Annotated in this window: 422 protein-coding genes, 7 tRNA genes, 1 other RNA gene and 5 pseudogenes (2 of these 435 running past the window's edge); 296 read left to right on the forward strand and 139 right to left on the reverse strand. The window is 60.3% G+C overall.

The window, feature by feature from the left end:
- From Tel_03440 to Tel_03585, 30 genes and pseudogenes are all read left to right on the forward strand, one after another.
- Positions 1-1547, forward strand: the 3' portion of a protein-coding gene (locus Tel_03440) for a copper resistance protein CopA (protein ALP52272.1). Its footprint begins 151 nt before the window's first position; only the last 1547 of its 1698 coding nucleotides appear in the window; its start codon lies beyond the left edge, outside the window; it ends in the stop codon at positions 1545-1547.
- Between the two features lie 20 nt (positions 1548-1567).
- A complete protein-coding gene (locus Tel_03445; GenBank protein ID ALP52273.1) occupies positions 1568-2359 on the forward strand; it encodes a hypothetical protein in 792 nt (263 codons plus the stop codon).
- A 349-nt stretch (positions 2360-2708) separates the two neighbouring features.
- The gene (locus Tel_03450; GenBank protein ALP52274.1) at positions 2709-3761 is read left to right on the forward strand and encodes a hypothetical protein; all 1053 of its coding nucleotides are present in this window, start codon (positions 2709-2711) and stop codon (positions 3759-3761) included.
- A gap of 11 nt (positions 3762-3772) precedes the next feature.
- The gene (locus tag Tel_03455) at positions 3773-4219 is read left to right on the forward strand and encodes a MerR family transcriptional regulator (GenBank protein ID ALP54722.1); all 447 of its coding nucleotides are present in this window, start codon (positions 3773-3775) and stop codon (positions 4217-4219) included.
- 72 nt (positions 4220-4291) lie between these two features.
- On the forward strand, positions 4292-5056 hold the full coding sequence (locus Tel_03460) for a hypothetical protein (GenBank protein ALP52275.1): 765 nt from the start codon (positions 4292-4294) through the stop codon (positions 5054-5056).
- A 48-nt stretch (positions 5057-5104) separates the two neighbouring features.
- The gene (locus tag Tel_03465; protein ID ALP52276.1) at positions 5105-5584 is read left to right on the forward strand and encodes a hypothetical protein; all 480 of its coding nucleotides are present in this window, start codon (positions 5105-5107) and stop codon (positions 5582-5584) included.
- Between the two features lie 2 nt (positions 5585-5586).
- On the forward strand, positions 5587-5790 hold the full coding sequence (locus tag Tel_03470; GenBank protein ALP52277.1) for a hypothetical protein: 204 nt from the start codon (positions 5587-5589) through the stop codon (positions 5788-5790).
- Positions 5783-6436 carry an isoprenylcysteine carboxyl methyltransferase gene (locus tag Tel_03475; GenBank protein ID ALP52278.1) on the forward strand — a complete coding sequence of 218 codons (654 nt, stop codon included), beginning with the start codon at positions 5783-5785 and terminating at the stop codon, positions 6434-6436. Before Tel_03470 ends, Tel_03475 begins: the two co-directional genes overlap by 8 nt.
- A gap of 458 nt (positions 6437-6894) precedes the next feature.
- Complete coding sequence (locus tag Tel_03480) at positions 6895-8382, forward strand: hypothetical protein (GenBank protein ID ALP52279.1); 1488 nt, start codon at positions 6895-6897, stop codon at positions 8380-8382.
- A gap of 306 nt (positions 8383-8688) precedes the next feature.
- Positions 8689-9318, forward strand: coding sequence for a hypothetical protein (locus Tel_03485; GenBank protein ALP52280.1), 630 nt, complete (start codon positions 8689-8691; stop codon positions 9316-9318).
- Positions 9319-9486: 168 nt separating this feature from the next.
- Positions 9487-9927 carry a hypothetical protein gene (locus Tel_03490; GenBank protein ALP52281.1) on the forward strand — a complete coding sequence of 147 codons (441 nt, stop codon included), beginning with the start codon at positions 9487-9489 and terminating at the stop codon, positions 9925-9927.
- Between the two features lie 263 nt (positions 9928-10190).
- Positions 10191-11519 (forward strand): annotated as a pseudogene (locus Tel_03495) (nucleoside-diphosphate sugar epimerase).
- 234 nt (positions 11520-11753) lie between these two features.
- Entirely contained in the window at positions 11754-13172 is a 1419-nt protein-coding gene (locus Tel_03500; GenBank protein ALP54723.1) for a dTDP-glucose 4,6-dehydratase, read from the forward strand.
- Positions 13173-13230: 58 nt separating this feature from the next.
- A complete protein-coding gene (locus Tel_03505; GenBank protein ALP52282.1) occupies positions 13231-14640 on the forward strand; it encodes a glucose-6-phosphate dehydrogenase in 1410 nt (469 codons plus the stop codon).
- Between the two features lie 61 nt (positions 14641-14701).
- Complete coding sequence (locus Tel_03510; protein ALP52283.1) at positions 14702-14932, forward strand: hypothetical protein; 231 nt, start codon at positions 14702-14704, stop codon at positions 14930-14932.
- A gap of 55 nt (positions 14933-14987) precedes the next feature.
- Positions 14988-16079: a transaldolase gene (locus Tel_03515; protein ALP52284.1), complete on the forward strand. Its 1092-nt coding sequence runs from the start codon at positions 14988-14990 to the stop codon at positions 16077-16079.
- A 122-nt stretch (positions 16080-16201) separates the two neighbouring features.
- A complete protein-coding gene (locus Tel_03520; GenBank protein ALP52285.1) occupies positions 16202-16459 on the forward strand; it encodes a hypothetical protein in 258 nt (85 codons plus the stop codon).
- Positions 16460-16522: 63 nt separating this feature from the next.
- Positions 16523-18589 carry a transketolase gene (locus tag Tel_03525; protein ALP52286.1) on the forward strand — a complete coding sequence of 689 codons (2067 nt, stop codon included), beginning with the start codon at positions 16523-16525 and terminating at the stop codon, positions 18587-18589.
- Complete coding sequence (locus Tel_03530; protein ID ALP52287.1) at positions 18586-21132, forward strand: alpha-glucan phosphorylase; 2547 nt, start codon at positions 18586-18588, stop codon at positions 21130-21132. The genes Tel_03525 and Tel_03530 overlap by 4 nt, the downstream gene beginning before the upstream one ends.
- A 37-nt stretch (positions 21133-21169) precedes the next feature.
- Positions 21170-21373, forward strand: coding sequence for a hypothetical protein (locus tag Tel_03535; GenBank protein ID ALP52288.1), 204 nt, complete (start codon positions 21170-21172; stop codon positions 21371-21373).
- A 74-nt stretch (positions 21374-21447) separates the two neighbouring features.
- Positions 21448-22128, forward strand: a complete 681-nt coding sequence (locus Tel_03540) for an isoprenylcysteine carboxyl methyltransferase (GenBank protein ID ALP52289.1) — start codon at positions 21448-21450, stop codon at positions 22126-22128.
- 87 nt (positions 22129-22215) lie between these two features.
- Positions 22216-22971, forward strand: coding sequence for a hypothetical protein (locus tag Tel_03545; GenBank protein ALP52290.1), 756 nt, complete (start codon positions 22216-22218; stop codon positions 22969-22971).
- Positions 22972-23525: 554 nt separating this feature from the next.
- Positions 23526-24197, forward strand: a pseudogene (locus Tel_03550) (sodium:proton antiporter).
- Between the two features lie 110 nt (positions 24198-24307).
- Positions 24308-25537: a hypothetical protein gene (locus Tel_03555; protein ALP52291.1), complete on the forward strand. Its 1230-nt coding sequence runs from the start codon at positions 24308-24310 to the stop codon at positions 25535-25537.
- A gap of 15 nt (positions 25538-25552) precedes the next feature.
- Positions 25553-26890, forward strand: coding sequence for an amino acid permease (locus Tel_03560; GenBank protein ALP52292.1), 1338 nt, complete (start codon positions 25553-25555; stop codon positions 26888-26890).
- 70 nt (positions 26891-26960) lie between these two features.
- Positions 26961-28145 (forward strand): hypothetical protein, encoded by a 1185-nt coding sequence (locus Tel_03565; protein ALP52293.1) that lies wholly within the window; start codon positions 26961-26963, stop codon positions 28143-28145.
- 81 nt (positions 28146-28226) lie between these two features.
- Positions 28227-28694: a hypothetical protein gene (locus tag Tel_03570; protein ALP54724.1), complete on the forward strand. Its 468-nt coding sequence runs from the start codon at positions 28227-28229 to the stop codon at positions 28692-28694.
- A 91-nt stretch (positions 28695-28785) separates the two neighbouring features.
- Positions 28786-29652: a hypothetical protein gene (locus tag Tel_03575; GenBank protein ALP52294.1), complete on the forward strand. Its 867-nt coding sequence runs from the start codon at positions 28786-28788 to the stop codon at positions 29650-29652.
- 21 nt (positions 29653-29673) lie between these two features.
- Entirely contained in the window at positions 29674-30348 is a 675-nt protein-coding gene (locus tag Tel_03580) for a hypothetical protein (GenBank protein ID ALP52295.1), read from the forward strand.
- Between the two features lie 34 nt (positions 30349-30382).
- Positions 30383-31582, forward strand: a complete 1200-nt coding sequence (locus tag Tel_03585) for a hypothetical protein (protein ALP52296.1) — start codon at positions 30383-30385, stop codon at positions 31580-31582.
- Between the two features lie 84 nt (positions 31583-31666).
- Here the strand turns inward: Tel_03585 and Tel_03590 are convergent, their stop codons facing one another.
- Complete coding sequence (locus Tel_03590; GenBank protein ALP52297.1) at positions 31667-31867, reverse strand: hypothetical protein; 201 nt, start codon at positions 31865-31867, stop codon at positions 31667-31669.
- On the opposite strand from Tel_03590, the gene Tel_03595 reads away from it, so the two are divergent.
- The 16 genes from Tel_03595 to Tel_03670 all read left to right on the forward strand — a co-directional run bounded on the left by Tel_03595 (position 31866) and on the right by Tel_03670 (position 48466).
- Positions 31866-33458: a hypothetical protein gene (locus tag Tel_03595; protein ID ALP52298.1), complete on the forward strand. Its 1593-nt coding sequence runs from the start codon at positions 31866-31868 to the stop codon at positions 33456-33458. The two genes, Tel_03590 and Tel_03595, sit on opposite strands and share 2 nt — an antisense overlap.
- Positions 33459-33468: 10 nt before the next feature.
- Positions 33469-33960, forward strand: a complete 492-nt coding sequence (locus tag Tel_03600) for a hypothetical protein (GenBank protein ID ALP52299.1) — start codon at positions 33469-33471, stop codon at positions 33958-33960.
- A gap of 223 nt (positions 33961-34183) precedes the next feature.
- Positions 34184-35443, forward strand: a complete 1260-nt coding sequence (locus tag Tel_03605) for a glycogen debranching protein (GenBank protein ID ALP52300.1) — start codon at positions 34184-34186, stop codon at positions 35441-35443.
- A gap of 130 nt (positions 35444-35573) precedes the next feature.
- Positions 35574-36890: an amino acid permease gene (locus Tel_03610; GenBank protein ID ALP52301.1), complete on the forward strand. Its 1317-nt coding sequence runs from the start codon at positions 35574-35576 to the stop codon at positions 36888-36890.
- Positions 36891-36985: 95 nt separating this feature from the next.
- Positions 36986-39034, forward strand: coding sequence for an ATPase (locus tag Tel_03615; GenBank protein ID ALP52302.1), 2049 nt, complete (start codon positions 36986-36988; stop codon positions 39032-39034).
- A 26-nt stretch (positions 39035-39060) separates the two neighbouring features.
- Positions 39061-40191, forward strand: coding sequence for a hypothetical protein (locus Tel_03620; protein ALP52303.1), 1131 nt, complete (start codon positions 39061-39063; stop codon positions 40189-40191).
- A 1-nt stretch (position 40192) separates the two neighbouring features.
- Positions 40193-41302: a hypothetical protein gene (locus Tel_03625; GenBank protein ID ALP52304.1), complete on the forward strand. Its 1110-nt coding sequence runs from the start codon at positions 40193-40195 to the stop codon at positions 41300-41302.
- Between the two features lie 8 nt (positions 41303-41310).
- Positions 41311-42159: a hypothetical protein gene (locus Tel_03630; protein ID ALP52305.1), complete on the forward strand. Its 849-nt coding sequence runs from the start codon at positions 41311-41313 to the stop codon at positions 42157-42159.
- A gap of 84 nt (positions 42160-42243) precedes the next feature.
- Complete coding sequence (locus Tel_03635; protein ID ALP52306.1) at positions 42244-42690, forward strand: hypothetical protein; 447 nt, start codon at positions 42244-42246, stop codon at positions 42688-42690.
- Between the two features lie 153 nt (positions 42691-42843).
- Positions 42844-43239 (forward strand): hypothetical protein, encoded by a 396-nt coding sequence (locus tag Tel_03640; protein ALP52307.1) that lies wholly within the window; start codon positions 42844-42846, stop codon positions 43237-43239.
- 227 nt (positions 43240-43466) lie between these two features.
- Complete coding sequence (copA, locus tag Tel_03645) at positions 43467-45704, forward strand: copper-transporting ATPase (protein ID ALP52308.1); 2238 nt, start codon at positions 43467-43469, stop codon at positions 45702-45704.
- Positions 45701-46057, forward strand: a complete 357-nt coding sequence (locus tag Tel_03650; GenBank protein ID ALP52309.1) for a plastocyanin — start codon at positions 45701-45703, stop codon at positions 46055-46057. Before copA ends, Tel_03650 begins: the two co-directional genes overlap by 4 nt.
- A 160-nt stretch (positions 46058-46217) precedes the next feature.
- Complete coding sequence (locus Tel_03655; protein ID ALP52310.1) at positions 46218-46844, forward strand: stringent starvation protein A; 627 nt, start codon at positions 46218-46220, stop codon at positions 46842-46844.
- 38 nt (positions 46845-46882) lie between these two features.
- On the forward strand, positions 46883-47290 hold the full coding sequence (locus Tel_03660; GenBank protein ID ALP52311.1) for a peptidase: 408 nt from the start codon (positions 46883-46885) through the stop codon (positions 47288-47290).
- A 246-nt stretch (positions 47291-47536) separates the two neighbouring features.
- Positions 47537-47914 (forward strand): hypothetical protein, encoded by a 378-nt coding sequence (locus Tel_03665; GenBank protein ID ALP52312.1) that lies wholly within the window; start codon positions 47537-47539, stop codon positions 47912-47914.
- Positions 47915-47971: 57 nt separating this feature from the next.
- Complete coding sequence (locus tag Tel_03670) at positions 47972-48466, forward strand: RNase III inhibitor (protein ALP52313.1); 495 nt, start codon at positions 47972-47974, stop codon at positions 48464-48466.
- A gap of 15 nt (positions 48467-48481) precedes the next feature.
- Here the strand turns inward: Tel_03670 and Tel_03675 are convergent, their stop codons facing one another.
- The 7 genes from Tel_03675 to Tel_03705 form a co-directional block, all read right to left on the reverse strand.
- Positions 48482-48865 (reverse strand): hypothetical protein, encoded by a 384-nt coding sequence (locus Tel_03675; protein ALP52314.1) that lies wholly within the window; start codon positions 48863-48865, stop codon positions 48482-48484.
- Between the two features lie 87 nt (positions 48866-48952).
- Positions 48953-49324 carry a hypothetical protein gene (locus Tel_03680; protein ALP52315.1) on the reverse strand — a complete coding sequence of 124 codons (372 nt, stop codon included), beginning with the start codon at positions 49322-49324 and terminating at the stop codon, positions 48953-48955.
- A 5-nt stretch (positions 49325-49329) separates the two neighbouring features.
- Positions 49330-50721 carry a dimethylmenaquinone methyltransferase gene (locus Tel_03685; GenBank protein ID ALP52316.1) on the reverse strand — a complete coding sequence of 464 codons (1392 nt, stop codon included), beginning with the start codon at positions 50719-50721 and terminating at the stop codon, positions 49330-49332.
- Complete coding sequence (locus tag Tel_03690) at positions 50718-51308, reverse strand: hypothetical protein (GenBank protein ALP52317.1); 591 nt, start codon at positions 51306-51308, stop codon at positions 50718-50720. The genes Tel_03685 and Tel_03690 overlap by 4 nt, the downstream gene beginning before the upstream one ends.
- Before the next feature lie 6 nt (positions 51309-51314).
- On the reverse strand, positions 51315-51908 hold the full coding sequence (locus Tel_03695; GenBank protein ID ALP52318.1) for a phosphoheptose isomerase: 594 nt from the start codon (positions 51906-51908) through the stop codon (positions 51315-51317).
- A gap of 88 nt (positions 51909-51996) precedes the next feature.
- Positions 51997-52368 carry a hypothetical protein gene (locus tag Tel_03700; GenBank protein ALP52319.1) on the reverse strand — a complete coding sequence of 124 codons (372 nt, stop codon included), beginning with the start codon at positions 52366-52368 and terminating at the stop codon, positions 51997-51999.
- Positions 52365-54359: a hypothetical protein gene (locus Tel_03705; GenBank protein ID ALP52320.1), complete on the reverse strand. Its 1995-nt coding sequence runs from the start codon at positions 54357-54359 to the stop codon at positions 52365-52367. The genes Tel_03700 and Tel_03705 overlap by 4 nt, the downstream gene beginning before the upstream one ends.
- Positions 54360-54480: 121 nt before the next feature.
- On the opposite strand from Tel_03705, the gene Tel_03710 reads away from it, so the two are divergent.
- Positions 54481-55329, forward strand: a complete 849-nt coding sequence (locus Tel_03710; protein ALP52321.1) for a methyltransferase — start codon at positions 54481-54483, stop codon at positions 55327-55329.
- Positions 55330-55333: 4 nt separating this feature from the next.
- On the opposite strand, the gene Tel_03715 is transcribed toward Tel_03710, so the two are convergent.
- Positions 55334-58591 carry a hypothetical protein gene (locus Tel_03715; GenBank protein ID ALP52322.1) on the reverse strand — a complete coding sequence of 1086 codons (3258 nt, stop codon included), beginning with the start codon at positions 58589-58591 and terminating at the stop codon, positions 55334-55336.
- 176 nt (positions 58592-58767) lie between these two features.
- Between Tel_03715 and Tel_16775 the strand changes: the two genes are divergently transcribed.
- The 18 genes from Tel_16775 to Tel_03800 all read left to right on the forward strand — a co-directional run bounded on the left by Tel_16775 (position 58768) and on the right by Tel_03800 (position 78063).
- Positions 58768-59126, forward strand: an RNA gene (locus Tel_16775) — bacterial RNase P.
- A gap of 317 nt (positions 59127-59443) precedes the next feature.
- Positions 59444-59899: a division/cell wall cluster transcriptional repressor MraZ gene (locus tag Tel_03720; protein ID ALP52323.1), complete on the forward strand. Its 456-nt coding sequence runs from the start codon at positions 59444-59446 to the stop codon at positions 59897-59899.
- 5 nt (positions 59900-59904) lie between these two features.
- Positions 59905-60840, forward strand: a complete 936-nt coding sequence (locus Tel_03725; protein ID ALP54725.1) for a ribosomal RNA small subunit methyltransferase H — start codon at positions 59905-59907, stop codon at positions 60838-60840.
- A gap of 71 nt (positions 60841-60911) precedes the next feature.
- Entirely contained in the window at positions 60912-61154 is a 243-nt protein-coding gene (locus Tel_03730) for a cell division protein FtsL (protein ALP54726.1), read from the forward strand.
- Complete coding sequence (locus Tel_03735) at positions 61151-62890, forward strand: cell division protein (protein ALP52324.1); 1740 nt, start codon at positions 61151-61153, stop codon at positions 62888-62890. The genes Tel_03730 and Tel_03735 overlap by 4 nt, the downstream gene beginning before the upstream one ends.
- Positions 62891-62919: 29 nt before the next feature.
- Complete coding sequence (locus Tel_03740; GenBank protein ALP52325.1) at positions 62920-64389, forward strand: hypothetical protein; 1470 nt, start codon at positions 62920-62922, stop codon at positions 64387-64389.
- Positions 64386-65774 carry a hypothetical protein gene (locus Tel_03745; protein ALP52326.1) on the forward strand — a complete coding sequence of 463 codons (1389 nt, stop codon included), beginning with the start codon at positions 64386-64388 and terminating at the stop codon, positions 65772-65774. Before Tel_03740 ends, Tel_03745 begins: the two co-directional genes overlap by 4 nt.
- Positions 65774-66856, forward strand: a complete 1083-nt coding sequence (locus tag Tel_03750; GenBank protein ALP52327.1) for a phospho-N-acetylmuramoyl-pentapeptide-transferase — start codon at positions 65774-65776, stop codon at positions 66854-66856. The genes Tel_03745 and Tel_03750 overlap by 1 nt, the downstream gene beginning before the upstream one ends.
- A 2-nt stretch (positions 66857-66858) precedes the next feature.
- Positions 66859-68211, forward strand: coding sequence for a UDP-N-acetylmuramoylalanine--D-glutamate ligase (gene murD, locus Tel_03755; GenBank protein ID ALP52328.1), 1353 nt, complete (start codon positions 66859-66861; stop codon positions 68209-68211).
- Entirely contained in the window at positions 68208-69425 is a 1218-nt protein-coding gene (locus tag Tel_03760) for a cell division protein FtsW (protein ID ALP52329.1), read from the forward strand. The genes murD and Tel_03760 overlap by 4 nt, the downstream gene beginning before the upstream one ends.
- Positions 69422-70516 (forward strand): UDP-N-acetylglucosamine--N-acetylmuramyl-(pentapeptide) pyrophosphoryl-undecaprenol N-acetylglucosamine transferase, encoded by a 1095-nt coding sequence (gene murG / locus Tel_03765; GenBank protein ID ALP52330.1) that lies wholly within the window; start codon positions 69422-69424, stop codon positions 70514-70516. The genes Tel_03760 and murG overlap by 4 nt, the downstream gene beginning before the upstream one ends.
- Entirely contained in the window at positions 70467-71930 is a 1464-nt protein-coding gene (gene murC / locus Tel_03770; GenBank protein ALP52331.1) for a UDP-N-acetylmuramate--alanine ligase, read from the forward strand. The genes murG and murC overlap by 50 nt, the downstream gene beginning before the upstream one ends.
- On the forward strand, positions 71927-72826 hold the full coding sequence (locus tag Tel_03775; protein ID ALP52332.1) for a UDP-N-acetylenolpyruvoylglucosamine reductase: 900 nt from the start codon (positions 71927-71929) through the stop codon (positions 72824-72826). The genes murC and Tel_03775 overlap by 4 nt, the downstream gene beginning before the upstream one ends.
- Positions 72823-73773, forward strand: coding sequence for a D-alanine--D-alanine ligase (locus Tel_03780; protein ALP52333.1), 951 nt, complete (start codon positions 72823-72825; stop codon positions 73771-73773). Before Tel_03775 ends, Tel_03780 begins: the two co-directional genes overlap by 4 nt.
- Positions 73770-74534, forward strand: a complete 765-nt coding sequence (locus tag Tel_03785) for a hypothetical protein (GenBank protein ALP52334.1) — start codon at positions 73770-73772, stop codon at positions 74532-74534. Before Tel_03780 ends, Tel_03785 begins: the two co-directional genes overlap by 4 nt.
- 41 nt (positions 74535-74575) lie before the next feature.
- Complete coding sequence (locus tag Tel_03790) at positions 74576-75811, forward strand: cell division protein FtsA (protein ALP52335.1); 1236 nt, start codon at positions 74576-74578, stop codon at positions 75809-75811.
- A 32-nt stretch (positions 75812-75843) separates the two neighbouring features.
- The gene (locus Tel_03795) at positions 75844-77007 is read left to right on the forward strand and encodes a cell division protein FtsZ (protein ALP52336.1); all 1164 of its coding nucleotides are present in this window, start codon (positions 75844-75846) and stop codon (positions 77005-77007) included.
- Between the two features lie 144 nt (positions 77008-77151).
- Positions 77152-78063: a UDP-3-O-[3-hydroxymyristoyl] N-acetylglucosamine deacetylase gene (locus Tel_03800; GenBank protein ID ALP52337.1), complete on the forward strand. Its 912-nt coding sequence runs from the start codon at positions 77152-77154 to the stop codon at positions 78061-78063.
- An 88-nt stretch (positions 78064-78151) separates the two neighbouring features.
- Here the strand turns inward: Tel_03800 and Tel_03805 are convergent, their stop codons facing one another.
- The gene (locus Tel_03805) at positions 78152-78601 is read right to left on the reverse strand and encodes a hypothetical protein (protein ID ALP52338.1); all 450 of its coding nucleotides are present in this window, start codon (positions 78599-78601) and stop codon (positions 78152-78154) included.
- A 52-nt stretch (positions 78602-78653) separates the two neighbouring features.
- Here Tel_03805 and Tel_03810 point away from each other — a divergent pair, with 52 nt between their 5' ends.
- From Tel_03810 to argJ, 3 genes are all read left to right on the forward strand, one after another.
- On the forward strand, positions 78654-79583 hold the full coding sequence (locus Tel_03810) for a hypothetical protein (protein ID ALP52339.1): 930 nt from the start codon (positions 78654-78656) through the stop codon (positions 79581-79583).
- Between the two features lie 125 nt (positions 79584-79708).
- A complete protein-coding gene (gene secA, locus Tel_03815) occupies positions 79709-82411 on the forward strand; it encodes a preprotein translocase subunit SecA (GenBank protein ID ALP52340.1) in 2703 nt (900 codons plus the stop codon).
- 5 nt (positions 82412-82416) lie between these two features.
- Positions 82417-83634, forward strand: coding sequence for an ornithine acetyltransferase (gene argJ / locus Tel_03820; GenBank protein ID ALP52341.1), 1218 nt, complete (start codon positions 82417-82419; stop codon positions 83632-83634).
- A 142-nt stretch (positions 83635-83776) separates the two neighbouring features.
- On the opposite strand, the gene rpmG is transcribed toward argJ, so the two are convergent.
- The 3 genes from rpmG to Tel_03835 all read right to left on the reverse strand — a co-directional run bounded on the left by rpmG (position 83777) and on the right by Tel_03835 (position 85043).
- The gene (rpmG, locus tag Tel_03825; GenBank protein ID ALP52342.1) at positions 83777-83944 is read right to left on the reverse strand and encodes a 50S ribosomal protein L33; all 168 of its coding nucleotides are present in this window, start codon (positions 83942-83944) and stop codon (positions 83777-83779) included.
- Positions 83945-83956: 12 nt separating this feature from the next.
- A complete protein-coding gene (gene rpmB / locus Tel_03830; protein ALP52343.1) occupies positions 83957-84193 on the reverse strand; it encodes a 50S ribosomal protein L28 in 237 nt (78 codons plus the stop codon).
- Positions 84194-84368: 175 nt separating this feature from the next.
- The gene (locus Tel_03835; protein ID ALP52344.1) at positions 84369-85043 is read right to left on the reverse strand and encodes a hypothetical protein; all 675 of its coding nucleotides are present in this window, start codon (positions 85041-85043) and stop codon (positions 84369-84371) included.
- Positions 85044-85161: 118 nt separating this feature from the next.
- On the opposite strand from Tel_03835, the gene Tel_03840 reads away from it, so the two are divergent.
- The 4 genes from Tel_03840 (at position 85162) to Tel_03855 (ending at position 90345) form a co-directional block, all read left to right on the forward strand.
- On the forward strand, positions 85162-86367 hold the full coding sequence (locus Tel_03840) for a phosphopantothenoylcysteine decarboxylase (GenBank protein ALP54727.1): 1206 nt from the start codon (positions 85162-85164) through the stop codon (positions 86365-86367).
- Entirely contained in the window at positions 86339-86794 is a 456-nt protein-coding gene (locus Tel_03845) for a deoxyuridine 5'-triphosphate nucleotidohydrolase (GenBank protein ID ALP52345.1), read from the forward strand. The genes Tel_03840 and Tel_03845 overlap by 29 nt, the downstream gene beginning before the upstream one ends.
- A 1230-nt stretch (positions 86795-88024) precedes the next feature.
- Positions 88025-89425: a phosphoglucomutase gene (locus tag Tel_03850; GenBank protein ID ALP54728.1), complete on the forward strand. Its 1401-nt coding sequence runs from the start codon at positions 88025-88027 to the stop codon at positions 89423-89425.
- A gap of 26 nt (positions 89426-89451) precedes the next feature.
- The gene (locus Tel_03855) at positions 89452-90345 is read left to right on the forward strand and encodes an acetylglutamate kinase (GenBank protein ALP52346.1); all 894 of its coding nucleotides are present in this window, start codon (positions 89452-89454) and stop codon (positions 90343-90345) included.
- Here the strand turns inward: Tel_03855 and Tel_03860 are convergent, their stop codons facing one another.
- Positions 90346-90966: a hypothetical protein gene (locus tag Tel_03860; GenBank protein ID ALP52347.1), complete on the reverse strand. Its 621-nt coding sequence runs from the start codon at positions 90964-90966 to the stop codon at positions 90346-90348.
- A 40-nt stretch (positions 90967-91006) separates the two neighbouring features.
- Between Tel_03860 and Tel_03865 the strand changes: the two genes are divergently transcribed.
- Complete coding sequence (locus tag Tel_03865; protein ALP52348.1) at positions 91007-91762, forward strand: permease; 756 nt, start codon at positions 91007-91009, stop codon at positions 91760-91762.
- Here Tel_03865 and pyrE read toward each other — a convergent pair.
- The gene (pyrE, locus tag Tel_03870; protein ALP52349.1) at positions 91759-92406 is read right to left on the reverse strand and encodes an orotate phosphoribosyltransferase; all 648 of its coding nucleotides are present in this window, start codon (positions 92404-92406) and stop codon (positions 91759-91761) included. The genes Tel_03865 and pyrE overlap by 4 nt on opposite strands.
- A 91-nt stretch (positions 92407-92497) precedes the next feature.
- On the opposite strand from pyrE, the gene Tel_03875 reads away from it, so the two are divergent.
- A complete protein-coding gene (locus Tel_03875; GenBank protein ALP54729.1) occupies positions 92498-93265 on the forward strand; it encodes a DNA-(apurinic or apyrimidinic site) lyase in 768 nt (255 codons plus the stop codon).
- 46 nt (positions 93266-93311) lie between these two features.
- Here Tel_03875 and Tel_03880 read toward each other — a convergent pair whose 3' ends face one another.
- The 4 genes from Tel_03880 to Tel_03895 all read right to left on the reverse strand — a co-directional run bounded on the left by Tel_03880 (position 93312) and on the right by Tel_03895 (position 97702).
- Positions 93312-95288 carry a hypothetical protein gene (locus Tel_03880; protein ALP52350.1) on the reverse strand — a complete coding sequence of 659 codons (1977 nt, stop codon included), beginning with the start codon at positions 95286-95288 and terminating at the stop codon, positions 93312-93314.
- A 235-nt stretch (positions 95289-95523) separates the two neighbouring features.
- Complete coding sequence (locus Tel_03885) at positions 95524-96096, reverse strand: hypothetical protein (protein ALP52351.1); 573 nt, start codon at positions 96094-96096, stop codon at positions 95524-95526.
- Positions 96093-96926, reverse strand: coding sequence for a pyrroline-5-carboxylate reductase (locus tag Tel_03890; protein ALP52352.1), 834 nt, complete (start codon positions 96924-96926; stop codon positions 96093-96095). Before Tel_03890 ends, Tel_03885 begins: the two co-directional genes overlap by 4 nt.
- 71 nt (positions 96927-96997) lie before the next feature.
- Complete coding sequence (locus tag Tel_03895; GenBank protein ID ALP52353.1) at positions 96998-97702, reverse strand: hypothetical protein; 705 nt, start codon at positions 97700-97702, stop codon at positions 96998-97000.
- Positions 97703-97974: 272 nt separating this feature from the next.
- Here Tel_03895 and Tel_03900 point away from each other — a divergent pair, with 272 nt between their 5' ends.
- Entirely contained in the window at positions 97975-99012 is a 1038-nt protein-coding gene (locus Tel_03900; protein ID ALP52354.1) for a type IV pili twitching motility protein PilT, read from the forward strand.
- An 81-nt stretch (positions 99013-99093) separates the two neighbouring features.
- Here the strand turns inward: Tel_03900 and Tel_03905 are convergent, their stop codons facing one another.
- From Tel_03905 to Tel_03915, 3 genes are read right to left on the reverse strand one after another with little or no spacing between them, the layout of a single operon-like run.
- Entirely contained in the window at positions 99094-99861 is a 768-nt protein-coding gene (locus Tel_03905) for an ABC transporter (GenBank protein ALP52355.1), read from the reverse strand.
- A complete protein-coding gene (locus Tel_03910) occupies positions 99858-100835 on the reverse strand; it encodes an ABC transporter permease (GenBank protein ALP54730.1) in 978 nt (325 codons plus the stop codon). Before Tel_03910 ends, Tel_03905 begins: the two co-directional genes overlap by 4 nt.
- 8 nt (positions 100836-100843) lie before the next feature.
- A complete protein-coding gene (locus Tel_03915; protein ID ALP54731.1) occupies positions 100844-101503 on the reverse strand; it encodes a phosphoserine phosphatase in 660 nt (219 codons plus the stop codon).
- Positions 101504-101659: 156 nt separating this feature from the next.
- Between Tel_03915 and Tel_03920 the strand changes: the two genes are divergently transcribed.
- Positions 101660-102175, forward strand: a complete 516-nt coding sequence (locus tag Tel_03920) for an RNA pyrophosphohydrolase (protein ALP52356.1) — start codon at positions 101660-101662, stop codon at positions 102173-102175.
- 7 nt (positions 102176-102182) lie between these two features.
- Complete coding sequence (locus Tel_03925; GenBank protein ALP52357.1) at positions 102183-104447, forward strand: phosphoenolpyruvate-protein phosphotransferase; 2265 nt, start codon at positions 102183-102185, stop codon at positions 104445-104447.
- A 12-nt stretch (positions 104448-104459) separates the two neighbouring features.
- Here Tel_03925 and Tel_03930 read toward each other — a convergent pair whose 3' ends face one another.
- On the reverse strand, positions 104460-105791 hold the full coding sequence (locus Tel_03930; protein ALP52358.1) for an N-acetylglutamate synthase: 1332 nt from the start codon (positions 105789-105791) through the stop codon (positions 104460-104462).
- 651 nt (positions 105792-106442) lie between these two features.
- On the reverse strand, positions 106443-107276 hold the full coding sequence (locus Tel_03935; GenBank protein ID ALP52359.1) for a tRNA 2-thiocytidine biosynthesis protein TtcA: 834 nt from the start codon (positions 107274-107276) through the stop codon (positions 106443-106445).
- Between the two features lie 342 nt (positions 107277-107618).
- Here Tel_03935 and Tel_03940 point away from each other — a divergent pair, with 342 nt between their 5' ends.
- Entirely contained in the window at positions 107619-109478 is a 1860-nt protein-coding gene (locus tag Tel_03940) for a dihydroxy-acid dehydratase (protein ALP52360.1), read from the forward strand.
- Between the two features lie 29 nt (positions 109479-109507).
- Here Tel_03940 and Tel_03945 read toward each other — a convergent pair whose 3' ends face one another.
- Together Tel_03945 and Tel_03950 are read right to left on the reverse strand one after the other, a co-directional pair.
- Positions 109508-110176, reverse strand: a complete 669-nt coding sequence (locus Tel_03945; GenBank protein ALP52361.1) for a hypothetical protein — start codon at positions 110174-110176, stop codon at positions 109508-109510.
- 46 nt (positions 110177-110222) lie between these two features.
- Positions 110223-111224 carry a UDP-glucose 4-epimerase gene (locus Tel_03950; protein ALP52362.1) on the reverse strand — a complete coding sequence of 334 codons (1002 nt, stop codon included), beginning with the start codon at positions 111222-111224 and terminating at the stop codon, positions 110223-110225.
- A 174-nt stretch (positions 111225-111398) separates the two neighbouring features.
- On the opposite strand from Tel_03950, the gene Tel_03955 reads away from it, so the two are divergent.
- From Tel_03955 to Tel_04015, 13 genes are all read left to right on the forward strand, one after another.
- Positions 111399-111483, forward strand: a tRNA-Tyr gene (locus Tel_03955).
- Between the two features lie 73 nt (positions 111484-111556).
- Positions 111557-111630 (forward strand) — tRNA-Gly (locus Tel_03960).
- Positions 111631-111685: 55 nt separating this feature from the next.
- Positions 111686-111760, forward strand: a tRNA-Thr gene (locus tag Tel_03965).
- Between the two features lie 56 nt (positions 111761-111816).
- Positions 111817-113007 (forward strand): elongation factor Tu, encoded by a 1191-nt coding sequence (gene tuf / locus Tel_03970; protein ALP52363.1) that lies wholly within the window; start codon positions 111817-111819, stop codon positions 113005-113007.
- 76 nt (positions 113008-113083) lie between these two features.
- Positions 113084-113159, forward strand: a tRNA-Trp gene (locus tag Tel_03975).
- A 31-nt stretch (positions 113160-113190) separates the two neighbouring features.
- Positions 113191-113535, forward strand: a complete 345-nt coding sequence (locus tag Tel_03980) for a preprotein translocase subunit SecE (protein ALP52364.1) — start codon at positions 113191-113193, stop codon at positions 113533-113535.
- A gap of 4 nt (positions 113536-113539) precedes the next feature.
- Positions 113540-114073, forward strand: a complete 534-nt coding sequence (locus Tel_03985; GenBank protein ID ALP52365.1) for a hypothetical protein — start codon at positions 113540-113542, stop codon at positions 114071-114073.
- 125 nt (positions 114074-114198) lie between these two features.
- Complete coding sequence (locus Tel_03990) at positions 114199-114630, forward strand: 50S ribosomal protein L11 (protein ALP52366.1); 432 nt, start codon at positions 114199-114201, stop codon at positions 114628-114630.
- Between the two features lie 2 nt (positions 114631-114632).
- Positions 114633-115328 (forward strand): 50S ribosomal protein L1, encoded by a 696-nt coding sequence (locus Tel_03995; protein ID ALP52367.1) that lies wholly within the window; start codon positions 114633-114635, stop codon positions 115326-115328.
- Positions 115329-115573: 245 nt separating this feature from the next.
- The gene (locus tag Tel_04000) at positions 115574-116104 is read left to right on the forward strand and encodes a 50S ribosomal protein L10 (GenBank protein ID ALP52368.1); all 531 of its coding nucleotides are present in this window, start codon (positions 115574-115576) and stop codon (positions 116102-116104) included.
- Between the two features lie 72 nt (positions 116105-116176).
- Positions 116177-116560, forward strand: a complete 384-nt coding sequence (gene rplL / locus Tel_04005) for a 50S ribosomal protein L7/L12 (GenBank protein ID ALP52369.1) — start codon at positions 116177-116179, stop codon at positions 116558-116560.
- Positions 116561-116746: 186 nt separating this feature from the next.
- On the forward strand, positions 116747-120826 hold the full coding sequence (rpoB, locus tag Tel_04010) for a DNA-directed RNA polymerase subunit beta (protein ID ALP52370.1): 4080 nt from the start codon (positions 116747-116749) through the stop codon (positions 120824-120826).
- Positions 120827-120882: 56 nt separating this feature from the next.
- Positions 120883-125079 carry a DNA-directed RNA polymerase subunit beta' gene (locus Tel_04015; protein ID ALP52371.1) on the forward strand — a complete coding sequence of 1399 codons (4197 nt, stop codon included), beginning with the start codon at positions 120883-120885 and terminating at the stop codon, positions 125077-125079.
- Between the two features lie 39 nt (positions 125080-125118).
- On the opposite strand, the gene Tel_04020 is transcribed toward Tel_04015, so the two are convergent.
- A complete protein-coding gene (locus tag Tel_04020) occupies positions 125119-125337 on the reverse strand; it encodes a hypothetical protein (GenBank protein ALP52372.1) in 219 nt (72 codons plus the stop codon).
- A gap of 30 nt (positions 125338-125367) precedes the next feature.
- On the opposite strand from Tel_04020, the gene Tel_04025 reads away from it, so the two are divergent.
- From Tel_04025 to Tel_04175, 31 genes are all read left to right on the forward strand, one after another.
- Positions 125368-125742 carry a 30S ribosomal protein S12 gene (locus Tel_04025; protein ID ALP52373.1) on the forward strand — a complete coding sequence of 125 codons (375 nt, stop codon included), beginning with the start codon at positions 125368-125370 and terminating at the stop codon, positions 125740-125742.
- Positions 125743-125778: 36 nt separating this feature from the next.
- Positions 125779-126249 (forward strand): 30S ribosomal protein S7, encoded by a 471-nt coding sequence (locus Tel_04030; protein ID ALP52374.1) that lies wholly within the window; start codon positions 125779-125781, stop codon positions 126247-126249.
- 62 nt (positions 126250-126311) lie between these two features.
- Positions 126312-128405 (forward strand): elongation factor G, encoded by a 2094-nt coding sequence (fusA, locus tag Tel_04035; GenBank protein ALP52375.1) that lies wholly within the window; start codon positions 126312-126314, stop codon positions 128403-128405.
- Positions 128406-128447: 42 nt separating this feature from the next.
- The gene (gene tuf / locus Tel_04040; GenBank protein ALP52376.1) at positions 128448-129638 is read left to right on the forward strand and encodes an elongation factor Tu; all 1191 of its coding nucleotides are present in this window, start codon (positions 128448-128450) and stop codon (positions 129636-129638) included.
- Positions 129639-129644: 6 nt separating this feature from the next.
- Positions 129645-129959, forward strand: a complete 315-nt coding sequence (gene rpsJ, locus Tel_04045) for a 30S ribosomal protein S10 (protein ALP52377.1) — start codon at positions 129645-129647, stop codon at positions 129957-129959.
- 60 nt (positions 129960-130019) lie between these two features.
- Positions 130020-130664: a 50S ribosomal protein L3 gene (locus Tel_04050; GenBank protein ALP52378.1), complete on the forward strand. Its 645-nt coding sequence runs from the start codon at positions 130020-130022 to the stop codon at positions 130662-130664.
- Between the two features lie 12 nt (positions 130665-130676).
- Complete coding sequence (gene rplD, locus Tel_04055; protein ID ALP52379.1) at positions 130677-131300, forward strand: 50S ribosomal protein L4; 624 nt, start codon at positions 130677-130679, stop codon at positions 131298-131300.
- Positions 131297-131593: a 50S ribosomal protein L23 gene (gene rplW, locus Tel_04060; GenBank protein ID ALP52380.1), complete on the forward strand. Its 297-nt coding sequence runs from the start codon at positions 131297-131299 to the stop codon at positions 131591-131593. The genes rplD and rplW overlap by 4 nt, the downstream gene beginning before the upstream one ends.
- Positions 131594-131627: 34 nt before the next feature.
- On the forward strand, positions 131628-132452 hold the full coding sequence (locus tag Tel_04065; GenBank protein ALP52381.1) for a 50S ribosomal protein L2: 825 nt from the start codon (positions 131628-131630) through the stop codon (positions 132450-132452).
- Positions 132453-132762: 310 nt separating this feature from the next.
- Complete coding sequence (locus tag Tel_04070) at positions 132763-133095, forward strand: 50S ribosomal protein L22 (protein ID ALP52382.1); 333 nt, start codon at positions 132763-132765, stop codon at positions 133093-133095.
- Between the two features lie 11 nt (positions 133096-133106).
- Positions 133107-133787, forward strand: a complete 681-nt coding sequence (locus tag Tel_04075; protein ID ALP52383.1) for a 30S ribosomal protein S3 — start codon at positions 133107-133109, stop codon at positions 133785-133787.
- Positions 133788-133801: 14 nt separating this feature from the next.
- Positions 133802-134215 (forward strand): 50S ribosomal protein L16, encoded by a 414-nt coding sequence (locus Tel_04080; GenBank protein ID ALP52384.1) that lies wholly within the window; start codon positions 133802-133804, stop codon positions 134213-134215.
- Positions 134215-134406 carry a 50S ribosomal protein L29 gene (locus Tel_04085; protein ALP52385.1) on the forward strand — a complete coding sequence of 64 codons (192 nt, stop codon included), beginning with the start codon at positions 134215-134217 and terminating at the stop codon, positions 134404-134406. The genes Tel_04080 and Tel_04085 overlap by 1 nt, the downstream gene beginning before the upstream one ends.
- A gap of 2 nt (positions 134407-134408) precedes the next feature.
- Positions 134409-134678 carry a 30S ribosomal protein S17 gene (locus Tel_04090; GenBank protein ID ALP52386.1) on the forward strand — a complete coding sequence of 90 codons (270 nt, stop codon included), beginning with the start codon at positions 134409-134411 and terminating at the stop codon, positions 134676-134678.
- Positions 134679-134721: 43 nt separating this feature from the next.
- Positions 134722-135090, forward strand: coding sequence for a 50S ribosomal protein L14 (locus tag Tel_04095; GenBank protein ID ALP52387.1), 369 nt, complete (start codon positions 134722-134724; stop codon positions 135088-135090).
- Positions 135091-135126: 36 nt separating this feature from the next.
- Positions 135127-135444, forward strand: a complete 318-nt coding sequence (gene rplX, locus Tel_04100) for a 50S ribosomal protein L24 (protein ALP52388.1) — start codon at positions 135127-135129, stop codon at positions 135442-135444.
- Positions 135445-135461: 17 nt separating this feature from the next.
- Positions 135462-136001, forward strand: coding sequence for a 50S ribosomal protein L5 (locus Tel_04105; GenBank protein ID ALP52389.1), 540 nt, complete (start codon positions 135462-135464; stop codon positions 135999-136001).
- Positions 136002-136006: 5 nt separating this feature from the next.
- Complete coding sequence (locus tag Tel_04110; GenBank protein ALP52390.1) at positions 136007-136312, forward strand: 30S ribosomal protein S14; 306 nt, start codon at positions 136007-136009, stop codon at positions 136310-136312.
- Between the two features lie 70 nt (positions 136313-136382).
- Positions 136383-136778, forward strand: a complete 396-nt coding sequence (locus Tel_04115) for a 30S ribosomal protein S8 (GenBank protein ALP52391.1) — start codon at positions 136383-136385, stop codon at positions 136776-136778.
- Positions 136779-136791: 13 nt separating this feature from the next.
- Positions 136792-137328, forward strand: a complete 537-nt coding sequence (locus Tel_04120) for a 50S ribosomal protein L6 (protein ALP52392.1) — start codon at positions 136792-136794, stop codon at positions 137326-137328.
- A gap of 9 nt (positions 137329-137337) precedes the next feature.
- Positions 137338-137697 (forward strand): 50S ribosomal protein L18, encoded by a 360-nt coding sequence (locus tag Tel_04125; protein ID ALP52393.1) that lies wholly within the window; start codon positions 137338-137340, stop codon positions 137695-137697.
- Positions 137698-137709: 12 nt separating this feature from the next.
- The gene (locus tag Tel_04130) at positions 137710-138213 is read left to right on the forward strand and encodes a 30S ribosomal protein S5 (GenBank protein ID ALP52394.1); all 504 of its coding nucleotides are present in this window, start codon (positions 137710-137712) and stop codon (positions 138211-138213) included.
- Between the two features lie 191 nt (positions 138214-138404).
- Positions 138405-138839: a 50S ribosomal protein L15 gene (locus Tel_04135; GenBank protein ID ALP54732.1), complete on the forward strand. Its 435-nt coding sequence runs from the start codon at positions 138405-138407 to the stop codon at positions 138837-138839.
- A complete protein-coding gene (gene secY, locus Tel_04140) occupies positions 138840-140198 on the forward strand; it encodes a preprotein translocase subunit SecY (protein ALP52395.1) in 1359 nt (452 codons plus the stop codon).
- A gap of 339 nt (positions 140199-140537) precedes the next feature.
- Entirely contained in the window at positions 140538-140894 is a 357-nt protein-coding gene (locus tag Tel_04145; protein ID ALP52396.1) for a 30S ribosomal protein S13, read from the forward strand.
- 18 nt (positions 140895-140912) lie between these two features.
- The gene (locus tag Tel_04150; protein ALP52397.1) at positions 140913-141302 is read left to right on the forward strand and encodes a 30S ribosomal protein S11; all 390 of its coding nucleotides are present in this window, start codon (positions 140913-140915) and stop codon (positions 141300-141302) included.
- 14 nt (positions 141303-141316) lie between these two features.
- Positions 141317-141943, forward strand: a complete 627-nt coding sequence (locus tag Tel_04155) for a 30S ribosomal protein S4 (GenBank protein ID ALP52398.1) — start codon at positions 141317-141319, stop codon at positions 141941-141943.
- Positions 141944-141996: 53 nt separating this feature from the next.
- Entirely contained in the window at positions 141997-142995 is a 999-nt protein-coding gene (locus tag Tel_04160; protein ID ALP52399.1) for a DNA-directed RNA polymerase subunit alpha, read from the forward strand.
- A gap of 51 nt (positions 142996-143046) precedes the next feature.
- Positions 143047-143424, forward strand: a complete 378-nt coding sequence (rplQ, locus tag Tel_04165; GenBank protein ID ALP52400.1) for a 50S ribosomal protein L17 — start codon at positions 143047-143049, stop codon at positions 143422-143424.
- 93 nt (positions 143425-143517) lie between these two features.
- Positions 143518-144252 (forward strand): hypothetical protein, encoded by a 735-nt coding sequence (locus Tel_04170; protein ID ALP54733.1) that lies wholly within the window; start codon positions 143518-143520, stop codon positions 144250-144252.
- Between the two features lie 65 nt (positions 144253-144317).
- Positions 144318-145394, forward strand: coding sequence for a permease (locus tag Tel_04175; GenBank protein ID ALP52401.1), 1077 nt, complete (start codon positions 144318-144320; stop codon positions 145392-145394).
- A 16-nt stretch (positions 145395-145410) separates the two neighbouring features.
- On the opposite strand, the gene Tel_04180 is transcribed toward Tel_04175, so the two are convergent.
- Genes Tel_04180 through Tel_04190 form a run of 3 tightly spaced genes read right to left on the reverse strand, consistent with a single transcriptional unit; the run spans position 145411 to position 147879 of the window.
- Complete coding sequence (locus tag Tel_04180; GenBank protein ID ALP52402.1) at positions 145411-146820, reverse strand: phosphate starvation-inducible protein PhoH; 1410 nt, start codon at positions 146818-146820, stop codon at positions 145411-145413.
- Between the two features lie 27 nt (positions 146821-146847).
- Positions 146848-147321: a peroxiredoxin gene (locus tag Tel_04185; GenBank protein ALP52403.1), complete on the reverse strand. Its 474-nt coding sequence runs from the start codon at positions 147319-147321 to the stop codon at positions 146848-146850.
- Positions 147322-147348: 27 nt separating this feature from the next.
- Entirely contained in the window at positions 147349-147879 is a 531-nt protein-coding gene (locus Tel_04190; GenBank protein ALP52404.1) for a glycine cleavage system protein R, read from the reverse strand.
- A gap of 138 nt (positions 147880-148017) precedes the next feature.
- Between Tel_04190 and Tel_04195 the strand changes: the two genes are divergently transcribed.
- From Tel_04195 to Tel_04210, 4 genes are read left to right on the forward strand one after another with little or no spacing between them, the layout of a single operon-like run.
- Positions 148018-148893, forward strand: coding sequence for a 4-hydroxy-tetrahydrodipicolinate synthase (locus tag Tel_04195; GenBank protein ID ALP52405.1), 876 nt, complete (start codon positions 148018-148020; stop codon positions 148891-148893).
- Between the two features lie 37 nt (positions 148894-148930).
- Positions 148931-149206, forward strand: a complete 276-nt coding sequence (locus Tel_04200; protein ID ALP52406.1) for a hypothetical protein — start codon at positions 148931-148933, stop codon at positions 149204-149206.
- Position 149207: 1 nt separating this feature from the next.
- Positions 149208-149969, forward strand: a complete 762-nt coding sequence (locus Tel_04205) for an MBL fold metallo-hydrolase (GenBank protein ALP52407.1) — start codon at positions 149208-149210, stop codon at positions 149967-149969.
- Positions 149970-150000: 31 nt separating this feature from the next.
- Positions 150001-150717 (forward strand): phosphoribosylaminoimidazole-succinocarboxamide synthase, encoded by a 717-nt coding sequence (locus Tel_04210; GenBank protein ID ALP52408.1) that lies wholly within the window; start codon positions 150001-150003, stop codon positions 150715-150717.
- Positions 150718-150810: 93 nt separating this feature from the next.
- Here the strand turns inward: Tel_04210 and Tel_04215 are convergent, their stop codons facing one another.
- Both Tel_04215 and Tel_04220 read right to left on the reverse strand, forming a co-directional pair.
- Complete coding sequence (locus Tel_04215; GenBank protein ALP52409.1) at positions 150811-153633, reverse strand: hypothetical protein; 2823 nt, start codon at positions 153631-153633, stop codon at positions 150811-150813.
- A gap of 405 nt (positions 153634-154038) precedes the next feature.
- Positions 154039-154995 (reverse strand): endonuclease, encoded by a 957-nt coding sequence (locus tag Tel_04220; protein ID ALP52410.1) that lies wholly within the window; start codon positions 154993-154995, stop codon positions 154039-154041.
- A gap of 227 nt (positions 154996-155222) precedes the next feature.
- Between Tel_04220 and Tel_04225 the strand changes: the two genes are divergently transcribed.
- The 6 genes from Tel_04225 (at position 155223) to Tel_04250 (ending at position 164667) form a co-directional block, all read left to right on the forward strand.
- Entirely contained in the window at positions 155223-155990 is a 768-nt protein-coding gene (locus Tel_04225; GenBank protein ALP52411.1) for a hypothetical protein, read from the forward strand.
- Positions 155991-156070: 80 nt separating this feature from the next.
- A complete protein-coding gene (locus Tel_04230) occupies positions 156071-157729 on the forward strand; it encodes a hypothetical protein (GenBank protein ALP52412.1) in 1659 nt (552 codons plus the stop codon).
- Positions 157730-157962: 233 nt separating this feature from the next.
- Entirely contained in the window at positions 157963-158583 is a 621-nt protein-coding gene (locus tag Tel_04235; GenBank protein ALP52413.1) for a hypothetical protein, read from the forward strand.
- A 588-nt stretch (positions 158584-159171) separates the two neighbouring features.
- Positions 159172-159396, forward strand: a complete 225-nt coding sequence (locus Tel_04240; protein ID ALP52414.1) for a hypothetical protein — start codon at positions 159172-159174, stop codon at positions 159394-159396.
- Positions 159397-159804: 408 nt separating this feature from the next.
- Positions 159805-163704: a phosphoribosylformylglycinamidine synthase gene (locus tag Tel_04245; GenBank protein ID ALP52415.1), complete on the forward strand. Its 3900-nt coding sequence runs from the start codon at positions 159805-159807 to the stop codon at positions 163702-163704.
- Between the two features lie 21 nt (positions 163705-163725).
- On the forward strand, positions 163726-164667 hold the full coding sequence (locus Tel_04250) for a hypothetical protein (GenBank protein ID ALP52416.1): 942 nt from the start codon (positions 163726-163728) through the stop codon (positions 164665-164667).
- Here Tel_04250 and Tel_04255 read toward each other — a convergent pair.
- From Tel_04255 to Tel_04270, 4 genes are all read right to left on the reverse strand, one after another.
- Complete coding sequence (locus Tel_04255; protein ID ALP52417.1) at positions 164630-165676, reverse strand: hypothetical protein; 1047 nt, start codon at positions 165674-165676, stop codon at positions 164630-164632. The genes Tel_04250 and Tel_04255 overlap by 38 nt on opposite strands.
- Before the next feature lie 110 nt (positions 165677-165786).
- A complete protein-coding gene (locus tag Tel_04260; protein ALP52418.1) occupies positions 165787-168222 on the reverse strand; it encodes a hypothetical protein in 2436 nt (811 codons plus the stop codon).
- 157 nt (positions 168223-168379) lie between these two features.
- Positions 168380-169360 (reverse strand): oxygenase, encoded by a 981-nt coding sequence (locus tag Tel_04265; GenBank protein ALP52419.1) that lies wholly within the window; start codon positions 169358-169360, stop codon positions 168380-168382.
- A gap of 18 nt (positions 169361-169378) precedes the next feature.
- The gene (locus Tel_04270) at positions 169379-169747 is read right to left on the reverse strand and encodes a globin (GenBank protein ALP52420.1); all 369 of its coding nucleotides are present in this window, start codon (positions 169745-169747) and stop codon (positions 169379-169381) included.
- Between the two features lie 233 nt (positions 169748-169980).
- On the opposite strand from Tel_04270, the gene prfC reads away from it, so the two are divergent.
- Positions 169981-171561, forward strand: coding sequence for a peptide chain release factor 3 (gene prfC / locus Tel_04275; GenBank protein ALP52421.1), 1581 nt, complete (start codon positions 169981-169983; stop codon positions 171559-171561).
- Positions 171562-171716: 155 nt separating this feature from the next.
- Here prfC and Tel_04280 read toward each other — a convergent pair whose 3' ends face one another.
- Complete coding sequence (locus tag Tel_04280; GenBank protein ID ALP52422.1) at positions 171717-171899, reverse strand: hypothetical protein; 183 nt, start codon at positions 171897-171899, stop codon at positions 171717-171719.
- Positions 171900-172277: 378 nt separating this feature from the next.
- Between Tel_04280 and Tel_04285 the strand changes: the two genes are divergently transcribed.
- From Tel_04285 to Tel_04315, 7 genes are all read left to right on the forward strand, one after another.
- Positions 172278-172934, forward strand: a complete 657-nt coding sequence (locus Tel_04285) for a hypothetical protein (protein ALP52423.1) — start codon at positions 172278-172280, stop codon at positions 172932-172934.
- A gap of 259 nt (positions 172935-173193) precedes the next feature.
- Positions 173194-173634 carry a hypothetical protein gene (locus Tel_04290; protein ALP52424.1) on the forward strand — a complete coding sequence of 147 codons (441 nt, stop codon included), beginning with the start codon at positions 173194-173196 and terminating at the stop codon, positions 173632-173634.
- A 49-nt stretch (positions 173635-173683) separates the two neighbouring features.
- Entirely contained in the window at positions 173684-174400 is a 717-nt protein-coding gene (locus Tel_04295) for a hypothetical protein (protein ALP52425.1), read from the forward strand.
- Between the two features lie 793 nt (positions 174401-175193).
- A complete protein-coding gene (locus Tel_04300; GenBank protein ALP52426.1) occupies positions 175194-175793 on the forward strand; it encodes an alkaline phosphatase in 600 nt (199 codons plus the stop codon).
- A gap of 10 nt (positions 175794-175803) precedes the next feature.
- Positions 175804-177405, forward strand: a complete 1602-nt coding sequence (locus tag Tel_04305; protein ALP52427.1) for a hypothetical protein — start codon at positions 175804-175806, stop codon at positions 177403-177405.
- A 303-nt stretch (positions 177406-177708) separates the two neighbouring features.
- Complete coding sequence (locus tag Tel_04310; protein ALP52428.1) at positions 177709-177888, forward strand: hypothetical protein; 180 nt, start codon at positions 177709-177711, stop codon at positions 177886-177888.
- A 304-nt stretch (positions 177889-178192) separates the two neighbouring features.
- Positions 178193-178405 carry a hypothetical protein gene (locus Tel_04315; GenBank protein ALP52429.1) on the forward strand — a complete coding sequence of 71 codons (213 nt, stop codon included), beginning with the start codon at positions 178193-178195 and terminating at the stop codon, positions 178403-178405.
- Between the two features lie 572 nt (positions 178406-178977).
- On the opposite strand, the gene Tel_04320 is transcribed toward Tel_04315, so the two are convergent.
- The 3 genes from Tel_04320 to Tel_04330 form a co-directional block, all read right to left on the reverse strand.
- A complete protein-coding gene (locus Tel_04320) occupies positions 178978-180036 on the reverse strand; it encodes a hypothetical protein (GenBank protein ALP52430.1) in 1059 nt (352 codons plus the stop codon).
- A gap of 11 nt (positions 180037-180047) precedes the next feature.
- Positions 180048-180506 carry a hypothetical protein gene (locus tag Tel_04325; protein ALP52431.1) on the reverse strand — a complete coding sequence of 153 codons (459 nt, stop codon included), beginning with the start codon at positions 180504-180506 and terminating at the stop codon, positions 180048-180050.
- Positions 180507-180595: 89 nt separating this feature from the next.
- Positions 180596-180892: a hypothetical protein gene (locus tag Tel_04330; protein ALP52432.1), complete on the reverse strand. Its 297-nt coding sequence runs from the start codon at positions 180890-180892 to the stop codon at positions 180596-180598.
- Between the two features lie 103 nt (positions 180893-180995).
- Here Tel_04330 and Tel_04335 point away from each other — a divergent pair, with 103 nt between their 5' ends.
- Positions 180996-182522: a transposase gene (locus tag Tel_04335; GenBank protein ID ALP52433.1), complete on the forward strand. Its 1527-nt coding sequence runs from the start codon at positions 180996-180998 to the stop codon at positions 182520-182522.
- Positions 182523-182896: 374 nt separating this feature from the next.
- Here Tel_04335 and Tel_04340 read toward each other — a convergent pair whose 3' ends face one another.
- From Tel_04340 to Tel_04360, 5 genes are all read right to left on the reverse strand, one after another.
- Positions 182897-184621, reverse strand: a complete 1725-nt coding sequence (locus tag Tel_04340; GenBank protein ALP52434.1) for a hypothetical protein — start codon at positions 184619-184621, stop codon at positions 182897-182899.
- A gap of 501 nt (positions 184622-185122) precedes the next feature.
- Positions 185123-185578, reverse strand: coding sequence for a hypothetical protein (locus Tel_04345; protein ALP52435.1), 456 nt, complete (start codon positions 185576-185578; stop codon positions 185123-185125).
- Positions 185579-185666: 88 nt separating this feature from the next.
- Positions 185667-188489: a valine--tRNA ligase gene (locus Tel_04350; protein ALP54734.1), complete on the reverse strand. Its 2823-nt coding sequence runs from the start codon at positions 188487-188489 to the stop codon at positions 185667-185669.
- 404 nt (positions 188490-188893) lie between these two features.
- The gene (locus Tel_04355) at positions 188894-189334 is read right to left on the reverse strand and encodes a hypothetical protein (protein ID ALP52436.1); all 441 of its coding nucleotides are present in this window, start codon (positions 189332-189334) and stop codon (positions 188894-188896) included.
- 21 nt (positions 189335-189355) lie between these two features.
- The gene (locus tag Tel_04360) at positions 189356-190849 is read right to left on the reverse strand and encodes an aminopeptidase (protein ALP52437.1); all 1494 of its coding nucleotides are present in this window, start codon (positions 190847-190849) and stop codon (positions 189356-189358) included.
- Positions 190850-191072: 223 nt separating this feature from the next.
- Here Tel_04360 and Tel_04365 point away from each other — a divergent pair, with 223 nt between their 5' ends.
- The 4 genes from Tel_04365 (at position 191073) to Tel_04380 (ending at position 195467) form a co-directional block, all read left to right on the forward strand.
- Complete coding sequence (locus Tel_04365; protein ALP52438.1) at positions 191073-192173, forward strand: hypothetical protein; 1101 nt, start codon at positions 191073-191075, stop codon at positions 192171-192173.
- Positions 192170-193234 (forward strand): hypothetical protein, encoded by a 1065-nt coding sequence (locus tag Tel_04370; protein ALP52439.1) that lies wholly within the window; start codon positions 192170-192172, stop codon positions 193232-193234. The genes Tel_04365 and Tel_04370 overlap by 4 nt, the downstream gene beginning before the upstream one ends.
- Before the next feature lie 82 nt (positions 193235-193316).
- A complete protein-coding gene (locus tag Tel_04375) occupies positions 193317-194873 on the forward strand; it encodes a hypothetical protein (protein ID ALP52440.1) in 1557 nt (518 codons plus the stop codon).
- Between the two features lie 24 nt (positions 194874-194897).
- Entirely contained in the window at positions 194898-195467 is a 570-nt protein-coding gene (locus Tel_04380; protein ALP52441.1) for a hypothetical protein, read from the forward strand.
- A gap of 21 nt (positions 195468-195488) precedes the next feature.
- Here the strand turns inward: Tel_04380 and Tel_04385 are convergent, their stop codons facing one another.
- The 3 genes from Tel_04385 to Tel_04395 form a co-directional block, all read right to left on the reverse strand.
- Positions 195489-196148, reverse strand: coding sequence for a hypothetical protein (locus Tel_04385; GenBank protein ID ALP52442.1), 660 nt, complete (start codon positions 196146-196148; stop codon positions 195489-195491).
- Positions 196149-196164: 16 nt separating this feature from the next.
- Entirely contained in the window at positions 196165-196422 is a 258-nt protein-coding gene (locus Tel_04390) for a hypothetical protein (GenBank protein ID ALP52443.1), read from the reverse strand.
- Positions 196423-196567: 145 nt separating this feature from the next.
- Positions 196568-197524 carry a hypothetical protein gene (locus Tel_04395; protein ALP52444.1) on the reverse strand — a complete coding sequence of 319 codons (957 nt, stop codon included), beginning with the start codon at positions 197522-197524 and terminating at the stop codon, positions 196568-196570.
- Positions 197525-197844: 320 nt separating this feature from the next.
- Between Tel_04395 and Tel_04400 the strand changes: the two genes are divergently transcribed.
- The 6 genes from Tel_04400 (at position 197845) to Tel_04425 (ending at position 202600) form a co-directional block, all read left to right on the forward strand.
- On the forward strand, positions 197845-199059 hold the full coding sequence (locus Tel_04400) for a poly(A) polymerase (GenBank protein ALP52445.1): 1215 nt from the start codon (positions 197845-197847) through the stop codon (positions 199057-199059).
- A 3-nt stretch (positions 199060-199062) separates the two neighbouring features.
- The gene (locus tag Tel_04405; GenBank protein ALP52446.1) at positions 199063-199572 is read left to right on the forward strand and encodes a 2-amino-4-hydroxy-6-hydroxymethyldihydropteridine pyrophosphokinase; all 510 of its coding nucleotides are present in this window, start codon (positions 199063-199065) and stop codon (positions 199570-199572) included.
- A gap of 157 nt (positions 199573-199729) precedes the next feature.
- Positions 199730-200386 carry a deoxyadenosine kinase gene (locus tag Tel_04410; protein ALP52447.1) on the forward strand — a complete coding sequence of 219 codons (657 nt, stop codon included), beginning with the start codon at positions 199730-199732 and terminating at the stop codon, positions 200384-200386.
- Between the two features lie 53 nt (positions 200387-200439).
- Positions 200440-201246, forward strand: a complete 807-nt coding sequence (gene panB, locus Tel_04415) for a 3-methyl-2-oxobutanoate hydroxymethyltransferase (protein ID ALP52448.1) — start codon at positions 200440-200442, stop codon at positions 201244-201246.
- Entirely contained in the window at positions 201246-202100 is an 855-nt protein-coding gene (locus Tel_04420; GenBank protein ALP52449.1) for a pantoate--beta-alanine ligase, read from the forward strand. Before panB ends, Tel_04420 begins: the two co-directional genes overlap by 1 nt.
- A gap of 116 nt (positions 202101-202216) precedes the next feature.
- Positions 202217-202600 carry an aspartate decarboxylase gene (locus Tel_04425; protein ALP52450.1) on the forward strand — a complete coding sequence of 128 codons (384 nt, stop codon included), beginning with the start codon at positions 202217-202219 and terminating at the stop codon, positions 202598-202600.
- A 94-nt stretch (positions 202601-202694) separates the two neighbouring features.
- Here Tel_04425 and Tel_04430 read toward each other — a convergent pair whose 3' ends face one another.
- The 3 genes from Tel_04430 to Tel_04440 form a co-directional block, all read right to left on the reverse strand.
- Positions 202695-202931, reverse strand: coding sequence for a hypothetical protein (locus tag Tel_04430; protein ALP52451.1), 237 nt, complete (start codon positions 202929-202931; stop codon positions 202695-202697).
- Between the two features lie 50 nt (positions 202932-202981).
- Positions 202982-205765, reverse strand: a complete 2784-nt coding sequence (locus Tel_04435) for a phosphoenolpyruvate carboxylase (protein ID ALP52452.1) — start codon at positions 205763-205765, stop codon at positions 202982-202984.
- 138 nt (positions 205766-205903) lie between these two features.
- Complete coding sequence (locus Tel_04440) at positions 205904-207370, reverse strand: glycogen synthase (GenBank protein ID ALP52453.1); 1467 nt, start codon at positions 207368-207370, stop codon at positions 205904-205906.
- A 174-nt stretch (positions 207371-207544) separates the two neighbouring features.
- On the opposite strand from Tel_04440, the gene Tel_04445 reads away from it, so the two are divergent.
- From Tel_04445 to Tel_04490, 10 genes are all read left to right on the forward strand, one after another.
- Positions 207545-208831: a hypothetical protein gene (locus tag Tel_04445; GenBank protein ID ALP52454.1), complete on the forward strand. Its 1287-nt coding sequence runs from the start codon at positions 207545-207547 to the stop codon at positions 208829-208831.
- Positions 208824-209369 carry a two-component system response regulator gene (locus Tel_04450; GenBank protein ID ALP52455.1) on the forward strand — a complete coding sequence of 182 codons (546 nt, stop codon included), beginning with the start codon at positions 208824-208826 and terminating at the stop codon, positions 209367-209369. The genes Tel_04445 and Tel_04450 overlap by 8 nt, the downstream gene beginning before the upstream one ends.
- A 152-nt stretch (positions 209370-209521) precedes the next feature.
- The gene (locus tag Tel_04455; GenBank protein ALP52456.1) at positions 209522-210436 is read left to right on the forward strand and encodes a 6-phosphogluconate dehydrogenase; all 915 of its coding nucleotides are present in this window, start codon (positions 209522-209524) and stop codon (positions 210434-210436) included.
- Positions 210436-211950 (forward strand): glucose-6-phosphate dehydrogenase, encoded by a 1515-nt coding sequence (locus Tel_04460; protein ALP52457.1) that lies wholly within the window; start codon positions 210436-210438, stop codon positions 211948-211950. Before Tel_04455 ends, Tel_04460 begins: the two co-directional genes overlap by 1 nt.
- A gap of 37 nt (positions 211951-211987) precedes the next feature.
- The gene (gene pgi / locus Tel_04465; protein ID ALP52458.1) at positions 211988-213622 is read left to right on the forward strand and encodes a glucose-6-phosphate isomerase; all 1635 of its coding nucleotides are present in this window, start codon (positions 211988-211990) and stop codon (positions 213620-213622) included.
- 359 nt (positions 213623-213981) lie between these two features.
- Positions 213982-216645 carry a pyruvate dehydrogenase gene (gene aceE / locus Tel_04470; GenBank protein ID ALP52459.1) on the forward strand — a complete coding sequence of 888 codons (2664 nt, stop codon included), beginning with the start codon at positions 213982-213984 and terminating at the stop codon, positions 216643-216645.
- A 29-nt stretch (positions 216646-216674) separates the two neighbouring features.
- Entirely contained in the window at positions 216675-217982 is a 1308-nt protein-coding gene (locus Tel_04475; protein ID ALP52460.1) for a branched-chain alpha-keto acid dehydrogenase subunit E2, read from the forward strand.
- A gap of 322 nt (positions 217983-218304) precedes the next feature.
- Positions 218305-220059 (forward strand): dihydrolipoamide dehydrogenase, encoded by a 1755-nt coding sequence (locus tag Tel_04480; GenBank protein ALP52461.1) that lies wholly within the window; start codon positions 218305-218307, stop codon positions 220057-220059.
- Between the two features lie 224 nt (positions 220060-220283).
- The gene (locus Tel_04485; GenBank protein ALP52462.1) at positions 220284-222857 is read left to right on the forward strand and encodes a hypothetical protein; all 2574 of its coding nucleotides are present in this window, start codon (positions 220284-220286) and stop codon (positions 222855-222857) included.
- A gap of 152 nt (positions 222858-223009) precedes the next feature.
- Positions 223010-223864, forward strand: coding sequence for a hypothetical protein (locus tag Tel_04490; GenBank protein ID ALP52463.1), 855 nt, complete (start codon positions 223010-223012; stop codon positions 223862-223864).
- 46 nt (positions 223865-223910) lie between these two features.
- On the opposite strand, the gene Tel_04495 is transcribed toward Tel_04490, so the two are convergent.
- A complete protein-coding gene (locus tag Tel_04495) occupies positions 223911-224375 on the reverse strand; it encodes an alkyl hydroperoxide reductase (GenBank protein ALP52464.1) in 465 nt (154 codons plus the stop codon).
- Positions 224376-224495: 120 nt separating this feature from the next.
- Between Tel_04495 and Tel_04500 the strand changes: the two genes are divergently transcribed.
- The 7 genes from Tel_04500 to Tel_04530 all read left to right on the forward strand — a co-directional run bounded on the left by Tel_04500 (position 224496) and on the right by Tel_04530 (position 231245).
- Positions 224496-226088, forward strand: coding sequence for an ABC transporter ATP-binding protein (locus Tel_04500; protein ID ALP52465.1), 1593 nt, complete (start codon positions 224496-224498; stop codon positions 226086-226088).
- An 8-nt stretch (positions 226089-226096) separates the two neighbouring features.
- Entirely contained in the window at positions 226097-226552 is a 456-nt protein-coding gene (locus Tel_04505) for a hypothetical protein (GenBank protein ALP52466.1), read from the forward strand.
- Positions 226542-227108, forward strand: a complete 567-nt coding sequence (locus Tel_04510) for a hypothetical protein (GenBank protein ALP52467.1) — start codon at positions 226542-226544, stop codon at positions 227106-227108. The genes Tel_04505 and Tel_04510 overlap by 11 nt, the downstream gene beginning before the upstream one ends.
- A gap of 78 nt (positions 227109-227186) precedes the next feature.
- Entirely contained in the window at positions 227187-227648 is a 462-nt protein-coding gene (locus Tel_04515) for a hypothetical protein (GenBank protein ID ALP52468.1), read from the forward strand.
- A 131-nt stretch (positions 227649-227779) separates the two neighbouring features.
- Positions 227780-229255, forward strand: a complete 1476-nt coding sequence (locus Tel_04520; protein ID ALP52469.1) for an anion transporter — start codon at positions 227780-227782, stop codon at positions 229253-229255.
- Positions 229255-230424, forward strand: a complete 1170-nt coding sequence (locus Tel_04525; GenBank protein ALP52470.1) for a hypothetical protein — start codon at positions 229255-229257, stop codon at positions 230422-230424. The genes Tel_04520 and Tel_04525 overlap by 1 nt, the downstream gene beginning before the upstream one ends.
- Positions 230425-230507: 83 nt before the next feature.
- The gene (locus Tel_04530) at positions 230508-231245 is read left to right on the forward strand and encodes a hypothetical protein (protein ALP52471.1); all 738 of its coding nucleotides are present in this window, start codon (positions 230508-230510) and stop codon (positions 231243-231245) included.
- A gap of 70 nt (positions 231246-231315) precedes the next feature.
- Here the strand turns inward: Tel_04530 and Tel_04535 are convergent, their stop codons facing one another.
- The 8 genes from Tel_04535 to Tel_04570 all read right to left on the reverse strand — a co-directional run bounded on the left by Tel_04535 (position 231316) and on the right by Tel_04570 (position 238371).
- Positions 231316-231711: a hypothetical protein gene (locus Tel_04535; GenBank protein ID ALP52472.1), complete on the reverse strand. Its 396-nt coding sequence runs from the start codon at positions 231709-231711 to the stop codon at positions 231316-231318.
- Positions 231712-231847: 136 nt separating this feature from the next.
- On the reverse strand, positions 231848-232492 hold the full coding sequence (locus tag Tel_04540) for a hypothetical protein (protein ID ALP52473.1): 645 nt from the start codon (positions 232490-232492) through the stop codon (positions 231848-231850).
- Positions 232493-232513: 21 nt separating this feature from the next.
- On the reverse strand, positions 232514-233317 hold the full coding sequence (locus Tel_04545; GenBank protein ID ALP52474.1) for a short-chain dehydrogenase: 804 nt from the start codon (positions 233315-233317) through the stop codon (positions 232514-232516).
- An 11-nt stretch (positions 233318-233328) separates the two neighbouring features.
- A complete protein-coding gene (locus Tel_04550; protein ID ALP52475.1) occupies positions 233329-233976 on the reverse strand; it encodes a long-chain fatty acid--CoA ligase in 648 nt (215 codons plus the stop codon).
- A complete protein-coding gene (locus tag Tel_04555; GenBank protein ALP52476.1) occupies positions 233955-235478 on the reverse strand; it encodes a hypothetical protein in 1524 nt (507 codons plus the stop codon). The genes Tel_04550 and Tel_04555 overlap by 22 nt, the downstream gene beginning before the upstream one ends.
- 10 nt (positions 235479-235488) lie before the next feature.
- Positions 235489-236268, reverse strand: a complete 780-nt coding sequence (locus Tel_04560) for a hypothetical protein (GenBank protein ALP52477.1) — start codon at positions 236266-236268, stop codon at positions 235489-235491.
- A gap of 146 nt (positions 236269-236414) precedes the next feature.
- A complete protein-coding gene (locus tag Tel_04565; GenBank protein ID ALP52478.1) occupies positions 236415-237689 on the reverse strand; it encodes a hypothetical protein in 1275 nt (424 codons plus the stop codon).
- Positions 237676-238371, reverse strand: a complete 696-nt coding sequence (locus Tel_04570; protein ALP52479.1) for an XRE family transcriptional regulator — start codon at positions 238369-238371, stop codon at positions 237676-237678. The genes Tel_04565 and Tel_04570 overlap by 14 nt, the downstream gene beginning before the upstream one ends.
- A 449-nt stretch (positions 238372-238820) precedes the next feature.
- Between Tel_04570 and Tel_04575 the strand changes: the two genes are divergently transcribed.
- From Tel_04575 to Tel_04615, 9 genes are all read left to right on the forward strand, one after another.
- The gene (locus tag Tel_04575) at positions 238821-240248 is read left to right on the forward strand and encodes a Fis family transcriptional regulator (GenBank protein ID ALP54735.1); all 1428 of its coding nucleotides are present in this window, start codon (positions 238821-238823) and stop codon (positions 240246-240248) included.
- A 284-nt stretch (positions 240249-240532) separates the two neighbouring features.
- Positions 240533-240955, forward strand: coding sequence for a hypothetical protein (locus Tel_04580; protein ID ALP52480.1), 423 nt, complete (start codon positions 240533-240535; stop codon positions 240953-240955).
- Positions 240956-240976: 21 nt separating this feature from the next.
- On the forward strand, positions 240977-241960 hold the full coding sequence (locus Tel_04585) for a hypothetical protein (GenBank protein ALP52481.1): 984 nt from the start codon (positions 240977-240979) through the stop codon (positions 241958-241960).
- On the forward strand, positions 241957-242742 hold the full coding sequence (locus Tel_04590; GenBank protein ID ALP52482.1) for a hypothetical protein: 786 nt from the start codon (positions 241957-241959) through the stop codon (positions 242740-242742). Before Tel_04585 ends, Tel_04590 begins: the two co-directional genes overlap by 4 nt.
- 24 nt (positions 242743-242766) lie before the next feature.
- Positions 242767-243174 (forward strand): hypothetical protein, encoded by a 408-nt coding sequence (locus Tel_04595; protein ID ALP52483.1) that lies wholly within the window; start codon positions 242767-242769, stop codon positions 243172-243174.
- Between the two features lie 78 nt (positions 243175-243252).
- A complete protein-coding gene (locus tag Tel_04600) occupies positions 243253-244479 on the forward strand; it encodes an argininosuccinate synthase (protein ID ALP52484.1) in 1227 nt (408 codons plus the stop codon).
- Positions 244479-244796 carry a hypothetical protein gene (locus Tel_04605; protein ID ALP52485.1) on the forward strand — a complete coding sequence of 106 codons (318 nt, stop codon included), beginning with the start codon at positions 244479-244481 and terminating at the stop codon, positions 244794-244796. Before Tel_04600 ends, Tel_04605 begins: the two co-directional genes overlap by 1 nt.
- Before the next feature lie 33 nt (positions 244797-244829).
- Positions 244830-245213, forward strand: coding sequence for a glyoxalase I (locus tag Tel_04610; GenBank protein ALP52486.1), 384 nt, complete (start codon positions 244830-244832; stop codon positions 245211-245213).
- Entirely contained in the window at positions 245213-245587 is a 375-nt protein-coding gene (locus Tel_04615) for a CoA-binding protein (protein ID ALP52487.1), read from the forward strand. Before Tel_04610 ends, Tel_04615 begins: the two co-directional genes overlap by 1 nt.
- 58 nt (positions 245588-245645) lie before the next feature.
- Here Tel_04615 and Tel_04620 read toward each other — a convergent pair whose 3' ends face one another.
- Positions 245646-246977, reverse strand: coding sequence for a hypothetical protein (locus Tel_04620; protein ALP52488.1), 1332 nt, complete (start codon positions 246975-246977; stop codon positions 245646-245648).
- Between the two features lie 295 nt (positions 246978-247272).
- On the opposite strand from Tel_04620, the gene Tel_04625 reads away from it, so the two are divergent.
- From Tel_04625 to Tel_04640, 4 genes are all read left to right on the forward strand, one after another.
- Positions 247273-251745, forward strand: coding sequence for a hypothetical protein (locus Tel_04625; GenBank protein ID ALP52489.1), 4473 nt, complete (start codon positions 247273-247275; stop codon positions 251743-251745).
- 63 nt (positions 251746-251808) lie between these two features.
- Positions 251809-252867: a histidinol-phosphate aminotransferase gene (locus Tel_04630; protein ID ALP52490.1), complete on the forward strand. Its 1059-nt coding sequence runs from the start codon at positions 251809-251811 to the stop codon at positions 252865-252867.
- Between the two features lie 169 nt (positions 252868-253036).
- Positions 253037-253561 carry a hypothetical protein gene (locus tag Tel_04635; protein ALP52491.1) on the forward strand — a complete coding sequence of 175 codons (525 nt, stop codon included), beginning with the start codon at positions 253037-253039 and terminating at the stop codon, positions 253559-253561.
- Positions 253558-254007: a hypothetical protein gene (locus tag Tel_04640; protein ALP52492.1), complete on the forward strand. Its 450-nt coding sequence runs from the start codon at positions 253558-253560 to the stop codon at positions 254005-254007. Before Tel_04635 ends, Tel_04640 begins: the two co-directional genes overlap by 4 nt.
- Here Tel_04640 and Tel_04645 read toward each other — a convergent pair whose 3' ends face one another.
- From Tel_04645 to Tel_04690, 10 genes and pseudogenes are all read right to left on the reverse strand, one after another.
- Positions 254008-254439 carry a hypothetical protein gene (locus Tel_04645; protein ID ALP52493.1) on the reverse strand — a complete coding sequence of 144 codons (432 nt, stop codon included), beginning with the start codon at positions 254437-254439 and terminating at the stop codon, positions 254008-254010. It lies immediately after the preceding gene.
- Positions 254439-255074, reverse strand: a complete 636-nt coding sequence (locus Tel_04650; GenBank protein ID ALP52494.1) for an endonuclease III — start codon at positions 255072-255074, stop codon at positions 254439-254441. Before Tel_04650 ends, Tel_04645 begins: the two co-directional genes overlap by 1 nt.
- Positions 255075-255097: 23 nt before the next feature.
- Complete coding sequence (locus Tel_04655; protein ID ALP52495.1) at positions 255098-255799, reverse strand: electron transport complex RsxE subunit; 702 nt, start codon at positions 255797-255799, stop codon at positions 255098-255100.
- Entirely contained in the window at positions 255792-256445 is a 654-nt protein-coding gene (locus Tel_04660; protein ID ALP54736.1) for a hypothetical protein, read from the reverse strand. The genes Tel_04655 and Tel_04660 overlap by 8 nt, the downstream gene beginning before the upstream one ends.
- A 17-nt stretch (positions 256446-256462) precedes the next feature.
- Complete coding sequence (locus tag Tel_04665; protein ALP52496.1) at positions 256463-257497, reverse strand: electron transporter RnfD; 1035 nt, start codon at positions 257495-257497, stop codon at positions 256463-256465.
- 114 nt (positions 257498-257611) lie between these two features.
- Positions 257612-259135: pseudogene (locus Tel_04670) on the reverse strand (electron transporter RnfC).
- A complete protein-coding gene (locus tag Tel_04675; protein ALP52497.1) occupies positions 259132-259698 on the reverse strand; it encodes an electron transporter RnfB in 567 nt (188 codons plus the stop codon). Before Tel_04675 ends, Tel_04670 begins: the two are co-directional and overlap by 4 nt.
- A gap of 3 nt (positions 259699-259701) precedes the next feature.
- Positions 259702-260283: an electron transporter RsxA gene (locus Tel_04680; GenBank protein ALP52498.1), complete on the reverse strand. Its 582-nt coding sequence runs from the start codon at positions 260281-260283 to the stop codon at positions 259702-259704.
- Between the two features lie 164 nt (positions 260284-260447).
- A complete protein-coding gene (locus tag Tel_04685; GenBank protein ID ALP52499.1) occupies positions 260448-262523 on the reverse strand; it encodes a methionine--tRNA ligase in 2076 nt (691 codons plus the stop codon).
- 173 nt (positions 262524-262696) lie between these two features.
- On the reverse strand, positions 262697-263707 hold the full coding sequence (locus Tel_04690) for a hypothetical protein (protein ID ALP52500.1): 1011 nt from the start codon (positions 263705-263707) through the stop codon (positions 262697-262699).
- Positions 263708-264063: 356 nt separating this feature from the next.
- Here Tel_04690 and Tel_04695 point away from each other — a divergent pair, with 356 nt between their 5' ends.
- Together Tel_04695 and dcd are read left to right on the forward strand one after the other, a co-directional pair.
- Positions 264064-265155 carry an ATPase gene (locus Tel_04695; GenBank protein ALP52501.1) on the forward strand — a complete coding sequence of 364 codons (1092 nt, stop codon included), beginning with the start codon at positions 264064-264066 and terminating at the stop codon, positions 265153-265155.
- 69 nt (positions 265156-265224) lie between these two features.
- The gene (gene dcd, locus Tel_04700) at positions 265225-265791 is read left to right on the forward strand and encodes a deoxycytidine triphosphate deaminase (GenBank protein ALP52502.1); all 567 of its coding nucleotides are present in this window, start codon (positions 265225-265227) and stop codon (positions 265789-265791) included.
- A 5-nt stretch (positions 265792-265796) separates the two neighbouring features.
- On the opposite strand, the gene Tel_04705 is transcribed toward dcd, so the two are convergent.
- The 3 genes from Tel_04705 to Tel_04715 are packed head-to-tail and all read right to left on the reverse strand — an operon-like array spanning position 265797 to position 268278.
- On the reverse strand, positions 265797-266528 hold the full coding sequence (locus Tel_04705; GenBank protein ALP52503.1) for a hypothetical protein: 732 nt from the start codon (positions 266526-266528) through the stop codon (positions 265797-265799).
- Positions 266529-266560: 32 nt separating this feature from the next.
- Positions 266561-267220 (reverse strand): phosphoribosylglycinamide formyltransferase, encoded by a 660-nt coding sequence (locus Tel_04710; protein ID ALP52504.1) that lies wholly within the window; start codon positions 267218-267220, stop codon positions 266561-266563.
- Complete coding sequence (locus Tel_04715) at positions 267220-268278, reverse strand: hypothetical protein (GenBank protein ID ALP52505.1); 1059 nt, start codon at positions 268276-268278, stop codon at positions 267220-267222. Before Tel_04715 ends, Tel_04710 begins: the two co-directional genes overlap by 1 nt.
- A 149-nt stretch (positions 268279-268427) precedes the next feature.
- Between Tel_04715 and Tel_04720 the strand changes: the two genes are divergently transcribed.
- Genes Tel_04720 through Tel_04740 form a run of 5 tightly spaced genes read left to right on the forward strand, consistent with a single transcriptional unit; the run spans position 268428 to position 272769 of the window.
- Complete coding sequence (locus Tel_04720) at positions 268428-269549, forward strand: hypothetical protein (GenBank protein ID ALP52506.1); 1122 nt, start codon at positions 268428-268430, stop codon at positions 269547-269549.
- Entirely contained in the window at positions 269546-270112 is a 567-nt protein-coding gene (locus tag Tel_04725; GenBank protein ID ALP52507.1) for a CDP-alcohol phosphatidyltransferase, read from the forward strand. Before Tel_04720 ends, Tel_04725 begins: the two co-directional genes overlap by 4 nt.
- A 3-nt stretch (positions 270113-270115) precedes the next feature.
- Positions 270116-271198 carry a hypothetical protein gene (locus Tel_04730; protein ID ALP52508.1) on the forward strand — a complete coding sequence of 361 codons (1083 nt, stop codon included), beginning with the start codon at positions 270116-270118 and terminating at the stop codon, positions 271196-271198.
- Between the two features lie 16 nt (positions 271199-271214).
- Entirely contained in the window at positions 271215-271934 is a 720-nt protein-coding gene (locus Tel_04735) for a hypothetical protein (protein ID ALP52509.1), read from the forward strand.
- Between the two features lie 7 nt (positions 271935-271941).
- Entirely contained in the window at positions 271942-272769 is an 828-nt protein-coding gene (locus tag Tel_04740; GenBank protein ALP52510.1) for a nicotinate-nucleotide pyrophosphorylase, read from the forward strand.
- Positions 272770-273611: 842 nt separating this feature from the next.
- On the opposite strand, the gene Tel_04745 is transcribed toward Tel_04740, so the two are convergent.
- On the reverse strand, positions 273612-274298 hold the full coding sequence (locus tag Tel_04745) for a hypothetical protein (protein ALP52511.1): 687 nt from the start codon (positions 274296-274298) through the stop codon (positions 273612-273614).
- A 130-nt stretch (positions 274299-274428) separates the two neighbouring features.
- Between Tel_04745 and Tel_04750 the strand changes: the two genes are divergently transcribed.
- The 3 genes from Tel_04750 to Tel_04760 all read left to right on the forward strand — a co-directional run bounded on the left by Tel_04750 (position 274429) and on the right by Tel_04760 (position 277277).
- Positions 274429-276138, forward strand: coding sequence for a proline--tRNA ligase (locus Tel_04750; protein ALP52512.1), 1710 nt, complete (start codon positions 274429-274431; stop codon positions 276136-276138).
- A 41-nt stretch (positions 276139-276179) separates the two neighbouring features.
- Positions 276180-276746 carry a transglycosylase gene (locus Tel_04755; GenBank protein ALP54737.1) on the forward strand — a complete coding sequence of 189 codons (567 nt, stop codon included), beginning with the start codon at positions 276180-276182 and terminating at the stop codon, positions 276744-276746.
- Positions 276747-277025: 279 nt separating this feature from the next.
- The gene (locus Tel_04760; protein ALP52513.1) at positions 277026-277277 is read left to right on the forward strand and encodes a hypothetical protein; all 252 of its coding nucleotides are present in this window, start codon (positions 277026-277028) and stop codon (positions 277275-277277) included.
- Positions 277278-277334: 57 nt separating this feature from the next.
- On the opposite strand, the gene Tel_04765 is transcribed toward Tel_04760, so the two are convergent.
- Positions 277335-277604, reverse strand: coding sequence for an acylphosphatase (locus Tel_04765; protein ALP52514.1), 270 nt, complete (start codon positions 277602-277604; stop codon positions 277335-277337).
- Positions 277605-277772: 168 nt separating this feature from the next.
- On the opposite strand from Tel_04765, the gene aspA reads away from it, so the two are divergent.
- The gene (gene aspA / locus Tel_04770) at positions 277773-279149 is read left to right on the forward strand and encodes an aspartate ammonia-lyase (GenBank protein ALP54738.1); all 1377 of its coding nucleotides are present in this window, start codon (positions 277773-277775) and stop codon (positions 279147-279149) included.
- Between the two features lie 642 nt (positions 279150-279791).
- Here aspA and Tel_04775 read toward each other — a convergent pair.
- Positions 279792-280598, reverse strand: a pseudogene (locus tag Tel_04775) (hypothetical protein).
- A gap of 49 nt (positions 280599-280647) precedes the next feature.
- Entirely contained in the window at positions 280648-280920 is a 273-nt protein-coding gene (locus Tel_04780) for a hypothetical protein (GenBank protein ALP54739.1), read from the reverse strand.
- 527 nt (positions 280921-281447) lie between these two features.
- Here Tel_04780 and Tel_04785 point away from each other — a divergent pair.
- Positions 281448-282077: an NAD(P)H-quinone oxidoreductase gene (locus tag Tel_04785; GenBank protein ALP52515.1), complete on the forward strand. Its 630-nt coding sequence runs from the start codon at positions 281448-281450 to the stop codon at positions 282075-282077.
- Here the strand turns inward: Tel_04785 and Tel_04790 are convergent.
- Together Tel_04790 and Tel_04795 are read right to left on the reverse strand one after the other, a co-directional pair.
- A complete protein-coding gene (locus tag Tel_04790) occupies positions 282030-284225 on the reverse strand; it encodes a hypothetical protein (GenBank protein ID ALP52516.1) in 2196 nt (731 codons plus the stop codon). The genes Tel_04785 and Tel_04790 overlap by 48 nt on opposite strands.
- Before the next feature lie 424 nt (positions 284226-284649).
- Entirely contained in the window at positions 284650-284991 is a 342-nt protein-coding gene (locus tag Tel_04795) for a hypothetical protein (protein ALP52517.1), read from the reverse strand.
- A 91-nt stretch (positions 284992-285082) separates the two neighbouring features.
- Here Tel_04795 and Tel_04800 point away from each other — a divergent pair, with 91 nt between their 5' ends.
- Complete coding sequence (locus Tel_04800) at positions 285083-287686, forward strand: ATP-dependent chaperone ClpB (GenBank protein ID ALP52518.1); 2604 nt, start codon at positions 285083-285085, stop codon at positions 287684-287686.
- 85 nt (positions 287687-287771) lie between these two features.
- Here Tel_04800 and Tel_04805 read toward each other — a convergent pair whose 3' ends face one another.
- Together Tel_04805 and acnA are read right to left on the reverse strand one after the other, a co-directional pair.
- Complete coding sequence (locus Tel_04805) at positions 287772-288536, reverse strand: hypothetical protein (GenBank protein ID ALP52519.1); 765 nt, start codon at positions 288534-288536, stop codon at positions 287772-287774.
- Between the two features lie 3 nt (positions 288537-288539).
- A complete protein-coding gene (acnA, locus tag Tel_04810) occupies positions 288540-291344 on the reverse strand; it encodes an aconitate hydratase (GenBank protein ID ALP52520.1) in 2805 nt (934 codons plus the stop codon).
- Between the two features lie 212 nt (positions 291345-291556).
- Between acnA and Tel_04815 the strand changes: the two genes are divergently transcribed.
- The 4 genes from Tel_04815 (at position 291557) to Tel_04830 (ending at position 295355) form a co-directional block, all read left to right on the forward strand.
- On the forward strand, positions 291557-291805 hold the full coding sequence (locus Tel_04815; protein ID ALP52521.1) for an antitoxin: 249 nt from the start codon (positions 291557-291559) through the stop codon (positions 291803-291805).
- A 1202-nt stretch (positions 291806-293007) separates the two neighbouring features.
- Positions 293008-293316 carry a hypothetical protein gene (locus Tel_04820; GenBank protein ID ALP52522.1) on the forward strand — a complete coding sequence of 103 codons (309 nt, stop codon included), beginning with the start codon at positions 293008-293010 and terminating at the stop codon, positions 293314-293316.
- A 41-nt stretch (positions 293317-293357) separates the two neighbouring features.
- Entirely contained in the window at positions 293358-294509 is a 1152-nt protein-coding gene (locus tag Tel_04825; GenBank protein ALP52523.1) for a hypothetical protein, read from the forward strand.
- A 648-nt stretch (positions 294510-295157) separates the two neighbouring features.
- Complete coding sequence (locus Tel_04830) at positions 295158-295355, forward strand: hypothetical protein (protein ALP52524.1); 198 nt, start codon at positions 295158-295160, stop codon at positions 295353-295355.
- 59 nt (positions 295356-295414) lie between these two features.
- On the opposite strand, the gene Tel_04835 is transcribed toward Tel_04830, so the two are convergent.
- Complete coding sequence (locus tag Tel_04835) at positions 295415-297979, reverse strand: aconitate hydratase B (GenBank protein ALP52525.1); 2565 nt, start codon at positions 297977-297979, stop codon at positions 295415-295417.
- 110 nt (positions 297980-298089) lie between these two features.
- Positions 298090-298938, reverse strand: coding sequence for an oxidoreductase (locus tag Tel_04840; protein ID ALP52526.1), 849 nt, complete (start codon positions 298936-298938; stop codon positions 298090-298092).
- A 129-nt stretch (positions 298939-299067) separates the two neighbouring features.
- On the opposite strand from Tel_04840, the gene Tel_04845 reads away from it, so the two are divergent.
- Together Tel_04845 and Tel_04850 are read left to right on the forward strand one after the other, a co-directional pair.
- A complete protein-coding gene (locus Tel_04845; protein ID ALP52527.1) occupies positions 299068-299595 on the forward strand; it encodes an aerotaxis receptor Aer in 528 nt (175 codons plus the stop codon).
- On the forward strand, positions 299564-301033 hold the full coding sequence (locus Tel_04850) for a hypothetical protein (GenBank protein ALP52528.1): 1470 nt from the start codon (positions 299564-299566) through the stop codon (positions 301031-301033). Before Tel_04845 ends, Tel_04850 begins: the two co-directional genes overlap by 32 nt.
- A gap of 70 nt (positions 301034-301103) precedes the next feature.
- Here the strand turns inward: Tel_04850 and Tel_04855 are convergent, their stop codons facing one another.
- The 5 genes from Tel_04855 to Tel_04875 all read right to left on the reverse strand — a co-directional run bounded on the left by Tel_04855 (position 301104) and on the right by Tel_04875 (position 306415).
- The gene (locus Tel_04855) at positions 301104-301766 is read right to left on the reverse strand and encodes a hypothetical protein (protein ID ALP52529.1); all 663 of its coding nucleotides are present in this window, start codon (positions 301764-301766) and stop codon (positions 301104-301106) included.
- Positions 301766-302635 carry a phosphoribosylpyrophosphate synthetase gene (locus Tel_04860; protein ALP52530.1) on the reverse strand — a complete coding sequence of 290 codons (870 nt, stop codon included), beginning with the start codon at positions 302633-302635 and terminating at the stop codon, positions 301766-301768. The genes Tel_04855 and Tel_04860 overlap by 1 nt, the downstream gene beginning before the upstream one ends.
- A complete protein-coding gene (locus Tel_04865; GenBank protein ALP52531.1) occupies positions 302635-304191 on the reverse strand; it encodes a thymidine phosphorylase in 1557 nt (518 codons plus the stop codon). Before Tel_04865 ends, Tel_04860 begins: the two co-directional genes overlap by 1 nt.
- A gap of 12 nt (positions 304192-304203) precedes the next feature.
- Positions 304204-306012 carry a metal ABC transporter permease gene (locus tag Tel_04870; protein ID ALP52532.1) on the reverse strand — a complete coding sequence of 603 codons (1809 nt, stop codon included), beginning with the start codon at positions 306010-306012 and terminating at the stop codon, positions 304204-304206.
- Between the two features lie 103 nt (positions 306013-306115).
- The gene (locus Tel_04875) at positions 306116-306415 is read right to left on the reverse strand and encodes a hypothetical protein (protein ALP52533.1); all 300 of its coding nucleotides are present in this window, start codon (positions 306413-306415) and stop codon (positions 306116-306118) included.
- 156 nt (positions 306416-306571) lie between these two features.
- Here Tel_04875 and Tel_04880 point away from each other — a divergent pair, with 156 nt between their 5' ends.
- From Tel_04880 to Tel_04895, 4 genes are all read left to right on the forward strand, one after another.
- Positions 306572-306820, forward strand: a complete 249-nt coding sequence (locus tag Tel_04880) for a hypothetical protein (protein ID ALP52534.1) — start codon at positions 306572-306574, stop codon at positions 306818-306820.
- Positions 306821-306983: 163 nt separating this feature from the next.
- Positions 306984-308762: an aspartyl-tRNA synthetase gene (locus Tel_04885; GenBank protein ID ALP54740.1), complete on the forward strand. Its 1779-nt coding sequence runs from the start codon at positions 306984-306986 to the stop codon at positions 308760-308762.
- 201 nt (positions 308763-308963) lie between these two features.
- Positions 308964-310067, forward strand: coding sequence for a quinolinate synthetase (locus Tel_04890; protein ID ALP52535.1), 1104 nt, complete (start codon positions 308964-308966; stop codon positions 310065-310067).
- A 277-nt stretch (positions 310068-310344) separates the two neighbouring features.
- A complete protein-coding gene (locus Tel_04895) occupies positions 310345-312036 on the forward strand; it encodes a hypothetical protein (protein ID ALP52536.1) in 1692 nt (563 codons plus the stop codon).
- 242 nt (positions 312037-312278) lie between these two features.
- Here Tel_04895 and Tel_04900 read toward each other — a convergent pair whose 3' ends face one another.
- Positions 312279-313088: a potassium transporter TrkA gene (locus Tel_04900; protein ID ALP52537.1), complete on the reverse strand. Its 810-nt coding sequence runs from the start codon at positions 313086-313088 to the stop codon at positions 312279-312281.
- 111 nt (positions 313089-313199) lie between these two features.
- Between Tel_04900 and Tel_04905 the strand changes: the two genes are divergently transcribed.
- Genes Tel_04905 through Tel_04935 form a run of 7 tightly spaced genes read left to right on the forward strand, consistent with a single transcriptional unit; the run spans position 313200 to position 318983 of the window.
- On the forward strand, positions 313200-314012 hold the full coding sequence (locus tag Tel_04905; GenBank protein ALP54741.1) for a hypothetical protein: 813 nt from the start codon (positions 313200-313202) through the stop codon (positions 314010-314012).
- Positions 314013-314043: 31 nt separating this feature from the next.
- Positions 314044-315150, forward strand: coding sequence for a cytochrome C (locus Tel_04910; protein ALP52538.1), 1107 nt, complete (start codon positions 314044-314046; stop codon positions 315148-315150).
- On the forward strand, positions 315143-315976 hold the full coding sequence (locus Tel_04915; GenBank protein ID ALP54742.1) for a Ni/Fe hydrogenase subunit gamma: 834 nt from the start codon (positions 315143-315145) through the stop codon (positions 315974-315976). The genes Tel_04910 and Tel_04915 overlap by 8 nt, the downstream gene beginning before the upstream one ends.
- Before the next feature lie 21 nt (positions 315977-315997).
- Positions 315998-316402 carry a hypothetical protein gene (locus Tel_04920; GenBank protein ALP52539.1) on the forward strand — a complete coding sequence of 135 codons (405 nt, stop codon included), beginning with the start codon at positions 315998-316000 and terminating at the stop codon, positions 316400-316402.
- Positions 316389-317180: a sulfhydrogenase subunit delta gene (locus tag Tel_04925; GenBank protein ID ALP52540.1), complete on the forward strand. Its 792-nt coding sequence runs from the start codon at positions 316389-316391 to the stop codon at positions 317178-317180. Before Tel_04920 ends, Tel_04925 begins: the two co-directional genes overlap by 14 nt.
- Entirely contained in the window at positions 317177-318475 is a 1299-nt protein-coding gene (locus Tel_04930) for a Ni/Fe hydrogenase subunit alpha (GenBank protein ALP52541.1), read from the forward strand. The genes Tel_04925 and Tel_04930 overlap by 4 nt, the downstream gene beginning before the upstream one ends.
- A gap of 19 nt (positions 318476-318494) precedes the next feature.
- Entirely contained in the window at positions 318495-318983 is a 489-nt protein-coding gene (locus tag Tel_04935) for a hypothetical protein (GenBank protein ALP52542.1), read from the forward strand.
- A 252-nt stretch (positions 318984-319235) separates the two neighbouring features.
- Here Tel_04935 and Tel_04940 read toward each other — a convergent pair whose 3' ends face one another.
- Complete coding sequence (locus tag Tel_04940; protein ALP52543.1) at positions 319236-321635, reverse strand: phosphoenolpyruvate synthase; 2400 nt, start codon at positions 321633-321635, stop codon at positions 319236-319238.
- A 25-nt stretch (positions 321636-321660) separates the two neighbouring features.
- A complete protein-coding gene (locus Tel_04945; GenBank protein ALP52544.1) occupies positions 321661-323295 on the reverse strand; it encodes a phosphoglucomutase in 1635 nt (544 codons plus the stop codon).
- Positions 323296-323399: 104 nt separating this feature from the next.
- On the opposite strand from Tel_04945, the gene Tel_04950 reads away from it, so the two are divergent.
- The 5 genes from Tel_04950 to hemH all read left to right on the forward strand — a co-directional run bounded on the left by Tel_04950 (position 323400) and on the right by hemH (position 328257).
- Complete coding sequence (locus Tel_04950; GenBank protein ALP52545.1) at positions 323400-325289, forward strand: molecular chaperone HtpG; 1890 nt, start codon at positions 323400-323402, stop codon at positions 325287-325289.
- A gap of 48 nt (positions 325290-325337) precedes the next feature.
- Positions 325338-325739 carry an RNA-binding protein gene (locus Tel_04955; protein ALP52546.1) on the forward strand — a complete coding sequence of 134 codons (402 nt, stop codon included), beginning with the start codon at positions 325338-325340 and terminating at the stop codon, positions 325737-325739.
- Positions 325740-325742: 3 nt separating this feature from the next.
- Positions 325743-326183, forward strand: a complete 441-nt coding sequence (locus Tel_04960) for an NUDIX hydrolase (protein ID ALP52547.1) — start codon at positions 325743-325745, stop codon at positions 326181-326183.
- A 188-nt stretch (positions 326184-326371) separates the two neighbouring features.
- The gene (locus Tel_04965) at positions 326372-326995 is read left to right on the forward strand and encodes a DNA-binding protein (protein ID ALP52548.1); all 624 of its coding nucleotides are present in this window, start codon (positions 326372-326374) and stop codon (positions 326993-326995) included.
- 155 nt (positions 326996-327150) lie between these two features.
- A complete protein-coding gene (hemH, locus tag Tel_04970; GenBank protein ALP52549.1) occupies positions 327151-328257 on the forward strand; it encodes a ferrochelatase in 1107 nt (368 codons plus the stop codon).
- Between the two features lie 168 nt (positions 328258-328425).
- On the opposite strand, the gene Tel_04975 is transcribed toward hemH, so the two are convergent.
- Positions 328426-329151, reverse strand: a complete 726-nt coding sequence (locus tag Tel_04975; protein ALP52550.1) for a UDP-2,3-diacylglucosamine hydrolase — start codon at positions 329149-329151, stop codon at positions 328426-328428.
- A 5-nt stretch (positions 329152-329156) separates the two neighbouring features.
- A complete protein-coding gene (locus Tel_04980; GenBank protein ALP52551.1) occupies positions 329157-329732 on the reverse strand; it encodes a peptidylprolyl isomerase in 576 nt (191 codons plus the stop codon).
- A gap of 137 nt (positions 329733-329869) precedes the next feature.
- Here Tel_04980 and Tel_04985 point away from each other — a divergent pair, with 137 nt between their 5' ends.
- The 6 genes from Tel_04985 (at position 329870) to Tel_05010 (ending at position 336640) form a co-directional block, all read left to right on the forward strand.
- A complete protein-coding gene (locus tag Tel_04985) occupies positions 329870-331255 on the forward strand; it encodes a cysteinyl-tRNA synthetase (protein ID ALP52552.1) in 1386 nt (461 codons plus the stop codon).
- A gap of 61 nt (positions 331256-331316) precedes the next feature.
- Positions 331317-332756 (forward strand): hypothetical protein, encoded by a 1440-nt coding sequence (locus tag Tel_04990; GenBank protein ID ALP52553.1) that lies wholly within the window; start codon positions 331317-331319, stop codon positions 332754-332756.
- Positions 332753-333298, forward strand: coding sequence for a hypothetical protein (locus Tel_04995; GenBank protein ID ALP52554.1), 546 nt, complete (start codon positions 332753-332755; stop codon positions 333296-333298). Before Tel_04990 ends, Tel_04995 begins: the two co-directional genes overlap by 4 nt.
- A gap of 24 nt (positions 333299-333322) precedes the next feature.
- On the forward strand, positions 333323-334666 hold the full coding sequence (locus tag Tel_05000; GenBank protein ID ALP52555.1) for a response regulator GlrR: 1344 nt from the start codon (positions 333323-333325) through the stop codon (positions 334664-334666).
- 330 nt (positions 334667-334996) lie between these two features.
- A complete protein-coding gene (locus tag Tel_05005; GenBank protein ID ALP52556.1) occupies positions 334997-335776 on the forward strand; it encodes a hypothetical protein in 780 nt (259 codons plus the stop codon).
- 84 nt (positions 335777-335860) lie between these two features.
- Positions 335861-336640, forward strand: a complete 780-nt coding sequence (locus tag Tel_05010) for a hypothetical protein (GenBank protein ID ALP52557.1) — start codon at positions 335861-335863, stop codon at positions 336638-336640.
- A 320-nt stretch (positions 336641-336960) separates the two neighbouring features.
- Here the strand turns inward: Tel_05010 and Tel_05015 are convergent.
- Together Tel_05015 and Tel_05020 are read right to left on the reverse strand one after the other, a co-directional pair.
- Positions 336961-337350: pseudogene (locus Tel_05015) on the reverse strand (hypothetical protein).
- Between the two features lie 216 nt (positions 337351-337566).
- The gene (locus tag Tel_05020) at positions 337567-338433 is read right to left on the reverse strand and encodes a bifunctional 5,10-methylene-tetrahydrofolate dehydrogenase/5,10-methylene-tetrahydrofolate cyclohydrolase (GenBank protein ID ALP52558.1); all 867 of its coding nucleotides are present in this window, start codon (positions 338431-338433) and stop codon (positions 337567-337569) included.
- 160 nt (positions 338434-338593) lie between these two features.
- Here Tel_05020 and Tel_05025 point away from each other — a divergent pair.
- Positions 338594-338669: transfer RNA gene (locus tag Tel_05025), tRNA-Thr, on the forward strand.
- A 114-nt stretch (positions 338670-338783) separates the two neighbouring features.
- Entirely contained in the window at positions 338784-339395 is a 612-nt protein-coding gene (locus Tel_05030; GenBank protein ALP52559.1) for a hypothetical protein, read from the forward strand.
- A 94-nt stretch (positions 339396-339489) separates the two neighbouring features.
- Here the strand turns inward: Tel_05030 and Tel_05035 are convergent, their stop codons facing one another.
- The 4 genes from Tel_05035 to Tel_05050 are packed head-to-tail and all read right to left on the reverse strand — an operon-like array spanning position 339490 to position 343473.
- Positions 339490-340692 carry a multidrug ABC transporter substrate-binding protein gene (locus Tel_05035; GenBank protein ALP52560.1) on the reverse strand — a complete coding sequence of 401 codons (1203 nt, stop codon included), beginning with the start codon at positions 340690-340692 and terminating at the stop codon, positions 339490-339492.
- Positions 340692-341369, reverse strand: coding sequence for a macrolide ABC transporter ATP-binding protein (locus Tel_05040; protein ID ALP52561.1), 678 nt, complete (start codon positions 341367-341369; stop codon positions 340692-340694). The genes Tel_05035 and Tel_05040 overlap by 1 nt, the downstream gene beginning before the upstream one ends.
- Positions 341366-342613: a hypothetical protein gene (locus Tel_05045; protein ALP52562.1), complete on the reverse strand. Its 1248-nt coding sequence runs from the start codon at positions 342611-342613 to the stop codon at positions 341366-341368. Before Tel_05045 ends, Tel_05040 begins: the two co-directional genes overlap by 4 nt.
- A complete protein-coding gene (locus Tel_05050; GenBank protein ALP52563.1) occupies positions 342610-343473 on the reverse strand; it encodes a hypothetical protein in 864 nt (287 codons plus the stop codon). Before Tel_05050 ends, Tel_05045 begins: the two co-directional genes overlap by 4 nt.
- A 191-nt stretch (positions 343474-343664) precedes the next feature.
- Between Tel_05050 and Tel_05055 the strand changes: the two genes are divergently transcribed.
- From Tel_05055 to Tel_05085, 7 genes are all read left to right on the forward strand, one after another.
- Entirely contained in the window at positions 343665-345071 is a 1407-nt protein-coding gene (locus Tel_05055; protein ID ALP52564.1) for an isopropylmalate isomerase, read from the forward strand.
- 94 nt (positions 345072-345165) lie between these two features.
- Positions 345166-345801 (forward strand): hypothetical protein, encoded by a 636-nt coding sequence (locus Tel_05060; GenBank protein ID ALP52565.1) that lies wholly within the window; start codon positions 345166-345168, stop codon positions 345799-345801.
- A 150-nt stretch (positions 345802-345951) separates the two neighbouring features.
- Positions 345952-347025 carry a 3-isopropylmalate dehydrogenase gene (locus tag Tel_05065; protein ALP52566.1) on the forward strand — a complete coding sequence of 358 codons (1074 nt, stop codon included), beginning with the start codon at positions 345952-345954 and terminating at the stop codon, positions 347023-347025.
- Positions 347026-347080: 55 nt separating this feature from the next.
- On the forward strand, positions 347081-348193 hold the full coding sequence (locus tag Tel_05070) for an aspartate-semialdehyde dehydrogenase (GenBank protein ID ALP52567.1): 1113 nt from the start codon (positions 347081-347083) through the stop codon (positions 348191-348193).
- Between the two features lie 7 nt (positions 348194-348200).
- Positions 348201-349211, forward strand: coding sequence for an aspartate-semialdehyde dehydrogenase (locus Tel_05075; protein ALP52568.1), 1011 nt, complete (start codon positions 348201-348203; stop codon positions 349209-349211).
- 243 nt (positions 349212-349454) lie between these two features.
- Positions 349455-352361: a hypothetical protein gene (locus Tel_05080; protein ALP52569.1), complete on the forward strand. Its 2907-nt coding sequence runs from the start codon at positions 349455-349457 to the stop codon at positions 352359-352361.
- 16 nt (positions 352362-352377) lie between these two features.
- Positions 352378-353100, forward strand: coding sequence for a hypothetical protein (locus Tel_05085; protein ALP52570.1), 723 nt, complete (start codon positions 352378-352380; stop codon positions 353098-353100).
- Between the two features lie 157 nt (positions 353101-353257).
- On the opposite strand, the gene Tel_05090 is transcribed toward Tel_05085, so the two are convergent.
- Positions 353258-355441 carry a glycogen branching protein gene (locus Tel_05090; GenBank protein ALP52571.1) on the reverse strand — a complete coding sequence of 728 codons (2184 nt, stop codon included), beginning with the start codon at positions 355439-355441 and terminating at the stop codon, positions 353258-353260.
- Between the two features lie 137 nt (positions 355442-355578).
- Here Tel_05090 and glgC point away from each other — a divergent pair, with 137 nt between their 5' ends.
- Genes glgC through Tel_05105 form a run of 3 tightly spaced genes read left to right on the forward strand, consistent with a single transcriptional unit; the run spans position 355579 to position 360022 of the window.
- Positions 355579-356844, forward strand: a complete 1266-nt coding sequence (glgC, locus tag Tel_05095; protein ID ALP52572.1) for a glucose-1-phosphate adenylyltransferase — start codon at positions 355579-355581, stop codon at positions 356842-356844.
- Positions 356834-358546 (forward strand): glycoside hydrolase, encoded by a 1713-nt coding sequence (locus Tel_05100; protein ID ALP52573.1) that lies wholly within the window; start codon positions 356834-356836, stop codon positions 358544-358546. Before glgC ends, Tel_05100 begins: the two co-directional genes overlap by 11 nt.
- Positions 358547-360022, forward strand: a complete 1476-nt coding sequence (locus tag Tel_05105) for a 4-alpha-glucanotransferase (protein ALP52574.1) — start codon at positions 358547-358549, stop codon at positions 360020-360022.
- A 26-nt stretch (positions 360023-360048) separates the two neighbouring features.
- On the opposite strand, the gene Tel_05110 is transcribed toward Tel_05105, so the two are convergent.
- Positions 360049-360135, reverse strand: a tRNA-Leu gene (locus Tel_05110).
- Between the two features lie 125 nt (positions 360136-360260).
- Here Tel_05110 and Tel_05115 point away from each other — a divergent pair.
- The 5 genes from Tel_05115 to Tel_05135 all read left to right on the forward strand — a co-directional run bounded on the left by Tel_05115 (position 360261) and on the right by Tel_05135 (position 365687).
- Positions 360261-361307, forward strand: coding sequence for an S-adenosylmethionine:tRNA ribosyltransferase-isomerase (locus tag Tel_05115; protein ALP52575.1), 1047 nt, complete (start codon positions 360261-360263; stop codon positions 361305-361307).
- A gap of 10 nt (positions 361308-361317) precedes the next feature.
- Positions 361318-362424, forward strand: a complete 1107-nt coding sequence (gene tgt / locus Tel_05120; protein ALP52576.1) for a queuine tRNA-ribosyltransferase — start codon at positions 361318-361320, stop codon at positions 362422-362424.
- Positions 362425-362491: 67 nt separating this feature from the next.
- Positions 362492-362824, forward strand: coding sequence for a hypothetical protein (locus Tel_05125; GenBank protein ID ALP52577.1), 333 nt, complete (start codon positions 362492-362494; stop codon positions 362822-362824).
- 36 nt (positions 362825-362860) lie between these two features.
- Complete coding sequence (gene secD / locus Tel_05130; GenBank protein ALP54743.1) at positions 362861-364717, forward strand: preprotein translocase subunit SecD; 1857 nt, start codon at positions 362861-362863, stop codon at positions 364715-364717.
- Between the two features lie 34 nt (positions 364718-364751).
- On the forward strand, positions 364752-365687 hold the full coding sequence (locus Tel_05135) for a preprotein translocase subunit SecF (GenBank protein ALP52578.1): 936 nt from the start codon (positions 364752-364754) through the stop codon (positions 365685-365687).
- 103 nt (positions 365688-365790) lie between these two features.
- Here Tel_05135 and Tel_05140 read toward each other — a convergent pair whose 3' ends face one another.
- From Tel_05140 to Tel_05155, 4 genes are read right to left on the reverse strand one after another with little or no spacing between them, the layout of a single operon-like run.
- Positions 365791-366396 carry a hypothetical protein gene (locus Tel_05140; protein ID ALP52579.1) on the reverse strand — a complete coding sequence of 202 codons (606 nt, stop codon included), beginning with the start codon at positions 366394-366396 and terminating at the stop codon, positions 365791-365793.
- Entirely contained in the window at positions 366396-367421 is a 1026-nt protein-coding gene (locus tag Tel_05145) for a hypothetical protein (GenBank protein ALP52580.1), read from the reverse strand. Before Tel_05145 ends, Tel_05140 begins: the two co-directional genes overlap by 1 nt.
- On the reverse strand, positions 367418-368170 hold the full coding sequence (locus Tel_05150; GenBank protein ALP52581.1) for a polyamine ABC transporter ATP-binding protein: 753 nt from the start codon (positions 368168-368170) through the stop codon (positions 367418-367420). The genes Tel_05145 and Tel_05150 overlap by 4 nt, the downstream gene beginning before the upstream one ends.
- The gene (locus Tel_05155; protein ID ALP52582.1) at positions 368170-369315 is read right to left on the reverse strand and encodes a hypothetical protein; all 1146 of its coding nucleotides are present in this window, start codon (positions 369313-369315) and stop codon (positions 368170-368172) included. Before Tel_05155 ends, Tel_05150 begins: the two co-directional genes overlap by 1 nt.
- Before the next feature lie 221 nt (positions 369316-369536).
- Here Tel_05155 and Tel_05160 point away from each other — a divergent pair, with 221 nt between their 5' ends.
- The 4 genes from Tel_05160 to Tel_05175 all read left to right on the forward strand — a co-directional run bounded on the left by Tel_05160 (position 369537) and on the right by Tel_05175 (position 375086).
- The gene (locus Tel_05160) at positions 369537-371786 is read left to right on the forward strand and encodes a DNA topoisomerase IV subunit A (protein ID ALP52583.1); all 2250 of its coding nucleotides are present in this window, start codon (positions 369537-369539) and stop codon (positions 371784-371786) included.
- Positions 371787-372214: 428 nt separating this feature from the next.
- Positions 372215-373408 (forward strand): hypothetical protein, encoded by a 1194-nt coding sequence (locus Tel_05165; GenBank protein ALP52584.1) that lies wholly within the window; start codon positions 372215-372217, stop codon positions 373406-373408.
- A gap of 14 nt (positions 373409-373422) precedes the next feature.
- A complete protein-coding gene (locus Tel_05170) occupies positions 373423-374325 on the forward strand; it encodes a zinc ABC transporter substrate-binding protein (protein ALP52585.1) in 903 nt (300 codons plus the stop codon).
- 2 nt (positions 374326-374327) lie between these two features.
- Entirely contained in the window at positions 374328-375086 is a 759-nt protein-coding gene (locus Tel_05175) for a zinc/manganese transporter permease (GenBank protein ID ALP52586.1), read from the forward strand.
- Positions 375087-375104: 18 nt separating this feature from the next.
- On the opposite strand, the gene Tel_05180 is transcribed toward Tel_05175, so the two are convergent.
- A complete protein-coding gene (locus Tel_05180; protein ALP52587.1) occupies positions 375105-376865 on the reverse strand; it encodes a sulfate permease in 1761 nt (586 codons plus the stop codon).
- A gap of 202 nt (positions 376866-377067) precedes the next feature.
- On the opposite strand from Tel_05180, the gene Tel_05185 reads away from it, so the two are divergent.
- From Tel_05185 to Tel_05205, 5 genes are all read left to right on the forward strand, one after another.
- The gene (locus Tel_05185) at positions 377068-377952 is read left to right on the forward strand and encodes a heat-shock protein HtpX (protein ID ALP52588.1); all 885 of its coding nucleotides are present in this window, start codon (positions 377068-377070) and stop codon (positions 377950-377952) included.
- Between the two features lie 215 nt (positions 377953-378167).
- Positions 378168-378479 (forward strand): hypothetical protein, encoded by a 312-nt coding sequence (locus Tel_05190; protein ALP52589.1) that lies wholly within the window; start codon positions 378168-378170, stop codon positions 378477-378479.
- Between the two features lie 164 nt (positions 378480-378643).
- On the forward strand, positions 378644-379321 hold the full coding sequence (locus Tel_05195) for a two-component system response regulator (protein ID ALP52590.1): 678 nt from the start codon (positions 378644-378646) through the stop codon (positions 379319-379321).
- Positions 379318-380691 (forward strand): hypothetical protein, encoded by a 1374-nt coding sequence (locus Tel_05200; GenBank protein ID ALP52591.1) that lies wholly within the window; start codon positions 379318-379320, stop codon positions 380689-380691. The genes Tel_05195 and Tel_05200 overlap by 4 nt, the downstream gene beginning before the upstream one ends.
- A 237-nt stretch (positions 380692-380928) precedes the next feature.
- A complete protein-coding gene (locus Tel_05205) occupies positions 380929-381141 on the forward strand; it encodes a hypothetical protein (GenBank protein ALP52592.1) in 213 nt (70 codons plus the stop codon).
- 11 nt (positions 381142-381152) lie between these two features.
- Here Tel_05205 and Tel_05210 read toward each other — a convergent pair whose 3' ends face one another.
- Genes Tel_05210 through Tel_05220 form a run of 3 tightly spaced genes read right to left on the reverse strand, consistent with a single transcriptional unit; the run spans position 381153 to position 383477 of the window.
- A complete protein-coding gene (locus Tel_05210) occupies positions 381153-381941 on the reverse strand; it encodes a hypothetical protein (protein ALP52593.1) in 789 nt (262 codons plus the stop codon).
- Positions 381941-382267, reverse strand: coding sequence for a hypothetical protein (locus tag Tel_05215; GenBank protein ID ALP52594.1), 327 nt, complete (start codon positions 382265-382267; stop codon positions 381941-381943). Before Tel_05215 ends, Tel_05210 begins: the two co-directional genes overlap by 1 nt.
- A 31-nt stretch (positions 382268-382298) precedes the next feature.
- Positions 382299-383477, reverse strand: coding sequence for a hypothetical protein (locus Tel_05220; GenBank protein ALP52595.1), 1179 nt, complete (start codon positions 383475-383477; stop codon positions 382299-382301).
- Between the two features lie 114 nt (positions 383478-383591).
- On the opposite strand from Tel_05220, the gene Tel_05225 reads away from it, so the two are divergent.
- From Tel_05225 to Tel_05270, 10 genes are all read left to right on the forward strand, one after another.
- Complete coding sequence (locus Tel_05225; GenBank protein ALP52596.1) at positions 383592-384698, forward strand: hypothetical protein; 1107 nt, start codon at positions 383592-383594, stop codon at positions 384696-384698.
- Between the two features lie 28 nt (positions 384699-384726).
- Positions 384727-385407 (forward strand): hypothetical protein, encoded by a 681-nt coding sequence (locus tag Tel_05230; GenBank protein ID ALP52597.1) that lies wholly within the window; start codon positions 384727-384729, stop codon positions 385405-385407.
- The gene (locus tag Tel_05235; GenBank protein ALP52598.1) at positions 385404-386375 is read left to right on the forward strand and encodes a hypothetical protein; all 972 of its coding nucleotides are present in this window, start codon (positions 385404-385406) and stop codon (positions 386373-386375) included. The genes Tel_05230 and Tel_05235 overlap by 4 nt, the downstream gene beginning before the upstream one ends.
- Complete coding sequence (locus Tel_05240; GenBank protein ID ALP52599.1) at positions 386365-387837, forward strand: hypothetical protein; 1473 nt, start codon at positions 386365-386367, stop codon at positions 387835-387837. Before Tel_05235 ends, Tel_05240 begins: the two co-directional genes overlap by 11 nt.
- Positions 387830-389026: a hypothetical protein gene (locus Tel_05245; GenBank protein ID ALP52600.1), complete on the forward strand. Its 1197-nt coding sequence runs from the start codon at positions 387830-387832 to the stop codon at positions 389024-389026. Before Tel_05240 ends, Tel_05245 begins: the two co-directional genes overlap by 8 nt.
- Complete coding sequence (locus tag Tel_05250; protein ID ALP52601.1) at positions 389023-389991, forward strand: AAA family ATPase; 969 nt, start codon at positions 389023-389025, stop codon at positions 389989-389991. Before Tel_05245 ends, Tel_05250 begins: the two co-directional genes overlap by 4 nt.
- A gap of 32 nt (positions 389992-390023) precedes the next feature.
- Positions 390024-391343, forward strand: coding sequence for a hypothetical protein (locus tag Tel_05255; protein ID ALP54744.1), 1320 nt, complete (start codon positions 390024-390026; stop codon positions 391341-391343).
- Positions 391344-391704: 361 nt separating this feature from the next.
- Positions 391705-392349, forward strand: coding sequence for a hypothetical protein (locus Tel_05260; protein ALP52602.1), 645 nt, complete (start codon positions 391705-391707; stop codon positions 392347-392349).
- A 774-nt stretch (positions 392350-393123) separates the two neighbouring features.
- Positions 393124-393450 (forward strand): hypothetical protein, encoded by a 327-nt coding sequence (locus tag Tel_05265; GenBank protein ALP52603.1) that lies wholly within the window; start codon positions 393124-393126, stop codon positions 393448-393450.
- 191 nt (positions 393451-393641) lie between these two features.
- Entirely contained in the window at positions 393642-394535 is an 894-nt protein-coding gene (locus Tel_05270; GenBank protein ALP52604.1) for a hypothetical protein, read from the forward strand.
- A gap of 189 nt (positions 394536-394724) precedes the next feature.
- Here the strand turns inward: Tel_05270 and Tel_05275 are convergent, their stop codons facing one another.
- Complete coding sequence (locus Tel_05275) at positions 394725-397151, reverse strand: Lon protease (protein ID ALP52605.1); 2427 nt, start codon at positions 397149-397151, stop codon at positions 394725-394727.
- A gap of 186 nt (positions 397152-397337) precedes the next feature.
- Between Tel_05275 and nudF the strand changes: the two genes are divergently transcribed.
- The 9 genes from nudF to Tel_05320 all read left to right on the forward strand — a co-directional run bounded on the left by nudF (position 397338) and on the right by Tel_05320 (position 408669).
- On the forward strand, positions 397338-397937 hold the full coding sequence (gene nudF, locus Tel_05280) for an ADP-ribose pyrophosphatase (GenBank protein ID ALP52606.1): 600 nt from the start codon (positions 397338-397340) through the stop codon (positions 397935-397937).
- Between the two features lie 317 nt (positions 397938-398254).
- Positions 398255-398653, forward strand: coding sequence for a hypothetical protein (locus Tel_05285; GenBank protein ID ALP52607.1), 399 nt, complete (start codon positions 398255-398257; stop codon positions 398651-398653).
- A gap of 260 nt (positions 398654-398913) precedes the next feature.
- Entirely contained in the window at positions 398914-400920 is a 2007-nt protein-coding gene (locus Tel_05290; GenBank protein ID ALP52608.1) for a hypothetical protein, read from the forward strand.
- Between the two features lie 9 nt (positions 400921-400929).
- Positions 400930-401415 (forward strand): hypothetical protein, encoded by a 486-nt coding sequence (locus Tel_05295; GenBank protein ID ALP52609.1) that lies wholly within the window; start codon positions 400930-400932, stop codon positions 401413-401415.
- The gene (locus Tel_05300; GenBank protein ID ALP52610.1) at positions 401402-402658 is read left to right on the forward strand and encodes a hypothetical protein; all 1257 of its coding nucleotides are present in this window, start codon (positions 401402-401404) and stop codon (positions 402656-402658) included. The genes Tel_05295 and Tel_05300 overlap by 14 nt, the downstream gene beginning before the upstream one ends.
- A 19-nt stretch (positions 402659-402677) precedes the next feature.
- Complete coding sequence (locus Tel_05305) at positions 402678-403358, forward strand: hypothetical protein (protein ID ALP52611.1); 681 nt, start codon at positions 402678-402680, stop codon at positions 403356-403358.
- A gap of 975 nt (positions 403359-404333) precedes the next feature.
- Positions 404334-406607 carry a chemotaxis protein CheA gene (locus tag Tel_05310; protein ID ALP54745.1) on the forward strand — a complete coding sequence of 758 codons (2274 nt, stop codon included), beginning with the start codon at positions 404334-404336 and terminating at the stop codon, positions 406605-406607.
- The gene (locus Tel_05315) at positions 406604-407644 is read left to right on the forward strand and encodes a chemotaxis response regulator protein-glutamate methylesterase (GenBank protein ID ALP52612.1); all 1041 of its coding nucleotides are present in this window, start codon (positions 406604-406606) and stop codon (positions 407642-407644) included. Before Tel_05310 ends, Tel_05315 begins: the two co-directional genes overlap by 4 nt.
- Before the next feature lie 74 nt (positions 407645-407718).
- Complete coding sequence (locus Tel_05320) at positions 407719-408669, forward strand: diguanylate cyclase response regulator (GenBank protein ID ALP54746.1); 951 nt, start codon at positions 407719-407721, stop codon at positions 408667-408669.
- 84 nt (positions 408670-408753) lie between these two features.
- On the opposite strand, the gene Tel_05325 is transcribed toward Tel_05320, so the two are convergent.
- Both Tel_05325 and Tel_05330 read right to left on the reverse strand, forming a co-directional pair.
- Positions 408754-410058, reverse strand: a complete 1305-nt coding sequence (locus Tel_05325; GenBank protein ALP52613.1) for a magnesium/cobalt efflux protein — start codon at positions 410056-410058, stop codon at positions 408754-408756.
- A 170-nt stretch (positions 410059-410228) separates the two neighbouring features.
- On the reverse strand, positions 410229-411029 hold the full coding sequence (locus Tel_05330) for a hypothetical protein (protein ALP52614.1): 801 nt from the start codon (positions 411027-411029) through the stop codon (positions 410229-410231).
- A gap of 135 nt (positions 411030-411164) precedes the next feature.
- On the opposite strand from Tel_05330, the gene Tel_05335 reads away from it, so the two are divergent.
- The 10 genes from Tel_05335 to Tel_05380 all read left to right on the forward strand — a co-directional run bounded on the left by Tel_05335 (position 411165) and on the right by Tel_05380 (position 419493).
- Entirely contained in the window at positions 411165-411932 is a 768-nt protein-coding gene (locus Tel_05335) for a 3',5'-cyclic-nucleotide phosphodiesterase (protein ID ALP52615.1), read from the forward strand.
- A gap of 45 nt (positions 411933-411977) precedes the next feature.
- A complete protein-coding gene (locus Tel_05340; protein ALP52616.1) occupies positions 411978-413339 on the forward strand; it encodes a hypothetical protein in 1362 nt (453 codons plus the stop codon).
- A gap of 187 nt (positions 413340-413526) precedes the next feature.
- Positions 413527-413775: a 30S ribosomal protein S16 gene (rpsP, locus tag Tel_05345; protein ID ALP52617.1), complete on the forward strand. Its 249-nt coding sequence runs from the start codon at positions 413527-413529 to the stop codon at positions 413773-413775.
- Positions 413776-413783: 8 nt separating this feature from the next.
- Positions 413784-414287 carry a ribosome maturation factor RimM gene (locus Tel_05350; protein ID ALP52618.1) on the forward strand — a complete coding sequence of 168 codons (504 nt, stop codon included), beginning with the start codon at positions 413784-413786 and terminating at the stop codon, positions 414285-414287.
- Entirely contained in the window at positions 414288-415034 is a 747-nt protein-coding gene (locus Tel_05355) for a tRNA (guanine-N1)-methyltransferase (protein ID ALP52619.1), read from the forward strand.
- A gap of 58 nt (positions 415035-415092) precedes the next feature.
- Positions 415093-415437 (forward strand): 50S ribosomal protein L19, encoded by a 345-nt coding sequence (locus tag Tel_05360; protein ID ALP52620.1) that lies wholly within the window; start codon positions 415093-415095, stop codon positions 415435-415437.
- 134 nt (positions 415438-415571) lie between these two features.
- Positions 415572-417281: a hypothetical protein gene (locus Tel_05365; protein ALP52621.1), complete on the forward strand. Its 1710-nt coding sequence runs from the start codon at positions 415572-415574 to the stop codon at positions 417279-417281.
- A gap of 54 nt (positions 417282-417335) precedes the next feature.
- The gene (locus tag Tel_05370) at positions 417336-417800 is read left to right on the forward strand and encodes a hypothetical protein (GenBank protein ALP54747.1); all 465 of its coding nucleotides are present in this window, start codon (positions 417336-417338) and stop codon (positions 417798-417800) included.
- A complete protein-coding gene (locus Tel_05375) occupies positions 417790-418698 on the forward strand; it encodes a recombinase XerD (protein ALP52622.1) in 909 nt (302 codons plus the stop codon). The genes Tel_05370 and Tel_05375 overlap by 11 nt, the downstream gene beginning before the upstream one ends.
- Positions 418699-418767: 69 nt before the next feature.
- Entirely contained in the window at positions 418768-419493 is a 726-nt protein-coding gene (locus Tel_05380; GenBank protein ALP52623.1) for a disulfide bond formation protein DsbC, read from the forward strand.
- 66 nt (positions 419494-419559) lie between these two features.
- Here Tel_05380 and Tel_05385 read toward each other — a convergent pair whose 3' ends face one another.
- The 7 genes from Tel_05385 to Tel_05415 all read right to left on the reverse strand — a co-directional run bounded on the left by Tel_05385 (position 419560) and on the right by Tel_05415 (position 424414).
- On the reverse strand, positions 419560-420057 hold the full coding sequence (locus tag Tel_05385) for a hypothetical protein (GenBank protein ID ALP52624.1): 498 nt from the start codon (positions 420055-420057) through the stop codon (positions 419560-419562).
- Entirely contained in the window at positions 420041-421696 is a 1656-nt protein-coding gene (locus Tel_05390) for a sulfite reductase (GenBank protein ID ALP52625.1), read from the reverse strand. The genes Tel_05385 and Tel_05390 overlap by 17 nt, the downstream gene beginning before the upstream one ends.
- 191 nt (positions 421697-421887) lie before the next feature.
- Positions 421888-421964 (reverse strand) — tRNA-Arg (locus Tel_05395).
- A 59-nt stretch (positions 421965-422023) separates the two neighbouring features.
- Positions 422024-422728 carry a hypothetical protein gene (locus Tel_05400; protein ALP52626.1) on the reverse strand — a complete coding sequence of 235 codons (705 nt, stop codon included), beginning with the start codon at positions 422726-422728 and terminating at the stop codon, positions 422024-422026.
- A gap of 65 nt (positions 422729-422793) precedes the next feature.
- Positions 422794-423285 (reverse strand): hypothetical protein, encoded by a 492-nt coding sequence (locus Tel_05405; protein ID ALP52627.1) that lies wholly within the window; start codon positions 423283-423285, stop codon positions 422794-422796.
- A gap of 15 nt (positions 423286-423300) precedes the next feature.
- The gene (locus Tel_05410; protein ID ALP52628.1) at positions 423301-423642 is read right to left on the reverse strand and encodes a hypothetical protein; all 342 of its coding nucleotides are present in this window, start codon (positions 423640-423642) and stop codon (positions 423301-423303) included.
- A gap of 112 nt (positions 423643-423754) precedes the next feature.
- Positions 423755-424414: a hypothetical protein gene (locus tag Tel_05415; protein ID ALP52629.1), complete on the reverse strand. Its 660-nt coding sequence runs from the start codon at positions 424412-424414 to the stop codon at positions 423755-423757.
- Positions 424415-424598: 184 nt separating this feature from the next.
- Here Tel_05415 and Tel_05420 point away from each other — a divergent pair, with 184 nt between their 5' ends.
- The 13 genes from Tel_05420 (at position 424599) to Tel_05480 (ending at position 436770) form a co-directional block, all read left to right on the forward strand.
- The gene (locus tag Tel_05420) at positions 424599-425537 is read left to right on the forward strand and encodes a chemotaxis protein CheW (GenBank protein ID ALP52630.1); all 939 of its coding nucleotides are present in this window, start codon (positions 424599-424601) and stop codon (positions 425535-425537) included.
- 100 nt (positions 425538-425637) lie between these two features.
- Positions 425638-426501, forward strand: a complete 864-nt coding sequence (locus tag Tel_05425; protein ALP54748.1) for a chemotaxis protein — start codon at positions 425638-425640, stop codon at positions 426499-426501.
- Between the two features lie 181 nt (positions 426502-426682).
- Complete coding sequence (gene flgB, locus Tel_05430; protein ID ALP52631.1) at positions 426683-427087, forward strand: flagellar biosynthesis protein FlgB; 405 nt, start codon at positions 426683-426685, stop codon at positions 427085-427087.
- On the forward strand, positions 427087-427497 hold the full coding sequence (locus Tel_05435; protein ALP52632.1) for a flagellar basal-body rod protein FlgC: 411 nt from the start codon (positions 427087-427089) through the stop codon (positions 427495-427497). The genes flgB and Tel_05435 overlap by 1 nt, the downstream gene beginning before the upstream one ends.
- A 15-nt stretch (positions 427498-427512) precedes the next feature.
- On the forward strand, positions 427513-428187 hold the full coding sequence (locus Tel_05440) for a hypothetical protein (GenBank protein ALP52633.1): 675 nt from the start codon (positions 427513-427515) through the stop codon (positions 428185-428187).
- A 15-nt stretch (positions 428188-428202) separates the two neighbouring features.
- Positions 428203-429498 (forward strand): flagellar biosynthesis protein FlgE, encoded by a 1296-nt coding sequence (locus tag Tel_05445; GenBank protein ALP52634.1) that lies wholly within the window; start codon positions 428203-428205, stop codon positions 429496-429498.
- A 20-nt stretch (positions 429499-429518) separates the two neighbouring features.
- On the forward strand, positions 429519-430262 hold the full coding sequence (locus Tel_05450; protein ID ALP52635.1) for a flagellar biosynthesis protein FlgF: 744 nt from the start codon (positions 429519-429521) through the stop codon (positions 430260-430262).
- A 21-nt stretch (positions 430263-430283) separates the two neighbouring features.
- Positions 430284-431069 (forward strand): flagellar basal-body rod protein FlgG, encoded by a 786-nt coding sequence (gene flgG / locus Tel_05455; protein ALP52636.1) that lies wholly within the window; start codon positions 430284-430286, stop codon positions 431067-431069.
- Positions 431070-431117: 48 nt separating this feature from the next.
- The gene (locus tag Tel_05460) at positions 431118-431810 is read left to right on the forward strand and encodes a hypothetical protein (protein ID ALP54749.1); all 693 of its coding nucleotides are present in this window, start codon (positions 431118-431120) and stop codon (positions 431808-431810) included.
- A gap of 36 nt (positions 431811-431846) precedes the next feature.
- A complete protein-coding gene (locus Tel_05465; GenBank protein ID ALP52637.1) occupies positions 431847-432959 on the forward strand; it encodes a flagellar biosynthesis protein FlgI in 1113 nt (370 codons plus the stop codon).
- Positions 432959-433903 carry a hypothetical protein gene (locus Tel_05470; GenBank protein ID ALP52638.1) on the forward strand — a complete coding sequence of 315 codons (945 nt, stop codon included), beginning with the start codon at positions 432959-432961 and terminating at the stop codon, positions 433901-433903. The genes Tel_05465 and Tel_05470 overlap by 1 nt, the downstream gene beginning before the upstream one ends.
- A 59-nt stretch (positions 433904-433962) precedes the next feature.
- Complete coding sequence (locus Tel_05475) at positions 433963-435861, forward strand: hypothetical protein (GenBank protein ALP52639.1); 1899 nt, start codon at positions 433963-433965, stop codon at positions 435859-435861.
- 24 nt (positions 435862-435885) lie between these two features.
- Positions 435886-436770, forward strand: coding sequence for a hypothetical protein (locus Tel_05480; GenBank protein ID ALP52640.1), 885 nt, complete (start codon positions 435886-435888; stop codon positions 436768-436770).
- Between the two features lie 26 nt (positions 436771-436796).
- Here Tel_05480 and Tel_05485 read toward each other — a convergent pair whose 3' ends face one another.
- From Tel_05485 to Tel_05575, 19 genes are read right to left on the reverse strand one after another with little or no spacing between them, the layout of a single operon-like run.
- A complete protein-coding gene (locus Tel_05485; protein ID ALP52641.1) occupies positions 436797-437909 on the reverse strand; it encodes a hypothetical protein in 1113 nt (370 codons plus the stop codon).
- A complete protein-coding gene (locus Tel_05490) occupies positions 437906-438880 on the reverse strand; it encodes a hypothetical protein (GenBank protein ALP52642.1) in 975 nt (324 codons plus the stop codon). The genes Tel_05485 and Tel_05490 overlap by 4 nt, the downstream gene beginning before the upstream one ends.
- A gap of 43 nt (positions 438881-438923) precedes the next feature.
- On the reverse strand, positions 438924-439982 hold the full coding sequence (locus Tel_05495) for a hypothetical protein (GenBank protein ALP52643.1): 1059 nt from the start codon (positions 439980-439982) through the stop codon (positions 438924-438926).
- Positions 439979-440614: a hypothetical protein gene (locus tag Tel_05500; GenBank protein ALP52644.1), complete on the reverse strand. Its 636-nt coding sequence runs from the start codon at positions 440612-440614 to the stop codon at positions 439979-439981. The genes Tel_05495 and Tel_05500 overlap by 4 nt, the downstream gene beginning before the upstream one ends.
- Positions 440611-441405 carry an imidazole glycerol phosphate synthase subunit HisF gene (locus tag Tel_05505; GenBank protein ALP52645.1) on the reverse strand — a complete coding sequence of 265 codons (795 nt, stop codon included), beginning with the start codon at positions 441403-441405 and terminating at the stop codon, positions 440611-440613. Before Tel_05505 ends, Tel_05500 begins: the two co-directional genes overlap by 4 nt.
- A 6-nt stretch (positions 441406-441411) precedes the next feature.
- A complete protein-coding gene (locus Tel_05510; protein ID ALP52646.1) occupies positions 441412-442413 on the reverse strand; it encodes a hypothetical protein in 1002 nt (333 codons plus the stop codon).
- A gap of 32 nt (positions 442414-442445) precedes the next feature.
- The gene (locus tag Tel_05515) at positions 442446-443735 is read right to left on the reverse strand and encodes an LPS biosynthesis protein (GenBank protein ALP52647.1); all 1290 of its coding nucleotides are present in this window, start codon (positions 443733-443735) and stop codon (positions 442446-442448) included.
- A gap of 10 nt (positions 443736-443745) precedes the next feature.
- On the reverse strand, positions 443746-444438 hold the full coding sequence (locus Tel_05520; protein ALP52648.1) for a hypothetical protein: 693 nt from the start codon (positions 444436-444438) through the stop codon (positions 443746-443748).
- 13 nt (positions 444439-444451) lie between these two features.
- Positions 444452-445165, reverse strand: coding sequence for a hypothetical protein (locus tag Tel_05525; protein ID ALP52649.1), 714 nt, complete (start codon positions 445163-445165; stop codon positions 444452-444454).
- On the reverse strand, positions 445162-445869 hold the full coding sequence (locus Tel_05530; protein ALP52650.1) for an acylneuraminate cytidylyltransferase: 708 nt from the start codon (positions 445867-445869) through the stop codon (positions 445162-445164). The genes Tel_05525 and Tel_05530 overlap by 4 nt, the downstream gene beginning before the upstream one ends.
- Positions 445866-446918, reverse strand: coding sequence for an alcohol dehydrogenase (locus Tel_05535; GenBank protein ALP52651.1), 1053 nt, complete (start codon positions 446916-446918; stop codon positions 445866-445868). Before Tel_05535 ends, Tel_05530 begins: the two co-directional genes overlap by 4 nt.
- Positions 446919-447560, reverse strand: coding sequence for a hypothetical protein (locus Tel_05540; protein ID ALP52652.1), 642 nt, complete (start codon positions 447558-447560; stop codon positions 446919-446921). It lies immediately after the preceding gene.
- Positions 447557-448630, reverse strand: coding sequence for an N-acetylneuraminate synthase (locus Tel_05545; protein ID ALP52653.1), 1074 nt, complete (start codon positions 448628-448630; stop codon positions 447557-447559). The genes Tel_05540 and Tel_05545 overlap by 4 nt, the downstream gene beginning before the upstream one ends.
- A complete protein-coding gene (locus tag Tel_05550; protein ID ALP52654.1) occupies positions 448623-449291 on the reverse strand; it encodes a GlcNAc-PI de-N-acetylase in 669 nt (222 codons plus the stop codon). Before Tel_05550 ends, Tel_05545 begins: the two co-directional genes overlap by 8 nt.
- Entirely contained in the window at positions 449288-450172 is an 885-nt protein-coding gene (locus Tel_05555; GenBank protein ALP52655.1) for a formyl transferase, read from the reverse strand. Before Tel_05555 ends, Tel_05550 begins: the two co-directional genes overlap by 4 nt.
- Positions 450169-451350, reverse strand: a complete 1182-nt coding sequence (locus Tel_05560) for a UDP-N-acetyl glucosamine 2-epimerase (protein ALP52656.1) — start codon at positions 451348-451350, stop codon at positions 450169-450171. The genes Tel_05555 and Tel_05560 overlap by 4 nt, the downstream gene beginning before the upstream one ends.
- The gene (locus Tel_05565) at positions 451347-452519 is read right to left on the reverse strand and encodes an aminotransferase DegT (protein ID ALP52657.1); all 1173 of its coding nucleotides are present in this window, start codon (positions 452517-452519) and stop codon (positions 451347-451349) included. Before Tel_05565 ends, Tel_05560 begins: the two co-directional genes overlap by 4 nt.
- Positions 452519-453529, reverse strand: a complete 1011-nt coding sequence (locus Tel_05570; protein ID ALP52658.1) for an NAD-dependent dehydratase — start codon at positions 453527-453529, stop codon at positions 452519-452521. Before Tel_05570 ends, Tel_05565 begins: the two co-directional genes overlap by 1 nt.
- The gene (locus tag Tel_05575; protein ALP52659.1) at positions 453526-456027 is read right to left on the reverse strand and encodes a hypothetical protein; all 2502 of its coding nucleotides are present in this window, start codon (positions 456025-456027) and stop codon (positions 453526-453528) included. Before Tel_05575 ends, Tel_05570 begins: the two co-directional genes overlap by 4 nt.
- Positions 456028-456560: 533 nt before the next feature.
- Between Tel_05575 and Tel_05580 the strand changes: the two genes are divergently transcribed.
- The 6 genes from Tel_05580 to Tel_05605 form a co-directional block, all read left to right on the forward strand.
- Positions 456561-457259, forward strand: a complete 699-nt coding sequence (locus Tel_05580; protein ID ALP52660.1) for a hypothetical protein — start codon at positions 456561-456563, stop codon at positions 457257-457259.
- 193 nt (positions 457260-457452) lie between these two features.
- Entirely contained in the window at positions 457453-458115 is a 663-nt protein-coding gene (locus Tel_05585) for a hypothetical protein (GenBank protein ID ALP52661.1), read from the forward strand.
- A 163-nt stretch (positions 458116-458278) separates the two neighbouring features.
- The gene (locus tag Tel_05590) at positions 458279-458971 is read left to right on the forward strand and encodes a hypothetical protein (protein ID ALP52662.1); all 693 of its coding nucleotides are present in this window, start codon (positions 458279-458281) and stop codon (positions 458969-458971) included.
- Between the two features lie 80 nt (positions 458972-459051).
- Positions 459052-459456, forward strand: a complete 405-nt coding sequence (locus tag Tel_05595; protein ID ALP52663.1) for a hypothetical protein — start codon at positions 459052-459054, stop codon at positions 459454-459456.
- Positions 459457-459539: 83 nt separating this feature from the next.
- Positions 459540-461006: a hypothetical protein gene (locus Tel_05600; GenBank protein ID ALP52664.1), complete on the forward strand. Its 1467-nt coding sequence runs from the start codon at positions 459540-459542 to the stop codon at positions 461004-461006.
- 76 nt (positions 461007-461082) lie between these two features.
- A protein-coding gene (locus Tel_05605) for a hypothetical protein (GenBank protein ALP52665.1) crosses the window boundary here: on the forward strand, positions 461083-461373 show its 5' portion. It continues 126 nt past the right edge of the window; 291 of the gene's 417 nt are visible here — the first part of the coding sequence; its start codon is at positions 461083-461085; its stop codon lies off the right edge, out of view.

The raw sequence follows: 461373 nt of genomic DNA on the forward strand, positions 1-461373 counted from the left end.
CCAGGCCCATCACCCTCAACGGCTCCATTCCCGGCCCCCTGATCCGCATGCGGCAGGGGCGCGACGCGGTGCTGCGGGTGACCAACCACCTGGACGAGGACACCTCGATCCACTGGCACGGCATCCTGTTGCCTTATACCATGGACGGCGTGCCCGGCGTGTCCTTTGCCGGGATCAAGCCGGGCGAGACCTTCGAGTACCGCTATCCGGTCGAACAGAGCGGCACCTACTGGTACCACAGCCACTCCGGCTTGCAGGAGCAGCTGGGGCACTACGGCCCGCTCATCCTCGACCCCGCCGAGCCGGAGCCCTTCGAGTACCAGCGCGACTATGTCGTCATGCTGTCCGACTGGACCTTCGACGATCCGGGCTGGGTGCTGTCCCGGCTCAAGAAGGGCGAGGGCTACTACAACTACCAGAAACGCACCGTGGGGGATTTCTTCCGCGATGTCGCCGCGCAGGGCTGGAGCCGGACCTGGGCCGAACGCGGCATGTGGGGGCGCATGCGCATGAGCTCGCGGGATATCGCCGATGTCACCGGCGCGGCCTACACCTATCTCATCAACGGCCTGCCCTCGGAGTCCAATTGGACCGGATTGTTTCGTCCGGGCGAGAAGGTGCGCCTGCGCGTCATCAACGGCTCGGCCATGAGCTTCTTTGACGTGCGCATCCCGGGGTTGAAGATGACCGTGGTGGCCGCCGACGGCCAGAACGTGGAGCCGGTGCCCGTCGACGAGTTCCGCATCGGCGTGGCCGAGACCTATGACGTCATCGTCGAACCGCAGCAAGACCGCGCCTATACCATTTTCGCCGAGTCCATGGACCGCTCCGGCTTCGTGCGCGCCACGCTCGCCCCGCGCGCCGGCATGAGCGGACCGCTGCCCGCGCCCCGGCCCCAGCCGGTGGAGCGCGAGCTGGCGTCCCTCGGCATGGGGCATGAGATGGACGGCATGGAGATGGGCGCGGGCGCCATGGCCCACCGCATGGATGCGGCCGGGGGGGATTGGGTGCTGGCCGGGCGCAAGGTGGTCCACGGGCCCGAGAATCACGGCCCCGGCGCCGCCATGGTGGCCACGAATCCGCAGTACCGCATGAGTGATCCGGGCGTGGGGCTGGAGAGCACGGCCGGACACAGGGTGCTGGTCTACGACGACCTGCGCAGCCTGGCGCCGTGGCCGGACCAGCGCGCGCCGGGGCGGGAAATCGAGCTGCACCTCACCGGCAACATGGAACGCTATATGTGGTCCTTCGACGGCAAGAAGTTCTCCGAGGTGGACGGCCCGATCGTCTTCCGCCACGGCGAGCGGCTGCGCCTGATCATGGTCAACGACACCATGATGGACCATCCCATCCACCTGCACGGCATGTGGATGGAGCTGGAGAACAGGCACGGTGAGTACCGCCCGCGCAAGCACACCATCAGCCTCAAGCCGGGCGAGATGCTGTCGGCGCAGATCAGCGCCGATGCGCCGGGAGACTGGGCCTTTCATTGCCATCTGCTCTACCACATGAAGGCCGGCATGTTCCGCGTGGTATCGGTGGTATGAATATGAACGGGAGGGACGCGATGTTACAGGATGATTTCCGCTTGCCTCGGGCGCGGGCGGCGACCGCGCTGGCGCTGGGCTTATTGATGGCAGGCGCCCCGGCGTGGGCCGCCGGTACCGGCCTCCAGGCGCAGCCCGGCTGGCCCCTGCCGATCCACGACGACACCCGCTATGCCAGCCTGATGCTGGACCGGTTGGAATACAGGGAAAACGACAGTGAAGATGTGCTGTTGTGGGATGCGCAATTCTGGTACGGCGGTGATATCGACCGGCTGTGGATCGAGACCGAGGGTGAAGACGTGGTGTCCGGCGGCGCAGGCGGCGAGCTGGAAAATTTCGATGTCCAGTTCAGCCATCGCTTCGCCCCCTTCTGGGATCTCCAGGCGGGTCTGGGCTACCAGCGCGCCTACGGTTCCGGGTCCGACAAGGATCGTGCCTCGGCCCTGGTCGGGGTGCAGGGGCTGGCGCCGTACTGGTTCGAGATCGACGCCAATCTGCGCCTCAGCGAGGACGGGGATCTGTCCGCCGATCTCGAGGCGGAGTACGACTGGCTCCTGACCCAACGCCTGATCCTCCAGCCGCGCTTCGAAACCTCGTATGCCTTCGACGAGGTGCGGGAATTCGGCATCGGTGAAGGGCTCAATGGTGTGACGGCGGGCCTGCGCCTGCGCTACGAGATCCGGCGCGAGTTTGCGCCCTATGTGGGCGTCACCTGGTTTCGCAGGTTCGGCGACAGCGCCAATCTGGCCCGGGCGGGCGGCGCAGACGTGGACGCCGCAGCGGTGGTGGCGGGCGTGCGGTTTTGGTGGTAGGGCGGCATCCGTCCGGCTACGGCAACAACATTGACGGTCCGGATGGTGAAATTCGGTTTGAACGTTCACCGGGGCGGCAACGAGGAACCACTATCATGAAAAGCATCCATAAGCACTCGCTGGTCTTGACAATGATGTTTGCATTCTCAGTGCCGGCCATGGCGGACGAACAACAGCACAACAGCAACGAGCGGGGTGTGAATGATGATGCATGATTCGGGTGATTGGCATTGGGGGGCTGGTTTTGGGCACTGGGCGCTTGGCCTGCTGTTCTGGTTGCTTGTGGTGCTGGCGTTGGTGGCATTGGTGAAGTATGTGTTCGGTGGCAGGAAGAAATGAGGGCGGGACGATGAAAATACTGCTGACAGTGGTAATGACTGTGTGGGTGTCGGCGGCGGCCACGGCCACCGCATCCCCGTTTATGTACGTGCCCACGGGTGACGCCGATGATCTTGTCGTCATCGATCTCGATGAGGATAAAGTCGTCGGGCGTATCGGTGAACTCGAGAACGCCCATGGTCTGGCGGCCAGTCCAAACAGCGAATACCTGGTGGCAGGGAGCATGCAGCCTGTGGAGGGCGGTGCTGCGGAGGATATGTCTAAGCCGGCCTCAGTGAGCGAGGATGAACATGCGGCCCATCATGCCGGTGGTGATGCCGCCGCCATGAAAAGCCCCGCTTATCTCTCCATCATCGAGCCCAGGCGCGGTCATGTGATACGCCGCGTCGCCGTGCCTGCGCTGGCGCATCATACGGCGATATCGCCCGACGGGAAGCACGCCATTGCCGTGCACTCCGGCGCGGGCGGTATATCCGTTGTTGACCTGAACACAATGGAGGCCGTGAAAACCATCCAGACCGGGGCATTGCCTAACTATGCTGTATTCAGCGGCGACGGCAGGTACCTCTACGTCTCCAATGCCGGAGCGGGGAGTGTCAGTGAGATCGATACGCACGACTGGCGCATCAGGCGCCAACTCACGGCGGGTAACGGGCCGGAGCACCTGGTGTTGTCCCCTGACGGTGCCCGCCTGTTTGTGGCGGATGTCGATGACGGGACTGTGATCGGCGTGAATCTGAAAAGCGGCGCGTTGACAAACCGTTTCGACGTCGGTGCCGAGCCGCACGGCATCGATATCTCTACAGATGGGCGCTGGTTGTTCGTATCCAGCAAAAGCGATCAGACCTTGAGCCGGATCGATTTGACCGACAACAGTGTGGGCAAGATCGATCTTCAGCCCGCACCCTATCACGTTGTCTATGTCGCCGCAGTGAGCAAACTTTATGTCTCCAGCCGCGAGGCTGCAAAGATTTGGGTGCTCGATCCCGCCGGCATGAACGTTGTCGCTGAGATAGATATCGGCCGTGGCGTTGCCCATCAGATGGTGATACGGCCGCAATGAAGCACTCGCGCTTGAAGGTCGGCGAACTGGCCAGGCGATCGGGGGTGACCGCTGAAACCGTTCGTCACTACACCGACAAGGGTTTGTTGCGTCCTGAGCGGGATTCCGCCAACGGTTACCAACTATATCCGGAACAGGATATCGGCCGTGTGCGCTTTATCCGCCGGGCCAAGCAGCTCGGTTTCACGCTCAGCGAGATTGGCCGGCTGCTGGGTTATGCGGAGCGCGGCACGTCGCCCTGCCCGGAAGTGCGGGACCTGGTTCAGGCAAGGATCGTGGAAAACCGGCGCAGGTTACAGGCCCTGACGGCGCTGCAGCTGCGCCTGGAACAGGCATTGAATGTTTGGCGGGCGCTCCCCGACAAGGTGCCCGACGGCGACTCCATTTGTCATCTGATTGAAACGGTTACGGAAATTTCCGATGAAGGGGTTGACCTCGGGGTTACCCCCAGGTTCTAGAATCAAACATCCGCCGTAGGGCTCAAGTGACGTGACATGTTAAGGATTTTATTGGCGATATCGGGACTGGTCATGGTCGGCGCCGCCGCGGCCGGCGATGTCGCCCGCTTTAATACCCTGTACGGGGAACTGCTGCAACGGTATTGGCGCCCGGCGGTGACCATCAACGGCGTCGAGACCACGGTCTTCGATTACGCCGCCATGCAGCGCGAGGCCGGACCGCTGATGGACGACATCGCCGACACCCTGGAGGCGATCGACCCCGCGGCGATCGAAGACCCGGACGAACGCAAGGCCTTCTGGATCAATGTCTACAATTTTACCGCCATGCGCATGGTGATCGACGCCTACCCGGTCGATTCCATCACCAGTTTCAAGATCAGCCTGATCAAGCATCCCTGGTCCAAGGATGCAATCAAGGTGGGCGGACGCGACTACAGTCTGAGCGAAATCGAAAAAGAGGTGTTGCTGCAACGCTTCGATGACCCGCGCATCATCTTCGCCGTCAGTTGCGCGGCGGTGAGTTGCCCCGACCGCAGCGCGGAGCCCTTTGCCGGCGAGCGCCTGGATGCCCGGCTTGACGAACTCATCAGGACCTTTTTTCGCAACCCCGCGAAGGGTCTCTCTTTAAACCGCCAGACAAATACCTTGACCCTGGCTTGGATACTCGAGAAGGACGACTATCTTTTTGAAGAGTACCCGGATGGGGTACTGGGATTCGTCAAACCTTATCTTGATGCCGGGCAACGCGCCTGGCTGGAGACGCATCCGGCCCGGCTCGACTACTTCGATCATGACTGGACGCTCAATGACCTGGCGCAGGCCGATGGCAGGTGAAGCAAGTGGTAACCACGGAGGAATCGCGCTGCGGCGGATTCAAACACGATGACCAAGGAGATCGCTATGAAGACAATGATGGCACCGATGATTCTGGGGCTCGCCCTGGCCGTTCCCGGCGCCTATGCCGATGACCGCCACCACTCAGACAAGGCGGGGGGGCAAGGCCAAGGGATGGGACAAGACATGGGCATGATGGACATGGAGCAGATGCAAGAGCGCATGCGCGAGATGCAACAGATGATGGACCGCATCAACAACAGCGACGACCCGGAGGAGCGTCGGCGCCTGATGCAGCAGCACATGGAAAAGATGCACCGGATGATGGGCAAGATGAACAAAGGCATGATGATGCAGGGCGATGGTGCCATGGGCATGAACGGCGATGACAAGGCGGCCGGCATGTCCATGGAGCAGCGGCAGCAGATGATGGAGAAACGCATGGACATGATGCAGGGCATGATGCAGCAGATGATGGAACAGATGATGCAACAGCAGCGCCACGGTCCGGGCGGAATGAAGAAGTAACTATGGATGCCAGACAAAAAGCACCATGGTGGCGTTCACGTAGCGGAGTTGTGCTGCTCGGCTTTACCGCGGTGGCGGGGTTCTTCCTGTTCAGCGAGCACCGCGCCCATGCGCTGGGTTGGCTGCCGTGGCTGATCCTGCTCGCCTGCCCCTTGATGCATCTGTTCATGCACGGCGGCCATGGCGAAGAGCACAAGCATGACTGAAACCGCGCCCGCCTACGGCCTGTGGTCGCTGGTGATCATCAACTCGGCGATCTTCATCTTCTTCGCCTTCAGCTTCTTCAAGCCGCAGAGCAAACGCGACTGGCGCAGCTTCGGTGCCTTTTCTGCCTTCCTGGTAGCGTTGTTCACCGAGATGTACGGCTTTCCTTTGACCATCTATTTTCTCTCCGGCTGGCTGCAGAGCAATTACCCGCAAGTGGACTGGCTCTCCCACGATGCCGGGCATTTGCTGGAAATGATATTCGGTTGGAAGGCCAATCCCCACTTTGGGCCGTTTCATATCCTCAGCATGCTATTCATCGGCGCTGGTTTCTGGTTGCTCGCCGCCGCCTGGCGCGTGCTGTATAAAGCCCAAAAAACCGGCACCCTGGCGACCGAAGGACCCTACGCCCGTGTTCGTCATCCCCAGTACATCGGCTTCGTCCTGATCATGTTCGGCTTCCTGCTACAGTGGCCGACCATCCTGACGCTGCTGATGTTTCCCGTGCTGGTCTACATGTACCTGCGGCTGGCGCGTTATGAGGAGAGGGCGGTGCGGGCAGAATTTGGTGCCGTCTATGACCGTTATGCCGCGCGCACACCAGCGTTTCTGCCGCATCTGCGGCTTCACAATCGGGCTGAAATGTAAGGAGTGAAGATCATAAGCAAACGACCTAAGGGCACCTCTAATAATTGTTTGCGCAGAGGTTACACAATTAATGAGAAGTGTCCCTAAGCAGGATTCCAGCAAGCAGTCGGCCAGCCGCAACGACATCGCCGAGGCGGCCTATCTGTTGGCAAAGTGTTTTTGTTGGTCTGCTCGAGAGTTAGGGTGACGGCCGAGAGGTTGGTTTGTCTTGGCCAAATACAAAAAATACCTTTAAGTATTACGAGGAAACTTGCAATTAAATATATGGATAGAGAAGAAGAGAGACGGAGATAAAAGCCACGGGCATGATTATTATGTTGAGTGGATTGAGAGGGTTAGTGTTGAGCCGTTTCAGATGCTAGAGACCACTTAAATAAGGAGACGGTATGCGTTCAAATATATCTTCTGTAATACGCCGCGGTGCGGTAACGGGGCTTCTCAGTATCGGAGCCATTGGCATGGTTGCCATTGACATGGGGGTCGCCAAGGCTGTTCCGGCCTTCGCCCGGAAATATGAGGCAAACTGCGCCTTGTGTCATACCAACGAACCGCGCCTGACACCATTCGGTCAGCAATTCAAGGAGAACGGTTACCAGATGCCCGGCTCGGCCGATGGCGGCACCCAGGCCAAGCATGTCTATGAGGGCGCGCAGGGGTCGGTCGTGGTCGATGACATTTCCAAGATCATGGCGGTGCGTATCCGCGCCGACATCCAGCGCCCCACCTTCAAGCAGGAAACCGACGAGATGAAGAATGACGGCGTCCGCGAGCAGGTGGACTTCGAGGTGCCCAAGATCGTCAACCTGTTCTTCGCCGGCACGGCGCGGGAAAACCTCAGCTACTTTCTGGAGGCGGAGTACAACACCCAGGAGGAAGGTTCCGGCGTGGCCTTCGAGCGGGCCTTTCTGGTTTTCAGCAACCTGGGCAAGCCGGGCGTGGCCAACGTGCAGGTCGGTACTTTCGATCCCTCCGGCCTCTACGCCTTCCCCACCCACCGCCAGCAGCTCAACCCGATCGGGCCCAAGGCGGAAACCGACAGCTTCCCGCCCACCATCAACCAGATTCCGCTGCTGCCGCTGGCCTTCTCCAGCAAGATGTTCGGTCTGACCAAAGGCTCGGCATATGGACCAAGCAGCTCACAGTTGACTGATTCCAATGGTGACACGGTCGCGATAACGAGTGCTGGAGATGAGGGCTACGCCATTTTACCCTTCGAACCCCTGCTCTATAACGCGCCCAACCAGACGGGGATCGCCATCCACGGCCGGCCGGGTGGCTTCGGCAGCGGTTTCCTGTACCAGCTGGGCATGGCGGTCAATGACAAGGTGAACACGGACGGGACCAAAGAGAACCGCTACGACACCTATGTCATGGGCCGTTATGACTTCATGGTCGGCGCGGCAAGCTCCCAGGTATCGGCCTTCTATTACAATGCGCCGGACGCGGCCATATCGACCCTGAATATGGGCGGCACGATTGTGTACGCCGATCAGGCCACGGATATCACGCGTTGGGGCATCGGCGCCCGCGCCCAGTGGGGCGACTGGGATGTCTACGGCACCTATATCGCCGACTCCATCGATGCGCCGACCTGGGGCGGCAATATGATGGCGGCCAATTCGGTCTGGGAGACCGATGGCGCCGGCTTCAGTGCCGAGGCGGACTGGCGTATGAACCCGAACTGGATGCTGGGCCTGCGCTACGACTGGATGGCGCCGGGCGGGTTGGAAAAGCTGCCCATGGGCAGCAGCGAGCCGCTCAACGTGGACGCCTCATTTCTCGCCCCGATCGTGAAGTACTATCCCAACCCCAACATCGGGCTGTATGCGCGTGCGCACTTCAATCTCGAGAGCGACAAGAAAACCCCCATCGGCGGCGGTGTCGACGAGCACCCGGCGACCAATCTCGAGAATATGCTGGCGTTCGGCGTGGATATGGCGTTCTAAAAAGGCGTGCATGGCATCAGGTATTGTAAGCGGCGGCCGCGGCCCGCCTGCTCGACGGCACCGGCTTATCGCGATACCGAATTTGACGGGATTGGCGGCCGGTGCGATCTGTCGCTGCGCGATCCCGTATCCGATCGGTGCTGTGGGTAGATGAGCGAGTTGGCCGGCGTGTCCGCCCCGGAACAGATCGTCGAGAGTGCCGGCGCAGCGTTGAGAGCCGGCTCAGGCAGCGCGATCATGAATAAGGCAATCAATGTGAACGCGAGAGCGCATAAGCGTGACGAAGCGTTGCGAGGGCGATAAGCGATGACTTTCATCATCCAGGGATTGAACGGCGCCGAGATCATGCCCCTTGAAAAGCTGTTCAAGCCGGCCGGGGTGGCGAAGACGGAGGCGATTACCGCCTCACGCCCCATAGACGAAGAAGAGCGCCACGACGTTGGCAGAGAGGGGCGGCAGGCGGGTGCCGAGCGGGCCTACCGGACAGTGAGCGAGTTGCCGCAAGGGGGCGCCGTCCTGTTTGCGCAACGGATCATGAGTACGCCGGTGGTGAGCCTGGCGCCCGAAACGACCGTTGATGAAACCTTGAACGTGCTGCGGCAAAGCCGGTTCCGCCATCTGCCTGTCGTTTCGGAATCGGGCAGGTTGGTGGGTATCGTGTCGGACCGGGACATTCTGCATTACGCGGCAGGCCTTGGCGACAACTACCGGCCGCAGCGGCCGCGCGCGTCGAGCGCTCGTGTCGAACTGCTGATGAAAACGCCCGTGTTGACGGCAAGCCCGGATACCGATGTGCGCCATGTTGCCCGCCTGCTCGTCGCCCGGCGTGTCGGGGCGATGCCGATCGTCGAGGCGGGGGTGTTGGCGGGCATCATTACCCGCAACGACATCTTGAACGCGGTGATGTCGAATTTTGTTCTGGAGCTATGGGCATAGAGGCAAAGTATGGTGAAGCATGCAGACGATGAAGGCCGGGAGCGGCATGGTGATGGTCGTCTCGTTATCGGCCATGCCGATCATTTCCGCCGGCACAGGTTCTTGTTGCGCTCAAAGGCAAGAGGAAATGCTCAGCCGCAGCGGTGACAGCTTCGACGGAGTTTGCGCATGTTGGTCACGCTAAGCGTTACATTGATCGTGGTTGTGGTGTGCGTCATTTTACATTACGAAGCCCTCGGTCTCATGCAGTGGCTGGCCGGCCGGTTGCATCGCAGCTCTACCTGGCATCGCTGGCATTTGTCGATTGTAGTATGCGGCCTGTTTGTTGCGCATGTGCTCGAGGTGGGGTTGTTCGGTCTGGCCTATTTATGGCTGAACGAGGGAGACGGCTTTGGCGCGATTGCCGGCGGCCGCGCCGCCGGGCTGGCCGAGTGTATCTATTTCTCGTTCACCAACTATACCTCGCTGGGTTACGGCGACCTGGTGCCGACAGGGCCGTTTCGCTTCATGGCCGGTATGGAGGCGTTAACCGGCCTGGGATTGATTACCTGGACGGCGTCGTTCATGTATCTGCAGATGCAGCGTCTCTGGAAACACGAGCCGTTGTGATGCCGGGTTCGCCACGCCGCGGATGATCGAAATATCGCAATGGCCGCGGCATTGTGAATGGTCAATGCTTGCGCTGTTCGCACCGGCTACTATCGGCGCAAAGAGAAATTAAGGAGCCCGCGAATCATGCCGCGAAAATACGAATACACTAGCCCCCGCAAGTTGCCGGCGAACACGACGATGGATCGCCGTTCTGGCGCATCGATCCCGGTATCGACACGGCACCACTATCCTGATTCCGGAATTTGAAGAGGAGTAACGCCATGGCACCCAAGGGAGATATCGTCCTGATCACCGGCGCCGCCGGCCGCATCGGGGATGCGGTGATGCAGCGTTTGAAACAACGCTTCGACAACGTCGTCGGTTTCGAACGCAAGGCGCCCTCTCCGCCGCCGCCCGACTGTGTCTACATACCGGTCGACCTTACGTCGGACGACAGCGTGCGGGAGGGGCTGCGCGTGCTGCGCGCGCACCACGGCGGCCGCATCGCCAGCGTGATCCATCTAGCCGCCTATTTCGATTTCCTCGGCAAGCCGAGCCCGAAGTACGACCAGGTCACGGTCGAGGGCACGCGCCGCCTGCTGCGCGGCCTGCGCGAGGGCGGCTTCGAGGTCGAGCAGTTCATCTTCTCCAGCACCATGCTGGTGCACCGGCCGGGCGAGCCGGGCCAATTCATCACCGAGGACTGGCCGCTGGAGCCGACCTGGGCCTATCCCGAGTCGAAGGTGCGCACCGAGAAACTCATCCGCGCGGAGCGTGGTGATATTCCCGCCGTGCTGCTGCGTTTCGCCGGCGTCTACGACGACGTCTGCCACTCGCCGCCGCTGGCACACCAGATCCAGCGCATCTACGAGCGCCAGCTCGCCGGCCACCTCTATTCCGGTGAGACCTCGCACGGCCAGGCCTACCTGCACCTGGAGGATGCAGTGGACGCCATTGAGCGGGCCGTGGAGCGTCGCGGGCAATTGCCGCCTGAGTCTGTGTTTCTGATCGGCGAGCCGGAGACGCTCAGCTACGACGAACTGCAGCATACCTTCATGCGTTTGATCCGCGGCGAGTCGTCGGAGACGCATAACGTCCCCGGGCCCATCGCCAAGGTGGGTGCCTGGGCGCAGGGTCTGCTTCCCGGGGAACAGTTCATCAAGCCGTGGATGATCGACCGGGCCAACGACCACTATGCGCTCAACATCAGCCGCGCCCGCGACGTGCTGGGCTGGGAACCGCGCCATACGCTGCGCAAGTCGCTGCCGAAAATGGTGGCCGCGTTACAGGCCGACCCGCTCGGCTGGTACCGCGAGCACGGCCTGGAGTTGCCCGCGTCTTTGGAGAAGAAAGAGGAAACGCCCGCCCGGTCCGAAACGGTCGCCGCGCCGGGCTGCCACTTGCATAGCTGCCCGATGCATCCCGAGGTCTGCCAGTCCTCGCCCGGCAACTGTCCGCGCTGCGGCACCGCCCTGGAGCCGGCGGAAACCGCCGACGCGGCGGAGGCGGCCGAGTACACCTGCCCCATGCACCCCGAAGTCGTGGCCAGTGAACCGGGCCGCTGCCCCAAGTGCGGCATGGCACTGGAATCGCGCAGCGTGCCGTCCGAAGCACAAGGCGAACATCACGCACATGACGAACACCGCGAACCTGATGCGCAGGACGCGCACGCCGGCCATCGGCATGCCCGGCCCGGTGGAGGCCAGGCGACCGAATACACCTGCCCCATGCACTCGGAGATCGTGCGCAGCGAACCGGGCAGTTGCCCCAAGTGCGGCATGCCCCTGGTGCCGCGTGACGCCGGGGGCAATGGGCATGCGGGGCACGGGCACGATGGCGGCGACATGATGGTCGAAAGCCATCGCAACATGCTGTGGCCACATTATCTCAACCTGATGCTCGGCCTGTGGCTGCTGACCAGCCCGTTCACGCTCGGCTACATGAGCGACTTCGCCCCCGACGCCAACCAGCTGCGGGTCATGGCCGAACGTGACCTGGCGCCGTTCGAGCTGCGCAACCTGCTGATGAGCTGGAGTGATGTCATCAGCGGTGTCCTGGTGATCGTCTTCAGCGCCCTGTCCGCGGACGCCTGGCGCCGCAACCCCTGGGCGCAGTGGGCCAACGCCTTCGTCGGCCTGTGGCTGCTGTTCGCGCCGCTGGTGTTCTGGACGCCGTTGCCCGAGGCCTACGCCAACGGCACCCTGGTCGGCGCGCTGGTGATCGCGCTGTCGGTGCTGATCCCCATGATGCCGGGCATGAGCATGGCCGGCATGATGGGCAAGCCGGACGTGCCGCCGGGCTGGGCCTATTGCCCATCGACCTGGCTGCAGCGCATGCCCATCGGGGTGCTGGCGCTGATCGGGTTTCTGATTTCCCGTATTCTCGGCGCCTACCAGCTCGGCCATCTTGATGGTGTCTGGGAGCCGTTCTTTGCCGGCGTCGGCGAGAAGCAGGGCGTCATGAACGGCACCGAGACCATCATCACCTCGGATGTCTCCAAGGCCTGGCCGATCGCCGACGGCGCGCTGGGCGCCATCGTCTACACGCTCGAACTGGTGATGGTCTGGATGGCCGGCAAGACCCGCTGGCGCACCATGCCGTGGATGGTGCTGGGCCTGGCCATCCTGATCCTGCCGCTGGGCGTGGTGAGCATCTATTTCGTCATCATCCAGCCGATCGTGATCGGCACCTGGTGCAGCCTGTGCCTGATCGCCGCGCTGGCGATGGCGGTGATGATCCCCTATTCGCTCAACGAGTTCGTCGCCATGGGCCAGTTCCTGGTCTGGGCGCGCAGGCAGGGTAAACCCTTCTGGCGTACCTTCTGGACCGGTGACGCCATGGACGGCGGCAGCGACGATACCTCAAAAGGGCTGGCCGCCACGCCCCGCGAGCAATGGGCGCAGGCCACCCGCGGCGTGACCTATCCCTGGACGCTGCTGCTCAGCATCGCCATCGGCGTCTGGCTCACCTTCACGCGGCTCAGCTTCGACAGCGCCGGCGCCATGGCCGACAGTGATCACCTGGTCGGTCTGTTGGTGGTGACGTTCACCATCATCGCCCTGGCCGAGGTTGGGCGCGCCACGCGCTTTATCAACATCCCGTTTGGCATTTGGCTGATCGCCGCGCCATGGCTGCTCGACGGCGTCGCCTCGTCGGCGGCGGTCTGGAACAGCGTGATCTGCGGCGCGCTGCTGATCGTCCTGGCCATCCCGCGCGGGCGGATCAAGGACTCCTATGCGGACTGGGACCGGTTTATTGTTTAGCAGGGTGATGAGAAACGCGGGTCAGGCAGCCATGACGAAAAACAGGGAGCAGACTGAAATGGAACCCGGCAACGGCGATGCACCGCCGTCCGACGCGCTGGTACTGTTCGGCGCCACCGGGGACCTGGCGTACAAGAAGATCTTCCCGGCGCTTTACGGCATGGTAAAGCGCGGCGCCCTCAACGTGCCGGTGATCGGCGTGGCGTCCTCCGACTGGAGTGCGGCGCAGCTGCGCCAGCGTGCCACGGACGCCGTCGAGGACGCCGGCGGCGCCGATGACCGGCAGGCGCTGGAGCGGCTGCGCTCCCTGCTCGACTATGTCAGCGGCGACTACAACGACCCCGGCACCTTCGACGCCCTCAAACAGGCGCTGGGCGAGGCCCGCCGCCCGGCGCACTATCTCGCCATCCCGCCCGCCCTGTTCGAGACGGTGGTCAGCGGGCTCGATGCCGCCGGCCTGGCCGGCCAGGCGCGCGTCATCGTCGAAAAGCCCTTCGGCCGCGACCTGGCCTCGGCGCGGCAGCTCAACCGCGTGCTGCGCGCGGTGTTCCCGCGGGATGCGATCTTCCGCATCGATCACTTCCTCGGCAAGGAAGCGATCATGAACATCCTCTATTTCCGCTTCGCCAATTCCTTCCTGGAGCCGATCTGGAGCCGTGAGCACGTGGCCGGCGTGCAGATCACCCTGGCCGAGTCGTTCGGCGTGGAGGGGCGCGGCGGGTTTTACGACAGCGCCGGCGCGCTGCGCGACGTGGTGCAAAACCACCTGTTCCAGATCGTCGCCCTGCTGGCCATGGAGCCGCCGGGCTACCAGGACTACGGCGCCGTGCATGCCGAAAAACACAAGGTGTTTCGCGCCATGCGCCCGCTCGCGCCCGACGATCTGGTGCGCGGCCAGTACGCCGGCTACCGCGACGAACCGAGGGTGGCGCCGGACTCCGATGTCGAGACCTTCTGCGCCCTGCGCCTGTGCATCGACTCGTGGCGCTGGCAGGGGGTGCCGTGGTATCTGCGCGCCGGCAAGTGCCTGGCCGGGACGGCGGCCGAGGTGCTGGTGGAGTTGAAGCCGCCGCCGCAGCGGCTGTTCGACGATTCGGCGCCGGCCGACGGCCGCGCCAACTACCTGCGCATCCGGCTCTCGCCCCGTTCGGCCATCGCCCTGGCCGCGCGCGTCAAGCGCCCGGGCCAGGAGTTCACCGGCGAGCAGCGCGAGCTCTTCTTGTTGGACGAACAGCCGGAGGAACTAGCGCCTTACGAGCGCCTGTTGGGGGACGCCATGGCCGGTAACGGCGCGCTGTTCGCCCGCGAGGATTGCCTGGAGGCCGCCTGGGCGGTGGTGGATCCGGTGCTGGAAACACATCACCCGGCCGTGCCGTACGCATGCGGCAGTTGGGGACCCCCCGCCGCGGACGCGCTCATCGCGGCGCACCGCGGCTGGCACAACCCCGAGCCGGAGGCGTCCGCGTGACGGCGCCGGACGAGACCACTCATTGCGGAACTCGCAGTATGCAGCTTTATAGGAGAAGACTATGGACGTAATGATCATCGCGACGAAAGACTGTACACACCGTAAACACCTGGAAAAGGAACTCGAACACTTGCGGATTCCGTACCGTCTGTGTTTCGTGGAAGACTGCGCCGACCTCGTTCAAAAATTTGGCATACGGCATTCACCGAATTTGATCGTCGACGATCAGGTCGTGTTCCGGAAACAGCCGACGGAGGAAGAACTGCATGCCTATTTTGACACCAAGGCATAAATCCGGCCCGGAGGCGGCGCAATGACGGCGCCGGTCATACACGACAGGAGGAATTATGAAGGTCACACAACAACTGCATGATCTCGGACAGAGCCTGTGGCTCGACAACATCACGCGCGAGCTGCTGACCGGCGGCACCCTGGAGCGTTATATCCACGAACTGGGCGTGACGGGCTTGACTTCCAACCCGACGATCTTCGATAAGGCCGTCCAGCACAGCGACGCCTATGATGACTCCATCCACGACAAGGCGCGCGGCGGCAAGTCGGGCGAGGCCCTGTTCTTCGAACTCGCCCTGGAAGATTTAGTCCAGGCCGCCGATCTGTTTCGTCCGGTCCACGCCGCCACCGGCGGCGTCGACGGCTGGGTCTCGCTGGAGGTGTCGCCCTCGCTGGCGGACGACGCGGCCGACACCGTCGAGGCCGCGGTGGAACTGCATGCGCGGGCGCAGCGGCCGAATCTGTTCATCAAGATCCCCGGCACCCCCGCCGGCCTGGTCGCGGTCGAGGAGGCGATCTTCGCCGGCGTGCCGGTCAACGTCACGCTGCTGTTCTCCCGCGAGCATTATCTCGCCGCTGCCGAAGCGTACATGCGCGGCATCGAGCGGCGCCTCGCCGCCGGCCTCGATCCGGCGGTCGGTTGCGTGGCCTCGCTGTTCATCAGCCGCTGGGACGTCGCCGTCCAGGATCAGGTGCCGGACGCGCTGCGCAACCGTCTCGGCATCGCCATCGCCCTGCGCACCTACCAGGCCTATCGCGAGCTGCTGGCAACAACGCGTTGGCAGACACTGGCCGAGGCCGGCGCCCAACCGCAACGCCTGCTGTGGGCCAGCACCGGTACCAAGGATCCCGCTGCCTCGGACACCCTGTATCTCGAGGCGCTGGCGGCGCCGGATACCATTAACACCATTCCCGAGAAGACGCTGCTCGCCTTCGCCGATCACGGCAAGATACGAGGTGAATTGCCGGCCGACGGCGGCGACGCCGACGCGCTGCTCGCCGAGTTTGCACAGGCCGGTGTCGATATCGATGCCCTGGCGGGGCGGTTGCAGGAGGAAGGCGTGGACGCCTTCGCCAGGTCATGGCGCGATCTGCTGAACCGGGTTGCCGCAAAAGCCAAAGCGCTGACCAAGACCGGACAGACATGAGCCAGTTACAGACGTCAGCCTGCGCACAGCGTCACCTTGTTGCTTGACCCCGACGGCGCGCTGGCCGTGCGAAGGCTATTAGCGCGCCGTTTTTATTCAATCCACTGAAAAGGAGCACCACCATGCAAACTGAACATTTGAAAATCGCCGGCATGAGCTGCGGCGGCTGCACCGGCAAGGTCACGGACGCGCTCAAAGCCGTCCCCGGGGTCGGCGAGATCAACGTATCGCTGTCGGCCGGCGAAGCCACGGTGCAATACGACGAGCGGCTGACCTCGCCCGAACAACTGAACGCGGCGGTGCAGGAGGCCGGCTACGCCGTGGATACCGCCGGTACGGCCAAGGAACCCAAGGGCAAAGGCGGTTGCTGCTGCAGCTGACGCGCAGCGGCAACAACACGACGCGACATTGACGCGCATTGCCTATAACTTCAAGGAGCGAGCATGGCAGACGAACTCGATCAGCTCTGCATCAACACCGTGCGCTTTCTGTCGGTGGACGCCGTGCAGCAGGCGAACAGCGGCCATCCCGGTCTGCCGCTCGGCGCGGCGCCGATGGCCTACGTGCTGTGGACCCGCTGGCTCAAGCACAACCCGCGCAATCCGGACTGGATCGACCGCGACCGTTTCGTGCTCTCGGCCGGACACGGCTCGATGCTGCTCTACAGTCTGCTGCACCTGAGCGGCTACGACCTCTCGCTGGACGATATCAAGCAGTTCCGCCAGTGGGGCAGCAAGGCGCCGGGGCACCCCGAGCGCGGCCAGACACCGGGGGTGGAGGTCACCACCGGGCCGCTCGGGCAGGGGCTGGCCAATGCGGTCGGCATGGCGATCGCCGAGGCGCAACTGGCGGCGCGCTACAACCGCCCCGGCTTCGAGGTGATCGACCACGCCACCTATGCGCTGGTCAGCGACGGCGACCTGATGGAGGGGGTCGCCGCCGAGGCGGCCTCGCTGGCCGGGCACCTCCAGCTCGGCAAGCTGATCTGCCTGTACGACGACAACCGCGTCTCGCTGGCCGCCGGCACCGACATCACCTTCACCGAAGATCGCGCCCGGCGCTTCGAGGCCTACGGCTGGCAGACGCTGACGGTGGCGGACGGCAACGACCTGGCGGCGATCGACGCCGCGCTGCAGGCCGCCCGGGCGGAGACGGCGCGGCCCTCGCTGATTCGGGTGCGCACCCACATCGGCTACGGCTCGCCCAACAAACAGGACAGTTTCGCGGCGCACGGCTCGCCGCTCGGCGCCGACGAGGTGCGCCTGACCAAGCAGAATCTCGGCTGGCCGTCCGAGCCGCCGTTCCTGATCCCCGACGCGGCGCTGGCGCATTTTCGCCAGGCACTGACGCGCGGGGAGCGCGACGAGGCGGCGTGGCACGAGCGCCTGGCGGCCTATGCCCAGGCCTTCCCCGAGCCGGCCGGGGAACTGCGCCGCAGCCTGCGCGGCGAGTGGCCGCCGGACTGGGACGCGGACATCCCGGTGTTTCCCGCCGACGCCAAGGGCCTCGCCACGCGGGTCGCCTCGGGTAAGGTGATGAACGCGATCGCGGCGCGGCTGCCGGCGCTGACCGGCGGCTCGGCGGACCTCGATCCCTCCACCCATACCGCGCTCGAAGGTTACGGCGATTTCAACCCGCCGGCCGCGGCGGGCGAGCACAGCGAGGGTTCCGACCGCGGCGGCTGGAGCCATGCCGGGCGCAACCTGCACTTCGGCGTGCGCGAGCATGCCATGGGCGCCATCGTCAACGGCCTGGCGGCGCACGGTGGCACCCTTCCCTACGGGTCGACCTTCCTGATCTTTTCCGACTACATGCGGCCGCCGCTGCGGCTGGCGGCGCTGATGGGGCTGCACGTGGTGCATGTGTTCACCCACGACAGCATCGCGCTCGGCGAGGACGGCCCCACCCACCAGCCGGTGGAGCAGCTGGCCGGGCTGCGGGCGATTCCGAATCTCACCGTGATCCGCCCCGCCGACGCCAACGAGACCGCGGCCGCCTGGCGGGTCGCCATCGAGACGCGCGGGGGGCCGGTGGCGCTGGTGCTGAGCCGGCAGACGCTGCCCACCCTCGATCGCGGCCGCTATGCGCCGGCCGACGGCCTGCGCCGCGGGGCGTACCTATTGGAAGATGCGCCGGGCGGCGAGCCCGCGCTGATCCTGATCGCCAGCGGCGCCGAGGTCGGGCTGATCGTGGCCGCGGCCGAGCGCCTGCGGGACGAGGGCGTCGCCGTGCGCCTGGTCTCCATGCCCAGCTGGGAACTGTTCGAGGCCCAAACAAAAACGTATCGCGATTCGGTGCTGCCACCTTCCATCCCGGCGCGGCTGGCGGTCGAGGCCGGCGCGAGCCAGGGCTGGTGCCGCTACGTGGGCGAGCGCGGCGCGGTGCTGTGCGTGGATCGCTTCGGCGCCTCGGCGCCGGCATCGGACATGCTGCGCCAATACGGCTTCACGGTGGAGAACGTCTGCCAACGGGCGCGGGTCCTGATCGAAACGACGAAGGAGAACCCATGAACAATGAAACACCAGTCAGCCAGCCGCTCTACGGCCTGCTGCATACCGACGTCGGGGGTATCGACGCCCTGGCCGAGCTGGCCCTGGACATGCGGTCGTCATGGAACCATGCCACCGACCAGGTATGGCGGCAATTGGATCCGTCACTCTGGGATCTGACCCGCAACCCCTGGGTCGTCCTGCAGACTGTGTCGCGCGAGAAGCTGCGGGATGCCTTGGCCGACGCCGCATTTCGGCGGAATGTCGATGCGCTGGTGCAGGCCAGGCGCGCGGCGGCGGAGGCGCCCGCCTGGTTTCAGCAGGCCCATCCGCAAGCGCCACTGAACAGTGTCGCCTATTTCAGCATGGAATTCATGTTGAGCGAGGCGCTGCCCATCTACTCCGGCGGGCTGGGCAACGTGGCGGGCGACCAGCTCAAGGCCGCCGGCGATCTGGGCGTGCCGGTGATCGGCGTGGGGCTGCTCTACCAGCAAGGCTATTTTCGCCAGCTGATCGACCCGGACGGCGCGCAGCAGGCGCTGTATCCGTACAACGATCCGGGGCAGTTGCCGGTCACGCCGTTGCGCCGCCCCGATGGCGAGTGGTTGCGGCTGAAGCTCGACCTGCCGGGCCACCCGATCTGGCTGCGCGCCTGGCAGGTTCGGGTGGGCCGGGTGCGGCTCTACCTGCTGGACAGCAACGACGCGGCCAACTACCCGCCCTACCGGGGCATCACCAGCGAGCTGTACGGCGGCGGGCCGGATCAGCGCCTGATGCAGGAGCTGATCCTCGGCATCGGCGGCTGGCGCCTGCTCGCCGCGCTCGGCATCGAGCCGCAGGTCTGCCACCTGAACGAAGGCCATGCGGCGCTCGCCGTGCTCGAACGGGCGCGCCATTTCATGCAGGCCACCGGCCAGCCTTTCGAAGCCGCGCTGGCGGTCACCCGGGCGGGCAATCTGTTCACCACCCACACGGCGGTGGCCGCCGGCTTCGACCGCTTCGCGCCGGCCCAGGTCGAACACCACCTGGGGGGCTACGCCCGCACGCAACTCGGCATCAGCCTCCACGAGCTGCTGGCCCTGGGCCGCCGCCATCCGGACGACGCGGCGGAACCGTTCAACATGGCCTACCTGGCGATCCGCGGCAGCGGCGCGGTGAACGGCGTCAGCCGCCTGCACGGCGAGGTGAGCCGCAGGTTGTTCGCGCCGCTGTTTCCGCGCTGGCCGGTGGACGAGGTGCCGGTCGGGCACGTGACCAACGGCGTGCATATGCCGACCTGGGACTCGGCGGCCGCCGACGATCTCTGGACCCGGGCCTGCGGCAAGGATCGCTGGCTGGGGCCGACGGAGGCCCTGGAGCAGGACATTCAGTCTGTCTCCGACGCCGATCTGTGGCGCTTCCGCACGGCCGCCAGCACGGCGCTGATCGACTACGCCCGCGCCCGCGCGGCCCGGCAGCTGGCCGCCGCCGGCGCGCCGCAAGAGGAGGTCGAGGGTGCCGGGCATAGCTGTGATTGCCATACCCTGACGCTGGGCTTCGCGCGCCGCTTTGCCACCTACAAGCGGCCGAACCTGCTGCTGCACGACCCGGAGCGACTGCTGCGCCTGCTGACCAACCCGCAACGCCCGGTGCAGCTCATCATGGCCGGCAAGGCCCACCCCGCGGACCAAGCCGGGCAGGCCCTGATCCAGCAGTGGATACACTTCACACGGCGGCCCGAGGCGCGCGCCCGGGTCATTTTCCTCAGCGACTACGACATGCATGTGGCCGGGCACCTGGTGCAGGGCGTGGATGTCTGGCTCAACACCCCGCGCCGGCCGTGGGAGGCGAGCGGCACCAGCGGCATGAAGGTGCTGGTCAACGGCGGCCTCAACCTGTCGGAACTGGACGGCTGGTGGGCGGAAGCCTACACGCCGGAGGTGGGCTGGGCGCTGGGCGACGGCCGGGAACACGATGACGACCCGGCCCGGGATGCGCTGGAGGCGGAAGCGCTCTATGACCTGCTCGAACGCGAGGTGATCCCCGCGTTCTATAGCCGCGACGCGCAGGGCATCCCCACCGCCTGGGTGGCGCGGATGCGCGAGAGCATGGCGCGCCTGGCGCCGCGTTTTTCCAGCAATCGGGCGGTGCGCGAATACACCGAGCGATACTACCTGCCGGCGGCGTCGGCCTACCGCGCGCGGTCTGCCGACCAAGGCAAAATCGGCGCGGACCTGGTCGATTGGCGGCACGCGCTGGACCAGGAATGGGCCGCGCTGCGCTTCGGCGAGGTGCGGGTGGAGACCGATGACGAGCGGCACGTATTCGAGGCGCAGGTGTATCTCGATGAGCTCGACCCGGACGCCGTGCGGGTTGAGCTGTATGCCAACGGCGTGAGCGGTACCGCACCGGAGTGCGTGGAGATGATACGGAGTCGACAACTGGTAGGTGCGGCCAACGGCTACGCTTATCGCGCAGAGGTGCCGGCCGCCCGCCCGGCGGCGGACTATACCGCGCGGCTCCTGCCGCACCGGGATGGCGTGGCGATTCCTCTGGAAGCCGCTCATGTTCTATGGCAGCGGTGATTCAGCACCGGATTGCAATAACGAGAAGGAGACAGCGATGAAACAACAAAGCAACGAACGCAGCTTCAAGGACCCGGTGTGCGGTATGGAGGTCAGCCGTACGACCGCCATCGAGGAGTGCGTCTATCAGGGTAAGACTTACTACTTCTGTGCCGGGACCTGCCTGGAGGCATTCGAGGCGGAGCCTGAAAAATACCTTCGGCAGCACCGCCAGCATGGGATGAAGAACCAGAAAAAGTAAGTCTGCATGAGCGTGGCTGTCCGGCGGGCTTTGGTGTGCGCCCGCTGACGCAGCATCAATGGAAAGAATTTCACATGAAAGAAAATATTGCGCATTCCGGCGCCTGGGGCATCGCCGCGATCATGATCGTGGTGGCGTCCTGGCTGTTTTACCGATATTTCGCCCCCAAAACATGGCGCGAGTGGGCGGGCGCCGGGGTGGTGCAGGCGTTCATCATCGCGCTGTATGCGGAGATGTACGGGTTCCCGCTCACCATTTACCTGCTCGCGCGGTTTTCCGGCCTGGACAGATACAATCTCAACGCCAACCTCTGGTCCTCGTTGATCGGCCTGGGCGAGACCGGCATGCTGATCTCGATGCTGCTCGGCTATGCGCTGCTGTTTGTCGGTATCGGCATTTTCATACAAGGCTGGCGCGAACTCTACCGCGCGCATCGGCAGAGCCGGCTGGCGACAACAGGTTTGTACGGCCTGGTGCGACATCCTCAGTATACGGGGTTGTTCGTCGGACTCTTCGGCGAGGGTGTGGTGCATTGGCCGACGCTGTTCTCGGTGGGCCTGTTTCCCGTCATCGTGCTGGTCTACGGCTTGCTGGCGCGCAGTGAGGAAAAACGGATGGTTGAACGGTTTGGTGACGAATACCGCGCCTATCGACGGCGGGTGCCGATGTTTTTTCCACGCCCGGGCCAATGGCGGCAGCTGGTGGAACGTTCCAATGCAAGGGAGGAGGACAAAGATGACCCACCCCAACGGTGATGATGTTGCGAGAACGCAGCGGACAGTCGGATTTGCGGGCCGGGCGTTTCTGAGACGCGGTGCCGGGCATGATAAAGGAGACGATATATGATGACGAGAGCGCGTCGTTTCTACGACTGCACGCTGAGCGAGAAGCTGCTCTATACGGCGTTTCTGCTGCTCATGGGCGTCGGCTATCTGATGGCGCTGGTGTATCTGTACACCAGTTTTGAGGGCTACGATGACAAGCCCGGTGTCTCCATCGAGGATATCGTCTACAACTATTACGGCAACCGCAGCGGCACGCGGCTGGAGGCGGCGATCCGCGGCCCCATGGCCGGCTATATCCAACAAGCTGAAGACCGCCATCAAATCGTGGCCTGGCTCCAGTCCGGCGCGCCCGAGCGGGGCTACCGCGACACCGTGCGGCCGATTTTCGAACGCTCGTGCCTGCAATGCCACAGCCCGGCCTCCGGGCTCGACGTCCCCGATCTCTCCACCTACGAGGGGATCCAGTCGGTCGCCGAGGTGGATACCGGCGAGTCGTTGCATACGCTGATGAAACTGTCCCACATCCACCTGTTCGGCGTCGGACTGGTCGCCCTGGGGATCGGCCTCATCTTCCGCCTCGCCGCCTTGGCGACCTGGTTCAAGGCGACCCTGATGGTGCTGCCGTTCGCGGTGATCTTTGTCGATATCCTGGCCTGGTTCCTGACCAAGTGGGACCCGGTCTACGCCTACACGGTGGTGGCGGCCGGTATCCTGCTCGGGCTGGCGTGGGCGGGACAGATCCTGATCTCGCTGTATCAACTCTGGTTCCTGAGAGCGCCGCAAGAAGAAAAAAATTCAGTCCGCCAGGATTAGGGGGGCAAGACATGTTTGCTCATCATGTAAAGCCATTCTGGAGAGTCGTACCTTTGGGTGCCGAGCAGAAAAAGCTCGAACCTATGCGCATCGTCGACAGCGTCACCTGCGGCAATTACTTCGATATGCCGGGCGACGACATATACCACGTCAAGGTGTGGATTCGCCGCGGCGGTGTACGCGTGGCTGAGTGTTTCCCGGTGCAGGCGTTGTCGCAGGTATGAGAAAGGCGCGCGCCCTTACATGGCCGGTGAGGCGCTATGGGTTGCAGGGCCTGCTGGGTGTTGTGGTGGCGTTCGTCACAGCGCTTGTGGTGATGCACTTGGTGGGCGCTGACATCGACTGGAGGGGCGGCTATGTCAGCAACCTGGCAAACGAGCCGTTCGGCTGGATCTTTATTGTCGGTACTTTCGTGCATGGGTGGGGCAACCTGGCCCTGACCCTGGGGCTGCGCGGTGCACTCCATCCCGGTCGATTGCGGACCTGGGCGGTCCTGCTCTTTGGCCTGGCTGCCGTGGGTATTTTGCTGGCGCCGCGCGGTTCGCCTCGGCGGCGAGCGCGCCACGTCCTCACTGCTGCTGGCGGCCCTCGGGATTGCGGCACTGGGGCTGTTCAATTTTTACAAGGTCACGCGGATTCCGGCCTCCGTCATCGTCGGCGTGTTTCTGTGGCTTGCCGTGCTCAAATCCGGCGTGCACGCGACCCTTGCCGGGGTGGCCATCGGTCTCGCGAGTCCGCTGAAGGCAAGCCAAAACGGCCGGTCCTTTTCGCCGTTGCGGGAGGCCGAGCATTCACTCTATCCCTGGGCGGCGCTCGGCGTGGTACCGGTGTTCGCGTTTTTCAATTCCGGCATCGTGCTCTCCATGGCCACTGTCAGCACATTGGTTTTGCCAGCGTCGTTGGGCATTGTGCTGGGGCTGTTTGTCGGCAAGCAACTGGGCATATTCGGCGCCGTGTGGCTCGCCGTGCGCGTCGGCGTGGCGCAGCTGCCGGACGGAAGCGGTTGGTGGCAGCTTTACGGCGTGGCGCTGATCGCCGGCATCGGCTTCACCATGAGCCTGTTCATCGCCGGCCTGGCGTTTTCCGATCCGGCGCTGTTTCGCAGCGCGCGCTTGAGCGTTGTGGCCGGTTCGCTGGCATCCGCCCTGCTTGGGGCGGCGGTGTTGTGGTGGGCACGCCGCCGGCGGACCAAGGTGACGGCGAGCGATGTGGAGCCGTTTCCATGATTACCGTACTGGCCCTGCTAACCCATGCGTCTGTACGCCCGACGCAATGAGGAACGTGACATGACCACACAAACCGAGGCAACGGGTCGCACGACGACCGAGGCGCATACATGGTAACCGTACGGCAACACAACGGACTGGCGACGCTGCCGTTCTTTTTGCTCATGGCGGCGGTCTTCACTGTCTATGTGGGGTACGGCATCGTGTTGCCTTTACTGCCCTTCCTGCTGGAACGCCTGCTGGGCGATGCGGCCCGCTTTTCGGTCGCCTGGCACACCGGCATGATCGCCGCGATCTACATGTTCGCGCTGTTCATGGGTGCGCCGCTGTGGGGAAGGGTCTCGGACCGTATCGGCCGAAGGCCGGTGATCCTGCTGGGCCTGGGCGGCTGCGTGGTCGCCCTCGCGTCCTTCGGTTTGGCGACCAACCTGTGGCTGGCCTACCTGGCGCGCGGTCTCGGCGGAGCCCTGGTGTCCGCCGTCTTGCCCGTGGCCCTGGCCTATGTGAGTGATACGAGCTTACCGGAAGCGCGGGCACGCCGCTTCGCCTGGATGACTGCCGCCACCACGCTGGGCTTTATGGCGGGGCCCCTGCTCGGCGGTTGGCTCACGGATCTGCAGGTCGGGGGATTGGTGGAGGTGGGAGCGGGTGGTTCGTTTTCGGCGCCGTTCTTTGCCGCGGCCGCCGGCGGCGGCGTGATCTGGCTGGCGGTCTGGCGCTGGCTGCCCGCTATTTCGCCCACAACCGGCCCGGTTACGATGCGGCCTGCTGCGCACAACACCCAGTCGGTGAATGTATTGTTATTGCTGGCGCTGCTGGGCATGTTCGGTCTGGGTGTCTTCGAGGTCGCCATCGCCTTGCAGGGCCAGCAGGTGCTGGGGCTCGATCCGTTGCAGATCGGCTTGATGTTCATGGAGTGCAGCCTGGTGATGGTGGCGGTCCAGGTGCTGGTGTTCTCACCGCTCGTTCGGCGTGTCGGCTTCCGGTTCATCATCGCGCCGGCCTTCTTGGCGATGGCAGTCGGGGTAGGTTTACTACCGTCAGTAGCCGATTTGAATTGGCTTGCGCTGCTGGTCGGGTTATTCGCCGCCGGCTCGGGGATTCTGATTCCGATGCTGGCGTACCGGGTTTCATTGAACGCGGGTTTTGCTCAAGGGGAAGCGCTTGGCAAGCAGACCGCGGCCGCCAGTCTGGGCCAGGGGCTGGGTTCGGCGGCGGCCGGCGGGTTGTACGGTTTCGCCATCGAGGCGCCGTTCTGGCTGACGGCGACGTTGCTGTTGATTGGGGCGTTGGTTGGCCTGGCGCGTCCCTCTAACAATCAACCAAGTGCAGACGACTAACAGGAGTGAGTCCGCATGGATGAGCATTCAGCACACGAAACCGACATCAAGAAAGGCAGCATCTCCCTGCTCGGCGGGATTGCGATGGGCACCGGCGTCATGATCGGCGCGGGCATCTTTGCGCTCACCGGTCAGATTGCGGAGCTCGCGGGACCGCTGTTTCCGCTTTCCTTCGTCGCCGGCGCGCTGGTGACGGCGCTCGCCGCCTACAGCTATATCAAAATGTCCAACGCCTGGCCGTCCTCAGGCGGGATCGCCATGATCCTGCAAAAGGCTTACGGTCCCGGTGTCGTAGCGGCCTCGGCTTCGCTGCTGATGGCGCTCTCGATGGTGATCAACGAAAGCCTGGTCGCGCGGACATTCGCGAGCTATGTCCTGCGGCCCTTCGATCTCGAGAAAAACGGTCTGCTGATTTCAGCGCTCGCGCTGGCGCTCATCATTTTTGCCTTTTTCGTGAACGCGGCCGGCAACCGATCGGTCAGCGGCGTTTCGCTGTTCATGTCCGTAATCAAGATCGGCGGCATCGCGACTTTCGCCATCGCCGCGATTTGGGCGAACGGGTTGTCCTCGGGCGCGTTCGCGGAACCTGTCTCTTTGTCGACAGCCGACGCGCTGCTAGCTTCGGTGGCGTTCTCCATTCTGGCCTTCAAGGGCTTCACGACCATCACCAATAGCGGCGGCGAAATTGTCGACCCGCATCGCAATGTCGGGAGGACTATCTTCTATTCTATCGCCATTTGCATCGTGATCTACTTGCTCGTCGCGATCGCCGTCGGCTCCAGCCTCGATATTTCCGAAATCGTCGCGGCGCGCGACACATCGCTGGCGGCAGCAGCGCGCCCGGCCCTGGGCGACATTGGCTTCTATTTCACCATTGCGATCGCGATATCGGCAACGACCTCGGGGGTTATCGCGAGCGTCTTCGCCGTGTCTCGAATGCTCACGATGCTGACCGAGATGAAGATGATCCCGCACAGCCATTTCGGTATGAAAGGCGGCATCCGCAGCCATATGCTGCTCTATACGGTCGTCATTGCCGGCATGCTGGCCGTCCTGTTCGACCTGTCGCGTATCGCATCGCTCGGCGCCTTCTTCTATCTGGTGATGGACATGCTGGTGCATTGGGGCGTTTTCCGCGGTCTGCGCGAGGAAATTGGTGCGCGGGCCTCGGTGCTCCTCGCGGCTCTCGCCGCGGACGCCGTCGTGCTCGCCGCATTCACCGCGGTGAAATTGCAGAGCGATCCCGCCGTCGTCGTTTATGCCGTGATCGGTATCGGGGTCGTTTTTATGCTCGAATGGGTCTTTCTCTCCCGCAGGCGCTCATCGAGCTCCTCCGATGAGCATGCCCATTGATGTTTGCGCTTCTCTTTGCGCACCATCGCCTGATCAATGTTTTCACATCGGCTGTCAAAAGAGTTACTTGATGGAGCACACGGTACTCACCGGTATTATCGGTCTTCTCGCCGCCTCAGTGGCGTTGCTGGCCCTGTTCGAACGTATCGGGCTGCCGATTCTACTGGCTTATCTGCTGGTCGGGATCGTTCTCGGTCCCAGCGGCTTATCCTGGATTCCCCATACCCGGGATCTGCATTTCCTCGCCGAGTTCGGGGTGGTGCTGCTGCTGTTCACCATCGGCCTGGAATTCTCTCTGGGCCGGCTGTGGACCTTGCGCAAACAGGTATTCGGACTCGGGGGCGCCCAGGTGGTGGTCACCGCTGCGCTCGGTGCGCTGTTGGCCTGGGGAGTGGGGCTCGGTCCGGGCGCGGCCTTCGTGGTGGGCGGGGCGCTGGCCCTGTCCTCGACGGCGGTGGTGTCACGCGAGCTCAGTCGCAGGGATGAACTCGGTCAGCCGCACGGTCGTCTTGCGGTGGCGGTGTTGATCTTTCAGGACCTGGCCGTGGTTCCTTTCCTGATCCTGATCCCGGTGCTGGCCGGCGACTCGGGCAATGGTGTTTGGGGCGTGATCGGATCGGCCCTGTTGACCGGTGCCATCGTCATCGCGCTGATGATGGCGGCGGGCCAGTGGATGTTGCGGCCGTTGTTCCGGCGTATCGCCGAACGCGGTTCAGAAGAGCTGTTCACATTGACGGCACTGTTGTTTGCACTCGCGGCGTCATGGATTACCGAGTTCGCGGGATTGTCATTGGCCCTGGGTGCTTTTCTCGCCGGCGTGATGCTCGGCGAGACCGAGTACAGACACCGTCTCAGTGAAGAGATCCGACCGTTTCGTGATGTGCTGCTGGGATTCTTTTTTGTGGTGATCGGCATGATGCTGGATCTGGCGGCGATGGGGGCGCTGTTGCCGTGGGTGCTGCTGGCGCTGGTCATGTTGCTGCTGGTGAAGACATTGACTACCACCGTACTGGCGCGGTTGTTCAGTGTGCCACGCGGCGCCGCCCTGCATACGGCGTTATTGTTGTGTCAGGGCGGCGAGTTCGGCCTGGTGCTGGTGATGCTGGCGGCTAAGGAGGGGCTGCTGAGACCCTCCGTCGAGCAGGTGGTGCTCGGCACGATCATCCTGAGCATTGCGCTGACGCCATTGCTGGTCGTTTGGGCGGGCCCGCTGTCACGCAAGATCTGTTTTCGCGAGGCCGGCGTTCGCGATTGAGCGGCGCCAGGTGGCAAATGACCAATGGAGGACACGGCGATGAGACGCGACAGTGAAAAAGTGAAAGACCCGGTGTGCCACATGTGGGTGGCGCCGGAGCAGTACGCGATCAACTATCAGGGCATGGACTTCGCCTTCTGCTCGCAGCAGTGCAAGGACCGCTTCCTGGCCAACCCGCACTTATATATTGGTGTGCCGGGCGAGCCGGCGCCGAAGCAGCAAGGGCAGGCGGTGGTCAAGCGCCGCCGCCTGCGCCTGGAGCAACCCTTGTCGGCATCGGCGGCGCAGCAGGTCGGCGAGCAACTCCGCGCCATGATGGGGGTGTATGCGGTGGACATCGATGCGAACGAGTTGACCCTCACCTACGACCTGCTGCAGGCAACGGCCGGGCAGATCGAGGCGACCCTGCAACAGGCCGGCGCCCGCCTGGGCGGCGGCTGGAGCGAAAAGTTGCGCCGCGCTTTTGTTCACTACCTCGAAGAGAACGAGGTGGCGAGCCGGGAGGTGCAGCCCGGCCCGCATGGGCACGGCGGCCATCACCATAGCTGAAGCGTGCACGCGGGCTTGGTCAAGAGACTTGTGGCTGGGCGGTCGTCGTTCAGCTGAATCGCGCCACAGAGAATCGTTGGGAGCATACGCGATGGAGACCGAACACCGGATCAGGCTGGCGGACGGCCGCACGCTCGCGTGCCTGGAACTGGGTGATCCTGGTGGAGCGCCGGTGTTGTACTTCCACGGCTATCCAGGCTCGCGCCTCGAGGCCCGGTTGGCAGCGCGGCCCGCGGTACATCTCGGCCTGCGGCTGCTTGCGCCCGACCGTCCCGGCTTCGGCGAATCCAGCTTCCAGCCGGGGCGGACACTGAGCGCCTGGTGCGGCGATGTCGCACAGCTGGCGGACCAGCTCGATGTGGAACGCTTCGCCGTTGCAGGGGTCTCCGGCGGCGGACCCTATGCCTTGGCCTGCGCTGCGCGCATCCCGAAGCGCCTCGCCCGGGTGGCATTGGTAGGCGCCCTGGGACCGCTGGTGGGCATGCGCTCTACACGCGGCATGGTGACACTGAATCGCCTGGCCTTGGCACTGGCGGCAAGATCGCCGCCACTGGCACGGCTTGCCATCGATCTGGCGGCGCGATGGCTGCGGCATCGCCCGGAGCGCTTCCTCGCCCATATGTTGGCTGGAGCGCCCGAGGCGGACCGCAAAGTGCTTGCCGATGCGGATTACCGTGCATTGCTCGCTGCGAGTACGGCGGAGGCGCTGCGCCAGGGCGGGCGGGGTGTCGCGTGGGAACTGACGCTGTTGGCCCGGCCGTGGGATTTCAGCCTGCAGGAGGTGTCTGTGCCAGTGCGGCTCTGGCAGGGGCTGTCCGACAACATCGTACCGCCGGTGATGGCCCGCGGTCTGGTCGGCGCGTTGTCGACCACCGAGGTCCACTACCTGCCCGGGGAGGGCCACCTCTCGCTCATCGCGCGCCGGCTTGCCCCGGTGCTTGAGAACCTATGTGCCTAACAACAAAAAAGGAGGCAAGCCATGAATGATTCGCCACGCGGCCACCACCAGGAACCGCCAAGGCCTGAACCCGAAGTCATCAAGCTTGACATTGACGAGGATGGCTCTCCGGTCACGCTGGAACCGGGAAGCTGGTTCGTCTGTTTCGTGCCGGGTCTCCAGAAACAGTGGTGGCACCCGTTCGTCAACAAGCGCCACAAGCACGTGTTCGCCCTGCGCCCGGCGGGCAGGGACGAATGGACCCTGTTCGAGCCGTGGTGGCACCGCCTGCTCACGGCCAGCATCACTGCGGAACAGGCGCGCAAGTTTCTGCTCTGGGGTGCCCAGGGCGACGTCCTGCTGGTGCGCGAGGCCATTCCCGGGCACGGGAGCCAGGTGCGCGGGTGGATGACCTGCGCGGCGCTGGCCTCCTATCTGCTGGGGCGCAAGTACTGGGTATGGACGCCGCACGGGCTTTACAAGCTGCTGCTGCAGGAACCCGGTGTTTGCCGGGTGGATGTTTCCGTGCTGTTGGAAAGTGATCTGGCCTCACTCGCCGCACCGGGTACCCGCATGGTCGCGGCCTGCCCGAAATGCGCATCGGGTGCCCCCCGGCCGCCCGGTGCGCCAAAGCCGTTCTGCATGAACTGCGGCCGCGACCTGACACCCGGTTGGGGTGACAAGGTGCGGGCGCAGAGCCGGGGGCGGGCTGCCTGAAGGCGTCCGATAGGGCAATGCAGGCATGTCAGGAATGGAACAGGCGGACATGATGCAGTCGCAGGGCCCTCAGGTACAGGCCTGCGCCGCTGAGGAGCGATGGTCTTCGGGGCGGCGAATCATCCCGGCCCTGGGTACGCCGCTGGCCTCCATTTTCGGCAGCGGGTTCCTGGTGATCGTGCCGGTGCTGGCCAGCGGCGTGGGGCCGTATGCGGTGTGGGCGATGCTGGCGGTGGCCTTTGTCGCGTTCCATACCGGCGCCATCGTGCGCCATAACATCCTGTGCGCCGAGCCGGTGCTGGCGGCGAGCAATCAGCGTGCGACGCTCGTGCTCGAACGGCTGTCGGACGCGGCGCTGGTCCTGGCCTATGTGGTGTCCGTCTGCCTCTATATTCACATCCTGAGTGCCTTCGTGCTCGGTGCTGTCGGGCTGGATTCCGGTTTCAACAAGAGCCTGCTCACCACAGTGGTGATCGGGCTGATTACGGTGATCGGCATCCTGGGCGGCTTGAAGCCGCTGGAGCGGCTGGAACGCTGGGCGCTGTATGTGACGTTTCTGATGCTGGCCCTGCTGCTGATCGGCTTTGCCGTTTACGACGCACAGCTTTACCTGGATACCGGGCGTTTCGCGCTGCCGGCCCTGCCGCAGCGCTCCGGCTGGGAAATGCTGACCATCGTGGCCGGCACCCTGATCGTGGTGCAGGGCTTCGAGACCCCGCGCTATCTCGGCCGCCGCTTCGACACCGGGACGCGGATCCGGGCCTCGCGCTGGTCGCAGTACGTCTCCCTCTCGATCTATGTCGCCTTCGTCGCCCTGGCATTGCCCATCGTGCCGGTGCTGAACGGGCACTACGCCGACAACAGTCTCATTCAGCTGGCCGCGGCGGTCTCGGTGCTGCTGGCGATGCCGCTGGTCCTGGCCGCCGGCCTGTCGCAGTTTTCCGCCGCGGTGGCGGATACCCTGGCGGCCGCGGGCAATCTTGAGGAGGTCACGCGGCGGCGGCTCAGCCAGCGTTGGGGTTATCTTCTCGTCGCTGTTTCGGCCATGCTGCTCGCCTGGACCGGTTCGACCTTTACGGTGATCGCGCTGGCGTCGCGCGCCTTTGCGTTGTACTACCTGTTGCAATGTCTGGTAGCGTTATCGGTGTGCAGGAACCGCCGCGAACGGCTGCGCTTCTTGCTGGTGGCGCTGGCGCTGGGGTTTGTCCTGCTGTTTGCCGTGCCGGCCGGTTGAACGACGGTTGCCATGGGGCATCTTGACGGGCCAATGTGTTCACCTGTCTCGTGCCGGCTGGGCCTGGCGATGGGCGTCTTTATTTCACGGTGAGCGGATCGGCATGATGACGATATTGGGCGTGTTGTTGACGCTGGCGGCGCTGGCCAACGCCGGGGCCGGTGCGCGATAGTTCAGGATGGCGATTGATGACGACACAGGGTATGAAAGGTATGAATGGTTGTAAACAGGACAGATATAGACGGGATATGAGCTATTCATTTCAGTACCGGCGGGCGCGCGCATGGCGTACCTGAGCCGCTTCATTCGCATCAGCTGGGCGCTGTGGGCGTACCTGTTGTGGTGGGGCCTGGTCCGTCTGCACTGGCTGCATCCCAAGCTTTCTCCGGCGCGCAAGTTCGCCGGCATGCTGGCGGGGCTGGGGACGACGTTCATCAAGCTGGGGCAGGGGCTGAGCCTGCGCCGCGACCTGTTGCCGGACGACTATATCGAGGCCCTGCAGACCCTGCAGGACCGGGTGGCGCCGTTCGACGGCAAGGTGGCCGAGCTGGAGATCGAGCGGGCGCTGGGTGCGCCGATCCATGAGCTGTTTGCCGAGTTCGATGAACAAGCGCTGGCCGCGGCGTCCATCGCCCAGGTTCACCGCGCCCGCCTCCACGATGGCCGGGACGTCGTGGTCAAGGTGCGCCGCCCGGCCATCAAGGCGCAGGTGGCGCGCGACATGCGCCTGCTGAAACTCGCGGTCAGGCTGCTCGCGGCACTGGTCCCGCGGCTGCGCCAGTTCCAGCCGCTCGCCATCATCGAGGAGATAGATAACGGACTGCAGCAGGAGATGGACTTTCGGCGCGAGGCGCGCAACGTCAAGCGTTTCGTGCAAATGTTCAAGGATTCGCAGACGATCTATGTCCCCGCCATCGTGGACGATCTCTATACCGACGCGGTGCTGGTCCAGATACGCAGCGGTGGGCGCCGGATCGATGATCCCGCGGTCAAGGAGCACGGCCCGGCGCTGGCGCAGGCGCTGGTGGACGCCTATTTAAAACAGTTTTTTCTACACGGCCTGTTTCACGGCGACCCCCACCCCGGCAACCTGTTCATCATGGACGACGGGCGCATCTGTCTGCACGACTTCGGTCTGGTGGGATTTCTCGATCAGCGCAGTCGCAAGAACCTCGCCGCCGCCATGCAGGCCTTCGTGCAGCGCGACAGTGGCTGGTTGCTGGATGCCTACCAGGATCTGGGCTTGATCGCCGGCGACTTGGGCCGCGCCGAATTCATGCGCGGTCTGGAAGAGCTGCTGGAAGACTATGCCGCGCTGCCCATGAAGGACTGGTCGTTCAGCGAGGCGTTTATCGCCATGATGCGCCTGGGGCAGGGGCGCAACGTGCGGGTGCCGCATAACCTGCTGGTCTACCTGCGGGCGTCCTTGCTCACCGAGTCGGCGGTGCGGGCCCTGGACCGCGACTTCAACGTCGTGCAGGGCTTAATCGCGGGCGAACGACAGATCAGGGACGCTATCACGTCGCGCGCCAGCGAGGCCATGAAGTCGCGTTTGAAATACGAGGCGGCCGAGGCGCTCCAGGAATTGCCCCAGACCCTCGCGGAGGGGGTGCGCAGGCTGCGCCGGGAAGGATTCCAGTGGCGCTTGCACCACCGGGGCCTGAAGGATCTCGAATCCCATCTCGACCGCAGCAGCAACCGCCTGGCGTTGGCGCTGGTATCCCTCGGTCTGTACATCGCCGCGTCGTTGCTCATGCAGTTTGAATTGGCGCCCCGCGTGGCGGGCATCCCGGTGCCCGCCTTGATCGGCTACGGGCTGGCATTCTGGTTTACGATTCGACTGGTGCGCGGCATCTCGCGCTCGGGTCAATTATAGGAGAGGCGCCATGAAACAAAGCGATCAGGTGGAATGTCCGGTGTGCGGCATGCGGGTGGGCAGGCACGACCGCGAGATCAGTTATCGGCAGATGAATTTCGCCTTCTGCTCCGAGCAGTGCCGGGCGCGCTTCCTTGCCCACCCGCATCTCTATGTCGGTTATCCGGGCCAGGCGGCGCCCAAGCAGAACGGCCAGGTGGCGCTCAAACGCAGGCGCCTGCATCTTCAGCAGCCGCTTTCCACCGAAGGGGAGGTGCTTGTCGGCGAGATGCTGCGCGGCCTGATGGGGATCGACGCCGTCACGGTCAGTGGCGATACGATCGAGATCACTTACGACCTGCTCCAGGTGAGTCTGGAGGAATTGGAGAGCGCAATCACCGCCGCCGGAACCCGCCTGGGAGAGGGGTGGCCGGAGCGTTTACGCCGCGCCCTGATCCACGCCAGCGAAGAGTCGGAAATCGAAGCCCGTGAAGCCACGCCGCCCCATCACTATCTTCCCTGACACGGGGTCCGCCGGTTTTTCCTGTGTGCCGCGGCTGGCGGTCGAGGCCGGGGTGAGCCAGGGCTGGCGCCGCTACGTGGGCGAGCGCGGCGCGGTGCTCGGCGTGGAGCGTTTCGGCGCCTCGGCGCCGGGGCCGGAGCTGCTGCGCCAATACGGCTTCACGGTGGAGAACGTCTGCCGGCGGGCGCGGGCCCATGAATGAACGTTTTGCGAGGAGAGGTATGTGAATCAGAATATTGACCCGGACGAGGCTTACAACAAGTCGCTGGCGCTGCTCCAACACAGCGCCACGGCGGACGGTTTCGTCGCCAGCCCCAGCGAGCGTGACAACTACCGGCGCGTGTGGGGCCGTGACGGCACCATCATCTCGCTGGCGGCCCTGCTCACGGGTGACAGCGAGCTGATCGGCGCGGCGCGGCGGACCTTCGAGACCCTGGCCGAGTATCAGGGACCCCATGGTGAGATTCCCAGTAATGTCGATACCGTGACGCAACGCATCAGCTACGGCGGCACCACCGGGCGCATCGACGCCAATCTCTGGTTTCTCATCGGCTGCGGCGAATACTGGCGGGCGACCGGCGATGACGAATTTCTGCAACGCCTGCTGCCCGCCATCGAGAAGGTGCGCTTCCTGCTCGGCGCCTGGGAATTCAACAACCGCGGGCTCATCTATGTCCCGCTGACCGGCGACTGGGCCGACGAGTACCTGCACAACGGCTACGTGCTCTACGACCAGCTGCTGTACCTGCAGGCGCAACGCACGCTGGCGCGCATCCACGCCGCGGTGCACGGCTCCCACGACCACGCGCTCAACGAAAAGATCAGCCGCCTGCGCCATCTCCTGCGCGCCAACTACTGGTTCGACGACGGCGACGTGCCGGATGACGCCTACCACGAAGTGCTCTACGAAAAGGGGCGCGCCGCCGCCTCGCCCCACTGCGCCGGACGGCACTGGATGCCCTTCTTCTCGCCCGCCGGCTACGGCTACCGTTTCGACGCCTTTGCCAACGTGCTGGTCTCGCTGCTGGACGTGGCCGACGACGCGCAGCGCGGCAAGGTGGACGCCTTCATCGCCGGTGAAGTCACCCGTGATGACTTGCCGCTGCTGCCCGCCTTCCACCCGGTCATCGAACCGGTGGACGCGGACTGGGAGGACCTGCAGGTGATGTTCTCCTATACTTTCAAGAACAAGCCCTATGAGTTCCACAACGGCGGCCTGTGGCCCATGGTCACCGGCTTCTACGTGGCCGACCTGGCGCGGCGACAACAAACAGATAAAGCCGAAAAATATCTGCAGGCGATCCATCGCGCCAATGCCATGAGCATGGCGGGTGAAGCCTGGGGCTTCCCCGAATTCGTGCACGGCCGCAAGCTCACGCCCGGCGGCACCCGACAGCAGGGCTGGAGCGCGGCGGCGGCGATCATCGGCCGCCATGCGCTGGACGGACAAGCTGTTTTGAGGATCGATGGCGATGAAAACTGACATTCTGCTGTGCCCGGATCTGGACCGCAGCCGGCTGCCCGACGGCGACGGCGCGCAGCCCGAATCGCTCGAGCTGGCGCGCGCCTACGCAAGCCTGAAATCTCATTGCAGAACAACGGAAATTTGAAGAATGGAGCAATATAAGAAAAACAGTCTGACGCTCACCGGCGCCGTCGCCATGGGCACCGGAGTCATGATCGGCGCCGGGATATTCGCGCTGACCGGTCAGGTGGCGGAATTGACGGGCGAGCTGTTTCCGCTGGCCTTTGTCGCGGCGGCGGCGGTGACCGCGTTCAGCGCCTACACTTATATCAAGGTGTCCAGGGCCCACCCTTCGGCCGGCGGCATCGCCATGTATCTGGAAAAGGCCTATGGCAAGGGCGTGACCACCGCCTTCTGCGCCCTGCTGATGTATTTTTCCATGGTGATCAACGAGAGCCTGGTGGCGCGCACCTTCGGCAGCTACACGCTGCAACTGTTCGATATCGATCAGAGCAGTTGGCTGGTGCCGTTGCTGGGGGTGGGGCTGCTCGTCTTCGCCTTTGCCGTGAACATTTCCGGTAACCGCCTCATCGGGACATTTTCTCTGTGGATGGCCGTCATCAAGATCGGCGGTATCGCCGTGTTCGCGCTGGTTGGTTTGTGGCTGGCCGATTTTTCCTTCACTACCACCCCGCCGGTCGGGATCAAAGAGGCCTCGGCGGGCGGATTTCTGGCGGCCGTGGCGTTGGCGATCTTGGCCTACAAGGGCTTCACCACCATCACCAACAGCGGCTCGGAGCTGGTGGAGCCGCAGCGCAACGTCGGGCGCGCCATTATCATCTCCATTGTCCTGTGCACGGTGCTTTATCTAATCGTCGCCCTGGCGGTCAATGCCAACCTTTCCCTGGCGGAGATCATCCGCGCCAAGGACTTTTCCCTGGCCCAGGCGGCGCGGCCGGCGTTCGGGCAATCGGGCCTGTGGTTCACGGTGCTGCTGGCCATCGTGGCGACCGTGTCCGGCATCATCGCCAGTGTCTTCGCCGTGTCGCGCATGTTGGCCATGCTGACCGAAATGAAACTGGTGCCTCACCGTCACCTCGGCATGCCGGGAACCATTCAGCGCCACACGCTGGTGTACACCATCGTGCTGGCCATGGCGCTGACTATCTTTTTCGATCTCAGTCGCATCGCCTCCCTGGGCGCCATTTTCTATATCGTCATGGACATCGCCGTGCATTGGGGTGTGTTGCGGCATCTGCGCCGGGAGCTGGACGCCAATGGGCTGATCCTGGTGACGGCGATCGTGCTGGATGTGATCGTGCTCGGCGCCTTTGTGATGGTCAAGGCGTCCAGCGATCCATGGCTGTTGCTGTTCGCGCTGGCGGCCATGCTGCTGATCCTGGCCGGGACCTGGTTTTATCTGCGCAACGGTGTCCCTGAAGGCGAGGGGCACGAACACGGCTGATGCCGGATACCTGGACACAGGCGGGTAGGCATGGCGGCGCATCCTCCGCCACTCCACTTGTTTCCGATGTTCGTCAAAAAAAGGAGATTCGCGTTATGGCAACACAACATGAACACCACGCCGGGCATGGCGGCCACGAAGCGCAGGGGCGGGGCCACTCGGGCCACGACCATGCCGCCATGATCGCCGACTTTCGGCGCCGCTTCTGGGCGGCGCTGGTGCTGACCGTACCCATCCTGGCGCTGTCGCCCATGATCCAGGCCTTTCTCGGTTTGGAGGCGCTGGCATTCGCCGGCGACGCCTACGTGCTGCTGGCGCTGTCCAGCGTGGTGTTCTTCTACGGCGGCTGGCCCTTCCTCAGGGGGCTGATGAGCGAACTGGGCAAGCGTCAGCCGGGCATGATGACGCTGATCTCGCTGGCCATCAGCGTGGCCTATTTTTATTCCGCCGCGGTGGTGCTGGGTGTCGCGGGCAAGGTGTTCTTCTGGGAGCTGGCCACCCTGATCGATGTCATGCTGCTGGGCCACTGGATCGAGATGCGCTCGGTGATGGGGGCCTCCGGCGCGCTGGAAAAACTGGTGAAATTGATGCCCGCCGAGGCCCACCGTGTCACCGACGACGGCACGGAGGATGTGCCGGTCACCGAACTCAAACGCGGCGACCGCGTGCTGGTCAAGCCCGGCGAGAAGATCCCGATCGACGGCACGGTCGTCGAAGGACGCACGTCCGTCAACCAAGCCATGCTCACCGGCGAGAGCCAGCCGGTGGAGAAGGGCGAGGGCGACGATGTCATCGGCGGCGCGGTGAACGGCGAGTCGAGCGTTACGGTGGAGGTGCACAAGACCGGCGACGAGACCTATCTGTCGCAGGTGATCGACATGGTGCGCAAGGCCCAGGAGAGCCGCTCGCGCACCCAGGACCTGGCCAACCGCGCCGCCTTTTGGCTGACCATGATCGCCCTCGGCGTGGGCTTCGCCACGCTGGCGGTCTGGCTGCTGCTGGGGCGGGAATTCCAGTTCGCCCTGGCGCGCATGGTGACGGTGATGGTGATCGCCTGTCCCCACGCCCTGGGCCTGGCCGTGCCGCTGGTGGTGGCGGTCTCCACCTCTTTGTCGGCGCGCCACGGTCTGCTGATCCGCGACCGTTCCGCCTTCGAGCGCTCGCGCGGCCTGGAGGCGGTGGTGTTCGACAAGACCGGTACGCTCACCGAGGGGCGCTTCGGCGTCAGCGACATCATCCGTCTGGGTGATCAGGACGAAGATGAACTCCTGGCCCTGGCCGCGGCCCTGGAGGGCAGTTCCGAGCACCCCATCGCCGCCGGGATCGTTGACAAGGCCAAGGAAAAAGCGTTGGCACTGGAGCGCCCCAAAGCGTTCAAGTCCATCCCCGGCAAGGGCGCCCAGGCCCAGGTGGGCGGACGGAATATCAAGGTGGTCAGCCCCGGCTATCTCAAGGAGAACGACCTGGCTGTGGACCACGACCGGGTGCGCCAGGTGGCGGACGAGGGCAAGACGGTGGTCTATGTCCTGATCGACGACCAACCCGCCGGCGCCATCGCCCTGGCCGACATCATCCGCGAGGAGTCGCGCGAGGCCCTGCAGCGCCTCAAGACCATGGGTGTGCAGGTGATGATGCTCACCGGTGACGCCGAGGCGGTGGCGCGCTGGGTGGCCAAGGAATTGGAACTGGACGACTACTTCGCCGAGGTGCTGCCCGACCAGAAGGCCGACAAGATCAAAGAGGTCAAACAGCGCGGCCTGCGCGTGGCCATGGTGGGCGACGGCGTCAACGACGCCCCGGCCCTGGTGGAGGCCGATGTGGGCATCGCCATCGGCGCCGGCACCGACGTGGCCATCGAATCGGCCGACATCGTACTGGTACGCTCCGACCCGCGCGACGTGGCCGCCATCGTCGAACTGGCGCGCGCCACCTACGGCAAGATGATCCAGAACCTGTGGTGGGCGGCGGGCTACAACATCGTCGCCATCCCGCTGGCTGCGGGAGTGTTATACAGCGTCGGCGTGCTGCTGTCGCCGGCCATGGGCGCGGTGCTGATGTCGGTGTCCACGGTGATCGTGGCCATAAACGCCAAGCTGCTTGAGCGGACAACGCTCTCATCGGAACCGCAAGGCGCGGCGGCCTAGCGACGATATCGAGGAAGCGGCGGCCCATGCTCCGTTTGGCATTTCGACAACTCCTGAGCGAGCCGTGGCGGACCCTGATGACCTGCTGCGCCATCGGCGCCGCCGTGGCGGTGATCCTGTTGTTGGAGGGCTTCCAGCAGGGGTTGTTGATCCAGTTGCGCGAGGCGGTATTGAACCGGGGCGCCGATCTGATCGTAACGCAATCGGGGGTGAGCAACTTTATCGGCAGTCGTTCTCTGCTGCCGCAGTTGAGCCGTCGCCGCATCGAGGCCGTGGCCGGTGTCAAGGCGGCGCACCCCATGACCCTGGTGCCGGTGATCTATGAGCAGGCGGGTGAAATGCGCCCCATCTTTTTCGTGGTCTACGATACCGCGGGCGGGCCGGCCCGATTGAGCGCCGGCCGGGAGGTGCGCAAGCCGCGCGAGATTGTCATTGACGAGTCCCTGGCGCAGTTTTATCGATTGGCCCCCGGTGATCCCTTTGTGGTGGCTGATTATGAGTTTCGCATCGCCGGAATCGCACAACAGGCCTCAGCCTTTTTTACCGCCTTTGCCTTCATCAATTACGACGACATGATCGATTTCTACTTCGACTCGGATCTGGTGGGCGATATCAGCAATCTGCCCCTGCTCAGTTATCTGTTAGTGGAACTGGAGCCGGGTGTGGATCGCAATGTCATCCGGCCGTTGATCGAGGCGGCGGAGCCGGCGGGGGATGTCTATACCCCACAGCAGATCGCCAACAACGACATGGCCCTGGGGCGCACCTTGTTCGGGCCGGTGCTGGGGGTGATGATCGGCGCCGGCTATGTCATCGCCCTGTTGGTCGTGGGCATGATTATGTTCGCCGTCGCCCACGGCCGTCTGCGTAGCCTCGGGGTGCTCAAGGCCCTGGGTTTCACCAATGGGGCCTTGAGTCGCGAGATGGTGTTGGAGGCTGTGGCCTTAAGCTTGTTGGCCTTGCCCGTGGCCCTGCTGTTGGCGCAGGCGGCCAGCGGGATGATCGAGACCCAGGCCCCGCTTTATTTGGTGCCGGTGGCGGAACCAGGGCCCTTGCTGCGCACCTTGTTGGGGGCCATGCTGTTGGCCATAGTGGGGGCGCTGTTGCCGCTGCGCTACATCGCCCGTCTCGATCCCGCCATCGTATTCAGGGGCTGAGATGCTGCGTTGGAGCCTGAAAAATCTCCTGGCCGAACCGCTGCGTTTGCTGGCCGGCGCCATGGCGGTGGCGATCTCCTTCATCCTGGTGATCTTTTTCGATGCCGTGTTCGAGGGGGAATCGGAACAGATGGTGGCCTACCTGGAGGAGATGGAGGCCGATGTCTGGGTGATGCAGAAGGGGGTCTCCAACATGCATATGGCCTCGTCACTGTTGTGGGACTGGAAGGTGGACCGGGTGGCCGAGATGGACGGCGTGGCGCAGACCTCCTCTATCCTCTATCTCAATGCCGCCATCAAGGCGAGTGGACGTGACTGGTTCTCCTACATCATCGGCCTCGATCCGGATACCCAGTGGGGCGGGCCCTGGGATGTGGTCGAAGGGGAGGCGATCCCGGGGCCCGGCGAGGCGGTGATCCCGGTGGTGATGGCGCGCCTGGCGGGACTGGAGTTGGGTGATTGGGTGACCTTGATCGACCGTGAACTGCGCATTGTCGGGCTGACGCGCGGGACCTTCTCCATGTCCAGCGCGGTGGTCTTCGTCTCCCACGAGGACCTGGGCGATTTGATCGAGGCCAAGGATCAGGTCAGTTACATCATGGTCAAAACGGTGCCGGGGATGGTGCCGGAGACCGTAGCGGCGCGCATCCGGCAAGCGGTGGACAAGGTCAACGCCTTGGCCAGCGCTGAGTTTATCGCCCGGGACCGCAAGATGGCACTGCAGATGGGGGCCGAGATCATCTTTATGATGACTATTATCGGCACCCTGCTGGCCCTGGTGATCGTCGCCTTCAGCGCCTACACTCAGACGGCCCGCAAGCAACGGGAGCTGGCCATCGCCAAGGCGCTGGGGTTTCACACTGCCCAACTGTTTGGTGCGGCCTTGTTGCAGACCCTGGTGTTGACGCTGTTGGGGCTGTTGTTAGCTAGCGTGATCGCGTATGCCCTGTTGCCGTTGTTGCCTGAATTGCTGCCCCAGATCACCTTGGCGGTCAAACCGCACACCCTGCTGACCATGGTCGTCGTTGCGCTCCCCGTGGCCCTGTTGGCCAGTCTGGGGCCGGTGGCCAAGGTGGCCAGGGTGGATCCCCTGTTGGTGTTTAAGCGTTGAGGTGAGCCGTGGCTGAACAACCGATTCTAAGCGTGCGACAGCTGAGTAAGCGCTTCGGCAGCGGCAAGGCCCTGGTACGTGCGGTGGACAGGGTGGATTTGGATATCGCGTCGGGCGAACTGGTGTTGATTATGGGACCCTCCGGCTCCGGCAAGACCACGCTGCTCTCCATGCTGGGGGCGCTGCTCAGGCCCACTGAGGGCAAGGTGGCGGTGGCGGGTCGGGAAATCACCGATTTCGCTCAGGCACAGTTGGCCCGGCTGCGTGCACAGCAGATTGGCTTTGTCTTCCAGGCCTTTAATCTGATGGAGGCGCTGAGCGTGGAGGAGAACGTGCTATTGCCCGCCCAGCTGGCCCCCGGCGGCGTCAAGGCGGCCCGACCACGGGCGGCGGAGCTATTATCCCGCCTGGGCCTGACAGCGCGCGCCGGCGCCCTGCCCCACACCCTTTCGGGAGGTGAGCAACAGCGGGTGGCCATCGCCCGTGCCCTGATCAACCGACCACCTATCCTGTTGGCCGACGAGCCCACCGGTAATCTCGATTCCCATCGCGGCCAGGAGGTGATGATGATCCTCCACGATATTGCCCGTGACGAGGGCTGTGCCGTGGTGATGGTGACTCACGATCCCCGGGTGGAAGAGATTGCCGACCGGGTGCTGTGGCTGGAGGACGGGGCCCTGCGGGATCGCCGGAGCGACAGGCACGACTGGGTGCAGGACCCGGTCTGTGGCATGCGCGTGGATGCCTGGACGGCCATGGTGAAGACGCTGTATCAGGGGCAGCAACATGTGTTTTGTTCGGAGCGTTGTCTGCAGCGGTTCAATGAGGCGCCGGAACGATATGTCCACAACGATTAGGCAAACATGGTTGAATACAGCTCAAACGCAATACTTGATCCGTTTGTTATTATTTAAACGATGAATAACTACACGGTTACTCCTATGATTTTGGCCTTGGCGCTCACCGCCTGTGACTCCTCTCCCCAGGATCCGGCTAGCGCCCTGGAGACCCTCTCCGGCCCTGCCGTGGAGCGTTCTCACGATCCGGAATTGGTCGTACTGGGCGAGTCGGTCTACCGTGAGCACTGCGCCCAGTGTCATGGTGACCGAGGCCAGGGGGATCCCAATTGGCGTCAACGCGACGCCGAGGGCATGTTCCCGCCACCGCCCTTGAACGGAACCGGTCACGCCTGGCACCACTCCAAACAGTGGTTGAAGCAGATGATCCTCAACGGCAGCGCGCCGGGTAAGGGCAAGATGCCGGGCTGGCGCGGGCAATTGAGCGACCGGGAGATCGATGCGGTGATCGAGTGGTTTCAATCGCGCTGGCCCAATCCCGTCTATGCCGCCTGGTATCAGAATCAGCAGCGTAATCGCGGTCTGCGTTAAGGTGAGGAGCGGCAATGAACGAGGAGTTGATCCGACAGAGTTCCGGCATTGGGTTGCACGACATGCCCTGGGGATTTTTGCTCATGGCGGCGATAGTGATCGTCTTGATTATCGTGGTTAAGAATTTGTTGAAGTAACGAGAGGAGAACGCTGATGTCTAATTACGGTTTTAGTGTGCAATTGTCCTGTGGTTTTGATGAGGCGGTGGCCAAGGTGACCGAGGCGCTGGGTAACGAGGGCTTCGGTGTGCTTACGGATATCGATGTGCAGGCGACACTCAAGAAAAAGCTTGATCATGAGCGTCTGCCCTACCGCATCCTCGGTGCCTGCAATCCGCCCTTAGCGAAACAGGCCATCGAGGCCGATCCGGATATCGGTTTGTTGCTGCCCTGCAACGTCGTGGTGCGGGAAGAGGATGATGGCGCCATCACAGTGGCTTTTATGGACCCAGCGGCGGTCTTGCAGCTGGTAGACAAGCCCGGTGTGGCGCAGATCGCCGAGACGGTGCGGGGCAAGTTGGAGAGAGTGGCGAAGAGTCTGGAGGATTGATAAACATTGACCGTAGGTTGGGGTAAGCGCAGCGCACCCCAACGCGTCAGACCTGTAGGGGCAGCACCCGGCGCCTGGAAGAAATAGGTGGGTTGCAGCCATAAGGCATGAAGGGTAAGCGCATGCCGCGTACCCCAGCGCTTGGGGGCGCGGAAAGGGCGCCGTGTTGGGGTGCGCGGAATGCGCTTACCCCAACCTACGCCAAGGCATGGAATTGAGGCATTCTAATGGGCAAAGCGGAAAAGACCATCCATCTCTCCATCGGCGGCATGAGCTGCGCTGGCTGTGTCGCGACAGTCGAGGAGGCGTTGCAAAAGGCACCGGGAGTGCGGCGCGCCAGTGTCAACTTCGCCGAGCACAGCGCCGACGTGGAAGGTGAGGTGGACACCGATACACTGGTCCAGGCTGTCGAGGCGGCCGGTTACGAGGCGGCCGAGTTGCAGGGCACCGCAGCAGAGGCCGAGGAGAAGGAGGCGGCCGAGCAGGCCCACTACCGCGAGCTGCTGAAGAAGACGGGGGTGGCGGCGGCGCTGGGCGCGCCACTGGTGTTGCTCAGCGTCACCGGCAATATGCCCGAGTTGAGCGGGGCGGGGCGTTGGTTCTGGGGCGTGGTCGGGCTGATCACCCTCTTCGTCATGCGCTATTCCGGCGGCCGTTTCTTCACCGGCGCCTGGAAGTCATTCCGCAATCACAACGCCAACATGGATACGCTCATCGCTCTAGGCACCGGCGCGGCCTGGTTGTTCTCCATACTCATCATCCTGGTGCCGACCTTGGTGCCGGAGCAGGCGCGCCACGTCTATTTCGAGGCGGCGCTGATCATCATCGCCCTGATCAACTTCGGCTCGGCGTTGGAGATGCGCGCCCGCGGCAAGACCTCGGAGGCGATCAAGCGCCTTATCGGCCTGCAACCGAAAACGGCGCGGGTGGTGCGTGACGGCCGCGAACAGGACGTGCCCATCGAGCAGGTGGGGCTGAACGAAACCCTGCGGGTGCGGCCGGGCGAGAAGATCGCCGTGGACGGCGAGATCATCGAGGGTCACTCCAATATCGACGAGTCCATGCTCACCGGCGAGCCCATGCCGGTGGCGAAGCAGGTGGGTGATGAGGTGGCCGCCGGGACCATGAACAAGTCCGGCACCTTCTTGTACCGCGCCACCCGCATCGGTAAGGACACCGCCCTGGCGCGCATTATCCAGATGGTGCGCCAGGCCCAGAACGCCAAACCGGCCATCGGCCGCCTGGCCGACAAGGTCTCCGCGGTATTCGTGCCCACGGTGCTGATCATTGCCGTGATTACCTTGATAACCTGGTTCAATTTTGGGCCGGACCCCAAGGTCTCCTACATGCTGGTGGCCACCATGACGGTGCTGATCATCGCCTGCCCCTGCGCCCTGGGGCTGGCCACGCCCATCTCCATCATGGTCGGCGTGGGCAAGGCGGCCGAGTACGGCGTGTTGATCCGCAACGGCGAGGCGCTGCAGCGCGCCGGCCAGCTCACCACCATCGTGCTGGACAAGACCGGCACCGTGACCGAGGGGCGGCCCGCCGTGACCGAACTGGTACCGATCGAAGGCGATGAATCACAGCTGCTGCAATTGGCCGCCAGCCTGGAGGCGGGTTCCGAACACCCGCTGGCCGAGGCCATCGTCACGGCGGCGCAAGCGCGCAATCTGGAATTGGGGTCGACCCAAAACTTCAATGCCATTACCGGACACGGTGTGGAGGGTGAGGTGGACGGCCGCCGACTATTGCTGGGCAACCGCAAGCTGATGACGGAGCGCGGCATCGATATCGGCGCCCATGAAGATCAGGCGCAACGGCTGGCCGACCAGGGCCAGACGCCCATGTTCGTGGCCGCCGACGGCCGCTATCTGGGCATCGTCTCGGTGGCCGACACCATCAAAGAGGATTCGCGGGCGGCCATCGAACGGTTGCATCAAAACGGCCTCAAGGTGGTGATGATTACCGGCGATAATCAAGCCACCGCTGCGGCGGTGGCGAAACAGGTGGGCATTGATGAGGTGATGGCCGAGGTGCTGCCGGAAGACAAATCGGACAAGGTGGCCGCACTGCAAAAGCGCGGTGAGGTGGTGGCCATGGTGGGCGACGGCATCAACGACGCCCCGGCGTTGGCGCGCGCCGACGTGGGCTTCGCCATCGGCTCCGGCACCGACGTCGCTATCGAGAGTGCCGACATCACCCTGATGCGCGGCTCGCTGCACGGCGTGGCGGATGCCATCAGTATCTCCAAGGCCACGGTGGGTAACATCAAACAGAACCTGTTCGGCGCCTTTGTCTACAACAGCCTGGGCATCCCCGTCGCCGCCGGCATCCTGTTCCCCGTCACCGGTCTGCTGCTCAACCCCATGATCGCCGGCGCGGCCATGGCCATGTCGTCGGTGACGGTGGTGAGCAATGCCAATCGGCTGCGTTGGTTCAAGCCGCACAGGAGCGGGTCATGAGTCTTTGGGTGAACCTGTTGGGTCTGTTCTTGATCGGCTTTATCGTCTGGTGGTTTTGGCTGGCCAGGCCCGCACAGGTGCGCGCGGTGAGCGACAGCGTCGACGTGATTGTCGATAACGGCGTGTATACACCCGCCACCATTGAAGTGAACAGCGGTGCGACGGTCAACTTGAATTTTATCCGCCGTGACGCCTCACCCTGCGCCGAGCAAGTCATTTTCCCGGATTTGGAGATCAGCGTCGAGTTGCCGCTAAATCAAACTAAGCGGGTGGAGATTACGCCGCCGCAGGCGGGCGAATTTGCGTTTACCTGTCAGATGGGCATGTATCGCGGCATGCTGATTGTGAAGTGATTCGTCGCTACCCCAGCGATATATAGATTCATGCGACCCGCTTCTGACAAAGCCCAGCCCCCGGGGGTATAATAACCAACCTCACAATGTGACGCGCATGCAGGCGCTGCGCGATCAACATATTCCATGCTTTAGTTATTACGTCCAGGGAGTTTGCATAATGGCGGTATCTGCAGGTAGAAGGCCGGTGATGATCATTTATTCGGATAGCAATTGTCCCTATAGTCACCGCGCCAGGATGGTCCTGACAGAGAAGAACATCGTCGTCGAAGTCATCATCTTGAATGACGAACACCTGCCCGAAGACCTGTTGGAGCTCAACCCTTACAACTCCCTACCCACCCTGGTGGATCGAGATCTGGTGCTGTATCACTCGCGCATCATCATGGAATATCTGGACGAACGGTTTCCCCATCCATCACTGATGCCGGTGGACCCGGTATCGCGTGCCCAGAGCCGCCTGTTTCTTTACCGTATCGAACGTGACTGGTTCAGCCTGTTGGACGATCTCAGCGGTCCCGATACCAGCCGAGCCGACAAGGCCCGTATCATCCTGCGCGACGGCCTGATGGCGGTTGCGCCCATCTTCGAGCAAAAGCCCTTTTTTATGAGCGACGAGTTCAGTCTGGTGGATTGTAGCCTGGCGACCCTGTTGTGGCGTCTGCCCCAGTACCAGATCGAACTCCCGGCCCAGGCCAAGCCCCTGTTGCAATATGCTGAGCGCCTGTTTCAGCGCGATGCGTTTCAGGCCAGTTTGACCGACGAGGAGCGCGCCATTCGCGCCTAGGTGCCGAATCAGCAACGAGCAGCAAAAGGATTCAAACCATGATTTCATCCCGCCCCTATCTGATCCGGGCCATCCATGACTGGATCGTCGACAATAACCTCACCCCCTATCTGTTGGTGAACGCCGAGGCGGCCAATGTCACCGTGCCGGAGCAATATGTGCAGGACGGTCGTATTATTCTGAATATCGGCCCCCAGGCGGTGCGCAGTCTGGAGTTGACCAATGACTGGGTGATGTTCAACGCCCGTTTCGGCGGTGTTTCCATGCAGGTGAGCGTGCCGCCAGCGGCGGTGATGGCGGTGTATGCCAAGGAAAACGGCCGCGGCATGGTGTTCTCCGACGAGGACGAGTCCATGGACGACGGGGATCAGGGGCCGCAACCGCCGGACAACGAACCCTCGGGGCCGGCGGGTAAACGGCGCCCCAATCTGCGAGTGGTGAAGTAACGCCGCCAATGCGCCTCACGGCGCTGCGTGGTCGGACCAAGCTGTGCCGGCGCCGGGCGAGTCATGGTCCGGCGCTTTTTTTACGCGAATTACTTTGAATGGTAATGATATTGACAATCATTCGTATTAATGTAAACATCGCGCTCAGTTGATTGGCCGAAGGCTGTGAAATCGACCGCCGGCTTGGCCTCATGGCACGCCCAGCCGGCCAACCATTATCCGTCCCAGTTAACGAGAGAGGATCTCATGAAAGTATTAAACCTTGTATTCGCTGCCGTGCTGATGCTCCCGGCATCCATTTCCACCGTGGTTGCTGATGAGCTTCCCGACCACTTTGAGGGGTTGCCCGCCGAGACGTTGGCGCAGGCGATGACCAACTTCTCCGAATACAACGCCAAGCTCGCCGACATTATCAAGCAGGATAAATTGGTGGAGAAGGATCTTCATGAAGTGCACCGGCTGACCTACACTCTAGAAAACGCACTTGGTAAAATGGCCAGCGAGGTAAGCGAGTTGGCGGAGACACTGGAAGCGGTGCACCTGGCCTCGGAAAGCGGCGATGCCGACACCGTAACAGCACAGGGCCAGACCTATCTGGATACTGCCCGGCAGCTGGTGAAGTAATCCCGTTATGTAACCCGCTTGGCAAGAGGTCGGCTTGATGCCCATTTAGGGGGCGCGATGATCAAGGTCGTTTGCGAAGAGATCACTCAGCTGCGGGTGGATGCCATTGTCAATGCCGCTAATACCGCCTTGCGCCCCGGCGGCGGGGTGGACGGCGCCATTCGTCGCGCCGCCGGCCCTGAACTGAACCAGGCCTGCGAACGGCTGGGCGGTTGCCCCACCGGTGAGGCGCGCCTGACCCCCGGATTTCGCCTGCCCGCCCGCTATGTGATCCATACCGCCGGGCCGGTCTGGCAGGGCGGCGCGCATAATGAGGCGGAGCTGCTGAAGAGTTGTTACCGGGAGAGCTTCAAGTGGGCCCTGGACAAAGGCCTGCGCAGCATCGCCTTTCCCTGCATCAGTACCGGTGTGTACGCCTATCCCAGGGAGGCTGCGGCCAAGATCGCCGTGACCCATATGCAGGCTTTTGAAGATCGTTTTACCGAGATCATCGCCTGCTGCCATTCGGAGGACGACGAAAAGATCTATCTCAATGCCCTCGGGCGCAGTTAGGTCTGTTAACAGGCCCTAGTGATGGTTGCGCAGTGGGGTCAGTTCTTCAGTGGTGGGTAATTTCAAGATGATACCAATGGGCACCAGCAATAGGGCGAGCACCAGCAGTTGCAGGCTGCCCGACTCCAGCAGCACAAGCGACACGGTGCCGGCGCACAGAATACTGGTGATGGCCACCCGCTTGGCGCGCCGGGGCATGGAGCGGGTCGCCTGCCAATCACGGATCATGGGGCCGAAGACGCGACTGGCCAACAACCATTGATAAAAACGTTCGGAAGATTTGCCGAAACAGGCCGCCGCCGCCAATACGAAACAGGTGGTCGGCATGAGCGGCAGGATGACGCCCAGTAGCGCCAGTGCCAGAAAGAAAAAACCCAGAATAACCAAAAAGGGTTTCATTTTTTGTTGTCTCCCGCCTCGGTTTGATCATCGGTCCCTATCTACTAGTATCGGGTGCGGCGGCCGCAACTATAGGGTTATTCCGGTTTAATGACAGTCGGCAGCTGGGCTGCTGGGCAGGCGTAGGAGGATGATGGCGGGAATGAGTAAAAAGCTCGCCACCAGGAGTTTCAGCAGCAGGCTGTCCATCAGGTAGACGGACAGGGCGCCGCTGGCGATCAGGAGGGCGAGGGCCGCGCGTTTGGCCCGTTTGGGGATGGAGCGCGTGGTTTGCCAGTGATGAATGAGCGCGCCGAAATGGCGGCTGGCCAGCAGCCACTGATGAAGGCGCTGCGACGATTTGGCGAAGCAGGCGGCCGCCACCAATACGAAAGGCACGGTGGGTAGCAAGGGCAGGAATATGCCTACAAAACCGAGCCCGACGCAACAAACGCCGATGCACAGTAACACGGGCTTCATAGCAGTCAGCCCGGTGCCGGGGGCAGCGTTTTGCCCGGGTTGAGGATATTGTGTGGATCGAACTGGGCCTTGATGCGACGCATCAGCTCCAGGGTGGCGGCGTCGATTTCGCGTGCCACGAAGTCGCGTTTTTCCAGGCCCACACCGTGTTCCCCGGAAATGCTGCCATTGAGTCGCAGCACTAGAGTAAACACCTCGTCCAGGCAGTGGTCGGCATTCTCCATTTGTTGCGGATCATCCGGGTCGATGAGCAGATTGACGTGGATATTGCCGTTGCCGGCATGGCCGAAATTGACGATAGTGATGGCGTATTTTTGCGCCAGTTGCTCCAATCCCCCGATCAGAGCCGGCATTTCCGATACCGGCACCACTACGTCTTCATTGATCTTTTTCGGGGCGATGTTGCGCAGCGCCGGCGACAGGGCCTTGCGCGTTTGCCATAGCCGCTGCACCTCGGCCTCACTCTGGGCCAAGGTGACGTCGATCACGCCCGCGGTGCGCGCCGCCGCCGCCACCCGCTCGGCGGCCTGCTCCAGGCCTGCCTCGAGGCCGTCCACCTCAATCATGAGCATGGCGCCGGCGCCTTCAGGCAGCTCGGCCTGGGAATAGTTGCGAATCATCTCGATGGCCTGGCCGTCGATGAATTCCAGGGCGCAGGGGATGACCGGCTGGGCCATGATGGCCGATACCGCCGCCGCGGCGCTGCCGATGTCGCGATAGACCGCTTGCAGGGTGAGCTTGGCCTCCGGCAGCGGCGTCAGCTTCAGGGTCGCCTCGGTGATCACCGCCAGGGTGCCCTCGGAGCCGATCAGCAGTCGGGTCAGGTCATAGCCCACCACCCCCTTGGTGGTATAGACCCCGGTGCGGATCTCGCGACCTTCGCCGGTGACGGCGCGCAGGCCGAGCACGTTGTCGCGGGTGGCGCCGTACTTCACGGTGCGCGGCCCGGCCGAGTTGTAGGCCAGATTGCCGCCCACGGTGCAGAAGGCGGCGCTGGTGGGGTCGGGCGACCAGAAGAAACCGTGTTCCTTGGCCGCGTCCTGTACCTGCTGGTTGGTGATGCCCGGCTCTACCACCATGACGCGGTTGGCCGGGTCCATCTTGATGAGGCGCGTCATACGCTCCATGGAGAGCACGATGCCACCGTGAACGGGCACAGTGGCACCGGTGGTGCCGGTGCCGCGGCCGCGCGCGATGAGCGGGATCTTCTCTTGATGGCAGAGCTCGACCAGGCGCTGGATTTGGGCATGGTCGGTGGCCATCACCACGGCCTCGGGCAGGGCCTGGCGGCGGCTGTTGTCATAGCCGTAGGGCCAGCAGTCCGAGGGCTCGGTGAGGACGTTGTCAGCGCCGCTGGCCTGGATGAGGCGCTTGCGAAAGGCGGGATCGATGCTCACGTGGCGGAGGGCTGGATGTATTCGAACAGCTTGACGATTTGTTTGATGTCTTTCACCTGGCGCGCCTTATTGGCGGCGATATCGCCCTCTGCGCGCGTCACCAGGCCCATGAGATAGACAATCTGGTTTTCGGTCACCACCTTGATATTCAGCGCCTTGATGCCCTCGGTATTGAGCAGGGTGGATTTGACCTTGGTGGTGATCCAGGTGTCCAGCCGGCGTGAGGCGAACTCGGATTGCGGGGCGACAATGGTCTCGTTGTAGATCTTTTTCACCTTGTCCACATGCTGGGCATGGCGCACCACCCGGGCGCGCATCTCGGCCGTGGGCACTTCACCGGTGAGCAATACCACCCGGTTATAACTGGTGACACTGACGTTGACATCGCGTTTCAGGCTGTCATCGGTGTAGATGGCCTCCTTGATCTTGAGCTCGATGCTGTTGTCGTCGACCATGGTGGTGGTGGCCCGCCGGTCCACCGCGGCGGCGCCCACCACGGCACCGCCGGCGATAATGGCCGGGCCGGCGGCGCAGCCGTAGAGTGAGATCAGGCTGACCAGGGCGAGGGTTAAGCGCAGCGCTGGCATACGGGTCTATCCTTCTTGGCCGAAAATCTGCAAATCGATTTGCTCGCACAGACAGTGAATGGTCAGCAAATGGACTTCCTGAATGCGCGCAGTGGAAGCGGCCGGCACGCGGATCTCCACATCGCCTTCGTTCAAATGATTGGGCAGTTCGCCGCCGTCACGGCCCGACAGGGCAATGACGCGCATGTCGCGCTCATGGGCGGCATCGACGGCGCTGATGATGCTGGGCGAGCGGCCGCTGGTGGAAATCGCCAGCAGGATGTCGCCGGGTTGGCCCAGGGCGCGCACCTGCTTGGCGAATACGTCCTCGTAGCGGTAGTCGTTGGCGATGGAGGTCAGCGTGGAACTGTCGGTGGTCAGGGCGATGGCGGGCAGGCCGGGCCGTTCCATCTCAAAGCGATTCAGCAGTTCGGAAGAAAAGTGCTGGGCGTCGGCGGCGGAGCCACCGTTGCCGCAGCTGAGAATCTTGTGGCCGTTGAGCAATTGCTGGACCAGCACAGTGGCCGCCGCATCGATCACCGGCGCCAGGGGGCCGGCCGCCTGCAATTTGGTATGGGCGCTGTCCTGAAATGTCTGTTGAATGCGCGCGATTGCATCCATGGATTCTGTCCTTTGCTTATTGGTTCATTGATTCGGAGTGTAACCCTGGCCCGGATTTCGTGCCATGAGTTGTGGCGGGAAATCCGGGCTAGCCCGCTTGAAACGCATCTTGAATCCATTCGATGTGCAGCGCCTTCGGCGCCGGGCGCATGGAGATGACATCGAAACGGGCCGGTTGTTGCGCCCGGCGCGGTTGCCGCTGCAGGTAATGGGCGGCAGCGTTAATCAGCTTTTGTTGCTTGCGTCGATCCACCGTTTCGGCGCCGGAGCCAAAGCCGCTGTTGCGCCGGTAACGCACTTCGACGAAGACGGTGGTATTGCCGTGCTGCATGATCAGGTCGATCTCGCCCTGGCGGCAGCGGTAGTTGCGTTCCACCAGGCTCAGGCCCTGATCTGCCAGATAGGCACAGGCTTGGGCTTCGGCGTGGGTGCCGGCGGTCTGCTGCGCGGTCTTGCTCATGCGCCCGCGTCCGGCGGCGGCGTCGGCTCGATCAGCTCCGGTTTGCCGCCGCGAAAGCGTGCCCACAGCAGCTGCCGGTGAATGCGGTTGGACTGGTCCATATAGAGCGTGCCGGTGGCGGCATCGAAATGGGCCTGGGGGCTGTCACGCAGCTGTTGCAGTTGACCGATGAGGCGATAGGCGTCGATACCCAGGGCATACAGCCGTTTAAAGGGAATGGCGTTACTGTGCCAGATGTCGGTAAACGTGTCCCAAGCGAGTCCGTCTCCCGGCACATGACTCAGCACCCAGGGCATGTCGCAAAACACAATGCCGTCCATGTCGCGGTCCTGGGTCGGATTGGGTTCACCGCTATACACGTGCGAGGAGCTGTAGACCGGGATGCCGGCGGCGTAATAGAACTTCAGTTGCGGCCGGATCTGGCGCGCCTGATTGGGGAAGGCGGCCAGGTAGATAAAATCCACGTCCTGGCGCCGGCGCGGTTCGAATTTGATATCCAGCCCGGTGACCCGCTCCAGGGCGCGCTTGCGCGCGCGGCTGGCGTCGATATTCAACAGTTCGATCACCGGCGCCGAGAAGTCGTGGCGTGAAGGGTCATAGCGTTGCGCCTCCAGCACTCGGCCGTCGAGTTGTTGCCAGTGCCGCGCGAAGGTGGCGTACATACGCTCGCCCCATTCACCCTCCGGCGCCAGGATCAGGGCTTGGTCGTAACCCTCGAGCCAGGCGCGTTCCGCCACCTGGCGTGCCTCGTCTTCCGGCAGCAGGCCGAACTGGTAGAAGTTTTCCGCCACCCGGTTTTCATCGCTCCAGTAATTCAAGGCCAGCGTCGGCACCGCCATGGGTTCGGCTGCGGCGGGCTGCGCCGGTTCGATCACGGCGGACAGCAGCCCCGGCGGGGCGATGTCTTCCTCGGGCACGGGATTGGCGTGCTGCGCCAGGGCCTCGACCAGGGGTTTATGCAGCGGGCCGACGATAAAGTCGGCGCCCTCGTCGACGGCGCGCTGATAGACCGCCAGTCCCGACTCGACGTCGTCGGTGGTGTCATAGATGCGGATCTCGGGGGTGTAACGCTCGCTGTTGCGGGCGTAATAGGCCGCCAGAAAACCGTCCCGTACCGCCTTGGCCGGGGTGGCGAAGTTGCCGCTCAGGGGCAGCAGCAGGGCGATATGTTCGGGGCGGTCGAGCTGGATGTCTTCATAGATCAACAGTTCGGCGATGAATTGTTCGGCGGCGGGGTGCGCGGGGTACGCGTCCAGCCAGGCCTGCAGGCGCCGTTCCAGTTGCTCGGGGTCGCCCAGGGCGGTTTGGTAGATGCGCGCCAACTCCAGCCAGCCGCTCAGGGTGTCCGGCGCCGGGGCGCTACGCAAAGTGTCGAGCACGGCGCTGTTCAGGCGGTTGAGGGTCTCCCAGATTTGACGGTGATTGCGGCGGATCTCCTCGGCGGCGCTGAGGGTGTCTTCCAGCAGGATGCGTTCGCGCACCGCCTCCAGATGATTGCCGCTCATGCTATAGGCCTCGGCACGCAGGCTGCGCCATTCACCCATCAGATCGGCAGGGACAATGGCTTCCGGCAGGCGCAAGTGGTTCAAGGCCAGTTCGGGCTGCAGTTCCAACAGGGCCAGGCGGGCGCGGGCGAACTGGTAACGGATCCGGTCGGTGGTCGGCAGCTGCGCCGGTTCGATGCGGTCCAGGATGGCGCCGGCACGTTGGGTGTGTTGGCCACGGGTGAGGATGGCGGCGGCGGCGAGCAGGTATTGTTGCCGCTCCACGCCACTGCTTTGTTGCGCCAGTCTGAGATAGCTTTGCGCGGCGATGACGTAATTGCCTTTGGCGCTGGAGTCCTCGGCCTGGGTCACAAACGGTTGGCTGCTAAGCGCCGGGTCCGTCTCAGTGGCTTGGCGCGGCGGCGCGGCACAGGCGCTGACCAAGATGCTGATGGCCAGGGCGCTGCAGAGCTTGGGAAAACTGGCTGGCGTTACAGGGCGCGGCATAGTTGAGCTTGTGGATGCAATGGATAAAATGTAGGTGTCGCTGAGCGGACATACGCCGGCACTCAGTATATCATGGCATGCTACCCTGTCGCCCCGACCTCAGCGCAGACCGTTTTACTCAATGACGACGCAAGGCATTCTTTATCTGGTCGCCACCCCCATCGGCAACCTCGGGGATATGACACCGCGCGCGCTGGAGGTGTTGAATGACGTCGACCTGATCGCGGCAGAAGATACCCGCCACAGCGGCAAGCTGCTGCAGCATTTCGGCGTGCGTACGCCCTGCCAGGCCTATCATGAGCACAACGAGCGCCAGCTCTGCGACACGCTGGTGGCGCGCTTGCAGGCGGGTGCATCCATCGCCCTGATCTCGGATGCCGGCACGCCCTTGGTCAGCGATCCGGGTTACCACTTGGTGCAGGCGGCGCGCGCCGCGGGGCTGCAGGTAGTGCCGGTGCCGGGCGCGAGCGCCTTGATCGCGGCCCTGTCGGCGTCCGGCCTGCCCTCGGATCGCTTTGTCTTCGAGGGGTTCTTGCCGGCCAAGGCCGCGGCACGGCGCCAGCGGCTGGCGGCGCTGGCCGATGATACGCGCACGCTAATCTTTTATGAATCCACGCACCGTATTGAGAACAGCCTGGCCGACATGCGCGATGTGTTCGGTATTCATCGCCGGGCGGTGATCGCGCGCGAGCTGACCAAGCGCTTCGAGACAATTCACGGCGACGCCCTGGGTGCCTTGCTGGTTTGGGTGCAGGGGGATCCGGATCAGCGTAAAGGCGAATGTGTGATTCTGGTGCGCGGGGCGGGCAAGCCGGAGACCGGTGAAGCCGATGCTGAAGTGCAGCGTCTGCTGCGCATCCTGATGGCGGAGTTGCCGCTCAAGCAGGCGGCGGCGCTGGCGGCCCGGATCAGCGGCCAGAAAAAGAACGCCGTGTATCGCCTGGCCCTGGCGCTGAGTACCGGGGAATAATGGGTTAGGCCGGCTCGGGCGTTTGGTTGTTCTCGACCATGGCGACGAAGGCCGGCCCCGGCAAGGGTTGGCTGAAGTAATAGCCCTGAAAGATGTAACACAGGTTCTGCTTGAGCGCCTGTAACACCTCGACCGTCTCCACGCCTTCGGCCACGACCCCAAGGCTCAAGTGACGCGCCACTGAAATAATGGTCTCGACAATGGCGGCGTCATTGCGGTCGGTGGTGAGGTCGAGGACGAAGGATTTATCGATCTTGATCTGATCGATGGGCAGGCGTTTGAGATAGGCCAGCGAGGAATAGCCGGTGCCGAAATCGTCGATGGCGATGTGTACGCCCAGCTCTCTGAGCGCCTCCATCTTGGCCACCGTGTCGACGATGTCTTCGATGACCAGGCTTTCGGTCAATTCCAGCTTCAGATAATCCGGTTGCACGCCGTGCCGTTCAAGGGCGCGGGTGATGTCGGCGACGAAGTCGCTTTGATGAAACTGGCGCGCGCTGATATTAATGGCCATGAAACCGGTCTGCTGCGCCCAGCTATGGGACTGCCATTGCTTTACTTGGGCGATGGCTTGTTGCATGACCCAGTCGCCCAGGGGGAGGATGATGCCGGTCTCTTCCGCCACGGGAATGAATTCTTCCGGCGAGACCCAGCCGCGTTGCGGATGGTGCCAACGCAGCAGGGCTTCGGCGCCGACGACACGATGGTCATTGTCCATCAGCGGTTGATAGTGAAGTTGGAAGGATTCCTCCTGCAACGCTGCGCGCAAATCTTTTTCCAGGCCCAGGCGTTGGTCCACCGCTTCCTGCATGCTGGGTCGATAGAAGCGAATCTCGTCGCGACCGGCGGCCTTGGCGCGGTACATGGCGGTGTCGGCGTGCTTGAGAATGTCATCGGCCGATTCGTCGACGAAGGGGAAGATGACAACGCCGATGCTGGGGGTGGTGTGGTACTGATGACCGTTGAGGAAGTAGGGCTGGGAAAGGCTGTGGCGCAGTTTTTCCGCCACTACGCTGGCCTCGTAGCTGGCCTCGTTGTCGTCGTTTTTGAGTTCCGGCAGCAATACCATGAATTCGTCGCCGCCGAGTCGCGCGACACTGTCTTCGGCGCGCACGTGTTGACTCAAGCGCTTCGCCACTTCGCAGAGCACGGCGTCGCCTACGGCATGGCCGAGGGAGTCATTGATGGTCTTGAAGCGATCGAGATCGAGAAACAGCAGGGCGCCCTTGGTGTGGTGACGCCGGGCGATGGCGAGGCTGTGATCCAGTCGGTCCATCAATAAACGCCGATTGGGTAGGCCGGTGAGTTCGTCATGATAGGCCAGATGCTGGATCTGGGCCTCATCGCGCTTGCGTTGGGTGATGTCGCGCGTGCTCAGGGTGAGGCCGACGATGTCGCCGTCGACGATGCGTGGTGCGACCCGCGATTCATAATAGATAATGTCGCCGTCGGGGGCGGTGTGCTCGGTCTCATAGCTGCAGGGCGCGCCTGCGCTCAGGGTGGTTCTCAGCTTGCTTTCCACCTCGCGGCGTTTGAAGGGGTTTTCGACGTAATCCAGAATGCAAGTGCCGATCAGGTCTTCGACGCGTTGCCCCGGCGCGGCATGATTGGCGAACTCGATGCGCAGCGCCGCGTTCAGGGTAAGGATGTGGTCCGGAGAGTTCTCGGTCAAGGAGCGCCAGCGTTCCTCTGAATCGATCAGTTCCTGCTCGGCCCACTGCCGCTCTTCGCGCGTGCGCAGCATCATGATGCCATACGCCAGATCATCGGTCAGTTCGCGCAACAGGCGCACCTCTTCCGGGTCGAAGGCGTCGCGTTCAGCGGCATAGATTAGCAGGGTGCCGAAGGCCCTATCCTCGTAAGTCAAGGGCAGGCCGATGACCGAGGCGAAACCGCGTTGGGTGGCTTCGTCGCGCCAGGGTTCGAAGCGGGCGTCGTTGAGTACGTCGCGCACGATGCAGGGGGCGCCGCTGCGGATCGACGTGCCGCCCGGGCCGCGGCCGCGCGGGTCGTCTTCGGACCAGCTAAGCCTGGCGTTGTCTAGGTAGTGATCGTCGAACCCCGCCTGCGCCGCGGGCAGCACCGATTTGGCGTCGTCGTCCTGGGCATAGCCGATCCAGGCCAGGCGATAGCCGCCGACGGCGACGATGATATTGCATATATCGCGCAGCAAATCCTTCTCGTCGCGGGCATGCACCAGGGCATTGCTGCACGCGCTGATCGCCGACAGGGCCCGATTGCTGCGTTGCAGGTCGATGGTGTTTTTGTTGATCTGCTGTTGCAATTCGCTGGTGTGGATCATCATGCGGCCGGTCAGCGGACGCAGTATATGGATGATCAGCGCCATGGCAACGAGGATCAACGCCGCCACGATGATCAATATCACAACGGCCTGCTCGCGCAGCGGCGCGTAAAGCTTGCTCGCATCAACGCTGAGCGCGAGTGCCCAGGGCGGGTGGCGGGTGATGGGGGCGTAGGCGGTGATTGCCCCTTCGTTGTTGCCGTTTGTGCCCGGCGCCATGACACCGCTTTCTCCCTGCAGCGCCTTGTCTAAGGCGGTACCAATAAACGGCTGGTCTGGCTGTGCGGTGCCGTTGTATGGAGAGATGACGGTCAGCTGGCCGTTATCCAAAACACCTAAATAGACGGTTTCGCCGTGGTCAAACGCAAGCGCCGCCGTGAACAGTTGCAGCAACGGAGTGGCGGAAAAGGTGACGATGTCGGTGCCGATGCGCTCGCCGTCACTGCTCAGAATGGGCGTGCCGACCAGAAACACCCGCTGCGTCTCAACTTGAAAAATCGGGCCGATGCTGGGTCCTCTGTCCTCGTCCTGGGGGATGAGCCATGCCTGCTTGGCCGGGGTGTGCCCGACCGCGACTAGCGGCGTAGCATCTCGATCCAGCCGCGTAATGCCGACGATTTGCGGCGTGCCGGCCATGGCATCCTCGAGTATCGGCCTCGTCTGGCTGCGTAATTCAGCGAGATCGAGTTGCTTGTTGCGATACTGCTGCAGCAAGGTACGGGCGTGGCTGCGGCTGGATATCTGAGCGGCGATGATGCCGAGCGTCTTGAGGTGTTCGTTGGCGGCCAGGGCGAGACTGGTCGTGGCCGCCATCAGGCGCTGTTGATGTTGTTGTTTGTTGTGCTGGTACAGCGGGACGGCTACCGAGATCGCGACTAGCAGCGCTGTAAGAATGGTGCCCCCTGCCGCCAGGATAAGGAGACGCCGTTGCAGCTTCCCGGGTTCACGCTGAGTCTGCATCGGAACCCGCCCCCCGCCAGCGTCGCTGACACTTTCCTTATAGTATGATTTTGGCGTTGCCAAACCACCCCACTCTCTTTGTTGGGTTCCTGGCTGACTATATGACGCCCGCGCTGCGGCGTAAAGCGCCAACAGCGCCATGGATCTTTGCCGGCAAGCCTGATAGGCTTGCGCCAGGAGTCGGCCGGGCGGTCGCTGTAGTCGTGCTGTATGCCGGCTATGGAGGAAAGTCCGGGCTCCACAGGGCAGGGTGCCAGGTAACGCCTGGGGGGCGCGAGTCTACGGAAAGTGCAACAGAAAGCATACCGCCTAAGCACCGCAAGGTGCCGGTAAGGGTGAAATGGTGCGGTAAGAGCGCACCGCGCCGGTGGCAACATGCGGCGGCAAGGTAAACCCCACCCGGAGCAAGGCCAAATAGGGGAACAATGGTGCGGCCCGCACTGTTCCCGGGTAGGCTGCATGAGGTGTGTGGCGACGCACATCCCAGATGAATGACTGCTCTCGACAGAACCCGGCTTACAGGCCGACTCCAATTTTTTCTGCTTCCAGAATTTTTCCGCAAATCGTCCTTGTGGGCCGCAAACGTATCATTTCTCCTCTTACACTTAAAGTAAACACTCAAGTCCGCTTTTCAAGTTGATGATTTGTTAATCCTATCTGTTTGGGCTGCGATGTGATTCCCTTCCGCGCTCTGCTCTGTTCCGCTAAGTGTCTGTCACAAAAGAAAGAATTGCTGTTTTGAAGTGGTGATTTCGCTTGACATGAAGGTCTTCTGATTTCTATAGTGTCAAGAAGTGGGGGAAAGTGGTCGATAGTGGGTAAGACAGTCTCAAACGCTCAGGGAGAAAACACTTGTTCAGAGGGGTGACCCCCATCAATGTCGACGCCAAGGGTCGCATGGCGATCCCTGCCAAATATCGTGAGCGCCTGCAGGAGCTCTGCGAGGGACGTTTGGTGCTGACGGTCGACTTTGATAAGTGCCTGATGCTGTTCCCGGAGAGTGAGTGGGAGCAGCTGGAGCGCAAGCTTTCCCGCCTGCCCAGCCTCAATCCGCGCGCCCGGCGCCTGCAGCGTCTGCTGATGGGCTATGCCAGCGAATGCGAGGTGGACGGCAATGGTCGCATCCTGTTGCCGGCGGTGCTGCGCGAGTACGCCCAGCTGGACAAGCGCATCGTGCTGGTGGGGCAGGGCAACAAGTTTGAGATCTGGAACGAAGAGATCTGGAACGGCAACCGCGACGAATGGCTGGCGGCCGAGGCGGCCGGCACGGACGCCATGCCGGAAGAGCTGGAAAATCTATCATTTTGAGCGGGGTGAGCGGCGAATACAGCCACCGCCCGGTATTGCTGGAGGAGGCCTTGGAGGCGCTGAAGCTTAAACCGGCAGGGGTCTATGTGGATGCCACTTTTGGCAGAGGCGGTCATGCCCAGGCCATTTTGCAGCGGCTGGGCAGCGCGGGCCGTCTGCTGGGGCTAGACAAGGACCCTCAGGCCGTCGCCAGCGCGCAGCAGCGTTTCGGCGATGATGCCCGCTTCAGTATCCACCACGCCAGTTTTGCCGAGCTCGGCGGCGTGGTGTCCGAGGCCGGCCTGATGGGGCGGGTGGATGGCATCCTGATGGACCTGGGGGTCTCCTCGCCGCAGCTGGACGACGCCGCGCGCGGCTTCAGTTTTATGCGCGAAGGTCCTTTGGATATGCGCATGGACAACAGCCGCGGGCTGTCGGCGGCGGCCTGGCTGGCCCAGGCCAAGGAGGCCGAAATCGCGCGTGTGCTGAAGGACTACGGCGAGGAACGTTTCGCCAAACGTATCGCGCGCGCCATCGTCGCCGCGCGCCGGGAAACGGCTATTGAAACCACCGGCCAGTTGGTGGCGATCATCAAGGCGGTCATGCCCAAACAACGCGAGCAGGACAAGCATCCGGCTACGCGCAGTTTTCAGGGAATCCGCATCTTCATCAATCAGGAGCTGGCGAATCTGCACAGCTGTCTGGAACAGGTGGTGGACGTGCTTGACCGCGGTGGACGCCTGGCGGTAATCAGCTTTCACTCGCTGGAGGATCGTATCGTGAAGCGCTTTATGCGTGACCAGGCCAGGGGGGATGAATTCCCTCCGGATCTGCCGGTGACCGTGGATCAGTTGAACCCCCGCTTGCGTCTGGTGGGCAAGGCGGTGCACGCATCGGCCGCGGAGCTGGCGCACAACGTGCGCGCCCGCAGTGCCGTATTGCGGGTGGCGGAAAAGGTATGAAGGCAGCGCTACGGACGAACCCCGCGCCGCGGGGTGACGGCGGCCAGCTGCTGCACGGCGGCGCGATCGCCATGCTCGGCGCGGTGGTGCTGATGTCGGCCGTGGCGGTGGTCTACGCCAAATACGAGAGCCGCACCTTGTTTGCCGAGCTGCAAAGTTTGAAGCAGGCACAGGACCGTATGGATGTGGAGTGGGGGCAATTGCAGTTGGAGCAAAGTACCTGGGCGGCCCACGGCCGTATTGAATCGATTGCGCGCAAGCGCTTGGGCATGGTCTTGCCCGAGCCGCAACAGGTGGTGGTGATCAAACCTTGAGTGAGTGGGATGTAAAACTGAACGCAGCGCGGCGCTGGCTGTTGCTCGGTGTGCTGTTGCTGGCGGCCGCCGTGCTGGCTTGGCGCGCCGTGTATCTGCAATGGATCGAGCGCGATTTTCTCCAGGGTCAGGGCGACGCCCGCGCCCTGCGCACCGTGGAGCTGGCCGCCAATCGCGGTGTCATCATGGATCGCAACGGCGAACCGCTGGCTATCAGCACACCGGTGGACTCGGTGTGGGTCAATCCCCAGCTGTATCTGGGCAACCAGGGGGCGGCCAAGGCGGAGCCGCTGGCCCAACTGTTGCAAATGGATGCCGCCGAGTTGCAACAACGGGTGGCCGAGCGCGCCGGACGCGAGTTCGTCTATCTCAAACGTCATGTGTCACCGGAACTGGCCAACAAAGTCACTCGCCTGAAGGTGCCGGGTGTGGCGCTGCAGCGCGAATATCGGCGTTATTACCCCATGGCCGAGGTGACCGGCCATGTGGTCGGCTTTACCGATATCGATGATCGCGGCCAGGAGGGCATGGAGCTGGCCCTGGACGAACGCCTGCGCGGCATCAAGGGCGGCAAACGGGTGTTAAAGAACAACATGGGGGACGTGGTGGAGGATGTGGAGAGCATCGCCGAACCGCAGCCCGGTGAAGACATGGTGCTCAGCATCGATCGGCGTCTGCAGTATCTGGCCTATCGTGAATTGAAGGCGGCGGTACAGACCAATCGTGCCCGCTCCGCTGCGGCGGTGATCCTGGATGTGCACAGCGGCGAGGTGTTGGCCATGGTCAACCAGCCCAGCTTCAATCCCAACAACCGCGCCAGTTTCGAGTCCGCCAATTACCGCAACCGGGCGGTGACCGATGTCTTCGAGCCCGGCTCCACCATGAAGCCGTTTACCGTGGCCGCGGCGCTGGAGCTGGGCACGATCACGCCCACCACCACGGTCAACACCGCGCCCGGCTATCTGCGCGTCGGGTCCAACACCATTCGTGACGCGGTCAACTACGGTGAGATCGACATTACCAAGATTCTGCAGAAATCGAGCAATATCGGCGCCACCAAGATCGCCCTCTCCATGAGCGCGGAGCAGCTATGGAAGGCTCTGGATCGGAATGGGTTCGGGCTGAGCAGCGGCAGCCGTTTTCCCGGCGAGGCGGACGGCCGCATCGGCGACTATTGGCGTTGGTCGCCGGTGCAACAGGCCAGCCGCGCCTATGGTTACGGGATTCAGGTCACGGCCCTGCAACTGGCGCGCGCCTATGCCGTATTGGCCAATGACGGTCTGCTGAAACCGATTTCGTTTCTCAGGCTGGACGCCGCGCCCCAGGGCGAGCGGGTCATGTCGGCCGACGTGGCCGCCCAAGTGCGCCGCATGCTGGAGAGCGTGATTAGCGACGAGGGCACGGGTCGATTGGCCAAGGTGGACGGTTATCGCATCGCCGGCAAGACCGGCACCGTGCATCGCGCCGGTCGTGGGGGCTATGCCGAGGATCGCTATGCCGCCCTGTTTGCCGGCATCGCGCCTGCCTCCAGGCCGCGGCTGGCCATGGTGGTGGTGGTGCAGGACCCCATGCTGGGCGACTATCACGGCGGTCAAGTGGCCGCGCCCCTGTTCGCCAAGGTGATGAGCGGTGCCCTGCGCCTGCTCAATATCGCCCCCGATGATTTGCAGCCGACGCAGCAGCGTCATGCCGCCAATCGCAATCAGGCCGTGCAAGCGAGCGGAGACGTGCTGTGACGGCGCCCGGTATGAGCTTGCGAGAACTGATGAGCGGCCTGGTGGACGGGCCGGTGGCGGATATCCGCGTGACCGGTTTGTGTCTGGACAGTCGCCGGGTGCAGGCCGGGGATGTGTTTTGCGCCTTGCCGGGTACCCGTACCGACGGCCGGCGCTACATCGAGGCGGCGATTGCCGCCGGCGCGGCGGCGGTGATTTACGATGCGGCGCAGCATCTCAGCCAAGGCGCCGTGCCGTGTCTGCCGGTAAGCGATTTAAAGCACAGGCTCGGCCTTATCGCCGAGCGCTTTTACACTGCGCCCTCGCAGCAGCTGTTCGTGATCGGCGTGACGGGCACCAACGGCAAGACCTCCTGCAGTCACTTCATCGCCCAGGCCCTGCACAGCGCCGCCGAACCCGCGGCGCTGATCGGCACCCTGGGCAACGGCTTTGTCGATCGCCTGGAAGCGGCCAGCCACACCACCCCGGATGCCATCACTCTGCATGCCTTGCTGCGCCGCCTGGCCGATGCCGGCGCCCGCAGCGTGGCCATGGAGGTCTCCTCTCACGGCCTGGAACAGGGGCGGGTCAGCGGGGTTGGCTTCGATCTGGCCGTGTTTACCAATCTGTCCCATGAGCATCTCGATTATCACGGCGACATGACCAGTTACGGGCGCGCCAAGGCACGTCTGTTTCACATGCCCGAGTTGCGCTACGCGGTCATCAACGCCGACGACCGCTTCGCTCAAAACCTGTTGACCGAACTGCCTGAGTCGCTGGAGACCCTGGTCTACAGCCTGGCCGACGCCTGTCACGGCGACAACGCCGTGTGCGGCGAAATTCTCAGCCAGGGCCGCGACGGCCTGTTACTGGCAGTGCATACCCCCTGGGGCGCGGGGCGACTGCACTCCGGCCTGTTGGGGCGCTTCAACGCCAGCAATCTGTTGGCGGTGCTGTCGACCTTGCTATTAAAAGGTATGGGGCTGGAAACGGCGCTTAAAAAACTTTCTCAGCTGCGCACCGTGCCGGGGCGCATGGAACGCTTCGGCGGTGAACACGATCAGCCGTTGGTGGTGGTGGATTATGCCCATACCCCCGATGCCCTGGAGCAGGTGCTCATAACCCTGCGTGAACACTGCGCGGCGCGGCTGTGGTGCGTGTTCGGCTGCGGCGGTGAGCGGGATCGGGCCAAGCGGCCGCTGATGGGCGGTATCGCCGCGCGCCACGCCGACCACATTATTCTTACCGACGATAATCCACGCCACGAAGATGGCGCGGCGATCATTGCAGAGATCGCCAGCGGTATCGATTCCTGCATTGATTCTGGCATCGATGCCGGCCACGTGCTGGTGCTGCGCGATCGAGCTCGGGCCATTCGTCACGCCGTCAGCCAGGCCGCGGCCAATGACGTGGTGCTGGTGGCGGGCAAAGGCCATGAAGACTATCAAGACGTGGGTGATGACAGGCGCCCCTTCAGCGACGCCGATCAGGTGCGCCAGGCCCTGGGGCTGGCGGCATGAGTATGATGACGCTGCAACAGGCCGCTGCCATCCTCGACGCTCGCCTGCGCGGCGCGGCCGGTGTCGGCTTTGACGCCGTCTGCACCGATACGCGCACGCTGCGTCCCGGTGACCTGTTCGTCGCCCTCAAGGGCCCCAATTTCGATGCCCATGATTTCGTTGCGGCCGCGGCGCAGCAAGGTGCCGTCGCCGCGCTGGTGGAAACCGAGATCGACTGCGATCTGCCCCAGATCGTGGTGGCCGATACCCGCCTGGCCCTGGGGCAACTGGCGGCCGCCTGGCGCGCCCGGTTTCAGGGGCAGGTGATCGGCGTCACCGGCAGCAACGGCAAGACGACCGTGAAGGAAATGCTGGCCTGCATCCTGGGACAGCAGGGTGCGGTGCTGGCCACGGAAGGCAATTTGAACAATGACATCGGCGTGCCCCTCATGCTGCTGCGCCTGCGGCCGGGCCAACATCGCGCCGCGGTGATCGAGATGGGCGCCAACCACGCCGGCGAGATCGCCTATCTCACCCGCCTGGTGCAGCCCGACGTGGCGCTCATCACCAATGCCGCGGCGGCCCATCTGGAAGGCTTCGGGTCGCTTGAAGACGTGGCCCATGCCAAGGGCGAAATCTGGCAGGGGCTGGGCAAGCAGGGGACCGCGGTGATCAATCTGGACGACGAGTTTGCCGACTACTGGCGCGAGCTGGTGGTGGATCACCGCAGCATAGGTTTCGGCATGGTGCCCAGTGCCGACGTGCGCCTGGCTGAGGGCGGGGTGAAGTGGACCATCTCCCAGGGCGGCTACAAATGTAGCTTCAAGATCCAGACGCCGGCCGGCGCCGTGGACGTGGCCATGAATCTGGCCGGCAAGCACAATGTCATGAACGCACTGGCGGCGGCCGCCACCGCCTTGGTCGCGGGGGCGACGCCGGCGCATGTGCGCACCGGGCTGGAAAGCATGACGCCGGTCAAGGGTCGCCTCGAACCCAAGGTCACGCCCTGGGGACAGTTGGTGATCGACGATTGTTATAACGCCAATCCCCATTCCCTGCGCGCCGCCATTGATGTGTTGTTGCAGGCGCCGGGCGAAACGATCCTGGTGCTGGGCGACATGGCCGAGCTGGGTGCTCAGGCCGACGAGCTGCATTACCAAGTGGGCGTGGAGGCGCGCGAAAAGGGCGTCGACCTATTGCTGGCTTGCGGTCAGCATTGCCGCCAAGCGGTGCAGGGCTTCGGTGACAAGGGTATTTGTTTCGACGATCAGCAGGCGCTCAAGCGGCATCTGTTGACCTTGCTGAGCGAAGCGGCGCATCGCGATGCCGTGGTGCTGGTCAAGGGCTCGCGCAGCGCTGCTATGGACAAGGTGGTCGACAGCCTGGTGGCGGGGGAGGCGCTCTGATGTTGCTCTACCTGGCCGAATATCTGACCCAGTTCCACAGCGGCTTCACCGTGTTCCAGTACATCACCCTGCGCACCATCCTGGGTGTATTGACGGCCTTGTTGATCAGCTTCATTGTCGGCCCGCTGATGATTCGTAAGCTGAGCCTGTATAAAGTCGGCCAGCCGATTCGCGAGTTCGGGCCGGAAACGCACTTTTCCAAAGCGGGCACCCCGACCATGGGCGGCGCCCTGATCCTGGTGGCCATTGCGATCAGTACCCTGATGTGGGGTGATCTGGAGAGCCGCTACGTGTGGGTAGTATTGCTCACCACCCTGGCCTTCGGCGCCATCGGCTTTGTCGACGATTACAAAAAACTGGTGCTGCAGGACCCCAAGGGCCTATCCGCCAAATCCAAGTATTTCTGGCAATCGCTGGCGGGCCTGGCCGCCGCACTGTTCCTCTACAGCAGCGCCAGCTCGTCCCTGGAGACCCAGTTGATCGTGCCCTTCTTCAAAGACGTGGCCCTCGACATGGGGGGGATGTTCGTGGTGCTGACCTATTTCGTGGTGGTGGGCAGCAGTAATGCGGTCAATCTGACCGATGGCCTGGACGGCCTGGCCATCCTGCCCACGGTGATGGTGGCCGGCGCCCTGGCGGTGTTCGCTTATGTCACCGGCCATGTGGAATTCGCCGACTATCTCGGCATCCCGTATATCGAGGGCGTGGGCGAGGTGGCCATCTTCTGCGCCACCATCTGCGGCGCCGGGCTGGGCTTTCTGTGGTTCAACACCTATCCGGCCCAGGTCTTCATGGGCGATGTGGGTGCCTTGGCCTTGGGTGCGGCGCTGGGCATCGTCGCCGTGGTGACGCGCCAGGAATTGGTGTTGCTGATCATGGGCGGGGTGTTCGTCATGGAGACCGTTTCGGTGATCCTGCAGGTGGTCTCCTACAAACTGACCGGGCGGCGCATTTTCCGCATGGCGCCCCTGCATCATCATTTTGAACTGAAAGGCTGGCCGGAGCCGCGCGTCATCGTGCGTTTTTGGATCGTGACCGTGATCCTGGTCCTGATCGGACTGGCCAGCTTGAAGATTCGTTAACCATGGGACTGGCACTATTGCAACAGCAGGACACACATACCCTCGTCGTCGGTCTGGGCAAGACCGGGCTCTCCTGCGCCCGTTTTCTGGCGCGCCGGGGTGAGGCGGTGAGGGTGGTGGACAGTCGCGCCGAGCCGCCCATGCTGCGCGAATTGCAGCGTACGCTGCCGCAGGTGGATACCCGCTGCGGCGGTTTCGATGCCGAACTATTGAAACAGGCGCGCATGCTGGTGGTCAGCCCCGGCATCCCGCTCAGTGATCCGGCCATCGCCGCCGCCATGGCGGCCGGCGTGGAGGTGATCGGCGATATCGAACTCTTCGCCCGCCATGCCCGGGCGCCGGTGGTGGCGATTACCGGTTCCAACGGCAAGAGCACCGTCACCACCCTGCTGGGTGCGATGGCGCGGGACGCCGGCAAGGATGTGCGGGTGGGCGGCAACATCGGCACGCCGGCCCTGGAGCTGCTGCACAGGTCCGAGCCGGATCTGTATATATTGGAATTGTCCAGCTTCCAGCTGGAAACCACCCACAGTCTCACGCCCGCCGCGGCGGTGGTGCTCAATGTCAGCCAGGATCATCTCGATCGCTATGCCGGGATGCAAGAATACGGCGCTGCCAAGCGGCGTATCTATCGCGACGCCGCTATGAAGTTGATTAACCTGGATGACGCCCTGGTGGCCGCCTGGGAGGAGGATGATGAGGGCTGGCAGCGTTTTACCCTGCGCCAACCGCAACGTTGCGATGATTTCGGGCTAATCTCAAAGGATGACGGCCTGTGGCTGGCTAAAGGTGACAAGGCCCTGCTGCCGGTGACTGAGCTGAAATTGGCCGGTATGCACAATGTGGCCAACGCCCTGGCGGCCCTGGCGCTGGGGGACGGCATGGGGTTGTCCATGGCCTCCATGTTGAATACGCTGCGCCGTTTCGGGGGACTGCCCCATCGCTGCCAGTGGCTGATCCAGCGCGATGGAGTGAGTTGGTACAACGATTCCAAGGCCACCAATGTGGGCGCCGCGGTGGCGGCCATCAACGGCATGCCCGGCCAGGTGGTGCTGCTGGCCGGCGGCGAGGGCAAGGGGCAGGATTTCACGCCCCTGCGTAATGCCATGGCGGACAAAGGCCGCGCCGCGATCCTGTTTGGCCGCGATGCGGGAGTGATCGCTGCAGCGCTGGACCAGATCGTGCCGGTCGAACGGGTGACCACGCTGAGAGAGGCCGTGCGGGCGGCACAGGCCCTGGCCCAGCCGGGCGACACGGTGTTGTTGGCCCCGGCCTGCGCCAGCTTTGACATGTTCAAGGACTATGAGGATCGCGGCGCGCAATTCGCCGCCGCGGTTAAGGAGCGTCTGTCATGAGCGCCACCCGGTTAACCGCCACGACCCAAGCGCCGGCGGCGCCGTTGAAATACGATCCGCTGCTGCTGGGCAGTGGCGTGCTGTTGCTCGCGCTGGGGCTGGTGATGGTGGCCTCGGCCTCGCTGCATATCGCCGCAGAGGATTACGGCCAACCCTGGTTTTATACCCTGCGTCAGCTGGTGTTCATCGGTTTGGGTTTGGCGGCGGGCATGATCGTCTTCAGTATCCCGGTGGCGGTGTGGGAGAAACTGGGGCCCTGGCTGCTCCTGGCGGGCCTGGCCTTGTTGCTGCTGGTGCTGGTCCCCGGCGTCGGCCGCAGCGTCAATGGCGCCACCCGCTGGATCAACCTGGGTGTGTTCAATCTGCAGGTCTCTGAGCTGATGAAGTTGTTTGTCATCCTCTATCTGGCCGGCTACCTGGTGCGCCGCGGCGACGAGGTGCGCACCAGTTTCAAGGGCTTTCTTAAGCCGATGATCGTATTGTCGCTGGTGGCCCTGCTATTGCTGCTGGAGCCCGATTTCGGCGCCGCGGCGGTGATCATGGCCACCGCCCTGGCGATGATGTTCATCGGCGGCGTGCGGCTGTGGCAGTTCGGCCTGTTGCTGGCGCTGGTGGCGGCGGCCATGGCCGTGCTGGCCATCACCTCACCCTATCGCATGGAGCGCCTCACCACCTTTCTCAATCCCTGGGCCGATCCTTTCAACAGCGGCTTTCAATTGACCCAGGCGCTGATCGCCATCGGCCGCGGCGAGATCTGGGGTGTGGGACTGGGCGCCGGCGTACAGAAGCTGTTTTATCTGCCCGAGGCTCATACCGACTTCCTGTTCGCCGTGCTGGCCGAGGAATTCGGCCTGATCGGTTCCCTGCTGGTCATCGCCCTGTTTGTGGTATTCGTCATGCGCGCTTTCATCATCGCCCGTCAGGCGGAGTTGAAAGGCCAGCAGTTCGCCGCCTACCTGGCCTACGGTTTGGGCGTGTGGCTGGGCTTACAGGCCTTTATCAATATCGGCGTTAACATGGGCGTGTTGCCCACCAAGGGGCTGACCCTGCCGCTGATGAGTTACGGCGGCAGCAGTATCGTGGTGTGTTGCGTGGCGGTGGCCCTGCTGCTGCGCGTGGATTTCGAACAGCGCCGCAGCGCCCTCCAGGCCGAACGTCGCGCCGGCCGGCCTGACACCCGTCGGGTGAAACGGGAACGGAGGATCGGATCATGACGGCGCGCATCATGATCATGGCCGGCGGCACTGGTGGACACGTGTTTCCCGCCCTGGCGGTGGCCGAGGAACTGCGGGCGCGCGGCGCCGAGGTGTTTTGGCTCGGCACCCGTGGCGGCATGGAGGCGGAGTTGGTGCCCGCGGCGGGCATCGACATGGAGTGGATTTCCATCGCCGGCCTGCGCGGCAAAGGGCTGCTGGGTTGGCTGTTGGCGCCGCTGCGCCTGGCTAAGGCCGTGTCCCAGTCCTTGGAAGTCATCCTGCGCCGCCGGCCTATGGCGATCCTGGGCATGGGCGGGTTTGTCGCCGGGCCGGGCGGTGTGGTGAGCTGGCTGCTACGTAAGCCCTTGTTGATCCATGAGCAGAATGCCGTCGCCGGCATGACTAATCGGCTCTTGGCGCGGCTGGCCAGTCGCATCATGGAAGCATTTCCCGATACCTTCAAACACTCCGAGCGCGTTATCGCCACCGGCAATCCGGTGCGTGCCCAGATCGCCGATCTGCCGCAACCGGCACAGCGTTTCGCGGGACGCGCGGGCAGTCTGCGGCTGTTGGTCCTGGGTGGCAGCCTGGGTGCTCAGGCCCTCAATGAGATGGTGCCGCAGGCCCTGGCCATGATGCCCGCCGATCAACGTCCCGATGTCTGGCATCAGGCCGGTAAGCGCAATATCGATACGGCACTGCAACAATATACGGAATCGCAACTTGCGGGGCGGGTGGAGGCCTTCATCAGCGACATGGCCGAGGCCTACGCTTGGGCCGATCTGGTGTTGTGCCGCGCCGGTGCCCTGACAGTGTCCGAACTGGCGGCTGCGGGCGTAGGCGCCATGTTGGTGCCCTTTCCGTATGCGGTTGACGACCATCAGACGGCCAATGCCCGTTATCTCTGCGATAACGGTGCGGCCTTGCTGTTGCCGCAATCTGAATTGAGCGCCGCACGTCTGAAAGAGATCATTGCCGGATTCATGCGTGATTGCGCTGAGAATCAACGCGCCGAGCTGCAGCAAATGGCCGACAAGGCGCGCGCCCTTGCCAAGCCCTATGCCGCCCAGCAGGTGGCTGACCTGTGCATGGAGGCAAGCAATGAGTAATTCCGCCATGCGCCGTATCAAGCATATCCACCTGGTCGGCATCGGCGGCGCCGGCATGGGCGGCATCGCTGAGGTGCTGCACAACCTGGGGTATCAGGTGAGCGGTTCCGACTTGGGGCATAACGCCATGACCCGTCACCTGGCCGGGCTGGGCATCCGCATCGATCACGACCACAAGGGTGGCAATGTGCAGGACTGCGATGCGCTGGTGATTTCCTCGGCGGTGAAACAGGACAACCCGGAGGTCGTGGCGGCCCACGAACGCCGTATCCCGGTGGTGCCGCGCGCCGAGATGCTGGCCGAGCTGATGCGTTTTCGTTTCGGTATCGCCGTGGCCGGCACCCATGGCAAGACCACTACCACCAGTCTGATCGCCAGTCTGCTGGGCGAGGCGGAGCTGGACCCTACCTTCGTCATCGGCGGGCGGCTCAACAGTGCCGGCACCAACGCCCGGCTCGGCAGCGGCGAATATCTGGTGGCCGAGGCGGACGAGAGCGACGCCTCGTTTCTGTATCTGCAACCGGTGTTTGCGGTGGTGACCAATGTGGATGTGGACCACATGTCTACCTACGGCGGCGACTACAACAAGCTGCGCCGTACCTTCATCGAGTTTCTGCATCACCTGCCCTTCTACGGCTTGGCGGTGGTCTGTGTGGATGACTCGGGCGTGCGCGAGGTGATGGATGAGTGTCCCCGCCCCATGCTCACCTACGGCTTCAGTGAGGCGGCCGATCTGCGCGCCAGCAACGTCAAGCAGCAGGGCAATACCACCACATTTACGGTGAGTCGGGCGGGGCATGCGGATCTGGATATCAGTCTCAACATGGCTGGCCATCACAATGTTCTGAACGCCCTGGCGGCCATTGCCGTGGCCCAGGAGCTGGCGGTGCAAGACGCGGTAATCGTGCGCGCCCTGGCCGGTTTTCAGGGTATCGGACGGCGCTTCCAAATTAACGGCGAAGTACAAACCGCCAAGGGCAAGGCGTTGCTCATCGACGATTACGGTCATCACCCGCGCGAAGTGGCGGCCACGTTGCAAGCCATTCGTGCCGGCTGGCCGGGACGGCGCTTGGTGGTGGCCTTTCAGCCGCACCGCTACAGCCGCACGCGTGATCTGTTTGAGGACTTCACCATGGTGCTCTCCGAGGTGGATGCGCTGGTGTTGCTGGAGGTCTACAGCGCCGGTGAAGAGCCCATCGCCGGCGCCGACGGGCGCAGTCTGGCGCGTGCCATCCGCACCCGTGGCCAGGTGGACCCGGTGTTCATCGAAAACGTCGATGATCTGGCTCACGCCTTGGCAGGGGTGATCCAGGACCAGGACATCGTGCTCACTCTGGGTGCCGGCAATATCGGCATGGCGGCGGCACAACTGGTACAGCAGTTGGCGCACCAGTCGCAGGGGGAGTCGGCATGATGGCGGCGATGCAGCACACATACCGCGGCACGCTGAAGCGCAACGAGCCCATGGCGCGCCACACCAGCTGGCGCGTCGGCGGCCCGGCCGAGCGCTATTATGAGCCGGCCGATCTGGATGACTTGGCCGAGTTCCTGGCCCAGTTGCCCGAGCACGAGCCGCTTACCTGGGTTGGGCTGGGCAGCAACCTGTTGGTGCGCGACGGCGGCGTCCGCGGCACGGTGATCATGACCAGCGGCCTGCTGAAGCAGATGGAGCTATTGGACCAGGGCTTGGTGCGCGCCGAGGCCGGCGTGGCCTGCGCCAAGGTGGCGCGTTTCTGCGCCCGCCATCACCTCACCGGGGCCGAGTTTCTGGCCGGTATCCCAGGCACCATGGGCGGCGCCCTAGCCATGAATGCCGGCGCCTTCGGCGGTGAGACCTGGCGGCATGTGGCGGCGGTCGAGACCTTGGATCGCCGCGGTGTCCGGCATCTACGTCGGCCTGAAGAATTTCAGGTCAGCTATCGCCGCGTCGTGGGTGTCAGCGGCGAGTGGTTCGTGGCCGCGCATTTGCGTTTACACCGCGGCGACACGGACACCGCCAGTGGCCGTATTAAAGAATTGTTGGAGCGGCGGGGCGCCACCCAGCCCATCGGCCTGCCCAGCTGCGGGTCGGTGTTCCGCAATCCGCAAGGTGATCATGCCGCGCGTCTGATCGAGGCCTGCGGTTTGAAGGGGGTCTGCATCGGCGGCGCCTGTGTCTCGGAAAAACACGCCAATTTCATCATTAATACCGGCAACGCCACGGCGGCGGACATCGAGGCCCTGATGGCGAAGGTGGCGGCCGAGGTGGAAAGCCGCCACGGCGTGCGGCTGGTGCGTGAAGTGCACATCATCGGGGAGGCTGGGGCATGAGTTTGGCGCCATCGCACATCACTGATCCCAAGCATTTCGGCAAGGTGGCGGTGCTCATGGGCGGCCGTTCCGCCGAACGCGAGATCTCGCTCAAGAGCGGTGCCGCCGTGCTGCGCGCTTTGCAGGAGAAAGGGGTGGACGCCCATGAGTTGGATGTCTCGGACAATGTGCTGATGGACCTGCGCGCCGGCGACTATGATCGCGCCTTCATTATCCTGCACGGCCGTGGCGGCGAAGACGGTGTCATGCAGGGGGCGCTGGAGACTATCGGTATGCCCTATACCGGCAGTGGTGTGCTGGGCTCGGCCCTGGGTATGGACAAGCTGCGCTGCAAACAGCTGTGGCAGGGGGCGGGCATGAGTACGCCGCCCTATGCAGTGGTGAACGAGGCCAGCGATTTCGCGCGCATCGTCGAAGCGCTGGGTCTGCCGCTGATTGTCAAACCGTCCCGTGAGGGGTCCAGTATCGGCATGACCAAGGTCGCTGATCCGGCGCAACTGGCGCATGCGGTGCGCCAGGCGGCGGCGCTGGATGACAGCGTTATCGTCGAGGCCTGGATCAGCGGACCCGAGTATACCGTGGCCGTTCTGAACGGTGTGGCGCTGCCCGCCATCCGCCTGGAGACGCCGCGCGATTTTTATGACTTCGAGGCCAAGTATCAGGCCGACGACACCCGCTATCACTGCCCCTGCGGTCTGGATGAATTGCACGAGCGCGAATTGCAGCGCCTCGCTGTCGAGGCGTTCGGCTTGGTCGGTGCCAGTGGCTGGGGACGGGTGGATTTCATGAGCGACGCCGCCGGGCGATGTTACCTGCTGGAGGTGAATACCGTGCCCGGCATGACGGATCACAGCCTGGTGCCCATGGCGGCGCGGGCGGCCGGTATGCGTTTCGCGGATTTGGTATGGCGGATTTTGGAAACCTCGTTTCGGGAGGGCAAACGATGAAGATCATTTCACGTAAGGCCAAGAAGACCAATCGTCGCATTCCGCAATCGCAGCCCCAGGTGCGGCACTGGGGCTTGAGTCCGCGCCTGCTCACCCTGGGTGGCGTCGTGTTGCTGCTGGCAGTGGCCGGCTACGCCATCTGGCTGAAGTTGATGGACCCCAACACCCTGCCCTTGAAACAAGTGCAGCTGGAAGCACCCTTTAACAAGGTTTCCAAGCAGTTGCTGTATGAAGTGGTCAGCAGCAGAATCGATGGCGGTTTCTTCAGCCTGGATGTGGCCAGGGTCACCACGGCGCTGAATGAGCTGCCCTGGGTCAGCCATGTGGACGTGCGGCGCATCTGGCCGGACACCTTGCACGTCACGGTGAACGAACAAGTGGCCTTGGCGCGTTGGCGCGACCAGGCCTTGGTGAATGTCAACGGCGAGTTGTTTTATCCGGTCCCGGAGACCTTTCCCAAGCATCTGGTTGAGCTGAACGGCCCGGAAGATACGGTGACCTTGATGGCGCAGCAGTTTCATCGGTTCCACGAAACCCTACAACAGGGCGGCTTGCGCATGCAGCGCATCCATCTAAGCGAGCGCCGCGCCTGGGAGTTGGAATTGAGCAACAACACGGTGATTGCCTTAGGGCGTGACGAGGTGGTGCAGCGACTGCAGCGCTTCGTGCGGTTTTATCCCCAGCTGCTGGCCCAGACCAACGCGGTGCGGCGGGTGGATATGCGCTACACCAACGGCTTTGCCGTGCAGTGGCGGGGGTAACCCCTGTGCTCACTGAAATAAACACTAAAGAGAGCGTTTAGATGTCGAAAAGGGCGGAAAAAAATCTGATTGTCGGTTTGGATATAGGCACCTCTAAGGTGGTCGCCATCGTCGCCGAGGTGTCGGCCGATAGCGGCATGGAGGTGATCGGCATCGGCTCCCATCCGTCACGCGGGTTGAAAAAAGGGGTGGTGGTCAATATCGAGTCGACGGTGCAATCCATTCAGCGGGCGGTGGAAGAGGCCGAGCTGATGGCCGGTTGTCAAATTCATTCGGTCTATGCCGGGATCGCCGGCAGTCACATCCGCAGCCTCAACTCCCACGGTATCGTCGCCATTCGCGACACCGAAGTGAATCAAAGCGATGTGGAGCGTGTCATCGATGCCGCGCGCGCCGTGGCCATTCCGGCCGATCAGAAAATCCTCCATATCCTGCCGCAGGAATTCATCATCGACAAACAGGAAGGTATTCGTGAGCCGGTCGGTATGTCCGGCGTGCGGCTGGAAGCCAAGGTGCACATGGTCACCGGCGCGGTGAGCGCGGCGCAGAACATCGTCAAGTGCGTGCGTCGCTGCGGTCTGGAGGTGGATGACATCATCCTCGAGCAGCTGGCGTCCAGTTATTCGGTGCTCACGGATGATGAAAAGGAGCTGGGTGTGTGTCTGGTGGATATCGGCGGCGGCACCACCGATATCGCCGTATTCACCGATGGCGCGATTCGCCATACCGCGGTGATTCCCATCGCCGGCGATCAAGTCACCAACGACATCGCCGTGGCGCTGCGAACACCGACGCAGTACGCCGAAGAGATCAAGATCAAATACGCCTGCGCTCTGACGCAACTGGCCAGTCCGCAAGAGACCATCGAAGTGCCAAGCGTCGGAGACCGACCGCCGCGGCGTCTGGCGCGCCAGACCCTGGCGGAGGTGGTCGAGCCACGTTACGAAGAATTGCTCAGTCTGATCCAGGCCGAGCTGCGCCGTAGCGGCTTCGAGGATTTGATTGCCGCCGGCATTGTCATGACCGGCGGCAGTTCAAAGATGGAAGGGGTGGTGGAGTTGGCGGAGGAGATTTTCCACATGCCGGTGCGTCTGGGTTCGCCCCAATATGTCACCGGTCTGGTGGATGTAGTGCGGAATCCTATTTATGCCACCGGTGTCGGCCTGCTGTTGTTCGGCGATCAACACCGCGGCGATCGCGGCGGCGATTCGGTGGTAGGGGGAGGTACAAAGGGCGTTTGGGAACGAATGAGAAATTGGTTTAAGGGAAATTTTTAACAGCATTGACAAGTAATCAGGAGGTTACAGACATGTTTGAATTAATGGATACCTACACACAAAACGCAGTCATCAAAGTGCTGGGTGTTGGTGGCGGCGGTGGCAACGCCGTTGAACACATGGTGGCGGCCAATATCGAAGGGGTGGATTTCATCACCGCCAATACCGATGCACAGGCCTTGAAAAAGTCATCGTCCAAGACGGTGTTGCAGCTTGGTTCGGGGATCACCAAGGGGCTGGGCGCCGGCGCCGATCCCGACATCGGGCGTAAGGCGGCGCTGGAAGACCGCGAGCGCATCATCGAGATGATCGACGGCGCCGATATGCTGTTCATTACCGCCGGCATGGGTGGCGGCACCGGCACCGGGGCGGCGCCAGTGGTAGCACAGCTGGCCAAGGAATTGGGCATCCTCACCGTGGCCGTGGTCACCCGTCCGTTTAGCTTCGAAGGCAATAAACGCAATAGCGTCGCCGATGAAGGGATCAAAGAGCTGGGTCAGTACGTCGATTCCCTGATCACCATTCCCAATGAAAAGCTGCTCCATGTGCTGGGCAAGAACGTCTCGCTGTTACAAGCGTTCGCGTCTGCCAATGATGTGCTGCTGGGCGCGGTGCAGGGCATCGCCGAGTTGATTACCCGCCCAGGTCTGATCAACGTCGATTTCGCCGACGTGCGCACCGTGATGTCCGAGATGGGCATGGCCATGATGGGCTCCGGCAAGGCCAGCGGCGAAGACCGTGCGCGCGAGGCGGCCGAGATGGCGGTCGCCAGCCCGCTGCTGGAAGATATCGACTTGGCCGGTGCCCGCGGCATTCTGGTCAACGTCACCGCCGGGCTGGATATGTCCATCGGTGAATTCGAAGAAGTGGGTAATACCATTAAAGAATTCGCCTCCGAGAACGCTACCGTCGTAGTCGGCACCGTCATCGATCCGGATATGGCCGACGAGCTGCGCGTCACCGTGGTGGCCACCGGGCTGGGGCAGGCCCCCGCGGCGGCCGAGGCGCCGGTCAAGCTGGTCTATCAGAGCCAGCAGGAAAAGGCCGAGGTCGCCAAGGAGACCAAGTACGAGGACTATGAGCGTCCCACCGTGATGCGGGCTCAGGGTGCGACCGCCGTCAAGACGGCCGCGGCCGATGATAGCAGTCTGGATTATCTGGATATCCCGGCCTTCTTGCGGCGCCAGGCGGACTAACCGAGCTTGGATGGTTGTCTCAATTTGGCGACAAGGCTGTCGTCACAGGGTGGATAAAATGTGCTATTCTTGCCCGCATTTGTTACCGCCCTGTGACAAGGTGTGGTTTTTTTACCGCGCGATTTCGGAGTGAACGGCCAGTTAATGATTAAGCAGCGTACCTTAAAAAATGTGATTCGGGCCACGGGTGTTGGCCTGCATACGGGTGAAAAGATCTATCTGACCCTGCGCCCCGCGCCGGCCGATGCGGGGATCGTGTTTCGCCGGGTTGATCTCGACCCTGCGGTGGAGATTCCGGCGCGCGCCGAAAACGTCGGCGATACGCGCTTGTCCACGACCTTGATTCAAGACGGCGTGCGCATTTCCACGGTCGAACACCTGCTCTCGGCCATGGCGGGTCTGGGGATCGATAATGCCATTATCGATTTGAGTGCGCCGGAAGTGCCGATCATGGATGGCAGCGCCGGGCCGTTTGTCTTCCTGTTGCAGTCCGCCGGGGTGCAGGAGCAGGACGCACCTAAGCGCTTTATCCGTATTAAACGCCCCGTTCTGGTGGAGGACGATGATAAGTGGGCCAAGTTTGAGCCGTTTGACGGCTTCAAGGTTTCGTTCAGCATCGATTTCGATCATCCCGCCTTTCACGGCCGCGCCAAGCAGGCGACTATCGATTTTTCCACGACCTCGTTCGTGAAAGAAGTCAGTCGTGCCCGTACGTTTGGTTTTATGCGCGACATCGAGGCCCTGCGCGCCAACAATCTGGCGCTGGGCGGCAGTATGGAAAACGCTATCGTGGTGGACGATTACCGCATTCTCAATGATGATGGGCTGCGCTACGAAGACGAATTCGTCAAACACAAGGTCCTGGACGCCATCGGCGATCTTTACCTGCTGGGGCGCAGCCTGATCGGGGCCTTTAGTGGCCATAAATCGGGCCACGCCCTGAATAATCAGCTGCTCAGAACCCTGATGGCGCAGGAGGATGCCTGGGAACTGGTGACCTTCGAAGATGGCGAGCAGGCACCCATTTCCTTTATGCAGCCCTTGCTGGCGACTTGAGAGTCGTAATTTAGACATTAGTCGCACTTTTCTTTGTCAGCGGCCATCAAGCAACTCATTGAATAGCCGTTGAATAATAATGTATGCATTAAGCTTGGTTACGGCCGTGTTGTGACAGCCGCCTCAGGGCATTTTTGAGCTTGGGGTCGGTGATGGCTTCGGCTAACTCGGCAATCAAGCGGGACGATTGTGATGACAGGCGCGGCCGGCGTTGGCTGTTGGATTGAGGCCGTTGTGGTTGGGTGGTGGGCACGACCTGACTAACGACCGATTTTATCCTAAAATCATGATAGGCTTTGATAATTTTGGGATGCAACAGGCGCAAACGGGTGGCCCAGGCCGGCGACGAGACTAGGATCACGAGTCGGTCTCGGTCAAGCGCGGCGATGCTGCACTGGCGCGCCAAGGGTGTGGGCAGCAAGTGTTGCAAGCGTGCGTTGAGGACGCGCAGATTGTCGATGCGGCGCATGAGTTGTCGCAGACCGGCGCTGGATTGGTCGGCTGCCAGGATGTTTTTGACTGAGGTCGGTGATTTCAAAGCTGACTTCCTGATCAACGAATGACTAAGGACGGAGCTAAGCGGCGAAATTATGGGTATCATTTTAATACCGAAAAGCTCGAAAGGCGTGGCACGAAGAGTTAGCCGCCGCGCCGCATTGTTGATGATATCAGCCTTGCTACTGACTGTGCCCGCCGCCACATTATTCACCGGTTATTATTTGGGCTTGCATAATACCGCCGAGCAGAAAGAGATGCTCTCCGCCGGATTGCGTGCCGAGTTGGAGCAGCAGCGCCGGGAACTGGATGCCAGCAAACAGCGCGCCCAGGAAAATATTAATGCGCTGACTTTGCGTCTGGCGCAGCTGCAATCCCGCGTGGTGCGGCTCGATGCCATGGGTGAGCGGCTCACCGAGATGGCCCAGCTGGACAAGGGCGAGTTCGATTTTCAGACGGCTCCCGCCCAGGGGGGGCCGGCCGCCGATGACTTGCTGGCACAGGCGGATCTGGATGATTTCATGGCGTCCTTCCAGGATTTGAGCAAACAGCTGGATGATCGCGAGCAGCAATTGGCGGTATTGGAATCCATGTTGATGACGCGCAACCTGGAAGACGAGGTGTTTCCCGCCGGCTTCCCGGCGGAAAAAGGTTGGGTTTCTTCATTTTTCGGCACCCGTACCGATCCCTTTACCGGCCGCCCGGCGCGTCATGAGGGGGTGGATATCGCCGGCAAGCTGGGCACCAAGATTCTGGCCGTTGCCGCCGGCGTCGTGACCTGGTCCGGCGACCGTTACGGGTACGGCACCATGGTCGAGATCAACCACGGCAACGGTTATATCACCCGTTACGCGCATCATAGCGAGAACCTGGTTGAGGTGGGGGACACGGTCAAAAAGGGCCAGGCGATCGGCCTGATGGGGTCCAGCGGTCGTTCCACAGGTCCGCATGTGCATTTCGAGGTTCTGCGTCATGGCCGGGTGGTCGATCCGATCAAGTATGTGCGTAGTAGCGCCCGTCGCTAGAGCGACGGAACTCTTTTCCCTCAAAATCATCTAGTTTATTTTCTAAATAGGGCGATTTGTTTTATGATCGCTCTGCGATGCGCAGTCCGTGCGCGCTTATATTTTGACAAGATTTCTAGGGGCCAATGGTTACTAAGTTATTGAAAAAAGTCTTCGGCAGTCGCAATGAGCGGCTGTTGAAGCGCATGCAAAAGGTCGTCTTGCAGGTCAATGCGCTGGAGGATGGGATCGCCGCCTTGGCGGATGACGAGCTCAAGGCCAAGAGCGCCGAGTTTCGTCAGCGTCTGGCGGACGGCACCAACCTGGAGGCCATTCTGCCAGAGGCCTTTGCCGTGGTGCGCGAGGCCGGCAAGCGCGCCTTGGGCATGCGCCACTACGATGTTCAGCTCATTGGTGCCATGGTCCTGAACGAGGGCAACATCGCTGAGATGCGCACCGGCGAGGGGAAGACCTTGGTGGCCACCCTGGCGGTTTATCTCAATGCCCTGGAAGGCAAGGGTGTGCACGTCATCACCGTCAACGATTACCTGGCCCAGCGCGACGCCAAGTGGATGGGGCAGGTGTACGAATTCCTGGGTATGACGGTCGGCGTAATCCTGTCCGGCCAGGATACCGAGGCGAAACGTGCCGCCTATGCCGCGGACATCACCTACGGCACCAATAACGAATACGGTTTCGACTACCTGCGCGACAACATGGCCTTCCGCGTTACCGACAAGGTGCAGCGCGAACTCAATTTCGCCGTGGTGGACGAGGTGGACTCCATCCTCATCGACGAGGCGCGCACGCCGCTGATTATCTCGGGGCCGACCGACGACAACTCCGAGCTCTACGTCAAGATGAACACGCTCATTCCTAATTTGGTGAAGCAGGAGGAGGAAGAGGGGCCGGGTGATTATTCCGTGGACGAAAAGGCCAAGCAGGTATTCCTCACCGAAGAGGGCCACCAGAAGGTGGAAGAGATGCTGCTCCAGAACGACCTGTTGCAAGAAGGCGAGAGCCTCTATGACGCCGCCAACATCGCCCTCATGCACCATCTCAATGCCGCATTGCGCGCCCATGCCTTGTTCCAGCGTGACGTGGATTACATTGTCCAGAACGGCGAGATCGTCATCGTTGACGAATTCACCGGCCGCACCATGCCCGGGCGACGCTGGTCCGACGGCCTGCACCAGGCCATCGAGGCCAAGGAGGGGGTGAAGATCCAAAACGAGAACCAGACCCTGGCCTCCATCACCTTCCAGAACTATTTCCGCCTTTACAACAAACTTGCCGGCATGACCGGCACCGCCGACACCGAGGCCTACGAATTTCAGGAAATCTACGGTCTGGAAGTGGTGGTGATCCCGCCCAACAAGCCGACCCAACGCAACGATATGGGCGACCTGGTCTACCTCAACCAGCAGGACAAATTCAACGCCATTCTCGAGGACATCAAGGATTGCCACGGCCGCGGCCAGCCGGTGCTGGTGGGCACCACCTCCATCGAGGTCTCCGAGCTGTTGTCGGGCGTTTTGAGCAAAAGCAAGATCAAACACGAGGTGCTTAACGCCAAGCAGCATGCGCGCGAAGCCGAGATCGTGGCCCAGGCGGGCAGCCCCGCTGCGGTCACCATCGCCACCAACATGGCCGGCCGCGGGACCGACATCGTCCTGGGCGGCAGTCTCGATGTCGAGTTGGAAAAGGTTGACGCCGGTGATGAGGTGGCGGTCAAGCGTATTCGTTCCGAATGGCAGCAGCGTCACGATCAGGTGCTGGAGGCCGGCGGCCTGCACATCATCGGCACCGAGCGCCATGAATCACGCCGCATTGACAACCAGCTGCGCGGCCGCTCCGGGCGCCAGGGCGACCCCGGCTCCTCACGCTTTTATCTGTCGCTGCAAGACAACCTGATGCGCATCTTCGCCTCTGATCGTGTCTCTTCGATCATGCAGAAACTGGGTATGGAAGAAGGCGAGGCCATCGAACACCCCTGGGTGAGCAAGGCCATCGAGAACGCCCAACGTAAGGTCGAGGGGCACAACTTCGATATTCGTAAGCAACTCCTCGAATACGACGATGTGGCCAACGACCAGCGCAAGGTGATCTACGAACAACGCAACGAATTAATGGCCTCGGACGATATCTCCGACGCCATCAAGGGCATCCGCCACGACGTGGTCAACGAGGTCATCAGCAGCTTCGTGCCGCCGCAGAGTCTCGAGGAACAATGGGATGTACCCGGTTTGGAGCAGGCCCTTGAGCATGAATTCGGCCAACGCATGCCCATACAGCAATGGTTGGATGAAGACGACGAACTGCACGAAGAGACCCTGCGCCAGCGCATCCTGGACGAGATCGAGGCGGCCTACCAGAAGAAAGAGGAACAGGCCGGCAGCGAGGTGCTGCGCCATTTCGAAAAGGCGGTGATGCTGCAGGTGCTCGACACCCAGTGGAAGGACCATCTGGCGGCTATGGACTATCTGCGCCAGGGTATCCACCTGCGCGGCTATGCCCAGAAAAACCCCAAGCAGGAATATAAACGCGAAGCCTTCGAGATGTTTACCCAATTGCTGGAGCGCATCAAGCACGAGGTGGTGAGTATCATCTCCAAGGTGCAAGTGCAGACCCAGGCCGATGTGGAAGCGGTGGACGAGCAGCGCCGCAGCCAAGGCAAGATGCAGTTCCAGCATGCCCAGGCCTCGGCCCTGCCGGACGCCGACGTCGAGGCGGACCAAGGCGAGCACCCTGAACCCTTTGTGCGTGAAGGCCGCAAGGTCGGTCGCAACGAGCCCTGTCCCTGTGGTTCGGGCAAAAAGTATAAACAGTGCCACGGTAGGCTGAGCTGATTACCATGCCGGTCGGCCTGTCTGGGTTGCCCGAATTGCTGCCGGTCAGCGGGGTACGTTGGGGCGTGGCCGAGGCCGCCATCAAACGCCCCGGGCGCAATGACGTGGCCCTGATGGAGATCGCGCCGGATTCAAGCGCGGCGGCGGTTTATACCCGCAATGCCTTCTGTGCCGCGCCGGTGAGCGTGGCCAAGCGCCATGGTGCCGCCCAGGCCACGCGTTATCTCCTTATCAACAGCGGCAATGCCAATGCCGGTACCGGCGCGCCCGGCCTGCAGGCGGCGCTGGACAGCTGTCGCGCCGTCGCTGAGCTGGGCCACTGTCAGCCCGAGGCGGTATTGCCCTTTTCCACCGGTGTCATCGGTGAACCCCTGCCGCTGGAGCGTATCCGCCGGGCCCTGCCTCAGGCGCTCGCCGGTCTGAGCGAGCAGGGCTGGGAAGCGGCCGCCCGCGCCATTATGACCACCGACATCGTGCCCAAAGGTATCTCCAAGCAGCTCGTGCTGAACGGCAAGCGCGTCACCATCACCGGCATCGCCAAAGGATCGGGCATGATCAGACCGGACATGGCCACCATGCTGGCCTATCTGGCCACCGACGCCGGTGTGGCGCAGGCGCTTTTGCAACAAACCCTGCGGCAGGCCGCCGACCGTTCATTCAACAGCATCACCGTGGATGGCGACACCTCCACCAATGACGCCTGTGTGCTGGTGGCGACAGGCCAGGCGGGGGTGACGTTTGCATCTGAAACCGATGCCGGATTCGCCGAGTTCGACGCCGCCGTCACCCAGGTGTGTCAGGCCCTGGCCCAGGCCATCGTGCGCGATGGCGAGGGGGCGACCAAATTTATCACCATCGATGTCCAAGGCGGGCGCGACACGGCCGAGTGTCGCCAGGTGGCCTACGCCGTGGCCCACTCACCGCTGGTGAAGACTGCGTTTTTCGCCTCCGACCCCAACTGGGGACGCATCCTGGCGGCGGTGGGGCGTGCTGGGCTGGACGGGCTCGACGTGGACAAGGTCACCCTCCATCTGGGTGATGTATGTATCGCTAGAGGCGGCGGCCGCGCCGCCGACTATACCGAGGCGGCCGGTCAGGCGGTGATGCGCGAAGCGGAGATCACCATTACCATTGCACTGGGACGGGGCAGTGCCGAGGCCCGGGTGTGGACCACCGACCTGTCCTACGATTACGTCAAGATCAACGCCGAATACAGAACCTGATTGTAGGGTGCGCACCGCGCACCATTCATTGTCTGATTGGTACTATCCCCGACGTTGCGGCGCGCTATGCGCACCCTACGACGCCCGGCGGACAATAAAAAACCCGCCGCGGCGGGTTTTTTATTGCGATCAAGCGGCTTGATTACTTGATCTTGGCTTCCTTATACATCACATGTTTGCGCACCACGGGATCGAACTTCTTGATCTCCATCTTTTCAGGCATATTGCGCTTGTTTTTGTCGGTGGTGTAGAAGTGACCGGTGCCGGCAGAGGACACCAGTCGGATCTTTTCACGTGCACTCTTCGCCATGATTCTGTCTCCTTAAATCTTTTCGCCGCGGGCACGGATCTCGGCCAGCACGCTATCGATGCCGCGTTTGTCGATGATGCGCATCCCGTGCGACGAAACACGCAGTTTCACCCAACGCTTTTCGCCCTCCACCCAGAAACGGTGGCTGTGAAGGTTGGGCAGAAAACGGCGCTTGGTCTTGTTGTTGGCGTGGGAGACGTTGTTCCCGACCATCGGGCGCTTGCCCGTAACCTGACATACTCTCGACATGAGTCTTTCTCCAAAATGAATTCTTTTGACGCTGCTGCGGCGCAGGAAGGGCGAATTTATACCAGATTCAGGGGGGTGGTTTCAAGTAAAAAGCTGTTTTGGCAGGAAAATAATTCCCCGCAGGGCACACGTCCGAGGCGATACACTGCCAAAACAAGCGCTTAACCCGCGTTCGTCAGAGCAGGCCGTTTTCGGCAAACGAGGTCAGCTCCCCGTCGCCGACCACGAAATGATCCAGCAGGCGGATGTCCACCAGCCCCAGGGCCTCTTGCAGGCGGCGGGTGATCTGGCGGTCGGCCTGGCTGGGTTCGGCGATGCCGGAGGGGTGATTGTGGGCCAGGATCACCGCCGCGGCATTGTGGTGCAGGGCGCGCTTGACCACCTCGCGGGGATAGACACTGGCACCGTCAATGGTACCGACGAACAGTTCTTCGAAATGAATCACCCGATGGCGGTTGTCCAGGAACAGACCGGCGAATACCTCATGGGGGTAATCGCGCAGCCGGGCGCAGAGAAAGCGACGCGTGTCGTGTGGGCTGGTGAGGGCGTCGCCGCGGCGCAGCCGTTCGTCCAGGTGGCGCCGGCCCATCTCCAGGGTGGCCTGCAGTTGTACGAATTTGGCTGTGCCCAGGCCCTTGGCGCGGCAGAAGCTTGCTTGGTTGGCCTCGAGCAGGGCGCGCAGACCGCCGAATTCGTCCAACAGCTCGCGCGCCAGGTCCACGGCGGTCTTGCCGGGAATGCCGGTGCGCAGGAAGATGGCCAGCAGTTCCGCGTCCGACAAGGCCGCCGGGCCCCGTTGTACGAGCTTTTCACGCGGCCGCTCGTCCGCCGGCCAATCGGTAATCGCCATGTGCCTACACCTCCCTCGAATCGACTGTTTTGCTTCGATTTATCCCCCCGACAATGGTATGTTATCCCCCTCGAAGCAATCATGCCATGAGGAGTTGAATTTGCCGTCAGTCACGGGCATCGGCGGGCGTCGCATCGTTGTCGGTATCAGCGGCGGTATCGCCGCCTACAAGAGCGCCGAACTGGTCAGGCGCCTGCGCCAGGCGGGGGCCGAGGTGCGTGTGGTGATGACGCCGGCGGCGCAGCAATTCATTACGCCCTTAACCCTGCAGGCCCTGTCAGGCAATCCGGTGCACCTTGATCTGCTCGATTCCAATGCCGAGGCGGCCATGGGCCACATCGAACTGGCGCGTTGGGCCGATGCGGTACTGGTCGCCCCGGCCAGCGCCCATGTCATCGCCCGCCTGGCCCAGGGGCTGGCGGACGATCTGCTCACCACCTTGTGCTTGGCCACCGAGGCGCCCCTGCTGCTGGCGCCTGCCATGAACCGCTTGATGTGGGCCCATCCGGCCACACAGCAGAACAGCCGCACCCTGGAACAGCGCGGCGTCACCCTGCTGGGTCCGGCGGCAGGCGAGCAGGCCTGTGGCGAAACCGGCGTCGGCCGCATGCTGGAGGTGGAAGAATTGCTACAGGCCCTGGATGGGCATTGGCGCCAAGGCCCGCTGGCCGATTGCCGCGTGTTGGTCACGGCCGGGCCCACCCGGGAGGCGATTGACCCGGTGCGCTATATCAGCAATCACAGTTCCGGCAAAATGGGGTATGCCGTGGCCGCCGCCGCCGCGGCGGCCGGCGCCGAGGTGGTCCTGGTCAGCGGCCCGACGGCGCTGGACTGTCCGCGCGGCGTGCGTCGTCATGAGGTTGAAACCGCCGCCGAGATGCTGCAGGCGGTGCAGGCCCGTGTTGGCGACTGTCAGATCTTTATCGCCGCCGCCGCGGTGGCCGATTATCGCGCGCAGCAGGCGCAGGCCGCTAAACTTAAAAAGGGCGCCGCCGAATGGATGCTGCCGCTGGCGCCCACTGAGGATATCCTGGCCACGGTGGCGGCGTCCGCGTCTGCCCCGTTTTGCGTGGGCTTTGCCGCGGAAACCGACGAGCTCGAGGCCCATGCCCGTGACAAGCTGCAACGCAAGCGCTTGGATATCATCGCTGCCAATCAAGTGGGGGGCGGGCTGGGTTTCAATGCCGACGATAACGCCCTGACGCTGTTCTGGCAGGGCGGCAAACACGACATTGCGCGGGCCGACAAGACCGTTGTGGCGCGTGAATTAATCGCTATTATCGCTGAGAGGTATCATGCAAAAAGTGCAAGTCAAAATTCTTGATGACCGGATCGGTACGGAATTTCCGCTGCCCCATTACGCCACCCACGGTGCGGCGGGCATGGATCTGCGTGCCTGTCTGGACCAACCCATCACCCTCGCGCCCGGCGAGACGCAGCTCATCCCCACCGGTATCGCCCTTCATCTGGGTGACCCGCAGCTGGCGGCGATGATTCTGCCTCGTTCCGGCCTGGGCCACAAACACGGTATCGTGCTGGGCAACCTGGTCGGACTGATCGATTCCGATTATCAGGGCCAGCTGTTCGTCTCATGTTGGAATCGTGGCAAGGAGGTCTTTGAAGTCAAGGTCGGCGAACGCATCGCGCAACTGGTCTTCGTGCCGGTGGTGCAGGCCGAATTCGACATCGTCGCCGAGTTCGAGGAAAGCCATCGTGGTGAGGGTGGCTTCGGTCATACCGGACGCCATTGAAGCGGCTGAGCTTGCATGCTGAATAAAAAGGAGCACGCCGTGGGGACAGGCCACACGGACGCCAAGCAGGGTTCCCTGTTGTCCATGACCGTCAAGGCCTATCTGGGCGGCATCATCGCCCTGTTCGTGTTGGCGGCGGCGGCCTATCTGGTCATCGATGCCTTGGAAAAGAAGGAAATCGCCAGGCACGCCGAGAGTGTCAAGGAACGCCTGCACAACGATATCAAGGTACTGCTCAAGCATTACGAAGAGCGCGTCAATCTGCTGGCCGCCGACCCCAACTTGGTCGAGTTGGTCAACTACCCCTCCAGTCGCGAAGTGCGCCAAGTCGATCTGGCCGAAATGATTGACGCGCAAACGGTCATGCTGTTCGCCCGCGGTGAGGAGAAGGGCCTGGCGGGACCGCACCCGCTGCTGAGTTTTTCCGAATTGGATTTAATCTACGAGGCAGAGAAGGGGCGCGAGCCGCGCATTGAGTATCACAAGTTGCGAGACGGCGACAGTCACCTGGATTTGGTGCGTCCCTTCAAGCAGGGCGATGCCGTGGTCGGTTTTGTGCTGGTGCGCTTTGACGGCGCGGCGTTTAACGCTGCGGTAAAGCGTTTGACCGTGCCCCAGGCACGCTTGGAACTGAGTCAGATGTTGAGCGACGGGTCGGTGGAGACCTTTCTCAGCTGGGGCGATGCGGCGATTAAGTCAGAAGGACAGCTCAACAGCGCCACGTTTGGCGCCGCCGACTGGCGGCTGTCCTATTGGGAAGTACCCAACGGTTGGCAAATCCTGGGCATGGATTGGCGCAGTTTTTATTGGCTCACCTTTATTGAGATTGTCGCCGTATTGGCCCTGATGATGGCCGTGTTCCGGCGCATGATGGACCGCGCCATGATCGCCAGTGCGAATGTGCTGTTCGGCTACGTGCGCGACCGCCTCAACGGCAAATGGATGGGCAAGAACTATGTCACCTCCTTGAGTGAACTGCAGCCGACCTTGAACAATTTGCAGAACCTGAACTGGTCCGCCGCCGTTGCCGCGGCGCCGCCCGAGGCCGAGGTGGCACCGGCGCCGGCGGCGCCCAAGCGCAGTGCCGCCGAGGCGTCGGAACAGGGGCGCAAGGAATTCGAGCGTGCCTATGTGGACATCCTCTATCAGAAAGGCAGCATCAATATCGAAGAGCATGAGGTGCCCGTTGACGAGGCGCCGGCGGAAACGTTTAAAGCAGCCGAGTCCGGCGTGACGGCGGCGGCAGACGATGCCCCGACCGAGGTGCCGGCAGCGATCTTTCGCGCCTATGATATCCGCGGAGTGGTGGATGAGACGCTCACCCCTGCCATGGCGTATCAAATCGGTCGCGCCTTCGGCACTGAGGCCTGGGAGTGCGGCGAGCAGAGCGTCGTGGTGGGGCGTGACGGCCGCCTCTCCAGTGAGTCGCTGGCCGAGGAATTGATCAAGGGCTTGTGTGAAAGCGGCCGCGACGTCATCGATATCGGTCGCGTGCCGACACCGGTGGTGTATTTCGCCACCCACTACCTGAATGCGCGCTCGGCAGTGATGGTGACCGGCAGTCACAATCCCGCTAACTACAATGGTTTCAAACTGGTATTGCAGGGCGAGGCCTTGGCCGAGGACGGCATTCAACAGGTTTATCGGCGTATACAATCGCAGGATTTTTCCGTGGGTGAAGGCAGTTATATTCAGCAGGACTTGATCTCGGATTATACCGCCCGGATTCATGCCGACGCCCAGTTCAAACGCGGCCTCAAAGTTGTGGTGGACTGTGGCAACGGTGTCGCCGCCCTGGTGGCGCCGGGGCAGCTGCGCAGCATGGGCTGCGAGGTGATCGAGTTGTGCTGCGAAGTGGACGGTGCATTCCCCAGTCACCATCCTGATCCCAGTCAGCCGGTCAATCTGCAAGGATTGATCGCCGCAGTAAAACAGCACGGCGCCGATGTGGGGCTGGCCTTCGACGGCGATGGAGACCGGCTCGGGGTTGTGGATTCCCAAGGTAAAATCATCTGGCCCGACCGGGTGTTGATGTTGTACGCCCGCCAGGTGCTGAAACAGCATCCCGGCGCTACGGTGGTTTATGATGTCAAGTCGAGCCGGCATTTGCATCGCTTAATCGAACAGGCTGGCGGTCAACCGCTGATGTGGAAGGCCGGCCACTCCTTGATGAAGGCCAAACTCAAGGAAAGCGGCGCGTTGCTGGCCGGCGAGCTGAGCGGCCATATCTTCTTCAATGATCGTTGGTATGGCTTTGACGACGGCCTGTATGCCGCGGTGCGGTTGCTGGAAATCCTGTCCCAGGATACGCGCCCCAGCGCCGCGCTGTTCGCCGACTTGCCCGATGCCTTGAGCACCCCCGAGATCCTGGTGCGCATGGACGAGGGCGAGCATCATAGATTGATGGACAAGCTTGTTCAGGAGATCGATTTGCCCGAGGCGCAGCTGATCCTGATCGACGGGGTGCGGGCGGAATTCAAGGACGGCTGGGGACTGGTGCGCGCCTCCAATACCACGCCTTGTTTAAGCTTTCGCTTCGAGGCGCAGAACGAGCCGGCGCTGGAACATATACAGACCCTATTCAAGCTCCAGCTGAGCCGCTTCGCGCCACAGCTGGAGCTGCCTTTTTAGCCATCAAAGTTTTCCGGTAATCAGCCATGACATTAATAAAAGACGAGGCCATGAACGTCGCCAAGGTGCTGACCGAGGCCCTGCCCTATATCCGACGTTTTTCCGGCAAGACCCTGGTGATCAAGTACGGCGGTAACGCCATGGTCGACGACACCCTGAAAAACAGCTTCGCCCGCGATGTGGTATTGATGAAACTGGTGGGCATCAACCCAGTGCTGGTGCACGGCGGTGGGCCCCAGATCGGTAATCTGCTCAAGCGCATCGGTAAGGAGACCGAGTTCGTCCAGGGCATGCGCGTCACTGACCGCGAGACCATGGACGTGGTGGAAATGGTGTTGGGTGGTCTGGTCAATAAAGAGATCGTCAATCTCATCAACCAACACGGCGGTCGCGCCGTGGGCCTGACCGGCAAGGACGGCGATTTGATCCGCGCGCGCAAGCTCAGGTTCGAGCAGGACGCGCCGGAGATGAAGGCGCCCGAAATTATCGACATCGGCCATGTGGGTGAGGTGGCCTCCATCGACAGCGGCGTTGTCGACATGTTGATCCACAGTGATTTTATCCCCGTCATCGCGCCCATCGGCGTGGGGGAGGACGGCCAGTCCTACAACATCAACGCCGACCTGGTGGCTGGCAAGTTGGCCGAGGTATTGCGCGCTGAGAAGCTGATTCTGTTGACCAATACGCCGGGCATCCTGGATAAGCAGGATAAAATACTCACCGGCCTCAGCGCCGGCAAGGTCAACGAACTGATAGCCGACGGCACCATCTACGGTGGCATGCTGCCCAAGATCCGCTGCGCCCTGGAAGCGGCCCAGGGCGGGGTGCGGGCGGTGCATATTATCGACGGGCGCGTGGAGCACGCAGTGTTGCTGGAGCTATTCACCGACCAGGGCATCGGCACCTTGATCCACGGCTGATTACTCGGCTTTTTTCACCAGGCTTTTGAGTTCGCGAAAGCGCTGCAGATCCGCGTCGAATCGGGCCGCGGTCTGCGCCAACTTGGCGTTGTGTTGTTCCAGGCGATCCTGATACTTGTTGATCTTTCTGCGCGTGGCGGCAATCTGGGTGAGCAGGGATTCGGGGATGGCACGGCCTTGCTTCTCGTAATCGCCGGCCTCCTTGGCCAGTTGCCGGAACTGCATTTCGAGCAGGGAGATGGTCTCCTCGCTGAGTTCAATCAGGGCCTGTAGGTCATCAAGCTTGCGCGCGCGCGCGGCCTGAATCTCCGTTTCGTTGCTGTAGGTCATCAGCAGGCGCCGGTCGTTCTGGGCCTGTTCGGCCGAGATCGCGGGCGTGGCGGGGACGCTCGCTTCGACTTCGTCGACGGATTTGATGGTCTGAATGGTGATGCCCTGCTCGCTGATGACGCGATAACCGTGTTGGACGTATTCGGGCGGCACCCGGTCGGTATAATGTACATTGCCTTGGTCGTCCTGCCAGCGGTATAGATCGGCGGCGTGGAGGGGAATGACTGTAAAACACAGGCAAGCGAAGACCAAACTACGGCGTCTGCTAGGCATATTGATATCCAGATTCATGCATTCGAAACGTCACATTGTAGCCCGTAAAGGGGTTTGATTGAATTGGGATCAGCAACTGCTGTTATTCCTCGTCTCGTTGGTGGCCAATGCCTTTTCCGCCCTGGCTGGCGGCGGCGCGGGACTGATTCAGCTGCCAGCGCTGATCTTCCTGGGGCTGCCGTTTTCCGTCGCTCTGGCCACTCATAAGGTCGCCAGCGTCGCCCTGGGGGCCGGTGCCACCCTGCGTCACTGGCGCGAGCGCACTCTCGATTACCGCTTCTCACTGTTCATTCTCGCCAGCGGCCTGCCCGGTGTAGTCCTGGGGGCCAGCATTATCCTGGCGGTGCCGGATCGCAGTGCCGAAATCGCCTTGGGGCTACTCACGGTCAGCCTGGGCCTGTATTCCTATCTGCAGCCCGATCTGGGCACCACCGAGCGCCTGCAGCATCGCAACCCCAGGGGCTATCTCATCGGCGCGGCCGTCTTGATGGTTATCGGCGTATTGAACGGTTCTTTGACCTCCGGGACCGGCCTGTTCGTGACCCTGTGGCTGGTGTACTGGTTCGGTTTGGACTACAAGCGCGCGGTGGCCCATACGCTGATTCTGGTGGGCCTGTTCTGGAACGCCAGCGGTGCTATGACACTGGGGATCCTGGGCGAGATCCGCTGGGATTGGCTGCCGGCCCTGTTGCTGGGTTCGCTGCTGGGCGGTTATATCGGTGCCCACTATGCCATCGTCAAAGGCAATCGGCTGATCAAGCGGACCTTCGAGATAGTCACCCTGCTGGTGGGTGTCAAGCTGATTCTAGGTTAGGCGGCGCTGCCGTATTGTTCGCGATAGACGCGCACAGCCGCCAGTGCGTCCTTGAGCCGAGGTTGATCCTGCAGATAGGTGATCAAATCATCCAGCCGGACAATGCTGGCCACCGGCATGCCGAATTGCTGTTCCACCTCCTGGATGGCGGATAGCTCGCCCTGACCGCGCTCCTGGCGATCCAGGGCGATGATCACGCCGGCGCTGGTGGCGCCGGCAGTTTCGATGAGGCGGATGGATTCGCGCACCGAGGTGCCGGCGGAGATGACGTCATCGATGATCAACACCCGGCCCTGCAGCGCCGCGCCGACGATGTCGCCGCCCTCGCCGTGATCCTTGGCCTCCTTGCGATTGAAGGCATAGGGCAGGTCCTTGCCGTGATGGTCTGCCAGGGCGATACAGCTGCTTACGGCCAAGGGAATGCCTTTGTAGGCCGGGCCGAAGATCATATCGTAAGCCAGTCCCGAATCCTCCATGGCGGCGGCGTAATAGCGTCCCAGTCGGGCAATGGCCGCGCCGCTGTTGAACAGGCCACTGTTGAAAAAATAAGGACTCACCCGCCCCGACTTGAGGGTAAATTCACCGAAGCGCAGGACATCGGTCCTGATGACGAAGTCGAGAAATTCTTTTTGATAAGGCTGCATCGACGGTTCCGTGTTCAGATGATAAAAGCTAGTATTGTACGCCGGACACGGGGGGTGGGCAAAATCGGTCAATGCAATGTAGTGGATAATGATGAGAATAATTTCAGTCAACGTAAACGGGATCCGCGCCGCGCAGCGCAAGGGCTTTTTTGAGTGGCTGGCCAAGCAGGATGCCGACGTGGTCTGCATTCAGGAGACCAAGGCGCAGGAGCATCAGCTGGATACCACCTTGTTCTATCCAGGCGGGTATCACTGTTATTACTTCGACGCGCAAAAAAAAGGCTACAGCGGCGTGGCCATTTTTACCAAGCAAAAACCCAAGCGCGTGGGCGCCGGCCTGGGGTGGGAACACGTGGACAGTGAAGGGCGCTGGATTCAAGTGGACTTCGACAAGCTCAGCATCGCCTCTCTGTATTTGCCCTCGGGCTCATCCAGTGAGGAGCGTCATCAAAACAAGCTGGTATTTATGGATCGCTTCCTCGAAGATCTTAGCGCCATGCGCCGCAAGCGACGCGAGTTCGTGATCTGCGGTGACTGGAACACGGTGCACAAAGAGATCGATATCAAGAATTTCAAAAGCAATCAAAAGAATTCCGGTTGTACGCCGCAAGAGCGCGCCTGGATGGACAAGCTGTTCGGCGAGCGGGGCTGGGTGGATGCCTTTCGGGCGGTCAATCAGGAGGCGGATCAGTACACCTGGTGGTCGAATCGGGGCCAGGCCTGGGCCAAGAACGTGGGCTGGCGCATTGACTACCAGGTCATCACGCCCGGACTGAAGGATAAGGTCAGGGCGGCGGATATCTATCGCGACGAGCGGTTTTCAGACCACGCACCGCTGACCATCGATTACGACTTGTAGCGGGTCCTATGCACACGGCATAGTCGCTGGACGTGTTCCGAGCGCCTCAGCCGGAGGCGGCCTGTTGCGCGTTTGAATCATCGGCGGCCCTGCCGATGGGGCTTTGCAGCTTCTTGAGCAAGCCGTCCAGGGCGGCGTATTGCTCGGCCAGTTTGCGGCACTGGCCCTCCAGCTCGGCGGTTTTGGAGGCGATGTTGTCTTTCGACTCGTTGATCTTGTAGAGCGTTTCCATGTGTTGCTCCAGCAGTTGCTTGTGCTCGGTCACATGTTTGGCCAGCGGGATCATGATGTCCTTGAACCAGGTTTCGGCCTCCTGGTTGGCCTGGAAAAAGATGTCGCGGGCATGGCTTACCAGCGAGATGAAAAACTTCTTCACTACAAAGCTCTGCTCGGTCATGGTGGTCACCGGGCTGCTGCGAAACTCTTCGGCCTGGTCGTAGAGGCGTTGCATCTCGATATCGTACTTGTCGGTGGAGAAGGGCTTGGGGTCCAGCGCCTGCAGTTCGGTTTCCTTTTCGAATTTCTGATAAATGCTGATGATCTGCTGATGGGTTTCATCGGCATGGCGGGTCGCCACCTGCATAGTGTCGCGAATGCCGTCGAACAGGGTCTTCATGCCGGTTTTGAGGCCGGCCGTGGTCCAGCTGTCGGTCATCTGCTTGCGCGCCGTGCCGGCGACGTTGTCGAATTTCTTCAGGCTCAGTTCGTTCAGCAACAGTTTGGCCTGCTGGTTTAGAGTGCGGCGGCTGGACTGGAAGTATTCCATGTTGTTGTTGTAGGCGGCCTGTTTTTCGCGCGCCTTGCGCATCAAGTGTTGAATCAGGGTGGTGTTCTTGCCGCTGGCCGATTTCAGGTCGTTGAGCTGGGATTTGAGCTGTTTGTAGCGGGTGGCGATGCTGTTGCGGTTGATCTTGATCAGGTCGCCGATTTCGCCCACCACGTTGTCGCGGATCAGGCCCTGTTTGGCGGGGATGATTTCGTTGGCCAGATAACGTTCCAGATCCATCAGGCGGCTCTTTTCCAGCAACACCTGATCTTCCTTGGTCTTGGCCAGCAAGGCCTTTTGTGCCGATACCGGAAACACGCCGCCGGTATCGATGCTGAGCGCGTTGGCGACTTCGCGCTGCTGGGCCTCGATGGACGCGGCGACCTCGTCCTCGCTCTTCATCTCGTCCCACAGGGTGTCGATCTTGTTGAGCGCGGCCACCAGGCCCTTGTCGTCGCTGCGGCGGTGTTGCTTAATGTAGTATTCCCACACATCCAGGTCGCTGCGTGTGACGCCGGTGTCGGCGGCCAGGATGAACAGCACCGCGTGGGCATTGGGCAGCATGTTGTAAGTCAGTTCCGGCTCGGTGCCCAGGGCGTTGAGGCCGGGGGTGTCGAGGATGGCCAGACCCTGCTGCAGCAGCGGATGGGGAAAGCTGATCATGCAGTGACGCCATTCGGGCACTTCGATCTCCGCCGGCGGCGGATCATCGGTGCGCCGCCGGCGCGGCGTGTCATCGCTGTACAGGCCCAAATCCATGGCGTCCTGCAAGGGCACGCGTTTGGTGGCGACCACCTGTTTCATAGCCTCGATCATCTGGTCCGGCGAATTGACGTCGAGGTTAATGGTCTTCCATTGATCCGGGTCTTTTTTCAGTTCCGAGATGCTCGTGTCCTGCAGTCGCGTCTCGATGGGCAACATGCGTATATAGGCCTGATCCACTTCGTGATCATAAAACAGCTCGGTGGGGCACATCGTGGTGCGGCCGGCTTCGGAGGGCAGCAGCCGGCGCTTATAATCGGCAAAAAAGATGGCATTGATGAGTTCGGTCTTGCCGCGCGAAAATTCGGCCACGAAGGCGACGGTCAATTGGTCCGATTTCAGCGACTCGATGACATCGAACAGACGCACGTTGATATCGGCGGTTCCTTTGCCATTGCTTTCGAGCCAGTGATGATAGTCCTGGATCACCTGAATTAAATCGGCTTTCCAGCGGTCAAACGCCCGCATTTGCTGTTTGAACAGGTCTTCCTCCATAATCCCTTTGGTTTCCGTGCTTGTTTATGTCCAATAAGTCGTTGTTTATGCAAGCCTTGCGGGCAAGGAATTGCGCGATGCCAAACTGTTATCGGACAGAGCTTCCCAGCCCTTTAGGTTTTCCCCGATGTTTGCGAGCGGGTCGACAAAACCGCGACCTGCCTCGCGATTCCATCACTCAGCAGCTCGTTCAAGGATTATTGCGTCGAGCGCCTAGCCCGCATGTCTCAGCGGGCTAGATCAAGCTGCGGCCCATATCCATTAGGGGGCTGACGATCAGAATCTTCATCAGACCGATAGCCAGAAACACCAGTATAGGCGAAAAGTCGATGCCGGACATGGGCGGCAGGATGCGTCGCGCGGGTCGCATCACCGGTTCGTTGAGGGCGTAAAGCAGGGCGGTGACTGGATTATACGTCCCCGGGCCCACCCAGCTGAGGATGATCTGAATCAGGATGCTGATCATGTAGATGTTTAGCAGCAGGGCGATCAGCTCGGCGACGGACAGCAGCGCCAGGCCGGGCAGGGCCAGTGTTATGCCGCCGGCCAGGGCGACCAGGGCCAGCTTGGCCATTTGCAGGGCCAGCAACAACACGACGGCGGCCATGTCGACACCGGCGACGCTGGGGATGACGCGGCGCAGAGGCTTGAGCAGCGGGTTGGTGGCCTTGACGATGAATTGACACAATGGATTGTAAAAGTCCGCGCGCACCAGCTGCAGCAGCAGGCGCAGCATGACGATCAACATATAGAGACCGAACACGGCCTCGATCAAAAAGGCGGCGGCGGAGGTAAAATAGCCGTTCATTCTTGCTCCTTTCCAAGTGCTTGGGCCAATTCTTCGGAACGTTTGGCGGCCGCCGTGACGGCCTGTTCGATCAGGCCGCGCAGATCGCCCTGTTCGAACACGCGCAGGGCCTGCTCGGTGGTGCCGCCGGGGGACGTGACGCGCCGGCGCAGGGTGGCGCAGTCCTCGCTGCTCTCCAGCGCCATCTTGGTGGCGCCGAAGGCGGTTTGCAGGGTCAGCAGGCGGGCGCTGTCGGCGTCGAGGCCGAGCGCGCGCCCGGCGGCCTCCATGGCCTCCATGAATAAAAAGAAATAGGCCGGGCCGCTGCCGGACAGGGCGGTGACCGCATCCATGTGCGCCTCGTCATCCAGCCATAAGGCGATGCCCACGGCGCGCAGGATGGTCTCGGCGGCATTGCGCTGTGCCGTCGTGACCCTTTCGTTGGCGTATAGGGCCGAGGCGCCGGTCTGGATCAGGGCCGGCGTGTTGGGCATGACCCGCACCACGGCAACATCGCCGCCCAGCCAGCGGTTGATGTCGTGCTGGCGCACCCCGGCGGCGATGGAAATCACCAGCGGCCGGGATTGTTGTACCTGGTCGCGAATCTCACCGGTCACCGCTCGGAGGCTTTGCGGCTTGACCGCCAACACCAGGATATCGGCCGCCGCGGCGGCGGCCTCGTTCGAATCACAGACGCTGATAGCGAAGCGCTGTTTGAGTGTGTCCAGTCGCGCCTTGTCGACGTCGGCGATGTGGATGCTGGTGGGCGCCTTGCCATCGGCCAGCAAGCCGCCGATCAGGCTGCTGGCCATGTTGCCGGCGCCGATGAAACTGATGTTAAGTGTTTCCATAAAGTTATCCGTTTCGACGTTTTCGTTTCAAGCGATCAGCCCGAGTGTACCGCACTCACTGCGTTTGCCAATCAGGCGCCGCGTTGGATCTTGGCATAATCACGCGCACCGAAGATGGCGGTTCCGATGCGGACCAGGGTGGCGCCCTCGGCAATGGCCGCCTCCAGGTCGTCCGACATGCCCATGGACAGGGTGTCCAGCGCCAGTCCCTGTGCGATCAATCGGTCTTGCAGTTCGCGCACCTGGCGGAACATGGCGCGCTGCCCGGCGAAATCAGCCATGGGCGCCGGGATGGCCATCAGGCCGCGCAGGCGTAGACGGGGGAGTTCACTGATCGGTCCGGCCAGTGTCAGCACCTCGTCCGGCCTCAGGCCGGACTTGCTGGCCTCGCCGCTGATATTGACTTGCAGGCAGATGTTCAGCGGTGCCAGAGGGTCTGGCCGTTGCTCGCTCAGACGCCTAGCCAGCTTGAGGCGGTCGATGCTGTGTACCCAGTCAAATCGGCTGGCGATATCGCGCGACTTGTTGGATTGGATGTGGCCGACGAAATGCCATTCCAGTTCGATAGGACAGGCATCGATCTTGGCGACGGCCTCTTGCACGTAGTTTTCACCGAAGCAGGCTTGACCTGCCCGGGCGGCGGCCAAGATATCCTCCAGCGGCCAGGTCTTGCTCACCGCCAACAGGGCCACCGAGCCGGGCGCACGTTGATAACACGTCTCGGCCGCATGAATCTGTTGCCGTACTTGGTCGATGCGTTGTTGGATGCTGGTCATGCGCGTTGCTCGGGCCAATGAGTGGCGCTATTGTATCAGCTCGGCCGGCCCGGGCGCTGCGTCAAGAAGTCGCGGGTCGTGCCGTTACAGATAGGGAATCTGCTTCGCAACATTAATATAGAGTTATTGCCGGGACGGAATTGCTGAATACCCATGCTCCGAAACGCTGTGAATACATCCCGCTACGCTCGATGGCCGCGTCCATGCGGCCAACGGTTTCGGAATATGGGTATTCATCATTAAAGACTTGTGAGTAAGCAAAGGGGAATGCCATGGATATAGCCGAGCTGCTGGCCTTTAGTGTCAAGAACGCCGCATCGGATTTGCATTTGTCGGCCGGCCTGCCGCCGATGATTCGTGTCGACGGCGACATTCGTCGTATCAATGTGCCGCCGATGGACAACAAGGCGGTGCACACAATGCTCTACGACATCATGAACGACCGCCAGCGCAAGGACTTCGAGGAATTCTTCGAGACTGACTTCTCGTTCGAAATCCCCGGCCTGGCCCGTTTTCGCGTCAACGCCTTCAACCATAACCGCGGTGTCGGCGGTGTGTTCCGTACCATCCCCTCGAATATCCTGTCGCTGGAGGAGCTCAAGTGTCCGGCGGTATTCAAGGATATCTCCAACAACCCGCGCGGCCTGGTGCTGGTTACCGGACCCACCGGTTCAGGTAAGTCGACCACCCTGGCGGCCATGGTGGACTACAAAAACAATACCGAGTTCGGTCATATTCTCACCGTCGAGGACCCGATCGAGTTCGTGCATCAAAGCAAGAAATGCCTGGTCAACCAGCGCGAGGTGCATCGCGATACTCTCGGCTTCAATGAGGCGCTGCGTTCCGCCCTGCGCGAAGACCCGGATATCATCCTGGTGGGCGAAATGCGTGACCCGGAAACCATCCGCCTGGCCCTGACCGCGGCCGAGACCGGCCATCTGGTATTCGGTACCCTGCACACCAGTTCGGCGGCCAAGACCATCGACCGTATCATCGATGTGTTTCCGGCGGCGGAGAAGGACATGATGCGTTCCATGCTGTCCGAATCCTTGCGTGCGGTCATCTCGCAGACCTTGCTCAAGCGCGTCGGCGGCGGCCGGGTGGCGGCCCACGAGATCATGGTCGGTACCCCGGCCATCCGCAACCTGATTCGTGAAAACAAGGTGCCGCAGATGTACTCGGCGATTCAGACCGGTCAGGGCATGGGCATGCAGACCCTGGATCAGTGTCTGGCCGAATTGGTGCGCAAGGGGATTATCACCAAGCAGGATGCGCAGATTCGCGCGGCGAATAAAGATACGTTTATGTGATGGCGGGGATTGTTTTGCCCTCACCCCGCCCCTCTCCCGGCAGGAGAGGGAGACTGAATAGTCCGCTGCGCGACAGTTGTTTTATAGGGGCAGGAAGGCCTGCCCCCAGTCCCCTGTCAGTTTCCGCATGGCATGCAGATAGAGCCGCTCCAGATTGTGCTCCGTCAGGGTTGCTTCGATCGTCCCGCTGACGACCTCTCCGTGTCCGAACAGCAATACGGCGTGGCTGCAATAGCGCGCCGCCAGGTTGATGTCATGCAGGGTCATGAGGCAGGCGCGTTCGGCTTGGGCGCTCCACTGGTTTAACAGTTCCAGCACCTTGACCTGTTGATGAATATCCAGGTGGTTGCTGGGCTCATCCAGCAACAACAGCTTGGGTCGTTGCGTCAGCAGCGTGGCCAAGGCTAAGCGCTGGCGCTCACCGCCGGACAGGGTATCCACCTGACGTTGGGCCAGATGGTCGATCTGCAATTGTTGCAGCGCGTCCAGGGCCAGCTGTTCATCCTGTTGCGTTTCCCATTGCCAGCTTTTCAGATAGGGATGCCGGCCGATCAGGGCCGTTTCCATCACCGTGGCGGGAAAGGCGTCTTCTTGTCGCTGAAACAACACGCCGAGGCGGCGCGCAATCAATGACGGGCTGAGTCGCGCCAGATTGTCGCCTGCGAGGGTGATCGTGCCGCCATCGCCTCGGCGCAGGCCGGCCAGACAGTGCAGCAAGGTAGTCTTGCCCACGCCATTGCGGCCCAGCAAGGCCCAGCGCTGGCCGGGTTCAATGGCCAGGTCCAGGCCTGTACAAACCTGTTTTCCGCCGATGGTCAAGTCCAGTTGTTGCGTCGTTAGCAGACTCATGACATCCGGCTCCGGCGCAGCAGATAGAGAAACAACGGCACACCGAGAAAGGCGGTGATCACCCCGACCGGCAGTTGCTGCGGTGCCAGCACGGTGCGTGCCAGGGTGTCGGCGCAGACCAGCAGGGTGCCCCCAAGCAACATACTGGCAGGTAGCAGCAGGCGGTGGTCATTGCCCGTGGCTAAGCGCACCATGTGCGGTACCACCAGACCGACAAACCCGATGCTGCCGGCCTGGGTCACCGCCACCGCGGTCAGCAGCGAGGCAAGAAAGTAGATACCCCAACGCAGCGCCGCGACATTCACGCCCAAGGCACGGGCCTGCAGTTCGCCGCGTGCCAACAAGCTCAGGTCGCGCGCCAGGGGCAGGCACAGCGCCAGGCCGATGAGCATGATCAATAGCGCCGTGCCGGGGGCGTCGGCGTGGCTGAAGTCGCCCATGAGCCAGAACAGCATGCCGCGCAGACTGGCATCCGGGCTGATGGCGAGGATGAAGCTGATCAGGGCGCCCCAGCCGGCGGCGACGATGACACCGGTGAGCAGCAGCCGGGTCGAGGTCCAGCCGCCCTTGCCGTGGGCCAGGGCGAACACCAGCAACATGGAGAGCAGGGCGCCTACGAAGCTGCCGCCGCCGAGCCAGAGGCCCCCCAATCCGAACAACATCGTCAGCAGGGCGCCCACCGCCGCACCGCCCGAGATGCCTAATACGTAAGGATCGGCCAGGGGATTGCGCAGCAGGGCCTGCATCAGGGCGCCGGCCAGGGCCAGCAGGGCGCCCACGGCGAAGGCGCTTAGCAGACGCGGCAGGCGCAGCTCGAAAATGAGGCTATGGGCCAGTCGGTCCGGCGTGAAAAGCGCCTGCCAGAGTTGGCCCGGGCCCAAGTCGATGCTGCCGCGGCTGATGCCCCATAGCAGGCTCAGCAGCGCCAAGAGCGCCAGGCCGCTGAGCGTCAGGGTGAAGCGGGCGCGGGTCAATACGGCCACTAGTCGTCGCGCAGGCTGATCACGGGCCAGCCCTTGAGTTCGGCGTGTTGTTTCAAAGTGTCGTCGGCGTCCACGGCGACCGGGTGGGTGACCAGCTCCAGCAGGGGCAGGTCGTTATGCGAATCGGAATAGAACCAGCTCGAGGCCAGGTTGTAGCCGTTTTGTTTGAGCCAGGTGTTGAGGCGTTCCACTTTGCCTTGGCGAAACGCGGGCACACCGCTTACCCGGCCGGTATAGCGGCCGTCTTTGAATTCCGGATCGGTAGCGAGCAGCTCAGGCACCCCCAGCAATTCGGCGATGGGTTCGGTGACAAAGCGATTGGTGGCGGTAATGATGAGCAGTATACGGCCCTGGTCACGATGCTGATTGATGAGCTCACGCGCCTGGGGCAGGATAATCGGTTTGATCTCCGTTTCGATGAACTCCCGGCGCAAGGCCAGCATCTGCTCCAAGGGGGTTTGCGCCAGCGGTTGCAGGGCGAAGCGCAGGAACTCGAAAATATCCAGCGTGCCGGCCGTGTAGTCTTCATAAAAGCGCTGGTTTTCCCGTTCGTAAATCGCGCCGTCGACGATTCCCCGCTGCACCAGGAAACGGCCCCAGAGGTAGTCGCTGTCGCCCTTCAGCAGGGTATTGTCCAGGTCGAAAATGGCCAGTTCCACGTGTTTCTCCGCCGCTTTTTGCAAAACCGCTAAGAATAGGCGCTCGGCCGTGAAAGGTAAATGGCGGACCTTGGCGCAGGCGTAAATGTCCAATTGATCGGAGTCGGGTGTTGTGGAACAATAAGTTTCAATAATGATTTAACAAACAGGTTATAAGTGATTGATTCGGATGGGTATCGGCCAAATGTCGGGATTATTCTGAGCAACAGCGACGGCAAGCTGTTCTGGGCCCGGCGGATTGGACAGGATGCGTGGCAGTTTCCGCAGGGCGGTATACGCTCGGACGAAACGCCTGAGGAGGCCATGTATCGCGAACTCGGCGAAGAGGTGGGCTTGAACGCCGACCATGTCGAGATCATCGGCGTGACCCGCGGCTGGCTGCGCTATCGTCTGCCCAAGCGTCTCATCCGCCGCCACAGCAAGCCGGTCTGCATCGGCCAGAAGCAGGTCTGGTTTCTACTGCGCTTTCTGGCTCGGGATACGGAAGTGCGTCTCGATCTCACCTCTCATCCCGAGTTCGACTACTGGCGCTGGGTGGACTACTGGCACCCGGTAAGCCAGGTGGTGCACTTCAAGCGCGATGTCTATAGTCGGGCCTTGCAGGAGCTGGCCCATCTTCTCGGTTACGATAAACAGGGCTTATCGGTTGCGCGGGACGCCTCGCGGCGTTGACCGGTCTATGCTGAATATCCTGCACCGCGTCATTCAAGAAGTCAGTCAGGCGGACAATCTCGAGCGCGCACTGAGCATTATCGTCAAGCGGGTGAAAGAGGCGATGCAGGTGGATGTCTGCTCCGCCTATCTCTGCAACGAGGGCCAGCAGCGCCATATCCTCATGGCGACCGACGGCCTCAATCCGAAGGCGGTGGGCCATGCCGGCCTGATGTTCGGCGAAGGGCTGGTGAGCCTGGTGGCTGAGCGCGCCGAGACCGTCAATCTGGACAACGCCCCGGACCATCCCCGTTTCCATTTTCTTCACGGCACCGATGAGCAGGCCTTTCACGCCTTCATGGGCGCGCCCATCATTCATCATCGCAAGGTGCTGGGGGTGCTGGTGGTGCAGCAGCGCGCACGGCGCAAGTTCGAAGAGGACGAGACCGCCTTTCTACTCACCGTGGCGGCGCAGCTGGCCGGCGCCATCGCCCATGCCGAGGTCAGCGGCGGCATTGCCCGCCTGATGACCGATTTCAACGACGGTGTCTCCCTGGCCGGCCTGCCGGGCTCGGCCGGGGTGGGCATCGGCACCGGTCTGGTGGTCTATCCGCCCGCGGATCTGGATGCGGTGCCGGACCGGACCGTAGAAGACGTGGAGGCCGAAGTGGAGGTGTTCCGCGAGGCCGTGTCCCTGGCGCAGGCCGATATCCGCGAGTTGCAGGCGCGCCTCAGCACCGCCCTCAGTGACGAAGACCAGGCCCTGTTCGATGCCTACCTGCAAATGCTGGGCAGCACCAGCATGACAGACCAGGTGATCAGTCGCATCCGCGCCGGCAGCTGGGCCTCGGGCGCCCTGCGCGCCACGATTAAGGAGCATGTCCAGGTGTTCGAAAATATGGACGACCCCTACATGCGCGAGCGCGCCGAGGATGTGCGCGACCTGGGACGGCGCATCCTGCGCTTTATCCAAAAGGGGCGTCACAAGCCGCCGCCTTATCCGGAAAGGACCGTGCTGGTGGGGGATGAGATTACCGCCACCATGCTGGCCGAGGCGCCCGTCGATCGCCTGGTGGGGGTGATCTCGGCCAAGGGCTCGACCTCGTCGCACGTGGCGATTCTGTCCCGGGCGCTGGGCATCCCGGCGGTGGTGGGTGTGAAGGACCTGCCGGTGGCGCGGCTTGAGGGTCAACCCCTGATCGCCGACGGTTACAACGGCCGGGTCTATGTCGCGCCGTCGGCCCACGTGCGCCAGGAATATGAACGTCTGGCCCGGGAAGAGGCGCAGATGACCGCCGATCTGGCCGAGCTGCGCGAGCTGCCGGCCGAGACCCCGGACGGTTACCGCATCCCGCTGTATGCCAACACCGGCCTGTTGTCCGACATCACACCCTCCCTGCTCAGCGGCGCCGAGGGCATCGGCCTGTACCGCACCGAGTTTCCCTTCATGGTGCGCGACCGTTTTCCCGGCGAGGACGAACAGTTTCGCATCTATCGCCAGGTGATCGAGTCCTTCGCGCCGCGCCCGGTGGTGATGCGTACCCTGGACGTGGGCGGCGACAAGGCGCTGCCCTATTTTCCCATCAAAGAAGACAATCCCTTCCTCGGCTGGCGCGGCATTCGTATCACCCTGGATCATCCCGAACTGTTTCTGGTACAGGTCAGGGCCATGCTGCGCGCCGGCGACGGCAGCGATCGGCTGCGCATTCTGTTGCCCATGATCAGCAGCATCAGTGAATTGGACGAGGCCCTGGGGTTGATTCGGCAGGGCTATGACGAACTGCTCGCCGACGGTGAAGAGGTGGCCCGGCCGCAGGTCGGCGTAATGATCGAGGTGCCGTCGCTGATCTACCAGATCGAGGCGGTGGCCAAGCGGGTGGATTTCGTCTCCATCGGCAGCAATGACCTGACCCAATACCTGCTGGCGGTGGACCGCAACAACGCCAATGTGGCCGAACTCTACGACAGTCTCAGCCCTGCCGTGATCATGGCCATCCGCCAGGTCATCGAGGGCGCGGCCCGGCATCAGTGCCCGGTGAGTGTGTGCGGTGAAATGGCCGGCGATCCGCGCGCCGTGTTGGTGTTGCTGGCATTGGGCGTGGACTCATTGAGTATGAGCGCCTCCAGTCTGCTGCGCATCAAATGGGTGATCCGCAAAGTGGCCCGCGCCCGCGCCCAAGAGCTGTTGGCCGCGGTGTTGACCATGGAGTCGGCCAAGGATATTCGCCAATACCTGGATACGGCCTTGATCGAGGCCGGTCTGGGCGGCTTAGTGCGCGCCGGGAATAAATAACGGTCGTAAGGTCTATGCCCCCAACTGTTTAATGAAGACCTTCGAGCGGCGCTGATAGTTGTATAAGGATTTGCGCTGCACCGGCAGGTTATCAATATCGCCCGCCGCATAGCCGCGTTCCTGAAACCAGTGCGCGGTCTGGGTGGTGAGTACGAACATGCGCTCGATGTTGCGCGCCTTGGCCACCTTTTCGGTATACGCCAGCAGCTCGCCGCCACGGTTGGCCTTGCGGTAATCGGGATGCACCGCCAGGCACGCCAACTCCGCTACCTGTTCGTCGGTATACGGATATAGAGCGGCGCAGGCGACCACCGTGCCGTCACGTTCCACCACAATGAAGTGGTCGATCTCCAGTTCCAGTTGTTCCCGTGAACGACGGACCAGGACGCCGCTCTCCTCCAGCGGTTTAATCAGGCTGAGAATGCCGCCCACGTCATCGATGTTGGCCTGACGTGTGGCCTCAAACTGGCCCGCCGTAATCAGTGTGCCGATGCCGTCGCGGGTAAACAATTCCTGCAGCAGGCAGCCGTCGATGCGGCGATCGATCAAGTGGGTGCGAGTCACGCCGCGCCGGCAGGCCTGCACGGCATGGCGTAGATAAGCCAGCTCATCGTCGCTGATTTGCTGGCGCTGCAGCAATTGCTGGGCCTGTTCGGTATTTAATTCGCGCATCAGGCGCTGTTCGGCGTCGTGAATGCCGTCGCCCTCGGTCAGAAACATCAATTTGTCCGCCTGCAGGGCGACGGCAATGGCGGTGGCCACTTCATTGGCGGTGAGATTGAAGGTTTCACCGGTGGGCGAGTATCCCAACGGCGATGCCAAGACGATGGCACCGTCATCCAAACGTTGCTGGATGGCCGTGGCGTCGATGCGGCGCACCTGGCCGGTGTGGCAATAGTCCACGCCGTCGCGCACGCCCAGCGGTTGGGCGGTGACGTAGTTGCCCGAGGCGACCCGGATGCGCGCCCCGGCCATGGGTGAGTTGGCCACCCCCATTGAGAGCTGTGCCTCGATCTCTACGCGCACGCTGCCCACCGCCTGTTTTACACAGGCCAACGCGATGTCGTCAGTGATGCGCAGGCCGTTGACATAATCGATCTGGGCGCCTTGCTGATTCACCCGTTGCTCGATCTGGGGCCGGGCGCCGTGCACCAGCACCAGGCGAATGCCCAGGCTGTTGAGCAGGGCGATATCATGAACCAGACTGTGGAAATTACAGTCCGCCACCGCCGCGCCATCGAAGGCCAGTACAAAGGTGCGGCCGCGAAAGGCGTGAATATAGGGTGAGGACTGGCGAAACCAGTGGATGAAGGCTTGTTTGTTACCGTCTGCGACGCTGCTCACTTCAGTGAACTCCTTGGGTTCTGGTCTACCAGCCTAAGTCGTTGAATTTTTAGACGAGATGTTTGGCTTGTGGCGCTTTCGATTGTCGCTTTTTTTGGTGGAATTTGCACCACCGGCGCGCCGCGGGACGGCCGGCGTTGCCGCGTATTACCGCAAAATATCATAAATTTCAACAAGTTTAATTCTGAGTATTTTGGTAAAAAAAGCTTGAAAAAAGTCTTGGTGGTTTGCTAAGGTTTTGCTAGCCCCGTAGGACACCGTCCCGGTGGTTGGTTGGGGGACCATAGCAAACACTAAATAATCGCATTGATGAGATCACAATGGATCAACGTAAGAGCTTGGTAATGACTTTTGGTACCGTCGCTGGAATTCTGGGCATTGTTGTTTCTGTCGCCCTGTTTGCCACTGAGCTGATGGCTTAAGTCTAACGTTCGGAAATCTTCCGAAGGGGGAACGCCATGTACAGAGAAATCAAACGACCCGTTATGGAGCATACGCTCTCGCTGCTAATCGGCGGACTGGGAGCGGTAATTTCGTTGTCACTGGTAACAAGCCAGTTAATGGTGTAATAAGCTAGAAGAAATATATCCACCTAAATCAGAATGTTGAAAAGGGAGCAGCGCAATCTGCTCCCTTTTTTTTGTGGCGCTGTCAAAACGGGTTGGCCTGGAGTGCGCTTGTCTCGGTGTCGCAATCTCGGCGCTGTTGTTCCAGGTGCTTGAAGTCCCAATGGCGTTTGTCCATGAGCTGGCTCGGCTGCAGCGCCTGCAGGGCATGGAGCATGTTGCTAGGGATCTTTTCGTTTTCCGCCGCCAAATCCCTGATTAATTGTTTGATGCGTTGGCGCGCCAGGTTCTCCTGCGAGCCGCACAGGTTGCAGGGGATAATGGGGAATTCCATTAATTCGGCGAATTCGGCGATATCCTGCTCCTGGCAGTAGACCAGCGGTCGGATCACGATATGGTCTTGGCTGTCAGTGAGCAATTTGGGCGGCATGGATTTGATCTCGCCGTTGTAGAGGATGGACATCATCAGGCTTTGGATCAAATCGTCGCGATGGTGGCCCAGGGCGATTTTGCTGAAACCGTGCTTTGCTGCATAGCTATAGATGCTGCCGCGGCGCAGGCGTGAGCACAGAGAACAATACGTCTTGTTCTCGGGCACCTTTTCGATGACCACGGAGTAGGTGTCTTGTTTGTAGACTTCGAAGGGAATTCTGTGCTGCTCCATCCAGCTGCGCAGGCCGCTGTCGTTCCAGCCCGGCTGGCCCTGGTCGAGAGTGAAGGAGAACAGCTCGAACTTGTTATTGCTGCGCTTGCGCAATTGATTGAGCAGATGGAGCAGGGTGAAGGAGTCCTTGCCGCCCGACAGGCACAGCATGACCCGATCACCTTTCTGGATCATGTTGAAATCGGCGATGGCCTTGCCGGTGTAATGCAGTAGTTTCTTTTCCAGTTTGGCCAGCTGGGTCGAAGGGGTGCTCATGGGACGCTCCGGGTGAGGCGGTGACTGTGTAGGAAGGGCGGATTTTACGCCATTTAAGCCGCCTGACGCCAACCATGCTCGTGCTGTGGATAGTGGATTCGCGTTTATCTCTTGCCTTGGGCGGGCTCAATTTGCCAAACCTTTTATCACGGGGATAAGTGATGGGCGACGCAGCGCCGCCCATCGCCTGAGTCTGCGCCGCACGGGCGGCTTATCGCAACGCATGAGGTTCGACTTCCCGGCAGAAAAGGGGGATTGAAACGGTGTTTATGCGTCGCGCCGGAGGCCTAAATTTGCTATCTTTGTGGTCCGTACGAATCAAGCAGACCAGAGGTTCAGACCATGCCCGACTATCGTTCCCGCACCTCCACAAGCGGCCGCAATATGGCCGGTGCCCGCGCCCTATGGCGCGCGACCGGGATGAAAGACGACGATTTCGGCAAGCCGATTATCGCGGTGGCTAATTCGTTTACCCAGTTCGTGCCGGGACATGTCCATCTCAAGGATATGGGGCAGCTGGTGGCGCGTGAAATCGAAAGGGCCGGCGGCGTGGCCAAGGAATTCAACACCATCGCTGTCGATGACGGCATCGCCATGGGCCACGGCGGCATGCTGTATTCCCTGCCTTCACGCGAGCTGATCGCCGATGCGGTGGAGTACATGGTCAACGCCCATTGCGCCGACGCCATCGTCTGTATCTCCAACTGCGATAAGATCACGCCCGGCATGCTGAATGCGGCGCTGCGCCTGAATGTGCCAGTGGTGTTCGTCTCCGGCGGGCCGATGGAGTCGGGCAAGGCCGTCATCGGCGGTAAGGAAGTGCACCTGGACTTGGTCGATGCCATGGTCTCGGCCGCCGATCCCAATGAATCCGACGAAGATGTGATGAGCATGGAGCGTTCGGCCTGTCCCACCTGCGGTTCCTGCTCGGGTATGTTTACCGCCAATTCCATGAACTGCCTGACCGAGGCCCTGGGCCTGTCGCTGCCGGGCAACGGTTCCATGCTGGCCACCCACGCGGATAGGAAACAACTGTTCCTGCGCGCCGGCCGCTTGATTGTCGATCTGGCCAAGCGCTATTACGAACAGAACGACGCCTCGGTACTGCCGCGCGCCATCGCCAGTAAGGCGGCCTTTGAAAACGCCATGTCGTTGGACATCGCCATGGGCGGCTCCACCAATACCATTCTGCATTTGTTGGCCGCGGCTCAGGAGGCGGAAGTGGATTTCAGGGTGGCGGACATCGATCATTTGTCGCGCAAGGTGCCGCAGCTGTGCAAGGTGGCGCCGAGCACCCCGCTGTATCACATGGAGGATGTGCATCGTGCCGGGGGGGTCATGGGTATTTTGGGGCGGCTGGCGCATGCCGGCTTGCTGCATACCGACGTTCAGACCGTCCATTCCCATACCCTGCAGGCGGCCTTGGATCAGTGGGATGTGAGCAGCAGTGAGGATGAGGCGGTGCATGCCTTTTTTAAGGCGGGGCCCGGTAACGTCCCCACCCAGCAGGCCTTCAGTCAGGAAAAACGCTGGCCGGCATTGGACCTGGACCGCGCCAACGGTTGTATCCGTGATCTGGATCATGCCTATAGCCGTGACGGCGGCTTGGCGGTGTTGTTCGGCAATATCGCGCGCGAGGGCTGTGTAGTAAAGACCGCCGGTGTGGATGAAAGTATTCTCAAATTCAGCGGGCCGGCGCGCCTGTTCGAGAGCCAGGAGGCTGCCGTGGAGGGCATCCTCGGTGACCAGATCAAGGAAGGCGACGTGGTCATCATCCGTTACGAAGGCCCGCGCGGCGGGCCGGGTATGCAGGAAATGCTCTACCCCACCAGTTATCTGAAATCCAAAGGGCTGGGCAAGGCCTGTGCCCTGATCACCGACGGCCGTTTTTCCGGTGGCACCTCGGGTCTGTCCATCGGCCATGTGTCGCCCGAAGCGGCCGAGGGCGGTGCCATCGGCTTAGTGGAAGAGGGGGATACCATTGAGATCGATATTCCCAATCGCAGCATCAACGTCGCCGTCTCCGACGATGAGTTGGCGGCGCGGCGTGAGGCCATGGAGGCCAAGGGCGCGGCGGCCTGGCTGCCGAGCGCGCGCCAGCGTCAGGTGAGTGCTGCGCTGCAGGCCTATGCGGCCATGACCACCAGCGCTTCGCGCGGGGCAGTGAGAGATGTGAGTCAGTTACAGCGAAAGGCACGCTAATAAAAAGCCCCGTTAACGGGGCTTTTTATTTAGAGCTCGTTCCATTTGGATTTACGCTGAAAGCGTAGCCTGGGCAGGATCAAGCCAATAATGATGCCCAGGATGGTGACGCCGGTGCCGGTGATAAACCAATCCCGGGCGCTGCGGTCCTTGAGTACTGCGTTTTGTTGCTCCACGGTTTGCAGCTCCGTTTCCAGGTGAATCAGCTTTTCCCGTAATTCTTTATTAATCTGATCCAGTGCCAGGGCGTTGCTGGATATTTCCCGAATACGATCGAGCTCCTGTTGCAGTTTCTGGTTTTCCGTGTCCAGTTGGCTACTGCTCTTATCCAAGCTGTCGCGCGAGGCGCGGGTCTGCCCCAGTTGGGCGGTCAGTTCGGCCGTTTTGGCTTCCAGGCTGGCTAGCTTGTTTTTGGCGTCCGCCAGGCGGTGTTTGGCGATGGGGGTCTGAGTCAGATAGCGGGTCAATACCCAGCCTTCGGTGCCGCCGGGGGTGCGCGCCAACGAGTAGCCGGCGTCCTTGTCGGTTTCCAGTACTTCCAGTCGGGTGCCGCTTTTCAGAGTGCGAATGATCTGGTATTCGGTGCCCTTGCCGCCGCGCATGGTGATGACCAGTTCGTCATCCACGTAATAGGTTTCCTGGGCGACGGCGCTGCTGAGCAGTAAACCGCCAAAGACCGCAGCAATAATTTTGTTCACATCAACTCCATGGGTCAATTGTCGAGGGTATCGATGTTACCCAATCTTATTGATTGCGGAAATCATTTTGCATCAGCTTGCGTTCCCAGTGGAGCGCGCTGGCGACAATCTGTTCCAGGTCATCGTATTGCGGCCGCCAGCCCAGCGTGGTGCGGATGCGTTCGGCATCGGCGATCAGTGTCGGGGGGTCGCCGGCGCGGCGCGGCAGTTCCTTAATGTTCAGTGGCGCGCCATTGACGCGGGCCACCATGTCCAACACCTCGCGCACGCTGTAGCCGTGGCCGTAACCGCAGTTGAAGGTGTTGGAGGCGCCGCCTTGCTCCAGGTAATCCAGCGCCATGAGGTGGGCGTTGGCCAGGTCTTCAACGTGAATGTAGTCGCGTACCCCGGTGCCGTCCGGAGTGGCGTAGTCGCTGCCGAAGATGGCCACCTGGTCTCGGATACCCAAGGCCGCCTCGCAGGCCACCTTGGTCAGCAGAGTGGCCTTGCGAGTGGACTGGCCGATGCGGCCCTTGGGGTCGGAACCGGCGACGTTGAAATAGCGCAACACCACGTGGGCAAGATCGGTGGCGGCGGACAGGTCGCGCAACATCCACTCGCTCATCAGTTTGGAGCTGCCGTAGGGATTGATGGGGTTGAGCGGTGTGTCCTCGCGCGCTACCCCGGTCGCGGGGATGCCGTATACTGCGGCCGTGGATGAAAATATGAAGTGTTTGACGCCGTGCGCACTGCAGCATTCCAGTAGATTACGGGTGCAGCAGGTATTGTTTCCATAATATTTGAGTGGATCCGAGACCGACTCGGGCACGATGGTGTGGGCTGCGAAGTGCATCACCGCGCCGACGTTGTGATCCTTCAGCAGTTGGCTGACCAGCGCCTTGTCTCCGGTGTCGCCGATGACCAGGTCGGTGTCCTGGGCGGCCTGGCGGAAGCCGGTGGAGAGATTGTCCAGAATAACGACATTTCTGCCCTTGCTGCGCAGTTGTTGCACCACATGGCTGCCGATATAGCCGGCCCCGCCTGTTACCAGGATGTTGTATTCCGACATCGTCCCGCTTGGTCCTGTGGTATTGAAAGTCGGCACATCATAACAGCTTGAAAACGCTCGGGTAAGGGGGGTTAAACCGGGCAAGTGGGGCTATCAGGCTGATTAATGGCTGTTTATCCGGGATTTGATGTTGACAGAAAAGCAACTCTACTCCAAAATAGCCGCCTTTGTTTCGGAGGGGTTCCCGAGTGGCCAAAGGGATCAGACTGTAAATCTGACGGCTCCGCCTTCGGAGGTTCGAATCCTCCCCCCTCCACCAGGTTTCAAAAGATTGCGTCGGAAGTGTCGGGGCGGACCAGTCATCGGTGGTGTTAATCGATTTTAGAGGTCGGGCGGGTGTAGTTCAATGGTAGAACCTCAGCCTTCCAAGCTGATGACGTGGGTTCGACTCCCATCACCCGCTCCATACTTGATGGGCGATACTCTTTAATATAGGGCCGGTCGCAGTTTAAAGATGTTTCGCCCATGTAGCTCAGGGGTAGAGCACTTCCTTGGTAAGGAAGAGGTCCCCGGTTCAAATCCGGGCATGGGCTCCAGGTTTTGATTTTTGTTACGAAGTTTTTGGAACATTTTTTATATAGAGGGTGCATCGATGTCCAAAGCAAAATTTGAACGTACGAAACCGCACGTAAATGTAGGCACCATTGGTCACGTCGACCATGGCAAGACCACGTTGACGGCGGCATTGACCGTGACACAGGCGAAGAAATTCGGTGGTGAGCACAAGGCTTACGACCAGATCGACTCGGCGCCGGAAGAAAAAGCGCGCGGCATCACCATCGCCACCGCGCACGTCGAATACGAATCAGACACCCGTCACTACGCCCACGTCGACTGCCCCGGCCACGCCGACTACGTCAAGAACATGATCACCGGTGCCGCGCAGATGGACGGCGCCATCCTGGTCTGTTCCGCCGCCGACGGCCCCATGCCCCAGACCCGCGAGCACATCCTGCTGGCGCGCCAGGTCGGCGTACCCTACATCGTCGTATTCCTGAACAAGGCCGACATGGTCGACGACGCCGAACTGCTCGAACTGGTGGAAATGGAAGTGCGCGAACTGCTCAGCTCCTACGACTTCCCCGGCGACGACATTCCCGTCATCACCGGCTCCGCGCTCAAGGCCCTAGAAGGTGACGACAGCGAAATCGGCACCCAGGCCATCGACAAACTGGTCGACGCCCTGGACAGCTACATCCCCGAGCCCGAGCGCGCCATCGACGGCGACTTTTTGATGCCCGTCGAAGACGTCTTCTCCATCTCCGGGCGCGGCACCGTCGTCACCGGCCGCATCGAACGCGGCATCGTCAAAGTCGGCGACGAAATCGAAATCGTCGGCATCAAAGACACCGCCAAGACCACCTGCACCGGGGTCGAAATGTTCCGCAAGCTGCTGGACCAAGGGCAGGCAGGCGACAACGTCGGCGTCCTGCTGCGCGGCACCAAGCGTGAAGAAGTCGAACGCGGCCAAGTCCTGGCCAAGCCCGGCTCCATCACCCCGCACACCAAGTTTGAAGCCGAAGTCTACGTGTTGAGCAAAGACGAAGGCGGCCGTCACACGCCGTTCTTCAACGGCTATCGTCCGCAGTTCTACTTCCGCACCACCGACGTCACCGGCGCCTGTGATCTGCCCGAAGGCATCGAGATGGTCATGCCCGGCGACAACGTCGCCATGACCGTCAGCTTGATTGCGCCGATCGCCATGGAAGAAGGTCTGCGTTTCGCAATTCGTGAAGGTGGCCGTACCGTCGGCGCCGGTGTTGTTTCCAAGATCATCGAATAAGGAAACGCTGCGAAATCGACGAGGGGTGAGGGCTGATACGCCTTCATCCCTTGTTGTTGTTTTTGGTTACCAGGATAGGCCAGTAGCTCAATTGGCAGAGCGGCGGTCTCCAAAACCGCAGGTTGGGGGTTCGATTCCCTCCTGGCCTGCCATTTTGGTAGCTACTAAGAATTTTTGAGGTGTATGGACAAGCTTAAGTTGACGATAGCTCTGGCGCTGGTCGCCGCAGGCGTGGTGGGGTTTTATTACTTTCCCGACCAATCGCTGCTGATGCGTGTGCTGGGCTTGTTGGCGGCTGCGGGCATCGCCTTGGCGGTGGCCTACCAGACGGCTGTGGGTCAACGGACCTGGGGTTTCGTGACAGGCGCTCAGACAGAGATCAAGAAAGTTGTCTGGCCGACCCGGAAGGAAGCGCTGCAAACCACCGGGATCGTGGTCGTGATGGTGTTGATCGTTGCGCTCTTTCTCTGGGGTCTGGACTCCATACTGTTGTGGTTGGTCCGTTTATTGACTGGTCAAGGGGAATAGACACATGGCGAAGCGGTGGTACGTAGTGCACGTTTACTCGGGCTTTGAAAATCAGGTCAGGCGTTCGCTGGAAGAGCGTGTGCGCCATGCCGGTATGGAAGAGCGTTTCGGCGAGGTGCTGGTGCCGACCGAAGAGGTCGTCGAGATGCGCGCCGGCCAGAAGCGCAAGAGCGATCGCAAATTCTTCCCAGGTTATGTGCTGGTGCAAATGGAAATGGACGACGAGACTTGGCACCTGGTCAAGGATGTACCCAAGGTGATGGGGTTCGTCGGCGGCACCACGGATCGGCCGGCGCCGATCAGTGATCGTGAGGCCGAGCGCATTCTGGATCGCGTCAAGGAAGGCGTGGAAAAGCCCAGGCCGAAAGTCTTGTTCGAGCCGGGCGAGGTCGTCCGCGTCGTCGATGGTCCGTTTGCCGATTTCAACGGCGTGGTGGAGGAAGTCAATTACGAAAAGAGCCGTCTGCGTGTGGCGGTGTTGATCTTCGGTCGTTCCACCCCGGTTGAATTGGAGTTCGGGCAGGTCGAAAAGAGTTAGTTTTTATAGGAAAGGGTTTAAAGGGTACTGGAGAAAAGAAGAGGTTTGTTCTTTTCACTTTTCTCTTTGCTCTGTCTTTATCAGGGGAGCCGTAAGGCGTTCGCACCCGGCAAGGAGTCAATGCAATGGCAAAGAAAATAGAAGCGTATATCAAGCTGCAGGTCGCGGCGGGTCAAGCCAACCCCAGTCCGCCCGTGGGGCCCGCCCTGGGTCAGCGCGGCGTGAACATCATGGAGTTTTGCAAGGCCTTTAACGCCCAGACTCAGAACCTGGAGCCCGGCATGCCGGTTCCGGTGGTGATCACTGTCTACAACGATCGCAGCTTTACCTTTATTACCAAGACCCCGCCTGCGGCCGTGTTGCTGAAAAAAGCGGCCGGTATCAAGTCAGGCAGCGGCCGTCCCAACACTGAAAAGGTCGGTACGGTTAACCGTGCCCAGCTGGAAGAGATCGCCGCGACCAAGATGCCCGATCTCACGGCTGCCGACATGGATGCAGCGGTTCGCACAATCGCCGGTACTGCACGCAGTATGGGCCTGAACGTAGAAGGGGTGTAAGCATGGCTAAGATGAGTAAGCGCGCCAAGGCGATTGCCGAAAAGGTTGCTCCGGGTACGGTATTGAGTATCGAAGAGGCCTTGGCGCTTTTAAAAGAAGTGTCTTCGGTCAAGTTTGACGAGGCTGTCGATGTGGCGGTGAATCTGGGTGTGGATCCGCGTAAATCGGATCAGGTGGTACGCGGATCTTCCGTACTGCCCAACGGTACCGGTAAGACCGTTCGTGTCGCCGTGTTCACCCAGGGGCCGAACGCCGATGCCGCCAAAGAGGCCGGCGCCGATATCGTCGGAATGGATGACCTGGCGGAAGAGGTCAAAAAAGGCAATATGGATTTCGACGTGGTTATCGCTTCGCCGGACGCCATGCGCGTAGTCGGTCAGCTGGGTCAGATCCTGGGTCCGCGCGGTCTGATGCCCAACCCCAAGGTCGGCACGGTGACCGCCGACGTGGCCACGGCGGTGAAGAATGCTAAGGCTGGCCAGGTGCGTTACCGTACCGACAAGGCCGGAATCATTCATACCACCATCGGCAAGGCCAGCTTCGACGTCACGGCCTTGAAGGAAAACCTGGACACGCTGCTGGCCGACCTGAACAAGGCCAAACCCAGCAGTGCCAAGGGTATTTATATGAAGAAAATCACTGTCTCCACGACCATGGGTCCCGGGGTGGGGGTAGAGAAATCGAGCCTCGCCCTATAGTGGGGAGGCTGTTGTGATTCGCGTCGCCTGCAGTTCGGGCGGTGCACAAAGACTTTGGAGTCATCAGGCGACTGGTGGCAGTCAAAGACCGTAGGTGCCACGCCTTTGCAAGTGGAAGGCGCGGCTTAATGGAGCGATCCGGCCTACGTAGACGGTGCCACCCAAAGCGGGATTTTCCCGGTCGGGGTCGCCGTAGGTGGATATCCGGTGACGGATATCTTGGTTAGACCTTTTGGAGGTAAGTTATGGCTCTTAATCTGAATGATAAGAAAGCCATCGTTGCCGAAGTCGCGGAAGTGGCGTCCGTCGCCCATTCTGCGATTGCAGCTGAGTACGCCGGCCTGAGTGTGGGTCAGATGACTGAGTTGCGTGCCAAGGCACGTGAGTCCGGTGTTTATTTGCGCGTTGTGAAAAACACCTTGGCTCGGCGTGCGTTGCAAGGGACTGACTTCGAGTGCATGAACGAAGCGTTGGCGGGTCCGCTGGTGTTGGCGTTTTCCCAGGAAGATCCTGGTGCCGCCGCCCGCGTGATCAAGTCCTTCGCCAAGGACAATGAAAAACTCGAGGTCAAGTTGGTTTCTATTGGCGGCAAACTATTGGCGCCCGGCGACATCGAACGCCTGGCCAATATGCCGACCAAGGAACAGGCGATCAGCTTGCTGATGGCATTGATGAACGCCCCTGTCGAGAAACTTGCACGTACCCTCAACGAGATACCGACCAAGGCTACGCGTGTTGTTGCCGCAGTGCGCGACCAAAAGCAGGCTGCGGGTTAATCGCGGCCTAGGTATCGCACGGCAAGCGATGATGGTTTGAGTCTTTATTTTTATTAATTAGGAGATAGTCAAATGGCTGTATCTAAAGAAGATATTTTGGAAACGATTGCCAACATGACCGTGATGGAAGTGGTCGAGTTGGTTGAGGCCATGGAAGAAAAGTTTGGTGTTTCCGCCGCCGCAGTCGCAGCCGCTCCGGCCGCTGCTGCCGGTGGTGCTGACGGCGGTGCCGCCGCGGAAGAGCAGACTGAATTTGATGTTGTGATGAGCAGCTTCGGCGACAACAAGGTTTCCGTCATCAAGGCTGTTCGCAGCATCACTGGTCTGGGCCTCAAGGAAGCCAAGGAAATGGTTGAGAGTGCTCCTTCCACCATCAAGGAAGGCGCTTCCAAGGAAGAAGCTGAAGAAGTTAAGAAGCAGCTTGAGGAAGCTGGCGCTGCTGTTGAGCTTAAGTAAGTTTCGACACTGCCAGGGTGCTTTTTAACGGCATCCTTAATCGGCTGGCGGCCTCGTGCCGCCGGCCTTTTGCCGTTGGTGAGACGGCAGCATGTTTGGCTACAGTAAGGCTTTGAGGCGATTGGCGCTGCAACAATGCAGGCCTGTTGCACTCAATATGTAAAGTACTAAGACTGAGGAACTCCGATGGCCTACTCTTTTACGCAAAAGAAACGCATCCGAAAGACTTTTGGCAAGCAACCCCGCGTGCTGGAAGTCCCCTATTTGCTGGCGACCCAGCTTGATTCGTATCGTAATTTTCTTCAGGCAGATGTTCCGACGGACGAGCGCGCCGACCTCGGTTTGCACGCCGCCTTTTCTTCAGTCTTTCCGATTCAGAGCTACACCGGAAGCGCTGAGCTGCAGTATGTAAGCTATCGCTTGGGTACCCCCGGGTTTGATGTGCGCGAGTGCCAGATGCGCGGCATGACCTTCGCCGCCCCGCTGCGGGTCAAGGTTCGCCTCGTTATCTATGACAAGGAATCCAATGCCGCAGAGCGTAGCGTCAAGGATATTAAAGAACAGGAAGTCTACATGGGCGAACTGCCGCTCATGACCGAAAACGGGACTTTCGTCATCAACGGTACTGAGCGTGTGGTTGTATCTCAGTTGCACCGTTCGCCCGGTGTGTTCTTTGAGCACGACAAGGGCAAGACCCATTCCTCGGGCAAGCTGTTGTTCTCAGCGCGCGTGATTCCTTATCGCGGCTCATGGTTGGACTTCGAATTTGATCCCAACGACAATCTGTTCGTACGTATCGACCGTCGTCGCAAGCTGCCGGTGACCGTATTGATGCGCGCGCTGGGCTACTCCACCCAGCAAATTTTGGATGAGTTTTTTGAGTACAATAATCTGACCCTCACCGACACGGGCGCCGAATTGGAATTGATCCCCGAGCGTTTACGTGGTGAAACCGCCCTGTTCGACATCAAGACCGCCAAAGGCGCCGTCGTGGTGGAGCAGGGTCGCCGCATTATGGCGCGCCATATCCGTGAAATGGAAAAGGCCAGTATGGCGAAACTGGAAGTGCCGGACGAATACCTGGTCGGTCGCGCGCTGGGCGGTGAAATCGTCGATGAAAGCAGCGGCGAGGTGCTGGCCACTGCCAATGACGAGATCACCGAGGAGCTGTTGGGCAAGATGCGCCAGGCCGGGGTGAATACGTTTAAGACACTGTTTACCAATGACCTGGATCATGGGCCTTATGTCTCCAATACCCTGCGCATCGATAACACCAATGACGCTCTCGAGGCACAGATCGAAATCTATCGCATGATGCGCCCGGGTGAGCCGCCGACCAAAGAAGCGGCGCAGGCATTGTTCAACAACCTGTTCTTCAGCGAGGACCGCTACGACCTGTCGGGCGTGGGACGCATGAAGTTCAATCGCCGCCTCAAGCGTGACGAAGTGACCGGATCGGGCACCCTGGACGAGCGCGACATCCTCGATGTGATTCGCGCCTTGATCAATATCAAGAACGGTAACGACACCGTCGACGATATCGACCATCTGGGTAACCGTCGCGTCCGTTCCGTCGGCGAAATGGTGGAGAACCAGTTCCGCATTGGTCTGGTGCGTGTCGAACGCGCCGTCAAAGAGCGTTTGAGTCTGGCCGAAAGCGAAGGCCTGATGCCGCAGGAGCTGATCAACGCCAAGCCGGTATCGGCCGTGGTGAAGGAGTTCTTCGGGTCCAGCCAGTTGTCCCAGTTTATGGACCAGAACAATCCGCTTTCCGAGGTGACCCACAAGCGCCGTGTCTCTGCCCTGGGTCCGGGCGGTCTGACGCGCGAGCGCGCCGGCTTCGAAGTGCGCGACGTACATCCGACTCACTATGGCCGTGTCTGTCCCATCGAGACGCCTGAAGGTCCCAACATCGGTCTGATCAACTCCTTGGCGGTGTATGCCCGTACCAACGAATACGGCTTCCTGGAAACCCCTTATCGTAAGGTGGTCGACGCCCGTATCACCGACGAGATCGAGTACTTGTCTGCCATCGAAGAGGGCGAATACGTCATTGCCCAGGCCAGTGTGGCTGTGGACAAAGACGATAACCTGCTCGATGATCTGGTCTCCTGCCGGCACAAGAATGAATTCACCTTGTCGCCGCGTGATCGGGTCAATTATGTCGATGTCTCGCCGCGTCAGATCGTTTCGGTGGCCGCGTCCTTGATTCCGTTCCTGGAGCATGACGACGCCAACCGCGCCCTGATGGGTTCCAATATGCAGCGTCAGGCGGTGCCGACCCTGCGCGCCGACAAGCCGCTGGTAGGTACCGGCATGGAGCGCACCGTGGCCATCGACTCCGGTGTGGCCGTGGTGGCCCGTCGCGGTGGCGACGTCGAGTCTGTCGATGCCGCCCGCGTGGTGGTGCGCGTCAATGACGAAGAGACTGTGCCGGGCGAGCCGGGCGTGGACATCTACAACCTGACCAAGTACACCCGTTCTAACCAGAATACCTGCATCAACCAGCGTCCGCTGGTGAAGAAGGGTGACGTGATCGCGCGCGGCGACGTGCTGGCCGACGGTCCCTCCACCGACATGGGTGAGTTGGCCCTGGGTCAGAATATGCTGGTGGCCTTCATGCCCTGGAACGGTTACAACTTCGAGGACTCGATTCTGATTTCCGAGCGTGTGGTCAAGGAAGATCGTCTGACCACCATCCACATCGAAGAGCTGACCTGTGTGGCGCGTGATACTAAGCTCGGTTCGGAGGAGATTTCCGCCGATATCCCCAATGTCGGTGAAAGCGCCCTGGCGCGCCTGGATGAGTCGGGTATCGTCTACATCGGCGCCGAGGTGAAGCCGGGTGACATCCTGGTCGGTAAGGTGACGCCCAAGGGCGAGACCCAGTTGACCCCGGAAGAGAAACTACTGCGCGCCATCTTCGGTGAAAAGGCCTCCGACGTGAAGGATACCTCGCTGCGTGTGCCCTCGGGCATGAGCGGTACGGTGATCGACGTGCAGGTCTTCACTCGCGACGGTGTGGAGAAGGACAAGCGCGCGCTGGAAATCGAGAATGCCGAACTGGATCGGGTCAAGAAAGACTTGTACGACCAATTCCGTATTTTGGAACAGGACATCTATCAGCGTGTCGAACGACTGTTGCTGGGTAAGGTGGCCGATGGCGGTCCGGGCAAGCTGAAATCCGGGGATAAAATCACCAAGGGTTACCTTGACGAGATTGGTCGCAACAAGTGGTTCGAAGTGCGCCTGCGCAACGACGACGCCAACATGCAGTTGGAACAGTTGAGCGAGCAGGTCAAGGCTTCGCGCAAGGAGATCGACGAGCGCTACGAAGAGAAGCACGGCAAGCTTACCGCCGGTGACGACCTGGCGCCCGGCGTGCTGAAAATGGTCAAGGTCTATCTGGCCGTCAAGCGTCGCATTCAGCCGGGTGACAAGATGGCCGGTCGTCACGGCAACAAGGGTGTTATCTCCATGATCGTGCCCGAGGAAGACATGCCCTACGATGAAAACGGTGAGCCGGTGGATGTGGTGCTGAACCCGCTGGGTGTGCCTTCGCGTATGAATATCGGCCAGGTTTTGGAGACCCATCTGGGTTGGGCCGCCAAGGGTATGGGCCGCCGTATCGGCGAGATGCTGGATCAGCAGCGCAAGATTGCCGAGATCCGCGGCTTTCTCGATAAGGCCTACAATACCAGTGGCCACAAGGAAGATCTGGATTCGTTCACCGATGACGAGATCATCGAGCTGGCCGGCAATCTGCGCGCCGGCGTGCCAATGGCCACCCAGGTCTTCGACGGGGCCAGCGAGGAAGAAATCAAGGGGATGTTGGAGTTGGCCGGTCTGCCGACGTCAGGGCAGACCCAATTGTACGACGGCCGTACCGGTGATGCCTTCGAGCGTCTGGTCACCGTCGGTTATATGTACATACTGAAACTCAACCATCTGGTCGACGACAAAATGCACGCCCGTTCGACCGGTCCTTACAGCTTGGTGACCCAGCAGCCGCTGGGCGGCAAGGCGCAGTTCGGTGGTCAGCGTTTCGGTGAGATGGAGGTCTGGGCGCTTGAGGCCTACGGTGCCGCCTACACCTTGCAGGAAATGCTGACGGTGAAATCCGATGACGTTGCCGGTCGTACCAAGATGTACAAAAACATTGTCGATGGCGATCACCAGATGGAGGCGGGAATGCCGGAATCCTTCAATGTATTGCTGAAGGAAATCCGAGCCTTGGGTATCGATATCGAGCTGGAACAAGAGTAATCCGGCAAACGGTGTTTGACTGGCAACTGGCGTGTCACATTGAGTAGGAGACTACAGTGAAAGATCTATTGAATCTTTTAAAGCAACAGGGTCAAAGCAACGACGAATTCGATGCCATCCGCATCGGTCTGGCATCGCCGGAAAAAATTCGTTCCTGGTCTTTCGGTGAGGTAAAAAAACCCGAGACCATCAACTACCGCACCTTCAAGCCGGAGCGCGACGGGTTGTTCTGCGCCAAGATATTCGGGCCGGTGAAGGACTATGAATGTTTATGCGGCAAGTACAAGCGCCTGAAGCATCGCGGTGTAATCTGTGAAAAGTGCGGTGTTGAAGTCACGGTCGCCAAGGTGCGGCGCGAGCGTATGGGCCACATCGAGCTGGCCAGCCCGGTAGCGCATATCTGGTTCCTCAAGTCCTTGCCTTCGCGCATGGGGCTGTTGCTGGATATGACCTTGCGCGACATCGAGCGGGTGCTCTATTTCGAGGCCTTCGTGGTCATCGAGCCGGGCATGACGCAGCTGGAAAAGAACCAGCTGCTCACCGACGAAGGCTATCTCGATGCCATCGAGGAATACGGTGACGATTTCGACGCGCGCATGGGGGCCGAGGCGATTCTCGAGCTGCTCAATGCCATGAATCTGCAAACCGAAGTGGCCAGGCTGCGTGAAGAGATCCCCAACACCAATTCAGAGACCAAGATCAAGAAGCTGACCAAGCGGCTAAAACTGATGGAGGCCTTCCTGGAATCCGGCAACAAGCCGCAGTGGATGGTGATGTCGGTGTTGCCCGTGTTGCCGCCGGAGTTGCGCCCTCTGGTGCCGCTGGACGGTGGCCGCTTCGCCACCTCGGATCTGAATGATCTTTATCGTCGCGTCATCAATCGTAACAACCGTCTGAAGCGCCTGTTGGACCTGAACGCGCCGGATATCATCGTGCGCAACGAAAAGCGCATGCTGCAGGAGTCGGTGGACGCGCTGCTGGACAACGGTCGCCGCGGCAAGGCCATCACCGGCACCAACAAGCGTCCGCTGAAATCCTTGGCCGACATGATCAAGGGTAAACAGGGCCGCTTCCGTCAGAATCTGCTGGGCAAGCGCGTCGACTACTCGGGCCGTTCGGTCATCGTGGTCGGCCCGACCCTGAAACTGCATCAGTGCGGCCTGCCCAAGAAGATGGCGCTGGAGCTGTTCAAGCCCTTCATCTTCAGTAAGCTGGAGCTGCGCGGTCTGGCCACCACCATCAAGGCGGCCAAGAAGATGGTCGAACGCGAAGGTCCCGAAGTATGGGACATTCTGGAAGAGGTGATCCGCGAGCATCCGGTCATGCTCAACCGCGCCCCGACCCTGCATCGTCTCGGCATCCAGGCCTTCGAGCCGGTGCTCATCGAAGGTAAGGCTATCCAGCTGCATCCGCTGGTCTGTACCGCCTACAACGCCGACTTCGACGGCGACCAGATGGCGGTGCACGTGCCCCTCTCGCTAGAGGCTCAGCTGGAAGCTCGCGCCCTGATGATGGCCACCAACAACGTGCTGTCGCCCGCCAACGGCGAGCCCATCATCGTGCCCTCGCAGGATGTGGTGCTGGGCCTGTATTACATGACCCGCGAAGGCGTGAACGTGACGGGCGAAGGCATGGCCTTCTCGGATCTGGCCGAGCTGCGCCGCGCCTGGGAGACCGGCGCCGCCAGTATCCACGCCAAGGTCAAGGTGCGCATCAAGGAAAACGTGCTGGACGAAGAGACCGGTGAATCACACGAGTCTATCAATCTCGTCGATACCACCGTCGGCCGCGCCTTGCTGGCCGAACTGTTGCCCAAGGGGCTGCCCTTCGAGCTTTTCAATCAGGCGATGACCAAGAAAGCGATTTCGGGTCTGATCAACACCTGTTACCGCCGTCTGGGTCTGAAGGCGACCGTTATCTTTGCTGACCAGCTGATGTATACCGGTTTCAGCTTCTCTACCCGCGCAGGTGTCTCCATCGGTGTCAACGACATGGAGGTGCCGGTCGAGAAGGAAGCGATCATCAGCGCCGCCGCCGAAGAGGTGAAGGAGATTGAGAACCAATATATCTCCGGTTTGGTCACCAACGGCGAGCGCTACAACAAAGTGGTCGATATCTGGTCGCACACCAATGACCGGGTCGCCAAGGCTATGATGGACAAGCTGGGTACCGACGTTGTCTACGATAAGGACGGTAAGGAAGTGCGCCAGGATTCGTTTAACTCCATCTTCATGATGGCCGATTCCGGCGCCCGTGGTAGTGCCGCCCAGATTCGTCAGTTGGCGGGGATGCGCGGCTTGATGGCGAAGCCGGACGGCTCCATCATCGAGACGCCGATTACGGCCAACTTCCGTGAAGGTCTGAACGTCCTGCAGTACTTCATCTCCACCCACGGCGCCCGTAAGGGTCTGGCCGATACTGCTCTGAAGACCGCCAACTCGGGTTATCTGACCCGTCGTCTGGTGGACGTGGCGCAGGATCTGGTGGTGACCGATGCCGATTGCGGCACCACCCATGGGCTGCTGATGATGCCGTTGATCGAAGGCGGCGACGTGGTCGAACCGCTGCGCGAACGGGTGCTGGGTCGCGTAGTGGTGGAAGATGTGCGTATTCCCGGCAGCGACGAAATATTGGTGCCCAACGGCACGCTGCTGGACGAGCGCTGGGTGGACCGCCTGGAAGAGGCGGCCATCGACCAGGTGATGGTGCGTTCGCCTATCAGCTGTGAAACCCGCTACGGTGTCTGCGCCGCCTGTTACGGTCGTGACTTGGCGCGCGGCCACCGGGTCAATACCGGTGAGGCGGTCGGCGTGATCGCCGCCCAGTCCATCGGTGAGCCGGGCACCCAGCTGACCATGCGTACCTTCCACATCGGTGGCGCGGCGTCGCGCTCCGCGGCGGAGAATAACGTCGAGGTCAAATCCAACGGTCGTGCCCGACTGCACAACATCAAGATCGTCAAGCATGCCAGCGGCGATAATGTGGCGGTGTCACGTTCCGGTGAGTTGATCGTGGTCGACGAGCAAGGCCGCGATCGTGAGCGCTACAAGATTCCTTACGGTGCAGTGCTGTCGGTGGATGACGGTGAGGCCGTTTCCGCCGGTCAGGTGGTCGCTAACTGGGATCCCCACACCCATCCGGTGGTCACCGAAGTGGCCGGTCAGATCAAGTTCAGCGATTTTGTCGAGAGTGTCAGCGTACAGCGCACCACCGACGAGATTACCGGGCTGACCAGTCTGGTGGTGACCGATCCCAAGGCGCGCGGGGCTGCGGGTAAGGATCTCAAGCCCATGGTCAAGCTGGTGGATGAAAACGGCGACAATCTGTGTATCGCCGGCACCGATATCCCGGCCATGTACTTCCTCCCGGCAGGCGCCATCGTCGGTCTGGAAGACGGCGCCAAGGTGGGCGTGGGTGACGTCCTGGCGCGTATTCCGCAGGAGTCGTCCAAGACCCGCGACATCACCGGGGGGCTGCCGCGTGTTGCCGACCTGTTCGAGGCGCGCAAACCCAAGGATCCGGCGATTCTGGCGGAGGCCACGGGTACCGTCGGCTTCGGCAAGGAGACCAAGGGCAAGCGCCGTCTGGTGATCACCGACAAGGACGGCGAGCGGCATGAGGAACTGATTCCCAAGTGGCGTCACATCAATGTGTTCGAGGGTGAGCACGTCGAGCGTGGTGAAGTGGTGGTGGACGGTCCGCCGGCACCGCACGACATCCTGCGCCTGAAGGGGATTTCGGAATTGGCCGGTTATATCGTCAACGAGGTTCAGGAGGTCTACCGTCTGCAGGGGGTGAAGATCAACGACAAGCACATCGAGGTCATTATTCGCCAGATGCTGCGCAAGGTTGAGATCACCAGTGCCGGTGACAGCAAGTTCCTCAAGGGCGAGCAGTTGGAGTGCGCCCGCGTGCTGGACGAGAACGACAGGCTGATGGCGGCTGGTAAGATTCCGGCCACCTTTGATCCGGTGCTGTTGGGTATCACCAAGGCGTCACTGGCGACCGAGTCCTTCATCTCAGCGGCCTCCTTCCAGGAGACCACCCGCGTGCTTACTGAGGCGGCGGTGTCCGGCAAGATGGACGACCTGCGCGGTCTCAAGGAAAACGTCATCGTCGGCCGTCTGATCCCGGCAGGAACGGGACTGGCCTATCACGATGAACGGCGCCGCAAGCGCCTGGGCGTGGAGACCGAGGGCGAGCAGGCCCCGACCGCCAGCGAGGTGGAAGAGGCGCTAAGCAAGGCCTTGTAAATCCGCACGAGATTGCGGAAACAGCGGCGCCAGTAGTCTCTACCGGCGCCGCTGTTGATTTATCAGGGGCTGCTCAGCCCCAAATATGACAGCGGGATGAAGATGGCGCTTGACAGTCGTCTTCCACATCACTAAAATTCCCGCTTCTTGAATGGCAGGTCCCGATTTTGTGGGGCCGAAAAAAGCTAAGTTAATGATTTTCGACCGCTTGTTGTCTGTGAGCTGGATGCAGAGCATGACGACAAGGGGTTTTTGCATATTTCCGAGATTAGATTTTAGGTGGTCTAAATGGCAACAATTAATCAGTTGGTTAGAAAGCCGCGGGTAAGAAAAGTCGAGAAGAGCAACGTTCCCGCCCTGGAAGCCTGCCCGCAGCGACGCGGTGTTTGCACCCGCGTCTATACCACGACGCCGAAAAAGCCGAACTCGGCTTTGCGTAAGGTCGCCCGTGTGCGTTTGACCAACGGTATGGAAGTTTCCAGCTACATCGGCGGTGAAGGGCATAATCTGCAGGAGCACTCGGTGGTGCTGATCCGCGGCGGTCGTGTCAAGGACTTGCCGGGTGTGCGTTACCATACCGTGCGCGGCACACTCGACACCTCGGGTGTGGATGGTCGTAAGCAGGGTCGCTCCAAGTACGGCGCCAAGCGTCCCAAAGGTTGATTGTTCAGGCTTTTAATTAAAGATTAGGTAACAGCGATGCCAAGAAGAAGAGAAGTCCCCAAGCGCGAGATCCTGCCGGATCCCAAATTCGGCAGCGAAACGCTGGCGAAGTTTGTCAACGTGGTCATGAAAAGCGGCAAGAAGTCCGTTGCCGAGCGCATCGTCTACGGCGCATTGGATGTGGTCGGCCAGCGCAGCAAGAAAGACTCGCTGGAGATGTTTGAAAAGGCGTTGGAGAATGTCAGTCCCCTGGTGGAGGTCAAGTCCCGTCGTGTGGGCGGCGCCACCTACCAGGTGCCGGTTGAAGTGCGTCCCGCCCGCCGCATGGCTCTGGCCATGCGTTGGTTGAGCGACGCTGCCCGGGCCCGTGGCGAGAAGTCCATGGGCTTGCGCCTGGCGGGCGAGATTGTTGATGCTGCGGAGAGTCGCGGCAATGCGGTCAAGAAGCGTGAGGACACGCATCGCATGGCTGAAGCGAATAAGGCGTTCTCGCACTATCGCTGGTAGTAGATTTTCGTTGTAAAGTTTTTTGTTCTTTGACAATTCGGTAAGTAAGGGAAGCTAGCTAGGTGGCACGTAAAACACCAATCGAGCGTTATCGTAATATCGGCATCATGGCGCATATTGATGCCGGCAAGACGACTACGACCGAACGCGTACTGTTTTACACCGGGATCTCGCACAAGATAGGCGAGGTGCACGACGGTGCCGCCGTTATGGACTGGATGGAGCAGGAGCAGGAGCGTGGTATCACCATCACCTCGGCCGCCACCACTTGTTTTTGGAGCGGGATGGACAAGCAGTACCCTGAACACCGAATCAATATTATTGACACGCCGGGGCATGTCGACTTCACCATCGAGGTGGAGCGCTCGCTGCGTGTTCTCGACGGTGCCTGCGCCGTGTTCTGTGCAGTAGGCGGCGTGCAGCCGCAGTCGGAAACCGTCTGGCGTCAAGCAAACAAATATCACGTGCCACGCATGGCGTTCGTCAACAAGATGGACCGCCAGGGCGCCGATTTTTTCCGCGTCATGGGTCAGATCAAAAAGCGCCTGGGCGGTAACCCCGTGCCGGTGGTGATTCCCATCGGCGCCGAAGAACACTTCGAAGGCGTAGTCGATCTGATTCGCATGAAGGCGATCTACTGGGACGAGACCGGCATGGGCGCGACCTATGACGCCCGCGACATCCCCGCCGAGCTGCAGGCCCAGGCGCAGGAGTATCGCGAAAAGATGGTCGAGGCCGCTGCCGAAGCTTCTGAAGAGCTGATGGAGACATACCTGGAAGAGGGTGATCTGTCGGCCGACGAGATCCGTCGGGGGTTGCGTGCGCGCACCATTATTAATGAAATCGTACCGGCCCTGTGCGGTAGCGCGTTTAAGAATAAAGGCGTACAGGCGATGTTGGACGCCATCATTGACTACATGCCGGCCCCGACCGACGTCTACGCCATCAAAGGCATTAATGAGGATGAGAGCGAGGGTGAGCGCCACAGCTCGGACGATGAGCCCTTTGCCGCCTTGGCGTTCAAGATCGCAACTGATCCGTTCGTCGGCACCCTGACCTTCTTCCGCTGCTATTCCGGCGTGGTCAAGGCCGGCGATACCGTCTTTAATCCGGTCAAGGGCAAGAAGGAGCGCATCGGCCGTATGGTGCAGATGCATGCCAACAGTCGTGAAGAGCTCAAGGAAGTGCGCGCCGGTGATATTGCCGCGGCGGTGGGGCTGAAGGATGTGACCACTGGCGACACCTTGTGTGATCCGACTGGCATTATCACCCTGGAGCGCATGGAGTTTCCGGCGCCGGTGATCTCGGTGGCCATTGAGCCGCGCACCAAGACCGACCAGGAAAAGATGGGCCTGGCCCTGTCCAAACTGGCGCAGGAAGACCCGTCCTTTCGTGTGCATACCGACGAGGAGTCGGGTCAGACGATCATCTCGGGTATGGGCGAGCTGCACCTGGAGATTATCGTTGATCGCATGAAGCGCGAGTTCAAAGTCGAGGCCAATGTGGGTGCTCCCCAGGTGGCCTATCGCGAGACACTGCGCAAGAAGGTCGAGGTGGAAGGCAAATTTGTACGCCAGTCCGGCGGTCGCGGCCAGTATGGCCACGTCTGGCTGCGCCTCGAACCGTTAGCGTCGGGTTCGGGTTATCAGTTTGAAAATGCCGTTGTCGGCGGCGCCGTCCCGCGTGAATATATACCCGCGGTGGATAAAGGCATCCAGGAGGCGAAGGAAAGTGGTGTATTGGCCGGTTATCCCGTAGTCGATTTTAAGGCGACCCTGTTCGACGGTTCGTACCATGATGTTGACTCTAATGAAAATGCCTTTAAGATTGCCGGCTCCATGGCGTTTAAAGAGGGTTTCATGAAGGCCGATCCCGTGCTGCTTGAACCGATTATGAAGGTTGAGGCGGTGACCCCGGAAGAATACATGGGGGATGTGATTGGCGACTTGAACCGACGTCGTGGGTTGGTGCAGGGGATGGAAGAATCGCCGGCTGGCAAGCTGGTGACTGCTGAAGTGCCGTTGGCTGAGATGTTTGGCTATGCAACCTCGTTGCGTTCCATGTCTCAGGGGCGCGCCACCTACAGCATGGAGTTTGAGAAATATGCTGAGACGCCTTCCAATGTCGCCAACGCGATAATGAAGCAGTCAGCCTGATCAGTAGTTTTAGTGAAAGACAGATAAAAGAGGGTTTGAGTCGTGTCCAAAGCAAAATTTGAACGTACGAAACCGCACGTAAATGTAGGCACCATTGGTCACGTCGACCATGGCAAGACCACGTTGACGGCGGCATTGACCGTGACACAGGCGAAGAAATTCGGTGGTGAGCACAAGGCTTACGACCAGATCGACTCGGCGCCGGAAGAAAAAGCGCGCGGCATCACCATCGCCACCGCGCACGTCGAATACGAATCAGACACCCGTCACTACGCCCACGTCGACTGCCCCGGCCACGCCGACTACGTCAAGAACATGATCACCGGTGCCGCGCAGATGGACGGCGCCATCCTGGTCTGTTCCGCCGCCGACGGCCCCATGCCCCAGACCCGCGAGCACATCCTGCTGGCGCGCCAGGTCGGCGTACCCTACATCGTCGTATTCCTGAACAAGGCCGACATGGTCGACGACGCCGAACTGCTCGAACTGGTGGAAATGGAAGTGCGCGAACTGCTCAGCTCCTACGACTTCCCCGGCGACGACATTCCCGTCATCACCGGCTCCGCGCTCAAGGCCCTAGAAGGTGACGACAGCGAAATCGGCACCCAGGCCATCGACAAACTGGTCGACGCCCTGGACAGCTACATCCCCGAGCCCGAGCGCGCCATCGACGGCGACTTTTTGATGCCCGTCGAAGACGTCTTCTCCATCTCCGGGCGCGGCACCGTCGTCACCGGCCGCATCGAACGCGGCATCGTCAAAGTCGGCGACGAAATCGAAATCGTCGGCATCAAAGACACCGCCAAGACCACCTGCACCGGGGTCGAAATGTTCCGCAAGCTGCTGGACCAAGGGCAGGCAGGCGACAACGTCGGCGTCCTGCTGCGCGGCACCAAGCGTGAAGAAGTCGAACGCGGCCAAGTCCTGGCCAAGCCCGGCTCCATCACCCCGCACACCAAGTTTGAAGCCGAAGTCTACGTGTTGAGCAAAGACGAAGGCGGCCGTCACACGCCGTTCTTCAACGGCTATCGTCCGCAGTTCTACTTCCGCACCACCGACGTCACCGGCGCCTGTGATCTGCCCGAAGGCATCGAGATGGTCATGCCCGGCGACAACGTCGCCATGACCGTCAGCTTGATTGCGCCGATCGCCATGGAAGAAGGTCTGCGTTTCGCAATTCGTGAAGGTGGCCGTACCGTCGGCGCCGGTGTTGTTTCCAAGATTATTGAGTAAGGCAAGATGACTGCTAATCAGAAAATCCGTATCCGTTTAAAAGCCTTTGATTATCGTTTGATCGATCAATCGGCCCGTGAAATTGTGGAAACCGCCAAGCGCACCGGTGCACAGGTGAAAGGTCCGATTCCGCTGCCGACCAAGAAAGAACGCTTTACCGTGTTGATCTCGCCGCATGTGAATAAGGATGCCCGTGATCAGTACGAAATCCGCACGCACAAGCGCCTGATGGACATTGTCGATCCGACTGACAAAACAGTCGATGCCTTGATGAAGCTGGATCTGGCTGCTGGCGTAGACGTTCAGATTAAATTGACATAAAGGGTATAGCGAGCGGCGTAGAGCCGTCGTGGATAGCTGAGAAGCTAGGAGTAAAGAAAAATGGCGATTGGTGTAGTAGGTCGAAAAGCTGGAATGACGCGTGTCTTTACCGATGCGGGCGAGTCGATTCCGGTGACTGTTGTTGAGGTAGAACCCAACCGTGTCACGCAGCTGCGCGATATGGATCGTGATGGCTATCGCGCCTACCAGGTGACCCTGGGGCAGCGTAAGGCCAACCGTGTCTCCAAGCCGCTGGCGGGTCATTTCGCCAAGGCCGGCGTGGATGCGGGTCGCGGCCTATGGGAATTCCGCCTCGGTCAAGGTGAAGGTGACGAGATTGCCATCGGCAATGAAATCAAGGTCGATGTCTTCGAGGCGGGCCAGAAGGTGGACGTGATCGGACGCAGCATCGGTAAAGGTTTTGCCGGTACGGTCAAGCGTCACAATTTCCGTATGCAGGATGCGACGCACGGTAATTCATTGTCGCATCGCGCCCCCGGCTCCATCGGTCACTGTCAGACCCCGGGCCGTGTGTTCAAGGGCAAAAAGATGTCAGGCCATATGGGCGCGGTGCGCAATACGGTCCAGAACCTCGAGGTTGTTCGTGTTGATCTCGAGCGCAATCTTTTGTTGATCAAGGGTGCGGTTCCTGGCGCCAAGGGCGGTGACCTGATTATTCGCCCGTCCATCAAGGCGCGTTCGTAAGGAGTTAGGGAAATGGAACTGAAACTGGTTACAAAAACTGGCAAAGAATCGACCAAGAGCGTTGACCTGTCTGAGGACACCTTCGGTAAGGAGTTCAATGAGGCCCTGGTTCACCAAGTGATTACCGCCTATCTGGCCGGTGCCCGCGCCGGCACCCGCGCGCACAAGAATCGCGCCGCGGTTCGGGGCGGCGGTGCAAAACCCTGGCGACAAAAGGGGACAGGCCGCGCAAGAGCTGGTACAATACGCTCCCCTTTGTGGCGGAGTGGCGGCAAAACCTTTGCTGCGGTACCGCAGGATCATTCGCAAAAGGTGAATAAAAAGATGTATCGCGGTGCTATGCGCGCGATATTGTCCGAGTTGTTGCGTCAGGACCGATTGGTTGCGATAGACGGTATCCAGCTCGATGCGCCCAAGACCAAAGAGCTGAAAGAGAAGCTTAAGGCAATGGGGCTTCAGGATAATATCCTGTTGGTGACCGATGCCGAAGACGCGTCATTGTCGCTGGCGGCGCGCAACATGGCTAATGTCCAGGTTGCCGAAGCCCGTGATATTGATCCGGTCAGTTTGGTCGGCGCAGACAAAGTGTTAATGACGTCAGCGGCACTGAAGCAAGTAGAGGAGATGTTCGCATGAGAAAAGAGCGTTTGATGAAGGTGTTGTTGGCGCCGCACGTCTCCGAAAAATCTACTGTTGCGGCCGATGCCAATCAACAGTTTGTTTTCAAGGTTGTGCCTGATGCGAACAAGCTTGAAATAAAAAAGGCCGTTGAGCTGATGTTCGACGTCAAGGTCGACTCGGTGCAGGTTACCAATGTGAAGGGTAAGCGTAAGCGCTTTGGTCAAATTGCCGGCCGCCGCGCCGACTGGAAAAAGGCGTACGTAAAACTGCAGCCGGGCCAGGATATTGACTTCATGGGTGCGCAGTAAGCGTTGAACGAGCGAGTATAAGGATTCTAGAGTCATGGCATTAGTAAAAGCAAAACCGACTTCAGCGGGCCGCCGGTTTGTTGTCAGGGTTGTGACGCCTGAGCTTTACAAAGGGGAGCCCCACGCACCCCTGTTGGAAAAGAAGATTAAGTCGTCCGGCCGCAACAATGCAGGGCGGATTACCGTGCGTCGCCGCGGAGGCGGTCACAAGAAGCACTATCGTGTGGTTGATTTTCGTCGTCATGACAAGGACGGAGTTCCCGCGCGCGTTGAGCATCTGGAATATGATCCCAACCGCAGCGCCCACCTGGCCTTGGTTTTGTATGCCGACGGCGAGCGTCGTTACATCATTGCTCCCAAGGGTGTGAGTGCGGGTAGCGAGATTGCTTCGGGCGTCGACGCCCCGATCAAGGCGGGGAACTGTTTGCCGCTGCGCAATATTCCGGTCGGTACCATGGTGCACTGTATTGAACTGAAGCCGGGCAAGGGTGCGCAAATCGCACGCAGCGCCGGCGCCGCCATACAGTTGGTGGCCAAAGAAGGCGCGCAGGCGACGCTGCGTTTGCGCTCCGGCGAAATGCGCAAAGTGTTGGCCGATTGCCGTGCCACTATTGGCGAAGTGGGTAACTCGGAACATTCACTGCGTTCGCTGGGTAAGGCTGGCGCCGCGCGCTGGCGCGGTAAGCGCCCCACCGTCCGCGGCGTAGCCATGAACCCGGTCGATCACCCGCATGGTGGTGGTGAAGGTCGTACATCCGGTGGTCGTCATCCAGTGACACCGTGGGGCGTGCCGACCAAGGGTTATAAGACGCGTAAGAATAAGCGTACGGACAAAATGATTGTTCGTCGTCGTAAGTAACTACAGATAGGGGACTAGAAACGTGCCACGTTCAGTCAAAAAAGGTCCATTCATTGATGCGCATCTGCTTAAGAAAGTGGATGACGCTGTGGAAAAGAATGATCGTCGTCCAATCAAAACCTGGTCACGCCGCTCGATGGTCGTGCCGCAAATGGTTGGGTTGACTATTGCTGTACATAACGGTCGTCAACATGTGCCGGTGCTGGTTAACGAAAATATGGTTGGCCACAAGCTGGGTGAGTTCGCTGCAACTCGCACCTATAGAGGTCATGTTGCTGACAAGAAGTCAAGGTAACGGAGTCTGATAATAATGGAAACGACTGCAACTTTGAGATATGCGCGTATTTCGCCCCAGAAGGCGCGTTTAGTCGCAGATCAAATTCGTGGCATGCGGGTCGAACCGGCGCTGCAGGCGCTGCAGTTCAGCGCTAACAAAGCTGCCGCTATCGTCAGAAAGCTGCTCGAGTCTGCGATTGCGAATGCCGAGCATAACGATGGCGCAGATATCGACGAGCTAAAGGTCTCGACAGTCTTCGTTAATGAAGGGCCGACGCACAAGCGTATCCAGGCACGTGCCAAAGGTCGTGCAAACCGAATTCTGAAACGCACCAGCCACATCACTGTGGCCGTTGCTGAGAAGTAAGAGAGGCGATTATGGGTCAAAAAGTTCATCCAACCGGGATACGTCTTGGTATTGTCAAAGATTGGACATCCAAGTGGTATGCGGACAGCAAGGATTTCGGCGGTTTTCTGTACACCGATCTGAAAGTGCGAGACTTCCTTCAGAAGGAGTTGTCTCAGGCATCCGTTAGCCGCATTCAGATTGAACGCCCCGCGCGCAATGCCCGTATTACCATTCACACTGCCCGGCCGGGTATCGTGATCGGTAAGAAGGGTGAGGACATCGAGAAGCTGCGCCACAAACTTGCCAAGATGATGGATCTGCCCGTTGCTGCGGTGCATGTCAATATCGAAGAGATCCGTAAGCCTGAGTTGGATGCGACCCTGGTGGCCCAGAGTGTGGCTCAGCAGTTAGAGCGTCGTATTATGTTTCGCCGCGCCATGAAGCGTGCTGTCACCAATACCATGCGGTTGGGCGGTCAAGGCATCAGGATCCAGGTGTCCGGTCGTCTGAACGGCGCCGAGATCGCGCGTACCGAATGGTACCGCGAGGGTCGCGTACCGCTTCATACTTTGCGCGCGGACATTGATTACGGCGTAGCTTCTGCACATACGCCTTCCGGCGTGATCGGGATCAAGGTCTGGATATTTAAGGGCGAGGTTTTCGGCGATGAGGACATGGCTGAATCTCAGGAAAAAGCCGCTGCTAAGTAATAGGATAGATAGAGATGTTGCAACCTAAGAAAACTAAATTCCGCAAGGTACACAAAGGTCGCAATCGCGGAAATGCCCTGCGTGGCAACAAGGTCAGCTTTGGTGAATATGGTCTCAAGGCAACCGCCCGCGGTCGTATTACCGCGCGCCAGATCGAGGCCGCGCGTCGCGCCATGACGCGCCACATTAAACGTGGCGGACGTATTTGGATTAGGATTTTTCCTGACAAGCCTATCACCAAGAAGCCTTTGGAAGTGCGCATGGGTAGCGGTAAGGGTAACGTCGAATACTGGGTCGCTGAGATTCAGCCGGGCCGCATGCTTTATGAAATGGAAGGTGTATCCGAAGACTTGGCGCGTGAGGCATTCCGTCTCGCCGCCGCCAAGCTTCCGGTCAAGACCACCTTTGTATCTCGGAGCGTAATGTAATGAAAGCGAGTGAACTGAGAGATAAAAGTGCTGACGAGCTGACTAACGAGCTCGAAGAGCTGCTGCGGGAAGGTTTTAACCTGCGCATGCAACACGCCACCGGTCAGATGGCTCAAAATCATTTGCTGAAGGTGAATCGCCGCAACATTGCGCGAGTCAAGACCGTTTTGAGACAGAAAGCGAGTAGCTGATCATGAGTGAAGAGAATAAGGCAGCGCGGGAAATTGTCGGTCGTGTGGTCAGTAACAAAATGGACAAAACCATCACGGTACTGGTTGAGCGACGCGAAAAGCACCCCGTTTACAAGAAGTTCATTAAGCGTTCAACCAAGTTGCATGCGCATGATGAAAGCAACGAGTGTAATGAAGGCGATCTTGTCACTATTGCTCAATGCCGTCCGTTGGCAAAAAGCAAATCATGGCGGTTGGTCCGCATAGATGAACGTGCGCCGTTGATCGACTAAAGCACGTTACTGGATAGCGCAAAGAATTTAGCGGAGACGAAACATGATTCAGATGCAGTCTAACTTGGATGTGGCCGACAATAGTGGCGCCCGTCGTCTGCAATGCATCAAGGTGTTAGGCGGTTCACGCCGTCGATATGCCGGCATTGGTGACATCATCAAGGTCAGCGTGAAAGAAGCGATTCCACGCGGCAAGGTCAAAAAGGGTGAAGTTTACAACGCAGTGGTTGTGCGCACCCGAAAAGGCGTGCGCCGTGCCGATGGATCGCTGATTCGCTTCGACGGTAACGCGGCGGTGTTGTTGAACAACAACTTGCAGCCGATCGGAACTCGTATCTTCGGCCCGGTGACCCGCGAACTGCGTACCGAGCAGTTTATGAAGATCGTGTCACTGGCGCCGGAAGTGCTCTAACAAAGATTATCGCGGATTAAGGCTAGGTATAAAACGATGCGTAAGATAAAAAAGGGCGATGATGTCATCGTGCTGACTGGTAAGGATAAAGGCAAGCGTGGCAACGTGTTGCGTGTGAGCGCCGACGACCGAGTGGTTGTCGAAAATGTCAACATGGTAAAGCGTCACACCAAGCCTAATCCGCAGCGCGGTGTTGCCGGTGGCATCGTCGAGAAAGAAGCGGCCATTGATGTATCAAACGTCGCATTGTTCAACCCGGTGACGAAGAAGGCCGATCGAGTGGGTTTTCGTGTTCTGGAGGACGGTCGCAAGGTTCGTTACTTCAAGTCAAACAACGAAGTAGTTGACATTTAAGCGTAAGGTTTTTAGCAATGGCTAGATTGTTGAATCACTATAAAGATACGGTCGTTAAGCAGCTCATGGAGCAGTTTAACTATGACAGTGTTATGGAAGTGCCGCGCATCACCAAGATCACCCTGAATATGGGACTGGGCGAAGCGGTCGGTGACAAAAAAGTTATCCAGAACGCGATGGCTGATATGGAAAAGATCGCCGGGCAAAAGTCTGTGTCCACGCTCGCGCGAAAATCCATCGCCGGCTTTAAGATTCGTGACGGTTGGCCCATTGGTTGTAAGGTGACCTTGCGCCGTGCCCGTATGTACGAGTTCCTGGATCGCTTGATTACAGTAGCGATCCCGCGTATTCGAGACTTTCGCGGCGTGAGCGCCAAGGCCTTCGACGGTAGCGGCAACTACAGCATGGGTGTGCAGGAGCAGATCATCTTTCCTGAGATCGACTATGACAAGATCGATGCTTTGCGTGGCATGGATATCACCATTACCACAACTGCAAAAACAAACGAAGAAGGCCGTGCATTGCTGGCTGCATTCAACTTTCCATTTAAGGGTTAAGAGTTATGGCAAAGAAGTCCATGGTAAATCGCGAAATCAAACGCCAACGCACCGTTGCCAGATACGCAGCAAAACGCGCCGAGCTTAAGCGCAAGATGCTGGATACGAACCTGAGTGAGGAAGAGCGCGAAGACGCGCAGCGCAAGTTTCATGCACTGCCGCGCGACGCGAGCCCGGTGCGCTTGCGAAATCGCTGTAGCCTGAGCGGTCGCCCGCACGGTTATTATCGTAAATTCGGTTTGGCGCGTAACAAGCTGCGCGAAGCCGCCATGCGCGGTGATGTGCCCGGCTTGGTTAAGGCCAGTTGGTAATAGATTGATCCATGGGCTGTGCCTTAAATCCTATAGCCCTGATGATACGAGACTTTGGAGTAAAACATAAATGAGCATGACTGATCCAATTGCTGACATGTTGACCCGGATTCGCAATGGTCAAGCGGCCGAGAAGTCACAAGTGTCTATGCCGTCATCAAAGCTCAAAGCTTCGGTTGCCGAAGTGTTGAAAAGCGAGGGCTATATTGCGGATTACAAGGTGGACGACCAAGGCGGTAAACCCGTTATGGTGGTTGATCTGAAGTACTATCAAGGCAAGCCGGTAATTGCGACGATTCAGCGAGCCAGTCGTCCGGGCGTGCGCATGTACAAGCCCAAGGATGAAATACCTCAGGTTGAAGCAGGTCTTGGGATAGCGATTATCTCCACGCCTCAGGGTGTTATGACGGATCGCGCCGCCCGTTCTGCCGGTGTCGGCGGCGAAGTTATTTGTTACGTATCGTAAGTGGTGGGCCCCAATGTCTAGAGTTGCAAAAAAACCTATTCCTGTCCCAAGCGGTGTAGATGTCACCATCGCCGGGCAGATGATTACCGTTAAAGGCGGTAAAGGACAGCTTCAGGAATCCTTGAGCGACCTGGTCGATATCGCCAAGAACGACGCCAATGAGCTGGTTGTTTCCGTGCGTGAAGAGAGCAAGGAAAGCTGGGCCATGGCAGGGACCGTTCGTGCTGTTGTCAGTAACCTCGTGACTGGCGTGAACGAAGGCTTCGAGAAAAAGCTACAGCTGGTCGGTGTCGGCTATCGCGCACAAGCTCAGGGAAATGTGCTGAATCTATCACTGGGGTTTTCGCACCCGGTAAATTATCAGTTGCCGGAAGGCGTGACCGCTGAAACCCCAAGTCAGACCGAGATTGTGGTCAGGGGCATCGATAAGCAGCAGGTTGGCCAGGTGGCCGCTGAAATTCGCGCCTATCGACCGCCTGAGCCTTATAAGGGCAAAGGTGTGCGTTACGCCGATGAGCATGTGGTCCGCAAAGAGGCCAAGAAGAAATAATTATTGGATATGGTTATGGATAAGAAATCATCTCGTTTACGTCGTGCCCGTCGTGCCCGCGCTAAGATTCGCGAATTGGGCACATATCGTTTGGCCGTGCATCGTACGCCCAAGCATATTTACGCCCAGGTGATCGCGCCGAACGGTAGCGAAGTACTGGCCAGCGCCTCGACGCTGGATGCCGAAGTCAAGAAGGAAGCTGCGGCCACGGGTAATGCTGATGCCGCCAAGGCTGTCGGTCGGATGGTCGCCGAACGCGCCAAATCCGCCGGTATCAACCACGTGGCGTTCGATCGTTCCGGTTTTAAATATCACGGCCGCATCAAGGCGCTTGCCGATGCCGCTCGTGAAAATGGTCTTGAATTCTAAAGGATTGTAACGATGGCAAAATTTGAACAGGCGACCGGTGATGGTCTGCAGGAAAAGCTTGTATCTGTCCGCCGTGTGGCCAAAGTGGTCAAGGGTGGCCGCATTTTCGGCTTTTCCGCGCTGACAGTGGTTGGCGACGGCAAGGGGCGAGTAGGTTACGGTACCGGTAAGGCGCGCGAAGTGCCCGCTGCAATTCAGAAGGCGATGGAAGCTGCGCGCAAGAATATGGTCCAGGTGAATCTGAAAGAGGGTACCCTGCAGCATGCCCTGACCGGGATTCACGGAGCCGCAAAAGTCTATATGCAGCCAGCGTCTGATGGTACCGGTATCATTGCCGGCGGTGCGATGCGCGCTGTATTTGAAGTTGTGGGCGTGCACGATGTTCTGGCCAAATGTATTGGCTCCAGCAACCCGATTAACGTGGTCCAGGCGACCATCAAGGGTCTGGATAACATGGCTGATCCGGAATCAGTGGCAGCCAAGCGCGGTAAAACAGTCGCAGAAATTTTGGGTTAAGGCATGACGGATAAAAATCTAAAAGTTACCTTGGTACGCAGCACGAACGGCCGTTCAGCGTCACACAAGGCCTGTGTTGCTGGTTTGGGATTGCGTCGCATGCATCAGACGGTGGAGGTTCAAGACTCTCCCAGCGTGCGTGGCATGATCAATAAAGTGAATTATTTGGTAAAGGTTGAGGACGTTTGATCATGCGCTTGAATACACTTAAGCCGGGCGCCGGCTCTAAATCCGCGCCCAAACGCGTCGGTCGCGGCATCGGTTCCGGCCTGGGTAAGACCTGCGGCCGTGGTCATAAGGGCCAGCATGCTCGTTCCGGCGGCTTCCACAAGGTTGGTTTCGAGGGCGGCCAGATGCCCTTGCAGCGCCGTCTGCCCAAGGTCGGGTTTAATTCCCGCGTCGGTCGCACCACAGCCGAGGTTCGCCTCGGCGAGCTGAATAAGCTGGGTGCGGAGGTGATTGACCTGCTCGCATTGAAAGCCGCCAACATTGTCGGCCAGCACATCGAGCGGGCCAAAGTCATCGCTTCCGGCAGCATTGAGCGCGCCGTGACTGTGAAAGGTGTGGCAGTCACGAAGGGCGCCCGTGCCGCAATCGAAGCCGCAGGTGGAAAGGTCGAGGACTAAGTGGCTTTATCGGGTGCAGGACAAGTAGGCGGCTTGGCCGCGGCGGGGCGTTTCAGTGAACTGAAGCGCCGTTTGCTTTTTGTGCTGGGCGCACTGATTGTGTTCCGCATCGGTGCCCATGTGCCTGTGCCGGGGGTTGACCCGGTTGCGCTCGCGGATCTGTTCGATCAGCAGCGTGGCACCATTATCGACATGTTCAACATGTTCTCCGGCGGCGCCTTGTCGCGTTTTACGGTATTTGCGATTGGTATTATGCCGTACATTTCGGCCTCGATTATCATCCAGCTGCTTACCGCCGTGGTGCCAAAGTTGGAGCAACTTAAAAAAGAGGGCGAGGCCGGGCGTCGTAAGATCAGCCAATACACGCGTTATTTCACCGTGGTCTTGGCGACGATCCAGGCCGGCGGCGTGGCGTATGCCTTGCAAAATCAACAGTTTGGCGGTGTTCCGGTGGTGCTAGAGCCCGGCCCCGCGTTTCTGTTTACGGCCATCGTGACCCTCGTTGCCGGGACCATGTTTCTGGTCTGGCTGGGCGAACAAGTGACGGAACGGGGCATCGGCAACGGTATATCCATCATTATCTTCGCCGGTATCGTGGCGGGATTACCCTCAGCCGTCGGTGGTACCCTGGAGTTGGCGAGCACCGGGGAATTGAGTCTATTTATGGTGTTTTTCTTCTTGTTGTTGGCGATTGCCGTGACATTTTTCGTGGTATTCGTCGAGCGCGGTCAGCGCCGCATCACGGTGAATTACGCCAAGCGCCAGCAGGGCCGCAAGATGTACGGTGGCCACACCAGTCATCTGCCGCTCAAGGTGAACATGGCCGGGGTTATACCGCCTATTTTCGCCTCTAGTATCATTTTATTTCCGGCCACGGTTGCCGGTATGTTCGGCCAGGGTAATGAAAACCTGGGTTGGCTGCAGGATGTGGCCTCCATGCTGTCGCCGGGACAACCGATTTACGTTATGCTTTACGCGCTGGCGATCATCTTCTTTTGTTTCTTTTATACGGCGTTGCAGTTTAATCCCAAGGATACGGCTGACAATCTAAAGAAATCAGGCGCGTTTATCCCAGGTATTCGTCCGGGTGAACAGACTGCGCGCTATATCGACGGGGTTATGACCCGTTTGACTGTGGCCGGTGCCATTTACATCACGCTGGTGTGTTTGTTGCCCGAATTTTTGATCGTCAACTGGAATGTGCCCTTCTATTTCGGCGGTACCTCGCTGTTGATTATTGTGGTGGTGGTCATGGATTTCATGGCCCAGATGCAGGCCCATCTTATGTCCCATCAATATGATGGATTGATGAAGAAGGCCAACCTAAAGGGGTATGGCGGATCCGGCATCGTCCGGTAACCCTCTCCCGCCTCAACTCTAAGAAGTTTCTTGGGATTTGGCGTTAGCTGGAGTATAATTCGCCTCACTTTTTTGAGGGGACTGTCCCCCTTTTGATTTGGAGATGTTGCAATGAAAGTTCGTGCTTCTGTCAAGAAGATTTGCCGTAACTGCAAGGTGATTCGGCGTAAAGGCGTAGTTCGAGTGATCTGCAAAGACACGCGTCATAAGCAGCGTCAGGGTTAAAAACGAGAATTTTCATTCTGATAGGGGCTTGAACGCTTGATTTAACAAGCATTCGAAGCTAAAATTCGGCGTTTTTCGATGGCCTTTTGGCCTGAGTAAAGGAGTTTGCCTGAGATGGCTCGTATTGCAGGAATCAATATTCCGGTGAATAAGCATGCCGAAATTGCCTTGACGGCGATTTACGGAATTGGTCGTCCGCGTGCGCGTACTATTTGTACTGCCGCCGGTATCGACCCCACCACCAAGGTTAAGGATTTGCCCGAGGCCGAAATAGAGGCGCTGCGTGGCGAAATCGCCAAATTGGCCGTCGAGGGCGATCTGCGCCGGGAAGTCTCCATGAACATCAAGCGCTTGATGGATCTGGGCTGCTATCGTGGGCTGCGTCATCGCCGCGGCTTGCCGCTGCGCGGTCAGCGTACCCGCACCAACGCCCGGACCCGTAAGGGCCCGCGCAAGCCGATTAAGAGATAAAGACGGGATTAAGAAGATATGGCAAAGCCAAGCACACGTACGCGTAAGCGCGTAAAGAAAGATGTAGCGGATGGGATCGCGCATATTCATGCGTCATTCAACAATACAATCATCACCATCACCGATCGCCAGGGCAATACGCTGGCTTGGGCGACCGCCGGTGGCTCTGGCTTTCGCGGATCGCGTAAGAGCACGCCCTTCGCAGCCCAGGTGGCGGCGGAAAAGGCGGGTTCCGTGGTCAAAGAATTCGGTATGAAAAATATGGATGTCATGGTCAAGGGCCCCGGTCCGGGACGTGAATCCGCTGTCCGCGCCCTCAATGCGAATGGCTTCAAAATCAATAGCATCACGGACGTAACGCCTATTCCTCATAACGGCTGTCGTCCTCCTAAGAAACGTCGCGTTTAATTCGGAGAACTGTTGTGGCTAGGTATATAGGCTCGAAATGTCGTTTGTGTCGCCGCGAAGGCGAGAAGCTCTTCCTTAAAGGGGAGAAGTGCTACACGTCCAAATGCGCAATTGAAAACCGCGCTTTCCCCCCGGGTCAGCATGGCCAGCGTCGCAGCCGTCTGACCGACTACGGCCTGCAGCTGCGCGAAAAGCAAAAGCTGCGCCGCACCTACGGCATCCTGGAAGCTCAATTCCGCTCTTATTATAAAGAGGCGGACCGTCGCAAGGGATCCACCGGTGAAAACCTGCTCAAGCTGCTGGAAGGGCGTCTGGATAACGTCGTGTATCGCATGGGGTTCGGTTCATCACGTACCGAGGCCCGTCAGCTGGTGCGCCACAACGGTGTCACCGTCAACGGCGAAAAGGTCAATATTCCCAGCTACCAAGTGAATCCAAACGATACCATCGCCGTCAGCGAAAAGGCCAAGAAGCAGCTGCGCATTAAATCCGCGCTGGAATTCGCGCAGCAGCGCGGCTTGGTCGACTGGGTTGAGGTTGATGTGACCAAGATGCAGGGCCTGTTCAAGAATGTGCCTGAGCGCAGCGATTTGCCCGCAGAGATCAACGAGAGCCTGGTTGTCGAGCTGTACTCGAAGTAACCGCTTTTTGTTGAATATATTTATCAGCTTCCAGATTTATACGAGGAGAGCATATGCAAGGCTCAGTAACTGAGTTTTTGAAACCCCGGGTTGTTGATGTACAGGAAATCAGCAACACACATGCCAAGGTCGCTTTGGAACCTCTGGAACGTGGTTTCGGCCATACGCTCGGTAATGCACTGCGGCGCATTCTGTTGTCTTCCATGCCGGGAGCAGCGGTCGTCGAAGCCGAGATCGAAGGTGTGCTGCATGAGTACACCAGTATCGAAGGTGTGCAAGAGGATGTCATCGAGATTCTGCTCAACCTCAAAGAGCTTGCCGTTCGTCTGCACGAAGGCAATGAAGCAACGCTGACCATCAACAAAACCGGTGCCGGTCCGGTGCGTGCCAGTGATATCCAAGTGCCGCACAATGTTGATATTGTGAACCCTGATCATATTATCGCCAATCTCACCGATGTCGGTAAGCTGAATGCCACGCTGAAGGTGACCATGGGTCGCGGCTATGTTGCCGCCACGGCGCGGGATGATTCCGAAGAGAGCCGCCCGATCGGCCATTTGCGGCTGGATGCAACGTTCAGCCCCGTGCGTCGCGTCGCCTATTCTGTCGAGCGTGCCCGTGTCGAACAGCGCACCGACCTGGATAAGCTGATTATCGACATGGAAACCAATGGTGCGATCGACCCGGAGGAGGCCATCCGCCGTGCCGCCAACATCCTGCGTGATCAGTTGTCGATTTTCGTCGATTTGCAGGGTACTGAGGAGACCAAGTCCGAGCCCCAGGAAGCCGAGATTGATCCGATTCTGTTGCGCCCGGTGGATGATCTGGAGTTGACGGTGCGTTCCGCCAACTGCCTCAAGGCGGAGAATATTTATTACATCGGCGACCTGATTCAGCGTACTGAAGTTGAACTGCTGAAGACACCGAATCTGGGTAAAAAGTCGCTGACTGAGATCAAAGATGTATTGGCTACCCACGGCTTGTCGCTGGGTATGCGTTTGGAAAATTGGCCGCCGGCCAGCCTAAAGCGGGATGAAAAAGCCTCAGCCTAAGCTGGATTTGGCCGGACTTGTAGCTAGCTAGAAACCATAAGGAATTAAGTCATGCGTCACCGCAAAAGTGGTCGTCAATTAGGACGTAACAGTACTCATCGTAAGGCGATGTTTAAGAACCTCACTGCCTCATTGATTGAGCATGAAGTGATTAAGACTACTTTGCCCAAGGCCAAGGAACTGCGTCGCCATGCAGAGCCGTTGATTACCATGGCTAAGGAAGACAGTGTCGCCAAGCGCCGTCTGGCCTTCAGCCGTCTGAGCAGCAAGCAGGCAGTGGGCAAGCTGTTTAGCGAACTGGGGCCGCGTTACAAGGCGCGTCCCGGCGGTTATCTGCGCATTCTCAAGTGTGGTTACCGGGCCGGTGACAACGCGCCTATGGCGATTGTTGAGCTGGTCGATCGTCCCGAGGCCGCTGCTGCGGAGTAAGGCGCTGGAACATAGATATGTGAAGAAGCCGGGCATTGCCCGGTTTTTTTATTGGTGGCAAAGTGGTTCTTTGATTGTCGGGGGGTGGATCCCGTGATCATGTTGTTTACAGACTTTGGTCTCAACGGTCCTTATGTCGGTCAGATGCAAGCGGCGATCTATGGCGTAAATCCGACCGCCCGTGTGATCAATCTATTCGCCAATGCGCCGGGGTTTAATCCCAGGGCGTCGGCGTATCTGTTGGCCGCCTATGTCGATTATGTTCCTGCGGCGACGGTGTTTCTGGCGGTGATCGATCCCGGCGTGGGCAGCGCACAGCGTCAACCCGTGGTGGTCTCGGTCGAAGACAGGTATTTTGTCGGACCGGACAACGGCCTGTTTGATGTGCTTGGCACACGGGCGCGGAGCGCGGCCAAAACAGAAATCCTGTGGCGACCGGCCAATTTGTCGGCCAGTTTTCACGGCCGCGATCTTTTTGCCCCCATCGCCGCGCATCTGGATCAGCGCACCGTCCCCGGTGACTGGTTAGGGCCGGTTCAGCCGTTTATAGTTGACGACGTGGCGGCCGATCTTTATGAAGTGATCTATGTAGACGACTACGGCAACGCCATGACCGGTGTGCGTGCAAGCGAGCTTCCCCCGGCGGCTGTGATCGGGGTCAATGGACAGGCGCTGAACCGCGCCCGAACATTTGCCGACGTACTGCCGGGCCAGGCGTTCTGGTATGAAAACTCCAACGGCCTGATGGAGCTGGCGGTCAATTGCGGCAGTGCGGCCAAGCAATTGTCTCTGCAAATTGGGACCAAGGTAGAAGTATTGCCGAAATAGGTACGGCCAATGACGCGGTACATTAAGCGCAGTCGGCGCAGAATTTAGTCAATACAAGGATAGTGATGGAAAACGTACTGGGGCGCTGGTTTAAAAAATATTTCTCCGATCCGGAAGGTGTGATCCTGGCGGTATTGCTCATCCTCGGCTTTACTGTGGTGATCTTTTTCGGCGATATGCTTGCGCCTGTGCTTGCCAGTGTGGTGATTGCCTATCTGCTCGAGGGCGTGGTGCGGCTATTGGAAAACCACGGCATGGGACGCCTGTCGGCGGTGATGTTGGTGTTCCTGATATTCCTGACCTTCCTGTTATTCGTGTTCCTCGGTCTGGTGCCGCTGCTGTCCAAGCAGGTCGCCCAGCTGGTGCAGGAAATTCCCAATATGGTCTCGGAGGGACAGCGCGCCTTGCTGCGCCTGCCCGAACTCTATCCCCATATATTCAGCGAAGCGCAGGTCAATGAAATTATGACCGCGATACGTTCCGGTTTAACCGAAATGGGACAAAACCTGCTGTCCTTTTCATTGGCATCCATTTCCACCCTCTTTACTATGCTGGTGTATCTGGTCTTGTTACCGGTGTTGGTGTTTTTCTTCATGAAGGACAAACACAAGATACTCGACTGGATCACCCGCTATATGCCCAGGGAACGCGGCGTGGCGCTACGCGTCTGGCGTGAGATGGACCGCCAGATCGGTAACTATGTACGCGGCAAGTTTGCCGAGATCATGATTGTCGGGCTCGTCTCCTATGTCGTATTCGCCCTGATGGGTCTGCAATACGCCAGTCTGCTGGGGGCCGCAGTCGGCTTGTCGGTGGTGGTGCCCTATATCGGCGCCGTCGTGGTGACGGCCCCGGTGCTGTTGATCGGGTTCTTCCAATGGGGTTGGGGCGCCGATTTCGCCTATCTGGCGCTGGCCTATTTGATCATCCAGGCCGTGGACGGCAATGTGCTGGTACCCTGGCTGTTTTCGGAAGCCGTTAACCTGCATCCCATCGCCATCATCGTCGCCATCCTGATCTTCGGCGGTGTGTGGGGGTTCTGGGGCATTTTCTTTGCCATCCCGCTGGCGACGCTGGTTAAGGCCGTCATCGACGCCTGGCCCAAGCTTTCCGACACCGTGGCAGAGACGCCGGACAACTGATTTCAAAGAGTCCGGCTCAGAGAATTTCGGCGGCGAAGTCGGCCAGCCGCGAGCGTTCGCCGCTGATCAGGGTGATGTGACCGCTGTTCTGCCAGTTCTTGAAACGATCCACCACATAGGTCAGGCCTGAGGTGGTCTCGGTCAGATAGGGGGTGTCGATCTGGGCGATATTACCGAGACAGACCACTTTGGTGCCCGGGCCGGCGCGGGTGATGAGAGACTTCATCTGTTTCGAGGTCAGGTTCTGGGCTTCGTCGATGATGACGTACTTCTTCAAAAAGGTCCGACCGCGCATGTAGTTCAGCGAATGGATCTTGATGCGGTTGCGCAGCAGGTCGTTGGTGGCGGCCCGCCCCCATTCACCGCCCTCGCCGGTGGAGAGCACCTCCAGGTTGTCCATCAGGGCACCCATCCACGGCACCATCTTTTCCTCTTCCGTGCCCGGCAGGAAGCCGATGTCCTCGCCCATGGGTACGGTGGCGCGGGTGACGATGATCTCGTGATAGCGTTGATCGTCCAGCACCTGGGCCAGACCCGCGGCCAGGGTGAGCAGGGTTTTACCGGTACCGGCGTTGCCGAGCAGACTGACGAAATCGATCTCCGGGTCCATGAGCAGATTGAGGGCGAAATTCTGTTCCCGGTTACGGGCGTTAATGCCCCATACCGAATGATGTGAACGGTAAAAATTCCGGCACATCTCCAGCTTGGCCTCGACGCCGTTGACCTCTCGCACCATGGCCTGAAAGGCATTGTCTTTGACGTCATAGATCAATTCGTTCGGGTACCATTCTTCCAGGTCGTCACCCGTCACCTTATAGAAGGTGCGGCCTTCCTCCATCCACGACTCCAGCTCCTTGGCGTGGTTCTCCCAGAAGTTCTCGTCCAGTTCGGTCTTGCCGGTGTAGAGCAGGCTGAGGTCATCGAGCACCTGGTCGTCCTGATAATCCTCCGCCAGAATCCCCAGTGCCGCAGCCTTGATACGCAGGTTGATGTCCTTGGAGACGATGATCACTTTAGCGTCGCTGCGCGATTTCTGCAGTGCCAGCGCCGTGGCCAGGATATTGTTGTCGGGCATGTTGCCCGGCAGGCTGGGGGGCAGGTCGTAGGTCAGGTGACGGGTCTGAAAAAAGACATGACCGCTTTCGTAGCTGCTATTTAGGGGTTCCGGCAGTTTGATACCCTTTTCGATATCCTTCTTCTTGGCGCCGACGATCAGGTCTTCCATGATGCGGCTGGCCTGGCGGGCGTTGCGGGCCACTTCGGAATGGCCGCGTTTGTTCTGGTCCAGTTCCTCCAGCACCACCATGGGCAGGAAGATGTCGTGTTCCTGAAATCGGTAGAGGCAGCTGGGGTCGTGCATCAACACATTGGTATCGAGCACAAAAAAGCGTTTGGGGCTGCGATCACGTATACGTTTATTGGGCATATTAATACTAACGTCTCCGCTGTGAATTTATTTATTCAATTCTTTCGCCGCCGCCAGCACCTCCTCGGCGTGGCCGTCGACCTTGACCTTGCGCCACTCCCGGCGCAACACGCCCTTGGCGTCGATCAGGAAGGTGCTGCGCTCGATGCCGCGCACCTGTTTGCCGTACATATTTTTCATCTTAATGACGTCGAATAGCGTGCACAGCGCTTCGTCCTGATCCGACAGCAGCTCGAAAGGGAATTCCTGTTTCGCTTTGAAGTTCTCGTGTGATTTGACACTGTCGCGCGAGATGCCCAGCACCACGGTGTTGGCGCGCTTGAACTTGTTGTAATCGTCGCGAAAGGCCTGGCCTTCCTTGGTGCAGCCCGGGGTGCTGTCCTTGGGGTAAAAATACAGCACCAGATTCTGGCCCTTGAGCTGAGACAGTTTGATATTCTGATCGCCCGTGGCGGGCAGTTCGAAGTCCGGCACTTTCTTGCCGATCGCTACGCTGCTCATGAGTGAGTCTCCTCGCTTGGGTAGTGTTTAAGCGCGCACCGGCTCCATCATGCCGTCCATGTTCAGGCTGTCACAAAAATCCAGGTATTGTTCCCGGATCTGGGCGATGGATTGCGCGGATGGAATGTTGACCGTCATGCTGATGGCGAACATGGGGGTGCCGGTGTGGGCGGCATTATAGGAATCGGTATTGAGGGTTTCGATATTGATGCCGCGACTGGAAAAAAAGTCGGCGACGCGGTGCACCAGTCCGGGTTGGTCGATGGCCAATGCGTCCACATGGTAGCTGAGCAGGTTGCCGCGCGGACTACGGCGCTCGGTGCGTTTGAGATTGAGGGTCAGACCGAGCTTGTCCGCCACGCGCGGCAGGGTTTCCTCGACTTTGGCAATGGAGCTCCAGTTGCCGGACAACAACAGAATCAGGGCGAATTCGCCGCCCAGGATGGTCATGCGGCTGTCGAGAATGTTACAGCCGCTGTCGAGAAGGTGTCTTGTCAGGTCGTTGACGATGCCGGGGCGGTCGTCGCCAACCGCGGTGATTACCAGGTGTTTTGACATGTGCTCGAACTACTTAGTTGGTTAACTCAGGCTCTACGATAATAAATCATACGCCAGTTTCCCGGGGGGTGGAACGGGCTTGTCTTATGTCCGGGCCGGAAGTACCATGAGCGTTTTTCTGGAGCACGGGGAAAATCTATGTTTCACGGCAGTATGGTGGCCTTGGTAACGCCCATGCAGGTGGACGGCAGCCTCGATTATGCGGCGCTGGAACGCCTGGTGGAGTTCCACATCGACAACGGCACCGACGCCATCGTTGCGGTGGGCACCACCGGTGAATCGCCCACCTTGAACGAGGCCGACCACTGCGAGGTCATCCGCAAGACGGTCGACTTTGCCGCCGGCCGGCTACCCGTCATCGCCGGTACCGGTTCCAATTCCACCCGTGAAGCCATCGATTTGACCCTGGCGGCCATGGAGGCGGGCGCCGACGCCAGCCTGCTGGTGACGCCGTACTACAACAAGCCCACCCAGGAAGGCCTGTACCAGCACTTCAAGGCCATTGCCGAGGCAGTGGCCATGCCCCAGATCCTCTACAATGTCCCCGGCCGCACCGCCTGCGACATGCTGCCCGACACTGTGGCACGGCTGGCCAAGATCTCCAACATCATCGGCCTCAAGGAGGCCACCGGCGACCTGCAGCGGGCCCAGGAAATCCTCGACCGCTGCGGCGACGGCCTCGACCTTTACAGCGGCGACGACGCCACCGCGCGCGAGTTCATGCTGATGGGCGGCAAGGGGGTGATCTCGGTCACCGCCAATGTGGTGCCTAAGGCCATTCACGAGATGTGTGCCGCCGCCGTCGCCGGCGACCGCGCCAAGGCCGAGGAACTGGACGCCCCGCTGGCCGGCCTGCACGAAAACCTGTTTTTGGAAGCCAATCCTATCCCGGTCAAATGGGCGCTGGCGGAGATGGGGCTGATCGGCCACGGGATCCGCCTGCCCTTGACGGTATTGTCGGACCCGCACCACGACGCCGTGCGCCAGGCCCTGCGCCAGGCCGGCGTGCTCTGATTCCCGGCTGATGATGAATTCACGCTTAGGCCGGGGGGTGACCCTGCTGGGGATGGCCGCGTTATTGTCGGCCTGCAGCGGGATCGAGCAAAAGCGGCTCGAATACCGTAACAGCCAGAGTATCGCGCCGCTCAAGCTTCCGCCCGGCCTGCAGGAGCCGCAGAGTCCCACCATGTTGCCCCTGCCCGAGGTGGATACGGCCGCGGCGGTGGTGGACGTCGCTCCGCCGGTCAACCTGCCCGAGGAACTGTTGGCGGAGCCCGAGACCGCGGCTGCGGCGCGCAGCGAAAACAGCGCTCCCGACGACGAATAGCATGCGCTTTGCATCCCTGGGCAGCGGCAGCCGCGGCAATGGCACCCTGGTTGAGGCCGGCGCCACCCTGGTGTTGCTGGACTGCGGTTTTAGCATTGCCCAGGTGGAGGCGCGTATGGCGCGGCTGGGCAAGACGCCCGCCGATCTCAGCGCCATCGTCGTCACTCACGAGCACGGCGATCATATCAAGGGCGTCGGTCCGCTGGCGCGGCGCTATCAGATTCCGGTATGGATGACGCCGGGCACGGCGCGCCACCGGCGCCTGGGCGCGCTGCCGCAGCTGTGTCATTTCAACAGCCATTCGCGCTTCGCCATCGATGATCTGGAGCTCAGCCCCTATCCCGTCCCCCACGATGCCCGCGAACCGGCGCAGTTCGTCTTTGGCGACGGCAAGGTCCGCATCGGCATTCTGACCGACGTGGGCTGTTGGACGCCCCATATCGAAGAGCAGCTGAGCCGCTGCGACGCCCTGATTCTGGAGTGCAACCACGACAGCGACCTGCTGCTGCACGGCGGCTATCCGGCCGCGCTAAAACAGCGTGTCGGGGGGCGTCACGGCCATCTCAGCAACCGCCAGGCCGCCGACCTACTGGGGCGCCTGAACACCGGCAAGTTGCAGCACCTGATCGCCGCCCATCTCAGCGAGGAGAATAACCAACCGCAGCTGGCCCGGGACGCCCTGGCCGCGGTGCTCGGCTGCAGCGGCGATTGGATCGGCGTCGCCGATCAGGAACAGGGGCTGGCTTGGCGCGAAGTTGTATAATACGCAGTCCGAATTACGAGGTTAAATCACCATGCAGAAACGCGAAGAGCTCTATGCCGGCAAGGCCAAATCCGTCTATCTCACCGACGACCCGGACCGCCTCATCCTCGAGTTCCGCGACGACACGTCGGCCTTTGACGGCGAGAAGGTGGAACAGCTGGCGCGCAAGGGCATGGTCAACAACTACTTCAATGTCTTTATTATGGACAGGTTGGCCGAGGCCGGCATCCCCGTCCATGTGGAGCAACGGCTTTCCGATACACAGGCCGTGGTGAAAAAGCTGGCGATGATCCCCGTGGAATGCGTGGTGCGCAACATCGCCGCCGGTAGTCTCTGTCGCCGTTTGGGTGTGCAGGAGGGCATGGATCTCAATCCCCCGACCTTCGAGTTATTCCTCAAGAACGATGCCCTGCATGATCCTATGATCAACGAGTCTCATGTCGAGACCTTCGGCTGGGCTAAGCCGGCACAGCTGGCGCGTATGAAACAGCTCACTTTCCAGGTCAACGACGTATTAAAACAGCTGTTCGCCGACGCCGGTATGCTGTTGGTGGACTACAAACTGGAGTTCGGCGTGTTCAAGGGCGAGATCGTGCTGGGCGATGAGTTCAGCCCCGACGGCTGCCGTCTGTGGGACGCGCAGACACGCGAGAAGCTGGACAAGGATCGCTTTCGCCAGGGCCTGGGTGGGGTGGTCGAGGCCTATGAAGAAGTGGCCAAGCGGCTGGGTATCGACTTGCCGCAATAACTTCAAAAACAAAAAAAGGGGTGCATCCAGCACCCCTTGGTTGTTATTGGCGGCGATCTTGTCCCTGTCGCCTTCTTCGTCTTAGCCCAGGGTCTATTCGACCGCCTTGCCTTCGGTGTATTTGATGCTCGTCCCTGTCGGTACCGCGCCCATGTTGTGGGCGGTGTAGCTGGGCAGCGAGGTCAAGTCGACTGCGTTGGCGTCGCTTATATCGGGTTGCGTTCCATTGGGGAAATTTGTCACAACCCCGAGGAACAGGCTGGTATCCAGCGGCTTGACGAAATAGCGTGTGCCGTCATCACCGGTGGCCTCGGTGCCGGCCGCAATATGAACCACCTTGCCGGCGATGTCCGGTGTCATGGTCCAGCCGTTCTTTTCCAGCTCGTGGTACATGTCAGGCATGCCGTGCATCCAGCCGTCGAACTGCAGGCTGAGCGTGCCTTTGGCTGTGCCGGCGCTGTCCTGTACCGCCACGTTGTTCAGCGTGATCGGGTTGGACAGGATGACGTAGTCGCCGTTGCTGTCTTTCAGAAAGCGCTGCTTGCCCCAGTTCTGGCCGTCACTCGGTTTTTCCCAGTTGAATTCCACCGGGCGTGTTTGACCAATGGGAAAGCCGTAGTCGTCAACCGCTACCGTTGTGCCATCGCCAGCAAGCGGGTTGCCTGACACATCGTAGGCAAACAGGCCCCATTTGGTATCGGCCACGGCGCCGACGGTGTTGTTGCCGGAGCTATCGGACAAGACTTCCAGCAGCAGATAGTTGGCGTCCGCCGGATCTTCGATCAAACTGTATTTGACATCTGTATTCCAAGGCGCCGCCAGATAAGACGTCCCTGCGGGCAGGATAGACGCCGTTGCAGACGAATCCGTGTTATCCGGATTGGCCGCATTCTGCAGTTCCCGTTTGACATCATAGGAATTCGCAGCGTCGGCAGCATCTTTGCGTTTTACGATGTAATTGCTGCCGGCGGCGTTGATGTAGTACTCCTCATCCCGGCCCGGGTTGAACGCAGTGTCGTTGTTGCCAAAGGTGGGCTGATTCGTAACCGGGTCTTCACCCAGATACTCTTTCTGAACCCAGCCTGTGTTGGCGCCGCTGAAATCGCCGGTGTATTGGATAAACAGCTGACCGCTGATGCCGGTGAACAGATTGTCTCCGCTTGCCGGCGTCAATTTTGCCGCCGGGCTGTTGGGCAAAGGACGACCGGTTTCGTTGTCGATATTGTCACCGGTTTCATAGAAACCCTCGCCGCTGTATGTGAAACCGCTGATGGCGGGGTCGGAGTCAAGGTACAGGTATTGCTTGAAGCTACCGTTGTCGTCACCGCCTACATATATCCAGCGTTGGTCGTTTTCCGCTAGGACCAATTGATTGAGATCGAAGGCGCTAAAGCCGTTTTCCGAACCTCCCTTGGAAGATCCATCGTGATTCTTACACTCGAGGGGATTCGCCCCCCAGTCAATCCAGCCATCCGCGCAGTAACGCCAGGCGTTGTTGATATAGAACAGCTCATAGGATTTGTTGAGCCAGGTCTGGACCGGCACGCCTTTGATGTCGTCAAGGGTGGCGCTGACCAGATTACGTTTGGTGAACGTGCCGGCAAATTCGGCCATGGTGTAGGTCGGCGCGGTCTGGCCGGGCGGGACGTCGGCCTTGGTAAAGGTGGTGGGCGAGGCGTTAACGCCGTCGTCGACGACGAAGCCTTCCGGACCCCAGAGTTCATGACGACCCTGCCAGGCACCGTAATAGCCCCAGGCCTCGAACTGCTTAGTGTTGTCGCTGAGCGCTGTCATTTCATACCGCACGGGGAAGCCGAAGGACACCTTTTTCTCCACATTTTCGCCTTCGGCGATATTGTTGTTGGCATCACCCTCGGCGTAGAACAGGCCGTAGCGATGCACCATCTTGATTGCGCCGTCTAACTCACGGTCCTTAAAGACCGCCGGGTCGGATCCTTCCTGGACGCCGAGATAGTTGCCATTGTAAGAATATTTTGCGCTGTTGCTGGGGAAGGCGCTGAGCAGGGAGCAATCGGTGCCGCTATTGGGGTCGTAGCAGGTCTCCCAATCGGGATATTGCACCACACCGTAGCCTTCGTTAGCGCTGCGTATCAGCACACCCTTCATCTCTTCAATCAGGTCCCATTCATTGCGCATGCCGCGATCGACCACCTTCAGCGTGGTATTGCCGTTGGCGTCGATACGAGCACTGGCGGCGAAATAACCCTGCGGCGCGCTGGCGTCAACGCCCGTCGGATCGGCGTCGAAATAGACGTTCAGGTCCCATTCGCCGTAGTCTTCGAAGGAGCCATCGTCCGCCACGCTAGCGGAGGTGTAGATCTCGGCCTGTGCCTTAATGAGAGTCTCGGTGCCGTAATGGGGATCGGTCTCCGGAATCCAGAGCTGAATCACGTTAACCTTCTGTGAGACGCCGCTGGTTGGGTGGGTGCCGTCCACCAGCTCGGACTTGACGGTCCAGGTTTGCAGTTGTTTGATATCGACGCCGTCGCTGTCTTCTTCCCAGGAGACGACGGCCTGATAGGCACCGGTGCCCACTTCGTCGGCATAGTTTGTTTGTGCCAAGGACGTCAAAATGGTTTCGATAATATCGAATTGCTCCAAGGCAGGTTCTTCGACAAAGGTTCTGCCCTTGGTCTTGACGTAATCTGAATCGGCCGGCAGGCCGCTGGCGGCCGCCGCTCTCGATAAGCGATGAATGGCGTTGCTGAAACTGCCGGCGCTGGCCGCGGCGGAACTGCTGCCCGAGGCGGGAACCGCCGAAATTTCGGAGGGCAGGGTGTAACCCCTGCTGGTGGCGCTGCTACTGCTGCTGGACGAGCTACCGCCGCCCCCGCCGCCGCATGCAGTCAGACCAATGGTGATTGCCAGTGGAACGACACAGGTCAGCGGTGTCATTCGTTTATTCTTACTCTTCATCGGGCGTATTCTCCTCGCGTTGTAACTTGGCTCAATTTGGTCAGGCCCCCAGTCGGTTTGGTGCCCCTGGGCCTGTTCTGCTTGTCCTGCCTGAGTGTCCTTTTGCCCGAGCGAGTGACGGCGGTGGTCGCCGCTGGCGTGCTTCGTCAGCCTTGACGATGGATAGGCGTCAGACCGTCCAATGTACGGTGGTTAACGGCATTTTCAGGGGGAATTTGAGCGTCAAAACAAGGGGAATAGCGGAAGTCAGTGCATGGGAATGCGCCAAGACACGTAAGTGCTTGATCGTTAATTGATGTGCCGTGTGAGCCTGGACAAGGGGGCTGGGGTTATATGAGGGATATCGGCCGCCCTCGGCCCGGTTTCGTCGAGGATGGTGAGGGATTAAAGACTAAACTGCGCCACGAACGGTGCATGATCCGACTCGGGATATTTGAGGTCCGAGGCGAAGGCGATGGATTCGTCGTGCAGCACCTCGTTGTGGATCTCCGCCGCCTGGTAATAAGTCAACAATGAACGCGAGATCATCACGTGGTCGAGCAGATTTCCTTGCCCTTCGTGCAACAAGGTGTAGCGTGAGCCACTCGGAATGGACAGACTGCAGGGCACCAGTTGGCGATGGCCGAGAGCGGCGTTGCCGGTGTTTTCCACCCGCCCGGCGATGGCCTCTACCGGCACTTCGCCCGGTTCGGCGTTGAAGTCGCCGCAAACCATGATTTTGGCCTCCGGCTCGTTGTCGAAGAGCGCGTCGATCATGAGTCTCAGCTCCAGCGCCTGGCCGACCCGTTTCATGGAGGAAATGAAGTAGCCTTCCGCCCAGCCACTGACGCTGCGAAAGCCCCAGCCCTCCCGTTGCCCCGGGACCGCCGAGGGGCCGCGTGATTTGAGGTGGATGTTGAATACGTGGAGGGGCCCTTGCGGATGGCCGATCTTGGCGTACAGCACGGGTCGTTCCCAACGCACCTCCTTGGCCTCGTGCTCGCGCGGCGAGGCGGTGACACGGCGGTACACCAGCTCGTCCACGTATTCGTTGCGTACTTGCCGGGTTTCCAGGATGGGGTAGCGCGACAGGATGACCAGGTTGCGCTTGTCATAGGCCTGGTCCGCCGTGGTCTCGGTGGCGCTCAGGTTGTAGCCCTGGTAGGGCGTGCCTTCGATCAAGGCCTGCAAGGCCCAAAGTCCACGCGGTTGGCCCTCACGTTCCTGGCCGTGAATTTCCTGCAGGCAGAGGATGTCTGCGTTCAGGCGCAACAACTGAGGTCTCAGGATGGGAAAACGTTGTTCCAGCGAGGGAGACATGTTCTCATCCAGATTTTCGACATTGAAAGTGGCTATTCTCATGGCACCGCTCCTTGGTTGAATGTTTCGGCTGAGACCTTTTTTTAGCATCATGCGCCAACCTTTTCAGGGCTTCAAATAATTATTCAGAGCGTCATAGCGGCGGCGTTACATCGACGTTGCATTTATGGGATAATCGCCGCCAGACGGGGTGTTTGGTCATCAAGCTTAAATACTTCGTTGTCATAATCGCCAATCAGTCCGATGCAACGATCTTTAATAGGTTTTCCATGAGCCAGCGTTTTTCCCTTCATTTTTCGCACCTGCCCTTGGTGCAACGGGTCCTCTATACCTGCACCCTGTGCGTGTTGGGGCTGGGCTACACCTTTGCCATGATCTATATCTTCGCTTCGCATCATAGTCGCGACGGCAATGACATGCTGACCGTGCAGGACATTATTATCGCCTACAGCGGCAGCAAGAGCGGCACCCGGCTGGAGGCGGCGCTGAAGGGGCCCATGTCGGGCATGTTGCCGGCCGACGAGAATCTGAAGATCATCAGCTGGGTGCGCGACGGTGCCAGTGAAAAGGAATATCAGCAAGGTATAAAACGAATTTTCGACAACCGCTGCATCACCTGTCACAACAATCGCAATCCCCATCTGCCCAGTCTGGAGGATTACGAATCGATCAAAAAGACCGCCGAGGAAGACAAAGGCATGGATGTGTTTACGCTGGTGCGCGTGTCACACATCCATCTGTTTGGGCTGACCTTCATCTTTTTTATCGTCGCCAGTATTTTTATTCACGCCTATATCCGCCATGAGTGGCTCAAGATTACGATCATGGTGATCCCGTTTATTTCGATCATTTTTGACGTCGCCTCCTGGTATATCACCAAGGTCTTCGAGCCCTTCGCCTGGGTGGTGATCGGCAGCGGTACACTGATGGGGATTTGTTTTGCGTTGCAGTTTTTTATCTCCCTGTACCAGATGTGGTTCTACCAACTGCCGGATGACGTGAAGATGCGCTTCTATTGTTCCGTGGTGGATGAATAGCCGGCGGGATTGGATAGATGTTTCGTCCGGTCCTCCTGCTATTGGCACTGCTGCTATTAAGCGGCTGTGATCCCGTTTCTATGGCCGACGACAGTCCCTCGCCGGTGGGCCTGGCGCAGCCTTTTCCGGTGGTGGGCGATCCCGACAAGGGCCGCCAGGTGGCCGGGCAATGCGCCGACTGCCACGGTCTGGACGGTGTCAAGGCCGCCAGCGGTGCGCCGTTTATCGCCGGTTTGAAACAGCCCTATTTGGTACGCTCCCTGTTGGCCTATGGCAACGGTGCCCGCTCGCATGAAGGCATGAAACAGGTCAGCGAGGATCTCAACCCCATCACCCTGGCCGACGTCACCGCTTACTATGCCGGTTTGGACACCCCCTGGCGCGGCGCGGTGGCCGGGCAGGCATCCAAGGCCGTACTCAAGGACGCCCAGGCGCGCCGCGCCGCCCGACACATCGTCGATGCCTGTCGTTCCTGCCACAGCCAGACCGACCGTTTTCAGCGCGAGCAGGCCATACCCAGCATCGACGGCATGGCGGTGGAATATTTCGTGCCGGCCTTGAAGAGTTATGTCAGCGGTGAACGCCACAACGAGATCATGGCCCAGTTCAAGGGCAGTTTGAGCGAGCAGGACATCTACAACCTGGCCGCCTACTTCGCTGCGCGCAAACCGCAAAAGGCACCTCCCATGGGGGACGGCGACGCGGCCCGGGGCAAACTCGCCGCGCGTGCCTGCGCCGGTTGTCACGGTTATGACGGCAATAGCCTGAATCCGCACATCCCCAACCTGGCCGGGCAGTCGGCGCGCTACCTGGTCAAGGCCATCAAGGACTATCGCGACGGCGTGCGTGAATCGCTGTTGATGCGTGCCCCGGTGCGGGGGCTGGGTGACCGCGCCATCGCCGATCTGGCCGCCTACTACAGCCGACAGACGCCGCAGTCGCCCCTGCACGCGGATATTTCCTCTCCCAGGGCCTTCGATCCTCTGGCCGACGGCGAGCGCATCGCCGCCTCCTGTAATAGCTGTCATGGCCCCGGGGGTAACAGCGAAACACCGGGCGTGCCCAATCTTACCGGCCAGCATGTGAAATATCTCAGCCGCGCCACTCAGGCCTATCAACAAGGGCGCCGCGAGCATGCCGCCATGCAAGAGATCGTCTCCTTTTTCAGCGACACCGATATTGAAAAGGCGGCCTATTGGTATGCGGTACAGACACCGCACAGCAGTCGCCGGCCGGGCCAGGGTGACCCCGCCCGCGGCGAGACCCTGAGCGACGCCTGCAGCAGTTGCCACGGCGAGGCCGGCATCAGCCCCGATCCGGCTACCACCCCCAGCTTGGCGGGGCAGGACGGCGCCTATTTGATCCAGGCGACGCGGGCCTATGCCGATGGCGGACGTGCGCACGAAGGCATGCGTGAAGTCGCCCAGCAGCTGACGGATCAGGACCTGCGTGATCTGGCCGCCTATTACGCCCTGCAGACGCCGCGACAGGTCAAAACCTATCTCCCCGATAATCCCCAGCAGCTGGTCGAGCAGCGCTGCAGCCGTTGTCACGGCGAGCGCGGCTACAGCGAGCAACCGGGTGTACCGCGTCTGGCCGGACAGCTGGAGCCCTACCTGGTGCAGGCGATGAAGGAGTATCAACAGGGCATACGCAAGGACTCCGCCATGGTGGCCATGGCCGATGTCCTCAGTCTGCTCGAAATCAAGGCCATCGCCGCCTACTATGCCAAGCAGTAGTCCACGCCGCTGAGGCAAGCGGGGTATTGTTTCCTGGTTGTATGCCAGGGTGAACCAGTCCTGAAAATTTTTTAATGATTGTGCTGCCGGGCGTCCATAAACGCGCTAGAATAGACCTGTAATCCATGCGGGTATTCGCGAAAGGCTTGGTGAGCGAATAAATCATTGACCTTGCGCGCCGTCCGCATCGATACCCGCCTACAAGCGGGTGCAAACCTGTTCAAGAGGCTAGGATGATGAAAACAACGCTGCTGATACTGCTCACCGCACTATTTGGGGTAAACGGAATTGCCACCGCAGTCGAGGACGAGGGCTCCATTCAACGCGGCCAGGCCAAGGCCTTTTATTGTACCGGTTGTCACGGCTACAACGGCATGGGGGTAGGGGCCGCGCCGCCGCTGGCGGGCCAGGATAAAGCCGATCTGCTCGCCAAACTGAAGGCCTTTAAGCAGAAGAAATCCTCACTCATGGGGCTGCAGCTGGCCAGGTTCGAGGAGAACGACCTGAAGGATCTGGCCGCCTATTTTTCCTCGCTCAAGTCGACGCCGCCGGGGCAGGCCAGTTATGAACGGGATATCGAGCCTATTATCCAGTGGCGTTGTATCACCTGCCACAGCGCCGGTGGCGAAGGCGCGCGCAAAAGCGGTTTGGATCTGAGTAGCTACCAGGCGTTAATGGAGGGTACCAAGGAGGATGGCGAGCTGATCGTGCCCGGTTCTCCGGAAACCAGCAGTTTCATGGTGATGGTGACACGCAAGGATCATCTGAGAATGCCGTTTGGGGCGCCGCCGCTGGCGGACGACGAGATCCGCGTGCTCAGAACCTGGATCGAGCAGGGCGCCAAAAACAATTGAGCGGGATCGCTGTAATGGAAGAAGGGGGCGGGTCAGCCCCCTCTTTCAGCTACAGCAGAAACGCGAGAATCAGAATCAGTAGTAGCAACGTCGAAATGGTTTGCCAGATCTGTGCCGATGAGTCATTCATTCGGGAACCCTCCTAAAAGTCTGCATGGACGGAATCGTCCCTGAACTTGGGGTCAGGTCCTTCTGGATGACAAGGTCATAATAACAATATCGTAACAATCGCGCCCACACTTGATCGGGCCCTGCCCGGTGGGGGCCGGCAACAAAAAAGGCGGACCGCCGAAACGGGTCCGCCCTGGGCGACTTTATGTCATTGGTGTGAGCGCTAAATAATAAAAAAGATGACCAGTAGACTCACAAGAATTGCCGCTGAAGCGATTTCAACGGTGTCGAATGAAGATGATGTGCTCATAGTCGTATCCCCTGTCCCCGAGAACGTGTCTGCGGATGTCCGCTGCCCTTCCGTAAAAAATAATAGATGAGTAATGCGCCCAATAAAACCACGATAAAAGAAAGATAATGGGCGCGTGATCGATTTGTGAGTTTTGCGTGACAGTGTGGTGAGTCGTTGCCGCTGTAATGGACACGCTGAACCCGATCAATCAGGAGAAACCTATGAACAGCAAATCAATCAAGTTTTACACCGTTCCCGTCATGTTCGCCGCCGCCCTGGCGCTGGGTGCCTGCAGTGCTGATCCCATGATGTCGGACGACGGCATGGATAAGGGTATGGACACTCAGATGGATGACACTATGCAGGGCATGGACGGGACCATGGACGACAGCATGGATTCGAGCATGTAAGCTTGACCAGCGGGGTGGGCCGTCATGGGGCCACCCCGCCTTAAGCGCTTCAGGAACGCTCGTCCCGCCTGGCTTTGTTGAGACGATGATCGGCGGCGGCGATGAACAGGACCAGTGACACCAGTCCGACCAGTGATGCGATTTGAATATATGCCCATTCCATTGTGATAACTCCTTTGCGGTTAGTCGTGCAAGCTCGGGAGACATGCATTGAATTCCTGAGCTTTTCAGTCAAATAGCCTTTAGGTTTGTAAGGCCATTCCAGTGAGTGTTTCGACCGCGTTGGTACTTTCATTAGCCCTATAGGCACGTTTTTCACCCAGCGATTCTCACCGCTTAGCAATTCGCCCCAACCCACTGAATCAAGTAAAATAGCTCGCTCTCTCACTCTCAGATTCAGGAACGGTGATGCTCCAACTGCGCGGTAATCCAGCTTTATCCCCCTTTCGGCTGCAAAAACTGACCGACGCCATTCAGGCTCGCGTGCCGGCGGTGAGGCATGTTTATGCCGAATTCGTCCATTTCGCTGATCTGGAGCAGCGCCTGAGCAGTGCCGAAGAGCGCCTGCTTGAGCGCCTGCTGAGCTACGGGCCCACGCTGGCAGTCGAGCCGCCGCAGGGCGCGCTGCTGGTGGTGGTGCCGCGTCCCGGCACCATCTCACCCTGGTCCTCCAAGGCCACCGATATCGCCCGCAACTGCGGTCTGAGCAGTATCAATCGTCTCGAGCGCGGCAGTGCCTATTACATTCAGAAGGGCGACGGCGCGGCGCTGACTGACGCCGAACAGGCCGCTATCCTGCCGTTGATCCACGATCGTATGACCGAGGTGGTGTTTCCCTGTCTGGAGGAGGCCGAGGGGCTGTTCCAACACGAAGCGCCGCGCCCGCTGCGCAGCGTCGACATCCTGGGCGGCGGCCGTGACGCCCTGGCCGTGGCCAATCGCGACTGGGGCCTGGCCCTGGCCGCGGACGAGATCGACTACCTGGTGGAGAATTTCACCGCGCTGGGGCGCAACCCCAACGACATCGAGCTGATGATGTTCGCCCAGGCCAACTCGGAGCACTGCCGCCACAAGATCTTCAATGCCGACTGGATTATTGACGGTGATAGCAAGGACAAGTCGCTGTTCAAGATGATCCGCAACACCCATGAGCGGCACCCCGAGGGCATCCTGTCGGCCTATTCCGACAACTCGGCGGTGATCGAGGGCCAGCATGCCGGGCGTTTCTACCCCGATCCCGCGACCGGTACATACGCCTATCACCCGCAGGACACCGCCATCCTGATGAAGGTGGAGACCCACAACCATCCCACCGCCATCTCGCCCTTTCCCGGCGCGGCCACCGGCGCCGGCGGCGAGATCCGCGACGAGGGCGCCACCGGGCGCGGCTCCAAGCCCAAGGCCGGGCTGTGCGGCTTTTCCGTCTCCAATCTGCGCATTCCCGGCTTTGAACAGCCCTGGGAGACGGATCATGGCAAGCCGGGCCGCATCGTCTCGGCGCTGGACATTATGATCGATGGCCCCTTGGGCGCCGCCGCCTTCAACAATGAATTCGGCCGCCCCAACATCAACGGCTATTTCCGTACCTTCGAGGAGCTCGTCCCCGGGCCGAATGGCGCCGAGCTGCGCGGCTATCACAAACCCATCATGCTGGCGGGCGGCCTGGGCAATATCCGCCCCGAACACGTGGAGAAGCAGCGCATTCCCCCCGGCGCCCAACTGGTGGTGCTGGGCGGCCCGGCGATGCTGATCGGCCTGGGCGGCGGTGCGGCCTCATCCATGGCCACCGGCGCCAGCGCCGAGGATCTGGACTTCGCCTCGGTGCAGCGCGGCAACCCCGAAATCGAGCGCCGCTGCCAGGAGGTGATCGACCGCTGCTGGCAGCTGGGCGACGCCAACCCCATCATCTCCATCCATGACGTGGGTGCCGGCGGGCTCTCCAACGCCATGCCCGAGTTGGTCAACGACGCCGGTCGCGGCGCCCGTTTCGAACTGCGCGCCGTGCCCAACGATGAGCCCGGCATGACGCCCATGGAGATCTGGTGCAATGAGGCCCAGGAGCGTTACGTCCTGGCCATCGCGCCCGAAGACATGGAACACTTCGCCGCCCTGTGCGAGCGCGAGCGTGCGCCCTTCGCCGTCATCGGCGAGGCCACCGAGGCGCGGCAGCTGATCGTCGGCGACGGCCATTTCGACAACACTCCGGTGGACATGCCCATGGAGGTGCTGCTGGGCAAGCCCCCCAAGATGCTGCGCCAGGCCCATCACAAGCCCTTTCACAAGCCCGACTTCGACACCGCCGGGATTGATATCAAAGACGCCGCCTACCGCGTGCTGCGCCTGCCTGCGGTGGCGAGTAAAAGTTTTTTGATCACCATTGGCGACCGTACGGTTACCGGCCTGGTGGCGCGCGACCAGTTCGTCGGCCCCTGGCAGGTGCCGGTGGCCGATGTGGCCGTCACCGCCACCAGCTTCGACGGCTACCGCGGCGAGGCCATGGCCATGGGCGAGCGTACGCCCATCGCCCTGGTGGACCACGCCGCCGCGGCGCGCATGGCGGTAGGCGAGGCGCTCACCAACCTGGCGGCGGCCGACATCATCGAGCTCGGCCGGGTGGTGCTGTCGGCCAACTGGATGGCCCCGGCGGGTCATCCGGGCGAGGACGCCGGGCTCTACGAGGCGGTCAAGGCGGTGGGCATGGAGCTGTGCCCGGCGCTGGGCATCGCCATCCCGGTGGGCAAGGATTCCATGTCCATGAAGACGGTGTGGAGCGAGGACGGCGTGCAGAAGAGCGTCACCGCGCCCATGTCGCTGATCATCTCCGCCTTCGCCCCGGTGGGCGACATCCGCCAGACCCTGACCCCGGAATTGCGCCGCGACCAGGGCGATTCCGACCTGATCCTGATCGACCTGGGCAAGGGCCGCAAGCGCTTGGCAGGCTCCTGCCTGGCGCAGGTCTACAAACAGGTGGGTCACCATGCCCCGGACGTGGACGACGCCGGCACGCTGAAGGATTTTTTCAATACCATCCAGAATCTGAACCAGCTGGGAATGCTGCTGGCCTATCACGACCGTTCCGACGGCGGCCTGTTCGCTACCATTGCCGAAATGGCCTTCGCCGGTCATACCGGTGTCACGGTGCAACTGGACGACTTGGGCGATGACCACGCCGCCGCCCTGTTCAACGAGGAGCTGGGGGCGGTGATCCAGGTGCGCCACAGTGACAGCGACGTGGTGATGCAGGTGCTGCACGCTGCCGGACTGGCTCAGCACAGCCACCTGATCGGTCAGTTGAACGACAGGGACGTGGTCGAGTTTACCTTCGAGCACCGGCCTGTGCTGAGTGAATCGCGCATCGATCTGCAGCGCGCCTGGAGCGAGACCAGCTACCGCATTCAGGCGCTGCGCGACAACTCGGATTGCGCCCGGCAGGAATTCGATCGGCTGCTGGATGGCGACGATCCGGGCATCCACCCCCATCTCAGCTTCGACCAGGCGGAAGACGTGGCCGCGCCCTTCATCCACAGCGGCGTGCGCCCGCGCATGGCGGTGCTGCGCGAGCAGGGGGTCAACGGCCAAGTGGAGATGGCGGCGGCCTTCGAGCGCGCCGGGTTCGACAGTGTCGATGTGCACATGAGCGACATCATTGCCGGGCGCGTCTCGCTCAAGGATTTTAAGGGCCTGGCGGCCTGCGGCGGTTTCTCCTACGGCGATGTGCTGGGCGCCGGCGAGGGTTGGGCCAAGTCGATCCTGTTCAACGCCCGCGCCCGCGATGAATTTCAAACCTTCTTCGAGCGCCGCGACAGCGTCGGCCTGGGTGTCTGCAACGGCTGCCAGATGATGTCCAATCTGCGCGAGTTGATTCCCGGCGCTGAACTCTGGCCCCACTTCGTGCGCAATACCTCGGAACAGTTCGAGGCGCGTTTCTCGCTGGTGGAAGTGCTCGAGTCGCCGTCCGTCTTTTTGCAGGGCATGGCGGGCTCGCGCATCCCCGTCGCCGTGGCCCATGGCGAGGGCCGCGCCGAATTCGGCAGCGCCGCCGGTGCGCAGCAGGCCCTGGACGCGGGTATTGTCGGACTACGTTATGTCGATAATTACGGCAAGGCCAGCGAGGCCTATCCCGCCAATCCCAACGGTTCGCCGTTAGGCATCACCGGCCTGAGCAGCGTAGACGGGCGTTTCACCATCATGATGCCCCATCCGGAACGGGTCTTCCGTGCCGTGCAGTATTCCTCCCGGCCGCATGACTGGGCCGAGGCCGGCCCATGGTTGCGTATGTTCCGCAATGCGCGGCTGTGGCTGGAGTAAAAAACCAATTGGCAGGTCAAAATGATCATGAAACTATCGATTAACAATATTCTAGCCTTCTTGTTTCCGTTGCTGGTGGCGCTGTTGCTGACCGGTTTTATTCCGCAAGGGGCGCGCCTGGATGAGCGTTTGCAGTTGGAACGGCTTAAAGTCTCTTCGGCCAGCGAATTGGAGGCGGCCTTTGACCGGCTGGGCTACCACTGGCCACCGCAGGGCAAGGTGCCGCCGGTGGAGGTGTCGACCCTGCCCGCCGATCTCGGCAAGATCCAGGATGTGGACAGGAAGAAGTCGCTGTTCTTTCGCGCCCTGTTGCCCATCGTGCTGGCGGAAAACGAAAAGCTACGCGAACTGCGCGGCCAAGTTGTCGAGTTGTTGGACACGGGCGTGAGACATTTGGATGACAGTCAGCGCGCCTGGCTGCAGGCCATTGCCCACCAGTACAAGATCAAGCATGACATCAAGAGCGCGCGCGCCCAGCATTTGTTGCTGCGCCGCGTTGATGTGGTGCCGCCGGCGCTGGTGCTGGCCCAGGCCGCTAATGAGAGCGCCTGGGGCACGTCGCGTTTTTCCCGCCTGGGCAATAATCTCTTCGGTCAATGGACCTATCGCGAGGCGGAGGGCATCGTGCCCCTGGGCCGTCCCGAGGGCGCCAGTTATGCGGTGCGTTCGTTTCCGTCCATCGATGCCTCGGTGCGCGCCTATCTGCGCAATCTCAACACCAATCCGGCGTATCAATCCTTGCGCGTGATGCGCGCCCAAATGCGCGATGCGGGTGGAGCCCTGGATGCCGTGGCGCTGGCCACCGGGCTGGAGGCCTATTCCGCCCGCGGTCAGGCGTATATCGATGAGCTGCAGCTGATGATGCGCGGTAACCGCTTGGTGAGCCTGCTGGACGCCGTTGAGCTGGATCGTTCCACTGCGGCCTTCAGTCAGTCCCGCCAGGGCGAATCCACGGCTGGCTGAACCAATAGAAGCGTCCTGACTCGCCCGCCGGGGCGGTGCAGTTATAGCGACTGCGTCCCGCGGGCAAATCTTTATCGGCCCGTATCTGGGCCTGGTATTCACGTACCCATTTCACCTCGATGCGTCCCTGACCGCTGGCGAAGCAGCTCAGCTGCGTGAGCGGCGCGTGTTGGCGCTCGAAGCTCAGTGTCAGGGTGGGCCGGGCCGCGTCGGTGACCGGATTCACCGGCGGCGTTTGCTGCAGCGGCATGGCCAGACTCGACACCTTGGTGGCGAACTCATCCGGGTCGCCGAAATCCTCCGCCATGGGGAAACGCGGCAGGAAGCGGAAGTCCGAGGTGACACCCATGGCGCCCGAGTGTTGGCCCATGCCGACCATGCCCAGCGATGCCACCATTTGCGCCAGCGCCAAATTATATTCGCCATAGGGGTAGGCGATGACGTCGATAACGGCATCGAGTTCATCGTCAAGACGTTGCTGGGCGCTGCGAATGTCATCGGTGACGCGTCGACGCCATTGCGCCTCGGTTTCGCCGGGCAGGCGCCGGATCAAATGGTCGTGGCTACGCGAATGATTGCCGAAGCTGGCGCCGTGTTGTTGCATCTCACGCATCTGTTGCCAGCTCATGTAATTGGAAAAGCCCTTGTCGATGTAGTCGGTGGAAACGAACACCGTAAACGGCCAGCCGCGCTTCTTGAGGCGCGGATAGGCTTGGCTGTAGATGCTGTCGTAGGCATCGTCCATGGTGATCACCACGGTCTTGTCGGGCAGCGTCTCGCCGGTCTGCAGGGCGTCCAACACCGTCATCAGCGGCAGTACCTTGAAGTCGCTATCTGCGAGATAGTCCAGGTGTTGCTCGAACTGTTCCAGACGAATGTTGGTGCTGGGGTATTTTTCCACGCCGAAGTGGTGATACATCAGCCCCACGGCCGAGGATTGGGCGGCGGGCAGGGCGCTGCTGTTCAGCAGGGCGAGTAGCGCGAGATTGGCTAAGGTTAGATTTCTCATAATGACCGATAATGACTGAATGTGTGAGTCGGGCCGACACCGGCGTGTCGCTTCGTTCAGCATTATAGGAAATTACGGGGCGGGCCGTCACCCGTATCGCCGCGCCGCGATCAGCGGATACACACCGCCCTGACGTGGGGCAGGTCGAGATAGCCTTGCAGGATCTTTTCGATGCCGTCCTGTTTGAGGGTGCGCATGCCTTCATTGAGCGCTTCGAAATGGAGTTCCGCCGCCGGAGTGCGCGCGACGATCTTCTGTTTGATCTTGGGCGAAGCGATCATCAGTTCATGCAGGCCGATGCGGCCGCGGTAGCCGGTATCGTTGCAATCGTTACAGCCGGTGGGTTTGTAGAGGGTGAAGCCGCCGCGCTTGTTAGCGTGATGGTTGCGCCAGTCCGCAATCAGGTCGTCGATATACGGCTGTTGCTCCGCTGCGCCGAAATGGGGGGGCAGCATGTCCTTGATGTATTCGTGGGCCAGGTGTTGCAGCTCCTGGTCATCGGGTTGGTAGGAACGTTTGCAGTTGGGGCACAGCGTCTTGGCCAGACGTTGGGCCAAAATACCGATCAGGGCGTCGGCGAAATTAAACGGGTCCATTTCCATGTCCAACAGGCGTACCAGACTCTCCGCGGCACTGTTGGTATGCAGGGTGGAGAGCACCAGGTGACCGGTAAGCGAGGCTTCGATGCCCATGCCGGCGGTCTCGGCGTCACGCATCTCACCGACCATGATGACGTCCGGGTCGGCACGCAGAAAGGCGCGCATGGCGGCGGCGAAGTCGAGGCCGATTTTGGGGTTGACCTGCACCTGACGCAGCCCCGGCTGGGTGATTTCGATCGGATCCTCGGCGGTCCAGATCTTGCGTTCGGCGTTGTTGAGATGGCCCAGCACCGAATGCAGGGTGGTGGTCTTGCCCGAGCCGGTGGGGCCGCATACCAGGAACAGGCCATAGGGCTTGGAGACGGCATCCAGCAAACGGTCGCGGTTATTGATGCTCAGCCCCAGGGCGTTGACGGGGATGTTCTTGCCGCTGGTGAGAATACGCATCACCACGTCTTCCAGCTCATTGGCCGTGGGCAGGGTGGCGACACGTAACTCGATGTTGGCCGGGCCGAACTTCTTGAAACTGATCTTGCCGTCCTGGGGTTTGCGTTTCTCCGAGATGTCCATGCGCGCCATGACCTTGATGCGCGAGATCAGGGCGTTGCGGTATTGGGCCGGGAACTTGTGGTAGACGTACAGGCTGCCGTCCTTTCTAAAACGCACCACCACCTTGGTCCTGCCCGGATTGGGTTCGATGTGTACGTCCGAGGCGCCCTGTTGATGGGCGTCGATGATGATCTTGTTGATGATCTTGACAATGATGTTGTCGGAGATGGTGACGTCTTCCTCTTTGAAAGAGAAGCTGTCGTTGTGCGCGCCGTCGTCGAAGGCCTCTTCGTCCTCCAGGTCGTCGATGCGGTGCAGGATGTCGTCCGAGGTGTAATGGAATTGCAGCGCCCAGTTGATGTCCTCGGCGCTGGCCATCACCGGCTCGATGTATTTGTTGGTGTTGAAACGCAGGGCGTCGAGCGCGGTCCAGTCCATGGGGTTTTCGATGGCCAGGATCAGCTTGCCTTCGTGCAGCGACAGGGGCACCACCTTGTGCTTGAAGGCCAGATCGGCGGGAATCTGGTTGATGATATCCGGGGTGACCTTGAACTCCTGGATATGCACGAAGGGAATGCCCAGTTTCTTGGCCAGGGCCTGCTGAATCTGGTCACGGTTGATGATGCCCTTGTCCACCAGGATCTCCCCCAGGGGTTTCTGGCGGTTGCGCTTCTGGTGTTCCAGGGCGTCTTCAAGATCATCCTCGGTGATCAGGCTTTCGCTGATCAGGATCTCGCCCAGTTTCAGGTTGGGCATGCTCTTCTGCCGACTCAGGGCCGCCTGGAGTTGCTTTTCGTTGACGATCTTGTTCTCGACCAGGAATTCGCCCAGGGGTTTGGCCCGCGCCGCCTGCTGCTCCTTGACCGCCAGCTCGATCTCTTCGCTCGGCACATTGTGATCCTTGGCCAGGATGTCACCGATCTGGTCGCCGATCAGATTGCTCTCGATGGAGGATCGGGGGATGAAAATATGGATGTACTGGCGCAGATACTGGTTGCTGCCGTGCTCCTTGAACAGGTGCAGGCCGTTCTTGTCGACCCGGGTGCCGAAGGTTTTGCCGCGCAGCTTGGTATGGTCTTTAAAGGTGATCAAAAATTCCTGCAGTTCGGCGCATGTCTTCAGGCCTGATTTACTGCTTTTGATCAGGCTCATGTCCTGCACCCATTGCAGCGGCGTGGACAGGTGCATGGCCTTGATGTCGTACATCAGGATTTCGGTTTCCTGCTTGTCCTGAGCTTGCAGAATCCTGATCTTGCCTTCTTCGACCTTAAAGGCCCTGAGCTTGCCGTCCACGCGGCGGCCGTTGATATAAAATACGGTGACGGCCGAGTTGGTCAGGATGGGCGCATTGTCCCGGTCACTGAGGGGGGGCAGGGGAAGCTCAATGATATCGCTCATGCGGCACTCTCTAAGTTTGGTTCAGGCTAAGATAATACAGATACTTAGATCGGTCCCAAAGCGGTAATCTGAAGCCCTGGGGAGAAATGCGGGTGAGGCTTGAATTGGCTGGGCGCTGCTTTGCGGAGGTGCGCTGGGGTCGCGGGGATGCGCTCGATCAGGCCGGCGCCCCGGCTTCGCTGAAGGTAAACGGATCGGCGTGAATCTGATCGAAATTGGCGCCGGCGAGAAAGGCCTTCTTCTTGGTGTTGTTGACCATCTCCGGATGGCCGCAGAGGTAGACGCGCCAGCCGTCGAGTTTGGGGAACTGTTGCAAGGCCAGCTCATTGGCGCGACCTGCGGCGAAGCCGTGGTTGTCCGGGCCGGAGAGACAGGGGGTATAAAACATGTTGTCGTGCTGCTCGGCGAGTTGTTTCAGTTCGTCGATCAGATAGAGCTTGCCGCGCTCGCGGCCGCCGTGGAACAGGTGGATCTGGCCGCGGTGGCCGTGTGCCAGGGCATCGCGAACAATGCCGTATAGCGGTGCCAATCCCGAGCCGGTGCCGATCAACAATAAATTTTGTTCCGGGGCGCTGTCGATGTAAAAGCAATCGCCGTGCGGGCCGTCGATTTGCAGTGTCTCGCCCGCTGCCAGCTCATTTCGTATCCAAGCGCTCATGCGGCCGCCGGCAATATGTTCTACGTGCAGTTCGAGATAGCCGTCCCGGGGCAGGCTGGCGATGGAATAACTGCGTATCAGGCCGTCGTCGCGGTGCAGGTTGATGAACTGACCGGGACGGTAATCGAAGGCGGATTCCGGTTTCAGGCGCAGCCGCACAATGGTCTCGTTAAAAGGGGTCTTGTCCATCACCGTAGCGTCGCTGCGGGGCAGATCGGCCTCGTCCGCGGCGCCCACGGTCAAATCCTCCGCCGGCGTGCAGATGCAGGCCAGGAAGTAGCCCTGTTGCTGTAGTTGGGGCTTCAGGCCCTTTTGCGCCTCGGACGGCGGTGCGCCGCTGGTGGCTTTGACCATGCAGGTTTGGCAGACGCCGGCACGACAGGAAGAAGAGAGTTCCACGCCATGCCGCGCCAGACACTCCAGCACGGATTCGTCGCTGCGACATGCGTAGGTGTGTTCTGCATAGGTGATATTTGGCATGGCGTGGAAGGGGGGTGCTTAGCGTCCGAGGACGTCGTTACGGGTGCTTTCGGCAATGGCTGCGGCTTCGCCGATGAGATCGTCGGCAACGCCCAGCTCTTTCAGCGTGGCGCCGAGATTTTCCATGACGGCATCGAAGTGGCTGTCGTCCAACCCACGGGCGACCAGGTGGGCGTGGGCGGCGCGCATGTCTTTGCCGCTGTAATTGGCCGGGCCACCAAAGGCGAAGGTGAGGAACGCCTTCTGCTTGGCGCGTTGCTTGTCCATATCGGTGGTTTCGAAAAACTGGTTGATGCGGTCATCGGCGAGTACTTTGCGATAGAACAGGTCGACGGCTGCGTCAACGGCGGCTTCTCCCCCGATACGGTCATACAGGCTTTCACTCATGGTGCTCTCCTCGTGGTTGTTTGTATTGGATCATTGGGTGGTGCAAACAAAGTTATTGGTAGAATCTACCTTTATCTGAATGTGACTTTGGAACAGTAACATATTTAAAGTGTAATTCAAATACATTATTGAGCGGGTGCTGTATGTAAGGCCAAATTTTTTTGCAGGGGGCGGACAGACGCGTGCGAATAAGGTTAAAATCACCGCCCTTACAGTCGTAGAAACAGAGGCTTATGTCCCAGCTCAGTGATCAAGCGGCATGCCGCCGCACCTTCGCCATTATCTCCCACCCCGATGCCGGTAAAACCACGCTCACGGAAAAACTGCTGCTGTTCGGCGGTGCCATTCAGCTCGCCGGCACGGTCAAGGGGCGCAAGGCGGCGCGTCACGCCACCTCTGACTGGATGGAGATGGAAAAGCAGCGCGGCATCTCGGTGACCACTTCGGTGATGCAGTTCCCCCACGGCGATAAGATCATGAACCTGCTCGACACCCCGGGCCATGAGGATTTCTCCGAAGACACCTACCGCACGCTCACGGCGGTGGATTCGGCCCTGATGGTGATCGACTGCGCCAAGGGGGTGGAGGCGAGGACCGTCAAGCTGATGGAGGTCTGCCGCCTGCGCGACACGCCCATCATCACCTTCATCAACAAGCTCGACCGCGAAGGCCGCGAGCCGATCGAGTTGCTGGATGAAGTGGAAGACGTGCTCAAGATCCAATGCGCCCCCATCACCTGGCCCATCGGCATGGGCAAGAATTTCAAGGGCGTGTTCGATCTCTACAACGACCGCATCCACCTGTTCAGTGCCACGCACGGCGGCAGGATCCAGCACGGCGAAGTGATCCAGGGTCTGGATAATCCGCGCCTGGATGCATTATGGGGTACCCTGGCGGCGGAGGTGCGCGAAGAGATTGAGCTGGTGCGCGGCGCCAGTCACGCCTTCGATTTCGAGGCCTATCGCAACGGCGAGCTGACACCGGTATTCTTCGGTTCCGCCATCAACAACTTCGGCATCAAGGAATTGCTCGATGCCTTCGCTGAATGGGCGCCGCCGCCGCAGCCGCGCGAAACGCGCACGCGCAGGGTCGAACCGGGCGAAGATAAGTTCACCGGATTCGTGTTCAAGATTCAGGCCAATATGGACCCGCAACATCGAGACCGGGTCGCCTTTATGCGGGTCTGCTCCGGCAGCTATAACAAGGGCATGAAGATGCGTCATGTGCGCATCGCCCGCGATGTGCAGATCTCCAATGCCATCACCTTCCTGGCCAGTGATCGCGATCATGTGGAACAGGCCTTCCCCGGTGACATCATCGGCCTGCATAACCACGGCACCATCCAGATCGGCGACACCTTCACCATGGGTGAGGAGCTCAAATTCACCGGCATTCCCAACTTCGCACCGGAGCTGTTTCGGCGCGCCCAGTTGAAGGACCCTATGAAGATGAAGGCCCTGCAAAAGGGCTTGCAACAGCTCTGCGAAGAGGGCGCGACCCAGTTATACAAACCGCTCAACAACAATGATCTGATTCTCGGCGCCGTCGGTGTGTTGCAATTCGATGTGGTGGCGCAGCGACTCAAGGATGAGTACAAGGTCGATTGTATGTTTCAGCCGGTGCAAGTAGCCACCGCTCGGTGGGTGAGCTGTGAGAATGAAAAGAAGTTCGCCGAGTTCCAGAAAAAGGCGGCGGATAATCTTGCTATCGACGGGGCAGGGCAGTTGGTCTATATCGCGCCGACGCGGGTGAATCTGCAGTTAGCACAGGAGAAGTACCCGGATGTGGCGTTTCATGCCACGCGCGAGCACTGAGTGCGCGACTACATTGGGTGCTATCTATATTCAAACGGGCAAGGCGCGCCAGGTAAGCCCCAACAGCCCCACGCTGCAGCTGTTTCTCGCCGTCGGCGTGGGACAAGGTGGCGCTCGTTACGAAACGGCCGGGCGGCGCTGTACACCGACGCTTATCAAGCGTCTTTGGGGCCGAATAATAGCCAGAGAATCAATCCCAATACGGGCAGCACCAGGATCACCACGATCCAAAGGACCTTGGCGCCAGTACCTGCAGCACTTTGAATTATCTTGACTATAGCCCATACGTCCAATACCAGAATAATTAGGCCTAATAACCCACCGACTTCAATGCCCATAACATCTCCTTGTTGTGCCATCACTAATTCACCGTTGCCGTGGCCATTGTACGCCCTAGCTCGGGAAGTTGCCCGGGCGACTGGCGTGGTGACATGAACATAATAAGCATCGCGGTATTTCCTCTAGCAAAACCGATACGCGCCAGACAGGGCGTCCGCGCCCATCGCGCGCCTCCCTAAGTACCCTGGGCTCGGGTCCCCTCTTTGTCGGCGCCTGATGTGGCTTCTTTCAATGAGGCTCAGGCATTGATATTTTTCAATGCTGTCCTAAGAAAAATAATCCCAAATAACATAATGTAATCCGTGTGGGTATTGCTGATGCCCCAAATCAATGCTTGAACCAATAAGGCTGGCAACTCACAGCTGGATGTCCTGACTATGATTGCGGATACCCTTTTAGTTGTGAATAAAAAGGCGCGCAAGGGGCAGTCCGATCTGTGCGCGGGAATAGATGTCTTGCGCCAAGCGGGGTGGCGCCTTAGGGAAGAATATCCCGCTCAACCGAATGAAATTCCAGAATTGATCCAGCGCTATGGTGCGGATATGGAGCGCATAATCATCGGTGGCGGCGACGGGACGCTGAACCGAGCCGCCGAGGCCTTGATTCAGTGCAAACGCCCGGTAGGTTTGATTCCGCTGGGAACAGCGAATGATTTGGCGCGCACCTTGAGTCTTCGAGCCGACATTGTCCCGGCGTGCGTTAGCCTTATCAATGGGAAGTTGCACGAAATTGATCTGGGTAATGTCAACGGCAAGCACTTTTTTAATGTTGCCAATATCGGTGTCGGGGTTAAGGTGACGCAGAAGATATCGAAGCAGGGCAAGCAACGCTGGGGCGTGCTGGCATACTTGCGCAGTCTTTACCTTGCGCTCAAGACTCGTCACCCCTTCGAACTTACGCTTCGTGTCGATGGAAAAGAGGAAAGGGTAAGATCCATCCACGTTGCCGTGGGTAATGGACGTCACTACGGTGGTGGGGTGACCATTATGTCTGACGCCCGCATCGATACCAACAGCTGTATATGTCCAGTGTGAAGCCGCAAAGCATCGCTGGATTGGTGAAATTGATCCCGGCGCTGCGGCGTGGAGATATCCAACATAATGATCAAGTATTGTTGCGTCGGGGGCGGAATATCGACATTGAGACGGTTAAGTCAATGGTTCTTGATACCGATGGGGAATTGCTTACGCGCACGCCGGCGCATTTCACGGTTTCTCGAAAGGCCCTTACGGTAATCGTTCCCAGAGACTATCGGTCAGAAGATGAGGCTTAGGCAATGCCTCCGGAGGGACAATGATCTTGAGAAACGATGGCTCTGTAGCATTGGATAAAATCACGCACGCATGCCAGGTCGCGGCAGACCACTACCAGAAGTTCGCCGATAGTGTCGATTCGGACGACTTAAGTAATATGTTTCGCCGCTTGGCGGCAATGCACCGAGGCCAGGTCGCCTGCCTGGATAGTCTGGTTCGAGGAATGGGTGAGCTGCCCAGCCGGCCCGATCCCGATTTGGAAACTTTGCAGCGCCTCGGCGTCTGGCTGCGCGCGGCAATGGCGGATAGAGAACGAGACGTGTTATTGCACAAGGCCGAAGACCTTGAGAGAGATGTGAAAAATGCGATTGAAGAAGCATTGCGGCATGAGCTGCCGGACGGCGAGATCTCGATAATAAACGAAATGCACGCCAACGCGGGTGCCGCGCTGGCGCAATTTTCCAGGGCGCTGCGCAAATGAAGATAGGCGGCCGAAATATCCACCACAAGCCAGCGCGAACACCTCGAGCATGAAGCGGCGCCGCGCTCGCAAGGATTGGATCTACAATAAGAACACGTGGAAAACCCTGATTGTTCCAGGGGGGCTAATCCTCGCTATATTCATTCTGGGGCGGATAGTCGATCTGCAGAGCTATTTCGAAACGGCGCAGCAATGGAGCTGGAGACTGGGTGCCTGGGGACCGGTCGCCTTTGGCGCATTATATATCGTGGCGATGCTATTCTTATTGCCCGGTACGCCTTTCACTATACTCGCCGCGCTGTTATTCGGGACGCTGTGGGGGTATGTCACCATGCTGAGTGCGACAACAATCGCCGCGACGGTGGCGTTTTTTATGTCGCGCTATGTGGCCAAGGATAGACTAGAAAAACAATTGTCGGGCCTGGACGACTATCATAAGGTTCGTCGATGGGTGGAGACCAACCATTGGCTGGCTATTCCGTTTCTAAGGGTTATGCCTATGTTTCCTTTTGCCATAAATAACTATGTGTTGGGGTTGACCAATATTCCGTTTTGGATATATATGATCGCCTCTATGGCCATTTTTGTGCCGATGACCGGTGTCATGATATTCGGTGCACAAAGCTTATACCGGGCCATGGTGGCGGGCGAAGTGGCCTGGGGCATGATCGGCGGTGCAGTTGCGGCGGGCTTGGTGATATTGCTCCTAGGGATGACCGGAAAAAAGGTGTTTATGAGGGACGATCAGGGTCAAGCTGAGCAATAACTCACGCTCTACGGGGACGAGGTGATCCGGGTGATTGTTGGCATTGACTTCGGTGGCGATCAATTGGATCAATTATGGGGTGTGATTCGTGGCGTGCTTGATTGCATTGGCCGGCGTGTATGCTTAATGGAAAAACGGGCCGTACTTGTTGAGCCGCCCAGGCAGGTTACGGTGCCCGGGGATCGTCTATCTGACTATTGGCGGGCTGGTATCCTGGCAGTGCTGGCTAATAGGGGGCGCCACAAATGCCAAAGCCGCAATCCGGCTCCTAAAGAGTTTGCCTGCAGGGGAACATGCTATTGGCCATCGGCCTGGCGCGCTAGAGTCTGTGGCGGTCGGATGCCCTTGCATTTGGGATCTGTAGCATTCTTGAAACGCTCTATCGATGTATTCAGCCCAAGTCATAATGGTGTCATTTTTTTCAACGCCTTCTGATTAATTGGTTACACCGGGTCTGTGCTTTGTATCATCGTCCTCTGTAACCAACACGCCAGTAGCCAATGGCGCCATTGTCTGTCTTGTAGGCCTTGGCTTTGTTCCGTTGATCGATCTCTTTATACGTTGCGATAATTTCTATATCTGCATATATCGCCAAGGCCTAAAAGACGCTTTGCCAACCATAGGCTCGGTACGCGCGGATACAAGGCGTTTTATCCGATTATAAGAATTCATGGCAATAGAATGCGATGTGTGGTTCTCGATATTTATGCCAATGCGCGCTGTTGAAAATTGTGCTAATAGTGGTGGCCTCACGCAGTCAACGAAGCAGGCGTAGCTTGTTTACAGAGCACGGATGAATATACATATCGTAAGCACAACTCTGCGGCAGAGATTCGAAAGGCTTGTCACTTCCAAGCATCTGGTGAGCGGCATGGCGATTGCTTCGTTTGCCGAATCGACCGTGGTGCCTGTGCCCTTGGAGGTGGTGCTCGTTCCTGCGATGCAAGCGAATCGTCAGCGTCTCTGGTGGCTGTCAGGCGCCGCCCTGGTGGGTTGCCTGTTAGGCGCAATAGTGGGGTATGCCATCGGCTATTGGTTTGTCAGTGCGATCGGGGAGCAGATTGTGAATCTGTTCGGAAACACGCAGCAATATGAGAAAGCATTAGCGCAAATCAGAAATAACGGGTTTTGGTTTGTGCTGAGTGTCGGGCTGATACCTATCCCCTTTCAAATCGCCATGCTTGCGGCCGGTGCTGCGAAATATTCTTTGTTTGGCTACCTTTTGGCAACCTTTATATCAAGAGGAGTGCGGTATTTCAGCCTGGCGCTACTCGTATGGAAATACGGTGATGGGGCGCAGGCGCTGATTGAAAGGCACAAGTGTGCCAGCATGGCCACGATAACTGGATTAGTGATCGGCCTCTGGGGGTTAAGGTGGGTGCTTGGGAATTAGGTGACTTGGCATGAGAAAAACAAAGATTGCAGCAGTGATTGTGCTAGGCGTCCTTGCAGGCTGGGTGATATTTAATACGTTGTTTGATTTTTACGGAGGGCGACCGGAGACACCGACTCAACTCATGCAGCTGGACAGTTACGATGAGGGCATGAGTTTAAGAGAAGTGTTTGAAACATTCCCGGCGTATGGGGCAGGGCGTGCGGATTTACGCCTTTTGAATGATAACAATCTTGCCTGGGCAGCGCGCTGGGATCTGCTCGATAAAGCCCGGCAGAGCATCGATGTTAGCTACTTCATACTCAAGCAGGATGTATTCGGCATCGCCTTTCTAAGCCACTTATTAAAGAAGGCTAAGGAAGGTGTCAAGGTGCGTATCCTGCTTGATGCCTATGGTTCGAGGTTGTCGTGGGATTTGGAGGGAAACGATTATCTAGATGCCCTGGTGAATACAGGCAATGTCGAGATACGGATGTACCGGCCACTGTATGATCGCGTTCTGCAGGGGATTATACACCTGAGCGTGGCGGTCGCCGTGGCGAGTGAGCACGATAAGATCCTAGTTGTGGACGGCAAACGCGCGATTACCGGCGGTAGAAACATCGCCAAGGAATATTTTTCGCACCCGGCCGATGCAGAGATGGTATTCCGGGATGTGGAAGTGGAGGTGTCGGACCAAGGCGCGGCACAAGCGCTTACGACGGCGTTCGAAACCCAGTTTCTGTCTGATGGCGCTGAACCGGTCTCAAGCGAAATATTGAACCTAAACACGCAAAAGGCGGATTTAAACCGGGCATATCAGGCCATGGATAGTTGGTTGCGTGGTGAGGGACAGGGGCGTGTTAAGGAGATTGTGAGTGAGGCGCATGAGTGGCGGGAAGAGATGTTGGCAATGGCTCATCTAGAAGGGAATCTATCGACACCTTTGCCGCCCTACCTCAACGCTGAGATTCGCGTGCTTGACAGCGCCGCAAGGTTCGGTATGCCGGGGGATGCCATATCCCTTGCGGGTACGCGTTTGGTTAACTCTGCCCGTGAGGAAATATTTATCCAAAACCCGTATGTCATGGTGTCTGAAGAAACTCTCGGGGTGTTCGCGCAGGCATCGAAAAACGGGGTTCCCATTACCTTGTTTACCAATAGTCCGGAAGCGTCAGAAAGTATTGTGAGTCAGGCTTTTTTCCTGGAACAGTGGCCCTATATTCTTAGTGCTGTTCCGACACTAAAACTGTATGCCAATGACGATAAGCAAATGGTGCATGCCAAACTGGCTAGCTTCGACAATATTGTCAGTTTGATTGGCACCTACAACCTATCACCCTTAAGTATGGCGACTAACAGCGAAATCGTTATCGCAGTATGGTCGCGTGAATTTTCCCGGCGGCTTACACAAAGGCCACGAAAACAATTGGACCAGGGGCGGCCAGGGGTCTATCAATACCGCATCCAGCGTCATCCCGATGGCAGTGCAATGGTCAATGAAGAAGGGGCGCCTGTTGTGGCGTTTGGGCCGAAGGATCACATCGATATGGAAGACAATGAAAAAAACAAGTTTGTATTGGGGGTGATCAAGTCAGTTGGGGCGGCGGCCGGTGTGTCGCCTTTTTTTTAGCGCTCAATCTGCCGTATAACAGCTGTTCGGGTAGGAAAGGCAGAGCTGCGGATAATGAGTCCGATGGCCCCGGCACAATGTCTGCCACAGTATGCCTCCCGGCGATATTCGGCTGACAGGCACAGGGAGCGAAACACTATGAGATCGAGTGTTAAGTGGATGGAAATCTCATTGGCCGGACGGCTTGCGATGGTAATGCTCGTTATCCTACTCGTCGAGTCTTATCTGCCGCCCGCGCTCTGTATCCACACCTGTGGAAGGTCGAAGCGCCCGTGATTTCCGCATGAACGACTTCGATATAGAGTGGCAGGCATTCAGATTCAGAGTGACGCTACGCTTGCGATCCTTTCGGTAAGTCTGGGCGAGGGCGAGGCGGTGTTGAAAGGCGCTGTTGCAGTCGCGTTAGCGGCGATCGCAGCGGACGTTAAATCTGCGCTTGTGGAAAATCTGCCTGTGGGGCCGCGGCTGTTGATGTGGATGTAACGAAGGCGTGGTTACCTCGCGGAAGTTTGCCGATAGCGCGGCGATCTTGAAGATACTGGGAGCCGTCTCGAAATAGGTAGATGGATTGGAATATATCTGCAAAAAATGTTTACGTATACCCGCTATGCCCGCGAGCCAATTTCAGGCATTGGCTTGGAGTGGCGTGTGAGCGATGGGTTTATTGAGAATTGTCAATGCGAGAAGTGGATTTGTTTGAGACGATGTGACCTTGGTATAGATAGAGAAGTCACGTCTGCATTGATGTGTTTTCGATAAACAGTTCATTCATAAAGAGGATTAGAGCATGGCGATAAATAAATCCATAATTGAGGGTAATTGGAATCAATTCCGTGGCGAAGTCCTCAGCCAGTGGGGCAAATTAACGGATGATGACGTAGATCAGGCGAAAGGGGATGTGACCAAGCTTATCGGGCGTTTGCAAGAGCTATATGGCTATGAACGCGATGAAGCTGAAAAGAAGATACAGTCGCTAGAAGGCAATTTGGGCAAGAAATAGATATAACTAGAGATGCCATTGACTACCCAGGAGAGGTATATTGCATCGGCGTGAACTCCCTATTGCATGAAATTACGTGATGGGCGTGTAACTCAGGGGTAGTGGGTGCGCTGACACGTGGGGTCGTCAATCGATAATGTAGCGACTGTCCCGATCAAGTCGCCCAGCTTAAAGGTTTTCGTCTAGTCAAGAAAGGAGGTTCGTCATGTTGTCTTGGGCAATAACGTTTCTCGTGATCGCATTGATTGCAGCGGTGTTGGGGTTTACCGGGATTGCCGGTACGGCCGCATGGATAGCTCAGGTACTGTTTGTTGTTTTTCTGATTGCATTTGTCATTTCACTGTTCGTCGGTCGGCGTGCGCCATAGTAATAAGCGGTGAAATACGTGACAAGCATTGGCAGTCGGCGCTGATTTATGGTGCTGGAGTTTTTCATTCTGGGCATCACCGGACATTAGATTAGGTATGTATCCGCCGGACAGGGATTTTTGGAGGGCAACGGTAGGCCACGGTTGCATAGGCGCATCAACGATGTACAGCGCTTTTCATTGCCAAGTATCAGGCGCTGGCTGGCTATTTCTGGTTAGGGCTGTGTTCGCCGAGGAGGCGTACTGGGTCGCCAAGTATGTTTTGTACGTAGAGTATCTGAATCGTCACGATCGCGACTACTGCCAGGGGGGTGGCGATCAACACTCCAAACAGGCCATAGAATAGTCCCATGGAAAATTGCATGGTAAGCAAGACGGCGGGAGCGAGCGCGACGGCGCGTCTCTGGATCCAAGGGGTTAGAAAGTTACCTTCGATAAACTGGACGAGGGTATAAATAGCGATCACGTATCCGGCCGTCAGCGGAGATTCCAGTAATCCCAGCAGAATGGCGGGTACAGCCGATGCAATAGGGCCGATGTATGGCACAAAGGCGAACAGCCCGGCAATGACCCCTAGCACCAAGGCCAGCGGCATATCAATCAGCATTAGGCCGGCGGTGGTCAACACGCCGACGACTACCATTGACGCAAGGCGACCCAGCATCCACCAGCTCAAGGCGTGATTCAAAGCGCGCATGAGTTGCCGCGCCCGGTCACGGTTTACTTTTGGGACCAGGTGTAGGAAGCCGCCTAGATATAACTGTGGCTGGATGGCAATATAAAATCCGATAAGAACCGTTAGGAACATATTGGTCATGGCGCCCATGGTGGTGGAGAATATACCTGTTATCCCACTCATGATCTGTGCGCCATCCGGCTGTAGGTTTTCAAGTGGCAAATTTTTCTGAAGATCTGTCCACCAGGATTTATGCGTCACTACGGCTTGTAATCGGTCTATGGCGAGGGGTAAGCGCTCAGTCAGTTGTGCCATTTGGCTGCCGAAGCCGGGACCGATGAGCACAAAAAATAGGGTCATCAGGAAGACCAGCAGCAAGATGACTCCGACTCGTAGTATTAATGAGGGCTCGGATCGTTGAGAGGGAATTAAACTCACGATGGCGTTGATGAATACGGCCAACAATACGGCGGCGAACAGCACTAAAAATATTTTTGAGCCTGGCCATAGCATAAACAAGGCCAGGCCGATTACAAGGATTAACCCCAGTACTGAACGCTGATTGTTCCTGAGTGAAAAATCCGGCACGGAAATGGGTGCTATTTGGGGCGATTACGGCGATAGTGACGCCGAGGCCTTGCCGGCCCTGTGTCTATGTTGGGTCTTTGTTTACGGCGGCGCTTCTTGAGACGGTTGCGTACCGCCGGGCCGGTATTCAGGATTACACCGGCCACCAGCGCGGCGATCGCCACATCCGTGGTGCGAATGCCGCGCTGACTCACATGCCCTCCAATGAGTTCGCCCAGATGAGCTGCGTTGTCTATCTGTACCTGGTTCGCTTTCGTAGGCGGCGCAGGAAGTGGCGCTGATGGCGAGCGGCGCTGCGTAATCCGATGTACGATTAGCCCTGCGATTACGGCCAGTATGACTATTGCCGCGCCCACCATCAGTCCGGCAAGCCACGGCGCATACGCTTCGCGTGCGGAGACGTAGGCACCCACGGCAATAAATCCCAGTCCGCCCAGTGTCGCCAGACCGAAGAATATCATCAGACCCATCTCCGCAACGCGTCTTCTACACCAGGCGCGCATTTTCCCACCGGGCCCTTTGTTTAAAAATTCATCCAACAAGATAGATGTCCGGCCGTTTAACGGCGGCGATCCAATATCATGCCGACGGCGAAGCCTGTCGCGAACGCCGCCAGCACGCTTGTTAAAGGGCGCTGTTCTACCTCTCTGCCAATGGCGTCATAGGTGTCTTCGGCACGGTCGCGTATCGCTTCACCGGTGCGGCGGGCACTGTCGTAGGCGCGGTCGTAATACTCCTGCCCTTGCGCAACGCCGGACGCTTTCATAGTCTGCAGCAGGGTGGCCATATCTTCGCGCAGATCTGAGAGATCTGATTTGACCTGATCCAGTTCTTTGTTGAGTGCCTGATTATCCATGGGAATCTCCTGCGCTTTGAGTTGAAATTAAACGTTGAGGCTGTAGAAAAACCCCAAATTTGCTAACATCACTCTATATATAAAAACATCGTCGGGGGGATTGATGGCACGCTTCAAAGACTACAGCTACGAGCAGATGACCATGTTGCCGGTGTCGTTTGATCGACAGATACTTCCCGGCAGTTTCGAATACAATCTCACCTATCTCATTGAAGAGTGCCTGGACCCCTCCATTTTTCACCATCGCTACAAAAACGATGATGGCGGGCGTCCAGCTTATGATCCAGCGATCCTGTTGAAGGTTGTTTTGTTGGCCTATTCAAAAGGGATCACCAGCAGCCGCAAGATCGAGCAGCTGTGCCGCGATAACATTCTATTTATAGCCATATCCGCCAATAGTCAGCCTCACTTCACCACCATCGCCGATTTTATTTCCTCCTCTCATCAAGAAATCGAAAAGCTGTTCCTCCAGGTACTGATGGTCTGTGACCAGGAAGGCCTGATCGGCAAAGACATGTTCGCCATCGATGGCTGCAAGCTGCCCAGCAATGCTAGCAAGGAGTGGAGCGGCACCCAGGCCGATCTTAAGAAAAAGAAGCTCAAAATGGAAAAGGCCGTGCGGCGCATGCTCAGCAAACATCGCGAAGTAGACAAGCATGGTCTCGATGAAACGATCGTCGAGCGGCAAAAACAACAGTGCCGAAAGCTGGCCAAGACCGCCAAAAAGATCCAGGCCTTTCTCGACAGCCACGACGACCGCAAAGGCGTCAGTGGTCGCACCGTACAGAGCAACATCACTGATAATGACAGCGCCAAGATGAAAACCAGTCACGGCGTCATTCAAGGCTACACCGGCGTCGCCACCGTTGACGCCAAGCACCAGGTCATCGTCAGTGCTGAAGCCCACGGTCAAGGTCAGGAGCACAACCTGCTCAAGCCCAGCCTCGAATCGGCCAGTGCCAATCTCAAACTCAACAAGCAGGAGCGTCGCCAGATCAAGATCACCGCCGACAGCGGCTATCACAACCTAAGCGCCTTGCAATACCTGGATCAGGAAAAGCTCGACGGCTACATCGCCGATGTTGGCTTTCGATCACGCGATCCCCGTTTCAAGGACTACGAACGCCACAAGCCCGTCACACGGCTCAAGCCCAAAGAGCGCTTCACCTCAAATGAATTCAAGGTCGATCTCAAGCACAAAACCTGTATCTGTCCCGCCGGCAATGCCATGTGGTTGCAGTGCGAAGAGACAAAAATCGGCAACAGCCTGTTCATGAAATTCCAGGGCTATGAAAATGATTGCCGTCACTGTCATCTTAGAAAACGCTGCCTCAGATCAGAGCAACAAAAGAGCCCGCGCCAGTTTGCCGTAAAGCTAGGCAACACCAAAAAACATCAACAAACCAGTCTCATCGAGAAGATGAAACAAAAGATCGACAGTGCCATGGGACGGCATATCTACAGCCAACGACTGGGCACTGTTGAACCTGTATTCGGAAATATCACCAGCAGTATAGGATTCAAGCGATTTAGTCTGCGAGGAAAACAGAAGGTCAACGGTCAGTGGCAATTGATTAGCATGATCCACAACATATTTAAAATACACCGATATGCGTGGAATGGGGCATAACGAATGGAATAGGTCTCAAGTATCGGGAAGAATTGATCTGTATTATTTCTCGGTGAGGATTGGATCAAATGGGGAGTAGTAAAATATTAACTGAGGCGAGTGATGGTGGTGAGACTTGTATTTGGGTTTTTCTACAGACTCGTTAGTCTAATGTGTGTTTTTCCGACAGTGTTTTTGGGTAAGCCCGTATCTCGGCTCGATCCCGTGCTCATATAAAGTCTGGCGTATATCGGTTAAAGCAGACTACGCGGCGTTGCTGTCAGTGGCATTGAAAAATATCAATGCCTCATCGATGAGGCCGATAGCAGGGCGAAGGTATCGTGCGGGCTTGTCCCAATCGACTGGACATGGACAAGATGGAGCCGCATTGGCGTTCAATCGGAACCGTCTTGGTTGCCGTGTTCGGCTTCGTTGGGGCGCTCGGTTCGGGAACGTTCGGCGGGATTCGTCCGGCGCTTGTTCGGGGGGCTGGCGTCCCCGTCGACGGCGCTATTGTCCTTCGCAGGCTTCTCTATAGCGTCAGTATCCGCGCCGTCACGCCACACCAGTTCTGGGGTCTCGTCAGGGTCCGTCTTGAGAACGGTGGTGTTGGTGGGGAATGCAAATTCCAGCCCCGCCTCTTTGAAGCGTTTCAGAATCTGTAGATTGATCTTGCTATCTAACTCAAGGGCATCCCAATACTCCGGCGGTTGAAAATAATATTGCACCAGTAAACGCAGATCGTATTCACCGTAGGCCTCAAACAAGACATGTGGTGGTTGATCTTCAGGTTGTCCTTCATGGTCGTGAAGGATGTCTTTTAGAATATCCATCGCTTCGGCGACTTTCTCCGGCGGTGTGTCATAGGTCAGACTTATGCGGAAGCGACGTCGGATATAGGGTCGGGCCCCGACATTTTGGATGGCCTCGTCAATGATTTCGCTGTTGGGGATATTGAATAGGTGGCCGTCGAAGGTGCGGAAACGTACGGCCCTGAAGCCGATGTCTTCCACACGTCCCCAGTAATCCTTGTAGATCATGAGATCGCCGACTCTGATCGGTTTGTCGCCAAATAAGGTGAAGGCCGCAGCTAGATTCTCAATAGAACCGCGTAGGATGAAGGATAAGGCAACACCGATAACACCCAGTCCGGTGAGCAAACCGGTCAACCCGGATGAGAGTATAACGTTGATAAGGGTGGCTGCGAGGCTGATCAGTACGATCACCCGAAGAACTCTGAGAATAAACAATTCAATGTGATGATCGACATTGGTGTCATAGGTCTTGCCGATGATCCAGCTAATCCCCGATGCCAAGGCCTTCGCTGTACCCCATAAAAACCAGAACAAGGCGATGATGAGGGCTGACGTGATGATCTTGTCGAGCATCGGTTCGGCAATGCCGGGTATCCAAAGCGTTTCAAGGCCCAGATATATTCCAGTCGCGGCAGCGGCCATGTAAAGGGGGGCGCCCGAAGATTCCAATAGCAATGCCATGCTGCGCCAGGACTTTAAACGTAGGGCGTGGGAGATGAGGTCCATACTCTTGCTTATGAGCCAAGCGAGCATTAGCCCACCAAGTACATAGAGCGCAAAACGTCCCCAATCGATCGGGGCATTGCGCACCTTCACCGTATAGTCAAGGACCTGTTTCGTGTAAGCCCACGCGCTGTCATACTTACGTACCAAGGGTGGCGGTGGATGCCCGTCTTGGATGGCGTCCAGCATCATTTCAAGCTCGTCCAGCAACTCCTCGCGCAGGTGGCCGAGTTTTTCCGTCACCTCGGATACTTCGAGCACGCCATCGCCTTCCAGCTCATCGAGATGCTGGTGTAGTCGTTGGGCGAATTCCGTTCGGATTTCTGAAGCGACTTTGTCAAAGCGCTGCTGCGTCTGGGGGTCATCCACTTTGGCCGTGGCGCGCCCCTCGGCAACGAGACGTGCCGTGGTGCTTTCGAACGCCGACAATGCTTTTTCGCTGACATAGTCCGATGTAACGACCGTAACGCCCGGCTGTGATGCCGCGCCGACGGTGAAGCCTTGCGCATGTGCGGACAGCGGTAGCGTAAGGGTGAAGAAAAGTAGAATCCGACGGATCCAGAGCGTGTTGTGCAATGGCATGGATCGACTCCAAATCGTTTATGGCGAGCAGCTTGGTATGATGGATGTCATTGGCGTCTCGCGCCTGAGCAAATCGCCTTCTCCAAATATCGCTGTTTCAGGAACAGAGTTTAGATGGATGTTTGTTCAAGTATGGTTAGCCTAGCAGACTATCGGGGAGTAGACACAATTAGCTCTTTCGTCCGGTTCTGCTACGACAGCCTGCGTGCGCATTGCCGCTGAGTCACTCCGTCGGTATGAATGCGGAACCTGCAATCTATTTCAAACGCACTGCCCGGGCTGCTCGGTTAGCTTGAGGCGGGTTGTGGCGCCTGCCTGCGTTCTGGTTGTCGGCGACGAGAAAGCGCTTGGTGACAGTAATCACTGCTCGCAGTGTTGGTCAGTTAAGGTTTGGCCATGCCAGCGCTAAACTGCGCTCAAAAAGGAGGGGTGTCGCAAGGCGGTGGGCGTGGCCGTTTGTTGATGGATGTGTCGGGACTCCTGGTCCGGCGTGCGCGGCGTTTAATCAGTCGCGGCGTTGATATATTCAAAGCTTTCGCTGTATATCTCTTGTCCCAACTCGTTTAATACCGACACGGTCCAGGTCCCTGTCCACTCCGGCATGAGCGTTTTGCTGGACCATACGCGCCAGCGCGGTGCGCCGACATCAAACTTAACCTCGGCCATGGTCTGACCGTCATAGATCCAGCGATGGGTGGCGGTTTGGCCGGCCATGCCTTTGAGTTCGGTGAAATAATAGATGTGGCGCTGAGCGTTGCTCAGTTCGTTGATGGGTTCTTTGGGCTCACGGTTGACCACGGCCTGGGTGAAGGTGGAGCGGGCGACGGAACCGCTGATAACGCCGATGTTGGTTTCGGGCATTGCCTCGGGCGTGGCGGCGCGTGCCAGGTTGCCGCCGCTGATGAGGGTGGCGAGCAAGGTGATGGTGATGCCGATGTTAAAGGCGTCTTTGTTCATGATGCGCTCTCCCCAAAGCCGATGGGAAGACAGTGTAGTGCAAGCGCAGCTAAAAGAATAGCCGGCGCTGCCCTGGCGCTAGCAGGCCCTAGAGCGCCGCGATGCGTAGAATCTGCTGTTTCAGATTATCGAGCGATTTTTTCATCTCGACCACTTTCTGACGCTCTTTGTCCACCACCGCCTCGGGTGCTTTGCTGACGAAGTGTTCATTGTTGAGCTTGCCCTCGGTGCGAACCAAGTCTTTTTCCAGTTTTTCCACTTGCTTGTTGAGGCGCGCGAGCTCGTCGTCTTTATCGATCAGACCGGCCATGGGAATCAGCACCTTCATCTCGCCCACCAGGGCGGTGGCGCTTTCCGGCGCGCTGTCGGGCTCGTCCAGCCAGGTAGTGGATTCCAGCCGCGCCAGGGCGTGGAGGTAGCCGCTGTGCCGTTCCAGCAGACGGGCATCCTGATCCGAACCGTTGGCCAGTAGCACCGGCAGGGGCTTGCCCGGCGGGATATTCATCTCGCCGCGAATGGTGCGCACGCCCAGGATGAAGCTCTGCACCCAGTGCATTTCGGTTTCGCTGTCGTGATCGATCTGTGTCGAGTCGACCGTCGGGTAAGCTTGGAGCATGATGGTGGCCGCTTCCGGCGTCCTGTCTCCCGCGGCACGCGTACTTTCCTGTCCCTCGTCGCCGTTGACGCCGGCGAGCGGCGCCACGCGCTGCCAGATCTCCTCGGTGATATAGGGCATCAGCGGATGACTCAGGCGCAGCAGGCTTTCCAATACATTGACCAAGGTGTGGCGCGTACCGCGCAGCTTGGTCGCGCTGCTGCCGTCGTCGTTGAGGACGACCTTGGACAGCTCCAGGTACCAGTCGCAGTATTCGTTCCAGGTGAATTCATAAATGGCCTGGGCGGCTTGATCGAAGCGGTAGTGTTCGATGGCCTGGGTGACTTCTTGGACTGTCGCTTGCAGGCGGCTGAGGATCCAGCGATCGGCCAGGCTCAGTTCCAGCTCGCCACCCTGTTGACCGCAGTCGTTGCCTTCGGTGTTCATCAACACGTAGCGCGCCGCATTCCACAGCTTGTTACAGAAGTTGCGGTAACCCTCGGTGCGTTGCAGGTCGAACTTGATGTCGCGGCCGGTGGAGGCCAGGGCGGCAAAGGTGAATCTCAGTGCATCGGTGCCGAAGGGCGGGATGCCGTCGGGGAATTCCTGGCGCGTGGCCGTTTCGATCTTGGCGGCCATGTCGGGCTGCATCAGCCCGGCGGTGCGCTTGCTCACCAGGCTGTCGAGGTCGATACCGTCGATCAGATCTATCGGATCGAGCACGTTGCCCTTGGATTTGGACATCTTCTGGCCGTGGCTGTCGCGCACCAGGCCGTGGATATAGACCTCCTTGAAGGGCACCTGGCCGGTGAACTTGAGTCCCATCATGATCATACGCGCCACCCAGAAGAAGATGATGTCGAAGCCGGTGACCAGCACGCTAGTGGGGTAGAAGGTCTCCAGGTCAGGGGTTTGCTCGGGCCAGCCCAGGGTGGAGAAGGGCCACAGTGCCGAAGAGAACCAGGTGTCGAGCACGTCGCTGTCCTGGGTCAGGGCGACGTCGTGGCCGTATTTCTGTCTGGCCTGGGCGCGCGCGTCTGCTTCGCAACGGGCGACGAAGATATTGCCCTCTTCGTCATACCAGGCCGGGATGCGATGGCCCCACCAGATCTGCCGCGAAATGCACCAGTCCTCGATATTGCGCATCCATTCGAAATAGGTGTTCTTCCAGTTGTCCGGGATGAATTTGATGTCACCGTTTTCCACCGCCTCGATGGCGGGCTGGGCCAGTGGCTCGACCTTGACGAACCACTGGTCGGTGAGCAGCGGTTCGATCACGCTGTGGGAGCGGTCGCCGCGCGGCACCATCAGTTTATGCGGCTCGATCTTGACGACTAGATTGAGCGCCTCCAGGTCGGTGACGACCTTGGTGCGCGCCTCGAACCGGTCCAGGTCGCGATACTGCGCCGGCACGGCGTGATTCAGCTTGGCGTCTTCGGTGAAGATGTTGATCATGGGCAGGTCGTGTCGGCTTCCCATGGCGTAGTCGTTGAAGTCGTGGGCCGGGGTGATCTTGACGCAGCCGCTGCCGAATGCCGGGTCGACGTAATCATCGGCGATGACCGGAATCTGGCGCCCGGTGAGGGGCAGGGCGATCTGCTTGCCGATGAGGTGCCGGTAACGTTCGTCCTCCGGGTGCACGGCGACAGCGGTGTCACCCAACATGGTCTCGGGGCGGGTGGTGGCCACCACCACATGGCCGCTGCCGTCGGCCAGCGGGTATTTGAAATGCCACAGCTGACCGTCTTCCTCCTGCGACACCACCTCCAGGTCGGAGACGGCGGTGTGCAGCACCGGGTCCCAGTTGACCAGGCGCTTGCCGCGGTAGATCAGGCCCTCTTCGAACAGGCGCACGAACACCTCGCGCACTGCCTCGGACAAGCCCTCGTCCATGGTGAAGCGCTCGCGCGACCAGTCCAGGGATGCGCCCATGCGGCGCAGTTGGCGGGTGATGTGCCCCCCCGATTCCTGTTTCCATTTCCAGATCTGTTCGATGAAGGCCGCGCGCCCCAGGTCGTGACGGGTCTTGCCCTGGGCGTTGAGCTGGCGCTCCACCACCATCTGGGTGGCGATGCCGGCGTGGTCGCTGCCCGCCTGCCACAGGGTGTTGTCGCCCTGCATGCGGTGATAGCGGATCAAGGCGTCCATGATGGTGTCCTGGAAGGCGTGGCCCATGTGCAGGTTGCCGGTGACGTTGGGCGGCGGGATCATGATGCAGTAGGGGCTGCCCGCGCCGGAGGGGGCGAAGTAGTTGCTTGCTTCCCAGGCCTCATACCAGGGTTGTTCGATTGCCTGCGGGTTGTACGTCTTGTCCATCTCGGTGGTCACTTTCATTGCATGCACGGCGCGGCGCGCGGCGGGCGCATATTGTAGCGTATTTGCACGGCCTTTTCGGGCGCTGCCCTTGGCCGCCGGCTGGCGCGCCTTGCGCACCGCCTCGGCCAGTTCACGGCCGATGTCTTCGGCGCTGATCAGGGGACGATGAATATCGGCGAAGTGCGCCTGGATGACGTCGGCCAGGTGGTCGAGCTGGCGTTTCACGGCGGCGTCGATGACCCGGCTCAGTGCCGGGCTGGGCTGTGATTGCTGGATCTTTGGACGTAGTTGCTCGATGTCATCGTCGCTGGCCACCACATCCTGCAGCACGGGAAGGGCGTCGTCCTGGAAGACGGCCGGCAGTTCCTCGTCGAGCTTGAAGGTGGGGGGCGGATCTTTCTTTTTCATGAAATGTTGTGGGTCTCCAGACTGTAACCGCGGTCGCGATAAAACTTATAGCGCGCCCGCCCCGAGCTCTTGTTGTCGCCGTGTTGATCGATGACCTCGGCCACGCGCTTGAACGAGCTGAAAAACAGCGGGACCTGCTGATCCAGATTGATCAGTACTTCGCGCCCCTGGGCGTGGGCCGAGGTCTCGGCGTCGCCGTTGTGGCCGATGAGCACGGCGGCATCGGGATCGGGGCTGGCGCCGTCAATGCCGTGAGGGATGAAACTGTTCTGTTTGAAGGTCCAGAGCAGCTCGTCGAGCCGGGCGGCCTGCCGGGCATCGCTGGTATGGACGTAGACGCCGTGGCCGAGACGATAGGCCTTTTCGGCGATGCGGCAGGCGAATTGTTCGCGATTGCCGTGCTCGGCCTCGAGGATGTAGAAGTCGATCCGGGTCATAGGCCCTGAGGTTACTCCGCTTTATTTTTCCTTACAACGATCCAGCAGGTACTGGGTCAGCAGCGGCACGGGGCGGCCGGTGGCGCCCTTCTTGTCGCCGCCCAGCCAGGCGCTGCCGGCGATATCGAGGTGGGCCCAGTCGTACTTTTTGGTGAAGTTGGAGAGAAACGCCGCCGCGGTGATGGCGCCGCCCTCGCGGCCGCCGATGTTGGCCAGGTCGGCGAAGGGGCTCTTCAATTGTTCGTTGTATTCCTCCCACAGCGGCAGCTCCCAGGCGCGGTCGCCGCTGGATTTGCCGGCGTTGAGCAGGTCGTGGGCCAACGGGCTGTGATTGCTGAGCAGGCCGGAGGCGTGTTTGCCCAGGGCGATGACGCAGGCGCCGGTGAGGGTGGCGATATCGATTACCGCTTCAGGTTCGTATTTTTCCGCATAGCTCAGCGCGTCGCACAAGATCAGACGTCCCTCGGCGTCGGTGTTGAGGATCTCGATGGTCTGGCCCGACATCGAGGTGACAACGTCGCCGGGTTTGTTGGCGGCACCGTCGGGCAGGTTTTCGCTGGCCGGCACCACACCGATGATGTTGAGCGGCAGCTTTAACTCCGCCACCGCGCGCATGACGCCGAAGACGCTGGCGCCGCCGCACATGTCGTACTTCATCTCATCCATGGCGGCGGCCGGCTTGAGCGAGATGCCGCCGGCGTCGAAGGTCAAGCCCTTGCCGACCAGCACGATGGGTTTGTCCTTGCCGTTGCCCGTGTGTCGCATGCAGATCAATTTGGGCGGCTGGCGGCTGCCCTTGGCCACCGATAGCAGGGCGCCCATGCCCAGCTGTTCCATATCTTTCTGTTCCAGGATTTCGGTGTCGATGCTGTCGTATTGATGCGCCAATGCCAACGCCTGCTCCGCCAGGTAGCTGGGCGTGCAGATGTTGCCGGGCAGATTGCCCAGGTCCTTGGCCAGTTTCACCCCCTGGGCGATGGCATAGCCTTCGGTGACGGCGTCTTCGCTGTCCTGCAGCTCGCGGCGACTGGCCACACTCATGACGATCTTGCGCAGCGGTCGGCGGGTGGTGTCCTTTTTGGATTTGAGCTGATCGAAACTGTAGAGCGAGTTCTCCACCGTCTCCACCGCCTGGCGTACGTTCCAGTGATTGTCGCGGCCCTTGACGTGCAGCTCGGTGAGGTAGCACACCGCCTCCATGGCGCCGATGTCGTTCAGGGTGGTGGCGGCGGTGGCGATGATCTTGCGATACTGGGCGTCGTGGAGTTCACGTTCGCGGCCGCAACCGATGAGCAAAATGCGGTCGCAGAGGGTGTTGGGGACATTGTGCAGCAGCAGGGTCTGGCCGATCTTGCCCTCCAGATCACCGCGGCGGATCAGGTTGGAAATGAAGCCGTCGCTGACCTGGTCCAGACGCTCCGCCGCCGGCGACAGGCGCCGCGGTTCGAACACGCCGACGACGATACAGGCGGTGCGTTGTTTTTCGGGATTGCCGCTTTTTGCAGTAAACTCCATGGTGTGGTTCCCCTGGCAAAGCTATAAAAAGTTGTTGAGAGTCCGGGTTTTATTGAATAAAGCCCTGCTTTTGTCGGATATTTATTGTTAGCACTATTTGCCGGCCAAAAAGGCCTGGTTTGTATAGCGACCGTATTTATTTCCGACGGTATTGCAAGAGTTTACTCAAAATACGCATTTTTTCCACTGATCAGCGAGTCTTATCACGCCTGGACGGATTCTTTTGATAATCGAACGCTACTTGTTTAAAGAGCTCGCCGGCACGCTGTTCGCCGTGACGGCGGTGTTGTTTTTGATTTTCGTCAGCAGCTGGTTTGCGCGCTTGTTGGGGCGGGTGGCGGCCGGTAGCGTGCAGGCTGATGTGATTTTTTTGCTGCTTGGGTTGAAATCCGTCGATGCACTCATGATTTTGCTGCCTTTGGCCTTTTACCTGGCGGTGTTGCTGGCCTTCGGCCGTTTGTACAAGGACAGCGAGATGACCGCTATGCTGGCCTGCGGTGTGAGCCTGACGCGTGTCACCCGGCTGGTGTTCTGGGTAGGAGTGGGGTTTGCCCTGGTGGTGGCCCTAGTGTCGCTCTATGTCGCCCCCTGGGCGCGCGGCGAACGCTACCAGCTGCAGGAAGAAATGAGCGCCACCACCGGCCTGGAGGCGGTGGCCGCCGGCCAGTTTCGCGAGTTGGGGGAGAGTGATGTGGTGTTCTATGCCGAGCGGCTGTCGAAGGATGGTGAGGGCATGGAAAACGTCTTTATCCAGGGGGTGCGCAAGGGCAATCTCAATCTGGTGGTGGCGGAGCGCGGTACCCAGGTCATCGAAGCCGGCGCTCGTTATCTGCTGCTGAAAAACGGCTACCGCTACGAGGGCATTCCGGGTCAGGCCGATTTCCGTATCATTCAGTTCGCCGCCCATAAGGTGTTGCTGCAACAGTCGGAGGTGGTGCTGCAGGTGGATGAGACCTCCGCCGTTGCGACGCGCCAGCTGTGGCAGTCGCAGAAACCCCACGAGGTGGCGGAGCTGCAGTGGCGCATTGCCATGCCGGTCTCCGCCGTGTTGCTGGCGCTGCTGGCGGTGTTTCTCAGTCGCACCAATCCGCGCCAGGGGCGCTATGCCAAATTCTTTCTCGGTATTCTGGTGTACGTGATCTACAGCAACCTGCTCGGCGTGGCCAAGACCTGGGTGGAGCGCGGCAAGGTCGAACCCTGGTTGGGGATATGGTGGGTGCACGGCTTGCTGTTGCTGGCGGTATTGCTGCTGATGCTGCAACACGCCGGCGGTGTGCGACTGTTGTTGGGTCGCGGCCGCGCGCCTGCGAGGGCGCCGAGATGAAGCTTTTGGATCGCTACATCGGCAAGGCCGTGCTCTCCAGCACCCTGGTGGTGATGCTGGTATTGCTGGCCCTGTTCGGCTTCGCTTCATTCGCCGGCGAGCTGGACAAGACCGGCCGCGGCAGCTACGACGCCGCCCTGGCCTTGCAATACACCCTGCTGCTGCTGCCGCGCCTGGCCTACCAGCTGTTTCCCATTGTGGTGCTGTTGGGGGCGATCATCGGTCTCGGAATGCTGGCGAGCCAGAGCGAATTGGTGGTGGTGCGCGCCGCCGGGGTGTCGCTGCATCGCATCGTCTGGACGGTGATGAAGGTGGGTCTGCTGCTGCTGGTGTTGATGCTGTTGGTGGGCGAGTTTGTCGCCCCGGCGGCCGAGTTCCGGGCCCAAAGCCTGCGTGCCGAGGCCATTTCCGGGCAGGCCAGTTTCCGTACCGACAGCGGCCTGTGGGCGCGCGACGGCAACAGCGTGATTCACATCCGCGATCTCATCAGCCGTGATCAGGTGGGGCGCGTCTCGGTGTATGCATTCGATGAACGCAATCGACTTGCCACCGTCACCACTGCCAAGCGCGCCGTCTACGACGGCCAGGAGTGGCTGCTCCAGGAGGTGTTGCGCAGTGAGGTCTCCAGCGCCGGCGTCGAAACGGTGCAGCAAGGCGAACTGCGTTGGCGTTCCCTGCTCAATCCGGGCTTGATCGGGGTGGTGACGGTGAAACCGGATTATCTCTCAGCCCCCGGACTGCTGCGCTATATCGAATATCTTAAGGACAACGGCTTGGATGCCGGCCAGTATGTGCTGGCCCTGTGGAAGAAGGCGGTGATGCCCTTGACCACGCTGGTGATGATCGTGCTGGCCGTGCCCTTCGTGTTCGGTCCGCTGCGCTCGGTGGGGGTGGGGCAGCGCATTTTCGTAGGCACCCTGTTCGGCATCGGTTATTTTCTGCTGGATCAGACCACCGGCCATTTGGGCTTGGTCTACGGTCTATCACCCTTAATGAGTGTGCTGGTCGCGCCGGTGTTGTTTTCCGGGGTGGCCTATTATCTGTTTCGCCGTGTGTATTAAGCGGTCTTGGTGTGTTGCGTCGCTGTTCGTCACGCTGCTGCTGAGTGGTTGCGGCGGCGGCTCCGGCAGCTCAAACGGCAGTGTGGATAACGCCGGCGATCCCCTGTTTGCCGATCAATGGCACTTGGACAATACGGGCCAGTTCGTCGGTACCCGCAGCGGGGAAGACATCAATGTGATACCGGTGTGGAATGACGGCGTCAAAGGCGCGGGCGTATTGGTGGCGGTAGTGGACGACGGTCTGCAGCTGGGCCACGAGGACTTGGCTGCCAATATCGCCGCCAATAAAAGTTGGGACTACCGCCAGTCGGATAACGATCCGTCTCCTGCGAGCGAGAATTATCACGGCACCTTCGTCGCCGGCGTGCTCGGTGCGCGTGACCAAAACGGTCTCGGGCTGCGCGGCGTGGCGCCGCGAGCCAGTCTCGCCGGCTACAATCTGCTATGGAACAACACTGTGCTGAATACGGAGCTGTACGATGCCATGACGCGCAACCTCAGCGAAGTCGGTGTCTCGAGCAACTCCTGGGGCCTGTCCGTGGACGGTCTGGGTGAGGCGGAGCCGCCCACCGATACATTCTGGCACGACGGGGTCGAGCGCGGCGTGCTGGAAGGCCGGGGCGGCAAGGGCACCGTGTATGTCTGGGCCGCCGGTAACGGCCGGGAAGACGGCGGGCAGGACAACAGCAACTACGACTATCAGGCCAACAATCGCCATGTCATCGCCGTCTGCGCCGTGGACGGCCGTGGTCAGCGCGCCAGCTATTCCGAAGTGGGCGCCAACCTGTGGCTGTGCGCCCCGGGCGGCGCCAATTTCCTCTCCGGCGGCGGGATGGTCTCGCTGGGTCTGCCGACCACGGATTTGATGGGCGCGGCGGGCTGTAACGGTGATCCCGATTGTCAGGTCGGCGGTGACTACCAAAATCGCAGTTACACCCGCGCCTTTCTCGGCACCTCCGCCGCCACACCGGTGGTCTCGGGGGTGGTGGCCCTGATGCTGCAGGTCAATCCCGCCCTGGGCTGGCGTGACGTGCGCCTGATCCTGGCGCAGACGGCGCGGCGCAACGATAGCCTCGACGCCGACTGGTCGCTGACCGTGCCGCATACCGGCCAGCCGCAATATTCGATCAATCACCAATACGGCTTCGGCGTGGTGGATGCGGCGGCGGCCGTGGCCCGGGCCAAGACCTGGACCAACGTCGGCCCGCAGCAGATCGTCGAGCGCAGCGTCGCCAATGTCCAGGCGATCCCGGACAACATCGGCACAGCCTTGCAGCAGCAGGTCAGCGTCAGCGCCGATCTGGTGATCGAATATGTCGAGATCGACATCAATACCAACCATATCTATGCCGGCGATCTGGAAATTGTGCTCAGCGCGCCCTCGGGTACGGACAGTGTCTTGGCCGAGACCCATGACTGCCTGATCGAGGTGCCCGGGCAAACCCCCGGCCAGGTGACTTATCAAGTGCGTTTCGGCACCTGCGCCTATGGGTATAACCCGTGGACCTTCGGCAGCAGCCGCCATCTCGGTGAAGGCAGCAGCGGCGTGTGGCGTTTGACGCTCAGGGACCAGGGCAATCAGGGAAGTAGCGGTGATCTGATAGCCTGGACGCTGCGCATCTACGGCCGTGCGCCATAGCGGGAGGTGATGATAGTGAGAGCCTTGATCATGACCCTGTTGTTGGGGTTGGCGGCGGCAGCACAGGCCGACGCGCCTGCTGCGGGCAGCGGGGCAGCCGAGTCGCTGCGTTATTTCGACGGTCGGCAATGGCGGCCCTTGTGGCAGAGCGAGCACGAGATCGCCGAAATCGCGCCGGCGAACCAGGCCCCGGCGGCGAGCCTGGGGGCCGGCGCCCGCCTGGTGCAACAGCGCGGCGGGCTGCGCATCTGGCGGCTGCAGGACACGCCCGGCGCCGGCGTGGGCCGCAGCCTGGCGGGCGGCGACCCAGCGCGCTTCAGCCCGGTGTTTTACTTATCTCCTCACGGCGGCGCGCGCCTGGTGCCGCGCGGCAACATCGTGGTGCGCTTTTTCAGCGCGCGCGAGCCGGTGGAACTGGATGCCTGGGCGGAGGCGCAGGGACTGCGTTTGATCGGCAAGACCTCGCTGCCCGCAACCTATCTCTTCGCCGCCGACACGGGCATGGCGGCGGTACACAAGGCCAATGACATTCAGCACAGCGGCAAGGTGCATTTTGCCGTGCCGCAATGGTGGCGCGAGGCGTATACGCGTTAGCATTTATAAGCGAGATAATATTCAAACCATCAGACTCAGCGCGGGTCTGTCGCGATGCTCAGCGCCGCCCGCGGCGACCTGTTGGTAATGACGAACCTGTTTGCTTGCGTTCCCGTCTGCGCCGGTCTTGCCAGGTTCGCTTGGTTGCGACTCGGCGGTCGGTTCCGAGCTTTCCTGATGTTGCCGGGCGATCTCGCTGCGCGCCTCGGCCGCCATGACCGTCGCCGCGGCGGCCACCGCACGATCCTGTCCCGAGGGCTGGGCCGGTGCCAGGGCGGCGGCACGAATCTGTTGCGCCTTGCGCAAGGTGGCCTGTGGGTCGCCCGCCACCGCGCTGGTATCGATGCTCACCTCGCCGCCGACCGCATAGCGCCTACCGTCCGGGCCGCGCGCGTAACTGAAGCTTGCACCGCCCTTGGATAGGCTGCCGGCCGCGCCTTGGTGTGCGGCTTCGTGGGCGCGTACTTCACGATCGCGCTGTTGCAGCTGTCTGAGTTGTTGCCGCTGTTCTTGGCTGAGTTCGCGGCCGGCGGCCGCCGTATTCGGTGTGTTGCGTGGATCGGCCTGCTGCGTGTTTGCGTCGTCCGTGCCCGCCGGCGACTGCGGCGGGCCATGACTGCGGGCTTGTGCATTGACCTGCGGCGACAATAGCGGCGCCGGGCTGTGGCCGCTGATCTGCATCGTGCCGCTCGAGGGGCTATGCCTGTATGTCGATCAGGGTGCCGAGCACATCGCCGGCGGTCTGCACCACCTTGGCCGAGGCCTGCACCTGAAGCTTGTTCAGTTGCATGTCCACCAGCGACCCCGCGACATCTTTGGGGCCGCTCGCCTGGGCCCCGGGCGGAGAGGCTTCACCGCCGTGGGCGGTGGCGACATCATGGGCGTTTTTTCTGATACCGTTCAGACCCTTATGAATGCCCTGCAGGCCTGCGTTGAGGGCGGCAACCGAACTCATATATCACCTCTCGAAAAACTGCGAGTAAATTATCGCTTACTAATATATCGGCTGCGGCGCCGGCAGGCTTGAATAGGACGGGCGGGAATAAAAAAGGCCGGGCGAATGCCCGGCCAGAAAGCAGAAGTGACTATTGTTGTATGGCTTAGAAGGTTGCGACAAATTCCAACAGCAAGTCGTCGTTGTCGGCAGATCCCTCTGGGCTCTCGCTGCGCATCTCCAGGGAGGTGCTCAGGTTGGATGCGATCTGATAGGACACCTGGAAGCTGGTGGCATCGGCATCGGCATTGGCACTGGCCGTCGTGTAGTCGACGTCCGAAAAGCGCAGTGCGACGCCGAACCCATTGCCGAAGTCGTAGCCGGCCCACAGGTCATAAGCGGCATCCACAATCTTGCCGGTGGTGAGATAGTCCAGGCCAACGCTAAGCCCGGCGACTTGGCTGGGCATGTAGACGACATTGAAGTCGGTGATGTCTTCGGCGGAGGCGGCATTCTGAGTCTGGTCGGCCTGGGTGGCGAAGCCCAATTCCAGATCCAGCCCCTGCAGCGGTGAGTAGTTGATTACCACGGCAACGGAATTTTCTTCGTTGGTCTGCCCCAGATCATTCAGGTAAGCGATCGTTGCCGTGGCGGGGCCTACCGGCGCGGCCAGGGCCAAGCCGGCGACGTTGTTACCGTGCAGCGCGGTCTGGCCGTCCAGAATGCTGTAGACATAGCCCCGAGTAGAGAAGGTTCTGTCGGGCCGGTCTTCGGCTTCGTAACCGATGGGGTTGTTGAAGACACCGCCGATGACGGTCATATTGGCGGGGGCGCCCCAAGCAAAAAAGGCCTGTTCCAGCACGGCGCTGTCGCCGCCACCGGCGGGATCCAGCATCAGGTCAACGTCAACCCGGGCAGTGGCGCCGTCGGTAGGACTGGCTGACACATCGATCTCGCCACTGGCGGTAAATTTGTCTTCATTGGCAACTTGGGAAACACCGGCATTTTCGTCGGTGATGGTGTAGATAACATCGGTATAACCGCTGGTGTCGGCGGCCGCCGCAAACCCAGGTACCATGGCCGCGGCAACGGCCAGAGGCAGTGCTTTCTTTTTCATATTCATAGTATTGATCCTCCCTAAAGGATAGGTGTTGCATAAAATAACCGGTGGTTATGAAGGTTATTCGAATAACCGACGCCAACTTAACCGTATCCGTAACAAAAATGCAAGAATATTTGTTGTTATTTTGCAATACTGTTGTATTTTAGTAAGGCTTTGATGCGACATGGGTTTGCCTTTTCGGCTTTCGTGTTATGATTGACCGCTCGCCTCTAAATAAGTATGGATAAAGTAAGTTCAGGGGCCTAACCATTAATTCTCAGATTATTCCACGTTCAGACCATCCCATCAGCCGGGCCGCGATTAGCGAAAACGCCCTGAAGGTGCTGTATCGCCTCAAAAACGCCGGCTTCCAGGCCTACCTGGTGGGCGGCGGGGTCCGCGATCTGCTGCTGGGGCGCGAGCCCAAGGATTTCGATATCGCCACCGATGCCCTGCCCGACGAGGTGCGCAAGCTGTTTCGCAATTGCCGCCTGATCGGCCGACGGTTTCGTTTGGCGCACATCATTTTCGGCCGTGAGATCATCGAGGTGGCCACCTTCCGCGCCCAGGCCAACGACGCCGGCGAAGGCGGCATCGAACAGGAGGAGAATGGCCGGCTGCTGCGTGACAATGTCTACGGCAACCTGGAGCAGGATGCCTGGCGCCGCGATTTCACCATCAACGCCCTGTACTACAACATCGAGGATTTTTCGGTGGTGGATTACACCGGCGGCATGGACGATATCGAGGCCGGCCTGCTGCGCGTCATCGGTGATCCGGAACAGCGTTTTCGCGAAGACCCGGTGCGTATGTTGCGGGCGGTGCGCTTTGCCGCCAAGATCGGTTTTCGCGTCGATGAGGCGTCGGAGGCCAAGATTTACGAACTCGGTCATTTGTTGCAGGGCATCCCGGCGGCACGCTTGTTCGACGAGGTATTAAAACTGTTCCTGGGCGGCTATGCGCTGCAGACCTTTGAGTTGTTGCGTCATTACGATTTGTTCGAGCATCTGTTTCCCGCCACCGAGGCGGCCTTGGCTCAGGAGGAAAACCATTTCCCCCTGACCCTGGTCACTCGGGCCCTGGCAAACACCGATGAGCGCATCGCCCAGGGCAAGCCGGTGACGCCGGCATTTTTGTATGCCGCCCTGCTGTGGGAGCCGGTGCGCCAGCAGGGCTTGCGTTTGCAGGCGGAGGGGGTGGCCGAGCAGCAGGCCTTCAACCGCGCCGCCCAGGCGGTGATCGCGCAGCAGTTGCAATCCACCTCCCTGCCGCGCCGTTTCAGCACGCCCATGCAGGAAATCTGGATTATGCAGCCGCGTCTGGCTAAGCGCGCCGGCAAGCGCGCCTGGCGCCTGTTCGAACACCCGCGCTTTCGCGCCGCCTATGATTTCTTGCTGCTCTGCGCCGAGGCCGGCGAAGCCGACCGTGAGGTGGCCGAATGGTGGACCCGCTTCCAGGAAGTCGACGAGGACGAGCGCGCCGCCATGGTGCGTAAGTTGACGCCCAAGCGCGCGCGCCGGGGCCGGCGGCCGCGCAAGCAAACACCATCCGAGTAGGACATGGCTGCTGCGGTGATCGCCTATATCGGTTTGGGCAGTAATCTGGATGATCCCGTGCGCCAGGTACAGACGGCCTTGGTGGAGCTGGGTGAGATACAGCAGTCATGCTTGCTTAAGCACTCCAGTCTGTATCGCAGCGCACCCATGGGGCGCGCCGATCAGCCCGACTATATCAATGCCGTGGCCGCCGTGGAGACCGCCCTTGCGCCCCATGAATTGCTATCACAACTGCAGCGCTTAGAGGCGCGTCATCAGCGGGTGAGACGGGAGCGTTGGGGAGCGCGTACCCTGGATCTGGATTTATTGTTGTTCGGGGCTGCGGTCATCGACAGTGAACAGCTATGCGTGCCCCATCCCGGCCTGGCGGCGCGCAACTTTATCCTCATCCCCCTCTACGAGATTGCCCCCGATCTGATATTGCCGGACAATCGGGGCTTGTCTGAATTGGTGCAAGGCTGTCCAAGGACCGGCCTGCAGCGCCTGGAAAATGTTGATCAACCGCTGAGTTGAAAAGAAATATGGACCGTAGTGTAGTTGCCGCAAAAATCCCCCCCAACCCCCCTTTGCCAAAGGGGGGGGAAGGGGGCGGGTATGAACTGTCGGGCATTCGCCGACCCTTGGGTAGGCAGCGCGGCCCGTGTATTAAATCCTGCGTTGCGTCTGTGTCATGACCCTGGAAAGCCCCGGTTACATCGTCGTGGAAGGCCCCATCGGCGTCGGCAAGACCAGCCTGGCGCGACGCCTGGCGCAGACCTTCGGTACCGAGCTGCTGCTCGAGGGGGCGGATGAAAACCCCTTTCTGCAGCGCTTCTATAAGGATCCGAAAGGCGCGGCCCTGTCGACCCAGTTGTTTTTTCTCATGCAACGCGCGCAGCAGGTGCAGGAGCTGCGCCAAGGCGATATGTTCCGTCCGGTGCGGGTGGCCGATTTCCTGATCGAAAAGGATCGCCTGTTCGCCCAGCTGACCCTGGACGACGACGAGCTGAAACTCTACCAGCAGGTCTACCGGCACCTGGCCCTGGACGCACCCAGGCCCGATCTGGTGATCTATTTGCAAGCGCCGGTGGCGGTGCTGCTGGAGCGCATCCGCAAACGCAATCGCGACTACGAGCTGCATATCGACGCCGGCTATCTACAGCGCCTGGTGGATGCCTACACCCGCCTGTTCCACCAATACAACGATGCGCCGCTGTTGATTGTGAACGCCGCCGAGATCAATCTGGTAGAAGGCGAAATGGACTACAATGCCCTGCTGGAACGGGTCGCCGAGGTCGACAGCGGCCGCCACTACTTCAATCCATTGCCGTTCGATTTGAGCAAGTAATCATGTCTGATGCAGGGTGTGCCCGGCGCGCCCCGACACATTGAAACAGGAAGATGCCTATGACCGCCCCGATAAGCTTGAGCCGCTTGCGCGAGATGAAACAGCAGGGAGAAAAGATCGCCTGCCTGACCGCCTATGACGCCAGTTTCGCCCGGGTGCTGGATGAGGCCGGGGTCGAGGTGATTCTGGTGGGTGATTCCCTGGGGATGGTGATTCAGGGCCACACGACAACGGTGCCCGTCACCATGGACGACATGATCTATCACAGCCGCGCCGCGGGCCAGGGCAACCGGCGTGCCCTGTTGATGGTCGACATGCCCTTCATGGCCTGCCCCACCGTGGAATGGGCCCTGGTCAACGCCACCCGCCTGATGCAGGCGGGCGGCGCCCAGGCGGTCAAGCTGGAAGGCAGCGGCGTGCAGTTGGAGATTGTCACCGAGCTGGCGCGGCGCAGCATCCCGGTGTGCGCCCATCTCGGCCTGCAGCCGCAGAGCGTGCACAAAATCGGCGGCTATCGGGTTCAAGGGCGTGAATCGGCCGCGGCCAAGGGTATGCTGGATAATGCCATGCAGTTGGAAAAGGCCGGCGCCGATGCGTTGTTGCTGGAATGCGTGCCCGAGTCCCTGGCGACCGAGATCACCGAGTCCGTCACCATTCCGGTGATCGGCATCGGCGCCGGTCCCCGTTGCGACGGCCAGGTGCTGGTGCTGCACGACATCCTCGGGGTGACGCCGGGCAAGGCGCCGCGCTTCAGCAAGAACTTCATGAACGAGGGCGGCTCCATCCAGGCGGCCGTGGCGCGTTACGTGGCCGAGGTCAAGGCCGGCACCTTTCCGGCGCAACAGCACGTATTCGAATAATGCAGATGTTGGAAACACTGGCCGCGCTGCGGTCGCAGCTGCAGGCCTGGCGACAGGCGGGCGACGGCATCGCCTTCGTGCCCACCATGGGCAATCTGCACGCCGGTCATCTGGCTTTGGTGGAGCAGGCCAGACAGCACGGTCAACGCCTGGTGGTGAGCATTTTCGTCAATCCCATGCAGTTCGGTCCCAATGAGGATTTCGAGTGTTATCCGCGCACGCTGGCCCGGGATCGGGACACGCTCGAGGCGGCGGCGGTGGATGTACTGTTTACACCGAGGCTGGAGGCGGTCTATCCCACCGGTCCCGCGCGCACCAGTCGCGTCGAGGTGCCCGGGCTTTCGGAGCCCCTGGAAGGTGAGCGCCGCCCCGGCCATTTCGCCGGGGTGGCGACGGTGGTCGCCAAGCTGTTCAACATGGTGCAGCCGCAGGCGGCGCTGTTCGGCGAGAAGGACTTTCAGCAGTTGTTGGTGATCCGGCGCATGGCGGCGGATCTGTGTTTCCCCGTCGAGATCATCGCGGTGCCCACGGTGCGCGCAGCCGACGGCCTGGCCCTGAGTTCGCGTAACGCTTACTTGAACGAGACGGAACGCGCCCTGGCGCCGGGCCTGTATCAGACCCTGCGGCGCGCGGCCGATAGTCTGCTGCAGGGCGAGCGGGATTTCGAGGGATTGCAGAGAGCCGGACTCAAGGCCTTGAATGCAGCCGGTTTTGACGCGGAATATTTCGCCATTCGCGGCATCGACGACCTGGGCCCGCCGGATGCGCAGACGCGCGAGGTGGTGATCCTGGCGGCGGCCCGGCTGGGCGCCACGCGTTTGATCGACAATGTTCGCCAAGTGTTGGTAAAATAACTTCTTTTTGGCAAAGGCGGCGCGCCGTCCCGGGGCGGTGAACGACCTTTCGGTCTTGAATGTCTAAAATTAGCGCGGCATAAACAGCCGTTTTTTCGTACAGGAGTTGAGATGCCATGCAGCACATGATGCTCAAAACCAAATTGCACCGCGCCCGCGTGACTCATGCCGAGTTGGAGTACGAGGGTTCATGTGCCATCGACGCCGATCTGCTCGAGGCTGCTGGTATCCACGAGTACGAGCAGATCCACATCTACAACATCAACAACGGTGAGCGTTTTACCACCTACGCCATTCGTGCCGAGGCGGGCTCTGGCGTCATTTCCATCAACGGCGCGGCGGCGCGCAAGGCCAGCGTCAACGACCTGGTGATCATCTGTGCCTATGTGGCGGTTGAACAGGAGGCCCTGGCCGATTTCAAGCCCAACCTGATCTACGTCGACGGCGATAACAGGATTGTGCGGCGCAGCAATAGTATTCCCTTGCAGGCGGCGAGCTAGCGAGTCATTAAGACGGCGCGTAGCGCGCCGAGGGGCTTGTCAGGTTTGGAATACTCAGGGGAGCTTCGGGCTCCCCTGATGCGTTACGCCCTGTTTAGCTCGCGCGCTTGGGCGCTTTTCGGGCGGCCGGTGTGGCCTGTTTCGCCGCGGTGACAAAACAACTTGTGCGCCACAGGCAGGCGTCCTGGCTACACACGCCGTTGGTCGCGCTGGCGAAACAGTCAAAATTGCCTTCGCGATGCTGAATCGCGCGTACCAGGGCGGTCTTGTTCAGCTTGCCCGGTTTGATGCCCATATGCCGCGCCCGCGCGCGGATCTGTTCCATCTTCATTGTTGCTCCCTCAATCAATTGCTGTGCAGTAAACACTATTTCCGCCGCGATTATCCGGTATTTCGCATGCCGGCGGCAATGGCGTTGATAGAGCGCAGCAGCGGGTCGAGCCAGATATTGCGTTCCTGCTCCGGCTGGCGTTCGTCGCGATAGCGTTTCAGCAGGGTGATCTGGATGTTGTTGAGGGGGTCCAAATAGGGATTGCGGCGCGCCAGTGACAGGGCCAGGCCGGGGCTTTCATCCAGCAGATGATCGCTGTCGGTGACTGTCAGCACCGTGTCGACGGTTTGCCGGTATTCGTCACGCACGTGCCCGTAGATGGTCGCGCTGGTGTCGGAGTCCAGGCACAGCTGGGCGTACTCCTGGGCGATACGCATGTCGGCCTTGAACAGGGCCATCTGGGTATTGCTGAGCAGGGCACGGAAAAAGGGCCATTGGCGGTTCATCTGGCGCAGGGTGGCGATGCGCTGCTCGTCATTGTCGGCCCATTGCGCCAGCGCCGTGCCTATACCGTACCAGGCCGGCAGGGTATGGCGCGCCTGGGCCCAGCCGAAGACCCAGGCGATGGCGCGTACCGAGTCCTTGGAGCGGTCGCCCTGTTTGCGATGCGAGGGGCGTGAGCCGATGTTCATCATGCCGATTTCGTTGACCGGTGTGGCCTCGTAGAAATAGTCCAGCAGGGCGGGATTGTCGTCGGTCAGGTCGCGATAGGCGCCTTCCCCCATACGCACCAGCTGGTCGATGATTTCCAGATATTCGTCATGATCACCGGGCACCTCCTGGACGATACAGCGACTCGCCTTGAGCAGACCGGTGCTGCCCATGGTCAGCTCGTAGACGGCGGTTTCGTGATTGCTGTACTTGGAGGACAGCACCTCGCCCTGCTCGGTGAACTTGATCTGGCCGAACACGGTGCCGGCCGGCTGCGACAGGATGGCCTCGTGCGTCGGGCCGCCGCCGCGACCGATGGTGCCGCCGCGACCGTGAAACAGGCGGCATTCGATGCCGTGCTTGGCGGCGATAGCGGTAATCTTGCGCTGGGCCTGATACAGGCTCCAGCCCGAGGCCAGGATGCCGCCGTCCTTGCAGGAATCGGAATAGCCCAGCATGACCTCCTGAATATCGCCGGAGGCGGCCAGCAGGCGCCGGTAGGTGCTGTTCTCGAGCAGCCGCTCCATGACGATTTCGATGTGGGCCAGATCCTCGATGGTCTCGAACAGGGGCGAGATTTCGATGTCGCAGCGCCACTGTTCACTGTCACAGTCCACCAGGCCGGCCAGGTGGGCCAGGAACATCACTTCCATCACATGGCTGGCGGCGTGGGTCATGGAGATGACATAGGTGCCGAAGGCGCGCGGGCTGATTTCGTCGCGCATCTGTGCCATGACGTCGAACACTTCCAGGGTTTCGCGGGTCTCGTCCGAGAGCTGCGCGCGCGCCAGGGTCGGGCGCCGCTTGGCGGCGATGAGTTCGCTCAGCGTGGCGAGGCGCTGATCCTCGTCCATGTCGGCGTAATTGTAATTGCCGAAACCCTGGGCCAGGACCTCGTTCACTGTGCTGCTGTGGCGGGTGGACTCCTGACGTACGTCCAAATTCATCAGGAAAAAACCGAAGGTCTCGATCTGGCGGATCAGGTCCTTGACCGTGCCGTTGGCGATCTTGGCGTCGCCGTGGCTGAGCAGTGAATTGTGGATCAGGTGCAGGTCGCGCAGTAGCTCATCTTCATCGGCATAGGCATGTTCGGTAGGTTCGTGCACATGCTCGCCCAAGCTGTGCTTGATCGCCACCAGGTTGCGCTCCAGGCGATAACGCATCAGAAACAGCATGCGCCGATAAGGTTCGTTGGCGAAGCGCTCGGAATCGCCTTCGAAGGCGGTTTCGACTAAATAGTCGTAGTCGGCCAGCGCCTGGGTGAAGGCCTCGGCGGGCCGGCACAGGGAATTGGACAGGGTCAGCACCCGCGTCAGGCTGCCGATGCGGTTGAGATACTCCAGCAGCACCGAGCGTGCCTGCAGACGCAGGGCGAAGCGGGTGGTCTCGGGCGTGACGTTGGGATTACCGTCGCGGTCGCCGCCCACCCAGGAGCCGAAGCGCAGGAAGCTGGGGACGCTCACCGCCGGGCTGCCGGCGTAGATCTTGGCCACCGCCTTTTCCATATTGCGGTAGGTCTGGGGTACGGCGTCGAACAGACAGTCCTGAAAATAGCCGATGCCGGTGCGGATCTCGTCTTCCACCCGCGGTCGGCGCACGCGCACCTCGTCGGTTTTCCACAGGATCTGGATCTCGCCTTCCAGGCGTTCGATGATCTCGCGGCGCTCCTGTTTGCTCAGGCGGGTGTCGTCCAGCTCCTCGCTGGTGAGAAAAATACGCCGCAGCGCCTCTTTCACCATGCGCCGCTTGGCCTCGGTGGGGTGGGCGGTGATGACTGGATAATACGCGGTGCGGTTGAGGATGGTCTGCAGCTGTTCGGCGCTGATGTTCTGCTGCTTGAATTCGTTCAGGGTGGCGTTGAAGGAGCCAGGCCAGGCGGGGCCGTCGCTGAAGCGGCACAGGCGGCGCCGGTATTGATGCTGATAGGCCTCCTCGGCGATGTTGACCAGGCTGAAGTAAATGCTGAAGGCGCGCACCACCTGGGTCAGGGTGTGGGGATCGAGGCGGCTGATTAACAGTCTGAGCTGCTGCTGTTTTTTGGCGTTGTCTTCCTTGCGCAGATTGATGTAACCCTTGCGCAGGGTCTCGACGGCGGAGAACACCTGGTCGCCGGCCTGGGCGCGCAGGATGTTGCCCAACAGATTGCCGAATAGCTTGACGCGCGAACGCAGTTTCTTGTCCATAATTTTATTTAAAACAACTGGTTGCAGTGTGTGCCGCGGCCGCGCAGGGGAGCGCAGCGACCAAAAGGCGGCCATTATACACCCGGTGTGGGATTTTAGGAGGCCACGCCACGCCGAGTGAGACGGGAATAGGCGGGTTTAGGATTGACGTTTTTCCAAGGCCAGCTGGTAGAGCTCCAGATAATGTTTGGCACTCTGTTTCCAACTGAAATCCTGACGCATGCCGTTGGCGATGAGCTGCTGCCAGACCTGGGGTTGGCCGCGAAATACAGCGATGGCGCGCTGCGCGGCCCCCCACAGACCGTCATGGGTGGCGTGTGTGAAGACGAAGCCGGTGGCGGCCTTGCGGGCGATGTTCTCGTCGCTGGCATCGACCACCGTGTCGGCCAGGCCGCCGGTGCGGCGCACGATCGGCACGGTGCCGTAGCGCAGGCTGTAGATCTGGTTCAGGCCGCAGGGCTCGAAGCGCGACGGCATCAGGAACATGTCGGCGCCGGCCTCAATCTGATGCGCCAGGGGTTCGCTGAAGCCGATGTGCACGGCGATGTGTTCCGGGTACAGTTTGGCCGCTTGCTGCAATTCGGTCTGGATGTGTTTGTCGCCGCTGCCCAGAATCGCCAGCTGCACGTCGTGTTTCACCAGCTCGGGGATAATGCTCAGCACCAGGTCGATGCCCTTCTGTTCCGCCAGCCGGCCCACTAGCCCCAGCAGCGGCGGCGAGGTGCGCTGCGGCAGGCCGAACTGGGCCTGAAGTTGTTGTTTGTTGCGCGCCTTGCCGACCATGTGATGGGCGTCATAACTGTATTTCACGTGGGGGTCCTTGGCCGGGTCCCATTGCTTGTAATCCACGCCGTTGAGGATGCCCATGAGGCGCTCGGCGCGGTGATTCAGCAGGCCGTCGAGGCCGTGCCCGAAGTGCGGCGTGCGGATCTCCTCGGCATAGGTGGGGCTGACCGTGCTGATCATGTCGGCGAACACCAAGCCGCCCTTGATGAAGGACAGGCCGCCGTGAAACTCCAGGCCGTCCACGCCCCACAGGTGGCTGGGCAATTTCAGGCTGTGAAACTTGGTGGCCTCGAAAAAGCCGTGATAGGCCAGATTATGGACGGTAAATACGCTGGCCGGTCGCTTGGGGTAAGGCGCCAGCAGGGCCGGCACCAGGCCGCTCTGCCAGTCATTGCAGTGGACGATGTCCGGCTGCCAGTCCAGCTCTGCCTTGTTCAGGGCCACCGCAGTGACGGCGCGCGCGAACAGCGCGAAACGCTCGGCGTTGTCGGCCCAGTCATGCCCGTCCGGGTCCACGTAGGGCCCGCCGGGGCGGTCGAAATGGGGCGGCGAATCCACCAGATAGAGCCGCACTGTGGTGCCCGGCAGGCGGCCCTCGAGCAGGCGCACGGTCTCCGGCACGCCTTCCATGCGGAAACTGGCAAACCCTAGTTTTTCCGCTTTGCGCATGGCCTCGCGGTAGGCCGGCATGATGACGCGTACGTCCTGGGACTGGCCCTTGAGGGCGGCGGGCAGGCTGCCGGCGACATCCGCCAGGCCGCCGGTTTTGATCAGCGGATAGACTTCACTGGTGACGAATAGGATGTTGTGGCTGGACATGCGGGTCGGCTCGCGGGAAACAGGGTTGTTTTTTGTTGTTCAGAATAACATGGGGCTTTTAAACGTGTGAATGTTTTGTAATTTTCCCTGCCGGAATGGAGTAAGATGCGCAGCTTTGGTGCCCCTGTGCCTGGACTTGGTGCGCCTTGGGTCAATCTGATAGATTCGATTGCAATGAACTCATTTTCACAGCAGGTCACGCATGCCGGTGACAGGGCCGCCGTGTTTAATCTGCGGCGCCTGGTATTTGTCCGCCTGGTCGCCATTTTCGGCGAAATCGTGGTGGTTATCGCTGCCGCCTGGGGCTTGGGGATGCAGCTGCCCCTGCTGGGCCTGGGCTGGGTGATTGCCGCCCACGCCGCCGTCAACCTGTTTGCCGGCTGGCGCCTGCGTTCTGCTAAGTCGCTGGGTGCCAACGAATTTATGCTTCAGTTGGGGCTGGATGTGATAATCCTGACGACCCTGCTGTATCTCGCCGGCGGTGCCAGCAATCCCTTTATCTCCCTGTTAGTGCTGCCCCTGGTGATGGCGGCCGCCGTGTTGCCCAAACACCAGGTCTGGGGCATGGGCGTATTAGTGGTGGCGGCCTACGGCCTGCTGATGTTCCAGCATCGCCCCATGCCCCATGTCGCCTCCCATGCCGGCGAGGATTTCGACTGGCATGTTATTGGCATGTGGTTCAGTTTTATATTGGCCGTGGTCATTATCGTGTTTTTCGTGTTGCGCATGGCCGAATCGCTGCGCGAGCGCGATCGGGTGTTGGCTGAGGCGCGTGAGCGCAGCCTGCGCGACGAGCAGCTGGTGGCGTTAGGCACCCTGGCCGCCGGTGCGGCCCATGAGCTGGGTACGCCGCTGTCGACCATGGCCATTCTGACCCAGGAGTTGCAACAGGAGTACGACGCTGACACGGATCTGCAACAGCGGCTCGGCATCCTCAGGCAACAGGTGGACCGCTGCAAGGCCACGCTGGCCATGATTTCGGCCTCGTCCGGCCAGCTGCGCGCCGAGGGCGGCGGCCGGCTGCGGCTGGACCGCTTTTTGAGCGGGGTGGTGGCGGAGTGGCGCCTGCGGCGCCCGACGGCGCGGCTTGAATTTGAGATGTCGGGTACCCGCCCTGCGCCGGACATCATCTCGGAGCAGGGACTCAGGCAAGCCTTGATCACCTTTCTCGATAATGCCGCCGACTCGTCGCCCGATGACGTGGGCATGCGCTGCCGCTGGCAGGCGCGCCATTTGGCGATTGAAATCGCCGATCGCGGCGCCGGTATGCCGCAGCATTACCGCGCCCAGGTCGGCAAGGTGCCGTTTAGCACCAAGCCCGAGGGGCAGGGGCTGGGGCTGATGCTGGCCCACGCCATCATCCAGCGACTGGGCGGCACGGTGAATGTGGCGGACCGCCCCGGCGGCGGCATGCTTGTGGATATGCAGTTGGATTTGGCTAGGTTGTTGCTGGATGAATGATGCCGCCGACAAGCCGCGCCTGTTGCTGGCGGATGACGATGAGGTGTTTGCCGCCGTATTGGCGCGCGCCCTGGCCCGGCGCGGCTACGACGTGGAGCTGGCGCAGGATGTGCAAACCGGCTTGCGGCTGGCGCAGCAGTGGCTGCCCGATTATGCCGTCATCGACCTCAACATGCCGGACGGTTCGGGCCTGACACTGGTAAAGCAGATCTGCGCCCAGGACGGCGAGCCGCGGGTCGTGGTGTTGACCGGCTATGCCAGCATCGCCACGGCGGTGGAGGCCATCAAACTCGGCGCCATTCACTATTTGGCCAAACCGGCCGATGCCGATGACATCGTCGCCGCCCTGCACAAGGACACAGGCGACACCGAGGTGGCAGTGACCGAGTCGCCCATGTCGGTGCGGCGCTTGGAATGGGAGCATATCCAGAAGGTATTGGCCGAGGTGGAAGGCAATGTCTCGGAGGCGGCGCGGCGCTTGGGGATGCATCGGCGCACCTTGCAGCGTAAGCTGCAAAAGCGGCCGGTAAAGCAGTAAGTCGGCTTGCGTACGGCGCGGGTAGTTAACTATTTTTAATAGAGAATTCATAAATTTTTGCCGTGGTTGCAGGATCACAGCGAAATCCTAAATTGGCGGTGACGGACATTCCCTCACGGTCGCATTCAATCGCACAGGCAAGGAGAGTTAGCATGCGCATGGCAATGATCGGACTGGGCAAGATGGGCGGCAACATGGCGCGGCGGCTGTGTCGCGGCGGCATCGAGGTGGTGGGCTATAACCGCTCGCCGGAGATCGTCAACGCCTTGGCCGCCGAGGAGGGGATGGTGCCCGCCGGCGCCTTGCGCGAGGCGGTGGAAAAACTCACCGCGCCGCGCGTGGTGTGGTTGATGCTGCCCAGCGGCGCGCCCACCGAGCAGGCCATCGAGGAATTGAACGCCCTCCTGGAACAGGGCGATGTCATCGTCGACGGCGGCAATTCCAATTACCACGACAGCCAGCGCCGCGGCGCCACGGTGGCCAAGGCGGGTATCGGTTATGTGGACGCCGGCACCTCGGGCGGCATTTGGGGCCTGGACAACGGTTACTGCCTGATGGTGGGCGGCGCGCGCGACGCAGTGGCCCTGGTCGAGCCGGCGCTCAAGGTGTTGGCGCCGGCGCCCGAGCGCGGCTGGGCCCACGTCGGCCCTGTTGGGGCCGGTCATTTCACCAAGATGATCCACAACGGCATCGAGTACGGCATGATGCAGGCCATGGCCGAAGGCTTCGCCCTGATGAAGGGCAAGTCGGAATTCAATCTCGACCTGGCCCAGATCTCGGAGCTGTGGCGCCACAGTTCGGTGGTGCGCAGTTGGTTGTTGGATTTGACCGCCGATGCCTTGAAACAGGACCAGCAACTCGATGATATCGCCCCCTACGTGCCCGATTCGGGCGAGGGCCGCTGGACGGTGGTGGAGTCCATCGATCAGGGCACCGCCGCGCCGGTGCTGAGCCTGGCCCTAAGCATGCGCTTTACCAGTCAGGATGAAGAGGGCTATGACTTCAAGCTGTTGTCCATGATGCGTAACGCCTTCGGCGGTCATGCAGTGAAAAAGGCGGGTGAATAATGGCGAAGTTGGATCCCTGTACCCTGGTCATTTTCGGCGCCACCGGTAACCTGTCGCGCCTCAAGCTGATGCCGGCCCTGTTTCGGCTAGAGGCCGACGCGCGTCTGCCGGACGAGGCCAAGATCCTTGCCTTCGGGCGGCGTCCCTGGGACAAGCAACAGTGGGTGGACGAGGTGGCCAAGATGTTGGATGCCAAGTACCCCAACGGCTACGACCGCGGCGCCTTCGAGCGCTTCACTCAGAAACTGGAGTATCACCAAGGCGACTTGGACAACCTGGACTCCTTCAAAAGCCTGAGCGAGCGCCTGCAAGAAGCAGACAGTTTCCCCCGCAATCTGCTCCACTACATGGCCATCAGCCCCTCGGAATTCGGCAGCGTGTTCGAAAAGCTGGGCGAGGTGGGCTTGTTGAAGCAGCAACACGGCTGGCACCGGGTGGTGATCGAAAAGCCCTTCGGTTATGACCTGCTCAGCGCCCAGACCCTGCAGAACTCCCTGCTGCGCCATGCCGGCGAGGACCAGATCTTCCGCATCGATCACTATCTGGGCAAGGCCACGGTGCGCAATGTCTTGGTGTTCCGCTTCGCCAATCTGTTGCTGGAACCGCTGTGGCACCGCAACTACATCGACCATGTTCAGATCACCCATTCCGAGACGCTGGGAATACAGGGCCGAGCAGAATATTACGACCGCGCCGGAGCGCTGCGCGATATGTTGCAGAGCCATCTGATGCAGCTGCTCACCCTGGTGGCCATGGAGCCGCCGGTGGGCATGGACGCCGAATCCCTGCGCGACGAGAAGGTAAAGGTGCTCAAATCCATCCGCCCCATTCCGCACAATGCGGTCCATGCCCATGCCTTCCGCGCCCAGTACGCGGCGGGCCATGTGGAGGGACGTGCCGTGGCCGGTTATCAGGACGAAGCGGACGTGGCGCCGGACAGCGCCACGGAGACTTATGCCGCCTTGAAACTCTATATCGACAATTGGCGTTGGAAAGGGGTGCCCTTCTACGTGCGTACCGGCAAACGGTTGGCCGAGTCCAGTTCCGCCATCTGCATCCGCTTCAAGCACCCGCCGCAGCAATTGTTCGGCAGCAAGAGCAAGGCCGAGGCCCTCAAGCCCAACTGGATCCTGCTCGGCATCCAGCCCAACAACTGTCTCAAGATGGAGATCCAGGTCAAGGAACACGGCACCGCCATGAAGACCCGCGTCATCAGCCTTGACGCCAGTTACGATGACAAAGGCGGCAGCGGTGCCGATGCCTACGAAGACCTGATTCTGGACGTGATCAAGGGAGACCGTGCCTTGTTTTTGCGCTACGATGAAGTGGAATGGGCCTGGCGCGTGGTGGACCCGATTCTCAAGGTCTGGTCGATGGAGCGCGACTTCATCAACACCTATCCGGCCGGCACTTGGGGGCCGCGCGGCACCTACCGGCTATTCGATCGCGAAGACCAGTTTTGGCGCCATTCGCTATCACTGGACGGCAGCGATGTCAGCTCGGAGGCGTTCTGAGAACCCGTTTCTAAACCAATAACAACACAGGTGGGGCATGCAAGAAATCGCGGCATGGAAAGCGCTAAAGGCACATAAACAAGAGATCGAGAATCTTTACATGCGCGACCTGTTCGCGGCGGATCCCCAGCGCTTCGAAAGTTTCTCGCTGCAGTTCCAGGGCCTGTTGTTCGACTATTCCAAGAATCGTATTAACGCCGAGACCCTGCGCCTGCTGCTGGATCTGGCTGACTACGCCGATGTCGGCGGCTGGACCGCGCGCATGTTCAACGGCGAGCCCATCAATATCACCGAAGACCGGCCGGTGCTGCACGTGGCGCTGCGCAACCGCGGCAACCGGCCGATCCATGTGGACGGCGAGGACGTGATGCCCCTGGTCAACGCGGTGCTGGCCAAGATGCGTCGCTTCAGCGATGAAGTACGCAGTGGCAAGTGGCAGGGCTACAGCGGCGAGCCCGTCACCGACGTGGTGAATATCGGCATCGGCGGTTCCGATCTGGGGCCGGTGATGGTGACCGAGGCGCTCAAGCCCTACATCAAGCCGGGCTTGCGCGTGCACTTCGTCTCCAACATCGACAGCAATCACCTGGTGCAGACCATCAAAGGGCTCAGGCCCGAGACCACCCTGTTCATCGTCGCCTCCAAGACCTTCACCACCCAGGAGACCCTGACCAACGCCCGTTCGGCGCGCGCCTGGCTGCTGGCCGCCTATGACGGTGACGAGCGCGCCGTGGCGCGCCACTTCGTGGCCTTGTCCACCAACGCCGCCGAGGTGAAGCGCTTCGGTATCGATACCAATAACATGTTTGAATTCTGGGACTGGGTCGGCGGCCGTTATTCGCTTTGGAGCGCTATCGGTCTGTCCATCGCCATTGCCATCGGCATGGAGAACTTCGAGGCCATGCTGCAGGGCGCCTATGAAATGGACGAGCACTTCCGCAGCGCGCCGCCGGCCGAGAATATCCCGGTAATCATGGCCCTGCTGGGCATCTGGTATAACGATTTCTTCGGCGCCGACAGTCACGCCATCCTGCCCTATAACCAGTACCTGCACCGCTTCCCCGCCTATTTGCAGCAGGCCGACATGGAGAGCAACGGCAAGCACACCACGCGCGATAACCAGCGCGTCGATTATCTCACCGGTCCGGTGATCTGGGGCGAGGTGGGCACCAACGGTCAGCATGCCTTCTATCAGTTGCTGCACCAGGGCACCAAGCTGATTCCGGCCGATTTCATCGCCGCGGTGGAGAGTCAGAATCCCCTCGGCGAGCACCAGGATATCCTGCTGTCCAACTTCTTCGCCCAGACCGAGGCCCTGATGGTGGGGCGCAGCGAGGCCCGCACCCGCGCCGACTTGGAGGCGGAAGGCTACAGCGGCGATAAGCTGGAACAGCTGGTGGTGCACAAGGAGTTCGAGGGCAACCGGCCGACCAACTCAATGCTGTTCCAGCGCTTCGATCCCCACAGCGTGGGTATGCTGATCGCCATGTACGAACACAAGATCTTCGTCCAGGGCGTGATCTGGAATATAAACTCCTTCGACCAGATGGGCGTGGAGCTGGGCAAGCAGTTGGCCAAGACCATCCAGCGTGAACTCGAGGACGACGCACCGGTGTCCGAGCATGACGCCTCCACCAACGGGCTGATCAATCACTACAAGCGGAGGCGTTGAGTCTGCGAATCAACGTAAATTAAAAAGTACCTCCAGCCTCCCCCTTTTTCTAAAGGGGGATTGAGGGGGATTTAAAGATTCGGAGTTCTTAGCCTTAAATCTCCCCAACCCTTTATGCCTTGTCGGTGCTCTTTAGAAAAACAGGCGAGCCGTCCATGAGCGGACTGAATTTCCCGTTTTTCAAAAACACGGTATAATTGCCGCCTTGTTCTAACTGACTGAAAAAACAAGAAAACGAGAACACATCTTGTAATCGTCGACAAATTAATCGATCTTTGCGGCCCGCCTCAGCGGCCGGATTTTTAATCACGCGCCTTCAGAACCAGGCAACACGCATCTAGCAAAAGGATTGTAGCGATATGTCTCAGCAATCAGAGTTACCCGATATCGACGCCGTCGAAACCAAGGAGTGGATCGAATCCCTCGAGGCGGTGATCGAAAACGAGGGCGTGGAGCGCGCCCATTTCCTGCTGGAGCAATTGATCGACAAGGCGCGTCGTTCGGGTAGCAACCTGCCCTATTCGGCCAATACCGCCTATGTGAACACTATCCCGCCGCACCTGGAGGCGCCCATTCCCGGCGACCAGGCCATGGAGGACCGCATCCGCTCCTTCATCCGCTGGAACGCCATGGCGATGGTGGTCAAGGCCAACCGAAAGTCCGCCGAGTTGGGCGGTCACATCGCCACCTTCGCCTCGGCGGCGACCCTGTACGACGTGGGGTTCAATCATTTCTGGCGCGCCCCCAGCCACGAGCACGGCGGCGATCTGATCTACTCCCAGGGCCACGCCTCGCCCGGCACCTACGCCCGCGCCTATCTGGAAGGACGGGTGACTGAGGAGCAGCTGGACAATTTCCGTCAGGAGGTGGACGGTAAGGGCCTGTCGTCCTATCCCCATCCCTGGCTGATGCCCGACTTCTGGCAGTTCCCGACGGTGTCCATGGGTCTGGGGCCGATCATGTCCATCTACCAGGCGCGTTTTATGAAATACCTGCAGGACCGCGGCCTGGCCGATACCAAGAACCGCAAGGTCTGGGCCTTCCTGGGAGACGGCGAGACCGACGAACCGGAATCCCTGGGCGCCATTTCCCTGGCCCCGCGCGAAAAGCTGGACAACCTGATCTGGGTGGTCAACTGCAACCTGCAGCGCCTCGACGGGCCGGTGCGCGGCAACGGCAAGATCATCCAGGAGCTGGAGGCCCTGTTCCGCGGCGCCGGTTGGAACGTGATCAAAGTGCTGTGGGGCTCCTACTGGGATCCGCTGCTGGCCAAGGATAAGAACGGCCTGCTGCAGCAGCGCATGATGGAAGCGGTCGACGGCGATTTTCAGAACTATAAGGCCAAGGACGGCGCCTATGTGCGCGAACACTTCTTCGGCAAATATCCCGAGCTGAAGGAAATGGTCTCCAAAATGTCCGATGCCGACATCTGGCGCCTCAACCGCGGCGGTCACGATCCGCACAAGGTCTACGCCGCCTACAAGGCCGCGGTCGAACACAGCGGCCAGCCCACCGTCATCCTGGCCCATACCGTCAAGGGCTACGGCATGGGGGCCGCCGGCGAAGGCCAGATGCGCACCCATTCGCAGAAGAAGCTCGACGCCGACGACATGGTCTATGTGCGCGATCGCTTCAACATCCCACTCAGCGACGAGGACGCCGCCGCCGGTAAGTACTACAAACCGGCCGAGGACAGCGCCGAAATGAAATACCTGCACGAGCGCCGTAAGGCGCTGGGCGGTTATCTGCCGGCCCGGCATCATTCCGCCGCGCCGTTGGAGATCCCCGATGTGTCGGTCTTCGATGTGCTGCTGAAAGGCTCGGGCGACAAGGAGATGTCCACCACCATGGCCTATGTGCGCCTGCTGACGGTGCTCTGCCGCGACAAGAAGATCGGTAAATATGTCGTGCCCATCGTGCCCGACGAGGCGCGCACCTTCGGCATGGAGGGCATGTTCCGCCAGCTGGGGATCTACTCCTCCGTTGGTCAGACTTATACGCCGCAGGACAAGGACGAGATAATGTTCTACAAAGAGGACAAGACCGGCCAGATCCTGGAAGAAGGCATCACCGAGGCCGGCTCCATGTCCTCCTGGATCGCCGCGGCGACGTCCTATAGCGCCCACGGTGTGAATACCGTGCCGTTCTATATTTATTACTCCATGTTCGGCTTCCAACGCATCGGCGACCTGGCCTGGGCCGCGGGCGACATGCAGGCGCGCGGCTTTCTCATCGGCGCCACCGCCGGCCGCACCACCCTGGCGGGCGAGGGGCTGCAGCATCAGGACGGCCACAGCCTGGTGCTGGCCAACACCATCCCCAACTGTGTCAGCTACGACCCCACCTTCGGCTACGAGCTGGCGGTGATCGTGCACGAGGGGCTGCGACGCATGTATGCCGAACAGCAGAACGTGTTCTACTACATCACCACCATGAACGAAAACTACACCCACCCGGCACTGCCCGAGGGCGCCGAGGCGGGCATCGTCAAGGGCATGTATCGGTTCCGCAAGGGCGGTGAGAAGAAACTCAAGGTCCAGCTGCTGGGCTCCGGCACCATTTTCCGCGAGGTGATCGCGGCGGCCGACATGCTGGCCGAGGAATGGGGCGTGGACGCCGACATCTGGAGCGCCACCAGCTTCAACGAGCTGGCCCGCGAGGCCCACGCCAGCGAGCGCTGGAATCGCCTGCATCCCGAACAGGACGCAAAGACGCCTTACGTGGCACAGTGCCTGGCGGATGCCAAAGGTCCGTTCATCGCCGCCACCGACTACATCCGCGCCTATCCGGACCAGATTCGCAAATGGGTGCCGGGCCGTTATGAGGTGCTGGGCACCGACGGCTTCGGCCGTTCCGACACCCGCGCCCAGTTGCGCAAGCACTTCGAGGTCAACAGTGCCCATGTGGTGGTTGCGGCACTCAAGGCCCTGGCCGATGATGCTCAGCTGGAGCCCAAGAAGGTGCAGGAGGCCATCGATAAATACGGCATCGACGCGGACAAAACCTATCCCCTGTACGCCTAAGCCGGCCGGGAAGCAAGCGAAGGACGCATATGAGCAAAGAAATCAAAGTTCCGAATATTGGTGACTTCTCCGAGGTGGAGGTGATCGAGGTGCTGGTATCTCCGGGCGACCGCATCAAGCCCGAGGACTCGCTGATTTCGGTGGAGTCGGACAAGGCCGCCATGGAGATCCCCGCCCCGGAAGGCGGCGAGGTCAAAGAGGTCAAGGTCAAGGTGGGGGACAAGGTCTCCGAGGGCAGTCTGATCCTATTGCTGGAACCGGCCAATGACGCCGCGGCCGAAACGCAGCCGGCCGCTGAACAGGCGCAGCCGTCCAAGGAGGAGGAAAAGGCCGAGGAGAAACCCAAGCCTGAGGCGCCCGCGCAGCCCCCGCCGGCGCCTAAAAAAGAGGCAGCGGCCGCGCCGCGCCAGTCGCCCACCGCCGCCATCAACGAGGAGTCATTCTCCAAGGCCCACGCCACGCCGGCGGTGCGCAAGTTCGCCCGTGAGCTGGGCGTGGACCTGGGCCAGGTGGACGGCAGCGGCCGTAAGGGCCGTATCACCAAGGACGATGTGCAGGGCTTCGTCAAACGCGCCCTGTCACAGCCGGCCGCCGGCGGTCTGGGCGTGGCGCCCATGCCCGAGATCGATTTCAGCCAGTGGGGCGAGGTCGAGGCCCAGCCCCTGTCCAAGATCAACAAACTCACCGGCCAATTCCTGCATCGCAACTGGGTCACCATCCCGCACGTCACCCAGTTCGACGAGGCGGATATCACCGACATGGAAAAATTCCGCAAGGAGATGGCCGCCGAATACAAGGAAAAGGGCATCAAGATCACCCCCCTGGTGTTCATGATGAAGGCGGTGGTGTCAGCGCTGAGAGAGTTTCCGCGCTTTAATTCATCGCTGGATGCGACCGGCGAGAACCTGATCCTGAAACGTTATTTCAATGTGGGCATCGCGGTGGACACCCCGGACGGTTTGGTAGTGCCGGTGGTGCGCGATGTGGATCGCAAGAGCCTGGTGGACCTGGCGGCGGAGTTGGGCGAGATCAGCGCCAAGGCGCGTGACAAAAAGCTCAAGCCGGCCGACATGCAGGGCGGCAGTATCACCATCTCCAGCCTGGGCGGTATCGGCGGCACCAAGTTCACGCCCATCGTGAACGCCCCCGAAGTGGCCATCCTCGGTGTGTCGCGCGCCAAGATGCAGCCGGTGTGGAACGGTAAGGAATTCGAGCCGCGCCTGATGTTGCCGCTGTCATTGTCCTACGATCACCGCGTCATCGACGGCGCCGATGGCGCCCGGTTCACCACCTTCCTCAGCCGCGTGCTGTCCGACACCCGCCGGTTGCTGTTGTGATTTTATTAACCGCGAAGGACGCAACGGGCGCTAAGGTTCGCAACGACTAACAGGCTATTTTCCTTTGCGTTGCTTCGCGTCCTTTGCGGTAAAAAAATAAATAGGATCTACCCATGAGCAATACAGTTGAGACAGAGGTTCCTCACATTGGCGACGTCAAAGACGTGGAAGCCCTGGCCAACCCCGGTGATAGACAGCATCAAGCCGGTTGTTCTTGTAATCTGATTTCTTAATTAAGCGCGAAGGACGCAAAGATTAACAAGCTATTTCCCTTTGCGTTGCTTCGCGTCCTTTGCGGTAAAAAAATAAATAGGATCTACTCATGAGCGATACAGTCGAGATAAAGGTTCCCAATATCGGTGACTTCAAAGACGTGGAAGTCATCGAAGTCCTGGTCAATCCCGGCGACAGCATCAAAGAGGAGGACTCACTGATTTCGGTGGAGTCGGACAAGGCCGCTATGGAGATCCCCGCGCCCCAGGCCGGTGTGGTGAAAGAGCTGCTGGTGTCAGTGGGCGACAAGGTATCCGAAGGCAGTCCTATCCTTAAGTTGGAGGCAGGTGCCGCAGCCGCTGCTCCCGCAGAAGAGAAGCAAGAGGCTGCGTCCGAGCCGAAGACGGAAGCGGCCGCGCCCGCGCCCCAGGCCTCTAGCTACAGCGGCGACGTGGATTTGAAGGCCGAGCTGGTGGTGCTGGGCTCCGGCCCCGGCGGTTATACGGCCGCTTTCCGTGCCGCCGACCTGGGCAAGCAGGTGATCCTGATCGAGCGTTACGACGTCATCGGCGGGGTCTGTCTCAATGTCGGCTGTATCCCCTCAAAGGCCTTGTTGCACACCGCCCAGGTGATTACCGAGGCGGCCGAATTTCACCACATCGGCGTGGCCTTCAATACGCCCGAGATCGACCTGGACAAGCTGCGCGGCCACAAGAACAAGGTGGTCGGCAAACTCACCGGCGGCCTGAAACAGCTGGCCAAAAAGCGCAAGGTGCAGATCGTGCACGGCTACGGCAAGTTCACTTCGCCCCACACCATCGAAGTGGAGGCGGCAGACGGCGGCAAGCAGGTGGTCGGTTTCGACAACTGCATCATCGCCGCCGGATCGCGCGTCACCAAGCTGCCCTTCATCCCCTGGGACGATCCGCGCGTGATGGACTCCACCGACGCCCTGGAGATCGAGGAGGTGCCGGAACGCCTGCTGGTGGTGGGCGGCGGCATCATCGGTCTGGAGATGGCCACGGTCTATGACGCCCTGGGTGCCAAGGTGACCGTGGTGGAACTCTCTCCCGGCCTGATCCCCGGCGCCGACCGCGACGTGGTGCGGCCGCTGGAGCGGCGCATCAAGAAGCGTTACGAAAACATCTATCTCGATACCAAGGTCACCGCCATCGAGCCCAGCGATAAAGGCCTGGTGTGCAGCTTCGAAGGCAAAAAGGCGCCGCAACAAGACACCTTCGACCGCGTGCTGGTGGCCATCGGCCGTCAGCCCAACGGCAAGTTAATCGACGCCGAAAAGGCCGGTGTCAGCGTCAATGAACAGGGTTTTATCGAAGTGGACAAACAGCAGCGCACCAACGTCGACCATATCTATGCCATCGGCGACGTGGTCGGCCAACCCATGCTGGCCCACAAGGCGACCCACGAGGGCAAGGTGGCGGCGCAGAACATCGCCGGCGAGAAGTCCTTTTTCGATGCCCGCACCATCCCCTCGGTCGCCTACACCGATCCGGAAGTGGCGTGGATGGGCAAGACGGAAGACCAGTGCAAGGCCGAGGGTATGGACTACACCAAGGGCAGTTTCCCTTGGGCCGCCTCCGGCCGCTCCCTGTCGCTGGGCCGTGACGAGGGTATGACCAAGGTGCTGTTCGATGCCGATCACAAGATCATCGGCGCCGCCATGACCGGCCCCAACGCCGGCGAGCTGATCGCCGAGGCGGTGCTGGCCCTGGAGTTGGGCGCGGACATCGAGGACATCGCCCTGACCATCCATCCCCATCCGACCTTGTCCGAGACCTTCAACTTTGCCGCCGAGGTGGCGGAGGGGACGTGCACCGATATTTACGTACCAAAACGGAAATAACCTAGCCCGGATTTCTCACCACGAACGGTGGCAAGACATCCGGGCTTAAGCACAAGACAAAGCCCGGCGCCGCGCCGGGCTTTTTATGTCCTGCGTCACAGTCTCCTTCACGGCCGCTGAACGAGTGTGAAACGGCCTGCAAAAACGGCATTCAATCCTCATCGGCCTGGGCCGCGAACCCGATATAAACAGCATCCAGTCAACTTGATGCCCGTAAGGATGCCATGTCTGTCGCGAACACCATCGATGATATTTCCTCATTAAGCTTTTTCGAGCCGCTGTACCGGCTCGATCATGACAAGCTCACCGAATTGGCGGAGCGTTCGCCGCTGCTCAGTTTCCGCAAGGGCCAACCGCTGGCGGCGGGCATCGACAAAAATCATATCGTCTACCTGCTCTCGGGCACGCTGGAATACGCACCCAATTCGGCGCATACGGAAATCATCAAGGCCGAAAGCGAGCGGGCGCGTCACGCCATTCTCGCACCCGATAAACGCAGCCGCGTCATCGCCCAAAGCAGTGTCGAGGTACTGTGTATCGATGCCGAGCTGCTGGACCTGTTGCTCAACTGGGACAGCGGCGGTGGTTTCGAGGTGGACGAACTCGACACCGAGGCGTCGGCCGGCTGGCTCGGCACCCTGATGCAGAGCGATGCCGTGCTGAGTCTTTCGCCGTCCAGCATCCAGGCCCTGATGGCCGTCGTCGAGCCGGTGGAATTCAAGGCGGATTGCGTCATATTCGAACAGGGCGACCAGCCGGATTATTATTACATCGTGTCGCGCGGTCGTTGCGCCATTACCCGGCGCGGTGCGCAGCAGGATGCGCCGGTGACCCTGGCCACAGTGGGGCCGGGTGAGGCCTTCGGCGAAGAGGCCTTGATCGCCAACACCCCGCGCGGTGCCACGGTGCGCATGCTTGAGGACGGCCTATTGCTGCGCCTGGACCAACACAACTTCAAGCGCCTGTTGGAACAGTCCTTGGTCCATGTGGTGGATCAGGAACGGGCGCACAGCCTGAAGGCGCGCGGCGCGCAGGTGTTGGATCTGCGCAATGCGGATGATTTCGCCGTCGACGGCAGTGGCATGAACATCCCCTTCGCCGAATTGCGCGGTCGCATGGACGACCTGGATCGCACGCAAAAGTATCTGGTGTTGTCCGACGATAATCGCATGAGCGCGGTGGCCGCCTTCCTGTTGGGCAAGCAACGTTTCAAGGTCTATGTTTTGCAAACGTCGGCGATGGAGGGGTTCGCGGTGAAGGCCGCCGCCGCTACCGCCCAGGCCGGGGAACTGCGCGCCAAGCTTGCCCAGGTGCAGCAACAATTGGACACCGCGAATACCGAGTTGGCGCAGCAGGCCGAGCAGCAATCGGCCTATCGTCAGCGCCAGCAGTCGCTTGAGGCGGAGTTGAACCAGGTTAAGGCCGAGGCCAAGAAGGCGATCGTGCAGGCGGGGAGCCTGAAGACCAAAGCCGAAGCCAAACTGCGCGAGCGCATCGACGATCTCAGCACTCAATTGGACCAGGAGCGCGACAACGGCCGTCACCTGGTCGGCGAATTGGAGCGCCTCAAAGACCGGTCGGCATCCCTGGCGCAACAGCTACAGGACAGTCGCCAGCAGGCGCAGCAGCGCTCGGAGGACGCATCCCTCACCAATCTAAGGGTGCACAACCTGACCCGGGAACTGGGTGAGGAGAAGACACAGCGCCAGGCCTTGGTGGCCGAGAATGACCGGCTCAACGGTCAGTTGGCGCAGCTGACCAATCAATTACAGCAGATCCAGGGGCAGCTGGCGAAAACTGAGGACTTGCCGCAAGTCGGCGCCTTGCAGGCCGAACTGGCGCAGCAATGTCAACGCGGCGACCGGCTGCAGAATCAAAACGAAGACCTGAATCAACGTCTGCAGACACTCGCTGCAGAACTGCAGCAGATGCGCCAGTCTCATGAACAGGAAATTGTCGAATTGACGCAGGCGCGTCGCCAAGAGGCCGACTTGCATGACAGCGTCAGCGCCTTGCGGACCCAGCTGGAACAGGTACAGCGGGACTATGAGCAGGCCTCGGCGGCACGTCAGGCACTGGATGAGCAGCTTAACAGCGCCGCCCGCCAGGCTGAGCAACAAGATACCGCGCTGAGCCAGTTGGAGGCAGAGTTGCGTCAGCGCGAGGCGCGCGTCGTCGAGCTTGCAGATGAACGCGATCGCTTGCAGCGCGCCGTACCGGCGTTGGAGGCCAGTTTGGAACAGAGCTGCCAGGCGCAAGTTGAATTGCAGCAGCACGTCAAGGACTTGGCCCGATCGCGCAGTGACTTGGAGCACAAGCTCGCCGCTCTCAATGACCAATTGCAGGCGCAAGCGGGGGCGGTCGGCGAGCGTGACGCGCTGCAACGGAAGCTGGCCGCCCAGATGGCCGTGATGGCCGAAAAGGAGGCCGGGTTTGCCCAGGCGGAGTCCGACTTCGAACAGCGTTTGCAGGCACTCGAGGCTGAATTGGGCAGCACCAGTCTGAATGCCCTGCAGGAGGCCGACAAGGCCGCGCAGGAGATGAAACGTCTGCAGCTACGCATCCAGGTACTAAGCGAAGAGCTGTCCACCGTGCAGAGCGAAAAGCAACGCAGCGGCGTGTTTCTGAAACTGCTGCTTATCACCACGATCACCTTGGGCGGGGCCTATGCCGCGGCGATCTATAGCGGAATCGACGTGCACACCTCTGTCGGTCTATGGTTGGATCAGGTCGGCCCTTGGGTCAAGCGCCTGATGCATGCCTTGCCCGCCGTTCTCCAGCCCGAATCCATGACGTGATCCGGGCCCGCGGAGTCGTTGCGCGGAGCGAATCATTTTTGTCACGTCCCCCTGTGCACGTATAGAATGCAATTCATATGTTTGCGCGGATTGGCCGTCAATCCATGGATGATCAGACGATCAAAAATCAGGAGTAAAACATGACAATACTTGTGATCGGTGCAACGGGCGGCGTGGGCCGCCACGTGACCGCCGGATTGAAGGAGAAAGGGGAACAGCCACGCGCCCTGACCCATTATCCGGCCAAGCTGGACCAGCTGCCCCAGGGGGTGGAAGGGTGTGTCGCCGATCTGGTTGCGCGCGGCAGTCTGGCCAAGGCCTTCACCGGTGTTGACAAGGTATTCATGCTCACACCGCTGAGTCAGAACGAGATTCAGATGGGACTCAACGCCGTGTTGGCGGCGACCATGGCCGGCGTGAAAAAGATTGTCTACCTGTCCGTACCGCACCCGGAAGGCACCGACCGTATTCCCCATTTCAAGAACAAAGTGCTGGTGGAAAAGAAACTCAAAGAAAGCGGAATGGCGTATACCATTCTGCGCGCCAATAATTTCTTCCAGAACGATCAGTGGGGTCAGGCCGCCGTCATGGCCTATAGCACCTATCCTCAGCCTTTGGGGAATGTGGGGCTGAATCGGGTGGATGCCCGCGACGTCGCCGACGCCGCCGTCAACGCCTTGCTCGAAGACGGCTTTGACAATCAGGCGTTCGCCATCAACGGCACCGAGGTCTGGACCGGGGAAAGCATCGCCGCCGAATTCTCCCAGCAACTCGGCCGCGATATCCGCTATGGCGGCGATGATCTGGAAAACTGGGCCAAACAGGCGCAACACATGATGCCCGCCTGGATGGTGAACGATTTCAAAGTCATGTATCAGTACTTTCAGGCGCACGGCCTGCTGGCCTCGGCCGAGGCGCTGGCCGCCCAGGAGGCCGTCATCGGTCATGCCCCACGCCGCTTCGGCGCCTTCGTCGCCGAGCTGGTCCAGTCCTGGCGGCAGGGCTGAGCGATGCTATGCAGGGCGGGGGATGACGACGCGCCCGCCCGGCGCGTTACAGGGCCTTGACCCGCTCCAGTATCGCCTGGGCGTGGCCCTCGGGATTGACGCCGTATTCCACGTAGGCCAGTTGCCCGGACTTGTCGATGATGAAGCTGGAACGCACGATGCCCATCTTCTTTGCGCCGTTTTTCTCCTTTTCCTGCCACACGCCATAGGCCTGGCATAATTCACCGTCGCTGTCGGAGATCAGTGCGACCTTGAGATCGTACTTGTCGATGAACTGGCGGTGGCTGGTGCAGGAATCCTTGCTCACCCCCAGCACCACCGTGTCGTGGCGTGCGAAGGCGTCCGCCAGCGCGGTGAACTGATTGGCCTCGATGGTGCAGCCCGGGGTGTCGTCGCGGGGGTAAAAATAGAGCACCACGTTCTTTTCGCCCTTGAAATCCGCCAGGCTGACGGTTTGGCCGTCCTGGTCAGGCAGGCTGAATGGGGGCGCGGTCTGATGGGTTTTCAGCATAATCCTTAGCTCCTTGGTCAATTATTGCTGCATCATGGCCCAGAATCGGCCCGCAGGCAAACCCGGCTCGGGTATAATGACGCCCCTTTCGTAATCTGAACGCCATCCTGGGAATCCATAATGTTGTCCACTGCCAATATCACCATGCAATTTGGTGCCAAACCCCTTTTTGAAAACGTCTCGGTCAAGTTCGGCCAGGGCAACCGCTACGGCCTGATCGGCGCCAACGGTAGCGGTAAGTCAACCTTCATGAACATCCTGGGCGGCGATCTGGAGCCCAGCAGCGGCGTGGTGATGCGGGACGCCGACGAGCGTATCGGCAAGCTGCGCCAGGATCAGTTCGCCTTCGAGCGGTATTCGGTGGTCGATACGGTGATCATGGGGCACGCCGAGTTGTGGGCGGTGAAACAGGAGCGCGACCGCATCTACGCCCTGCCCGAGATGAGCGAAGCGGACGGCATCAAGGTCGGCGAATTGGAGGCCGAGTTCGCCGAGATGGACGGCTATACCGCCGAGGCCCGCGCCGGCGAGCTGTTGCTGGGGCTGGACATCCCCATCGAGCAGCACTTCGGCCCCATGAGCGAGGTGGCGCCGGGTTGGAAACTACGCGTGTTGCTGGCCCAGGCCCTGTTCGCCGACCCGGACATCATGCTGCTGGACGAGCCCACCAACAACCTGGACATCAACACCATCCGCTGGCTCGAGAACGTGCTCACGGCACGCAACTCCACCATGATCATCATCTCCCATGACCGCCACTTCCTGAACAGCGTCTGCACCCACATGGCCGATCTGGACTACGGCGAGCTGCGTCTCTACGCCGGCAACTATGATGAATACATGACCGCCGCCACCCAGGCACGCGAACGCTTGTTGTCCGACAACGCCAAAAAGAAGGCCCAGATCGCCGAGTTGCAGACCTTTGTCAGCCGCTTTTCCGCCAATGCCTCCAAGGCCAAGCAGGCCACCTCGCGCGCCAAACAGATCGACAAGATCCAGCTGGAGGAGGTGAAGCCCTCCAGCCGGGTCAACCCCTTCATCCGCTTCGAGCAGGACAAGAAGCTGCACCGCCTGGCGCTGCAGCTGGACGGTGTCGCCAACGGTTATGACGGCGCGACCCTGTTCAGTGGTCTCAACCTGATGCTGGAGGTGGGCGAGCGCCTCGCCATCATCGGCCCCAACGGCATCGGCAAGTCGACCCTGCTCAAGACCCTGGTGGGTGAGCGGGCGCCGGCGGCGGGCACGGTGAAGTGGTCCGAAAATGCCAATATCGCCTATTTCGCCCAGGACCACGCCGAGGACTTTGCCGCCGACATGAACCTGTTTGATTGGATGGCCCAGTGGGCCCAGCCCGGCGATGATGAGCAGGTGATCCGCGGCACCCTGGGGCGGCTGCTGTTTTCCCGCGACGAGCTTAACAAGTCGGTCAAGGTGGTGTCCGGCGGCGAGCAGGGGCGATTGTTGTTCGGCAAACTGATGCTGCAACGCCCCAACATCCTGGTGATGGACGAACCCACCAACCATCTGGACATGGAATCCATCGAGTCCCTCAATCTGGCACTGGAAAACTATCCCGGTACGTTGATCTTCGTCAGTCATGACCGCGAGTTCGTCGCCTCCTTGGCGACGCGCATCATTGAACTCACGCCTACCGGCGTGGCCAACTTCTCCGGCAGGTACGACGACTATCTGCACAGCCAGGGCGTGCAATAGGAGGCGTCATGGCGCGCTTGCTCGGTATTGCCAAACGGGCCCGCAAACGGGCCGCGATGCAGTTGTTGCAGACCGCCGAGATACGTCTGGAACACGGCGTGGCCGACGACTTTCGCGGCAAATCCGGCGCGCGTCAAGTCACCGTATTGACACGCGAAGCTTGGCAGGCGGCCTGCGCCGAGCTCGGCCTTGGCGCGGCCGATACATTGCCCTGGACCACACGCCGCGCCAATCTGCTGATCCAGGGCCTGGATCTGCGCGATAGCAGCGGCCGCATCCTGAAAGTCGGCGAGGTCGAGCTGCTCATCAGCCGGGAAACCGATCCCTGTGAGCGCATGGAGCAGGCGTGCCCCGGCCTGTTGGCCGCCATGGCCAAAGAATGGCGCGGCGGGGTGTGCTGTCGGGTGCTGGTGGCGGGGCGGATTCAGATCGGCGACCCGGTGGCCTTGGTCGATGCCGACTGAGGCGCAAGTGATTGCCGCGGCGCGTTGCTGGGTCGAGCAGGTGGTGCTGAAACACAACTTCTGCCCCTTCGCCCATAAGCCCGTGCGCAATAACGCCCTGCGCTATGTCGTCAGCCAGGCCGGGGACACGGACCGCCTGGTGCAGGACCTGATCGACGAATTGCTGTTGCTGCGCGATGCCGACCACGGCCGCACCGCGACCACCCTGCTGGTGACCCCCGATTGTTTGCGCGAGTTTGACGCATACAACCGCTTTCTCGACCTGGTCGATGTGCTTATCGCCCAGTTCAATCTGCAGGGGGTGATCCAGGTGGCCAGTTTTCATCCCGACTATCAATTCGCCGATCTGGACCCGGATGATGTACGCAACTACACCAATCGCACGCCGTTCCCCATGTTTCACCTGATTCTGGAGGCCGATATCGAGCGAGCGCGGGCCGATTATCCGGATGTCGGCCGCATCCCGGAGGACAACATGCGCCTGCTGCAACGGCTCGGGCTGGAGGCGGCCCGGCGGCAGCTGGCCGCTTGCCGGGACGCTCCGGGCGAGGCGTGAACGTCACCGCACTCATGGCCGCGGCCTTTTGGTCGATGACCAAGCACGGGGCAATGATTGATCACGGAGAGCGCATCAATGATCGAGGAGCTGGAAAAGGTAAGTCTGCTGAGCGAGTTATCACCGCAACAGCTGGCCGAGGTGAGTCGCTTTTGTACCCCGCTGAGTTTGGGCGACGGCGACATGCTGATCCGCGAGTCGGATAAAATCGGCAATGATCTCTATCTGTTGTGTGCGGGCACTGTCGAGATCGTCTCCAATGGCAACGCCGTCACCAGCGCCGAGGTGGTGATCTCCAAGCAGGATAAGGACGTATTCGGCGAGATGGGATGGCTCACCAATGCGCCGCGCACCGCCTCGGTGCGTTGTCACGGCAATGTCCAAGCCGTGCGTGTCGACGGCCTTGCCTTACGCGAGTATCTCAACAGTCACCCGGAGGTGGGCTATATCGTTATGCGCCACATCGCCCTGACGCTGTCGCAACGCATGCAAGGTACCGACGTCTTGTTGAAACAGATTCTGTGGAACACCACCCTCTAACGCGATCATAACCGGCATTTCTCACCGGGCGGACCGCGCTGCGCGCTGCCCGACCGGTTTTACAGTGACCGGCCGTGGGCGTATCGTGGCTGTATTTCCAGCAAACGATTCGAGCACACGGAAAGGACACTATGAGCGCGATGGCGATGGGACTGAGCCGGCGGCAGCAAGTCGGCCTGTTGTTGGGCCCCGGCCTGTTTTTCCTGATGGTGCTATTGCCGCTGCCCGAGGGCATGCCGCCCCAGGGCATGAAGGTGGCGGCGGTGACCCTGCTGATGGCGGTGTTCTGGATCACCGAGGCGATCCCCATCCCGGCCACGGCCTTGTTTCCCATCGCCCTGTTTCCCATGCTGGGTGTCATGCCCGCCGCCACGGTGACGGCCTCCTACGGCAATCATCTGATCTATCTGTTCATGGGCGGTTTTCTCATCGCCATGGCCATCGAGCGCTGGGGCCTGCACAAACGCATCGCCCTGCACACGGTGCGCTTGGTGGGCGTAACGCCCAACCGGGTGCTGCTGGGCTTCATGCTGGCCACCGCCTTTCTCTCCTGCTGGATCAGCAACACCGCCACCGCCATGTTGATGGTCACCATCGGCATGGCGGTGCTGCGTCAGCTTGCCGGCAACGCGGCGCCGCCGGGCGAGGAGCCGCCCCCCAGCAATTTCGGCATCGCCTTGATGCTGGGTATCGCCTATGCCGCCTCCATCGGCGGTGTGGCCACCCTCATCGGGACGCCGCCCAACGCCATCCTCGCCGGCGTGGTGGAGAAGCAATACGGCTATACCATCGGTTTTGCCGAATGGATGCTGTTCGCCGCGCCCCTGTCCGCCATCATGTTGATATTGACCTGGTTGTTTCTCAGCCGTGTCGTCTTTCGCAGCGACATGACGGAATTGCCGGGCGGCAAGGCGGTCATCCGTGAACAGTTGGCCGCCCTGGGCCCTATGAGCAAACAGGAAAAACGTGTCTTGGCGGTCTTCGTGTTGGTGGTCGCGGCCTGGTTGTTTCGCGGCCTGCTGGATGTGCCGGCGCTGAGCGAGGTGACCGATTCCAGCGTGGCCATCTTCGGTGCCCTGCTGCTGTTTATGATCCCCGCCGATCTGAAGCAAGGTCAGTTCCTGCTCGATTGGAAGACGGCGGTGCGTATTCCTTGGGACATCATCGTTTTGTTTGGCGGAGGTTTCGCCCTGGCGGCCGGATTCGGCGCCAGCGGTCTGACCGAATGGCTGGGACAACAGCTCACCCTGCTGCACGGCGTCGAGCTGTTCTGGCTGGTGTTGGCGCTGGTGGCGATGGTGATCTTTCTCACCGAGGTGACCTCCAACACCGCCACCGCCTCGCTGTTGTTGCCGGTAATGGCGGGCTTTGCCCTGGCCGCCGAGCTGCCGCCGCTGATCTTGATGGCGGCGGTGGCCTTGGCGGCCTCCTTCGCCTTCATGCTGCCGGTGGCCACGCCGCCCAACGCCATCGTCTTCGCCAGCCGCCAAGTGACTATTCCGCAAATGGCGCGGGTGGGGATTTGGCTCAACATTCTGGGCACGGTGCTGATCACGCTGTTTGTCAGCATCTTGTTGCCGCGCGTGATGCGGTTGGCGCTGAACTGATGTCCGCTAGCGTGAACATTCCCGATTACCAGGGCGGCAGCATCGTCAATCTGATGCGCAGCATTATCACCGCGCGCGGCGGCGCGAGCGGCGTGTATCCGCCCCTGCGTGATTTGGATCCGGGTATGCTCTCCGACGCGCGCAACATTATCCTGCTGATCATGGACGGTCTGGGCTATCACTATCTGACCCAGCGCGCCGCCGACAGCGTCATGGCGCAACATCTGCACGGCCGTATCCACGCCGTGGCGCCGCCCACCACGGCGGCGTCTATCTCCACCTATCTCACCGGCCTGGCGCCGCAGCAGCACGGCCTTACCGGCTGGTACACCTGGCTGCGCGAAGTGGGCAGTGTGGTGACCGTGCTGCCTTTTCTGACGCGCGCCAACCAGGCCGACCTGAACCCAAGCGTGACTCCCGCGGCCCTGTTTGGGCATCGCCCGGTGTTTGATCTGATGGCTGGCGCCTGTTATTCGATCATGCCTCAGTGGCTGTCCGACTCGGCGTTCAACCGGGCGCATTTGGGCAAGGCGCAGCTGGTGCTGCACGATGGTCTGCAGGACTGTTTTAAGCAAACCGCCGCCACGGCGCGCAGCCACGACGGCCCGAAATATATCTACAGCTACTGGCCCGGCTTCGACAGCCTGGCGCATCAGCACGGTGTCGGCAGCGCCGAGGTGGCGACCCATTTCGGCCAACTGGATGATGCGTTTGCAAACCTGCTCCAGGCATTGGACGGTACGGACAGCGTGGTGCTGCTCAGCGCTGATCACGGTTTCGTCGACGTGCCGCCCGAGCGTCGTCTGAGGGTAAACGATATGCCGCGCTTGCAGCACTGTCTGCAGCTGCCGATGTGCGGCGAGCCGCGCCTGGCGTATTGTTACGTGCGCGCCGCCATGCGCCGGCAATTCATCGATTATGTGCAAGCGGAATTGGGACATGCCGCGGAACTCTATGCCAGTGTTGAACTGCTCGATCGCGGCCTGTTCGGACTGGGTGAGCCCCATCCCGAACTGGACTCCCGCATCGGTGACTACACCCTGGTGATGAAGGACGACTTTGTGCTCACCCAGCGCCTGCCCGGCGAGCCGCCCGCCGCCATGGTCGGTTTCCATGGCGGCCTGAGCCGCGCCGAGATGGATGTGCCCCTGGTGCTGGCGCGCTGTTGATTGTCGGGGCTTGACCCATGGCCGCGATTATTGCAAGGTAGAAATTCGGTCATGTAATAATTACAACAATTGGGGGTCAAGCGATGTGGATTCGATCTATCTGCCTGGCGGCGGTCCTGCCGCTGTTTTCTGTGAGTGTGGCCGAGGCCACTGTCATTTCCACCTATACTGACCATGCGGCCTGGCGGACGGCGCTGGGCGGTGCCGCCATTTCCGCAGAAGGCTTTGACGGCAGCGCGAGCAGCTTCGACGCAGGTTCCAGTGGCAATGCGGCCGGTTCGGTGAATGTCGATGTGATCGGCGGGGTGGGGGACCCCGGCCCCACCGGCCTGACCGGCGGCGGCTTCCTGCAGGGCGAGGTGGATTCCAGCCCGATCGGGACGGACGACGGCATCGGCCTCACCATTCATCATGTTCCCGCCACCGGTGTCGGCCTGCTGGGCCTGCAAAACGATTCCGCCACCAGTCCGGCCGGACTGAATCTGGTCGAGATCGGCCTGCAGATCGGCGCCGAGGCCTTTCTGGTCAGCGACCTGCTGGGGCTCACCGATTCCGCCAGCAGTGGCGGGAGCTTGGGCAATACGCCGAGCGCCGCCGCCGTCCCCTTCCTCGGGTTTATCCTGGATATACCACTCGACAGCTTTTCCATTGTTCATGGTGACCGGGTGTATGCCGGCGGCGTCTCGGGCACCAGCGAAGAGTTTTACCTGGACGGCCTAACATTCGCCACGGCCGTGAACACCAGCCAAGTGCCGGCCCCGGCCCCTGGACTGTTGCTGCTAGCCGGGATAGCCGCGTTGCGGCTGGCACGACGCCGATGACGGATGCACAAGAAAAAAGCCCTGCTTTGTGATCAAAGCAGGGCTTTTGGGCTGCGTGCTGGCACGGTTTCTAAATCTGAATCTTGCCCCCGCCGGGCAGGCCGCCGCCCGGTACACCGCCAGCGCCACCACCGCCGCCGGGGACCACGATGGATGAGGCCTGTTCACGGCGCATCTCGTCCAGTTCCTTCATGGTCTCCTCAAAGGCCTGTTGGGCGCCGGCGCTGAAACCGGCGATGGCGGCTTCCAGGGAGTCGGCTTCGATCTCGAAGGTTAGGGGCAGGGCGCCCACCTGGGTCATGACCTGGGTCTGGCCGACGTAGATGACGCTGCGGCTGCTGTCCTCCGCGCCGTCTTTGGTCACCGGCGTCATGCGCCGGATGGAGCCGACGGTGCGGTCGGTGAAGTTCTCTTCACGATAGAGGTTGTCGCCGTCGAAACTGGCGGATTGGGTTTCCTGGTTCATGGTGTGTTTTCCTTGGCTGTCGCGTTGATGGCAAGCAGGGTACCAAAGAAGGGCGGCGCCTGCCAAAAACTGCCCGGTGTTACCGCCGGGCCAGGCGCCGCTAAGGGGGACTACACACTACAGCTAGGGAGGAGGGCTATAGTTCGTCTTTGGCCTGTTTCAGCTTGGCCTGGATCTCTGCACGGCGTCCGGCATCGGCGATTTCGCGCTCGGGGCGGGCGGGGGCGTGGAGGGCCTTCTCCAAGGCCGCGACGGCTTCCTGATAGCGGCCTTCTTCGAGCAGGTAATCACCGTAGAAGAAGTTGGCGTCGATGCCGTCCGGATTCAGTGCCAGCGCCTTTTTCAGGTATTTTTCGGCCTTGTCGTCATTACCGAAACCGATGGGCCAACCGGGTACCTGGTAGTAGAGGCTGCCGAGCGAGGTGTAGATCGAGCCGTTGAGCACGTTAGGATCGATCTTTTCCGCCCGTTCCAGCAGCGCCTTGGCGTCTTTGCACAGGCCGAGGGCGCCGAAGCCGCCTTTTTCGCCGGCATAGGTGCTGAGAATGATGGCCTCCCACACCAGCACTTCCGGGTCTTGCGGATGTTGTTGCTCGACTTGCTTGGCCTGTTCTGCCAGTTTCTCGAACGCGTCTTCACGTGCCTTTTCCGGGGTCTGGTATTTCACCTCCGCCCACTGCTGTTGCAGTGGTTTGGCGGCGTCGCCGATGGCGAAACTCTGCTGGCTGAAGATCAGGCTCAGGCCGAGGATGGCGAGGGATGTAAGTTGACTGCTGTTCATGAATGTGACCTCCGTTTCCGGTTAAGACTTGGGCGCGAAACGCGCCATGATGCGGTTCTGTTTGCGCAGCGCGCCGTCTACCAGGCCGGGCAGCAGGGCGTTGATGCGCACGAAGAGCTTTTCCGGCCAGCCGAAGTAGGCGCTGGCCTTCTCTTTGGTGATGCTGCGGACGATGAAGCGCGCCACTGCCTGCGGTTCGTCCATGTGCATCTTGGTGGCCTCGGCCATTTGATAAACCGCCGCGCTGTTGGCCGGGGTTTTCACCGCGCGCGGGGCGAAGTAGCTGACGCCGACGCCGCTGCCGTCCAGTTCACGCCGCAGCGCCTCGGAAAAGCCGCGCAGGGCGAACTTGCTGCTGGAGTAGGCGGCGAAGTAGGCGAAGCCGATGCTGCCGAAGGTGGAGCCGATGTTGACGATGCGGCCGCTGCCCTGTTCCAGCAGTTCGGGCAGCAGGGCGCGGGTGAGCTGCACCGGTGCCATCAGGTTGGTCTGGTAGATGCGGTCGATCATGGCCGGGTCCTGCTCGCTGAAGTCGTGAAAGTCGACCACGCCGGCGTTGTTGATGAGCATGTCCACACCGCCCAGGCTGCGCCGCACTTCGTCCAGCGCCGCTTTGCGACCCTCGTGGGTGCCCAGGTCGGCGGCGACGGGGTAGGCGTCTTGGCCGGTGTCGGTTTTGATTTCGGCGGCCAGTGTTTGCAGGGCGTCGAGGCGACGGCCGATTAGGGCGACCCGGGCGCCGTGCCCGGCCAGCTGCAGTGCCAGATGGCGGCCGATGCCGCCGGAGGCGCCGGTGAGTAGAATGCGTTTGTCCTTCAGGTTCATGACGTATCCCCTTAAATCTTCAGCGTGCGGAAGATGTCGCCGTAGAGGCGATACATCATGCGCGCGCAGTGGATGATCTGTTGCTGGGTGGTCGGGTCTTCCACCTTGTTCATCAGCCCTTCGAAAAAGCCCATGTGCTCGATATCCAGGGCACCGTGGGAGGTGAGATAGGTGAAGGCGCTGTCGGGCAGCCCCAGATTCTGCTTAAGCGCTGCGGCGGCCTGGGTGGCCATGTTGATGCTGGTGCCTTCCAGGACCAGCACCATGCCGAAGAAGGCGGCCGGGTTGATGCGCTCGATGGTGTGGTAGGCGTAGGCCACCATCATCTCGGTTTCGGGGGCGGCTTGCCCAAAGCGCACCGCCTCGGCATCGGCGCCGCAGGCCTTGATGTCGTCCAGGATCCACTCCTCGTGGCCCTTCTCTTCCTCGATGTACTCGATGACGGCATTGCGCATCCAGGCCGGGTGTTGCGGCAGGCGCGAACCGCAGGCCATCAGCAGCGGCACGGTGTGTTTGACGTGGTGGTAGGCCTGGCTGAGGAAATAGCTGTAGGTCGCTAGGCTGATCTCGCCCCGCACCCCGGCCTGCAGCTGGGGGATGGCGAGCATCTCGGTGCGCGCCTCGGCGGTGGCGTCCATCAATTGGTTAAAGAATGACATACTGACTCCTTGCGGGCGCCGTGCCCGTCTGTCTCGTAAAGTGCATTGATGCGGTCGGCATAGAGCCGGGCGATCTGTTCGCGACGCGGGCGGCCGTTGGCGGTGCACTGATGATTGTCGATGCTGAAGGGCGCATCGGCCCTGAGCCAGGCACTGACCCGGGCGTAGTCGGGTAGCTGGCGGTTGGCCTGTTGCACGGCGGCGTCGATCTCTGCGTCGCTGCCGCGCGCTACAATCAGCGCCACATTGAAGGGGCGCGCCTCGCCGAAGACCACCGCCTGGGCAATGGCGGGGGCAAGGGTCAACTCCTTCTCCACCCACTCCGGCGTCACGTTGCGGCCGAAGCTGGTGATGAAGCAGTTCTTTTTGCGCCCGGTCAGATACAAATACCCGTCCGCGTCCAGATAGCCCAAGTCGCCGCTGGCGTACCATTCGCCGTCCGGCGTGGGCCGGTTGAGATAACCCTGGAACAGATTGCCCTTGATCAGGATCTCACCCGCCGGGCTGCACTTGAGCTGGATGTGCGGTAACGGCTGCCCGACGCTGCCCAGGCGCTGTGCGCCCGGGCGGTTGACCGCCACCACCGACGCGCATTCCGACAGGCCATAGCCTTCGTACACCGGCAGGCCCAGGTCGCGGGCCTGTTCCAGCAGACGCAGGGAGACCGGCGCGCCGCCCACGGCGATGAAGCGCAACTGTGCCGGCAGGGGTAGGCCTGCGGCGATCAATCCCACCAGGGCCTGTAACATCTGCGGCAGCAGGATGACACTGCTGGCACGGCTGTTGGCGATAGCCTGCAGCATGCGCTGCGGATCCAAGCCGGCCGCGCCGCTCATGCCCACTGTGCCGAGGCCGGGGACGACGCAGGTGGCGCCGCTCAGCAGCGGTACGTAAATCCCGCCGATGTTCTCCAGCAGCACCGCCAAGGGCAGCAGGCACAGATGACGGTCGGCGGCCGTGATCCGGATCGCCTCGCGCAGGGCCGTGGCGACGCGCCCCATGCGGGTCCGGCTCAGGCATACCCCCTTGGGCGTGCCGGTGGTGCCCGAGGTGTAAGTGACCTTGGCCACGCCCTGCAGCGCCGGCATGCGTTGCTGGGACGGCAGTACCGCCAGCCAGCCGCTCTGACCGGCGATGCGGCCCAGCGGTTGCACCCGGGCGTCGGGCAGGCTGGCGGCGATCAGCGAGGTATCCAGGGCGATGACCGCCTCCATGGCGGCATCGCGCAGCGCATGTTGCCTCTGCTCGCTGGAGAAAAATGCCGGGATCGGCACCAGGGTGACGTCCGCCGCCTGGGCCGCCAGATCGGCGACCACCCAGGCCGGGCCGTTGTCCATCAGCAGGCCGAGGCGGCCATAGCCTTGTCTGCGCAGTAAGCCGGCCAGTTGCTCGATCTCGTCATGCAGGGCGGCATAGCTGAGGCGCAGGTACTCACCCTCGACGGCGCAGGCCGCCGGCGTGGTGCGGGCGTAGTGCTGGATGGCCTGGAGAATGTCGCTCATGAGGCGGCCTTCATATGTCGAAATCGTAGCTGTGGATGTCGCTGTCCAGCATCCATTCCGGCCACTGTGCCGACAGTCTGCGCGGCGGCTGCCACAGGCACCCGCGACGTCCGGCGTTCACGGCGTCGTCCCACAAGCGTTGTGCCGTGGGAAACAGTTGCTCGGCGCTCATGGCGCGGCGCAGGCTGGCGCCGCCGGCGGCGACATTGGCGGCCACCACTACCGGGTCCTGGGCGTAGTAGCTGCCCCAGTCGTTCACTGCCGCGCCGAGGCGGCGCCCGTCGGCCCGGGCCAGCGGCATCAGGTCGATGCCCAGTTTGGCGAAGTTGTTGCGCACCTGGGGGGTGGCGGTAAACGCCACCCATGCGTAGCCGGCACCCTTGAGGTAGGCCGTCAGGGTGATAATCAGGGCCCGCGCGCCGCCGCCGTGGCCGGAGGCCAGGTTGCCCACTTCCACCAGACGGCTGCGGTCGATGGGGCGACCGGTTTTGGCCGCCAGCAGATTTTCCAGCGGCCGGTCGAGATAGGTCTCTAAAAACAGTTTACTCAGCGAGGCCGGGCGGATACCCAGGGCGGCGACCACCCTGTCCTCTTCGCGCATGCTGAGCAGATAGGGCAGAAACGTACTGATCCGGGCGCCGTAGGCCCGTTTGAACACTGTCTGGATAAAACGCTCTACCTCGCCGCGCGGGGCCTCACCCGCGGCCAGGAGCTCCAGTTCCACTGCATGCTGGCGGGCGACACCGTCATGGCGGTCGCTCAGGGAAATGTGTGCACTGCTGATGGTCATTGACCTGTCTCCAAACGCTGCTGCCACTGCTTTTGGCAGGATTCCAATCTAGCAACGGGGATGTAAAGCGCAGGTCAAGGGGGTGTGAAGATTTCGTCAAAAGCCGGAATTTTTTGTGCGCCCGGTCACATTACGCGCCGTTGGGCTCAGAATTCGAGCTTGACGGTGGTGCCCCGGTTCGGTTCGCTGGCGATGTGGATGCGCCAGTGCTGGCGGTCGCAGATGCGTTTGACGATGGAGAGCCCGATGCCGCTGCCGCCCTGTCGGGCATTGGGGCCGCGGTAGTGGCGATCGAAGATGTGCGCCAGCGCCTCGGCGCCGATGCCACTGCCGCTGTCACTGATTTCGACGCGCCGCTCACTGACCCGCACCACTACCTCGCCGACCTCGGTGTAGTTGATGGCGTTGCGCAGCAGGTTGCTGAAGACGATGGCCAGCGCCGTGCGCGAGGTGTTGAGAGTGAAGCCGGTGACAATGTCGCAGCGCAGTGTCAGCGCCTTGTCGCCGATCATGAAGCGGTGCTGTTCCACCACCTCCTGCACCACGTCTTCCACCCGGCACAATTCGGTGCTGCCGAGCGGGCCGGTGGGGGTCTCGCGCGCCAGCAACAACAGGCTCTCCAGCATTTGCGACATGCGTTCGCCGGCGCGCGCGATGCGTTCGATCTGGCGCCGCGCGCGCTCGGGCAACTCGGGGTTTTCCAGCAATAATTCGCAGGCCCCGTTGATGACGGTCAGCGGCGTGCGCAGCTCATGGCTGGCGTCGGCGGTGAACTCCTGTTCGCGGCGGATGAACTGTTCCATCTGTTGCAGATAGGTGTCGAAGGTATTGGCCAGCTGGCCCACCTCGTCGTCGGCATACTGCGCCGCCACCCGCGCCGGGTGGGGCTGTCCCGGTCGCAGCCGGGCTACCTGCCGTGCCAGCGCGGTGACCGGCGAAATCACCTTGCCCGACAGCCAGGCGCCCAGCCACAGGGCGATCAGGATGGCCGCCACCACGGCGGCGCCGAGGGCGATCTGGATGGCGACTTCGCGCTGCTCGAATTCCGTGGCCTCTTCGATCAGATACACGATGCCGCGACGGCTGGCGGCGATCAGTACATGGAAGGTCTGTCCCTCGTAATTGAGTTCATGGGCGCCGGGCGGCAGATTGCGGATCAGTTCCGGCACGATGTGGCGCTGCGCCGCGTCGACATGATAGAGCACGATATTGGCGCTCAGTTGGCGGGTAATGCCCAAGGGCAGATCGGTCTGGTGCAGCACATAGTCCAATTCGCCGTGGAGACTGTTTACCATTAGATTTTTCTCGATGTCTTCGATGGCGAAATAGACGCCGATACCGATCACCAGGCTGAGCACGGCGCCGAAGGCGACAAAGGAGAAGGTGATGCGGCGACGCAGGCTTTGTCTATATTGCATCATCGGCCTCGGCCGGGGGCGTCAGCTTGAAGCCGATGCCGTGGATGGTATGAATCAGGGCCGTGCCGAAGGGGCGGTCCACGGCGCCGCGCAGGGTGTGCATGTGGGCGCGCAGGGAATCACTGTCCGGCGGTGAGTCGCGCCACAGGGCCTCCTCGATCTGGCGCCGCGTCACCACATTGGGCGAGTTGCGCATCAGCAGCTGCAGGATTTTGAGGCCGGTGGGGGTGACGGTGACGGGCTGGCCGGCGCGTTTCACCTCCAGGGTGTTGGGGTTGAAACAGAGATCGGCGACTTGCAGCAGCTGCTGATCCGACTCGCCCTTGCCGCGTTTACCCAGCGCCGTGAGACGCGCCAGCAGTTCCTGCAGGGCGAAGGGCTTGACCAGGTAATCATCGGCGCCGCTGTCGAAACCGGCCAGCTTGTCGTCCAGGGTGTCCTTGGCGGTGAGCATCAGCACCGGGGTCTGCTTGCCGGCCTCCTGGCGCAGTTTGCGGCAGGCGGTAAGGCCGTCCATGCCGGGCATGTTGATGTCCATGATGATGACATCGTAGTCCTGGGTGATGGCCAGGTGCAGGCCGGTGACGCCGTCGCCGGCGGCATCGGCGCTGTGACCCTTGGCCTCCAGGTAGTCGTAGATGTTGGCCGCCAGGTCGGAATCGTCCTCGATGATCAGTATGCGCATGGGCTCGTCGTCGGCTGAGTGTCTCAAGTGTGCATTAAAGCGGATCAAGCTGTCATCAAGCTTAACGCGCGCCGCCGCGGCTGGTGCCGAGGGCGCGGATGTGCGAGCATGCGGGGCTCGATTCGAGCCTGTATATGCCCATGTCCGTCAGCGATCTTCAACCTGTCCCCCGCAGCGCCTGGTGGCGCCTGGACGCTGACGGTCGCCTGCTGGAATACGGCGGCGAGCCCGGCCTGTTGGACGGCTGTCAGGCGGGGCAGGCGCTGGTCGAATGCGCCGCGGGTGATGTGGCGGCGGCGGCCCATGCACAGGCCCTGGCCGGCGCGCCGGTCAGCTACGAATGGCGTCTGGGGCAGTGCAGTTTTCTGGTGACCCTGACGCCGCTAGCGGCGGGGGGCTGCCAGGGTCTGGCCCAAGAAATCAGCGCCTACAAGGTGGCCGAACACGAGATGGCGGCGCTGCAGCGGCGCACCGAATCCATTCTCAACGCCGTCGGCGAGGGCATTTACGGCCTCGATGCCGAGGGCGCCGCCACCTTCGTCAATCCCGCCGCCGAACGCATGACCGGCTGGTCGGCGCAGGAGACCATCGGCCAGCAGATCCACTACATGCACCACCACAGCCGTCTCGACGGCAGCCCCTATCCGCACGATCAGTGTCCCATCTACCACGCTATCAGCGACGGCGAGGTGCACCACGATGTCGCCGACGAGGTGTTCTGGCACCGCGATGGCACGCCGTTTCCGGTGGAGTACACCAGCACGCCGATCTACGAGGGCGAGCGCCTCACCGGGGCGGTGGTGGTGTTCAAGGACATCTCCGAGCGCAAGCGTACCGAGGCCGAGCTGCTGGCCGCCTTCCGCGAGGTGGAGCGGCTCAAGGAGCAGCTGCAGGAGCAGAACAGCTATCTCCAGGCTGAGATCCGCGAGGACCACAATTTCGGCGAGATCGTCGGCACCTCGGCGCCGGTGCAGCGCATGCTGCGCAAGATCCGTCAGGTGGCCGACACCGACGCCACCGTGCTGGTGCAGGGCGAGAGCGGCACCGGCAAGGAGCTGATCGCCCATGCCATCCACGACCACAGCCCGCGCCGCGAGCGGCCGCTGATCAAGGTCAATTGCGCCGCCATCTCCGCCGGCCTGGTGGAGAGCGAGCTATTCGGCCACGAGAAGGGCGCCTTCACGGGCGCGCTGCAGGAGCGCAAGGGGCGTTTCGAGCTGGCCGACGGCGGCACCCTGTTCCTGGACGAGATCGGCGAGCTGGCGCCCGAGACCCAGGTCAAGCTGCTGCGCGTGTTGCAGGAGCAGGAATTCGAGCGCGTCGGCAGCGGCACGCCGATCCGCGTCGATGTGCGCATCATCGCCGCCACCAACCGCGATTTGGCGCGCACGGTCGCCGCGGGGCAGTTCCGCGAGGACCTGTTCTACCGTCTGAACGTGTTCCCCATCGAGGCGCCGCCGTTGCGCGCGCGCAACGGCGACATCCCGCTGTTGGCGCGCCATTTCCTGCAGCGCGCGGCGCGCCGCTTCGGCAAACCCTTGCGCGGCTTTCGCACCGGCGCGCTGGAGGCGCTGCAGCAGTACCGCTGGCCCGGCAACATCCGCGAGCTGCAGAACGTCATCGAGCGCGCCGCCATTCTAGCCGACGGCCCCAGCGTCGATGTCAGCGGTCTGCTGCCCCAGACCCCGGCGGCCGAGCGGGTAGACGGTGCGTTGCAGAGTCTGGAGACGGTGGAACGCGCCCATATCAGCCGCGCGTTGGCCTATTGCGGCGGTGTCATCGCCGGCCCCAAGGGGGCGGCGCGCATCCTTGGCCTGCACCCCAACACCCTGCGTTCGCGCATGCTCAAGCTGGGGATCGAACTCGCTAAAGAGTGACACGATATATCGTGTCAATACGATATATCGTGTCATTTCCTTCCCGGTCGGGCCTGTTCCTTCGCCCTGTCTATTCCCAAGCATCTGAATTAATTAATAAATCCTGAATCCCTTCGGGTTGGCACGGCGTTTGATGTATAGAGCTAAAACGCCGGCAGGAAGAAGGCGCTGAAGCAATCGTGGTGAAGGTCAGTCCTGAATCATCCCGCTCCCGTCCCTTTACGCTTTATTCGCCGCCTCGCGGCGTGCGATCTGTGGGTAACTGCAAGAAGGAGGTATATCCGATGAGCAAGGTAATGGTGCCGCGCAAGACCGACTACGGCCTGATGATGATCGCCATGTGCGCCGGTTGTCTCATCACCTATCTGGGCGGCGTGCTGTTGGGCATCCGGGTGGAGTTGTATTACGGCCTGGCCACCTTCAACTGGGCCTGGGGTCTGCAGATCTATTTCATCCCCTTCATTGCCGGCATCGCGGTCGGGCTCATCTACGGCTACGGCGGCAAATGGATCGCCCACTTTCCGCCCCTGCTGGTGCTGCTGATCAGTTACTGGGATAGCCAATTTCTCAGCGGCGTGCCCGATGGCTACCGTCTCATGCCCATGGGCTGGTGGTCCTTTTTCGTCATCCTGGCGATGGAGTTCTGCGCCTTTGGCGGGGTGATCGGCGAGCTGTTCAACAAGCGTCTCGGTTATCGCAGATTTTGAAGTTTGAAGGAGGAGGAAACGATGGCCAACAGAACTATAATCTTCTGGCTGCTCTGGGCCCTGGTGGCCTTGGGCGTCTATTTCACCTTGTACAGCGACACCGGCATCTGGGATTACATCGAAAACGACGTCAGCCGCATGACCTGGTTGATCCTGGGCATGTTCCTGCTCGGCGTGGGCGGTAGTCTGTGGCTGGCGACCAAGATCTCGCTGGAGGCGCGGCGGTTGCGGCAGGTGGAGGCGGTGGTGCGCGAACGCGGGCTGCAGGGCTTTGAGTCCGGCTACCAGGCCCGCGCCGTGGACCGCTTCTTCGAGTCGCTCAAGACCACCCTTGACACCAAAGGTCGGCCCGAGGTGGAAAACCTGATGCGCGCCGAGCTGGCGGTGTTCGAGCGCGGCAGTCGCTCGGTGGAAGTGGCCGGCAACCTGCTGGTGACCATGGGGCTGATCGGCACCGTCATGGGGCTGACCTTGACCCTGGCCGGTCTGACCGGTTCGCTGGACGCCCTGGGTCAGGACCGCAACCAGCTGATCGACGGCCTGCGCCGGGCCATGGGAGGCATGAGCACGGCCTTCTACACCACCCTGCTGGGCGCCGTCTTCGGCGGTGTACTGCTGCGCGTCTTCGCCCAGATCACCCAGCACGGTGTCGAGGCCTTGTATGACAATCTGGGGCGCATCTGTCTGGTCTACTGTTCTGCCGATTACAAGGACACCCTGGAGCGCGACGTGCGTGCCCTGAAGGCCGAGCTGCAGGGGCTGGACGATCAGCTGCAGGCCCTGCGCGGCTCCTTCGGCGGCACGACGCTGGCCTTCAGCGGATTCCGCGACGAGGTGCGCAGCTTCGTCAAGGGCGAGGCCGGCCGGGAGGGCGAATCGCTGCAGGCCATGCTGGAACAGCACCGCGCCTATTGCGACATGCTGCGCCAGGAGATGCGCCTGGTCTACGCCCTCAACCGCCCCTGGTGGGTGCGCTTCATGAGTCTGCTGCCCGGAGGTAGATGAGCATGTTGCGTCCGCGGAGCCAAAGTCAGAGCAATATCCACGAGAGCTTTTCCGACGTGGCCCTGCTGATGCTGGCCACCTTCGTCTTCCTGTTGGTGGCCATCATCATCACCTCGCGCATCCACGAGGATGTGCGCACGCCCCAGCTGCAGCAACAGGTGGCGCAGATGGCGGCCGAGATCGATCAGTTGCGGCAGGACAAGGAGCGCCTTTACGGCGAGCTGGAGGGCAGCAGCGGTTTCGACAGCGAGGATCAGCTGGAGGAGGTGTTGAAGGCGGTGGGACTGGATTCGGGCAAGGGGCGCAAGGATTTCGACGTCTTTATCAGCGGCCTGAAGGAGATCCCCGGCCGCGATGTGCACCTGGTCATCGACGCCACCGGCTCCATGCACGGCGCGTCGACCTTTCTGGTGCCGCTGCTGCGCGTCATCATGTTGCGCACCGGCAAGCAGCTGGCGGGGCTGAGCTGGTATGCCGACGGCGCCACCGAGACGTACAGCGGCGGCATGGGCGAGGTGTTCGACCGTTTCATGGTCGGCGCGCCCTTCCTGGGCAGCGACGAGACCATCGGCCGCACCTTCGCCGCCCTGGCCCGGCAGCGGGCGCCCGGCGCCTATATCCTGCTGGGCGATGAGCCCTCGGTGGATCGCATCTACTACGATGAAGTCCACAGCCCCATCTTCCCCATCGCCATCGGGCGCGCCAATCCGGACACCCAGTTTGCGTTTGGGAACATGGCCGACAACACCGGCGGCAAGCTGCTACAGCTGCGTTTTGAGTAAGGAGTATCCATGACGGCAAGACACTTGAACCCGGGACGCTGGCTGGTGCTCGGCCTGCTCGGCATCCTGTTACTCGGTTGCAGCGACTTCCCCTCGGACGAGCGGGCCATGCAGCTCGGCAACCGTTTCTACCAGGCCATGGCGCGCGGCGATCTGGACCGGGCGCTGAGCCTGTTTTCCAGCGAACAGCCGCCCGGTAAATGGGACGCGCGCCTCAAGCAGATTCAGGCGCAGCTCGGCGCGCCGCTGGCTTACCAGCTTACTCACTACGTCACCAACTCGCCCTATCGCGGCCGCTTTTACACCCTGGATTTTTCCGTGCGCTACGACCATGACCGGGTGGCGGCGGAGACCCTGACGCTGTACAACAACGGCGATGACGACCGGCTCGATATCGTCTCCTACGCGGTGATCGCGCCCGGCGTTAAATAGCGCCGGACTCTGTAAGGGCGGGCCGGCTTCGCGCTATAATCGCCACCTTTCCGTTCAATAACACTTAGCGAGAGCCTCATGTCCCAATCTGGTGTAAACAAAGTCGTGCTGGCCTATTCCGGCGGCCTGGATACCTCCATCATCGCGCGCTGGCTGCAGGATGAGTACCACTGCGAAGTGGTCACCTTCACCGCCGACATTGGCCAGGGCGAGGAGGTGGAACCGGCGCGCGCCAAGGCAAAGGCCATGGGCATCAAGCAGATCTACATCGAGGACCTGCGCGAGGAGTTCGCCCGCGACTATGTCTTCCCCATGTTTCGCGCCAACACCCTCTACGAGGGCGAGTACCTGCTCGGCACCTCCATCGCCCGGCCGCTGATCGCCAAGCGCCTGGTGGAGATCGCCAACCAGACCGGCGCCGACGCCATCTCCCACGGCGCCACCGGCAAGGGCAACGACCAGGTGCGCTTCGAGTTGGGTGCGTATGCGTTGAAGCCCGGCGTCAAGGTAATCGCCCCCTGGCGCGAATGGGATCTCAATTCGCGCGAAAAGCTGATGGCCTACGCCGAGGCCCACGACATCGACGTCGACTTCAAAAAGCAGGGCAAGAAATCGCCCTACTCCATGGATGCCAATCTGCTGCACATCTCCTACGAAGGCGGCATTCTGGAAGATCCCTGGGCCGAGCCGGAAGAGGATATGTGGCGTTGGAGCGTCTCACCCGAGGCCGCCCCGGACCAGCCCACCTATCTGGAGCTGACTTATGAAAAGGGCGATATCGTCGCCATCGACGGCCAGGCCATGAGTCCGGCCGAGGTGATGAGTTACCTCAACAAGGTCGGCGGTGACAACGGCATCGGCCGTCTCGATCTGGTGGAAAACCGCTACGTCGGCATGAAATCGCGCGGCTGTTACGAAACCCCGGCGGGGACCGTCATGCTCAAGGCCCACCGCGCCATCGAGTCCATCACCCTGGATCGTGAAGTAGCCCATTTGAAAGACGAACTCATGCCCAAATACGCCAGCTTGATCTATAACGGTTATTGGTGGTCACCCGAACGCAAGCTGCTGCAGCAGATGATCGACGCCTCGCAGGAACGGGTCAACGGCGTGGTGCGGCTCAAGCTCTACAAGGGCGGTGTCAGCGTGGTGGGGCGCAAGTCGGACGAAAGCCTGTTCGATGCCAACATCGCCACCTTCGAGGATGACGCCGGCGCCTACGATCAGAAGGACGCCGAAGGTTTCATCAAGCTTAACGCGCTGCGCCTGCGCATCGCCGCCGCCAAGGGCAGGAGCATGGGCTAATGGAATTCAAAAACTCCACTATCACCCATCGTGCCAATGTCTATCATGACGGCAAGGTCACCAGCCGTTCCGTCATCACCGCCGAGGGTGAGATGAAATCCCTGGGGGTCATGTTACCCGGCACCTATCGTTTTTCCACCCAGGCGCCTGAGACCATGCAGGTCACCCAGGGTCGTTGCCGCGTCAAGCTGGCCGATGAGCAGGCCTGGACCGAATACCAGGCTGGCGAGTCGTTCAGCGTGCCCGGCAATTCGCACTTTGAGGTCGAGGTCGACGAGCTGGTGGATTATATCTGCCATTACGAGGTCGGTATCTAAGGCCTCGAAACTCACCAAGCAAAGGAGTCTCCCATGCGAATGCTACACACCATGCTGCGCGTCGGTAATCTGGAAAAGTCCCTGGATTTCTACACCAATGTGTTGGGAATGAAACTGCTGCGGCAGAAGGAGTATCCCGAGGGAGAGTTCACCCTGGCCTTTGTCGGTTATGGTGAGGAGTCAGAGACGGCTGTGATCGAGCTGACCTACAACTGGGGTGTCGACAGCTATGACCTGGGCAATGGCTATGGTCATGTCGCCCTGGGGGTGGAGGATATCTACGCCATGTGTGACGAGATTAAGCAGCGTGGCGGCAAGGTGACGCGTGAGCCCGGCCCGATGAAACACGGCAGCACCGTGATCGCCTTCGTCGAAGATCCGGACGGTTACAAGATCGAGCTGATCCAGGGACGCTAGTGCCTGATATGCATCAGCGCGTGGCGGTGCTCGGCGCCAGCGCGCGCCGCGATAGTTATGCCAATATGGCGTTGCGGCGGCTGCACGACGGCGGCCACGAGGTGGTGCCCATCAATCCCAATGTGGACAGCATCGACGGGCTGGAGGTGTTAGACAGTCTCGATGAGGTGAGCGGTCGCGTGGATACGCTGACTATGTACGTCTCGGCGTCTATTTCTGCGTTCCTGATCGATGAGATCGTGCGTCTCAAGCCGGGCCGGGTGATCTTCAATCCGGGCAGCGAAAATGCTGAACTTGGCGCCGCCTTGCAGCGCGAAGGGATTGCCTTCGAGCATGCCTGTACCTTGGTGCTGTTGCGCAGCGGGCAATTCTGAGACACAAAAAAAGGGGTGGCCGAGGCCACCCCAAGGTGAGTTTTATTTCAATCTCGACTTAGTCGAACTTGAACATCTTGCCGTGCTTGCGGGTGATGGCCCAAGTGCCGTCACCGTCTTGCGCAGCCGAGTGTTGCACGTTCACGTACAATGTATGCCGGTCGAAGGGGCTGAAATAAACGCCTGTTCCCTCGGCACCGGGGTCGGTCAAAGAGGCGAACAACTCCACTTGTTCTGAGGCGCCGAACTCGTTGGTCTCCGTGCTGGCGAACCAGATGTCCGAAGGTACGTTATCTTCCTGCATGATCAAATCCCCGCTGGGTGATTCCGCCAGGTTGTCGACGCTGTCGAAGCCGGTCTGGAAGTTGGCGTCGCCGGGACGACCGATCTCCACCGGCACATTCACGCCGGGCTTGACGAAGTTGGTGACCGCCATGTTGTTCAGGTCGATGGCGATGACGCGGCCTTCGTACAACTCACCATCAAACTCCAGCTCGCCGCTGCCGATGTCCGTGACGGCGTCGCGCGGGCCTTCGGTAATGGCGACATAGAGTTTGTCAGCGATGATCTCGATGTCTTCTGGGCGCTGATAGCTCTGGCCACCGGCGGCGGTGCCGGCGGTGCGGGCGGTCATGGGATCGATGGGGCCGACCCATTCGCCCTGGCCCACACCGTCGGCGCCATTCACTTTGAGCACGTATAAGGCACCGGATGACAGATCGCCGTAGACATCGGGGACGAATTTGTAGATGCCGCCGCCGCAGGGCACCACGCCGTTGCAGCCCTGGCTGCGGCCGCGGTGTTCGTCAATGACGTAGACATTGCCTTCGCTATCGATATCGATGCCTTCATGGGCCAGGCGGCCCACGGCCGGGCGGTCGTGGACGGTGGCGGCGGTCATCAGGTTGGCATTCAGCTCGATTTCGAACAGACGGCCACCGCTGGTCTCTTCGGCGAACAGCAGGGTACCCCAGGGCGTCCAGCGGATGCCGTCCAGGGCGGTGTAGCTGACATCCTGTACCAGGATGCGGGTCTCGCCGGTCTCCAGATCGACCACAGAGACGGCGCCGCCTTCCGGCACACCGCGCACTTCGTGGGTGCGGTACATGAAACGGCCGGCCATGGGGCCGGTTTCGTTGACGGTGTTCATGTCGTGCCAGTCATCGCGGCCGCCGTCATAGATGTTCAGATCGGTTTCGTCCGAAACCACGAATTGCTTGTAGCCCTTGGGCAATTTAAAGGGGGCGCTCGGGTCCCAGTCGGCACTGGCGGCGGATTCGTTGATCGGTTTGAAATGGAACGGACCGCCAAGCCCCTTGTCCGCCATGGCGGCGCCGGCCATGGCCATGGCGACGGTGGCGACGCAAGCCTTCAGTTTGAAATGGTTCATAGGTGTGTCTCCAAGATTAGCGAAAGTTGTCATGAATAGGTTTACAGGCAAACCCGTCAGGCAGTATCCGGCGCTATTGTGACGCTACGATGAAGACTGAATGATGATTCTGTTGCAGCCTGGCTGCACCATCGCTCGGCGAAATATGTTTTTCATCAGTGGCTTGGAGAATAAACAGATGCATTTTGCGGGATTATTTTTTAAGCTTTGTACACGCGACTGCTATAAATTCTATTTAAGCGGCCGATTAAGCTCGTGGTGGCGGAACGAAATAACTATATAAATAGAGGTGTGTATGGGGTTGCAGGAAGCCAATACGCTGCTGCAGGCAATCAATCGATTTCAGGCCGGTTTTCTCGACGACGCCGACCCTGACGACATATTCGCGGGGTTGCTGAATGACGTATTGGCGCTGAGCGCCAGTGAGGCGGGGTTCGTCGGCGAAGTGGCGTCCACGCCCGACGGGCGGCCGCGCCTGGAGATGCGCGCCGTCGCCAATCTATCCTCTGGCGCGCCGCTTCCCGGCCGGATTGTGCAGGCCCAGCAAGCCCTTTGCGATCTGGATTCCCTCGATCCGTTGATCCAACAGGTGTTGACCAGCGCCGAGATCGTTAGCGCGACCCATCCGGATAGCGCATCCGGAAGCCTGGCCGGCGTGGGGGCACTGTCGTGCATGCCGGTGATGTCTGATAACACCATGGTCGGCATGATCGGGCTGGCCAAGGGGCGCGGCGTTTACGCCGCCGCCCTGGTGGATTACCTGCGGCCTTTGTTGGATAGCTGTGGCCGTATCATCACCCGGATGCGCGCTGAGCGGCGCCGCGATGACGCCCAGGCGCGCCTGGATGCCACCGTTGCCACGGCGGTCGATGCCATTGTAGTGATCGATGCCAAGGGGCTTATCCGTTCCTGCAATCCGGCCGTGGAGCGCATGTTCGGTTACCGGGCAGATGAATTGATCGGAAAAAACGTCAATCAGCTCATGCCCGAGCCTTACCGCAGCCGACATGATAGTCACTTGACGCGCTATTTAAGCGGCGGCACGGGCGCGATTATCGGCATCGGACGTGAAGTGGAAGGACAGCGCGCGGATGGTGATGTGTTCCCCATGCGCTTGGCCGTGAGTGAATTCACTCACGGCGATGAAACTTTGTTTACCGGGATCGCCAGTGATCTGTCCGCCTTCAAAGAGGTGGAGGGCGCGTCGCGACGTTTCCAGCTCACCCTGGATCAGGTCCATGACGGCGTCTTCATCTTCGATCCCGACAGCTTGCTGTTCACCTATGTCAACGCGGCGGCTACAGGCCAGGTCGGCTACTCGTGCGAAGAACTTTACGGCATGACGCTGTTGGACATCAATCCCTTCTTCACTGAGAATATTTTGCAGGAAGTCATGGCCCCGTTGCGTTACGGGGAGCGTCAGTCCCTGACCTTTTCCACTGTGCACAAGCGTGCCGATGGGGCGCACGTGCCGGTGGAGATACTGCTGCAATATGTGGTGCCGGAGTATGAGGCGCCGCGTTTTGTCGCGGTAGTGCGCGATATCTCCGACCGTGTTGAGGCCGAAAATGCCTTGCGCGAAAGCGACGAGCGCCTGCGCCTGAGTCAGTCATTCGCCAATGTCGGTACCTGGGACTGGAATATCAAAACCGGTGATCTGTTCTGGTCGGAGCGCATTGGACCGCTGTTCGGCTACGAGGAAGGTGAGCTGGAGACTACTTACGAGAATTTTCTCAGCGCCGTCCATCCGGATGACCGCCAGGCGGTGATCGATGCGGTCAATGCCTGCATCGATACCGGTGCAGAATACAGTATCGAGCACCGCTGTGTCTGGCCCAACGGCCAGGTGCATTGGATGCTGGAACGCGGCGATGTGATCCGTGACAAGAACGGCGAGCCGTTGCGCATGCTCGGCGTGGTGCAGGACATCACCCAGTTGAAACAGGTGCAGACGGATCTGCTCGCCGCCAAGGACGAAGCCGAGCGCGCCAACCGCGCCAAGTCGGATTTTCTTTCCAGCATGAGTCACGAGCTGCGCACACCGCTGAATGCCATTATGGGCTTCGCCCAGTTATTCAATTACGATATAAGCGCCAGCGAACAGCAGCGTCAGGTGGCGCGCGAGATCTACCAGGCCGGTAAACATCTGCGCATCCTGGTGGACGATATACTGGATTTGGCCAAGATCGAGGCGGGCCAATTCCAGGTGTCGTTGGAGCCGCTCGCCATCCCGCCGCTGGTAGAGGAATGCCGCAAATTGGTTCTGCCGCTAGCCGACAAGCATGGCGTGAGGCTTGATTTGCGCCCTGAGCACTGCCGGGACCTGGCGGTGTTGGCCGACCAGACACGGCTGAAACAGGTCATCCTGAATCTGTTATCCAACGCCATCAAATACAACTACCGAGAGGGGGCAGTCACGCTGTCCTGCAGTCGGCACGATGAGGATTATGTACGTATCAGCGTGCGCGATACCGGCGTGGGTATCGCGCCACAGGATATCAAACATCTGTTTAAACCGTTTAGCCGCTTGGTGAGCGATCAGAGCTATATCGAAGGGTCGGGTATCGGTTTAAGCATTACCAAGCAATTCGTCGAGCTGATGCAGGGTGACATCGGTGTCGAGAGCGAACCCGGCAAGGGCAGCACCTTCTGGGTGGATCTGGCGCTCGCCAGGCCGACCGAGCAGTCAGCCGGCGTGGCCGAAAACGCAGCCGGTGCCGCGCAGGTCGCTGCCTATGGCACCTGCAATGTGACCGGCGTACGCATCCTGGTGGTCGAAGACAATCCCACCAACCGCACGGTATTCCAACATCAGCTTCAGGCCCTGGGATACAGCCCGGAGATTGTCGGCAGTCCGCGTGAGGTGCCGGCCCGGCTCAAGAACTCGCCTTACGACCTGATCCTCACCGATATCCACATGCCCGAGATGGACGGTTACGAGCTGGTGCAGTACATCCGCGCACGGGAACAGGAAACATCTACCTATACACCGGTGATCGCCGTCACCGCCAACGCCCTGCCCGGGGAGAGGGATCGTTGCCTCAAGGCGGGCATGGATGACTATATCCCCAAACCCGTGGATATGGAGGTGTTGAGGCATACCCTGTGTTACTGGCTGGGGGGGCGCGAGCCGCCGCCGGCATCGGATCAGGACCTGGCATACGCCGCCACCGGCAATGCCGAGGGCAGTGTCAATCTGGCGCGTCTGGCGGCCCTGGTGGGAGGCGAACTCAGACAGCAGCGCGCCATCATCAACAATTTTGTCGAGACCCTGCCGGAGACCTTGGCCGCGATTCATGCCGCCTTTCACAAGCCGGACGCCGGGGCGCTTTATTTCTGGGCGCATCGTTTCAAATCGTCGGCCGCGGCGGTCGGCGCGGAATCGCTGGCGCAAATGTGTCAGACGCTGGAGGATTTTGCCGAGGAACAGGAGTGGGACGGCATTGCCTCTCTGGTCGGCGAACTTGACAGCCAAGTGCAGCGCGTCGTCAAGGATTTGAAGGCGGCATTGATGGATTTCGACCTACGGCGGGTGCCACAGACAGCGTATGCCGCAGACGCCCTGGACATCGGCCTGGCCCTGGTAGTGGATGACGACCCGGTCATCCTCTGCGCCCTGGAGGCGGCGCTGCGGGGTGTGGGCGTGGCCGAAGTGCTCACCGCCAAATCGGCTGCCGACGCGCTGCGGCTGATGGACAAGCACCAGCCGGACATCGAGGTGGTGTTGTGCGATCTGAATATGCCGGTCATGGACGGGGTGGAATATCTGCGCCATCTGGTGGCGCGCAATTACCGCGGCGCGATTGTCCTGCTCAGCGGCGAGGACAGCCGCATCCTGGCATCGGCGCGCAATCTGGCTGATGCCCACAGTTTTCAATTCGTTGCCGCCATCCCCAAACCGGTGGCGCAGGCGCGGCTGGCCGAGGTACTTTCCGGCATTCAACCGCGTCAGCAGCGCGCCGCTCGGCGTGCCCAAAGCGAGATTTCTTTGGACGAGCTGCAGGGCGCCATTACGCGCGACGAGTTCGTGGTCTATTACCAGCCCAAGATCGACGCCTTCAGTCGTCGCTTAGTGGGGGTGGAGTCGCTGGTGCGCTGGCAGCATCCGCAGAAGGGTTTCATCATGCCGGACCGTTTCATTCCCTTGGCCGAGGACAACGGTCTGATCGACGAGCTCACCGACCTGGTGCTGGACAAGGCCTTCGCCCAGTTAAAGCAGTGGCGTGCCCGCGGAATGGCTATGTCGGTATCCATCAACATCGCTGTCGGCACCATCGGCCGCCGTCTCGATTTTCCCGAGCGCGTGATGAGTTGTCTGGAGCGTTATGAATTGGCGCCGCAGGACGTGATCCTCGAGCTCACCGAGGGCGGGCTGATGAAGGATATCGCCGCCACTCTGGACGCCCTGGTGCGCTTACGCCTGAAAGGCATCACCCTGTCCATCGACGACTTCGGCACCGGTTATTCCAGCTTCAAGCAGCTGCAGGGTATTCCCTTTAGCGAACTCAAGATCGACAAGGAATTCGTCATGAATGCGAGTGGCGACGCTGCCAGTCGCGCCATCCTCGAGTCCAGCGTGTTGCTGGGGCAGAAGCTGGGCATGACCCTGGTGGCCGAGGGCGTGGAGAGCGAGACGGATTGGGCCTTGCTGCGCGAGCTGGGTTGCCACATGGTGCAGGGCTTTTACATCGCCCGTCCCATGCCGGGCGAGCAACTGGAAGCCTGGCACGCCGAATGGTCGGCCCAGCCCGGGCCGGGCGCGTCCTGACAGTCACCCGCCTGACAGTATATTATTGGCAGCTTGCCGGCGAGTGATGAAAGGGATAGTGACGTGAGTAAGTACTGGAGCGAATTGACCCGCGGTCTGGTGCCCTATGTGCCGGGCGAACAGCCCAGGGTGCAGGACCTGATCAAGCTCAACACCAACGAAAATCCGTATCCGCCGTCACCCGCCGTGGTGGCGGCCCTCGACGCCTTCGACAAGCAGCGCCTGCGCCTGTATCCCGATCCCAACAGCAATGTGCTCAAGCAGGCAGTGGCGGATTATCATGGCGTGACCCAGCGCCAGGTGTTCGTCGGCAACGGCTCGGACGAGGTGCTGGCGCTGGCCTTCATGGCGTTCTTTAAACAATCCCGCCCCATCTTGTTTCCGGATATCAGCTACAGCTTCTATCCGGTCTATTGCAGTCTGTTTCAGATTGAATATGCACGCCCGCCCCTGAATCCTGCCTTCGAAATCGTCTTGGATGACTATCCGGCGGACAACGGCGGCGTCATCTTCCCCAATCCCAACGCCCCCACCGGACGTGTGCTGGGGCTGGATGAGTTGCGCCGCTTTCTGCAACGCAATACCGAATCGGCCGTGATCGTCGACGAGGCCTATATCGATTTCGGCGGTGAGTCGGCCGTCGCCCTGGTGAATGAATCTCCCAATCTGTTGGTGGTGCAGACCCTTTCCAAGTCGCGCAGTCTGGCCGGCATGCGGGTCGGCTTTGCCGTCGGCAGTGCCGAGCTGATCGAGGGCCTGGAGCGGGTCAAGAATTCCTTTAATTCCTATCCTCTCGACATGCTGGCGGTGAGCGCCGCCGTCGCCGCCTTGCAGGATCGCGATTATTTCGAGCAGACGCGGCAGCGCATCATCGCCTCGCGTGACTGGTTGCAGGCCGAGCTGCAGCAACTCGGTTTTGAGGTGTTGCCATCGGCGGCCAACTTCATTTTTGCCCGCCACCCCCGGCAAGACGCCGCCCGGATGTTTGTCGCGCTGCGCCAGCGCAAGATCCTGGTCAGGCATTTCAACAGTCCCCGCATCGACCAGTTTCTGCGCATCACCATCGGAAGCCAGGAGCAGGTCGAGGCGCTGGTGACCGCCTTGCAGGATATCCTGGGCTGATCCGCGCCTCCTTCTGGCGGGAGAATGACTCCCCCTTTTTTTCAAAGTGGGGCGGGTCGGCGTAAATCCCAGTAGTCCCCCCAAAAAACACCGCCCCCCGCTGTTTTCTCGAGTTTTCTGCCGTAATGCCGATAGATTCGTTAGTCGAGTCCACAGCAGCAGGGGCAGGATGAGCGAACAACGCAGCCAGCTTTTTATCAAACAGCAGTTCCAGCAAAGCCTGATCGTCGAGGTCTTGCTGATCACCTTCATCCTGATCAACCTGATTGTGATCGCCGGCTATTTTCTGATCGACTCCATCAGTGACGTCCAGCAGCTGAAACGCTATCTCGGGGTGACCGTGGCGGCGTTAGAGGTCGTCGGGTTCGTTGTGGTCTATCGCTTTAACCTGAAATCCAGTCACCGCATTGCCGGGCCGGTGTTCGTCATCGAGCGCAGTCTCAAAAGCATCGAAGCCGGTGATCTGAGCTTTACCATGCGGCTGCGCCAGGGCGATCAGTTCCATGAAGTAAAAGAGCAGATGAACGCGACCGTGGGCGAACTCAGGCAACGCCTCGCCAAGGCCCAGCAGTTGGCGCGCAAACTGCAAGATCAGTCATCGCCGGACGAGGCGCTTGTCGATGCGTTGCTGCGGGAGCTGGATTATTTCAACACGCAGGCGCCACCGCCCCCAGACACGACGTTACAGCGATGAGGCCTAAAACCGAGTTTGGCTTCACCCTGCTGGAAGTGCTCATGGCCCTGGCCATTATTAGCATCCTCGCTGTAGTCGCCATCCCTTACTATCAAGATTACCGCACGCGGGTAAAAGTGGCGGGTGAGTTCGGTCTCGTCGAGCCGGTGAAGCAGCGCGTGACGGAAGAATATTTCTTGACCGGCGATTGGCCCGTCGACAATGAGAGCGCCATGGTCGGTCCGTTCGACCGTTACAAGGGCAACTACCTGAAAGCGATAATAGTCGAGAACAAACCTCAGCCGGGCGCGGTTAAGCTGATCTACGACAGCAGTAAACTGCCCGCCTTGGGCGACAACAATACGATAGTGTTTTATCCACGGACGGAGAATGGCGGTGGTTCAGTGTCGTGGAAGTGCGACGAAGGCAATATGGTTGACGACTACCGCCCGCGCCAGTGTCGCTGATCACTCAGTGACAAGTTGTTTGAGCGCTGTTAGATAGAGCGAATCGTCCGGAGCCTTTCCTTGGCGCTGGGCTTGCCACATCATCTCCGCCAGACATTCCATCATTTGATGCTCCGCCTCATGGGCGTCGCCGTGCCGTGCGCAGAGCTGCTGATAGATGGCGCGTATGCCCGCCGGGCGGTTGGCGTTCAGTTGTTCATGGATGGCGATGTGCATGCCCATGTGCATGAAAGGATTGCTCTCGCCCGATTCGGGCAGATATTCCTTGCCGAGGGCCTTGTCGGGATCGGAAAGGGTGGTCTGATATTCCGGGTGCAGCTGGATGGTATCGGCCACCATCTTCTCCAAGGGTTCCAGCGCTACGTCATTCTGGGCCTTGTGCCAGACATCGACGAAGTACTGGCGTAGTTGATTTCTGTCGTTGCCAAACATCAGTCATACACCTTGTCTTTGTATTCGCACAGATCCTCGATTATACATGCTCCGCATTTGGGGCGGCGCGCCACGCAGACGTAGCGACCGTGCAAGATAAGCCAGTGGTGGGCGTCGTGTTTGAATTCATCGGGAATGAATTTTTCCAGTTTGCGTTCCACCTCCACCACGTTCTTGCCCGGCGCGATTTTGGTGCGGTTGGCAACCCGGAAGATGTGGGTGTCCACCGCGATGGTGGGGTGACCGAAGGCGGTATTCAAAATCACATTGGCGGTCTTGCGCCCTACGCCCGGCAGGGCCTCCAAGGCGGCACGTTCCTGCGGCACCTTGCTGTGATGCTGCGCGGCGAGGGCTCTGCAGGTCTTGATGATGTTGGCCGCCTTGCTGTTGAACAGGCCGATGGTCTTGATGTGGTGTTTTAATCCCGTTTCGCCGAGGGCCAGGATTTGTTCCGGTGTGTTGGCGACGGCAAACAGCTTGGCGGTGGCCTTGTTCACGCCCTTGTCCGTGGCCTGGGCCGAGAGAATGACGGCGATCAGCAGCTCGAACGGGGTGGCGTAGTTCAGTTCGGTGGTGGGGGCGGGGTTTTCGGCGCGCAGGCGGGTGAAAATCTCGATGCGTTTCTGTTTATTCATCGCGATTTGACTGCGCAGCCTACTTACCCCACCGCCTCATCCACTGCCTCGGCAGGCGCCTCGGTAATGGCAGGCTTGCTACGTTTGAGCCGGGTGCGTTCATCGATGACGTTCTTCAAGGCGATCAACAGCCCCAGGCCGATGAAGGCGCCGGGCGGTAGGATGGCGAGCAGGAAGCCGCGGTAGTCTTCAATGAGAGTCAGGGTGAGTATCTTGCCGACCTCGCCGAACATCAGGTGGGCTTGGGTCATTAAGGTGCCGTGCCCCAGAATTTCGCGCATGGCGCCGAGTACGATGAGCACGGCGGCGAACCCCACGCCCATCATCAGACCGTCGAGTGCGGACTTGGCGGGGGTGTTCTTGGAGGCGAAGGCCTCGGCGCGGCCGAGAATGGCGCAGTTGGTGACGATCAGCGGCACGAAGATACCGAGGATTTTATAGAGTTCGTGAAAGTAGGCGTTCATGGCCAGCTCGATGGCGGTCACCACCGAGGCGATGATCATCACGAACACCGGAATACGCACCTCTTGTTTTACCTGGTTGCGAATCAGGGATACGATCAAGCTCGACAGCACCAGGGTCAGCGTGGTGGCGATGCCCAGTCCGATGCCGTTGATGGTGGTGGAGGTCACCGCCAGCAGCGGGCACAGGCCGAGGATTTGCACCAGTGCGACGTTATTGGACCAGAGTCCTTCGCGGTTGATGTCGCTGTAGCTTTTATCCATGGGTTTCTCCTGATTTTGCGGGGGCGGGGACTTCTCTGACAGATTCGGCGGGTGCGAATAAGGCCTCGCGATTCAGATAATAGAATATCAGTGCCTTGTGCACCGCATCGACCACGGCGCGCGGGGTGATGGTGGCGCCGGTGAACTGGTCGAAGATACCGCCGTCCTTTTTCACACGCCAGCCTTGCGGGTCGGGCGCAAACAGCGAATGGCCATAGAAGTTGGTGATCCAGTCCGATTTTTCGCTCTCGATGGCATCCCCCAGGCCGGGGGTCTCCTGGTGCGACAGCACGCGCACGCCGCCGATCTGACCGGCCAGGTCCACCGCCACCAGCAGTTTAATGTCGCCATTGTAGCCGTCCGGTGCGGTGGTGGTGATGATGGCCGCCACCGGCTTGCCGTCTTTGCGGGCGCGATAAATGGTCTGGGCCTTTGCACTGCCGAGCAGCTCTTTTGAATGGACCTTGAGCGTGTCGGTATAGATGTCGTTGTTATAGGCCTTGGCGGGCACCATCTCGTTCAGGGTGCGCAGCAGGAACTGACGTTCGTTCTCGGCGATGCGCGCCTTGGTGTTTTCATAGGTCATGCCCACCAGGCCGGCGCCGAGCAGGGCGAAGACGCCCAGGATCACTGCGGCGGTGACCATGTTCCGGCCCAGTGCCATTACTCGCCCCTGTGGCCGAAGACGCGCGGCCGGGTGTAGTAGTCCAGGGTCGGGGCGCCCATGTTCATCAGCAGTACGGCGAACGCCACCGCATCGGGGTAGCCACCCCAATTGCGGATGATGTAGGTCAGCAGGCCGACGCCGATGCCGAAATAGAGCCGCCCCTTGGGGGTGGTGGCGCCGCTGACCGGGTCGGTGGCGATAAAGAAGGCCCCTAGAATGGCGCCGCCGCTGAACAGGTGGAACAGGGGCGAGGCGTATTCATCCGGATTAACGATATGAAACAGGAAGGCGACCACGCCCAAGGTACCCAGCATGCCGACCGGTACATGCCAGCTGATGATTTTCTTGCGTATCAGCCACAGCCCGCCGGCGAGGAAGGCGAGGTTGATCCACTCCCAGCCGGTGCCGCCGAGCATGCCGTAGATGGGGCGGGCGGTGATCTGTTCCATGGCCTTGTCCAGGCCCAACTGGGTCTTGAGATCATCCAGCGGTGTGGCCATGGTGAGGGCGTCGAAAGTGATGCCGACGGGCAGGTTGCCGCCGAAGACGTAGGCCAGCGACTGGCCCAGGCCCAGATCCACTTCGCGCAGGGACAAGGGCGCCGGCCAGGCGGTCATCTCGCGCGGAAAGGAAATCAACAGCATGACATAGCCGACCATGGCCGGGTTGAAGGGGTTGAAGCCCAGGCCGCCGTAAAGGTGCTTGGCGAAGACGATGGCGAAGGCGGTGCCGATGAAGACCACCCACCACGGCGCCAGCGGCGGCAGGGCCAGGCCCAAGAGCACGGCGGTGACCAGGGCGCTGCCGTCGCTGAGATACATGCCCGCCGGCCGGCCGCGCAGGCGCAACATGGCGGCTTCGGTAAGCAGGGCGGTAGCGGCGGCCAACACAATGTTGATGATCACGCCCCACCCGAACAGCCAGAAATAGGCGATGATGCCGGGGATCAGGGCATACACCACCCGCAGCATGACGCCGGTGACCGTGGTCGGGCCGTGAAAATGGGGCGAGCTGGGTGTTCTCAACATCATGGCGGCGCGGGCTTATCCTTGTTGTTTTTCGTCGGCGCTGCGGCGCGCGTCTGCGTCTTCCACCTGCTTTTGCTGTGCCGGGGTCAGGTTGTCGGTATTCTTGGCCGGCACTGCCTGCACCGCTTTCTTGGCCTTGGCCCGCTCCAGCGCCGCCTGGATCTCGGCCTGTTTGTCGCCTTTGCCGCCGTCCTCCGCCGGTTTTTTCACGGCGGCCTTCTTCTTGGCCAGGCGCGCCGCTTTCTCGGCCTTTTCCCGTTCCAGACGGGCAAGGCGGAATTCATGTCGTTGACGCGCGATGTCGGCCTTTTCCTTGTCGCGCTCCTGGGCCCAGATCTCGGTCTTGGCGTAACGGAAATAATGCACCAGGGGGATGTTGCTGGGGCAGACATAGGCGCAGCAGCCGCATTCGATGCAGTCGAACAGACTGTACTCCTGAGCACGGTCGAACTCCTGCGAACGGGCATACCACTGCAGCTGCTGCGGCAGGAGGTCGACGGGGCAGGCGTCGGCGCAGGCGCCGCAGCGGATGCAGGGTAGCACTTCGGCGGGGGGGGTGACGTTTTCTTTCACCGCGGCCAGTACGCAATTCGTGGTCTTGATCACCGGCACCGAGGTGTCCGGCATGGCAAAGCCCATCATGGGGCCGCCCATGACCACTCGGTCCACGTCCGGACTGAGGCCGCCGCACTGGTCCAGCAGTGCCTGCATGGGGGTGCCGAACAGCACCTCCAGGTTGGCAGGTTCGGCGACGCCGTCGCCGGTCACCGTGACGATGCGCGAGATCAGCGGCTGGCCCAGATCGATGGCGCGATGCACCGCGGCGGCGGTCGCCACGTTATGCACCACCACCCCGATTTGGTAGGGCAGGCCGTTGCTGGGGCATTCCTTACCGGTGATCACCTGAATGAGCTGTTTCTCGCTGCCCGCGGGATACAGTGTGGGCACCTGCAGCACCTCGATGTCTTCGTCTGCACAGGCCTGTTGCAGGGCGGCATAGGCCTCGGGTTTGTTATCCTCGACGGCGATGACCACCTGTTTGGCCTGCACCGCGTGACGCATGATCTTGGCGCCGGCGATGATCTCCGCCGGGCGTTCGCGCATCAGCATGTCGTCGCAGGTGATGTAGGGTTCGCACTCCACGCCGTTGAGGATCAGGGTGTCGATTTGGGCACCCGCCGGGTTGAGCTTGATGTAGGACGGGAAACCGGCGCCGCCCAGACCGACGATGCCGGCACCGCGAATCAGGTTGCGCAGGTGGCTGGCGTCCATCTCGGTGTAGGGTTTGTCGTCCGGGACGACATCGGCCCAGCGCTCCTCGCCGTCGGTTTCGATGACGATGCATTCGGCGCTCAGGCCGGACGGATGGGGTATGGGCCGCTCTTCGATGGCCACGACTTTGCCGGAGCTGGGCGCATGCAGTGCGGCGCTGACATAGCCCTGGGCGCGGGCGATCTTCTGGCCTTTCAGCACGTGATCGCCGATCTGGACGATGGGCGCGGAGGACTCGCCGATATGCTGATGCACGGGCAGCACCAAGTGTTCCGGCAGCTGCGCCGCGCGGATCGGCCGGCCGTTGGACATCTGCTTGCGCTGGGGCGGATGGACGCCGCCCTTGAAACGGAACAGGCGGCGCATCATGACTTGGCCTCTTGCGGCGTATCCGGCGTCGGTTCTTCCGGATAGGGCCATTTCCAGTGAAAAATATCCTCCTTCACCGGCACCATGTCGATACAGTCCACCGGGCAGGGCTCGACGCACAGTTCACAGCCGGTGCACTCGGGCTCGATGACGGTGTGCATCTGCTTGGCCGCGCCTAGGATGGCGTCCACCGGACAGGCCTGGATGCACAGGGTGCAGCCGATGCAGATGTTCTCGTCGATGATGGCCACCATCTTCTCCTTTTCCTCGCCCACCTCTTCATCCAGCGGGATAGGCTCGCGCCCCAGCAGGTCGGCCAGGGCGACAATGGTGGTCTCGCCGCCGGGCGGGCAGCGGTTGATGTCGGCCTCGCCGGCGGCGATGGCGGTGGCATAGGGGCGGCAGCCGGGGTAGCCGCACTGACCGCACTGGGTCTGCGGCAGGATGGCATCGATCTGGTCCACCAGCGGGTCACCCTCGACCTTGAAGCGCACGGCGGCGAAGCCGAGTAGCAGGCCGAAGACGATCGCGAGGGCGGTGAGGGCGAGTACTGCGGACAGCATGATTTAACCTTTAACCAATCCGGAAAAACCCATGAAGGCCAGGGACATGAGACCGGCGGTGACCAGGGCGATGGCCGGGCCGCGAAAGACCACCGGCACGTCGGCCGCGGCGATGCGTTCACGCATGGCCGCAAACAGGATGAGCACCATGGAGAAGCCGGCCGCGGCGCCGAAGCCGTAGACCGCGGACTGTAGAAAGCCGTGCTCTTTTTGCACATTGAGCAGGGCCACGCCGAGCACCGCGCAATTGGTGGTGATCAGCGGCAGGAAGATGCCCAGCACCTTGTACAGCAGGGGGCTGGTCTTGTGCACCACCATTTCGGTGAACTGCACCACTACCGCGATCACCAGGATGAAGGTGATGGTGCGCAGGTATTCCAGGCCCAGCGGGGCGAGCAAGTATTGATTGGCGAGATAGCTGCAGACCGAGGACAGGGTGAGCACGAAGGTGGTGGCCAAGGCCATGCCGGTGGCTGTCTCCAGCTTTTTCGAGACGCCCATAAACGGACACAGGCCAAGAAACTTGACCAGGACAAAATTGTTTACCAGCACGGTGCTGACAAGTATCAGGGCGTATTCGGTCATATCCGTTTGTCGTTAAGAGCTTGGGCCGGGGCCGGCGCCGATTCGATGCGGCTGGCGCAGGCCCCAGCGGTTATAACTAGCGTATATTAGGTGCCCTTTATTCAAAATACAACACTTAAATCATATACGATATAAGTTTTTGATATATTGGTCGGGCCTTAAATCTATTTCACCTTCATGCCCGGCTGGGCGCCCTCATGGGGTTCCAGAATCCACAATTCCCTGCCGCCGGGGCCGGCCGCCAGCACCATGCCCTCAGAGACGCCGAAACGCATTTTGCGTGGCGCCAGGTTGGCCACCATGACGGTCAGTTTGCCCGCCAGCTGTTCCGGGCTGTAGGCGGATTTGATGCCGGCGAAGACGTTGCGGGTGTTTTCCTCGCCGATGTCCAAGGTCAACTGCAGCAGCTTGTCGGCACCCTCGACGTGTTCGGCCTTGACGATGCGGGCGATGCGCAGGTCGACCTTGGCGAAGTCGTCGTATTCGATGGTGTCACTCATGGCTTCGGTCATCTTCTCTTCCTGCTGCTGTTGCGCCTCGCCGTGGCGGGCGGGGGAGTGTGCGGCCTTTTTCAGGCTCTCCGTACTTTCGGCCAACATGGCCTCGATCTGTTGCGGGTCGATGCGGGTGGCGAGATGCTGATAGGGCTCGATGGCATGGTCCAGCAATAAGGTTTGACTGTCGCCCCAGCGCAGCGGTTCGATCTTGAGAAAGGCTTCCACCTGTTCGGCCAGCTGCGGCAACACCGGTTTCAGGTAGATGGTCAGCAGGCGGAAGGCATTGACGGTGGCGGTGCAGATGCGCTGCAGCGTGTCGTTCTGCCCGTCTTCTTTGGCCAGCACCCAGGGTTTGGTTTCGTCCACGTATTCATTGGCGATGTCGGCCAGGGCCATGATCTCGCGCATGGCTTCGCTGAACTGGCGCTTTTCGTAGCGTGCGGCGATGGCAGCCTGCTTGCTCTGAATAGACTCCAGCAATTGACGGCCGGCGTCGTCCAGTTCTGCGCTGAGCCGGTTGTCGAAACGCTTCTTGATGAAACCGGCCGAGCGTGCGGCGATGTTGACGTACTTGCCCACCAGGTTGCTATTGACGCGGCTGACGAAGTCCTCCAGGTTGAGGTCGATGTCTTCCACCCGGTCGCTGAGCTTGGCGGCGAAGTAGTAGCGCAGGTATTCCGGCTTGAGATGATTCAGATAGCTGCTTGCCATGATGAAGGTGCCGCGCGACTTGGACATTTTCTGGCCGTTGACGGTCAGAAAGCCATGCACGCAGATGCGCGTCGGGGTGCGGTAGTCGGCGAACTTCAGGGTCGCCGGCCAGAACAGGGCGTGGAAGTAGAGGATGTCCTTGCCGATGAAGTGATACACCTCGGCGTCGGAATCGGGTTTCCAATAGGCGTCGAAATCGATGCCTTTCCTGTCGCACAGATTCTTGAAGCTGGCCATGTAGCCGATGGGCGCGTCGAGCCAGACATAAAAATATTTGCCCGGCGCGTCCGGGATCTCGAAGCCGAAATAGGGGGCATCGCGGGAGATGTCCCAGTCCTTCAGGCCGGCCTCGAACCACTCGCTGAGCTTGTTGGCCGATTCGGCCTGCAGCGGCGCTTGGTCGGGATTTTCCATCAGCCACTGCTTGAGAAAAGCTTCACACTCGCCCAGTTTGAAGAAGTGGTGTTCCGATTCCTTGAGTACCGGCTTGGCACCGGACAGGGCCGAGTAGGGATCGATGAGATCGGTCGGCGCGTAGGTGGCGCCGCACACTTCGCAGGAATCGCCGTACTGATCCTCGGCCCCGCATTTGGGGCACTTGCCCTTGATGAAACGGTCCGGCAGGAACATTTCTTTTTGCGGGTCGTAGAGCTGTTCGATGGTGCGGATCTCGATCAGGCCCTTGGCCTTGAGGCGGCGGTAGATCGCCTGCGCCAGCTCGCGGTTTTCCTCCGAGTTGGTGGAGTAGTAGTTGTCGAAGGCGATGTGGAAAGCGCTGAAGTCAGCCAGGTGTTCGCCATGCACGCGTTCGATCAGCGCCTCGGGGGTGATGCCCTCCTGTTGGGCGCGCAGCATGATGGGGGTGCCGTGGGTATCGTCGGCGCAGACATAATGGCATTCATTGCCCGACATGCGTTGGAAACGGGCCCAGATATCGGTCTGGATGTATTCGACCAAGTGGCCTAGATGAATGGAACCGTTGGCATAGGGCAGGGCGCTGGTGACGAGGATTTTTCTGGGGCTTGCTGACATCGCGCGTGTTTGATCCGTTGCTGAAAACAAAGCCCGGGATTATAACCTAAATGTCATATCCGGCGTGTTGTCGCGAGCTGTTCCGGGCGCTGAGGGCGCGAAACAAAAACGGGAAGCCTGGGCTTCCCGTTTTAAGTCGCTGGCGTCCGACAAACGCCTTGGCCGGGGGATGCTTACGGAAAACTGGGTTCCGTACCGAAGGTCGGTTCGTGCCAGTCAAACGGCGTCGCCGGGGTAGCGACCACGCCCGTGGAGAGCTCTGAGGCCGTGGCGCCGGTATCATGATTGGTGACGTTCTGGTAACGGATGGCGGCGGTATCGCCGTTGAACAGGTCGGATTGCACCAGCCAGTTGGTGGAGACCGTCTGCATCTGCGCCCAAGAGACCGTGTCGCCGCCCAGGGTCATGTCGCCCGCGGGGGTCAGCGGTGCGCTGGCAAAGAAGCCGTTGTTGGGGAATGAAATTAGGGCATTACCCATGACGCCGCTGCTCTGGCGATGTTCGAAGCCCTGAGCGGCGTTGGGATCGATAGCCGCCGTGCCGTCGGGATTCAGGAGCACTTCCTGGGAGATGCTCATGCTGTAGCCGATGACATTGTTGGTATCCGGGACCAGAAAGATGGGGGTTGAGGGCATCTCGGTGTAATTGGTGAACTGGAAGGTGGACTTCAGATCATCGCGATCGAAGGACTGGGTCAGGCGTACCGTCCACATCTCCTCGGCGGGGGTTGCGACCTGAATGTCATTGGGGTCGCGCATGCCCGGATCACGAAAACGCATCATGGCGCGTTGAATTTCAGCTTGATCGGTGAAGCCTTCGGCCGCGTCGCGGATGACATGCTTGGCGGCCACGCCCTGCGAGATGCCCTCGTCTAAGATAGCGAAGGGTACAAAGGACTCGGAGACGAAGGCCTGGTCGCCGGCGCCGCCGTCGGCGCCTGGGTCGGTCACGATCACGCGGATGTATTCATAGTCATCGACGATGACCTTTTCCTGGATGAAGCCGTCGTCCTCCGACAGAACCTCACAGGCCACGTCCACGCCGCCGCAGGACAGGCTGGTATCAATGGTCCCCGACGACGCCGTCCAGCCGTCGAAATTGACGGGCGGGGCCGCCGATACCATGCCGGAAACCAGAAGTGTGGAAATACCCGCGAAACCGATTTTTCTAAAATTAAGTATCATTTTTCTTCTCCTGCCGCCCCTGACAACTGCAAACAGTGGATCTGCGCTGAGCTAAAGAATATCGAGAAACCGCCGCTAGTGTCCACGCTTTTTTGGCTGTTGAAATATAATAAGTATGGTTTTCAATAAAATCTGTGGCAAGGGGGGTGGTCCGGAGTGACCCCGTTTCCCCGGCTTGCACCGCAGGCAAGGTGTAACCTATTGTGCTCACAGCGGATTTTCCCGGCGCCGCGGGTTGCCGCAGACGCCTCGGCGCCGCCGAGTGAATTCCTGACTAAATTAGTCAGGCAAAACTATGCTAAATTAACGACCGGATAAATTTTGCAGTACACGCACTTACCAGGGAGAAATTGGGCATGGCTGATTTAACCAAACCCGTCATCGAGACCGCGTTGGCGGAGATAGTCGATCCTTATATGGGGGCCGATCTGCTGACCTCGAAAGCGATTAAGGCCGTTGAAGTGGAAGGTGGTCAGGTCACGGTGAGGATTCGCCTGGGTTACCCGGCCGAGGGGTATACGGCGACTCTAAGGCAAAAAGTGCTGGATCGCCTGGCGCAGCTCGACAGCACGGCCAGCGTCAATGTGGAGGTCGACTGGGAAGTGACCGCCCATGCCGTCCAGCCCGGCGTCAAAGTGCTGCAGAATATCAAAAATATCGTTGCCGTCGCCTCCGGCAAGGGCGGCGTGGGCAAGTCCACCACCACGGCCAATCTGGCCCTGGCCCTGGCCCGGGAGGGCGCCCGCGTCGGTGTGCTGGACGCGGATATCTACGGTCCCAGCCAGCCGCGCATGCTCGGCATCGAGGCGCGCCCCGAATCCACCGACGGCAAGAGCATGGAGCCGCTGGAGGCCTATGGCGTGCAGGCCATGTCCATCGGTTTCCTGATCGACGAAGAGACCCCCATGGTGTGGCGCGGCCCCATGGTCACCCAGGCGCTGGAACAGCTGCTGCGGGAGACCAACTGGCATGACCTGGATTACCTGATCGTCGACATGCCGCCCGGCACCGGCGACGTGCAGCTCACCCTGTCACAGAAGATTCCCGTCAGCGGTGCGGTGATCGTCACCACGCCTCAGGACATCGCGCTGTTGGACGCGCGCAAGGGGCTCAAGATGTTCGAGAAGGTCAACGTGAGAGTGCTCGGCATCGTCGAGAACATGAGCACCCACATCTGCAGCCAGTGCGGTCACGAAGAACACATCTTCGGCGCCGGCGGCGGCGAGCGCATGGCGCAGGATTACGGCGTCGATCTGCTCGGTTCCCTGCCGCTGGACCTCAGCATCCGCGAGAACGCCGACGGCGGCAAACCCAGCGTGGTGGCCGACCCCGACGGTACCATCGCGCAAATCTACGGCGAGATCGCGCGCAAGGTGGCCGCCAAGCTGGCGCTGCAGGCCAGGGACTTCAGCAGCAAGTTTCCCAATATTGTGATTCAGAATACCTAGTTGCTATGGTGCGCGGCGCGCACCCTACGCTACAATGTGGCGCTTTGCGATTAGGCGGAATAATAAACAATGAGTATTAAGTCGGACAGGTGGATCCGCCGCATGGCGGAGCAGCAGGGCATGATCGAGCCGTTTGAGCCCGGCCAGGTGCGGGAAACGGACCAGGGGCGGGTCATCTCGTACGGGACCTCCAGCTACGGCTACGATATCCGCTGTTCCGACGAGTTCAAGATCTTCACCAACATCAACTCGGCCATCGTCGATCCCAAGAATTTCGACGACAACAGCTTTGTCGATGTGAAATCCGATGTCTGCATCATCCCGCCCAACTCCTTCGCCCTGGCGCGCACAGTGGAGTATTTCCGCATTCCCCGCAGCGTGCTGACCATTTGTCTGGGCAAGTCCACCTATGCCCGCTGCGGCATCATCGTCAATGTCACGCCGCTGGAGCCCGAATGGCAAGGGCATGTGACGCTGGAGTTTTCCAACACCACGCCGCTGCCGGCCAAGATCTACGCCAATGAGGGCGTGGCCCAGGTCTTGTTCTTTGAATCCGATGAGGTGTGCGAGACGTCCTACGGCGATCGGGCCGGCAAGTATCAGGGCCAGACTGGAGTTACCCTGCCGCGCGCCTAGTTGGATTAAGGCTTGATCGAGGCGGTGGTGTTCGGCGTGTCGGCTGGCAAGCCCTTTATTGATTTCAGCTTCAAGACCAGCTTGCGGCCGTCCTCTTCCTGCATAATGCGCACTGGCAGGTAGTTGAGTTCCTTGGCGCACCAGAGGATGGTGTCACGGCTGCCGGGGCGTTCCAGCTTGACGGTCTTGAACCTGCCCAGTGGTGTCTCGATGGTCTCTTCCGCCAGTTTGTGGAATGTATAGGTCTTCAGGGTGCCGCCGTCGGCGACTTGATAGTTGAGTGATTCATCGCCCCGTTCCAAGTCGTACATCACCGCCAGGTGATAGAGCAATTTGTCCAAGGTACCCTGCGGCACATCCATGGACCACGGATCGTTATTGATGGTGTTGGTGACCCGCATCTTGTCCCAATCGAACGTGAGTTTGACATGGCGTTCTTTGTCGCTGCTCTGACGGTCGTAGGAATATTTCAGCGGGCGCAGGTGTTGCTCATGGTAAACCCATTCGGTTTTTTCCAGCAGGGTCGAATCGGTAAACCAGCGCGCATAGCCGATGGGCTTGGAATAGGACTCAAAGACATAATGGCCGTCTTCGTTTTTGTATAGCTTGCGTTTCATTTCGGCCAGCGACAACGGCCCCATGCTCAGCACATACGTCGCCTCGAATGACTCGGGCAAGGCATGTTGCGGCTGGGCAGCAGCGGTGAATGCGGGGCCGGCCAACAGGAGCCAGGCCACAACAGCGCGCCGAATTGATCGCATTGTGGGTGTCATGTCAATGTCTTGTCCATTTGCGCCACGGGCTCCCCATCGAGTATTGCCTGATCACCCACCAACTGCAAGCGCCCCGCGGCGAACCAGCCGATGGCTTCGGGGTAGATGCGGTGCTCTTGTTCCAGCACCCGCTGGGCCAGCGTTTCGGCGTCGTCGCCGGGCTGGATTTTCACTACCGCACGGCATACCACCGGGCCGCCGTCCAATTCCGGGGTGACGAAATGGACACTGACTCCGTGTTCCGTACAGCCGGCGTCCAGCGCCCGTTGGTGGGTCTTCAGGCCCTGGAAGTTGGGCAGCAGGGAGGGGTGGATGTTCAACATGCGGCCGCGATAGTGATTGACGAATTCATCGGTCAAGATGCGCATGAAGCCGGCCAGAACCACCAGTCCCGGCGCGTAGCGATCGATCTGTTCCGCCAGGGCCTGGTCAAAGGCCTGGCGGTCGCTGTAGCGCGTGTGTTCGACCACCCGGGCGGGAATGCCGGCGCGCCGTGCCCGCTCTAGGCCGTAGGCCTCGGCGCGGTTGCTGATCACGGCCTTGATCTCAGCATTGATGCGTCCCGCCGCGCAGGCGTCGATAATGGCCTGCAGATTGCTGCCGCTGCCGGAGATCAATACCACCAGCGGCAGCGGTGTTTTTCGGGATTGAGACATCAGTCGTTCAGAACGACGGCTGCATCCCCTGCCTCGGCAACCTCGATAGTGCCGATCTGCCAGACCGTTTCGCCCTGTTCACGCAGACAGGCCAGCGCGGCGTTCGCATCCTCGGCCGCCACGATCACGGCCATGCCGATGCCGCAGTTGAAGGTGCGGTGCATCTCTGTTTCAGCGACATTGCCCTGTTGTTGCAGCCAGTCGAAAATGGCCGGGCGCTGCCAGGCGCTGGTGGAAATGACTGCCCGGGTGCCCGCGGGCATGACCCGCGGCAGATTCTCCAGCAGGCCGCCGCCGGTGATGTGGGCCAGGGCATGGACCTCGACTTTGCCGAACAGCGCCAGCAGCGGTTTGATATACAGCCGCGTTGGGGTCAGCAGGGTCTCGCCCAGGGTGCCCTTGCCGAAGCTGTCGTTCAATTGGGCGCCGCTCACCTCGATGATCTTGCGGATCAGGGAGTAGCCGTTGGAATGGGGGCCGGACGAGGCCAGACCGAGAATGACGTCGCCTGCCTTGACCTTGCTGCCGTCGATGATCTTGTCTTTCTCCACCACGCCGACACAGAAACCGGCCAGGTCGTAGTCCTCGCCGCTGTACATGCCCGGCATCTCGGCGGTCTCGCCGCCGATCAGGGCGCAGCCGGCCTGCTCGCACCCGGCGCCGATGCCTTTGACCACCGCGGCGGCGGTCTCGATACTGAGTTTGCCGGTGGCGTAGTAGTCGAGGAAGAACAGCGGCTCGGCACCCTGCACCACCAAGTCGTTGGCGCACATGGCCACCAGGTCGATGCCGATGCTGTCGTGCTTGCCCATGTCCATGGCCAGCTTGAGCTTGGTGCCGACGCCGTCGGTGCCGGAGACCAGCACCGGCTGTTTATAATGTGCCGGGATCTCGAACAGGGCGCCGAAGCCCCCCAGGCCGGTGAGCACGCCGGGGCGGCGGGTACGGGCGGCGACGGGCTTGATGACCTCCACCAGATCATTGCCGGCCTCGATGTCGACGCCGGCGTCGCGATAGCTCAGAGAGGTGGATTTTTGCGGATCCTGGGAGTCGGTCATAGCTGCGGTTCGCTCTTTCAAAATGTCGGAAGTGGGCAAGAAAGTGTATTATTTTAAATGATCTTGTCGCTGACAGCGACTTGCAAATTGCGCCGCGGCCGTGCCAAGCATTGCCGGGACTGGCGCCTGCATAGGGAGCTGAAGTTAATTTGTTGGCCATACGTTGTATTAAGCAGATTGCCGGCTGGCTGCTGGTCGGGCTGGCTGTGGGGTACGTGCCCGGCGCCCAGGCGGCGCAGGTCGAGGGTCTGTACCAGGCCCAGGTGCCGGTGAAGACCCAAACCCGCGAGGAGCGGCTGGAGGTCTATCCCGCCGCTCTGGCCCAGGTGGTGGTGAAACTGAGCGGTGACCGCAGCGTGCCCGAGCTGCCCGAGTTGTCCGGATTGATGGGCAACGCCGTGTCGCTGGTGCAGCAGTTTCAATACGCCGAGCTGCCGCCAGGCGATGAAACCCTCCTCGAGGACGGCTATAAGCGCCTGCTGGTGGCGCGTTTTGACGGTCAGGCCGTCTCCCAGGCCCTGATCGAAGCCAATGTGCCGCTATGGGGCAGCACGCGCCCCGAGGTGTTGCTGTGGCTGGCCATCGAGGATCGCGAGACGCGCTATCTGCTGGGCGCCAACGCCGCGGCGGAACTGGAATCCCGCCTCGAGGCGCAGGCCGCGCGGCGCGGTCTACCCCTGATGTTACCGCTGTTGGATCTGGATGACCGCCGACAGGTGGATTTTGGCGATGTCTGGGGCGACTTTCATCACACTGTCATGCAGGCGTCGGCGCGCTACAGTGCCGATACGGTACTGATCGGCCGTCTGATTCGGGCTGAGGATGGCGCTTGGCGTACCCGTTGGAGCCTGCACTATGCCGCCGCGCCCAATACGCCTTCCGAGTTCTGGCAGGCGCAGGTCAATAGCCAGGAAGAGGCCCTGGCCGTGGGAATCGACGGCGCCGCCGACCGTATCGCCCGGCGCTATGCCCAGCTCTACAGCCCAGACTCGGCCGATTCCGTTGCCCTGACGGTGACCGGTGTGGGCGGCATGGCCGGCTATGCGCGGGCCATGGACTATCTCGAATCACTGGATATCGTCACTGCCGTGGAGGTGGCGCGGGTGCGCCAGGAGGAAGTGTTGTTCCGCGTCGCGATTCGCGGCGACGCGCGCGGTCTGGAGCAGTCCATCCGCCTTGGCAGCACCCTGGCGCGCGACGCCGAGGCACAGCCGCCGGCCGAGAATGAGCTGACCAGCGCGAGGACTTTCGTCTACCGATTATTGCCATGAGCGTCGGCCGCCAAGATCTACCGAACCTGATCAGCATTGCCCGCATTCTGTTGACCCTGCCGGTGGCCTACCTGTTGCTGCAAGATCGCTTCAGCGAGGCCCTGCTGCTGTTCTTCATTGCCGGCATCTCCGATGCCTTGGACGGCTATCTGGCCAAGCGTTTCGGTTGGCACAGCCGTCTGGGTTCCATCCTCGATCCACTGGCCGACAAGCTGCTGTTGGTGACCGCGTTTGTGTGTTTGGGCTGGATCGGTATCATCCCGCTGTGGCTGGTAGTGATGGTGCTGGGACGCGATTTGATCATTATTCTCGGCGCCCTGGCGTTTCACCTGCTCATCGGCCGTTACGAGATGGCGCCCACCTGGATCAGCAAGTTCAATACCGCCTTGCAGATCACGCTGATTCTGGCGCTGGTATTATCCAACGGTCTGTATCCCCTGCCGGACGGCCTGCTGACCGGGCTGGTCTACGGGGTGTCGGTGACCACGGTGCTGAGCGGGCTGGGTTACGTCTGGACCTGGGGACGCAAGGCCTATCGTATTAAACAAAAACAAAGCAGATAGATAATGTCCTTAACCGATTCACAAAAATGGCTGATACTTACCGGCGTGGCGCTGTTCGGCCTGCTGTTATACGTGCTGGCGCCGGTGTTGACGCCGTTTCTGGTGGCCGCGGCGCTGGCCTATCTGGGCGATCCGCTGGTGGACAAATTGGAAGCCCGGCGGCTATCGCGCAGCGTGGCCGTGGTGCTGGTGTTCAGTGGCCTGATCATCGTGCTGTTCATGATCATCGCCTTTTTGGTGCCGCTGCTACAGCAGGAGCTGGCGGCCTTTATCAGGAAACTGCCCAGCTACATCGATTGGTTGCAGGGTACGGCCCTGCCCTGGATCAAGGCGCAGCTCTCGCTTGATGCCCCCAGTCTCAACCTGGACAGCCTCAAGCAGGCGATTCGCGAACAATGGCAGTCGGTGGGCAATATCGCCGCCGGTGTCATGGGTTCGGTGTCGCGCTCCGGGTTGGCCCTGGTGGGTTGGTTGGCCAACCTGGTATTGATCCCGGTGTTGACCTTTTATTTACTGCGCGATTGGGATGTCATGCTGGCGCGCATCCGCGAGCTTATTCCACGGCGTTATGAATCAACCACGGTGCGCTTGGCACGCGACTGCGACGAGGTGCTGGGCGCCTTCATGCACGGTCAGCTGCTGGTCATGCTGTCCCTGGGTACGGTGTATGCCGCGGGCCTGTGGCTGGTGGGGCTGGAGATGGCCCTCTTGATCGGCATGCTGGCGGGCCTGGTCAGTTTCGTCCCATACCTGGGGTTTATCCTTGGCATGCTGGTGGCGGGCATCGCCGCCGCGATTCAGTTTCAGGACGTCATCCACCTGTTTTATATCCTGCTGGTATTCGGCGCCGGTCAGATGTTGGAATCCTTCTTGTTGACCCCTTATCTGTTGGGAGACCGCATCGGCATGCACCCGGTGGCGGTGATCTTCGCGGTGATGGCCGGTGGTCAACTGTTCGGCTTCGTCGGCATCCTGCTGGCCCTGCCGGTGGCGGCGGTGATTATGGTGTTGCTGCGTCATGCCCACGAGCGCTACGTGCAGAGCGAGCTCTATGCCGACGCAGTCGAATCCGAACGCGATGGCTGAAGGTGGAGTGAGGGCCATGGCTGAGAGCCGAACTGTCAAACAACTGCCCTTGGGCATGTGGCTGCGCCCGGGGGCCAGCTTTGACAATTATCACGCCGATGCCAATAGTGAGGCGCTGGCGGCCTTGCGCCAGGGCGGCACCGGAAATATGGAGCGTTTTGCCTTTCTATGGGGGGCCCAGGCGGTGGGGAAGACCCATCTATTGCAGGCGGCCTGCCATGCCGCTACGGGCCGGGGCGAGGGCAGTGCCTACCTGCCCCTGCGCGAGGCGCCGCGCTTGGCCCCCGAGATGCTCGAGGGACTGGACACCCTGGCTGTGGTCGCCCTCGACGATCTGGATGCGGTGGCCGGCCAGCGCGCTTGGGAGATCGCCGTGTTCGACCTCTATAATCGTATCCGCGATCAAGGCAGCGGTATGCTGCTGGTCGCCGCGCGCCGGCCCTTGGCCGAGCTCGGGCTGGGGCTGCCCGACTTACAGTCGCGCCTGAGCTGGGGGCTGGTGTACCAGCTCCAGGCCATGACGGATGATGAAAAACGCCAAGCCCTGCAGCAGCGCGCCGACAGTCGCGGCTTTGAGCTGCCGGACGAAGTGGCCGGCTATCTGCTGCGCCACTATCAACGTCAGACCGGCGCCCTGTTTGAGTTGTTGGAGCGGCTTGATCAAGTCTCGCTGGCCGAACAACGCCGCCTGACCGTCCCCTTCGTCAAACAGGTTATCGAGTCCGTTCAGGAGTAACCAGGCAATGGAATTCACCCAGATCATCCATGACAACGTGCGCACCGCCCTGGCGGAAGATATCGGCAGCGGCGATCTGACCGCCGCGCTGATACCCACCGAGGCCGAGGCTCAGGCATCTATCATTTGCCGCGAGGCGGCGGTGATCTGCGGCCGCCCCTGGGTAGACGAGGTGTTTCGTCAGCTCGATCGCCGGGTGCAACTTGAATGGCGCGTGGCGGAGGGGCGGCGGGTCGAGCCGGGGCAAGAGCTGCTGCGCCTGCAGGGCAGCGCCCGCGCCCTGCTGACCGGGGAGCGCACGGCGCTGAATTTTCTGCAAAGCCTGTCGGGCACCGCCACCGAGGCACGCCGCTATGCCGATACGGTGGCCGGTTTGGAGGTCAAAATCCTGGATACGCGCAAGACGCTGCCGGGTTTGCGCGCGGCGCAAAAATACGCCGTGCGCTGCGGCGGCTGTCACAACCATCGTCACGGCCTGTATGACGGCGTCTTGATCAAGGAGAACCACATCCTCGCCGCCGGCTCCATTACGGCTGCGGTGAGCGGTGTGCGCCCTTTCGCCCAAGGCAAGCCGGTAGAGGTGGAGGTGGAAACCCTGGCTGAATTGCGCGAGGCGCTGGCAGCGGGTGCCGACATCATCATGCTCGATAATTTCTCTTCGACGCAGACCAGCGCGGCGGTGGCCATCGCCGCCGGGCGCGCCAAGCTCGAGGTGTCCGGCAACGTCTCGCTGGAGGGATTGCGGGCGCTGGCGGAAACCGGCGTCGACTACATCTCCACTGGAGCCCTGACCAAACATCTGCGCGCCGTGGATCTCTCTATGCGCTTTCGCTAGCGTCACTGCCCCACCCCTGGGGCGCAATCAAAAGCTGGCGCGGCGGCCCGTGTTGGTCTATCCTTTCTCGTGTTACTCAAATATAATTTGGTAACACGAGCCTCGCCATTCCTAATAGCTGTGACTAAGGTTTGTAAGAATGGCGATGGCCGACCATATGTTTACAATGTTGTACTTAATAGTAAGGGTAGAGCACCATGGCGTGTGACAGGATGGAACGTAAGATTGCACGAACGAATCTGAATGGGGAGCGGTATGGTTTCGCCGATGAACGCGAACTCGTTGCCTACCTGCTCAAAAGGGAACGGGAGCGCGAGGCCAGACTGCGGCGTGCGCAAATGCGTTTGATTACCTCGTCCTGCTGATAAAACGGGTTTATTCGCCGCGCCATTTACCGCTCAACCGACGCGCTTCACGCGCGCGCGTTTCCTGCACGATCATCCTGCTGTGTCCCCAGTCTTCGCGTATGACATCGTTTGGCGCCGTTTAGGGCGCTGGCCAGGCGATGTTGTGCTGGCCCCATTTTTGTCTAAAGTTATAAATGAGGGGTCATTTTTAGACTGTAGCAATGAAATCGCGTAAAAGTCAGTGGGGAAATATCATGTCACGTGAACGTTATGGGCACTCTCGCTCCGGCGCCGAGCTTGGCGTAGAGCAGCGCAAGCCGTCGGCCGCGGCACACCTCCAGTGTGGCGGCGATCACGAATTATCAGCCGTTCCGCGCGCTCAGGAATCACTCGCGGAAGAGTGCGAAATCGTTTCTTACGAGTCCGTTACCAGCGATTGAGGCCGTTGCCCATGCAATCCCGTGTTTGTGCGTGAGGGCTAAGCCGGTGTGCGCCTCAGTCGCCGCCGCAGCCGCCGCCGTCTGAGTCACCGAGGCCAGCGAAAAAGCCGCCGTCAGCACCGCCGTCGCTGGGTAATGCACCGGAGTCGCCGGCACAGCCCGAACTGCAGCCGATATGCGAGGCGCAATAGCCGGAGCCGTAGTTGGATGCGTTGGGATTGCGGCAATCAGGGGTGTATCGGAAGCCGTTGGGGATATTCAGCTCGGCATCGATGGCGAACAGCAAGGGCAATACCCGGGCGCCAGCCGGATGGATGCCGTCCTTGGCGCAGGCCAGGCGCCAGGCCCGCTTGATGCTGTCCTGGGCGAAGGTGGGTGAGGCCATGGCCTGCGCCGGGGTGTGATGCAGATAGCGCCCCAGCCCTGTGCGACAGAATTGTTGATAGGCGCGGGTAAACAGGATGAACTCGTGCCAGGCGTCGTCCACCACCTGTGACGGCATGGCCACACTTTTCTTGCCCGCCTGATTGCAGATGTGGAAATAATCCCTCAGGCCGTCGAAGACCAGATCCAGCTGGCCGTCGCTGAGCTGCGGATGTTTGGCGGCGAGTTTGCTGCGAATCGCCGGATGGAATTGGTAGGCGTCGATAAAGCCCAGCCGCTTGCCGTGCATGCCGCGGCGCATGAGGTGGCCAAGCAGGGCGGCCAGGACAACGGCGAAAATCAGGTATAGCCAAGGCATAATGCGTCTCTTAAGGCTCCGATAGATACATTGTCGGCCGCGCTATCCCGATCTTTGGCGCTGGCAAGCCTGGGCCGGCCCCGCTAAAATTAGCCCTCTGAATCAATCCTGAAAAGAAGAACCCATCCCCATGCGTACATCCCAGTTATTGTTAGCGACTTTGAGAGAAACCCCGTCCGACGCCGAAGTGGTCAGTCACCAGCTCATGCTGCGCGCCGGCATGATCCGCAAACTGGCGGCCGGACTCTACACCTGGCTGCCCATGGGCTTGCGGGTGCTGCGCAAGGTCGAGGCCATCGTGCGCGAGGAGATGAACCGTGCCGGCGCCCAGGAGGTGTTGATGCCGGCCATTCAGCCTGCCGAGTTGTGGCAGGAATCAGGCCGCTGGGAGCAGATGGGGGCGGAGATGCTGCGCATCCAGGATCGCCATGCACGCGATTTCTGTTTCGGCCCCACGCACGAGGAGGTGATCACCGACCTGATCCGCAACGAGATGCGCAGCTACAAACAACTGCCGGCCAACTTCTATCAGATCCAGACCAAGTTCCGCGACGAGCGCCGGCCCCGTTTCGGCGTTATGCGCGCGCGCGAGTTTTTGATGAAGGACGCCTACTCCTTTCATGTGGACGAGGCGAGTCTGCAACAGACCTACGACGCCATGTACGACGCCTATGCGCGCATCTTCACCCGCCTGGGGCTGGAGTTCCGCGCCGTGCTGGCCGATACCGGCGCCATCGGCGGCAGCGCCTCGCACGAATTCCATGTGCTGGCCGAGTCGGGCGAGGACGCCATCGCCTTCAGCACGGAGAGCGACTACGCCGCCAACATCGAGCTGGCCGAGGCGCTGGCGCAGGCGGGGGAACGCCCCGCCCCGACTGAAGAGATGAAGACGGTCGACACGCCCAACCAGCACAGCATCGAGGCGCTGAGCGCATATCTGAACCTACCCGCTAGTCGCACCGTAAAAACACTATTGGTGCAGGGCATTGAGGACGACAGCGTCGTGGCCCTGGTGCTGCGCGGCGATCACGAGCTGAATGAGATCAAGGCCGAAAAACTGGAGCAGGTGGCGGCGCCGCTGACCTTCGCCACCCCCGAGCAGGTCAAGGCGGCAGCCGGCTGCGAGCCCGGTTCGGTGGGCCCGATCGGGTTGAATTGCCCGGTGTTTGTCGATCGCAGCGCCGCCCATCTGGCCGATTTCGTGTGCGGCGCCAATCGGGACGGCCAGCACCTCACCGGCGTCAACTGGGGGCGCGACCTGGCCGACGGTATCGTGGTCGATATCCGCAACGTGGTGGAGGGCGATCCCAGCCCCGACGGCCAGGGCACGCTGCAGATCAAGCGCGGCGTTGAGGTGGGTCACATCTTCCAGCTGGGGCGCAAGTACAGCGAGGCCATGAAGGCGCTGGTGCAGGACGAAGCGGGCAAGGCGGTGCTGATGACCATGGGCTGCTACGGCATCGGCGTGTCGCGCGTGGTGGCCGCCGCCATCGAACAGAACAACGACGCGCGCGGCATTATCTGGCCGGCGGCCATCGCCCCGTTCCAGGTCGCCCTGCTGCCGCTGAACGCCCACAAGTCGCAGCGCCTGCGCCAAGCGGCAGAGGAACTCTATGAAGAGTTACAGGCGGCCGGTTTCGAGGTGCTGCTGGACGACCGTAAGGAGCGCCCGGGCGTGATGTTCGCCGACATGGAGCTGATCGGTATCCCGCACCGGGTGGTGTTCAGCGAAAAGGGGTTGGACAAGGGCGAGGTGGAGTACAAGGGCCGCCGCGACAGCGACAACCAGTACATCCCCCTGGCGCAGATCGCCGCCTTCCTCAAGGAGCGGCTGCAGTAGGCCGATTTAATAGAGATTAGGAGTGATTGTTTAAACTCATCATGCGTCGGTTATCCGTCTTATTTCTATTTTGTTTGCTTTGGCAGCCGCTGCAGGCGGCGGTGCCCCAGCCGCCCGACGATCGGCTGCGGGCGCTGCTGCGTGAAGCCGTCACCAGTTCCGACAGTTTTGCCGACCGCTTCGAGGCGGAAGTATGGCTGATGGATATGTCGCGCCGCCTAGAAACCCTGATTCCCGATGACGAGCAACGCCTGCGCCTGCTGAAGATGATTCACTATGAGGCGACGCGCGCCGATCTGCCTCCGGAGTTGGTGCTGGCAGTAATCCAAGTGGAGAGCTATTTCGACCGCTGGGCGATCTCGGTGGCCGGGGCGCAGGGCTTGATGCAGGTCATGCCCTTCTGGCTCAACGAGATCGGCCATCCCGAAGACAATCTGTTTCACGTCCAGACCAACCTGCGCATGGGATGCACCATTCTCAAATATTATCTCGACATGGAAGAGGGCGATCTTACCCGCGCCCTTGGTCGATACAACGGCAGTTTGGGCAAGTTCAAGTATCCCAATAAAGTCTTTGACGCCTTGCGCACGCGCTGGTATCGCCAGTAGTCCAAACGTGTTTCTTTCTTCGTTTCTCTCCTCAGCGGCGGAACCGTCGTTTTTATTCATGTTCGTTTTATCTGTGTGGTCTATATTTTCTTCGAGGCCGAAGGTTCGCCGTGATAACCACCTTGTAAGGAGACAGAAATGAGCACCAAGATCCGTAATTTAATGATGGCTTTTGCTTTAGCGTTAGCGACACCGTTCGTTCTGGCTGATACGCCGCCGTCGTTGGCGGTGCCTGATACTCACTCCGTCGAGTCAAAAGGTAAATTGAAGTTGTTCCGGGTGCAGGTTCAGGGGCTGGAATTCGGGCGGGAAAGCGAAATGATCGACGCCGAAGTGTTCGTGACCCTTGACAGTGAACCGGACACGGTCTTCACTCTGCGCCTGCATGACGATTCGCCACCGGTGAACACCTTGATCGCCGAGACTCTGCGTGAGGCCTATCTGAATAAGATCCCGGTGACGATTTATCACCAGATCGCGCCCAAGACCCGTAAGAATGTAAAGATTCACATGGTGCAGTTCGATCGTTAAGCAAACTTGGGCGTCACGCCAGGAAGCGGCGTGACGCTTTATCGCCAGAGAGAACCGTCACCGCGTTTCAAAGGTATCCGTTTCGCGGTACTCCACCTCCTCAGCCTGCACGTCCGCTACCTGGGCGCTGGTCGGTCCCTGCCACAGCCAGCTCTCCAGTTCGGCAAGCTTATCCTCGGCGCCGCAGGCCAATACCTCCACACTGCCGTCGGGCAGGTTGCGGGCGTAGCCGCCGATATTTAACGCCTGGGCCTGTTGCTGGGCGGAGGCGCGGTACCAGACGCCCTGAACGCGGCCGGAGACGAAAAACTGCTTACAAATGCTCATGGTTTCCTCGTTCGCTGGAAAAGGGTCTGGCAAAACCATAGTTGATTCCCTGTATCACCGCCAGCAAATGAGGCTCGGCTTTGGCCGGCACCGGCGATGGTTTAAACTGTGGCAATCTATTTTTATACCAAGGTGGAGGTTCGTGTGAGCGAGAAACAGGAATATCGGATGGAAAAGGACAGCCTGGGCGAGATCCGGGTACCGGCGGCTGCCTGGTACGGTGCCCAGACCGCCCGGGCGGTGATTAATTTTCCGATCAGCGGGCGTCGTCCCGATGCCGATTTCGTCCTGTCGCACGTCAGGATCAAGCGCGCCGCCGCGGTGGCCAACAACCAGCCGGGTTGGCTTGAAGATCAGCAGAGTCAGGCCATTATCGCCGCCTGTGACAAGATCCTGGCCGGGGAGTACCTGGAGCAGTTTGTGGTGGACCGGTTTCAGGCCGGTGCCGGCACCAGCCACAACATGAACAGCAACGAGGTGATCGCCAACTTGGCCAATGTGGCGTTAGGCGGCGAGAAGGGTGTTTATAAGCCGGTCAACCCCAATGATCACGTCAACATGGGGCAGAGCACCAACGATACCATTCCCACCGCCATCCGCCTTACTGCCCTGGCCAAGCTACCGCGCCTGATCGACGCCGTGAACAGCATGGCCGACGAGTACGCCCGTCTCGGCGCCGCCGAGGAAGATACGGTCAAGAGCGGCCGCACCCACCTGCAGGATGCCGTGCCCACCACACTCGGTCGCGAATTCAATGCCTACGCCTGGACGCTGCGCCGTGCCGCAGGGGCTTTGGAGGCCTGTCGTGAGCCTTTGTGCCAGATCGGCCTGGGCGGCAGCGCCGCCGGTACCGGATTGAACACCTCCCCCGACTATGCCCGGCGTGTCGCCGCTGAGCTGGCCACGCTGACCGGCGAGAAGATTCGTCCCGCCGATGATCTGGCCGCGCAGATGCAGTCCATGCATGATGTGCAGCGCCTGTCTTCGGCGATCCGCGATGTGACCCTGGAGTTGACTCGCATCAGCAACGATATGCGCCTGCTGGCCTCCGGACCGCGCACCGGCCTGGGCGAGATCCAGTTGCCGCCGGTGCAGCCCGGCTCATCCATCATGCCCGGCAAGGTCAATCCGGTGATGTTCGAGATGCTCAACCAGACCTGTTTCCAGGTGCTGGGACAGGACGCCGCCATCGGCTTTATGACCCAGGCGGGCCAGCTGGAACTGAATGTCATGATGCCGGCTATGGGCTCGGCCCTGTTCGATGCCATGGATTGGCTCACCAATGCGATGAATGCCGCCACGGAACGCAATCTCAAGGGGCTGAAAGTCGATCGCGAACGCTGCAAGGCATTCCTTCATGCCAGTGTCGGCCTGGCGACCTTGCTGAATACCGAGATCGGTTACGGCGCCGCCGCCGAAGTGGCCAAAGAGTCGGAAAAGAGCGGCCGTCCGGTGCGCGAGATAGTCGCCGAACGCGGTTTGATGGACGGCGATGCCTTCGATGCCTTGGTGCTGAAGGCGGCACGCGACGGCCACTTGGATTGATCGTATCCGCCTGGCCCGCTGAGAAACGCGGGCTAGGATAACGTTGGTCTCCTGCTTTCAAATACGTTGGCTGATGATACCCTGCCGCGCTGCTTTTATTTCTGTGGTCGGGATTTGTGGGGGTTACAGCTCAATTGTAGGCTCGATGCGTTGCCTTTCCGGTGGTTCTTTGGGGGGCTCAGGTTTTTCGTCGGTTTTGGTGTCCTGTGGTGTTTTGCTTTGCTGGCGCATGGCGTTTTGATAGATGAGGTCCAGGTGAATATCCAGTGCCTCTCTGAGGTGACGATTGGAATGTGACAAGGCCTGACTTAGGGCCTGCGCAAATGGGTCTTGCTCGCAGAGTGTGCTGTCAATTTCGGGCAAGGTATTGGTCTGAGCCTTATAGAGGTCGGCTAGAGTCAGCCTTGAGCTATCCTTGGATAGCGCCCACTGGCCGTCGATAGTTTGATGTAGCAGGCCACTGTTTTGTAGGCGCTCCAGACTCGAAGAGGCTTCAACCGTTTCCATTAAGCTGTGCTGACCCAATTCCTCTTCGCCTAGCAGCTGGTCATGTTGTTGGGCTTGCCACATCAAACCGACGACCTTGAAATCATCTAACAACATTTGGCCGGAGCTTAGCGCGGCTTCGCGGTTGCGGCCGGGCGTGTGATACAGGCAATAACTGATCTCGGCGCCGAGCATGACCACCATCCAGGACAGATAGAGCCAGACCAGAAACACGGGGATGGTGGCCAGGGCGCCGTAGATCATTTCATAGGTTGGAAATGCGGTTACGTATAAAGCGAAGCCTTTCTTGGCGAGTTCAAATAGCACCGCCGCCACTACGGCGCCGGTCAGCGCACTGCGCAATGGAACATAGGTGTTGGGTACGATGGCGTAGAGCAGCGTACAGGCGATGGTGGTGGCGAAAAAGGGCAGTAGGGCGAGCAGATTGGCCTTGAGTCCGGCAATCAAGGCGGTCTCGTTAAACAGGGGGAGCGAGGTCAGATATGAGGTGACGGCCAGGCTGGCACCCACCAGGATCGGACCCAATGTCAGCATGGCCCAGTAGACCATGAATTTGGGGATGGCCTTGCGCTCGCTTTTGATGTGCCAGATGTCATTCATCGCCCCTTCGATGGTGTTCATCATCAGCAGCGCCGACAGAATCAAAAAGCCAGCACCGATGGCGGTAAGCTTGGACGTCTTGCTGGCGAATTCCTGGATATGTTCCTGGATCGCCTCGCTCGAGGTGGGGACGAAATTTTCAAACACGAAATTCTGTAGCTGCGCGGCAAAGGCGTCGAACATGGGGAAGGCGGCGAAGACGGAGAAGATGACCGTCGATAAGGGCACCAACGACAGCAGGGTGGTATAGGTGAGTGCCGCAGAGCTGCGCAGGCAACGATCGTCATAGAATGTTTGCGCCACGTAGCGCAGGAATGAGAACAGCTGTTTGAGTCGAGTCATTGGCACACGGCCCGTTTGATCACAGCGCTAGCCCGCATTTCTCACCGGGCTACCGTAGTCCGTATCGATGCAGATAGGACGCGTCTTTGGTCTGGCGTGCCGTATCACCGCGGTGCTTGGCATGTTGTCTGGCCGCTTCTCTGTCCTGCGGCGAGGGTTGCGGGTCGATCATCAAAGTCAGCCCCGGTGGGATCATATCGGCGTTATGAATATGTTTCACGTTGGTCTTGAGCAACAAGGGCCACAAAAAGGGATCGCCATACACGGATTGCTTGGCTGCGATGTCCCACAGGTTATCGTTTTTACTGACGGTGTAGACGATCGGCGCCGCTGCTGCCGATTTGGCGGGCGGGCGTGGCTGAGGCGAGGGTTGCTCTGGGGTCTTGGCGGCCGCTTCGGATTCTGAGTTGGCGACCTGTTTTGCCTGGGAGATGGCCATCGCCTGGCGCGCTGCCTCGCGCGCTGCCAGGGCTTCTTTCTGGGCTTCTTTGTAGGCGCCGGCCTTCAGGTCGTTCTGCGCTTTGGATAGAAGCTGTTGAGCACTGTCGAGCGCCACCGGCGCGTGTTTGTCGGCACCTATGCTTTCAGCGGCTTCCACGCTCTGGCGGGCGTCGCTCATTTCCTGGGTCGGGGGCGCAGTGGCGCAGCCGGTGATAGCGCTGATGGAAATGAGGACGATTCCGTTCTTAATGATGCAATTGGATACAGGGGCGTTCACGATCTCTGGCTAGACCTTGCGTTTTGCACCCAAACGAATGCGTAGGCTTATACTGTACGGAAAACTAGCATCGCCGTTGAAGCGATGTCAAGGTGACTCGAGGTTGATAATTATCTGTTTTGGGAGAGTAAATGACTGAAATTCTGGTGCTGTATTATAGCCGCGACGGCAGTGTTGCACGCATGGCACAGTTGATTGCGCGCGGTGTGGAGGAAATCGACAGGGTGGAGGCGCGTATCCGCTCGGTGCCGGCCGTGTCGCCGGTATGCGAGGCGGTGGCCGAGCCTATTCCGCAACAGGGCGCGCCGTACGCCAGTCTGGATGATTTGACCCAGTGCGCCGGATTGGCACTGGGCAGTCCGGCCTATTTCGGCAATATGGCGGCGTCATTAAAGTCGTTTCTGGATACGACCGGCGCCTTGTGGTTGTCCGGCGCGATGGCCGGCAAGCCGGCGGCCGTGTTTACCTCCAGCGGCACCTTGCACGGCGGCCAGGAAAGTTGTTTATTGTCCATGATGGTCCCGCTGCTGCATCACGGCATGTTGTTGCTGGGATTGCCCGGCACCCAGACCGAGTTGGCCACCACCACCACGGGCGGATCGCCGTACGGTGTGAGTCACTGGGCGGGGGTGGATGACAATAATGAAATCAGTGCGGAGGAAGCACGTCTCTGCCGCGCCCTGGGCAGGCGCTTGGCAGAGACGGCGCTCAGACTAAGCGCTGCGGCCGCGGCCGCGCAGCAGGGCGATCCCGGCCAGTAGCAGTAACAGCGCGATAGGCTGCAGGCTTCCGCCACCGGAGCCGCCTGTCCCACCGTTGAAGTTGGTGACATCGGCGGCTTCGGGGTCGATCACGGTGTCTTCCGAATCCCTGTTATTCTGCGAAAAGGCGTCCGGCTGACTCTGACTGGAGACATTGACGCTGGCGGTGATGGTGCCTTCCTGCGTCGGAATACCGGAGATAAAGAACTCGGCGCGACCCAGGCCCGGCAGGTTGCTGATGGTGCAGGTCAGCACATTTTGCACCGTGGGTTCGTCGCAGCTCGGCGGGCTCCCGGTGGAGGCCATGGTCACCCGGGAAAACTGATACGAGGCCGGTAAGTTGACCACGACGGTGACATTCTCTGCAGTGATGTCGACGTATTGATTGGTGATGGTCACCACGTAGGTCAACGGCTCTTCGGTGACATTGGGCGGTGCCGGGTCCGGACTGTCGTTAATGGAGGCCTTCAGGTCGACGTAGATATTGGCCTGCTGTTGCGTCGCGCCGTACTCATAGGCGCCGATATCGCAGTTCAAATCACGCAACATGAAACGTTGATCAACCAGGGGGCAGGCATCGGTGTTGCCGGCGTCGCGGGCCGGGCTGGCTGCCAGCAGCGCATGTACCCCGGTGTGATCCACCGCTGTGCCATTGACGTCGGTTGAGGTGGTCAGGTCGGGGTCCAGATCGGGGGTGGTGACATTGACCAAATCACCGCCGCTCACATTCAAATTGCAGCTGGCATCGCTGGACATGCTGTTGCCGATGGATTGAATAAAGACTTCATAGTTGGTGCTGCCGGCACAGGCCGGTTCATTCGGGTTGCTGTTGGCACCGTCAACGATAATGCTGTTGGTCAATATCAGGTTGGGGGCGTTGCTGGCACTGGTGCGGAATAGGGTCAGCTGATTACCGCCGATCTGGCTGTTGGTTGATAAACAACCGCTGGCACAGGGCTGGGCGCGATTGTCGTACACCGTGGTGTTGTGCAGCGTCATGTCGTGGCTGTTGAATATGCCGCCGCCGCTGTAGGCGCCGCTGTTGCCGCTGACGGTGGAATTGACCACGTCCAGGTTTGCGTTGGCGGCATGATTGTAGATGCCGGCACCGTTACCGCCGTTGTTGTTTACGTCGACGTCGATAAGGTTATTGGCGACCACGGAGTTATTCAGTGTTGCCGGGCCGAAATTGGCGATGCCGGCGCCGTTGAATAGAGCTTCGTTGCCCGTAATCGCGCTGTTGGTGATCGTGACCAGGCCCAAGTTCAGGCCTTGATTGATGATATAAATGCCGCCGCCTTGGTTGTTGCTGCGGTTGTTGGAAACGGTTGAGCTGCCCATGGCCAGGTAGCCACCCAGATTACCGATACCGCCGCCATTGGAAAAGCGCACCGTGCTGTTGCCGCCCGGCGCGCTGGCGGTGTTGCCGTCGATCAAGGACTGGCGGATTTCCGTGCGCCCGGCGTTGCTGATGCCGCCGTTGCCCGGCGCGCTGTTCTGCACGATGTCCGAAGTACCGATGATCGCCTCGGCTTGCTGGTCTACGTGGATACCGCCGCCCGACACCTGCACCTGAGTAAAATTGACCGACGTGTCATTGGGGTCGAACGTGACAGTGTTGCCGCGCACCTCCGCGTTGGTCAGTTCGAGCGTGGCAGAATTTGACACATAGATGCCGGCCCCGGGGGCGTTGGTTACCGCGCCGTTGCGAATGGAGACATTCTGCATGGTCACGCTGGCGCTGCCGAGAATATGAAAGACGCGATCACTGATGCCGCCGGCGTTAATAATATTGCGGCCACCTTCTTGCAGGCCGATGATATCGAGGTCGTCGGTGATATCCAGATCGCCCCGCTCGGCGGTGTTATCCGTGCCGGCGCGTGTCAAATTGACGGTGAAGGGGGTTGCCCCGCCGTTCGGCAGGGTGATGGTATCTTTGCCGGCATTGCCGTTGGCGGCGCGAATGGCCGCCCGCAGGGTGCAGTTGCTCGGGCAGCTGGCGGTGGCACTATCGCCGTTGTTGTTAACGGTGTAAGTGGCTCCCTGGGCAACGAGCGGTGTCAGCATTATCAGCAACAGGCCGGCAAGCGGGGTTGAGATCCCGCCCAGGGTACGACGCAGTTGGAACTTCGGCTTTGCTGTGCTCATCTCGCCTAGCCTTTCGGTGGAGCAGTCAACGTAAACAGCGAGCTGTTAAACGTTTCCGCGAAAAATGTTAAACATATACATGCCTAAATGTTATACAAATTGCTTCAATATAGTCAAGACTCTATTATAACAATATCGGCGATTTGTCTCACAACTTCAGTTGCTTGGTGGAAAAACAATATCGATTCAATCGGATAGCCGAATCAACCGGCGCCGGCTAGGGGCTCTGATTTGTCATCGGCGTGCGGTGTTGGGCAGGGCGCTTGGATTCTTGCCGAGTGCAGCCGTGGCCGCGATGTTTTGGCCGGACAAGCATTAAATCAAAAAAAATCAATATGTTAAATATTATCTGGGGTGCCGCCGGCAGTCGGTAGCACCCACAGCAAAAGGCCTCATGGGCATGGTCTCGCAGGCGGTGTTCCGCTCAACTCAAACCCCCGTCTGAGTCATTGTTGTCGTCGTCGCTGCCATTGCCGCGACTGCAGTCGTTCTCGATCTCCATGTTTTGGGTCGCCAGGGGGACGGCAGCGTAGCTGAATTGTGTCAAATCAAAACCCAGCGCCAGGGCAGTCGCCTGAAGGGCGTCTACCGTCAAGCTGCCGCTTGCCGTCGTGCTGAGGGACGGATTGCCGCTTTGATCGAAGGTGGCGTGGGTGACGGCGCCGTTGTTGTCCATTAGAGTGACTTCGTTGGTCAAGGCGATATCGCACTGGTAAATGTCGGCGGCGCTATTCTGAGCAGCCACCATGGCGCCGATGTTGACCAACTGGCTTAGATTATGCGTTTAGCTTGAATTAGCGAATTTTGGCCCTATGTTGTGTACAGATATTATTTGAAATGCCTTAGGGGAATTGCGCATGAGAATGGACAAACTAACCAGCAAATTTCAGGTGGCGTTGGCCGACGCCCAGAGTCTGGCGGTGGGCCGCGATCACCAATTTATTGAGCCGCTGCACGTCATGCTGGCGTTACTCGACCAGGAAGGCGGCAGCGTGCGTCAGCTGTTGACCATGGCCGACGTCAATGTGCACAGCCTGCGTTCGCAACTGGGCGAGGCACTGGAACACTTGCCTCAGGTGGAAGGCACGGCGGGTGATGTGCGTGTCAGCAATGACTTAAGTCGCATCCTGAATGTGATGGACAAGCTGGCCCAGCAGCGCAAGGATGAGTACATTTCCAGCGAGCTGTTCGTGCTCGCCTGCGTCAGCGACAAGAGCCAGATCGGCGACATCCTGCAAAAGGCGGGCGCCGGCAAGGGCGCCATCGAGAAGGCTATCGACGAAGTGCGTGGCGGTCAGAAGGTGGATGATCCCAACGCCGAGGATCAGCGCCAGGCCTTGGACAAATACACCATCGATCTCACCGAGCGCGCCGAGCAGGGCAAACTCGATCCGGTCATCGGTCGTGATGACGAGATCCGCCGCACCATCCAGGTATTGCAGCGCCGCACCAAGAACAACCCGGTGCTGATCGGCGAACCCGGCGTGGGTAAGACCGCCATCGTCGAAGGGCTGGCGCAGCGCATCATCAACGGCGAAGTCCCCGAAGGGTTGAAGGGCAAGCGCGTGTTGTCGCTGGACATGGGCGCCCTGATCGCCGGCGCCAAATTTCGCGGCGAGTTCGAGGAGCGCCTCAAGGCCGTTTTGAAAGACCTTTCCAAACAGGAAGGCCAGATCATCCTGTTCATCGATGAGCTGCACACCATGGTCGGCGCCGGCAAGGCCGAAGGCTCCATGGACGCCGGCAACATGCTCAAGCCCGCCCTGGCGCGCGGCGAGCTGCACTGCATCGGCGCCACCACGCTCAACGAATATCGTGAATATGTGGAAAAGGACGCGGCCCTGGAACGTCGCTTCCAGAAGGTGCTGGTGAATGAACCCAACGTGGAAGACACCATCGCCATCCTGCGTGGCCTGAAACAGAAATACGAGGTGCATCACGGGGTCGACATCACCGACCCGGCCATCGTCGCCGCGGCCACCCTGTCGCATCGCTACATCACCGACCGCCAGCTGCCGGACAAGGCCATCGACCTGGTGGACGAGGCCGCCAGCCGCATCCGCATGGAGATCGACTCCATGCCCGAGGACATGGACCGCCTCGATCGCCGCTTGATCCAGCTCAAGATGGAGCGCGAGGCGCTCAAGAAGGAGACCGACGAGGCCTCTAAAAAACGGCTGCAGGCGCTGGAGGAAGAGATCGCCCGGTTGGAGCGCGAGTACTCCGATTTCGAGGAGGTCTGGAAATCGGAAAAGGCCGCATTGATGGGCACCCAGCACATCAAGGAAGAGTTGGAGCGGGCCAAGACCGATCTGGAAGCGGCGCGCCGTGCCGGCGATCTGGCGCGCATGTCCGAGCTGCAATACGGCCGCATCCCTGACCTGGAAAAGTCCCTGCAAATGGCCACCGAGGCCGAGCTGCACAAGACCACACTGCTGCGTAACCACGTTACCGAAGAGGAGATCGCCGAAGTGGTCTCCAAGTGGACCGGCATCCCGGTGGCCAAGATGCTGGAGGGCGAGCGCGACAAACTGCTACGCATGGAAGACGAATTGCAAAAGCGCGTCGTCGGTCAGAGCGAGGCGGTGAAGGCAGTCTCCAACGCCATTCGCCGTTCGCGCGCCGGGCTCTCCGATCCCAATCGCCCCAATGGTTCGTTTCTGTTCCTGGGGCCGACCGGCGTGGGCAAGACCGAGCTCACCAAGGCGCTGGCGGATTTTCTCTTCGACACCGTCGACGCCATGGTGCGCATCGACATGTCCGAGTTCATGGAAAAGCATTCGGTGGCGCGGCTCATCGGAGCGCCGCCCGGCTATGTCGGTTACGAAGAGGGCGGCTATCTCACCGAACATGTGCGTCGCAAACCCTATTCGGTGATCCTCTTGGACGAAGTCGAAAAGGCCCATCCCGATGTCTTCAATATTCTGTTGCAGGTATTGGACGATGGCCGCCTTACCGACGGTCACGGCCGCACGGTGGATTTTCGCAATACCGTGATTATCATGACCTCCAATCTGGGCTCGCATCTGATTCAAGAGTTGGCCGGCGAGGAACACTATGACGAGATGAAGCGTAATGTGATGGAGGTGGTGGGCCAGCACTTCCGACCCGAGTTCATTAACCGTATCGACGACGTGGTGGTGTTTCATCCCTTGCAGCAGGCCCAGATCCGCCGCATCGCCGACATCCAGATCGACTATTTGCGCCAACGCCTGGCCGAACGCGACATGGGTCTGAGCCTGACGGACGCCGCCCTGGATAAGTTGGGCGAGGCCGGTTTCGATCCGGTCTACGGCGCCCGGCCGCTCAAGCGTGCCATCCAGCAGCTGGTGGAGAACCCGCTGGCGCAGGAGATCCTCGCCGGCAAGTTTGCGCCCGACGACGTAGTTCAGGTGGATGTCGCAGGTGACGGTTTTAGCTTCAGCCGGGGGGTGGGCAGTGGCGAGGTGAGTGCCGCCTGATCCGCTTTATCCGCTAAGAAACGCCGTTTTTTAGCGGCGTTTTTTTTGGTCGGCAATCCCTCACCGATGGTCGGTCCGCCGAGTTTTAGAACGCGTAACTCAACCCCGTGAAATAACTCACATCGGTCTTCTCCACCGCCTGCGGCGGGCGACTGTCGTGGCGGATATCCAGTGACAGCTTCACAGACAGATGATCGTTCATTTTCACCGCCAGGCTGGCCTGTTCCAGGGCGCGGAAATCCTCGCCGTCGTCCAGGCGCGGTTGATAATAGGTGGTGCTCATCACGCTCACCTGCGCGTTGAGCTTGTGCTTGTAGGACAAATAAAAACTGGCGCGACTGTATTCGTCCGTGCCGTCGTCGGTCAAGCCGGGACGCTGTTCCAGGGTTTCGCGGGTGTAATAGGCGCCGGCGCCGAAGTAGAGCCCCAAGCGATCACCGCGTTCGACGAGGGTGAAGCGCATTCCGGCCCCGACCAGACCGCGGAAGGAGAGGCGTGTGAACTCATCCTGCTCGGCTTGCGCATAGGCCTCCCAGGCGCGCCGCGGCCGATATTGCACCACATGACGCGCGTGCAGCAGGGTGGAGTTGGTATTGCGCCGATCGTTGGTCTCACCGTAATCGTAAGACAAAATGACAAAATCCGTGACCTGGCGGCGGTGGTATTGCAGGCGACTGTCCAGGCCCGCCTCGGCCGTGTCGGTATTGCCGCTGTCGCCGCTGATGCTCAGATCGATATTGCCGCTGACGCCGGGCTCCGGTGCGCCGATGCGCATGTTTTCCACATTGACGATGGCACAGGCCTGGCCCGCCCACAGGCAGGCCAGGGCGAAGGGGGCTGCTTGTTTCATGGGTTAACTCGTGATTGCCTGACGTAAAACGTAGGGCAGGATACCACCGTGGCGCACGTATTCCAGCTCCTTGGCGGTATCGATGCGGTTGCGCACCTGAAACTCGGTCACCTTGCCGTCGTCCGCCGTAGCCTTGACGGTGAGGGTCTGGGCCGGTTCCAGGTTTTCCAGGCCGACGATGTCGAACCGCTCTTCGCCGCTCAGCCCCAGCTTGTCGGCATTGTCACCGTTTTGGAACTGCAACGGCAGCACCCCCATGCCCACCAGGTTGGAACGGTGGATGCGCTCGTAGCTCTGGGCTATTACCGCCTTCACTCCCAGCAGCAAGGTGCCCTTGGCGGCCCAGTCGCGGGAGGAGCCGGTGCCGTACTCCGTGCCGCCCAGCACGATCAACGGCGTGCCCTGTTGCTGGTATTGTTGCGCGGCGTCATAGATGGTCATCTGCGCGCCGTCGGGCAGCAAGCGGGTCATGCCGCCCTCGGTGCCCGGCGCCAGCTGATTACGCAGGCGGATGTTGGCGAAGGTGCCGCGCACCATCACCTCGTGATTGCCGCGCCGGGCGCCGTAGGAGTTGAAGTCCTGCGGCTTCACGCCCTGTTGGATCAGGTACTGCCCGGCGGCCGACTCTTCGGCGATGGCCCCGGCCGGGGAGATATGGTCGGTGGTGACCGAATCCCCCAGCTTCACCAGCACCCGGGCGCCCTGGATGTCGGCCAAGCCCGGCGGTTCGGGCGACATGTCGTGGAAGAAGGGTGGCTCTTTGATGTAGGTGGAATCGTTATGCCATTGGAACAGCTCACCTTCCGGCGCCGCCAGGCCGCGCCAGCTTTCGTCGCCGTTGAAGATGTTGCTGTAGACCCGTTTGAACTCCTCACTGCTGACGTGTTGGCGGATCACCTCGTCCACTTCTGATTTATCCGGCCAGATGTCCTGCAAATAAACCGGCTCACCGTTGGGATCGATGCCCAGCGGATCTTTGGTCAGATCCATGTTGAGATTGCCCGCCAGGGCGTAGGCCACCACCAGCGGCGGCGAGGCCAGGTAGTTGGCCTTTACCTGCGGGTTGATGCGCCCCTCGAAGTTGCGGTTGCCGGACAGCACCGCCGCCACCGCCAGATCGGTGTCGCGCACCGCCGCGCTGATGTGGTCCGGCAGCGGGCCGCTGTTGCCGATGCAGGTGGTGCAGCCGTAACCGGCCAGGTGAAAACGCAGCCCTTCCAGATAGGGCATCAAGCCGGCGCGGATGAGATAGTCAGTGACCACCTTGGAGCCCGGCGCCAGGCTGGTCTTGACCCAGGGCTTGGTCTGCAGGCCGCGTTTTACCGCGTTGCGCGCCAGCAGCCCGGCAGCCATCAGCACCGCCGGGTTGGAGGTGTTGGTACAGCTGGTGATGGCCGCGATCACCACCGAGCCGTGGCACAGGTTGTAGGTGGTGCCGTCGGGCTGGCGCACCGGGGCGCACAGCTTGAAGACGTTGTTGTCCTTGATGTTGCCATCGATATGCTCCAGCTCCGGCGCCAGAGTCACATTGCCGCCTTCGCCCAGCCAGCGTTCGCGTTGGGTCGCGTCGACCTCCTTGCCCTCGCGCTCCAGCTGTTGCGCCAGCGCCTGACGGAACGAGTTACGCACATCCGACAGGTTGACCCGGTCCTGCGGTCGCGACGGCCCGGCCAGGCTCGGCTCCACCGTGCCCAGATCAAACTCCACCACCTGGCTGTAGTGCGGCTCCGGCTGGCTCGGGTCGAACCACAAGCCCTGGGCGTGGAAGTAGGCCTCGGCCAATGCGGCGCGCTCGTCGCGCCCGGTGAGGCGCATGTACTCCATGGTCTTCTCATCCACCGGAAAGATGCCGCAGGTGGCGCCGTACTCCGGCGCCATGTTGGCGATGGTGGCGCGGTCGGCCAGGCCCAGCTGGCTCAGCCCGGGGCCGAAGAACTCCACGAACTTGCCCACCACGCCCACCTGACGCAGGCGTTCGGTCACCGCCAAGACCAGATCGGTGGCGGTCACCCCGGCCGGCAGATCGCCGCTGAGTTTGAAACCCACCACCTGCGGAATGAGCATGGAGCTGGGCTGGCCCAGCAGCGCCGCCTCCGCCTCGATGCCGCCCACGCCCCAGCCCAGCACACCCAGGCCGTTGATCATGGTGGTGTGGGAGTCGGTACCGATGACCGTGTCGGGATAGACCCACTGCTCGCCGTCGATCTCGGCGGTCATGGCCAGCGGCGCCAGATGTTCCAGATTCACCTGATGCACAATGCCGCTGTCCGGCGGCACGACATGGAAATTGTCGAAGGCCTGTTGGCCCCATTTGAGGAATTCATAGCGCTCGCGATTGCGCTGAAACTCCAGCTTGGCGTTGAGGCCGAAGGCGCCGGCGCTGCCGTAGTGATCCACCTGCACCGAATGGTCGATCACCAGATCCGCCGGGGTGAAGGGGTTGATCTGCGCCGCCTTGCCGCCCAGCTGTTGCACCGCCGCGCGCATGGCGGCCAGATCCGCCACCGCCGGCACGCCGGTGAAATCCTGCAATAGCACGCGCGCCGGCATGAAAAAGATCTCCTTATCCGGCTCCGCCTCGGCCTGCCAGTGAATCACCGCCTCGATGTCCTCTTTGGTGACCGTCGCGCCGTCTTCACGCCGCAGCAGGTTTTCCAAAAGAATCTTGATGGAGAAAGGCAGGCGCTCCATGTCATAGCCCGATTCGCCCAACTCGGCCAGCGAGTGGTAATGGTACTGCTGCTTTTTGCCGAGCTTGAGGGTCTTGGCGGTGTTGAAGCTGTTGTGGCTGGGGGTGGATGTGCTCATGGCGCGGTTCCCTTTTCTTTGTCTGCTTTTATTTCAACAGGATAGGTTATTAGGGTGGGGAATAGATTGAGATTGGTCAATGGGGATGGGTTTCTAATCGCGCGGTGTGTTTGAGCAACGATAGGCATAGACAACATTTATGACATTTTGAACATTTGTTGTTTTGTGGCTATGATTTGCCATAACCGCATTCATCCACCGAGGGTATTCATATGCGCCTTTCCATCGACGTTACGCCGGAACAGCATCAACGCCTGAAGGCCGCCGCCGCGCTGCAAGGCAAGTCCATCAAAGAGTATGTGCTGGAGCGCACGCTGCCCGCCCCAGAGGAACAGGCTGCACTCCAGGCGCTGGATGACTGTCTGCAGCCCCGAGTTGATGCCGCGAACAACAACAAGCGGTCAGCCAAATCCGTCGATGAAATTTTTGATGAGGTGGAGCAGGAAGGGCGCGGCCGGTAATGCCGTCGTATGAGCTCACCGAAGGCGCCGCACAAGACCTGCGTGCCGTGGCGCGCTATGCCTTATTGAAACAAGCAAAAACGAAACAGGTGAGTACGTCGTTCATTCATCAAAGTGCTCATCATAGCCCGCAAACGACAAGTTGGAATACCTTGGGGCAGGCAGCAGCGCTGGCACGTCGGTGGAAGAGGCCTCCAGCCGGTATTCAAACGTCTGCACTTGTCCCAAGTGTTTGGCGGCCTAAGTGAGGTAGGCTGATTTTGTGCACTCAAACTGGTTGATTAGGTGAAGCTGTTACTTAATCAACCAGTCGCCTCTATTACAAACGGTGCTCCGGGCCTGCCGTCACCCTGTCCGGGTGTCCGTTCTCGTTATTTGATGATTGTCGATATCTGCGAAAGGTAAGTCATCCTTACCGGTCATCGGTAATCAATTCATGATAACCATGTTACCCAAGTGCCTAAGTATCGAGTGTCCATCTTGACTCATGCTGCGCCGATATGAGCTGAGGGGGAGTGTATTTTTCGTGATTTAGAGACACGCTTGCGGCTATTAGGCGCCCTTCGAGAAATAGATCCGTCCCTTTGGTCATCGATATTTACGCGCCGATATTAAAGCTGCTAGACTAACGCCGATGGAGGATTTCCGCAGAATAAACAATAAATTAATGCCTGCCTGGGCAGTATTGCTGTCATTGTTAATATTGTCCGCTCAAGGCGTGACTCTGCATATCCACAGTGTCGATCATGACCCTCATCAAAGCCATCACTCGATCGATGATCTGATTGACCACGAACATCCGGGTCAGGCGCATGTTTCTTTCGATAGCTCCCACCAGGATCATCATGATGAGGTGGCCTCCGAGATTGAGGCATGCCCGGACTGCATATTAAAACAAGTATCCGCCAATCTATTATCCATCGCCTTGGTGGCTATCGTGCTGTTCTTGCTCACGCCTGGATTCTATCGAACTAGACTCCTTTATAATCGTGGCAAGGTCAGCCTTCCCCCGCAATTCCATATTCTCCCACCCCTCCGCGCACCTCCCCTTTAAGGCGATTTTTAGCGAAGCATTGCTGCTCGTTCGAATCTGATTCGAACCGGCACCCGGCAATGCGACATAAATTCAGGATCAGTAATGCAGCCGAATTGCGGCGCGTACTGGCATTCCTAAAGATTCCATTCATTGCGGAGGAATACGCATGAAAGTTTTGACACTTATTGTTCATACCGATGTTCAGCAGCCATTGGCTGACCTGTTACGTACGACCGATCAGGTCCCGGGCTTTACCTTCAGTCATGTCGAGGGCCACGGGATAGAGGTGGAAAAAGATCCCTTTCTCTCGGCTCACGACAAGGCGGTTGGCTACATCCCGCGCATACGGACCGACATTTTGCTTGAGGACGCTGATGTGGAGGCCGTGCTGGCGCAGCTGCGTGGCGAAGCGCTCAATCTTGCAGGTCACGCGGTTTATTGGGTGACGGATGCAGCAAGAGGGGGGCGCCTGTGATGAGCAATAATGCAACCTCATTACATCGGGACAACGGCCCAATGCCGGTAAAACGAAATCTTTTTATCCTCATGGCCGGGCTGGTTCTATACGCCCTGTTATCAAATCTTGCCTTTGCCCATGGCATGTCTGAGGAGGAAAAACAGGCCATCATCGATGGCGGCAACCTGCAGTACATGTGGCTAGGTGCAACGCACATGCTGTCCGGCTACGATCATCTGGCGTTTGTGTTTGGGATTATCTTCTTTCTCAGCACCTTCCGGGATATTGCCAAATATGTCACCGCGTTTACGCTGGGGCACAGCGTCACCCTGATTTACGCCACGTTTAACGCGATTCAGCTTAACTATTTCCTCATCGATGCGGTTATCGCCCTCAGCGTGTGCTATATCGCCTTCGCCAATATAGACGGTTTCCGCAAATACCTGGGCATCACTCCGCCGAATATGATGCTCATGATTGTCGGGCTCGGCCTGATTCATGGTTTTGGTCTGTCTACGCGCTTGCAGGAGCTACCGTTGAGCGAAGATGGGTTATTGCTGAACATCATTTCGTTCAACGTTGGCATCGAGCTGGGGCAAATCAGCGCACTGTTCCTGATGTTGTTGCTGATTGCGGCATGGCGGAAAACTCATGGTTTCAAGGCGTTCAGCCTGATCGCAAACTACGCCCTGATTGCCATGGGGGTTTACCTGTTTTTCATGCAAATGCATGGGTATGAGCACGCTACCAATGAAGAACTGGCTGCAGCCAAAGCAACCCCGGCGCAGACTGCCGCGTTGGTAGACGGTCTTCAGAACGGGGAATCTACAGAGTGGAAAGACTCGATTGAGATCTCCATACCCGCCAGAGGCGACAAAGAGTACAAGCTCTTTCTTACCAAAGGCGCAAGGTTTGAGTATTCATGGCAGACGGATGGTGAGCCGCTGTTTTTTGATTTCCACGGAGAGCCTGCAGGCGACACAACCGGCTATTTCGAAAGTTTTGGCAAGGGTACCGAAAGCCGGTCTAGCGGCTCTCTAACATCTTCGTTCGAAGGTACCCATGGCTGGTATTGGAAAAACAACACCCTTTCACCTGTCAATATCACGTTAAAAGTCAGCGGTGATTATCGCCTCATCGATAAAGACAAGATAATTGAGAAACCGCCGGCAAAACCTAAAACCACACATGAAAGCATTGGCTCACTCTAGGAGAAAATAATTGCATAAATTAATTTTGATAATATTTACCTGTATAAGCCTGACGCTGTTATCGGCATGTTCATCCGACCATGGGCATGATCATGATAATGGCCACTCACACGATCAAACAACACAACACGATTCAATTAACTAAACTCACACGGAGGCTTTATGCGTTACTTGACGACTACCTTGTTTTCAGTGTTTCTGATATTGGCAATCCCGGTGCACGCAGGCTCAGGACACGATCATGGTCATGGCCATTCGCATGCGCCAGTTACGCAGGAAGAAGCGGAAAAAATCGCAACCAGCAGTGTTGCCGAGCTGGTTAAGAGAAATAAAGTTGACAGCTCTTGGGGTTCGGTCGCTGTTCATAAGTCAGAAAAAAAGGAATTTGGCGGTCAAATGGAATGGGTTGTGACATTCAAGAATAAAAATCTCAGCGACCCGGAAAAACAGACCCTTTACATCTTTCTGTCACTGGAAGGTCAATATCTTGCGGCGAATTACACCGGAAATTAGTTGTAGTAGTCGCGATCTGATCTGACAGTTACCGGTTTTGCGGAAGTGACTGTCCGATCAAGTCGAAACTAATTCAAATCATCGCCGCGGCTTGCGGTAGCCGTAGATCATCAAAAAAATGCTTATGGACAAAATATGCTGCTCGATGCCATGGCGCGCGCGCTGCGGATATCCGATGAGGCGGGCTTGGTCGGCCTGTTTGTCGATGCCAAGGATGATGTTGTAGCGGGGTATTATATGAAGTTCGGATTCGTCCCCATTGAAAACAATCCATTGTTGCTCTATTTGGCGATGGTCTCTATTCGCCAGGCATTTGAAAATCAGGGTCAATAAAAAAGCCCCGCTGCAAACGATGACAGCGGGGCTTATTGGTTTTACTGAGAAGTAAAGATTTACGCAGCTTGGATCGGAATCACCTTCTCCGCCACTTTCTGATACTCCTCGATCTCATTGAAGTTGAGATAGCGATAGATATCCGCGGCCATGGGGTCGATCGTTTTCACCGCTTTCATGTATTCGGCCACGGTGGGGATCTTGCCCATCTGCGCGCATACCGCGGCGAGTTCGGCGGAGCCGAGGTAGACGTTGGCGTCTTTGCCCAAACGGTTGGGAAAGTTGCGCGTCGAGGTGGACATGACGGTGGCGCCGTCGGCCACGCGCGCCTGATTCCCCATGCACAAGGAACAGCCGGGCATTTCGGTACGGGCATTGGCCTTGCCGAAGATGGCGTAGTAGCCCTCTTCGATGAGTTGGTGCTCATCCATCTTAGTGGGTGGGGCGATCCACAACCGAGTCGGTACGCTGCCGCCGTAGGTCTCCAGCACTTTGCCGGCGGCGCGGAAGTGGCCGATGTTGGTCATGCAGCTGCCGATGAAGACTTCGTCGATCTTGGTGTTTTCCACCTCCGACAGCAGCTTTACGTCGTCTGGATCGTTGGGGCAGGCGACGATGGGCTCCTTGATCTCGTTGAGATCGATTTCGATCACCTCGGCGTATTCGGCATCGGCGTCCGCTTCCAACAGTTCCGGGTTGGCGAGCCAGTTTTCCATGGCCTCGATGCGGCGGCTCAGGGTGCGTTTGTCTTCGTAGCCGTTGGCGATCATCCACTTCAACAGGGTGATGTTGGACTTGAGGTATTCGATGATTGGCGCTTGGCCCAGCTTGACGGTGCAGCCGTTGGCGGAGCGTTCGGCGGAGGCATCGGAGAGCTCGAAGGCCTGTTCCACTTTCAGATGCTCCAGCCCCTCGATCTCCAGCACGCGACCGGAGAAGACGTTTTGCTTGCCCGCCTTCTCCACCGTCAGCAGCCCTTTTTGGATGGCGGCGTAGGGGATGGCGTTGACCAGGTCACGCAGGGTGACACCGGGTTGCATCTCGCCCTTGAAGCGCACCAGCACCGATTCGGGCATGTCCTGCGGCATCACGCCCAGGGCGGCGGCGAAGGCCACCAGGCCGGAGCCGGCCGGGAATGAGATACCGAGCGGGAAGCGGGTGTGGGAGTCGCCGCCGGTGCCCACGGTGTCGGGCAGGATCATGCGGTTCAACCAGCTGTGGATGACGCCGTCACCGGGGCGCAGGCTGACCCCGCCGCGGTTGTGGATGAACTCGGGCAGTTCATGCTGCAATTTGACGTCCACCGGTTTAGGGTAGGCGGCGGTGTGACAGAAGGACTGCATCACCAGGTCGGCGGAGAAGCCCAAACAGGCCAGCTCCTTGAGCTCGTCGCGGGTCATGGCGCCGGTGGTGTCCTGCGAGCCGACGGTGGTCATGCGCGGTTCGCAGTAGGTGCCGGGGCGCACGCCCGCCACACCGCAGGCCTTGCCGACCATCTTCTGCGCCAGGGTGTAGCCCTTGCCGGTGTCGACGGGGGCTTCGGGGCGACGGAACAGGGTGCTCGGTTCCAGGCCCAGGGCCTCGCGGGTCTTGTCGGTGAGTGAGCGGCCGATGATCAGTGGAATGCGGCCGCCGGCGCGCACTTCGTCAGGCATGGTGGACGGCTTGAGGTCGAAGCTTGAGATCACTTCGCCGGCCTCGTTTTCGATCACGCCTTCATAGGGTTTGATGGTGATGACATCGCCCATGTTGAGTTGGGTGACGTCGCACTCGATGGGCAGACAGCCGGAATCCTCGGCAGTGTTGAAGAAGATCGGGGCGATCTTGCCGCCCAGCACCACGCCGCCCTGGCGCTTGTTGGGCACGTAGGGAATGTCACGGCCCATGTGCCAGAGCACGGAGTTGATGGCCGATTTACGCGAGGAGCCGGTGCCCACCACGTCGCCGACGTAGGCCAGCGGGTGGCCTTTCTGTTTCAGCGCCTCGATCTTGGCCAGCGCATCGGGCATTTTGGCACCCAACATGGCCTTGGCATGCAGCGGGATATCGGGACGGCTCCAGGCCTCGGAGGCGGGGGAGAGATCGTCGGTGTTGGTCTCACCGTCCACCTTGAAGACAGTGACCTTGATCGCGGCGGCCAGCTCGGGCTTGTTGGTGAACCACTCGGCCTCGGCCCAGGCGTCGGTGATCTGTTTGGCGTGTTCGTTGCCTGCCTTGGCCTTATCGATGACATCATGAAAGGCATCAAACATGAGCTGGGTCGTGGACAGGGATGCCGCGGCGATAGGCGCCAACTCGGCATCGTCCAGCAGCTCGATCTGGGGCTGGATGTTGTAGCCGCCCAGCATAGTGCCGAGTAATTCGGCGGCCTGCTTTCTGTCGATTAATGGGCTTTGTGCTTCGCCCTTGGTGATGGCGGCCAGAAAGCCTGCTTTGACATAGGCGGCCTGGTCCACGCCGGCGGGTACGCGCTGGCTGAACAACTGCATCAGTTCGGCCGCTTCAGCCGCCGGCGGATTTTTTATAAGTTCAATCAGCTCAGCGGTCTGCTGGGCATCCAGGGCCAATGGTGGCAGGCCCTCGGCGGCGCGTTGTTCAACGTGTTGACGATAGGCTGTAAGCACTAAATCACCTCATATTATTGCGCTTTAAACGGTCGCGGATGGGCCGGATTTTACCCTATTTGCTCGGAAAACAGTAATTTGGCCTGCTGTTTCGCGGTCGGCGCGGATTTTTACCGGTTTTCACCGCCGCTGACTTTGAGCAGGATTTTATCCAGCAGGCTTACCGGCAGGATGCGTCGCGCCACGCCGAACAGGTGGGTGGGGAAGGTAACGTAGTAGCGCCGTTTCGGTCTCGGGCTCTCCAGGGCGTGGATCACCTTTTTCAGCACCGCCTCGGGCGGCAGGGTAAAAGGCTGCGCGTGGCCCTTTTGGGCCAGGCGCTTTTCGACTCCCTGGTAATAGTCGCGGTGGGCGCTGTTTTCGCGATCGATGTTTTTCTTGAACATTGCGTAGGCGTTGGCGCGAAACCGGCTTTCGATGGGGCCCGGCTCGATGAGCGCGACCTGGATGCCGCTGCCGTGCAGCTCCAGCCGCAGGGTGTCCGTGAGTCCTTCCAGGGCGAACTTGCTGGCGTTGTAGGCGCCGCGGTAGGGCAGGGCCACCAGCCCCAGCACCGAGCTGTTGTGGATGATGCGGCCGTAGCCCTGGCGCCGCATCACCGGGATGATCCGGTTGGTGAGCTCCTGGGTGCCGAATAGATTGGTTTCGAATTGCGCGCGTAGGACGTCGCGGCGCAGGTCCTCCACCGCGCCGGGCTGGCCGTAGGCGCCGTTGTTGAACAGGGCAAACAATTCGCCGCCGGTTCGCTCCAAGACGGCTTTCACGCCCTGCTCGATGGAGGCTGAATCGGCGAGGTCGAGGCGATAGCTTTCGAGGCCCTCTTCTTTAAGTTTTTCAACATCTTCGGATTTTCGAGCGGTGGCGAAGACGCGATAGCCGCGCTGTTTCAGGCCATGGGCAACACAATGGCCGATACCGCTGGAACAGCCGCTGATCAGAATGGATTTCGGTGAATTCATTGGGGGATATTACCTAACTAAAGTTATAGTTTTAAAGGTCGTTAACATGGCTGTAAGAGACATGTTTAAGGGGGCAAGTCATTCTTACTTATACAAATATATCAATATCGGACTACGCCTAGGTGTGCGATGAAAGACAAATCCATCAATCCCACGGATCAGGAGCGCGTCATGCGCGAGGACGACTTCATCGTCTCCAAGACCGACCTGAGCGGCAAGATCACCTACGCCAATCGCATTTTTCTCGAGTTTGCAGGTTATAGCGAGGACCAGCTGCTGGGCATGCAGCACAATATCATCCGTCATCCGGACATGCCTCGGGCGGTGTTCAAGCTGCTGTGGGACGGCATCCGCCAAAAGCAGGAGATCTTCGCCTACGTCAAGAACCTGGCCAGCGACGGTTCGTTTTACTGGGTATTCGCCCACGTCACGCCGGATTATGACGCCATGGGCAATGTGAGCGGATATCTCTCGGTGCGGCGCAAGCCGCGGCTCGATGCCATCGCGGTGATCACCGATGTCTACCGGCGCATGCTGGAGATCGAAAAGCAGCGCGGCGTCAAACAGGGCATGGGCGACTCTACTCAGTTTTTGCTTGATTTACTTGATGAAAAGGGAGCCTCGTATGAAGAGTTTGTCCTCGATCTCCAGGGATAGGCTGGCGCAACTACTGGGTCTGTTCGGCGCCGCCGTCGCCGCCTACACCGTGCTGACACACGGCCTGGAGCCGGTATTGCTGGGGATCGCGGGCGCGATGGTGCTGGGGAGCATGGGGGTGCTGATCATGGGGCGGGGCGGCAATCAGGACCATTTGATGCATCAGGTGCGCGAAGTGACCCGCGCCGCGGCCGAGGGCCGCTTTACCCAGCGCATTGTTCGCATTCGGCGTGACGACGAACTGGGCCGTGCGGCCTGGCACATCAACGACATGCTCGATCAGCTGGAGACCTTCTTCCGTGAGGTCAGCACCTCGTTTGAATACATCAGTCAGGAAAAGTATTACCGCGTGCCTGTCAGCATGGGCCTGCACGGCGACTTTGCCCGCCTGATGGAGTGTATCAGGGACTCGCAGGGCGTCATCGCCGAAAGCCAGAAACAACATGCCAAGCACGTGGTGCTGGGTGAGTTGGGCAATCTCAACACCCAGAATCTGGTCTCCAATCTGAAACAGAACCAGGGTCATCTGGACGACTTGAACTCGAGGATGGGCGAGGTGGAGTCGGCCGCCCAGGCCACTTCCCAGCGTGCCTCCGAGAGTTATCACGGCATCTCCACCCTGGTGACCCAGCTGCGCGACATGATGCAGATGATCAATGACGCCGACCAGACCATCAGCGAACTCAACGGCCGTACCGGGGAGATCAACAAGGTCATCGGCGTGATCACCGACATCGCCGAGCAGACCAATCTGCTGGCGCTCAACGCCGCCATCGAGGCCGCCCGCGCCGGCGAGCAGGGGCGCGGTTTCGCCGTGGTGGCCGACGAGGTCAGGACCCTGGCCGAGCACACCAAGCAGGCCACCCAGGAGATCAAGCCGGTGATCGAGCAGTTCAAGACCGATGCAGGGCTGGTGCTGGAGCGTTCGGAACGCATGAAGGAAATCGCCGACAAGGCGTCGGGCACCATCGAAGGGTTTCAGACCGATATGTCCGAGTTTGAGCAGGCCGCCAATACATCGGCCAACACCCTCTCGGTGGCGCGCGATATGATCTTTGCCAATCTGGTCAAGCTGGATCACGTCATCTACAAGCAGAATGCCTATATCACCTTAGACAAAGGGGGCGAGTCGCAACAGGCCGAGGCCATCGGCGTGGACCACCATAACTGTCGTCTGGGATGCTGGTATGAGAAAGGTGACGGTGCAGAGCGCTTCGGCCACGTGCCGTCTTATAAGCGGCTGGTCGCGCCGCATGAGGGCGTCCATAGCAGCGCCCACGCCGTATTGGACTATTTGGCCGATCCTGATTGGGGGCGGAATAAGCAGACGCTGGCCAATCTTCAACAGGCCTTTAAAGATATGGAAGTGGCCAGTCAGGAAGTCATGGCTGTGATCGACAGTATCGTGACGGAGAAAAACGACGCTAAGTCGCCGTAGGGTGCGCATAGCGCACCATAGCGTTAGAAAATGTCACCAAACCGACAATTCATGGTGCGCAGTGCGCAGCCTACGCCAACAGCGCCGCGATAATACCGGTAATAAAAATCCCGTCAAAGGTCCCCGCACCGCCGATGGCGGCGATGGGGGTGCCCATCTTGCGGATGTCCTTGATGCGCAGCAGATCCGCCCCGATCAACACCCCCAGGGTGCCGCAGATGTAGGCCAGCGGTGCGCTTTGTTGCGGGTTTAACAGCAGCGCCACTAAAGCCGCCAGCAGTGGCGCCAGCAAAAAGGGCATGCCGATACCGACGCCCGGCACCGGGCGGCTGGCGAAATAGCTGACCGCGCTGACGATGGCGATGGCCAGCAGTAGGTCGGCCAGTGGTAGCGGATTGTAATAGATCAAATAAAGGCTGAAGCTCACCGGCACCAGTCCGCCGCCGGCGTTAATGGCGACGGTGGTCTTGCCCTCGAAGGGCGGCATGTGCTGTTTCAGCAGCCGAAACAGCCGCGGCGGCACCGAGCCCGCCGGGGGTTCTTCGGCGCTGACGGTAAACATAGGCAGATTGATCACGCTGCCCATCAGTGACACCAACAGCAACAACAGCGCCGAGTCGGCCGACAGCCCCAATTTGGCGAAACTGATAGTGAGCACGCCGAGCTGAATGAACATCAGCAACAGGCCGAGCAAAAACAGCAGCGCCAACAGCACGAAGGGCGAAAAGGGCATCAGTCGACGAGGGCCGTTGCCAGCAGTGGGTCGAGCTCAATCACATTGCTGTGGTGATCAATACTGTCGGTGCTCCAGACATGGGTGATGCAGGCGTTGGCCAATACCTGCTCACTATCCTCGGCGAACAGCGCATGGGTGACGAGACAATCGACGGTGCGCGCACCGGCCTGCTTCAAGGCCTTGGCGGTTTGGGCGATGGTGCGCCCGGTGCTGACCACGTCGTCCACGATCACCACCACCCGATCGTTAAAGTCGTAGTCGGGTAATCGAATATCGACATCGTGATCGCCGTGGCGCTGCTTACTTGCCACCTGCCATTCCAGGCCGTCGCGTGCGGCGATTCGTTTGACCCATTGCTCCGATTCACTGTCCGGGCCGAGCAGGATCGGCGGACTGGGACGCTTGGCCAGAAAGTCGGCCATGAGTTCAGCGGCCGACAGGGTCACGGTCTCGGCGCCGCGCATGACCTGACTCAGATTGTGGCTGCGGTGCAAGTGCGGGTCGACTGTGACAATGCGTTCGAACAACTGGCCCAACCAGGCGCCGATGATCTGCTGACTCACCGCCTCGCCGGGATGGAAGGCGATATCCTGGCGCATATAGCAGAGATAGGGCGCCACCAGGGTGATGTGCTTTGCGCCATGGTGGCGCGCCGTGGCGCAGGTCAAATAGAGCTCGATCAGCTTGCTGTTGGGAAAGTCCAGGCTGCGGCAGATGATCAACTCGTCGTCCAGTTCGATCGGCAAGGTGACCTTGCTCTCGCCGTCGGGAAAGCGATGCACGGCTATCTGGCGGTATTCGATGCCCAGCGTATCGGCCAAGCGTTTGGCTTGGTGGCGGTAATCATGGAAACCCAAAAGTTGCATCAGAACTCCACATAGGCCTTGGGCAAGTCCTCGGCGGCGCCGAGGGTGTAGCCGCTGCCGTGTTCCTTCGTCATGCGTAGGGCGAAGTCGTAATCACTCTGGAATTCGGCATGGACGCGGTAAAGAGGTTCCCCTTTTTTTGCCGTGTCCCCCAGTTTTTTCAGCAGGTCGACGCCGGCGCCCTTGTCCATGGGCGCACCGGCGAAGCGCGCCAAGCGCGCCATGTGATAGTTGTCGATGTCGATCACCGTGCCATCGCGCTCGGCGTTTATCGCGAAGCTGAGTGGCCCCAGGCTGGGCTGGCGGGCCTTGCGCCCCTGAGCGTCGATGATCGCGTTCATCTTGGCCAGGGCGCGGCCCGATTCCAGGATGTCGCGGGCGATGGCATAGCCCTGGCCGCCACGCACGTCGGGATCGAATTCCAGCACCCGGCCGGCCAGGCGCAGGGCCTTCTGGCGCAGGTCATCGCAGGCATCGGGATGGTTGTCGAGTACCTGCATCACATCGCGCGCCTCCAGCACCGGACCGATGCCGCGGCCGATAGGCTGGCGACCGTCGGTGATGACGACTTCGAGATGAATCCCGAGCCGGTCGCCGACGAACTCGAACAGCTTGCGCAACGCCAGGGCCTCGTGCATGTGACGCACCTTGGCACTGGGCCCCACCGGTATATCGATGAGCAGGTGGGTGGCGCCGGCGGAGAGCTTCTTCGACAGGATGGAGGCCACCATCTGACCGGGCGAGTCCAGGCTCAGCGGTCGCTCCACCGAGATCAGCACATCGTCCACCGGCGCCAGGTTGGCCGTGCCGCCCCAGCCGATGCAACCGCGTTGATGGCGGATGATGTGGTGCAGTTTGTCCGGCGACAGCTCCACCTCGGCCAGCACCTCCATGGTGTCGGCGGTGCCCGAGGGGGAGGTGATGGCGCGGCTGGAGGTCTTGGGGATGAGCATGCCGTGGGCGGCGACGATGGGCACCACCAGCATGGAGGTGCGGTTGCCCGGGATGCCGCCGATGCAGTGCTTGTCTGCCACCAAGGGTTCGTGCCAGTTGAGGCGCGTGCCGGTGTCGGTCATGGCCTGGGTGAGAAACAGCACCTCGTCGCGGTCCAGGCCGGTTTGGTCCGCCGCCACCAGGAAGGCCGCCAGCTCCATCTTGGAGTAGCGATGGGCGGCGATGTCGCGGGCGATGCCCTGATATTCCTTGGCGTCGAGACGTTTGCCGCTGATCTTTTTACGCAGCGCCTCCATGGAGGCAGGCGGTTCGGCATGGGCCACGCTCACCGCCGTCCCCGGCTCCAACTTCATCTGCGCGAAGGCCTGTTCCGACAGGCCCAGTTCGCCCGGGGCCACCAGGCCGGCGTCGTCGACCACGTTGAGCATGGCCAGAATGGTATTGCCGTTGGCGCTGATCTCGATCTTGGACAGGGCCTGAAAACCTTCGGCGCGATAGGTTTCGCACTCGCGATGCAAATAGGCGACGTTTTCGCGGTAGGTGTCGATCGCCACCCGGCGCAGGGTCAGTTGGCCGCTGGCCTTGACGCTTTTTTTAGGCATACCTTTAAGGTATCACTCCGGCGGGGAAAATTCAGACTGCGTTTGCTGTTGTTCCTGCTGTTGCAAGGCCCACATATGGGCGTAGATCTCATCCCGGTCGAGCAACTGGCGATGGCTGCCGCGCTCGACGATACGGCCCTGTTCCATCACCAGGATCTGGTCGGCGTCGATGACGGTGGAAAGGCGGTGGGCGATGACCAGGGTGGTGTGGTCCTGGGCCACTGCTTTTAGCTCCTTCAAAATGGCCTGTTCCGATTTTGAATCCAAGGCCGAGGTGGCCTCGTCGAAGACCAGGATATGGGGGTCTTTAAGCACGGTGCGGGCGATGGCGATGCGCTGCTTTTCGCCGCCGGAGAGCTTCAGGCCGCGTTCGCCCACGGTGGTGTCGTAGCCCTCCGGCAGGGATTCGATGAATTCGTGAATGTGGGCGGTCTTGGCGGCTTGGATAATTTCCGCGTCGCCGGCATCGGGGCGGCCGTACTGGATGTTGTATTTAATGCTGTCGTTGAACAGCACCGTATCCTGGGGCACGATACCGATGGCGGCGCGCAGGCTTTGCTGGGTCACGTCGCGGATGTCCTGGCCGTCGATGAGGATGCGGCCGGCGTCGATCTCGTAAAAGCGGAACAGGATGCGCGACAGGGTGGATTTGCCGGCGCCGCTGTGGCCCACCACCGCCACCTTCTTGCCGGGGGGAATGTCGAAGCTGACGTCGTGCAGGATCTGGCGGTTGGGGTTGTAGCCGAAGTCCACATGCTCGAAGCGCACCTCGCCACGGCTGATCTGCAGCGGCCGGGCGTCGGCTTTGTCTTGCACGTCCGGATTGTTGCGCAGCAGGTTGAACATCTTCTCCATGTCCGCCAGGGAGTGTTTGATTTCACGGTAGACGAAACCGAGAAAATTGAGCGGCATGAACAGCTGCAACAGATAGGCGTTGATGAGCACCAGGTCGCCGATAGTCATCTCGCCCTTGACCACGCCGTCGGCGGCCAGGATCAGCAACGCCGTCATGCCGCCGGCGACGATAAACCCCTGGCCGAAGTTGAGCAGGCTGAGGGAGGTCTGGTTCTTGATGGCCGCCTCCTGCCAGTGTTCCATGTTCTGATCATAGCGCCGTGCCTCGTAGGCCTCGTTGCCGAAGTATTTCACCGTTTCGTAGTTGAGTAGGGAGTCGATGGCGCGGGTGTTGGCCTTGGAATCCAACTCGTTCATGGTGCGGCGAAAGCGCATGCGCCATTCGGTCACCAGCAGGGAAAAGGCGATGTAAACACTGACGCTGGCCAGGGTGATCAACGCGAACCAGACATCGTAATTGATCAGCAGGATGAGCGTGACCAGGCCGATCTCGAACAGGGTCGGCAGGATATTGAAGACCATGAAGTTGAGCAGAAAACTGATACCGCGGCTGCCGCGTTCGATGTCGCGCGATACGCCGCCGGTCTGGCGTTCCAGGTGAAAGCGCAGCGACAGCCGGTGCAGATGCCGAAACACCTGTAGCGCCACGCGGCGGATGGAGCTCTGGGTCACCCGGGCGAAGATGGCATCGCGCAGCTCGCCGAAGCCGGAGGTGGCCAGGCGCATGGCGCCGTAGCCGAGCAATAGCGTCAACGGCAGGGTCAGGGCTACATCCTCGGCCGAGAGATGGTCGACAATGTGTTTCAAAAACCAGGGCATGGTGACGGTGGCGACCTTGGCCAGCATCAGGCAGACCAGGGCCAGCATTACGCGCGGTTTGTGCTCCCATAGATAGGGGATCAGGCTGCGGAGGGTCTGCCAGTCATTGCGTGGGGCGGCGGGGGCGTGCTCGGCGAAACTGCGCATGGGTCGATTCCTGAATTCAACCCGTGCACGCTAGCAGATCGCCTCAGAGTTGGGAAATTAGCCTGCTGCCCCGCAGCCGATTTATCCGAAATCCGACAGGCGCCTAGACTTTCTGGTCGACGCGCTGGGGAGAATGACAGTGGTCGCGATGAAGGCAGCTCCGGCAATCTGCGACCGTTGTGTGTTGCAGCGCTTGGCCGATGGTCTCGCAGCAGCCGATCATGAACAGCTCGCGCGCCAGTTGCTGGGTGCCGGCGGGGGTCGCTGCGACAGGCGCCTGTTGGGACGGTTCGAGCTCGATCCGGCCCAGGCGCCACAGCTGACGGATCCGGCCCGTGTCGGTGTCGATGATGCCCAGGCGGGCTTCGCCGTGTTCCAGCCAGGCATGAATGGCATGGCTCATAAATACGATCTCCAGGCTGATTTGATAGCGGTGACGTAAATGATAATCATTCGTGTTTAATAGTCAAGTCAGGCGTTTTGTCGTGGCGCCCCGTGACAGCGCCGAAAAATGGTATAATTCCTCGCCTTTCAACCGTTTGGAGTATGGAGCCGAGCCATGCCGATTTATGAATATCAATGTCAGTCCTGTGGTCATCAGTTGGAAAAACTGCAAAAGATGAGCGATCCGCTGTTGAGTGATTGTCCCGCGTGTAACAAGCCCGAGCTGGTCAAGCTGATGTCGGCCGGCGGCTTCCAGCTCAAGGGTTCGGGTTGGTATCAAACCGATTTCAAGAACAGCGGCAATGACAAAAAAGAGGCGCCTGCGCCCGCCTGCGGCACGGGTGCCTGCCCGGCCTGCGAATAACCAAGCCTGAATTCAGGCCCACACGCGGCAGCGAGCCCTCGCTGCCGCTTTTTTATTGCCGCCGGGAGGGGACGAAGTTGCGCCCCGGGGGCCAAAAAACGTAATATTGCCCGCCCTTGCGGCGGTTTTGGCTAAGACCAATAATTTTAAGGAACAGAACAATATGCGCACCCACTATTGTGGACAGGTCACCGAGACCCTGGTTGGTGAAGAGGTAGAGGTTTGTGGTTGGGTTCATCGCCGCCGCGACCACGGCGGGGTGATTTTCGTCGACCTGCGCGACCGCGACGGCATTGTCCAGGTGGTCTACGATCCCGACAGCCCCAAGGTCTTCGAGGTGGCGGAGCGGGTGCGCAACGAATACGTGCTGCGCTGCAAGGGTAAGGTGCGCTTCCGCCCCGAGGGCACGGAAAACCCCAACATGAGCACCGGCAAGATTGAGATCATCGGTTCCAGCCTGGAGATCCTCAATCGCTCCGAGCCGCCGCCCTTCCTGGTGGAAGACGAGACCGACGCCTCGGAAGAGGTGCGCCTCAAACATCGCTATCTCGATCTGCGCCGTCCCGAGATGCTGCAACGTCTCAAGATCCGCGCCGAGATCACCCGCCAGCTGCGCAGCTTTCTCGACCAGCGCGGTTTCATGGAGATCGAGACGCCGTTCCTGACCAAGGCCACCCCGGAGGGCGCGCGCGACTACGTAGTACCGAGCCGCACCCATCAGGGCAAGTTTTTCGCCCTGCCGCAGTCGCCCCAGCTGTTCAAGCAGCTGCTCATGGTGAGCGGCATGGACCGTTATTATCAGGTGGTGCGCTGTTTCCGCGACGAGGACCTGCGCGCCGACCGTCAGCCCGAATTCACCCAGCTGGATATCGAGGCCTCCTTCATCAGCGAAGCGCAGATCACCAATCTGATGGAGGATATGTTCCGCGACATTTTCACCCACGTGCTGGAAGTCGCGCTGCCCCATCCCTTCCCGCGCATGACCTATGCGGAAGCGATTGAGCGTTTCGGTTCCGACAAGCCCGACCTGCGCATCCCGCTGGAGCTGGTGAGCATCACCGATCTGATGCAAGAGGTGGAGTTCAAGGTCTTCTCCGGCCCGGCCAACGATCCCAAGGGGCGCATTGCCGCCTTGCGTCTGCCCAAGGGCGGCGAACTGACGCGCAAGGAGATCGACGACTACACCAAGTTCGTCGGCATCTACGGCGCCAAGGGGCTGGCCTATATTAAGGTCAATGATCTTTCTCAGGGACGCGAGGGGCTGCAATCGCCCATTCTGAAATTCCTGCCGGACGATGTCGTCGACGCCATCATGCAGCGCACCGGTGCCCAGGACGGCGACCTGGTCTTCTTCGGCGCCGACAAGGCCACTATCGTCAACGAGGCCCTGGGCGCGTTGCGCGTCAAGCTGGGCCATGACCGCGGCATCATCGAACACGGCTGGAAACCGCTCTGGGTGGTCGACTTCCCCATGTTCGAGTTCGACGAAAAAGAGAACCGCTATGTCGCCCTGCATCACCCCTTCACCGCGCCGGTGGGCAGTGTGGAGCAGGTGGCGGCCGACCCCGAACAGGCGCTGTCGCGCGCCTACGACATGGTGCTCAACGGCACCGAGGTGGGCGGCGGCTCTATTCGTATCCACGATCCGGCCATGCAGCAGGAGGTGCTCAAGCTGCTCGGCATCGACGCGGCCGAGGCCAAAGATAAGTTCGGCTTCCTGCTCGAGGCGCTGAGCTATGGCTGTCCGCCTCACGGCGGCATTGCCTTCGGCCTGGACCGGCTGGTGATGTTGATGACCGGCGCCCAGTCCATCCGCGATGTGATGGCCTTTCCCAAGACCCAGACCGCCAGTTGTCCGCTCACCGCGGCGCCGACCGAGATCAGCCCTGCGCATCTGCGCGAGCTGGGCCTGCGCCAGCGCCAGCCTGCAGCGACGGAATGATTCTGTTATAAGATTGAACCTGTACCGTCAAATTAGGACTAAAGCACAATATATGGGGTAGGTTGGGGTAAGCGCAGCGCACCCCAACAGCCCCCCGACCGGCACCACCGAGCGTCGGGTGGTTCGGCCAGGGCGCCGCGTTGGGGTGCGCGAAAAACGCTTACCCCAACCTACATGTAATAGCGAGTTCACGGTGAAGTAATGACAGCGACAGCAGCAATCAAGATTCAGCGGTTTTCAGAGGTCAGCGACGACGATTGTCAGGCCCGCATTCAGGCCGCCAAAGAGGTCCTGGGCGAGCGCCTGTTGATTCTCGGTCATCACTATCAGCGTGAAGAGGTGTTTCGCCATGCCGACGCCAGCGGCGATTCGCTCAAGCTGTCGCGTGTGGCGGCGGCCTCCAGGGCCGAGTACATCGTCTTTTGCGGCGTGCACTTCATGGCCGAGGTGGCGGACATCCTGTCGCGTCCGGACCAGGTCGCCATCCTGCCCGATCTGGCGGCCGGTTGTTCCATGGCCGATATGGCCAACCTGGCCAAGGTGGAGCGCGCCTGGCGTGAACTGTCCGAGGTGATCGACCCGGACCAGACGGTGACGCCGGTGACCTATATTAACTCCGCCGCTGATCTGAAATCCTTCTGCGGCGAGCACGGCGGCATCGTCTGTACCTCCACCAATGCCCGGCACGTGTTGGAGTGGGCCTTCGAACGGCGCGAAAAGATCCTGTTCTTCCCCGACCAGCACCTGGGTCGCAACACTGCCTACAAGATGGGTATCCCTCTGGATGACATGGTGGTATGGGATTTCGATCAGCCCATGGGCGGCCTCACTGCCGAGCAGATCAAGAATGCGAAGATGATCCTGTGGAAGGGCTTTTGCTCCGTGCATCAGATGTTCCGTCCCGAACACATCGATGCCTTCCGGAAAAAGTTTCCCGATGGCAAGGTGATTTCACATCCGGAGGCTTCCTTCGAGGTGTGTCAGAAGTCCGATTACGTCGGTTCCACCGAGTTCATTATCAAAACCATTAATGAATCGCCGGACGGCAGCCGTTGGCTGGTCGGCACCGAACTCAACCTGGTCAAACGTCTGGCCGAGCAGAACAAGGCGCGCGGTACCCACGTGCACTTCATGTCGCCGACCCTCTGCATGTGTTCCACGATGTTCCGCATTGACCCACAGCACCTGCTTTGGACCCTGGAAAACCTGGTCGAAGGCAAAGTGGTGAATCAGATCAAAGTGCCGGAAAAGACTGCCGCGCAGGCGCGCCTGGCGTTGCAACGCATGTTGGATTTGAATATATAATCTGATGGAAGAGTTGCGCCAGTGATCAAAATAAAATGCTTCGCTCTTTTGGCTGCATTATCATTGATCACGGCATGCGCCGAATTGCAAAAGAATGCCGAGGAGGGGCTGGATAACGCCTCGGACATACCGGACAAGGTGTGGACGTCTAAATAGTCTGGCCTGCCGAGCCCGATCCAGAAAGCCGCTTCGATAAGCGGCTTTTTTGCGTTTGTATAATGATAGAGTGGCGGCATGCCACACACCGGGTTTTATCACTAAAAGGGCCTCAACCCCCATGGCAAAGCGCAATCCTCCGACCATTGACCAAGCGCAGCGATTGTTGCGTGACAAGCAGTTGCCGGCGGCACGCACGGCCTATAGTCGACTTTGCCAGCAATATCCGCATGACACGGCCGCGTGGCTGGGGCTCGGCGCGGTAAACGCCATGTTGGGCGAGTTGGAAAACGCACAGCAGGCCTTCACTCGGGCGCTGGCGCTCCAGCCGGATCTGCCCCAGGCCCATTTCAATCTAGCGCGTCTGGCGGTCATGCGCGAGCAATGGCCGGTGGCCGAAAACCACCAGCGCGCCTTACTGCGCCTGCAGCCCGACAACCAAAGGATCTACCTGGAGCTGGGCGTCACGCTGGAAAAGTTGGGTCGATTGTCGCAGGCGGAGCAAAGCTATCGTCAGGGACTGACCCTCGATAATAATCGCGCCGAGTTGCACACGGCGCTCAGCAGGGTGTTACGGGAACAAGGTCGGCTCGCCGATGCCGAAGCACCGATCGCGCGCGCCCTGCAATTGCAACCCGACATGGCCTTGGCCCATCTGGAAAAGGGCCACCTGTTGCGGCGGCGCAAACACTACGATGCGGCACTGGCGTGTTACCAACGCTTCGGTGAATTGGCGCCGCAGCAGCGCAAGACGTTTTTGTGCAACAGTGGCGGTGTGTTGGCGCAACAAGAGCGCTATGAAGAGGCTCTCACGTGGTTCGACCGGGCGCTCGCCGAATTGCCGGACGCGGCGGACGTGCATCTCAGTCGGGCGCAACTGTTGCTGGGGCTGGGGCGTTTCGAGGAAGGCTGGCCGGAATACGAATGGCGCCTTCAAGATCCGGCCTGGCGCCAACGGGATTCGTTTGGCTATGGCGCGCTCCGGCCCGTATGGCAAGGCGAACCGCTGCGGGGCAAGCGGCTGTTAGTCTACGCCGAACAGGGTTTCGGCGACACGCTGCAATTTTGTCGTTTCCTGCCGCAACTGGCCGACCGGGGCGGGCAGCTGTGTTTCCACGGCCCTCCCGGATTGCTTGATCTGGTGGCCGGTCTTCCCGGTGTGGAACAGGTGGAACAAATTGACCCCGGCAAAATCGGGCAGCTCGAGTTCGACTATGTTGTTCCGCTGATGAGCCTGCCGTATCGCTTAGGTAGCCGCCTCGACAATATTCCCGCCGCAGTACCGTATCTGCACGCCGATCCGACACGCCAGCGCCGCTGGCGTGAGCGGATGTCGGGAGACGCATTCAGGGTCGGGCTGGTGTGGTCCGGCGGCGGCGGGAATGTCAGGGACGCGCGTCGTTCGCTGCATGTCTCTTTGCTGGCACCCTTGTGCGAGGTGGCGGACGTCGCCTGGTACAGCCTGCAAAAAGGGCCGCCGGCAGGGCAGTTGGCCGAAACCGATGTGTCGCTGCAAGTGACAGATTTAGGGCCGGAGATCGAGGATTTTTCCGATACCGCGGCCATCGTCACGAATCTCGATTTGGTGATTACGGTCGACACCTCGGTCGCGCATCTGGCCGGGGCCCTGGGCCGGCCCACATGGGTGATGCTTTACAACAGCCCGGACTGGCGTTGGCTGTTAGGGCGCGAGGACAGTCCCTGGTATCCGACCCTGAGATTGTTTCGTCAGGCGCCGGGCCAGCCATGGTCGGCGGTCATTAAGCGGGTGGCGGCGGCCTTGCGCCGGCGCGTCGGCGAGTGCCGGGGCTAGCCCGCATTTCTCACAGGAACAGCGCGAATGAGCACAAACAAATTGATTTTTAAAACATTAGTTGGCAGCAATAGCCGAACAGCATGCACGGATCCGAAGCTTATCCCGGCCCTGGCTCGATCTTGCACGTCTGAACTTGCGCTTCATTCAAGTTGTAGCTACGGCTACAACTTTCACTCCAGCGCGGCGTTCACACGCACAATCTCTTCGCCATCATCCGGGATTCCTGTGAGAAATGCGGGCTAGGTTTCGGATTTGTCCGAGTCTTGTTCTTGTTCGCGGCGGCTCTCGGCATCCTCGTCGGCCTGTTGCTCGACGACCTTTTGTTGTTCGGCCTTGGCCTTTTTATGTTCTTTCTCGCCCCTGCGGCCGCGGCGTCTTTCATCCAGTTCTTCCAGCGCGTCATAGCGTCCATAGGCGATCATGATGTCCCCGGCGCTGACGGTGGTGTCGCCCTGCGGCACGCCCAGGTAGGTATCCTTGCCGCGTTGAATGCCCAGCACGATGATGCCTTCATCGCGCAATTGCAGTTCACTCAGGGTCTTGTTACACATCCAGTCTTCCGATTGAACTTCGATCTCAATGACACGGTAGTCACCCGAGAGCTGTAGCAGGCTGGCATAGTCCTTAACGTCTAGCCGGGTGTAGCGGTGCAGGGTCCAGTCGATGAGTCGCGCCAACTTGCGATCGACCCAGGGGCTGGTGGCGATGGCCCACAATATGGCCAGGCCGAGGGTGAGCATGACGATGCGCAGGGTCAGCGATGAGCCGTCGTCGCCGCTGTCGACAAAGGTGAGAATGAGCGAGGAGACAGCGCTGACAATACCGGCATTGCCTAACAACATCAGTACCAAGACGATACGCCGCCGCACCGGATGGCTCACCACGCGTTCCGATTCCCCGGTGGTAAACCCGGCGCCGGTGAAGGCGGAGCGCGCCTGAAAGCGCGCCGTTTCCCGCGACAGCCCGGTGTGCGCCAGCATGATAGCGGCGATCCGGGTAATCAGGATCGATACCGATACCACGACCAAGAGTGAGATTGCGGCAACCATTGGGACACTATGAAACGAAGTGCTCGGCAAATCAAACCGCCAGGCCTGCGTTTGGAGACCTTGCGGGTGATGGGCGACAATACCCCATATCCGTTGATTAATTATGTGACCATGTCTGAAAAAACACTGTTTGAAGCTGCCGCCGAGTGTCTGGCCGCCAGCGCTATCGAGGATAAATTGCAGCTGACGCGGCACTATGTCCAGGCTTGGCGCGACGCTGAGCTGTCGCTGGCCGCCAAGCCTGCGCCTGCGCCTATCGACAGCCCCGGTCGTCCGGCCAAGCCGGCGTTGGTAATACCCGCACATGTGCCCAGGCGCGGCCTGGGCACGGCGGCGGGGCGTGCCGCCATGCTCCATGCCGTCACCCATATCGAATTCAATGCCATCAACCTGGCCTGGGACGCGGTGTATCGCTTTCGTGATTTACCGCGACAGTTCTATTCGGACTGGACGCGCGTGGCGGATGAAGAGGCCTATCACTTCCAATTGTTGCGCCAGCGCCTGCAGCAGCTGGGCTATGACTATGGTGATTTTCCCGCCCATAACGGCCTCTGGGATATGGCGCAAAAAACGGCTTTCGATCCCATGGTGCGCATGGCGCTGGTACCGCGGGTGTTGGAGGCGCGCGGTCTGGACGTGACGCCGGGCATGATGCAGCGCCTGCGTCAGGTGGGTGATCTGGAATCGGTGGCGGCGCTGGAGATTATCCTGCGCGACGAGATCGGGCATGTGGAAATCGGTTCACGCTGGTTTAAGTATTTTTGCGATCGCCGCGGCCTGGATATGGAACAGACGTTTCGTGATTTGATCAGCCGCTATTTCGCCGGCCAATTACGCGGCCCCTTCAACGATGCGGCGCGTCTGCAGGCAGGCTTTAGCGCGGCGGAATTACGCGCGCTTGAAGCGCTGGGGGCGGGCGCGTAGACTCGCAAGAGAGCACAACGGGAGACAGGGATTGGCGACTCAGGCTCACTTTCTGGCGCGCGAGAATTTTCAAACGCTCATCGATGCATTGACCGGCGCGGGTTATCGTTGTCTCGGCCCCCAGGTGCGCGACGGCGCCATCGTCATGGATGAACTCAGCCGCGCCGCGCAACTGCCCAGCGGGGTGCACGACCGGCAGTCACCCGGCGGCTATCAACTGAAAACCTCCGATTCATCCCGCTATTTCGCCTGGGCCAACGGTCCGCAGGCGCTCAAGCCTATACTGTTTTCTGCGCGTGAAACCCTGTGGCGCGCCGAGCGCGATGCCGATGGCAGACTCACGTTTGTCGAGGCCCACGCCGAGGCGCAAAAGACCGCCGTCTTCGGTGTGCGCAGTTGCGATCTGGCCGGCATGGCGGTGCAGGATAAGGTCTTTGTTACGGATGCGTACCGAGACGAGCAATACGCCGCCCGGCGCGCGGCGCTGTTCACCGTGGCGGTAAATTGCAGTCATCCGGCAAAGACCTGTTTTTGTGCCTCCACCGGTGACGGCCCCACGGCGGAAGGAGGCTATGACCTGTTGTTGTCCGAACTGGACGAGGGCTTTTTGATAAACGCCGGTTCAGACGCCGGTGAGGCGATCCTGGCCCGGCTGCCCCTGGACAGGGCCAGCGATCACCAGTTTTTCAGCGCCGCGCAGCAGGCCATCCGTGCGGCTGAGATGCAGACACGCAAACTGCCGCACAACGTGGTGGACGGCTTGCTCGAGAATCTCGATCACCCGCGCTGGCAGGACGTGGCTGAGCGCTGTCTCTCCTGCGGCAACTGCACCATGGTTTGTCCCACCTGTTTCTGTCACCAAGAAGTGGAGCAGCCGCAACTGGACGGCCAAAGCACTGAGCACCTGCGTGAATGGGATTCCTGTTTTACCGATGGTCACAGCTATATCCACGGCACGGTCATCCGCGAGGACACGCAAAAGCGCTACCGCCAATGGCTGACCCACAAACTGGCCACCTGGGTGCAACAATTCGGTAACAGTGGCTGTGTAGGCTGTGGACGCTGTATCGCCTGGTGCCCGGTGGGCATCGATCTGACCGAAGAGGCCAATGCCATTGCAGGTCGGGATGATGACTAACGCCTATCTGCCTTTCGAGGCCGAAGTGGTGGAGCGGATTCAGGAATCGCCCACGGTGTTTACTTTACGCTTGCGCTTCAGCGACGCGGAGCAGCACCGGCGTTATCAGTTCGCGCCGGGGCAGTTCAACATGGTCTATCTTTACGGCGTAGGCGAGGTGCCGATTTCCATCGTCTCGGATCCGGAAGACGAGCATCTCTACGACCACACTATTCGCAGCGTCGGTCGGGTGACGCGCGGTCTGGCCCAGGTCGAGAAAGGACAGCGCGTTGGCATTCGCGGTCCCTTTGGGCGCGGCTGGCCGCTGAGCAAGGCCGAGGGCCGCGACGTGTTGATCGTCACCGGCGGCTTGGGCTGTGCGCCGGTAGTGTCGGTGATCAATTACATCATCAGCCGGCGCGAACGTTTCGGCCGCTTGACCATTATGCAGGGCGTCAAGCACTCGGACGATTTGCTATGGCGCGAGCGCTATAAATTGTGGAGCCGCATGCCCGACACCCAGGTGATCGTGGCGGCGGACAAGGCCGGCAAGCAGTGGCCCTGGCGTGAAGGCTCGGTGATCGCCATGTTTGACGAAGTGGCGCTGGCGCCCGAGCGCAGTCTGGCCATGATGTGCGGTCCTGAGGGCATGATGCGCGCCGCGGTCAATCGCTTGCTGGAGTTGGGGATGCAGCCGGAAAGCCTGTTTATGAGCATGGAGCGCAATATGCAATGCGCCGTCGGCCATTGCGGCCATTGTCAGTACGGCGGTCAGTTTATCTGCAAAAACGGTCCCGTATTTGCATACCGTGAGATAAGCGATATATTTGGTGTGGCGGGGTTTTAACGGCCCTCGGGAGTGACAGCGATGAACGAATATCGATTCGAAGAGGAAGAGACCTGGAAGTTGGCGCGCGAACTGGCCTGGGATGTGTACAGCATTACCAACCGCGGCGCCTTTGCCGGGGATCATCGCGTGCGCAATAGCGTGCGACGCGCCAGTTTCGCCATCATGGCCAACATCGCCGAAGGGGTGGAGCGGGGCGGCACGCTGGAATTCGTGCGTTATCTGTCCGACGCCAAGGACGAGGTCGAAGAATTACATCATCAGTTGCAGCAGGCCGAGCAGAAGGGCTTTATCACCGAGGTCGCCCGCACGCGGCTGGATCAGACCCTCGAGTCGCTGGGGTGCATGATCAGCGGCCTGATGACATCCATTAATCAGGAATTTCTCAACAGCGGCAGTGTGAGCGTCGATTATCAAGTCGTTTAAGCGCAAACCCAAAATCGCCGTCCATAAATTCAGTTCCTGCGACGGCTGCCAACTGGCTTTCCTGAATCTGGGCGAGCCCTTGTTGACCTTGGCTGAGTTGGTCGATATCGTCCACTTCGCCGAAGCGGGGCCGGTGCAAGCCGATGCCGAGGTCGACATCGCCTTTGTCGAAGGCAGTATCACCACCCCCGACGAGCGGGATCGCATCCAGGCAGTGCGCGCCAACAGCCGTTATCTGGTCACCATCGGCGCCTGCGCCACCGCCGGCGGGGTGCAGGCGCTGCGCAATCACGCCGATGCCCCGGCCTGGATGGCCTCGGTGTACGCCGCGCCGCAATTCATCGACACCCTCGCCAGCTCAACGCCGATCGCCGCGCATGTGCGCGTGGATTACGAACTTTGGGGTTGCCCCATCAACAGCCGCCAGCTGTTATCGCTGGTGCGCGCCATGCTGTTCGGTGTGGCCCCGGTGATCGAGCACGACAGCGTTTGTATGGAGTGCAAACGCCAAGGCAACGTCTGTGTGCTGGTGGCCCAGCAGAAGCCCTGTATGGGGCCGGTGACTCAGACCGGTTGCGGTGCGCTGTGCCCGCGTTTCGGCCGTGACTGTTACGCCTGTTACGGACCGGCGGAAAACCCCAATACGGATGCTTTGTCGCGCCGCTTTGCCGGGCTCGGGTTGCTGCCGCACGACATCGAGCGGCGCTTTCTGCATATCAATAATCATGCGCCCGTGTTTGCCACGGCGGCCGGCAAGGCCGGGGCGGACAAGCCGTGAGCGAGCGTCGCGAGGTGTCCATCAAGGTGCCGGTGTTGGCCCGGGTGGAGGGCGAAGGCGCCCTCGATCTGGAGATCCGCGACGGCGCGATCAGCGAACTGAAGCTGCGCATCTTCGAACCGCCGCGGCTGTTCGAAAAGTTTCTCGAAGGTCGCGCCTATCATGAACTGCCGGATTTCGTCGCACGTATCTGCGGCATTTGCCCAGTGGCCTACCAGATGAGCGCGGTGCATGCCATCGAGCAGGCCTTTGGCTGTGAACCGGGACCGTGGGTGCGCAGCATGCGACGCCTGCTGTATTGCGGAGAATGGCTGGAAAGTCACAGCTTGCACGTGCATTTGTTGGCCTTGCCCGATTTCCTCGGTTTCAACAGCGTTACCGAAATGGCGAAGCAATATCCCGACGAAGTACGCCGCGGCCTGGCCTTGCAGGCGATCGGTAACGCCATCGTAGCTTTTTTCGGCGGCCGCTCGGTACACCCGGTGGGTGTGCGGGTGGGGGGCTTTTATAAGGCGCCTTCCGTGGCCGACGCCAAGGTGTTATTGCACAAGGTGCGCGAACGCCTTGGCGACGCTGAGGCGCTGCTGCGCTGGAGTGTGCGCTTGGACCTGCCCGATATGCCCCAGGCCTTTACCAGTGTCGCCCTGCGGCATGAGGATGAATATCCTATGAACGAGGGCCGGATTGTCAGCGACGCGGGTCACGATCTGTCGCTGGAGGAATTCGAGGATCACTTTCGCGAACAGCAGGCACCCCATTCCACCGCCCTGCATTGCCACCTCGACGCTCAGCCCTACCTGGTGGGGCCCCTGGCGCGCTTGAACCTTAATCATGAGCGATTGCCCGCCGAGGTCCAGTCACTGCTGCGCGAATGCGCTATCAAGTTGCCCAGCGGCAACATGTTTCACAGTCTCATTGCCCGGGCGGTGGAGATCTACTACGCCCTCTACGAAGCGCAACGGATTTTGCAAAACTACTACCTGCCCGAGACGTCCTATGCGGAAACGACCCCCCGTGCCGGGGTCGGCTATGGTTGTACCGAGGCGCCGCGCGGCATGTTGTGGCATCGCTATGAATTGGATGACGCCGGTGATATCGTCAGCGCCACCATCGTGCCGCCCACCAGTCAGAACCAGGCTCGCATCGAGGCCGACTTGCACCACAGCTTGAACGCCTTCGGCCTGGACCATGACGACGCCGCCCTGCGCCTGCATGCCGAGACGGTGGTGCGCAATTACGACCCCTGTATCTCCTGCTCCACCCACTTTCTCGATCTGCGTGTCAAACGGCGTTGAGGGATTGCCACCCATCCGGGTGCTGGGCATCGGCTCGCCCTTCGGTGCCGACGATGTCGGTTGGCGTTTGATCGACGCACTGACGGCATCGCCAAGCCTGGGTCCTTTTCTCAAGCGCGAGTTGCTACTGGCGTCCTTGGACCGTCCGGGGGCGGCACTATTGCGCTATCTCGAAAATGCCCGCCATGTGTTGCTGCTCGATGCCGTGGTGGATGACACATTGCCTATCGGCACCGCGCGACGTTACTCGTTGGATGACATCCAGAACGCGCCGCTGCTATCCTCCAGTCACGCCTTCGGGGTGCAGCAGGCACTCAGTCTGGCCGCGGCCCTGGATCAATTGCCGGATAGCCTGGCGTTGTGTGGGGTCAGCATCGGCGCGGACTTTCCCGACACAAACAGTCAAACCAACGATTGGCCGACATGTATTTCCGCGATTGTCCTGTCGCTGGAAGACGACATCTTGCGTCTGTGCACTGGTCTTAGAGGGCATAATGTGACAAATTAGGCAGTTATGGCTGGATTGTCTTAAGAATGTTGAGGATTCGTCGATAAACTTATCGCGCAACAGCTAAGCACGACGATTTATCAATTTTTAGGTGCCGCAATGAAACTGACAATGACTAAAATCTGGGTGATAGCAGGCTTGCTGGCCTTGATTGGTATTGCCCAGGCACAGATGGAAGAACCCGCCGACAAGGCCTCGAAAGAGCAGCAGGCGATGATCAAATCCAACCCTTACCTGGTCAAGTAACCTGTTTTAACCCTCGATCTGAGCCTGTTCAATATCCAGCACCACCTGGGTCATCCTGATCACACTGTCGGGATTGAGTGAAATGGACTCGATGCCCTGTCCCACCAACCATTGAGTGATCTCAGGGTAATCGGACGGCGCCTGACCGCAGATCCCCACGTACTTCCCCTTTTGTTTGCAGGCCGCGATGGCCATCGCGATCATTTTCAACACCGCCGGATTGCGTTCGTCGAAACCGCTGACGATGCCCGAGTCACGGTCCACGCCCAGGGTGAGTTGGGTCAGGTCGTTGGAGCCGATGGAGAAGCCGTCGAACAGCTCCAGAAACTCATCGGCCAGCAGGGCGTTGGCCGGGATCTCACACATCATATAAATCTGTAAGCCGTTCTCGCCGCGCGTTAATCCTTCGCGCTGCATCAGTTCTAATACACTCTCCGCTTCGGCGACGCTGCGTACGAAGGGGATCATTAACGCAATATTGTCCAGCCCCATCACGTCGCGCGCCTGCTTCATGGCGGCGCACTCCAGCGCGAAGCAGTCGGCGAACGCCTCGGAAGGGTAGCGCGCGGCGCCGCGAAAACCGATCATGGGATTCTCTTCCGTCGGTTCAAACTGTGCACCGCCGATCAGCGAGGCGTATTCGTTGGACTTGAAGTCGCTCATGCGCACGATCACCCTTTTCGGATAAAAGGCGGCGGCGATCATGCCCACCCCTTCGGCCAGGCGCTGGATATAGAAACTTTTGGGGTCGGGATAACCGGCGATGATGGGATCGATCTGTTGTTTGATCTTGTCATCCATCCGGTCGTATTCCAGCAGCGCCCGTGGGTGGATACGGATGCTGTTGTTGATGATGAACTCCAGCCGCGCCAGACCTACCCCTTCATTGGGCAGGCGGCTGGCCTCGAAGGCCTGCGAGGGGTTGGCCAGGTTGAGCATGATATGCGTCCGGGGCCGGCTAAGGGTATCCAGATCGATGCGTTGGCTGGCGAAGTCCTGAATGCCTGCGTAGACCACGCCTTCATCCCCTTCGGCGCAACAGACCGTGATCTCCTGCTCGTTGGCGATGGCCTGGGTGGCGTCACCGCAACCGACGATGGCGGGGATGCCCAGCTCGCGCGCCACGATGGCGGCATGGCAGGTGCGCCCGCCGCGATTGGTGACGATGGCGGCGGCGGTCTTCATCACCGGTTCCCAGTCCGGATCGGTGATGTCGGTGACCAGCACCTCGCCCGGCCGGATGGCATGCATGTCGGCCGCCTCCATGATGACACGCGCCTTGCCGGCGGCGATGCGCTGGCCGACGCTCTTGCCGCGGCTCAATATCGGACCGCGCGACGTCAGGGTGTAGGTCTGGGCGAAGCGGGTGTCGGCGATGGATTGCACCGTCTCCGGGCGGGCTTGGACGATGAACAGTTCGCCGGTCTCGCCGTCCTTGGCCCACTCGATATCCATGGGGCGCGGCTTGCCGGCCGCCTTGGAGTAATGCGCCTCGATGATGACCGCCTGGCGCGCCAGGCTCAGCACCTCGTCGTCGCTGAGGGCGAAGCGGTGACGGTGCTCTTTTTTGACGCGCACGTTGCGGGTGGAGTGGCCCGCCATGGGATCGCCGGTGTAAATCATCTTGATCGCCTTATCCCCCAGCTGGCGTTTCAGGATCGGGCGTTTACCCTCGGCCAGGGTGGGTTTGAAGACATAGAACTCGTCCGGATTGACGGCGCCCTGGACGATGTTTTCACCCAGGCCATAGGCGGCGGTGATGAACACCGCGTCGCGAAACCCGGTCTCGGTATCGATGGTGAACATCACCCCCGCAGCACCGCTGTCGGAGCGCACCATGCGCTGCACGCCGATGGAGAGTGCCACATCCATGTGTTCGAATCCCTGATGGATACGATAGGAAATGGCACGGTCGGTGAACAGGGAGGCAAACACCTGCTTGCAGGTGGCGATCAAGTTGTGGCTGCCGCGGATGTTGAGATAGGTCTCCTGCTGGCCGGCGAAGGAGGCGCTGGGCAGATCCTCGGCGGTGGCCGAGCTGCGCACCGCCACGTCGGTGTGCTCCCCGTATTCCGCTTCTAGATGCTGATACGCCGCGTCGATCTCCCCGGCCAGGTCGGCCGGCATTTCGGCGTGATTGATCCAACTGCGGATGCGCGCCCCGGCGTTGGCCAGGGCATGGACATCCTGGCTGTCCAGCGTGTCCAACACCTGTTTGATGCGCTCATGCAGCGTGTTGTGATCGATGTAATGACGATAGGCATCGGCGGTGGTGGCGAAACCGTCCGGGATCTTGACGCCTTTCTCCGTCAGGCTGCGGTACATCTCGCCCAGCGAGGCGTTTTTGCCGCCCACCAGGGCGATATCCTGGATGCCGAGTTGGTCGAAACGTCGAATATAGCGCATGAGCCCCCGCCTGTATGCTGTGCGTTTAGGTGATTACGGTCGGCTTGCTGCGGCCGGTATACTTCTCGATCTCGGCAATGCTGTGGGCGAAGGCGATTAAATCCTTCAACGCCGTTTGCGTCTCTGTTTGATGTTTCGTGCTGTCAGCTTCATAGCGTTCGATATACACGCGTAGCGTGGCGCCTTCCGTGCCTGTTCCGGAGAGGCGGAAGACAATGCGGCTGCCGTCGTTGAACTGAATGCGGATGCCTTGACCGGTGGCCTTGGAGCCGTCCACCGGATCGGTGTAACTGAAATCGTCGCTATAGGCGATGCGCAGCGTGCCCACAGCGCGATCGGGCAGGGTGTGCATGCGGTTGCGCAGGTTTTGCATCATGTCTTCGGCGCGTGCCTTGTCCACCCCTTCGAAGTCGTGACGGGTATAGATGTTGCGGCCGTATTTTTGCCAGTGCTCCTGTACGATCGCTTCCACCGACATCTTGCGCACGGCCAGAATATTCAGCCAGAACAGCACTGCCCACAGGCCGTCCTTTTCGCGCACGTGGTCGGAGCCGGTGCCGAAACTCTCTTCGCCGCACAGAGTGATCTTGCCGGCATCCATCAGGTTGCCGAAGAACTTCCAGCCGGTGGGCGTCTCATAGCAGGTGATGCCCAACGCCTTGGCCACCTGGTCGACGGCCGCGCTGGTGGGCATGGAGCGGGCCACGCCGGCCAGGCCGTCCTTATAGCCGGGCACCCGGGTGGCATTGGCCGCCAGCACCGCCAGGCTGTCGCTGGGGGTGACGAAGAAGTGCTGTCCCAGGATCATGTTGCGGTCGCCGTCGCCGTCCGAGGCGGCGCCGAATTCGGGCGGCTTGGGGCCGAACATGATCTTCACCAGTTTTTCGGCATAGGTCAGGTTGGGGTCGGGGTGGCCGCCGCCGAAATCGGGCCGCGGCATGTGATTGATGACCGTGCCCTGGGGTGCGCCCAACTCCTTTTCCAGGATGGCCTTGGCATAGGGGCCGGTGATGGCATGCATGCCGTCGAAGCACATGCGAAAGCCCGACTGGAACAACGCGCGGATGGCGTCGAAATCGAACAATTTCTGCATCAGCTCGGCATAATCGCTGATGGGGTTGATGACCACCACTTCGGTGTCGCCGATCTGGGTGCTGCCCACCTTTTCGAGATGAATATCCTCGGCCTCGCAGGTCAGATAACGCTCGATGCGTTGGCTGTGCTGGTAGATCGCCTCGGTGATCTTCTCCGGCGCCGGGCCGCCGTTGGTGGCGTTGTATTTGATGCCGAAGTCTTCATCGATGCCGGCGGGGTTGTGACTGGCCGAGAGGATGAAGCCGCCGAAGGCCTGGTATTTGCGGATCACGCAGGAGGCCGCCGGGGTCGACAGCAGGCCGTACTTGCCCACCAATACCCGACCGAAACCGTTGGCCGCCGCCATGCGGACGATGGTCTGGATGGCTCGCTTGTTGCCGTAGCGGCCGTCGCCGCCCACCACCAGGGTCTTGCCCTTGAAACCCTCCAGGCTGTCGAAGGTGGATTGGACGAAGTTTTCCAGATAATTGGGTTTTTCCAAGAACACGCGGGTCTTTTTACGCAGCCCTGAGGTGCCGGGGCGCTGGTCGTCGTAGGGCGTGGTGGCAATGGTTTTGATGTCCATTTTGGTGTCAGCCTCTATGCACTGGGGGTGGGGTTGAAAACCTCAAAATCGATCCCCATTATGCCTGCGATGCCGTAATTTATGTAGAGGGAGAATGAACCACCATGTCTGTAGACGCGCATAAAGAGACCCTGGGATTCCAAACCGAAGTGCGTCAGCTGCTCAAGCTGATGATCCACTCGCTGTACTCCAACAAGGAGATATTCCTGCGGGAATTGATCTCCAACGCCTCCGATGCCTGCGACAAGCTGCGCTTCGAGGCGCTGACCGACGAGGCCCTGATGGAGGACGACGCCGAACTCAAGATCCAGGTGGAGTTCGACAAGGATGCCAAGACGGTCACCGTCCGCGATAACGGCATCGGCATGGACCGCGAAGAGGTGATGGAAAATGTCGGTACCATTGCCAAGTCGGGCACCAAGCAGTTCTTCGAATCGCTCACCGGCGACCAGGCCAAGGACGCCCAGCTCATCGGCCAGTTCGGGGTGGGTTTCTACTCCGCCTTCATTGTCGCCGACAAGGTGAGCCTCACCACCCGCCGCGCCGGCATGGGCGCCGAACACGGGGTGCGCTGGGAGTCGGACGGCGAGGGTGAATACACCCTCGAGACCGTCGAGCGCCCCATGCGCGGCACCGAGGTCACCCTGCATCTGCGCGAGGGTGAGGAGGAGTTCGCCGAGGCCTATCGCCTACGTCATATCATCAACAAGTACTCCGACCATATTAACCTGCCTATCGAGATGAAATCCGAAGAGGAGGGCAAGCAGGACGAATACGAGGTGGTCAACAGCGCCTCGGCGCTGTGGGCGCGGCCCAAGACCGAGATCAAGGATGAGGAGTACAACGAGTTCTACAAGCACATCGCCCATGATTTCGAGGAGCCGCTGGCGCACATCCACACCAAGGTCGAAGGCAATCAGTCCTATGCCACGTTGTTTTATGTGCCGCAGCGCGCGCCCTTCGACCTGTGGGACCGCGACAAGCGCCATGGGGTCAAGCTCTATGTGCGCCGCGTTTTCATCATGGACGATGCCGAACAGCTCATGCCCACCTATCTGCGCTTCATCCGTGGGGTGGTGGATTCGGACGATCTGCCGCTCAATGTCTCGCGCGAGATCCTGCAGCGCAACAAACAGATCGATACCATCCGCGCCGCCTCGGTGAAGAAGGTGCTGGGGCTGCTGGAGGGTATGGCCAACAACGAGGCGGAAAAATACCAGGGTTTTTGGGACGAATTCGGCAGCGTCATCAAGGAAGGCCCGGCCGAGGATCACGCCAACAAGGCGCGTATCGCCAAGCTGTTGCGCTTTGCCTCCACCAAAGGCGACGCCGACAAGCAGACCGTGTCGCTGGATGAATATCTGTCACGCATGAAGGAGGGCCAGGACAAGATCTATTACATCACCGCCGACAGCTATGCCGCCGCCAATAACAGTCCGCACCTGGAAGTCTTCCGCAAGAAAGAGGTGGAAGTGCTGCTCATGGGCGACCGGGTAGACGAGTGGATGATGTCCTTCCTGGATGAGTTCGAAGGCAGGCAGTTTCAGTCCATCGCCAAGGGCGAGCTGGACCTGGGCGAGCTGGAGGACGAACAGGAGAAGGAAGAGGCCAAGAAGTCGCAGCAGGAACACAAGGACCTGCTCGAGCGCATGCAGAAGGCCCTGGGCGACAAGGTCAAGGAGGTGCGCGTCAGCCACCGTCTGACCCGCTCCCCCTCCTGCCTCGTGGTGGAGGAGCACGACATGAACCTGAGCATGCAGAAAATCCTCAAGCAGGCCGGTCATGACGTGCCCACTATGAAGCCGATTTTGGAGATCAACTCCGAGCACCCGCTGGTGCGCCAGTTCGAACACGAACAGGACGAAGAACGCTTTAGCGATTGGGCCCACGTGCTGTTGGATCAGGCCATGCTCAGCGAGGGCGGCCAGCTGGAGGACCCGGCCAGCTTCGTCAGCCGCCTCAACGAGCTGATGCTCGATCTGAGCGGTAAATAGGCTATTATCTTAGTGGCCGATCATCAGTGATCGGCCTTTATTGAGATTATGCCCACACCAGATGCTGATTCCGACAAGACCCGCCTCGACAAATGGTTGTGGGCGGCGCGTTTTTTCAAGACCCGCAGCCTGGCCACCGAGGCCATCAACGGCGGTCATGTCCATCTCAACGGGGCGCGGGTGAAACCGGCGCGCAGCGTTCAGCTTGACGACGAAGTACGCATTCGCAAGGGTAGTCTGGAGTTCATTATCCATGTGCGGGCCCTGTCCGACAGGCGCGGCCCCCCCAGCGTGGCCCAGACCCTGTACGAAGAGACCGAGGACAGTCATCGTCAGCGTGAGCAACGCAGCGCGCAGCGCCGCCTCAAGGCCGATGCCGGCCCCCGGCCGGACACGCGGCCCAGCAAACGCGAGCGGCGTCATATTATTCGCTTTAACCGCGGAGAGTAATCCATGACCCGCCCCATTACCCCGCCGTTGGCCACCGATATCATCATCGAGCTCGCCGATCGTCCGGGGCGCCCGCTGGTGTTCATCGAGCGCCTCAACGCGCCCCACGGCTGGGCCCTGCCCGGCGGCTTTGTCGATATCGGTGAGACGGTGGAGGCGGCCGCAGTGCGCGAGGCGAAAGAGGAAACCGGCCTGGATGTCGAACTCAAGGCGCTACTGGGCTGCTATTCCGAACCCGGCCGCGATCCGCGCGGTCATACCGTGAGCCTGGTGTTTGTGGCCCAGGCCAGCGGTGAGCCCCAGGCCCAAGACGACGCCAAGGATGTGCGCATCGCGCCACCGGACCAGGCGCCCGCGCCTTTGGTGTTCGACCATCCTGCCATCCTGCAACACTATTTGCGCTATCGCCAAGGTCAGCCGCTGCCGCCGCTGAATCTGGGTTAGTCCGCCGCGCCTGCTTTACCCCAGCGGTGGGCAGCCGCATTTATTTTCTTGTAAATCAATTTCGTGTTGTTTCAGAACAGTGGCTTGCCGGCCATTTGGGACCCTTTATAAATTCATTATAAAAAAACGATTAAAACGCTTGAATCGATTAATTCGCTGTGCTAATTTTAATCGCACGGGAGAGTACTATGAAGCGGAACAGTCATGATCGTGCCTACATGACCCCCAACGAGGTGGCTGAACTGCTCATGGTCTCTCCCGTTACTGTTAGACAGTGGGCCCAAAAGGGATGGGTCCGCGCCATCACCACCGCTGGCGGTCACCGCCGCTTCCTGCGCCAGGATGTTGAACAGTTCGCCCGCGATCGCGGTATGGAGTTGATATCGGACGGCCCGCCCAGAGTGCTGGTGGTGGACGACAATCGCTCCTTCGCCCGTTATCTGGCCGATCTGCTGGCCAACCAATCCACGTCGATTGATACCGAAACAGCCCATGACGGCTTTGATGCCGGGCGCAAGGTGTTGCAGTTTTCCCCTGATATCGTGCTACTCGACCTAAAAATGCCCGGAATGGACGGTTTTTCCGTATGCCAGCAACTCAAGGACGACGAGATCACCCGCCACATTCGTATCATTGCCATGACCGGTTATTACACCCCGGACAATGAGGCGCGTATTCTCACCGCCGGTGCCGAAGCCTGTCTGGCCAAGCCCTTTGATAAGCGCGTTTTGCTCCGCGTGTTGGGTTTTGAGGGCGGTGAAGAACGCGACGGCCTTAGCCTCGATAAGGGCCTCGATCAGCACGTGATGTAAAAAACGCCCATCCGCTTGGGCGCCTGACGCTCAGTTTCCTCCGCGCCCATATTCCAATCGACGGCTCCGGCTTGGTTGTTGCCACAAGTTTTTCCCGGCTCGGTATACTAGCCCCCTCTTGCATTGAAATAGCCTTTGGCGTTAGGGAGTGGGTAATGAGCAGCTATCAAGGGACCGCGGACTACGATCACAAAACCATGCCCTGCACCGGCGTCTTGCTGTGCAACCTGGGCTCGCCGGATGCGCCCACGCCCGAGGCGGTGCGTCGTTATCTGGCCCAGTTTCTGTGGGACCCGAGGGTGATCGAGGTGTCGCGACCGGTTTGGTGGCTGGCCCTGCATGGCGTGATCCTGCGCATCCGTCCCAAGCGCTCGGCGCGCGCCTACCAAAAGGTCTGGACCGATGACGGCTCGCCCCTGATCGCTATTTCCAAGCGTCAGGCTGAGGCGCTGCAATTGAGTTTGGAGTCGCGCATCCCGGGCCCGGTACATGTGGCGTTGGCCATGCGTTACGGTCGCCCTTCCATCGATTCCGCCTTGCAGCGCCTCAAGCAGGCCAATGCCCGTCGTATCCTGGTGCTGCCCCTGTATCCGCAGTATTCGGCCACCACCACGGCCTCTGTATTCGACGCGGTAATGGACGAGCTCAAGACCTGGCGCTGGTTGCCGGAGATGCGTTACGTCAATCACTATCACGATGACGCGCGTTACATCCAGGCCCTGGCCAACAGCATTCGGGAGCAGTTCGAAGCCGAAGGCCGGCCGCAAAAACTGATCTTCTCCTTCCATGGCACGCCCAAGCGTTACTTCCTCGCCGGCGATCCCTATTTCTGCGAGTGCCACAAGACGGCGCGCCTGACCGCCGCGGCCTTGGGTTTGAGCGATGAACAATGGCAGCTGACGTTTCAGTCGCGCTTTGGCCGGGAGGAGTGGCTGCAACCCTATACCGACAAGACCTTGGGAAAGTTGCCCAAGCAGGGGATCAAGAATATCGCCGTGGTCAGCCCCGCCTTTTCCGCCGATTGCCTCGAAACCCTGGAGGAGATCGCCATGGAGAATCGCGACATCTTTCTCGAGGCGGGCGGCGAGTCCTACCGCTATATCCCGGCCTTGAACGACCGGCCCGATCATATCGAGGCCCTGACCGAGCTGGCCTTGCGTCATATGCAGGGTTGGCCGGAGTTGGAGGCCGATTGGAATGTGTCCCATGTGACGCGCGCGGCGGAGGCGACCCAGGCGCGCGCGCGGGCCTTGGGCGCCTAACTCGGATGTCTCGCCGCATTTCTACGGCGACGGCCCCATGGCGCGTCCTGACGGGTTTTTACTCGGCGTGCTCGCCAGACCGGCACGTATGCCGGCGCGCGCCGCAGTCGTAAAGCGCCGGCCGTGCCGCAGCCTTGAGCTGTCTCGCTACAACGCTGGTGAGAAATCCTAGTCTTTAGCGAAATTGCTGAGCCGACAGCCCGACGCGTCACAGCGTAGGCTGCTGTCTTGTGAGTACCAGTCCCCCAGTACGATGCGGCGCGCCGGGCGGCCGTCGATCTCCAGTTCATGTACCGCCGGGCGGTGTGTGTGGCCGTGGATCAACTGTGTCACGCCGTAGGCGCGCATGGCCTCCACCACCGCCGCCGGGTTGACGTCCATGATCGCCTCTGTTTTTTCCCGCGTGCGGCTGCGGCTTGCGTCGCGGTACTGCTTGGCGATGGCCAGGCGCCGTGCCTCGCTGGCAGCCAGAAATTGCCGCTGCCAGGCCGGGTCGCGCAGTTGCCGTCGTAACTGCTGGTAATCCACATCGTCGCTGCACAGGCTGTCGCCGTGCATCACCAGCGTACGCGTGCCATACAGGTCGATGACTTGCGGATCGTCGATCAGCTGACAGCCGCTCAGCGCCTCAAAGCCGTGGCCGAGCAGGAAGTCACGGTTGCCGTGCATGATACGCACCGGCACGCCTTGGTCGGTGAGCCGCCGCAGGGCCTGCAACGCGGCGCGGTGCTCCGCCTGTACGGCGTCGTCGCCGATCCACACCTCGAACAGATCGCCGAGAATATAGAGCGCCTCGCAGCCCGGCGCCTGGCGTTCGAGAAATTCGACGAAACGACGGCTGATCTCGGGGTGCTCGCCGCCCAGATGGATGTCGGCGATGAAGAGGGTGCTCATGCGTCCTACTCGACCAGCGTCGCCTTGTCGATGATGACCGGCTTGATCGGTACGTCGCGAAACCTGTCGCGATTGCCCGTGGCCACGGCGCGGATTTCGTCCACCGTTGCCATGCCTTCGACCACCTCGCCGAATACGGCATAGCCCCAGCCGCGACTGTTGGGTGCGCTGTGATTAAGAAAATCATTGTCTTTGACATTGATGAAAAACTGGGCGGTGGCCGAGTGCGGGTCGTTGGTGCGCGCCATGGCGACACTGCCGCGCACATTCTTCAGGCCATTGTCGGCCTCGTTTCGGATCGGCGCGCGGGTCTCTTTTTTGCGCATTTGCGTGGTGAAACCGCCGCCCTGGATCATAAAGTCGGGAATCACACGATGAAAGAGGGTGCCGTCATAAAAGCCGTCCTGAACATATTGAATAAAATTGTCCACGGTCTTGGGCGCCGCCTGGGGGTTCAGTTGCAGCACGATGTCGCCGTAATTGGTCTCCAGCTTGACCTTGGGCGGCGTGTCTGCGGCCAGGCTCAGCGGCGCGGTCAAGACGGCCAAGATCATGAGTAAAGCAGTGCTTAGATTTTTCATTGGGTTCCCCGTGGCTAAATGGACAAAGTTTCATCATATCGGCTTCATGGTGCGGAAAAAAGCGCAACCGGAATTTTTCGCCTGGTTCCGTTAGAATGGCGCCTTTGTCAATGCGATTGTGCTAAGGGCCTCAGGCGATGTTGCGGGTATTCAACAACTTAACCAAGAAAAAAGAAGTATTTAAACCCATCGAGCCGGGTCGGGTGGGCATGTATGTGTGTGGCATGACGGTGTACGACTACTGCCATGTGGGCCACGCCCGGGTGCTGGTGGTATTCGATATGATCACCCGCTATTTGCGTTATTCGGGCTATGCGGTCAACTATGTGCGCAACATCACCGACATCGACGATAAAATCATTAAGCGTGCCCACGAAAATGGTGAAGGCATCGAGCATCTCACCCAGCGCTTCATCGATGCCATGCATGAAGACGCCGCCGCCCTGGGGGTTGAGCCGCCGGACAGAGAGCCGCGCGCCACTGCCTCCATGGATCACATTATCGCCATGGTTCAGACCTTGGTGGACAAGGGCTATGCCTATGCCGCCGCCAACGGTGATGTGTATTACGACGTCAGCAGGTTCGAGGGTTACGGCAAGCTGTCGGGTAAGAAAACCGAAGACCTGCGCGCCGGCGAGCGTGTGGCGGTGGGTGAGGCCAAGGACGATCCCCTCGACTTCGTGCTGTGGAAGGCGGCCAAGCCGGACGAGCCGAGTTGGGATTCACCCTGGGGACCGGGGCGTCCCGGTTGGCACATCGAGTGCTCGGCTATGTCGACCCATTGTCTGGGTGAGCACTTCGACATCCATGGCGGCGGTCTGGATCTGCAATTTCCCCATCACGAAAACGAGATCGCACAAAGCGAGGGCGCGACCGGCTGTAAGTTCGTCAACTACTGGTTGCACAACGGTTTTGTGCAGATCAATCAGGAAAAGATGTCCAAGTCCTTGGGCAACTTCTTCACCCTGCGCGAGGTGCTCAAGACCTACGCGCCGGAGGTGATGCGTTATTTTATTCTGGCCAGCCACTACCGCAGCCCGCTCAATTATTCGAATCACAACCTGGACAGCGCGCGCGCGGCGCTGGAACGTTTTTACACCGCCCTGCGCGGTGTAAAGGCGGTAGACGTGAGCGATGGCGGCGAATATGAGACCCGCTTCCGTCAGGCCATGGACGATGATTTCAATACCGCCGAGGCCATGGCGGTGTTGTTCGAAATCGCCAACCAGCTCAACAAGGCCAAGGCGGAAAACGATCCAAAGCAGGCGGCGCAGCGGGCCGGCCAGTTGAAATACTTGGGTGGAATATTGGGCCTGCTGCAGGATGATGCCGAGACCTTCCTGAAGGGTGCTACGGTCGACGGTGGTATGAGTGACAAGGACATCGACGTGATGATCGCACGGCGTACCACCGCCAAGCGGGACAAGCACTGGGCCGAGGCCGACCGTATTCGCGATGAGCTCCAGGCCCAGGGTATCATCCTGGAAGACGGCCCCGGCGGCACCACCTGGCGGCGCGGCTGAAGGCGCCGCCAGGTGGTGCCGCCGGCTTGATCTTGACAACAAGGAGCGCCATCGGCTTAGCGTGAAACTGTTGCGTCCCACCTCCATCATCCAGCTGATCCTGATCGGCTTCGCCGTGGTAGCCCTGCCGCTGATAGTGGCGCTATTGTATGCGGCGGCTTCGGTGGACAAGCTGGCGGCCCAGAGTCAACGGGCCATTTCCCATGCCGTCAAGGCCACCGAGGGCGGACGCATGCTGGCGGAGCAGATCACGCTCATGGAGCGTAATCTACGCCAATACCAGGTGCTGGGGGATGAGGCCCTGCTGCGGGTCTACCAGGCCAACCGGGCGCGCTTTGACGAGACCCTGGGGCCGCTCAGCACGCTGCCCCTGCCGGAAGACCTGCAGCAGATCCTGGCCCGGCTGCGGGGTGAGGAGTACCAGTTCTATCAGCGTGTGCGTGATCGGCGAGACGCCCTCGGCGACCTGGATGTGGCCGACACCTTCACCCGGCTGGCCGAGTTGGCGCAACAAATCCTGGTGCAGAGCCAGCGCCTGATCGACGTCCAGGTGGAACGCACCCAGCGTTCTGCGCAGCAGGCCCAGCGCACCCTGTTTATGCTGTCCTCCCTGCTGGTGCCGGCGGTGCTGGTGTTGCTGGGGTTCGTCGTGGTGCTGATCCGGCGGCCTTTGCACCGCCTGGATGAGGCCATCCATCGCCTGGGGGCGGGGGATTTTACCGTGCCCCTGCAATTGCAGGGGCCGCGTGACCTGGAACAGCTGGGCGAGCGGCTCGACTGGATGCGCACCCGCCTGATGGAGGTGGATGAGGACAAGCAGCGCTTTCTGCGCCATATCTCACACGAGCTCAAGACGCCGCTGACCTCCATCCGCGAGGGCTCGGAGCTGTTGGCCGAGGAGATCCCCGGTCCGTTGTCACCGCAACAACACGAGATCGCCGAGCTGTTGCGCCAGAACGGCCAGCAGTTGCAGAAGCTGATCGAGGATTTATTGAACTATAATGCCGCTACCCACGGTCCGGCGCTGAATCTGGCACCGCTGCAGCTGGACGAGCTGGTCAATGCAGTGATTGCCGATTGTAAGATGGCGGTGATGACCCGGCGGCTCTGGTTCGAAGTGGACCTGGCCGAGGTGAGTGTGGTCGCCGACGCGGAAAAGCTGCGCGTGGTCATCGATAATCTGCTTTCCAATGCCATCAAGTATTCGCCCCTGCAGGGCCGAATCCGGGTCTGCCTCAGCCGCCGCCAGGGGCAGGCTTGGCTGGATGTGGAAGATCAGGGGCCCGGCATCCCGCCCGAGCAGCAGGAGCGGGTATTCGAGGCCTTTTATCAGGGAACCGCGTCGTACACCGGCCATGTGGCCGGCAGCGGATTGGGACTTTCCATTGTGCGGGAATACCTGCATGCCCACGGTGGCGCCATAGAAGTAGTCAACGACGGCAAGCCGGGCGCCCACCTGCGTGCCCGATTGCCGTTGCAACAGGAGACGGCAACGGGATGAAATCCTGGCATTTGATAACATGGGGTATAGTGCTTTGGTCTTCGCTCCTGCTGGCGGGCTGCAGCGGCCTGCCGCTGTGGCTGGAAACCCCCGAGGCAAAGCGCAACCCCGCCGCTTCGGTGGCGCCGTTGACCGCGGAACAGGCCGTATTGCAACAATTCGCCTGGGTGCAGCGCGCTGCGGCGGAGCAGCTGGAGCGGGAATTGCCGGCCCTGGAAGAAGTCTTTGCCCTCCAGCCGGTGGAGCGTCACCGGCTGCGCCTGGCGGTGACCCTCGGCTTTGCCGATTGCCGCGGCTGCGACCGGCAGCGCGCCGTCGAGTTGTTCCAGCAGAGTCAGCGTGAAGCTGAGGAAGACACCACGCGCACCCTGGCCGCTATGTTTCTCGACCTGCTCGAGACCCGTACGCAGCTTGAGGCCCGGGGCACGGAGCTGGCGCGGCAACGGCAGGCGGCACAGGCCTTGCAACAGCAGCTGGGGGCCTTACAAGAAAAGCTGGACGCCTTGACCTCTATCGAGGAGAGTCTGCACCAGCGCGAATAAGATGATTAACCGCAAGGGTGGAACATGATGAATGCTGCCAAGGTAATGATAGTGGATGATGATCCGAGCCTGCTGCGCTTGCTGTCCATGCGCCTGGAGGCGGCCGGCTACGAGCCGGTGTGCGCCTCCAGCGGCGAGCAGGCGCTGGCCAAACTGCCGGTCTCCCGGCCTCAGGTGGTGATTACCGACCTGCGCATGGGAGGCATGAACGGCATGGCCCTGTTCGGTGAGATTCATGAACGCAACCCCTCCATGCCGGTGATTATGCTTACCGCCCACGGCTCCATTCCCGACGCGGTGGCGGCCACCAGCCGCGGGGTATTCGGTTTTCTGACCAAACCCTTCGACAGCAAACAATTGCTGGATATGGTCAAGCAGGCCGCCTCCTTCGGTGGCGAACAGTCCAGTGAAGCGCCGCAAGACGAGTGGTGCCGCGAGATCGTGACGCGCAGCTCCGCTATGGATGAGTTGCTCAGCCAGGCCCATCTGATCGCGCGCAGTGATGTCAGCGTGTTTATTCACGGCGAGAGCGGTACCGGCAAGGAATTGCTGGCACGCGCTATCCACCGCGCCAGCCCGCGCGCCGACAAGCCGTTTATCGCGGTCAATTGCAGCGCCATTCCGGAGCAGCTGCTGGAATCCGAACTCTTCGGTCACCGCAAGGGCGCCTTTACCGGCGCCACCCATGATCACAAGGGGTTGTTCCAGGCCGCCCACGGCGGCACCCTGTTCCTTGACGAGATCGGCGATATGCCGCCGGCCTTTCAGTCCAAGTTATTGCGCGTACTGCAGGAGCACCAGGTGCGGCCGGTGGGATCGGTGGAGTCCATTCCCATCGATGTGCGCATGATCTCGGCCACCCACCGCGACTTGGAACAGGCTACCCAAGAGGGTGAATTCCGCGAAGACCTGTATTACCGCCTGAATGTGGTGGCCCTTGAAATGCCGGCCCTGGCCGAGCGGCGCGAGGATATTCCCCTGTTGGCCAATCACTTTCTGCACAAGCTGCGCGGCAAGGAGGCGAAAAAGGCCAAGAGTTTCTCGCCCGAGGCCGTTGCATTGCTGGTGCAGGCCGCCTGGCCGGGCAACGTGCGCCAGCTCTACAATGTGGTGGAGCAGGCGGTGGTGCTGACCACCTCGGCCGTCATCCCGGCCCAGCTGGTGCAGCGTGCGTTGCGCAGCAAGGGCAATGAGATTCTGCCCTTCGCCGAGGCGCGCCAGCGTTTCGAACGCGACTATCTCACCAAGCTGCTACGCACCACCAACGGTAATGTCACCCAAGCGGCGCGGCTGGCCCAGCGGAATCGCACCGAGTTTTATAAGCTACTGAATAAGCATCACTTAGCCCCCGCCTTGTTTAAAGAATGAGGATTGTCGCTGCATGGCGACAAGGGGGATGGCCATCAGTTCATATACTTAGCGGTGTTTCCTCATTTGGCTGTCGCCGCAGGGCGACAGATTCGTGCTGCCCCGCACCGGCCGATCACCGGGCGGGATATATAAGATATTGATTAATAAATACAATCCATTGCTGGTATAGTTGTTGCATGGTTCATGGGGGTATGGTGAGGCGGGTGTGCCGCGGGGGTGGTAATGACATCGGTCCCTTTACCGAAGGGGGGCGCCTTCTAATAAGGTCGCGATACGTCCGGGCGCCTTGAGAGTTTTGTGCGGTTCATTTGGCAAAGGATTGATCCATTGACTACTAGCTCCAGTTTATTTCACCAGAATTTCGAAATCCTAAAGGCAGACACCCCCGACTTAATCGATGCGGCGCATGAACTGAGATATCAAGTTTATTGCCAAGAGAAGGGTTACGAGGACGCCGAGCGTTACCCCGATCGGCGCGAATATGATGAGTATGACAGCCACGCCGTCCACAGTCTGATCAGGCACCGCCACAGTGGCGTGTATATCGGCGTGGTGCGGCTGGTGCTGCCCCATAGCGGGGGCGCCGATCGGCCGTTGCCGATCGAGCAGCACTGCGGGCTGGATCTGGAAAAATCCCATCCCCATCTTGCCACGTTGCCGCGACAGGCGATCGGTGAAATCTCCCGTTTTTCGGTCTCCAAGGTATATCGTCGCCGTATCGCCGAGCAGGGTCTGATCTGGGGTGTGTGCCGGGAGGGTGAGTCTTACAATGCCAATTTTCATCCCCACTTCAATCGCCGCCATCTGCCCTTGATCACCCTCGGCTTGATCGCCGCCTCGTTTCGCATGTGTGAAGAACATAAAATTCGTCACTGTTATGCGGCCATGGAACCTACGCTGCTGCGTCTGCTGCAAGGGGTTGGTATCGGCTTTCAACCGCTGGGTATGCCGGTGGATTATCATGGTATGCGGGTGCCGGCCTATTATCCGGTGAGTGAAAGGATGCCCTGGGTGTTGAATACCCGTTCCGAGTTGCGAGGCATCTATTACGGCGAGCAGACCCAATCTCAGGAGCGCTACCGCCACAAGCAGCTGGTGGCTGTCTGATGTGATGCCATCCGCTGCATGTGCAGCGGCTAAGGCGCTCGGTTAACATTGATCCCATTGGATGTTTTAAAATGGGATGGGCCCTTGATCGAGCAAGACCGCAACTTTGATGATCTCGCCGCGCGTTTCGCCTGCAATATCTACGGTAGCGCCAAGGGCGAGATTCGCCTTGCCATCGTCTGGCAACATCTGCTTCAGACCCTGCCCCAGTTAGGCGCCAAGCAATCCCTGCGTATCCTCGACGGCGGCTGTGGCTTCGGCCAACTGGCGCGACGCCTGGCCGGCTTGGGGCATGAGCTGGTATTGAGCGACCTGTCGCGCAACATGTTGGCACAGGCCGAGCGCCAGTTCGCCGCCGAGCTGCCGGATGCCACGGTGCGTTTCGTCCATGCCCCGCTTCAGTCCCTCGATCCCGAACAACTGGGTACTTTCGATCTGGTGCTGTTGCACGCGGTCTTGGAGTGGTTGGCTCAGCCGCAACGGACGCTGGGCAGACTGTTAGCCCTGATCAAGCCGGGCGGATACCTGTCCCTGATGTTCTACAACCGGGACGCACTGGTGTTTCGCAATCTGATCCGCGGTAACTGGCGCAAGGTGGAAAGCGGCGAGTTGCAGGGCGAGGCGGGCGGGCTTACGCCTTATCATCCCCTGAGCCTGCGGGAGGTCGAGTCCTGGTTACAGCAATGGGGTCTGTCGGTGATCGGTCACGCCGGAGTGCGGGTGATCTACGATTACATGGATACGCGCCTGCGCGATGCGCGTGCCGTCGACGAAGTGGTGCGCATGGAGCTGCAATATGCGCAGCAGGAGCCTTATTTGCATCTGGGCCGCTATCTGCATCTGGTGGCGCGCAGGCCGAAATAATTCGCACACGCGTAGGCGTTTTCCCGCTGCGTAGTCCCTCGCTGGGGGGCTGTATCTTTCTAAAGGGCAACTCTGAATATTCGTGAGCACGCATCGTGAACGCTCAGAGGTGCGCTCTTGGCGTTGCAAACCTTCCCAATAGCCTCGCTACAAGGGGAACCCCGCACGTGATCTATTCGGCACAGGAGAGTAGCGACGAGGCGCGGGCGGCGCACACGAGCCCTAATCTTACTTCATGCGTTTGGCGCTGCGCCGATTTTGGATGGGATTTTCAATTCTAGCGTTGATGCCGCTTTTGCTGCGAGCAGCTTTTGACGGTCGAGGATATCGGCCAAACTAAACAGAGACAGCACCTCCATAAAGCTGTCCTGGGCACGCTGCAAGACGTATTTCAGTACGCAGTCCGGTTCGATGGTGCAGGTGCTGCCGGTTTCGAAGCACTCCACCAGGGCCATTTTTTTTTCGGTGTGACGGATCACGTCGGCGATGATGATGGCGTCGGGCGCGGCGCCCAATGTCAGTCCGCCGCTGCGGCCGCGTGTCGATTTGATGAATCCGGCCAGCGATAATTGGTGGACGATCTTGGTCAAGTGATTGCGGGAAATACGATAGTGGCCGGCCAGGTCATCGATAGTCGTGCGCCGGTCCGGATGTTGGCCCAGAAACAGAAGAACACGCAGGGCGTAGTCGCTGTATTTGGTGAGTTGCATGGGTCCGCCCCGGCATTCGCCGGTCTGCATAATGCAGCCGGTCTTTTTAAATCATGTTTTCAACTTACCTCAATTCCGCTGTTTATTAAAGGCAAACTTCCATATTTTTAAAGCTTGTCGCAGCGTTTTGGTCATGCATCGACACTCTGAGAGAGAGAACCGGCGGCGCAATTTGTATGCCCGCGTCGAGACCGAAACGCCGTCTTGTCGCAAGCGCTACAGTACGCGGTCGTTGTGTAAGCTCTCGGCGACGTAGAGGGTGTTCTGCAGCAGCGTGGCGATGGTCATGGGGCCGACGCCGCCCGGTACGGGGGTGATCCAGCTAGCGCGTTCGGCGGCGCTCTCAAACTCCACGTCGCCATTCAGTTTGCCGTTTTCCAAGCGGTTGATACCGACGTCGATGACGATGGCGCCGGGTTTGATCCAGTCGCCCGGCATGAAGTCGGGTTTGCCCACCGCTACCACCAGCAGATCGGCACGTCCCACATGAGCTTTTAAATCACGGGTAAAACGGTGGCATGTCGTGACCGTACAGCCGGCCAGTAACAGTTCCAGTCCCATGGGACGGCCGACGATGTTCGACGCGCCGACCACCACCGCTTCCATGCCGCGCAGGTCCTCGCCGGTGTGCTCCAGCAAGGTCATGATGCCCCAGGGGGTGCACGGCCGCAGCTGGGGGATGCGCTGTGCCAGGCGGCCGACGTTGTAGGGGTGAAAACCGTCCACGTCCTTGTCGGGATGAATACGTTCGATGACGATTTCGGAATCGATGTGTTGCGGCAAGGGCAGCTGCACCAGGATGCCGTCGACCTCATCGTCCTGGTTGAGTTGATCGATGATGACCAGCAGCTCGTGTTGGGACGTCTCGGCAGGCAGATCGAAGGACTTGGAGACAAAGCCGACCTCGGCGCAGGATTTGCGTTTGTTGTTGACATAGACCTGCGAGGCGGGGTCTGCGCCGACCAGCACCACCGCCAGCCCCGGGGCGCGTACGCCCTTGGCCAAGCGGTGCTCGACACGTTGCTTAACATTAAGGCGAACTTCGGCGGCGATGGCCTTGCCGTCAATGATTCTGGCTGTCATAGTCTGGCCCTTATCCCGGACTGGAAAAGCGGGCAATGATACCAGAAACCGTTCCGGGGCTGAATGTGGACGCGCCGGGCTGCCGCGGGTATTTTCCGAGGGCTGTCTGGTCGTTTTTCGCTATCCTGTCTACAATACCCGCCGTTCCCCATCAGTGATGGCCGGATTAGCTCAGCTGGTAGAGCAACGCATTCGTAATGCGTAGGTCGTAGGTTCGAATCCTATATCCGGCACCATTTCCCTGCTCAGTGATGAAAACGTGATTTTTCGCGCCGTCGTCGGGAAGCTTTTGTGATATTTGCCCTCTAATATCTAAAGTATGTCAATGAAGCAGCCGCTGGAGCAGTGCCATGAATAGTCTTAAGTGCAGGTTTTTGTTATTGATAATGGTCGGTGCGGCATTTGCCTTGCCGGCGCGGGCCGCGACCGAGAGCGCCATCTTCGCCGGCGGTTGCTTTTGGTGCGTGGAAAGCGATTTCGACAAGCTCGACGGTGTAATCAGCACCACCTCGGGCTACATCGGCGGGCATGTGGACGACCCCAGCTACAAGCAGGTGTCACGCGGCGGCACCGGCCACACCGAGGCAGTGAAGATCGCGTACGATCCCGACAAGATCAGCTACCGCGAGCTGGTGGATTATCTTTGGCATACCATCGATCCGACCGTGAAGGACCGCCAGTTCTGCGATCACGGCGATCAGTACCGCACCGGCATCTTCTATTTAAATCAGGATCAGCGTCGCGCGGCTGAGGCTTCCAAGCAGGCGGTGCAGCAGACCAAGCCGTTTGAGGCGCCCATCGTTACCGAGATCACCGCGGCGGGTGAATTCTATCCGGCCGAAGAGTACCACCAGGATTACTACCAAAAGAATCCGGTGCGCTATAAGTTCTACCGCTGGAACTGCGGCCGCGATCAGCGCCTGGAACAGTTGTGGGGCGACAAGGCTGCGAGTCATTCATAAAAGGGCGTGCAGAGGCGTAGGGTGCGCACGGCGCACCATTAACCAACTCGGTTGGCACCACCGTCCTCGGATATGATGGTGCGCGGTGCGCACCCTACTCGTGGCGCAACGCCTCGATAGGGTCCAGCCGCGCCGCCTTGCGCGCCGGGAAGTAGCCGAACACCACCCCCACCGCGGCGGCGAAGACGAACGCCAGCAGGATGATGCCGCCGTCCAGAATCCAGGGTACCTGCAGCGCCCCGGCGATGAAGTAGGAGGCCGCCAACGCCAGTAAAATACCGATCACCCCACCCACCGATGACAGCACCACCGCCTCCACCAGAAACTGGCGTTGCACCTCGCGCTCCAGGGCGCCGATGGCCAGGCGGATGCCGATCTCGCGGGTGCGTTCGGTCACCGACACCAGCATGATGTTCATGATGCCGATGCCGCCCACGATCAGGCTCACCGCCGCCACCGCCCCGAGCAGCGAGGTCATCACCTCGGTGGTGCCGGTCATGGTCTTGGCGATCTCGCGCATGTCGATGATGCTGAAGTCATCCTCGTCGCCCGGGCGGATGTGACGCCGCTCGCGCATCAGCAGTTCCATGTCCCGTTTGGCCTTGTCGGTGCCGGCGCTGTCCTGTGCCGAGAGGTAGATGTGACTCACCTTCTGCTCGCCGGACAACAGCCGCCAGTGGGCGCGGATGGGCATCAGCACCGTGTCGTTCTGATCCGACCCCATGGCCGATTGTCCCTTGGGCGCCAAAATGCCGATCACTTCGCACGGTACCTTGCCCAGGCGGATGGTTTCGCCCAGCGGATTCTGAAAGCCGAACAGTTCGCGCCACACCGTCTCGCCCAGCAGGCAGACCGGCGCCCCGGCGCGCTGCTCGCCCGCGGTGATGGCGCGGCCCGCGGCGATAGACCAGTTGCGCACCGTGAGATAGTCGTTCTCCATGCCGGTGACGTTGGTGCTCCAGTTGTTGTTGCCGTAGACCACGGTGATCGCCTGATTGACGGCGCCGGAGGCGGCGACGACGGAGTTGAGATTACGCAGCGCTTCGGCGTCGCTCAGTTCCAGCGGCGCGGCGGCACCGCGCGAGCCGCGCACGAAGCGCTGGCCGGGGCGCAGGATGAGCATGTTGCTGCCCAGGCTCTCGATCTGGGCGGTGATGCGCGCCGTGGTGCCGTTGCCGATGGTGACCATGGTGATGACGGCGGCCACGCCGATGATGATGCCGAGCATGGTCAGCGCCGAGCGCAGCAGATTGCGGCGGATTTCGCGCAGCGCTAGTGAGAGTGTGCTCCACCACATCAGCCCTGTCCCTCGTTTTGAATATGGCCGTCGAGAAACTGTATCCGGCGCCCGGCATAGGCGGCGATGTCGGCCTCGTGGGTGACCATCACCACGGTCAGGCCGCGTTCTCGGTTCAGGCCGGTGAGCAGCGCCATAATCTCGTGACCGCGGGCGCTGTCCAGGTTGCCGGTGGGCTCGTCGGCCAGCAGCACGGCCGGCTCGCTGACCAGGGCGCGGGCGATGGCGACGCGCTGCTGCTGGCCGCCGGAGAGTTCCGCCGGGGTGTGGTGTTCGCGCCCCTCCAGTCCCACCGCCGTCAGGGCGGCGCGGGCGCGGTCATGGCGTGCGCGCGTGGGGATGCGGCGGTAGATCAGCGGCAGCTCCACATTCTCCAGTGCCGAGGTGCGCGCCAGCAGGTTGAAACCCTGGAACACGAAGCCGATGTAGTGGCGCCGCAGCAGGGCGCGCTGGTTGCGGTTGAGCCCTGAGACGGCGGTGCCCTGAAACAGGTAGTCACCGCTGCTCGGGGTGTCGAGACAGCCGAGGATGTTCATGCAGGTGGATTTGCCCGAGCCGCTGGGGCCCATCATGGCGACGAATTCGCCTGCCCCGATATGCAGATCAATGTCGCGCAGCGCCTGTACCGCCGCCGCGCCCTCGCCGTAGGTCTTGCCCAGCCCGCGCAGTTCGATCATCGCGCGGTATTGGCTACGTCCACGATCACCGCGCTGCCCGCTTGCAGGGTGTCGGAGAAGATCTGGGTCATGCGGCCGTCGCTGGGGCCGGTCTTGACTTCTACCGCCGTGGGTTGGCCGTTTTGCAGCTGCCACACCTGGTTCACCTTGCTGTCACGGCGCGCGCGGTCACGGGCGCCCCAGCGTGGGAAGAGCTGGTCCATAAAGCCGCCCTCGTCGGCGCTGGGCGCGGGCGGCGGCACGAAGCGCAGGGCGGCGTTGGGCGCCAGCAGGGCATCGTCGATCCGGGCCACGGTGATGTGGGCGGTGGCGGTCATGCCGGGGCGTAATAATAGTTCTTCGTTGTCGAGGCGCAGGATGGTCTCGTAACTCACCACGCCGCCTTCACTGATGGGCGCCAAGCGCACCTGGGCGATCTCGGCCGGGAAGACCCGCTCGCGGTAGGCGTCCACGGTGAAGGTGGCCGTCTGGCCTGCCTCCACCTTGCCGATATCGGCCTCGTCCACCGCCACGCGCAGCTCCATCTGGGTCAGGTTTTCGGCCAGGGTGAACAGCACCGGCGCCTGTAGCGAGGCGGCGACGGTCTGGCCCGGTTCGATCTGGCGCTTGAGCACGATGCCGTCGATGGGGGAGCGGATCACCGCCTTGGCCAGGCGGGTCTGCTCCACCTCCAGGGTGGCGCGGGCCTGGGAGACCTGGGCCTTGGCGCTGGCCAGATCAGCCTGGGCGCGGGCGTAGCCGGCCTGGGCGGCGTCCAGCTCCTGCGGCGGACAGAGCCCTTGCTTGGACAGTGTCTGGCAGCGCTTTAGTTTGAGATTGGTTTCGAGCACAGTGGCGTCGGCCTGCTGCACCCGCGCCTGGGCGACGTCCAGGGCGGCGCGCGCTTGCACCACGCGGGCGCGTTGTTCGTCGGTGTTGAGCCGCGCCAGCACCTGGTCTTTGCTGACGCGGTCGTTGAAGTCCACCAGTACCGTGTCGATGGTGCCCGAGACCTCGCTGCCCACGTCCACCTGATTGAGCGGTTCCAGGGTGCCGGTGGCAGTGACCTGCACGGTAAGATTGCCTCTTTCCACTTCAGAAGTGATGTAGCGCAGCGGGGCGGTCTCTTCACCAGTCCAGGTCCAAAAAGCGGTGACGAGAATGAGCAGGATGGCGACCGCGGCGATGAGCTTGCCACGGCGGCGCGGACGTTCCCGGGCCAAGAGTTTTTCGACGTCACTGTCGTTCGGTTTGGATTGGGTCATGTTTTATTTGTGCAGAGTTGGATAAACATCCGGGCGGCATTGGAGAGGGTCCGCTTGGGATGATGAACGATGCCCAGGCGGCGCTCAACCACGATATGACCGCTGCCCGCCGGGCGCAGTTCCGGCGCCAGCATGTTTTCCGGCAGCAGGCTCCAGCCCAGGCCCACCTGCACCAGCATCTTGATGGTCTCCAGATAGTGGGTCTCCAGGCGTGTCTCCAGCTGGCCCACGGCCAGGGTCTGGTCGATGAGGGCGCGGGTGTAGGTGCCGTGGGCGGGGAGGATGGCGGGATGTCCGGCCAGGGTCGTGGCGTCGATATGATCAGTATGGCTGAGCGGGTGTTCCGGGCTGGCGGCCAGTACCAGGCGGTCGGTCCAGACTTCGATCAGGGTTAACGGGGTGGCATTCGCGGGCGGCAGCGTGACCAGGGCCAGCTCCAGCGCGCCCTGTTCCACGGCGCGGCTGGCCTCTTCCGAATCCATGAAGCTGAGATCGAGCTGTACCTCGGGATATTGCCGGGTGTAGGCGTGCAATACCGGCGGCAGGCGGTGCAGACTGATGTGGTGGCTGGTGGCCAGTTTCAACGGCCCGCTGACGTCACCGCTGAGGTTATGGATGGCGCGGCGGCTGTCCTCGATCTCGTTGACGATACGTTGGGCGTGGCCGCGCAGGGCGCGGCCCGCTTCGGTGAGGCTCACCTGGCGGCCGATGCGGTCGAACAGCCGGGCGTCGAGTTGATTTTCCAGCGCAGCGATGCGTTTGCTCACCGCCGGCTGGGTCAGGTGCAGCGTCTTGGCCGCCTGGGAGAAGGAGGCGTGGTCGGCGACGGCCAGAAAGGCCTGCAGATCTTCGATATTCATCGATTAAATATATTCCAAATTGGAATGAATTGCATGAATAATATGAATTTGAGTTATCTTTTGTAGAGTCCTATCATGTCTCCATTGTGTTTTAACCGCAAAGGACCCCAAGTAACGCTAAGGGATCGAGGTTGTTTACTTAGCGCCCCTTCGCGTCCTTTGCGGTAAGAAAATCCAAGGAGAACATTTCAATGACCGGCAAGACCTTGTACGACAAATTGTGGGACGCCCACGTGGTGCGTCAGAACGACGACGGCAGTTGCCTTATCTATATAGACCGACAACTGGTGCATGAGGTGACCTCGCCTCAGGCCTTCGAGGGCTTGCGTCTGGCCGGGCGCAAACCGTGGCGCGCAGCCGCCAATTTGGCCACGCCCGATCACAACGTGCCCACCACTGACCGGGACAAGGGCATCACCGACCCTATTTCCAAGATTCAGGTGGAGACCCTGGATGCCAACTGCAACGAGTTCGGCATCACCGAATTCACCATGGCCGACCTGCGCCAGGGCATTGTCCACGTGGTGGGGCCGGAGCAGGGGGCGACCCTGCCGGGCATGACCGTGGTCTGCGGTGACTCCCATACCTCCACCCACGGCGCCCTGGGGGCCTTGGCCCACGGCATCGGCACCTCCGAGGTGGAGCACGTGCTGGCCACCCAGTGCCTGATCCAGAAGAAGTCCAAGAACATGCTGGTCAAGGTCAACGGCAAGGTCGGGCGGGGTGTCAGCGCCAAGGATATGGTGCTGGCGATTATCGGTGAGATCGGCACCGCCGGCGGTACCGGCTTCGCCATCGAGTTCGGCGGCGAGGCGATCATGGATCTCTCCGTCGAAGGGCGCATGACGGTCTGCAATATGGCCATCGAGGCCGGCGCCCGCGCCGGCATGGTGGCGGTGGACGCAAAGACCATCGAGTACGTCAAAGGCCGCCCCTACGCCCCCACGGCGGCGCAGTGGGAGGCCGCTGTGGCCGCCTGGCGCGATCTGCACAGCGATGCCGATGCGTCTTTCGATCGGGTGGTGGAATTGGATGCGGCGCAGATCCAACCGCAGGTCACCTGGGGTACCTCGCCCGAGATGGTGGCGCCGGTGGATGCCAGGGTCCCCGATCCCGCCGCCGAGAGTGATCCGGTCAAGCGCGGCGGTATCGAAAAAGCGCTGGTCTACATGGGGCTCAAGGCCAACATGCCCATCACCGGGATCAAGCTGGATCGCGTCTTTATCGGTTCCTGCACCAACGGCCGTATCGAGGACATGCGCGCCGCGGCGGCGGTGGCCAAGGGGCGCAAGGTGGCGGATTCGCTCAAGCAGGCCATGGTGGTGCCGGGCTCCGGCCTGGTGAAACAGCAGGCCGAGCAGGAGGGCCTGGACAAGATCTTCATCGCGGCCGGTTTCGAGTGGCGCGATCCGGGTTGCTCCATGTGTCTGGCCATGAACGCCGACCGCTTGGAGGCGGGTGAGCACTGCGCCTCCACCTCCAACCGCAACTTCGAAGGGCGGCAGGGCCAGGGTGGGCGCACTCATCTGGTGAGTCCGGCCATGGCGGCGGCCGCGGCCATCGCCGGTCATTTTGTCGATGTGCGGGATTTTGTTTAACCGCAAAGGACGCAAAGTAACGCAAAGGGATTGAAGGTTTTACTTAGCGAACCTTCGCGTCCTTCGCGGTTAAAAATAAATAAAGGATGAAACTATGGAAAAATTTACAACCTTGAACGGCCTGGTGGCGCCCTTGGATCGCGCCAATGTAGACACCGACGCCATCATCCCGAAACAGTTTTTGAAATCGATCAAACGCACAGGTTTCGGACCCAACCTGTTCGACGAGTGGCGTTATCTTGATCACGGCGAGCCGGGCATGGACAACAGCCAACGGCCGTTGAATCCGGACTTCGTGCTCAATCAGACCCGCTACCAAGGTGCGCGGGTGTTACTGACACGTGACAACTTCGGTTGCGGTTCGTCACGCGAACATGCCCCGTGGGCGTTGGAGGATTACGGTCTTCGCGCCATTATCGCGCCCAGCTTCGCCGATATTTTCTACAACAACTGTTTCAAAAACGGCATCCTGCCCATTGTTCTGGATACCAAGATTGTGGATCAGCTGTTCCGCGAGACCGAGGCCAATGAAGGTTATCAACTGACCATCGATCTGCCGGCGCAGACGGTGACCACACCCGCCGGCGAATCATTCGGCTTTGAGATCGATGAGTTCCGCAAATACTGCCTGCTCAACGGCCTGGATGACATCGGCCTGACCTTGCAGCAGGTGGATGACATCAAGGTCTACGAAGAGAAGCGCAAAGCCGAGGCGCCGTGGCTTTTTTAAATCTTATTTAAAGCTGGGAAATCAACGTTTGGGGTTTTTGCTCAATTTTAACGTGAATCATATGAAGGACGGCATTAGGCGGGTGGTTAATCAACTTTGACTTCGCGCTCCTTTGCGTCCTTCGCGGTAAAAAATGAAAGAGAGAAACAAATGACTAGTAAAATTGCAGTTCTGCCGGGTGACGGTATCGGCCCCGAGATCGTCCGCGAAGCTGTCAAAGTGATTGACGCATTGAAGGCCAACTACGGTCTGGATGTTGAAATGGAACAGGGTGCCATCGGCGGTGCCGGTTACGACGCCGCCGGTGATCCGCTGCCGGCCGCAACGCTTGAGCTGGCTAAGGCCTCCGATGCGATATTGTTGGGGGCCGTAGGCGGTCCCAAGTATGACCAGCTCGAACGCGACAAGCGCCCCGAGCGGGGCCTGTTGCGTATTCGTAAGGAGTTGAACTTATTCGCCAATCTGCGTCCGGCGCTGCTCTACCCTGAACTGGCCGAGGCCTCCACACTGAAGCCGGAAGTGGTCTCCGGTCTGGACATCATGATCGTGCGCGAACTGACCGGCGATATCTATTTCGGGCAGCCGCGCGGCATCGAGGAACGCAATGGCGAGCGGGTGGGGTTTAACACCATGCTCTATAGCGAGTCCGAGGTGCGCCGGGTGGCCCATGTGGCCTTCCAAATCGCCATGAAGCGCGGCAAAAAACTCTGCTCGGTGGAAAAGGCCAATGTGCTGGAGTGCAGTGAACTGTGGAAAGAGATCGTGATCGAAGTCGGTAAGAAGTACCCTCAGGTCGAGCTGAGCCACATGTATGTGGATAATGCCGCCATGCAGCTGGTGCGCGCGCCGAAACAGTTCGATGTCATCGTCACCGGTAATATCTTCGGTGATATTCTTTCAGATGCCGCTTCCATGCTCACTGGCTCCATCGGCATGCTGCCGTCGGCCTCGCTGGATGACAACGATAAAGGGATGTACGAGCCCATTCATGGTTCGGCCCCGGACATCGCCGGCCAGAATCTGGCCAATCCCCTGGCGACCATCCTGTCTGTGGCCATGATGTTGCGTTACACTTTCGGGGATGAGGCCGCCGCGCAGCGCATCGACGCCGCCGTGCGCCAGGTGCTGGCCGAGGGGTATAGGACAGCGGATATCTATTCCGAAGGTACGCAGCGGGTCAGTTGTGCCGAAATGGGCGATGCGGTGGTCGCGGCGCTCAGGTGATTACCCTCCGCTCGGCGGGCGCATTCCGGGCGGTAATAACTTCGAGGAACAGACAATGAAACGAGTTGGATTGATCGGATGGCGCGGCATGGTCGGCTCGGTGCTGATGCAGCGCATGCGCCAGGAAAACGATTTCGCCGACATCGAGCCGGTCTTTTTCACCACGTCGCAGGTAGGCCAGCCGGGCCCCGATGTGGGCAAGGACGTGCCGTCGCTCAAGGATGCCAACAGCATCGATGAATTGAAGGCCATGGACGTAATCATCTCCTGCCAGGGCGGTGACTATACCAAGGAGATCTACGCCCCGCTGCGCGCCGGCGGCTGGAACGGCTACTGGATCGACGCCGCCTCGGCGCTGCGTATGCAGGATGACAGCATCATCGTGCTCGATCCGGTCAACAAGGCGGTGATCAAGAACGGTCTGCACGATGGCATCAAGACCTATGTCGGCGGCAACTGCACGGTGAGCCTCATGCTGATGGCCATCGGCGGACTGTTCGCCAAAGAGCTGGTGGAGTGGGTGACGCCCATGACCTATCAGGCGGCTTCGGGTGCCGGGGCGCGTAACATGCGCGAGCTGATCCGGCAGATGGGTGCCATCCATGGCAATGTGGAGGATCTGCTCAACGATCCCGCCTCCGCCATTCTGGACATCGACAAACGCACCTCCGATTTCATTCGCTCCAGTGATTATCCGCTGCAGGACTGGCCGGTGCCGCTGGCCGGTTCTTTGATCCCCTGGATCGACGTAGCGCTGGAGTCGGGCCAGAGCAAAGAGGAATGGAAGGCCCAGGTGGAGACCAATAAGATCCTTGGGCTGAGCGATAACCCGGTGCCCATCGACGGGCTCTGTGTGCGCATCGGCGCCATGCGTTGCCACGCCCAGGCGCTGACCATCAAGATGACCCGCGACGTGCCCTTGGACGAGATCGGCGACATTCTGAGTGAGCATAATGATTGGGTGAAGGTGGTGCCGAACGAGAAAGAGGCCACCATGGCCGAGCTGACTCCGGCCGCCGTCACCGGCACCTTGGAGGTGCCCGTCGGGCGTATGCGCAAGCTGAATATGGGCAAGAGCTATCTGTCTGCGTTTACCGTTGGCGATCAATTGCTGTGGGGCGCGGCCGAGCCGCTGCGGCGCATGCTGCGCATTCTGCTGGAGCACTGATGTTGTAATGAGCAAATCCTATAACGTTGCGGTAGTCGGTTGCGATACGCTGGTGGGGGAGGCGGTACTCAATCTCCTGGAGGAGCGGGCCGTGCCCGTCGCCATGGTTCACGCCGTGGCGCTGGAAGGTGGCGGTCGCGTTGCTTTCAAGGGTAAACAGCTGAAGGTGGCGCCGCTTGCAGATTTCGATTTTTCTCAGGCTCAGTTGGCCTTCTTTTGCGCCGACGATGCGGTGGCCGAAGCCTATGTCGCCAAGGCGACGGCCGCCGGTTGTGTGGTGATCGACGACAGCCCCTGCTTTCGTCTGGAAGACGAAGTGCCGCTGGTGGTGCCGGAGGTCAACCCCGAGGCCTTGGCGGGATACGCCAAGCAGAAGCTTGTCGCCAATCCTGGCACCAATGCCACCCTGTTGACGACCGTGCTGAAACCGCTGCAGCAGGCCGCCGGTATCGCCCATGTCGATGTGGTGGCCTTGCAGGCGGTATCGGGCAAGGACAAGGCGGGTGTGGAGGAGCTGGCGCGGCAGGCGACGGCCATGTTCAACCTAAAGACGATCGAAAATAGCGTTTTTGACAAACAGATCGCCTTCAATCTGCTGCCGCAAATCGGTGCTATTCTGGACGACGGTTCAACTCGGGAAGAGGCCAAGCTGGCCTGGGAGGCGGCCAGGATTCTAGGCCAGGATGATCTGCCCCTGAACGCTACCTGTGTGCGGGTGCCGGTGTTCTACGGCCATGCGCTGGTGTTGCATGTCGAAACACAGCGGGATTTGAGTCTGGATGAAGCCCAGGCCCTGCTGCAAGCGGCGCCCGGCGTTACGCTTATGACCGAGCGGGAATACCCTACCGCTGTGAGCGAGGCGGCCGGCAACGACACGGTGTTTGTCGGCCGCCTGCGACGTGATCAGACCCGCCCCCGAGGTTTAGATTTGTGGGTGGTCGCCGATAACATCCGCAAGGGCGCCGCTCTAAATAGTATTCAGATTGCAGAATATTTGCTAAAAGACTATCTGGGGTGAGTTCCAGGGACGTGATCAAAGCTGTGTTTTGATTAACCAATGCCGATTTTTTGGTGCAGTTCAAAAAACGCAGCTAAATATTCAAAAAAACTGAACGATAGCCGTTATATAGCAAGGCTGGATGTGAAGTTGGGACGAATACAGGACGGGACACCATTGAGTAAGGGATTCAAGAAACGCAAATTGGCGATTGCTCTGAGCGCATGTATGGCGCTGTCGTCAGGGGTAGTCCATGCACTGGGGATGGGGGAAATCGAAGTCAATACCGCCCTCAACGAGCCGCTCGACGCCAAGATCAAACTCTTTTCCGCCACTCCCGACGAGCTGAACAGCTTGGAGGTGAAGTTGGCCTCCCAAGATGTCTTCAGCCGCATGGGTATCGATCAGGTCCCGGTGCTGCGCAACCTCCAATTCCAACTCGTCAGCGAAGGTCAGGGCGCGCCGTATATTAAGGTGTCGTCTGCCCGCCCGGTCAAAGAACCGTTTCTGGATTTTATCCTCGCCGTCCAATGGGCCAGCGGCCAGATGATGCGCGAATATACTTTGTTGCTGGATCCGCCGGTGTTTGAGCGGGATCAGCAGGTCGGCCGCGTCAGCGCCGCCACCACCCAACCGTCGCAGGTCGTACGCGAACAAGCCCCGGCTGCCGCGCCCCAATCGCGTATCACTCCGCCGGGAAGCTATGGCCCGACTGCGCGCACCGACACCCTCTGGGCCATCGCCCAGGACATGCGGCCCAATAATTCGATCAGTGTGCCGCAGATGATGATCGCGCTGCTGAAGGAAAATCCCGAGGCCTTCGAGGATAATAATATCAATAACCTCAAGGCCGGCTATGTGCTGCGTCAGCCCGAGATGGACGTGATTACCGCCTTGAGCGAGCGCGCGGCCGCCGCCGAATCCAATCGCCAGTACCAGCAATGGCAGGCAGCCAGGGGTCAGGCACCGGCCCCCACCGGTCGTCAGCAGCGCGTTGCTGAGTCCACGGCTGCGCCCGCCGCCGAAGCCGCCGCGCCGGCGGCCGTTGCGGCGCCGCAGGCCGAGCCCCAGGGTCGGCTGCAACTGCTGAGCCCGGATGAGGAGGCGCGTATTCGCGCCGGTGTCGGCTCCGGTACCGCGGGTGGTGAAGCCAGCGAATCCTTGCGTCAGCAGCTGGCCATCGCCCAAGAGACCGCCGAAGCCACACGTCAGGAAAACGCCGAGCTGCGCGGACGTCTCGATGAGCTGGAGCAACAACTCCAGTCAGTTCAAAAACTACTGACTCTGCAGGATGATACGCTCGGAGCCTTGCAGGCCGAGGCGCGGCAAGATGAACAACAGCCCCAGGCTGCGGCCCCTGCGGCCGAGCAGCCCGGCGAGGTGCCGACGGCACAACAGCCCGCCGAGCCGGCAGAGACGTCCTTGTTGGATGAAGTGCTGGCCAATCCCACTTATATGTATGCCGGCGGCGGTCTGCTGATCCTGTTGTTGCTGGTGGCGCTGATGATGCGTCGCCGTCGCCAGGACGATGACCATGACTTTACTGTGATGACGCCGGTGGCGGCGCCAGAAACTAAGACGACCGACAAGGCGTCCGCCGATGCCGCCGCCGCATCAGCCGCAGGGGTTGCCCCGGTTGCGGCGGCTGCATCCGCCGCCGCGGATGCTGAAGAAGAGGTCGCCATCGGCGATATCGGCGGTGGGCTGGGGACCATTCAGGCGGAAGAAAGCGAAATCGATCCCATCGCCGAGGCTGATGTCTATCTGGCCTATCGTCGATATGAGCAGGCCGAGGCCTTGCTCAAGGAGGCGATCAGCGCCGATTCCGAGCGCCACGAACTGAAGCTCAAGCTGCTTGAAATCTATCATGCCACCAAGGATGTGGATTCCTTTGAGGCCCAGGCCGAGTCCCTATATGCCGCCTTGGGCGGTCAAAATGCAGGGTTGTGGGCCCAGGCGGTGGAAATGGGACGTGAATTATTGCCGGCGCATCCGCTGTTCGCCGAAGGCGGTGCCAATGAGGCGGGCGGTGATGTTGAGCTTGGCATCGAGCCCGCCGACGGCGGCGAACAGTTCAATTTTGATGATGAGCAGCAGGCATTGTCGCAGGATAGCGATGCTTTGAGTGATGAAGACCTTGCCGGTAGCTTGGGCCTTGGCGGTTTAGGCGATCCGGATGAGGATATGGCTGAAGCCGCGGATCGCGCCAAACCTAAAGACGCCGCAGCCGAAAGCCTGGACGATCTGGGCGACCTGGATCTGGACCTCGATCTGGAGAGCGGCAATCTGGATTTGGACGCCGACACGCGCAGCGACAAACTCGCCGGCGCCGAGCCGGAAACGGATGAGCTCGCTCTGGGCGGTGAGGCGCTGGACGATCTAGGTGCAGCGCATGATTCCTTGGATGGATTGCCGGGTGTTGCAGCAGACGAGTCGGCCACGGCTGATGACAGTTTCAACCTGGCTGCCGAGCTGACTGGCGAGTCCGAAGCAGATATCCCGGTGCTGGATACCGAGCTGGAAGATTTCAGCGTCGATAAGGCCGAGGAAGACGCGGGTCGGGCGGAGACCTTGGACGATTCGGAAGCCGCCAAGTTGGATGCGGATGAGTCCGAATTACCAGCGCAGGCGGGCTTGTCCCTGGCGGGCGATGACGGACATCTGGACGACAGCGAAAACCCGTATGCCAATGTCGACGTCAATTCCTTTGCCTCGGAAGAAAGCAAGGATTGGCAGGTCGAGGCCGCCCAGTCGGTGTTTCATACGCATGAAGTGACCAGCGAGACCGACGGCCTGCTCGATAGCGCCAGAAAAAAGGCGGAACCCGATAACAGCATCGCGATGGACCCACTTGCCGAGCCGCAGACCGAGACGTCCGCTGAAGCAGATGACGCTGAAATTACCGAGGCCAGGCAAGAGGATGCGGAAGACGAGTTTATCGATCCGCTGGCCGATCTCAGTGAAATGGATTTCGGTAATCTGGCGGACGAGGATAATGACGACATTTTCGACAATTCTGACGATATGATCGGCACCAAGTTGGATCTCGCTAAAGCCTATATCGATATGGGCGATCAAGACGGGGCACGCTCCATTCTGGACGAAGTTGTCGAGGAGGGCGACGACGATCAGCGCCAGGAAGCGGAGCAATTAAAGCAGCAAATTTCCTAATCTCGTTTCGCTCCCGATGAGCCGTGAAACCGGATGGTACAGCAATGTGCATCCGGTTTTGCGCATTGTCAGCTTTGTGATTTTTAGCCTCTTTCTCGCGTTAGGCAATCCCGCCCAGCTGGTTGCCGCCGCCATGATTGTAGTGCTGTTATTCGCGACCGCCGGTCGTGATAGCATTGCCGGGCTGTGGAAAACCCTGCTGCGAATGCGTTGGTTTTTATTGTCCATACTCATTATTTATGCCTGGATGACGCCCGGGCCGCCATTGTTCCCGACGCCGGACTATTCTGCCTGGCTACCGACCACCACGGGTTTGATTGAGGGTGTCCGGCGCCTGCTGGCGTTGGCGCTGATCGTGGCGGCAGTACATTGGTTGTTATTCGTGACACCGCAACATCAATTGGTATCGGCGCTTTACTGGCTGGCCTTGCCGGCACGGCTATTGGGGATATCGCGCGAACGCGTTGCGGTGCGCGTGGCGCTGATTTTGAGACGCGTCGTGCAGGTGCAGGAATTGGTTGAGCGGCAGGTGAAACAGGCGGGCGTGTCCAAGGGGGATGTGCGCGGCTACGCTAAGGTGAGCGCGGGGCTGGTGGAGCAGGTCATCGTGCGGGCGGAACATACACCCTGTGAGTCGGTGGAGATTGCCGTCAGCGATCGACCGCCGCTGTGGCAGTGGATTTGGCCTGCGCTACTCACCACTTTGCTGATGTTGACGGGAGGGCTTGCGACTCTCTAGCCCGCTACCGTGCGTAGCGAGGCGTTTCAAGGATGCGGCATGGCGGGTTATTACAAGCGAGGCGCGCGCATACTTGATAGTCTGTCGAGCACTCTGAGCGCGTAAAAGCCCGCCGGGACGTGCCATTGGGCCATTCCCCCAGCAGGGGGGCTCCGGACTAAGCCTTTTTGCGCAGCACCACGGCGGCCAGCGGCGGCAGGGTCATGACGATGGAGTGATCCTTGTTCATCCAGGCCAGGGGTTCGCTCGGGACGTATTGGCCGTTGCCCATGTTGCTGCCGCCGTAGTATTCCGAGTCACTGTTGAAAATCTCTTCGTAGACACCCTCAAACGGCACGCCCAGTCGATACCCTTGGCGTGGAATGGGCGTGAAATTAAGTGCCACCAGCACGATTTCATCGCCGTCGCGACGCAGATAGGTCAATACCGACTGGGCGGCATCGTTGCAGTCAACCCATTCGAATCCCTCGCTTTCAAAGTCATGACGGTAAAGCGCCGGCGTGTTGCGGTAAAGCTGATTCAAGTCGCCTACCAATTTCTTGACACCCTGGTGCAGCGGATAGTCGAGCACATACCAGTCTAAGGGCGCATCGGCATTCCATTCGTTGCCCTGGCCGAACTCACAGCCCATGAAGAGTAGTTTCTTGCCCGGATGGGTGAACATATAGGCGTACAGTAGGCGCAGGTTGGCGAAGCGCTGCCATTCGTCTCCCGGCATTTTATAAAGCATGGATGCCTTGCCGTGGACCACCTCGTCATGCGAGAAGGGCAGGATAAAGTTTTCCGTAAATGCATACAGCAGGCTGAAGGTCAGCACGCCGTGGTGATAATGGCGGTGGATAGGATCCTTGCTCATGTATTCCAGCGTGTCATTCATCCAGCCCATGTTCCACTTCATGCTGTAGCCGAGTCCGCCCACGTAGATAGGGCGTGACACCATGGGCCATGAGGTGGATTCCTCCGCCATCATCAGACTGCCGGGGTGTTTTTCGTGGGTGACCTCGTTGAGCTGACGAATGAATTTGATGGCATCCAGATTTTCGTTGCCGCCGTACTTGTTGGGTATCCATTCGCCTTCATCGCGCGAATAGTCGAGATACAGCATGGAGGCGACGGCATCGACACGCAGGCCGTCAATATGAAACTCCTCCAGCCAATACAAGGCGCTGGAGAAGAGAAAATTCAATACTTCGTTGCGGCCGTAATTGAAGATCAGGGTGCCCCAGTCACGGTGTTCCCCCAGGCGCGGATCTTCGTGTTCGTACAGGGCGCTGCCGTCGAAGCGCGCCAGAGCGAAGGCGTCCTTGGGGAAATGGCCGGGCGCCCAGTCCAGAAACACACCGATGTCGTTGGCGTGCAGGTAGTCGACAAAAAATCTGAAGTCGTCGGGTGAACCGAAGCGGCTGGTGGGGGCGTAGTAGCCGGTGGTCTGATAGCCCCAAGAACCGTCGTAGGGGTGTTCGGTGACCGGCAGCAGTTCAATATGGGTAAATCCCATCTCTTTGACATAATCCACCAGCCGTACGGCCAGATCGCGGTAGTTGAGAAAACCGCCGTGCTCGTCCTTCTGCCAGGAGCCGAGATGAACCTCGTAGATGGACATGGGCTCACGCAGCCAATCGCGCTGGCCGCGATGCTCCATCCAGGCGCCATCGTTCCATTGGTGTTCGCTGTCGCCGACCACAATCGAGGCCGTGCCGGGGCGCAATTCAAATTGGCGACCGTAGGGATCGGCCTTGAGTAAAATCTGGCCACCGATGCGGGAGCGGATTTCGAATTTGTATAGGGCGCCCACATCCAGCCCGGGAATGAACAGCTCCCACACGCCGGATCCGCCGCGCACGCGCATGGGGTGGCAACGACCGTCCCAGTGGTTGAAGTCGCCCACCACACTGATACGTTCCGCATTCGGGGCCCAGGTGGCGAACAGCACCCCCTGGACGCCATCGATCTCCTTCGGCCGTGCGCCGAGAAAATGATAGGCGTGCCAATGTTTGCCCTCGCCGAATAAGTAGAGGTCGAATTCCGGCAGCACCGGTTCAAAGCAGTAGGGATCATGCGCGATATGCGTCTGATTTTGGGCGTCTTGCCAGGCCAGGCGATAGTGTCTCGGCAGCTCGCTGGCATTACCGCGCCATTCGAATAGATCGCTGTCGCCGACGCGTTCCAGTTGGTATTGGGTGTCGGCCAGGCGCACTTCCGTGGCACGCGGAATGAAGGCGCGAACGATGTCTTCATCCCCCTCGGTATGGCGTCCCAAAACCGAAAACGGATCGTGATGATTGGCATTGAGAATGCGCTGAAGATCAGGTGTGATTTGTGCTGCTTTCTTGGTAGCCATTCTGAATGATCGCCGTTATAGTAGTTGAATCGATGATAACATAGGTAATCTGCTTCGATAGCTCAAGAGGTGTGTAATAATCCGGCAATACCGGCTGTCGAAGCGAGCCTAAACTACTGCATGAGAGGGGTGGAGATATGTCACATGACGATGCGCGTTTTGTCAGTCGATTAACTCGCGATACGCTCGCCCTCATTCTGGCAGGGGGGCGTGGAACCCGACTTAAACAGTTAACTACTTGGCGGGTCAAGCCCGCGGTGCCATTCGGCGGCAAGTTCAGGATCATCGATTTCCCGCTGTCAAATTGTATCAATTCAGGCATCCGCCGCATCGGCGTACTGACACAATACAAGTCCCATTCGCTGCTGCGTCACATCCAGCAGGGCTGGGGTTATTTCCGCGGCGAATTCGGCGAATTTATCGAGCTGCTGCCGGCGCAGCAGCGCATACAGGAATCCTGGTATGCCGGCACCGCGGACGCGGTGTATCAGAACATTGACATCATTCGTGCGCATAATCCCGAATATGTATTGGTGCTGGCGGGTGATCATATCTACAAAATGGACTACGGCCCCATGTTGGCCCATCACGCGGAAAACGACGCGGATATGACCATCGGTTGTCTCGAAGTGCCGCGCATGGAGGCCACGGCCTTCGGCGTGATGAGTGTGGATACAGAGGGACGTATTGTCGATTTCAATGAAAAGCCGGAAAACCCGGAATCAGTACCGGGACACGACGATATCGCACTGGCGTCCATGGGTATCTATATTTTTAATACGCGCTTTCTTTACGAGCAACTGATTCGCGATGCCGACGATCCCGGCTCAAGTCACGACTTCGGTCATAACATCATTCCGGACGTGATCGAGCATTATCGCGTCTACTCCTATTCGTTCCGTGATGTGCAGTCGGCGCGTCAGGGATACTGGCGTGACGTGGGTACGGTGGACGCCTTTTGGTCGGCCAACCTGGAGCTGATTGATGTCACGCCGGAATTGAATCTGTACGACCGTCAATGGCCCATCTGGACCTACCAGGAACAGCTGCCGCCGGCCAAGTTTGTATTCGATGATGAAGGACGGCGCGGCCAGGCCATCGACTCCATGGTCTCCGGCGGTTGTTTGATATCGGGGGCGACGGTACGCCGTTCCTTGCTGTTCTCTAACGTACATGTACATTCCTATTCCGAGGTCCACGAGTCCGTGATCTTGCCGGATGTGGACGTGGGCGAAAACTGCCGTATCCATAAGGCCATCATCGACAAGGGCTGCAAGATACCGCCTGGCACAGTCATCGGCGAAGACCCCAAGGCGGATGCCGAACGCTTCCATGTCAGCGAAGGCGGGGTGGTATTGGTAGTGCCGGAAATGCTAGGACAAGAATTGCATCATGTCCGCTGATTCCCGGCTCAAGGTGGTGCTGTGCTGGCACATGCACCAGCCCAATTATTTCGATCCTACCGCTGATCAATACATCCTACCCTGGACCTATTTGCACGCCATCAAAGACTATGTCGATATGGCGGCGCATCTGGAAGAGGTGCCGGCGGCCAAGGCGGTGGTCAACTTCGTGCCCATCCTGTTGGAGCAGCTCGACGACTACGCCCAACAGACGGCCGCATTTTTGCGCGAAGGCGAAGCCATACAGGACCCACTGTTATCGGCCTTGGTCAGTCCCACCCTGCCGGACGAGCCCGAGCAGCGCATCGGTTTGGTCAAGACCTGTCTGCGCGCTAACGAAACCACCATCATCAAGCGTTTTCCTCAGTACCAGCGTCTCGCCGACATGGCCAAGCGCTTGTTGGATAGGCCGGATGAATGGATGTATCTCAACAGCCAGTACCTTGCGGATATCGTCACCTGGTATCACCTGGGCTGGATGGGTGAGACCGTGCGGCGCCGCGATGCGCGCATCAAGGCCCTTATGGAGAAAGGTTGCGGTTTCAGTCTGCACGAGCGCCACACATTGATGGTGGTGATCAGTGAATTGCTCGGCGGCGTTATCGATCGCTATCGGCGTCTGGTCGAGCGCGGCCAGGTGGAACTATCCTTCACGCCCTACGCCCACCCCATCGTGCCCCTGCTGCTGGATCTCAAAAGTACCCGCGAGGCCATGCCCGACGCCCCGCTGCCGCTGGCGGACAGCTATCCGGGCGGCGCGGCCCGCGCCCGCTGGCACATCGAAAAAGGCCTGCAGACCTTTGAGCATTATTTCGGTTTCCGGCCCCAGGGCTGCTGGCCCTCGGAAGGGTCGGTCAGCATGGACGCTCTGGCTTTGTTGGACACGTATGAGCTGCGCTGGAGCGCCAGCGGTGAGAGCGTGCTGCGCAACAGTCTCAACCTGGAACAGACGCCGGTGGAATTGCGTAAGGCGCAGACTGTCCACCGCGCCTATCGGCCCGAAGGGCAGCAGATCGCCTGTTTTTTCCGCGATGACGGTCTGTCCGACTGTATCGGTTTCAAATATTCCAATTGGCATGCCGATGATGCGGTGGCCGATCTCGCCCATCATCTGGAAAACATCGCGGCGGCCAATGCCGGCAAGCCGGATGCGGTGGTGTCCATCATTCTCGACGGCGAAAACGCCTGGGAATACTTTCCCGAAAACGGCTACTACTTTCTCAGCGCCCTTTATCAGCAATTGTCCGCCAACAAGACGTTTCAGCTGAGCACCTTCTCCGAGTGTCTGGACGATCATGAGCCCGCCGCGGCCCAACTGCCGCATATCGTGGCCGGTAGTTGGGTCTATGGCACCTTTTCCACTTGGATAGGCGAGGCGGACAAGAACCGCGGCTGGGATATGTTGGTGGAGGCCAAGCGTTGCTTCGATCACGTCGTGGCTGCCGACCAATTGCCGGATGAACAGCTGCGCAAGGCCGAGCACCAGTTGGCCATTTGCGAAGGGTCGGACTGGTTTTGGTGGTTCGGTGATTACAATCCCGCCGAGGCGGTGCGCGATTTCGAGCGCCTCTATCGTCTGCAGTTGGCCACGCTTTATCAAATACTGGGGCATGAACCGCCCGAGTATCTGTCCCATGCCTTTACCCACGGCGGCGGTGCGCCTGCGGCCGGCGGGGTTATGCGCCAGGGCAAGGGAGGCTAGTTGGATACACCACTGAGCCGTCGTCGTGCCGGTGTCCTGCTGCACCCCACCTCGCTGCCCGGCGGTATAGGTGGCGGTGATCTGGGTCCGGATGCCTATCGCTTTGTCGATTTTCTCGCCGCCGGCGGCGTCAGCGTGTGGCAGATGTTACCGCTGGTGCCCACCCACGGCGATCTATCGCCCTATCAGGGTCTGTCGGTGCATGCCGGCAATCCCCTGCTGATCAGTCTGTCCTTGCTGCGGGAATGGGGCTGGTTGTCGGAGGGGGCGGCGCCGCCCGAAGGCGATGACTTTATCGACTATCGTCTTGCCATGCTCAAGCAGGCCCACCAGGGGTTTCTCGCCCAGGCCGATGCCGGGGCGCGCGACGAGCTGAAGCAATTTATCTCGCGTAACAGCCATTGGCTGCAAGACTATGCCCTGTTTCAGGCCATCCGCCAGTCACAGGGTCACGGCCACTGGCTTGATTGGCCCGAGGCGCTGCGCGATCGCGCGCCCGAGGCCTTGGCGCAGGCGGAGACCAAACTGGCCGACAGCATCGAGCACATCCGTTTCGAGCAGTTCGTATTTTTCCGCCAGTGGCGTCTGTTGCACGACTATGCGCGCCGCCATGGCGTGTTTCTGTTCGGTGACATGCCCATTTTTGTCGCCCACGACAGCGCCGAGGTGTGGGCCCATCGTGAATACTTCACCCTCGATAGCCACGGCCGGGCTGAAGTGGTGGCCGGCGTGCCGCCCGATTATTTTTCCGAGACCGGGCAACGCTGGGGCAATCCCCATTATCGCTGGGAGCGTATGCACGCCGACGGCTTCAGCTGGTGGAAGCAACGCATGGCCACCCAGCTGTCTATGTTCGACTGGGTGCGCATCGATCACTTTCGTGGCTTTGAGTCCTCCTGGGAGATTCCTGCCGCGGAGGAGACCGCTATTAACGGCCATTGGGTCGAAGCGCCGGGCGACGAGTTGTTCGAGGCCCTGCATCAGGAGTTCGACCCCCTGCCCTTGGTGGCCGAAGACCTGGGCACCATCACGCCTGAAGTGGAGGCGCTGCGTAAAAAATATGCCTTGCCGGGGATGAAAATCCTGCAATTCGCCTTCGGCGGCGATGCCGACAATCCCTACCTGCCCCACAACCAGACGGTGGACAGCGTGGTCTATACCGGTACCCACGACAACGATACCACCCTAGGCTGGTACGACGCCCTGCCCGCCGAGACCCGCAATCATGTCGACGACTACCTGGGATATCCCGCCGAGGCCATGCCCTGGCCGCTGATCCGTACGGCACTGGCCTCAGTGGCCTGTCTCGCCATCGTCCCCATGCAGGACCTGTTGAAGCTCGACGGCGCACACCGCATGAACACGCCCGGCACGCAGGCGGGTGATAATTGGCGTTGGCGCTTTGAATGGGGGCAAGTGGACACGGATCTGGCGCCGCAACTCAGGGCGCTGGTGCGGCAATACGGGCGCGAATAAGCCCGTCAATTGTTCCGCATCAAAGATGGTGCCGGGAGCGAGAATCGAACTCGCACTCTGTTACCAGAACCAGATTTTGAGTCTGGCGCGTCTACCAGTTCCGCCATCCCGGCTTAGCCCACATTTCTCACCATGATCCGCGGCAAGACGCGTGGGCCGAATGAAGGGCCGTAGTATACCCGAATCTTGGTGATCGGCAAGTCGCCGTCGGGGTGAGAAACTGGTACCATCGCCCGCCATGCAACGCAGCGATTTTCATTACGATTTGCCCCCGCGGCTGATCGCCCAGCACCCCTTGGCCGAGCGCGGCGCCAGCCGTTTGTTGGTGCTCGACGGTATGACAGGTGCGCTGGCCGACCGTCGCTTCGCGGATATCGTCGAGTATCTGCAGCCGGGCGATGTGCTGGTCTTTAACGACACCCGGGTCATTCCGGCACGTTTGTTCGGCAACAAGGAAAGCGGCGGGCGCGTCGAGGTGCTGGTAGAGCGCATCCTGGACGCACACCGGGTGCTGGCCCATGTGCGTGCCAGCAAGGCACCCCAGCCCGGCACCCGCCTGCTGCTGGAAGACACAGTCGAGGCCGAAGTGACGGGGCGTCGCGACGACCTGTTCGAGCTGTGCTTTCTGGATCAGCGCCCGGTGTCGGAGATCCTCGAAGCGGTGGGCCACATGCCCCTGCCACCTTATATAGAGCGTGCGGACGAGGCCGACGACCAGCGCCGCTATCAAACCGTCTATGCCCGTCGCCCCGGCGCCGTGGCGGCGCCCACCGCGGGGCTGCATTTCGACGAGGTCCTGCTGGAACAGCTGCGCGCCCGGGGCATCGAGACCGTCTTTGTCACCCTGCATGTAGGCGCGGGTACCTTCCAGCCGGTGCGCGTGGACGACCTCGCTGAACACAAGATGCACGCCGAATATGTGGAGGTCAGCGCCGCCGCCGCGGCAGCCATCAAGCGGGCGCGCGCCGCCGGCGGGCGGGTAGTGGCGGTGGGGACCACCGCGGTGCGCAGTCTTGAGGCGGCGGCACATAGCGGCGTGTTGCAGGCCTTCAGCGGTGAGACCCGGCTGTTCATTACGCCCGGCTATCAGTTCAAAGCGGTGGATCTGCTGATTACCAACTTCCACTTGCCGGAATCAACGCTGTTGATGCTGGTCTCCGCCCTGGGCGGCTATGCGCAGGTCATGGCGGCCTATGCGCACGCGGTGGACCAGGAATATCGGTTTTTCAGTTACGGCGATGCCATGCTGGTGATGCCGGCGCCGCAGGCCTTGGCGGGACAATGAAAGCCAAGCTATGAAATTCGATCTATTGACATCAGACGGCGCGGCCCGGCGCGGTACATTGAACTTTGCGCGCGGCACGGTGCAGACCCCCGCCTTCATGCCGGTGGGCACCTACGGCACGGTGAAGGCCATGACGCCGGAGGAACTGAGCGAGCTGGGCGCCGAGATCATCCTCGGCAACACCTTTCATCTCATGCTGCGCCCCGGTACCGAGATCATCCGCGCCCATGGCGATCTGCACGATTTCATGCATTGGCAGGGTCCCATTCTCACCGACTCGGGTGGTTTTCAGGTGTTCAGCCTGGGCGAAATGAGAAAGATCACCGAGGCCGGGGTTACCTTCCGCTCGCCGGTCAACGGCGACAAGGTGTTTCTGGATCCGGAGCGTTCCATGCAAGTGCAGCGTGCGCTGGGCGCGGACATCGTCATGATCTTCGATGAATGCACCCCCTATCCGGCCAGCGAGCAGCAGGCGCGCGCGTCCATGGAGCTGTCGTTGCGCTGGGCCGCACGCAGCCGCACGGCCCACGGCGACAATCCCGCCGCCCTGTTCGGCATCATCCAGGGCGGTATGTATCCCGAGCTACGCGCCGTTTCACTCGACGGCCTGGTCGAGATCGGCTTCGACGGCTATGCCATCGGCGGTCTGTCGGTGGGGGAGAGCGAGGCGGAGCGCATCATGATCCTGGATCATCTGCAGCCCCGGTTGCCGCTGGACAAGCCGCGCTACCTGATGGGGGTGGGACGGCCCGAGGACATCGTCGAGGCCGTGCGCCGCGGTGTGGACATGTTCGACTGCGTCATGCCGACGCGCAACGCCCGCAACGGCCACTTGTTCACTCAGCAGGGCGAAATCCGTATCCGCAACGCCCGCTACGAACACGACACCCGGCCGCTGGACGAGGCCTGCGGCTGTTATACCTGCCGCAACTACAGCCGCGCCTACTTGCGTCATTTGGACAAGTGCCGCGAGATCCTCGGCTCGCGCCTCAATACCATCCACAATCTCTATTACTATCAGGAATTGATGCGCGACTTGCGAGACGCCATCGAGGCGGGCGAGCTGGAAGACTTCGTCACCCGATTCTATGCCAAACGGCTGGCGGGTATGTCATAATGTGCGCCTTTATTTGCCGCGCCCCGGGGCGGAAACAATTCTGTAAGCAAACACTTGGAGAACAATAATGAGTTTCTTTATCTCTGACGCCATGGCCCAGCAGGCCCCCGCCGCAGGCGCCGGCGAGCCCGGCATGATCAACTTCATCTTCCTGATCGTGCTGTTTCTGATCTTCTACTTCCTATTGCTGCGGCCGCAGATGAAGCGCGCCAAGGAACACAAGAAGATGACCGAGGCGCTGGCCAAGAACGACGAAGTGGTCACCAGCGGCGGCATCGCCGGCAAGATCGCCAAGGTGGACGACAGCTTCATCACCCTGCAGATCGCCGAAGGGGTCGAGGTGCAGGTGCAGAAAAACGCCATCAGCTCCCTGTTGCCCAAGGGAAGCGTGAAAGTCTGATCGATAACACAGCAAGTTTGGGGCAATGCCAATATGATTAATCAGTACCCGTGGTGGAAAAATCTGCTGATCGTCGTCGTGATCGCGGTCGGCGCGCTGTATGCCTTGCCGAACCTTTACGGCGAGGATCCGGCATTGCAGATCTCGTCCAGCGGCGCCGCCGATATTACCGATATCACCCTTGCCGATGTGCGCGGCGAGCTGCAGCGCAGTGGTATTGATCCGGTCTCTATCGATCTCGAGCCGCAAGGCTTGGTGGTGCGCTTTGCCAACACCGAAGATCAGCTCGAGGCACGCGACCGTCTCGGTCTTGCCATGGCGGATGATTACACGATTGCCCTGAACCTGGCGCCGGCCACTCCCGATTGGCTGCGCAAGCTCAACGCCCTGCCCATGTACCTGGGTCTGGATCTGCGCGGCGGTGTGCACTTTTTGATGGAGGTGGATACGGATGCCGCGGTAGAGATGGCGGAAGAGCGTTATGTCGATGACTTCCGCGCACTGTTGCGTGAAAACCGGGTGCGTTATCTGACCGTCAGCCGCACCTCCGAGGACGGGGTGGATATCAAATTCCGCAGCGCCGAGGAGCAGCAGCAAGGCCTGAGTCTTATCCGCAAGGAGTTTCGCAACCTGCTGTTGGATGACGAGCAGCGCGGTGACGCCTTCTATGTCAACGCCCGCCTCTCGGAAGACGAGATGCGCGAGACACGCAAGTTCGCCGTACAGCAGAACGTCACCACCCTGCGTAACCGCGTCAACGAACTCGGCGTCGCCGAACCGCTCATCCAGCGCCAGGGTGAAAACCGCATCGTGGTGCAGTTGCCCGGGGTGCAGGATCCCGCCCGCGCCAAGGAGATCCTGGGCGCAACGGCGACCTTGGAATTCCGCCTGGCGGACGAGGGCGGCAATGTCCAGGACGCCCTGGCCGGGCGTGTGCCGGCCGGTTCCAGGCTCTACAAGGAGCGCGGCGGCAATCCGGTGTTGCTGAAGAAGAGTGTCATCATCACCGGCGACGCTATCACCGATGCCGCCTCCGGGATTGATTCGCGCGACGGCAGCCCGGCGGTGTTCATCACCCTGGACGGCAAGGGCGCCAAGAAGATGCACAACGTCACCAAGGAGGCGGTGGGCAAGACCATGGCGGTGGTGTTCATCGAGCAGAAGACCGACACCAAACGGGTCGGCGATGAGCTGGTTAAGACTAAGCGCAAGGTGGAGGAGGTGATCAGCCTGGCCACCATCCGCGAGCCGCTCAGCAAACGTTTCCAGATCACCGGCCTGGACAACACCGATGAGGCGCGCACCTTGGCCTTGCTGCTGCGCGCCGGTGCCCTGTCCGCGCCCGTCGAGATCATCGAGGAGCGCACCGTCGGCCCCAGCCTGGGGCAGGACAACATCGAAATGGGCTTCAAGTCGGTGGTGATCGGCTTCGTGCTGGTGCTGATCTTCATGGCGATCTACTACAAGATATTCGGCCTGGTGGCTAACCTGGCATTGACCTTGAATCTGGTGCTGATAATCGCCGTGCTCTCCATGCTGCAGGCCACCCTGACCCTGCCCGGTATCGCCGGCATCGTGCTCACCGTGGGTATGGCGGTGGATGCCAATGTACTGATCTTTCAGCGCATCCGCGAAGAGCTGAAAAACGGCAACTCGCCCCAGGCCAGCATCCATGCCGGTTACGGCAAAGCGGTATCAACCATCGCCGACGCCAATATCACCACCCTGATCGCGGCGGTAGTGCTGTTCGGCTTGGGTACCGGTCCCATCAAGGGCTTCGCCGTAACCCTGTCCATCGGCATCATCACCTCCATGTTCACCGCCATTATGGTGACCCGCGCCGTGATCAATGTGATCTATGGCGGCAAGCGGGTCGCCAAGCTCTCTATTTGAGTCGGGAACGGAACCAGAATTTAGGACGCAAACGATGAACAACCTGGCAGCACAGAACACTATCGATTTCATGAGTCGGCGCAATCTGGCATTGGCATTCTCCGCCGCACTGCTGCTGGTGTCGATCGCCTCGCTGGCCCTGCGCGGTCTCAATCTGGGCATCGATTTTACCGGCGGCACCCTGGTGGAGGTCGGTTATCCGGACACCGCCGATCTCACCGAGGTGCGCGCGGCGCTGGAGGCGGGCGGCTTCGAAGGAGCAGTGGTACAGCACTTCGGCACCTCGCAGGACGTGCTGATCCGGCTGTCGCCCAAGGTGACCGAGGGCTCGGCCGATATCAGTACTCGCATCCTCACCACCTTGCAAGGCGGTGGGCAGACGGTGGACCTGAGGCGGGTGGAATTCGTCGGGCCGCAGATCGGCGACGAGCTCACCGAGGATGGCGGCCTGGCCATGTTGGCGGCCCTGTTCGGTGTTTTGATCTATGTCTATTTTCGTTTCGAGATCCGTTTCTCGCTGGGGGCGGTCATCGCCCTGATCCACGACGTGGTCATCACTATGGGTATTTTCTCGCTGTTTCAGTTCGAGTTTGATCTCTCGGTGCTGGCGGCGGTGCTGGCGGTGATCGGCTATTCCCTCAACGATACCATCGTGGTCTACGATCGTGTGCGCGAGAACTTTCGCAAGATGCGCAAGGGCACGCCCCTCGACATTGTTAATCGCTCCATCACCCAGACCCTGTCACGGACCCTGGTGACCTCCTTGACCACCCTTTTGGTATTGTTTGCCTTGTTTGTCTTTGGCGGCGAGATCATTCACGGCTTTTCCCGGGCGCTGATCATCGGCGTGGTGGTGGGGACCTACTCGTCTATCTACGTGGCCAGCAGCGCGGTGCTGATGCTGGGCGTGAGCAAGGCCGACCTGATGCCGGTGGAGAAAGAGGGCGCCGAGCTGGATAATGTTCCGTAGTTAGCGTCGCCGGGCGGGTCGAGAAGCGCCGCGTCGAACTGCACATCAAAGAATAAAACCAGTACGGCGCGTCATCACCGCGGGCCGGGTGTTTCACCCCGGGCTAATGGTTCGCGGCCCCGTCTTGCGCCCGATTCAACGCAGCGGCGAGATCACGACTCAGCGCGCCGACACAGCGACTCAATGCCCGTACCCGTGCTTCATAGTCGCCGCTGTCGGCGTCAATCACGTATTCGCGACTTTGCGGCGGATAGCGCATTTTCCTGCTGGGTTCGCTGAGTTCCCAGCGTGCGCTGAGCCGCGCGTGGTTCTGGGTGTTGACATCGAAGCGCCCGACCTTGAGACGTATCTGCACATCGGGTTGTACGCCCGAGTGCCAGGGATAGGTGTACACCTCCGCGTCGGGTATGTGCGTCGCCAGGGCCTGCGCCAGCACGCGCGCGAAATTGCTTTGCAGGGGCTCGGCCCAACGATGATATTCGGCCACCTGCAGGCTGTTGTCGCCGCTGCTGATGACGATTTCGTTACGGTCCAGGTAGGCCGGAAAATCGATGGGACCGAGACCGACAACGAGACGGTTCGGTGTCTGGATGGATGAGCTCGGCGCCGCGCTTGAACTGAGCAGGTAGTAATTCGAGGAGGGGGTGGTGCCGCAGGCGGCGAGGGCGCCAAGCAGTGTCAGCAACAGTGTGATACGGGCAGTGCGCATTATCGCTCTCCGGGATCGGGTTTGCCTTTTAACAAGGCCTCGGGATGCCTTTCCAGGGTGTCCGCCAACAGGCGTAGTGAACGGGCGGTCTTGGCCGCTGCCTCCAGGGCCTGGGTAAGCTGGAAATAGACCTGCGAATCGGGTGCGATGAGATTGCCGGCGGCGTCGGCAGCGGCCTGTATCTCGGCCAGGGTCGTGGCGGCGCTTTGGCTGAGGCGCTCGGCGTCGTCGTGCAGACGCCCGACCAGTCGAGTCGAGTCGTCGACCAAGACCTCGCCCGAGGCTATCAGCGCGCGGCTGGAGGCCAGCGTTGCGCGCATGTCGTCCAGCGTTGCGCGCAAATCGGCGGAGACCCGCGCCGCTTGCCCATCCAGTTGCTGGGCCAGGCGGCCGTATTGTTGCAATGTGGTGTCGAGCCGGGCGATGGCCTGGGGCAGGTCTTGGTTGTTGACCAGCTTGTCGATGCCGGCGATGGCGCCGGCAAAGTTGTCCAGCACCTGGTCGACGGGAAAGTCGTCCAGTTTGCGCGTCAATTGCTGGATTGGCGTGGGTATGGTGGGGATCTCTTGATATTGATCGACCGCGCCGACCAGTTCGATCGGCTTGTCCGGATGCATATCGAGCTGGATGGAGAGTTGGCCGGTGAGCAGGCTTTGCGTCTGCAGCTGGGCACGCAAGCCCTGCTGCACCATGTCGTCCATGCGCTGGACGCGCAGGGCGGTCATGTCCTCGCCGCTGATGAGTTTGACGCGTTGTACTTCCAGTTCGACATAGACCGGAATCATGACCTTCAGGCTGTCGGGGTCGAGCAGCAGGCCGATGTCGCTCACCGTGCCGATCTTGACGCCGCGAAAATAGACCGGCGCCCCCATGTCCAAGCCCTTCACCGAGCTGTCGAAAAACATGACAAAGCGATGTTTGTCACGTAATAAACCGCTGCCGAACAGTAAGGCCGCGGCCACGGCCAGGATGGCGGCACCGACGATGAACAGGCCGATGATGGTGGCATTGGCGCGCCGAGTCATACATTCTCCCGGTTGAGGAAGGCGTGCACGCGTGCGTCGTCGCAGGCGCGCTGGAGTTGTTTCGGATTGCCGCTGGCGATCATGGTCTTGGCCTCCGCGTCGAGGAAGATTGAATTGTCGCCGATGGCGAAGATGCTCGCCAGTTCATGGGTCACCACCACAATAGTAGTACCAAGATTGGCGCGCAGTTCAAGGATCAATTCATCCAGGCGGCGTGAGTTGACCGGGTCGAGGCCGGCCGACGGTTCGTCAAAAAACAGGAGTTCCGGGTCCAGCGCCATGGCGCGCGCCAGGCCGGCGCGCTTGCGCATGCCGCCGCTGATCTCGGCGGGATACAGCTCCTGGCAGCCGCTCAGGCCCACCAGCGCCAGCTTATAGTCCACCACATCGCGGATCTCCGCCACGCTGAGCTGGGTGTTTTCGTTCAGCGGCGTGGCGACGTTTTCAGCCAGGGTCAAGGAGCTGAACAGGGCGCCGCTTTGGAACAGCACGCCGAAACGGCGTTTGATCGTTTCCTGTTGCCCATGGCTGGCATGGCTGAACTTGCGTTGCTCGATAAACACCTCGCCCGTGGCTGGCGCTTGTAGTCCGATGAGATGACGCAATACGGTGCTCTTGCCGCTGCCGCTGCCGCCCATGATAATGAAGACCTCACCGCGCTGCACGCTGAATGTGAGCCCCTGCTGAATGATGCGATCGCCATAGGCGGCGGTAAGATCGCGCACTTCGATATGGGGGGCGCCGGCCATTAGATGCCCAATTCCTGATAGATAATGGTCATGATGGAGGCGGTAATGACGATGAAGACGATGCTAGTCACCACCGCCGAGGTGGCGGCCTGACCCACTGCGGCGGCGCTGCGGCGACACTGGATGCCGCGCAGGCAACCGGCGATGGCAATACAGATGCCGTAGACCACGGCCTTGCTCAGCCCGACCAGGATATGATTCAGATCCATAATACGCAGAGTCTGGACGTAATACTCGAAGGCGCTGATATCGAAGACGGTGATGGCCACCGCCATGCCGGCCAGGATGCCCACCAGGTCGGCATACAGAGTCAGCAGCGGGATCATCAGCACCAGGGCCAGCAGGCGCGGTATGACCAGGTATTCAATGGGCGAGATGCCCAGGGTCTTAAGGGCGTCGATCTCTTCGTTAACCTGCATGGAGCCGATCTCGGCGGCATAGGCGGCGCCGGTGCGACCGGCGATAATTACCCCCGTCATCAGGGCACCCACCTCGCGCACCATACCGATGCCCACCAGGTCGGCGATGTAGATTTCGGCACCGAACAAGGCCAGCTGATTGGCGCCCATGTAGGCCAGGATCAGGCCCACCAGAAAACTGATCAGCGAGACGATGGGCAGGGCCTGTGGCCCGACGCCCTGGAGCAGCAGGCCGAGATCGACGCGGCGAAAGCGGGCCCGGCCGCGCAGGGTATTGAGCAGGGCGATGCCGCAGTCGCCGATAAAGCGCAGCGCCTTAGGGGTGCCGTACCAGAAGTCAATAGTGGTCTCGCCGACGTAGTTCAGTACCGAGTCGGCGTCGTAGGGCTCGTCTTCGCCATCGCGGTGGGGCGGCGCGTCGGCCAGCTCCAACAACCGTCGCGCACCGTCGGGCAGGCCGCTTTCATCCACCTCCACGCCGCGCGCCCGGCAGTGGTGGATGAGATTGCGCAGCAGCACCGCCAAGGACGTGTCCCAAGCCTCCAGGTCGCGGCTGTCGAAGCTGATGCGTTTGACCGGGGCGTGGGCGTCGATCTGCGCCAACAGGGCGTCGACACGCGGCATGCCGCGTTGCAGGCGCCATTCACCCGCCAGCCGCAGTTGCAGTCCTTGATCTGCTTGCGGCTGCAGTTGGTAACTCCATGTTGACGACGTGCTTGACTCCATGCGCTCCCGCGGTCCTGTCCCGTATTTCTCATCACCCTTCTACCACGTGCCCTTGACCCGTCTCGCCACGAACGGTGAGAAATCCGGGCCAGGCATTTGTTCTGATTGTAGCGTACTGGTTGTAGCACAGCGGCCGGTGCCGACCCAACGCGCCCCTTTCGAGGCGTCGCCGAGCCGGTATAATAGCCGGCTTTATCGCAATCAGGGCACGCCACGGAATAATGAGTAACAGCGAACCACGCCAGGACCAGGGCATCGAATATCTGCCGCTCAAGAGCTTCACCGAGAAGGCCTATCTCGATTACTCCATGTACGTCATTCTGGACCGCGCCCTGCCCAATATCGGCGACGGCATGAAGCCGGTGCAGCGGCGCATCATCTATGCCATGTCCGAATTGGGGTTGTCGGCCAGCGCCAAATTCAAGAAGTCGGCGCGCACCGTGGGTGACGTGCTGGGTAAGTTTCACCCCCATGGCGACTCGGCCTGTTACGAGGCCATGGTGCTGATGGCGCAGTCCTTTTCCACCCGCTATCGCTATGTCGACGGCCAGGGCAACTGGGGCTCACCGGATGATCCCAAGTCCTTCGCCGCCATGCGGTATACCGAATCGCGCCTGGCGCCCTACGCCGAACTGCTGCTGAGCGAGGTCTCCCAGGGCACGGTGGCGTGGGTGCCCAACTTCGACGGCACCCTGGAGGAACCGGCGGTGCTGCCGGCGCGCGTGCCCAACGTGCTGCTCAACGGCGCCACCGGCATCGCTGTGGGCATGGCCACCGATATCCCACCGCATAACATGCGCGAAGTGGTGAGCGCCTGCATCCGCCTGCTGGAGGACCCCAAGGCCGATCTGACGGCGCTGTTGGAACATGTGCAGGGGCCGGACTATCCCACCGAGGCCGAGATCATCACCCCGCGCGCGGAGATCAGAAAGATGTACGAGACGGGCGGCGGCAGCATCCGCATGCGCGCCGTCTATGAGCGCGAGGAGGGTGACATCATTATCACCGCCCTGCCGCACCAGGTCTCCGGCGCCAAGGTGTTGGAGCAGATCGCCGCCCAGATGACGGCCAAGAAGCTGCCCATGGTGGAGGACCTGCGTGACGAATCGGACCACGAGAATCCCACCCGTCTGGTGGTCACGCCGCGTTCCAACCGCGTGGATATCGAAGGGTTGATGTCGCACCTGTTCGCCACCACCGACCTGGAACGCACCTACCGCGTCAACTTCAATCTCATCGGCATCGACGGCCGGCCCCAGGTGAAGAATCTGAGGCAGATTGTGCAGGAGTGGTTGGAGTTTCGCACCGAGACCGTACGCCGTCGTCTGCAGCACCGCCTGGATAAGGTCAATCGCCGTCTGCACCTGTTGGAAGGTCTGCTGGTCGCCTTCCTCAATATCGACGAGGTGATCCACATCATCCGCACCGAGGACGAGCCCAAACCGGTGTTGATGAAGCGTTTCGAGCTCTCCGAGGCGCAGACCGACTATATCCTCGACACCAAGCTGCGCCAGCTGGCGCGCCTGGAGGAGATGAAGATCAGGGCCGAGCAGGAGGCGCTGGCCAAAGAGCGCGATAATCTGGAGAAGACGCTCAAATCCAAGCAGCGCATGAAGACCCTGATCCGCAATGAGCTGACGGCCGACGCCGAGAAATACGGCGATGCGCGTCGCTCGCCCATCGTCGCCCGTGAGGCGGCCGAGGCCATGAGCGAGACTGATCTGGCGCCCGCCGAGCCGGTCACCGTGGTGCTCTCGGAGAAGGGCTGGGTGCGTTCGGCCAAGGGCCACGACATCGATCCCATCAGTCTCAACTACAAGTCCGGCGACGGTTTTCTCTCCGCGGCGCGCGGCAAGAGCAATCAGCTGGCGGTGTTCATCGATTCCACCGGCCGTTGTTATGCCCTGCCAGCCCACAGCCTGCCCTCGGCGCGCGGCCAGGGCGAACCGCTCACCGGGCGCGTCAGCCCGCCGCCCGGCGCCACCTTCGTCGCCGTGATGATGGGCAACGATGATGACCGCTATCTGCTGGCCTCCGACGCCGGCTACGGCTTTGTGGCGAAACTGGGCGATCTGATTGCCAAGAACAAAAACGGCAAGGCCATCCTCAACGTACCCAAGGGTGCCAGGGTGTTGCCGCCGGTGCCGGTGAAAGAGGTTGAATCGGATGTGGTGAGCGCCATCACCACCGAAGGGCGTATGCTGGTGTTTCCGCTGAGTGAGCTACCCGCGTTGAGCAAGGGCAAGGGCAACAAGATCATCAGTATCCCCTCGGCGCGCGTCGCCAACCGCGAAGAGTACGTGGTGGCCATTAACGCCGTGCCTGAAGGTGAAAAACTGACTCTGTATTGCGGTCAGCGCCACACCTCGTTAAAGCGCGCCGATCTGGAGCACTATCACGGCGAACGCGGTCGGCGCGGCAACAAGCTGCCGCGCGGTTTCCAGAAGGTGGACCGGACCGAAGTGGCGTAGCGGGGTTTCGCCGGCCGGACTTTCTGCTACAGTAAGCCCCCTGAACACATTGCGGACACATGCCGTCATGAGAATCGCGCCAAGGGCGCCACTGGTCTATTTGCTGTTGCTGTTCAGCCTGCTGTCATTGCAGGCCGAGCAGTTGCATGCCGCCGCCCATGATGATGGCGCGGAGTGCCAGATTTGTCTCCATGCCCTCCAGGCGCAGAAGAGTCTGCATGTCGGCGCGACAGCAGTACCGTTACCTTTGCCGCTTACCGACCAGGTAAGCGCTGCGCCAGCCCTTTCCCCTTATCGACAGCTGCCGCGTCGCTATTATCGCAGTCGTGCCCCGCCCGTTTACACCTCGTTTCTTTAGCGCCAGTCAAATTTAATGATTCAACGCCGGTTGCCGTGTGTTCGGCAGCCCTTGCTATGAGGTGTAATACATGTACAAGTATGCTTTTTCCGCGGCGCTGTGCTGCGTTTCTCTGTCAGCGGTCGCCGCTTCCAATCAATTCAATCCTGCTATCTCGCTCATCCTGGAGGGCCAATATGCGGCCTATGACCAGGATCCTGAAAACTATGAGTTGCCCGGCTTTATGCTGGGCGGCGAGTCCGAGTTGGTGCCCGAGGGCTTTGCCATGGGGCACAACGAGCTGGTGCTGGACGCCAATATCGACGATCGCTATTACGGCAAGTTCACCCTGGCCTTCGCCGAGCATGAAGGGGAGATGGTCACCGAAGTGGAAGAGGCCTATGTCGAGACCCTGGGGTTGCCCGCCGGCCTAAGTGTACGGGCCGGGCGCTTCTATTCCGGTATCGGCTATCTCAACAGTCATCATCGTCATGCCTGGGATTTCAGCGATGCGCCATTGGTCTATCGCGGCATGCTGGGTGGTCAGGTTATCGATGACGGGGTGCAGTTGCGCTGGCTGGCGCCGACGCCGTTGTTTCTGCAACTGGGGGTGGAAAAGACCCGTGGCGAACGTTTTCCCGCCGGCGGTGCGGCCAATGACGGCAGCGGGGCATCGGCGGCCTTCATCAAACTCGGCGGTGATCTCGGCACCAGTCACAGCTGGCAGCTGGGCCTGTCGCGCTGGCAGGCGGAGGTGATCGATCGCGACAGCGGTGCTCATGCCCACGGCGGCGCCACTGAGGTGCCCAGCTTCAGCGGCGACAGCGATATCAGCGGCATCGACTTTGTCTGGAAATGGGCCCCCGACGGCAATCCCACGCAGCGTAATTTCAAGTTCCAGGCCGAGTACTTTGAGCGCGACGAAGACGGTACCGTGGTGCTCGAGGGCAGTGATCCTCTGGAAACCACCACCTATCAGGGCGAGCAAAGCGGTTGGTATATGCAGGGGGTGTATCAGTTCATGCCGCGCTGGCGCGTCGGCCTGCGCCATGATCGGCTGCGGGCCGACAACCGCGGCGTCGATGCCGATGTGCTGGCCGAGGCCGGCCTGGATGATGAGAGACATACCCCGCGGCGCAGCAGCGTGATGGTGGATTATTCGCACAGCGAATACAGCCGCATCCAGCTGCAGTACAACCAGGATGATTCCTCGTCCGTCGCGGATGACCAGGTGTTTCTTTACTACGTCATGAGCCTGGGCGCCCACGGCGCCCACCGCTTCTAGCCGGGGAGCATGTTATGAAACGTTTGTTGAACGTGATCGTCGTTCTGGCGTCGGTCTGGGGTGTGTCCGCCCAGGCCGAGTTGCGCGCCTTTGCCTGCGAGCCGGAATGGGCGGCGCTGTTGCAGGAACTGGGGGGTAACCAGCTGGTGGTCTTTAGTGCCACCACAGCACGCCAGGATCCCCATGCGATTCAGGCGCGCCCGGCCCTGATCGCCCAGCTGCGGCGCGCCGATCTTCTGGTCTGCAGCGGCGCCGGGCTGGAAGAGGCTTGGTTGCCGGTGCTGCTGCGCCGCGCCAACAACCCCGCCGTGCAGGCGGGGCGGCCGGGGCACTTCGAGGCGGCGGCCTTTGTCGAGTTGCTGGATCAACCCGCGCGGCTCGACCGCGCCCTGGGTGATGTGCATGCGGCCGGCAATCCCCATTTCCACACCAATCCGCACAATATCACCCAGGTGGCGCGGGCCCTGGGCAAGCGCCTGGCACAACTCGATGAGGCCAATGCGGCGGCGTACCGTCGTCGCCTGGCGGATTTCGAAGGGCGCTGGCAGGCGGCCATCGCCGACTGGGAGCGCCGCGGCGCCGCACTCAAGGGCATGAGGGTCGTCACCCAGCACAAGGGCTGGTCCGACCTGATCCAGTGGCTCGGCTTGGACGAGGCGGCGGTGCTGGAGCCCAAGCCCGGCATTCCGCCGGGGGCAGCCCATCTGGCCGCCGTGCTCAAGCAGTTGCAGGCGCAACCGGCAGCGGCGGTGATCAATGCCGCCTACCAGAGCGGCCGTTCGGCGCGCTGGTTGAGCGATAAGACGGACATGCCTGTGGTGACCCTGCCCTATACCGTCGGTGCCGATGAGCACAGCGGCGACCTGTTCGCCCTCTTTGATACGACCCTGCGGCGCCTGCTGGCGGTGGCGCCTTGAGCATGGATGCACAGATCCTCTGGCCCGCCTTGGCGGCGGGCCTGTTGGTGCTGGCCACCCATGTGCCGCTGGGACGGGAGGTGTTGGCGCGCGGCATCATCTTTCTGGATCTGGCGGTGGCTCAGGTGGCCGGTCTGGGGCTGATCGTCGCCGCGGCGTTGGGCTTTGGCGGTGGTTCCTGGCAGCTGCAGCTCATCGCAGTGTCGGGGGCGCTGCTCGCGGCGGTGGTGCTGAACTGGAGTGAAAAACGCTGGCCCGAGGTGCAGGAGGCCTTGATCGGCACCCTGTTCGTGCTGGCGGCCAGTGCCGGCATTCTGTTGCTCAGCCACAATCCTCACGGCGCCGAGGAGATGAAAACGCTGTTGTCGGGGCAGCTGTTATGGGTCACCCCGGATCAGTTGGGGCCGACGGCCGTGCTCACGCTGGCGCTGCTGGGCGTGTGGTTCGGTCTGCGCCGACAGCTGGGGCGGATCGGGTTTTACCTCCTGTTTGCCGTCTCCATCACCGCCTCGGTGCAGCTGGTGGGGGTCTACCTGGTCTTCGCCAGTCTGATCATCCCGGCCCTGGCGGTCAGACGCCTGCAGGGCCGGCGGGCGCTGGGGATTGGCTATGGGGTGGGGGTGTGCGGCGTCGTGCTGGGTTTGATGGTTTCGCTCAAGTTCGATTTGCCGGCCGGACCTGCGGTGGTGTGGCTGTTGGCGCTGACGGCCGCCGTTGTGGCACTGCTATTGGATAGGGGCAAGAGGGTGCGCAATCCTTGAGCGAGCGGGGTGCATACCCTACTCGCGAGCTTCGATCGAGGCGCATTCGGTGAAGGTCCGAACGCTACATTGTTGGCAGCGTTCCAGGTCCAGTCGGGGAAAGATCTTTTCGATGGCCTCGCGTTTGCTGGCAAAAATATTGTCGCGACCGAATAGCTCGAGATACCCCCCTTTGCGCAGGATGTCGCACACCCCCGCTTTGACATCGCAGAGATAGAGATCACCCCCCAGTTGGCGCCGCCGTCTCGCCTCGCGCACCAGCAGCTCCGCGCCGGCCACATCGATAAAGTTGATACCACTGCCGATGAGCAGCACGTGTTTCTGTTCCGGATTGTCTTCATCAATATCGCGCAGCGCCCGTTCGATGAAGTTGATGGAGCCGAAGAACAGCGAGCCGTCGATACGGATGATCTTAAGTTGCGGGCATTCCTTGCCGGGCCGACTGGTGACGAAGCGGCGATGGTCACCGAGATCGTCGGGATGCAGGCTGACGATATTGGGATGGGAGATGCGGTTCAGGTGCAGCACCAGGGACAGCATTACACCGACGTAGACGGCGAAGGTCAGCTCCACGAACAGGGTGGCGGCGAAAGTGGTGGTGAGCACCACTGCATCCACCGGACTGGCCATGAAGATGACCTTGATCTGGTGCCATGCCACCAGGCGCATGGCAACCAGCACCAGGACTGCCGCCATGGCCGGAATGGGTAGGTAGGCGGCCAGCGGGGCGGCGAAGAGGATGACCAACAGCACTGCCAGGGCGCTGAAGACGGCAGCCAGCGGTGTTTGGGCGCCGGCGCGATGATTGACGGCGGAGCGGCTGAAAGAGCCCGAGGAGGCGAAGCTGGAGAAGAAACTGCCGGCCAGGTTGGACAGGCCCTGACCGACGAATTCACGGTTGGCGTCGTGGGGCTGATGGGTGTGGGCGGCGATACTGCGCGCGATGGCCACCGCTTCCATCAGTCCCAGTAGGGCGATGGCCAGGGCGCCCGGGGCAAGCTTGCCGAGGGTATCCAGGCTCAAGTCCGGCACCGACAGAGGCGGCAGGTGGGTGGGTAGCGTGTCAAGCAGCCGGATGCCGCTTGCCTCGCCGCCCAGCATCAAGCTAACCAGTGCGCCGACTACGATGGCGCTAAACAGTGATGGCCAGTTGGGGCGCAGGTGCTGAATGATCAGGGCAGTGGCTATAGTGGCCAGGGCGACCCCCAGGGCATAGTAATTGGTGTGCGGTAGTTGTTCGATGACGTGTTGCCAGTTGATCCAGAAGGAGATCTGGCGCGGTAGATCCAGCGCCAATACGTTCGTTATTTGTGAGGTGATAATCAGAAGTGCCGCTCCGGCGGTAAAGCCGATGATCACCGCATGGGAGATGAAATTGACCAGCATGCCCATACGTGCCAGGCCCATCGCCAGCTGGAACAGGCCCACCAGAAAGGTGAGCGTCAGCACCAGCGAAATATAGTCAAGCGTCTCCGGCACGGCCAAGGCGCTTGCCGTAGTGAACACCACGATGGCGATCGGGGTGGTGGGACCGGAGACCAACTGATGTGACGATCCGAACAGGGCGGCGATGATCACAGGTACAATGGCGGTGTAAAGACCGTATGCCGGCGGTAGACCGGCCAGTATGGCAAAGGCCACGCCCTGGGGCAGGACGATGACGGCCCCGGTAAGACCGGCGAGCAGGTCCCGACGCAGGTTGTGGCGGTTGACCTTGTGCCACCAGCCCCGCCGGTTGCGGGCCGACCATGTCCGGCTTGAGAAATGCTTTGAAGCCATGATGTGGGTGTTAAATCCTGTTTGTCTATGTCGCCATCGGCGCGAGCCCGGCCGGTCGAGGCCGTGGTAAGATTTCATTCTAATGAAAAAATGAATGGCTGGCCTGTTGTTACCAAGACAGGCTTGAACTTTGCAAATTCGCCCCTATCTAACGAGCTGGAATCCGTCCGGCGCCCCCGCTGTCATTTCATCTGGAGGATAAATGAAACGCATATTCCTGTTTTTGGCGACCAACCTGGCCATTATCGTCGTGCTGAGTATCACCCTGCGCCTATTGGGGGTGGAACGTATACTCGATGAACAGGGCGTCGGCCTGGATATGAACGCATTGCTCATCTTCGCCGCGGTATTCGGTTTCGGCGGGGCATTTATCTCCCTGGCCATCTCCAAGTGGATGGCCAAGAAGACCACCGGCGCCAAGGTGATCGAACAGCCGTCCAATGAGACTGAGCGTTGGTTGGTGGACACGGTGCGCCGGCAGGCGCAAATGGCCGGCATCGGCATGCCCGAGGTGGCCATCTTTCCCTCCCAGGCGCCCAACGCCTTTGCGACCGGGATGAATCGCAATAAGTCTCTGGTGGCGGTGAGTAGCGGGCTGCTGCAGAACATGAATAAAGACGAAGTGGAGGCGGTGCTGGGCCATGAGGTATCCCACGTCGCCAATGGCGATATGGTGACCCTGACCCTGATCCAGGGGGTGGTCAATACCTTCGTCATCTTCCTCTCGCGGGTGATCGGCCATACCGTCGATCGGGTGGTGTTCAAAAACGAACGCGGCCACGGCCCGGCCTTCTGGATCACCGCCATCATCGCCGAGATCGTGCTCGGCATCCTGGCCTCGGCCATCGTATTGTGGTTCAGTCGCCAGCGTGAATTCCGCGCCGATTCGGGCGGCGCGCGCCTGGCTGGGCGCGAGAAGATGATCGCCGCCTTGGAACGTCTCAAGCAGGGCCAAGCCGAAGTGGAACTGCCCGACCAACTGGCCGCCTTCGGCATTAACGGCGGCGTGCGTCAGGGCATCAAAAAACTCTTCATGAGTCACCCACCGTTGGATGAACGGATTCAGGCCCTGCGCCGTACTTCTTGAGTAAGTCCTTGTCATGTCAGCACTTTTGCTGCCATGACAAGGCTCCTCTCAGTGCCGGAATTGTCTCCCTCGTTCAGCAATTATTCAGCTTCACTTAGGTAATCTTGGCTTCAACCCTTGAAGGGTTTCACCTTGTCCATGGGATAAGGGAGAGGGAAACCAACGAGTGAATCGACAATGCAGCGATTCATCATTTTTACACGAGGAGAAACACTATGAAACGTATTATCGCATCAGCCGTTCTGGCTTCCGCCTTTGTTGCCGCACCCGCCATGGCCGACCTGGATCTGGCCAAGAAGAGCGGTTGCCTGGCTTGTCACAGTGTTGACGCCAAGGTTGTCGGCCCGGCTTGGAAAGACGTTGCCGCCAAGGTCAGTGATCGTGAGCGCATCATCAATTCCATCAAGAAGGGCGGCAAGGGTAAATGGACTGAAGTGACCGGTGGCGTTCCCATGCCTCCCTACTCACCCCGTGTTTCCGATGAAAACATCGAGAAATTGGCTGACTTCATTCTCAGCCTGAAGTAATAACTACTCTAATAAACCAACGTTCTTTATAAACCCCGGACGCGCCGAAATTCCCCCCTCGGCGCCCCGGGGATTTTTTGTTTCTGCACCACCCCTTGTGCATCCCAAAATGTTCACCGTTTCGGTTATCCTTATGTGTTCCGTTGGGTGCGGTCGGGAGAGCCATGCGACTTTTGATTGTGGAAGATGAGGCGGAACTGTTGCAGCAGCTGCAGCGGCGCTTTCAGAATGAAGGCTTTGGGGTGGATACGGCCGCCGACGGCGAGGAGGGGCTGTATATCGCCCGTGAATATCCCGTCAACGTCGCCATCGTTGATATCGGCCTGCCCAAGCTGTCCGGCATAGAATTGCTGCAGCAGTTGCGTGCAGCAGGCAAGACCTTTCCCGTGCTGATTCTCACCGCCCGGGGTCGCTGGCAGGATAAGGTGGACGGCCTGGATGCCGGCGCCGATGATTATCTGGTCAAACCCTTTCACATCGAAGAGTTGGTGGCGCGCGTCAAGGCCTTGCTGCGGCGTGCCGCCGGCCTCAGCCGTCCCGAGGTGGAGTACGGGCCGATCCGCTTGAATACATCCACCCAGCAGGTGATTCTCAACAACACCGAGCTGGACCTGACCGCCTACGAATACAAGGTGCTGGAGTATCTCATGCTCAACGCCGGCAAGGTGTTGTCCAAGGCCGAACTTACCGAACACATCTACGCGCAGGATTTTGATCGTGACAGTAACGTGATCGAGGTATTCGTCGGGCGGTTGCGGCGCAAGCTCGATCCTGACAATGTGCTGCAACCCATCGAGACCCTGCGTGGCCGGGGTTATCGTTTTACCCTGGAACAGACGTGAAGCTCTCCATCAACAGCCGCATGCTAATTGCGGCCAGTATCATCCTGTCCGGTTTTCTGGGTGTCACCGGCGTCATCCTGGAGGGTTCCTTCCGCGCCAGCACCGAAGAGTCGTTCAAGGAACGTTTGCAAGTCCATCTGAACGCCCTGATCGCTTCGGCCGACCTGCAGGACGACGGTACCATGCGTCTGATCTACGCCCTGCCGGAGCCGCGTTTTTTTGCCGAAGGGTCGGGACTGTATGCCAAAATCCTGGGTAACGACGGCGAGATCGTCTGGTCCTCGCCCTCCATGCAGGACATGATCATTCCCATCCGCGCGGGCTTGAAACGCGGCGAGCGGCGCTATCAATACCTTGCCACCTCGGCGGGCGAACCGGTGCTGGCCTACATGCTGGGGCTAACCTGGGGCGAACAGGAAAACGAAAACACCAAGGAGGGCTACACCTTCGCCGTGGCCGAGAGTCTGGCGCGCTTTAATCAGCAATTACATGAGTTTCGCAAGAATCTGTGGGGGGCGCTGGGCGCCGTTACCGCATTCTTGTTGCTCATGCTCACCCTCATCCTGCGCTGGGGCCTGGCGCCGCTGCGCGAGGCGGCCGAGGATTTGCGCGACATCGAGGCCGGTCGTCATTTACAGCTGCATGGCAGGTATCCCAAAGAGCTGCGCGGTCTGACGGATAATCTGAATGCCCTGATCAGCACCAACCGCGAGCACGAAGCGCGTTATCAGGCCAGCCTGGGTGATCTGGCCCACAGTCTCAAGACACCGCTGGCGGTATTGCGCGGCGCGGTGGAGCTCCCCAATCAATCCGTGACGCTTTTGCGCAGCACCGTGGAAGAGCAGGTGGAGCGCATGGACCAAATCGTGCAATACCAGTTGCAGCGCGCCGCCCCTTCGGGGCGTACCGCGCTCACCGCGCCTGTGGATCTGCAGGCCATCACGCGCAAGGTCGTCAAGGCCTTGGTCAAGGTCTACGCCGATAAAGATATCGATTGCCGGGTCCATATCGACCCCGGCCTGGAGTTTCATTGTCAAGAAGGCGACATGATGGAGCTGTTGGGCAATCTGCTCGACAATGCCTTCAAGTGGGGCCGGGCGCGGGTGGCGATCAGCATTCGCCGCGCAGTTTTCGACGACGAAACCGAGGACGGCCTATTGTTGCAGATCAGCGACGACGGGCCGGGCATCGCCGATCATCATCTGGAAACGGTGCTCACCCGCGGCGGTCGCGTCGACAGCCAGACCAGCGGTCACGGCCTGGGGCTGGCCATGGTGCAGAACATCGTCGCGCTCTATCATGGCCGGCTGCAGATCGGGCGCGCCGCGCTGGGCGGTGCGCAGGTGACGGTTTGGCTGCCCTGGCACTAAGCCGCATGGCTCACCGGGCGGCCAACGGCTGCTAAGCAGGGCAATGAAACCATGCGCAAATTATCAACAATGTGGATCAAGCGCACAAATACATACTGATCACACCCCCCAGGCCGCCCGGCGGGAAACGCGGGCTGAGGGTTAAGTTGCGCCGCCTAGCGGCCGATAACTTTGATGTAAGACTGTTTTTTGTCTTGATCCCACAGCGGACGTTGGATCCAACTTAGGAGTATGAGTATGGATATCAGCGGAGTAATGACCCCCGCCGCCAGCCAGGTGGCGAAGCAGAAGGCCGGAGATCCGGTCGGTGTTGCGGTCCTCAACAAGGCGATGGACATCGAGAAAGATGCCGCTGCTGAGTTGATCAAGAGCGTGGTCAATCAAAGCCAGGAAGTCCCCACCGAAAAGCTGCCTTCGCATCTCGGGCGCAATATCGACGTCACCGCCTAGCTTGCACAGCCTCAAAACATCAGTTCTCCACCTTCCGTCGGGTTGGTGGAGAACAGTTGTTGCGCCCATTCACTAAAATTCATTTCAAAGCGCTTGTTCAACTCTATCGCCCGGCGCGACAGCGCCGGCGAGCTGAGTCGTGTCGGCCGTTGCCTGAAGGCGAAGACGATGATGTTGATGTGGCCAGGTACGCTCAGGCACAGGGTGTTGCAGTCAAACTGACGCCGCAGGCGCTGGAGTATGGACTTGAATGTCTCGGCGTCGTCGGTGATCAGATTTATCACCAGCATGCCTGAGTGGTTTAGTGCGTCGTAACAGCCTTGATAAAAGCCGCTGTCGATCAAGGGCGCCGGCACGCCGCTGTCACTGTAGATGTCCACCAGCAACCAGTCGAAGCGCTCTCGCGTGGTGACGACGAAATTGGCCGCATCGTCCACATTCACCGTCAGCCGTTCCGACTGCGGCAGGGCGAACCAGTCGCGACACACGTCGACGATCACTTCATCGAGTTCCACCACCTCAAGCCGCACCTGCGGCAGGTAATGGTGTAGATGGCGCACCAGGTCACCGCCACCCAAGCCCAGTAACAACACCTTGCTGGGGGGTGGCTGGAACAACAGTCCCGCCATCATGGCCTGCATGTAGCGCAGGGCGAGTTGTTGCGGCTGCTTTAGATTCAGCGCGCTCTGCACGGCGCGCCGATCGGTGCGCAACACTCGCACGTCCTCGTTTTGGCTGACCTCGATGGTATGCCACGGCGAATGGCGCACATGAATCAATTCACCCTCGGGAAGATGCATCAGCCGACCTCGTCGCCCAACTGCGAAATGACATACGCGCGCATGGCCGCTTCCAGCATGGTCCCGCCCTGGGTATTGATGTCCGGGTCCATGGACGCGGACCATTGCCCTGAACTTTCCCAGTCCCAGTTCAGGTCGATATGGGCCGCCTCGATGATGGGGCCGCCCCGGGACCAGTAACGGCTCGGCGCCCAGCGCCGCGGCGCCAAGCCCGGCTGGGGCGTGTAAAGATAGCCTGCACCCTCGGCGGCCGGAGTAAGCGCGATGCACCGCGCCCGAGCCACCCAGTAATCGAGCTGTTCATGGCTGAGTTGATTGACGTTCATGACATCAGCATAAAGCGCGATGCGCTGCGTCTCAATCGCTGATCTGCGTTGCTGCCTGACCCAGGTCCCCGTTTCGGTCGGGGGCGGCGGTGATTACGCTGTTCAGGGGACGGCCGTCGCCACCGCCGCCGAGCAGGTAGACATGCCGCTCATGGGTGGCGACGGCATAGGCGCTGCGCGCCACAGGTAAGGGCGTGGTGAAGCGCCAGGGGCCCAAGCTGCCGCCGGCGCGGATACGCGCCACCTCGACGCTGGTCAGCCGCTCACTGCCGGTATGGCCGCCGGCGATATAGAGATAGTCGCCTAGGGTGAAGGCCTCGGCCACCAGACGCGGCGCCAGCAGGCCGTGATCCTCGATGCGCCAGGGGGCGAGGCGCCCGCCGGCCTGGAAGCGGCTGGATTCCACGTCGCTGTAACTGGGGCTGCCCGGATTGCGCATGTGGCCGCCGAGCAGGTATATCACTCCGCCCTTGGCCGCGGCGGAATGGATATAGCGGTCGATGATGGATTCATGCGCCTCCAGCTGCCAGCGGCTCAGCGCGCCATTATCCAAGATCTTGGCCCGCTCGGTGGACTTGAGAAAGCGGCCGTCATAGCCGCCAATGGCGTAAATCGTATCGCCATGCAGCACGGTCTTCAGGCCGCGCCGTGGTGTCGTCAGGTGATTGACGGTCTGCCAGGGCCCGAGCGAACCGTCGCTGTTGATCTGGGCGCGTTCCACCGAGGCGATGGGGTAGTTCTGCTCGCCGGGGGCGCCGCTGCCGCCGCCCAGGGCATACAGAAAACCCTTGTGGGCCACGGCGGCATTATAGAAACGTCCCTCCACCAGGGCGCTGGTCTGACGCCACTCTCCCAGGCCGCCGTCCGCCAGGATGGGCGCATATTCCACCGGCTGGACATACGCGCCGCCGGCGTCGATGCCGCCGACTACATAGAGATAGTCCCCATACGTCGTTGCGGCCGGCGCGCGGCGCGGCAACTGGAACGGGTTTAATTCGCGCCAGCCCTCCAGCCAGTCCTGGCGTTGGGCCTGATTCGACGAGCCGCTCGCCAGCCAAATAAAGCCGGCGCCGACGGCAATCACGAAAAGAAACGCGCTCAGTTGTTTGGATCGGGTCATGGATCGGTTACGGGTCGCCTGCAGGGAGCGCGGCAAAAACTGACAGGCATTGTAGCGTGAATCGTGCCGCCATGAGTGTTTGTCGGCCAAGATTTATATATCCAGGATTCACTGGCGCGTCCGACATGCTTGTTGGTATGTTGCGTTGAAACGCATCCAAATCTCGTTAATCCTAAAATCTTAGGAGTGCAAAAACACATGTCTATGTTCAAACTTGTCGTCAAGGGGGAACTGCTGGCGGGTCGTGATGTGGAAGCGGTGAGGACGAATATTGCCGAACTGTTCCATCTGGCGCCCGAGGCCGAGCAGTTGGACAAGATCTTTTCCGGCCGCCCGATAGTGGTGAAGAAGGGGCTGGACCAGGCTCAGGCGGAACAGTATAAGGCCATGATCCAGGCGGCCGGGTTGGGTTGCGAGGTGGTGGCCGAGCAAGCGGCGGAGATCGCCGCCGCTGCGCCTGAGGCGGAACCGGTCTCTACACCCGCCCAGCCGGCTCAGGCCGAAGCCGCCGGCGCTGCCGAATATAATCCCTACCGGCAACCCGAAGCGGATCTGGAAGTGGCGTGCGAGCCGGGTGAGTTCGCCCTGGTGGAACCGCAAAAACTCAGCGCCGGCGCGGGATGGGGCTGGTTCAAGGAAGGCTATTTCTATTTCAAACAAAGCGCCGGCCTGTGGGTGGGCGCGATTGTGGTGTTTTGGGTCATCGTCATGGTGTTGTCGCTGATTCCGCTGGTTTCTATATTGGTGAATCTGATTATGCCGGTGTTTGTCGGTGGCTTTATGCTGGCCTGTTACAAACAGTTTCAGGGTGAAGGCTTTAGTCTCGGCGATGTCTTCGCCGGCTTCAAAACCAATCTGGGCGGACTGTTGGCCGTGGGCGGTCTATATCTATTAGGCATGATCGTAGTCATTGCCGTTTTCATGGGGTTGATGTTTGCACAGGTGGGTGGTCCGGGGAATATAGCGGCCATAGCCCCGGAAAGTGGCATCCCCGTGTCCATGCCCTTACCGATGGCGCTGATCTTCTTGGTCATGCTCGCCTTAATGATTCCTCTCATGGCGGCGTATTGGTTTGCGCCCGCACTGGTGATGCTTAATGAGCTATCGGCGGTGCAGGCCATGCGCCTCAGTCTCAAAGGGTGTCTGCGCAACTGGCTGGCGTTTTTGCTCTACGGCCTGATCGGGCTTGTATTCGCCATTGTCGCCACCATTCCGCTGGCCTTGGGTTGGCTGGTGCTGGGGCCGGTGATGATGGGATCCATGTTCGCCGCCTATCGCCAGATCTATACAGATACTCAACTTGAGCCCTGAGCGTGACGGTAAATTAATCAAGCGTAAGATGCTCGATACCGCCTGTTCAATCGAAACCCCGGAAGGGATAGATCTCGCCCTGCGTCCGGCCGGGCCGGTGCCGCGCATTCTCGCTTACGGCATCGACCTGGTGATTCGCTGGGCGATAATGTTTGTCATCGCCATGCTGATGGGCTTCGCCGGGCAGCTGGGTATGGGGATGATGATGATCCTCTATTTTCTGCTGGAGTGGTTTTATCCGGTCTGTTTCGAACGTTTTCGCGACGGCGTGACACCCGGCAAAAAGAGTATGGATCTGCGCGTGGTCAACGACGACGGCACGCCGGTGGGATGGGACGGAGCCATTGTACGCAATCTGCTGCGCGCCGCCGACTTTCTACCCTTCTTTTACGTCGTCGGATTAGTCAGCATGGTAACCAGCCGTCACTTCCGCCGCCTGGGTGACCTGGCCGCCGGCACCCTGGTGGTGCACAACGCCGGCATCAAACCGCCGGCCCCCGTTGATGAAACGGGAACACGTCCGGCGCCGGTGCCCTTGAGCGATGATGAACAGCGCGCACTGCTCGATTTCAGTGAATCACGCAACCGCCTCTCGCCCCAGCGCCAGGCCGAACTGGCCGATATACTCACACCGCTGACCGGCAAGTCGGGCAAGGCGGGCGTGCTCGAAGTGATGCGCATCGCCAACGGTCTGAAAGGGCAGGCATGAGGCAAAGCCTGTTTGAGCAGAGTCACGCCGACGAGTGGCAACGTTTCGAGACGATGCTGGCGAGTCTGGAGCGGAACAGCAAGCCGCCGGCCGGTGTGGTACTGGCCGATTTCCCCGCTGCCTATCGACGACTGTGTCACCAGCTCTCCCTGGCGCGTCAGCGCCACTACAGCACCGCGCTGACCGAGCACTTGAACCAGTTGGTGCTGCGCGGCCATCAGCAGCTCTACCGGCGCAAGTCCAATCTCGGGTCCACCTTTATCAGTTTCATCGTGGCCGACTTTCCCGCCCTGGTGCGGCGCGAGTGGCGTGTCTGCACCCTGGCCTCGGCATTGCTGTTCTTGCCGGCGTTGATTCTCTATGGTTTTGTATTGCTGTCCCCCGAGCTGGTCTACAGCGTCATGCCGGCGCAATTCGTGGAGCAACTGGAGAGCATGTACGACCCGGCGGCGGAACACGTAGGCAGGCCGCGCGACGCCGGCAGTGACTTCGCCATGTTCGGCCACTACATTCAGAACAATATCGGCATCAGCTTCCGCACCTTCGCCGGCGGAATCCTGTTCGGGTTGGGCAGTATCTTTTTTCTGGTCTACAACGGCGCCCTGTTCGGAAGCATCGCCGCACATATTGACAACATCGATTATCACAGCACCTTCTTTCCCTTTGTGGTCGGTCACGGCGCCTTCGAACTCACCGCCATCGCCCTCTCCGGTGCCGCCGGTTTACGGCTTGGGTACGCGCTGATCGCGCCGGGCAGGCAGACGCGGCTACAGGCGCTGCGCGGCGCCGCGGCGGTGGCAGTGCGCATCATGTACGGCGTGATGCTGATGCTGCTCATCGCCGCGTTTGTCGAGGCCTTCTGGTCATCGGCAGTGATGAACGCCACGGTAAAATATTCTGTGGGGGCGGCGTTGTGGCTATTCGTGCTGTTTTATTTTCTGCGCACGGGGCGTGGCCATGCAGTTTGATCAAATTGCCGTCAAAGTTCGGCCGCGCAGTGCATGGGAGTCCATCGACCTGGGCATTCTCATGGCACGTAACTGGTGGTGGCCGATGTGCCGCGCCTGGCTGGCGGTGACGTTGCCGGCCTTTATTGTTTTGCAACTGCTGCTGTACAGCTATCCGGTCATCGCCATTGTGATCTTCTGGTGGCTGAAGCCGATCTGGGAACGGCCCTTGCTGCACATCCTCAGCCGCGCCCTGTTCGGTGAAGTGCCGGAGTTGAAGCAGACGTTGTGTGCGTTTCCCGGCCTGGCGGCAAAACAGTGGTTCGCCTCGCTTACCTATCGCCGCCTGAGTCTGACCCGCTCCATGGACCTGCCGGTGATCCAGCTGGAAAACCTCAAGGGCAAACAGCGCGCGCAACGATTGAAGGTGCTGCACGGCAATACCGGCACGGGTGCCGGCTGGCTCACCTTTATCGGCCTGCATGTGGAGATAATCCTGCCGTTGGCTTTTCTTGCCTTGGTGGCGATGATGGTGCCCGAGGCGGTGGAGGTGGATTGGCAAGCGCTTTTCTTTATGCCGGATCGGGGCGTGATGGGGGGATTCAATCTGCTTAGTTATGTGGTGATGAGTTTGGTGGCACCGTTTTATGTGGCCGCCGGATTTTCGCTCTATCTGAATCGCCGCATCCGGCTGGAGGGCTGGGACCTGGAGCTGAGCTTTCGCCGTTTGGTGCAGCGGGTCCAGACTCTAAACGGCGTGGGCAAGGTGGCGGCGCTGTTGCTGGCGGCCGTGCTCGCCTGTGGCTGGCCGCCGGATGCGGCCATGGCGCAAACGCTGGACCGCGAAACGGCCAAATCCCAGATCGAGACCGTCATGGCCGATGAGACATTTCATAGTCTGGAAACCGTCCGCAGCCTGGATTGGGACTGGTTTTCAGACGAGCAGCAACAGGAGAACGGGTTTCCCGCCTGGTTGTTGCAGTTGATCGAATTTCTCGCCGCCAACCTGCGCTTTTTTCTATGGGTTGTGGTCATCGCGCTGGTGTTGATCTTTCTGTATAAACAGCGCGACTGGTTATTGCAGTACGTGCGGCGTGGCAGTGAACAAATCCCCGAGGCGCCGCTCGCCGTACTATTCGGTATGGAGATGGGGCGTGAAACGCTGCCGCCGGATGTGTTGGCCGAGGTGCGCTCACTCTGGCACCGGCAACAGTTTCGCGCCGCCTATAGTTTGCTCTATCGCGCGGCGCTAAGCCGACTGATGCACGATTACAACATCCGTTTACGCAGCGGCCATACCGAAGAGGAGTGCCGCCGCCTGGTTGTGCAACAGACCGGCCCCGAGCTGGGTGACTATTTCTCTGAACTGACCCGTCACTGGCAGCGACTGGCCTATGCCCACCGGCCGCCCGCCAGCGACGTCATGGATGGCTTGTGTGAGCGCTGGCCGGATTTCTTCCAGGCAGGGGCGACGAATGGCTGAGCGTACTCAGAAACTGGTCATCGCCCTGTTGGTCGTGGCCGCCCTGGCCGGACTCTATTGGGGCGTTCAGCAGTTGCCCTGGCGCGTGGAAGAGGTGGACAAGGGCTTTAGCGAAGCGGCGCGCCGCAATCCTTTCCTGGCGGCGCAACGGTTTCTGGAAAAAAACGATGTGCCGGTCACCCCCGCGAAGGGCGTCAGTCATCTGGATGATTTGCCCGATCCTGCCGGCGCCACGCTGATACTGTTCTCCAACGAAGGGATGTTAAGCCGCGCCCGGGTGGACGCCTTGTGGCAATGGGTGGAGGCGGGCGGCCATCTGATTCTCAATGCCAACAGTTATACGGACAAACAAAGCGGCGCCAATCGTAATCTTATCCTGCAGGATTTGGGGCTGGGGGCGTATCCCGCGGCCGATACCGGACCGGGTCACACGGCGTTTGACTCCATGGTGCACTGGTTTGGCCAGCGTCAGGCCGAGTGCTTGGACGCAGAGCATGTGTTGTCACTGGAAACGGGTGACGGCGAAAAGCCACTGGATATCGCCCTGCGCAGCAATATGGTTTTGGTAAACCATAGCGAGCTTGAGACCATCGCCGCCGCCAATGATGACGGTAATCAATTGCTGCGTTATTTCATCGGCGACGGTATGGTGACTGTGACCACCCGACTAAGTTTTTGGCACAACCGCTACATCGCCTGCTACGACCATGCCTATCTACTCTGGCAAATGCTGGGGCCGGGCGAGGTGCTGATCCTTTACCACGCGCAGGTGCCGTCACTGTTTACCTTGCTGTGGCGCAACGCGGCCTTCGGGGTAAGCCTGGCATTGTTGCTGTTGGCACTGTGGTTGTGGCGGCGCGGTCGTCGTTTCGGCCCGCTGCAACAACAGGCCGAGGCACAGCGGCGTCGACTTGGCGAACATCTGTTCGCCAGCGCCATGTTCGCCTGGCGCTGGCAAAAGATTGCGCCTCAAGTACAAGGATTGCGCCGCGCCATAAAACAAATCATGGAGCGGCGCCACCCCGGCTTTCGGCGTCTGACCGGCGAACAGCAATTCGCCCTGATCGGTCGCTTGAGCGGCTGTGATGCCGGCCGGGTGGCGTGGGCCTTTGCGCAACAAGATATTCAAAAGGCACAGCAGCTCACCGAATTGGTACAGCAACTACAACAGATAAGGAACCGACTATGACGGCAATGGATTTTCAACAGGCCCATCAAGCCATTCAGGGCTTGCGCGGCGAGATCAACAAGGTGGTGATCGGTCAGGCCGAAGTGGTGTATCATGTGCTGATTGCACTACTGGCCGGCGGCCATGTGCTGGTGGAAGGTGTGCCCGGCCTGGGTAAGACCTTGCTGGTGCGGGCGCTGGCCAAATGTTTTCACGGCCAGTTCGCGCGGGTGCAGTTCACCCCCGACTTGATGCCCAGCGACATCACCGGCCACGCCATGTACAACATGTCCAATCAGCAGTTTCAGTTGCGCCGTGGCCCTGCCTTTACCAATCTATTGCTCGCCGACGAGATTAACCGCGCTCCGGCCAAGAGCCAAGCTGCGTTGTTGGAAGTGATGCAGGAACGCCAGATCACTATCGAGGGCAAGTCATTCGCCACCGGCGAACCCTTCATGGTGCTCGCCACACAGAATTCCATCGAACAAGAGGGCACCTACCCGTTGCCGGAAGCGGAGCTGGACCGCTTTCTGCTCAAGATCTTTATCGACTATCCGGCAGAGACGGAAGAGAAGCAGATGGTGAAGCTGGTTACCAGCGGCGAGTCGAGCGAAAGTTTTAAACTGGACGACGTGCAGCCGTTGTTGCAACCCGAACAGATCGCCCGGCTGCAACAGATGGTGGCCGACTTCACCATCGACGAACAGGTGCTCGACTATGCCGTGCGCCTGGTGCGCGCCACGCGCGACTGGGCCGGCATCACCATGGGGGCTGGGCCGCGCGGCAGTTTGGCCTTGGTACGGTCCGGCAAGGCCCGGGCGCTGTTGCAGGGGCGTGATTTTGTTACACCCGATGACGTCAAGGCCGTGGCCAAGCCGGTGCTGCGCCATCGCTTGCTATTGTCACCCGACATGGAGATCGAAGGTGTGACGCCGGACCGACTGCTCGACGATATCCTTGACCAGGTCGACGCGCCGCGCACATGAAGCGTCTGTCTGTCGTTCCCGCATCGCGTTTACTGGGGTTAGTCGCCCTGTGTGGCGTGACGGCGCTGGCGGCGCCGCTGCTACAGTTGATTGATAATGAGGCGGCATTGCGGGCGGGCGACACTGCGGGCCATGCGGCACGACTGCTGTTTGGCGCCTTGCTGTTACTGAGCCTGTGGGACCTATGGAAACTGAAACGTATGCCAGCCGTGGAAGTAACCCGTGAAGTGGCCCACACGCTGCCGGTCAATCACTGGAGCGAGGTGACGCTGCGCTTCAGTCATTCATTCGGCCGGCCGGTTATGGTCGAGGTGTTTGACTTCGCCCCGGCCGGCGCCGGGCTCAAATTTATGCCGCGCGGGTTCACGCTGCAAGCGGGTCGAACCGGCGAGGTGAATTATCGGCTGCGCCCCGCCCAGCGCGGCCCGGCCGATTTCGGACAGACACAAGTATTAATCCCATCGCCCTTAAAGCTATGGAGCCTCAGCCGCATGGCCGGTGCACCGACGCAGGTGCGCGTCTATCCCGACTTTGCTGCCATCAGCCATTTCAAACTGCTGGCCACCGACAATCGCACCAGTCAGCTCGGCATCAAACGTAAACAACGCCGCGGCGAAGGGCTGGAATTTCATCAACTGCGCGACTACCGTGACGGCGACAGCCTGCGCCAGATCGACTGGAAAGCCACCGTGCGGCGCCACAAACTGATCTCAAAAGAGTATCAGGACGAACGCGACCAACAACTGTTTTTCATGCTCGACTGCGGCCGCCGCATGCGCGCGCAGGACGATGACCTGTCTCACTTCGACCATTCGCTCAACGCCCTCATGCTGCTCAGCTACGTCGCCCTGCACCAAGGCGACGCCGTAGGGCTGATGAGCTTCGCCGGCGAACAGCGCTGGCTGGTGCCAATGAAAAGTAGTGCCATGGTCAACACCATTCTCAACACCGTGTATGACCTGCAACCCACCACCCAGGCCTCCGACTACCTGGCCGCCGCCCGCACGCTGGTTACCCGGCAGCGCAAACGTGCACTGGTGGTGATCATGACCAACCTGCGTGAAGAGGACTGCGCTGAACTCATGCCCGCCATCCGATTACTGCGGCGTCATCACCTGGTATTGGTCGCCAATTTGCGTGAACAGATGCTGGACCATACACTGGAACGGCCGGTTACGGGATTGGAAGACGCACTAGCCTATCTCGGCACCTGCGAATATCTGCAGGAACGTAATGAACTGCAAAGCCAACTGCGTCAGCGTGGCGTGCTGAGCATCGATACCACCCCGGTGGAACTGCCGGTGCGGGTGGTGAATGGGTATTGGGAGATCAAGCGCAGTGGGGCGCTGTAAAAGAAATGCTCTATCTTGCGGGTTGAGACATACGAAGCGGAAGATTGTTATACATGCTGACACTAATATTGAATGGCTGGTTATAAAATTAATTTGTCCCATATCTCCGTTACAGCTTGCATCCTGCATTAGTGATAAATCAATCAGTCGATTTGCTAACTGACTGATAAGCATAAGCTAATTGGCTGGTCCTCAATTTGAGAACCCGCTTTTTGGGCGGTGTGCTAGGCGGGGAAGCTTACGGCGGCACTTTGTTTATGCTTGAATAGCACAATAGCAGCTCCACTCTGGCATGCCGATTATTGCGAAGGTTAGCCCCTCATTGAGAGGCTTTTGCTTAACGTCTCCGTGATCAAAAGCTATGGCGTTGAAAATCTACGAAACCACAGATGGCCGCATCGAATATCGACACGATAGCACTGCTTGGGGGCGCCTGTGGGTCGTGATCGGTTTTGTATTCTTCGGGGTTTTGGTTTACGACTTGACCATCGGAAGCCGTGGCGATCAGCGTGCCGTAGGGCTCATCGGTGCAGCTTTTACCTGCTTTGGCATCGGGCTATTATTATTGGAACGCAGTCACCTTACAGTCAATACGTCTGCAAGACGCATTGAGTGGTTGCGACGGCATGGGTTAAGGCTCCGACAGGGACAGCTGAGCTTCGATAAGATAGGTGACGTGTACGCGCATTCGCCGGTGGGCGACGAAGGCACACCCAGTCGCCGTGTAGTGCTCAAGCTTAAAGACGGAAAAGAACTGCCTCTGACTGCGGCCTTTCTGGTCGATCCTGACGACGCACAACTGCTGTTCGCGCAACGGCTGCGCATATTGCTTGTTAATGGGGACAAGGCGACGCAGGACGCTTCACCGGACGTCATAGATGACAATGTGCGTGCTCTGGTTAGGGCCGGGCATGAGATAGACGCTATCCGGTTGCTACGCGAATCCCGGAAAGTGGACCTTACGACGGCCAGACAACACGTTCAGGAGATCAAGCGCGATGGTTAGTGAAGTGCTCGTCACGCAGGCCAACAACTCGGTCAACCGGACCGTGAACGCAGGCGTTAGCAGTGTCAGAAACCACGAGAGCAGAAATGCCATGTAACAGGAATTGAAGCTTCAGGCTCTAAAAGCCGCACTTTATGTGATTGGAGTGATTTTTTTCGTTGGTGTGCGAGCCTCTGATGAGGTGGATTTGGCCCGCCGGTTGGAACTGGACACCACCTCACTACGAATATGAATATATGATAATGGGCATATACGCTACCTTAGGCGTGTTTCTCATATTGGCTGCCAAAGAACCGTTGGCTAACGCAAGCCGTATATGATTCACAATCTGGTCGAGTATTGTTCATGGCGGAATAATGCCGGCCCAAGCAGTCGTTGATGAAACCGACCGGGTAAATCTCTTGGGGTGATGTTCCGGCATTATTTTGGTCGCCATTGTCCTGCGGTATCTCATGCCAAAACAACCCCGGGCACAGTGATAGCAATTGCTAGCCAGTCGCTGCAGTGGACGCGGGGATCAATAGGGTCGTTGAAATCAGGTGCTGAGCAATGACCTCCCGCCCGCCGAGTTGGCAGCGCGCGCGGTACGGATATCTGAAACTAATGCGCGCTGGTGCCCTTTGAGGCCCGGCCTGATACTATTCCCACTGTCGCTGTGTTCGCAGCTGAATATTTGTATACCATAATCGGCCTGCAACATCGCGGAAAGGGATGGATGAGCGCCTGGTATTGGCGGGTATTACAATAAACGTTAACAAAAGGCGGGTAATACAGATGACTAACAAAATAGGTAAGCGGTTCATGGTTTCGGTGGTGGGCGTTGCGGCGTGCTGGTTGTTGATGTTTTCAGGCATGGTGGCAGCCCGTGGCGATGATCCGGTCGATTTGAGCGGGGTGGCCAAGGTGGTGGAGGAGGATCTCGAGCAGAATGCCGAGGAACGTCTCATTGACATTCGCACCGGCAAAAAGAAGTACACCTGTAATGGATCTGGCAAGTCCTTAACAGTCAATTGTGTAGATAAGCAATTCAGTAAAAATTGCGCCACAGTGACCTATGACAGCGATGGCTATATCGATAGCGTCGAGTTTCATGACTGTTGAGGGTTTAGGTGGGGTTGCTAGAGCTTCAGCGCTGACAGTAGCTTATTGCAGGCGGCGCACGTCTTCAAGGAAGGTCAAAAGCAACACTGCTTTATACCCTGAACACGAGTCGGGGGTCAGGCTAGCTTGACCACCGCGGCCTTGATCGCCTCCGGCGATATGCTTAAATCCATCAGAAAAAGTGGAGACAAATGGTGAATTTAAGTACGGCGTTCGTGGTCTTGGCGGCGCTCTGCTGGGGGCTGTCAGGCGGAATCGGCGGGATTCTCATGGCCGACGGCTGGGACGCGTTCGTGGTGTCGTTATACCGGGGCGCGATCGGGCTGTTGTTTGTTCTCGTTTGGCTGGCGCTGCGCCCACGTGGCAGCGGATTGGCAAGTCGCCGATTATGGGGCTGGTCGGCGATTGCCGGTCTCGGCGTGGCTGGCAACTTCGCATTCTATTTCGTGAGCATCGCCGAGGGCAGCGTCGCGGTTGCGGCAACGCTGATGTACTGCGCACCGGTGTTCGTCTATCTCGTGTCCTTTGCATTCAAGCTTGAAAGCCCTACTCCGCTCAAGTGGGCCGCGATTGCCGTGGTAATGCTCGGCGTCGTGCTGCTTACACGTATTTACGACGTTGGGGCGGGCAGCGTCACGCTGGTCGGCGCCGGCGCCGGTCTGCTCTCCGGGCTGTGCTATGCGGTATTTATTTTCGGCTTCAAGTATGCGGCACCGCACGGCAGCCCGCAGGCGATTCTCGTGATAGCGTTCGCGGTACTGGTCACCGTACTCATTTGGCCGGCGGACGCCGACCAAGCCGTGGCAGTGCTGAGCACATCGAGTTGGCCACTGTTTGTGGTGCTGGGGGTGCTTGGCGCGGGATTGTCCTTCATTCTCTATATCGTCGGCCTAAAGCATACCGCGCCGGCCGTGGCCTCAATTCTGGCAATGGTCGAGCCGATCACGGCGTCGCTATTCGGTGTCGTGGTTTTGAATGAAAACCTGGTCGGTCTACAGATCTTCGGTATGGGACTGATTTTGGTCACAGTGACTGCGCTGAGCGTAACTTCGAGCGCTAGAAGGGCCCAACCACTTGCCGAGTAGCGCACGGATTTGGTATCGACTTGGTCTATGACCGTTCCTGGCAAATTGCGGCTGCCCGCTAAGGAGGAAGATAAGATGCCGAGGGTCGCAGCTGTTCCTCCGCCCCGGCCCTTTTGTGGTCTGCGAGTGCTTCCTACAGGGAAGGGATAAGCGGGTACGCTCAATCACCTCAAGCCTCCCGCCGTAAGTCTAATGACTGGTCACAAAGACCACCGCCTCCACGTCCTTGTAATGGCGCGCAAAGTGAATCGTCATCCCTTTACGAATATGATCCGGCAGCTCCTCAAAATCCTTGCGGTTGGCCTCCGGCAGGATCACTTCCATGATGCGGTTGCGGCGCGCGGCGATGATCTTTTCGCGAATGCCGCCGACCGCCAGCACTTGGCCGGTGAGCGTGAGTTCGCCGGTCATGGCCAGGGGGCGGCTGACCTTGCGTTTGCGCGCCAGTGACAGCAGGGCAGTGGCCATGGTGACGCCGGCGCTGGGGCCGTCCTTGGGGGTGGCGCCTTCCGGTACGTGCAGATGGAGGAAGGCCTTGTCGAAGAATCCCGGATCGCCGTGGAATTGCTTGATGTTGGAGATGATGTAGCTATAGGCGATCTCGGCCGATTCTTTCATGACATCGCCCAGCTTGCCGGTGAGTTTGAACCCCCGGTTGTTGTGGTGCACCACCGAGGCCTCGATGGTGAGCGTGGCGCCGCCCATGGAGGTCCAGGCGAGGCCGTTGACGATGCCGACGCCACTGGGCAGTTTCTCTTTGCGGAAGAAGGGTTGGCCGAGGTAAGTCTCGACGTCCTTGATAATGATGTTTTTCTGTTTCTTGGTGCGCGGTTTGTTGACGAATTCCACCGCTGCCTTGCGCACCATGCGGCCCAGTTGTTTTTCCAGATTGCGTACACCTGCCTCGCGGGCGTAGCCTTCGATGACATGGCGCAGGGCCGAGTCGGTGATTTTGAGTTCGCTCTTCTTCAGATTGGCCTTGCTCAGTTGCCGCGGCCACAGGTGGTGCTTGGCGATATCGACTTTTTCATCAGTGATGTAGCCGGCCAGGCGGATGATTTCCATGCGGTCCAGCAGTGGGCTGGGGATGGTGTCCAAGGTATTGGCGGTGCAGATGAATAATACATTGGACAGATCGAAGCGCACGTCTAAATAGTGGTCGAGGAAGTCGGCGTTCTGCTCCGGGTCCAGCACCTCGAGCATGGCCGAGGCGGGGTCGCCGCGAAAGGAACTGCCCATCTTGTCGATCTCATCGAGCATGATGACCGGGTTGGCGCTGCCCACGGTCTTGAGTGCCTGCACCACCTTGCCGGGCATGGCGCCGATGTAGGTGCGGCGGTGGCCCTTGATTTCGGCCTCGTCGCGCATGCCGCCGACGGAGAAGCGATAGAACTTGCGCCCCAGGGCGCGGGCGATGGATTTGCCCACCGAGGTCTTGCCCACGCCGGGCGGGCCCACCAGCAGAATGATGGAGCCGGCGATCTCGCCCTTGAGCGAACCCACCGCGAGAAATTCGATAATGCGCTGTTTGACGTCATTGAGGCCGTCGTGGTCCTGGTCGAGGATGACGCGTGCCTGTTTGAGATTGAATTTGTCGTCCGTATAAATGCCCCACGGTAGTAGGGTGATCCAGTCCAGATAATTACGCGTGACGGCGTATTCGGGTGAGCCGGCGTCGAGGATGCTGAGTTTTTCCATCTCTTCTTCGATGGCTTCCATGACGTCTTCGGGCACCATGAGTCTGTCCAGGCGCTGGGTAAATTTATCGACGTCAGCCTCGCGATCGTCCTTGGCGATGCCCAGTTCATGCTGGATGACCTTGAGCTGTTCGCGCAGGAAGAATTTGCGCTGGTGTTCGCTGATGCGCGTTTCCACGCCTTGGCGGATCTGGGCCTGCAGCTTGGCCACGTCCAGCTCTTTCTTGATCAGCACCAGCACCTTCTGCATGCGGCGGTGGATCTTGGTGGTCTCGAGAATATCCTGCAGCTCTTCCTTCTCGGCCGTGGTGAGGGCGGCGGCGAAGTCGGTCAGCGGCGAGGGCTCGTTGGGACCGTAGCGGTCGAGGAAATATTTCAGTTCCTCGCTGTAGAGCGGGTTTAGCGGTACCAGCTCCTTGAGGGTGTTGATGATGGCCATGGCGTAGGCCTTGGTCTGCTCGGTGTTGCGCGATTCCGACTCTTGCGGATATTCCACCTGGGCCAGATAGGGCGGCTCGTCGGACAGCCATTTGACCACGCGAAAGCGCCTGACGCCCTCGGCGATGAACTGCAGCTTGCCGTCGGAGCGAATGGGGTGATGCAGTCGTACCACGCTGCCGGTTTGATAAAAATCATCGGGGCTGGCATCTTCTTCCTCGTCGCGTCGCACCAGCAGCACGCCGCCGAGCTGGGCCTGGGTCTGGCCGATGCGTTTGATGGTATCCAGCCACGGGTCTTCGGACATCAGGATGGGCAAGGTTTGGGCCGGAAAGAAGGGGCGCTCCGACAGCGGCAGGATGTAGAGGGTTTGCGGTAGGGCCTGATTACTGATGGCTAGGCTGGAAGAGGGGCTGTCGTCCTCGTCGCGGATGATCTCTTCCGCTTCAATCCAGTCATTTTCGTCATGGTCATCGTACATAGAGAAATCCTTGGCTGATTGTGCTTGTTATATGCGTTGCCCGAGCGGGCCCCAACGCTGCAAGTGATTGCCGCATGCGGTTACTATATTAGTTCACGACCGTGATTGCATTTCCTGAAATGTATTTTTGCCATGTTTGCGGTGAATATAAGAAAATGCAGTCCATGCAAGGTGGAAGGAGCCGACATGAAATATGGCGATGTTGATGTTGTAAGCAAATCGGTGCGTTTTCAAGGCTTTTTTCATATTGAAAAATACCGCCTGCGCCATGCCCTGTTTGGCGGTGGCATGAGCGCCGTGATGAGCCGGGAACTGTTCCAGCGCGGCCATGCGGTGGCGATGCTACCTTATGATCCGATACTGGACAAGGTGGTGCTGATCGAGCAGTTCCGTATCGGCGCGCTGGATGACCCCGACGGTCCCTGGCTCACCGAGATCGTCGCCGGCATGATCGATGAGGGCGAGACGGCAGACATGGTGGCGCGGCGTGAGGCGCTGGAGGAATCCGGCTGCCAGGTCAGCGAGCTGCAGCACGTCTGCCGCTATTATCCCAGCCCCGGCGCCTGCAGCGAGACCATCGAGTTGTTCTGCGGGCGGGTGGATGCGGCGCAGGCGGGCGGGATTCACGGCCTGGATCATGAGCACGAGGATATCCGCGTCATCAGTGTCGCTTTCGACGAGGCCATGGCTTGGATCGATTCTGGTCGACTCAACTCGGCGGCGGTGATCATGGCTATGCAGTGGCTGGCGCTCAATAAAGAGCAGGTCGTCAGGGCCTGGACTTAACTACCGCTGTGATCTGTTTTTGCCGCGTGCCGGCCGCATGGCCAGGCCCCACAGGCCGAAAAACCCGCCACTGCGCCCGAGCTGAGAAGACCAGCCCGCCGTGCCGCCATAGGCAATGGCGACGGTCCACACGGGTGGCGCCGCCCTTGTCCTGCCCGCCGCCGGCGGCGCGTGCATAATTTGTTTTGCTGAGGCGGTCGAGATTGGGCTAAGGTTATACCTCGTCAGACAGAGGCTGTCATAGGGCGTTGTTTAAACTCGCACGACTGCAGTCGATATAGATTATAAGGACGTTTGAAGTATCAGGCACAACAAGTATGAAGATTTACGAGGATAATTTCCGGCGTTTGATGACCTTGCTGCCCGAGCTGGACGGCGAGGTGCAGTGTTGTCAAGGCGCCGGCCGCCGCGACGGCCTGTCTGTGGATGTACTTGAGCGGCACAAATATACCACCGTCATCAAACTGGCCCAGCGCTTGCCGCTTTCGTTTTTGGCGGCGGCCATGCCGCGCATGATCGTGCGTATCTATCACGATGCCGGGGTCGCCGAGGTGTTGTCCTACCAGCGCCACTATCGGTTCAAACCCAAATACGATTACCCCAACCCCGAGATGTGCCAGGTGCGCGAAAAGCAGCGTGTTAATCAGTTTCTCGGGGAATGGCTGGACCATTGTCTGGCCGCCGGGGTGTCGTTGCGGGCGGTGGCGCTGGGCTGAGCCAGAGCTGCGTCGCCGCGGCTTATCGGCGCGCTCAATTTCCCCTTATATTTCGAGGTCATGGGCCGCCGCGTCGGGTTTTCTGCCAGCGTGTTTGCCAGGCTCTGACTGCCGTTAAAGTTTCAACATCGAATGCCGTTGAAGGGGATGGAGCCCTATCCAGGCCTAGCGCGCGATTGACTGCATGATTTTGCTCATGCCGGGCTAGAGGCTTGTGACTCGAAAATAAGAGTATTACGGAAATTGACTGAAGGGACACTATGAACGCCAACATCGAAGAGACGTCCACCACGCTCAAGGGAATGTCCATTCCAACCAAAATCAACCTTGTCGTCGGGGTCATTTTTCTACTGGTCATCGTCACGGTAACGGGGTTTGTGTTTATCCAGGATCGCGCGCGCGCGCTGGAGGTGGCCAAGGAACGCACCACTGACATGACCACCCTGTATTTCGACGGCTTGAATACCATGATGTTGACCGGCACCATGGCCAACCGAGAAATTCTACAGGGCAAGATGGCGCGGCGTCCCGGCGTGTTGGAGGCCCGTGTCATCCGCGGCGAGCCGGTGAAGCAGCAGTTCGGCCCCGGCTTTGATCATGAACAACCCGTCGACGAGTTGGATCAGCGCGCCCTGAAGGGCGAAGAGATCGTCCAGGTCGCCGAAACCAGCAACGGCCGCGTCCTGACCGTTCTGAAGCCCTTCAAGGCGACCAATAATACCCGCGGCGTTAACTGTCTGCAGTGCCATAATGTGCCCAGTGGCGCCATTAATGGCGCCATTCGCGTGAGTTACTCCTTGGCGGAGATGGACGCCTATATCAAAAAAGAGATGGCCATCGAGGCGATTGTGAATCTCATTGCGCTCGGCATCGGCCTCGTGTTGGTCAATTATTTTCTTCGCGGCTGGGTCAGCCGGCCGCTGTTCGGCCTGATGGATGTGGTGACGCGTCGCGCCACCGGCGATGTGGACGCACGTGTCGAGATTTCCTCCGGTGATGAAATCGGCAAAGTGGGCAAGGCCTTCAATGATATGGCCGACAAGGTCAATTTCACTACCGAGCGGGAGCATGCCGCGGCCCAAGAGCTGCGCCACAAAGTGGACATCTTGCTGGGCGTGGTGAACAAGGCCGCCAAGGGCGATATGTCGGGCAAGGTCACCTTCGGTGGCAAGGACGCCATCGGCGAACTGGCCACCGGTTTGCAGATCATGATTAATAACATCCATAAAATGATTGAAGAAAGGCGCAAGGCAGTGGAGGATCTGAGACGCAAGGTGGATCTGATCCTCGAGACCGTCACAGCCGCCGCCAACGGCGACCTGACCGGCAAGCTCGAGGTGTACAGCGATGACGCCATCGGCCAGCTGGCCCGGGGCGTGCAATCCATGATCGACAACTTGAATGTGCTCGTGGCGCAGGTGCAGCGTTCCGGTATCCAGGTGACTTCTTCAGCCACCCAGATCGCCGCCACCGCCAAGGAGCAGGAGGCTACCGTGGCCGAGCAGGCCGCCACCGTGAATCAGATCGTGGCCACCACCACCGAGATCTCGGCCACCGCCAAGGAGCTGGTGAGCACTATGGACGAGGTGTCGACTGTGGCCGAAGGCACGGCCAGCGCCGCCGCCAACGGCCAGGCCGGCTTGCAGAAGATGGAGTCGACTATGCACCAGGTGGTGGAGGCTTCGACCTCCATCGCCGCCAAGCTCGAGGTGCTGAACGAGAAGGCCGGCAACATCAATACCGTGGTGACCACCATCACCAAGGTAGCCGACCAGACCAACCTATTGTCACTGAATGCCGCCATCGAAGCCGAGAAGGCCGGCGAGTACGGCCTGGGCTTTTCCGTAGTGGCCACCGAGATTCGCCGCCTGGCCGACCAGACCGCCGTGGCCACCTGGGATATCGAGCAAATGGTCAAGGAGATGCAGGCCGCTGTGACCGCCGGTGTCATGAGCGTGGAGCGCTTTTCGGAAGAGGTGCGCCGCAGTGTCGACGAGGTGAGTAATATCAGTTCCGGCCTGGCCGAGATCATCGACCAGGTGCAGGCGCTGACACCGCGCTTCGAAAGCGTGCATGAAGGGATGCAGTTCCAGTCGCAGGGTGCCGAGCAGATCAAGCAGGCGATCGAACAACTGAGCGAGTCGGCGCAGCAGACGGTGGAATCACTGAGACAATCCCATTCGTCCATCGATCACCTGAACGAAGCGGCCCACATGTTGCAGACGGGGGTGTCAAAATTTAAGGTCTCAACGCCCGACGCAACGTAGCCCTTTGCCATGATGATGTTGCTGTTCAAGATCAACGGCGAACGCTACGGGCTGGATGTGGCGGACGTCGTTGAGCTTGTGCCCTACGTGGTGCTGCAGAGTCTGCCCAAGTCCCCTGCTTATATCGCCGGCCTGATGAACTTCAGGGGCAGAATCGTGCCGGTGGTCGATTTGTCCATTCTGCTGTGTGACAAACCGGTAAAGCACTTGATGAGCAGCCGTATCATTCTGATCCAGCCGGTCAAGTCAGAGCCCCGGCTGGTCGGCCTGTTGGCGGAAAACGTCACCGAAACCGTCAAGGTTTCGGAAGACATATTTACCGATACGGGAATACAGCCTGAGACCAGCGCCTTTGTCGACAAGGTGGTTATGCACCCGGCGGGTGTAATTCAGTTCGTCTCGCCGACCAAGTTATTGCCCAAGGAGGTGAGGGTGATGTTGCGCGGCGAAGGGCGTACCACGGTCGAAGCCGGAAACCAAAATGATGTCGTTTGACACCATACAAAAGCTGATCAAGTCGGACATGGGGCTGGCGCCGGAGTCGGTCGGTGCGGAAACGATCAAGCGGGTAGTGACGCGGCGCATGAAGACGGTCGGCATGGACGATGTCGCCGAGTATGTTCGGCTCATCAAAACCTCGGTCGAGGAAATGCAGCATCTTATTAATGAAGTGACGGTGCCGGAGACGTGGTTCTTCCGTGATCATGAACCTTTCAATGTCTTGGCCGATTATGTCCGTCGCTTTAAGATCAGCGGCGGCGGCAAAAAAATCAATATACTCAGCGTGCCCTGTTCCACCGGTGAAGAACCCTACTCCATCGCCATGGTGCTGCGAGACGCCGGCTTGGGAAAAAACGGCTTCGGCATCGATGCGGTAGACATCAGTACCGTCGTGTTGGAGAAGGCGCGCAGGGGTGTCTACAGCGAGAACTCGTTTCGCGGTAAGGACGTGAGTTTCCGCGATAGGTATTTTGAAAAAGAGGGGCAAAATTACCATATCTCCGCCGAGATCAAGACGACAGTGAATTTTGCCAAGGGCAACATTGTCGCCCCCGGTTTCATGGCGGGCAAGGGACCGTACGACGTGGTGTTCTGCCGTAATTTGCTGATCTATTTCGATTACCAAACCAAATGCGATGTACTCGACACCCTGCATGGCCTTATGGCCGACAAGGGCATGCTGGTGCTGGGCCATGCCGAGACCGGTCGTATGCCGACCGGCTTGTTTGAAACCCTCAACCTGCCCGGCTCGTTCGCCTATTTGAAATCCGATGCGTCGCGCGCGCCGACCAAGCCCGTGTCCGCGGCCGCATTCAAACAGACGCCGCAGCCGCCGCGACGCATAGCGTCTAAGCCGGCCATCGCCGTCGTGAAACATGAGCCGGTGGAAGCCGCGTCCGAGCCGCTGGCGCAGATACAGGCCTGGGTCGATTCGGTGCAGCAGCTGGCCGACGAAGGGCGTCTGAAACAGGCCCTCACCGAGTGCGATAAATTGATCGCCGCGGTGCCCGATTCGGCCCAGGGCTATTATCTCAAGGGGCTTGTGTTGTTGGGTTTTGACGCGGACGAAGAGGCCATGACCGCGTTTAAGAAGGCGGTTTATCTTGATCCTAAACATTACCAATCATTGATTCATCTGTCGGTCTTGGCCGAGGAACAGGGCGAATTACGCGCTGCGGAAAATTTTCGCGCGCGCGCCGATCGTTTGCGCGACAGCGGTCAGCTGGACGCGATTTAGATGAGGCGCTGAAACGGATATGGCGGAACAGGACAAAATCATTGACGATTGCTGGAACCGCATCGGCGTCTGGTCCAAGGGCGATCACGAATGCCCCAAGCTTAAGGACGTCGGTCATTGCATCAATTGCGCAGTGTTTTCCTCCGCCGGCCGACAGTTGTTGGAGTCCGAGCCGCCGGCGGGTTATCTGGAACAGTGGACTGAGTTTTGTTCCGCCCCACAGGAAGACAAGAATACTCAGGCCGGTTCCATTATCCTGTTCCGGCTCGGTGATGAATGGCTGGGTTTGGAAACGCGCTTGCTGGATGAAGTGACCTCGATGCGCAGCGTCCACAGCGTTCCACACCGCAAAAGCAGCGTCCTGAAGGGGCTGGTGAATGTGCGCGGCGAGTTGCAGCTGTGCGTCTCCATCGGCCGCCTGTTAAACGTTACCCGAGGCGAAATGACCGGCACCAATGTGGTGAAAGGGATGTATGAGCGGATGGTAGTGGCTTCGTACAATGGTGTCAGGGTCGTGTTTCCCGTCAGCGAGGTGCGCGGGGTGTATCGTTTCGATTTCGCTGAGATGACCGAGGCGCCGGCGACCGCGATGAATTGCTCGGTGCACTATCTCAAGGGCATGCTGATCTGGGAGAATCACCACGTCGGCGTGATTGACCAGGAATTATTGTTCCCTGCGCTGCAGCGCGGGATTTTGTAGGTGGGAGTCGGACGCATGTCGGATACCTCCATGCTGGATTTATTCAAGATGGAAGTTGAGCAACAGACTGAATTGCTCAATGACAGCTTGCTGGCGCTCGACCAAAATCCGACCAGCGCCGAACATCTGGAGGCGGCGATGCGCGCCTCCCATTCCGTCAAAGGCGCTGCGCGCCTGTTGGGCGTGGAGTCGGTGCAAGGGCTGGCCCACATGATGGAGGACTGCTTGGTGGCGGCCCAGGAGGGGCGCCTGTTGTTGGACGGCGATGCGGTGGATGTATTGCTCAAGGCCATGGACGCCATTCGTCAAATCGCCGCCGCTGAAGACAATCTGGATGCCTGGCTGGATGACCACCGCCAGGTGTTTGATCAGCTGGTGTCCGCACTGGAAGGGGTGGGCAGCCGGGCCGACGCCGAAGCCACGCCCCGGATTAACGTGGCGGAAGCAGTCGTGTCGGCCCCGGAGACCCCGACGGCAACGTCTGCGGACATTCCCGAGAGGAGGCTCAACTTGACCGAGGATGCCTCCTTGCTGGAGCTGTTCCGGGTCGAATGTGAGCAGCACGGCGCGGTTATCGGTGAGGGCCTGTTGACGCTGGAACAGAATCCGACCGCGTCGGAGTGCCTGGATCAGCTAATGCGCGCCGCCCATTCCATTAAGGGTGCGGCGCGTCTGGTGGGTATCGAGCCGTTGGTGGAAATCGCCCATGCCATGGAAGACGGGTTTGTCGCGGCGCAGAACGGCGAGTTGGAATTGAGTGCCGACGACATCGATGTGATGCTCAAAGGTTTGGATGTCATTCAGGAAATCGCCGCCTATGAGGGTGACCTGAACCAGTGGTACGGCGGCCGCAGGCAGGATATTGCGCAACTGGTGCAAGCCCTGGCGGCGATCAAGCCGGCGCCTGACGCACAGCCGGCCGCGCCCGAGCGGGCGCCCGCCCCAGCGCATGACGAAGCGGATATTTCCCTCACCATCGGCGATCCCTCCATGCTTGATCTGTTCCGGGTCGAGTGTGAGCAACACGGCGCGGTGCTGAATCAGGGCTTGTTGGCGTTGGAACAAGATCCGACTTCGCCGGAACGCCTGGAACCGTTGATGCGCGCCGCGCATTCAATCAAGGGCGCGGCGCGCCTGGTGGGCATCGAGCCGGTAGTCAAGCTGGCCCATGCCATGGAAGATGGCTTTGTCGCGGCGCAAAACAGTGAGATTGTCCTCTCCGCCGAGCATATGGATGTCTTACTCAAGGGCGCGGACACCATTCTCGCCATCGCCATGCATGAGGGTGAACTGGCCGATTGGTACGACGCCAATAGGCAGGACTATCTGAGTCTGCTGGACGAGGTCAACGCCATACTCAAGGGCGAGTCGGGTGTCGTTACCGAAACCCGGGCCGAAGCGGTCCCCGCGGCGGCGAGCGAAGCGCGGCCCGAGCCGGGGGAGGCAGGGGACGCCGATACCGCCGCCGTCAAGCCGGCGCTGAAAAAAAATACTGCGCCGCAGAAGGATCGCGTGCTGCGCGTCAGCGCCGAGCTGGTGAACCGGCTGATGGGCTTGGCCGGAGAGTCGCTGGTGGAATCGCGCTGGCTGTATCCCTATTCCGAATCCCTGCGCCGTCTCAAGCGCCAGCAGACCGATTTGGTCTGTATGATCGATTCCCTGCGCGAGCGCATGGAGCGGCAACAGGTCAGTGATGATATGCGCGGCCTATTGCGCGATGCACAGCGCCAGGCGTCTCAATGCCGCGAGGTGATGTCCGATCGCCTTAACGAATTAGAGTCTTATGATCGACGTTTGAGTAACCTGTCTTCGCGCCTGCACCGCGAAGTGGTAGGCAGCCGCATGCGTCCCTTCATCGACGGTGTGCACGGTTTTCCGCGTATGGTGCGCGACATATCGCGCAGTTTGAAGAAAGACGTGCAACTGATTATCGAAGGCGAAACCACCATGGTGGATCGCGACATCCTGGACAAGATCGAGGCGCCGCTGAATCATATTATTCGTAACGCCATTGACCACGGCCTCGAATCGCCGGAGGAGCGCGTCGCCGCCGGAAAACCGGCCAAGGGCACGATTCGGCTGCGTGCCTATCACAACGCCGGCATGCTCTCCATCGTGGTCGGCGACGACGGCCGCGGCATCGACCTGGACAGGTTGCGTCACAAGATCGTGGAAAAGGGGCTGATCGATGCGGCGATGGCCGAGACGCTGAGCGAGATGGAACTCACCGATTTCTTGTTCTTGCCCGGCTTTAGCACCAAAGACAAGGTCAGCGAGATCTCCGGCCGCGGTGTCGGGTTGGACGTGGTCTACGACGCCATGCAGGAAATGCGCGGCAATGTCAGGGCCACCTCGAAGCCGGGTCAGGGGACTCGCTTTCATATGCAGCTGCCCCTGACCTTGTCGGTGATCCCCGCCCTGTTGGTGGAAATCGCCGGCGAGCCTTATGCCTTTCCGCTGGCGCGCATTGACCGAATCGCCAGCGTCAGGCAGTCCGAGGTCAGCGAAGCAGAAGGTAATCAGTTTGTGGTGTTGGACGGTAAAAACGTGGGATTGGTCAGTGCCAGCCAGATCCTCGAAAAAGAGTCCGGCATGGAGCACACAGGCCTGATGTCCGTAGTGGTGTTGAATGAACGCAACCATTACTACGGCATGGTCGTCGACAAGTTTCTCGGCGAACGGGAATTGGTGGTGCAGGTCATGCCCGAGGCCTTGGGCAAGGTGCAGGACATCAGTTCCGCCGCCTTGATGGAGGATGGTTCGCCGCTGTTGATCGTGGACGTGGACGACCTGATCCGTTCCATCGAAAAGGTGTTGAAAACGGCCCGTCTGGGCAAGGTAAGTTCGATTCTTGAAGAAGAGACCGCGCTTTGCAAGACCGTGTTGGTGGTGGATGATTCCATTACCGTGCGTGAAGTGGAACGCAAGCTGTTGGAAAGGGCCGGTTATCAGGTGGAAACAGCGGTGGACGGTGTAGACGGTTTAAATATGTTGCGCAGTCAGCCGTTCGACATGCTGGTGACCGATGTGGATATGCCGCGTATGAATGGTATAGATCTGGTGAAAACCCTCAGGCAGGATGCAAGCCTGCGCTCGCTGCCGGTGCTGATGGTTTCTTATAAAGATCGGGAGGAGGATAAGTTGAGAGGATTGGAAGCCGGAGCAGATTATTATTTGACCAAGGGCAGTTTCCACGACGAAACCTTGTTGCAGGCCGTCGTCGATCTGGTCGGTGAGGCCAAGTCGTGAGGATCGCAATCGTCAATGATTCCATGATGGCGGTGGAGAGTCTGCGCCGTGTGATTACGTCGGTACCGGACTACGAGTTGGCTTGGATCGCCAACGATGGCGCCGAGGCGATCTGGCGCTGCGGCACCGATGTGCCCGATTTAATGCTGATGGATCTGATCATGCCGGTGATCGACGGGGTAGAGGCGACGCGCAAGATTATGGCCGAGACCCCTTGCGCCATCCTGGTGGTGACATCCACCGTCGCCGGTAATGCCTCCAAGGTGTTTCAGGCCATGGGCCATGGCGCCCTGGATGCGGTGAACACGCCAGTGCTGGGCATGACCGGCGATGCCGAAGGCAAGGACGAACTGTTGCGCAAGATCGCCACCATCGCCAAACTGATCCGTCAACGCAAGGGCGATAGCTCGGAGAATTTATTCCGCGCTGCCAAACCCAAGACGACGCCGACCCATAAGAACCTTGTGGCGATCGGTTCCTCGTCCGGCGGGCCCAAGGCGCTGGCGGTTCTATTGCACGCCTTGCCTGCTGATTTCCCTGCGCCGATTGTGATTATCCAACATGTGGATGAAAAGTTTTCCGCTGAATTGGCGCTGTGGTTGAATCGGCAATGCGCGCTTGAGGTGCGTCTGGCGGAAAAAGGTGATAGCTTGGAGCCCGGCAGGGCGTTGATCGCCGGTAATAATAACCACCTGATAGTCAATTCAAACGGTCGGCTTGACTATACCCCTGACCCTGTCGATATGGTTTATAGGCCCTCGGTGGATGTGTTCTACGCCAGCATTGCGGAGCATTGGTCCGGGGACGTCGTGGCGGTGCTGTTGACCGGCATGGGACGCGACGGCGCACAAGGCCTGTTGACCTTGCGTAACAAAGGTGTGTTCACCGTGGCACAGGACGAGACGACCTGCGCGGTCTACGGTATGCCGAAGGCCGCGGCCCAACTCGGCGCGGCTGAAAAAATATTGCCGCTGGACGATATTGCTCCTGAGTTGAATCAATATTTCGCGGGCAAGAAAAATAGGCACGTATGCTGATGGACGTAAGCAGGCAAGACGATCAAGCGACGGCGGAGGTCAACACCTGCGCGGACGCGGCGCGTATCCGGGTGATGTTGGTGGACGATCAGAATATCGTGGCCGAGGCGTTGCGCCGCATGTTGGCCGACGAGGCCGAGATTGATTATCACTATGTCAGTGATCCCGCCTCCGCCATCGATGAAGCGACCAAGTTCAAGCCGACGGTGATCCTCCAGGATTTGGTCATGCCGGATATCGATGGTTTGATGCTGCTCAAGTTCTACCGCTCCAATCCCGAGACCAAAGTGGTGCCGGTGATTGTGCTGTCCACCAAGGAAGACCCTAAGATCAAGAGTGAGGCCTTCGCCCTCGGGGCGAGCGACTACCTGGTCAAGTTTCCGGACAAGATCGAGGTGATCGCCCGTATATTAGCCCACTCGCGCAGTTTTCTGGCGCAGCAGCAGCGCGATGAGGCCTATCAGGCCTTGGAGGTGTTGAAAAAGGAATTGGAGGAAAAGAATACCGAGTTGGAACGCTTGTCATCTCAGGACGGCCTGACCGGCATTGCCAACCGTCGTATCTTCGATGAATTCTCGGGCAAGGAGTGGGGCCGCGCCGCCCGCGATCATGCGCCGTTGTCTCTGATCTTGATCGATATCGATCATTTCAAGACCTACAACGATAACTATGGCCATCAGGGCGGCGACGACTGCTTGCGCCAGGTGGCCCAGAAGCTTGCCAGTACCGTGCGCCGTCCCAGCGATCTGGTGGCGCGTTACGGTGGCGAGGAGTTCGCCGTGGTAATGCCGGGGACGGACCTCGAGGGGGCCAAGCGTATTGCCGACGCCCTGTGTGACGGGGTAGCCTCAATGAATCTGCCGCACGCCCATTCCTCCACTGCCGATCATGTCACCATCAGTCTCGGGGTGGCCAGCGCCATGCCGACCACGGAGGGCGGTCCGGAGCAGCTGATCGAGAAGGCCGACGAGGCCTTGTATCAGGCCAAGAAGAGCGGCCGCAACCAGTTCCAGGTCGCCGACTAGCCCCCGGATTGCTCACCGCTCACCCCGCCGCACCCTTGAACCGTTTCGCCACGAACGGTGATGAGAAATCCCGGCGACCCCCACTCAGTTTGTTGCGCCGCCGTTTTCCGTCGCTTCGATCGGCGACAGGCGTCGTGACTCGGGGTGTATTCTTACCGTTTTGATGGCGTTGTTGCTGGTCTGGACGATATCGATGGGATAACCGGCGATCAGCACGCTGGTGCCGGCTTCGGGAATGGATTCCAGATACTCAGTGATCAGGCCATTGAGCGTTTTCGGCCCATCGGTGGGCAGTTCCCATTGCATGGTGCGGTTCAATTCGCGCACGTAGGCACCGCCGTCGACCAGGAAGCTGCCGTCTTCCTGCGGATGGACGAATTTGATGGCGGCGGCCATGTCGGTAGTAAATTCGCCGACGATCTCTTCCAGTATGCTCTCCAAGGTCACTAATCCTTCAATGTCGCCGTATTCGTCGACGACGAAGCCGATACGCCGTTTTTCACGCTGAAAGCTGAGCAGCTGGGTGTTGAGCGACGTCCCTTCCGGAATGAAGTAGGGCTCGCGGCAAATGGCCAGCAGCTTGTCCTTGGTGAAATCGCCTTCCGCCAGCACATGCAGGGCGTTGCGGGCATGCACGAAACCGACTACGTGTTCCACATTATCGCGGAATACCGGCAGGCGGGTGTGCTCGGTGTGGATCAGTTGTTTGAGTATGCTCTGATCGTCTTCGTTGATGTCGATGCCGACGATCTCGTTACGCGGCACCATGACATCCTCCACGGTGACCTTTTCCAGGTCGAGAATGCTGATCAGCATCTCCTGGTGTTGGCGCGGGATCAGGGCGCCGGCCTCATTCACCACGGTGCGCAGTTCCTCGCTGCTCAATTGCTGCATGGCGTCGGTTTGCGGCGGCACACCCAGTAATCTGAGCAGGGTGTTGGCGATGATGTTCACCAGCCAGACCAGGGGATAACTGAGGGTCAACAAGGGCTTCAGCACCACGGAGGCGGGAAAGGCCACTCGCTCCGGATGCAGGGCGGCCAGTGTCTTGGGCGCCACTTCGGCGAAGATCAAAATGACGAAGGTGAGAATGCCGGTGGCAATGGCGATACCGGCCTCGCCCATCAGGCGTAGGGCGATCAAGGTGGCGATGGACGAGGCCAGGATGTTGACGAAGTTATTGCCCAGCAGGATCAGGCCGATGAGGCGGTCGGTGCGGTCCAGCAATTGCTGGGCGCGCAGCGCGCCCGGATCGCCCGCCTGGGCCAGGTGGCGCAGCTTATAGCGATTGAGGCTCATCATGGCCGTCTCCGAGGCCGAGAAGCAGGCCGACAGGACGATCAGAAAAAACAGCGTAGTGCCTAAAAAGCTAAGCGGGATCTCTTGCATGGTCGTTGATTCTATTCGGCAGGCTGGGAAGGTCTAGCCCGCATTTTCCATTGCGATAGGCCAAGGGCGTGGCAGTGTGTCATTGTCTGGTTGATCGGCATTCTCGATAATCCTTCATTAGTTTCAATCACCTGCATCAAAGTCATGGGCTGCCCGGCGAGACATGCGGGTTAGTTGAGTATAACTTCCAGCACCGTCTTGCTGCCGAAGTATGCTAATGCCAAAAAAACGAAGCCGCTCAAAGTCCAGCGGATGGCGGTCTTGCCGCGCCAGCCGAACTGCCAGCGTCCCCACAGCAGGGTGGCGAAGACGCCCCAGGCGACGATGGACAGCACGGTCTTATGAACCAGGTGCTGGGCGAACATATTGTCGAGAAAAATGAACCCGGTCAGCAGCGACAGGCTTTGCAGGATGAAACCCAGGCCGATCATCTGGAACAATAGTCGCTCCATGGTCTGCAGCGGCGGCAGGGTGCGGATAAACCCCCCCGGATGCTTGTGGCGCAGATGATAATCCTGGATGGTCAGCAGCACGGCCTGGACCGCGGCGATGCTGAGCAGGCTATAGGCGGCGATGGAAATCAGGATATGGATCTCGATGTGCGAATTCAGCGGTTCAGTGATCTGTTCGGCGGAAAAGGCCAGCCCCAGAGCCACCGCCAGGGCGGTGCCGGGAAACACGATAATGCCCAAATTCTCGGTCGGGCGTTTAATCACACTCAAGAGCAGGATGGCGCTGATCACCCAGGTGACCAGCGAGACGGCGTTGAACACCCCCAGATTGAGCCCGGCAGCGGTAAACAGCTGGCCGCCGATCACCCAGCCGTGCAATAGCAGGGCGACGATGGCGGGGGTGAGGCTTTTCCATTTGCTGGCCGGGGTGGTGAGCTGGTTGCGCAAACGGGCGCCGAGCGAGTAAGCGGCAACTAAATACAAGAAAATCGCTAAAGTGCCGATAACTATGGTGTGCATAATGGTTGTTTTGATTGATGAAATTACAATGATGGCACATCTGCGGGCCCGGTAGAAGAGGGCCTTTTTCGTGGCAGGCCGAGGTGGGTTATTTTAACCTAAAGATTTTTGCTTAAGTGCAGAAATATTAAAGATATGAAGCTAAGGATATTAGGCTGCGATGGCGGGATAGGCCGGGGGTTGAGGACGACCTCGATGTTGGTCGACGACGACGTGCTCATCGATGCAGGGAGCGGCGTCGGTGACTTGACACTGGATGAAATGGCCAACATCCGTCACATCTTTCTGACACATTCCCATCTCGATCATGTGGCGTTCCTGCCGTTGCTGGTCGACAGCATCTTCGAGCGCATTGAGCAGCCCATCGTGATTCACGGCCTGCCCGCGACCATTCAGGCCCTGCGCGAACATGTCTTCAACTGGGCCATCTGGCCCGATTTCGCCAAATTGCCGGTGGTCAACAAGCCGGTGATGAAGTATCAGGAACATCCTGCCGGTGACATCTGCGAAGTTGGCGGCCGCAGGTTCGAATCCATCCCCATGAACCACATTGTGCCCACGGTCGGTTACCGGGTGGAATCGGCGGCGGGCATGTCATTCGCCTTTACCGGCGATACCACCACCAATGATACGTTCTGGGAGGCGGTCAACGCCTATCCCCGTCTCGACCTGCTGTTGCTGGAAGTCGCCTTCAGCAACGAGTACGAAGACCTCAGCAACAGCGCCCGGCACTACTGCTCCAAGACCGTGGCGGCCGATCTGGCCAAGCTTAAGCTGGACCCGCAAATCTACCTCACCCACCATAAACCGGAAGAAAACAGCCGCATCCTGGAAGAACTGGAACAGCTGGTGCCCGACCGGGTCATTAAACAACTCAAGAATAATAAGTCGTTTTCGTTATAATAGCCCCTTTGTGGCTATTACATTCATCATCGCTGGATCCATCCTATGTTTGAAAATCTGACAGAACGCCTGGCGCGTACCATGCGCGATATGCGCGGTCGCGGCCGTCTGACTGAAGACAACATCAAAGACGCCCTGCGCGAGGTGCGCATGGCCTTACTTGAGGCCGACGTATCCTTGCCGGTGGTGCGCGAGTTCATCGACCAGGTCAAAGAGAAGGCCGTCGGCCAGGAGGTGATGAAGAGTCTGACCCCGGGCCAGGCCTTCATCAAGGCGGTCAACGACCAGCTCATCGAGATCATGGGCGCGGCCAATGAGGAATTGCACCTGAATACGGCGCCCCCCGCGGTCGTGATGATGGCCGGCCTGCAGGGATCCGGTAAGACCACCACCGTGGCCAAGCTGTCGCGCTGGCTCAAGGAGCGCAAGAAGAAGTCAGTGCTGGTGGTGAGCTGCGACATCTACCGCCCCGCCGCCATCCATCAGTTGGAGACCCTGGCCGGTGAAGTGGGCGCTGAATTTTTCCCCAGCCGTACCGACCAGGACCCGGTGGACATCGCCACCGCCGCCTTGGATCATGCCCGCAAACAATTCATCGATGTGGTGATTGTCGACACCGCCGGCCGCCTGCATATCGATGATCAGATGATGGGCGAGATCGAGCGCCTGCACGGTGCCCTTGAGCCGGTGGAGACCCTGTTCGTGGTCGACAGTATGACCGGCCAGGACGCCGCCAACACCGCCAAGGCCTTCAACGATGCCCTGCCCCTGACCGGGGTAGTGCTCACCAAGACCGACGGTGACGCCCGCGGCGGGGCCGCCTTGTCGATTCGCCAGATCACCGGCAAGCCGATCAAATTCCTCGGTGTGGGCGAAAAGAATGACGCCCTCGAAGCCTTCCATCCCGAGCGCGTGGCCTCGCGCATCCTGGGTATGGGCGATGTGCTGAGCCTGGTGGAGCAGGCCGAGCGCAGCATCGACCAGGAGGAAGCGGCCAAGCTGTCCAAGAAATTGCAGAAGGGTAAAGGCTTCGACCTGGAGGACTTTCGCAGTCAGCTGCAGCAGATGCAGAAGATGGGCGGTGTCGCCGCGCTGATGGACAAGCTGCCCGGCATGGGGGATCTGCCGCAGGGCGCCAAAAACCAGGTAAATGACAAGGAATTCAGGCGCATGGAGGCGATTATCAACTCCATGACCGCGCGCGAACGGCAGCGCCCGGAAATCATCAAGGGCTCGCGCAAGCGCCGTATCGCCGCCGGCTCCGGCACCGAAGTGCAGGAGGTCAACCGGTTGCTCAAGCAGTTCACCCAGATGCAGAAAATGATGAAGAAATTCAAAAAGGGCGGCATGGCCAAGATGATGCGCACCATGAAGGGCCGCATGCCCGGCGGCATGACCCCCTTCTAAACCCGATCGTCGCGCGCTGGCATGCTCGCCGGCGGATATTAAACGCATGGATAGCGGGGGATTTCACCTCCTGTTAAAGCCTTAAAAGGCTTTCTTTTTTCCTCAATTTGCGTAAAATATGCGGATTTTTACCGGCGGTCCAATTGTGGGCAGCTGTTTCTGGAATTGCATAGAGGATTTTTGCGAGATGGTAACGATTCGTTTAGCTCGTGGTGGCGCCAAGAAGCGTCCCTTTTACCACATCGTTGTGACTGATTCGCGCAATGCGCGCGACGGTCGTTACATCGAGCGTGTCGGTTTCTTCAACCCCGTGGCCAAGGGCCAGGAAGAGCGACTGAGCATTGCTACCGACCGTATCGAGCACTGGGTCGGCCAAGGTGCCAAGACCTCCGAGCGTGTTGCCAAGCTGATCGAGCAGAACAAAGCCGCCGCGTAAAACCGGTTGTGCAACGCGAACACGTCATCCTGGGCAGGATTGCCGGTGTCTACGGGGTGCGCGGTTGGGTGAAGGTGTTTTCCGAGACCCAACCCAAAGAGAATATTTTTAGTTACAAGCCCTGGCAGATCCGCCTCAACGGCGCCTGGCAGCACGTCGAGGTGGTCGAGGGTAAGCCCCACGGCAAGGGCTTGGTGGCACAGCTGGCCGGCTATGACGGGCGCGAGCTGGCCCGGCAATTGGTCGGGGCGGAAATCGCCGTCGCGCGACAGCAATTGCCCGCCGCCGCCGAGGGTGAGTATTACTGGGTTGACCTGGTGGGCCTGACGGTAGTGACCCTGGCCGGCACCGAGCTGGGCCGGGTCGATCACTTGTTTGAGACCGGCGCCAACGACGTCGTCGTGGTAAAGGGTCAACAGGAACATTTGATTCCCTTCGTCCAGGGACAATATATCCGCGAAATCGACCTGGACGCGGGTGTGATGCGGGTCGATTGGACCCCGGAGATTTGAGTGAGAATTGATGTTGTCACTCTGTTTCCGCAGCTGATCGCGGATCTGGCGCGATACGGGGTCACCGGCCGGGCCCTGCAGGGCGGGGTGTTCGAGCTGGGGGTGTGGAATCCGCGCGATTACACCCAGGATCGGCACCGCACGGTGGATGACCGGCCCTACGGCGGCGGCCCGGGCATGGTGATGATGATCGAGCCCTTGCGTCAGGCCATCCAGGCCGCGCGGCGGGCCAATCCCGCAGCCGGGGTGGTCTATCTGTCGCCCCAGGGGCGGCGTTTCGACCAGGGCCTGGCGCGTGACGTTGCCCGGCGGCCGGGCCTGATCCTGGTAGCCGGTCGCTATGAAGGCGTCGATGAGCGTGTGCTTGAATTGGACGTCGATGAGGAGTGGTCCATCGGTGACTACGTCCTCAGCGGCGGTGAGACCGCCGCCCTGGTGGTGGTCGATGCGGTGACCCGCTTGTTGCCCGGCGCGCTCGGGCACGAGGATTCGGCACAGCAGGATTCGTTCAGTGACGGCTTGCTGGATTGCCCGCACTACACCCGCCCTGAGAATTATCAGGGCAGGCCGGTGCCGGCGGTGCTGCTCAGCGGCGACCACGGCGCCATCCGGCGCTGGCGGTTGAAGCAGTCGCTGGGGCGGACCTGGCTGCGGCGAGCGGAGCTGCTGCAGGGCCTGGAACTGGACAAAGGGCAACAAATGCTGCTGGAAGAGTTTATCCGGGAGCATGAAGAACAACAGGATTGAGCGGCGGCGACTACGCCTGATTTTTGGATTTTGAGATTGATTAGTTGAGGAAAGTGTCATGAGCAATATCATCGACCAGCTGGAAGCAGAACAAATGAACCGCGAAGTCCCTGATTTCGGCGCCGGCGATACGGTCGTCGTTCAGGTCAAGGTTAAAGAGGGTGAGCGTGAGCGTCTTCAGGCCTTTGAAGGGGTCTGTATCGCCAAGCGTAACCGCGGCCTGAATTCTTCGTTCACCGTGCGCAAGATTTCCAACGGTGAAGGGGTGGAACGCGTCTTCCAGACCTATAGCCCGGTGGTGGACTCCATTGCCGTCAAGCGCCGCGGTGATGTGCGTCGCGCCAAGCTCTACTACCTACGTGAGCGTACCGGTAAGGCGGCCCGTATCAAGGAAAAGCTGTAATCGTCTCATCCCGCTTGATGCGTGAGACGAGCAAACAGGGTGCGGACCGGTTGTCTGGGTTCAGCACCCTTTTTTCTATGCCCGTAAATCGTATGCTGAGGCGACCGCTCAGCGCCGCACTGTTGACTTTGTGCATGCTTGCCGCCAGCGCCGTCGAGGCGGTCGAGCCCCTGTCCGAATCCCTGTTAAACGAAATCTCCGCGCTGTCCGAACAGGGCATCGACACACTGTCGCTGTTGTTGTTGGCCGAGGCTGAGCCCGATCTGGCGCAGGCGCCCGCTGCCTGGGCGGCCTGGCACCGCAAAAAGATCGAGTTGCTGCGCCAGAACGAGGCGTGGCAGGCCATCACTCGTGAATACGAACATCTGCCCGTGGCCGCGCCGCACGCGCATCGCGATTGGTTGTTTGCCGAGTTGGTCAGGACCTATCTGACCATGGGCAGTGGCGCCCAGGCGCGCGATCTGCTGTTGTCCCTGATTTGGGACAGCGAGCATGATACCGGGCAACTGGCCCAGTGGCGGCGCCTGGTGGCGCAAAGTTATCTGGTGGACGGCCGTTATGACGACGCCCGCAGCGCCCTGCTGCGCTATGAACAGGACTATCCCGAAGCCGACCGTGACCCCCAGTGGCTGGGCCTGCAGGCGCGCCTGTTGATCGCCGGGCGGCAAGCCAATGAAGCCGCCATCCTGGCGCTGGCCAGCGACGCCCCCGCCGCCCGGAGCGCCTATGTGCTGGCCCGGCTCGAGACCCCGGCACCGCCCGATGATGCGCTCATCAATGAGGCATTTGACTGGCTCGCCGAGCCCTCGCTGGACCTGGCCTTGAAACACTCTTTGTTCAGCGCCTTGTTCGAAGAGAGTCGCGAAATGCGCGATTGGCCGCGGCGCAGCGCGGTGCTGGAACGGCTGCTGGGGGTGGACCACCTGGAGGTGGCCCAGGTGACGGCGGTGGTCGATGCGCTCTGGTTCAGCCTTACCGAATACGGCCGCCAGCTGGCCAACCGAGAACAGCTGTTGGTGGGCAATTACGGTCCCTGGTTTGCGCTGGCGGCGCAGCTGAACCGGCCCGACACGCGTCAGGCTGAGGCCGTCTACGCCTGGTTGGCGATCCATGCCGAGGGCGAGGACATCAACGTCCGGGCCCATCAGCAATTGGTTCAGACCCTGGCGCACAAGGGCGAGACGGAGCTACTGCGTTCCCTCTATCTGTCCAGTTCCCAATTCACCGACGTCAGCGTGCTGCCGCTGGCCTTGATGTACCGCCTGGTGGACATGGCCCTGGCGGCGGGCGACCTGGGCCTGGCCTCCAAGTTGATGAGCGGCCTGGACGCGCCTGAAGGGGTGGACGTGGTCGAGTGGCAACTGCGTCGGGCGCGGGTGCAGATCCTGGCCGGAACGCCGCAACACGGCGCCGAGCGCTTGCGCGATATCGTTGCCGCCGACACCCTCGGCGACGGCCAGATCGGCAATCTGCTGTTGGCGCTGCAGGATCTCAATCATCAGGGCGGCCACCAAGCGGCCTATGAGATTTTGGCCGAGCTGGTGCACAAAGTGCCCGACAGTCGCCGCCAGGGCGAGTTGTATTTCTGGATGGGCGAGAGCCGGCGCGCTCAGCGGCGCTACAGCGAGGCTGCACGCCTGTATCTGCGTGCCGCGCGCACGCCGGATGAGCGCGATAGCGGCTGGCAAACCCTGGCCCAGCAGCGCGCCGCCGAGATGCTGGAACAGGCCGGTCTGGTGAGTGACGCCGTGCTGTTGTATAAACGCCTGCAGGCGCAGGCCGACCCGGCCCGGCGCGCGCTCTACCAGGACCAGATCCGGCGCCTTAGCAGTCAGAGCGATTAATCGACTAAACTCATTTTTATGACGACAGCGATACCCGCCGAAAGCTACGATGCCGTGATTGCGACGCCTGTGCCGCGCGTCAAGGTGGGGCTGCGCTTTGCCGGCGAGCGCCTGGTCGGGGTCGATTTCCTGGGCGGCGAGGCCACGCCGCAGCTGCCCAAATCCAGCGCTCAGCGGTGCATGATCAAGCAACTGCAACACTATTTTGTCGACCCGGCCGCGGATCTGGATATGGCCTTGCAGATCGAGGGCACGGCGTTTCAGCAGCGTGTCTGGAAGGCCATGCGGCAGATCCCGCCGGGCAAGACCCTGACCTACGGCGAACTTGCCCGACGCCTGGGCAGCTCGGCGCGGGCCGTCGGCAGCGCCTGCCGCACCAATCACCTGCCCCTGGTGATTCCCTGTCACCGTGTGGTGGCGAAATCCGGGCTGGGCGGTTTCATGGGCCAGACCCGCGGCGCCGGCCTGACGCTCAAGCAGTGGCTTTTGGAGCACGAACAGCGGGTCAATGACGGCTGAGCTGAGTCGCGCAGACGCGGCCCTGATCGAACTGTTTCTGGACAGCCTGTGGGTCGAGCGCGGTGCCAGTGATCATACCCTGACGGCCTATCGCAGCGACCTGCGGGCATTGGCAGCGGCCCTGGCGCGCCGGGATAAGACGCTGCGCTCCGCGGCGCGCGGCGATCTGCTCGATTACCTGGCCCTGCGTGTGCAGCAGGGGGCCAAGGCGCGCACCACGGCGCGTTTGTTGTCGAGTCAGCGGCGTTTTTATCGTTATCTGCTGCGCGAGGGGCGTATCCAGGAAGATCCCACCGCCCAAATCGACGCCCCCAAACTGGGTCGGCCCCTGCCCAAATCGCTGACCGAGGCCGACGTGGACGCCTTGCTGGCGGCGCCGTGCATCGACGCCCCCCTGGGCCTGCGCGACCGCGCCATGCTGGAACTACTGTACGCCAGCGGCCTGCGGGTGTCGGAGCTGGTGGGGCTGAAACTGGGGGAGGTCAGCCTGGCCCAGGGCGTGGTGCGTATCTTTGGCAAGGGCGGCAAGGAACGTCTCGTGCCCATGGGCGAAGAATGCCTGGATTGGCTGCAGCGCTACCAAACCGAGGCCCGACCGGCGTTGTTGGCGGGCCGCCTGGCCGATGCCGTATTCGTCACCCGGCGCGGCACGGCCATGACGCGCCAGGCCTTTTGGCACCTGGTCAAACGCTATGCGCGGCAGGCCGACATCCGCACCGACCTCTCGCCCCACACCCTGCGTCATGCCTTTGCCACACACTTATTGAATCATGGCGCCGATCTGAGGGTGCTGCAGATGCTGTTGGGTCACAGCGATCTTTCCACCACCCAGATTTATACCCATGTGGCGCGCGAACGCTTGAAATCGCTCCACGCCACTCACCATCCGCGCGGATAATTTGTGTCCCAAGGGAACCCGCCGGGTATAATGGGCTCAAATCGAACGTCTGCGTATATAGGATGGAATATGATGTTGAAAGCGATTGTAGCAATATCCACGGCGCTGCTGGTCGGCCTGGGCACGGCGGCGGCGGACGAAGGCATGGACACGGTCCGCGCCGCAGTTAAGAAGATCGTCCCCAACAGCGCGCCCGACAGTATCGAGCCCAGTGAATTGCCCGGCCTGTACGAGGTCAGCTTCGGCGCCGAGGTGTTCTATGTTTCCGCAGACGGGCGCTATTTGCTCAGCGGCAGTCTGCTGGATCTAAACAGCGGCAAGAATCTGACTGAAGACAAGCGTGCTCAAGGACGTTTGAACTTGATCGATACGGTCGACGAGGCCAAGATGATTGTCTTCGCCCCCAAAGAGGTGAAACACAGCATTACCGTCTTCACCGATATCGACTGTCCCTACTGCCGCCGCATGCACCAGGAGATGCCTGAACTCAATGCCCAGGGTATCGAGGTGCGCTATTTGTTGTTTCCCCGGGCCGGGATGCAATCCAAGTCCTATGACAAAGCGGTGGCCGTGTGGTGCGCCGAGGACCGGCAGCAGGCGCTCACCGACGCCAAGGCAGGCAAGCCGATCGATATGAAGAGCTGTGACAATCCCATCGACGCACACATGGCCCTGGTGCAGCAGCTGGGGATCAGCGGTACGCCCACCTCGGTGCTGGAAAACGGCCAGGTAATTCCGGGCTATGTGCCGGTGGCACGGTTGGAGTCAATACTGGAAAGCGAGGGCGGGATGTAGCGACTGGCCGACGTGCCCTATGGAAAAAAGCGACCCCTGCCATCGAAGCGGGGTCGCTTTTTTTGTTTATGCCGTACGCCGCTTGTAAAGCGGCAGCGGCTCGTCCGAACAGGCCTGGTATTTCACCTTGATCTCGTCGAAGGCCTTCAGGGCTTCGTTGACAGCCTGTTTGCTGTCTACCTCGAAGCTGGTGAAACCGACCCGCTCCATGTACATCAACTGATCGCGCAACACATTGCCGCTGGCGCGGATATCGCCTTCATAGCCGTGGTGCAGGCGTAGCATGCGGGCCTGGGAGTAGGCGCGGCCGTCACGAAAGCTGGGAAACTGCAATACCACCATGGCGAAACGCGACAGCTGCGGCGGAATCGCGTCGACGTCGTCGTCAGGCTCCAGTTTGAGCGCCAAGGGGGCTTGGTGTTGCGCCAGACTGTCGCGGTGTTCCCGCCAGAATGCCAGAGGCACGATGAGCTTAGCGGCCGGCAGCTGTGCCGGGTCGGCGTCTTCGTCAAGGTGCTGCCAATCGTCGGCGACGATCTGACGCTGTTTAATTATTTGCTTCATAGACGCGTCCTTTAAAGGGTTCCATGCCGATGCGATAGAAGGTGTCGACAAAGCGCTCCCCTTCAATGCGGTTGTCGAGATAGACCCGGGCGATCTGTTCCACGGTGTCGGCGACCTTGTCCTTGGCGATGGCCTTGCCCAGGCGTTGGCCCAGCTGGGCTTCGTCCTCGGAAAAGCCGCCCAAGGTGAATTGGTACCATTCCTCGCCTTTCTTATCGACGCCGAGGATGCCGATGTGGCCGATGGAGTGGTGGCCGCAGCCGTTCATGCAGCCGGACATCTTCAGATCGATCTCGCCCAGGTCGTAGAGGTAATCAAGCTGTTCGAAACGCTGCTGGATCTCGCCGGCGATGTCGATGGAGCTGGCATTGGCCAGGGAGCAGAAGTCCAGCCCCGGACAGCAGATCATGTCGTTGATGGTGCCGATGGAGGGCGTGGCCAGATCAGCCTGGTCCAAGGCCTGCCACAGGGCGAACAGATCGCCCTGTTTGACATCCGCGAGCACCAGGTTCTGGTCATAGGTGCTGCGTAGCAGGCCGAAGCTGTATTGATCGGCCAGCTCCGCAAGCGTGTCCATCTGCTCCGCGGTGATATCGCCGGGGGCGATCTTGGGTGACTTGAGCGAGACGTGCACGACCCGGTAGCCGTCCACCTTGTGCGCCGTGGTGTTGTGCTCAAGCCAGCGCGCAAAGGCCGGAGTGTCGCTTTGCCGTTGCTGATAGGCGGCGTCTTGGGCCGCGTCGGGGTCGTATTGCGGCGCGGCAAAGAAAGCTTTGATTCGGTCGATCTCGGCCTGTTCCAATACCAGCTTGTCCCTGATCTTGGCCCATTCCTGCTCCACTAGCGCGGCGAAGTTGTCGGCGCCCATGCTGCTGACCAGGATCTTGATGCGGGCCTTGTATTTGTTGTCGCGCCGGCCCCTCAGGTTGTAGACGCGCAGAATGGCTTCCAGGTAGGACAGCAGGTGGCGCTTTTCCAGGAAGGGGCGAATGGTCTGGGCCACCATGGGAGTACGGCCCAGGCCGCCACCGACGCTGACCTTGAAGCCGATTTCGCCGGCCTCGTTCTTGACCAGGCGCAGACCGATGTCGTGCACCAGGGTGACCGCCCGGTCCTTGCTTGCGCCGGACACGGCGATCTTGAATTTGCGCGGCAGATAGGCGAATTCGGGGTGCAGGGTCGACCACTGGCGGATGATTTCGCAGTAGGGGCGCGGATCCTCCAGCTCGTCGGCGCTCACGCCGGCGAGCGGATCGGTGGTGGTGTTGCGAATACAGTTGCCGCTGGTCTGGATGGCGTGCATTTGCACCGAGGCCAGATCGGCCAATACGTCAGGGATCTGCTCCAGAGGAATCCAGTTGAACTGGATGTTCTGACGCGTGGTGAAGTGGCCGTAATCCTTGTCGTAGGTGCGCGCGATATGGCCCAGCATGCGGACCTGGTCCGATGACAACAGGCCGTAAGGCACGGCAATACGCAGCATGGGCGCGTGCCGTTGGATATACAGCCCGTTCATCAGGCGCAGGGCCAGGAACTCGTCGTCCGATAATTCCCCCGCCAGATAGCGGCGGGTCTGGTCGCGAAACTGGGCGACGCGCTCATCCACCAGTTGTTGGTCGTATTGGTCGTAGATGAACATGCCGGAATGCCGGGGACTGTTTGCCGGCAGGGGCGAGGCCGCAGATGACTGACTTGTACTCATAGAAAACCTTCCGTCAAACCTTTTAGGGCGGAATTGCGTGAATTTTAGAAATGGAAAGATAACGGCTTTTTTATATAAGATAAATGAATTAATTTTTATAATTTATATCATCATTTTATATAAAAGAATGGCGCCCCGAGCAGGACTCTAACCTGCGACCTATCCCTTAGGAGGGGATTGCTCTATACAACTGAGCTACCGGGGCGAACAGCGCTCAGACGGAAGTATATCAATAACTTAGTGAAAGGGGCCAACAGGGCGGCGTCAAAAGGCCTGTTTTTGCCGCGAGGCGCGCTGCAGCGTCATGATGGCGCGCTGCAGTTTGCGTTCCAATTGTTTTTCCAAGCCCAGGAATTGGCCGCCCAAAAACGCGGGACGCTGGCCGTCCTTTTCATGTTTGACGACGCGGACGATGAAGCGGCTGTTGAGCTTTTCTTTATTGTCGGGCGGAATCAGGAAGGCACAGTTCAGCTCCATACCGGTCTCCAGGCTGTGCGGCAAGTCGTCGCCGAAGCGCGCCCGCAGACCACCGATGGAAAGGTCTTCGATGTCGCCGTCGTAGTGCGTACCGTTGTTGTCGGTAAACGTGACCGCCAGCGGATTGGCGGCGCTGACCTTGACCCGCACCGCCTGACGGCGTTGATGATACTCCGCCTGTTCAGGAATGGGCAATTTGTAAAAACAAATACCGTCTTCCTGGCCGAATTCGCTGACCTTAGCGGCAAAACCCAGGGTGACGCCATCCACCGCCCCCTGTAGTTGGAGGCTCGGGTTTTTACTGATCAGTTCATTGCCTGCCTCAGGCTTGAGCTCATCGAGGATGATGAAATCGCCGTCGCGGTTGACTTCGATGACGGCGGACGAGAAGGGCGTGGCGTGGTTTTCCAGTTTGACGGTCAGCAGTACGCGCTGTTCCAGCAGTTTTTGCAGCAAGGCACTGATTCTGATTTTATCGTCTAGTTTTTCCATCGACTCTGGCTCATCCGCCGGCAGTTCGCTGCTGATTGCTTAGATTACTGACAACAGCCGCAACTTCAAGCCTTGCTGATCGGTGTGCTGGTTTGTTCCGAGACCGGTTTGCCGGCGGCGCCGTAGGTGAGGTTGCCGGGCGCGAACTGTCCGCGCAGGATGGCCAGCGCGGCCTCGGCCGATTGGCGGTTGACGGCGATGATCTGACCGTTGACCAGGTTTTGCCCCTGGCAGTCCTGCAGTGCGGTTTCCAGTTCTTGCCGCAGCTGATGGAGGCGGGTTGCCGTTTCTTTCGGCGCGCCGGCCTCGATCGTGTCGAGTGACTGCTGCGACAGACTGAGCCCAGCGGCGGCGAGTCGCTGGCGCAATTGCTCGCCGAGGACTTCGATGGTGCTGCTTTTCTGATCCTTAAGCTGGGTGATGTGCTGTAGCTGCTCATACTCGCGTTGGATTAGCGCCGCGTTTTCGTCGGCCAGAATCTGTTTCAGTTCATCCGCCATCTGCAGCTGTTGGTCCAGCAGTGCTTCCACGTGCTGCACAAGAGAGGTCGAAATCATGAATAGCGGTCCTGTTTAGTTCCGGCTTCTGACATTGTTCAGTGCCGACTCGAAGTTTAGCATCTTGTCTGCCACCTGGCCGGGGTCGGGTGAATAATTGCCTTTGGTGATAGCGGACTGTACTTGCTCAATCCTTTGAGTGTCAGTAACAGACGCAGACTTTATGTGATGCTCAACCTGTTGAAGTTGAGCCGCTGCTTGGGTGAAAGTCACGGTATCTGTTTGCCTTGGTTGTTGTGATTGTTCTGTGTGCTGCTGCCCGGTCTGCGCAGAGGTGGACTGGGCTTGTTGAGAGGATTGCCCCTCTTTGGTGTTTTGAATAATGCTCGTGATTGAGCCAGAGTTGTCGACTTGCATGGTGGAACTCTCCTAAGCATTAAAGCTTAAATTTTGTATCGGGCAAAGGGGGCGAAACTTGAATGCCTGCGGCACCCGAAAATGCGCTTTTACGTCTGTATTTTAAGTGCATTTACATTGCCACCCTGACGGTGTCCGGGTCCAGTACGGTGCCGATAACCGTGCGTTTGGACGACAGATTTTCCACCTGAATCTGTTCTCCCGCGCCCGCATCCTGCAGCGCCTTGCCGGGCATGCGCACCGATATGCCGTTGCTTTCCGCGACGATGCTGATGCGCGTGCCTTTACGGATGACCTTCTGAATATCCAGATCTCGAGGCGAAACCACCGAGCCGCGCGGCAGGGAACGTTTCGGCGCCCGTCCCAACAGCCGATCGCCATGAGTGAAATAGCCGCCAGTGAGGCGGCTTATTTCACGTTGTTCGAAACTCAGATCGTCCGCCGTGACTGGAATGCCGCGCGCCAGCGGGCGCTTGGCCACCGCCACGGTGATATAGCTCTTGATTGTGACCGGCACGTAGACGGTCCACGGCTTGGCGCCCTCGCATTTGACCATGACCGTCATGTTGCTGGTGTTGTTGCGGCGACTGAGCGGCTCCGCCGCCAGCGGCTGGGCGCAACGCTTGAGGCGCAGGCGGGGGTCGAGGTGGCCGGCCTCGATGGCGCTGTCGGCACCGTTCGCCACGATCTTGTGACTGGCGAATTCGGTGGCGGCGCGGCGAATATCTGCGAGCGGATGAAAGTCCGCCGCAGCGACGGCGCCCGCTAGCAATGCGCCACATATGATCAGGACCGGATTTATAAATAAGTGTCTACGCATGTCAAAATATCGATATTAAGTCGTCCGAAATATGCAGCAAAAATCGTGCCGTAATAAAAGTGCTCAAGCTCACCATGCCCAGACCCGATATAACAAGCGATTGATTACAACTAATAAACAAGCGGCGAGTACAGCTATGGCGAGTGTAATGGACTCGGTCGACCAACGCACCCAGTTGGCAGGCCATAACCGATTGGAATTATTACTATTTAAGCTGAATGGTCGGCAGCGCTTCGGGATCAACGTATTCAAGATCCAGGAGGTCGTGCATTGCCCGCCGTTGACCCAGATCCCCCATTCCCACTCGGTGGTGCGCGGTGTTGCCACCATGCGCGGCAAAACCATTCCGGTCATCGATCTGGGCATGGCTATCGGCCGCGCCCCGGTGGAGGATTTGTCCAACTCTTTTATGATCGTGGCGGAGTATAACCGTTCCACGCAGGGCTTCCTGGTGGCGGGTGTCGAACGTATCGTCAATCTCAATTGGGGGGATATCCTGCCGCCGCCCAAGGGTTCGGGCAAGGACAGCTATCTGACCGCGGTGACGCGTTTCGAAAACGAACTCATCGAGATCATCGACGTGGAGAAAGTGCTGGCCGAGGTCTGCAACGCGCCCACCGAGGTCTCCCAGGCGCTCACCGAAAACATCGAGGAAAAAATCCGTCAACAACATGTCTTGGTGGTGGATGATTCCAATGTCGCGCGTAATCAGGTCAAGCGTACCCTGGAGCAAATCGGTGTAGAGTGCTCTCTGGCCAATAACGGCCGCGGCGCGCTGGCGTTGTTGCGGGAATGGGCCGACAATAACGATCCCAGGCTTGAGCACTTGGCGGTGGTGGTGTCGGATATTGAAATGCCGGAAATGGACGGCTATACACTCACTACCGAGATTCGTAAGGACGAGCGCTTTACTCATCTCTATATCATGTTGCATACCTCGCTCAGTGGTACGTTCAACAACGCCATGGTGGTCAAAGTGGGGGCCAATAAATTTATCCCCAAGTTCAAGCCGGACGAGTTGGCGGGCGCGGTGGTGGATAGAATAAAGGCCTTTGTTGAAGAAAAAGGGTATTGATGAGCCGTGATCGGTTCATGGCCGACGATTAGCGCGTACGGAGTGATACCAATCTAGTAATGTTTAGCGGGATTCAGGGAAGGATGCAGTGAGCCAATCAATCTCGGCGCGTGATTACGATACCTTTCGTCGCTTTCTCGAAGAGGCGTGTGGCATCGTATTGGGCGAGAACAAGCAGTATCTCGTCGCCAGTCGGCTTAACCGGCTGTTACGCGAATTGGAAATCGAATCGGTCGGTGAGTTGGTGCAAGCCCTCAACAGGCAGCCGCGCTCGGGGCTGCGCGAGCGCATTATCGATGCTATGACCACCAACGAAACCTTCTGGTTTCGCGACAATCATCCCTATGCCTTGTTGAAGGACTTGATCTTGCCCGATCTGGCCAAACAGCGGCCCGCCCAGATCCGAATTTGGTCGGCCGCCTGTTCATCCGGTCAGGAGCCGTATTCCATTAGTATGGTGGTGCAGGAATACCTGCAAAGCCGCCCCGGCAGCCTGGCGAACAATTTCCAAATCATCGGCACGGACATCTCCCCCAGCATGCTGGAATCGGCCAAGACGGGGAAATATGATGCCCTGGCCTTGTCGCGCGGCCTGTCGCCGGAGCGCAAGCAACGCTTCTTCCAGGCGCAAGGCGATCTCTGGCAGGTCAAGGACGAGATCCGCAACCGCGTGCGTTTCGCCGAACTCAATCTTATGAATAACTACGCCTCGTTGGGCAAGTTCAATATTGTATTTTGCCGCAATGTGCTGATCTATTTCTCGTCCCAGCTCAAGCGCGACATTTTGCGCCGCATCGCCCAGACCATGGTGCCCGGCGGTTATCTGTTTCTCGGTTCCACCGAGACCATCGCCAGCTACTCTGACGCCTTCGATACCGTGCGCCACGAGGGCGGCATCGTTTATCGTCTCAAGGCCAATACCGGCACGCCCAGCGTGCCGGGTTTTCCCAGCGCCACACGCTAGCCCATTTTTCGCCACGGCACCGCCATGTGCGGTGTGGCCGTTTCTAGCTTGCCGCCCTGCGGCAGGAGCTTGCCGTTCACGCCTCTCCCTGCCGGGGGAATATATATAAACCATTGATTTAATTTAATTAAAAAACTTGGCATTGAGTTTGCAAATTGAAGGGCAAACAGGAGTTATAGCGATGCCCATGAGTTTAGATAACGTATTCGGATTACACGCAACCGCCTTGCGCCTACGGGCGCAGCGCACCGAGCTACTGGCGTCCAATCTGGCCAATGCCGACACGCCCAACTACAAGGCCAAGGATATGGATTTCCAGGCGGCCATGAAGCAGGCTGTGGCCGGGCAAAGCGCGGGCGCCCTAAAAACCACCCATGCCGGCCACATGACGGGCAGCGGCACCGGCGGCATGGAGGACTACGTCAAGTTCCGCATTCCCACCCAGCCGGCGCTCGACGGCAATACTGTCGAGACCCATGTGGAACAAGCCGCCTTCTCTCGCAATGCCATGGAATACCAGGCCACCTTGCGTTTTCTCGAAGGCAAAAGCAAATCCATCGTCAACGCCATCAAAGGAGAGTCCTAATGGGGCTGTTTAATGTATTCGATGTGTCGGGCTCGGCCATGAACGCGCAAACGGTGCGACTCAATACCATCGCCAGCAATCTCGCCAATGCCGAAAGTATCAGCGGTAATCCGGATCAGGTCTATAAGGCCAAAACGCCCATGTTTGAAACCTTGTTGCAGCAAGAGAGCAATCAGAACTCGGTGGGCGTCAAGGTGAAGGAGATTCTTGAAAGCCAGGCCGCACCGGTGATTCGCCACGACCCGAATCACCCCCTGGCCGACGCCGAGGGCAATGTCTATCTGCCCAATATTGATACCGTCCAAGAGATGGCTAACATGATGTCGGCATCGCGTTCTTACCAGAATAATGTGGAAGTCTTTAACACTTCAAAGCAGCTGTTGATGCGCACCATCAACCTGGGCCGCTAAGCAGGAGACTGAACAATGACCAGTGCAATCGACACCTCTCTTCTGAGTGAACTTGGTCTGTCGCAAAAGACCAATCTGCGTCAGGCCAAGGACGATCTCGGCGAAGATGCATTTCTGAAGCTGATGATCACACAGTTGGAAAATCAAGATCCATTGAAGCCGATGGAAAATGGCGAGTTTCTGAGTCAGCTGGCCCAATTCAAGTCTGTCACCGGCTTGGATGACTTGAAGGCCTCGGTGGAAAAGATGGCGACCTCACTGCAATCCAATCAGGCCCTGCAGGCATCATCTCTGGTGGGACGTTGGGTGGAAGTGCCGAGCAACAAGGCCCAGCTCTGGGAAGACGTGGGTATGGCGGGGTCGGTGGATGTGCCGCGCAATGCCAGTGACGTCACGGTCACTATTAAGGATTCAATGGGATTGGTGGTCGAACAGATCAATATGGGGCCGCAACAGGCCGGTACGCAGAATTTCAGTTGGGATGGCGTTGACAATAACGGCAATCGCTATCCGGCCGGAGAATACAGCGTCGGGGCCAGCGCCACTATTGGTCATCAGTCCGAGGCCATTGATACCAATGCAATTGTGCCCGTGGATAGCGTGTTCATGGGCAAGGTAGGCGAGGCGATGACAGTCAACACCTCTCTCTTGGGGAAGGTGAAGCTGTCGGACGTCAAGCAGATTATGTAATCGAGGAGAATCACCATGCCATTCCGTATAGCACTCAGTGGATTGAATGCGGCATCCGCCGATTTGAAGACCACAGGTAATAACATCGCGAATGCCGGCACCACCGGCTTCAAATCGTCGCGCACCCAATTCGTTGACGTATTTGCCGTCGGTTACGGCGGGATCTCGTCCACCGCCATCGGCGGCGGTACCCGCCTGGCGTCGGTGTCGCAGCAGTTCTCACAGGGGAACATCGACTTTACCGACAACAATCTCGACATGGCCATTAACGGCCAGGGGTTCTTTGTGTTGGATGACAACGGCAGTCGCCTGCTGACGCGCGCAGGGGCCTTTTCCGTGGACCGCGATGGCTATGTGACCAACAGCAGCGGCCATCGCCTGCAGATCTTTGACCTGAGTCGTGATGCGACCGGCGATCCGATCGTCGGCGCCGACGGCAACCTGCGCTATGAAACAGCGCGTACCGTGGACGTGCAATTGGCCACCACCGTCGGCGCGCCCCAGGCCACCGAATCCATCAATCCCACTATCAACTTGAATTCAGCCGATACCACGATCGATCGCGGCGCCACCGCATTCAACATCAATGACGCCTCCACCTATACCAGTTCCACGTCGCTGACCGTTTACGACTCACAGGGTCGGCCGTATCCCGCGACTCAGTACTACACGAATGTGAGTAACACAGGTGCGAACGGCGATAACACCTGGGAGACACGTCTGTATGTCGACGGCTCACCCTTGACCTCCACGACTACCGGTGGTCCTGCCGCGACGCTGATATTCGATACCTCGGGGCAAGTCGACGCAGCCTCGACCGATGGCGGTCAGATTGTCTATGACCCCTTCGCTGTGAGCGGTGCGGCCAATATGAATATCACCCTAGACTTGAGCAACGCAACACAGTACGGCACGCCCTTCGCCGTCACCGCCATGACTCAAGATGGTTTCTCCTCCGGCCGACTGAGCGGGATTGATGTCAATCAAGACGGTGTGATTAACGCGCGTTACACCAACGGCCAGGCCGAAGTGCTGGGCAAGGTCGCCTTGGCCAATGTCTCTAATCCGGAGAATTTGCTGCCCCAGGGTGACACGAGTTGGGCGGAGACCTTCAGCGCCGGCGACCTGCTGTTGGGCGAGGCCGGCTCATCGACCTACGGCCTGCTGCAGTCCGGTGCCCTGGAGGCGTCCAATGTGGACGTCGCGTCGCAGCTCGTCAGCCTGATCACCGCCCAGCGAAATTTCCAGGCCAACGCGCAGGTGATCAGCACCGCAGATACGGTCACCCAGACCATTATCAACATCCGTTAATAACGCAGGCCAGATGACTCATGGATAAGTTTTTATACATAGCCAGCAGCGGTGCCAAGGAACTGATGTTGGCGCAAAGCATTAACGCCAACAATCTTGCCAACGCCAACACCGTCGGCTTTCGTGAGGATCAGGCCTTTTACAAGGCGTTGCAAATGTCCGGTGCCGGGCATGCCAGCCGCGCCTATGTCGACACCCAAGGACAGGGTGCCGATTTTTCTCCGGGCTCTCTCATGCCGACCGGACGCGACCTGGACGTTGCCATCCGCGGCGAGGGCTGGGTCGCTGTACAGGGAGTGGATGGAACCGAGGCCTATACGCGTGCCGGAGACTTGAAGGTCTCCGCCGCGGGCCTATTAACCACCAATACCGGCCATCCCGTTATCGGGAACAACGCCGGACCGATTACCCTGCCACCCTTTGAAAAGATCGAAATCGGCGGTGACGGCACTATTTCCGTCATTCCCAGAGGTCAGGAGGCGTCGACCCTGGCAGTGGTGGACCGCATTAAGTTGGTCAAACCGGACAATAATCAGCTGAAAAAAGGCGTCGACGGACTGTTTCGCCATACGGATGGTATAGAGGTTGCAAGCGATGCCGAGGTACGACTGATTTCCGGCACCTTGGAGTCGAGCAACGTCAACGTGGTGGAAAGCATGGTCAAGACCATGGAGCTGGCGCGCCGCTTCGAGCTGCAAGTCAAGCTGATGGAGCAGGCCAAGACCCTCGATGAATCTTCAACCAGCATCATGAAAATGAACTAAGCAAGCGATTAGGAGCACAACATGAATTCAGCATTATGGGTCGCCAAGACCGGACTGGATGCGCAACAGACGCGCATGTCGGTCATTTCCAACAACCTGGCCAATGTGAACACCACCGGCTACAAGCAGAGCCGCGCCGCCTTTGAAGACCTGCTCTATCAAAACGTACGCCAGGCCGGCGGGCAATCGTCGCAGGACACCGTCCTGCCGTCGGGGCTGATGCTGGGTACCGGTGTACGCACCGTGGCCACGGAAAAGATCTTTACTCAGGGCAACATCGTACAGACCGACAACGCCCTGGATATGGCCATCGACGGGCAGGGCTTTTTCCAGATCCTGCGCCCTGACGGCAGCCTGGGCTATAGCCGCGACGGTACCTTCCAGGTGGATGCCCAGGGGCAGTTGGTGACCTCCAACGGTTACACCCTGCAGCCTGCCATCACCATCCCCGAAGACGCCCAGTCCATCACCATCGGTAACGACGGCGTGGTCTCCGTGGTGCAGGCGGGCCAGACCGCGCCTACCCAGGTCGGCACCGTGCAGTTGGCCGATTTCATCAATCCCGCCGGATTGCAACCCATCGGTGAAAACCTGTTTACCGAGACCGGCGCCAGTGGTGCACCGCAAATCGGCAACCCGGGTGTGAGCGGGTTGGGCACCATCCGTCAGGGGGCGCTCGAGACCTCGAACGTGAACGTGGTCCAGGAGATGGTCAATATGATCGAATCCCAGCGCGCCTATGAGATGAACTCAAAGGTCATCTCGTCTGTTGATCAGATGCTGCAATACGCATCCAACAATCTATAAACCCAGGAGGGCGTAATGCCTAACTCTGTCCAACACCGTTTGTTCGCCATGTTGAGCCTGACGTTGCTGTCGCTGCTGGCCGCCGGGTGTTCCACTGCGCCGGCGAAACTGGCGGCGGAAGGCTTTGAAACGGTGCGCCCGCCCTATGTCAGTCCGCCGCCGCCGCAGCAGGGTGCGATCTTCCAGGCCGGTTATGGCATCTCCCTGTATGAGGACATGCGCGCCCGCCGCGTCGGCGATGTGATCACCATCGTGCTGACCGAGCGCACCAACGCCTCCAAGCAGGCCTCCACCAGCACCTCGAAGGATACCTCCATCGAAGTCGAAAACCCGACCCTGTTCGGGCGCGAGTTGCGCTTCGACCTGCCGCGGCCCTTCAACAGCAGCAAGCAGAATGCCACCTTGGCCACCAGTGTCGACAGCTCCAATGCCTTTGACGGTGAAGGTGACTCGGCCCAGAGCAACAGCCTGACCGGCAATATCACCGTGACCGTGGCCGAGGTCCTGCCCAACGGCAATCTGATCGTGCAGGGCCAGAAGCGTGTCACGATCAATCAGGGTGACGAGGTGGTGCGCTTCTCCGGTATCGTGCGGCCGCAGGATATCAGCCCCGACAATACGGTGGTCTCCACCAAGGTCGCCAATGCGCGCATCGCCTATGTGGGCGAGGGCATGCTGGCGGATGCCAATAGTCAGGGATGGCTGGGGCGTTTCTTTAACAGCAAGTGGTGGCCGTTCTAGCGCTTGGGAGTGCAAGAGATGAAGGTGCTAACGAATATGAGTACACGTTTTGGCTTCGGCCTGGTATTGCTGGCGGCCTTGTGCGTCAGCCAGGCGGCGTATGCGGAACGCATTAAAGACCTGGCTCAAATCGCCGGCGTGCGCTCCAACCAACTGGTCGGCTACGGCCTGGTGGTGGGCCTGGACGGCACCGGTGACCAGACCACCCAGACCCCGTTCACCATCCAGAGCATCAAGAGTATGCTGGCCCAGTTCGGCGTCACCATACCGCCCAATGTCAATCCACAGCTGAAGAATGTGGCCGCCGTATCGCTGCACGCCGATCTGCCGCCCTTTGCCAAACCGGGCCAGAGGATCGACGTCACCGTCGCCTCCTTGGGGAATGCCAAGAGCCTGCGCGGCGGCAGCCTGTTGATGGCGCCGCTGAAAGGCGCCGACAACCAGATCTACGCCATTGCCCAGGGTAACCTGGTGGTGGGCGGCTTCGGCGCATCCGGTAACGACGGCTCGCGCATTACAGTCAATATTCCCAGCGCCGGCCGGATCCCCGGCGGTGCCACGGTGGAGCGCCCCGCGCCCACCTCTTTTGGTGAAGAACACAGCTTGGTGCTGAACCTGTTCAGCCCCGACTTCACCACCGCCCACCGCCTGGCCGGCGCCATTAACGAAAAGATCGGCATGGGCACGGCGGCACCCGTCGACGGTTCGTCGATTCGCATTCAGGCACCGCGCGACGCCGGACAGCGGGTGGCCTATGTCTCCATGATCGAAAATCTGACCCTGGAACCGGGCGAGGGCTCGGCGCGCGTGGTGGTGAACTCGCGCACCGGTACGGTGGTCATCGGCCGTCACGTGCGCGTGACCTCGGCGGCGGTGACCCATGGCAGTCTCACCGTCACCATTACCGAAAAGCCCACCGTCAGTCAGCCGGCGCCGCTGTCCGCCGGCGGCAGTACCGTGGTGGTGCCGACTTCGGATGTGGAAGTTGCGGAGGAGAAGCGCAAGATGTTTCTGTTCGATCCCGGCATCTCCCTGGGCGAAATCGTGCGCGCGGTCAATAATGTAGGTGCGGCGCCCGGCGATCTGGTCGCTATCCTCGAAGCGCTTAAAGAGGCGGGCGCGTTAAGGGCCCAGCTGGTGGTGATCTAATGACATCCGCCGTCAATCCCAGCGGCATTTATACCGACACCGGCGCGCTCAAGAGCTTGAAGGCTCAGGCCGGCAAGGATAGCGCGGCGGCCTTGGAACAGACCGCCGAGCAGTTCGAGTCCCTGTTTCTGCATATGATGCTCAAGTCCATGCGCAGCACCACCATGGATGGCGGCTTTATGGATAATGAGCACAGCCGTTTTTATCAAGACATGTTCGATCAGCAGATCGCGGTGGAGCTGGCCAAGAAACGCCAGGCGGGCATCGCGGATATGCTGGTTCAGCAGCTCGGTGGCGCGCAGACGGCGAACACGCACGACCCATCCGGCGACGCCAAACTGGATCTGGATCGGCTGCGTGTGTACCGGCCAATCGCCTCAAGTGCTATCGAAGCCTTCGCGCCGGCACACGACACCAGTCAAGAATCTATCAAGGGTTTTGATTCGCCCGAGGATTTTGTCGAAAAGCTCTGGCCGCTGGCGCAAAAATACGCCGCCGAACTGGGGGTGGAGCCCAAGGTCCTGTTGGCGCAGGCGGCCTTGGAGACCGGCTGGGGTCAGCACACTATCCGTTACTCCAACGATGTGCCCACTCATAACCTGTTCAACATCAAGGCCGACAGTCGCTGGGAGGGTCCGCGGGCGGTGGTGCCGACGCTGGAATATGAGCGCGGCAACCCGGTGCGACAGTTGGCGGCGTTTCGTTCTTATCCCGATTTCGAGGCGAGTTTTAAAGACTATGTTGATTTTCTCAAATCCTCTGAGCGCTATCAGGGGGCCTTGGAAAACGCCGCCGACAGCAGCGCCTTTGTCCAGGCCCTGCATCGTGCCGGCTATGCCACTGATCCAAAATATTCGTTAAAGATCAATAGAATAATGGATGGTGACATGTTCGATCAGGTGGCCCTGAAATTCAAGGGTTCGGCCGCCGCGCCGTTAACCTAGGTTAAGGGGAGCTGTCTTTACGGCTCCGTGACATTGTTCGTTTTATTTGGAGTATAGATATGGCAGGCATGTTGGGAATCGGTGTAAGCGGCTTGCTGGCCTACCAGCGATCCCTGCAGACCGTCAGTCACAATGTTGCTAACGCCAACACCGAAGGCTATACCCGTCAACGGGTCGAGCTGGGCACCAATATACCCGAATTTGCGGGAGGCGGTTATCTGGGCACGGGGGTCAGCGTCCGGAGTGTGGAGCGGGTGTATGACGACTTTCTGGTCGGCCGGGTGCAGAGCTACAGCTCCGGTACCAGTCATGCTCAGTCCTTTGCCGAGCAAGTCAGCCGCATTGACGAACTGCTGGCCGATCCCGACGTGGGGTTGTCGCCGGCGATGGAAGGCTTTTTCTCCGAGCTACAGTCGGTGGCCAATGACCCCTCTTCCATCGCCGCGCGGCAGTCCTTTATGAGTCAGGCCGAGATTCTGGTGGATCGCTATGCCTATAACAACCAGCGCCTCGAGGATCTGCGTAGTCAGAACAATAAACAGGTTCAGGCCGCCGTGACTGAGATCAACGGCTTGGCCACGTCTATCGCTGCCCTGAACCGGGATATTTCCCTGGCGCCGGGCAACAGTCCTCCCAATGATCTGTTGGACCGACGTGACGTGCTGTTGCAGCAATTGTCGGAAAAGGTCTCGATCAGCACTGTGGAACAGGAAAACGGTGCGATGAATGTCTTTATCGGCAAAGGGCTATCCTTAGTGCGTAACTTCGAATCCAACGAGGTGCAGCTCAGCCGCAACGAATTCGACATACGTCAATTTGAAGCCAGTATTGATTTCGGCGCAGGCTCGGTAAACGAGATTACCGACCAGATCTCCGGCGGCGAACTGGGCGCCTTGTTCGATTTTCGTGACCAGGTGCTGAATGGGACCCAGAATGCCCTGGGGGCGCTGGCCGTCGGCTTTGCCGATAGCTTCAACGCCCAGCACAACCTGGGGCAGGATTTAAATGGCGCCTTGGGCACTGATTTCTTTAGTGTGCCCGGGCTCGAGGTCAGGAACAGTCGAGCCAACACCGGTACCGCCACCATCGCCGCCACCCTGACCGACTCCTCTCAGCTGGATGGCGATGAATACCAACTGAGCTTCAGCGGCGGCGGTTATACCCTGACCAACACCAGCGACGGCAGCACGGAGACCTTCGGGGGACTGCCCCAAACCACGAGTCATGGGTTCAGCCTGGATATCAGCGCCGGGGCGTTGAATAACGGTGATAGTTTTCTGATTCGCCCCGGGCGGCGCGGCGCGCAGGATCTGGCCTTGAGTATTACCGCCCCTGATGAAGTGGCGGCGGCGGCCCCGGTGAGAACGGCGATAGACGCGCTCAACAATACCGGTAATGCCACGATTACCCCCGGCGTGGTGAACGATACCAGCAACTTGCCGCTGGGCGCCGATATCGTCATGCAATATGACGGCACCGACATGAATGTCATTTCCGGACCCGCGCCCTGGAACGGTGTGTCCTTCGCCTATTCGGACGGCGCGACGGTGACCGCCTTGGCCGGTTTGGAATTTACTATCAGCGGTACGCCCGCAGCGGGCGACGAGTTCCGCATCGAGAACAATACCAACGGTGTCGGTGACAACCGCAATGCCTTGTTGATGTCGGACCTGCAGAATCAGAGCTTAATGAGCAACGGCACGGCCAGTTATACCGACTATTACGGCGGCGTCGTGGCGGATATCGGCGTGGTGGCCAATCAGGCGCAGTTGACCCAATCCGCCCAAGAGGGTCTGCTCGAGCAGGCCAAGAATTCCAGAGATGCCCTGTCCGGAGTCAACCTGGATGAAGAGGCCGCCAATCTGCTTAAGTTTCAGCAGGCCTATCAGGCCGCTTCGCAGGTGATCGTGGCGTCGAATAATATGTTTCAGTCTTTGTTGAGCGCCTTAAGGGGATAATCGGTCATGCGTATTTCAACCCAAATGATTCAGCGTCACGCGGTCAACGGCATTCTGGATAGACAGAATGAGCTGGATAAGACGCAGCAACAATTATCGACCGGCCGGCGCATCTTAACCCCGTCCGACGATCCGTCCGGCTCTACCCAAGCCCTGGCCTTGCGGGAGAAGCTGGGGCAGATAGATCAATATAATACCAACATCGGCCGGTTGAAATCGCGCCTGGAGGCGGAGGAGTCCACCCTGGATGCGGTAGGTGACGTCCTGCAGCGTTTGCGTGAACTGGGCGTGCAAGGGCTCAGCAACAGTGTGGATGCCCAGGGTCGCCGAGGCATCGCCGCCGAGGTTCGGGAGCTGCTGGGCTCGGTGTTTGATCTTGCTAACGCCAAAGACGGGTCGGGCGAATATCTGTTTTCCGGATTGCAATCTGAGACCCAGCCGTTTATCGATGCGGGCGCCGGCAATTACACCTATCAGGGTGACCAGAATCAGCGCCGTATCCAGATCAGTCCCACCCGCGAGGTGCAATCCTCGGATGCGGGTAGCGAAGTCTTTGATAATTTGGACATCGCCGCCGGCGGTAAGCAAAGTATTTTCAAAACCATCTACGACTTTGCCGCGGACTTGGAGGCGAATACACCCAACAGCGATATTCTGACCGATCTTGATACGGCTATGAGTAGTGTATTTTCCGTGCGGGCCAAGATCGGTGGGCGCATTAACGCAGTGGATTCTCAGGAACAAGTGAATGCGCAATTCAAAGTCCAGACCCAGTCGGTGCTGTCATCGGTCGAAGACCTCGATTATGCCGAGGCCATCGGCCGTATGAACCTGCAATTGGCCGGTTTGGAAGCGGCACAGAAATCATTCCAGCGGGTGCAGAACCTGTCATTGTTCAGCGTGCTTTAACTGAGCCCTTCACCGGCCGCGCCGGCCTAGGCCAGGTCGCGCAATATTCTGTCAAGTATTGTTGTGGCCGCCTGATTGGGAGGCGGTAATGTTGCTTTGATCTTGCGCCAATACCTTCCCCGCTCTATCTCAGTTGAACTGACTAAATCGACCAGATCGGTTGGGCTGGTGCATTTGACGGCCATATCCATATCGATGGGGGGCGGGTAGGTGGCGCCGGTCTGATCCGCATGCATCCGCTTCATGGTCTCATTGAGAAATAGATAGGTGCTGACACCCAAAGGGGCGGGTGAAAAATAATTAAGAAAGATATTGTCGAGATTGCAGCTCGAGGCGACGGAGCATACGAAATCGCAGCCGCACAGCACTGCGCTAATATCTCGGTCGGTATCGATTATGGGGACAAGACCTTTATCGGTCAGTATGTCGAGTACTTTTTCTTGTGTGTCGGGCGGGTCGGCGGGATGGGGTCGATATAGAAGTGTGTAGGGTCTATCGCACATCGCCACAGCATTGGAAAACCTGCTAATCACATCGAGATACTCGTCATGTGGCCGTATCGGTTGTCCAAATAGTCCGATGAGTCGATGATTATCTTGGATGTTTAGCTGTGCTCGCATGCCGCTGCGCAATGCCAGCGTGTCGAGCCGGGAAAATGCCGCATGTTTGGGCGAACCGCTGACGCAGGTGTCTGCTTGGAAGCGCCGCCTGGTAAGTTCGGCGCCGATCTGATCGAGGGTAAAGTAGCAATCGGCGATTTTTTCGAACAGAGAATTCACATCGCCCCAATAATCCTGGAAGGTGTAACAGGGATTTCGGCATCGCGCGATAATGGCTTCATCGATGCCCGCGCCGTGGCCGGAAAGGCCTGTAAGGACGGCGTCCGGACGTGTCTGTTTCAATATTGCGTCTGCGGCACTCAATAAGGCCTGAGCACCGTTGTCGCATGCCGTATCGACCACCGGTGTGTTGACGCTGTTCACCTTTAGTCCCATTTCCGACAGCACCCGATCGGCCGGGGCGGCGGCGTAGATAATGGTATTGAGCCGGGGATGGTGTTGCGCCTGGCGGGCGATTGCGCCGATTTGCAGGGCAGCACCGGTATCGCGGGCGGTTAATAGCAATGTGTGGATTTTCATCGGCGCAGTAGGCCTTCTATCTTGCTTATTAATTCCTTGCGTTTCCGCGTTTGTGTATACAAGAACTGAAATTTATCCCATTCGTACTGCGTCACAGTGTTGTTGTCCAGCGTGATTGCCACTAACAGGCCAAGCGCCCGGGCGGATAGCGACTGTAGCATTTTGCCCAGACAGCCCTTTTCTATGGCCGGTGGTGCGGTCGGAAAACCACTCAAATAGGCCCGGAGCAGGGTCTCGGCATGGGCGTAGGCGGTGGCGTCGTTCTGGTTGTGTATCAGGATGAAGCGTTCAATCACAAAGGCGATGTCGACCAAAGGCGAGTGCCAGGCGAGCACCGTATCCTCAAAGTCGAGAAAGACGGGTGGGTCCAGGTGTTGAATAGGGAATAAAACATTGCCGTAATTTAGATCGCCATGGATGATCTGCGCCTGCCAGCCGGTTTCGGGGTAACGGACCGGGGCGTGTCTCAAGAGCTCGATGGCGGTTTGGGGAAGTGTGCGTGTATCGAGCGTATCGAGTCGTTTTAGCGTGTCGCCTATGAGGGCGTGTCGTTCGCTAGCGTTTTGCTGGACCGATGCCTGGAACGGAGCCTTCGCCAAGGCCTGATGAAGCCGGCTCAGTGCCAGGCCCAGACGGGCGAGGTCGTTTGTATCCGTGCTGGCGAATCTGGCCTCGCAGTATGGGTAGGCCAGGGCAAACAAGTCCTCATTGATAAGTTTCGTATACACCGAATTCAGACACGCGGCCGCGACGCCTTGATCGTCCGCAAAGCGGGCGAAAGGGTCGGCCGCCAAAAGGGGCGCGGCGCGTGCTTGTTCGACGACTTTGATAAACAGGGCGGGATTTTGGCTTGACGCGGCGGCGCGATAATAGCCCGTCAGGCCGCTTGAGCCAGTGTCCAGTTTCCATAGCGGCGCCTCGAGTTTGAGGCGCGGGCAGATGACGGCGTTGAGTTCATCAGGCGCGGGCACGAATACGGCGTGTTGCGGCGGTTGTCGATTCCAGGCAGGGGTCCTAGGCAGGTGACGAGTCGACATGGCTCCACTCAATCGGTTGACCGGCGGCCACCGGCGCCTTGAGGCGTGCTTGATCGATTTTGTCCCAGTCTTCCACAGCAATACCTAACGTGGGGAAGGCGAACCGAACCGCCTCGAGGTTGATCACTGTGCCGCTCGTCAGGTCGCGTTGGGCAATAATCCCCATACGGCCGGCAGGCCGCTGCGGCGGCGGCATATACGCCTCATCCGCATCCCCCAGGGCGCTGTGGATGTTGCGACATTTTTGGATCACCTGTCCCAACTGGGATACGGGCAGGGCATGAAATACGTCCTGATCATTGCGGCTGCCGTCGGCGCACAGCCCCTTCTCCAATACCCGGCAGCCCAAGGCGGTGGCGGCATAGAGCATCTCCTCTCCGGCATGATGATCCGACAGGCCCAAAGGACCGTTGAACAATTCCGCGAGACGGTTAAACACACGCAGGTTGTGCCGCGCCACCGGGGCGGGCGGGGCGGGCGGACTGTATTCCAATACGATGCGCTCGGCACCGGCCCGCCGCGCCCAATTAACCGCCCGTAAGGCCTCGTCCAGGGTGGCCTTGCCGGTGTCGATGATCAACGGTAAATCCAGCCCGGCACAGTAGCGGATGAGGGGCGCGTGAACCACATTGGTGGAGGCGATCTTGAGGGCGCAGGCCCCCAGCCGTTTAGCGAAATCCGCACCTTTCAGGTCATACACGGACAACACCAGGCCCAGCTTCAGCTCGCGGCATGGGGCGAATATTTTTTCGTATTGGGATAAAGGGAGGGCCTTGCGCTCCACAAGTTGACGATAGTTCTCGCCCACCGACTGGGCATCGGCGCCGAGATAATGTTCCGCCACATCGGTTTTGAGGCAGATCTCGGCATCGTGCAACACCTCGCCTTTAACATAACGCGCACCGGCCGCTTTGACTGCCGCGACCATTCTGGCGGCCAGGGCAACGTCCTGGTTGAAAAAGGTGCCGATGTCCGGCAGCACCACCGGAGGCCGGGAGGCATGTACTACATCGTCCCAGAATTCAGCGGGGCTCATGCCGACCACTCCAGAAAGTTGTGCAAGAACTGCAGCCCCACCGGGCCGCTCTTCTCCGGATGGAACTGACAGCCGATGACGCGGCCGTGGCCGATCATGGCGGTGAGCCGATGACCGCCGAAGTCACAGTAACCGATCAGGTCGCGTTGATCACTGGGCCGGCATTGATACGAATGGACAAAATACACCGCGCTTGCAGCGGGCAGGCCCTGCAACAAGGGATGGCCGCACTCGCTGTGCAGATCGGCCCAGCCGACATGCGGGACTTTTAACGGCCGACCGTCGCCGTCGCTGCTCGGTATGGCGCGCACCTCGCCGGGGATCAGCCCCAGGCCGCGATGTTCGCCGAATTCTTCGCTGCAATCCAGCAACAGCTGCGCGCCCAGACAAATGCCCAGCAGGGGCGTGCCGTTGTCTATGGCGTGTCGGATGGGTTCGACCAGGCGGCGTTCGTGCAAACCCGCCATGCCGTCACCGAAGGCGCCCACGCCCGGCAGCAATAGCCGCTGCGCCTGCTGGATGGTCGTCGGGCTGTCGCTTAGAGTGACTGCTGCGCCGAGATGCTCCAGGGCGCGGCAGACACTGAGCAGGTTGCCCACGCCATAATCAATGACCGTCACCTCGGGTTTCATCGGCACACCTCGGGCAGTTCACCGGGATCGGGGATATGACGCACCGAGCTGCCGGCCGCGCGCATGGCCTTGTGTAAGGCGTGCACACTGAATCGGTCATAGTGCAGGGCATCGGCCACCGCGACGGCGTCGGCGCCCAGTTGCAAGGCCTGGCCGACATGTTCAGGGTCGCCCACGCCACCGGAGGCGATGACCGGGATAGACACCGCCTCGCTGACCGCGGCGATCAAGTCGGTGTCCATCCCCTTGCGGGTACCCTCCTGGTCGACCGAGGTGAGTAGGATTTCGCCTGCCCCAAGTGTCGCCGCCTGCTTGGCCCAATCGATCACGTCCAGACCGGTATGTTCACGACCGTTATCTGTGTAGGCCTCCCACCCTGCGCCTTGGCCGCGCTGTTTGGCCTCGATGGACAGCACCACGCATTGGCTGCCAAAACGCCGCGCCGCCTCACTGATCAGTGCCGGCCGCCGCACGGCCGCCGTGTTCATGGCTACCTTGTCGGCGCCGGCGCGCAGGATGGCGGCGACGTCTTCGACGCTGCGTACACCGCCACCGACGGTGAAGGGGATAAAAATATTCTGTGCCGTGTATTGGATGACCTCGGTCAGGTTATTGCGTTCATACAGCGAAGCGACGATATCCATATAAAGCAGCTCGTCCACGCCGCTTTGATAGTAACGGCGGGCGAATTCGTTGGGATCGCCGAGTTTGCGCAGGCCCTCCAAGTGAACGCCCTTGATGAGATTAGGGGCCTTGATGTCGAGACGGGCGATGAGTCGTGAGTGCGGCATGGTGAGCTAGCCTGGGGGATAGAATTCGGCGAACACGTAATCCAGGCAACGCATGACCTGGTGTCGATCCGCCTCACTGAGCATGGCGTAGGCACCGCTGGCGCGATCCTTGTCAACTTTGTTGCCAACATAGGCGCCTTTGCTGCCGCTGCTAAACTGCTGCTGTATGGTGATCGGTTCCACGCCCAGATGTTTGAATACTCGCCCCATGCTGGCCTGGGTATCCTTGATCAGGTCTTCGAATCTTAACACCAAAACCTGTTCGCGGTTGTGACGGTAGAACTCAATGAAGGGGTCGATCGAATCCTTGTAGATAGCGATAGCACGATTGATATTGTTGGTCTGACCGATAAGGTAGCCGGCATTGTTGCGCTTATAGAGCGAGGCGACATTGGCGATGGGGTCGCGGATGATGAATATAAACTGTCCATCGGGAAACGAGGCGCGAAGGTGCTCGGCGAAGTGCATGTGCCCGGGGGTCTTCTCACCATACACGGCTGTGTCGTCCTGCGGTTTGTTATGCGCTAATTGGCGGATAATGGCGTACATGACGTCAGTCCACAAACAGCCCTCACGCGCCATGTCCAACAGCGGCAGCGGGTCAAGATGTAGGCCGTGTTCATAGGGCATGAGTTCCTCGGCGCGCAGGAATTCTGTATCCGCCGTCTGACCTTGTATCTCGAGGAGCATTTTGAGGCGCTCGGTGCTGGTGGTGAAATAGCGTTGATAGAGATCGGACAGGTACCACTTCAGTTCATTGTAACCGCAGGGGAGCCGGAACAGGTCTTTACGCAGAGCGGTACCGTCGACATACTTCTCCGGTGCGTCTTGCCGGGGGTGAAATTGTTGATCGACACCCTTGTGCTGTGTCAGCCACAGAAAGAATTGATTGAATATGACCGTGTCGGTGGCGATACCGACCGCCGGGTGTTGTTCCAGTAAAGTGGTCAACAGCGACGAGCCGGACTTTTGCGGGCCGAAAATAAAGAATGGACTGTCGCTGCGCATAGACGATCCTTGTCGCTGTGAATGTTGCAGGCTTATCCCCACACGGTGTGGCGCAGCCGCCACTCGCCGTCCTGTTTCATCCATAAATGGGGCGAGCGGAAGCGGTCGCACAGGGCCATGAAATAATCGCGATCCATTTTCGGGTGTTCGAACTGGCGGTACGCCTGAGGAAACTCTTTTTCGGTGATGGATAGATAACGGAACACCTCGTCGGCGAAGCGTTCCGGGAACTCGCCGTCGAAGCGTTTCACCAGGGCCACGCCTTCCTCGCGCTCAATGTCGCCTGAGCGGATCTCCTGGGCCGCGTCGTAGCTGGCGTGGCCGATGCCGAATTTGATGAAGGTGGTGTAGAAGTGAAAATCGTCCAGCTTGTCGTCGATACTGGCGTACTTTTGATAGGTGCCCGGCGTGCGTTCGGGTGCCGCCTTGAAGCCGCCTTCGTCCACGGCGTAGTAATAACAGCTCTGTGGATGCCATTTCAGATAATAGCCCAGGTAATGGACCTCTACGCCCACCCGTTCCAGGTCGTCGGGTTTGGCCGGCAGATAGGGCAGCAGATCTTGTTGTTCCAAGCCGTAGTCCTGCTTCAATGATTGCAGACTGACGCCGGCCAGATTGATCTGAGACTCATCGCCGCCGGTAAAGTATTTGTAATCGCGCTTGGCCGTTTCCATATCGCCTTGCGGATTGCCGTATTCCGCCTCGTTTTCGCCGTAGAACACCAGCTTGATGCCGTGCTGAGCGGCGACTTTCGGGGCGATGGCCTTCTGGCCGATGATAAAGGGCTGAAAAGGATGAAACAGGTTTTCCACCGCCAAACGCGTCAACAGCCGGTGCACGCGGCCGTTGGGGGTGTGCAAAATATTATCGAAGCCGGCGTGGATCCAGGCCTGAAGATTTTCCCAGCCCCAGGGCGTATAGATATGGGGCGCCCAGGTCACGGTGAGGGGGTGCATGCCGTATTTGTCTTTGAGGATATGCGCGGCGTAGAAGCTGTCCTTGCCGCCGGAACCGGGCAGCAGGCAGTCATAGCTGCCGTCGCTGGAACGAAATTGATCGCACAAGGCCTGCAATTCAGCTTCGCGCGCATCCCAATCGATAGTGGTCTGCTTTTGCTCCGCCACGCGGCAGGCATCACACACACCATCCGCATCGAAGTTGATAGTCTCCTTCTTGGAGGCCCGGGTATGCTCGTATTCGACGGTAGAGTTGGGGCGCTGGTTGGAGATGACGCATTTGTTGCAAAACTTCACCTCGCTCGGCAGGCCGTATTTGGCCTCCAGCGTACCATGGTATTGTGTTTTTTCAGATGCTTGGTTCATGGCGAAGATTTCATCCCTGAGGTTTTCGACCCACGTATAAAAAGTGAAATCCGCTGCCTTCCCGTTCATAAATTACAGAGTCGTAATAGCCGATGTGCATGGGCTCGAAGGGGCGGAATTTGTCAATTAATTCGTCTCTATCTGCAGTGAATTGAATGTGCAGAGTTTTGCCTGTAGGAAGTTCCACTCTGTGCAAACCATCCTGTTGAGCCGTGGCGTAATTGTAATAATAGTTTTTTGTCCCCACCATGGTTGCGACCAACACAGCACCGGGATGCATATGGTGGTATAGATAGTCGACCGAGTGACGCATGTCGGTCGGCGATAGAAAATACAGCACCTGGTTGGCCAGCGCCACGTCGAAGCGTTGCTCCAGTTCCGGGTTGTTGGCAGGGTCGGGCTGGGCGATGAAGAATTGGTCCTGAATTTCGGGCAAGCGCGCCTTACAGGCGGCAATGGCGGTTTCGCTGACATCCATACCGTAGACGTCGAAGCCATTTTCAAAAAAGAAACGGGCATGGGTGCCGTTGCCACAGCCGAAGTCGAACAAGCGGCTGCCCTGTTTGGCGGGCAGGCCCAGGTCGCCTTTGAGGATCTTGTTGAACACGCGGATGACATGGCCTTCGGGGTATTGAATACCATAACCGCCGCTGTAGGCCTGTTCGTAGTAATCGCGATTGTTCAGTATATAGGTGCGGAGCATTTCCGTGGCTACCTCACAGGGTAATTTCGAGTATTTTCAGATCGATGACCAGGTTTAGGCCATTACGTAATTCGCGCCGACCGTCGCTTGTCTGCTCGGTCCAACTGCGGATGGGGTCGTCCTGGGGTGCCAGGTCGAAGGGCAGCTCGAAGTTACAAAATTGGTAGGACGCGATCATCGGCTGTTGATCCAAAAAGCGCGCCACACTCTGGCAGGAGAATAAATTGTAGCCAGTGTTCCAAGCGTCCTCGCCACTGTAACGATAGCGAATCAGGGCATCCACCGGATGGCTGTTGAACTGTCCGGCGACGATGACCGTGCCGCCCGGGGCGGTGAGGCGCAGGCATTCGGACATGGAGGGTTCGAATTCATCGAAGACACTCAGGGTGCCTACCATGGTGACGGCATCGAAGCTGTCATCGGCCAGCATGTCCATGCGGTTGGCATCGCCGTGGATGAACTGGACGCCGGGCAGGCGTTGACGGCCGATCTCACACAGCTGGGCATCGAAATCCAAGGATGTCACTTGGCTGTCGGCGAAGCGGTATTGATAATATCCCGCCAGGGCTCCGCTGGCGCCGCCCACGTCCAACAAGCGCGGGCGTTTGCGCCCGTTCAGGGCCTGTTCCAAGCGATCACCGATGACCTGAAACAGGTACTTGGGATTGTCGTAATCCACCTCGGCATAGACATGGGTGCGTTGGTAATCGCCTGCCAGCCGGTTCATGTCCCGGTCTCCCGGGTAGAATGGCTGCTGCGCAGCATGAGTTCTGCGATTTGCAAATCGAGTTCGGTGTCGATATCCAGGGAGCGTTCTTTGGGCATGGGCTGCCCTACCGTGTCCTTGCCGATTAACCGATGGTGCTCGCGAAACCAGGGGGTGCGCACGGCATAGACACAACCGTTGAGCACCCAGGCGCGCGGTAGATCCTGGCGTCTTTTTTGTGCGTATTCCTCTCCCAGCAGGGGCGTGAGGACGTCCTTGTCCATGGTAAAGGTCCAATAGGGGCTTTTATCGGGCTCGGTAACCGTGACGCAACTCGCGGCGCCGCTGTGTTCCAAGCGTTCCAGGCTGTGATCGATGTCGGCGGCCGTGCGTAACGGGTTGGTGGGTTGCAGCACGACCGCGATGTCATAGCCCGGCACTTGCTCCATGGCATGATGCAGCGCGTCCATAGTGGTGGCGCGGTCCGAGGCCAGCTCATCGGGACGGCGAAAAGGAACATCGCAGCCGTATTGGCGCGCCACCGCCATGATCTCCTCATCATCGGAAGACAGGATGACACGGTCGAGGTAGCGCGAGGCCTTGGCCGTTGCGATCGTCCAGGCCAACAGCGGTTTGCCCGCCAGGGGTAAAATGTTTTTGCGTGGCAGGCCCTTGGAGCCGCCGCGCGCCGGAATCACGCCCAGGACTTTGTGCCCGCCGATCATCCGAACATTTCCCCGAACTCGGCGCCGGCCCGCTCTAGGTCTTCGATGCGGCCGATGTCGATCCAGTAATCCCGCAAGGGGAAGCAACCGGCCGGTTTGTCTTCCGCCATCAGCTTTTGAAACAGACCGGGCATGTCGAAATATTGATTCTGGGGCAGGTGATCGAGAGCGGTGGGATCGAGGATGTAAATGCCGGCGTTAACGTAAAAGCGTTCCGTGGGTTTTTCCACCAGCGATTCGAGGCGGTAGCCGTCGGAAATTTTGAGCACGCCATAGGGGATCTGGTGGCTGTATTCGCGCATGGCCATGGTGGCGGTGAAGGCCTGCTGCTCATGGAATTCCAATAGGCGTACAAAGTCGACCTTGGTCAGCAGGTCGCCGTTCATGACAATGAAGGGGCGCGTGGGCCGTTCGGGCAACAGGCTTAGGGCGCCGGCGGTACCCAGGCGTTCGTTTTCTTCGATATATTGAATATTCACGCCGAAACGCGAACCGTCACCGAAGTGCTTGCGAATCATCTCGCCTTTGTAATTGATACACAGGTGGATCTGTTCGAAGCCTTGTTCGGCGAAGTTCTCAATAATGGTCTGCAATACCGGTTTGGAGCCGACCTGGATCAGCGGCTTGGGGATTTGTTGGGTCAGCGGGCGCAGCCGCGCGCCCAGGCCGCCGGCCATGATCACCACCGGGGTGTCGCGGCGCGGTTCACTGGGAGTTTGGAAACGGACCAGGTCCACCACACAACCGGCGCTGTCGAGCAGGGGCAGGTGGCGCAAGGAGTGGCGCTGCATGGTGCGTTGCCAGATGGCACGACTTTCTTCGGCCAGGCCGGTGACGGGATTGGCGTTCATGACCTCATGGATGGAGGTGTCCAGACCCTTGCCGCGCAGCAGGGCGCGGCGGATGTCGCCGTCGGTGACGGTGCCGGCGAGATGGCCGTCGGCCTCCACCACCAGGGCGATCTGCAGGCTGCCGGCGTCCAGCACCGCCATGGCATCCTTTACGCTGACTTGGGGGTCGAGGGCGACATCGCGCCAGGTCTTTGTCATCTAGGCTCTGCCTCGCTTCACTTGGGCCGGGACGCCCGCGACGAGCGTCAAAGGGTCGACGTTTGAAATCACGACAGAGCCTGCTGCAACTACTGTGCCATGGCCGATTGTTATGCCCTGGATGATGATCGCGCCGGCGCCGATGTGGGCCCCTTCTTCGATCGAGCAACCACCGCAGACCAGTGCGCCCGAGCTGATGTGGACGTGGTCGCCGATACGGCAGTCGTGTTCGACGATGGCGCCGGAATTGATGATGACGTTGTCGCCCAGGCGGACGCCGGGATTGACCACCGCTCCGGCCAGGATCTGGCAGCCCTGGCCGGTTTCCACGTCTGTGCGGCTAAGGATGGCGCGGGGATGGGTCACCGCGGCAAAGCGGTAATCTTTTTCAATGAAGCCGGCAAACAAGGCCTGCCGTGCCCGGGTGTCACCCACCGAGCCTAGACCGTTGACCAACAACACGGTGTCGGGGCGGTGCTCGAACACGGTCTCGTCCCCGCCGAGATGGGGAATGTCCTGCAGCAGTGAGGCGTGGGGCTGGGGATCGGTGAAGCCGATGATGCTGCGCTGCATGCGCAATAGGGCCTCGGCCAGCACCTTGGCATGGCCACCGCCACCCAGAATAATGACCGGCCGGTTCATGAAATCACCTCGTCTGCACCGTAATCCTTATCCGCCGACTGTCCCAGCAGGTCCCAATAGTCCATGGGTGAACGGCCGTTGCCCGGGCGTTTGACGGTGAGGTTATCTTTGTTGAAAGACTCGCCGGCGCGAATGGGCGCGGCGGCCACCAGGCTCTTGCGCACCACGGCCGCATTTTTCAATTCCACCGCGCCCGGGGTCTTGACGGGGTCGCCCAGTGCCCGGCTCACATCGCGCACGGCGCTGACCAGCGCGGCCAATTCGTCGGGTTCCAGCGAGGCGACGTGATCGGGGCCGGGCAGGCTGCGGTCGAGGGTGAAATGTTTTTCCAATACCGTGGCGCCACGGGCGGCGGCGGCCACCGAGATCTGGATGCCCAGGGTGTGGTCGGAATAGCCCACCGCCAGACCGGTGGCCTCACGCAGGGTATCCATGACGCGTAGATTCACCTGTTCCAGCGGACACGGATATTCCGTGGTGCAATGCAGCAGGGTGACTTGATCTCGTAGTAGCTTAGCGACGTCCGGATCCTGCAGGACAGTCGTGTAGTCGGCGCGCGTGCGCGGCTCGTCGTGGCGGCTGTAGCCGAAGGCCAGCACCTCCAGGGCCGCCTGAACCTCGTCAAGGGTGGCCATGCCGGTGGAAAGAATCAGTTCCCGCCCGGCGCGCGCGATTTGCAGCAGCAGCGGTGCGTTGGTGAGCTCACCGGAACCGAGTTTGAGGCGCGGCAGGGTCAGGTCCTCCATTAAAAATCGCGCGCTTTCCGTGTCGAAGGGCGAGGAAAGAAAGTCGATACCCCGTTCCTGGCAGCGGCGCAGCAATTGATGGTGGACATCAAAGTCCAGTGTCAGGCGCTGCAGCATGGCCAGTTGTGAACCGCTGTCGCCTTCGTTACGGAGTTGGTAATCGGCCTGGGCGGCGTGGCGGCTGGCCAGCGCCTCGGGGCGAAAGGTCTGAAACTTGACTGCATCGGCGCCCGCCGCGGCGGCGGCGTCCACCATGGCCAGGGCACGTTGCACGTCGCCGTTATGGTTCACCCCGGCCTCGGCGATGATGTAGATGCTAACCATGACGCTCTCGCAATAGCATGAAGGCCTCGGCGGCGGGGTAGCCGCACTGGGCGCCACGCAAGCGGGCCTGGGCGGTAAGTGCGTCGGCACTGCGCGGAAAGGGAAATTCGCCGCACTCGCCGGCATACATCGCCATGATTTCCAGCTTGCGTGCCAGCTGGGCGTCGATGTCGAAAAACACATTGGGTTGGAAGAGATCGCCCGCGCGCGGCAGGGCGGCGTCGGTTTCGGACAGGGTCTCGTAACTCATCACCCGCTGGATGAAGGGATAGCGAAACCATTTGCTGCAGGCGGCGCAGGCCTCGAACACCCGGCGGTGATCGCTGTGCGCATCGCCGTGATGGGGCAACAGCAACCACTCGGGCCGGAATTCCGTAAAGGTCTTGCCGATGGCGCTGACCAGTTCGCCCATAGGCAGGATATCCAATTGAGCCGTCGGTAGATTGAGTTCAATGACGGAGGCAAAGCCATAGGCCTTGGTCACCCGGGCGATGGTGTCGGTACGTTCCTGGCGTTGGCTGTAGCTGTAGTCGTCGCCCATGCCGGTAACGATGAGCCAGCCCAGTTCAGCGCCTTGCTCGGCCAGACGTAACAGGGTGCCGCCGCAGCCCAGGGTTTCGTCATCCGGATGCGGCGCGACGACCAGAACCTTGTGTGTCATAAATAGCTCCCCTCCCTGGGCAATGGATCGAATTCGTGTTCAATCACTTCAACGGCAGCTGCGCCGCATTTCACCAGCAGGCGGCCGTCATTCACCTGCAGCACCTTGCCCGGCTCCAGGTTGACCGCTGCCGTTGCCACGGGGCGCACGCGCCACAGTTTCACCTCGCGCCCCGCATAGTCGCAGTGGGCGCCGGGGTAGGGCCGGGCCAGCGCCCGGACCAGGTTGTGGATGCCCTGCGCCGACATGCGCCAGTCGATGCGGCCGTCGGCGGCGCAGCGCTTGCGCCAATAGTTGGCCTGTGAAGGGTCCTGGGGTATGCGCTCGGCGTTGCCGTTCGCCAGCGCCGTGGTCAGTTGGCGCAGTTGCGGCAGGGCGGTGTCGATCAGCTTGTGATACAGACTGCCGGCGTCGTCCTCCGCGGCAATGGCGACCGCTTGCTGGCTGAGGATGTCCCCAGAATCGGCACTTTCGTCCATCAAAAAGAATGTCGAGGCGGTCTGCTCCAGCCCCAGCGCCAGGGCCCAGATGATGGGGTGACGGCCGCGGTTGTATGGCAGCGCCGCCGGGTGGTAGCCGACCACACCTTTGGGCGCGACGGCCAGGACATCGGCGGACAGCAGCTTGGACCATCCTAGACAGTAGACGACCTCCGGTTTGCGTTCGCGCAGCCAGGCGGCCATTTGGTCTTGGTCCCTGCCGTCGCTTAGGAACACGGGACAGCCGGCACGCTCAGCCAGTGGGCTGAGATCGCGAAAGTCCGCGTTCAAATTCGATTGGCTGCGGGTAACCACACCGACCACTTGGGCCTGTGGGTGGTCGAGTAGCATGGTCAGCGCCGCAGCGCTGAACTCGACACAACCGATGAAGGCGATTCTCATGCTCTGATCTCGACCGGCACGTCGTAAAACCGTTTTTGCAGGATGCCGTCCAATGGTGTGTCGCGCAGTACCCTGACGATTTTTTCGGCGGCGCCCGGCTCGCCGTAGGGCGTCTGCTTTTTGGCCGCCAGCGCCTGATGCTCAGGCGTCAGTGCCTGGTTGATGGCGGCGCGGATGGCGTCTGATTGAGACGGGCAGTCGATAATGGCCGGTGCCCGCAGTCGGCTGCGCTGCCGTTCACCGATATTGACCACCGGCTTGCCCACCGCCGGCACCTCGATAATGCCGCTGGAGGAGTTGCCGATCACCACGTCCACTTGTTGCAGCAGGCTCAGATAGCGCTGCTGCCCCAGGGATTCGCGGTAGCAGTAGCGCGCCGGATTTGCTTCGGCATGTCGTTTCAGCAATTCGGATATTTTGCGCCCGGCCGGATCGGCGTTGGAACCGGTGACAATGACGCGCGCCTCGGGAAAGGCGGCCAGTGCCTCCAGCAGCGGTTGCACCTGTTGTGCGGGAGAGGCGTCGTCCAGGGTCTCCGGGTGCAGGGTGACGAGGAAATTCTGTTGGCCCAGTTGACAGTCGATGGCCTGTTCCAGCGCCTCGCGCCCGAGCAGTTGGGTGCGCGACAGTTGATCGAAACCGGCGGCGCCCACCACGTGCACGGTGTGCGGTCGTTCACCCATCTGGATGACGCGGCAGGCATAAGCCTCGGCGGCGACGCAGTGGATGTGGGACATCTTGGTGAGCGCATGGCGCACTGCCTCGTCAATTAATCCCTCGGTGCTTTCGCCGCCGTGGATATGGGCGATGGGGATGCGCTGCAGCATGGCGGCCTGGGCCGCGGCGAGGATCTCATAACGATCGCCCAGCACCATCAGCAGATCGGGTTGTAATTGGTGCAGGGCCTCGGCAAAGCCGCTAACGGCGCGACCCATGGCCCGGCCGATGGCCAGTTCGCTGTCGTCTGTCAGAGCCATGTCGACCTTGGCGGCGATGGCAAATCCGTCCGCTTCGATTTGTTGGTAAGTCAGCCCGTAGGCGGGTGACAAATGGGTGCCGGTGACGACCAGTTGCAGTGCCAACGCCGGATCCTCAGCGATGCCGCGCAAGGTCCAGTAGAGCAGACCATATTCGGCTCGGCTGCCGGTGACCACACAGATGCGGCGTGGGGCGTTCATGATACGGCCCCTTGCGCCAACGCGGCGGAACTGGGCAGACAGACGCCGCGTGCGAACAACTGGTCCGCGACGACTAGATTTGCACGGGGCATGCCCTGATACATGGGCAGCCGGTGCAGCGGTGTCCAGAAGGGGCGCATCAAGATCCCCTCGGCATGGGCCGCCGTCAAAAGGGGTTCGCGGTCGGTTTCATCCGGCAGCAACAGCAGATTGAGCCAGTGGTTGCTGCGGCAGCCTTCGGGTTCCGCGTGTAGGGCTACGTTATTCAATGCGGCGAAGGCTTGAGCATATTGTCGTGCCAGCCCACGTTTTTGTTCCAGGCGCTGCGGCAGTTGTTCCAGCTGGGCGCAGCCCAGGGCGGCATTGAGATTGGGCAGGCGATAGTTATAGCCCACCATGTCGTGATCGAAGGCCCAAGGATGAGGTTGCTTGGCAGTGGTGGTGAGGTGTTTGGCACGTCGCGCCAAGTCGGCATCGCGCGTGAGTAGCGCACCGCCACCGCCGGTGGTGATGATCTTGTTGCCGTTGAAGCTGAGCGCGGTCAGATCGCCCCAGTGACCGGCATGTCGGTCATCTCGGAAACTGCCCAGGGCCTCGGCGGCATCCTCAATGAGTTTGAGGCCGTAGTCATCGGCGATGCGGCGCAGGGCGGGCATGTCGGCCACGTGGCCCATGACATGGACCACCACCAGGGCGCGAATGGGGCGGCCGCTGCGGCGGTTGTAACAGACGCCGTCGCGCTGTTCGGTATGGTATTTGAGATGCTGCCGGAGGGCCTCGGGGTCGACCCCCAGGGTGTCATAGGCGCTGTCGACGAAATGGGGGATAGCGCCCATGGCGGCCACCGGGTTGGCCGTGCCGACGAAGGTCAACGCCGGCAGCAGTACTTCATCATCGCGTTGCACGCCGGCCAGCAACAGGCAGGTGTGCAGGGCGGCGGTGCCGTTGACGGTGGCAACCGCGTGCGGGATGCCGGTGTAGTCGGCCAGCCCCTGTTCGAAACGATCCACATACTGGCCCACGGAGGAGACCCAGCCGCTCTCCAGGCAGTCGAGGGTCAGGGCCTTGTCGCGTTCGCCGAACAAGGGCTCGTGCAGACCGACCGGGCGTGGTGGCGGTAACAAATCGCGCAGTATGGCAAGGATGTCTGCAGTCAATGTTATGGGCATCAGATATTGTAGATACCGTGCTTATAACGCGCCAGATTGGCCGGGTCGGTGAACCAGCGTGCGGTCTCCGCCAAGGCCTGTTTGAAGCCTTCACGCTGACCGAACTGGGGTGCCCAGTCGAGCAGCTCCAGCGCCTTGCGGTTATCGGCCCAGAGACGTTCCACCTCGCTCTTGTCAGGGCGCAGGCGCTGTTCATCGGTGACGATTTCGATGTCGGCGTGCATGGCCTCGGCGATGAGCTGTACCGTGTCGCCGATGCTGATTTCATAATTGCTGCCCAGGTTGATCTCCTCGCCCACGACCCGGTCCGATTCGGCCATGGCGATGAAGCCCGCGACGCTGTCTTGGATGTAGTTGAAATCGCGTGTAGGATACAGTGCGCCCAGCTTGATCCGGCGCTCGCCATTGGCGATCTGGGTGATGACAGTGGGGATCACGGCGCGCGCCGACTGCCGTGGGCCGAAGGTGTTGAACGGGCGGGCGATGGCGACCGGTGTTGCAAACGAGCGGTAAAACGACAATGCGATCTGGTCGGCGCCGATCTTGGTGGCCGAGTAGGGCGACTGACCCTGCAATGGATGTTTCTCGTCGATGGGCACGTACTGCGCCGTGCCGTAGACCTCGCTGGTGGAGGTGTGGATTACCTTTTCCACATCCAGGTCGCGGGCCGCCTGGACTATGTTCAAGGTGCCCTTGATGTTGGTGTCCACGTAGGCGTCCGGTGAATGATAGGAGTAGGGGATGCCGATCAGTGCCGCCAGGTGCAGGACCACGTCGCAACCTTTCATGGCGGTGCGCACGCCGTGTGGGTCGCGGATGTCGCCGGCGAAGACATCCACTTCGCGTTTCACGTCCGCGGGCGATTCGTCCAGCCAGCCCCAGTGACCGAAGGAGTTGTAAAACACAAAGGCGCGTACATCATGACCGCGCCGGATCAGGGCCTCGGTGAGGTGGGAGCCGATGAAGCCGTCGGCGCCGGTGACGAGAATCCGCTTTCCCTGTAGATTCATTTGCCATTCACCTGTGATTGGTCCAATGATTTCAGCATGGCCATGGCGGCATGGTTGCTGGGATCCTTGGCGAGAATGTAGTTCATGGCCCACACCACACCGTCGGTTGCGCCGTGCTGATGGTAGATCTGTCCCAGTTTCATGACGCTATTCAGATCATCGGGATTTTCCAAGAGATAATCAGTGTAAATCTCGACAGCCTGTTGCACATCGCCTGTACCCTGCAGCATGTCGGCATACATGGGTGTATAAATGGGGCTGATAACCGATAATTCTTTTAGCACCGCGAGCGCGGATTCCATGTTTTGAGCCCTGGTATGCAGTTCGAAGAGCCGCATTAAACCGTCGACGCGGGTGTTGCCTTCAGCGATAGTTTCATATGTCTCGATGGCGGTTTTTGCGTCATCCGCGAGCTCAGCCAGATAGCCTTGCACTAGCGGGATATAATGCTTGGCCTGTGCTTGATCACGATGTTCTTTTAAACCTGCCATCAGGCTGTTTAAGCCTTCTATATCGTGGCATAGAAAATACTCCCGCGCCCTGCTGTTCAGGCCGTCCAGGGTAATGCCCTCGTCTTCAATACGTTTAATATTATCCTTGCTTAGTTTTTCGATGCTGTCTTCAAAAGTCGCCTCAAAGGCTTTCAGCATTTGTCGCTGCGCCTCGGGCAATTGCGCGATATGGTCTGCGTGACCCTGGGCCCACTGGATGGCGCGTCCGGCTTGTTCGTCACGGCACCACTGTTCAAGTAAACGCTCGATGTCGGGTTGGGGTTTGTCTTCCTCTATGCGACTGAGAATACGGCTGCGTGCTTGTTGCAAAATATCGATGAGTTCATTGGTGGTGTCGACAAAGGCCTGAAAGTAGAGCCGGCTGTTTTCCTGCAGGTCTGCTTCGTGTTCTTCCTTATGGCGCAAGATGGGAATCAGGCGGCGTATACCGAATTTTTTGACGAATTTGACTGTGCTGGCGTATTTGCTGTCGAACTGCCTTTCGATGCTGTCCAGTTTGGCGTTGTTATGGAAACCGGCGCCGGGGCCGGTCTTATCGAATAGCTTGCGATTGTAGTCCAGTGCCTTGCGCGACAGGCCTTTGATGGCCCTGAGTTCGTCCAACACGCGATCCACTTCACTGAGCGTTTCTTGATAAAGTTTGCCGCGCGCGGTCTTGTCGCTAGGCGATAGTTTGGCGGCGAGTATCTGCCGGGCTGGGGTTGCCAACGGCTCGACGTGGATGCTGTCCATGGAGACGTATTCCACATTGGGCAGGCGCATCGAATTCGGTGAGGGATTGATCACCCGACAATTCCGGTTAAACGCATCCGCCGCCTGTCGATCAATGGTCCTTGCCGAATTCAGATAGGGATTGGTGGTATCCGCCATCTTGCCGCCATTGGTTTCCACTCGGGTATCGGCATACATAGGCCTTGGACCTGCGGAATGCTCCTCGGAACCGCTGGCATGGGTATATCCCGCCTGATTGAAGCAAAAGTCCGCGCCCCCTAAAACAAGCTGACTCACGCCCATCTCCAGGGCTAGGGCGAATGCGGTATTGGTGACGGTGGCACCGATGGATGGCGCTAGGTTTTCTACCTCCTGCGGTGTCGTCCAGGGGTAACGCGGGCCCATGAAAGCCTTTTGTCCGCCCCAGCTCGAGAGTAGGTTGGAGCTTAGATGGTATTCGTTGACCAGCACAGTGCCGTCTTGGAATTCAAGCATCTCGCGGCTGACTTTCAGCATAATGGGATACGGGTCGACGGATACGCAGATGTCAGGTTGGATTTGCGCCTGCAGCAGGGAGTGACTGACCCGGGACACGGCGATGACCAGCAGGTTGTTGCGGTGTCGCCGAATCCACGGCAGTAGTTCGTCCAGCGATGGGCCGCCTGCCAGTACCACGGCGGTCTTGCCACGGAAGCTGTCTCGCAGACAGATCGCCGGAACCTGATTTTCGGTCAGGTTTTCTATTTGACGCAGGGTAAAGGGGCGACTGTTAATGCCGACCCGCTGCTGGCGGATGAAATCATCGAACTCGTGTTTGAGTTTGCGCCAGAAAGGCGGGTAATCGCTGCAATGGCCGTGCACGACCCCCAGCGAGCGTTCCAACACCAACCGATCCTGGAGGGCATAGTCGAAGATATCCATCTTGGCGCCACGCTGCAGCCATTCATCAGGAGTCGTAATGACTAATTCACCATTAGGATCATTCAGTTCCACTAGCAGGTCGAGTACTTGAGGCAACTCGACGAATAGATAGCGACTGCCTGTTGGTACGCCATGTGCCTTAATGTATTGGTAGAGCAGGCCACTGTCGGTACCGGCAATGACGTAAAAGGTGTTGTCCTGAAACAGGGAATCGCCAAAGCGGGACCGAAACACAGTGCTGGCATCGCTGTTCTGAAATGCATTGCGATTGATGGAAAACAAGTAGTGTTCCCCGAAAGCGTTACTGACAACGCCGCCGAAATCGCTGTGTGGACCTTGGTTGATAGCGCTCAAGTGTCTGTCCCCGTTATGAATGTCATGACTGTGTATAGCTATTGAGCAAATAACATGCCAGCCAGCGGCGGGTTATCCCACGGGCGATTTCAAATGACACTGCTGGTTTCGCAATACCGCCGTGCCTGCTGGATGCACGCTAGGGGCAGGGCATTCTGATGTTGTTGTAACTTATTAAAATATAAATAAAATAGTGATATTGAGGTGCTCCTGATGCGCGCTGTCGCCGTTTGTATGGGCGCTCAATAGGCGATGATCTACGGTGGCAGCGTTGATCTATTCGTCTTTTGCGGATAAGTCCAAGCGCCAGTCAGGCCAAGACAATTTTTTGACGCGTGCCCACGCGTCGCTGACCAGTGACCGGAGATAAATAATCCTACTGTTCTCCTAAAGCCTTGTCTTCGTCAGGCCGATATGGAAGTTGGTAGCGGTGAATATTTCAACCAAGAGATATATCCGCTGAAGACAAATTCCCTCGGCCTAGGCTTGCATAGTACCGCGCCACCAGAGGGTAAAAATTAGGAGTTACAGCAATGGCTGCTAGTGTAATTAACACTAATGTAATGTCCATGAATGCTCAGCGTAACCTGAATAAAAATGCGTTGAGCCTAGCAACCTCGGTTGAACGTCTATCCTCCGGTCTGCGTGTTAACAGCGCGAAAGATGATGCCGCCGGTCTGGCGGTGGGGATGACCCTCGAGTCCACAGTGCGGTCCTTGACCGTGCAAATCCGTAACCAGGCAGATGTGATCTCCAGCGCGCAAACCCTGGACGGTGGTTTGAGTGTGGCGACCGATATTCTGCAACGTATGAACGAGTTGGCGGTTCAGGCACAAGGTACCAACGGTGCCGCCGAGGCTTCTAAAATTCAAGTCGAATACGCTGCCCTCAGTACCGAGCTTGGCAATATCACCGGTGTTACCGCCCCTGGTGGTGCAGTAACTGCGGTTTCTGCCGCCGTTGCGGCCGCCAGTGCTATCACAACCACCCTGGGTACTGTTGCGGGTGCGCGCGCCTCCCTGGGTGCCGCCATGTCGGTGGCCGAGTTCACCATTCAGCGCTTCGAAGCGGCACGCGAAAACAACGCCGCCGCCCGTAGCCGTATTATGGATGCGGATTTCGCCATGGAAACGGCCAATCTGACCCGCGGCCAGATCCTGCAGCAGGCAGGTACGGCCATGGTGGCCCAGGCCAACCAGATCCCGAACAACGTGTTGTCGTTGCTGGGATAAGCGTCGGAGGAAAACGGCCTGGCGTAAAGTCCGCTTTGCGGCCGGCCGATAGTAATACATAGGAGCGGTGAATATTTCGATCTTAGAGATATATCCGCTGAAGATAAAACACCCCACAGGCTACGCCGCAAGGCGAGCGGGGTAGAAGTTAGGAGTTACAGCAATGGCTGCTAGTGTAATTAATACCAATGTAATGTCCATGAATGCCCAGCGTAATCTGAATAAGAACGCGCTGAGTTTGGCGACTTCAGTTGAACGCCTGTCATCCGGTCTGCGCGTTAACAGCGCCAAGGATGACGCCGCCGGTCTGGCGGTGGGCATGACCCTGGAGTCCACGGTACGGTCGCTGACCGTCCAAATCCGTAACCAGGCAGACGTGATCTCCAGTGCGCAAACCATCGACGGTGGTTTGAGTGTGGCGACTGATATTCTGCAACGTATGAACGAACTGGCTGTGCAGGCGCAAGGTACCAACGGCAGCTCTGAGGCCTCAAAGATTCAGGTTGAGTACAGCGCCCTGAATGCCGAGCTAGCGAATATCACAGGTGCCTCTCAGCCCGGTGGTAACGTAAGCACCAATGCCGCTGGGGCAGCCAGTAACGTTGCCACTGTGTTGGGTAATGTTGCGGGTGCGCGCGCCTCCCTGGGTGCCGCCATGTCGGTGGCCGAGTTCACCATTCAGCGCTTCGAAGCGGCACGCGAAAACAACGCCGCCGCCCGTAGCCGTATTATGGATGCGGATTTCGCCATGGAAACGGCCAATCTGACCCGCGGCCAGATCCTGCAGCAGGCAGGTACGGCCATGGTGGCCCAGGCCAACCAGATCCCGAACAACGTGTTGTCGTTGCTGGGATAAGCGTCGGAGGAAAACGGCCTGGCGTAAAGTCCGCTTTGCGGCCGGCCGATAGTAATACATAGGAGCGGTGAATATTTCGATCTTAGAGATATATCCGCTGAAGGTAAATTACCCCACGTAGTTCGCCGCAAGGCGAGCGGGGTAGAAGTTAGGAGTTATAGCAATGGCTGCTAGTGTAATTAATACTAATGTAATGTCCATGAATGCCCAGCGTAATCTGAATAAGAACGCGCTGAGTTTGGCAACTTCCATTGAACGCCTGTCATCCGGTCTGCGCGTTAACAGCGCCAAGGATGACGCCGCCGGTCTGGCGGTGGGGATGACCCTGGAATCGACTGTACGGTCCTTGACTGTGCAAATCCGTAATCAGGCAGATGTGATCTCCAGTGCGCAAACCCTGGACGGTGGTTTGAGTGTGGCGACCGATATTCTGCAACGTATGAACGAGTTGGCGGTTCAGGCACAAGGTACCAACGGTGCTGCCGAGGCTTCAAAGATTCAGGTGGAATACGCCGCTCTGAATACCGAGCTTGGCAATATCACCGGCGTTACTGCTCCCGGCGGCGACGTAACAGCCAGTGCCGCTGCGATTGAAACTCAGCTCGCAACCACGCTGGGCAGTGTGGCCGGTGCACGCGCCTCACTAGGTGCCGCCATGTCGGTAGCCGAGTTCACCATTCAGCGCTTCGAAGCGGCCCGCGAAAACAACGCCGCCGCCCGTAGTCGCATCATGGATGCGGACTTCGCCATGGAAACGGCCAATCTGACCCGCGGCCAGATCCTTCAGCAGGCAGGTACGGCCATGGTGGCCCAGGCCAACCAGATCCCGAACAACGTGTTGTCTCTCTTGGGATAACAATGGTTGGCGGTATTCTGAAGGAGTTTGACCCGGCCGTGCCTCGAGCATGGCCGGGCTTCTAAACGAAGGAGATGCAAATGGATGTCTCAAACTTAGCGGCAGTGACTCAGCAGGTCAGCCCTGTTGTTAAGACTGGCGGAGACACCGGCACTCAAAAACCTGCCTCTCGCGGCAATTCCTTGCCGGTGGTGGAGCGCAGTCATCTTGCTGTGGAAAAGCCGAAGCATGAACAAGACGAGTCTGTTTCACAACCGAGCGCTGAGGAATTGAGCGAGTTGGTGGCAAAGATCAATGAATCTTCAGTGGTTCGTTCTAAGGATCTAAGGTTTTCAGTGGCCGAGGGAACCGATCTTACTGTAGTTCGGGTAGAAGATTCAGAAACCGGTGAGTTAATTCGTCAAATTCCCTCGGAACAAATGGTTGAACTCGCCCGGGCCTTGGAAGATCAGCGCCAAGGTACGATGCTCAAAGAAAAGGTGTAGCGGTCTTTTGGCACATATCATGCTTTGTGTTTGGGTATGTGCGGGGCAATTAAACCCTCAGCCGTGCAGTAGAGGTTAGAAAAATGGCGACATTTGGTTTCGGTACCATCACATCCCAGGGCGTAGGCTCAAATATCAATATCGCTGGCATCGTCAGAGAATTGATGGCCATCGAGCGCGCGCCCCTGGATCGGCTTATTGAGAAAAAAGAAAGCTATGATGCCAAGATCTCCGCGCTTGGCACGATCAAGAGTTCGCTTTCCTCGCTGCAAACATCGTTATCGGGATTGGCATCCGGCAGCAGTTTCCTGGCGAGCAGTGCTGATTCGTCCGACACCACCAAGGTTAAGGCAACCGGCACCTCGGGCGCCGTCGCCGGTAACTATGCCATCGAGATCAGCCAACTCGCCCAGTCACAAAAGCTCGTCGCCACCGGTCAAGCCGACACAGCAACCGCAATCGGTACCGGCACCCTGACTATCGACTTAGGGACAATCTCCGGCGGTACTTTCGATAACGGCACGGGCAAGTATACAGGCGCCAGCTTCGCCTCCAACGGTAACGGTCCCTACGACATCACTATCGATCCCAGCAACAACACGTTGGCGGGAATCCGCGACGCTATCAATGATGCCGATATTGGTGTGACCGCCACCATTGTCAATGACGGTGATGCGACGAACCCCTACCGGCTGGTGCTGAGTTCGGAAAACAGCGGTGCCGATCAAAGTATCAGCATGTCGGTCGCCGGGGATGCGGCGTTGTCCGATCTGCTGAGTCATGATCCCGCCGGCACGCAGAATCTGTCAGAAACGGTCACCGCCCAGGATGCCAACTTCACGGTGGACGGCATCGACATCACCAAGTCAAGCAACTCGGTCACCGATGTGATCGACGGCGTTACGTTGGATCTGACCGGCACTACCGGCGGTTCTCCGGTCACAGTCTCCGTTGCGAACGATACCGACGTCGCCAAGAGCGCCGTCGAGAGCTTTGTTGAAGCCTACAACACCCTGCAGGCCGAGATTAAAGATCAAATAGATTCGGGTTATTTGGATGGAGAAGCCGGCGCGCTTGCCAGTGATGCCGCGACTCGTCAAATACTCACCTTCATTCGTAATGAGCTGAACCAGGCGCCGACCGGGGTTACCGGGAATTATCAGAATCTATCAAGCATCGGCGTGTCATTCGAGAGAGATGGAACACTCTCGTTGGATCAGTCAAAGCTGGCTGCCGCCATCGAGGACGATAGCAGCAATGTTGCCGAACTGTTTTCGTCCGCCGACGGCTATGCGACGCGGCTCGATGACGTTATCGATGAGTTGGTGCAGTTCAACGGTACCATCGACACGCGTACCAATGCATTCAGAGACAGGATCAGCGCACTCGAAGATAGAGAGATCAGGTGGGAGGGTCAGCTGGAGAGAACCGAAGGCCGCTTGCGCGCCCAATTCACTAATCTTGATGTTTTGATGAGTAATATGAATACGACCAGCAGCTTTTTGACACAACAGCTTGCTACGCTTAATTCCCAATTAAACAACGGATAACCGAGCGGTTGATATCCGAAATATCCATCTTCGGTATCGCCACATCACCATACACTTATTGCTGAGGGAGCGCAGGATGAACAGTATTACCAGAGCGGCTAATGCCTACAAAACAGCACAGGTTGATGCAGCGGTCTTGGGCGCCAGTTCCCATGAGCTGATTGCGATATTGCTTGCCAAGGCAATCGAATCGACCCAACAGGCGAAACGGCACATGGCGGATGGTGATGTCAACGCGAAAGGCCAGCGGATCAAACTGGCTATTGCGATTATTTCCGACGGTTTGCGCAGCAGTCTGAATATTTCAGAGGGTGGTGAGATTGCGGCGAATCTGGATGTGTTGTACGAATACATGTCAAACCAACTC

The sequence above is a fragment of the Candidatus Tenderia electrophaga genome (assembly GCA_001447805.1).
Lineage (GTDB): Bacteria > Pseudomonadota > Gammaproteobacteria > Tenderiales > Tenderiaceae > Tenderia > Tenderia electrophaga.

What these genes read in the sequence shown, in the direction of transcription:
- Tel_03445 (ALP52273.1), top strand. Translation starts at nt 1,568, where the DNA reads ATGTTACAGGATGATTTCCGCTTGCCTCGGGCGCGGGCGGCGACCGCG.
- Tel_03450 (ALP52274.1), top strand. Translation starts at nt 2,709, where the DNA reads ATGAAAATACTGCTGACAGTGGTAATGACTGTGTGGGTGTCGGCGGCG.
- Tel_03460 (ALP52275.1), top strand. Translation starts at nt 4,292, where the DNA reads ATGGTCGGCGCCGCCGCGGCCGGCGATGTCGCCCGCTTTAATACCCTG.
- Tel_03465 (ALP52276.1), top strand. Translation starts at nt 5,105, where the DNA reads ATGACCAAGGAGATCGCTATGAAGACAATGATGGCACCGATGATTCTG.
- Tel_03470 (ALP52277.1), top strand. Translation starts at nt 5,587, where the DNA reads ATGGATGCCAGACAAAAAGCACCATGGTGGCGTTCACGTAGCGGAGTT.
- Tel_03475 (ALP52278.1), top strand. Translation starts at nt 5,783, where the DNA reads ATGACTGAAACCGCGCCCGCCTACGGCCTGTGGTCGCTGGTGATCATC.
- Tel_03480 (ALP52279.1), top strand. Translation starts at nt 6,895, where the DNA reads ATGGTTGCCATTGACATGGGGGTCGCCAAGGCTGTTCCGGCCTTCGCC.
- Tel_03485 (ALP52280.1), top strand. Translation starts at nt 8,689, where the DNA reads ATGACTTTCATCATCCAGGGATTGAACGGCGCCGAGATCATGCCCCTT.
- Tel_03490 (ALP52281.1), top strand. Translation starts at nt 9,487, where the DNA reads ATGTTGGTCACGCTAAGCGTTACATTGATCGTGGTTGTGGTGTGCGTC.
- Tel_03500 (ALP54723.1), top strand. Translation starts at nt 11,754, where the DNA reads ATGATGGTCGAAAGCCATCGCAACATGCTGTGGCCACATTATCTCAAC.
- Tel_03505 (ALP52282.1), top strand. Translation starts at nt 13,231, where the DNA reads ATGGAACCCGGCAACGGCGATGCACCGCCGTCCGACGCGCTGGTACTG.
- Tel_03510 (ALP52283.1), top strand. Translation starts at nt 14,702, where the DNA reads ATGGACGTAATGATCATCGCGACGAAAGACTGTACACACCGTAAACAC.
- Tel_03515 (ALP52284.1), top strand. Translation starts at nt 14,988, where the DNA reads ATGAAGGTCACACAACAACTGCATGATCTCGGACAGAGCCTGTGGCTC.
- Tel_03520 (ALP52285.1), top strand. Translation starts at nt 16,202, where the DNA reads ATGCAAACTGAACATTTGAAAATCGCCGGCATGAGCTGCGGCGGCTGC.
- Tel_03525 (ALP52286.1), top strand. Translation starts at nt 16,523, where the DNA reads ATGGCAGACGAACTCGATCAGCTCTGCATCAACACCGTGCGCTTTCTG.
- Tel_03530 (ALP52287.1), top strand. Translation starts at nt 18,586, where the DNA reads ATGAACAATGAAACACCAGTCAGCCAGCCGCTCTACGGCCTGCTGCAT.
- Tel_03535 (ALP52288.1), top strand. Translation starts at nt 21,170, where the DNA reads ATGAAACAACAAAGCAACGAACGCAGCTTCAAGGACCCGGTGTGCGGT.
- Tel_03540 (ALP52289.1), top strand. Translation starts at nt 21,448, where the DNA reads ATGAAAGAAAATATTGCGCATTCCGGCGCCTGGGGCATCGCCGCGATC.
- Tel_03545 (ALP52290.1), top strand. Translation starts at nt 22,216, where the DNA reads ATGATGACGAGAGCGCGTCGTTTCTACGACTGCACGCTGAGCGAGAAG.
- Tel_03555 (ALP52291.1), top strand. Translation starts at nt 24,308, where the DNA reads ATGGTAACCGTACGGCAACACAACGGACTGGCGACGCTGCCGTTCTTT.
- Tel_03560 (ALP52292.1), top strand. Translation starts at nt 25,553, where the DNA reads ATGGATGAGCATTCAGCACACGAAACCGACATCAAGAAAGGCAGCATC.
- Tel_03565 (ALP52293.1), top strand. Translation starts at nt 26,961, where the DNA reads ATGGAGCACACGGTACTCACCGGTATTATCGGTCTTCTCGCCGCCTCA.
- Tel_03570 (ALP54724.1), top strand. Translation starts at nt 28,227, where the DNA reads ATGTGGGTGGCGCCGGAGCAGTACGCGATCAACTATCAGGGCATGGAC.
- Tel_03575 (ALP52294.1), top strand. Translation starts at nt 28,786, where the DNA reads ATGGAGACCGAACACCGGATCAGGCTGGCGGACGGCCGCACGCTCGCG.
- Tel_03580 (ALP52295.1), top strand. Translation starts at nt 29,674, where the DNA reads ATGAATGATTCGCCACGCGGCCACCACCAGGAACCGCCAAGGCCTGAA.
- Tel_03585 (ALP52296.1), top strand. Translation starts at nt 30,383, where the DNA reads ATGGAACAGGCGGACATGATGCAGTCGCAGGGCCCTCAGGTACAGGCC.
- Tel_03595 (ALP52298.1), top strand. Translation starts at nt 31,866, where the DNA reads ATGGCGTACCTGAGCCGCTTCATTCGCATCAGCTGGGCGCTGTGGGCG.
- Tel_03590 (ALP52297.1), bottom strand. Translation starts at nt 31,867, where the DNA reads ATGCGCGCGCCCGCCGGTACTGAAATGAATAGCTCATATCCCGTCTAT.
- Tel_03600 (ALP52299.1), top strand. Translation starts at nt 33,469, where the DNA reads ATGAAACAAAGCGATCAGGTGGAATGTCCGGTGTGCGGCATGCGGGTG.
- Tel_03610 (ALP52301.1), top strand. Translation starts at nt 35,574, where the DNA reads ATGGAGCAATATAAGAAAAACAGTCTGACGCTCACCGGCGCCGTCGCC.
- Tel_03615 (ALP52302.1), top strand. Translation starts at nt 36,986, where the DNA reads ATGGCAACACAACATGAACACCACGCCGGGCATGGCGGCCACGAAGCG.
- Tel_03620 (ALP52303.1), top strand. Translation starts at nt 39,061, where the DNA reads ATGCTCCGTTTGGCATTTCGACAACTCCTGAGCGAGCCGTGGCGGACC.
- Tel_03625 (ALP52304.1), top strand. Translation starts at nt 40,193, where the DNA reads ATGCTGCGTTGGAGCCTGAAAAATCTCCTGGCCGAACCGCTGCGTTTG.
- Tel_03635 (ALP52306.1), top strand. Translation starts at nt 42,244, where the DNA reads ATGATTTTGGCCTTGGCGCTCACCGCCTGTGACTCCTCTCCCCAGGAT.
- Tel_03640 (ALP52307.1), top strand. Translation starts at nt 42,844, where the DNA reads ATGTCTAATTACGGTTTTAGTGTGCAATTGTCCTGTGGTTTTGATGAG.
- copA (ALP52308.1), top strand. Translation starts at nt 43,467, where the DNA reads ATGGGCAAAGCGGAAAAGACCATCCATCTCTCCATCGGCGGCATGAGC.
- Tel_03650 (ALP52309.1), top strand. Translation starts at nt 45,701, where the DNA reads ATGAGTCTTTGGGTGAACCTGTTGGGTCTGTTCTTGATCGGCTTTATC.
- Tel_03655 (ALP52310.1), top strand. Translation starts at nt 46,218, where the DNA reads ATGGCGGTATCTGCAGGTAGAAGGCCGGTGATGATCATTTATTCGGAT.
- Tel_03660 (ALP52311.1), top strand. Translation starts at nt 46,883, where the DNA reads ATGATTTCATCCCGCCCCTATCTGATCCGGGCCATCCATGACTGGATC.
- Tel_03665 (ALP52312.1), top strand. Translation starts at nt 47,537, where the DNA reads ATGAAAGTATTAAACCTTGTATTCGCTGCCGTGCTGATGCTCCCGGCA.
- Tel_03670 (ALP52313.1), top strand. Translation starts at nt 47,972, where the DNA reads ATGATCAAGGTCGTTTGCGAAGAGATCACTCAGCTGCGGGTGGATGCC.
- Tel_03675 (ALP52314.1), bottom strand. Translation starts at nt 48,865, where the DNA reads ATGAAACCCTTTTTGGTTATTCTGGGTTTTTTCTTTCTGGCACTGGCG.
- Tel_03680 (ALP52315.1), bottom strand. Translation starts at nt 49,324, where the DNA reads ATGAAGCCCGTGTTACTGTGCATCGGCGTTTGTTGCGTCGGGCTCGGT.
- Tel_03690 (ALP52317.1), bottom strand. Translation starts at nt 51,308, where the DNA reads ATGCCAGCGCTGCGCTTAACCCTCGCCCTGGTCAGCCTGATCTCACTC.
- Tel_03695 (ALP52318.1), bottom strand. Translation starts at nt 51,908, where the DNA reads ATGGATGCAATCGCGCGCATTCAACAGACATTTCAGGACAGCGCCCAT.
- Tel_03700 (ALP52319.1), bottom strand. Translation starts at nt 52,368, where the DNA reads ATGAGCAAGACCGCGCAGCAGACCGCCGGCACCCACGCCGAAGCCCAA.
- Tel_03705 (ALP52320.1), bottom strand. Translation starts at nt 54,359, where the DNA reads ATGCCGCGCCCTGTAACGCCAGCCAGTTTTCCCAAGCTCTGCAGCGCC.
- Tel_03710 (ALP52321.1), top strand. Translation starts at nt 54,481, where the DNA reads ATGACGACGCAAGGCATTCTTTATCTGGTCGCCACCCCCATCGGCAAC.
- Tel_03715 (ALP52322.1), bottom strand. Translation starts at nt 58,591, where the DNA reads ATGCAGACTCAGCGTGAACCCGGGAAGCTGCAACGGCGTCTCCTTATC.
- Tel_03730 (ALP54726.1), top strand. Translation starts at nt 60,912, where the DNA reads ATGCTCGGCGCGGTGGTGCTGATGTCGGCCGTGGCGGTGGTCTACGCC.
- Tel_03740 (ALP52325.1), top strand. Translation starts at nt 62,920, where the DNA reads ATGAGCGGCCTGGTGGACGGGCCGGTGGCGGATATCCGCGTGACCGGT.
- Tel_03745 (ALP52326.1), top strand. Translation starts at nt 64,386, where the DNA reads ATGAGTATGATGACGCTGCAACAGGCCGCTGCCATCCTCGACGCTCGC.
- Tel_03750 (ALP52327.1), top strand. Translation starts at nt 65,774, where the DNA reads ATGTTGCTCTACCTGGCCGAATATCTGACCCAGTTCCACAGCGGCTTC.
- murD (ALP52328.1), top strand. Translation starts at nt 66,859, where the DNA reads ATGGGACTGGCACTATTGCAACAGCAGGACACACATACCCTCGTCGTC.
- Tel_03760 (ALP52329.1), top strand. Translation starts at nt 68,208, where the DNA reads ATGAGCGCCACCCGGTTAACCGCCACGACCCAAGCGCCGGCGGCGCCG.
- murG (ALP52330.1), top strand. Translation starts at nt 69,422, where the DNA reads ATGACGGCGCGCATCATGATCATGGCCGGCGGCACTGGTGGACACGTG.
- murC (ALP52331.1), top strand. Translation starts at nt 70,467, where the DNA reads ATGCCGCCCAGCAGGTGGCTGACCTGTGCATGGAGGCAAGCAATGAGT.
- Tel_03775 (ALP52332.1), top strand. Translation starts at nt 71,927, where the DNA reads ATGATGGCGGCGATGCAGCACACATACCGCGGCACGCTGAAGCGCAAC.
- Tel_03780 (ALP52333.1), top strand. Translation starts at nt 72,823, where the DNA reads ATGAGTTTGGCGCCATCGCACATCACTGATCCCAAGCATTTCGGCAAG.
- Tel_03785 (ALP52334.1), top strand. Translation starts at nt 73,770, where the DNA reads ATGAAGATCATTTCACGTAAGGCCAAGAAGACCAATCGTCGCATTCCG.
- Tel_03790 (ALP52335.1), top strand. Translation starts at nt 74,576, where the DNA reads ATGTCGAAAAGGGCGGAAAAAAATCTGATTGTCGGTTTGGATATAGGC.
- Tel_03795 (ALP52336.1), top strand. Translation starts at nt 75,844, where the DNA reads ATGTTTGAATTAATGGATACCTACACACAAAACGCAGTCATCAAAGTG.
- Tel_03800 (ALP52337.1), top strand. Translation starts at nt 77,152, where the DNA reads ATGATTAAGCAGCGTACCTTAAAAAATGTGATTCGGGCCACGGGTGTT.
- Tel_03810 (ALP52339.1), top strand. Translation starts at nt 78,654, where the DNA reads ATGGGTATCATTTTAATACCGAAAAGCTCGAAAGGCGTGGCACGAAGA.
- secA (ALP52340.1), top strand. Translation starts at nt 79,709, where the DNA reads ATGGTTACTAAGTTATTGAAAAAAGTCTTCGGCAGTCGCAATGAGCGG.
- argJ (ALP52341.1), top strand. Translation starts at nt 82,417, where the DNA reads ATGCCGGTCGGCCTGTCTGGGTTGCCCGAATTGCTGCCGGTCAGCGGG.
- rpmG (ALP52342.1), bottom strand. Translation starts at nt 83,944, where the DNA reads ATGGCGAAGAGTGCACGTGAAAAGATCCGACTGGTGTCCTCTGCCGGC.
- rpmB (ALP52343.1), bottom strand. Translation starts at nt 84,193, where the DNA reads ATGTCGAGAGTATGTCAGGTTACGGGCAAGCGCCCGATGGTCGGGAAC.
- Tel_03835 (ALP52344.1), bottom strand. Translation starts at nt 85,043, where the DNA reads ATGGCGATTACCGATTGGCCGGCGGACGAGCGGCCGCGTGAAAAGCTC.
- Tel_03845 (ALP52345.1), top strand. Translation starts at nt 86,339, where the DNA reads ATGCAAAAAGTGCAAGTCAAAATTCTTGATGACCGGATCGGTACGGAA.
- Tel_03855 (ALP52346.1), top strand. Translation starts at nt 89,452, where the DNA reads ATGACATTAATAAAAGACGAGGCCATGAACGTCGCCAAGGTGCTGACC.
- Tel_03860 (ALP52347.1), bottom strand. Translation starts at nt 90,966, where the DNA reads ATGAATCTGGATATCAATATGCCTAGCAGACGCCGTAGTTTGGTCTTC.
- pyrE (ALP52349.1), bottom strand. Translation starts at nt 92,406, where the DNA reads ATGCAGCCTTATCAAAAAGAATTTCTCGACTTCGTCATCAGGACCGAT.
- Tel_03875 (ALP54729.1), top strand. Translation starts at nt 92,498, where the DNA reads ATGAGAATAATTTCAGTCAACGTAAACGGGATCCGCGCCGCGCAGCGC.
- Tel_03880 (ALP52350.1), bottom strand. Translation starts at nt 95,288, where the DNA reads ATGGAGGAAGACCTGTTCAAACAGCAAATGCGGGCGTTTGACCGCTGG.
- Tel_03885 (ALP52351.1), bottom strand. Translation starts at nt 96,096, where the DNA reads ATGAACGGCTATTTTACCTCCGCCGCCGCCTTTTTGATCGAGGCCGTG.
- Tel_03890 (ALP52352.1), bottom strand. Translation starts at nt 96,926, where the DNA reads ATGGAAACACTTAACATCAGTTTCATCGGCGCCGGCAACATGGCCAGC.
- Tel_03895 (ALP52353.1), bottom strand. Translation starts at nt 97,702, where the DNA reads ATGACCAGCATCCAACAACGCATCGACCAAGTACGGCAACAGATTCAT.
- Tel_03900 (ALP52354.1), top strand. Translation starts at nt 97,975, where the DNA reads ATGGATATAGCCGAGCTGCTGGCCTTTAGTGTCAAGAACGCCGCATCG.
- Tel_03905 (ALP52355.1), bottom strand. Translation starts at nt 99,861, where the DNA reads ATGAGTCTGCTAACGACGCAACAACTGGACTTGACCATCGGCGGAAAA.
- Tel_03925 (ALP52357.1), top strand. Translation starts at nt 102,183, where the DNA reads ATGCTGAATATCCTGCACCGCGTCATTCAAGAAGTCAGTCAGGCGGAC.
- Tel_03935 (ALP52359.1), bottom strand. Translation starts at nt 107,276, where the DNA reads ATGAGCACCCCTTCGACCCAGCTGGCCAAACTGGAAAAGAAACTACTG.
- Tel_03940 (ALP52360.1), top strand. Translation starts at nt 107,619, where the DNA reads ATGCCCGACTATCGTTCCCGCACCTCCACAAGCGGCCGCAATATGGCC.
- Tel_03950 (ALP52362.1), bottom strand. Translation starts at nt 111,224, where the DNA reads ATGTCGGAATACAACATCCTGGTAACAGGCGGGGCCGGCTATATCGGC.
- tuf (ALP52363.1), top strand. Translation starts at nt 111,817, where the DNA reads ATGTCCAAAGCAAAATTTGAACGTACGAAACCGCACGTAAATGTAGGC.
- Tel_03980 (ALP52364.1), top strand. Translation starts at nt 113,191, where the DNA reads ATGGACAAGCTTAAGTTGACGATAGCTCTGGCGCTGGTCGCCGCAGGC.
- Tel_03985 (ALP52365.1), top strand. Translation starts at nt 113,540, where the DNA reads ATGGCGAAGCGGTGGTACGTAGTGCACGTTTACTCGGGCTTTGAAAAT.
- Tel_03990 (ALP52366.1), top strand. Translation starts at nt 114,199, where the DNA reads ATGGCAAAGAAAATAGAAGCGTATATCAAGCTGCAGGTCGCGGCGGGT.
- Tel_03995 (ALP52367.1), top strand. Translation starts at nt 114,633, where the DNA reads ATGGCTAAGATGAGTAAGCGCGCCAAGGCGATTGCCGAAAAGGTTGCT.
- Tel_04000 (ALP52368.1), top strand. Translation starts at nt 115,574, where the DNA reads ATGGCTCTTAATCTGAATGATAAGAAAGCCATCGTTGCCGAAGTCGCG.
- rplL (ALP52369.1), top strand. Translation starts at nt 116,177, where the DNA reads ATGGCTGTATCTAAAGAAGATATTTTGGAAACGATTGCCAACATGACC.
- rpoB (ALP52370.1), top strand. Translation starts at nt 116,747, where the DNA reads ATGGCCTACTCTTTTACGCAAAAGAAACGCATCCGAAAGACTTTTGGC.
- Tel_04020 (ALP52372.1), bottom strand. Translation starts at nt 125,337, where the DNA reads ATGCAAAAACCCCTTGTCGTCATGCTCTGCATCCAGCTCACAGACAAC.
- Tel_04025 (ALP52373.1), top strand. Translation starts at nt 125,368, where the DNA reads ATGGCAACAATTAATCAGTTGGTTAGAAAGCCGCGGGTAAGAAAAGTC.
- Tel_04030 (ALP52374.1), top strand. Translation starts at nt 125,779, where the DNA reads ATGCCAAGAAGAAGAGAAGTCCCCAAGCGCGAGATCCTGCCGGATCCC.
- rpsJ (ALP52377.1), top strand. Translation starts at nt 129,645, where the DNA reads ATGACTGCTAATCAGAAAATCCGTATCCGTTTAAAAGCCTTTGATTAT.
- Tel_04050 (ALP52378.1), top strand. Translation starts at nt 130,020, where the DNA reads ATGGCGATTGGTGTAGTAGGTCGAAAAGCTGGAATGACGCGTGTCTTT.
- rplD (ALP52379.1), top strand. Translation starts at nt 130,677, where the DNA reads ATGGAACTGAAACTGGTTACAAAAACTGGCAAAGAATCGACCAAGAGC.
- rplW (ALP52380.1), top strand. Translation starts at nt 131,297, where the DNA reads ATGAGAAAAGAGCGTTTGATGAAGGTGTTGTTGGCGCCGCACGTCTCC.
- Tel_04065 (ALP52381.1), top strand. Translation starts at nt 131,628, where the DNA reads ATGGCATTAGTAAAAGCAAAACCGACTTCAGCGGGCCGCCGGTTTGTT.
- Tel_04070 (ALP52382.1), top strand. Translation starts at nt 132,763, where the DNA reads ATGGAAACGACTGCAACTTTGAGATATGCGCGTATTTCGCCCCAGAAG.
- Tel_04075 (ALP52383.1), top strand. Translation starts at nt 133,107, where the DNA reads ATGGGTCAAAAAGTTCATCCAACCGGGATACGTCTTGGTATTGTCAAA.
- Tel_04080 (ALP52384.1), top strand. Translation starts at nt 133,802, where the DNA reads ATGTTGCAACCTAAGAAAACTAAATTCCGCAAGGTACACAAAGGTCGC.
- Tel_04085 (ALP52385.1), top strand. Translation starts at nt 134,215, where the DNA reads ATGAAAGCGAGTGAACTGAGAGATAAAAGTGCTGACGAGCTGACTAAC.
- Tel_04090 (ALP52386.1), top strand. Translation starts at nt 134,409, where the DNA reads ATGAGTGAAGAGAATAAGGCAGCGCGGGAAATTGTCGGTCGTGTGGTC.
- Tel_04095 (ALP52387.1), top strand. Translation starts at nt 134,722, where the DNA reads ATGATTCAGATGCAGTCTAACTTGGATGTGGCCGACAATAGTGGCGCC.
- rplX (ALP52388.1), top strand. Translation starts at nt 135,127, where the DNA reads ATGCGTAAGATAAAAAAGGGCGATGATGTCATCGTGCTGACTGGTAAG.
- Tel_04105 (ALP52389.1), top strand. Translation starts at nt 135,462, where the DNA reads ATGGCTAGATTGTTGAATCACTATAAAGATACGGTCGTTAAGCAGCTC.
- Tel_04110 (ALP52390.1), top strand. Translation starts at nt 136,007, where the DNA reads ATGGCAAAGAAGTCCATGGTAAATCGCGAAATCAAACGCCAACGCACC.
- Tel_04115 (ALP52391.1), top strand. Translation starts at nt 136,383, where the DNA reads ATGAGCATGACTGATCCAATTGCTGACATGTTGACCCGGATTCGCAAT.
- Tel_04120 (ALP52392.1), top strand. Translation starts at nt 136,792, where the DNA reads ATGTCTAGAGTTGCAAAAAAACCTATTCCTGTCCCAAGCGGTGTAGAT.
- Tel_04125 (ALP52393.1), top strand. Translation starts at nt 137,338, where the DNA reads ATGGTTATGGATAAGAAATCATCTCGTTTACGTCGTGCCCGTCGTGCC.
- Tel_04130 (ALP52394.1), top strand. Translation starts at nt 137,710, where the DNA reads ATGGCAAAATTTGAACAGGCGACCGGTGATGGTCTGCAGGAAAAGCTT.
- Tel_04135 (ALP54732.1), top strand. Translation starts at nt 138,405, where the DNA reads ATGCGCTTGAATACACTTAAGCCGGGCGCCGGCTCTAAATCCGCGCCC.
- Tel_04145 (ALP52396.1), top strand. Translation starts at nt 140,538, where the DNA reads ATGGCTCGTATTGCAGGAATCAATATTCCGGTGAATAAGCATGCCGAA.
- Tel_04150 (ALP52397.1), top strand. Translation starts at nt 140,913, where the DNA reads ATGGCAAAGCCAAGCACACGTACGCGTAAGCGCGTAAAGAAAGATGTA.
- Tel_04160 (ALP52399.1), top strand. Translation starts at nt 141,997, where the DNA reads ATGCAAGGCTCAGTAACTGAGTTTTTGAAACCCCGGGTTGTTGATGTA.
- rplQ (ALP52400.1), top strand. Translation starts at nt 143,047, where the DNA reads ATGCGTCACCGCAAAAGTGGTCGTCAATTAGGACGTAACAGTACTCAT.
- Tel_04175 (ALP52401.1), top strand. Translation starts at nt 144,318, where the DNA reads ATGGAAAACGTACTGGGGCGCTGGTTTAAAAAATATTTCTCCGATCCG.
- Tel_04180 (ALP52402.1), bottom strand. Translation starts at nt 146,820, where the DNA reads ATGCCCAATAAACGTATACGTGATCGCAGCCCCAAACGCTTTTTTGTG.
- Tel_04185 (ALP52403.1), bottom strand. Translation starts at nt 147,321, where the DNA reads ATGAGCAGCGTAGCGATCGGCAAGAAAGTGCCGGACTTCGAACTGCCC.
- Tel_04190 (ALP52404.1), bottom strand. Translation starts at nt 147,879, where the DNA reads ATGTCAAAACACCTGGTAATCACCGCGGTTGGCGACGACCGCCCCGGC.
- Tel_04195 (ALP52405.1), top strand. Translation starts at nt 148,018, where the DNA reads ATGTTTCACGGCAGTATGGTGGCCTTGGTAACGCCCATGCAGGTGGAC.
- Tel_04205 (ALP52407.1), top strand. Translation starts at nt 149,208, where the DNA reads ATGCGCTTTGCATCCCTGGGCAGCGGCAGCCGCGGCAATGGCACCCTG.
- Tel_04210 (ALP52408.1), top strand. Translation starts at nt 150,001, where the DNA reads ATGCAGAAACGCGAAGAGCTCTATGCCGGCAAGGCCAAATCCGTCTAT.
- Tel_04215 (ALP52409.1), bottom strand. Translation starts at nt 153,633, where the DNA reads ATGACACCGCTGACCTGTGTCGTTCCACTGGCAATCACCATTGGTCTG.
- Tel_04220 (ALP52410.1), bottom strand. Translation starts at nt 154,995, where the DNA reads ATGAGAATAGCCACTTTCAATGTCGAAAATCTGGATGAGAACATGTCT.
- Tel_04225 (ALP52411.1), top strand. Translation starts at nt 155,223, where the DNA reads ATGAGCCAGCGTTTTTCCCTTCATTTTTCGCACCTGCCCTTGGTGCAA.
- Tel_04230 (ALP52412.1), top strand. Translation starts at nt 156,071, where the DNA reads ATGGCCGACGACAGTCCCTCGCCGGTGGGCCTGGCGCAGCCTTTTCCG.
- Tel_04235 (ALP52413.1), top strand. Translation starts at nt 157,963, where the DNA reads ATGATGAAAACAACGCTGCTGATACTGCTCACCGCACTATTTGGGGTA.
- Tel_04240 (ALP52414.1), top strand. Translation starts at nt 159,172, where the DNA reads ATGGACACGCTGAACCCGATCAATCAGGAGAAACCTATGAACAGCAAA.
- Tel_04245 (ALP52415.1), top strand. Translation starts at nt 159,805, where the DNA reads ATGCTCCAACTGCGCGGTAATCCAGCTTTATCCCCCTTTCGGCTGCAA.
- Tel_04250 (ALP52416.1), top strand. Translation starts at nt 163,726, where the DNA reads ATGATCATGAAACTATCGATTAACAATATTCTAGCCTTCTTGTTTCCG.
- Tel_04255 (ALP52417.1), bottom strand. Translation starts at nt 165,676, where the DNA reads ATGAGAAATCTAACCTTAGCCAATCTCGCGCTACTCGCCCTGCTGAAC.
- Tel_04260 (ALP52418.1), bottom strand. Translation starts at nt 168,222, where the DNA reads ATGAGCGATATCATTGAGCTTCCCCTGCCCCCCCTCAGTGACCGGGAC.
- Tel_04265 (ALP52419.1), bottom strand. Translation starts at nt 169,360, where the DNA reads ATGCCAAATATCACCTATGCAGAACACACCTACGCATGTCGCAGCGAC.
- Tel_04270 (ALP52420.1), bottom strand. Translation starts at nt 169,747, where the DNA reads ATGAGTGAAAGCCTGTATGACCGTATCGGGGGAGAAGCCGCCGTTGAC.
- prfC (ALP52421.1), top strand. Translation starts at nt 169,981, where the DNA reads ATGTCCCAGCTCAGTGATCAAGCGGCATGCCGCCGCACCTTCGCCATT.
- Tel_04280 (ALP52422.1), bottom strand. Translation starts at nt 171,899, where the DNA reads ATGGGCATTGAAGTCGGTGGGTTATTAGGCCTAATTATTCTGGTATTG.
- Tel_04285 (ALP52423.1), top strand. Translation starts at nt 172,278, where the DNA reads ATGATTGCGGATACCCTTTTAGTTGTGAATAAAAAGGCGCGCAAGGGG.
- Tel_04290 (ALP52424.1), top strand. Translation starts at nt 173,194, where the DNA reads ATGATCTTGAGAAACGATGGCTCTGTAGCATTGGATAAAATCACGCAC.
- Tel_04295 (ALP52425.1), top strand. Translation starts at nt 173,684, where the DNA reads ATGAAGCGGCGCCGCGCTCGCAAGGATTGGATCTACAATAAGAACACG.
- Tel_04300 (ALP52426.1), top strand. Translation starts at nt 175,194, where the DNA reads ATGAATATACATATCGTAAGCACAACTCTGCGGCAGAGATTCGAAAGG.
- Tel_04305 (ALP52427.1), top strand. Translation starts at nt 175,804, where the DNA reads ATGAGAAAAACAAAGATTGCAGCAGTGATTGTGCTAGGCGTCCTTGCA.
- Tel_04315 (ALP52429.1), top strand. Translation starts at nt 178,193, where the DNA reads ATGGCGATAAATAAATCCATAATTGAGGGTAATTGGAATCAATTCCGT.
- Tel_04325 (ALP52431.1), bottom strand. Translation starts at nt 180,506, where the DNA reads ATGGGTCTGATGATATTCTTCGGTCTGGCGACACTGGGCGGACTGGGA.
- Tel_04330 (ALP52432.1), bottom strand. Translation starts at nt 180,892, where the DNA reads ATGGATAATCAGGCACTCAACAAAGAACTGGATCAGGTCAAATCAGAT.
- Tel_04335 (ALP52433.1), top strand. Translation starts at nt 180,996, where the DNA reads ATGGCACGCTTCAAAGACTACAGCTACGAGCAGATGACCATGTTGCCG.
- Tel_04340 (ALP52434.1), bottom strand. Translation starts at nt 184,621, where the DNA reads ATGCCATTGCACAACACGCTCTGGATCCGTCGGATTCTACTTTTCTTC.
- Tel_04345 (ALP52435.1), bottom strand. Translation starts at nt 185,578, where the DNA reads ATGAACAAAGACGCCTTTAACATCGGCATCACCATCACCTTGCTCGCC.
- Tel_04350 (ALP54734.1), bottom strand. Translation starts at nt 188,489, where the DNA reads ATGGACAAGACGTACAACCCGCAGGCAATCGAACAACCCTGGTATGAG.
- Tel_04355 (ALP52436.1), bottom strand. Translation starts at nt 189,334, where the DNA reads ATGACCCGGATCGACTTCTACATCCTCGAGGCCGAGCACGGCAATCGC.
- Tel_04360 (ALP52437.1), bottom strand. Translation starts at nt 190,849, where the DNA reads ATGGAGTTTACTGCAAAAAGCGGCAATCCCGAAAAACAACGCACCGCC.
- Tel_04370 (ALP52439.1), top strand. Translation starts at nt 192,170, where the DNA reads ATGAAGCTTTTGGATCGCTACATCGGCAAGGCCGTGCTCTCCAGCACC.
- Tel_04385 (ALP52442.1), bottom strand. Translation starts at nt 196,148, where the DNA reads ATGCAGATCAGCGGCCACAGCCCGGCGCCGCTATTGTCGCCGCAGGTC.
- Tel_04390 (ALP52443.1), bottom strand. Translation starts at nt 196,422, where the DNA reads ATGAGTTCGGTTGCCGCCCTCAACGCAGGCCTGCAGGGCATTCATAAG.
- Tel_04395 (ALP52444.1), bottom strand. Translation starts at nt 197,524, where the DNA reads ATGAATATGAAAAAGAAAGCACTGCCTCTGGCCGTTGCCGCGGCCATG.
- Tel_04405 (ALP52446.1), top strand. Translation starts at nt 199,063, where the DNA reads ATGGCTGCTGCGGTGATCGCCTATATCGGTTTGGGCAGTAATCTGGAT.
- Tel_04410 (ALP52447.1), top strand. Translation starts at nt 199,730, where the DNA reads ATGACCCTGGAAAGCCCCGGTTACATCGTCGTGGAAGGCCCCATCGGC.
- panB (ALP52448.1), top strand. Translation starts at nt 200,440, where the DNA reads ATGCCTATGACCGCCCCGATAAGCTTGAGCCGCTTGCGCGAGATGAAA.
- Tel_04420 (ALP52449.1), top strand. Translation starts at nt 201,246, where the DNA reads ATGCAGATGTTGGAAACACTGGCCGCGCTGCGGTCGCAGCTGCAGGCC.
- Tel_04425 (ALP52450.1), top strand. Translation starts at nt 202,217, where the DNA reads ATGCAGCACATGATGCTCAAAACCAAATTGCACCGCGCCCGCGTGACT.
- Tel_04430 (ALP52451.1), bottom strand. Translation starts at nt 202,931, where the DNA reads ATGAAGATGGAACAGATCCGCGCGCGGGCGCGGCATATGGGCATCAAA.
- Tel_04435 (ALP52452.1), bottom strand. Translation starts at nt 205,765, where the DNA reads ATGGACAAGAAACTGCGTTCGCGCGTCAAGCTATTCGGCAATCTGTTG.
- Tel_04440 (ALP52453.1), bottom strand. Translation starts at nt 207,370, where the DNA reads ATGTCCAGCCACAACATCCTATTCGTCACCAGTGAAGTCTATCCGCTG.
- Tel_04445 (ALP52454.1), top strand. Translation starts at nt 207,545, where the DNA reads ATGAACTCATTTTCACAGCAGGTCACGCATGCCGGTGACAGGGCCGCC.
- Tel_04450 (ALP52455.1), top strand. Translation starts at nt 208,824, where the DNA reads ATGAATGATGCCGCCGACAAGCCGCGCCTGTTGCTGGCGGATGACGAT.
- Tel_04455 (ALP52456.1), top strand. Translation starts at nt 209,522, where the DNA reads ATGCGCATGGCAATGATCGGACTGGGCAAGATGGGCGGCAACATGGCG.
- Tel_04460 (ALP52457.1), top strand. Translation starts at nt 210,436, where the DNA reads ATGGCGAAGTTGGATCCCTGTACCCTGGTCATTTTCGGCGCCACCGGT.
- pgi (ALP52458.1), top strand. Translation starts at nt 211,988, where the DNA reads ATGCAAGAAATCGCGGCATGGAAAGCGCTAAAGGCACATAAACAAGAG.
- aceE (ALP52459.1), top strand. Translation starts at nt 213,982, where the DNA reads ATGTCTCAGCAATCAGAGTTACCCGATATCGACGCCGTCGAAACCAAG.
- Tel_04475 (ALP52460.1), top strand. Translation starts at nt 216,675, where the DNA reads ATGAGCAAAGAAATCAAAGTTCCGAATATTGGTGACTTCTCCGAGGTG.
- Tel_04480 (ALP52461.1), top strand. Translation starts at nt 218,305, where the DNA reads ATGAGCGATACAGTCGAGATAAAGGTTCCCAATATCGGTGACTTCAAA.
- Tel_04485 (ALP52462.1), top strand. Translation starts at nt 220,284, where the DNA reads ATGTCTGTCGCGAACACCATCGATGATATTTCCTCATTAAGCTTTTTC.
- Tel_04495 (ALP52464.1), bottom strand. Translation starts at nt 224,375, where the DNA reads ATGCTGAAAACCCATCAGACCGCGCCCCCATTCAGCCTGCCTGACCAG.
- Tel_04500 (ALP52465.1), top strand. Translation starts at nt 224,496, where the DNA reads ATGTTGTCCACTGCCAATATCACCATGCAATTTGGTGCCAAACCCCTT.
- Tel_04505 (ALP52466.1), top strand. Translation starts at nt 226,097, where the DNA reads ATGGCGCGCTTGCTCGGTATTGCCAAACGGGCCCGCAAACGGGCCGCG.
- Tel_04510 (ALP52467.1), top strand. Translation starts at nt 226,542, where the DNA reads ATGCCGACTGAGGCGCAAGTGATTGCCGCGGCGCGTTGCTGGGTCGAG.
- Tel_04515 (ALP52468.1), top strand. Translation starts at nt 227,187, where the DNA reads ATGATCGAGGAGCTGGAAAAGGTAAGTCTGCTGAGCGAGTTATCACCG.
- Tel_04520 (ALP52469.1), top strand. Translation starts at nt 227,780, where the DNA reads ATGAGCGCGATGGCGATGGGACTGAGCCGGCGGCAGCAAGTCGGCCTG.
- Tel_04525 (ALP52470.1), top strand. Translation starts at nt 229,255, where the DNA reads ATGTCCGCTAGCGTGAACATTCCCGATTACCAGGGCGGCAGCATCGTC.
- Tel_04530 (ALP52471.1), top strand. Translation starts at nt 230,508, where the DNA reads ATGTGGATTCGATCTATCTGCCTGGCGGCGGTCCTGCCGCTGTTTTCT.
- Tel_04535 (ALP52472.1), bottom strand. Translation starts at nt 231,711, where the DNA reads ATGAACCAGGAAACCCAATCCGCCAGTTTCGACGGCGACAACCTCTAT.
- Tel_04540 (ALP52473.1), bottom strand. Translation starts at nt 232,492, where the DNA reads ATGAACAGCAGTCAACTTACATCCCTCGCCATCCTCGGCCTGAGCCTG.
- Tel_04545 (ALP52474.1), bottom strand. Translation starts at nt 233,317, where the DNA reads ATGAACCTGAAGGACAAACGCATTCTACTCACCGGCGCCTCCGGCGGC.
- Tel_04550 (ALP52475.1), bottom strand. Translation starts at nt 233,976, where the DNA reads ATGTCATTCTTTAACCAATTGATGGACGCCACCGCCGAGGCGCGCACC.
- Tel_04555 (ALP52476.1), bottom strand. Translation starts at nt 235,478, where the DNA reads ATGAGCGACATTCTCCAGGCCATCCAGCACTACGCCCGCACCACGCCG.
- Tel_04560 (ALP52477.1), bottom strand. Translation starts at nt 236,268, where the DNA reads ATGACCATCAGCAGTGCACACATTTCCCTGAGCGACCGCCATGACGGT.
- Tel_04565 (ALP52478.1), bottom strand. Translation starts at nt 237,689, where the DNA reads ATGATGCAATATAGACAAAGCCTGCGTCGCCGCATCACCTTCTCCTTT.
- Tel_04570 (ALP52479.1), bottom strand. Translation starts at nt 238,371, where the DNA reads ATGCGCATACTGATCATCGAGGACGATTCCGACCTGGCGGCCAACATC.
- Tel_04575 (ALP54735.1), top strand. Translation starts at nt 238,821, where the DNA reads ATGGCGGCGCTGCAGCGGCGCACCGAATCCATTCTCAACGCCGTCGGC.
- Tel_04580 (ALP52480.1), top strand. Translation starts at nt 240,533, where the DNA reads ATGAGCAAGGTAATGGTGCCGCGCAAGACCGACTACGGCCTGATGATG.
- Tel_04585 (ALP52481.1), top strand. Translation starts at nt 240,977, where the DNA reads ATGGCCAACAGAACTATAATCTTCTGGCTGCTCTGGGCCCTGGTGGCC.
- Tel_04590 (ALP52482.1), top strand. Translation starts at nt 241,957, where the DNA reads ATGAGCATGTTGCGTCCGCGGAGCCAAAGTCAGAGCAATATCCACGAG.
- Tel_04600 (ALP52484.1), top strand. Translation starts at nt 243,253, where the DNA reads ATGTCCCAATCTGGTGTAAACAAAGTCGTGCTGGCCTATTCCGGCGGC.
- Tel_04605 (ALP52485.1), top strand. Translation starts at nt 244,479, where the DNA reads ATGGAATTCAAAAACTCCACTATCACCCATCGTGCCAATGTCTATCAT.
- Tel_04610 (ALP52486.1), top strand. Translation starts at nt 244,830, where the DNA reads ATGCGAATGCTACACACCATGCTGCGCGTCGGTAATCTGGAAAAGTCC.
- Tel_04620 (ALP52488.1), bottom strand. Translation starts at nt 246,977, where the DNA reads ATGAACCATTTCAAACTGAAGGCTTGCGTCGCCACCGTCGCCATGGCC.
- Tel_04625 (ALP52489.1), top strand. Translation starts at nt 247,273, where the DNA reads ATGGGGTTGCAGGAAGCCAATACGCTGCTGCAGGCAATCAATCGATTT.
- Tel_04635 (ALP52491.1), top strand. Translation starts at nt 253,037, where the DNA reads ATGAGCGAACAACGCAGCCAGCTTTTTATCAAACAGCAGTTCCAGCAA.
- Tel_04640 (ALP52492.1), top strand. Translation starts at nt 253,558, where the DNA reads ATGAGGCCTAAAACCGAGTTTGGCTTCACCCTGCTGGAAGTGCTCATG.
- Tel_04645 (ALP52493.1), bottom strand. Translation starts at nt 254,439, where the DNA reads ATGTTTGGCAACGACAGAAATCAACTACGCCAGTACTTCGTCGATGTC.
- Tel_04650 (ALP52494.1), bottom strand. Translation starts at nt 255,074, where the DNA reads ATGAATAAACAGAAACGCATCGAGATTTTCACCCGCCTGCGCGCCGAA.
- Tel_04655 (ALP52495.1), bottom strand. Translation starts at nt 255,799, where the DNA reads ATGGATAAAAGCTACAGCGACATCAACCGCGAAGGACTCTGGTCCAAT.
- Tel_04660 (ALP54736.1), bottom strand. Translation starts at nt 256,445, where the DNA reads ATGGTCACCGCCGCAGTGATCCTGGGCGTCTTCGCCCTGCTCGGCGCC.
- Tel_04665 (ALP52496.1), bottom strand. Translation starts at nt 257,497, where the DNA reads ATGATGTTGAGAACACCCAGCTCGCCCCATTTTCACGGCCCGACCACG.
- Tel_04675 (ALP52497.1), bottom strand. Translation starts at nt 259,698, where the DNA reads ATGCTGTCCGCAGTACTCGCCCTCACCGCCCTCGCGATCGTCTTCGGC.
- Tel_04680 (ALP52498.1), bottom strand. Translation starts at nt 260,283, where the DNA reads ATGACCGAATACGCCCTGATACTTGTCAGCACCGTGCTGGTAAACAAT.
- Tel_04685 (ALP52499.1), bottom strand. Translation starts at nt 262,523, where the DNA reads ATGTCAGCAAGCCCCAGAAAAATCCTCGTCACCAGCGCCCTGCCCTAT.
- Tel_04690 (ALP52500.1), bottom strand. Translation starts at nt 263,707, where the DNA reads ATGATACTTAATTTTAGAAAAATCGGTTTCGCGGGTATTTCCACACTT.
- Tel_04695 (ALP52501.1), top strand. Translation starts at nt 264,064, where the DNA reads ATGGCTGATTTAACCAAACCCGTCATCGAGACCGCGTTGGCGGAGATA.
- dcd (ALP52502.1), top strand. Translation starts at nt 265,225, where the DNA reads ATGAGTATTAAGTCGGACAGGTGGATCCGCCGCATGGCGGAGCAGCAG.
- Tel_04710 (ALP52504.1), bottom strand. Translation starts at nt 267,220, where the DNA reads ATGTCTCAATCCCGAAAAACACCGCTGCCGCTGGTGGTATTGATCTCC.
- Tel_04715 (ALP52505.1), bottom strand. Translation starts at nt 268,278, where the DNA reads ATGACCGACTCCCAGGATCCGCAAAAATCCACCTCTCTGAGCTATCGC.
- Tel_04725 (ALP52507.1), top strand. Translation starts at nt 269,546, where the DNA reads ATGAGCGTCGGCCGCCAAGATCTACCGAACCTGATCAGCATTGCCCGC.
- Tel_04730 (ALP52508.1), top strand. Translation starts at nt 270,116, where the DNA reads ATGTCCTTAACCGATTCACAAAAATGGCTGATACTTACCGGCGTGGCG.
- Tel_04735 (ALP52509.1), top strand. Translation starts at nt 271,215, where the DNA reads ATGGCTGAGAGCCGAACTGTCAAACAACTGCCCTTGGGCATGTGGCTG.
- Tel_04740 (ALP52510.1), top strand. Translation starts at nt 271,942, where the DNA reads ATGGAATTCACCCAGATCATCCATGACAACGTGCGCACCGCCCTGGCG.
- Tel_04745 (ALP52511.1), bottom strand. Translation starts at nt 274,298, where the DNA reads ATGCCTTGGCTATACCTGATTTTCGCCGTTGTCCTGGCCGCCCTGCTT.
- Tel_04750 (ALP52512.1), top strand. Translation starts at nt 274,429, where the DNA reads ATGCGTACATCCCAGTTATTGTTAGCGACTTTGAGAGAAACCCCGTCC.
- Tel_04755 (ALP54737.1), top strand. Translation starts at nt 276,180, where the DNA reads ATGCGTCGGTTATCCGTCTTATTTCTATTTTGTTTGCTTTGGCAGCCG.
- Tel_04765 (ALP52514.1), bottom strand. Translation starts at nt 277,604, where the DNA reads ATGAGCATTTGTAAGCAGTTTTTCGTCTCCGGCCGCGTTCAGGGCGTC.
- aspA (ALP54738.1), top strand. Translation starts at nt 277,773, where the DNA reads ATGGAAAAGGACAGCCTGGGCGAGATCCGGGTACCGGCGGCTGCCTGG.
- Tel_04785 (ALP52515.1), top strand. Translation starts at nt 281,448, where the DNA reads ATGACTGAAATTCTGGTGCTGTATTATAGCCGCGACGGCAGTGTTGCA.
- Tel_04790 (ALP52516.1), bottom strand. Translation starts at nt 284,225, where the DNA reads ATGAGCACAGCAAAGCCGAAGTTCCAACTGCGTCGTACCCTGGGCGGG.
- Tel_04800 (ALP52518.1), top strand. Translation starts at nt 285,083, where the DNA reads ATGAGAATGGACAAACTAACCAGCAAATTTCAGGTGGCGTTGGCCGAC.
- Tel_04805 (ALP52519.1), bottom strand. Translation starts at nt 288,536, where the DNA reads ATGAAACAAGCAGCCCCCTTCGCCCTGGCCTGCCTGTGGGCGGGCCAG.
- acnA (ALP52520.1), bottom strand. Translation starts at nt 291,344, where the DNA reads ATGAGCACATCCACCCCCAGCCACAACAGCTTCAACACCGCCAAGACC.
- Tel_04815 (ALP52521.1), top strand. Translation starts at nt 291,557, where the DNA reads ATGCGCCTTTCCATCGACGTTACGCCGGAACAGCATCAACGCCTGAAG.
- Tel_04820 (ALP52522.1), top strand. Translation starts at nt 293,008, where the DNA reads ATGAAAGTTTTGACACTTATTGTTCATACCGATGTTCAGCAGCCATTG.
- Tel_04825 (ALP52523.1), top strand. Translation starts at nt 293,358, where the DNA reads ATGCCGGTAAAACGAAATCTTTTTATCCTCATGGCCGGGCTGGTTCTA.
- Tel_04830 (ALP52524.1), top strand. Translation starts at nt 295,158, where the DNA reads ATGCTGCTCGATGCCATGGCGCGCGCGCTGCGGATATCCGATGAGGCG.
- Tel_04840 (ALP52526.1), bottom strand. Translation starts at nt 298,938, where the DNA reads ATGAATTCACCGAAATCCATTCTGATCAGCGGCTGTTCCAGCGGTATC.
- Tel_04845 (ALP52527.1), top strand. Translation starts at nt 299,068, where the DNA reads ATGAAAGACAAATCCATCAATCCCACGGATCAGGAGCGCGTCATGCGC.
- Tel_04850 (ALP52528.1), top strand. Translation starts at nt 299,564, where the DNA reads ATGAAGAGTTTGTCCTCGATCTCCAGGGATAGGCTGGCGCAACTACTG.
- Tel_04855 (ALP52529.1), bottom strand. Translation starts at nt 301,766, where the DNA reads ATGCCCTTTTCGCCCTTCGTGCTGTTGGCGCTGCTGTTTTTGCTCGGC.
- Tel_04860 (ALP52530.1), bottom strand. Translation starts at nt 302,635, where the DNA reads ATGCAACTTTTGGGTTTCCATGATTACCGCCACCAAGCCAAACGCTTG.
- Tel_04865 (ALP52531.1), bottom strand. Translation starts at nt 304,191, where the DNA reads ATGCCTAAAAAAAGCGTCAAGGCCAGCGGCCAACTGACCCTGCGCCGG.
- Tel_04870 (ALP52532.1), bottom strand. Translation starts at nt 306,012, where the DNA reads ATGCGCAGTTTCGCCGAGCACGCCCCCGCCGCCCCACGCAATGACTGG.
- Tel_04875 (ALP52533.1), bottom strand. Translation starts at nt 306,415, where the DNA reads ATGAGCCATGCCATTCATGCCTGGCTGGAACACGGCGAAGCCCGCCTG.
- Tel_04880 (ALP52534.1), top strand. Translation starts at nt 306,572, where the DNA reads ATGCCGATTTATGAATATCAATGTCAGTCCTGTGGTCATCAGTTGGAA.
- Tel_04885 (ALP54740.1), top strand. Translation starts at nt 306,984, where the DNA reads ATGCGCACCCACTATTGTGGACAGGTCACCGAGACCCTGGTTGGTGAA.
- Tel_04890 (ALP52535.1), top strand. Translation starts at nt 308,964, where the DNA reads ATGACAGCGACAGCAGCAATCAAGATTCAGCGGTTTTCAGAGGTCAGC.
- Tel_04895 (ALP52536.1), top strand. Translation starts at nt 310,345, where the DNA reads ATGGCAAAGCGCAATCCTCCGACCATTGACCAAGCGCAGCGATTGTTG.
- Tel_04900 (ALP52537.1), bottom strand. Translation starts at nt 313,088, where the DNA reads ATGGTTGCCGCAATCTCACTCTTGGTCGTGGTATCGGTATCGATCCTG.
- Tel_04905 (ALP54741.1), top strand. Translation starts at nt 313,200, where the DNA reads ATGTCTGAAAAAACACTGTTTGAAGCTGCCGCCGAGTGTCTGGCCGCC.
- Tel_04915 (ALP54742.1), top strand. Translation starts at nt 315,143, where the DNA reads ATGACTAACGCCTATCTGCCTTTCGAGGCCGAAGTGGTGGAGCGGATT.
- Tel_04920 (ALP52539.1), top strand. Translation starts at nt 315,998, where the DNA reads ATGAACGAATATCGATTCGAAGAGGAAGAGACCTGGAAGTTGGCGCGC.
- Tel_04940 (ALP52543.1), bottom strand. Translation starts at nt 321,635, where the DNA reads ATGCGCTATATTCGACGTTTCGACCAACTCGGCATCCAGGATATCGCC.
- Tel_04945 (ALP52544.1), bottom strand. Translation starts at nt 323,295, where the DNA reads ATGGACATCAAAACCATTGCCACCACGCCCTACGACGACCAGCGCCCC.
- Tel_04950 (ALP52545.1), top strand. Translation starts at nt 323,400, where the DNA reads ATGTCTGTAGACGCGCATAAAGAGACCCTGGGATTCCAAACCGAAGTG.
- Tel_04955 (ALP52546.1), top strand. Translation starts at nt 325,338, where the DNA reads ATGCCCACACCAGATGCTGATTCCGACAAGACCCGCCTCGACAAATGG.
- Tel_04960 (ALP52547.1), top strand. Translation starts at nt 325,743, where the DNA reads ATGACCCGCCCCATTACCCCGCCGTTGGCCACCGATATCATCATCGAG.
- Tel_04965 (ALP52548.1), top strand. Translation starts at nt 326,372, where the DNA reads ATGAAGCGGAACAGTCATGATCGTGCCTACATGACCCCCAACGAGGTG.
- hemH (ALP52549.1), top strand. Translation starts at nt 327,151, where the DNA reads ATGAGCAGCTATCAAGGGACCGCGGACTACGATCACAAAACCATGCCC.
- Tel_04975 (ALP52550.1), bottom strand. Translation starts at nt 329,151, where the DNA reads ATGAGCACCCTCTTCATCGCCGACATCCATCTGGGCGGCGAGCACCCC.
- Tel_04980 (ALP52551.1), bottom strand. Translation starts at nt 329,732, where the DNA reads ATGAAAAATCTAAGCACTGCTTTACTCATGATCTTGGCCGTCTTGACC.
- Tel_04985 (ALP52552.1), top strand. Translation starts at nt 329,870, where the DNA reads ATGTTGCGGGTATTCAACAACTTAACCAAGAAAAAAGAAGTATTTAAA.
- Tel_04995 (ALP52554.1), top strand. Translation starts at nt 332,753, where the DNA reads ATGAAATCCTGGCATTTGATAACATGGGGTATAGTGCTTTGGTCTTCG.
- Tel_05000 (ALP52555.1), top strand. Translation starts at nt 333,323, where the DNA reads ATGATGAATGCTGCCAAGGTAATGATAGTGGATGATGATCCGAGCCTG.
- Tel_05020 (ALP52558.1), bottom strand. Translation starts at nt 338,433, where the DNA reads ATGACAGCCAGAATCATTGACGGCAAGGCCATCGCCGCCGAAGTTCGC.
- Tel_05030 (ALP52559.1), top strand. Translation starts at nt 338,784, where the DNA reads ATGAATAGTCTTAAGTGCAGGTTTTTGTTATTGATAATGGTCGGTGCG.
- Tel_05035 (ALP52560.1), bottom strand. Translation starts at nt 340,692, where the DNA reads ATGTGGTGGAGCACACTCTCACTAGCGCTGCGCGAAATCCGCCGCAAT.
- Tel_05040 (ALP52561.1), bottom strand. Translation starts at nt 341,369, where the DNA reads ATGATCGAACTGCGCGGGCTGGGCAAGACCTACGGCGAGGGCGCGGCG.
- Tel_05045 (ALP52562.1), bottom strand. Translation starts at nt 342,613, where the DNA reads ATGACCCAATCCAAACCGAACGACAGTGACGTCGAAAAACTCTTGGCC.
- Tel_05050 (ALP52563.1), bottom strand. Translation starts at nt 343,473, where the DNA reads ATGAATATCGAAGATCTGCAGGCCTTTCTGGCCGTCGCCGACCACGCC.
- Tel_05055 (ALP52564.1), top strand. Translation starts at nt 343,665, where the DNA reads ATGACCGGCAAGACCTTGTACGACAAATTGTGGGACGCCCACGTGGTG.
- Tel_05060 (ALP52565.1), top strand. Translation starts at nt 345,166, where the DNA reads ATGGAAAAATTTACAACCTTGAACGGCCTGGTGGCGCCCTTGGATCGC.
- Tel_05065 (ALP52566.1), top strand. Translation starts at nt 345,952, where the DNA reads ATGACTAGTAAAATTGCAGTTCTGCCGGGTGACGGTATCGGCCCCGAG.
- Tel_05070 (ALP52567.1), top strand. Translation starts at nt 347,081, where the DNA reads ATGAAACGAGTTGGATTGATCGGATGGCGCGGCATGGTCGGCTCGGTG.
- Tel_05075 (ALP52568.1), top strand. Translation starts at nt 348,201, where the DNA reads ATGAGCAAATCCTATAACGTTGCGGTAGTCGGTTGCGATACGCTGGTG.
- Tel_05080 (ALP52569.1), top strand. Translation starts at nt 349,455, where the DNA reads ATGGGGGAAATCGAAGTCAATACCGCCCTCAACGAGCCGCTCGACGCC.
- Tel_05085 (ALP52570.1), top strand. Translation starts at nt 352,378, where the DNA reads ATGAGCCGTGAAACCGGATGGTACAGCAATGTGCATCCGGTTTTGCGC.
- Tel_05090 (ALP52571.1), bottom strand. Translation starts at nt 355,441, where the DNA reads ATGGCTACCAAGAAAGCAGCACAAATCACACCTGATCTTCAGCGCATT.
- glgC (ALP52572.1), top strand. Translation starts at nt 355,579, where the DNA reads ATGTCACATGACGATGCGCGTTTTGTCAGTCGATTAACTCGCGATACG.
- Tel_05100 (ALP52573.1), top strand. Translation starts at nt 356,834, where the DNA reads ATGTCCGCTGATTCCCGGCTCAAGGTGGTGCTGTGCTGGCACATGCAC.
- Tel_05115 (ALP52575.1), top strand. Translation starts at nt 360,261, where the DNA reads ATGCAACGCAGCGATTTTCATTACGATTTGCCCCCGCGGCTGATCGCC.
- tgt (ALP52576.1), top strand. Translation starts at nt 361,318, where the DNA reads ATGAAATTCGATCTATTGACATCAGACGGCGCGGCCCGGCGCGGTACA.
- Tel_05125 (ALP52577.1), top strand. Translation starts at nt 362,492, where the DNA reads ATGAGTTTCTTTATCTCTGACGCCATGGCCCAGCAGGCCCCCGCCGCA.
- Tel_05135 (ALP52578.1), top strand. Translation starts at nt 364,752, where the DNA reads ATGAACAACCTGGCAGCACAGAACACTATCGATTTCATGAGTCGGCGC.
- Tel_05140 (ALP52579.1), bottom strand. Translation starts at nt 366,396, where the DNA reads ATGCGCACTGCCCGTATCACACTGTTGCTGACACTGCTTGGCGCCCTC.
- Tel_05145 (ALP52580.1), bottom strand. Translation starts at nt 367,421, where the DNA reads ATGACTCGGCGCGCCAATGCCACCATCATCGGCCTGTTCATCGTCGGT.
- Tel_05150 (ALP52581.1), bottom strand. Translation starts at nt 368,170, where the DNA reads ATGGCCGGCGCCCCCCATATCGAAGTGCGCGATCTTACCGCCGCCTAT.
- Tel_05155 (ALP52582.1), bottom strand. Translation starts at nt 369,315, where the DNA reads ATGGAGTCAAGCACGTCGTCAACATGGAGTTACCAACTGCAGCCGCAA.
- Tel_05160 (ALP52583.1), top strand. Translation starts at nt 369,537, where the DNA reads ATGAGTAACAGCGAACCACGCCAGGACCAGGGCATCGAATATCTGCCG.
- Tel_05165 (ALP52584.1), top strand. Translation starts at nt 372,215, where the DNA reads ATGTACAAGTATGCTTTTTCCGCGGCGCTGTGCTGCGTTTCTCTGTCA.
- Tel_05170 (ALP52585.1), top strand. Translation starts at nt 373,423, where the DNA reads ATGAAACGTTTGTTGAACGTGATCGTCGTTCTGGCGTCGGTCTGGGGT.
- Tel_05175 (ALP52586.1), top strand. Translation starts at nt 374,328, where the DNA reads ATGGATGCACAGATCCTCTGGCCCGCCTTGGCGGCGGGCCTGTTGGTG.
- Tel_05180 (ALP52587.1), bottom strand. Translation starts at nt 376,865, where the DNA reads ATGGCTTCAAAGCATTTCTCAAGCCGGACATGGTCGGCCCGCAACCGG.
- Tel_05185 (ALP52588.1), top strand. Translation starts at nt 377,068, where the DNA reads ATGAAACGCATATTCCTGTTTTTGGCGACCAACCTGGCCATTATCGTC.
- Tel_05190 (ALP52589.1), top strand. Translation starts at nt 378,168, where the DNA reads ATGAAACGTATTATCGCATCAGCCGTTCTGGCTTCCGCCTTTGTTGCC.
- Tel_05195 (ALP52590.1), top strand. Translation starts at nt 378,644, where the DNA reads ATGCGACTTTTGATTGTGGAAGATGAGGCGGAACTGTTGCAGCAGCTG.
- Tel_05205 (ALP52592.1), top strand. Translation starts at nt 380,929, where the DNA reads ATGGATATCAGCGGAGTAATGACCCCCGCCGCCAGCCAGGTGGCGAAG.
- Tel_05210 (ALP52593.1), bottom strand. Translation starts at nt 381,941, where the DNA reads ATGCATCTTCCCGAGGGTGAATTGATTCATGTGCGCCATTCGCCGTGG.
- Tel_05215 (ALP52594.1), bottom strand. Translation starts at nt 382,267, where the DNA reads ATGAACGTCAATCAACTCAGCCATGAACAGCTCGATTACTGGGTGGCT.
- Tel_05225 (ALP52596.1), top strand. Translation starts at nt 383,592, where the DNA reads ATGTTCAAACTTGTCGTCAAGGGGGAACTGCTGGCGGGTCGTGATGTG.
- Tel_05230 (ALP52597.1), top strand. Translation starts at nt 384,727, where the DNA reads ATGCTCGATACCGCCTGTTCAATCGAAACCCCGGAAGGGATAGATCTC.
- Tel_05235 (ALP52598.1), top strand. Translation starts at nt 385,404, where the DNA reads ATGAGGCAAAGCCTGTTTGAGCAGAGTCACGCCGACGAGTGGCAACGT.
- Tel_05240 (ALP52599.1), top strand. Translation starts at nt 386,365, where the DNA reads ATGCAGTTTGATCAAATTGCCGTCAAAGTTCGGCCGCGCAGTGCATGG.
- Tel_05245 (ALP52600.1), top strand. Translation starts at nt 387,830, where the DNA reads ATGGCTGAGCGTACTCAGAAACTGGTCATCGCCCTGTTGGTCGTGGCC.
- Tel_05250 (ALP52601.1), top strand. Translation starts at nt 389,023, where the DNA reads ATGACGGCAATGGATTTTCAACAGGCCCATCAAGCCATTCAGGGCTTG.
- Tel_05260 (ALP52602.1), top strand. Translation starts at nt 391,705, where the DNA reads ATGGCGTTGAAAATCTACGAAACCACAGATGGCCGCATCGAATATCGA.
- Tel_05265 (ALP52603.1), top strand. Translation starts at nt 393,124, where the DNA reads ATGACTAACAAAATAGGTAAGCGGTTCATGGTTTCGGTGGTGGGCGTT.
- Tel_05270 (ALP52604.1), top strand. Translation starts at nt 393,642, where the DNA reads ATGGTGAATTTAAGTACGGCGTTCGTGGTCTTGGCGGCGCTCTGCTGG.
- Tel_05275 (ALP52605.1), bottom strand. Translation starts at nt 397,151, where the DNA reads ATGTACGATGACCATGACGAAAATGACTGGATTGAAGCGGAAGAGATC.
- nudF (ALP52606.1), top strand. Translation starts at nt 397,338, where the DNA reads ATGAAATATGGCGATGTTGATGTTGTAAGCAAATCGGTGCGTTTTCAA.
- Tel_05285 (ALP52607.1), top strand. Translation starts at nt 398,255, where the DNA reads ATGAAGATTTACGAGGATAATTTCCGGCGTTTGATGACCTTGCTGCCC.
- Tel_05290 (ALP52608.1), top strand. Translation starts at nt 398,914, where the DNA reads ATGAACGCCAACATCGAAGAGACGTCCACCACGCTCAAGGGAATGTCC.
- Tel_05295 (ALP52609.1), top strand. Translation starts at nt 400,930, where the DNA reads ATGATGATGTTGCTGTTCAAGATCAACGGCGAACGCTACGGGCTGGAT.
- Tel_05300 (ALP52610.1), top strand. Translation starts at nt 401,402, where the DNA reads ATGATGTCGTTTGACACCATACAAAAGCTGATCAAGTCGGACATGGGG.
- Tel_05305 (ALP52611.1), top strand. Translation starts at nt 402,678, where the DNA reads ATGGCGGAACAGGACAAAATCATTGACGATTGCTGGAACCGCATCGGC.
- Tel_05320 (ALP54746.1), top strand. Translation starts at nt 407,719, where the DNA reads ATGTTGGTGGACGATCAGAATATCGTGGCCGAGGCGTTGCGCCGCATG.
- Tel_05325 (ALP52613.1), bottom strand. Translation starts at nt 410,058, where the DNA reads ATGCAAGAGATCCCGCTTAGCTTTTTAGGCACTACGCTGTTTTTTCTG.
- Tel_05330 (ALP52614.1), bottom strand. Translation starts at nt 411,029, where the DNA reads ATGCACACCATAGTTATCGGCACTTTAGCGATTTTCTTGTATTTAGTT.
- Tel_05335 (ALP52615.1), top strand. Translation starts at nt 411,165, where the DNA reads ATGAAGCTAAGGATATTAGGCTGCGATGGCGGGATAGGCCGGGGGTTG.
- Tel_05340 (ALP52616.1), top strand. Translation starts at nt 411,978, where the DNA reads ATGTTTGAAAATCTGACAGAACGCCTGGCGCGTACCATGCGCGATATG.
- rpsP (ALP52617.1), top strand. Translation starts at nt 413,527, where the DNA reads ATGGTAACGATTCGTTTAGCTCGTGGTGGCGCCAAGAAGCGTCCCTTT.
- Tel_05360 (ALP52620.1), top strand. Translation starts at nt 415,093, where the DNA reads ATGAGCAATATCATCGACCAGCTGGAAGCAGAACAAATGAACCGCGAA.
- Tel_05365 (ALP52621.1), top strand. Translation starts at nt 415,572, where the DNA reads ATGCTTGCCGCCAGCGCCGTCGAGGCGGTCGAGCCCCTGTCCGAATCC.
- Tel_05375 (ALP52622.1), top strand. Translation starts at nt 417,790, where the DNA reads ATGACGGCTGAGCTGAGTCGCGCAGACGCGGCCCTGATCGAACTGTTT.
- Tel_05380 (ALP52623.1), top strand. Translation starts at nt 418,768, where the DNA reads ATGATGTTGAAAGCGATTGTAGCAATATCCACGGCGCTGCTGGTCGGC.
- Tel_05385 (ALP52624.1), bottom strand. Translation starts at nt 420,057, where the DNA reads ATGAAGCAAATAATTAAACAGCGTCAGATCGTCGCCGACGATTGGCAG.
- Tel_05390 (ALP52625.1), bottom strand. Translation starts at nt 421,696, where the DNA reads ATGTTCATCTACGACCAATACGACCAACAACTGGTGGATGAGCGCGTC.
- Tel_05400 (ALP52626.1), bottom strand. Translation starts at nt 422,728, where the DNA reads ATGGAAAAACTAGACGATAAAATCAGAATCAGTGCCTTGCTGCAAAAA.
- Tel_05405 (ALP52627.1), bottom strand. Translation starts at nt 423,285, where the DNA reads ATGATTTCGACCTCTCTTGTGCAGCACGTGGAAGCACTGCTGGACCAA.
- Tel_05410 (ALP52628.1), bottom strand. Translation starts at nt 423,642, where the DNA reads ATGCAAGTCGACAACTCTGGCTCAATCACGAGCATTATTCAAAACACC.
- Tel_05420 (ALP52630.1), top strand. Translation starts at nt 424,599, where the DNA reads ATGGCGAGTGTAATGGACTCGGTCGACCAACGCACCCAGTTGGCAGGC.
- flgB (ALP52631.1), top strand. Translation starts at nt 426,683, where the DNA reads ATGCCCATGAGTTTAGATAACGTATTCGGATTACACGCAACCGCCTTG.
- Tel_05435 (ALP52632.1), top strand. Translation starts at nt 427,087, where the DNA reads ATGGGGCTGTTTAATGTATTCGATGTGTCGGGCTCGGCCATGAACGCG.
- Tel_05440 (ALP52633.1), top strand. Translation starts at nt 427,513, where the DNA reads ATGACCAGTGCAATCGACACCTCTCTTCTGAGTGAACTTGGTCTGTCG.
- Tel_05445 (ALP52634.1), top strand. Translation starts at nt 428,203, where the DNA reads ATGCCATTCCGTATAGCACTCAGTGGATTGAATGCGGCATCCGCCGAT.
- Tel_05450 (ALP52635.1), top strand. Translation starts at nt 429,519, where the DNA reads ATGGATAAGTTTTTATACATAGCCAGCAGCGGTGCCAAGGAACTGATG.
- flgG (ALP52636.1), top strand. Translation starts at nt 430,284, where the DNA reads ATGAATTCAGCATTATGGGTCGCCAAGACCGGACTGGATGCGCAACAG.
- Tel_05460 (ALP54749.1), top strand. Translation starts at nt 431,118, where the DNA reads ATGTTGAGCCTGACGTTGCTGTCGCTGCTGGCCGCCGGGTGTTCCACT.
- Tel_05465 (ALP52637.1), top strand. Translation starts at nt 431,847, where the DNA reads ATGAGTACACGTTTTGGCTTCGGCCTGGTATTGCTGGCGGCCTTGTGC.
- Tel_05470 (ALP52638.1), top strand. Translation starts at nt 432,959, where the DNA reads ATGACATCCGCCGTCAATCCCAGCGGCATTTATACCGACACCGGCGCG.
- Tel_05475 (ALP52639.1), top strand. Translation starts at nt 433,963, where the DNA reads ATGGCAGGCATGTTGGGAATCGGTGTAAGCGGCTTGCTGGCCTACCAG.
- Tel_05480 (ALP52640.1), top strand. Translation starts at nt 435,886, where the DNA reads ATGATTCAGCGTCACGCGGTCAACGGCATTCTGGATAGACAGAATGAG.
- Tel_05485 (ALP52641.1), bottom strand. Translation starts at nt 437,909, where the DNA reads ATGAAAATCCACACATTGCTATTAACCGCCCGCGATACCGGTGCTGCC.
- Tel_05495 (ALP52643.1), bottom strand. Translation starts at nt 439,982, where the DNA reads ATGAGCCCCGCTGAATTCTGGGACGATGTAGTACATGCCTCCCGGCCT.
- Tel_05500 (ALP52644.1), bottom strand. Translation starts at nt 440,614, where the DNA reads ATGAAACCCGAGGTGACGGTCATTGATTATGGCGTGGGCAACCTGCTC.
- Tel_05505 (ALP52645.1), bottom strand. Translation starts at nt 441,405, where the DNA reads ATGCCGCACTCACGACTCATCGCCCGTCTCGACATCAAGGCCCCTAAT.
- Tel_05510 (ALP52646.1), bottom strand. Translation starts at nt 442,413, where the DNA reads ATGCGCAGCGACAGTCCATTCTTTATTTTCGGCCCGCAAAAGTCCGGC.
- Tel_05515 (ALP52647.1), bottom strand. Translation starts at nt 443,735, where the DNA reads ATGAACCAAGCATCTGAAAAAACACAATACCATGGTACGCTGGAGGCC.
- Tel_05520 (ALP52648.1), bottom strand. Translation starts at nt 444,438, where the DNA reads ATGCTCCGCACCTATATACTGAACAATCGCGATTACTACGAACAGGCC.
- Tel_05525 (ALP52649.1), bottom strand. Translation starts at nt 445,165, where the DNA reads ATGAACCGGCTGGCAGGCGATTACCAACGCACCCATGTCTATGCCGAG.
- Tel_05530 (ALP52650.1), bottom strand. Translation starts at nt 445,869, where the DNA reads ATGATCGGCGGGCACAAAGTCCTGGGCGTGATTCCGGCGCGCGGCGGC.
- Tel_05535 (ALP52651.1), bottom strand. Translation starts at nt 446,918, where the DNA reads ATGACAAAGACCTGGCGCGATGTCGCCCTCGACCCCCAAGTCAGCGTA.
- Tel_05540 (ALP52652.1), bottom strand. Translation starts at nt 447,560, where the DNA reads ATGAACCGGCCGGTCATTATTCTGGGTGGCGGTGGCCATGCCAAGGTG.
- Tel_05545 (ALP52653.1), bottom strand. Translation starts at nt 448,630, where the DNA reads ATGGTTAGCATCTACATCATCGCCGAGGCCGGGGTGAACCATAACGGC.
- Tel_05550 (ALP52654.1), bottom strand. Translation starts at nt 449,291, where the DNA reads ATGACACACAAGGTTCTGGTCGTCGCGCCGCATCCGGATGACGAAACC.
- Tel_05555 (ALP52655.1), bottom strand. Translation starts at nt 450,172, where the DNA reads ATGAGAATCGCCTTCATCGGTTGTGTCGAGTTCAGCGCTGCGGCGCTG.
- Tel_05560 (ALP52656.1), bottom strand. Translation starts at nt 451,350, where the DNA reads ATGAACGCCCCACGCCGCATCTGTGTGGTCACCGGCAGCCGAGCCGAA.
- Tel_05565 (ALP52657.1), bottom strand. Translation starts at nt 452,519, where the DNA reads ATGCCCATAACATTGACTGCAGACATCCTTGCCATACTGCGCGATTTG.
- Tel_05570 (ALP52658.1), bottom strand. Translation starts at nt 453,529, where the DNA reads ATGAATCTACAGGGAAAGCGGATTCTCGTCACCGGCGCCGACGGCTTC.
- Tel_05580 (ALP52660.1), top strand. Translation starts at nt 456,561, where the DNA reads ATGGCTGCTAGTGTAATTAACACTAATGTAATGTCCATGAATGCTCAG.
- Tel_05585 (ALP52661.1), top strand. Translation starts at nt 457,453, where the DNA reads ATGTCCATGAATGCCCAGCGTAATCTGAATAAGAACGCGCTGAGTTTG.
- Tel_05590 (ALP52662.1), top strand. Translation starts at nt 458,279, where the DNA reads ATGGCTGCTAGTGTAATTAATACTAATGTAATGTCCATGAATGCCCAG.
- Tel_05595 (ALP52663.1), top strand. Translation starts at nt 459,052, where the DNA reads ATGGATGTCTCAAACTTAGCGGCAGTGACTCAGCAGGTCAGCCCTGTT.
- Tel_05600 (ALP52664.1), top strand. Translation starts at nt 459,540, where the DNA reads ATGGCGACATTTGGTTTCGGTACCATCACATCCCAGGGCGTAGGCTCA.